General features: G+C 67.7%; 442 protein-coding genes and 2 pseudogenes (2 of these 444 running past the window's edge). 212 read left to right on the plus strand and 232 right to left on the minus strand.

What is annotated here, in order from left to right; genetic code table 11:
- Positions 1-420 carry the 5' portion of a DoxX family protein gene (locus ACFCV3_RS21990; protein WP_376032550.1) on the minus strand. 15 nt of this gene lie to the left of the window's left edge, so the window shows 420 of its 435 coding nt (coding positions 1-420); its start codon is at positions 418-420; its stop codon lies off the left edge, out of view.
- A gap of 174 nt (positions 421-594) precedes the next feature.
- Here ACFCV3_RS21990 and ACFCV3_RS21995 point away from each other — a divergent pair, with 174 nt between their 5' ends.
- Positions 595-1,434: an acyl-CoA thioesterase gene (locus ACFCV3_RS21995; protein WP_376032552.1), complete on the plus strand. Its 840-nt coding sequence runs from the start codon at positions 595-597 to the stop codon at positions 1,432-1,434.
- A gap of 167 nt (positions 1,435-1,601) precedes the next feature.
- On the plus strand, positions 1,602-2,843 hold the full coding sequence (gene thrS, locus ACFCV3_RS22000) for a threonine--tRNA ligase (RefSeq protein ID WP_376032554.1): 1,242 nt from the start codon (positions 1,602-1,604) through the stop codon (positions 2,841-2,843).
- A gap of 50 nt (positions 2,844-2,893) precedes the next feature.
- Here the strand turns inward: thrS (ACFCV3_RS22000) and ACFCV3_RS22005 are convergent, their stop codons facing one another.
- From ACFCV3_RS22005 to ACFCV3_RS22020, 4 genes are read right to left on the minus strand one after another with little or no spacing between them, the layout of a single operon-like run.
- The gene (locus tag ACFCV3_RS22005) at positions 2,894-3,748 is read right to left on the minus strand and encodes a MaoC/PaaZ C-terminal domain-containing protein (protein ID WP_376032556.1); all 855 of its coding nucleotides are present in this window, start codon (positions 3,746-3,748) and stop codon (positions 2,894-2,896) included.
- Between the two features lies 1 nt (position 3,749).
- On the minus strand, positions 3,750-5,096 hold the full coding sequence (locus ACFCV3_RS22010) for a 3-oxoacyl-ACP reductase (protein WP_376032558.1): 1,347 nt from the start codon (positions 5,094-5,096) through the stop codon (positions 3,750-3,752).
- A gap of 9 nt (positions 5,097-5,105) precedes the next feature.
- Entirely contained in the window at positions 5,106-6,383 is a 1,278-nt protein-coding gene (locus ACFCV3_RS22015) for an acetyl-CoA C-acetyltransferase (protein ID WP_376032560.1), read from the minus strand.
- Positions 6,380-7,120 carry a TetR/AcrR family transcriptional regulator gene (locus tag ACFCV3_RS22020; protein ID WP_376032562.1) on the minus strand — a complete coding sequence of 247 codons (741 nt, stop codon included), beginning with the start codon at positions 7,118-7,120 and terminating at the stop codon, positions 6,380-6,382. Before ACFCV3_RS22020 ends, ACFCV3_RS22015 begins: the two co-directional genes overlap by 4 nt.
- Positions 7,121-7,231: 111 nt before the next feature.
- Between ACFCV3_RS22020 and ACFCV3_RS22025 the strand changes: the two genes are divergently transcribed.
- The 4 genes from ACFCV3_RS22025 to ACFCV3_RS22040 all read left to right on the plus strand — a co-directional run bounded on the left by ACFCV3_RS22025 (position 7,232) and on the right by ACFCV3_RS22040 (position 12,305).
- Positions 7,232-8,566, plus strand: a complete 1,335-nt coding sequence (locus ACFCV3_RS22025; RefSeq protein WP_376032564.1) for an acyl-CoA dehydrogenase family protein — start codon at positions 7,232-7,234, stop codon at positions 8,564-8,566.
- Between the two features lie 434 nt (positions 8,567-9,000).
- Positions 9,001-9,978, plus strand: coding sequence for a hypothetical protein (locus ACFCV3_RS22030; RefSeq protein ID WP_376032566.1), 978 nt, complete (start codon positions 9,001-9,003; stop codon positions 9,976-9,978).
- Positions 9,965-10,636: a hypothetical protein gene (locus tag ACFCV3_RS22035; protein ID WP_376032568.1), complete on the plus strand. Its 672-nt coding sequence runs from the start codon at positions 9,965-9,967 to the stop codon at positions 10,634-10,636. The genes ACFCV3_RS22030 and ACFCV3_RS22035 overlap by 14 nt, the downstream gene beginning before the upstream one ends.
- 607 nt (positions 10,637-11,243) lie before the next feature.
- Positions 11,244-12,305 (plus strand): CHAT domain-containing protein, encoded by a 1,062-nt coding sequence (locus tag ACFCV3_RS22040; protein WP_376032570.1) that lies wholly within the window; start codon positions 11,244-11,246, stop codon positions 12,303-12,305.
- A gap of 96 nt (positions 12,306-12,401) precedes the next feature.
- Here ACFCV3_RS22040 and ACFCV3_RS22045 read toward each other — a convergent pair whose 3' ends face one another.
- Both ACFCV3_RS22045 and ACFCV3_RS22050 read right to left on the minus strand, forming a co-directional pair.
- Positions 12,402-12,977, minus strand: coding sequence for an HD family hydrolase (locus tag ACFCV3_RS22045; protein WP_376032572.1), 576 nt, complete (start codon positions 12,975-12,977; stop codon positions 12,402-12,404).
- A 13-nt stretch (positions 12,978-12,990) separates the two neighbouring features.
- Positions 12,991-14,115, minus strand: a complete 1,125-nt coding sequence (locus ACFCV3_RS22050; protein ID WP_376032574.1) for a helix-turn-helix domain-containing protein — start codon at positions 14,113-14,115, stop codon at positions 12,991-12,993.
- Positions 14,116-14,209: 94 nt separating this feature from the next.
- Between ACFCV3_RS22050 and ACFCV3_RS22055 the strand changes: the two genes are divergently transcribed.
- The 8 genes from ACFCV3_RS22055 (at position 14,210) to ACFCV3_RS22090 (ending at position 19,736) form a co-directional block, all read left to right on the plus strand.
- Positions 14,210-14,413, plus strand: coding sequence for a hypothetical protein (locus ACFCV3_RS22055; protein WP_376032576.1), 204 nt, complete (start codon positions 14,210-14,212; stop codon positions 14,411-14,413).
- A 244-nt stretch (positions 14,414-14,657) separates the two neighbouring features.
- Positions 14,658-16,469, plus strand: coding sequence for an albusnodin/ikarugamycin family macrolactam cyclase (locus tag ACFCV3_RS22060; protein ID WP_376032578.1), 1,812 nt, complete (start codon positions 14,658-14,660; stop codon positions 16,467-16,469).
- On the plus strand, positions 16,462-16,767 hold the full coding sequence (locus ACFCV3_RS22065) for a PqqD family protein (RefSeq protein ID WP_376032580.1): 306 nt from the start codon (positions 16,462-16,464) through the stop codon (positions 16,765-16,767). Before ACFCV3_RS22060 ends, ACFCV3_RS22065 begins: the two co-directional genes overlap by 8 nt.
- Complete coding sequence (locus ACFCV3_RS22070) at positions 16,764-17,186, plus strand: lasso peptide biosynthesis B2 protein (protein WP_376032582.1); 423 nt, start codon at positions 16,764-16,766, stop codon at positions 17,184-17,186. The genes ACFCV3_RS22065 and ACFCV3_RS22070 overlap by 4 nt, the downstream gene beginning before the upstream one ends.
- Positions 17,187-17,208: 22 nt before the next feature.
- The gene (locus ACFCV3_RS22075) at positions 17,209-18,255 is read left to right on the plus strand and encodes a protein-L-isoaspartate O-methyltransferase (RefSeq protein WP_376032584.1); all 1,047 of its coding nucleotides are present in this window, start codon (positions 17,209-17,211) and stop codon (positions 18,253-18,255) included.
- 49 nt (positions 18,256-18,304) lie between these two features.
- A complete protein-coding gene (locus ACFCV3_RS22080; protein ID WP_376032585.1) occupies positions 18,305-18,634 on the plus strand; it encodes an HIT domain-containing protein in 330 nt (109 codons plus the stop codon).
- Complete coding sequence (locus ACFCV3_RS22085; RefSeq protein ID WP_376032587.1) at positions 18,631-19,206, plus strand: DUF6879 family protein; 576 nt, start codon at positions 18,631-18,633, stop codon at positions 19,204-19,206. The genes ACFCV3_RS22080 and ACFCV3_RS22085 overlap by 4 nt, the downstream gene beginning before the upstream one ends.
- A complete protein-coding gene (locus tag ACFCV3_RS22090; RefSeq protein WP_376032589.1) occupies positions 19,206-19,736 on the plus strand; it encodes an NUDIX hydrolase in 531 nt (176 codons plus the stop codon). Before ACFCV3_RS22085 ends, ACFCV3_RS22090 begins: the two co-directional genes overlap by 1 nt.
- A gap of 13 nt (positions 19,737-19,749) precedes the next feature.
- Here the strand turns inward: ACFCV3_RS22090 and ACFCV3_RS22095 are convergent, their stop codons facing one another.
- The 3 genes from ACFCV3_RS22095 to ACFCV3_RS22105 all read right to left on the minus strand — a co-directional run bounded on the left by ACFCV3_RS22095 (position 19,750) and on the right by ACFCV3_RS22105 (position 22,223).
- The gene (locus ACFCV3_RS22095) at positions 19,750-20,307 is read right to left on the minus strand and encodes a DUF6624 domain-containing protein (protein ID WP_376032591.1); all 558 of its coding nucleotides are present in this window, start codon (positions 20,305-20,307) and stop codon (positions 19,750-19,752) included.
- A 339-nt stretch (positions 20,308-20,646) separates the two neighbouring features.
- Complete coding sequence (locus ACFCV3_RS22100; protein ID WP_376032593.1) at positions 20,647-21,600, minus strand: hypothetical protein; 954 nt, start codon at positions 21,598-21,600, stop codon at positions 20,647-20,649.
- Complete coding sequence (locus tag ACFCV3_RS22105; protein WP_376032595.1) at positions 21,600-22,223, minus strand: hypothetical protein; 624 nt, start codon at positions 22,221-22,223, stop codon at positions 21,600-21,602. Before ACFCV3_RS22105 ends, ACFCV3_RS22100 begins: the two co-directional genes overlap by 1 nt.
- Positions 22,224-23,009: 786 nt before the next feature.
- On the opposite strand from ACFCV3_RS22105, the gene ACFCV3_RS22110 reads away from it, so the two are divergent.
- Positions 23,010-23,396, plus strand: coding sequence for a hypothetical protein (locus ACFCV3_RS22110; RefSeq protein WP_376032596.1), 387 nt, complete (start codon positions 23,010-23,012; stop codon positions 23,394-23,396).
- Between the two features lie 20 nt (positions 23,397-23,416).
- Complete coding sequence (locus ACFCV3_RS22115) at positions 23,417-26,065, plus strand: hypothetical protein (RefSeq protein ID WP_376032597.1); 2,649 nt, start codon at positions 23,417-23,419, stop codon at positions 26,063-26,065.
- A 58-nt stretch (positions 26,066-26,123) separates the two neighbouring features.
- On the opposite strand, the gene ACFCV3_RS22120 is transcribed toward ACFCV3_RS22115, so the two are convergent.
- Complete coding sequence (locus ACFCV3_RS22120; RefSeq protein WP_376032598.1) at positions 26,124-26,600, minus strand: DUF6326 family protein; 477 nt, start codon at positions 26,598-26,600, stop codon at positions 26,124-26,126.
- A 422-nt stretch (positions 26,601-27,022) separates the two neighbouring features.
- On the opposite strand from ACFCV3_RS22120, the gene ACFCV3_RS22125 reads away from it, so the two are divergent.
- The 3 genes from ACFCV3_RS22125 to ACFCV3_RS22135 all read left to right on the plus strand — a co-directional run bounded on the left by ACFCV3_RS22125 (position 27,023) and on the right by ACFCV3_RS22135 (position 31,011).
- Positions 27,023-28,288, plus strand: coding sequence for a hypothetical protein (locus tag ACFCV3_RS22125; protein ID WP_376032599.1), 1,266 nt, complete (start codon positions 27,023-27,025; stop codon positions 28,286-28,288).
- A gap of 151 nt (positions 28,289-28,439) precedes the next feature.
- Complete coding sequence (locus ACFCV3_RS22130) at positions 28,440-29,789, plus strand: DUF4041 domain-containing protein (RefSeq protein ID WP_376032601.1); 1,350 nt, start codon at positions 28,440-28,442, stop codon at positions 29,787-29,789.
- 211 nt (positions 29,790-30,000) lie between these two features.
- The gene (locus tag ACFCV3_RS22135; protein WP_376032603.1) at positions 30,001-31,011 is read left to right on the plus strand and encodes a hypothetical protein; all 1,011 of its coding nucleotides are present in this window, start codon (positions 30,001-30,003) and stop codon (positions 31,009-31,011) included.
- 66 nt (positions 31,012-31,077) lie between these two features.
- Here ACFCV3_RS22135 and ACFCV3_RS22140 read toward each other — a convergent pair whose 3' ends face one another.
- A complete protein-coding gene (locus ACFCV3_RS22140; protein WP_376032604.1) occupies positions 31,078-32,391 on the minus strand; it encodes a hypothetical protein in 1,314 nt (437 codons plus the stop codon).
- 116 nt (positions 32,392-32,507) lie between these two features.
- Here ACFCV3_RS22140 and ACFCV3_RS22145 point away from each other — a divergent pair, with 116 nt between their 5' ends.
- The gene (locus ACFCV3_RS22145; RefSeq protein ID WP_376032606.1) at positions 32,508-33,038 is read left to right on the plus strand and encodes an NUDIX hydrolase; all 531 of its coding nucleotides are present in this window, start codon (positions 32,508-32,510) and stop codon (positions 33,036-33,038) included.
- An 11-nt stretch (positions 33,039-33,049) separates the two neighbouring features.
- Here the strand turns inward: ACFCV3_RS22145 and ACFCV3_RS22150 are convergent, their stop codons facing one another.
- Positions 33,050-33,718 (minus strand): TetR/AcrR family transcriptional regulator, encoded by a 669-nt coding sequence (locus tag ACFCV3_RS22150; RefSeq protein ID WP_376032608.1) that lies wholly within the window; start codon positions 33,716-33,718, stop codon positions 33,050-33,052.
- 100 nt (positions 33,719-33,818) lie between these two features.
- Here ACFCV3_RS22150 and ACFCV3_RS22155 point away from each other — a divergent pair, with 100 nt between their 5' ends.
- The 9 genes from ACFCV3_RS22155 (at position 33,819) to ACFCV3_RS22195 (ending at position 40,746) form a co-directional block, all read left to right on the plus strand.
- Entirely contained in the window at positions 33,819-34,001 is a 183-nt protein-coding gene (locus ACFCV3_RS22155; RefSeq protein WP_376032609.1) for a hypothetical protein, read from the plus strand.
- 15 nt (positions 34,002-34,016) lie between these two features.
- Positions 34,017-34,673 (plus strand): SDR family NAD(P)-dependent oxidoreductase, encoded by a 657-nt coding sequence (locus ACFCV3_RS22160; protein WP_376032611.1) that lies wholly within the window; start codon positions 34,017-34,019, stop codon positions 34,671-34,673.
- Positions 34,674-34,708: 35 nt separating this feature from the next.
- Positions 34,709-35,080: a DoxX family protein gene (locus ACFCV3_RS22165; RefSeq protein ID WP_376032612.1), complete on the plus strand. Its 372-nt coding sequence runs from the start codon at positions 34,709-34,711 to the stop codon at positions 35,078-35,080.
- Between the two features lie 151 nt (positions 35,081-35,231).
- Positions 35,232-36,014, plus strand: coding sequence for an NAD-dependent epimerase (locus tag ACFCV3_RS22170; RefSeq protein WP_376032614.1), 783 nt, complete (start codon positions 35,232-35,234; stop codon positions 36,012-36,014).
- A 507-nt stretch (positions 36,015-36,521) separates the two neighbouring features.
- Positions 36,522-37,997 carry a cellulase family glycosylhydrolase gene (locus ACFCV3_RS22175; RefSeq protein WP_376032616.1) on the plus strand — a complete coding sequence of 492 codons (1,476 nt, stop codon included), beginning with the start codon at positions 36,522-36,524 and terminating at the stop codon, positions 37,995-37,997.
- Between the two features lie 226 nt (positions 37,998-38,223).
- Complete coding sequence (locus ACFCV3_RS22180) at positions 38,224-38,937, plus strand: MarR family transcriptional regulator (RefSeq protein ID WP_376032618.1); 714 nt, start codon at positions 38,224-38,226, stop codon at positions 38,935-38,937.
- Complete coding sequence (locus ACFCV3_RS22185; protein ID WP_376032620.1) at positions 38,934-39,602, plus strand: arsenate reductase ArsC; 669 nt, start codon at positions 38,934-38,936, stop codon at positions 39,600-39,602. The genes ACFCV3_RS22180 and ACFCV3_RS22185 overlap by 4 nt, the downstream gene beginning before the upstream one ends.
- A complete protein-coding gene (locus tag ACFCV3_RS22190) occupies positions 39,599-40,348 on the plus strand; it encodes an aquaporin (protein ID WP_376032622.1) in 750 nt (249 codons plus the stop codon). The genes ACFCV3_RS22185 and ACFCV3_RS22190 overlap by 4 nt, the downstream gene beginning before the upstream one ends.
- A complete protein-coding gene (locus tag ACFCV3_RS22195; RefSeq protein WP_376032624.1) occupies positions 40,345-40,746 on the plus strand; it encodes an arsenate reductase ArsC in 402 nt (133 codons plus the stop codon). The genes ACFCV3_RS22190 and ACFCV3_RS22195 overlap by 4 nt, the downstream gene beginning before the upstream one ends.
- A gap of 16 nt (positions 40,747-40,762) precedes the next feature.
- On the opposite strand, the gene ACFCV3_RS22200 is transcribed toward ACFCV3_RS22195, so the two are convergent.
- Genes ACFCV3_RS22200 through ACFCV3_RS22215 form a run of 4 tightly spaced genes read right to left on the minus strand, consistent with a single transcriptional unit; the run spans position 40,763 to position 44,282 of the window.
- The gene (locus ACFCV3_RS22200; protein ID WP_376032626.1) at positions 40,763-41,797 is read right to left on the minus strand and encodes an ArsO family NAD(P)H-dependent flavin-containing monooxygenase; all 1,035 of its coding nucleotides are present in this window, start codon (positions 41,795-41,797) and stop codon (positions 40,763-40,765) included.
- 19 nt (positions 41,798-41,816) lie between these two features.
- A complete protein-coding gene (locus ACFCV3_RS22205; RefSeq protein ID WP_376032628.1) occupies positions 41,817-42,164 on the minus strand; it encodes an ArsR/SmtB family transcription factor in 348 nt (115 codons plus the stop codon).
- A 36-nt stretch (positions 42,165-42,200) separates the two neighbouring features.
- Entirely contained in the window at positions 42,201-42,728 is a 528-nt protein-coding gene (locus tag ACFCV3_RS22210) for a hypothetical protein (RefSeq protein ID WP_376032630.1), read from the minus strand.
- Positions 42,729-42,737: 9 nt separating this feature from the next.
- Complete coding sequence (locus ACFCV3_RS22215; RefSeq protein WP_376032634.1) at positions 42,738-44,282, minus strand: glycoside hydrolase family 88 protein; 1,545 nt, start codon at positions 44,280-44,282, stop codon at positions 42,738-42,740.
- A 252-nt stretch (positions 44,283-44,534) separates the two neighbouring features.
- Here ACFCV3_RS22215 and ACFCV3_RS22220 point away from each other — a divergent pair, with 252 nt between their 5' ends.
- On the plus strand, positions 44,535-44,960 hold the full coding sequence (locus ACFCV3_RS22220) for a hypothetical protein (RefSeq protein ID WP_376032636.1): 426 nt from the start codon (positions 44,535-44,537) through the stop codon (positions 44,958-44,960).
- Positions 44,961-44,962: 2 nt separating this feature from the next.
- Here the strand turns inward: ACFCV3_RS22220 and ACFCV3_RS22225 are convergent, their stop codons facing one another.
- On the minus strand, positions 44,963-46,243 hold the full coding sequence (locus ACFCV3_RS22225; RefSeq protein ID WP_376032638.1) for a glycosyltransferase: 1,281 nt from the start codon (positions 46,241-46,243) through the stop codon (positions 44,963-44,965).
- Complete coding sequence (locus ACFCV3_RS22230; RefSeq protein WP_376032639.1) at positions 46,240-48,441, minus strand: glycoside hydrolase domain-containing protein; 2,202 nt, start codon at positions 48,439-48,441, stop codon at positions 46,240-46,242. Before ACFCV3_RS22230 ends, ACFCV3_RS22225 begins: the two co-directional genes overlap by 4 nt.
- Before the next feature lie 148 nt (positions 48,442-48,589).
- Here ACFCV3_RS22230 and ACFCV3_RS22235 point away from each other — a divergent pair, with 148 nt between their 5' ends.
- The gene (locus ACFCV3_RS22235) at positions 48,590-49,066 is read left to right on the plus strand and encodes a GNAT family N-acetyltransferase (RefSeq protein WP_376032641.1); all 477 of its coding nucleotides are present in this window, start codon (positions 48,590-48,592) and stop codon (positions 49,064-49,066) included.
- Positions 49,067-49,123: 57 nt separating this feature from the next.
- Positions 49,124-49,483, plus strand: a complete 360-nt coding sequence (locus tag ACFCV3_RS22240; protein WP_376032643.1) for a VOC family protein — start codon at positions 49,124-49,126, stop codon at positions 49,481-49,483.
- Positions 49,484-49,485: 2 nt separating this feature from the next.
- On the opposite strand, the gene ACFCV3_RS22245 is transcribed toward ACFCV3_RS22240, so the two are convergent.
- The 10 genes from ACFCV3_RS22245 to aztA all read right to left on the minus strand — a co-directional run bounded on the left by ACFCV3_RS22245 (position 49,486) and on the right by aztA (position 57,350).
- Positions 49,486-50,208, minus strand: coding sequence for a hypothetical protein (locus ACFCV3_RS22245; protein ID WP_376032644.1), 723 nt, complete (start codon positions 50,206-50,208; stop codon positions 49,486-49,488).
- Positions 50,208-51,347: a hypothetical protein gene (locus tag ACFCV3_RS22250; protein ID WP_376032646.1), complete on the minus strand. Its 1,140-nt coding sequence runs from the start codon at positions 51,345-51,347 to the stop codon at positions 50,208-50,210. Before ACFCV3_RS22250 ends, ACFCV3_RS22245 begins: the two co-directional genes overlap by 1 nt.
- On the minus strand, positions 51,344-52,603 hold the full coding sequence (locus tag ACFCV3_RS22255) for a hypothetical protein (protein ID WP_376032648.1): 1,260 nt from the start codon (positions 52,601-52,603) through the stop codon (positions 51,344-51,346). Before ACFCV3_RS22255 ends, ACFCV3_RS22250 begins: the two co-directional genes overlap by 4 nt.
- An 18-nt stretch (positions 52,604-52,621) precedes the next feature.
- Complete coding sequence (locus ACFCV3_RS22260) at positions 52,622-53,491, minus strand: hypothetical protein (RefSeq protein WP_376032650.1); 870 nt, start codon at positions 53,489-53,491, stop codon at positions 52,622-52,624.
- Positions 53,492-54,979, minus strand: a complete 1,488-nt coding sequence (locus tag ACFCV3_RS22265) for a hypothetical protein (RefSeq protein ID WP_376032652.1) — start codon at positions 54,977-54,979, stop codon at positions 53,492-53,494. It lies immediately after the preceding gene.
- A gap of 20 nt (positions 54,980-54,999) precedes the next feature.
- Positions 55,000-55,149: a hypothetical protein gene (locus ACFCV3_RS22270; protein ID WP_376032653.1), complete on the minus strand. Its 150-nt coding sequence runs from the start codon at positions 55,147-55,149 to the stop codon at positions 55,000-55,002.
- A 59-nt stretch (positions 55,150-55,208) separates the two neighbouring features.
- Complete coding sequence (locus ACFCV3_RS22275; RefSeq protein ID WP_376032655.1) at positions 55,209-55,616, minus strand: hypothetical protein; 408 nt, start codon at positions 55,614-55,616, stop codon at positions 55,209-55,211.
- Positions 55,613-56,098 (minus strand): phage tail tube protein, encoded by a 486-nt coding sequence (locus ACFCV3_RS22280; protein ID WP_376032657.1) that lies wholly within the window; start codon positions 56,096-56,098, stop codon positions 55,613-55,615. Before ACFCV3_RS22280 ends, ACFCV3_RS22275 begins: the two co-directional genes overlap by 4 nt.
- A gap of 12 nt (positions 56,099-56,110) precedes the next feature.
- Positions 56,111-56,530 (minus strand): minor capsid protein, encoded by a 420-nt coding sequence (locus tag ACFCV3_RS22285; protein ID WP_376032659.1) that lies wholly within the window; start codon positions 56,528-56,530, stop codon positions 56,111-56,113.
- A gap of 115 nt (positions 56,531-56,645) precedes the next feature.
- On the minus strand, positions 56,646-57,350 hold the full coding sequence (gene aztA, locus ACFCV3_RS22290; protein WP_376032660.1) for a zinc ABC transporter ATP-binding protein AztA: 705 nt from the start codon (positions 57,348-57,350) through the stop codon (positions 56,646-56,648).
- 47 nt (positions 57,351-57,397) lie between these two features.
- Between aztA and aztB the strand changes: the two genes are divergently transcribed.
- The 6 genes from aztB to ACFCV3_RS22320 all read left to right on the plus strand — a co-directional run bounded on the left by aztB (position 57,398) and on the right by ACFCV3_RS22320 (position 63,320).
- Complete coding sequence (gene aztB / locus ACFCV3_RS22295) at positions 57,398-58,270, plus strand: zinc ABC transporter permease AztB (RefSeq protein WP_376032662.1); 873 nt, start codon at positions 57,398-57,400, stop codon at positions 58,268-58,270.
- Positions 58,267-59,454, plus strand: a complete 1,188-nt coding sequence (locus tag ACFCV3_RS22300; protein WP_376032664.1) for a hypothetical protein — start codon at positions 58,267-58,269, stop codon at positions 59,452-59,454. The genes aztB and ACFCV3_RS22300 overlap by 4 nt, the downstream gene beginning before the upstream one ends.
- Positions 59,451-60,374, plus strand: coding sequence for a zinc ABC transporter substrate-binding protein AztC (gene aztC / locus ACFCV3_RS22305; protein ID WP_376032666.1), 924 nt, complete (start codon positions 59,451-59,453; stop codon positions 60,372-60,374). The genes ACFCV3_RS22300 and aztC overlap by 4 nt, the downstream gene beginning before the upstream one ends.
- Positions 60,375-60,401: 27 nt before the next feature.
- Entirely contained in the window at positions 60,402-61,577 is a 1,176-nt protein-coding gene (aztD, locus tag ACFCV3_RS22310) for a zinc metallochaperone AztD (protein ID WP_376032668.1), read from the plus strand.
- A 43-nt stretch (positions 61,578-61,620) separates the two neighbouring features.
- Entirely contained in the window at positions 61,621-62,808 is a 1,188-nt protein-coding gene (locus tag ACFCV3_RS22315) for a GTP-binding protein (RefSeq protein ID WP_376032670.1), read from the plus strand.
- Positions 62,809-62,936: 128 nt separating this feature from the next.
- Positions 62,937-63,320, plus strand: coding sequence for an RNHCP domain-containing protein (locus tag ACFCV3_RS22320; protein ID WP_376032672.1), 384 nt, complete (start codon positions 62,937-62,939; stop codon positions 63,318-63,320).
- 493 nt (positions 63,321-63,813) lie between these two features.
- Here the strand turns inward: ACFCV3_RS22320 and ACFCV3_RS22325 are convergent, their stop codons facing one another.
- Entirely contained in the window at positions 63,814-64,545 is a 732-nt protein-coding gene (locus ACFCV3_RS22325; RefSeq protein WP_376032673.1) for a VOC family protein, read from the minus strand.
- Between the two features lie 75 nt (positions 64,546-64,620).
- Between ACFCV3_RS22325 and ACFCV3_RS22330 the strand changes: the two genes are divergently transcribed.
- The 4 genes from ACFCV3_RS22330 to ACFCV3_RS22345 are packed head-to-tail and all read left to right on the plus strand — an operon-like array spanning position 64,621 to position 68,406.
- Entirely contained in the window at positions 64,621-65,070 is a 450-nt protein-coding gene (locus ACFCV3_RS22330; RefSeq protein ID WP_376032675.1) for a helix-turn-helix transcriptional regulator, read from the plus strand.
- Between the two features lie 5 nt (positions 65,071-65,075).
- Positions 65,076-65,486, plus strand: a complete 411-nt coding sequence (locus ACFCV3_RS22335; RefSeq protein WP_376032677.1) for a VOC family protein — start codon at positions 65,076-65,078, stop codon at positions 65,484-65,486.
- 45 nt (positions 65,487-65,531) lie between these two features.
- Positions 65,532-67,892 (plus strand): ATP-binding cassette domain-containing protein, encoded by a 2,361-nt coding sequence (locus ACFCV3_RS22340; protein ID WP_376032679.1) that lies wholly within the window; start codon positions 65,532-65,534, stop codon positions 67,890-67,892.
- Positions 67,879-68,406: a pyridoxamine 5'-phosphate oxidase family protein gene (locus ACFCV3_RS22345; protein WP_376032681.1), complete on the plus strand. Its 528-nt coding sequence runs from the start codon at positions 67,879-67,881 to the stop codon at positions 68,404-68,406. Before ACFCV3_RS22340 ends, ACFCV3_RS22345 begins: the two co-directional genes overlap by 14 nt.
- Here ACFCV3_RS22345 and ACFCV3_RS22350 read toward each other — a convergent pair.
- On the minus strand, positions 68,367-68,909 hold the full coding sequence (locus ACFCV3_RS22350) for a maleylpyruvate isomerase family mycothiol-dependent enzyme (protein WP_376032683.1): 543 nt from the start codon (positions 68,907-68,909) through the stop codon (positions 68,367-68,369). The genes ACFCV3_RS22345 and ACFCV3_RS22350 overlap by 40 nt on opposite strands.
- Entirely contained in the window at positions 68,900-69,706 is an 807-nt protein-coding gene (locus ACFCV3_RS22355; RefSeq protein WP_376032685.1) for an alpha/beta fold hydrolase, read from the minus strand. The genes ACFCV3_RS22350 and ACFCV3_RS22355 overlap by 10 nt, the downstream gene beginning before the upstream one ends.
- Before the next feature lie 68 nt (positions 69,707-69,774).
- Here ACFCV3_RS22355 and ACFCV3_RS22360 point away from each other — a divergent pair, with 68 nt between their 5' ends.
- Positions 69,775-70,059, plus strand: coding sequence for an ArsR/SmtB family transcription factor (locus ACFCV3_RS22360; RefSeq protein WP_376032687.1), 285 nt, complete (start codon positions 69,775-69,777; stop codon positions 70,057-70,059).
- Positions 70,056-70,451, plus strand: a complete 396-nt coding sequence (locus ACFCV3_RS22365) for a VOC family protein (protein WP_376032689.1) — start codon at positions 70,056-70,058, stop codon at positions 70,449-70,451. The genes ACFCV3_RS22360 and ACFCV3_RS22365 overlap by 4 nt, the downstream gene beginning before the upstream one ends.
- Here ACFCV3_RS22365 and ACFCV3_RS22370 read toward each other — a convergent pair.
- Complete coding sequence (locus tag ACFCV3_RS22370; RefSeq protein WP_376032690.1) at positions 70,440-71,120, minus strand: VOC family protein; 681 nt, start codon at positions 71,118-71,120, stop codon at positions 70,440-70,442. The two genes, ACFCV3_RS22365 and ACFCV3_RS22370, sit on opposite strands and share 12 nt — an antisense overlap.
- Before the next feature lie 102 nt (positions 71,121-71,222).
- On the minus strand, positions 71,223-71,624 hold the full coding sequence (locus tag ACFCV3_RS22375; RefSeq protein ID WP_376032692.1) for a cupin domain-containing protein: 402 nt from the start codon (positions 71,622-71,624) through the stop codon (positions 71,223-71,225).
- Between the two features lie 97 nt (positions 71,625-71,721).
- Between ACFCV3_RS22375 and ACFCV3_RS22380 the strand changes: the two genes are divergently transcribed.
- The gene (locus ACFCV3_RS22380) at positions 71,722-72,345 is read left to right on the plus strand and encodes an HAD family hydrolase (protein WP_376032694.1); all 624 of its coding nucleotides are present in this window, start codon (positions 71,722-71,724) and stop codon (positions 72,343-72,345) included.
- Here the strand turns inward: ACFCV3_RS22380 and ACFCV3_RS22385 are convergent.
- The 6 genes from ACFCV3_RS22385 to pqqA form a co-directional block, all read right to left on the minus strand.
- A complete protein-coding gene (locus ACFCV3_RS22385) occupies positions 72,342-73,031 on the minus strand; it encodes a VOC family protein (protein ID WP_376032696.1) in 690 nt (229 codons plus the stop codon). The two genes, ACFCV3_RS22380 and ACFCV3_RS22385, sit on opposite strands and share 4 nt — an antisense overlap.
- Positions 73,032-73,061: 30 nt before the next feature.
- The gene (gene pqqB, locus ACFCV3_RS22390; RefSeq protein WP_376032697.1) at positions 73,062-73,871 is read right to left on the minus strand and encodes a pyrroloquinoline quinone biosynthesis protein PqqB; all 810 of its coding nucleotides are present in this window, start codon (positions 73,869-73,871) and stop codon (positions 73,062-73,064) included.
- Positions 73,868-74,953: a pyrroloquinoline quinone biosynthesis protein PqqE gene (gene pqqE, locus ACFCV3_RS22395; protein ID WP_376032699.1), complete on the minus strand. Its 1,086-nt coding sequence runs from the start codon at positions 74,951-74,953 to the stop codon at positions 73,868-73,870. Before pqqE ends, pqqB begins: the two co-directional genes overlap by 4 nt.
- Entirely contained in the window at positions 74,950-75,264 is a 315-nt protein-coding gene (pqqD, locus tag ACFCV3_RS22400; RefSeq protein WP_376032701.1) for a pyrroloquinoline quinone biosynthesis peptide chaperone PqqD, read from the minus strand. The genes pqqE and pqqD overlap by 4 nt, the downstream gene beginning before the upstream one ends.
- Positions 75,261-75,941 carry a pyrroloquinoline-quinone synthase PqqC gene (pqqC, locus tag ACFCV3_RS22405; RefSeq protein ID WP_376032703.1) on the minus strand — a complete coding sequence of 227 codons (681 nt, stop codon included), beginning with the start codon at positions 75,939-75,941 and terminating at the stop codon, positions 75,261-75,263. Before pqqC ends, pqqD begins: the two co-directional genes overlap by 4 nt.
- 218 nt (positions 75,942-76,159) lie before the next feature.
- A complete protein-coding gene (gene pqqA / locus ACFCV3_RS22410) occupies positions 76,160-76,258 on the minus strand; it encodes a pyrroloquinoline quinone precursor peptide PqqA (RefSeq protein ID WP_376032705.1) in 99 nt (32 codons plus the stop codon).
- Positions 76,259-76,456: 198 nt separating this feature from the next.
- Here pqqA and ACFCV3_RS22415 point away from each other — a divergent pair, with 198 nt between their 5' ends.
- Both ACFCV3_RS22415 and ACFCV3_RS22420 read left to right on the plus strand, forming a co-directional pair.
- Positions 76,457-77,098 carry a hypothetical protein gene (locus ACFCV3_RS22415; protein ID WP_376032707.1) on the plus strand — a complete coding sequence of 214 codons (642 nt, stop codon included), beginning with the start codon at positions 76,457-76,459 and terminating at the stop codon, positions 77,096-77,098.
- Positions 77,099-77,115: 17 nt separating this feature from the next.
- Positions 77,116-77,982, plus strand: coding sequence for a GNAT family N-acetyltransferase (locus ACFCV3_RS22420; protein ID WP_376032708.1), 867 nt, complete (start codon positions 77,116-77,118; stop codon positions 77,980-77,982).
- Here ACFCV3_RS22420 and ACFCV3_RS22425 read toward each other — a convergent pair.
- The gene (locus ACFCV3_RS22425; RefSeq protein ID WP_376032710.1) at positions 77,979-78,638 is read right to left on the minus strand and encodes a hypothetical protein; all 660 of its coding nucleotides are present in this window, start codon (positions 78,636-78,638) and stop codon (positions 77,979-77,981) included. The two genes, ACFCV3_RS22420 and ACFCV3_RS22425, sit on opposite strands and share 4 nt — an antisense overlap.
- Before the next feature lie 14 nt (positions 78,639-78,652).
- Positions 78,653-79,375: a hypothetical protein gene (locus tag ACFCV3_RS22430; protein WP_376032712.1), complete on the minus strand. Its 723-nt coding sequence runs from the start codon at positions 79,373-79,375 to the stop codon at positions 78,653-78,655.
- Between the two features lie 70 nt (positions 79,376-79,445).
- Here ACFCV3_RS22430 and ACFCV3_RS22435 point away from each other — a divergent pair, with 70 nt between their 5' ends.
- A complete protein-coding gene (locus ACFCV3_RS22435; RefSeq protein WP_376032714.1) occupies positions 79,446-80,699 on the plus strand; it encodes a hypothetical protein in 1,254 nt (417 codons plus the stop codon).
- A 138-nt stretch (positions 80,700-80,837) separates the two neighbouring features.
- The gene (locus ACFCV3_RS22440; RefSeq protein ID WP_376032716.1) at positions 80,838-81,575 is read left to right on the plus strand and encodes an inositol monophosphatase family protein; all 738 of its coding nucleotides are present in this window, start codon (positions 80,838-80,840) and stop codon (positions 81,573-81,575) included.
- A gap of 65 nt (positions 81,576-81,640) precedes the next feature.
- Here the strand turns inward: ACFCV3_RS22440 and ACFCV3_RS22445 are convergent, their stop codons facing one another.
- Positions 81,641-82,630: a helix-turn-helix transcriptional regulator gene (locus ACFCV3_RS22445; RefSeq protein WP_376032718.1), complete on the minus strand. Its 990-nt coding sequence runs from the start codon at positions 82,628-82,630 to the stop codon at positions 81,641-81,643.
- 92 nt (positions 82,631-82,722) lie between these two features.
- Between ACFCV3_RS22445 and ACFCV3_RS22450 the strand changes: the two genes are divergently transcribed.
- Positions 82,723-83,118, plus strand: a complete 396-nt coding sequence (locus ACFCV3_RS22450; RefSeq protein ID WP_376033327.1) for a RidA family protein — start codon at positions 82,723-82,725, stop codon at positions 83,116-83,118.
- Between the two features lie 3 nt (positions 83,119-83,121).
- On the opposite strand, the gene ACFCV3_RS22455 is transcribed toward ACFCV3_RS22450, so the two are convergent.
- From ACFCV3_RS22455 to ACFCV3_RS22465, 3 genes are all read right to left on the minus strand, one after another.
- Positions 83,122-83,772: a DUF6624 domain-containing protein gene (locus ACFCV3_RS22455; RefSeq protein WP_376032720.1), complete on the minus strand. Its 651-nt coding sequence runs from the start codon at positions 83,770-83,772 to the stop codon at positions 83,122-83,124.
- A gap of 9 nt (positions 83,773-83,781) precedes the next feature.
- Entirely contained in the window at positions 83,782-85,764 is a 1,983-nt protein-coding gene (locus ACFCV3_RS22460) for an exo-alpha-sialidase (protein ID WP_376032722.1), read from the minus strand.
- Between the two features lie 69 nt (positions 85,765-85,833).
- A complete protein-coding gene (locus ACFCV3_RS22465; RefSeq protein ID WP_376032724.1) occupies positions 85,834-86,529 on the minus strand; it encodes an alpha/beta hydrolase in 696 nt (231 codons plus the stop codon).
- Positions 86,530-86,656: 127 nt separating this feature from the next.
- Here ACFCV3_RS22465 and ACFCV3_RS22470 point away from each other — a divergent pair, with 127 nt between their 5' ends.
- Positions 86,657-87,598 carry a phosphotransferase family protein gene (locus ACFCV3_RS22470; protein ID WP_376032726.1) on the plus strand — a complete coding sequence of 314 codons (942 nt, stop codon included), beginning with the start codon at positions 86,657-86,659 and terminating at the stop codon, positions 87,596-87,598.
- Here the strand turns inward: ACFCV3_RS22470 and ACFCV3_RS22475 are convergent.
- Together ACFCV3_RS22475 and ACFCV3_RS22480 are read right to left on the minus strand one after the other, a co-directional pair.
- A complete protein-coding gene (locus tag ACFCV3_RS22475) occupies positions 87,591-88,034 on the minus strand; it encodes a VOC family protein (protein ID WP_376032727.1) in 444 nt (147 codons plus the stop codon). The two genes, ACFCV3_RS22470 and ACFCV3_RS22475, sit on opposite strands and share 8 nt — an antisense overlap.
- 57 nt (positions 88,035-88,091) lie before the next feature.
- Positions 88,092-88,700, minus strand: a complete 609-nt coding sequence (locus tag ACFCV3_RS22480; RefSeq protein WP_376032729.1) for a TetR/AcrR family transcriptional regulator — start codon at positions 88,698-88,700, stop codon at positions 88,092-88,094.
- Positions 88,701-88,792: 92 nt separating this feature from the next.
- Between ACFCV3_RS22480 and ACFCV3_RS22485 the strand changes: the two genes are divergently transcribed.
- Positions 88,793-89,551, plus strand: a complete 759-nt coding sequence (locus ACFCV3_RS22485; protein ID WP_376032731.1) for an HD domain-containing protein — start codon at positions 88,793-88,795, stop codon at positions 89,549-89,551.
- Entirely contained in the window at positions 89,548-89,910 is a 363-nt protein-coding gene (locus ACFCV3_RS22490) for a DUF4345 family protein (protein WP_376032733.1), read from the plus strand. Before ACFCV3_RS22485 ends, ACFCV3_RS22490 begins: the two co-directional genes overlap by 4 nt.
- Here the strand turns inward: ACFCV3_RS22490 and ACFCV3_RS22495 are convergent.
- The gene (locus ACFCV3_RS22495) at positions 89,893-90,492 is read right to left on the minus strand and encodes a GNAT family N-acetyltransferase (protein ID WP_376032735.1); all 600 of its coding nucleotides are present in this window, start codon (positions 90,490-90,492) and stop codon (positions 89,893-89,895) included. The two genes, ACFCV3_RS22490 and ACFCV3_RS22495, sit on opposite strands and share 18 nt — an antisense overlap.
- A gap of 1 nt (position 90,493) precedes the next feature.
- The gene (locus tag ACFCV3_RS22500) at positions 90,494-91,036 is read right to left on the minus strand and encodes a GNAT family N-acetyltransferase (protein ID WP_376032737.1); all 543 of its coding nucleotides are present in this window, start codon (positions 91,034-91,036) and stop codon (positions 90,494-90,496) included.
- 240 nt (positions 91,037-91,276) lie between these two features.
- Between ACFCV3_RS22500 and ACFCV3_RS22505 the strand changes: the two genes are divergently transcribed.
- Positions 91,277-91,858: a molybdopterin-dependent oxidoreductase gene (locus ACFCV3_RS22505; protein ID WP_376032739.1), complete on the plus strand. Its 582-nt coding sequence runs from the start codon at positions 91,277-91,279 to the stop codon at positions 91,856-91,858.
- Between the two features lie 3 nt (positions 91,859-91,861).
- Here the strand turns inward: ACFCV3_RS22505 and ACFCV3_RS22510 are convergent, their stop codons facing one another.
- Positions 91,862-92,269, minus strand: a complete 408-nt coding sequence (locus tag ACFCV3_RS22510; RefSeq protein WP_376032741.1) for an NUDIX domain-containing protein — start codon at positions 92,267-92,269, stop codon at positions 91,862-91,864.
- 41 nt (positions 92,270-92,310) lie between these two features.
- Positions 92,311-93,429: a phosphotransferase enzyme family protein gene (locus ACFCV3_RS22515; RefSeq protein WP_376032743.1), complete on the minus strand. Its 1,119-nt coding sequence runs from the start codon at positions 93,427-93,429 to the stop codon at positions 92,311-92,313.
- 264 nt (positions 93,430-93,693) lie between these two features.
- Between ACFCV3_RS22515 and ACFCV3_RS22520 the strand changes: the two genes are divergently transcribed.
- Both ACFCV3_RS22520 and ACFCV3_RS22525 read left to right on the plus strand, forming a co-directional pair.
- Positions 93,694-93,858: a hypothetical protein gene (locus ACFCV3_RS22520; RefSeq protein ID WP_376032745.1), complete on the plus strand. Its 165-nt coding sequence runs from the start codon at positions 93,694-93,696 to the stop codon at positions 93,856-93,858.
- 15 nt (positions 93,859-93,873) lie between these two features.
- Positions 93,874-94,038, plus strand: a complete 165-nt coding sequence (locus ACFCV3_RS22525; RefSeq protein WP_376032747.1) for a hypothetical protein — start codon at positions 93,874-93,876, stop codon at positions 94,036-94,038.
- A 23-nt stretch (positions 94,039-94,061) separates the two neighbouring features.
- Here the strand turns inward: ACFCV3_RS22525 and ACFCV3_RS22530 are convergent, their stop codons facing one another.
- The 3 genes from ACFCV3_RS22530 to ACFCV3_RS22540 all read right to left on the minus strand — a co-directional run bounded on the left by ACFCV3_RS22530 (position 94,062) and on the right by ACFCV3_RS22540 (position 96,799).
- Positions 94,062-95,234 carry a phosphotransferase family protein gene (locus tag ACFCV3_RS22530; RefSeq protein ID WP_376032748.1) on the minus strand — a complete coding sequence of 391 codons (1,173 nt, stop codon included), beginning with the start codon at positions 95,232-95,234 and terminating at the stop codon, positions 94,062-94,064.
- A gap of 7 nt (positions 95,235-95,241) precedes the next feature.
- Positions 95,242-95,964: a VOC family protein gene (locus ACFCV3_RS22535; protein ID WP_376032751.1), complete on the minus strand. Its 723-nt coding sequence runs from the start codon at positions 95,962-95,964 to the stop codon at positions 95,242-95,244.
- 70 nt (positions 95,965-96,034) lie between these two features.
- A complete protein-coding gene (locus ACFCV3_RS22540) occupies positions 96,035-96,799 on the minus strand; it encodes a class I SAM-dependent methyltransferase (RefSeq protein ID WP_376032753.1) in 765 nt (254 codons plus the stop codon).
- Between the two features lie 194 nt (positions 96,800-96,993).
- Here ACFCV3_RS22540 and ACFCV3_RS22545 point away from each other — a divergent pair, with 194 nt between their 5' ends.
- A complete protein-coding gene (locus tag ACFCV3_RS22545; RefSeq protein WP_376032755.1) occupies positions 96,994-97,635 on the plus strand; it encodes a bleomycin resistance protein in 642 nt (213 codons plus the stop codon).
- Positions 97,632-98,510 carry an aminoglycoside phosphotransferase family protein gene (locus tag ACFCV3_RS22550; protein ID WP_376032757.1) on the plus strand — a complete coding sequence of 293 codons (879 nt, stop codon included), beginning with the start codon at positions 97,632-97,634 and terminating at the stop codon, positions 98,508-98,510. Before ACFCV3_RS22545 ends, ACFCV3_RS22550 begins: the two co-directional genes overlap by 4 nt.
- Here the strand turns inward: ACFCV3_RS22550 and ACFCV3_RS22555 are convergent.
- The 3 genes from ACFCV3_RS22555 to ACFCV3_RS22565 all read right to left on the minus strand — a co-directional run bounded on the left by ACFCV3_RS22555 (position 98,507) and on the right by ACFCV3_RS22565 (position 100,489).
- Positions 98,507-98,962 carry a hypothetical protein gene (locus ACFCV3_RS22555; protein ID WP_376032759.1) on the minus strand — a complete coding sequence of 152 codons (456 nt, stop codon included), beginning with the start codon at positions 98,960-98,962 and terminating at the stop codon, positions 98,507-98,509. The two genes, ACFCV3_RS22550 and ACFCV3_RS22555, sit on opposite strands and share 4 nt — an antisense overlap.
- A gap of 148 nt (positions 98,963-99,110) precedes the next feature.
- Positions 99,111-99,626, minus strand: coding sequence for a CGNR zinc finger domain-containing protein (locus ACFCV3_RS22560; RefSeq protein ID WP_376032761.1), 516 nt, complete (start codon positions 99,624-99,626; stop codon positions 99,111-99,113).
- Complete coding sequence (locus tag ACFCV3_RS22565) at positions 99,623-100,489, minus strand: alpha/beta fold hydrolase (RefSeq protein WP_376032763.1); 867 nt, start codon at positions 100,487-100,489, stop codon at positions 99,623-99,625. The genes ACFCV3_RS22560 and ACFCV3_RS22565 overlap by 4 nt, the downstream gene beginning before the upstream one ends.
- A gap of 108 nt (positions 100,490-100,597) precedes the next feature.
- On the opposite strand from ACFCV3_RS22565, the gene ACFCV3_RS22570 reads away from it, so the two are divergent.
- From ACFCV3_RS22570 to ACFCV3_RS22585, 4 genes and pseudogenes are all read left to right on the plus strand, one after another.
- Positions 100,598-101,386 carry a phosphotransferase gene (locus ACFCV3_RS22570; protein ID WP_376032765.1) on the plus strand — a complete coding sequence of 263 codons (789 nt, stop codon included), beginning with the start codon at positions 100,598-100,600 and terminating at the stop codon, positions 101,384-101,386.
- Positions 101,387-101,558: 172 nt separating this feature from the next.
- A pseudogene (locus ACFCV3_RS22575) lies at positions 101,559-102,277 on the plus strand (ABC transporter transmembrane domain-containing protein); the annotation flags it as partial.
- Positions 102,260-103,144, plus strand: coding sequence for an ATP-binding cassette domain-containing protein (locus tag ACFCV3_RS22580; RefSeq protein WP_376033329.1), 885 nt, complete (start codon positions 102,260-102,262; stop codon positions 103,142-103,144). The pseudogene ACFCV3_RS22575 and the gene ACFCV3_RS22580, both read left to right, overlap by 18 nt.
- Positions 103,141-104,886 (plus strand): ABC transporter ATP-binding protein, encoded by a 1,746-nt coding sequence (locus ACFCV3_RS22585; protein ID WP_376032767.1) that lies wholly within the window; start codon positions 103,141-103,143, stop codon positions 104,884-104,886. Before ACFCV3_RS22580 ends, ACFCV3_RS22585 begins: the two co-directional genes overlap by 4 nt.
- Here the strand turns inward: ACFCV3_RS22585 and ACFCV3_RS22590 are convergent.
- On the minus strand, positions 104,883-105,491 hold the full coding sequence (locus tag ACFCV3_RS22590) for a M15 family metallopeptidase (protein WP_376032768.1): 609 nt from the start codon (positions 105,489-105,491) through the stop codon (positions 104,883-104,885). The two genes, ACFCV3_RS22585 and ACFCV3_RS22590, sit on opposite strands and share 4 nt — an antisense overlap.
- Before the next feature lie 44 nt (positions 105,492-105,535).
- Positions 105,536-106,711: a DUF418 domain-containing protein gene (locus ACFCV3_RS22595; RefSeq protein WP_376032770.1), complete on the minus strand. Its 1,176-nt coding sequence runs from the start codon at positions 106,709-106,711 to the stop codon at positions 105,536-105,538.
- A gap of 117 nt (positions 106,712-106,828) precedes the next feature.
- On the opposite strand from ACFCV3_RS22595, the gene ACFCV3_RS22600 reads away from it, so the two are divergent.
- Positions 106,829-108,385 carry a TIGR03086 family metal-binding protein gene (locus ACFCV3_RS22600; RefSeq protein ID WP_376032771.1) on the plus strand — a complete coding sequence of 519 codons (1,557 nt, stop codon included), beginning with the start codon at positions 106,829-106,831 and terminating at the stop codon, positions 108,383-108,385.
- 228 nt (positions 108,386-108,613) lie between these two features.
- Positions 108,614-109,819 carry a S1 family peptidase gene (locus ACFCV3_RS22605; protein ID WP_376032772.1) on the plus strand — a complete coding sequence of 402 codons (1,206 nt, stop codon included), beginning with the start codon at positions 108,614-108,616 and terminating at the stop codon, positions 109,817-109,819.
- Positions 109,820-109,874: 55 nt separating this feature from the next.
- Here the strand turns inward: ACFCV3_RS22605 and ACFCV3_RS22610 are convergent, their stop codons facing one another.
- Positions 109,875-110,756: a hypothetical protein gene (locus ACFCV3_RS22610; RefSeq protein ID WP_376032774.1), complete on the minus strand. Its 882-nt coding sequence runs from the start codon at positions 110,754-110,756 to the stop codon at positions 109,875-109,877.
- Positions 110,757-110,877: 121 nt separating this feature from the next.
- Between ACFCV3_RS22610 and ACFCV3_RS22615 the strand changes: the two genes are divergently transcribed.
- The 4 genes from ACFCV3_RS22615 to ACFCV3_RS22630 all read left to right on the plus strand — a co-directional run bounded on the left by ACFCV3_RS22615 (position 110,878) and on the right by ACFCV3_RS22630 (position 114,964).
- Positions 110,878-111,807 carry a C39 family peptidase gene (locus tag ACFCV3_RS22615; protein WP_376032776.1) on the plus strand — a complete coding sequence of 310 codons (930 nt, stop codon included), beginning with the start codon at positions 110,878-110,880 and terminating at the stop codon, positions 111,805-111,807.
- Positions 111,807-113,063, plus strand: a complete 1,257-nt coding sequence (locus tag ACFCV3_RS22620; RefSeq protein ID WP_376032778.1) for a hypothetical protein — start codon at positions 111,807-111,809, stop codon at positions 113,061-113,063. The genes ACFCV3_RS22615 and ACFCV3_RS22620 overlap by 1 nt, the downstream gene beginning before the upstream one ends.
- Before the next feature lie 120 nt (positions 113,064-113,183).
- The gene (locus ACFCV3_RS22625; RefSeq protein ID WP_376032780.1) at positions 113,184-113,849 is read left to right on the plus strand and encodes a response regulator; all 666 of its coding nucleotides are present in this window, start codon (positions 113,184-113,186) and stop codon (positions 113,847-113,849) included.
- On the plus strand, positions 113,846-114,964 hold the full coding sequence (locus ACFCV3_RS22630; RefSeq protein ID WP_376032782.1) for a sensor histidine kinase: 1,119 nt from the start codon (positions 113,846-113,848) through the stop codon (positions 114,962-114,964). Before ACFCV3_RS22625 ends, ACFCV3_RS22630 begins: the two co-directional genes overlap by 4 nt.
- Here the strand turns inward: ACFCV3_RS22630 and ACFCV3_RS22635 are convergent.
- Positions 114,951-116,729, minus strand: coding sequence for an ABC transporter ATP-binding protein (locus ACFCV3_RS22635; RefSeq protein ID WP_376032784.1), 1,779 nt, complete (start codon positions 116,727-116,729; stop codon positions 114,951-114,953). The two genes, ACFCV3_RS22630 and ACFCV3_RS22635, sit on opposite strands and share 14 nt — an antisense overlap.
- Before the next feature lie 183 nt (positions 116,730-116,912).
- Here ACFCV3_RS22635 and ACFCV3_RS22640 point away from each other — a divergent pair, with 183 nt between their 5' ends.
- Positions 116,913-118,100 (plus strand): DUF418 domain-containing protein, encoded by a 1,188-nt coding sequence (locus ACFCV3_RS22640; RefSeq protein ID WP_376032786.1) that lies wholly within the window; start codon positions 116,913-116,915, stop codon positions 118,098-118,100.
- On the opposite strand, the gene ACFCV3_RS22645 is transcribed toward ACFCV3_RS22640, so the two are convergent.
- Positions 118,093-119,232 carry a hypothetical protein gene (locus ACFCV3_RS22645; protein ID WP_376032788.1) on the minus strand — a complete coding sequence of 380 codons (1,140 nt, stop codon included), beginning with the start codon at positions 119,230-119,232 and terminating at the stop codon, positions 118,093-118,095. The genes ACFCV3_RS22640 and ACFCV3_RS22645 overlap by 8 nt on opposite strands.
- Positions 119,233-119,369: 137 nt before the next feature.
- Here ACFCV3_RS22645 and ACFCV3_RS22650 point away from each other — a divergent pair, with 137 nt between their 5' ends.
- Positions 119,370-120,488, plus strand: coding sequence for a tyrosine-type recombinase/integrase (locus tag ACFCV3_RS22650; protein WP_376032789.1), 1,119 nt, complete (start codon positions 119,370-119,372; stop codon positions 120,486-120,488).
- Here ACFCV3_RS22650 and ACFCV3_RS22655 read toward each other — a convergent pair.
- Genes ACFCV3_RS22655 through ACFCV3_RS22665 form a run of 3 tightly spaced genes read right to left on the minus strand, consistent with a single transcriptional unit; the run spans position 120,448 to position 122,167 of the window.
- Positions 120,448-120,933, minus strand: coding sequence for a multidrug transporter (locus ACFCV3_RS22655; RefSeq protein WP_376032791.1), 486 nt, complete (start codon positions 120,931-120,933; stop codon positions 120,448-120,450). The genes ACFCV3_RS22650 and ACFCV3_RS22655 overlap by 41 nt on opposite strands.
- Before the next feature lie 20 nt (positions 120,934-120,953).
- A complete protein-coding gene (locus tag ACFCV3_RS22660; protein WP_376032793.1) occupies positions 120,954-121,397 on the minus strand; it encodes a GNAT family N-acetyltransferase in 444 nt (147 codons plus the stop codon).
- Positions 121,398-121,423: 26 nt separating this feature from the next.
- On the minus strand, positions 121,424-122,167 hold the full coding sequence (locus ACFCV3_RS22665; RefSeq protein ID WP_376032795.1) for a DinB family protein: 744 nt from the start codon (positions 122,165-122,167) through the stop codon (positions 121,424-121,426).
- 130 nt (positions 122,168-122,297) lie between these two features.
- Here ACFCV3_RS22665 and ACFCV3_RS22670 point away from each other — a divergent pair, with 130 nt between their 5' ends.
- Positions 122,298-122,639: a hypothetical protein gene (locus tag ACFCV3_RS22670; RefSeq protein ID WP_376032796.1), complete on the plus strand. Its 342-nt coding sequence runs from the start codon at positions 122,298-122,300 to the stop codon at positions 122,637-122,639.
- A 22-nt stretch (positions 122,640-122,661) separates the two neighbouring features.
- Here ACFCV3_RS22670 and ACFCV3_RS22675 read toward each other — a convergent pair whose 3' ends face one another.
- The 3 genes from ACFCV3_RS22675 to ACFCV3_RS22685 form a co-directional block, all read right to left on the minus strand.
- The gene (locus tag ACFCV3_RS22675) at positions 122,662-123,408 is read right to left on the minus strand and encodes a DUF3626 domain-containing protein (RefSeq protein ID WP_376032798.1); all 747 of its coding nucleotides are present in this window, start codon (positions 123,406-123,408) and stop codon (positions 122,662-122,664) included.
- The gene (locus ACFCV3_RS22680) at positions 123,405-124,397 is read right to left on the minus strand and encodes an SAM-dependent methyltransferase (RefSeq protein WP_376032799.1); all 993 of its coding nucleotides are present in this window, start codon (positions 124,395-124,397) and stop codon (positions 123,405-123,407) included. Before ACFCV3_RS22680 ends, ACFCV3_RS22675 begins: the two co-directional genes overlap by 4 nt.
- 770 nt (positions 124,398-125,167) lie before the next feature.
- A complete protein-coding gene (locus ACFCV3_RS22685) occupies positions 125,168-126,736 on the minus strand; it encodes a DUF222 domain-containing protein (RefSeq protein WP_376032801.1) in 1,569 nt (522 codons plus the stop codon).
- A 150-nt stretch (positions 126,737-126,886) separates the two neighbouring features.
- Here ACFCV3_RS22685 and ACFCV3_RS22690 point away from each other — a divergent pair, with 150 nt between their 5' ends.
- A complete protein-coding gene (locus ACFCV3_RS22690; protein ID WP_376032802.1) occupies positions 126,887-127,516 on the plus strand; it encodes an AAA family ATPase in 630 nt (209 codons plus the stop codon).
- Here the strand turns inward: ACFCV3_RS22690 and ACFCV3_RS22695 are convergent.
- Complete coding sequence (locus tag ACFCV3_RS22695) at positions 127,467-128,678, minus strand: lipid II:glycine glycyltransferase FemX (RefSeq protein WP_376032804.1); 1,212 nt, start codon at positions 128,676-128,678, stop codon at positions 127,467-127,469. The two genes, ACFCV3_RS22690 and ACFCV3_RS22695, sit on opposite strands and share 50 nt — an antisense overlap.
- A gap of 169 nt (positions 128,679-128,847) precedes the next feature.
- Here ACFCV3_RS22695 and ACFCV3_RS22700 point away from each other — a divergent pair, with 169 nt between their 5' ends.
- Both ACFCV3_RS22700 and ACFCV3_RS22705 read left to right on the plus strand, forming a co-directional pair.
- The gene (locus ACFCV3_RS22700) at positions 128,848-129,702 is read left to right on the plus strand and encodes an aldo/keto reductase (RefSeq protein ID WP_376032805.1); all 855 of its coding nucleotides are present in this window, start codon (positions 128,848-128,850) and stop codon (positions 129,700-129,702) included.
- 24 nt (positions 129,703-129,726) lie between these two features.
- Positions 129,727-130,386, plus strand: a complete 660-nt coding sequence (locus ACFCV3_RS22705) for an HAD family hydrolase (protein ID WP_376032807.1) — start codon at positions 129,727-129,729, stop codon at positions 130,384-130,386.
- On the opposite strand, the gene ACFCV3_RS22710 is transcribed toward ACFCV3_RS22705, so the two are convergent.
- The 3 genes from ACFCV3_RS22710 to ACFCV3_RS22720 form a co-directional block, all read right to left on the minus strand.
- A complete protein-coding gene (locus ACFCV3_RS22710) occupies positions 130,376-130,930 on the minus strand; it encodes an isochorismatase family protein (RefSeq protein WP_376032809.1) in 555 nt (184 codons plus the stop codon). The two genes, ACFCV3_RS22705 and ACFCV3_RS22710, sit on opposite strands and share 11 nt — an antisense overlap.
- 95 nt (positions 130,931-131,025) lie before the next feature.
- Entirely contained in the window at positions 131,026-131,316 is a 291-nt protein-coding gene (locus ACFCV3_RS22715; RefSeq protein WP_376032811.1) for a DUF1905 domain-containing protein, read from the minus strand.
- A complete protein-coding gene (locus tag ACFCV3_RS22720; RefSeq protein WP_376032813.1) occupies positions 131,309-132,259 on the minus strand; it encodes a helix-turn-helix transcriptional regulator in 951 nt (316 codons plus the stop codon). The genes ACFCV3_RS22715 and ACFCV3_RS22720 overlap by 8 nt, the downstream gene beginning before the upstream one ends.
- A 112-nt stretch (positions 132,260-132,371) precedes the next feature.
- Here ACFCV3_RS22720 and ACFCV3_RS22725 point away from each other — a divergent pair, with 112 nt between their 5' ends.
- The 3 genes from ACFCV3_RS22725 (at position 132,372) to ACFCV3_RS22735 (ending at position 134,893) form a co-directional block, all read left to right on the plus strand.
- Entirely contained in the window at positions 132,372-133,211 is an 840-nt protein-coding gene (locus tag ACFCV3_RS22725; RefSeq protein ID WP_376032814.1) for a toxin-antitoxin system, toxin component, read from the plus strand.
- Between the two features lie 63 nt (positions 133,212-133,274).
- Entirely contained in the window at positions 133,275-134,111 is an 837-nt protein-coding gene (locus tag ACFCV3_RS22730) for a hypothetical protein (RefSeq protein ID WP_376032816.1), read from the plus strand.
- Positions 134,108-134,893 carry an SDR family oxidoreductase gene (locus ACFCV3_RS22735; RefSeq protein WP_376032818.1) on the plus strand — a complete coding sequence of 262 codons (786 nt, stop codon included), beginning with the start codon at positions 134,108-134,110 and terminating at the stop codon, positions 134,891-134,893. The genes ACFCV3_RS22730 and ACFCV3_RS22735 overlap by 4 nt, the downstream gene beginning before the upstream one ends.
- Here the strand turns inward: ACFCV3_RS22735 and ACFCV3_RS22740 are convergent.
- Both ACFCV3_RS22740 and ACFCV3_RS22745 read right to left on the minus strand, forming a co-directional pair.
- Positions 134,874-135,299 (minus strand): OsmC family protein, encoded by a 426-nt coding sequence (locus tag ACFCV3_RS22740; protein ID WP_344147669.1) that lies wholly within the window; start codon positions 135,297-135,299, stop codon positions 134,874-134,876. The two genes, ACFCV3_RS22735 and ACFCV3_RS22740, sit on opposite strands and share 20 nt — an antisense overlap.
- A gap of 30 nt (positions 135,300-135,329) precedes the next feature.
- The gene (locus ACFCV3_RS22745; RefSeq protein WP_376032820.1) at positions 135,330-135,980 is read right to left on the minus strand and encodes an SDR family oxidoreductase; all 651 of its coding nucleotides are present in this window, start codon (positions 135,978-135,980) and stop codon (positions 135,330-135,332) included.
- Positions 135,981-136,016: 36 nt separating this feature from the next.
- Here ACFCV3_RS22745 and ACFCV3_RS22750 point away from each other — a divergent pair, with 36 nt between their 5' ends.
- Positions 136,017-136,790 (plus strand): alpha/beta fold hydrolase, encoded by a 774-nt coding sequence (locus ACFCV3_RS22750; protein WP_376032822.1) that lies wholly within the window; start codon positions 136,017-136,019, stop codon positions 136,788-136,790.
- A gap of 93 nt (positions 136,791-136,883) precedes the next feature.
- Here the strand turns inward: ACFCV3_RS22750 and ACFCV3_RS22755 are convergent, their stop codons facing one another.
- Positions 136,884-138,752 (minus strand): propionyl-CoA synthetase, encoded by a 1,869-nt coding sequence (locus tag ACFCV3_RS22755; protein ID WP_376032824.1) that lies wholly within the window; start codon positions 138,750-138,752, stop codon positions 136,884-136,886.
- Positions 138,753-138,777: 25 nt separating this feature from the next.
- On the opposite strand from ACFCV3_RS22755, the gene ACFCV3_RS22760 reads away from it, so the two are divergent.
- Entirely contained in the window at positions 138,778-139,710 is a 933-nt protein-coding gene (locus tag ACFCV3_RS22760) for a threonine/serine dehydratase (protein WP_376032825.1), read from the plus strand.
- Here ACFCV3_RS22760 and ACFCV3_RS22765 read toward each other — a convergent pair.
- Both ACFCV3_RS22765 and ACFCV3_RS22770 read right to left on the minus strand, forming a co-directional pair.
- The gene (locus tag ACFCV3_RS22765) at positions 139,691-140,251 is read right to left on the minus strand and encodes a hypothetical protein (RefSeq protein ID WP_376032826.1); all 561 of its coding nucleotides are present in this window, start codon (positions 140,249-140,251) and stop codon (positions 139,691-139,693) included. The two genes, ACFCV3_RS22760 and ACFCV3_RS22765, sit on opposite strands and share 20 nt — an antisense overlap.
- Positions 140,248-140,862: a rhomboid family intramembrane serine protease gene (locus ACFCV3_RS22770; RefSeq protein ID WP_376032828.1), complete on the minus strand. Its 615-nt coding sequence runs from the start codon at positions 140,860-140,862 to the stop codon at positions 140,248-140,250. Before ACFCV3_RS22770 ends, ACFCV3_RS22765 begins: the two co-directional genes overlap by 4 nt.
- A 113-nt stretch (positions 140,863-140,975) precedes the next feature.
- Between ACFCV3_RS22770 and ACFCV3_RS22775 the strand changes: the two genes are divergently transcribed.
- Entirely contained in the window at positions 140,976-142,175 is a 1,200-nt protein-coding gene (locus tag ACFCV3_RS22775) for a Cmx/CmrA family chloramphenicol efflux MFS transporter (RefSeq protein WP_376032830.1), read from the plus strand.
- On the opposite strand, the gene ACFCV3_RS22780 is transcribed toward ACFCV3_RS22775, so the two are convergent.
- Positions 142,117-143,535, minus strand: a complete 1,419-nt coding sequence (locus tag ACFCV3_RS22780) for an APC family permease (protein WP_376032832.1) — start codon at positions 143,533-143,535, stop codon at positions 142,117-142,119. The genes ACFCV3_RS22775 and ACFCV3_RS22780 overlap by 59 nt on opposite strands.
- A gap of 118 nt (positions 143,536-143,653) precedes the next feature.
- Here ACFCV3_RS22780 and ACFCV3_RS22785 point away from each other — a divergent pair, with 118 nt between their 5' ends.
- The gene (locus ACFCV3_RS22785) at positions 143,654-144,568 is read left to right on the plus strand and encodes a DUF389 domain-containing protein (RefSeq protein ID WP_376033331.1); all 915 of its coding nucleotides are present in this window, start codon (positions 143,654-143,656) and stop codon (positions 144,566-144,568) included.
- Here ACFCV3_RS22785 and ACFCV3_RS22790 read toward each other — a convergent pair whose 3' ends face one another.
- The 6 genes from ACFCV3_RS22790 to ACFCV3_RS22815 form a co-directional block, all read right to left on the minus strand.
- The gene (locus ACFCV3_RS22790; RefSeq protein ID WP_376032834.1) at positions 144,569-145,189 is read right to left on the minus strand and encodes an HNH endonuclease family protein; all 621 of its coding nucleotides are present in this window, start codon (positions 145,187-145,189) and stop codon (positions 144,569-144,571) included.
- Positions 145,190-145,297: 108 nt separating this feature from the next.
- Positions 145,298-145,915 (minus strand): hypothetical protein, encoded by a 618-nt coding sequence (locus ACFCV3_RS22795; protein WP_376032836.1) that lies wholly within the window; start codon positions 145,913-145,915, stop codon positions 145,298-145,300.
- Positions 145,916-145,922: 7 nt separating this feature from the next.
- Entirely contained in the window at positions 145,923-148,103 is a 2,181-nt protein-coding gene (locus ACFCV3_RS22800; protein WP_376032838.1) for a hypothetical protein, read from the minus strand.
- Positions 148,100-148,402 (minus strand): hypothetical protein, encoded by a 303-nt coding sequence (locus ACFCV3_RS22805; protein WP_376032840.1) that lies wholly within the window; start codon positions 148,400-148,402, stop codon positions 148,100-148,102. Before ACFCV3_RS22805 ends, ACFCV3_RS22800 begins: the two co-directional genes overlap by 4 nt.
- Before the next feature lie 66 nt (positions 148,403-148,468).
- Positions 148,469-149,230, minus strand: a complete 762-nt coding sequence (locus ACFCV3_RS22810) for a YaaA family protein (RefSeq protein ID WP_376032842.1) — start codon at positions 149,228-149,230, stop codon at positions 148,469-148,471.
- Positions 149,227-150,171, minus strand: coding sequence for an aldo/keto reductase (locus ACFCV3_RS22815; protein ID WP_376032844.1), 945 nt, complete (start codon positions 150,169-150,171; stop codon positions 149,227-149,229). Before ACFCV3_RS22815 ends, ACFCV3_RS22810 begins: the two co-directional genes overlap by 4 nt.
- Before the next feature lie 22 nt (positions 150,172-150,193).
- Between ACFCV3_RS22815 and pepN the strand changes: the two genes are divergently transcribed.
- The 5 genes from pepN (at position 150,194) to ACFCV3_RS22840 (ending at position 160,174) form a co-directional block, all read left to right on the plus strand.
- The gene (gene pepN, locus ACFCV3_RS22820; RefSeq protein ID WP_376032846.1) at positions 150,194-152,650 is read left to right on the plus strand and encodes an aminopeptidase N; all 2,457 of its coding nucleotides are present in this window, start codon (positions 150,194-150,196) and stop codon (positions 152,648-152,650) included.
- Between the two features lie 209 nt (positions 152,651-152,859).
- A complete protein-coding gene (gene sepH / locus ACFCV3_RS22825) occupies positions 152,860-154,299 on the plus strand; it encodes a septation protein SepH (protein WP_376032848.1) in 1,440 nt (479 codons plus the stop codon).
- 238 nt (positions 154,300-154,537) lie between these two features.
- Positions 154,538-154,951, plus strand: coding sequence for a hypothetical protein (locus ACFCV3_RS22830; RefSeq protein ID WP_376032850.1), 414 nt, complete (start codon positions 154,538-154,540; stop codon positions 154,949-154,951).
- A 227-nt stretch (positions 154,952-155,178) separates the two neighbouring features.
- A complete protein-coding gene (locus tag ACFCV3_RS22835; RefSeq protein WP_376032852.1) occupies positions 155,179-159,078 on the plus strand; it encodes a discoidin domain-containing protein in 3,900 nt (1,299 codons plus the stop codon).
- Between the two features lie 7 nt (positions 159,079-159,085).
- Positions 159,086-160,174, plus strand: a complete 1,089-nt coding sequence (locus ACFCV3_RS22840; RefSeq protein WP_376032854.1) for a Gfo/Idh/MocA family protein — start codon at positions 159,086-159,088, stop codon at positions 160,172-160,174.
- On the opposite strand, the gene ACFCV3_RS22845 is transcribed toward ACFCV3_RS22840, so the two are convergent.
- From ACFCV3_RS22845 to ACFCV3_RS22875, 7 genes are read right to left on the minus strand one after another with little or no spacing between them, the layout of a single operon-like run.
- Positions 160,171-160,728 (minus strand): GNAT family N-acetyltransferase, encoded by a 558-nt coding sequence (locus ACFCV3_RS22845; protein WP_376032856.1) that lies wholly within the window; start codon positions 160,726-160,728, stop codon positions 160,171-160,173. The two genes, ACFCV3_RS22840 and ACFCV3_RS22845, sit on opposite strands and share 4 nt — an antisense overlap.
- A complete protein-coding gene (locus tag ACFCV3_RS22850) occupies positions 160,725-161,975 on the minus strand; it encodes an ROK family transcriptional regulator (RefSeq protein ID WP_376032858.1) in 1,251 nt (416 codons plus the stop codon). The genes ACFCV3_RS22845 and ACFCV3_RS22850 overlap by 4 nt, the downstream gene beginning before the upstream one ends.
- 51 nt (positions 161,976-162,026) lie before the next feature.
- Positions 162,027-163,280 carry an enolase C-terminal domain-like protein gene (locus tag ACFCV3_RS22855; protein ID WP_376032860.1) on the minus strand — a complete coding sequence of 418 codons (1,254 nt, stop codon included), beginning with the start codon at positions 163,278-163,280 and terminating at the stop codon, positions 162,027-162,029.
- On the minus strand, positions 163,281-164,153 hold the full coding sequence (locus ACFCV3_RS22860; protein WP_376032862.1) for an NAD-dependent epimerase/dehydratase family protein: 873 nt from the start codon (positions 164,151-164,153) through the stop codon (positions 163,281-163,283). It lies immediately after the preceding gene.
- On the minus strand, positions 164,150-165,031 hold the full coding sequence (locus ACFCV3_RS22865; RefSeq protein ID WP_376032864.1) for a carbohydrate ABC transporter permease: 882 nt from the start codon (positions 165,029-165,031) through the stop codon (positions 164,150-164,152). Before ACFCV3_RS22865 ends, ACFCV3_RS22860 begins: the two co-directional genes overlap by 4 nt.
- Positions 165,028-165,948 (minus strand): carbohydrate ABC transporter permease, encoded by a 921-nt coding sequence (locus tag ACFCV3_RS22870; protein ID WP_376032866.1) that lies wholly within the window; start codon positions 165,946-165,948, stop codon positions 165,028-165,030. Before ACFCV3_RS22870 ends, ACFCV3_RS22865 begins: the two co-directional genes overlap by 4 nt.
- A 4-nt stretch (positions 165,949-165,952) precedes the next feature.
- Entirely contained in the window at positions 165,953-167,329 is a 1,377-nt protein-coding gene (locus ACFCV3_RS22875) for an ABC transporter substrate-binding protein (protein ID WP_376032868.1), read from the minus strand.
- Between the two features lie 131 nt (positions 167,330-167,460).
- Between ACFCV3_RS22875 and ACFCV3_RS22880 the strand changes: the two genes are divergently transcribed.
- From ACFCV3_RS22880 to ACFCV3_RS22890, 3 genes are all read left to right on the plus strand, one after another.
- Positions 167,461-167,826, plus strand: a complete 366-nt coding sequence (locus ACFCV3_RS22880) for a VOC family protein (protein ID WP_376032870.1) — start codon at positions 167,461-167,463, stop codon at positions 167,824-167,826.
- A 37-nt stretch (positions 167,827-167,863) separates the two neighbouring features.
- Positions 167,864-168,331 carry a GNAT family N-acetyltransferase gene (locus ACFCV3_RS22885; RefSeq protein ID WP_376032872.1) on the plus strand — a complete coding sequence of 156 codons (468 nt, stop codon included), beginning with the start codon at positions 167,864-167,866 and terminating at the stop codon, positions 168,329-168,331.
- A 78-nt stretch (positions 168,332-168,409) separates the two neighbouring features.
- A complete protein-coding gene (locus tag ACFCV3_RS22890) occupies positions 168,410-168,790 on the plus strand; it encodes a hypothetical protein (protein WP_376032874.1) in 381 nt (126 codons plus the stop codon).
- Here the strand turns inward: ACFCV3_RS22890 and ACFCV3_RS22895 are convergent.
- From ACFCV3_RS22895 to ACFCV3_RS22905, 3 genes are all read right to left on the minus strand, one after another.
- On the minus strand, positions 168,787-169,845 hold the full coding sequence (locus ACFCV3_RS22895; RefSeq protein ID WP_376032876.1) for a DUF4185 domain-containing protein: 1,059 nt from the start codon (positions 169,843-169,845) through the stop codon (positions 168,787-168,789). The two genes, ACFCV3_RS22890 and ACFCV3_RS22895, sit on opposite strands and share 4 nt — an antisense overlap.
- Positions 169,846-170,191: 346 nt before the next feature.
- Positions 170,192-171,004, minus strand: coding sequence for a sulfurtransferase (locus ACFCV3_RS22900; protein WP_376032878.1), 813 nt, complete (start codon positions 171,002-171,004; stop codon positions 170,192-170,194).
- On the minus strand, positions 171,001-171,654 hold the full coding sequence (locus tag ACFCV3_RS22905; RefSeq protein ID WP_132403659.1) for a thymidine kinase: 654 nt from the start codon (positions 171,652-171,654) through the stop codon (positions 171,001-171,003). Before ACFCV3_RS22905 ends, ACFCV3_RS22900 begins: the two co-directional genes overlap by 4 nt.
- A 108-nt stretch (positions 171,655-171,762) precedes the next feature.
- Between ACFCV3_RS22905 and ACFCV3_RS22910 the strand changes: the two genes are divergently transcribed.
- Complete coding sequence (locus tag ACFCV3_RS22910) at positions 171,763-173,406, plus strand: S8 family serine peptidase (RefSeq protein WP_376032881.1); 1,644 nt, start codon at positions 171,763-171,765, stop codon at positions 173,404-173,406.
- Here the strand turns inward: ACFCV3_RS22910 and ACFCV3_RS22915 are convergent.
- The 8 genes from ACFCV3_RS22915 to ACFCV3_RS22950 form a co-directional block, all read right to left on the minus strand.
- Positions 173,403-174,527 carry an alkaline phosphatase family protein gene (locus ACFCV3_RS22915; RefSeq protein ID WP_376032883.1) on the minus strand — a complete coding sequence of 375 codons (1,125 nt, stop codon included), beginning with the start codon at positions 174,525-174,527 and terminating at the stop codon, positions 173,403-173,405. The genes ACFCV3_RS22910 and ACFCV3_RS22915 overlap by 4 nt on opposite strands.
- A 7-nt stretch (positions 174,528-174,534) precedes the next feature.
- Positions 174,535-175,146, minus strand: coding sequence for a DUF5998 family protein (locus tag ACFCV3_RS22920; protein WP_132403650.1), 612 nt, complete (start codon positions 175,144-175,146; stop codon positions 174,535-174,537).
- 57 nt (positions 175,147-175,203) lie between these two features.
- Complete coding sequence (locus ACFCV3_RS22925) at positions 175,204-176,841, minus strand: FtsX-like permease family protein (RefSeq protein ID WP_376032885.1); 1,638 nt, start codon at positions 176,839-176,841, stop codon at positions 175,204-175,206.
- 5 nt (positions 176,842-176,846) lie between these two features.
- Complete coding sequence (locus tag ACFCV3_RS22930; RefSeq protein ID WP_376032887.1) at positions 176,847-177,554, minus strand: ABC transporter ATP-binding protein; 708 nt, start codon at positions 177,552-177,554, stop codon at positions 176,847-176,849.
- A 110-nt stretch (positions 177,555-177,664) separates the two neighbouring features.
- Complete coding sequence (locus ACFCV3_RS22935) at positions 177,665-178,675, minus strand: S66 peptidase family protein (RefSeq protein ID WP_376032889.1); 1,011 nt, start codon at positions 178,673-178,675, stop codon at positions 177,665-177,667.
- Between the two features lie 44 nt (positions 178,676-178,719).
- Positions 178,720-179,148, minus strand: a complete 429-nt coding sequence (locus tag ACFCV3_RS22940; protein ID WP_376032891.1) for a VOC family protein — start codon at positions 179,146-179,148, stop codon at positions 178,720-178,722.
- A gap of 12 nt (positions 179,149-179,160) precedes the next feature.
- A complete protein-coding gene (locus ACFCV3_RS22945) occupies positions 179,161-179,754 on the minus strand; it encodes a dihydrofolate reductase family protein (RefSeq protein ID WP_376032893.1) in 594 nt (197 codons plus the stop codon).
- A gap of 159 nt (positions 179,755-179,913) precedes the next feature.
- Entirely contained in the window at positions 179,914-180,963 is a 1,050-nt protein-coding gene (locus tag ACFCV3_RS22950) for a P1 family peptidase (protein ID WP_376032895.1), read from the minus strand.
- A 51-nt stretch (positions 180,964-181,014) separates the two neighbouring features.
- On the opposite strand from ACFCV3_RS22950, the gene ACFCV3_RS22955 reads away from it, so the two are divergent.
- Positions 181,015-181,521 (plus strand): DUF2087 domain-containing protein, encoded by a 507-nt coding sequence (locus tag ACFCV3_RS22955; protein WP_376032897.1) that lies wholly within the window; start codon positions 181,015-181,017, stop codon positions 181,519-181,521.
- 149 nt (positions 181,522-181,670) lie between these two features.
- Here ACFCV3_RS22955 and ACFCV3_RS22960 read toward each other — a convergent pair whose 3' ends face one another.
- Complete coding sequence (locus ACFCV3_RS22960) at positions 181,671-184,397, minus strand: GNAT family N-acetyltransferase (RefSeq protein ID WP_376032899.1); 2,727 nt, start codon at positions 184,395-184,397, stop codon at positions 181,671-181,673.
- Positions 184,398-184,438: 41 nt separating this feature from the next.
- Between ACFCV3_RS22960 and ACFCV3_RS22965 the strand changes: the two genes are divergently transcribed.
- The 8 genes from ACFCV3_RS22965 to ACFCV3_RS23000 all read left to right on the plus strand — a co-directional run bounded on the left by ACFCV3_RS22965 (position 184,439) and on the right by ACFCV3_RS23000 (position 192,247).
- Positions 184,439-185,485, plus strand: coding sequence for an SLC13 family permease (locus tag ACFCV3_RS22965; RefSeq protein WP_376032901.1), 1,047 nt, complete (start codon positions 184,439-184,441; stop codon positions 185,483-185,485).
- Between the two features lie 10 nt (positions 185,486-185,495).
- Positions 185,496-187,217, plus strand: coding sequence for an AMP-binding protein (locus tag ACFCV3_RS22970; RefSeq protein WP_376032902.1), 1,722 nt, complete (start codon positions 185,496-185,498; stop codon positions 187,215-187,217).
- Positions 187,214-187,981 carry an ABC transporter permease gene (locus ACFCV3_RS22975; RefSeq protein ID WP_376032904.1) on the plus strand — a complete coding sequence of 256 codons (768 nt, stop codon included), beginning with the start codon at positions 187,214-187,216 and terminating at the stop codon, positions 187,979-187,981. Before ACFCV3_RS22970 ends, ACFCV3_RS22975 begins: the two co-directional genes overlap by 4 nt.
- Complete coding sequence (locus ACFCV3_RS22980) at positions 187,978-188,226, plus strand: DUF2630 family protein (protein ID WP_376032906.1); 249 nt, start codon at positions 187,978-187,980, stop codon at positions 188,224-188,226. The genes ACFCV3_RS22975 and ACFCV3_RS22980 overlap by 4 nt, the downstream gene beginning before the upstream one ends.
- A 120-nt stretch (positions 188,227-188,346) precedes the next feature.
- Positions 188,347-189,261 carry an ATP-binding cassette domain-containing protein gene (locus ACFCV3_RS22985; protein ID WP_376032908.1) on the plus strand — a complete coding sequence of 305 codons (915 nt, stop codon included), beginning with the start codon at positions 188,347-188,349 and terminating at the stop codon, positions 189,259-189,261.
- Positions 189,258-190,046, plus strand: a complete 789-nt coding sequence (locus tag ACFCV3_RS22990; protein ID WP_376032910.1) for an ABC transporter permease — start codon at positions 189,258-189,260, stop codon at positions 190,044-190,046. Before ACFCV3_RS22985 ends, ACFCV3_RS22990 begins: the two co-directional genes overlap by 4 nt.
- 51 nt (positions 190,047-190,097) lie before the next feature.
- On the plus strand, positions 190,098-190,811 hold the full coding sequence (locus ACFCV3_RS22995) for a response regulator transcription factor (protein WP_376032912.1): 714 nt from the start codon (positions 190,098-190,100) through the stop codon (positions 190,809-190,811).
- On the plus strand, positions 190,808-192,247 hold the full coding sequence (locus tag ACFCV3_RS23000) for a sensor histidine kinase (protein ID WP_376032914.1): 1,440 nt from the start codon (positions 190,808-190,810) through the stop codon (positions 192,245-192,247). Before ACFCV3_RS22995 ends, ACFCV3_RS23000 begins: the two co-directional genes overlap by 4 nt.
- A 3-nt stretch (positions 192,248-192,250) precedes the next feature.
- Here the strand turns inward: ACFCV3_RS23000 and ACFCV3_RS23005 are convergent, their stop codons facing one another.
- Genes ACFCV3_RS23005 through ACFCV3_RS23020 form a run of 4 tightly spaced genes read right to left on the minus strand, consistent with a single transcriptional unit; the run spans position 192,251 to position 195,015 of the window.
- Positions 192,251-192,673 (minus strand): TIGR03667 family PPOX class F420-dependent oxidoreductase, encoded by a 423-nt coding sequence (locus ACFCV3_RS23005; RefSeq protein ID WP_376032916.1) that lies wholly within the window; start codon positions 192,671-192,673, stop codon positions 192,251-192,253.
- Positions 192,674-192,689: 16 nt separating this feature from the next.
- Positions 192,690-193,091: a CoA-binding protein gene (locus ACFCV3_RS23010; protein WP_376032918.1), complete on the minus strand. Its 402-nt coding sequence runs from the start codon at positions 193,089-193,091 to the stop codon at positions 192,690-192,692.
- A gap of 14 nt (positions 193,092-193,105) precedes the next feature.
- Positions 193,106-193,759, minus strand: a complete 654-nt coding sequence (locus tag ACFCV3_RS23015; RefSeq protein WP_132411751.1) for a response regulator transcription factor — start codon at positions 193,757-193,759, stop codon at positions 193,106-193,108.
- Positions 193,741-195,015 carry a sensor histidine kinase gene (locus tag ACFCV3_RS23020; protein ID WP_376032920.1) on the minus strand — a complete coding sequence of 425 codons (1,275 nt, stop codon included), beginning with the start codon at positions 195,013-195,015 and terminating at the stop codon, positions 193,741-193,743. The genes ACFCV3_RS23015 and ACFCV3_RS23020 overlap by 19 nt, the downstream gene beginning before the upstream one ends.
- A gap of 109 nt (positions 195,016-195,124) precedes the next feature.
- On the opposite strand from ACFCV3_RS23020, the gene ACFCV3_RS23025 reads away from it, so the two are divergent.
- From ACFCV3_RS23025 to ACFCV3_RS23055, 7 genes are read left to right on the plus strand one after another with little or no spacing between them, the layout of a single operon-like run.
- A complete protein-coding gene (locus ACFCV3_RS23025) occupies positions 195,125-195,892 on the plus strand; it encodes an ABC transporter ATP-binding protein (RefSeq protein WP_376032922.1) in 768 nt (255 codons plus the stop codon).
- The gene (locus tag ACFCV3_RS23030) at positions 195,892-197,844 is read left to right on the plus strand and encodes an FtsX-like permease family protein (RefSeq protein ID WP_376032924.1); all 1,953 of its coding nucleotides are present in this window, start codon (positions 195,892-195,894) and stop codon (positions 197,842-197,844) included. The genes ACFCV3_RS23025 and ACFCV3_RS23030 overlap by 1 nt, the downstream gene beginning before the upstream one ends.
- Before the next feature lie 32 nt (positions 197,845-197,876).
- A complete protein-coding gene (locus ACFCV3_RS23035; RefSeq protein ID WP_376032926.1) occupies positions 197,877-200,327 on the plus strand; it encodes a DNA topoisomerase (ATP-hydrolyzing) subunit A in 2,451 nt (816 codons plus the stop codon).
- Positions 200,328-200,331: 4 nt separating this feature from the next.
- On the plus strand, positions 200,332-201,039 hold the full coding sequence (locus ACFCV3_RS23040; protein ID WP_376032928.1) for an LppX_LprAFG lipoprotein: 708 nt from the start codon (positions 200,332-200,334) through the stop codon (positions 201,037-201,039).
- On the plus strand, positions 201,036-202,724 hold the full coding sequence (locus ACFCV3_RS23045; RefSeq protein WP_376032930.1) for an MFS transporter: 1,689 nt from the start codon (positions 201,036-201,038) through the stop codon (positions 202,722-202,724). The genes ACFCV3_RS23040 and ACFCV3_RS23045 overlap by 4 nt, the downstream gene beginning before the upstream one ends.
- Positions 202,725-202,769: 45 nt before the next feature.
- Complete coding sequence (locus ACFCV3_RS23050; RefSeq protein ID WP_376032932.1) at positions 202,770-203,711, plus strand: sucrase ferredoxin; 942 nt, start codon at positions 202,770-202,772, stop codon at positions 203,709-203,711.
- Positions 203,708-204,205, plus strand: coding sequence for a beta-class carbonic anhydrase (locus ACFCV3_RS23055; RefSeq protein WP_376032934.1), 498 nt, complete (start codon positions 203,708-203,710; stop codon positions 204,203-204,205). Before ACFCV3_RS23050 ends, ACFCV3_RS23055 begins: the two co-directional genes overlap by 4 nt.
- Before the next feature lie 17 nt (positions 204,206-204,222).
- On the opposite strand, the gene ACFCV3_RS23060 is transcribed toward ACFCV3_RS23055, so the two are convergent.
- Positions 204,223-204,990 (minus strand): carbonic anhydrase, encoded by a 768-nt coding sequence (locus tag ACFCV3_RS23060; protein WP_376032936.1) that lies wholly within the window; start codon positions 204,988-204,990, stop codon positions 204,223-204,225.
- Between the two features lie 132 nt (positions 204,991-205,122).
- On the opposite strand from ACFCV3_RS23060, the gene ACFCV3_RS23065 reads away from it, so the two are divergent.
- On the plus strand, positions 205,123-206,415 hold the full coding sequence (locus tag ACFCV3_RS23065; protein ID WP_376032938.1) for a hypothetical protein: 1,293 nt from the start codon (positions 205,123-205,125) through the stop codon (positions 206,413-206,415).
- Between the two features lie 12 nt (positions 206,416-206,427).
- Here the strand turns inward: ACFCV3_RS23065 and ACFCV3_RS23070 are convergent, their stop codons facing one another.
- Positions 206,428-207,051 (minus strand): HAD family hydrolase, encoded by a 624-nt coding sequence (locus tag ACFCV3_RS23070; protein WP_376032940.1) that lies wholly within the window; start codon positions 207,049-207,051, stop codon positions 206,428-206,430.
- Positions 207,051-209,135 (minus strand): type IIA DNA topoisomerase subunit B, encoded by a 2,085-nt coding sequence (locus ACFCV3_RS23075; RefSeq protein WP_376032942.1) that lies wholly within the window; start codon positions 209,133-209,135, stop codon positions 207,051-207,053. The genes ACFCV3_RS23070 and ACFCV3_RS23075 overlap by 1 nt, the downstream gene beginning before the upstream one ends.
- A 383-nt stretch (positions 209,136-209,518) precedes the next feature.
- Between ACFCV3_RS23075 and ACFCV3_RS23080 the strand changes: the two genes are divergently transcribed.
- Positions 209,519-209,764, plus strand: a complete 246-nt coding sequence (locus ACFCV3_RS23080; RefSeq protein WP_238176483.1) for a hypothetical protein — start codon at positions 209,519-209,521, stop codon at positions 209,762-209,764.
- A 90-nt stretch (positions 209,765-209,854) separates the two neighbouring features.
- Here ACFCV3_RS23080 and ACFCV3_RS23085 read toward each other — a convergent pair whose 3' ends face one another.
- Positions 209,855-211,831, minus strand: coding sequence for a glycogen debranching N-terminal domain-containing protein (locus tag ACFCV3_RS23085; protein WP_376032944.1), 1,977 nt, complete (start codon positions 211,829-211,831; stop codon positions 209,855-209,857).
- Positions 211,832-211,873: 42 nt separating this feature from the next.
- Here ACFCV3_RS23085 and ACFCV3_RS23090 point away from each other — a divergent pair, with 42 nt between their 5' ends.
- The 4 genes from ACFCV3_RS23090 (at position 211,874) to ACFCV3_RS23105 (ending at position 215,200) form a co-directional block, all read left to right on the plus strand.
- Positions 211,874-212,356, plus strand: a complete 483-nt coding sequence (locus tag ACFCV3_RS23090) for a DUF456 domain-containing protein (RefSeq protein WP_376032946.1) — start codon at positions 211,874-211,876, stop codon at positions 212,354-212,356.
- Between the two features lie 71 nt (positions 212,357-212,427).
- Positions 212,428-212,970: a hypothetical protein gene (locus tag ACFCV3_RS23095; protein WP_376032948.1), complete on the plus strand. Its 543-nt coding sequence runs from the start codon at positions 212,428-212,430 to the stop codon at positions 212,968-212,970.
- 65 nt (positions 212,971-213,035) lie between these two features.
- A complete protein-coding gene (locus tag ACFCV3_RS23100) occupies positions 213,036-213,737 on the plus strand; it encodes a response regulator transcription factor (RefSeq protein WP_344165682.1) in 702 nt (233 codons plus the stop codon).
- Positions 213,737-215,200, plus strand: coding sequence for a sensor histidine kinase (locus ACFCV3_RS23105; protein ID WP_376032949.1), 1,464 nt, complete (start codon positions 213,737-213,739; stop codon positions 215,198-215,200). The genes ACFCV3_RS23100 and ACFCV3_RS23105 overlap by 1 nt, the downstream gene beginning before the upstream one ends.
- On the opposite strand, the gene ACFCV3_RS23110 is transcribed toward ACFCV3_RS23105, so the two are convergent.
- A complete protein-coding gene (locus tag ACFCV3_RS23110; protein WP_376032951.1) occupies positions 215,163-216,074 on the minus strand; it encodes a LysR family transcriptional regulator in 912 nt (303 codons plus the stop codon). The two genes, ACFCV3_RS23105 and ACFCV3_RS23110, sit on opposite strands and share 38 nt — an antisense overlap.
- Before the next feature lie 83 nt (positions 216,075-216,157).
- Here ACFCV3_RS23110 and ACFCV3_RS23115 point away from each other — a divergent pair, with 83 nt between their 5' ends.
- Together ACFCV3_RS23115 and ACFCV3_RS23120 are read left to right on the plus strand one after the other, a co-directional pair.
- Positions 216,158-217,378, plus strand: coding sequence for an MFS transporter (locus tag ACFCV3_RS23115; RefSeq protein ID WP_376032953.1), 1,221 nt, complete (start codon positions 216,158-216,160; stop codon positions 217,376-217,378).
- A complete protein-coding gene (locus ACFCV3_RS23120; protein ID WP_376032955.1) occupies positions 217,378-218,259 on the plus strand; it encodes an alpha/beta fold hydrolase in 882 nt (293 codons plus the stop codon). The genes ACFCV3_RS23115 and ACFCV3_RS23120 overlap by 1 nt, the downstream gene beginning before the upstream one ends.
- Here ACFCV3_RS23120 and ppk2 read toward each other — a convergent pair.
- Together ppk2 and ACFCV3_RS23130 are read right to left on the minus strand one after the other, a co-directional pair.
- Positions 218,230-219,138 (minus strand): polyphosphate kinase 2, encoded by a 909-nt coding sequence (gene ppk2 / locus ACFCV3_RS23125; protein ID WP_376032956.1) that lies wholly within the window; start codon positions 219,136-219,138, stop codon positions 218,230-218,232. The genes ACFCV3_RS23120 and ppk2 overlap by 30 nt on opposite strands.
- A gap of 42 nt (positions 219,139-219,180) precedes the next feature.
- Positions 219,181-220,494 (minus strand): MFS transporter, encoded by a 1,314-nt coding sequence (locus ACFCV3_RS23130; RefSeq protein ID WP_376032958.1) that lies wholly within the window; start codon positions 220,492-220,494, stop codon positions 219,181-219,183.
- A 94-nt stretch (positions 220,495-220,588) separates the two neighbouring features.
- Between ACFCV3_RS23130 and ACFCV3_RS23135 the strand changes: the two genes are divergently transcribed.
- Complete coding sequence (locus tag ACFCV3_RS23135; RefSeq protein WP_376032959.1) at positions 220,589-221,401, plus strand: phosphotransferase; 813 nt, start codon at positions 220,589-220,591, stop codon at positions 221,399-221,401.
- A gap of 583 nt (positions 221,402-221,984) precedes the next feature.
- On the opposite strand, the gene ACFCV3_RS23140 is transcribed toward ACFCV3_RS23135, so the two are convergent.
- The 6 genes from ACFCV3_RS23140 to ACFCV3_RS23165 all read right to left on the minus strand — a co-directional run bounded on the left by ACFCV3_RS23140 (position 221,985) and on the right by ACFCV3_RS23165 (position 229,042).
- Positions 221,985-222,686, minus strand: coding sequence for a class I SAM-dependent methyltransferase (locus tag ACFCV3_RS23140; RefSeq protein WP_376033333.1), 702 nt, complete (start codon positions 222,684-222,686; stop codon positions 221,985-221,987).
- Positions 222,686-223,894, minus strand: a complete 1,209-nt coding sequence (locus ACFCV3_RS23145; protein ID WP_376032961.1) for a riboflavin synthase — start codon at positions 223,892-223,894, stop codon at positions 222,686-222,688. The genes ACFCV3_RS23140 and ACFCV3_RS23145 overlap by 1 nt, the downstream gene beginning before the upstream one ends.
- A 207-nt stretch (positions 223,895-224,101) precedes the next feature.
- Entirely contained in the window at positions 224,102-224,383 is a 282-nt protein-coding gene (locus ACFCV3_RS23150) for an isocitrate lyase/phosphoenolpyruvate mutase family protein (RefSeq protein WP_376032963.1), read from the minus strand.
- A 32-nt stretch (positions 224,384-224,415) separates the two neighbouring features.
- Positions 224,416-224,523 (minus strand): sigma factor, encoded by a 108-nt coding sequence (locus ACFCV3_RS23155; RefSeq protein WP_376032965.1) that lies wholly within the window; start codon positions 224,521-224,523, stop codon positions 224,416-224,418.
- 956 nt (positions 224,524-225,479) lie between these two features.
- Positions 225,480-227,546 (minus strand): DPP IV N-terminal domain-containing protein, encoded by a 2,067-nt coding sequence (locus tag ACFCV3_RS23160; protein ID WP_376032966.1) that lies wholly within the window; start codon positions 227,544-227,546, stop codon positions 225,480-225,482.
- A gap of 14 nt (positions 227,547-227,560) precedes the next feature.
- Positions 227,561-229,042: an MFS transporter gene (locus tag ACFCV3_RS23165; RefSeq protein WP_376032968.1), complete on the minus strand. Its 1,482-nt coding sequence runs from the start codon at positions 229,040-229,042 to the stop codon at positions 227,561-227,563.
- 118 nt (positions 229,043-229,160) lie between these two features.
- Here ACFCV3_RS23165 and ACFCV3_RS23170 point away from each other — a divergent pair, with 118 nt between their 5' ends.
- Positions 229,161-229,892 carry a TetR/AcrR family transcriptional regulator gene (locus tag ACFCV3_RS23170; protein WP_376032970.1) on the plus strand — a complete coding sequence of 244 codons (732 nt, stop codon included), beginning with the start codon at positions 229,161-229,163 and terminating at the stop codon, positions 229,890-229,892.
- Positions 229,893-229,910: 18 nt separating this feature from the next.
- On the opposite strand, the gene yidC is transcribed toward ACFCV3_RS23170, so the two are convergent.
- From yidC to ACFCV3_RS23200, 6 genes are all read right to left on the minus strand, one after another.
- Positions 229,911-230,588: a membrane protein insertase YidC gene (yidC, locus tag ACFCV3_RS23175; RefSeq protein WP_376032972.1), complete on the minus strand. Its 678-nt coding sequence runs from the start codon at positions 230,586-230,588 to the stop codon at positions 229,911-229,913.
- A gap of 43 nt (positions 230,589-230,631) precedes the next feature.
- Complete coding sequence (locus tag ACFCV3_RS23180; RefSeq protein WP_376032974.1) at positions 230,632-230,886, minus strand: DUF6412 domain-containing protein; 255 nt, start codon at positions 230,884-230,886, stop codon at positions 230,632-230,634.
- Between the two features lie 4 nt (positions 230,887-230,890).
- Positions 230,891-232,216: an RNA polymerase sigma factor gene (locus ACFCV3_RS23185; RefSeq protein WP_376032977.1), complete on the minus strand. Its 1,326-nt coding sequence runs from the start codon at positions 232,214-232,216 to the stop codon at positions 230,891-230,893.
- Between the two features lie 245 nt (positions 232,217-232,461).
- Positions 232,462-233,082, minus strand: coding sequence for an HhH-GPD-type base excision DNA repair protein (locus ACFCV3_RS23190; protein WP_132407569.1), 621 nt, complete (start codon positions 233,080-233,082; stop codon positions 232,462-232,464).
- Positions 233,083-233,084: 2 nt separating this feature from the next.
- Positions 233,085-233,498 (minus strand): universal stress protein, encoded by a 414-nt coding sequence (locus tag ACFCV3_RS23195; RefSeq protein WP_132407571.1) that lies wholly within the window; start codon positions 233,496-233,498, stop codon positions 233,085-233,087.
- A gap of 400 nt (positions 233,499-233,898) precedes the next feature.
- The gene (locus ACFCV3_RS23200) at positions 233,899-235,377 is read right to left on the minus strand and encodes a glutamate--cysteine ligase (protein WP_376032979.1); all 1,479 of its coding nucleotides are present in this window, start codon (positions 235,375-235,377) and stop codon (positions 233,899-233,901) included.
- 144 nt (positions 235,378-235,521) lie between these two features.
- On the opposite strand from ACFCV3_RS23200, the gene ACFCV3_RS23205 reads away from it, so the two are divergent.
- A complete protein-coding gene (locus ACFCV3_RS23205; protein ID WP_376032980.1) occupies positions 235,522-236,886 on the plus strand; it encodes a DNA polymerase IV in 1,365 nt (454 codons plus the stop codon).
- Positions 236,879-237,832, plus strand: a complete 954-nt coding sequence (locus tag ACFCV3_RS23210; RefSeq protein WP_376032982.1) for a tetratricopeptide repeat protein — start codon at positions 236,879-236,881, stop codon at positions 237,830-237,832. Before ACFCV3_RS23205 ends, ACFCV3_RS23210 begins: the two co-directional genes overlap by 8 nt.
- Here the strand turns inward: ACFCV3_RS23210 and ddaH are convergent.
- Positions 237,801-238,562, minus strand: a complete 762-nt coding sequence (gene ddaH / locus ACFCV3_RS23215) for a dimethylargininase (protein WP_376032984.1) — start codon at positions 238,560-238,562, stop codon at positions 237,801-237,803. The genes ACFCV3_RS23210 and ddaH overlap by 32 nt on opposite strands.
- A gap of 51 nt (positions 238,563-238,613) precedes the next feature.
- Between ddaH and ACFCV3_RS23220 the strand changes: the two genes are divergently transcribed.
- Positions 238,614-239,132 (plus strand): hemerythrin domain-containing protein, encoded by a 519-nt coding sequence (locus tag ACFCV3_RS23220; RefSeq protein ID WP_376032986.1) that lies wholly within the window; start codon positions 238,614-238,616, stop codon positions 239,130-239,132.
- A gap of 53 nt (positions 239,133-239,185) precedes the next feature.
- On the plus strand, positions 239,186-239,956 hold the full coding sequence (locus ACFCV3_RS23225) for a hypothetical protein (protein WP_376032988.1): 771 nt from the start codon (positions 239,186-239,188) through the stop codon (positions 239,954-239,956).
- Here ACFCV3_RS23225 and ACFCV3_RS23230 read toward each other — a convergent pair.
- The 6 genes from ACFCV3_RS23230 to ACFCV3_RS23255 form a co-directional block, all read right to left on the minus strand.
- Positions 239,940-240,671 carry an MBL fold metallo-hydrolase gene (locus ACFCV3_RS23230; RefSeq protein ID WP_376032990.1) on the minus strand — a complete coding sequence of 244 codons (732 nt, stop codon included), beginning with the start codon at positions 240,669-240,671 and terminating at the stop codon, positions 239,940-239,942. The two genes, ACFCV3_RS23225 and ACFCV3_RS23230, sit on opposite strands and share 17 nt — an antisense overlap.
- A gap of 45 nt (positions 240,672-240,716) precedes the next feature.
- Complete coding sequence (locus ACFCV3_RS23235; RefSeq protein WP_376032992.1) at positions 240,717-241,226, minus strand: MarR family winged helix-turn-helix transcriptional regulator; 510 nt, start codon at positions 241,224-241,226, stop codon at positions 240,717-240,719.
- 83 nt (positions 241,227-241,309) lie between these two features.
- Positions 241,310-241,699 (minus strand): YccF domain-containing protein, encoded by a 390-nt coding sequence (locus tag ACFCV3_RS23240; RefSeq protein ID WP_344163585.1) that lies wholly within the window; start codon positions 241,697-241,699, stop codon positions 241,310-241,312.
- Between the two features lie 4 nt (positions 241,700-241,703).
- Positions 241,704-242,618, minus strand: a complete 915-nt coding sequence (locus ACFCV3_RS23245; protein WP_376032994.1) for an alpha/beta fold hydrolase — start codon at positions 242,616-242,618, stop codon at positions 241,704-241,706.
- Positions 242,590-243,726 carry a saccharopine dehydrogenase family protein gene (locus tag ACFCV3_RS23250; protein WP_376032995.1) on the minus strand — a complete coding sequence of 379 codons (1,137 nt, stop codon included), beginning with the start codon at positions 243,724-243,726 and terminating at the stop codon, positions 242,590-242,592. The genes ACFCV3_RS23245 and ACFCV3_RS23250 overlap by 29 nt, the downstream gene beginning before the upstream one ends.
- Positions 243,723-244,616, minus strand: a complete 894-nt coding sequence (locus ACFCV3_RS23255; RefSeq protein ID WP_165952530.1) for an SDR family oxidoreductase — start codon at positions 244,614-244,616, stop codon at positions 243,723-243,725. Before ACFCV3_RS23255 ends, ACFCV3_RS23250 begins: the two co-directional genes overlap by 4 nt.
- Before the next feature lie 81 nt (positions 244,617-244,697).
- On the opposite strand from ACFCV3_RS23255, the gene ACFCV3_RS23260 reads away from it, so the two are divergent.
- The 4 genes from ACFCV3_RS23260 to ACFCV3_RS23275 all read left to right on the plus strand — a co-directional run bounded on the left by ACFCV3_RS23260 (position 244,698) and on the right by ACFCV3_RS23275 (position 249,774).
- A complete protein-coding gene (locus ACFCV3_RS23260; RefSeq protein ID WP_376032996.1) occupies positions 244,698-245,312 on the plus strand; it encodes a TetR/AcrR family transcriptional regulator in 615 nt (204 codons plus the stop codon).
- A 313-nt stretch (positions 245,313-245,625) separates the two neighbouring features.
- Positions 245,626-246,429, plus strand: a complete 804-nt coding sequence (locus tag ACFCV3_RS23265) for an exodeoxyribonuclease III (RefSeq protein ID WP_376032998.1) — start codon at positions 245,626-245,628, stop codon at positions 246,427-246,429.
- A 40-nt stretch (positions 246,430-246,469) separates the two neighbouring features.
- Positions 246,470-248,557, plus strand: a complete 2,088-nt coding sequence (locus ACFCV3_RS23270; protein WP_376033000.1) for a S9 family peptidase — start codon at positions 246,470-246,472, stop codon at positions 248,555-248,557.
- Between the two features lie 257 nt (positions 248,558-248,814).
- The gene (locus tag ACFCV3_RS23275) at positions 248,815-249,774 is read left to right on the plus strand and encodes an RNA polymerase sigma factor RpoD/SigA (RefSeq protein ID WP_132414024.1); all 960 of its coding nucleotides are present in this window, start codon (positions 248,815-248,817) and stop codon (positions 249,772-249,774) included.
- 76 nt (positions 249,775-249,850) lie between these two features.
- Here ACFCV3_RS23275 and ACFCV3_RS23280 read toward each other — a convergent pair whose 3' ends face one another.
- On the minus strand, positions 249,851-250,549 hold the full coding sequence (locus tag ACFCV3_RS23280) for an HAD family hydrolase (protein WP_376033002.1): 699 nt from the start codon (positions 250,547-250,549) through the stop codon (positions 249,851-249,853).
- Positions 250,550-250,592: 43 nt separating this feature from the next.
- Positions 250,593-251,870: a lysostaphin resistance A-like protein gene (locus ACFCV3_RS23285; protein ID WP_376033004.1), complete on the minus strand. Its 1,278-nt coding sequence runs from the start codon at positions 251,868-251,870 to the stop codon at positions 250,593-250,595.
- 97 nt (positions 251,871-251,967) lie between these two features.
- On the opposite strand from ACFCV3_RS23285, the gene ACFCV3_RS23290 reads away from it, so the two are divergent.
- The 8 genes from ACFCV3_RS23290 (at position 251,968) to ACFCV3_RS23325 (ending at position 258,757) form a co-directional block, all read left to right on the plus strand.
- Entirely contained in the window at positions 251,968-252,933 is a 966-nt protein-coding gene (locus ACFCV3_RS23290; RefSeq protein ID WP_376033006.1) for a Dyp-type peroxidase, read from the plus strand.
- Positions 252,934-252,965: 32 nt separating this feature from the next.
- Positions 252,966-253,442 (plus strand): hypothetical protein, encoded by a 477-nt coding sequence (locus tag ACFCV3_RS23295; RefSeq protein ID WP_376033008.1) that lies wholly within the window; start codon positions 252,966-252,968, stop codon positions 253,440-253,442.
- Between the two features lie 252 nt (positions 253,443-253,694).
- On the plus strand, positions 253,695-255,263 hold the full coding sequence (locus ACFCV3_RS23300; RefSeq protein WP_376033010.1) for an ATP-dependent DNA ligase: 1,569 nt from the start codon (positions 253,695-253,697) through the stop codon (positions 255,261-255,263).
- The gene (locus ACFCV3_RS23305; protein ID WP_376033012.1) at positions 255,256-255,936 is read left to right on the plus strand and encodes a class I SAM-dependent methyltransferase; all 681 of its coding nucleotides are present in this window, start codon (positions 255,256-255,258) and stop codon (positions 255,934-255,936) included. The genes ACFCV3_RS23300 and ACFCV3_RS23305 overlap by 8 nt, the downstream gene beginning before the upstream one ends.
- Positions 255,937-255,953: 17 nt before the next feature.
- On the plus strand, positions 255,954-256,823 hold the full coding sequence (locus ACFCV3_RS23310) for a phosphotransferase (protein WP_376033014.1): 870 nt from the start codon (positions 255,954-255,956) through the stop codon (positions 256,821-256,823).
- Positions 256,824-256,848: 25 nt separating this feature from the next.
- Positions 256,849-257,517 carry an alpha/beta fold hydrolase gene (locus ACFCV3_RS23315; RefSeq protein WP_376033016.1) on the plus strand — a complete coding sequence of 223 codons (669 nt, stop codon included), beginning with the start codon at positions 256,849-256,851 and terminating at the stop codon, positions 257,515-257,517.
- 2 nt (positions 257,518-257,519) lie between these two features.
- Positions 257,520-257,843: a YciI family protein gene (locus tag ACFCV3_RS23320; RefSeq protein ID WP_376033018.1), complete on the plus strand. Its 324-nt coding sequence runs from the start codon at positions 257,520-257,522 to the stop codon at positions 257,841-257,843.
- A 44-nt stretch (positions 257,844-257,887) separates the two neighbouring features.
- A complete protein-coding gene (locus ACFCV3_RS23325) occupies positions 257,888-258,757 on the plus strand; it encodes a helix-turn-helix domain-containing protein (RefSeq protein ID WP_376033020.1) in 870 nt (289 codons plus the stop codon).
- Between the two features lie 18 nt (positions 258,758-258,775).
- On the opposite strand, the gene ACFCV3_RS23330 is transcribed toward ACFCV3_RS23325, so the two are convergent.
- The 4 genes from ACFCV3_RS23330 to ACFCV3_RS23345 form a co-directional block, all read right to left on the minus strand.
- A complete protein-coding gene (locus ACFCV3_RS23330; protein WP_376033021.1) occupies positions 258,776-259,585 on the minus strand; it encodes an LLM class flavin-dependent oxidoreductase in 810 nt (269 codons plus the stop codon).
- A complete protein-coding gene (locus tag ACFCV3_RS23335) occupies positions 259,585-260,412 on the minus strand; it encodes an alpha/beta fold hydrolase (RefSeq protein ID WP_376033023.1) in 828 nt (275 codons plus the stop codon). Before ACFCV3_RS23335 ends, ACFCV3_RS23330 begins: the two co-directional genes overlap by 1 nt.
- Before the next feature lie 79 nt (positions 260,413-260,491).
- Positions 260,492-262,516: a glycoside hydrolase domain-containing protein gene (locus ACFCV3_RS23340; protein ID WP_376033025.1), complete on the minus strand. Its 2,025-nt coding sequence runs from the start codon at positions 262,514-262,516 to the stop codon at positions 260,492-260,494.
- 158 nt (positions 262,517-262,674) lie between these two features.
- On the minus strand, positions 262,675-265,446 hold the full coding sequence (locus tag ACFCV3_RS23345) for a BTAD domain-containing putative transcriptional regulator (RefSeq protein WP_376033027.1): 2,772 nt from the start codon (positions 265,444-265,446) through the stop codon (positions 262,675-262,677).
- Positions 265,447-265,567: 121 nt separating this feature from the next.
- On the opposite strand from ACFCV3_RS23345, the gene lexA reads away from it, so the two are divergent.
- Positions 265,568-266,221, plus strand: coding sequence for a transcriptional repressor LexA (lexA, locus tag ACFCV3_RS23350; RefSeq protein ID WP_132415210.1), 654 nt, complete (start codon positions 265,568-265,570; stop codon positions 266,219-266,221).
- Here the strand turns inward: lexA and ACFCV3_RS23355 are convergent.
- On the minus strand, positions 266,218-267,381 hold the full coding sequence (locus ACFCV3_RS23355; protein WP_376033029.1) for a heavy-metal-associated domain-containing protein: 1,164 nt from the start codon (positions 267,379-267,381) through the stop codon (positions 266,218-266,220). The genes lexA and ACFCV3_RS23355 overlap by 4 nt on opposite strands.
- Before the next feature lie 94 nt (positions 267,382-267,475).
- Here ACFCV3_RS23355 and ACFCV3_RS23360 point away from each other — a divergent pair, with 94 nt between their 5' ends.
- Positions 267,476-268,447: a cation diffusion facilitator family transporter gene (locus ACFCV3_RS23360; protein ID WP_376033031.1), complete on the plus strand. Its 972-nt coding sequence runs from the start codon at positions 267,476-267,478 to the stop codon at positions 268,445-268,447.
- Here ACFCV3_RS23360 and ACFCV3_RS23365 read toward each other — a convergent pair.
- On the minus strand, positions 268,440-269,099 hold the full coding sequence (locus tag ACFCV3_RS23365; RefSeq protein WP_376033033.1) for a transglycosylase SLT domain-containing protein: 660 nt from the start codon (positions 269,097-269,099) through the stop codon (positions 268,440-268,442). The two genes, ACFCV3_RS23360 and ACFCV3_RS23365, sit on opposite strands and share 8 nt — an antisense overlap.
- 99 nt (positions 269,100-269,198) lie before the next feature.
- On the opposite strand from ACFCV3_RS23365, the gene ACFCV3_RS23370 reads away from it, so the two are divergent.
- The 4 genes from ACFCV3_RS23370 to ACFCV3_RS23385 all read left to right on the plus strand — a co-directional run bounded on the left by ACFCV3_RS23370 (position 269,199) and on the right by ACFCV3_RS23385 (position 274,803).
- The gene (locus ACFCV3_RS23370) at positions 269,199-270,092 is read left to right on the plus strand and encodes a diiron oxygenase (RefSeq protein WP_376033035.1); all 894 of its coding nucleotides are present in this window, start codon (positions 269,199-269,201) and stop codon (positions 270,090-270,092) included.
- 7 nt (positions 270,093-270,099) lie between these two features.
- Complete coding sequence (locus ACFCV3_RS23375; protein ID WP_376033037.1) at positions 270,100-271,611, plus strand: FAD-dependent oxidoreductase; 1,512 nt, start codon at positions 270,100-270,102, stop codon at positions 271,609-271,611.
- A 608-nt stretch (positions 271,612-272,219) separates the two neighbouring features.
- A complete protein-coding gene (locus tag ACFCV3_RS23380) occupies positions 272,220-273,086 on the plus strand; it encodes a hypothetical protein (protein ID WP_376033039.1) in 867 nt (288 codons plus the stop codon).
- A gap of 31 nt (positions 273,087-273,117) precedes the next feature.
- Positions 273,118-274,803: a glycoside hydrolase family 9 protein gene (locus ACFCV3_RS23385; protein ID WP_376033041.1), complete on the plus strand. Its 1,686-nt coding sequence runs from the start codon at positions 273,118-273,120 to the stop codon at positions 274,801-274,803.
- Positions 274,804-274,824: 21 nt separating this feature from the next.
- Here ACFCV3_RS23385 and ACFCV3_RS23390 read toward each other — a convergent pair whose 3' ends face one another.
- Genes ACFCV3_RS23390 through ACFCV3_RS23400 form a run of 3 tightly spaced genes read right to left on the minus strand, consistent with a single transcriptional unit; the run spans position 274,825 to position 278,239 of the window.
- Positions 274,825-276,486 carry an FAD-binding oxidoreductase gene (locus ACFCV3_RS23390; RefSeq protein ID WP_376033043.1) on the minus strand — a complete coding sequence of 554 codons (1,662 nt, stop codon included), beginning with the start codon at positions 276,484-276,486 and terminating at the stop codon, positions 274,825-274,827.
- A gap of 21 nt (positions 276,487-276,507) precedes the next feature.
- Positions 276,508-277,452, minus strand: coding sequence for a TIGR03621 family F420-dependent LLM class oxidoreductase (locus ACFCV3_RS23395; RefSeq protein ID WP_376033045.1), 945 nt, complete (start codon positions 277,450-277,452; stop codon positions 276,508-276,510).
- Positions 277,442-278,239: a lysophospholipid acyltransferase family protein gene (locus ACFCV3_RS23400; protein WP_376033047.1), complete on the minus strand. Its 798-nt coding sequence runs from the start codon at positions 278,237-278,239 to the stop codon at positions 277,442-277,444. Before ACFCV3_RS23400 ends, ACFCV3_RS23395 begins: the two co-directional genes overlap by 11 nt.
- Positions 278,240-278,303: 64 nt before the next feature.
- Between ACFCV3_RS23400 and tsaD the strand changes: the two genes are divergently transcribed.
- From tsaD to ACFCV3_RS23415, 3 genes are all read left to right on the plus strand, one after another.
- Positions 278,304-279,347 (plus strand): tRNA (adenosine(37)-N6)-threonylcarbamoyltransferase complex transferase subunit TsaD, encoded by a 1,044-nt coding sequence (gene tsaD, locus ACFCV3_RS23405; protein WP_376033049.1) that lies wholly within the window; start codon positions 278,304-278,306, stop codon positions 279,345-279,347.
- A complete protein-coding gene (gene rocD / locus ACFCV3_RS23410) occupies positions 279,344-280,561 on the plus strand; it encodes an ornithine--oxo-acid transaminase (RefSeq protein WP_376033051.1) in 1,218 nt (405 codons plus the stop codon). Before tsaD ends, rocD begins: the two co-directional genes overlap by 4 nt.
- Before the next feature lie 336 nt (positions 280,562-280,897).
- Positions 280,898-283,141: a DEAD/DEAH box helicase gene (locus tag ACFCV3_RS23415; protein ID WP_376033052.1), complete on the plus strand. Its 2,244-nt coding sequence runs from the start codon at positions 280,898-280,900 to the stop codon at positions 283,139-283,141.
- On the opposite strand, the gene ACFCV3_RS23420 is transcribed toward ACFCV3_RS23415, so the two are convergent.
- Positions 283,138-283,500 carry an STAS domain-containing protein gene (locus ACFCV3_RS23420; protein WP_376033054.1) on the minus strand — a complete coding sequence of 121 codons (363 nt, stop codon included), beginning with the start codon at positions 283,498-283,500 and terminating at the stop codon, positions 283,138-283,140. The genes ACFCV3_RS23415 and ACFCV3_RS23420 overlap by 4 nt on opposite strands.
- Before the next feature lie 112 nt (positions 283,501-283,612).
- Between ACFCV3_RS23420 and ACFCV3_RS23425 the strand changes: the two genes are divergently transcribed.
- Entirely contained in the window at positions 283,613-283,954 is a 342-nt protein-coding gene (locus ACFCV3_RS23425; protein WP_376033056.1) for a YciI family protein, read from the plus strand.
- Positions 283,955-283,956: 2 nt separating this feature from the next.
- Here ACFCV3_RS23425 and ACFCV3_RS23430 read toward each other — a convergent pair whose 3' ends face one another.
- The 5 genes from ACFCV3_RS23430 to ACFCV3_RS23450 form a co-directional block, all read right to left on the minus strand.
- The gene (locus ACFCV3_RS23430) at positions 283,957-284,838 is read right to left on the minus strand and encodes a hypothetical protein (protein WP_376033058.1); all 882 of its coding nucleotides are present in this window, start codon (positions 284,836-284,838) and stop codon (positions 283,957-283,959) included.
- 99 nt (positions 284,839-284,937) lie between these two features.
- The gene (locus ACFCV3_RS23435) at positions 284,938-285,543 is read right to left on the minus strand and encodes a DUF1684 domain-containing protein (RefSeq protein WP_376033060.1); all 606 of its coding nucleotides are present in this window, start codon (positions 285,541-285,543) and stop codon (positions 284,938-284,940) included.
- On the minus strand, positions 285,543-286,025 hold the full coding sequence (locus ACFCV3_RS23440) for a carboxylesterase family protein (protein WP_376033062.1): 483 nt from the start codon (positions 286,023-286,025) through the stop codon (positions 285,543-285,545). The genes ACFCV3_RS23435 and ACFCV3_RS23440 overlap by 1 nt, the downstream gene beginning before the upstream one ends.
- The gene (locus tag ACFCV3_RS23445) at positions 286,022-287,014 is read right to left on the minus strand and encodes a carboxylesterase family protein (RefSeq protein ID WP_376033064.1); all 993 of its coding nucleotides are present in this window, start codon (positions 287,012-287,014) and stop codon (positions 286,022-286,024) included. The genes ACFCV3_RS23440 and ACFCV3_RS23445 overlap by 4 nt, the downstream gene beginning before the upstream one ends.
- Positions 287,015-287,077: 63 nt before the next feature.
- Positions 287,078-287,251: a CsbD family protein gene (locus ACFCV3_RS23450; RefSeq protein WP_376033066.1), complete on the minus strand. Its 174-nt coding sequence runs from the start codon at positions 287,249-287,251 to the stop codon at positions 287,078-287,080.
- Positions 287,252-287,393: 142 nt separating this feature from the next.
- On the opposite strand from ACFCV3_RS23450, the gene ACFCV3_RS23455 reads away from it, so the two are divergent.
- Both ACFCV3_RS23455 and ACFCV3_RS23460 read left to right on the plus strand, forming a co-directional pair.
- A complete protein-coding gene (locus ACFCV3_RS23455; protein ID WP_376033068.1) occupies positions 287,394-288,725 on the plus strand; it encodes a glycoside hydrolase family 27 protein in 1,332 nt (443 codons plus the stop codon).
- A gap of 98 nt (positions 288,726-288,823) precedes the next feature.
- Entirely contained in the window at positions 288,824-289,078 is a 255-nt protein-coding gene (locus tag ACFCV3_RS23460) for a hypothetical protein (protein WP_376033340.1), read from the plus strand.
- Positions 289,079-289,081: 3 nt separating this feature from the next.
- On the opposite strand, the gene ACFCV3_RS23465 is transcribed toward ACFCV3_RS23460, so the two are convergent.
- The 3 genes and pseudogenes from ACFCV3_RS23465 to ACFCV3_RS23475 all read right to left on the minus strand — a co-directional run bounded on the left by ACFCV3_RS23465 (position 289,082) and on the right by ACFCV3_RS23475 (position 290,666).
- Positions 289,082-289,276 carry a hypothetical protein gene (locus ACFCV3_RS23465; protein ID WP_376033342.1) on the minus strand — a complete coding sequence of 65 codons (195 nt, stop codon included), beginning with the start codon at positions 289,274-289,276 and terminating at the stop codon, positions 289,082-289,084.
- A pseudogene (locus ACFCV3_RS23470) lies at positions 289,260-289,787 on the minus strand (aminoglycoside phosphotransferase family protein); the annotation flags it as partial. The pseudogene ACFCV3_RS23470 and the gene ACFCV3_RS23465, both read right to left, overlap by 17 nt.
- A gap of 144 nt (positions 289,788-289,931) precedes the next feature.
- Entirely contained in the window at positions 289,932-290,666 is a 735-nt protein-coding gene (locus ACFCV3_RS23475) for an ROK family protein (protein WP_376033070.1), read from the minus strand.
- 135 nt (positions 290,667-290,801) lie between these two features.
- Between ACFCV3_RS23475 and ACFCV3_RS23480 the strand changes: the two genes are divergently transcribed.
- Positions 290,802-291,230, plus strand: coding sequence for a hypothetical protein (locus tag ACFCV3_RS23480; protein ID WP_376033072.1), 429 nt, complete (start codon positions 290,802-290,804; stop codon positions 291,228-291,230).
- On the opposite strand, the gene ACFCV3_RS23485 is transcribed toward ACFCV3_RS23480, so the two are convergent.
- The 3 genes from ACFCV3_RS23485 to ACFCV3_RS23495 form a co-directional block, all read right to left on the minus strand.
- Positions 291,214-291,471 carry a WhiB family transcriptional regulator gene (locus tag ACFCV3_RS23485; RefSeq protein WP_376033335.1) on the minus strand — a complete coding sequence of 86 codons (258 nt, stop codon included), beginning with the start codon at positions 291,469-291,471 and terminating at the stop codon, positions 291,214-291,216. The two genes, ACFCV3_RS23480 and ACFCV3_RS23485, sit on opposite strands and share 17 nt — an antisense overlap.
- Before the next feature lie 93 nt (positions 291,472-291,564).
- Positions 291,565-292,800, minus strand: coding sequence for a serine hydrolase domain-containing protein (locus tag ACFCV3_RS23490; protein ID WP_376033074.1), 1,236 nt, complete (start codon positions 292,798-292,800; stop codon positions 291,565-291,567).
- Positions 292,801-292,848: 48 nt separating this feature from the next.
- Positions 292,849-293,649, minus strand: a complete 801-nt coding sequence (locus ACFCV3_RS23495) for an SDR family NAD(P)-dependent oxidoreductase (RefSeq protein ID WP_376033076.1) — start codon at positions 293,647-293,649, stop codon at positions 292,849-292,851.
- Here ACFCV3_RS23495 and ACFCV3_RS23500 point away from each other — a divergent pair.
- From ACFCV3_RS23500 to ACFCV3_RS23515, 4 genes are all read left to right on the plus strand, one after another.
- The gene (locus ACFCV3_RS23500) at positions 293,639-294,328 is read left to right on the plus strand and encodes an alpha/beta fold hydrolase (protein WP_376033078.1); all 690 of its coding nucleotides are present in this window, start codon (positions 293,639-293,641) and stop codon (positions 294,326-294,328) included. The genes ACFCV3_RS23495 and ACFCV3_RS23500 overlap by 11 nt on opposite strands.
- Positions 294,329-294,333: 5 nt before the next feature.
- Positions 294,334-294,837, plus strand: a complete 504-nt coding sequence (locus ACFCV3_RS23505; protein WP_376033080.1) for an NUDIX hydrolase — start codon at positions 294,334-294,336, stop codon at positions 294,835-294,837.
- A gap of 9 nt (positions 294,838-294,846) precedes the next feature.
- The gene (locus ACFCV3_RS23510) at positions 294,847-295,287 is read left to right on the plus strand and encodes a GNAT family N-acetyltransferase (protein WP_376033082.1); all 441 of its coding nucleotides are present in this window, start codon (positions 294,847-294,849) and stop codon (positions 295,285-295,287) included.
- Between the two features lie 105 nt (positions 295,288-295,392).
- Positions 295,393-296,157, plus strand: a complete 765-nt coding sequence (locus ACFCV3_RS23515) for an SDR family NAD(P)-dependent oxidoreductase (RefSeq protein ID WP_376033084.1) — start codon at positions 295,393-295,395, stop codon at positions 296,155-296,157.
- A gap of 24 nt (positions 296,158-296,181) precedes the next feature.
- On the opposite strand, the gene ACFCV3_RS23520 is transcribed toward ACFCV3_RS23515, so the two are convergent.
- On the minus strand, positions 296,182-297,150 hold the full coding sequence (locus tag ACFCV3_RS23520; RefSeq protein WP_376033085.1) for a small ribosomal subunit Rsm22 family protein: 969 nt from the start codon (positions 297,148-297,150) through the stop codon (positions 296,182-296,184).
- A gap of 211 nt (positions 297,151-297,361) precedes the next feature.
- A complete protein-coding gene (locus tag ACFCV3_RS23525) occupies positions 297,362-298,054 on the minus strand; it encodes a VOC family protein (protein WP_376033087.1) in 693 nt (230 codons plus the stop codon).
- A 109-nt stretch (positions 298,055-298,163) separates the two neighbouring features.
- Between ACFCV3_RS23525 and pyrH the strand changes: the two genes are divergently transcribed.
- Positions 298,164-298,871 carry a UMP kinase gene (gene pyrH, locus ACFCV3_RS23530; protein ID WP_376033089.1) on the plus strand — a complete coding sequence of 236 codons (708 nt, stop codon included), beginning with the start codon at positions 298,164-298,166 and terminating at the stop codon, positions 298,869-298,871.
- On the opposite strand, the gene ACFCV3_RS23535 is transcribed toward pyrH, so the two are convergent.
- A complete protein-coding gene (locus ACFCV3_RS23535; protein WP_376033091.1) occupies positions 298,864-299,646 on the minus strand; it encodes a phosphotransferase family protein in 783 nt (260 codons plus the stop codon). The two genes, pyrH and ACFCV3_RS23535, sit on opposite strands and share 8 nt — an antisense overlap.
- A gap of 157 nt (positions 299,647-299,803) precedes the next feature.
- Between ACFCV3_RS23535 and ACFCV3_RS23540 the strand changes: the two genes are divergently transcribed.
- Positions 299,804-301,804 (plus strand): GTP-binding protein, encoded by a 2,001-nt coding sequence (locus ACFCV3_RS23540; RefSeq protein ID WP_376033093.1) that lies wholly within the window; start codon positions 299,804-299,806, stop codon positions 301,802-301,804.
- Between the two features lie 103 nt (positions 301,805-301,907).
- Positions 301,908-303,767: a LamG-like jellyroll fold domain-containing protein gene (locus tag ACFCV3_RS23545; protein ID WP_376033095.1), complete on the plus strand. Its 1,860-nt coding sequence runs from the start codon at positions 301,908-301,910 to the stop codon at positions 303,765-303,767.
- Positions 303,768-303,791: 24 nt separating this feature from the next.
- On the opposite strand, the gene ACFCV3_RS23550 is transcribed toward ACFCV3_RS23545, so the two are convergent.
- Genes ACFCV3_RS23550 through ACFCV3_RS23560 form a run of 3 tightly spaced genes read right to left on the minus strand, consistent with a single transcriptional unit; the run spans position 303,792 to position 306,454 of the window.
- Positions 303,792-304,586 carry a putative protein N(5)-glutamine methyltransferase gene (locus tag ACFCV3_RS23550; RefSeq protein WP_376033097.1) on the minus strand — a complete coding sequence of 265 codons (795 nt, stop codon included), beginning with the start codon at positions 304,584-304,586 and terminating at the stop codon, positions 303,792-303,794.
- A 19-nt stretch (positions 304,587-304,605) separates the two neighbouring features.
- On the minus strand, positions 304,606-305,556 hold the full coding sequence (locus ACFCV3_RS23555) for an SDR family NAD(P)-dependent oxidoreductase (RefSeq protein WP_376033099.1): 951 nt from the start codon (positions 305,554-305,556) through the stop codon (positions 304,606-304,608).
- Between the two features lie 16 nt (positions 305,557-305,572).
- On the minus strand, positions 305,573-306,454 hold the full coding sequence (locus ACFCV3_RS23560) for a LysR substrate-binding domain-containing protein (RefSeq protein ID WP_376033101.1): 882 nt from the start codon (positions 306,452-306,454) through the stop codon (positions 305,573-305,575).
- Between the two features lie 95 nt (positions 306,455-306,549).
- Between ACFCV3_RS23560 and ACFCV3_RS23565 the strand changes: the two genes are divergently transcribed.
- From ACFCV3_RS23565 to ACFCV3_RS23600, 8 genes are read left to right on the plus strand one after another with little or no spacing between them, the layout of a single operon-like run.
- Positions 306,550-307,611, plus strand: a complete 1,062-nt coding sequence (locus ACFCV3_RS23565; RefSeq protein ID WP_376033103.1) for a hydroxyacid dehydrogenase — start codon at positions 306,550-306,552, stop codon at positions 307,609-307,611.
- Between the two features lie 10 nt (positions 307,612-307,621).
- Positions 307,622-308,764, plus strand: coding sequence for a mandelate racemase/muconate lactonizing enzyme family protein (locus ACFCV3_RS23570; protein ID WP_376033105.1), 1,143 nt, complete (start codon positions 307,622-307,624; stop codon positions 308,762-308,764).
- 27 nt (positions 308,765-308,791) lie between these two features.
- Positions 308,792-310,099 (plus strand): ABC transporter substrate-binding protein, encoded by a 1,308-nt coding sequence (locus ACFCV3_RS23575; protein ID WP_376033107.1) that lies wholly within the window; start codon positions 308,792-308,794, stop codon positions 310,097-310,099.
- A 3-nt stretch (positions 310,100-310,102) separates the two neighbouring features.
- Complete coding sequence (locus ACFCV3_RS23580) at positions 310,103-311,050, plus strand: carbohydrate ABC transporter permease (RefSeq protein ID WP_376033109.1); 948 nt, start codon at positions 310,103-310,105, stop codon at positions 311,048-311,050.
- Positions 311,040-311,867 (plus strand): carbohydrate ABC transporter permease, encoded by an 828-nt coding sequence (locus ACFCV3_RS23585; RefSeq protein WP_376033111.1) that lies wholly within the window; start codon positions 311,040-311,042, stop codon positions 311,865-311,867. The genes ACFCV3_RS23580 and ACFCV3_RS23585 overlap by 11 nt, the downstream gene beginning before the upstream one ends.
- A gap of 2 nt (positions 311,868-311,869) precedes the next feature.
- Complete coding sequence (locus tag ACFCV3_RS23590) at positions 311,870-312,697, plus strand: sugar phosphate isomerase/epimerase family protein (protein ID WP_376033113.1); 828 nt, start codon at positions 311,870-311,872, stop codon at positions 312,695-312,697.
- 31 nt (positions 312,698-312,728) lie between these two features.
- Positions 312,729-313,184: a carboxymuconolactone decarboxylase family protein gene (locus tag ACFCV3_RS23595; protein WP_376033115.1), complete on the plus strand. Its 456-nt coding sequence runs from the start codon at positions 312,729-312,731 to the stop codon at positions 313,182-313,184.
- A 31-nt stretch (positions 313,185-313,215) separates the two neighbouring features.
- The gene (locus tag ACFCV3_RS23600) at positions 313,216-313,578 is read left to right on the plus strand and encodes a YciI family protein (RefSeq protein ID WP_376033117.1); all 363 of its coding nucleotides are present in this window, start codon (positions 313,216-313,218) and stop codon (positions 313,576-313,578) included.
- Between the two features lie 148 nt (positions 313,579-313,726).
- Here the strand turns inward: ACFCV3_RS23600 and ACFCV3_RS23605 are convergent, their stop codons facing one another.
- From ACFCV3_RS23605 to ACFCV3_RS23625, 5 genes are all read right to left on the minus strand, one after another.
- Positions 313,727-314,038, minus strand: a complete 312-nt coding sequence (locus ACFCV3_RS23605; RefSeq protein WP_376033119.1) for a hypothetical protein — start codon at positions 314,036-314,038, stop codon at positions 313,727-313,729.
- A gap of 236 nt (positions 314,039-314,274) precedes the next feature.
- Complete coding sequence (locus ACFCV3_RS23610) at positions 314,275-315,168, minus strand: carbohydrate ABC transporter permease (protein ID WP_376033121.1); 894 nt, start codon at positions 315,166-315,168, stop codon at positions 314,275-314,277.
- Positions 315,165-316,040, minus strand: coding sequence for a carbohydrate ABC transporter permease (locus tag ACFCV3_RS23615; RefSeq protein ID WP_376033123.1), 876 nt, complete (start codon positions 316,038-316,040; stop codon positions 315,165-315,167). The genes ACFCV3_RS23610 and ACFCV3_RS23615 overlap by 4 nt, the downstream gene beginning before the upstream one ends.
- Positions 316,041-316,099: 59 nt before the next feature.
- Positions 316,100-317,401 (minus strand): extracellular solute-binding protein, encoded by a 1,302-nt coding sequence (locus tag ACFCV3_RS23620; RefSeq protein ID WP_376033125.1) that lies wholly within the window; start codon positions 317,399-317,401, stop codon positions 316,100-316,102.
- An 89-nt stretch (positions 317,402-317,490) separates the two neighbouring features.
- Positions 317,491-318,540 (minus strand): LacI family DNA-binding transcriptional regulator, encoded by a 1,050-nt coding sequence (locus ACFCV3_RS23625; protein ID WP_376033127.1) that lies wholly within the window; start codon positions 318,538-318,540, stop codon positions 317,491-317,493.
- A gap of 107 nt (positions 318,541-318,647) precedes the next feature.
- Between ACFCV3_RS23625 and ACFCV3_RS23630 the strand changes: the two genes are divergently transcribed.
- Positions 318,648-320,942 (plus strand): ATP-binding cassette domain-containing protein, encoded by a 2,295-nt coding sequence (locus ACFCV3_RS23630; RefSeq protein ID WP_376033129.1) that lies wholly within the window; start codon positions 318,648-318,650, stop codon positions 320,940-320,942.
- Positions 320,943-321,062: 120 nt separating this feature from the next.
- Here the strand turns inward: ACFCV3_RS23630 and ACFCV3_RS23635 are convergent, their stop codons facing one another.
- From ACFCV3_RS23635 to ACFCV3_RS23655, 5 genes are all read right to left on the minus strand, one after another.
- Complete coding sequence (locus tag ACFCV3_RS23635; RefSeq protein WP_376033130.1) at positions 321,063-321,854, minus strand: SGNH/GDSL hydrolase family protein; 792 nt, start codon at positions 321,852-321,854, stop codon at positions 321,063-321,065.
- 117 nt (positions 321,855-321,971) lie between these two features.
- A complete protein-coding gene (locus tag ACFCV3_RS23640; protein WP_132408825.1) occupies positions 321,972-322,745 on the minus strand; it encodes an energy-coupling factor ABC transporter ATP-binding protein in 774 nt (257 codons plus the stop codon).
- Positions 322,742-323,500 carry a cobalt ECF transporter T component CbiQ gene (gene cbiQ, locus ACFCV3_RS23645; protein ID WP_376033133.1) on the minus strand — a complete coding sequence of 253 codons (759 nt, stop codon included), beginning with the start codon at positions 323,498-323,500 and terminating at the stop codon, positions 322,742-322,744. The genes ACFCV3_RS23640 and cbiQ overlap by 4 nt, the downstream gene beginning before the upstream one ends.
- Positions 323,497-324,516, minus strand: a complete 1,020-nt coding sequence (locus tag ACFCV3_RS23650) for an energy-coupling factor ABC transporter permease (RefSeq protein WP_376033135.1) — start codon at positions 324,514-324,516, stop codon at positions 323,497-323,499. Before ACFCV3_RS23650 ends, cbiQ begins: the two co-directional genes overlap by 4 nt.
- Before the next feature lie 42 nt (positions 324,517-324,558).
- Positions 324,559-325,920, minus strand: a complete 1,362-nt coding sequence (locus ACFCV3_RS23655; protein ID WP_376033137.1) for a dihydrolipoyl dehydrogenase family protein — start codon at positions 325,918-325,920, stop codon at positions 324,559-324,561.
- 119 nt (positions 325,921-326,039) lie between these two features.
- Here ACFCV3_RS23655 and ACFCV3_RS23660 point away from each other — a divergent pair, with 119 nt between their 5' ends.
- The 4 genes from ACFCV3_RS23660 to ACFCV3_RS23675 are packed head-to-tail and all read left to right on the plus strand — an operon-like array spanning position 326,040 to position 330,700.
- Complete coding sequence (locus ACFCV3_RS23660) at positions 326,040-327,548, plus strand: PstS family phosphate ABC transporter substrate-binding protein (RefSeq protein ID WP_376033139.1); 1,509 nt, start codon at positions 326,040-326,042, stop codon at positions 327,546-327,548.
- Between the two features lie 30 nt (positions 327,549-327,578).
- Positions 327,579-328,328 (plus strand): metallophosphoesterase, encoded by a 750-nt coding sequence (locus ACFCV3_RS23665; RefSeq protein ID WP_376033141.1) that lies wholly within the window; start codon positions 327,579-327,581, stop codon positions 328,326-328,328.
- Between the two features lie 31 nt (positions 328,329-328,359).
- Positions 328,360-329,229, plus strand: coding sequence for a hypothetical protein (locus ACFCV3_RS23670; RefSeq protein ID WP_376033143.1), 870 nt, complete (start codon positions 328,360-328,362; stop codon positions 329,227-329,229).
- Between the two features lie 34 nt (positions 329,230-329,263).
- Positions 329,264-330,700, plus strand: a complete 1,437-nt coding sequence (locus ACFCV3_RS23675) for an MFS transporter (RefSeq protein WP_376033145.1) — start codon at positions 329,264-329,266, stop codon at positions 330,698-330,700.
- Between the two features lie 156 nt (positions 330,701-330,856).
- Here ACFCV3_RS23675 and lpdA read toward each other — a convergent pair whose 3' ends face one another.
- On the minus strand, positions 330,857-332,254 hold the full coding sequence (lpdA, locus tag ACFCV3_RS23680) for a dihydrolipoyl dehydrogenase (RefSeq protein WP_376033146.1): 1,398 nt from the start codon (positions 332,252-332,254) through the stop codon (positions 330,857-330,859).
- Positions 332,255-332,428: 174 nt separating this feature from the next.
- Between lpdA and ACFCV3_RS23685 the strand changes: the two genes are divergently transcribed.
- Both ACFCV3_RS23685 and ACFCV3_RS23690 read left to right on the plus strand, forming a co-directional pair.
- Positions 332,429-334,552 (plus strand): peptidoglycan DD-metalloendopeptidase family protein, encoded by a 2,124-nt coding sequence (locus ACFCV3_RS23685; RefSeq protein WP_376033148.1) that lies wholly within the window; start codon positions 332,429-332,431, stop codon positions 334,550-334,552.
- A 70-nt stretch (positions 334,553-334,622) separates the two neighbouring features.
- Positions 334,623-335,081 carry a PGPGW domain-containing protein gene (locus ACFCV3_RS23690; RefSeq protein ID WP_376033150.1) on the plus strand — a complete coding sequence of 153 codons (459 nt, stop codon included), beginning with the start codon at positions 334,623-334,625 and terminating at the stop codon, positions 335,079-335,081.
- Here ACFCV3_RS23690 and ACFCV3_RS23695 read toward each other — a convergent pair.
- Positions 335,049-336,227, minus strand: coding sequence for an FAD-dependent monooxygenase (locus ACFCV3_RS23695; RefSeq protein ID WP_376033152.1), 1,179 nt, complete (start codon positions 336,225-336,227; stop codon positions 335,049-335,051). The genes ACFCV3_RS23690 and ACFCV3_RS23695 overlap by 33 nt on opposite strands.
- A gap of 90 nt (positions 336,228-336,317) precedes the next feature.
- Here ACFCV3_RS23695 and ACFCV3_RS23700 point away from each other — a divergent pair, with 90 nt between their 5' ends.
- Positions 336,318-337,004 carry a TetR/AcrR family transcriptional regulator gene (locus ACFCV3_RS23700; RefSeq protein ID WP_376033154.1) on the plus strand — a complete coding sequence of 229 codons (687 nt, stop codon included), beginning with the start codon at positions 336,318-336,320 and terminating at the stop codon, positions 337,002-337,004.
- On the opposite strand, the gene ACFCV3_RS23705 is transcribed toward ACFCV3_RS23700, so the two are convergent.
- Complete coding sequence (locus ACFCV3_RS23705) at positions 336,985-337,881, minus strand: AraC family transcriptional regulator (RefSeq protein WP_376033156.1); 897 nt, start codon at positions 337,879-337,881, stop codon at positions 336,985-336,987. The two genes, ACFCV3_RS23700 and ACFCV3_RS23705, sit on opposite strands and share 20 nt — an antisense overlap.
- Positions 337,882-338,001: 120 nt before the next feature.
- Here ACFCV3_RS23705 and ACFCV3_RS23710 point away from each other — a divergent pair, with 120 nt between their 5' ends.
- From ACFCV3_RS23710 to ACFCV3_RS23730, 5 genes are all read left to right on the plus strand, one after another.
- Positions 338,002-340,794 (plus strand): family 78 glycoside hydrolase catalytic domain, encoded by a 2,793-nt coding sequence (locus tag ACFCV3_RS23710; protein ID WP_376033158.1) that lies wholly within the window; start codon positions 338,002-338,004, stop codon positions 340,792-340,794.
- A gap of 127 nt (positions 340,795-340,921) precedes the next feature.
- Positions 340,922-342,265 (plus strand): ABC transporter substrate-binding protein, encoded by a 1,344-nt coding sequence (locus tag ACFCV3_RS23715; RefSeq protein WP_376033160.1) that lies wholly within the window; start codon positions 340,922-340,924, stop codon positions 342,263-342,265.
- Positions 342,259-343,122, plus strand: coding sequence for a carbohydrate ABC transporter permease (locus ACFCV3_RS23720; RefSeq protein WP_376033162.1), 864 nt, complete (start codon positions 342,259-342,261; stop codon positions 343,120-343,122). Before ACFCV3_RS23715 ends, ACFCV3_RS23720 begins: the two co-directional genes overlap by 7 nt.
- Entirely contained in the window at positions 343,119-343,970 is an 852-nt protein-coding gene (locus tag ACFCV3_RS23725) for a carbohydrate ABC transporter permease (protein WP_376033164.1), read from the plus strand. Before ACFCV3_RS23720 ends, ACFCV3_RS23725 begins: the two co-directional genes overlap by 4 nt.
- 60 nt (positions 343,971-344,030) lie before the next feature.
- Complete coding sequence (locus tag ACFCV3_RS23730) at positions 344,031-345,086, plus strand: GDSL-type esterase/lipase family protein (RefSeq protein ID WP_376033166.1); 1,056 nt, start codon at positions 344,031-344,033, stop codon at positions 345,084-345,086.
- On the opposite strand, the gene ACFCV3_RS23735 is transcribed toward ACFCV3_RS23730, so the two are convergent.
- Complete coding sequence (locus tag ACFCV3_RS23735) at positions 345,076-345,702, minus strand: class I SAM-dependent methyltransferase (RefSeq protein ID WP_376033168.1); 627 nt, start codon at positions 345,700-345,702, stop codon at positions 345,076-345,078. The two genes, ACFCV3_RS23730 and ACFCV3_RS23735, sit on opposite strands and share 11 nt — an antisense overlap.
- Positions 345,699-346,826, minus strand: coding sequence for an aminotransferase class V-fold PLP-dependent enzyme (locus ACFCV3_RS23740; RefSeq protein ID WP_376033170.1), 1,128 nt, complete (start codon positions 346,824-346,826; stop codon positions 345,699-345,701). Before ACFCV3_RS23740 ends, ACFCV3_RS23735 begins: the two co-directional genes overlap by 4 nt.
- Before the next feature lie 26 nt (positions 346,827-346,852).
- Between ACFCV3_RS23740 and ACFCV3_RS23745 the strand changes: the two genes are divergently transcribed.
- From ACFCV3_RS23745 to ACFCV3_RS23755, 3 genes are all read left to right on the plus strand, one after another.
- A complete protein-coding gene (locus tag ACFCV3_RS23745; protein WP_376033172.1) occupies positions 346,853-347,608 on the plus strand; it encodes a glycerophosphodiester phosphodiesterase in 756 nt (251 codons plus the stop codon).
- Between the two features lie 142 nt (positions 347,609-347,750).
- On the plus strand, positions 347,751-348,449 hold the full coding sequence (locus ACFCV3_RS23750; protein ID WP_376033174.1) for a hypothetical protein: 699 nt from the start codon (positions 347,751-347,753) through the stop codon (positions 348,447-348,449).
- A 43-nt stretch (positions 348,450-348,492) separates the two neighbouring features.
- A complete protein-coding gene (locus ACFCV3_RS23755) occupies positions 348,493-349,866 on the plus strand; it encodes an MFS transporter (protein WP_376033176.1) in 1,374 nt (457 codons plus the stop codon).
- Between the two features lie 119 nt (positions 349,867-349,985).
- Here the strand turns inward: ACFCV3_RS23755 and ACFCV3_RS23760 are convergent, their stop codons facing one another.
- The 10 genes from ACFCV3_RS23760 to ACFCV3_RS23805 form a co-directional block, all read right to left on the minus strand.
- Complete coding sequence (locus ACFCV3_RS23760; protein WP_376033178.1) at positions 349,986-351,425, minus strand: polysaccharide lyase 6 family protein; 1,440 nt, start codon at positions 351,423-351,425, stop codon at positions 349,986-349,988.
- Between the two features lie 11 nt (positions 351,426-351,436).
- Positions 351,437-352,297, minus strand: coding sequence for an AraC family transcriptional regulator (locus ACFCV3_RS23765; protein ID WP_376033180.1), 861 nt, complete (start codon positions 352,295-352,297; stop codon positions 351,437-351,439).
- Positions 352,294-353,676 (minus strand): polysaccharide lyase 6 family protein, encoded by a 1,383-nt coding sequence (locus ACFCV3_RS23770; RefSeq protein WP_376033182.1) that lies wholly within the window; start codon positions 353,674-353,676, stop codon positions 352,294-352,296. Before ACFCV3_RS23770 ends, ACFCV3_RS23765 begins: the two co-directional genes overlap by 4 nt.
- Before the next feature lie 63 nt (positions 353,677-353,739).
- A complete protein-coding gene (locus ACFCV3_RS23775) occupies positions 353,740-354,606 on the minus strand; it encodes a carbohydrate ABC transporter permease (protein WP_376033184.1) in 867 nt (288 codons plus the stop codon).
- Positions 354,603-355,571: a carbohydrate ABC transporter permease gene (locus ACFCV3_RS23780; RefSeq protein WP_376033186.1), complete on the minus strand. Its 969-nt coding sequence runs from the start codon at positions 355,569-355,571 to the stop codon at positions 354,603-354,605. The genes ACFCV3_RS23775 and ACFCV3_RS23780 overlap by 4 nt, the downstream gene beginning before the upstream one ends.
- Positions 355,568-356,896, minus strand: coding sequence for an extracellular solute-binding protein (locus tag ACFCV3_RS23785; protein WP_376033189.1), 1,329 nt, complete (start codon positions 356,894-356,896; stop codon positions 355,568-355,570). The genes ACFCV3_RS23780 and ACFCV3_RS23785 overlap by 4 nt, the downstream gene beginning before the upstream one ends.
- Positions 356,897-357,060: 164 nt before the next feature.
- Positions 357,061-357,591 carry a hypothetical protein gene (locus ACFCV3_RS23790; RefSeq protein WP_376033191.1) on the minus strand — a complete coding sequence of 177 codons (531 nt, stop codon included), beginning with the start codon at positions 357,589-357,591 and terminating at the stop codon, positions 357,061-357,063.
- 12 nt (positions 357,592-357,603) lie between these two features.
- A complete protein-coding gene (locus ACFCV3_RS23795; protein WP_376033193.1) occupies positions 357,604-358,833 on the minus strand; it encodes an ABC transporter permease in 1,230 nt (409 codons plus the stop codon).
- Positions 358,833-359,519, minus strand: coding sequence for an ABC transporter ATP-binding protein (locus ACFCV3_RS23800; RefSeq protein ID WP_376033195.1), 687 nt, complete (start codon positions 359,517-359,519; stop codon positions 358,833-358,835). The genes ACFCV3_RS23795 and ACFCV3_RS23800 overlap by 1 nt, the downstream gene beginning before the upstream one ends.
- Entirely contained in the window at positions 359,516-360,835 is a 1,320-nt protein-coding gene (locus ACFCV3_RS23805) for an efflux RND transporter periplasmic adaptor subunit (RefSeq protein WP_376033197.1), read from the minus strand. The genes ACFCV3_RS23800 and ACFCV3_RS23805 overlap by 4 nt, the downstream gene beginning before the upstream one ends.
- 235 nt (positions 360,836-361,070) lie before the next feature.
- Here ACFCV3_RS23805 and ACFCV3_RS23810 point away from each other — a divergent pair, with 235 nt between their 5' ends.
- The 4 genes from ACFCV3_RS23810 (at position 361,071) to ACFCV3_RS23825 (ending at position 363,886) form a co-directional block, all read left to right on the plus strand.
- A complete protein-coding gene (locus ACFCV3_RS23810) occupies positions 361,071-361,442 on the plus strand; it encodes an RNA polymerase-binding protein RbpA (RefSeq protein WP_130385606.1) in 372 nt (123 codons plus the stop codon).
- A 94-nt stretch (positions 361,443-361,536) separates the two neighbouring features.
- Complete coding sequence (locus ACFCV3_RS23815; protein ID WP_376033199.1) at positions 361,537-362,106, plus strand: TetR/AcrR family transcriptional regulator; 570 nt, start codon at positions 361,537-361,539, stop codon at positions 362,104-362,106.
- A complete protein-coding gene (locus ACFCV3_RS23820; RefSeq protein ID WP_376033201.1) occupies positions 362,103-363,275 on the plus strand; it encodes a GDSL-type esterase/lipase family protein in 1,173 nt (390 codons plus the stop codon). Before ACFCV3_RS23815 ends, ACFCV3_RS23820 begins: the two co-directional genes overlap by 4 nt.
- A 44-nt stretch (positions 363,276-363,319) precedes the next feature.
- On the plus strand, positions 363,320-363,886 hold the full coding sequence (locus ACFCV3_RS23825) for a Uma2 family endonuclease (RefSeq protein ID WP_376033203.1): 567 nt from the start codon (positions 363,320-363,322) through the stop codon (positions 363,884-363,886).
- A gap of 3 nt (positions 363,887-363,889) precedes the next feature.
- On the opposite strand, the gene ACFCV3_RS23830 is transcribed toward ACFCV3_RS23825, so the two are convergent.
- From ACFCV3_RS23830 to ACFCV3_RS23860, 7 genes are all read right to left on the minus strand, one after another.
- Complete coding sequence (locus ACFCV3_RS23830) at positions 363,890-364,432, minus strand: FxsA family protein (protein WP_376033205.1); 543 nt, start codon at positions 364,430-364,432, stop codon at positions 363,890-363,892.
- A 49-nt stretch (positions 364,433-364,481) separates the two neighbouring features.
- The gene (gene lnt, locus ACFCV3_RS23835) at positions 364,482-366,044 is read right to left on the minus strand and encodes an apolipoprotein N-acyltransferase (RefSeq protein ID WP_376033206.1); all 1,563 of its coding nucleotides are present in this window, start codon (positions 366,042-366,044) and stop codon (positions 364,482-364,484) included.
- A gap of 438 nt (positions 366,045-366,482) precedes the next feature.
- Positions 366,483-366,872: a hotdog domain-containing protein gene (locus ACFCV3_RS23840; RefSeq protein ID WP_376033207.1), complete on the minus strand. Its 390-nt coding sequence runs from the start codon at positions 366,870-366,872 to the stop codon at positions 366,483-366,485.
- A 2-nt stretch (positions 366,873-366,874) separates the two neighbouring features.
- Positions 366,875-367,627: an OAM dimerization domain-containing protein gene (locus ACFCV3_RS23845; RefSeq protein ID WP_376033209.1), complete on the minus strand. Its 753-nt coding sequence runs from the start codon at positions 367,625-367,627 to the stop codon at positions 366,875-366,877.
- The gene (locus ACFCV3_RS23850) at positions 367,624-369,192 is read right to left on the minus strand and encodes a lysine 5,6-aminomutase subunit alpha (RefSeq protein ID WP_376033211.1); all 1,569 of its coding nucleotides are present in this window, start codon (positions 369,190-369,192) and stop codon (positions 367,624-367,626) included. The genes ACFCV3_RS23845 and ACFCV3_RS23850 overlap by 4 nt, the downstream gene beginning before the upstream one ends.
- Entirely contained in the window at positions 369,189-370,808 is a 1,620-nt protein-coding gene (locus ACFCV3_RS23855) for an amidohydrolase (RefSeq protein WP_376033213.1), read from the minus strand. The genes ACFCV3_RS23850 and ACFCV3_RS23855 overlap by 4 nt, the downstream gene beginning before the upstream one ends.
- A gap of 3 nt (positions 370,809-370,811) precedes the next feature.
- Positions 370,812-371,825, minus strand: coding sequence for an L-erythro-3,5-diaminohexanoate dehydrogenase (locus tag ACFCV3_RS23860; protein WP_376033214.1), 1,014 nt, complete (start codon positions 371,823-371,825; stop codon positions 370,812-370,814).
- Between the two features lie 172 nt (positions 371,826-371,997).
- Between ACFCV3_RS23860 and ACFCV3_RS23865 the strand changes: the two genes are divergently transcribed.
- Positions 371,998-373,464: a KamA family radical SAM protein gene (locus ACFCV3_RS23865; RefSeq protein WP_376033215.1), complete on the plus strand. Its 1,467-nt coding sequence runs from the start codon at positions 371,998-372,000 to the stop codon at positions 373,462-373,464.
- Positions 373,465-373,609: 145 nt separating this feature from the next.
- Positions 373,610-375,199 (plus strand): hypothetical protein, encoded by a 1,590-nt coding sequence (locus tag ACFCV3_RS23870; protein WP_376033217.1) that lies wholly within the window; start codon positions 373,610-373,612, stop codon positions 375,197-375,199.
- Between the two features lie 68 nt (positions 375,200-375,267).
- On the opposite strand, the gene ACFCV3_RS23875 is transcribed toward ACFCV3_RS23870, so the two are convergent.
- Genes ACFCV3_RS23875 through ACFCV3_RS23885 form a run of 3 tightly spaced genes read right to left on the minus strand, consistent with a single transcriptional unit; the run spans position 375,268 to position 378,324 of the window.
- Positions 375,268-376,323, minus strand: coding sequence for a Gfo/Idh/MocA family protein (locus ACFCV3_RS23875; protein WP_376033219.1), 1,056 nt, complete (start codon positions 376,321-376,323; stop codon positions 375,268-375,270).
- Between the two features lies 1 nt (position 376,324).
- Positions 376,325-377,170, minus strand: coding sequence for a sugar phosphate isomerase/epimerase family protein (locus ACFCV3_RS23880; protein ID WP_376033221.1), 846 nt, complete (start codon positions 377,168-377,170; stop codon positions 376,325-376,327).
- Positions 377,167-378,324 (minus strand): ROK family protein, encoded by a 1,158-nt coding sequence (locus ACFCV3_RS23885; RefSeq protein WP_376033223.1) that lies wholly within the window; start codon positions 378,322-378,324, stop codon positions 377,167-377,169. The genes ACFCV3_RS23880 and ACFCV3_RS23885 overlap by 4 nt, the downstream gene beginning before the upstream one ends.
- A gap of 455 nt (positions 378,325-378,779) precedes the next feature.
- Between ACFCV3_RS23885 and ACFCV3_RS23890 the strand changes: the two genes are divergently transcribed.
- Complete coding sequence (locus ACFCV3_RS23890; protein WP_376033225.1) at positions 378,780-381,278, plus strand: YfhO family protein; 2,499 nt, start codon at positions 378,780-378,782, stop codon at positions 381,276-381,278.
- Positions 381,279-381,416: 138 nt separating this feature from the next.
- Here ACFCV3_RS23890 and ACFCV3_RS23895 read toward each other — a convergent pair whose 3' ends face one another.
- A complete protein-coding gene (locus ACFCV3_RS23895) occupies positions 381,417-382,079 on the minus strand; it encodes an HAD family hydrolase (protein WP_376033227.1) in 663 nt (220 codons plus the stop codon).
- A gap of 100 nt (positions 382,080-382,179) precedes the next feature.
- Here ACFCV3_RS23895 and ACFCV3_RS23900 point away from each other — a divergent pair, with 100 nt between their 5' ends.
- Entirely contained in the window at positions 382,180-383,088 is a 909-nt protein-coding gene (locus tag ACFCV3_RS23900) for a phosphotransferase family protein (RefSeq protein ID WP_376033229.1), read from the plus strand.
- A 190-nt stretch (positions 383,089-383,278) separates the two neighbouring features.
- Here the strand turns inward: ACFCV3_RS23900 and ACFCV3_RS23905 are convergent, their stop codons facing one another.
- Complete coding sequence (locus tag ACFCV3_RS23905) at positions 383,279-383,719, minus strand: Lrp/AsnC family transcriptional regulator (RefSeq protein ID WP_376033231.1); 441 nt, start codon at positions 383,717-383,719, stop codon at positions 383,279-383,281.
- A gap of 83 nt (positions 383,720-383,802) precedes the next feature.
- On the opposite strand from ACFCV3_RS23905, the gene ACFCV3_RS23910 reads away from it, so the two are divergent.
- Genes ACFCV3_RS23910 through ACFCV3_RS23920 form a run of 3 tightly spaced genes read left to right on the plus strand, consistent with a single transcriptional unit; the run spans position 383,803 to position 386,799 of the window.
- Positions 383,803-384,723, plus strand: coding sequence for a 5'-3' exonuclease H3TH domain-containing protein (locus ACFCV3_RS23910; protein ID WP_376033336.1), 921 nt, complete (start codon positions 383,803-383,805; stop codon positions 384,721-384,723).
- Positions 384,720-385,919 carry a M20 family metallopeptidase gene (locus ACFCV3_RS23915; protein ID WP_376033233.1) on the plus strand — a complete coding sequence of 400 codons (1,200 nt, stop codon included), beginning with the start codon at positions 384,720-384,722 and terminating at the stop codon, positions 385,917-385,919. Before ACFCV3_RS23910 ends, ACFCV3_RS23915 begins: the two co-directional genes overlap by 4 nt.
- 49 nt (positions 385,920-385,968) lie before the next feature.
- Complete coding sequence (locus tag ACFCV3_RS23920) at positions 385,969-386,799, plus strand: alpha/beta fold hydrolase (RefSeq protein WP_376033235.1); 831 nt, start codon at positions 385,969-385,971, stop codon at positions 386,797-386,799.
- Here ACFCV3_RS23920 and ACFCV3_RS23925 read toward each other — a convergent pair.
- The 5 genes from ACFCV3_RS23925 to ACFCV3_RS23945 form a co-directional block, all read right to left on the minus strand.
- Positions 386,790-387,632 carry a DUF4232 domain-containing protein gene (locus ACFCV3_RS23925; protein WP_376033237.1) on the minus strand — a complete coding sequence of 281 codons (843 nt, stop codon included), beginning with the start codon at positions 387,630-387,632 and terminating at the stop codon, positions 386,790-386,792. The two genes, ACFCV3_RS23920 and ACFCV3_RS23925, sit on opposite strands and share 10 nt — an antisense overlap.
- Before the next feature lie 81 nt (positions 387,633-387,713).
- Positions 387,714-389,744: an ABC transporter ATP-binding protein gene (locus ACFCV3_RS23930; protein WP_376033238.1), complete on the minus strand. Its 2,031-nt coding sequence runs from the start codon at positions 389,742-389,744 to the stop codon at positions 387,714-387,716.
- Positions 389,745-389,817: 73 nt separating this feature from the next.
- The gene (locus ACFCV3_RS23935) at positions 389,818-391,551 is read right to left on the minus strand and encodes an ABC transporter ATP-binding protein (protein WP_376033240.1); all 1,734 of its coding nucleotides are present in this window, start codon (positions 391,549-391,551) and stop codon (positions 389,818-389,820) included.
- Between the two features lie 3 nt (positions 391,552-391,554).
- Positions 391,555-392,154 carry a TetR/AcrR family transcriptional regulator gene (locus ACFCV3_RS23940; RefSeq protein WP_376033242.1) on the minus strand — a complete coding sequence of 200 codons (600 nt, stop codon included), beginning with the start codon at positions 392,152-392,154 and terminating at the stop codon, positions 391,555-391,557.
- Between the two features lie 42 nt (positions 392,155-392,196).
- Positions 392,197-392,955 carry a TetR/AcrR family transcriptional regulator gene (locus ACFCV3_RS23945; RefSeq protein WP_376033243.1) on the minus strand — a complete coding sequence of 253 codons (759 nt, stop codon included), beginning with the start codon at positions 392,953-392,955 and terminating at the stop codon, positions 392,197-392,199.
- A 165-nt stretch (positions 392,956-393,120) separates the two neighbouring features.
- Here ACFCV3_RS23945 and ACFCV3_RS23950 point away from each other — a divergent pair, with 165 nt between their 5' ends.
- Genes ACFCV3_RS23950 through ACFCV3_RS23960 form a run of 3 tightly spaced genes read left to right on the plus strand, consistent with a single transcriptional unit; the run spans position 393,121 to position 399,019 of the window.
- Positions 393,121-395,007 (plus strand): ABC transporter ATP-binding protein, encoded by a 1,887-nt coding sequence (locus ACFCV3_RS23950; RefSeq protein ID WP_376033338.1) that lies wholly within the window; start codon positions 393,121-393,123, stop codon positions 395,005-395,007.
- A 50-nt stretch (positions 395,008-395,057) separates the two neighbouring features.
- A complete protein-coding gene (locus ACFCV3_RS23955; RefSeq protein WP_376033245.1) occupies positions 395,058-397,832 on the plus strand; it encodes a DEAD/DEAH box helicase in 2,775 nt (924 codons plus the stop codon).
- The gene (locus ACFCV3_RS23960; RefSeq protein ID WP_376033247.1) at positions 397,829-399,019 is read left to right on the plus strand and encodes a hypothetical protein; all 1,191 of its coding nucleotides are present in this window, start codon (positions 397,829-397,831) and stop codon (positions 399,017-399,019) included. Before ACFCV3_RS23955 ends, ACFCV3_RS23960 begins: the two co-directional genes overlap by 4 nt.
- A 1,023-nt stretch (positions 399,020-400,042) precedes the next feature.
- Here the strand turns inward: ACFCV3_RS23960 and ACFCV3_RS23965 are convergent.
- Positions 400,043-400,648 (minus strand): ArsR/SmtB family transcription factor, encoded by a 606-nt coding sequence (locus ACFCV3_RS23965; RefSeq protein WP_376033249.1) that lies wholly within the window; start codon positions 400,646-400,648, stop codon positions 400,043-400,045.
- Between the two features lie 68 nt (positions 400,649-400,716).
- Here ACFCV3_RS23965 and ACFCV3_RS23970 point away from each other — a divergent pair, with 68 nt between their 5' ends.
- From ACFCV3_RS23970 to ACFCV3_RS24005, 8 genes are all read left to right on the plus strand, one after another.
- Positions 400,717-401,949 carry an aminopeptidase gene (locus ACFCV3_RS23970; RefSeq protein ID WP_376033251.1) on the plus strand — a complete coding sequence of 411 codons (1,233 nt, stop codon included), beginning with the start codon at positions 400,717-400,719 and terminating at the stop codon, positions 401,947-401,949.
- 186 nt (positions 401,950-402,135) lie between these two features.
- On the plus strand, positions 402,136-402,606 hold the full coding sequence (locus ACFCV3_RS23975; RefSeq protein WP_376033252.1) for a GNAT family N-acetyltransferase: 471 nt from the start codon (positions 402,136-402,138) through the stop codon (positions 402,604-402,606).
- 100 nt (positions 402,607-402,706) lie between these two features.
- Positions 402,707-404,329 (plus strand): ABC transporter substrate-binding protein, encoded by a 1,623-nt coding sequence (locus tag ACFCV3_RS23980; protein WP_376033254.1) that lies wholly within the window; start codon positions 402,707-402,709, stop codon positions 404,327-404,329.
- Positions 404,326-405,279 (plus strand): ABC transporter permease, encoded by a 954-nt coding sequence (locus ACFCV3_RS23985; RefSeq protein ID WP_376033256.1) that lies wholly within the window; start codon positions 404,326-404,328, stop codon positions 405,277-405,279. Before ACFCV3_RS23980 ends, ACFCV3_RS23985 begins: the two co-directional genes overlap by 4 nt.
- Complete coding sequence (locus ACFCV3_RS23990) at positions 405,276-406,142, plus strand: ABC transporter permease (RefSeq protein WP_132411343.1); 867 nt, start codon at positions 405,276-405,278, stop codon at positions 406,140-406,142. Before ACFCV3_RS23985 ends, ACFCV3_RS23990 begins: the two co-directional genes overlap by 4 nt.
- The gene (locus ACFCV3_RS23995; protein WP_376033258.1) at positions 406,139-407,257 is read left to right on the plus strand and encodes an ABC transporter ATP-binding protein; all 1,119 of its coding nucleotides are present in this window, start codon (positions 406,139-406,141) and stop codon (positions 407,255-407,257) included. Before ACFCV3_RS23990 ends, ACFCV3_RS23995 begins: the two co-directional genes overlap by 4 nt.
- Positions 407,257-408,237, plus strand: coding sequence for an ABC transporter ATP-binding protein (locus ACFCV3_RS24000; RefSeq protein WP_376033260.1), 981 nt, complete (start codon positions 407,257-407,259; stop codon positions 408,235-408,237). The genes ACFCV3_RS23995 and ACFCV3_RS24000 overlap by 1 nt, the downstream gene beginning before the upstream one ends.
- Positions 408,237-409,988 (plus strand): gamma-glutamyltransferase family protein, encoded by a 1,752-nt coding sequence (locus tag ACFCV3_RS24005; protein WP_376033262.1) that lies wholly within the window; start codon positions 408,237-408,239, stop codon positions 409,986-409,988. Before ACFCV3_RS24000 ends, ACFCV3_RS24005 begins: the two co-directional genes overlap by 1 nt.
- Before the next feature lie 103 nt (positions 409,989-410,091).
- On the opposite strand, the gene ACFCV3_RS24010 is transcribed toward ACFCV3_RS24005, so the two are convergent.
- On the minus strand, positions 410,092-410,769 hold the full coding sequence (locus tag ACFCV3_RS24010; protein ID WP_376033263.1) for a GntR family transcriptional regulator: 678 nt from the start codon (positions 410,767-410,769) through the stop codon (positions 410,092-410,094).
- Between the two features lie 118 nt (positions 410,770-410,887).
- Here ACFCV3_RS24010 and ACFCV3_RS24015 point away from each other — a divergent pair, with 118 nt between their 5' ends.
- Positions 410,888-411,802, plus strand: a complete 915-nt coding sequence (locus tag ACFCV3_RS24015; RefSeq protein WP_376033265.1) for a GNAT family N-acetyltransferase — start codon at positions 410,888-410,890, stop codon at positions 411,800-411,802.
- Here ACFCV3_RS24015 and ACFCV3_RS24020 read toward each other — a convergent pair.
- Positions 411,747-412,268 carry a TrmH family RNA methyltransferase gene (locus tag ACFCV3_RS24020; protein ID WP_376033266.1) on the minus strand — a complete coding sequence of 174 codons (522 nt, stop codon included), beginning with the start codon at positions 412,266-412,268 and terminating at the stop codon, positions 411,747-411,749. The two genes, ACFCV3_RS24015 and ACFCV3_RS24020, sit on opposite strands and share 56 nt — an antisense overlap.
- Before the next feature lie 110 nt (positions 412,269-412,378).
- Positions 412,379-414,145, minus strand: coding sequence for a M1 family metallopeptidase (locus tag ACFCV3_RS24025; RefSeq protein ID WP_376033268.1), 1,767 nt, complete (start codon positions 414,143-414,145; stop codon positions 412,379-412,381).
- 165 nt (positions 414,146-414,310) lie between these two features.
- Here ACFCV3_RS24025 and ACFCV3_RS24030 point away from each other — a divergent pair, with 165 nt between their 5' ends.
- Positions 414,311-415,867 carry an adenylate/guanylate cyclase domain-containing protein gene (locus ACFCV3_RS24030; protein WP_376033269.1) on the plus strand — a complete coding sequence of 519 codons (1,557 nt, stop codon included), beginning with the start codon at positions 414,311-414,313 and terminating at the stop codon, positions 415,865-415,867.
- On the opposite strand, the gene ACFCV3_RS24035 is transcribed toward ACFCV3_RS24030, so the two are convergent.
- The 3 genes from ACFCV3_RS24035 to ACFCV3_RS24045 are packed head-to-tail and all read right to left on the minus strand — an operon-like array spanning position 415,824 to position 418,114.
- Positions 415,824-416,567: a MerR family transcriptional regulator gene (locus ACFCV3_RS24035; RefSeq protein WP_376033271.1), complete on the minus strand. Its 744-nt coding sequence runs from the start codon at positions 416,565-416,567 to the stop codon at positions 415,824-415,826. The genes ACFCV3_RS24030 and ACFCV3_RS24035 overlap by 44 nt on opposite strands.
- 2 nt (positions 416,568-416,569) lie before the next feature.
- On the minus strand, positions 416,570-417,301 hold the full coding sequence (locus ACFCV3_RS24040) for an SDR family oxidoreductase (protein WP_376033273.1): 732 nt from the start codon (positions 417,299-417,301) through the stop codon (positions 416,570-416,572).
- 9 nt (positions 417,302-417,310) lie between these two features.
- Positions 417,311-418,114 carry a GNAT family N-acetyltransferase gene (locus ACFCV3_RS24045; RefSeq protein WP_376033275.1) on the minus strand — a complete coding sequence of 268 codons (804 nt, stop codon included), beginning with the start codon at positions 418,112-418,114 and terminating at the stop codon, positions 417,311-417,313.
- Between the two features lie 103 nt (positions 418,115-418,217).
- Here ACFCV3_RS24045 and ACFCV3_RS24050 point away from each other — a divergent pair, with 103 nt between their 5' ends.
- Positions 418,218-418,997 carry an ArsR/SmtB family transcription factor gene (locus tag ACFCV3_RS24050; protein ID WP_376033277.1) on the plus strand — a complete coding sequence of 260 codons (780 nt, stop codon included), beginning with the start codon at positions 418,218-418,220 and terminating at the stop codon, positions 418,995-418,997.
- On the opposite strand, the gene ACFCV3_RS24055 is transcribed toward ACFCV3_RS24050, so the two are convergent.
- The 4 genes from ACFCV3_RS24055 to ACFCV3_RS24070 form a co-directional block, all read right to left on the minus strand.
- Complete coding sequence (locus ACFCV3_RS24055; protein WP_376033278.1) at positions 418,998-421,127, minus strand: RecQ family ATP-dependent DNA helicase; 2,130 nt, start codon at positions 421,125-421,127, stop codon at positions 418,998-419,000.
- Positions 421,128-421,423: 296 nt separating this feature from the next.
- The gene (gene soxR, locus ACFCV3_RS24060; protein WP_376033280.1) at positions 421,424-421,915 is read right to left on the minus strand and encodes a redox-sensitive transcriptional activator SoxR; all 492 of its coding nucleotides are present in this window, start codon (positions 421,913-421,915) and stop codon (positions 421,424-421,426) included.
- Between the two features lie 33 nt (positions 421,916-421,948).
- Positions 421,949-422,929: a serine hydrolase domain-containing protein gene (locus ACFCV3_RS24065; protein WP_376033282.1), complete on the minus strand. Its 981-nt coding sequence runs from the start codon at positions 422,927-422,929 to the stop codon at positions 421,949-421,951.
- A gap of 40 nt (positions 422,930-422,969) precedes the next feature.
- Positions 422,970-424,259 carry an MFS transporter gene (locus ACFCV3_RS24070; protein ID WP_376033284.1) on the minus strand — a complete coding sequence of 430 codons (1,290 nt, stop codon included), beginning with the start codon at positions 424,257-424,259 and terminating at the stop codon, positions 422,970-422,972.
- A 70-nt stretch (positions 424,260-424,329) separates the two neighbouring features.
- Between ACFCV3_RS24070 and ACFCV3_RS24075 the strand changes: the two genes are divergently transcribed.
- Positions 424,330-425,289, plus strand: coding sequence for a GlxA family transcriptional regulator (locus tag ACFCV3_RS24075; protein WP_376033286.1), 960 nt, complete (start codon positions 424,330-424,332; stop codon positions 425,287-425,289).
- Between the two features lie 4 nt (positions 425,290-425,293).
- Here the strand turns inward: ACFCV3_RS24075 and ACFCV3_RS24080 are convergent, their stop codons facing one another.
- Together ACFCV3_RS24080 and ACFCV3_RS24085 are read right to left on the minus strand one after the other, a co-directional pair.
- Entirely contained in the window at positions 425,294-426,421 is a 1,128-nt protein-coding gene (locus ACFCV3_RS24080; RefSeq protein WP_376033287.1) for a M24 family metallopeptidase, read from the minus strand.
- Positions 426,422-426,464: 43 nt separating this feature from the next.
- Entirely contained in the window at positions 426,465-428,357 is a 1,893-nt protein-coding gene (locus tag ACFCV3_RS24085; RefSeq protein WP_376033288.1) for a DUF2207 domain-containing protein, read from the minus strand.
- Positions 428,358-428,462: 105 nt separating this feature from the next.
- Between ACFCV3_RS24085 and ACFCV3_RS24090 the strand changes: the two genes are divergently transcribed.
- Positions 428,463-430,538 (plus strand): elongation factor G-like protein EF-G2, encoded by a 2,076-nt coding sequence (locus tag ACFCV3_RS24090; protein ID WP_376033289.1) that lies wholly within the window; start codon positions 428,463-428,465, stop codon positions 430,536-430,538.
- Positions 430,539-430,682: 144 nt separating this feature from the next.
- Here ACFCV3_RS24090 and ACFCV3_RS24095 read toward each other — a convergent pair whose 3' ends face one another.
- Genes ACFCV3_RS24095 through ACFCV3_RS24110 form a run of 4 tightly spaced genes read right to left on the minus strand, consistent with a single transcriptional unit; the run spans position 430,683 to position 433,688 of the window.
- Positions 430,683-431,942 carry a tetratricopeptide repeat protein gene (locus tag ACFCV3_RS24095; RefSeq protein WP_376033291.1) on the minus strand — a complete coding sequence of 420 codons (1,260 nt, stop codon included), beginning with the start codon at positions 431,940-431,942 and terminating at the stop codon, positions 430,683-430,685.
- A complete protein-coding gene (locus tag ACFCV3_RS24100; protein WP_376033292.1) occupies positions 431,939-432,814 on the minus strand; it encodes a tetratricopeptide repeat protein in 876 nt (291 codons plus the stop codon). The genes ACFCV3_RS24095 and ACFCV3_RS24100 overlap by 4 nt, the downstream gene beginning before the upstream one ends.
- The gene (locus ACFCV3_RS24105; protein WP_376033294.1) at positions 432,811-433,257 is read right to left on the minus strand and encodes a hypothetical protein; all 447 of its coding nucleotides are present in this window, start codon (positions 433,255-433,257) and stop codon (positions 432,811-432,813) included. Before ACFCV3_RS24105 ends, ACFCV3_RS24100 begins: the two co-directional genes overlap by 4 nt.
- Positions 433,254-433,688 carry a hypothetical protein gene (locus ACFCV3_RS24110; protein ID WP_376033295.1) on the minus strand — a complete coding sequence of 145 codons (435 nt, stop codon included), beginning with the start codon at positions 433,686-433,688 and terminating at the stop codon, positions 433,254-433,256. The genes ACFCV3_RS24105 and ACFCV3_RS24110 overlap by 4 nt, the downstream gene beginning before the upstream one ends.
- Before the next feature lie 51 nt (positions 433,689-433,739).
- Between ACFCV3_RS24110 and ACFCV3_RS24115 the strand changes: the two genes are divergently transcribed.
- The 4 genes from ACFCV3_RS24115 to ACFCV3_RS24130 are packed head-to-tail and all read left to right on the plus strand — an operon-like array spanning position 433,740 to position 436,262.
- Positions 433,740-434,147 (plus strand): HIT family protein, encoded by a 408-nt coding sequence (locus tag ACFCV3_RS24115; RefSeq protein ID WP_376033297.1) that lies wholly within the window; start codon positions 433,740-433,742, stop codon positions 434,145-434,147.
- Between the two features lie 31 nt (positions 434,148-434,178).
- The gene (locus tag ACFCV3_RS24120) at positions 434,179-435,387 is read left to right on the plus strand and encodes an MFS transporter (protein WP_376033298.1); all 1,209 of its coding nucleotides are present in this window, start codon (positions 434,179-434,181) and stop codon (positions 435,385-435,387) included.
- Between the two features lie 4 nt (positions 435,388-435,391).
- Positions 435,392-436,027 carry an RNA polymerase sigma factor gene (locus tag ACFCV3_RS24125; protein ID WP_376033300.1) on the plus strand — a complete coding sequence of 212 codons (636 nt, stop codon included), beginning with the start codon at positions 435,392-435,394 and terminating at the stop codon, positions 436,025-436,027.
- A complete protein-coding gene (locus tag ACFCV3_RS24130) occupies positions 436,020-436,262 on the plus strand; it encodes an anti-sigma factor family protein (RefSeq protein WP_376033302.1) in 243 nt (80 codons plus the stop codon). The genes ACFCV3_RS24125 and ACFCV3_RS24130 overlap by 8 nt, the downstream gene beginning before the upstream one ends.
- Here the strand turns inward: ACFCV3_RS24130 and ACFCV3_RS24135 are convergent.
- A complete protein-coding gene (locus tag ACFCV3_RS24135) occupies positions 436,238-437,332 on the minus strand; it encodes a glycosyltransferase family 4 protein (RefSeq protein ID WP_376033303.1) in 1,095 nt (364 codons plus the stop codon). The two genes, ACFCV3_RS24130 and ACFCV3_RS24135, sit on opposite strands and share 25 nt — an antisense overlap.
- Before the next feature lie 10 nt (positions 437,333-437,342).
- The gene (locus ACFCV3_RS24140) at positions 437,343-438,143 is read right to left on the minus strand and encodes a helix-turn-helix transcriptional regulator (protein WP_376033305.1); all 801 of its coding nucleotides are present in this window, start codon (positions 438,141-438,143) and stop codon (positions 437,343-437,345) included.
- 116 nt (positions 438,144-438,259) lie between these two features.
- Here ACFCV3_RS24140 and ACFCV3_RS24145 point away from each other — a divergent pair, with 116 nt between their 5' ends.
- Entirely contained in the window at positions 438,260-439,036 is a 777-nt protein-coding gene (locus ACFCV3_RS24145) for an NAD(P)H-dependent oxidoreductase (RefSeq protein ID WP_376033307.1), read from the plus strand.
- Here ACFCV3_RS24145 and ACFCV3_RS24150 read toward each other — a convergent pair.
- Positions 439,033-439,902 (minus strand): phosphatidylinositol mannoside acyltransferase, encoded by an 870-nt coding sequence (locus tag ACFCV3_RS24150; RefSeq protein WP_376033308.1) that lies wholly within the window; start codon positions 439,900-439,902, stop codon positions 439,033-439,035. The two genes, ACFCV3_RS24145 and ACFCV3_RS24150, sit on opposite strands and share 4 nt — an antisense overlap.
- 3 nt (positions 439,903-439,905) lie before the next feature.
- On the minus strand, positions 439,906-440,571 hold the full coding sequence (gene pgsA / locus ACFCV3_RS24155) for a phosphatidylinositol phosphate synthase (RefSeq protein ID WP_376033310.1): 666 nt from the start codon (positions 440,569-440,571) through the stop codon (positions 439,906-439,908).
- Positions 440,572-440,662: 91 nt separating this feature from the next.
- Between pgsA and ACFCV3_RS24160 the strand changes: the two genes are divergently transcribed.
- A complete protein-coding gene (locus ACFCV3_RS24160) occupies positions 440,663-441,610 on the plus strand; it encodes a hypothetical protein (RefSeq protein WP_376033311.1) in 948 nt (315 codons plus the stop codon).
- Here ACFCV3_RS24160 and ACFCV3_RS24165 read toward each other — a convergent pair.
- Together ACFCV3_RS24165 and thrS (ACFCV3_RS24170) are read right to left on the minus strand one after the other, a co-directional pair.
- Positions 441,607-442,182, minus strand: a complete 576-nt coding sequence (locus ACFCV3_RS24165; RefSeq protein WP_376033313.1) for an HIT domain-containing protein — start codon at positions 442,180-442,182, stop codon at positions 441,607-441,609. The two genes, ACFCV3_RS24160 and ACFCV3_RS24165, sit on opposite strands and share 4 nt — an antisense overlap.
- A gap of 13 nt (positions 442,183-442,195) precedes the next feature.
- The gene (gene thrS, locus ACFCV3_RS24170) at positions 442,196-444,217 is read right to left on the minus strand and encodes a threonine--tRNA ligase (protein WP_376033315.1); all 2,022 of its coding nucleotides are present in this window, start codon (positions 444,215-444,217) and stop codon (positions 442,196-442,198) included.
- A gap of 142 nt (positions 444,218-444,359) precedes the next feature.
- Between thrS (ACFCV3_RS24170) and ACFCV3_RS24175 the strand changes: the two genes are divergently transcribed.
- Entirely contained in the window at positions 444,360-445,019 is a 660-nt protein-coding gene (locus ACFCV3_RS24175; protein ID WP_376033317.1) for a DedA family protein, read from the plus strand.
- On the opposite strand, the gene ACFCV3_RS24180 is transcribed toward ACFCV3_RS24175, so the two are convergent.
- The 4 genes from ACFCV3_RS24180 to ACFCV3_RS24195 all read right to left on the minus strand — a co-directional run bounded on the left by ACFCV3_RS24180 (position 445,003) and on the right by ACFCV3_RS24195 (position 450,120).
- Positions 445,003-446,604: a MinD/ParA family protein gene (locus ACFCV3_RS24180; RefSeq protein WP_376033318.1), complete on the minus strand. Its 1,602-nt coding sequence runs from the start codon at positions 446,602-446,604 to the stop codon at positions 445,003-445,005. The two genes, ACFCV3_RS24175 and ACFCV3_RS24180, sit on opposite strands and share 17 nt — an antisense overlap.
- A gap of 158 nt (positions 446,605-446,762) precedes the next feature.
- On the minus strand, positions 446,763-447,416 hold the full coding sequence (locus ACFCV3_RS24185) for a response regulator (protein ID WP_376033320.1): 654 nt from the start codon (positions 447,414-447,416) through the stop codon (positions 446,763-446,765).
- On the minus strand, positions 447,413-448,987 hold the full coding sequence (locus ACFCV3_RS24190; protein WP_376033321.1) for a sensor histidine kinase: 1,575 nt from the start codon (positions 448,985-448,987) through the stop codon (positions 447,413-447,415). Before ACFCV3_RS24190 ends, ACFCV3_RS24185 begins: the two co-directional genes overlap by 4 nt.
- Before the next feature lie 47 nt (positions 448,988-449,034).
- Entirely contained in the window at positions 449,035-450,120 is a 1,086-nt protein-coding gene (locus ACFCV3_RS24195; protein ID WP_376033322.1) for a GntR family transcriptional regulator, read from the minus strand.
- 90 nt (positions 450,121-450,210) lie between these two features.
- Here ACFCV3_RS24195 and ACFCV3_RS24200 point away from each other — a divergent pair, with 90 nt between their 5' ends.
- Both ACFCV3_RS24200 and ACFCV3_RS24205 read left to right on the plus strand, forming a co-directional pair.
- The gene (locus ACFCV3_RS24200; protein WP_376033324.1) at positions 450,211-450,927 is read left to right on the plus strand and encodes an SDR family NAD(P)-dependent oxidoreductase; all 717 of its coding nucleotides are present in this window, start codon (positions 450,211-450,213) and stop codon (positions 450,925-450,927) included.
- Between the two features lie 37 nt (positions 450,928-450,964).
- Positions 450,965-451,863, plus strand: partial view of an ArnT family glycosyltransferase gene (locus ACFCV3_RS24205; protein ID WP_376033326.1) — the 5' portion only. 541 nt of this gene lie beyond the right edge of the window; 899 of the gene's 1,440 nt are visible here — the first part of the coding sequence; it begins with the start codon at positions 450,965-450,967; its stop codon lies off the right edge, out of view.

Here is a 451,863-nt window from a genome sequence, read left to right on the forward strand (position 1 = left end):
CTCGCGAGCTGGTGTGCGGATGATGAGGCGGTCGAGGCTGAAGCGGCCGGGGCCGACGGCGGCGATGGTGAGCGCGGCGAGGCCGAGGGCGGCGACCAGTTCCCAGCCGCCGTCACTGGCGAAGATGCCGTTCGGCAGGTGCACGAACAAGAAGGCGCCGGCCATGTTGATGGCCAGCAGTACGCCGGCGATCGGCGTGAGGACACCCAGGATCAGCGCGGCGCCGCCGATGGTCTCGACCCCAGTGGCGAAGTACGCCGAGAGGGTGGGCGACGGAATGCCCATCCCCTGGAAGCCCTGGGCGGTCGCGTCGAGCCCGTTGGTGCGGAACTTCTGCCAGCCGTGCGCGACGAACACGATGCCGACGCCGACGCGGGCGAGCAGCAGAACGACGTCCTGGGCGATGGGGGGCAGCTTCACAACAGGTCTCCTCAAATCAAGTGCGTACTGGTTCAAGCGTTCAGTGGTTGAACGCTCAATCACAAGTCTACCGAAAGCGAGCGAAAGCTCACCGAAAGAGTCCGCGTGACCGGATCCACAGCTCGCCGGGGCGGGATGATGCTGAGCCGGGGGAGCGACCTGTCAGGATGAGACATGCCTGAGTCGCTGGAGGACCTGGTCGAGCTGCTCGACCTCGAGATGATCGACGTCGACCTGTACCGCGGGCAGCAACCGCAGACCGCGCTGCAGCGGGTGTTCGGCGGGCAGGTTCTCGGCCAGGCCCTGGCTGCGGCCGGACGGACGGTCGACGGCGGGCGGATCACCCACTCGCTGCACGCCTACTTCCTGCGCGGCGGCGACACCGCCGTACCGATCATCTACCGGGTCGAGGGCACGCGGGACGGCGGCAGCTTCTCCAGCCGGCGGGTCGTGGCCTCGCAGCACGGCAAGCCGATCTTCTACATGTCCGCGTCGTTCCAGAAGCCCGAGCCGGGGCTGGATCACCAGGAGCCGATCCCGGCGGACGTCGTACCGCCGGACGAGGCGCCGACGCTCGCGAGCGTGCTGGAGGCGCAGTCGGGTCGCCCGGCAGCCGATTGGGATCGGGAGTGGGCTGCGCTGGACATGCGGCTGGCCGGGGTGACCGGGCGGCAGTTCTGGATCCGTGCCTCAGGCAAGCTTCCGGACGACCCAGCACTGCATGCGTGTGTGCTCGCCTATGCGAGCGATCTGACCTTGCTCGGGGCGAGTCTGCTGCCGCACGGCATCGTGATCGGGGACCGGCGGATCCAGCCGGCGTCACTCGATCATGCGCTGTGGTTCCATCGTGAGTTCCGTGCTGACGAGTGGTTGCTGTACGACCAGACGTCGCCGTCGGCCTCGGGTGCGCGTGGATTCTCGACGGGCCGGCTCTATACCGAGGACGGCCGGCTGGTCGCTTCGGTCGCGCAGGAAGGGCTGATCCGGCCGGTCGGATTGGACTTGAGCAAGTGAACGGTTCTGCTACCGTAGATGGCATGTTGCAGCGCGCAGTAGTGACGACGACGCCGGAGTCTGTCCCGGCGCGCTGACACCTGACTGTCAAACCCCGGGGCGATCGCCCCGGGGTTTTTTCTTGTCTGCCTCGAGGTGCCGCCCCATCTCAACGAGGAGACCCCACCATGTACGACCACCGCAAACTCGGCCGCGAACTCGGCCTGTTCGACTCCGACCCGCTGATCGGCGCAGGTCTGCCGTACTGGCTTCCGGCGGGCGCCGCCGTACGGCACGCCTTGGAGAGCTACATCGCCGAAGTCGAACGACGAGCCGGGTATCAGCAGGTGTATTCGCCCGTTCTCGCCAAGAGAGCGCTCTATGAGATCTCTGGTCACTGGGAGAAGTACAGCGACGACATTTACCCACCGATGGACATGGGCGGCGAGGAACTGGTCCTGCGGCCGAGCATCTGCCCGCATCATGCGCTGATCTACCGTTCTCGCGCACACAGCTACCGAGAACTGCCGCTGCGGCTGTCCGAGCTCGGCGGCCAGTACCGTTCCGAGCTGTCCGGCGTGATCGGCGGCCTGAGCCGGGTCCGCGCGATGCAGCTGAACGACGCGCACATCTTCTGCCGCCCCGACCAGGTCGCCGAGGAAGCCCAGAGAGCGCTCTCGCTGATCAACCAGGCGTACGCCGATCTCGGGATCCGCGCCACCCGCTACGTTCTCGCGCTCCCCGCCGAGGACGCGCCCATCGGCAGCCCCGACAGCAAGTACGTCGGCGATCCCGAGAGCTGGTCCCACGCCGCAGATCTCCTGAGAGATGTTCTTGAGAACGCCGTTCTCGAGTACGTCGAGTCTCCGGGCGACGCGGCGTTCTACGGTCCCAAGATCGATGTTCAGGTGATCGATTCGGCCGGCCGGGAGTACAGCCTGTCCACCATCCAGATCGACTTCAACCAGCCGGAGCGGTTCGGTCTCGAGTACATCGGTGCCGACGGCAACAAGCACCGGCCGGTGATGGTGCACCGGGCGATCGTCGGCAGCATCGAGCGAGCGGTCGCTCAGGTGATCGAGGTGCACGGCGGCGCGTTCCCAGCCTGGCTCGCGCCCGTACAGCTCGTGGTCCTCCCGATCTCCGACGACGAGGAGAAGCTGGCCGCCGAGGTCGCCCGACGGGCCTCGGCACGTGGCCTGCGAGTCGAGATCGCCCACGCCGACGAGGGCAACCTCGGAGCGCGGATCCGCGAGAACCGGCTCGCGCCGTACCAGGCCATCCTCGGCGCCCGCGAGGCCGCCGTCGGCCACCTCGCCATCCGCGAACGCGACGGCAGCCGCCACGACCCCGCACCCATCGGCGAAGTCCTCGACCGGATCGCGCGCGAGGTGATTCCCCAGGCCATCGCAATTGCAGCCGACAACTGAGACTGAGCGTGAACGCGACCCCGCCAGGCCAATTGTGATGGCCTGGCGGTTCAGTCCTCCTGCAACTGCCCGATCAGATGAGTCACCTCGTGCGACTCGTCGTACAGAACGAAGTCAGTCGTCTTGCCACCAACGGCATACCCGAACTGAGCGCGAGACGGCAGCAGCAGCGGTTTGCGGAAGTCGACCCGGACGGTAAACGCCTCCGGCAGCTTCCCCGCCCGCTCCAGCGAAGCAAGCGCCGCAGCCTTGGCCCACATCCCGTGCGCGATCTGCCGCGGGAACCCAAAGGCCTGCGCAGTCAGCTTGAACAGATGGATCGGATTCCGGTCACCAGACGCAGCCGCATACCGCCGGCCGAGATTGCCCCGCAGATCCCACCAAGCCTGAGGCGGCAGCTCCGGATCCGGCAGCAGATCGACATGCCCCTCCGAACCCTTGGACCGACTCAACAAAGTCGTCAGATCCGTCCACACCACATCGCCGTCAACCAACACCTCGCTGACGATGTCGAACACCGTCCCCTTCGGATGCGGCCGCTCCGGCGTGCTGTGCACGCGGATCGCCGGCTCCGCATGGATCGGCAGCGCCCGCTTCTGCGTGATCGTGTTGGACAGGTGCACGATCCCCATCGGCTTGTAGGGGAACGACGGGTCCGACATCAGATCGAGGTGCAGCGGAAAGGCGAGGACATGCGGGTACGTCGCCGGCAGCGCCGGCCCAGCTGGGAACCCGGTGACATCCCGGTAAGCGGCCAGATGATCCTGGTCGATCGCCGAGTGCGGCAGCTCGAGAGTCAGACCGTCCTCATCCGGCTCGTAGTCGGCGCGCCGGAGCGTCGCCTTCACCGTTTTCGCGTAGAGACCGCTGAGGCTCGGGGAGTCGTCGTACCGACGCGTCGGCATGTCAGGCGCCCAGCATGCTCTGACCGCAGACGCGGATCACGTTGCCGGTGACACCGGCCGAGGCCGGGTCGGCGAACCACGCGATCGTCTCGGCCACATCGATCGGCAACCCGCCCTGCTGCAGCGAGTTGATCCGCCGACCGACCTCGCGAATCGTGAACGGAACCTTCGCCGTCATCTCGGTCTCGATGAACCCAGGCGCCACCGCGTTGATCCGGATCTGCTTCTCGGCCAGCTTCGGCGCGAGCGCCTGCACGAGACCGATCACGCCTGCCTTCGAGGTCGCGTAGTTCGTCTGCCCGTTGTTGCCCGCGATCCCAGCGATACTCGCGACACCGATGATCGAGCCGCCGGCCCGGATGATCCCCGCCTCGACAAGGTGTGCGGTGATCCGCTCCGGAGCGCGCAGGTTCACATCCAGTACGGCGTCCCAGGTGTCGGTGCGCATGTTGGCCAGCCGCTTGTCCCGGGTGATGCCTGCGTTGTGCACGACGATGTCGAGACCGGCGTACTGCTCCTGGGCATGAGCGGCGATCCGCTGCGCGGCGTCGACCGCGGTCACGTCGAGGAGGAGCTCGGAACCGCCGAGCCGGGTCATCACCTTGCGCAGCGGATCCGCGTTCTGCGCGACATCAACACCGAGGATGGTCGCGCCGTCGCGGGCGAGCGTGTCCGCGATCGCGGCCCCGATACCACGGGCCGCACCGGTCACCAGGGCGACCTTGCCGGCCAGTGGGCGCTCCGGGTCGTTGCCGACCAGCGGCCCCGTCCCGACCCGCGCAACCTGACCGTCGACGTACGCGGACTTGGGGGAGAGGAAGAACCGCAGGGTCGAATCGAGCTGCTCGTGCGCGTCCGGAGCGACGTACACGAGGTTGACCGTCGCGCCGCGCTTGACCTCCTTGCCGAGCGAGCGGGTGAAGCCCTCGAGCGCACGCTGGGCGATGTGCTGCTCGGTGGACGTCGCGAGCTCCGGCGTTCGGCCGACCACGATCACGCGGCCTGCCGGTGCGAGCTGGCGGATGACGGGGGAGAAGAAGCGCTGCAGGCTCGTCAGGTCGGCCGTCGACAACGCACCGGTCGCGTCGAAGACCAGGGCCTTCGGGCGGATCTGGCTCGACGCCACGCCCTCGGTCGCCGTACTGAAGGAGGCGCCGATATCACGCAGTAGTGCCTGAATCGCCTTACCTGCCTCGGTCTCACCGATCGCGCCGAAGACGACCGAGCCGTCGATGACGCGCGAACCCTCGGTCCAGCGCTGCAGCGGCACCGGGTCGGGCAGCCCGAGGTTCTTCACCAGGGTCTGACCGAGCGGGGTCCGGGTGAAGGTCTGGTAGCGGTCCGTCATGGGTTGCTCCTACTTCTCGAGGATGGCGACGACACCCTGGCCGCCCGCGGCGCAGATCGAGATCAGGCCGCGGCCACCGCCGTTCTCGTCGAGTTGCTTGGCCAGCGCGGCGACGATCCGCCCGCCGGTTGCCGCGAACGGGTGGCCCGCGGCGAGTGAGCTGCCGTTCACGTTCAGCTTGGCGCGGTCGATCTCGCCCAGCGGGGCGTCGAGGCCGAGCCGCTCCTTGCAGAAGATCGGATCCTCCCACGCCTTCAGCGTCGACAGCACCTGGGAGGCGAACGCCTCGTGGATCTCGTAGTAGTCGAAGTCCTGCAACGTGAGCCCGGCCCTTTGGAGCATCCGCGGCACCGCGTAGGCGGGAGCCATCAGCAGGCCCTCGGCGCCCTTGACGTAGTCGACCGCCGCGGTCTGCGAATGCGTCAGATACGCGAGCGGACGCAGGCCGTGCTCCTCGGCCCACTCGTCCGTGCTCAGCAGTACGGCGGACGCTCCGTCGGTCAGCGGCGTCGAGTTGCCGGCCGTCATGGTCGCCGTCTCACCCTTGCCGAACACGGGCTTCAGCCGGGCCAGCTTCTCGATCGTGGTGTCCGGGCGCAGGTTCTGGTCCTTCTCGAGACCGAGGTACGGCGTGATCAGATCCTGCTGGAAACCGCGGTCGTACGCCGCCGCCAGGTTCACGTGGGAGCGGTACGCGAGCTCGTCCTGCGCCTCGCGGGTGATGCCCCACTCCAGCGCGGTCAGCGCGGCATGGTCACCCATCGACTTGCGGGTGCGCGGCTCCGCGTTCCGCGGGATCTCCGGTACGACGTCCTTCGGGCGAACCCGGGCGAGCACCTTCAACCGCTCCGGGTACGTCTTGGCCCGGTTCAGATCGAGCAGGATGTTGCGCAGCTTGTCATTGACCGCGATCGGCGCGTCGGACGCGGTGTCGACACCACCCGCGATCCCGGCGTCGATCTGGCCGAGCGCGATCTTGTTGCCGACCAGGATCGCGGCCTCCAGCCCGGTCCCACAGGCCTGCTGGATGTCGTACGCCGGAGTCGTCGCGGCGAGCTTCGATCCGAGCACGACCTCACGCACCATGTTCCAGTCGCGGGCGTGCTTGAGCACCGCACCGGCGACCACCTCACCGACCTCCTGACCACCGAGCCCGGTCCGGTCGACCAGTCCGTTGATCGCGGCGGTCAGCATGTCGGAGTTCGACGAGTGCCGGTACGTCTTGTCCTGGCGCGCGAACGGAATCCGGTTGCCGGCGACGACGGCCACTCTGCGGGGCTCGGTCATGATTTGTCTCCTGGTCTGCGTGCTCGCTGTGCCTTCTTCGGAACCTCATAGGCGAAGCGCCCCACTGCCGTCGCCAACGTCGCGGTGATCGCGGTCGCCCGCACCGTCGCCACCTCGGCATGATGCACCACCGGATGCCCCGGCTTCCCGCTCGACACGATCAGCCCGACCCTTGCCATGTGCAACGACCCGAGCGTCTGCGTGTACAGGTGATTGGCCAGGTAAGCGGTGTCCGCCTTCGCGAAGGCACCACTGCGCTGACCCGCTTCCAGTACGACGGCGATCCGGTTCAGGGCCGCGGCCATCGCCGTACCGAGGGTGATCATCACCGGCTCGGTGATCTCCCCGAACAGCTCCTCGCCGGTCCTTCTGAGCAGGCTCATCGCGCAGTCGGTGAACGCGGGGAACTCGAGGCAGAAGTCGACGAACACCTCACTGAGCGCCTTCAGCCGGTTGAGCGGTGCCCGCCGTGGGTTGTCGACTTCTTGCAGCCGGGCGTCCAGCTCGCCGAGATAGTCCACCAGCGTGAGAGCGAACAGCTCTTCCTTGCCCGCGAAGTGCCGGTAGATCAGCGCCTTGTTGATCCCGACCCGCTTGGCGATATCGTCGATCTGGGCGTCGATCGAGCCGCGCTCGTCGAACAGCTCCCGGGTGGCCCGGATGATGTCCCGCTCGCGGTCGCGCCGACGCTCCGCCGTGGTCCGGCGGCGTCCGATCGCGAGCAGCGCGGAGCTCATGGACCGATCTTAGCCATACCGGTACCCCCTGGTGCAAACGACGGTTACACTCATCGGTAACATTTCTTTCCCGGATGTTTCGGTACCCCCTGTCGTTGCCGGAGGATGTTGATGACGATGACCGACCCCAAGCCCGCCGTCTCCACCGATGTGATGTCGCTGGCCGGCGAACTCGGCGCCGAGCGGTCGAAGCCGGGCTGGAGCCCCTTCTCGTTCGCCCTGAACGACGAGCAGCGCGAGATCCGCGACTGGACCCACGCCTTCGCCGCCGACGTGATGCGCCCCGCCGCCGCCGAGTGGGACGAACGCGAAACCACCCCCTGGCCGGTGATCCAGGAGGCCGCGAAGATCGGCCTCTACGGCCTCGACATGAACATCAACCTCTTCGTCGACCCGTCCGGCCTGCTGATGCCGCTCGTCCACGAAGAACTCTTCTGGGGCGACGCCGGCATCGGCATGTCCCTCAAGGGCACGGGCCTCGCGTCCTCCGCGATCTTCTCGAACGGCACCCCCGAGCAGTGGAGCCAGTGGATGGCCCGCTGCTACGGCACGCCGGATGACGTTCGCGTCGCCGCCTTCTGCTCCTCCGAGCCCGGCGCCGGTTCCGACGTCTCCGCGATCCGCACGCGAGCGACGTACGACGAGAAAACTTCCGAGTGGGTCATCAACGGCCAGAAGGCCTGGGCCACGAACGGCGGCATCGCCGACATCCACGTCGTCGTAGCCACCGTCGACCCCGCGCTGGGCACCAAGGGCCAGGCCGCGTTCGTCGTACCGAAGTCCGAGGTGCGCGGTCTTGAGCAGGGCACCAAGCTCCGCAAGCACGGTCTCCGCGCCTCCCACACCGCCGACGTCTTCTTCGACAACGTCCGCATCCCCGCCGCCAACGTCCTAGGCGGCAAGGAAAAGCTGGACGAGCGCCTCGCCAAGGCCCGCGCCGCCGCCTCAGCCCCCGGAGAGGCCAAGGTCCGCAACGCCTCCATGGCCACCTTCGAAATGACCCGCCACATCGTCGGCGCCCAAGCAGTAGGCATCGCCCGCGCCGCCTACGAGTTCGCCCTCGACTACGCCAAAGGCCGCGAACAGTTCGGCCGCCCGATCATCGACAACCAAGGCATAGCCTTCAAACTCGCCGACATGGCCATGGAAATCGACGCCGCGCGTCTCCTGGTCTGGCGAGCCGCCAACATGTCCGCAGCCCTGATGCGAGGCGAAACCCCCGACTACCGCCACGGCGAAGGCTCCATGGCCAAGCTGAAGGCCGGCGAAGTAGCCGTCAAGGTCACCGAAGAAGCCATCCAGATCCTCGGCGGCAACGGCTACACCCGCGAATACCCCGTAGAACGCATGCACCGAGACGCCAAGATCTACACCATTTTCGAGGGTACGTCGGAAATCCAGCGCCTAGTAATAGCCCGAGCCATCTCCGGCATGCGAATCAGGTAGTAAGTACAGCCCCGCACGCGGACCGGACGCTCCGCTCGTCGCGACGCTCCTCACCGCGCCCGCTCCGCGTGCACCCACCCACCCCCGGCTACCGCCGGAGCATCCCGCGCCGGCTACCGCCGACCAACCACGCGGCTACCGCCGCCTGCAGCGCGCTACAGCGCGCGACCGACCACCGCGGCTGGCGCGTTCCGCCGTTGATCCGCGGTCACGCCGACTGGGTGATTCGCCGCCGCCAGCGGCACGCCCGCTATTGCGTTGCGTCCTACGCACTAGCCCAGCCCAAGAGTTCCGGTGGACTCTGTGCGGACAATCGGGGCGGCCGTCGCGGCGGAACGAGGCAGATCGCGACGTGACCGCGCGTTGCGCTGAGGCGGCGACTGCGCTTCCTCGGTTAGATTGTGCGCCTTGAGTCTCGGAGTCGAGGAGGGGCGATGACGAAGACCAGCGTGAACAGGTTCTTCCTGGGATTGCTAGGCGCCGGATTGCCACTTGTGGTGGGTCTCCTAGGTTTGGTTGCACTGATCGTAGACCTGTTCGGCCCGTTCGACCTTCCCAATGGCTACGGGGATGAGATCCTGATTGCGGCAGCATCAGTAGTCCTGCTCGCCTACTTTGCGCAGCATCGACTCCAGAAGAGCTACGACAAAAGGCATGAAGAGTTGCTCACTCAGGTGGAAGTCATCCTCGGCAGAATCCAAGATCGACTCGAGCCTGTCCGACAGGTACCGGCCGGAGATATCAAGAACCTATTGAAATCTCACGTTGTAGGCGCGAAAGAATATTTATTTCGAGGCGGCTCGGGTAGGTGGCTCCGAAGTTTCACCATGCCGGAGTTGTCGAATGCTACGGACAGAGACGTTCGTCTAACAATTGAACTCTTGGATCCGCGTGATGAGGGACTCTGTGCGGCCTATGCCAGCTACCGGGCGAAAGCGCTTCCTAGCGGCCACGTGCGGGATAATGAGGACGCTCGCCTGATTCAGCGGGACATCCTTGGATCGATCTATGCAGCTGCTTGGTATTCGGCGAGGCGCAGGATGGAGGCGAAGGTGATCCTGTTGCGCTCCTTCAGCCCTCTACGCTACGACGTCTCAAGTGAAGGGCTGATGTTAACGGTTGCAGAGTTGACGGAGCCCGGGCTGTATGCGGCGCCTGGGACTTGGCTTCACAGCAGTGTCGTTGACGAACTGCACCAGGCGAGCCATGGACATGTCGTAGTGGTGCTGCCCGGATTGGCTGAGTGCAACTTCCCGCAAGCATTGGAATCGGTTACGGCGGATGATGTTCGCATGGTCCTCTCGGCCGCGACAGTCAAGGGTGCTAGTGAGGAGACGTCGCTTCTTGATCGGTTCGCCGCCGAGTCCGTCGTCGACTGGGAAAGGGTCGCCACGGATCATGTCCGCAACTGAATCGACTGCAGAGAGCATCCTCCGGTCGGCCATCGACGTGGTTGAGTCAGGTGGCGCTGTAGATGATCCCGTCTTCGCGACGGCTGTACTGAACGCGGCGGCTGACGTGTCGCGGCGATTGCCCGTGACTCAGCATCCTTTGGGTTTTCTGCACCTCGACCTGTCGAACCTGGTGGATCGGCGAACCGCAAGGCTGCACCTGTGGACAGAAGACTTTCTTGCCATGGCCGATCCGTTGGGACGGTTGCATGATCACACTTGGGAGTTGCGAAGCGCGGTTCTGGTGGGTGAACTCACTGACCACGTACTCGTGCCGGTTCAGGATGCGGCTGGTGACTATCTGGCTCATGTCGTCCACTACGAAGATCTCAGAAATCGCATCGAGTCGTCGCCTGAGCGGTGGAGTCTAGATGAACTCCAGGAGCGGACGGTCCGACAAGGTCAGTCATACAACTTGGCGCCGCGACTGGTGCATCGAACGGAAGTTTTCGTACTGCCAACTGCAACGTTGGTTGTTCCCGTAGAGCGAGGCGGTCCAGGGCCGACGGTATTTGCTCCGCGCCAGTTGCGCTGCATCGAGGCGGCATCGCGTGTTCCGATCGACGCGCGTGTGGCCGAAGTTGCTCTTCGCTCCGCGGCCAAGTCGGTCACAGTCTGACGCCCGCGCGGACTGAACACGGGCGAGTGGGATGTTGACTGTCGGTCGACACGGCGTTGCCGCACGCGATCGATGACCCGTGACGGCGTGTCCCGCTATCAACTGTGGTCATGCCGACTCGTGAATTCGCACCTCGCCAGTGCCGATGCCCACCGCTTCGTCGCGCGCTATGCGCCGCCCCCACCATCGCCTTCCTAGCAGGCTGCCCACGAGCTAGGCACTGCCACGAACTGCAGCGTGCGTCCAACAGATCGCATGACCAAATCGGCCGGAAGCTCCTGACGCTCGCGGTCGTGGGGGACCTTGACGCAGTGGTGCAGATCGCTCAGAGCGCCGCCTGTGGCGAATGAGCGATAGTTACAATCGATGTAACTACCAGTCAATGGCAGTTCGGTCGAATGTGTGTGCGAAGATGTCCCTCGGCACAACGACGACCCCGCTCGGGCGGTCCGAACGAGGTCGGCGGCCGAGCGGGGTCAGGTGCGTCCTTTGGACGGGTACGCGTGCCTGACGATACCGACTCAGGTGGTGGCACGTACACATGGGTGCGCGTTTCGCCTGGGTTTGGTCGCCTGGCAGTGCGGGTGTCTATGGAGGCGCCCCTCTGATGAGTTTGTCGATGAATCAGCGCTCGCTTCAGCAGAAGTTGGGGCAACAGGCCGACCTGAGTAAGAAGGCGGCGAGCCTGCGGACGAAGGAAGCTTCGAAGCGGAAGGCCGCCGCCGAGGCGCAGGTGGCGGCTACGCGCACGACCAGCGAGTCGACCCGAAAGCTTCGGGCACGGCAGGCGGACCAAGCCCTCGACGCTGCTAACAAGGCTGCCCAGGACGCCGCGGGTTTGGAGGTGAAGGGCGCGAAGCTCGTCTCCGAGATCGGCGTCCTGCAGGTGAAGATTGCGCGGCAGCAACTGGAGGATTCGGCCAAGACGGAACGGCAGTACCGGTCGGACGCCCGTCGGGCCGAGTTGGAACGCCGGCGACTCGACAATCGCATCAGCTCGATCGAGGTCACGGGCGGCACTGCATTTCGGCCGCCGACCCCACGCCCGGAGAAGCTGCGGGTTCTGATGCTCAGTGCATCGGCCGACGGCGGCTTGCGAATCGGTCGGGAACAAGATCGGATCCGGAAAGCGGTAGAGCGCGCAGTTCACCGGGACTACATCGAGTTCGACATCCGCGCCGCCGCCACTCCGGGCGACCTCGTCGATGGAATCTCACGCTTCAGACCGCACGTGGTGCACTTCTCCGGTCACAGCAACGAGCAGTTCGTCGAGTTCGAAGCCGATGAGGACACGTTCAACGACGGCATCGTAGTTACTGCGAGCGCGTTCGCTAACGCGTGTGCGGCTACGCAGACTCCGCCGGTGTTGGTGGTTTTTAACTCGTGTGGTTCTGAGCGCATCGCCGACCGCGTCGTCGCCGCTGGGGTAGCGCCGCTGGCGATTGGCATGACCGGCGATGTTGAGGACGGTGACGCATTGAACTTCGCGGCCGCGTTTTATGCCGGTCTCACCAACGGCCACGATGTGGAGAGCGCATTCTTGCAGGGCAAGAGCCAGGTAGGCCTGCTCGGCGGAGCTGACGAGGTCCCGTACCTCGCGGTAGCGGTGGACGTCGCGGCTAGTGCAGTGGTGCTGGTCAACCCGGGGGAGTCCACGAGCGTCGCCTGAAAGAGACCGCCGGGCCGCTCTCTAGAGTGGCCCGGCGCGGGGATCTAACCCGCTGGGGGATCGGATCATGAGCGTCTCGCACGATGCGTGCACCAGTCACCGATTGCGCCAAGCTAGAGGGGAGACGCTGAGTGCGGCTTCGGCGAGGCGTTTGCCGAAGTCGGTTTGGATTTTGGAGCGGGAGGATTCGATCCAGCCGTCTACTCGGGTGTAGCCGGACTCGCGGTACTCGACGGCTTGCATGAGGCACTCGAGGCGGTCGGCATCTTTGGCGCAGCGGGCTTCGAGGGTGTCTTGGGTTTCGTACTCGGTGACTGCTTCGCGGATGCTCTTCGCGGCGTTGTCGGGGAGGCCGGCGATTTGGTCTTCGGTGATGCGCTCGTTGGAGGCTATTTCGACGTAGGGGCGGGCGCTGTGGGGGATGTCGCCGATCCGGGTTTCTTGGGAGTCGTGCCACATGCCGAGGTAGGCGGCGCGGGCGGGGTCGCCGCCCTCTTCTGCTGCGATCAGAGCTGCTAGCTGGGCTACGCGGAGGCTGTGCTCGGAGACCGACTCGGGGTCGCGGACGCCAGCGTGCCACCAGCCGGCGCGGCGGAGGCGTTTGAGAACGCCCATCTCGTAGGCGAAGGCGATGGTGCCTGCGGCGTCTTGGTCGGTGGTGTCGTTGGCCACGGGGGTCCCTTCGTCAGCGGTCGGCGAGCTGTACTGCACATCGCAGGTTAATCAACTCGTCTCTGGTCTGACCGTTGAACCCCGCGTCTAGGGCCTCTTCTACGCGTTTCTGAGTCTGGGAGCGGAGATTGTGGTCTCGTTTGAGGAGGTCGGGCTTGGCGAGGACGAGAGTCCACATGCTGTTGATGTTGATGGGGCTGTGGACTGGGTTGTCTAGTTGCGTCAGCAGGTGGGTTGCGACTCGGCTGCCGGTCCAGGTGTGATCGTCGGCAGCTGAGATGAGGTAGGTGTCATCGGCGTAGAGCTCGGTGATCTCGCCTAGCCAGTACGCCCAGTAGGCCAGGTTGGCGGCGGCGTGCTGTTCGCTGCTCAGAGTGGTCTTGATGAAGTGGCGGAGGGGCTCGCTGTCGCCGCGACGGGCCAATGCCAGAGTGGCGGACCTCGCGGCGATACCGCGAGGGAGGTCCGACGTCGGGGTGGCGACCTTGAATGTCCGCTCGTGCTCTGCAGTCAGCCACTGCGTGGATGTGGGCCGGTGGTCGAACCCCAGGAGGTACATCGCTTGTCGGCGGAGCACGGGGGAGCGTGCAGCATCGCGCGACTCGACGATGGCCAGGAGATGGTCGAAGAAGCGCGTCTGATCTATGTGGGCCAAGGTCGGGCGTTTGGCGACAGGACCGCGGCCGGGGGCTTCGGCTAGCTCGCGTAGCGGTAGGGGCAAGATGCCGGTGAACGGCCAGGTGATCATGTTGACGAGGCAGCGTCGGTGGACTGCTGCGCCGAGGGGGTTCATGTCAGCGCTGACTGGACGGCCGCCGGCTGAAACCGCCATCGACAGGATGCCGTCGGCTTCGACTGCATCCTGGAGGGTGATCACCACTGAGGGAGCTGCGCCGAGGGTGATGAGGCGCGTCTTGAGACGTAGCAGGTCGGCGGTGCGCAGAGCGGTGAGCGGTCGCTTGCCGGTTTCCCAGCCTTGAATGGTGCTGATGTCGACGCCGAGGCGTTCGGCGAGATCGGCTTGGGTGAGCGTGAGAGACCCGCGGATCAGTTTCAGGACAAATCCTGAAACGATGCCGATCTCGGAGCCGGGAGTTACCCAGCCCCGCATGCCGGTCTGACTATCGGACGGCGTCATCGCTGGCGCTCAACCCTCTCCGCTCACGGCCACCGCGGAAACCCGCACTCACAGTCAGTTCAGCATAGTTCAGCTTTCCGTGATCGTTGACGGCATGTCCACACGCCTCGGCGACGTCCTTGAGCCGCAGCCCGAATCGATGCGGCGTATCTGTGTCTGGTTCGGCCAGCACCTGATCATCGATCACCTGGATGACCCGATGAGTGCTGCCGGATTCGAGTTGGCGATGCGTCAGAGGTTCTCGAGCCTACGAGTGACGAACGAACCCGCTGTCGCCGTAGATCTCCCGCCGTCCTAGGCCAGCTGGAGGTGAGCCCCGACCGACCACATTCCGATCGAAGGGAGAGGAGGTGATCCGCATGACGAACGACGTGGAGCAGTACATGACGCCGGAGCTGATCGAGCTGGGCGAGACGTCGGAGGTGACGCTCGGCAAGTACGCCGAGGACAGCCAGGACGAGGGTCGGTATTTCGAGTAAAGGCTCAGGTGTGGTGGCGGCCTGATCTGCGGAGGTCGCCACCGCGCGCCGAGGGAGGGTGGCATGTGGATCGCAGGGAATGTCGTTGATGCTGCGCCGGAGCGCGGCGTGGCGGGGTGGGTGGGGGAGCGGGCCGTCTGGATGGTTGATGCCGCGGCTGAGAGGTGGCGAGTTGTCTCTGATGAGACGGGTTGTCGTTTGTTGGTCGCCGGTGATTGCTACGCAAGTAGCGCGGAGCTGCGGGCCGGTCTGGATGCGGTGCGATGCAACGATTGGCGGGCTCTGACGTTGTGGCCAGGGTCGTACTGGGTCATTGCAGACGACGGGACCACGCACGCTGTCCTCACCGATGTCTGCGGCAGCCGGCCGGTCTACTTCACGCCGTGGCAAGGCACGATGGCGTGGGCAACCAAGGCTCGGCCGTTGGCCGAGCTCGTTGGTGCGCCGCTGGACTTGATGGCCGTCGTTGCCCGCATGACCTGTCCAACTGTTCCGGAGGTCACCGGCACGGAGACGACGTACGAGCGCGTCCAGCGGCTACCTGGCGGTCATGCTCTGACCATCGCCACGGGGCGGCTAGCCACTGTCACGCCGTACGAGAAGGAACGGCCGTCAGCATCGTTCGGCGAGGCGGCCCAGAATCTGCGGTCGGCCTTGGCCATGGCTACAACCAGGCGGGCCTGGGGCGTCGAGCGGGTGTCGGCCGACTTCTCCGGAGGCCTGGACTCAACCAGTTTGGCCTTACTGGCTGCGCGGTCAGGTAAGAAGGTGCTCGCGGCCACACGAGACGACCCGGTGAGCGGCAACGACGACATCACCTATGCCAAGCGAGCCGCGGAACACCGCAATGTCGAGCACTTGGTGGTGACCAACGGCGAGAACGGACTGTTCTTCGACCGCCTGCTGGAAGGCCCACGTACTGACCAGCCGTTCAGTGATGCCACTCGTTGGTCGATGCGGTCCGTTCTGCATCAGCGGGTGCTCGAGGCAGGAACCGACCTTCACCTGACCGGATCGGGCGGCGACGCAGTCCTGACGGCGCCGTCGACCTACTTGGCTGACCTGGTCCGGCCGACCTGGCTCCCGATACTCACACGCCACGCCTCGGCACGGGCCAGACTGCGTCAGTGGTCGACGTCGAAGGTCATCAAGGAAGCCATCCGGCTGTCGCGAGTTGATCAGCGTCAGGGTCTCCTGCAGTTGGCCGACACGATCGCCAACGCACACGCTGACGACGACATGAAGCGAACGTTCTCCCTGAGCTGGTACACGCCACTCGCAGTCGCCGGTTGGCTGTCCCACGACGCGCGCCAGGAACTGGTGGGTCGAGCCCGCCTCGAAGGTGAGAAACAGGAGCCCGGCCGTACGGCGCTGAGTGTGCGACGGTCATGGGATGAGCTGCGGGAGTTCGGCACCTACCAAGCCGAGCTGACGGCCCAACTCCGCGCCACCGGCATTCCCGCGCATGCGCCGATGCTCGACAATGCCGTCGTACGAGCGTGTATGTCCGTGGCCCCACATCAGTTGCAGTCCATCGCCATCCAGAAGCCGCTCCTGGAGGCGGCGCTTCGCGACTGTGTGCCCGAGTTCATCTTGCGCCGTCCTACGAAGGGCTCCTACGACGGCAACGCCTACACCGGGGTCCGGCGCAACATCGCGACGCTGCGAAGCCTGCTAGACAACTCCGTACTGGCGGACTACGGCTTGTTGGATCGCGCGACCGCCAAGCGGCACCTCGCCCGGATCGCAGCTGGCGCGCCCGGACGGTTCGCCAGTCTCGAAGCATTGATCGCAACCGAGGTGTGGTTGCAGACAGAGGCTGCCGGCCGAAACCACGCCACGTGGCGGCGGACACCTGTGAGCAGCCATGCCTGATATCCGGATCCAGTATGGCTACAGGCTGCCGCCCTATGTTGCCGCGACCATCACCAACGAGGGGGCAATGCTTCTTGACACCAGAAGGCGAGGCACATGGTTCACGGTCAATTCCGCAGGCGCCCAACTCCTGGTGGAACTGCTCGACGGGGCAAACCTGGATCGCGCGGTCCAGGTCGTCGCGGACCACTTCAGCGCCCCACAAGCCGACGTGTGGATCGACATGGTCAAGTTGACGGAAGACCTCTGCCGCCGCGGACTGCTCATGCGGCCGGCTCTTCGGAGCGACAAGTGGTGAGCGTCAAGATGTCCCTCGGGTCGGATCAGCGGTCCGTGCCACTGGGCTATCGCCTTGTGGCGCTACCCGCACTCTTTATCGCCACGATCCTGGCGCGTCACCTTCCGCTGAGGATGACGCTGTTCATGGTCCGAACACTCAAGCGTGTGGTGGGCAGGCGATCCCTCCCCGGACGGCGGGTCCTCGCGGTCATCGGCGCACGAGACTGGGCAGCCGCCCGCTTCCCAGGTCGGTCTGCCTGTATGGAGTCCTCGCTGGCCGCCGTCTTGATTGCCGCATCGGCCGGGCACGGAGTGGATTGGTGCATCGGCGCCCGGTTCCAGCCAGCCCAGTCTCACGCCTGGATCGAGATCAACAACCAGCCGGTCGGCGAGCCTGACACGCCAGACCGTCCGTTCCACGTCACCATCCGAATCTGAAAGCTGTACCGAAGGGAAAGCTGTGTCCGACCTGATCTCCACCGCTGTGCAGGCCGTCTCCCGGCACCACTACACGAACCACCCCGAGCTGGGCTCAGTTCCGCAGTCCACCGCACAAGCGGCTATCGAGAGGGACCTTGCCCGGGCCGCAGTCGAGCCTGGTATGCGGGTCATGGAGATCGGCACTGGCACCGGATATACCGGCGCGTTGCTCGCGGAGATGGTCGGCGCTAGTGGGCACGTTGTGTCTATTGACATCGACCCGGGTCTGACCGAGCGAGCGGGCAAACTGCACGCCGAGCGTGGCGTCTCGAACCTGACTCTGGTCAGCGGGGATGGTCACGGCGGTGCGCCCGAACAGGCGCCGTACGACGTCGTGATCGGGTGGGCGACGCCGACCCACATCCCTGCAGCGTGGGTAGCGCAATGCGCGCCTGGCGCCCGCATCGCGACGCCGGTCTACATCGCACCGGTCGCTCGAACAGTCGGACATGTCACGCTCACCATCGACGACCAAGGCGAGCCGGTCGACCCCATGCTCGGCCCTGCGGTGTACGTCGACATGGGGGTCGAGATCAACACCACGCTAGGCATCCCGCTGTTCTTTGTAGACGCCAGTGTCGAGGGCGAGTCGCCGGCGTGGGTATCGGTCGGCTGGCGGGAGATGACGCCAGAGCAAGATCCGGGGGACACACTCGCCATGCTCCAGTACCCGGACTTCTCTCAGAAGGTTGCCTTCAGCAACCTGGAGCAAGAGCAGGCCGCGCGATGGAGAGATTTTCGAGCCTACTGCGTTGGCCAAGAAGGCAGCAGTCGATCCAACCTGACTGCCTTTGGCACGGGAGCGCCGGACTGGATCACCGCCATTGGCTTCAGCAGCGGGAGCAACGCCGCCGTACTGACAGCCGAGGGCGAACTGCTCGGCAACCGCGAAGACTCGCCCGCGGTCATCAAACTGCACGACGTCATCCGGGCGTGGCAGGACGCTGATCGACCCGGACTCGAGGCGAGTCGCGCACAACTCACTCGGTCTGCGGAGGGGTGGATTGTGTCGGCGAGCTTGGCCTGACCCGGCCTTCGGTCGGCACGTGGACTACCGAGGGAGGAACAACGCTCCAATGACGTTTCAATGGCCTGCGGCCGGCTACTGGCTGGAGACGATGAGGGTGGCGCGAGCGCTGATGGTCTACTACCGCCCCCTGAAGATGAACTACGAGACCCTGGGCAATACAAGCCCTCATCTCCACACGCACCTGCTCCCACGGTACGTGGAGGATCCCCGGCCGGGGCATCCATTTCCACTGCTCGCCCAACAAGGCAACCAGCAACAGATCTCCGAGGAACGCTTCCTGACTGAGGTCGACGGACTGCGAGAGATCCTTGCTGAGCGAAGGCGGCCCGAGGTTGAGGTGTTCCTGGATGCTGAAGGCAACGGAGGTCAGCGGTGAGTCGTTGGATCGGACCGGCTGACACGGCGGAGTGGCTGAGTCTGTTCGAGGATTTCAGTCAGTCTGCATTCAGGCTCGAGGGACTGCAGACGTACGACGCGACAGGCGAGGAGGAGGAGGCCGTAGCCCGATTTCTCGCCGATGGTACGTACGACCTCGACTTGTCGTGGTGGACGTCAATGGTCAAGGGGCATACGGACTCCGGACACAAGATGACCAGGGTGCGCGTGATCGTGGAGCCGTTGACGGACTACACCCGGTTCGAGCTCGCCGGCTACCCACAGATGGACGCCGCCGGCGATGAGATTCGGATTATCGAGGCGCCTGAGGGCACCTGGCCCGAAGGAGTACCTCAGCATGACTTCTGGCTCTTCGACGACCGCGACGTCTGGCAGATGCACTACGACGATGCCTATGCGTTCGTCGGCGCTGAGCTTGTGAGTGATCCCGATGACATCGCCGAACACCTGAGGTGGCGCGACGCCGCCATCGCTCAGTCGGTGCCGCTGGCGGATTATCTCGCGAAGGCCGCGCATGACTTGCACCCCGGAGGCGTGGTGAAGGACGCGTGATGGAATGGCAGAACTTGGGCGAGGACGCTGTCTATGAGAATCCTTGGTTTCGGGTCAATCTCGCCGATGTCGAGTTGCCGAACGGGACACACCTCGACCACTTCGTCATTCGTCAGCGGCCGGTTGCGCTGACTGCGGCAGTCAATGCGGAGAACGAGGTACTGCTGCTGTGGCGGCATCGATTCATCACGCAGACGTGGGGCTGGGAGTTGCCGGCTGGTGTCGTCGATGACGGGGAGAGCGTTGTCGAGGCTGCAGCGCGGGAGATGCTGGAGGAGACGGGGTGGCGGGCCGGGTCCCTGCAGCATCTGATGACGGTTGAGCCGGCGAATGGACTGTCGGATGTGCTTCATCACGTCTACTGGGCTGACGGTGCTGAGTACGTGAGTCATCCGGTGGATGATTTCGAATCGGACCGTCGGGAGTGGGTCCCGCTCAGCCAGGTGCCTGACCTTGTTCGTACGGGAGCGATCAGGTCGGCCAACGCCGCGGCCGCTTTGTTGTTGCTTCACCATATGCGACAGGAATGACCCAGGGTGGCGCTCAACTGCTGGAGGGAGGCTGGGCAGGCGCTGGCTCGCTGTCGTGTTTCCAGATGGCACGCAGCCTCGCCTCGTTTTCCTCGAACGGTTCCATTCCCATCGCCAGCCGTCTTGCCGCCAGTCCTTCGGGATCCTCGATTGGCTGCACTTCGAGGCCCTCACCGCGATCGATGAATTGCGTGCCGTACAGCTGAGGTTGGCCGGCGTTGGTGCGCACGCGGTCTTCCAGGTAGGCGAAAAGCCGTGGCGGCGCCTCACCTGCCTCCACTGCTGCCGCCATGAGACGGTGAAAGAGGAGTTGGTCCTCCGGCCGGCTGTCTGCGTGCTGCGCCAGCAGCCACGTGTTCGTGGCCGCTTCCTCACCGACATCGGACATTCGCGGCCAGCCGTGCTCGGTCACGAACTTGAGCAGCCAGCGGGTGTTGTCGGCATCCACCTTGTTGACCACATCCCACAACTCGGTGCGAGGGTCCTCTGACCAGCCGTCCACCGCGCTGCGGGCTTCCTGGTCCAGCGCAGCTCGCCGCTCGAGCTCGGCCTGGAGTTCCTTAGTCTCCATCGGTGCGGCGTCCTGTCGCATTCCAGTCGATGAACGCCTCGTCCCGCACGCTCACCCGCACCGTGCCGCCTGCTCGGGCATAGACCAACGTGGACAGCCCAACGGGAAGGCGCTCGATCACGCTGCCTCACTCCTCGCCCGACCCGCCCAGTCCGGAGATGAACACGATGCTCGGTGCATCACCCGGCACGTACCGATAGGACAGCTCGATGCCGTTGACGACGCAGCTTTCCTGCAGATCGTTCACGCTTATCCCCTTCACCACCTGGCAGCAGACTCGCCGTGTGCAAGCCTGGCACGCGCGGCGCGGTCGCGCCCGCCGACACCGACCGCTCCGGGTTACTTGTCCGGTTGGGAGCCTTGGAGGATTGCTGTGAGGGCGTCCTTGATGGCTTGGCAATCGCCCGGTCCGAACTTGACGCTTCCGGCCGCTGTCTCGGGATTGGACACAGAACCCTTCTCGCAGACGGTGAGCAGTTCCCCCAGTCGCAGCACGATGTCGGCTCGCAACTCCTGGGACGACGGCTTTGCAGGCGCTTCCGCCGGAGTCGGTGCGACGGCCAGGCACCCTGACACGTCGAGGCCGTCGGCGACGGTTGCGCCGGCCTTTCGCGCCTCGGCGCATGCCTTGGCGGTCGCGATCTGATCGCTGCGGTTCTGTGAGGAGGCGTCCGCCGCCAGGGCAAACACGACCAGGCCGACCGCCACAAACGCGTAGCAGCATTTTGCCAGCGTCCCGCTCACCGCTGAGGAAGCTCGCCGTCGAACCACCGCGACCTGGCTGCGGGCCAGAGCGAGCTCGACTTGAGTGCGAATCTCGAGTGCCCGCTCTTCCCGGAACTTGCGCGTGTCGCCAACGGGCATCCGAGCTGCGGACCGGCGCAGGCTGATCTCCTTCTCGTCCAGGGCGCCAAGGCTGGAAAGGCCGAAACGGCGTGCCGCCTCCGTGAAGATCGGGTCGATCAGGCGCTTTTCGTCCTCGGTCAGACCAAGCTTCTCGACCTCGACTACGGCCGCGTCGCCGGCTTTCATCAAGAGCACGGCAAGGGTGATGGCCCCGAACGCTGCAAGGAGCAGTCCGGCGACTGCCAACCCGATACGAAGCCAATGGGGTGTTGCGTCTTCTGGGACCAAATTGCTCAGTGTGGTGAGCCCGACGGCACCAGTCGCAATAGTGGCAAAACCAGCCAGGGTCTTACCGAAGAGATCAACCCGATTACGCAGACTGTCGGCGACCTTCCCGTAGTCCGCTGCAGTCCGTGTGTCCGCCTCCGGAGCGCCTTCCGTGGCCATCAGGGTGTCCTTCGTTCGACTCTTCGCCATCCTTCGATGAGGTCGTCCAGCAGGTCCAAGTCCTCGGCGAAGTCAACGACCACTTGTTCGGCCGGAGTTACCTTGAACAGGTTCTTGCGTGCAGTGGTCAGCGACGTCTGGCCCGACTTGACCCTGTCGGCGGGCCCGACATCTTTGTGCTCTACCTGTTTCTTCACCTTCGCTTCCGCCTTCGGGGCGCCGGCCTCCAAGCGTGCGACCTGTTCTTTGAGGGTCGCGACGGTGGTTGTCAGGTCCTTGTTCTGCTTGGACTCGATGGCAAGTTCTTCGGTAAGTTCCTCCGCCGTCTTGGTCACCTTCGGCCCGGCGCGCCGCGATATCACATACGCGCGATCCGCGAGAATCTGTGTTTCGTTGGCGAGATCGAAGGCAAGGTCCGCGAGTACGCTCTTTGCGGACTTTTGAGGTTCCTTCGCGACCAGGTCCCCGGCGGCGTTGAAAGCGGTGACTGCGCTCTCCAAGTTCTTTCGGACCAAAAGCCAGTCTTCCCGAGGCAACGGCGTTGGCGGCGGACCGCTCGGTTGTTTCGTGGCCCGCTCGTCGAGCCAGTCGATCAGCTCGGCAACCTCACTCTTCAGCGACATTTGTTCCCCCACCCCGTTAGCCCACCCCACTCACAGCATGCTCCTCGATATGTCCTCGGGCAATGACTAATGGGGTCCCGCAAGCGGGACCCCATTCGCGGCGGTCCGACTCGAAGTCGTCTTCCGGATGGCTGACGTGCTCTGCGCCGTCTGCCCAGTAGACGTGGTGTAGTACCTGTCGAGATCACGACCGCCGTACGGGTGATGATGGATCGCGGTGAACGTAGCACCTGTCGAGTGCAAGGCGGAGGGGCTGCGGCACCAACTGGTCCGCGCATTGGTGGCTAACGGGGCAGTAACCTCGGACGGGTGGCGAGCGCCCTTTGCTGAGGTGCCGCGGCGTGTCTTTGTGCCCGTCTTCTGTCGGAAAGTCTGACGCCACAGCTGGCCTGACGTTCCATCGCGCCCAGCAAGGCGACTGTGCAGGGCAACGGTCGAGCTATTGCCCGGTCCTTGAGTCGGGTCTACCTTCGGTTTTATGCCCGTGTCGGGGGGCCGCGCGAACGGCGCGGCGGCGCTCGGGCTAGGGGCTAGGTCATGGCTGGACGGGGATTTGCGGTTGCACTCCTGCTCGCTGCCGGCGTGTTGCTGGCGCCGGGGTGTAGCGACGACGCGGGCCGACGTGGTCCGACGCCGGTACCCGGCACGTCTCCAGCGAGTTTGCCGACGGCAAGTTCGTCGTCGGTGCCCATCAGCCCCTCACGTTCCCCGTCCTCGCCTGGGGTGTCACAGCCGCCGGCGAGTCAGACCACCTCTCGACCCGCTGGTCCGATCCGGATCATCGCGGTGGAGGTCGCATCTGAGGATCGGTCCCCGGGCGGCCAGTATGTGCTGCTCCTCAACGGCACCAGCCAGGCGGTAGACCTCGCCTGCTGGTCCGTTCGATCCGTATCGACGGGTATCTCCGCACGCGTTTCGATCGGCGCCGCGATCCCGCCGGGAGGCGCGGCTCGGCTCTTCCCGGATGGCCGCCTGTTCGGTTCGGCGGACACCGTCGTACTGAGCAATCGCGACGGACACGAGGCCGATCGAACACCACGCGTCACTGACCGCGCCGGCGACGACCAGCTGTGGTTCCGCGACCAGACCGGAGGCTGGCGGTTCGGGCGTGGGTTGGCTCTTCCGTCACAAGTAGTCGACGGGCGGTTGGCGATGCGATCAACGAGTTGCTGACACCACCAAGTGGGGGAACTGTGAAACACCGACTATTGCGGGCGACGGTCGCCGGCAGCCTGATTCCGCTGACCTGGCTGGGCATGAGCGCCGGGCCGGCGGCGGCAAACCACGTGACCACACCGGTCATCCGAGACGTGTCGATGGCCAACCTCGCCGCGAACGAGCGCGAGTTGCACATCGTCGTCGATCCGAACGACGCCAATCATCTGGCCGCCGGCGCGAACGAGCGCGGCGGTGGCAACAGCCAGGAGTGGTACGCCTCCACCGACGGTGGACGCAACTGGACCAGCGGCAACCTGCCGTTCGGCACGCTGACCGTGACCGACGTCGGTGGCGACGGTGACACTCTGCTGATGAGCGACCCCGCGGTTGATTTCGGCGCCGGCGGGCGGATCTATTATTCCGCGCTCGCGCACCGCGACAGCGAGGATCCCTGCACGCTGTTCGTCAGCTCATCCACCGACAACGGCGTCAACTGGACCGATCCGGCCAACGGCATCGTCGCGGCCGGCGGCACGACGATCTGCAACGACAAGGAATTCATCCTGGTCGACCGAGCCGCCAACGACAACGTCTACGTGGCCTGGACGCCGTTCGGTGGCGCGAACAACAACGAGCTTGTGTTCTCCCGCGATCTCAACGGGGCAGGCGACGGCTACGCGTTCTCGGCACCTCTGGTGCTGTCGACCGACGCGGCGCAGAACGGCTGTCTGAACCACGGCGCGGAACTGGCTCAGGAGGCCAACAGCGGTGACCTGTACGTCGCCTGGACGACGTTCTGCAACGGGATCGGCGACGGCGCCGACTCGTCGGTCTGGGTAGCGCGCTCGACAGATGACGGACAGAACTTCGGTGCGCCGGTCCAGGTCGCGACCCTGGACAACGTGAACCCGGCGATCGCGACCGGCTTCCGGACCCGGTCATTCGTCAGCATCGACGTTGACGCGGCCACCGGCCGGGCTTTCGTCGTATGGGCCGATTACACCGACGCGGACGGCGGTGACGCCGACATCCTGATCTCGTCCGCGATCGACAACGCGGGGTGGACCGCGCCATCCGGCGTGGACGTGGAGGCCGACCCGGACGGGCAGTTCATGCCCTGGGTCGACGTGGCACAGGGCCGGGTGCACGTCGCCTACTACAGCAACGACGACGAGACGAACAACCACAACGTCTTCCTGTCGTACGGCGCTGTCGCCGCGACGCCTGCCTTCACAGCCGTGCAGGTGAATTCGCAGCCAACGCCTGAAGCGACCGGCTTCCTCGGCGACTACCTGGCAGTCGATGTCGGTCCCGACAACGTCGTACACCCCTCCTGGGGAGACGGCCGGGCCGGAGTCGGCGGTGCCACCGACGGTTGGAGCGCACGGGTCGACTTCTCGCCACCCACAACCGTCGCGGGTACGGCAAGCCCGAACCCGCTCGCGTGGGGACAGACCACTACCGTGACCGCCACGGTCACCGGCGCGCACAGTGAGAACGAACAGTTCATCCCGGTTCGCTTCACCGTCGCCAGCGGCGGTACGCCGTCGGACACGACCGGAACCGGTACGACGAACGCGGCAGGTCAGGCGACCTTCTCGTACTCCAACGGCACCGCGGGATCGGACACTGTGACCATCTGGGCGGACCTCGACGAGGACACGACCCAGGACGCCGGTGAGACGACGACGGTGACGGTGACATGGCAGAAGCACCCGACCACAGCGGCGTACACCGGACCGACCAGCGGCGAGTACCACGATCCGCTGACAGTCAGCGGCACATTGCGGGACGCCCTCACTTCGGCAGCCGTGCCTGGCCAAACCCTGACGATCGGGTTCGGTACTGACACCTGTACCGGCGTGACGAACGCGAGTGGCGTGGCGACCTGTGGATTCACCCCGCAACAGGTGCCCGGACCGTACACCGCTACGGCAAGCTTCGCGGGTTCGGCGCAGTACGAGGCGACCACCTCGCCTGGTGTTGCGTTCACCTTGAACAAGGAGCAGACCACACTCACGTACACGGGTCCCGCGTTCGTCGGCAACGGTGATCCGGCAACTCTGTCGGCTCGCCTGACCGAGGACGACCCGACGCCGGTCGCCGGGCGGACCGTCCAGCTCACCCTCGGCGCGGGTCCGGGAGCGCAGTCCTGCTCCGGAGTCACGAATGCCGGCGGTACTGCCAGCTGCACGATCGCATCGGTGAACCAACCCGGCGGACCGACGACGGTGACGGCCGCCTTCAGCGGCGACGCGTATTACTTGCCATCGACAACGAGTGCATCGGTGGTGGTCTTCACCTGGACACCGGGCGGCAACTTCGTCATCGGTGACGGCAACGCCACCGTCGGAGGTACGGCGACCTTCTGGAGCGACACGTGGTACCTCGCGAACTCGGTGAGTGGCGGGACGGCCCCGAACAGCTTCAAGGGCTTCTCCAATGACCCGGCCGGACGGACCACCTGTGGCGGGACCTGGCGCACCCTGCCGGGCAACAGCCCGCCGCCGTCGAATGCCCTTCCGCGGTACACCGCGGTACTGGTCACGTCCAAGGTGGTCAAGAACGGGAACATCATCAGCGGCACCAAGCCCGCGATCGCCATCGTGCGAGTGAATCCCGGCTACGCGCCGAGCCCGGGGCACCCCGGCACGGCGACGGTCCTCGGACTCCTGTGCTCATGACCTGACGACAGTTGGGGGTCGCACGGCACTCACGCCGTGCGGCCCTCACCCGAGCAACCTATTGCTGCTGGGCGCGAACGGTTTCACGGTCGGGGCTGGTCACCGACGGTGCGGTGCGGGGCCAGGTCCAGGCGTAGCGCAGGATGAGGGCGAGAAGGATGAGTTCCAGTGCGATGCCGAGGCCGTAGAAGAACAGCCAGGACTCGCCCAGCGCGTTGAATGCCGTGACGGGGACGTAGAGCGAGGCCACGATGAGGTTCGTGATGCGGTTGACCCGGGCGGGCAGCGTCATCGACAGCACGATCATGAGGGTGGGGATGCTCACGAGGGTCAGCGCCGTGGTCGAGAAGGTCTGGGAGAGGTCGAACTCGAAGACCTTGCCGGCGAGGATGTCTTCGATGACGCCGGGCGTGAAGAAGTTGAGAATGTCCACGTAGGCGTACAGGAACATGAAGCTTGTCCACGCTGCGGCGAGCTTGGCTCTCACCGGGATCGGCTGGTCTTCCAGGGTGGTGGTGGTTTGATGTGTTCTCATCCTGGGCTCCGTGTGTGGTGAGGATCGGTACGTCCACGATCGCTGAGCCCAGCGCCGGGCACCTCGGCCAGGAGGCCGGACCTCGCCTGGCCGATGGCACGGCCCCTCCCTCGTACTTTCGGTCGGTACGCCGAGGCGCTCCACCTGTATCAGCCGCGGCCTGCTGTCGTCCCACCCATCGGTCGTTTCGACTGACCGTCAGTGGGCAGGTTTCACGGCCGCCGCCTTGATCGAGGACATCGTTCGGCGGTGCGGGGTTCGCAGAATTGCGTCGGGGTCAATGCGCGTCGGCCACCGTTTGCTTGAAGGATGGTGCTGGTCACTGAATGCAACTATGGTGCAGAGTGCGTTAAGGGGGCTCGCGGAGCGTGAGCTAGGGGCGCGAGCGTGCCATCAGTGGCACGCATGCATATGGGGTGAACATGGGTCGGAGACGTGGTTTCTTCGCGGAGTTGCAGCATCAGTCCGCGGTCGCGCAACGCGAGCGGCAGCGGGCACAGGCGGCGGCAGTTCGTGCACAGGTGGGGGCACAACGAGAAGCTGAGCGGGCGTTTGCGGCAGCTCAGCGAGCGCATATTGCTGCGCTGCGGGCCGATGAGAGGGCTGCCGCGGAGGCGATGCGTGAAGCCCAGAGACTCCATGTTGAGGCGCAGGAGTCACGGGTCGCTGCATTGAACACGAACCTTGAGATGTATCTGTCAGACATCGACAAAATACTTGTGGCTACGTTGCAGGTCGATGACTATGTGGAACTTGAAAAGTTGCGGAAGACCGCTGTGCATCCGCCATTCGAGTCCCAGCATCTGCACCCTGTTCCGCCTCCCGTTCCGATTGAGACGCCGCCACCGCCGGTCTTCTTGGAGCCGGCTCCACCGAAGGGCATGTCGGCTCTGGTCGGACAGAAGAAGCATGCTGTGGCGGTGGCCAATGCGCGGCTGGCCTTCGACCACCAGTACTACCAATGGCAGGCCTACTCGGCCTCGATCCCGATGCGTCAGTTGGAGCAGGTTATGGCGCACAAAAGTGCCGAGGATGACCGATTGCGGAAGCTTGCGGCGGATCGTGCCCGGTACGACGAGGACTGCGGGCGTCGCCAGCGCGACGTCGATGCCGCCAACGCTGAGCTTGATACGTTGATCCACAACTACGAGGCGAGTGTGCCCGAGGCTGTGTCCGAGTACCTCGGAATCGTCTTCGGGAACTCCTTGTATCCAGAAGGTTTCCCGTGGTCCATCGACTATGAGTTCGATGGAGACGCCAAAGAGTTGCGGGTCAGCCTCGAGTTTCCCGCTCCGGACCAGATGCCGACGGTGCGCCAGTATAGGTACGTCAAGGCGACAAACGAGATCACTGAATCCCTGCAGTCACAGAAGGAGCAGCGGGATCGCTACACGTCGATGATCGAGAACATGGTCCTGCGCACTCTGCACGAGGTCTGGGAATCGGATCGCAGCGGCAAAGTCGAGAGTATCTCGCTGGTGGGTGGAGTGCCGCACACTGATCCGGCCACGGGACAGGATGCCTTTACGCCGCTCGTCGCCGTCGCCGTCGATCGGCGGACATTTTCCAATCTTGATCTGGCCCGGGTCACGCCGGCCGAGACTTTGAAGTACCTGAAGGCCGTGCGCTCGAAGAATCCACATGCACTCGTGCGGATAGACACGTCGGCTGGCGTTCGCGGGCACTGATCCTCGGGGAGGCGAGATGCAAGGATTTCGATTCAATGTGCCGCCGGGATGGCCTGTTCCACCTGACGGCTGGGTGCCACCTGATGGTTGGGTCCCGGACCCGTCGTGGCCGATGGCACCACCTGGTTGGTCGTTCTGGGTTCTGGACCTGGTGACTGAGCAGAACTCGCAGGCGCCTGAGCGTCGCCCCGACGAGCCGGTGATCGAGTCAGACGGATCCCTTGCCAATGCGGATGCGTTGCCTCAGGACAGCGAGCTCTTGCCTGCGTTGGCGCCTTCAGTAGGTCCTCCTGCCGAAGCCAGCACGCTGGCAGGCGAGGTTGAGAGACTGAAGGCCATCCGGGCAGAGATCGCGACGGAAACGAAGCGCCTCGCCGAGGTGCGTGCCTCCGCAGACGAGACCCTACGCCAGGCTGCTGTTGTCGTTGCCGATGAGCGGCAGCAGTCCGTGGAGGACGTTCGGGCACAGTTGGTGGAGCTGAACGACGCGTTGCTACTCCAGCAGGTTGGGATTTACGAGTACCACCATCCGTTGGAGAACGCCGAGGCTTACCGGGATCGACTGGCCGATGTGCGCGAGCGGATCAAGACGCAAGTGCGCACGAAAGAGGCCGTCCTCGCCTCGGACATGTTCTCCTACAACAACTCACTGGCGAAGGGTCGGAAGATGACCTCCGACCTGGCCAAGTTGATGCTGCGGGCATATAACGCGGAAGCGGACAACTGCGTCCGGTCACTTCGCGCCGGTGCTGTGGCAACCGCGAAGAAGCGGCTGGAGGCATCGGTCGAGACCATCGCCAGGCTCGGAAACATGATGGAGATGCGGATCTCTCCTGAGTATCACACACTCAGGTTGGAGGAAATCGAGCTCGTTGCCGACTATCTGATGAAGTTGCAGGACGAACGCGAGCGAGCACGAGAGGAGCGCGAGCGGCTGCGGGAGGAACGAAGGGCCGAGCAGGAGCTTGCTGCCGAACGTGAGCGCCTGGACAAGGAGCGGACGCACTACCTCAATGCGCTGAGCGCCTTGAGAGCTCAAGGCAAGTCCGACGAGGCCGCCGATCTTGAAGCGAGACTAGGCAAGATCGACAAGGCCATCGAGCTGAATGACTACCGAGCGGCGAACATCCGAGCAGGATATGTCTATGTCATCAGCAACATTGGGGCTTTCGGCAAGGATGTCGTGAAGATCGGGCTCACGCGGAGACTTGAACCGCTTGATCGGATCCGCGAACTTGGCGACGCGTCGGTGCCGTTCCCGTTCGACGTACATGCCCTCTACTTCTCCGACGACGCTGTGACGCTCGAGAGCGAGCTCCACAGCGCGTTCGGCGACCGCAGGCTGAATCAGGTGAATTTGCGCCGCGAGTTCTTCTTCGCTACTCCCGCCGAGGTTCGGGAGACGCTCGCTACAAAGGTGGGCAACCTTCTCGAGTTTGCGGAGGTGCCAGAAGCGACGCAGTACTTCCAAAGCCACGGAAGGTGGCCGAACCGCCTGTAGCGAACTCGGGGAGCTCTCACAGCTGTTCGACGAGTACGGCTCGCCTGATGGGTAGCACGTTGGCTCACACCTGACTCACCGAGAAGCTGCTCGACGGCGGGATCGTTGCATTGAGGGCTGTGGCGGCTTTCTAGAGGGGAGGGCATGCTTGACCTTGCGGCAACAGCGTGAGTCTGCAGTGTTCGACGCCTCAACGGTGCAAGATGGACCCGTGAACGGTTCTGATGATGCCGCCACGGCCAGCGCAATCCCAGCGTGGCTCGAACAGCCACCGACGGAGTTGCCGCCGCCGATCTCCATGGCTGCGCCCAGCCGGCTGCCGTTCGAGGCCCTGACCCCGAGCAATTTTGAACGCCTCGTGCTCGCGATGGCGCGTCGAACCTTCGCCGTCGACCACGCTCAGCAGTACGGGGTATCGGGACAGAAGCAGCACGGCATTGATCTTTACCTACGACTAGCGGTACCGCCGGTGCCTACCCGGCGATACGTGACCATTCAGTGTCGCAACATCGTAGCTGTGACTCCGGCGGGCGTAGCCGCGGCCGTCGAGGAGTTTCTTAGCGGAAGGTGGGCCGACCTTACAACGACGTTCATCTACGCGACCCGCGCGTCGACTAGACGTACTGATATTGCTGACGCCGTAGAGTCCGCAGCCGAGCGCCTGAACGAGTTCGATGTCCGGTACGAAGTCTGGGACGGCGACCAATTATCTGAGCGACTGCGCACCGTTCCGGACCTGGTAGAGGTCTACTTCGGAAGAGCCACAAAGGATCTCTTTTGCCAGCGCTCGACCGCAGCATTTGGTGTCGGGGCCGCCGTGAACGCAACGCATCCGGACGACCAGGCGTTGCCGGATCTGGCGGTCCACGTCAGCGATGCCATGAGACACGCTCGACGGGCAGAACGCGACCGTGGCTACCGCGACGCTCTCGGGGTAGCTTCTTCGCTGCCATGGGCGGTGTTTGAGCAACTTGCGAAGCAAGACTTCGAACTCACGAAGTGGTTGCAGAGCTGGAAGAACGGGTGGATCGACATTGAGCTCGGACGAGCACCCAGGGGCGCGTCGGTAGCGGAATGGCTCCCACTCCTGGCGGGATGCCTAGGCGACCTGGTGGACCCAATCGGATATGAGCAGTGGTCGTTCACGGTTGGTGCCGAGTACCTTGCCGGGTTTACCGCCGCACTCCGCGATAGTTGGACTGCGGCGCAGAGCGACCTCTGACATCCGTCACCGTGGGCCGCCGCTGTCGACCAGGGAGACTGCCGGCCAGTCGGCTCAGCCGTGCAGTCAGGAGGCGCGAGCCGGAAGGACCATGAGTGTCCCGTCACTGTGCTTCTCGATCTCGATGACGACATCTGTCGTGTGACCGGTGGCGGCGACTCCGCGGCCGAAGGCCCTGAGGCGGTAGGAGGTATCGAGGAGGGCATCGACCTGCCCCCTCGTCAAGACCTTGTCGATCAGGCGGTTCGGAGGCCGCAACTCGAGTGTCGAGAGCCGCAGAAGAACGTTGTCGATGCGTGCCTCCAAGTTGTCAAGCCTCTGGTGGTCGACCCGCAGGCTTCGGACAAAGTTCTCAAACGGGTTTTCGGGGTCGCTCTGACCAGCCTCCACGCCCTGCAGGACGACTACGCGACGCTTCAGCGCGATGGCGAGGGCCGCTAGCTCAATATGAGTACGGAACTCGCCGCCCTCTTCGGCGATGCCTGGAAATGCAGCCTCCAGATCGGGGACCTCGATGCGGTTGTCAACGATGGCACCGAGCGCGTCCTCCCACTTCTGCACCCGACGGACGGCCTTCTCCGTTGCCGTGCTGATCGCGTGAACAGCCGAGTCGAGGCCGAGCGATGCTCCGACCTTTCCGCGATCCAGCAATAGAGCGGTGGCCTTGTCGATGGCGTCGCGGCAGCCATCAAGCTCGCTGCGCTCGTGCTCCAACTTGTCGTCATGCAGCTTCTCCAGCAAATTGGCGATGTGCTCGATCGCCTTCTGGCGCTGCTGGTCGGCATACGCGCTCGCACCGACCGCGATTGCCATCAGAACCAGGGGGGCGGCGACAGTGATCGCACCTCCCGCGGCGACAACTCCGGCGGTGGTGCCGGCTGTCGCGGTACCGGCGCCGGAGGCCGCCTTTCCGACGGGAACGAAGGTTGCCTTCGCGACCGATACGTTGCTCGCTGCGTCAACCAGGCCGTCGTACACCCCGTTCGCGACGGCTTTGGACCGCATCTGCTTCACGAGGCCTTTGCCAAGCTGCGCAGCAACCTTGGCTGGCACCACCATCCGGTACAGGACCTCGCCGGACTCCGCGACCCGCGAGACCGCAGACACATTCTTCGCGTTCGCAGCGACTAGGCGTGAAAGCTCCAGCGCGAGTGGGCTCACAGCATCGAGCGGCAGGCCCGCCGCGTGGGCGCGCCTCTTCGGCAACGGATGGGCCTCAAGGGTCACCATCGGGACCGACGAGAACGCGGCGAGCGCCGTACGAAGTTCGGCCAAGCGTTCCTCGGTGAGCGTGTCTCCGTCAGGCATCGCCGGAATGCCGGCGGCCTCGGATGTGGACAGTGTCCACACGGGGACGGTCGGAGTGTCGCTGTCGCTCATGGATCTCCCTTGGTGAGGATCCAAACGATAGCCGCCGAGGACGACGTCCGTGCCCGCGGCGTCGGTAGAGTTCGGGACTCGGTTTCGGTTCCAGAGGCTCACCTGAAGGACGATTGATGGAGTGGAAGAACTTCGGCGAGAAGGCTGTTTATGAGAACCCTTGGTTCCGGGTCAATCTCGCGGATGTCGAGCTGCCCGATGGGCGCCACCTCGACCACTTCGTCATTCGGCAGCGGCCGGTTGCGCTGACTGCGGCGGTCAATGAGAAGAACGAAGTACTGCTGCTGTGGCGGCATCGGTTCATCACGCAGACGTGGGGCTGGGAGTTGCCGGCCGGTGTTGTTGATGATGGGGAGAGTCTCGTCGAGGCTGCTGCGCGGGAGATGCTGGAGGAGACGGGGTGGCGGGCCGGACCTCTGCAGCTTTTGATGACTGTTGAGCCGGCGAATGGACTGTCGGATGTGCTGCATCACATCTACTGGGCTGATGGTGCCGAGTACGTGAGTCATCCGATGGACGACTTCGAGTCGGACCGGCGCGAGTGGCTTCCGCTCAAGCAGGTGCCTGATCTTGTGAGTGGGGGAGCGATCAGGTCTGCCAACACTGTTGCCGCGTTGTTGCTGCTTCACCACATGCGAGCAGGCTGACGGTTCGCTCGTCACAGGGAGGGTGAGCGGGCGCTGCCCAGGCTCAGCATTGCGCGGTACAGCGCTGTATCTGTGGGGCCGTCGGGCAGTGGGGCCCGGGCGGGTGCTTCGTAGGACTGGATCATGAAGGCGAGGACGCGGCGCCAGCCGTCCGGAGCGTGCTGGCCGGTTGCGTTGATGACGCCGGCGGTGGCCATGAGGAGCAGGACGAGGTCTTTGGAGACGAAGTCCTCGCGGAGGCGGCCCGAGGCTTTGGCGCGGTCGATCAGCTGAACGAACCCTTCGTAGGCCTGCCGGCGGCGGGCCTCCAAGGGTTTGGCGGTCGGGAAGCTCATGGTGAGAACGTCGGCGAAGCCGCGGTCTGCGGCCTGCATCGCGCACACCTTCTCCAGGAAGCCGGTGAAGCCGCGCCACGGATCGGCGTCGGCCAGCGCCGTCTCGATGGTCTCGGCGTACGCGTCCATGCGGTCGGCGAACACGGCAGCGACGAGATCCTCCTTGGCCGGGAAACGCCGGAACAGCGTGGCGATGCCGACACCTGCTTCTCGGGCGACCGAAGCCATCGAGGCGCCGAGGCCGTCGCGGGCGAACACTGCGCGGGCGGCGGCCAGCACACGTTCGCGATTGCGTTCCGCGTCACTGCGCAGCGGAGGGGTCGCGTGCTCATCGCCGGTGGCCATGGCGCCATCCTACCTAACTGGAAAGGCCTATCCATTTAAGGTACTGTCAAGGTGAACCGGAAAGACCATTCCACTTTGGAGGTGAGCGCTGAGGCGTGCAGTGAGCTTGCTGTCGGTCCCGGCCGGCCCCGACCAGGCCACCCTGGTGCGGCTGGCCGCGGACGTTGTCTCCGGTGCGATCCGCGTCCCGATCACCACCAGTTACCAACTCGAGCGCACACCCCAGGCCCTCGCCGACTTCGGCGCCGGCGCCCCGGGCAAGCTCGCCATCGCCGTGAACTGAGGAGAACTCCCGAATATGCCTGTTATTGCCATCGTCGGCGCCGGTCCCGGCCTGGGGCTTTCCATCGCGAGGCTCTTCGGCCGCCACGGGTTCGAGGTCGCCCTCGTCGCCCGCGACGCCGCCAGGCTCGACACACTCGTGGCCGACCTCGAATCCCATGGGGTGAGCGCCGCAGCATTCACCGCCGACGTGACCGACCGGCCGTCGCTCGTGGCCGCCTTCGGGCAGATCGCCAAGGCCCTCGGCCCGGTGGATGTGCTGGAGTACTCGCCCGCGACTCGCGAGGTCGAGATGGCGGGACCGCTCGAGGTCACGCCGGGCAACCTCCAGCAGCAGATCGAGTACTACCTGTACGGCGCGGTCACCGCGGCTGCCCAGGTGTTGCCGGCAATGCGCGAGGCCGGAGCCGGCGCGCTGTTGTTCACCACCGGCGGCGGCTCGATCAACCCGCATCCGGCGATGGGCAACATCAACGCGGCTTCGGCCGCGCTCCGCAACTGGGTGCTCAACCTCCACCAGGTCCTGGATGGCACCGGGGTCCATGCCGCCCACATAGCGATCAGCGCCTGGATCGGTTCCGGCCCTCCCGAGGCCGAACCCGACGCCATCGCCGCCACCTACTGGGACCTGTACGTCGGCCGCGACCGCGCCGAAGTCAACTACGTCGCCTGACGACCGCTGCCCCTGAACGAAGAGAGCACCGAACGATGAATCTGTTCCTCTGGATCCTGCAAGCGATCCTGGCCGCCATGTTCGCGACCGCTGGGGTACTGAAGTCCACGCAGCCCAAGGACAAACTCGAACCCAAACTGCCGTGGACCGCAGACTTCTCGGCCGGCACCGTGCGCCTCATCGGCGGCGTCGAACTGGCGGGTGCGCTCGGCCTGATCCTGCCCGCCGCCACCGGCGTCGCCCCGATCCTCACCCCGCTGGCGGCAACAGGGCTGGCGATCGTCATGGTGCTGGCTGCCGCGACCCACGCCCGCCGCAAAGAGCCACCGGCGATCGCGTTCAACGCCGTACTGCTCGTTGTCGCAGTGGTCGTCGCCTGGGGCCGATTCGGCCCGTATGCCCTTTAACACAAAGGAAATCTCCTGATGTCTTTGCATGTGATCGTCGGCGCCAGCGCCAGCGGAGCGGCTACCGCGAAACTGCTCGCCGATCGAGGCGAGCAGGTCCGGATCCTGACCCGCCGAGGTACAGGTCCCGACCACCCCGCGATCGAACGCATTGCCGGCAGACGCCGCGAATCCGGAACGCCTCGCGGAGCTCACCGAGGGAGCGGCCGCGCTCTACAACACTGCCAACCCGCCCTACGACCGCTGGCTGACCGACTGGCCACCCCTGGCATCGTCACTGCTCACTACCGCCGAACGCACCGGCGCCGTACTCGTCTCTGCGGCGAGCCTGTACGGCTATGGCGCCGTGACCGGGCCGATGACCGAGACCACCGCACTCGCCGGGACCAACCCCAAGCTGAAGCTGCGAGCCCAGATGTGGCGCGATGCGTTAGCGGCTCACAAGGGCGGCCGAATCCGGGCCACCGAGGTCCGCAGCAGCGACATCCTGCAAGGCACCGGAGTCTTCAGCGCGACGATGGCCAAACCGCTACTGGCGGGCAAACGAGCAGTGGTGCCCATGCCGCTCGACCATCCGCACACCTTCACCTCCGTCAACGACGTGGCCGCAGCGCTGGTAACCGTCGCAACCGACGAACGCGCCTGGGGCAAACCCTGGCACACCCCGGCGAACGATCCACTGACCGTCCGCGAACTCGCCACCCGCTTCACCCACGTCACCAACTCCCCGGCACCGAGACTCACGGCGATCCCGTACGCCGTCCTGTGGGCCGCCGGAGTATTCGTGCCACTCGTGCGTGAGCTGCGGATCACCCACTACCAATGGGACCGGCCATTCATCGCCGACTCCACCGCCATCACCGAGACCTTCGGCCTCAAGGCCCAGTCAATCGACGACGCGCTCAGCGAAGCCGCTCAACTCGTGCAGAGCTGACGGCGTGCCCAATCTGCCGGGAGCCCACATGCAGAGCCTCATGACCTGACTAATGCAGAGAAGATTGCCGACGCGTTCGCCGGACGCGGGCCGGGGTCTGTGGCTGGCATGGTGTTGATCGACGCGAGCGATCCTGCGTTCAATGCTGGCCTCGATGAGCCGGAGGGGGTCTATGTCGACGGGCGCGCTGGGGAGGGATGGCGAATCTCCATGGCGGCGACTTTGCAGGACTTCGAGCCGGGCGCGGATCGTCCGGTCGAGACAGTGGTGATCGGCAGTGCGATGTGGCGGTGGCTGGACCTCGACGACCCAGTGCCGTACCCCAGGGGCGTTTCCGGGCTGAGGTCTTCACGTTTTGCCACATCTTCGCTACCGTCAGTGTGGGAGCGCTCCCAAACGATCGTTCTAACTATGGAGCGACCCATCTCCGTCCAATGGCCCTGTCTGCTGTGAACGTTCCCGAAAGACTCGGCGGCGGGCTTACGTCACCTGCATTGAGGAGTGCTGATGTCGAGAAGAGTCGCAAAGCGTCGCACCGCGCTCGCCGCTTTGGCTGCCGTGGGGTCCATCGCGTGCACGGTCCTGACGGCAGCGGGTGACGCGAACGCGGCGGCTCCGTTCGCGTGTCGGGTCGACTACACGACCAATGACTGGGGCAGTGGGTTCGGGGCCGAGGTGACCGTCTCCAACCTCGGTTCATCGGTGGTCAAGGGTTGGACGCTGACCTATACCTATGCCGGCAATCAGACCCTGCAGCACGGCTGGAACGGCAACTGGTCCCAGGCGGGCAACAAGGTCACCGTCACCAATGCCAGTTGGAACGACACCATCCCGGCGGGTGGCAATGTCAAGGCTGGGGCGAACTTCTCGTACAGCGGCAGCAATGCGAAGCCGACGGACTTCGCCGTTAATGGCGCCGTGTGCACCGGCACTGTTCCGCCGGTCGACGGTCCCGCACCGGCACTGCGTGTGTCCGGCAAGAAGATCGTCACCGCGAACAACACGCCGTACCGGCTGCTGGGGGTGAGCCGCTCCAGTGGGGAGTTCGCCTGCGTACAGGGCAAAGGCATGTGGGACGGCGGCCCGGTGGACCAGGCGTCGGTGGACGCGATGAAGACCTGGAACATCCATGCGGTGCGGGTCCCGTTGAACGAGGAGTGCTGGCTGGGCGTCAATGGCTCACCCGGCGGCGCCACCTACCAGCAGGCCGTCAAGGACTACGTGGACCTGCTGGTGGAAAACGGCATCAACGTGATCCTCGACCTGCACTGGACGTGGGGCGCCTACGCGAACGGGCCGGAGTGGCACTGCAAGGACGAGCATGCGGTGTGCCAGAAACCGATGCCGGACGCCCGATACGCCCCGCAGTTCTGGACCGGCGTCGCCACCGCGTTCAAGGGCAACAATGCCGTCGTCTTCGACCTGTTCAATGAGCCGTATCCGGAGATCGCCAGCGATTGGAACAAGACCCTCGGCTGGCAGTGCTGGCGGGATGGGGGCACCTGCACCGGCCTGCCCTACGAAACTGCCGGCATGCAGGACCTGGTCGACGCGGTGCGAGCCACGGGCGCGACCAACATGCTCATGCTGGGCGGTCTGGAGTGGGCCAACGACATGCGGGAGTGGCTGGCCCACAAGCCGGTCGACCCGTTGAACAACATCGCGGCATCCTGGCATGCCTACAGCTTCAACGCCTGCGCCACCGAATCGTGCTGGGACAGCCAGATCGCCCCACTGGCCGAGCAGGTCCCGGTCGTCGTCGGTGAGTTCGGCCAGGACAACTGCGGCTTCGACTACATGCAGCGGTTGGTGGACTGGGCCGATGCACACGACATGGGTTACCTGGCGTGGACCTGGAACCCGTGGGGGTGCAGCACGGGTGCCGTGCTGATCAAGGACTGGAACGGCACACCCGAGCCCGGCGTCGGCGAGGGCTTCAAGGCCCACCTGCTCAGCCAAGACCCCTACGACAGCGTCCGATGATTGCTCCCGAGCGCCAAGGACGGTAGCGCCCGGAGGGAAGGTGGCGTCGCCAGGCCGAGGTGGCGAGCCACGGGGCTCCGGGTGGTGGCGTCGAGCATCTAGGCCAGGGGTCGCTCTCAGGTAGGCATCGACCTTGGGCGGGGGTGATGCATGTCCAGATGGATGTAGTTGTCCGGGGACGCTGGACATGGCCCTGGCCACTGTGTTGACAGCGGATGGAAGCTCAGTGAGTATTGAGTCAATGGGCGTTGAGTGGAAGTCTCTGGAGGAGCGGGCGCGGGTGCATGCGGCGCTTGGGGATGTGGCGCGGCTGGCGATTGTGGATGCGTTGGGGGTGGGGGATGCGGCGCCGGGGGAGTTGGGGGCGTTGCTGGGGATGCCGACGAATCTGGTGGCTCATCACTTGAAGGTGTTGCAGGATGCGGGGCTCGTGGTGCGGGGGAGGTCCGAGGGGGATCATCGGCGGACTTATGTGCGGCTGGTGCCGGAGGCGTTGGTGTCGGTGGGGAGTCGGTTGCTGAACGAGGTGCCGCGGGTGGTGTTCGTGTGTACGCACAACTCGGCCCGCTCACAGCTCGCGGCGGCGATCTGGTCGCGGCGGAGTCGGGTGCCGGCGGCGTCGGCGGGGACGCAGCCGGCGGAGCGGGTGCATCCGCGGGCGGTGAAGGTGGCGCGGCGGCGCGGGCTTGATCCTGCGGCGTGGCGGACGGCGCAGGTGCACGACGTGGTGAAACCGGATGATTTGGTGATCGCGGTCTGCGACATTGCGTACGAAACTCTGCCGGCTGACGCTCGGCCGCGGGTGCATTGGTCGGTGCCGGATCCGGCGCCGGCGGATACGGATGCGGCTTTCGAGGCTGCGTACGACGAGATTGCCGGCCGGATCGATCGGCTGGAGCCACTGGTTTCTCAGAGCGGGGCAGAGGGGACGAGAGCATGACCGAAGTCGGCAGTTATCACCGCGAGGACTTGTCCATCGATCAGCAGCTTGCGTTGCGTACGGCGGCCTCCAGGCTCGGCGAGCAGTTCGCCGGCATCTACGGGCCGGAGACCATCGAGCGGTTCCTGCACTCGAGCTACGACCAGTTCGCCACCGGAAGCACCGTGCCGAACTTCCTGCCGTTGCTGGCCGAGCGGTTCGCGCGGCAGCGGTTGACGGCACTGGCCCGGGTCGAGGGGCACCACAACGACGGTCGTCCTGTGGTGCTGTTCCTGTGTGTGCACAACGCCGGCCGCAGCCAGATGGCGCTCGGGTTCTTCCAGCATCTGGTCGGTGATCGCGCGATCGCATGGTCAGGCGGCTCCGAGCCGGGTGTGGAGGTGAACCAGGCAGCGGTCGCGTCGATGGCCGAGCGTGGCATCGACATCTCCGCCGAGTACCCGAAGCCCTGGACCGATGAGGTGGTCCGGGCGGCAGATGTCGTGATCAGCATGGGGTGCGGCGACGCTTGCCCGATCTTCCCGGGCAAGCGGTACGAGGACTGGATCCTGGACGACCCGGCGGGCCTCGAGGTTGCGGATATCCGCCCGATCCGCGACGAGATCGAGCGCCGGGTCCGCCAGCTGCTCGACGAGCTCCAGGTACCTGCTGCGAGCGGCCGGTGAACACCCCACCACTCTGGCGCCGAGCAGTTGCCGAAGGCATCGGAACCGGCCTGCTGGTGACCGTCGTCGTCGGCTCGGGCATCGCCGCCGCGAAGCTGTCGCCCAACGATGTCGGACTCCAGTTGCTGGAGAACGCGTTCGCGACCGCGCTCGGACTCGCCGTACTGATCCTGATGATCGGACCTGTGTCCGGTGCACACTTCAACCCGGTGGTCTCGGCCGTCGACTGGTGGCTCGGTCGTCGTACCGGCACCGGGCTGACGGCGCGTGACCTCGGCGCCTACGTGCCCGCGCAGGTCATCGGTGCTGTGCTCGGCGCCGTACTTGCAAATCTGATGTACGGCGAGGCCGCGGTGTCCTGGTCGACGACGGACCGCAGCGCCGGTCACCTGTGGCTTGGTGAGGTCGTCGCGACAGCGGGCCTGATCGTCTTGATCTTCGCGTTGGCCGCGTCGGGTAGGGCTGCGGTCGCCCCGGCTGCGGTGGGCGCCTACATCGGAGCGGCGTACTGGTTCACGTCGTCGACATCGTTCGCCAATCCGGCTGTCACGATCGGGCGAGCGTTCAGCGATACCTTCGCCGGAATAGCCCCGGCGTCCTTGCCCGGCTTCGTCGTCGCTCAGATCATTGGCGCCACCGTCGGGGTCGGCCTGCTGGCCGTGCTGTACCCGCGTGCCGGGCGCGCGGCGAATGAAGTTGTCACTCCACACACCGAAATCCCTGCGATTACTGGAGCATCCAAGTGAGCAAGCCGAGTGTTCTGTTCGTCTGCGTCCACAATGCCGGCCGTTCCCAGATGGCCGCCGGCTGGCTGCGGCACCTGGCGGGCGACACGGTCGAGGTCCGGTCCGCCGGATCGGAACCGCGCGACCAGATCAACCCGATCGCGGTCGAGGCGATGCGTGAGGTCGGCATCGACATCACCGGCGCCGTCCCGCAGCGCTTGGAGACCGAGACCGTTCGCGAGAGCGACGTCATCGTCACCATGGGCTGTGGTGATGCCTGCCCGATCTTCCCCGGCAAGCGGTACGAGGACTGGGAGCTCACTGATCCCGCCGGACAGCCGATCGAGGTCGTCCGTCAGGTCCGTGACGAGATCCGCGACCGGATCGAGAAGCTCGTGATCGAGCTGCAGGCCGGCTGAGCCTGGGCGCGGGACGTCAGAGGTGGGTGACCAGTTCGCGTGCCGTACGGCCGGCGCCGATCAGGGTTGCGGAGGCCGGACCGGTCCAGTCGCCGTACCCGATCAGATGCAGGCGCGACTCCTTGACGGCCTGCGTTCCGTCGGTCGGGACGAGTCCGTCGTGCCCACGCAGGCCCAGTGTCCTGAGATGCCCGAGTGCCGGCCGGAAGCCTGTGCACCAGATGATCGCGTCGAAGGAAGACTCGCTGCCATCACGCCATCGAACACCGTGATCGACCAGACGAGCGAACGGCTCACGCGCCTGCAGTACGTCGCGATCGCGGGCCTCGCGGACGCTCTCGACCATCACGATGTCACCAAGCCCGCCGACCCCGCCGGTATCCGGACCACCGGCCTGACGTGCCCTGTGTCGGGCCGTGGCAATCTCGAACAGTGCTCGCCCGTCGACCTCGTCAGGCAGAAACCGCGGGGGTCGAAGTGTCACCCACGTGGTTTCGGCAACGGTTGAAACCTCGGCGAGGATCTGCGCGGCTGAGTTGCCGCCACCAACGATCAGCACCCGGTCACCGGCGAAGTCGGAGGCCTGCCGATAGTCGGCTGTGTGCAGTTGCCGGCCGGAGAATCTTCCCGGGTACGTCGGTATGAACGGCCTCGACCACGTTCCTGTCGCAGATACCACCTGGTCTGCTGTCCACTCGCCACGGTCACTGTGCACGTGAAGCAGTCCGCCGTCGCCTCGCGTCACGGACCGGACCGACACAGATCGTCGTACGGCGAGGTTGTACCGCTGCTCGTAGCGGGTGAGGTAGTCGACGACGTGAGCTGCTGGCGGGTAACCGCTGTCGCCGGTCCATGGCGGCATCATCCAGCCGGGCAAGGACGAGTACTGGGTGGGGGAGAATGTCCGCAGGGTCGGCCACATCCGGGCCCAGGCTCCGCCGGGCTGCTCAGCCGCATCGACGATCACGAAGTCTGCTCCCGGAACGAGCCCGGAACGGCGCAGGTAGAACCCGGTTGCCAGACCGGCCTGCCCGCCGCCGATCACCACCACGCGCACTGGGGTGCCGCGCTCAGACGGTTGCCGGGACGGAGAGCAGAGTCGAGAGCCAGGCCAGGCGCTCGGTCTCTGGCCAGTAGTAGACCCAGGTGCCGCGCCGCTCACAGCTGACCAGTCCGGCCTCGCGGAGAACCTTGAGGTGGTGGGAGATCGTCGGTCCGCTGACGTCGAACTCGGGCGTGAGGTCGCAGACGCACACTTCGTTTCCGGCCGAGGCGATGATCGACATCAGCCGGAGCCGGATCGGGTCGGACAAGGCCTTGAAGACTGCGGCGCCGTCCGCGGCCTGTGCCGGGTCGAGTGCGGCTTCGGAGATCGGCGTACAGCAGCTGTTGAGTACGGCGAGCTCCGGTCCAGGCATGTGTCTATCTTGACTCGTATCGAATCAACAGACAACCTACGGTGGCGCACTGAGGTAGACCAGCGGGATGAATACGGCCATCGCGACCAGGTCCAGGGCGCTTCGCGCGTAGTCCAGGACGAGGTACGAGTTCGGGAACTCGAAGAATGGGGGTACGTTCCCGGTCATGAAGCCCTGGCTGTCGCCCTGGATCAGCGCGACGAGGCTGGACAGAGCCCACAGGGAGGCGAACACGATCAGCATGATCCGCGCCCAGGGGCGGCCGCTGCGCAGCTTGAGTCCGAGCAGGATCCAGAGGCCGCTCAGGAGCAGGTAGAAGACCATGGACAAGATGAACAGGGCGAGCAAGGGCCCGTTCACCTTGTCACGGAGTTCGACCATCGACGCCTGAGCGTCCCCGCCCGTCGTGCTGAACACGTCGTCCACCGCCTTCTTCACGACCACGAAGGCGGCCACGTTGAGCACGGTCGCCAGCGGCGGCACCACGACCGCGATCCAGAACGCGATCTCGACCGCGGCCGGTCGCCTGCCGGTGAAACCGGACGAGCGCGGCGGCGAAGTCATGCGACAGAACTATAGGTGTTCTTCGTTCATGATCAGGAAGGCGCCGAGGCCGTGGAAGTCGTTGGTGGCACGGGCTCGGTCGATGTAGTACTGGTAGTTGCCGACGTTGGTACCGACGCTGATGTCGTTGAGGTGTGTGCGTCCGTCGTTGCCGAGGGAGATCGTGGCCAGAACGCCCTGGTAGCCGCGGTCGGCGGTCGCCTTGTACGACGGGTCGACGTACCCGCCCTGGACGGCTCGGGAGATGGTGAAGGTGTACATCGACGAGCAGGAGGTTTCGGTCCAGTTGTCGGTGCGGTTGCCCTTGTCAACGACCTGGAACCAGCGCCCGGTGTTCAGGTCCTGGTGTTGCGCGTAGGCCGCTACGAGCTTGCGCAGTACGGCGATCAGTTCGGCCCGGCGAGGCTGGTTGGTGGGTACCGCTTCGAGGACGTCGATGACCGCCATTCCGTACCAGCCCTCGGCGCGGCACCAGACCTCTGGCGCGAGCCCCGTGGTCGGATCCGCCCAGGTTTGGGCGCGAGCCTCGTCATACGCGTGGCGTAGGAGTCCGTTGGGCTGCTGGAGGTGTTTCGCGTACGTCAGCAGTTGGTCGACGGTCTCCCTGCCGGTATAGGTCGCGTCCCCGAACTCGCGGCCGTATTCGGCCAGGAAGGGGTCGACCATGAAGACGCCGTCACCCCAGAGTTGGTGCTGGCGGTAGGTGGCGGCGTGCCAGAAGCCGCCGTCGGTGGTGCGTGGGTAGGTGTTGAGCCTGGTGCGGATCTTGCCTGCGGCAACCTTGTAGCGGTTGTCGCCGGTCTCGTGGTGAAGGATGACCAGCAGCCGGCCGGAGAGCATGCTGTCGAGGTCGTTGAAGCTGTTGTTGATGCTGCCGGACGAGTCGACGAACCTGTCCACCCAGGACTTGATGTAGGCGAGGTACTTGGGGTCGTGCGTGCGCTGATAGACCAGGTACTGGCCGTAGAGATAGAGGCCTACAGGGTAGGACCAGCCGCCGATCGTCGTCGGCGTGTAGCGCGCCATGGTCGAGTCAACCATCGCTTTCGACCAGTCGGTCGCAACTGGAGTGACGTCGAGGTAGTCCAGGTTCGCGGTGCCCTCGGCAGTGGTTGCGGTGGCGCGGATCGTGTTCGAACCGGCGTTGAGATTCACGGTGGTCATGCGCGTAGTCCAGAGCGTCCATCCGCCGGTCGACGGGTAGGGGACGTTCTTGGCGACCACAGTGCCGTTGACCGTGATGTCGACGGCACGGATGGCGGTGGTGCCGTTGGCATGACCGAAGGCGAGGGTGGCAGGGCCGGCCTGGGCGCGGCCGACGGTCCACTGCACGTAGCTGCCGATGGCGTTGCGAGTGTTGACGAAACCCGTGCCAGAGAAGCCGGTGTGATTGCTGTCCACCGAACTGCCCGCCGAGTACGTCGCCACCTCCGCCTCGTACCGGCTCGTCGTACCGGCGAGCGCGGTGGCTGAGGGGAGTGCGACCGAAGGGGTGATCAGTGTGGAGAGGGACAGGAGCGCCGCCAGGGCGCGGCGCAGTGTGTGTGCACGCATCTCGAGCTCCAAAACCGGGGGCGGTCAGAGTTGGATTCAATCAACGCCTCGACTGTGACCGGACGCGTCACACTGCGTCAAGATGCTAATACGTATTAGTCAAGCCATCTGAGTATGTGTGCTCCTCGCCGGCCATCGAGAGTAGCGATGATTGTGTTGCCTAGCGCAACAAAGTGACCAGTATCGTCACCCGACCGCAGAGACTAGTCTGACGGCTGTACCAGTGGTCTACAGTCATCGATGAGAGCGGCTATGAGCGACGACCTGCAAGACGTGAACCAGTGCCTGGCGCAGTACGACGTAGTCATGTACAGGGGCGATGACGGCAGGCTGCGCATCTACGGGGACATCAACCGGATCCAGGACATCATCTTCGGTCCCTGCCTTGCCAAGTTTCCGCCCGGTGGCCGGCGGGAGTTGGATACGTTCTTCGCGGAGGAAGTCGACTTCCGCCTGGCGCGGATCATGCGTCGTGAGGGTATCGACGCAGTCATCGATCTGTCGACCGGGCAGATCGGCATCGAGATCAGGGGTGAGCATCCGGCCGACGAACTCTACGAGGCGTGCTTCAAGGAACTCCACGACTGGTATCGGGTACCGCCTGAGGAGCGACCATTCGAGGCTGTGCCCGCCGTGAGGCCGACGTCTGTCGGTCTCGACGACGAGCAGCCAGGCTGAGTTCAGGCGACGGGGACGGCCGAGGGTTGGGCTTGGGGGAAGAGGCGGTCGAAGACTTGGGCTCGGTCGAACTGCAGGGCGTGGGCTCGGGCGCGGTGTTCGGCTGCGGTCCGTTGCTCTGGGGTCCAGTCGCAGATGATGTTGTCGAGGGTGGTGCGGAGGGTGGCCGGGTCTCGGGGTGGGACCAGTTGGGCAGTGTCGCCTACTGCTTCGGGGACGCCGCCGGTGGGGCAGGTGATGATGGGGCCGCCGCCGGCCAGGGCCTTTTCGACCAGGGCGATGCCGAAGGTTTCGACGAACTCCGGTTGTTCGCGGGTGGGGAGGACGAAGGCTGCGCTGCCGGCCATGAGGGCGGGCTTTTCGGCGTCGTCGACGTCGGTGAGGATGTGCACGCGGTCGGCTAGGCCGGCTGCGGTGACGCGGGCGATGACTTCGGCTTCCTGGGGGCCGCGGCCGGCTAGGACCAGTTGGACGCGGTCGGCCGAGCGGGAGCCGGCGTAGGCGTCGATGAGGTCGTCGACGCCTTTGGCCGAGGCGATTCGGGACAGGAAGAGGATGTAGCCGTCGCGCGAGAGGCCGCGCCTGACCAGAGTTTCGGCGATCGCGTCGTCGGTGAGGGAGAGGTAGGGCCAGGAGTCGACGGCCGGGTACGAGATGGCGATGCGGTCGCGGCAGCGCTGGGCGAACGTCGTACCGTGCATGGCGTCCAGGGTTGCCGCCGAGGCGACGATGAGCTCTTTGGTGTACTCGGATACCGCCACGCAATGGTCAGCTGCCAAGTAGACGGACAGGATGTGGGCGGCGGCGCCGAAGCGGCCCGTGTTCACGCAATCGCGGACGACGTTGGTGATGTCGGAGCCGACTGCCTCGGCCACTGTGGTGACCTGGGCGGGGCCGATGCTGCGGGCCACTTGGACGGCTTCCTGTACGGCGATCGCGTGCGGGCTCAGGTAGAGGGACATCGCGACCGTCGGTACGCCGTCGGTGAAGAGCTCGATCAGCCGGCCGATGAGGCCGGAGAGGTAGCGGCCGTCGGGGACGCGGTAGTCGCCGACGGGATCGGGGCGCTCGACGGTGATGCCGGGGCTGTAGGGGAGGACGCCGTCGAGTGGTTTCAGCGGGAGGCCGGCTGCCTCCAGTGCGTCGAGCGGCCAGGTGACGATCCGTACGTCGTCGAAGCCGCGGGTGAGGGCCACCTCGGCGAGGCAGCGGGCCTCACCGGAGTGCCCGCAGATCACGGGGTCTGCGCGGACCACAATGACCAGACGGCGAGTGGGTTTCATGCCTCACCTCCAGAGGTGGATGGTGGCCTGATGCGAGTGCCCCAGCCGGATGGCTGAGGGGCCAGCGAGATGTGCAGGTTGCGGATGTGCCGCAGTTCGCGGCCGGAGATCCAGGGGCGTTCGAGTGTCTTGCCGTTCACCGCGATGGACTGGACGTAGGAGACCGGTCCGCCCGGCTCGACCGGCTCGAATCCGCTGGTGGTGATCGACAGGTCGCCGTTCGGCAGTTGGATCGTGGACTCCGCCACGGCCGGCGCGCTCACCAGGAACAGGTTCTGCCCAGCCACCGGGAACAGGCCGAGTGTCGCCCACACGTACCAAGCGGACAGCCCGCCGGAATCGTCGTTGCCTGGCAACCCGCCCCGGCCGGTGCCGAACTGGTTGGCGACCGCGGCATGCACCACCTCGGCGGTCCGGTCGGGCCGTCCCGCGTAGTGGTAGGACCACGGCGCCTCGTAGTCCGGTTCGTTGTTCAATCCCTCGAACCGGCACAGCGCATACCCGGCGTCCATCTCGGCCACACTCGGTGCCACTCCCGGCTGAGTGACCGGTACGGCGTCGTACCCGAAGAACCGGTCGAGCAGGCCCACGAACGCCTCGTCGCCGCCGGCGAGTGCGATCCGGGCACGCATGTCGTGCAGCAGCCGGAACGAGTAGTTCCACCGACCGCCCTCATAGAACGTCGAGTCGCGCAGCAGACCGGTGCCTGGGTCGTACGCCGCTCGCCAGCCCTGGGCGTGGTTGCGCATCTGCTGGGCCAGCGGCCGGTCGCGTACCTTCTGCGCGATCGCCGCGGTGCAGTGGTAGGCGTAGGCCAGGTCGAGGGTGTGGCTGATCGGGTGCGCAACACCGTGCACCAGATAGTCCTCGCCGTACGTGCGACGCAGGTCCATCTCCAGGTGCACCATGGCCCAGTCCCAGTCGATTCCAGGTAGATCGAGTTGGCACAGGTCGGCTAGGAAGGTATGTGCGAGGGCGCTGCCCTGCCGGGAGAACCGGTCGGCGCCCTTGGCCATGCGGTAGCCGATCGGCAGGTTGCCCTCCTGCTCGCAGATCGACAGCAGCGAGTTGGCCAGCGCGACCGAACGCTCCGGGAACAGCGTGGTCATCAGTGGTAGCTGCGTTCGGTAGATGTCCCACATGGTGCAGATGTCGAACGCGTACGGGCCCTCGGTCGTCCACGGGCTCTCGTCCGGGGCGAAGCACGGCTTGACCAGCGAGTGGTAGAGCGCGGTGCCGAAAACCGTTGCCTGGTCATCGGAGTCGGTCTTGATCTCGACCTTGCCGAGGTGGTCGCGCCAAGTGGCCGCGGTACGGTCGCGCCGGCTCGCGAAAGGGATACCGCCGAGGTCGGCGTACAGGTTGTCGCGGGCTGTCTCACATCCACGCAAAGAGAACCCGAGCCGCACCTCGACCGTCTGCTCGGCGCGCGAGGGACCCATGAACATCAGCCCGAACGGCCGCAGGGTGGTCGGCCGGATGTAGTCGAAGTCGAGGCGGGTGCCACCGGGCATGAGGCGCCGGTCGTACCACAGCAGCTGCCGCCAGCCGGGGGCATCGACCTCCAGGTGTACGGCGAGCGGTACCCCCTCGACGTGGATCTCGCCCTGAGCCACACCGGGGCCGAGCATCGCCAGGTGCGCCTTCAGCGGCACGGTCTGGCTGTGCGGGATGGCCAGGCCGCCGGTCGAGGCGTCGATGACGATCCGGGCGGCGTCGTTCGCTGGGAAGGTGTACCGGTGGACGGCGGACTTGGGGCCGACCGTCACTTCGCAGCGGATCCCCGAGCTCAGCGTCGCCGCGTAGTAGCCGGGCTCGGCCACCTCGTCCAGCAGGTCCCAGGTGGTGCCGAGGTCATCGAGGGGGCCGAGCATCGGCGTGACCCGGAAGTAGTTGTAGTACTTGCGGATCGCGCCCGTGCCGGACTGCTGGAAGTGGGTGAAGCCGGAGGCGACCGGGCGGTCGTAGAGCTGGTTGGGTACGCCCTCGGTGTTGAAGTCGTACAGCCCGTAGCCGGTCGGGTAGGCGCCGGAGTACGGGCAGGCCGAGACCATCCCGAACGGGTGCATGGCGCCCGGGTGGGTGTTGCCGACCTGCGGCTTGGGCCACCACCAGGTCCCGGCCAGGCCCTTGGGTGCGGGCAGGTCGGTGGCGCCGGTCCCGATGAACGGGTCAACGTACTCGTACAGGGGACTCACCGCCTCGCGCGCGGCCGACGTGGGCTCTCAAGGTAAGAAGCGCATGTTTCCGCCACGTAGACCGAAGGAGACGCGCAGGTTACGACCGCAGCGGACGCCCAGGCGGTCCGCCTGCCTCGTCCTGGACTGCGGTGGCTAGTGTGGCGTGATGCCAACCACTCGCGTCGATGTTGCCGACGTCACCGATCTCGACGACCTGGTTCGGCTCGAGACGGGTCTCTTCGCCGAGGACGCCGGTGCGCACGATGCACTGGTCGATGTCGGTTGGCCCGAGCAGCACGCGCGCGACGACTTCATTCGCCTGATGAGTAACGAGGCGGCACTGGTGCTCGTCGCGCGGCACGACGGGAGGGTCTCCGGGCATCTGGTCGGGTACGTCGGGGGTCCGTCGCCGACCCGGTTCGGCCGGCGTACCGCCGAGATTCGCAGCCTGTACGTCGACGAGGACGTTCGCTCCAGCGGCTTGGGCCAGCTGCTGGTCCGTGACTTCACGGCCTGGGCACAAACGCAGGCAGCCGCGGCCGTCGCCGTCACGGCCTACACCGCCAACCGGTCCGCGCGGGCCTTCTACGAGAAACTCGGCTTCGCCGAACAGAGCGTCGTACTCCGCATCGCCCTTGATTGATGACGGTCTGGTGCAACCGGACGGAAAATGTCCGGAATGGCGGGTAGCGTCGCTGGTATGGCTATCGCGATGTATCCCAGTTTTGTGATGGATTGCCCGGACCCGGCCGTGCTGGCGAGGTTCTACGGCGAGCTGCTCGGGTGGACGGTCAAGGCTGACGAGACCTGGGGAGAGATCCGCCCCGAGGACGGCAGCAACGTCATCTGCTTCCAGCCGGTGAAGGACTACCAGGCTCCGGCTTGGCCGGGCCAGGACGTGCCGCAGCAGATGCACCTCGATGTGATGGTGCGAGACCTCGACGCAGCCGAGCCCGAGGTGCTGAAGCTCGGCGCCACGAAGCCAGAACATCAGCCCGGTACGACGTTCCGCGTGTTCCTGGACCCGGCCGGGCACCCGTTCTGTCTGTGCGTCGACTGAGCTCAGGACTGGCGTTGGGTGGCGTCCATGGCGATGGCGTAGACGTTGCCGGTGCCGGAGGTACGCCGGTACTGGACGGCCACCCGGACCGGGCCGACGTAGGTTCCGCCCGGGAGAGCGTAGGGGCCGCGGTAATGGCGACCGAGGCCCGGGCCGTTGGTCCAGACGTCGACCTCGGTCTCGGTGCCGCCGACCGCGGTGATCATGATCCGGCCGCCGCCGGTGGTGCCGGAGTCGCAGCCGTCGACGGTGTAGAGCTCGATGAAGGGCTGGGCCTTGTTGAAGTTGGCCTCCCACACCGTCTCGTAGTTCCCGTTCGTGACGGTCGGCATGTCCTGCCCCCGGACCAGCTCGAAGGAGACCGGGATCCACGGGCGGGCCAGACCGGCTCCGGACTCGGCGTCGTCGGAGACCACGATGTCGTCGTTGCTGTCGGTCAACGCCCAGTACTGGCGTCCGCTCGACACCGCGTAGGTGTAGAGCACGCTGCTGCCCCCGTCGCGGCGGATCCGGATCACCTGCCGGCCGTTGCGATCCGGACCGAAGTACAGGATCTCGGTGCCGTCGGGATCGATCATCCGGATCGCGCCGTCGCCCTGGACGGTGAAGGTGCCGCCGGAGATGGTGGCATTGCCGATCCCGACCCGCTTCCGGAGCTCGTCCACTTCCTTGCGGAGGGCAACGACCTGGTCGATCAGGTTCGACGGCTGGTTGATCTGTCCCATCAGGTCACGTCCTCCAGCAGCGGGTTCATGGTCAGTGTCACGGACTCGCGGCCGTCGTCGCCGACCGCGACGTCCAGGCCGACGATCCGCATCAGGGTGTCGATCCCGTTGACGTGAAAGGCGTCCTTGATGATCACCCGGGCGTCGTCGCCCATCCCGATCTCGGCCACGGTCGGCGGCAGCGCACCGTGCACACTGAGAGTCGGCAGTACGACGGGCAACCGGCTGACCTGCTGATCCGACTCCGCGTGCGACTTCAGCTGGACCGGGTCGGTGACCGAGCTGTAGCCGTACTCGGTCTCGAGCAGCGGCCAGCCGTCGTCGTACCGGCTCTTGTCCTCGGCAACGCCGATCAGCATGCCGGCCTCGATCCCGTCGCCGGTGGCGAACGTCCGGGTCGCCATCCGGGTGCCGTCCGACGGCCACGTGTAGCTGAGCAGGTTGCCGCCGTACTCCCAGACGTGCGCGGAGCCGACCTGGCCGAGCCGCGGCGTACCGAGCCGCAGCCAGCGGGCCGGCCGCCCGTTGCGGTCGACCGGCCCGACGTCGAACATCATGTCCGGTCCGTCGAGCAGCTGCGACAGTTTGCGGAGAGCGTCGCCGGTGTTCGCGTTCTGGTACCCGAAGTAGGTGCGCTCGAGCCGGATGGCGGAGTCGCCGGAACCAGGTGGGAAGGTGATCCCGATGTCGCCGGCCCGATGGGACTGCGCCAGCGTGATCAGGTTGCGGGCGATCGCGTTCTGGTCCATCGACCAGAAGACCTGTCGCTTCGCGACGTAGTGTGGATCGGTGTAGGCCTGTTCGGCGAGCACCGGGAGCACCTTGCGGTGATCGAAGTACGACCAGAAATCGGCACAGCCGAGGGAGATCTGTGCCGAGCTGGACTCGTACCGGCGGGTCCAGATCAGCCCGCCCCAGACCGGCGTGGAGTCGCGCAGGACGTAGATGACGCGGCGGGCGGGGGTCGTCAGCTCGTACGGTTCGAGATTCTGGACGCGTGGATCACCCAGATGCAGGTTGGCCGAGAGCTGACCCACGTCGCCGAGCTTCTTCGAGTACCGCACCCCGGTCAGGGGGACCTCGGCGAGCGTCCGGTTCGTGAGCAGGTCGGAGATCAGGTACGTGTAGACCGGGGTCACGGCCTCAACCAGGTCAGCGTGATGTTGTTGAGGTTCTGGGTATCGATGAACTGGGTCCGGCCTGCGGCCGCGGCCGTCGTCCAGACGCTGGCGCTGATCCGGGTCCCGGCCGGGAAGAGATTGGTGGTCGAGACGTTGGCGTTCCCGGTGGAGTTGCCGGGCTGGTAGACCATCATGTTCGCGTAGCGCGTCTCGAGGTTGCCGGAGTCGGCGATCCCCAGATACAGGTAGTAGGGGTCGGCGCCGCCAGGAGACCGGAAGCGGGCACTCGTGGTGATGTTCCAGATGCCGGCGCGGTTGAGCGTGAAGATGGTGTTACTCGACGACGGTGTGACATCGGGCGACGTGTAGACCGCGGTCGGGAAGCCGACTCTGCTGTGTACCGACGCTGCGAAGGTCTGCTCCTGACCGGCGCGAACTTCGTACCGGGCCTCGTGCCGCGTCGTTCCGGTCGGTACGGCGGCCAGCCACGCACTGCCGGTCCACTTGTAGATCATCTGGTCCGAGGTGCTGAACACCAGCTGACCGAGGACCGGATCGGTGACAGTCGCGGTGATCTCGGCGACCGAGCTGCAGACCGGGATACTCGGCACCCGCCACGCGGCCCCGTCGTGGATCTCCAGCCACCGGCGATCACGCCGGTACGCCGTCAGCCCGTCGTACGGCGTTGTCGCGTTGCGCCCGTCAGCACTGCGCACCGGAACGACGCCGCCGAGCCCGACCACCCAGCTCGGCCGCTGGTCCGTGATCATCTCCGGAGTGATCGTGGTGGCGCCGCCCGGGATCCGGACGATCGCGAGCCGGACGTAGTCGGGGGAGCCCGGGACGGCCGGCTCGCCCGGGGTCGGCGACGGCGAGCCCACGATGTGCCGGACGGTGAAGGCGTTGGTGGTGTCGCCGTAGAACTTGTCGGCCTGCTGGGCAATGATCAGGTCGATCCGGCTGTCCGACGAGTGGGCCGGGTTGTCCGTCAGCAGGTCGAGTGTCTTGACCGAGTCGAGCGTCTGCACGTAGCTGCCGATACCCCGCGATGCCCGCATGAACATCTGGAACGGCTGGACGGTCACGACCTTGTCCGGTGTCGGTGCCGCCGCGGCCACCAGGCCGGGCTCACCACTGCCGGGGCGGATGCCGTCACGGCTGATGACAGGGGTGGCGCCGGGCTGCATCAGGGCGCTGACCGCCAGCCGCGCGTCCTCGGTGGTGATCACACCGTTCGGTGAGTCGGAGACGGCCCACGAATTGCGCTCGGCCATGACGTATCCCTTCAGCAATCAGATGGTGGCGTGTCGCCAGCGGGCCGTGAGCAGCGCGCTCGGATGGTACGAGGCGGCGGCGAAGTCGACCTGGACCGAGGTGCCGGCGGGGATCGGGAACCACTCGCGGGTGAAGAGCCGGTCGCTGCGGCTGACGCCGTTCAGCAGGACGGTCCTGGCGTCGGTGTCGATGACAAGGGTCTGTCCGGTATGCACGGTGAAGGCGGGGTCGAAGACCAGCCGCTGACCGGTGTCGCGGTTGGTGATGATCGGGCCGTCGACCGGGCCACGAACCTCCCACACCGGCCAGCTGGCCGCGCCACCGGAGTTGACCAGCGTGAGCCTGCCCCCAGGCCGGCCGGTCCCGAACTTCAACGGGAAGACGAGCGGGAACTCCAGCCCGTCGGTCGGCGGCGACGGCAACCCGGTGGCGGCGGTCTGGCCGACGAGCGAGTAGATCCGGGGATCCGTCGCCTGCCATTGGACGGCGCCGGTCGTGTAGCCGATCGCATAGAACCGCTCGACGCTGATCGTTCGCCGGGTACAGCGTGCGTTCACCTGCCACGTCTCACCGTCCAGCCGGATCACCAACGGTTCCTCGATCGGCTGCTCGGTCGGTGCGGTGATGGTGCGCAGCTTCGTGATGACCGCGCCGAACTCCTCGAGCGGGACGCCCTTGATCAGGTACGTCAGCGTGATCGTGCGCTTGCCCATCACCTGGCTGCCCTGGAACGCACCGTGCCGGTTGGGCCGGTCCGGGTCGTCGCCGCGCGCGTCGGGCAGATCCAGCCAGCCTTGGAGGTTGGTCATCCGGTACGGGCTGTCGGTCCCGAGCAACGTGCCGCGCCACTCGAGTTGGCCGTCCGCGGTGATCAGCTCGCCGGCCACTCAGCCACCTCCTCGCGACATCCAGTCGAGTTCGTGGGCAATATCGGCCGGCGTCTGCTCCGGGGTGGTGTAGAAGTTCTCGATCCGGATCACCGCCCGCTCCGGCTCCGCCGTACTGCCTCCCGCGGTAGCAAGCTGGTACGGCGTCGCCGTGGCCAGGCTCAGATCGCCGATGCCGGCGGTGACCAGCCCGGCCAGCTGGGACGAGGCCCGGGCGACCGCGGCACTGGTGTCCTCGATGCCCTTGGCCAGGCCCAACGGGACCCAGCGACCGAGTTCGGCGGCGACCTTGGAAGGGGAACTGATGCCGAGGATCGACTTGATCGGGCCCGGGATGATGTCCTTGATCAGGCCGATGATCTTGTCCTTGATCCAGGTCGCCGCGGCCTTCAGCCCGTTCCACAGTCCTTCGAGGATCGACCGGCCGACGTCGAGCAGCAGGTTCCCCAGGTTGCCCAGGGCACCGAGGATGCGTCCGGGCAGCCCACCGAGCCAGGACAGCAGCTCGCCGAGTTTGCCGACCGCCGCGCTGAAGACACCACCGAACCAGCCCGCGACCTTGCCGGGGAGCTGACCGAGCCAGCCGATCGCCGCGAGGACGCCGTCGATCGCGGCCGAGATCCCGGAGACGATGGCGTTCCAGATCATCTTGAGGAAGTCCCAGATGGCCTGGAACGCGGCCTTCGTCCAGGCCACGATGGTGTCCCAGTTCGCGATGATCAGCGCGACCAGTCCGACCACGGCCGCGATGATCAGCGGGATCGGGCCCATCGCGAGCAACCAGGCCGCCGCCATCCGGGCGCCCTGGAGCAGTGCCTGGGTCCCCATCAGAACCCAGGCGCCGACGATCTTCGCGGCGTTCGCGACCGCGGTCCAGCCCATCAGCCCCCACTGCACCAGCATCATGGCGCTCTGTGCGACGAACTGCGCCGCGGCGACGACTGCTTGAGCGGCCATGGTTGCGAACGCGGCGATGGTGGCCGCGGCGGCAATGGCAGCTGCGATCCCCAGCTGGATCAGGGCCGGCAGAAAGAACGCGAGGATGATTCCGCCGACGATCATCAGCGGGGTCTGGTTGGCCGCGATCCACTGCCCGAGCGACTGGAACGCCGGAACGACGGTCCCGGTGATGAAGTTGCTCACGGCATCGAACGCGGGCTGGAGCTTGGTCGTGAGGAAGCCGATCGCGGCCTGCAGGCCGGCCTGGAGACCGGTTGCGAGCAAGCCCATCACGGGTCCGCCGACGAGGGACAGGAGTCCGCCGCCAAGTGCCACGGCGGCGTCGACGCCGATCCCGGCGGCCGCGCCGACGACCGGGCCCTTGTTCTTGCCCAGCGCCTCGGCGACCTTGCGGCCGGCCTCGTCGGCCTTCGCGACGATGTCGTTCTTGGCCTCGTCGAACTTGGTCCGCATCTGCGTCAGCGTGTCCTGGAACAACGTGTCGTTCAGGCCGATGTTGGCCACGAAGTCACCCACGGACAGGGCCACCTCTGCTCACCTCCCTCCCGTTACAGGTTGCTGATGACGGATCGTGCCGTGTCGCTGTTCACCTCGACGGGTTCGTTCGCGGTGACCTGGCGCCAGACGCTCTCGGGTGACAGACCGGACAGCAGAGCGGCGAACTCCCACCACGACAGTCCGTCGTCGAGGTCCGCCATCAGGTCCCGGCCGTACTCGCGCCGCCAGTCCGCGTAGAGCAGCCGCCAGTGCTTGAGAATCAGCCGGATTGTGCCGGTGCCGTCGCCCCCTTCGCGGGGGCCACGCCGTTTCCCGGTGCTGCTTGCCGGTTCTTGTAGACCTGCTGACAGGTACCGAGTACGTCGGGCAGGTCGTCGATCTCCAGGCCGCGGTTCAGGATGTCGACCAGGTTCTCCTCGCCGAGCAGCGCCGACAGCATGTCGAACGCCTCTTCCGCGGTGACCTCGTCACTGGCCGAGCGCCCGTTCTTCTGCGCCGATACCGCGAACAGGATCAGCTTGGCCGGCAGCGAATGCGGCAGTGTGTAGACCTTGCCGAGGATGCGGATCTTCGGTGCGACCCGGGCGGCCTTGCGTTCGCGCCACGCCTCGTCGAAGTCGTAGTCGACCTCTTGGTCGTCCGGCAGCTGGTCTTCGGCAGTCGTCACTTCTTGGCCCCGTCCTTGGCGGCAGCAGGAGTGGTGACCGGCGCGGTGGTCGAGGCGCCGGACCGGGTCACGGTCGCGGCCCAGGCGAACTTGTCGTTGTTGCCACCGCCCTGCTCGCCCAGCGAGAAGGTCGCGTTCCAGACCTTCCAGGTGGTGTCCATCGGATGCCGAAACCGGATCTTGCCGATGCTCGCGAACCCGACCTGGGTGGCGAGCGCCTCGACCCTGGCCTGACCGGGATCCTGGGCTCCGTTGGCCGGATCCTTGAGCAGGAAGCCCTCGAGCTCCAGGATCGCGCCGCGCTGGATGATCTCCTGCTCGTAGTTGCCCGCGGAGTCGAACGTCGTGGTGTCGACGACCTCCTCGTTCTCACTCGCGTTCGGTACGGCGGAGTTGAGCCCGCCGAGCGGGGTCCACGTCGTACCGTTCGCTTCGGCGACCTGGATGATGATGTCGCGGGCGTTGATCTTCACTGCTGGCATGCGCTGTTCCTCTCAGCTGCGGTTCACGGTCGGCCGGTGCAGTTCCATCCGCACGGCCACCGACCACTCGTCACGCGCGTTGGTGTCGCGACCGGCGAAGATCGGGCCTGCCTGGGTACCGACACCGAGCACGAGCCAGGTGCCGCCGGGCAGCCGCCGGTTGGCCAGCCCGTGGATCGCGTCGTAGATCGCCTGGGCCCGGGCTTCGGCGACGGTGGCGTTGTTCGGAGTGCCACGGACGCGGAACAGGACGACCGGTTCGTCGTACCCGAGCCGGCTGTCGGACTCCACACCGGGCTGACGGGTCAATACCACCGCCGCGTCGGTCGTCGCGGGCATTCCGCCGAGGAAGATGTCGCCGCCGGTGGGCGGGTCGTAGTCACCCAGACCGAGCTCTTCGAGCAGTCCTGCGACTTCCTCGAGCAAGGTCACGCCGTTCCTCCCCAGTAGGACGTGGCAACGCCGACATCGTGCACGTCCGCACACGCCGCGTCAAAGGTTCAGGAACAAGCGGAGTGAGAGGTCTAATCGACGCGGTGCAAGAGGTCTAGACGCGTTCGGCGAATTGCCAGACGCGGTTGAGCGCGTTGTCGGTCAGTACGTCGGACGGTGGGCCTTCGCTCAGCAGTTGACCATCGTGCAGCAGCACGCAGTGGCCGGTACGGCGGGCTGCCGCCAGGTCGTGGGTTGCCTGGACCACGGTGACGCCGTTCGCGGTCACCTCGTCGAGCACATCTGTGATCGCTTGGCGCGCCGATGCGTCGAGGCCGGTGGTCGGTTCGTCGAGCAGGAGGAGGTCGGCCTCCTGCGCCAGGCCTTGCGCGACCAGGGCGCGTTGCCGTTGTCCGCCTGACAGCTCGCCCAATTGCCGGCCGGCGAGATCGGCGATGCCCAGCCGCTCCATCCAGGAGTCGACCACCGCCCGGTCGCGCGCGGTCAGACGCCTCCACAGTCCGCGATGTCCCCAGCGACCCATCGACACGGTCTCCCGGACGGTGAGCGGGAACGTGTCGGCGATCGCGCTGCGCTGGACGACGAAGGCCGGTCGTTCCTTGGTGCGATGAACGACCGTCCCGGCCGTCACCGGGATCACGCCGGCCAGCACACCGAGCAGCGTGGACTTCCCTGATCCGTTGGCTCCGACGACGGCCGTCGTACTGAACGCCGGGATCTGGGCAGCGAAGCCGGACAGGACCGGCCGGCCCGGGTACCCGGCCGCCACAGCGCTGAGCGTGACCTGAGAGGCTGCCATGAGACTCCTTTTGAATTGATAATCGTTTTCATTATAGGGTCCTCGGCATGGACTGGTTGACGGCACCCTTCGAGGTGACATTCGTTCAGCGGGCCCTGTGGGGCGGCATTCTGGTGTCGCTGATCTGTGCGCTGGCGGGCACCTGGGTCGTCCTGCGGGGGATGGCCTTTTTGGGCGATGCGATGGCTCACGGCATGCTTCCGGGCGTCGCCCTGGCCGCGCTCCTGGGCGGGAACCTGCTGATCGGCGCTGCCCTCAGCGCGACGGCGATGGCGCTCGGCGTCACCGCGGCCGCCCGTACGGCGCGGCTCTCGCAGGACACCGGGATCGGCCTGCTGTTCGTCGGAATGCTCTCGCTGGGTGTGATCATCGTCTCCAGATCGCAGTCCTTCGCCGTCGACCTGACCGGCTTCCTGTTCGGTGACGTGCTCGCGGTCCGGAACACACACCTGACTCAGCTCGCTGTCGCACTGGTCCTGGCCCTCGTCGTGTCGGTGCTCGGACATCGGGCCTTCGTTGCACTCGCGTTCGATGAACGCAAAGCCCAGACCCTCGGCCTGCATCCACGGCTGGCGCAGATCGCCTTGCTGGGACTGCTGACACTTGCGATCGTCGCGTCGTTCCATGTGGTCGGAACGCTGCTGGTCTTCGGTCTGCTGATCGCGCCGCCGGCGGCCGCCTTGCCGTGGGCCCGGCGAATCCCCTTGATCATGGCCGGAGCCGCCTGCTTCGGTATCAGCGCGACATTCCTCGGCCTGCTGCTGTCCTGGCACCTGGCCACCGCGGCCGGCGCGACCATCGCCGCCGTCGCGGTCCTGCAGTTCCTGCTGTCGACCATCGCCGCGAGCATCCGCAATCGCCTGCGGACACAGCATTCGCCGGTGCTCGGCCATCGATTGGAATACGGACACCCGTCATGAGATTTAGAGCCATTTCCGTCGTACTCGCCGCGGTCCTGCTGGCGACCGGCTGCCAGCGCGGCAGCGACGCCAAGGCAGAAGCACCACATGGGTACGTCGAAGGTGCCGAGGAAACTGCCGAGCAGCAGTCGCGTCTGGTACTCGCGGATGCAGGCACCGGCGCGGTACAGATCCTCGACCTGATCACCGAAAAGGTGAGTCCGGCGGGGAAGGTCGGTAACGTCCGCGAGCTGGCCACCGACGGCAGATTCGCCTTCCTGGGCACCGATACCGGCGCGCACGTCGTCGACAGCGGCGCCTGGATGGTGGACCACGGTGACCACGTGCACTACTACCGCGCGAAGATCCGCACGGCCGGTGACATCCAAGGCAAGCGGCCACGGCACATCCACAGCGATCCGGCGATCACTGCTGTCAGCTTCCAGGATGGCAGTGTCCGCCTGTACGACCGGACGAAGCTGGAGTCGGCCACAGCCGACGAGGGCCGACCGCTCGACAGCGGCACGCAGCCTGTCCCGGTCGTCCCTTATCAGGAACACCTCTTGGTTCCCGGGACCGGCAGCCGACAGGACGTGGTCGAGGTTCGTGACCGCCAAGGTGCGGTGAAGGCGTCGCTCGAACAAACCTGCCCGCAGGTCCGTGGCGAAGCAGTCACCCGGCGCGGCGTGGTCTTCGGGTGTTCCGATGGTGCGCTGCTCGTCACCGCGAAGGAGGGCAAGTTCACCGGTGAGAAGATCCCGTACGGCGGACCGGTCGCCGACCGCGATCGCCCGACCGACTTCCGGCACCGGGTAGGCAGTACGACGCTCACGGCCAAGTCCGGCGACAACGCGGTCTGGGTTCTCGATGTCACCAAGCGGAGCTGGAAGCTGGTGCAGACCGGACCTGTCGTCGCCGCGAACACCGCGGGCGAGGGCGCGCCACTACTCGCGCTCACGGCGAACGGCGTACTGAAGGGTTATGACGTGGTCACCGGGAAGCAGACCGCAGCCACCAAAGCGTTGTCCGGGCCGGGCCGGAAGGTCGGACCGCAGGCGGTGATCGAAGTCGACACCAGCCGTGCGTACGTGAACGACTCCGTGGCCCGCAAGGTCTACGAGATCGACTACAACGACGACCTCCGGCTGGCCCGGACCTTCCCGCTCGACTTCGCGCCGAGCCTGATGGTGGAGACCGGACGATGAGACGCCGTACGATCGCGGTTTTCGCTGCACTGAGCTGTGTGCTTGTGGGCCTGACGGCGTGCACGCCCGGTGGCTCCGGGCGTCCCAGCGTGGTCGTCACCACGAACATCCTGGGCGACATCACCCGCAACATCGTGGGCGATCAGGCCGAGGTCACCGTGCTGATGGAGGCCAACGCCGATCCGCATTCGTTCGGGGTCTCCGCGCAGCAGGCGGCCAGGCTCGAGCAGGCCGATCTCGTTGTGTACAACGGACTTGGGCTCGAGGAGAACGTGCTGCGACATGTCGAGGCGGCGCGGGAGTCCGGTGTCGCGACCTTCGCGGCCGGCGACGCGGCCGACCCGATCGCTTACACCTCGGGAGACACGGCCGGCAAGCCCGATCCGCACTTCTGGACCGATCCGGACCGCGTGGTCAAGGCCGCCGGTCTGATCGCCGACCAGGTCGTGAAGAACGTCAAGGGTGTCGACGAAACCTCGATCCGGGCGAATGCCGATCGCTACCGGACCGAGCTTCAAGAACTCACCACCTGGATGGAGAAGAGCTTCGCCCGGATCCCAGCCGGACAACGCAACCTGGTGACCAACCACCATGTCTTCGGATACCTGTCGCAGCGCTTCGGGTTCCGGGTCATCGGCGCCGTCATCCCCAGCGGTACGACGCTCGCCTCGCCCAGCGCGTCCGATCTCCGATCGCTCGTGACGGCCATCGAGCAGGCCGGTGTCCGCGCGATCTTCGCCGACTCCTCCCAGCCCGACCGTCTGGCCCAGGTCCTCAAACGCGAAAGCAAGGTCGAGGTGAAGGTCGTGCCGCTGTTCTCGGAATCCCTCACCGAGCCCGACCAAGGCGCCGCCACCTATCTGCAGATGATGCGCGCCAACACCACCGCGATCTCCGACGGCCTGACCGTCGCCCCCTGATCACCCCGAACGACAAGGAAAGGCCCTATGAAGAAGAACGCACTCCGGCCCCGCGCGCTGACCGGAATCGCCGCCGTACTGACCGCGGCCATCGCGCTCACCGCCTGCGGCTCGGAGACGAAATCAGCCGGTACGCCGAGCAACGCGGCGAACACCGTCAAGGATCCGATCGTGACGACGTACGACGGTGGTCTCTATGTCCTGGACGGTGAGTCGCTGAAGGTTGCCAAGGACATCCCGCTGGACGGGTTCATCCGGATCAACCCGGCCGGCAACGACCGCCACATGCTGGTCTCCACCGGGACCGGCTTCCGGGTGCTGGACGCGCTGAGCCCCGAGCTGACGTCGATCGAGTACAAGGGATCCAAGCCGGGGCACGTGGTCCGGCATGCCGGCCGCACGGTGCTCTTCGCCGACGGCACCGGCGAGGTCACGATCCTGGACTCGAAGACGGTCGGCGAGGCCAAGGCCGCCACCCGGACCTACAAGTCCGCCGCGCCGCATCACGGTGTCGCGATCGAGCTGGAGAACGGCGAGCTCGTCACGACACTGGGCACCGAGGAGAAGCGGGTCGGCATCCTCGTGCTCGACAAGGACCACAAGGAGATCGCCCGCAACGAGAGCTGCCCCGGCGTCCACGGTGAGACCACCGCGAAGGGCGAGGTCGTGGTGATCGGCTGCCAGGACGGCGTACTGATCTACAAGGGTGGCGCCATCACCAAGGTGAAGAGCCCCACCGCGTACGGACGGATCGGCAACCAGTCCGGATCCGACACTTCCCCGATCGTGCTGGGCGACTACAAGAAGGACGCCGACGCGGAGCTCGAGCGTCCGGAGCAGGTGTCGCTGATCAACACCGAGACCGGCACGCTGAAGCTGGTCGACCTCGGCACCAGCTACACCTTCCGCTCGCTGGGCCGTGGCCCGCAGGACCAGGCGCTTGTCCTGGGCACCGACGGTCAGATCCATGTGATCGACCCCGAGGCTGCCAAGGTCACCAAGACCATTCCGGTCATCAAGAAGTGGACGGAGCCGCTGGAATGGCAGGAGGCCCGTCCGGCCCTCTTCGTCCGTGGCGGGACCGCGTATGTCTCCGACCCGACGACGAAGAACCTGTACGCGATCGACATCGCGGCCGGGAAGGTCGTGACGACGGTTCCGTTGCCGAAGGCCCCCAACGAGCTCAGCGGCATTCGCCACTGACCGTGCAGTACCTCGTCAACCGACCCTAGTGGAAGCGATCCCGATGGTGCCCGAACCGAGTTTGCCGCCTGCGCCCGTACGTCGTCCTCGCGGCGAACCGGTTCCGGTCACCGTGCTGTCCGGTTTCCTGGGGGCGGGTAAGACCACCTTGCTGAACCACGTGCTCGCCAACCGGGAGAACCGGCGGGTCGCGGTGATCGTCAACGACATGAGCGAGGTGAACATCGACGCCGCCCTGATCGCCGGTCAGGGACGGCTCGACCGGACCGAGGAGCGGCTGGTCGAGCTGACCAACGGCTGCATCTGCTGCACGCTCCGCGAGGACCTGCTCGCGAGTGTGGCGGAGCTCGCCGCGGACGGCCGCTTCGACTCGATCCTGATCGAGTCCACCGGCATCTCGGAACCGATGCCGGTGGCCGCGACCTTCGAGTGGGAGTTCGAGGACGGCAGCAGTCTGTCCGACCGGGCCCGACTCGACACGATGGTGACCGTCGTCGACGCCAGCGGGTTCCTGCGCGAACTGGCGATTGGTGACCGGTTGATGGAGCGCGGCCTGGCGACGGCACCGGAGGACGAGCGCAGCATCTCGGACCTGCTGGTCGATCAGGTCGAGTTCGCCGACGTCCTCGTGATCAGCAAGGCAGATCTGGTGTCGGCCGACGAACTCGGCCGGCTCGAAGGGGTGCTCCGCAAGTTCAACCCCTCGGCCCGGCTGATCTACGGCCGGTACGGCGAGATCCCGATCGGCGAGGTGCTCGACACGCACCGGTACGACCCCGTGATGGCTGCTCAGTCGCCGGGCTGGATCGCCGAGCTGGAAGGTGGACACACTCCGGAGACCGAGGAGTACGGGATCCGGTCCGTCACCTATCGCTCCCCGCGGCCCTTCCACCCGGCCCGCCTGATGAACGCACTCGCGGACTGGGAAGGAGTCCTGCGCAGCAAGGGATTCTGCTGGATCGCCAGCCGGCCCGACGTACTGGCGGTCTGGTCGCAGGCCGGTCCCAATCTCACCATCGAGCCGGGGGAGAAGCTGCCAGCTCCGGACGAAGCACCCGGTCAGGAGCTCGTATTCATCGGGATCGACCTCGATCCGGAAGAACCCTTCCGGCGACTCGACCCCGCCCTGCTCACCGACGCGGAGCTCGCCCTCGGCCCGGCCGGCTGGATCGGCCTCGAAGACCCACTCCCGGACTGGGATCTCGACGACCACGCTGCCCACCGGCATTAATCGATTGACGAGCTCGAGGGGCCCTGGTCTGCTGGGGGCAGGTGCGCCGGACCAGCCGGTGCGGACCGGAAGGAGGAAGCCATGTCTGTTCTGTCCAGTAGCTTCGCTCTGAAAGGTTCTTCGGTTTGGTGTTCGCACGTTCGTTCAGCTGTGAGCATTGCGGCGTAGAAGTCTCGCTCGACGCTCCCGGTACCACCCATCGCAACCACTGCCCCAGCTGCCTGTGGTCGCGCCACCTCGACCGCAACGTTCCAGGTGACCGCAAAGCCGACTGCACCGGCGGCATGGAACCGATCGCAGTCACAGTCCGCGGCGAAGGCCGCTGGGTCCTCATCCACCGCTGCACCAACTGCGGCCGCCTCCGCCTGAACAAAACAGCAGGCGACGACAACGTCCTCCTCCTGATGCGCCTGGCAGCCCTACCTCTCAGCATGCCCTTCATCCCCTTCGCACCCGAACCCACCCCAGCCACCCCACCCCGCAAACCAAGAGCACGCAAAGCAACTGCCTAGCACCTCGCGCTGACTACCCGCCCCCTGCCGCGCGAGTGGGTGCAGTCTGCGAATTGATCGAGTGTGCGGACCGTGCTGCCGGAAATCGTTGTCCAGCAACACACTCCGCACACTCGACCCCCCAGCCGCACGGTGGCGCCACTCGCGGCTCGGCAGCGTCGGCCGCGGTCCAGCTGCCCACACCGGTTCGGGGAGCCCCCGGTCCCGCAGCATTCAGGGAGGATCCACCCCCGGAATACGACTGGGATCCACCCCAAACCGGTTTGGGGTGGGCCGACCTTCCCTAGACCACGTCTGGGGGGCATCCGCCCACCGTGCTTCCAGAAGGGCTGGGGAGTCCCGCCACCTGATTCGGTGGGGTCGCGCTCCCCGTCGCTGCCGTGCGAGGCGGTAGCGCAACAGGGTGACAATGCTGCGATGAGCATACCGCCTGAGCCGTGGATCTCGTAGTACAGCTGCAGCCCGTTGACCGCGACGTACCCGGTTTGCTTACTCATGGCACCCCCACCAGGAGACAGAAAGGATGGCCGGCCGGATCGGCCAGCACGTACAAGGGCTCGGACTCTACCTGCGTGCGGGTCAACAGCACTTGCGCTCCGAGCTGCTCGGCATGCAACCGGTGCAGCTCCAGTGCCTCGGGCGTCGGTACGGCGAAGTCGAGGTGCATCTGCATCGGGATCTCGGTCGACGGCCAGGTGGACCGGGGGAGGACGTCTGTGCGCTGGACGGCGAGTTGGCGCCGGCCGTCCGCGTCGACGAGCACGAGCCAGTCGGCGTCGTCCGGCGTACCGTCCGTGGGCGGTTCGTCGCCCGGCCGGTACTGCAGACCCAGGAGCTGCCGGTAGAACTCCGCGAGTGCTCGCGCGTCCTCGGCGTCCAGAGCCGTGTGCATGCGCTGCGGGCGGGACACCTCGTCGATGTCGAAGCGGACGATCACGAGCTCGTCGTCCGGTTCGAGCGCCGGGTAGTAGTCGCGCAACCCGCCCAGTACGGCGTCCGCGCCGGGGAAGCCGTCTTCGCGGGCCTCGCCGTCACTCACCGTCGCGACCGTCTTCGCGACGACAGACCTGATCAGCCCGGGCAGGCGCACTTCGGGCTTCGACTCGAACACCAGCACCGCCGGACCGACCTCGACCGGGTCCTGGAAGCGCATCGTGATCCGCTTGTCACCGTTCAGAACAGCCCGGAGATGTGACGCCCGGAATCGCAGTTCCTGGATAGCCATACCGCCCACCCTGCCAGACCGGCCCGCTGGCGAGGTGGTTCCCTCGCAGCCGTCGGCCGTGACAGGATCTCGGCTATGGCGGGGAAAAGTGCTGAGGAGCAGCGGCTGGAGGACCTGGTTCGGCTGCGGCGGGTGCGGGACCGGATCGACCGGGAGTACGCGCAGCCGCTGGACGTCGACGCGCTCGCGCGGGGAGCGGGCATGTCCTCGGGGCACCTGAGCCGCGAGTTCAAGCGTGCGTACGGCGAGTCGCCGTACAGCTACTTGATGACGCGGCGGGTGGAGCGGGCGATGGCGTTGCTGCGGCACGGGGAGATGAGCGTGACCGACGTGTGTTTCGCGGTCGGGGGTTCGTCGCTGGGGACGTTCAGTACGCGGTTCAGCGAGCTGGTCGGGATGTCGCCGAGCGCGTACAAGCGGGAGGTCAGCGCGGCCGCGGCGGGGCTGCCGTCGTGTGTTGCCAAACGCGTGACCAGACCGATCAGGAATCAAGAAGCAGACCAAGCTGCACCGCACCTACTGTGATCGTCATGGACATCAAAATTCAGCACAGCTTCCTTCCGCACGTCGACCCCGAGGCCTCGGTGGCCTTCTTCCGGGACCTGCTCGGGTTCGAGGTCCGCACCGATGTCGGCGGCGGCACGATGCGGTGGATCACCGTCGCGCCGCCCGGGCAGCCGGACACTTCCGTCGTCCTGCACCCGCCGTTCGCGGACCCCGGGATCACCGACGACGAGCGCAAGACCATCACCGAGATGATGGCCAAGGGCACCTTCGCCACCCTGGTCCTGTCCAGCAAGGACCTCGACGCGACCTTCGAGCAGATGGTTGCCGGAGGCGCCGAAGTCGTCCAGGAGCCGACCGACCAGCCGTACGGTGTGCGCGACTGCGCGTTCCGTGACCCGGCGGGCAACCACATCCGCATCAATCAGCAGGCCTGAGACCACGCCCCCCGCCTGAGACGGCACTGACCTGGAGAACCGCGAATGACCGAGCATGTTGCCGACAGCCACGATCTGATCCGGGTCGTCGGTGCCCGCGAGAACAACCTGAAGGACATCAGTGTCGAGATCCCGAAGCGCCGGCTGACGGCGTTCACCGGGGTCTCGGGCTCAGGGAAGAGCTCGCTGGTCTTCAGCACGATCGCCGCGGAGTCGCAGCGCCTCATCAACGAGACGTACAGCGCGTTCCTGCAGGGGTTCATGGCCAACCAGTCCCGTCCGGACGTCGACGTACTGGACGGGCTGACCACCGCGATCATCGTCGACCAGGAGCGGATGGGGTCGAACCCCCGCTCGACGGTCGGTACGGCGACCGACGCGAACGCGATGTTGCGGATTCTGTTCAGCCGGCTCGCGAAACCGCATGCGGGCCCGCCGACGGCGTACTCGTTCAACGTGCCGCGGCGGGTCGCGACCGGCGCGATGGTGTCCGAGAAGGGCGCCGGGCAGAAGCAGGTCGTCCGCGAGGCCGTGTACGCCGGCGGTATGTGCGCGCGCTGTGAGGGGATGGGGTCGGTCACCGACTTCGACCTGACCGCTCTGTACGACGACAGCAAGTCGCTGAACGAGGGTGCGCTGACCATCCCGGGGTACAGCATGGAGGGCTGGTACGGGCGGATCTTCCGGGGTGCCGGCTACTTCAACCCGGACAAGCCGATCAAGAAGTACACGAAGAAGGAACTGCACGACCTGCTCCACCGGGAGCCGACCAAGATCAAGGTCGAGGGGATCAACCTCACCTACAGCGGGATCATCCCGCAGATCCAGAAGTCGTTCCTGAGCAAGGACGTCGAGGCCATGCAGCCGCACATCCGGGCGTTCGTGGAGCGGGCGGTGACGTTCACGACCTGCCCGGACTGCGGTGGCACGCGGCTCAGCCAGGACGCGCTGGCCTCGAAGATCAACGGCAAGAACATCGCCGATCTGTGCTCGATGCAGATCAGCGACCTGGCCGACTGGATCCGCAAGCTGAAGGCGCCGTCGTACGCGCCGCTGCTGAACGCGCTGGGCGACACGCTCGACTCGTTCGTGTCGATCGGTCTCGGTTACCTGTCGCTGGATCGTCCGGCCGGCACGCTGTCCGGTGGTGAGGCCCAGCGGACCAAGATGATCCGGCACCTCGGGTCGTCGCTGACCGATGTCACCTACGTCTTCGACGAGCCGTCGATCGGCCTGCACCCGCACGACATCCAGCGGATGAACGAACTGCTCCTGCAGTTGCGCGACAAGGGCAACACCGTCCTGGTCGTCGAGCACAAGCCGGAGATGATCGCGATCGCCGACCACGTGATCGACCTCGGCCCGTTGGCCGGGAGCGAGGGCGGCGAGGTCGTGTTCGAGGGCACGGTCGACAAGCTGCGGGCCAGCGACACGCTGACCGGGCGACACCTCGACGACCGCGCTGCGGTGAAGACCGAGGTGCGGACGGCGAACGGCGTACTGGAGGTTCGCGGCGCGGACACGAACAACTTGCGGAACGTCGATGTCGACGTACCGCTCGGGGTGCTCGCGGTGGTGACCGGGGTCGCCGGGTCGGGGAAGAGCTCGCTGATCCATGGGTCGATCGCCGGTCGCGACGGTGTCGTCACCGTCGACCAGAGCGCGATCAAGGGATCGCGGCGGAGTAACCCGGCGACGTACACGGGGATGCTCGAGCCGATCCGGAAGGCGTTCGCGAAGGAGAACGGCGTCAAGCCGGCGCTGTTCAGCGCGAACTCCGAGGGTGCCTGCCCGGCGTGTAACGGGGCCGGCGTGATCTACACCGAGCTCGGGGTGATGGCGACGGTGGAGTCGACGTGCGAGGAGTGCGAGGGCAAGCGGTTCCAGGCCTCGGTGCTCGAGTACCAGCTCGGCGGGCGGAACATCTCCGAGGTGCTGGAGATGGCGGTGAGCGAGGCGGTCGAGTTCTTCGCGGACGGTCCGGCGAAGGTGCCGGCGGCGCACAAGGTTCTGGACCGGCTGGCTGATGTCGGGCTCGGCTATCTGAAGGTCGGGCAGCCGCTGACCACGCTGTCCGGTGGCGAGCGGCAGCGGCTGAAGCTGGCGACCCAGATGGCCGACAAGGGCGACGTCTACATCCTCGACGAGCCGACGACCGGCCTGCACCTGGCCGACGTCGACAACCTGCTCGGCCTGCTCGACCGCCTGGTCGACTCCGGCAAGTCGGTGATCGTGATCGAGCACCACCAGGCCGTGATGGCGCACGCCGACTGGATCATCGACCTCGGGCCCGGCGCTGGACACGATGGCGGCAAGGTCGTGTTCGAGGGAACGCCGGCCGCGCTGGTGAAGTCGGCGAAGACGCTGACCGGTCAGCATCTGAAGGAGTACGTTGCCGCTCACTAACCCTTGGCTGGAAGGGCCGACTCCATCCCAGGTGCTCGAGCGGGAGCAGTTGGAGGAGCGCATCCTCAACTTGCTGTCGACGCAGAACATTGCGGTGATCGCGACGGTGAACCGCGACGGGTCACCGTCGGCCACGCCGGTGCGCTACTACAGCCTCGGGTTCGAGATCTTCTACAGCTCGTGGGACGCCTCGGTGAAGTCGCGGAACCTGCGCCGCGATCCACGGGTGTCGGCCGGCATCGTCGTACCGTACGTCGGTCTCGCGTCGAGCCGCGGCGCGCAGCTGTTCGGGACTGCGCGGACGCTGGCGCCGGGTGACGCGGCGGAGTACTGGGAGGCGTTTCGGTGGCAGTCCGACTATGCCGAACGGGGGCGGCCGGTGAGTGAGCCGCCGACGGATCCGCTCACGGTGATCACGCCTTCGCGGATCCTCTACACCGATCACTGGCTCCGGCGTACCGGGCACGCGCCCCGTCAGACCTGGCGGCCGAACGCATCCAGCAACCTGAGCTGAGCCGAGGTATCGGACGCGACGTTCCCGCTCGAGCCGTCGCCATACGATCCGAAGGCGAGCATGTCGGGTAGGTGCGGCTCGACGAGTGCCCAGAGTCCTTCGGTCACCGCGGCGTCCAGGGTCTCGTCCAGGCCTGCTGCGCGGAGCAGATCCCAGGCGTGAACGACGACATCGACCAGCCGGTACCTGAGGAACTCCTCGGCCGAGATGTCTCCGCCGGGGTGGTGCACGACCTGGTCGTCGGCCGCTCTGCGAAACGCCTCGATCTGCTGCGCTGCCGACTCTGGTAGGTCGAACTCCTGAGCGAGGGCCGCCTCGCAGGCCTCTGCTGCGCTGACCCCTGCGAGTGCGGCGGCCGCGAACCGGTTGCCCACGACAACATGCTCAACCAGCTCGCGGACATCGACCTCACAGGGCGTCGGCAGCTCCCAAGCGCCCTCCGGCAACTCGCGCACCACCCGCTCGAACTCACCCGAGGCGGTCACCAGCAATTTCACGTCCATGTGGACACCGTAACGACAGGCGCGCGAGACGGTGTACGTATACGACTACCTCCTGTCCTTCCTGCGAAGGCCTCCAGTGCGGCGAGGAACTCCTCGAAGTGGGAGTACCAGATGCTGTGGTCGGCGCCGGGGATCGCACGGACCTGGAAGCCGAGAGCCCGGAGTTCGGCGGCCCGGGCGGCGGGGACGTAGCGGCTGGGGTCGGCGTGGATGACAAGGGACGGGACCTCTGGCATGTGCAGCGTCCGGTTGTCCGCGAGTTCCAGGGCGACCGCGGTAGGAACGTCGAACTGGTCGGCCGCGACCGCCTCGACCTCTCGATCCGTCTCGGACCACGCCGGTTTCGTCCGGCGCAATGCCGCGACCGTCCGGCCGGCTCGCGCCGCGGTGAACTTGGCCGTCAACTCGTCGGCAGTTCGGATACGACCTTGGCTCGCCGTTTGCTCCGCGGCTGCTCGGATCGGATCGGCGGTCCAGGTCAGCGGGATGTCGACGTAGACCGCTTGGGACGGCCGGAGCTGGGAGGCCGCCAGCACGGCGCCGCCGAGTGAGTGGCCGAGGGCGAGGTCCGGGTTCGGGGGCACTACCTCCATGACGGCGGCGGCCCAGGCGGCGAGGTCGCCGTGGGCGGCGGGGGAGTTGCCGTGGCCCGGGAGGTCGACGGCGATGGCTCGGTAGCCGCGGTCGGCCAGGGCTGGACCGAGGCGCCAGAACTGCTGGGCCGAGCCCATCATCCCGTGCAGCAGTACGGCGACGTGATCGCCTTCGCCCCAGGTCGTCGTACGGAGGGTGTCCACCTGTGTCCTGACGCCTGGTTGCGCCGAAGAGTTGATAGGCAAGCAGCTACTTGCCTATAGTGAATGCTGTGACCACGGTGTTCCGGGCGTTGGACGACGAGACGCGGCGGGTGATCCTCGACGAACTGGCGGCGCGGGACGGCCAGACGTTGTTCGAGATCTGCTCGACGCTCTCGACGCGGCACGGGCTGTCGTCGACGCGGCAGGCGATCTCCCAGCATCTCGGGGTGCTGGAGGCGGCCGGGCTGGTCGTGACGGAGAAGCGTGGGCGCTCGAAGTTCCACTATTTCAATCCCGCGCCACTCGCGGAGATCGCGCGGCGGTGGCCGGTCGGAGAGAGGTCCCAAGAATGAGAATCAACCTGGTGAGTGTGTTCGTGGACGATCAGCGGGCGGCGCTCGCGTTCTACACCGACATCCTCGGTTTCACGAAGAAGCACGACATCCCCTTGGGCGACGCGGCGTGGTTGACGGTCGTGTCACCTGAGGCACCGGACGGGGCTGAGCTGCTGCTGGAGCCGGTCGGTCACCCCGCGGTGAAGCCGTACCGCGACGCGCTGGTCGAGGACGGGATCCCGCTGGTGCAGTTCGCGGTGGACGACGTCGAGGCCGAACATGCCCGGCTGACTGCGCTTGGCGTCGTCTTCACCCAGCCGCCGACCGATGTCGGCACCGTGATGATGGCCGTCCTCGACGACACCTGCGGGAACCTCGTGCAGATCGTCTCGCCGAAGTCAGCCGGCTAGTACGACGAACTCGTTGCCGTCGGGATCGGTCAGCGTGTCGCCCTCGCCCAGCGACGCGCCGAGGGCGATCAGCCGGTCCACCTCGGCCTGGCGGTCGCCGTCCGCCCGCAGTACGAGCTGAAGGCGGTTCACACCCACCTTCGGGCTGTCCGGCCAACCACCCCAGGCGATCTTGGTCCCGCCGTACGGCGCCTGGATCGCGGTCTCGTCGTCCTGATCCCAGACGAGCGGCCAGTCGAGCGCCTTGCTCCAGAAGTAGCCGACAACCGGGGACCCGTCCGACGACAGCGCGCCGATCACGGCGGTATCGGCGAGGAAGTTGTTGGTCGGCTCGATCACACAGAACTCGTTGTCTTCGGGATCAGCCAGTACGACGTGCTGCTCGTCAGGCAATTGCCCGATGTCGAGGTGCCGGCCACCGAGCTCGAGGGCGCGGTCGACCTTGGCCTGCTGGTCGTCGAGCGACGTACTCGTCACGTCGAAGTGCATCTGATTCGGCCCGAGCTTCGGCAGATCGCTCGGCACGAACCGCAGCCGGAACGCCCTCTCGTCAGCCGGAGCCAGGACAGCGTCGCCGACAACCTCGAACCCGAGAACGCCGGCCCAGAAACGCGCCAGCCCAGCGGGATCCTTCGCTGCGTAGGTCAGCTCCTGCAGACGAACACCCATCGGTCCCACATCCCCACAGTCGGCCGGCACTTCATCAGCACCCTAGACCGCGCCCCGCCCCGGAGCACGCGAATTACGCTCCAGGGCGGGGCGTTCGGCAACCTACTGAGACACGCGCAGATGCTTGCGCTCAGCCAGTTCCTCGGCGCTGACCGGTGTCAGGACCGGAGTCCCCGGCAGCGCGAACATCGTCACCACGATCTGCGACTGCCGATCCGCAAGGTTGTTGGACCCCTCGATGTGGATCGCGTCCCCGCCCGGTTCGAACAACGCGTCACCGGCCTTCAGTACCCGCGGCGCCTGCCCCTCCAGCTCGAAGAGGATCTCGCCCTCGGTCACGTACCCGAACAACGGCCCGGGATGCCGATGCGGCGGTGCCCCGGGATCACCCGGCCCCAACGTCACCCGCACGCTCCTCGCCTCCGCCCCCGCGGGAATCCAGTGCGTGACATCCGCCCGCGTCTCGATGATCTCAACCCCAGGCGGTAACTGCCGTGCGCTCATCCAGTCCTCCCAATCTTCGTAGTCACCAGCCAGGACAGCCCAGCGCCACGGGATGTGACAGTTCCTCAGCTGTGTGACGTGCGGCATCATCAGCACGGTGAGGGAGACAGCGAACGTTCGGCATGTGTTGCTTGATGCGGATGGCGTGCTGCAGGAGCTGCCTGGTGGGTGGTACGTGGCGATGGAGCCGTATCTGGGGGAGCGGGCTCGGGAGTTTCTGCATCGGACCTGGAAGGACGAGTTGCCGATGCTGGCGGGGCGGGGTGACTATCTGCCGTTGCTGGCGGCGACTTTGCGGGAGTTCGGGGTCGGCGTTCCGGTGGGTGAGGTGTACGACGCGGTGTGGAAGAACATCGTGGTCGTCGAGGAGTCGCTCGAGGTGGTACGGCGACTGCGGCGGAACGGGTACGGCGTCCACCTGGGGACGAACCAGGAGCAGTACCGCGGCGGGTACATGCGGACGAACCTCGGGTACGACGAACTGTTCGACGTGAGCTGCTATTCGCACGAGCTGGGTGTGGCTAAGCCTGATCCAGGGTTCTTCGTGGCGGCCGGTCAGCGGATCGGTGCTGACCTAGGGACTGTGCTGTTCATCGACGACACTGCGCTCAATGTTGATGGCGCGCGGGAGGCCGGGATGCTGGCTGAGCAGTGGGACCTGACGCAGGGGCATGAGGTGCTGGTCGAGCTCTTGGCCAAGCATGGAGTTTCTGCGCGTTAGTCGCGGCCCTGCCAGGTGGTCACGCAGACTTCGTTGCCTTCCAGGTCGGCGAGCACCCAGAAGGCGGGGGCACGCGTCGCGGACACAAGTCGGCCCCCAGCAGCCAGTGCAGCGTCGATGCGGCGTGATGCCTCGTCATGCGGAACGCAGATGTCGAAGTGAATGCGATTGCGCTGTGGGCGTGCCTGATCCATTTGCTGGAACCAGACGGCCGGGCTCTGCCCGACCGGGTCGACGAGCGGATCCGTGGGCCCGTCAGCGCCTGCCTCAGCGGCATAACCCAGCACTGCCTTCCAGAACGGCCGGATTGCGGCAATGTCCAGCGCATCGATCGCGATCTCGAGTATCTGGACGGAGTGCGGAGCCGCCGTACCGACTTCGGGTTCCGTCAGTAGTCCGGACCTGTCGGCCGTGGCGGTGATCCGGAGCGCGAGCTCGACGTCCCGGGTGGTCACTGCTGCGTGCTCCAACGACTGCAGAGTGAGGACGACCCGATCCGGACGCGCATCGATTCGAAGGTGCGCGTCGGCGTCGGCGCCGCACACCGCGACAGCATCCGCGGCCAGGGCAGTTGCCTGGGCCAACGATTCGACCGGGACCGACGTTCGAAGTGAGCCCAGCAAGAAACGCCATCCAGTGTCCTGGACTGCTTCCGAGGCTTCCGGCCGACTCAGAATCTGTTCCATGGCAGCATCCTTGCAGGCTCCACGGACGGTTTAGATCTCCCAGCGGGTTCCGTCGTTCGGGATCAGGTGTCCGTGCTTCTCCACTGCCGCGCGCTCGGGTGAGGTCGGGTCGATCACCGGGTTGGTGTTGTTCAGGTGCGTGAAGGCGAGCGGCAGGTCGAGCTGCTCGATGGTCGTGGCGATCGGTAGATGACCCATCACGGTTTGGCCCGGCATCTCGTCGGCGCTGTGGAAGGTTCCGTCGAGCAGGACGTACGTCGCTCCGGCGGCGAACTGCTCGAAGCCGTCGGGGAGGTGGGCCACGCACGGGGCGTAGACGAAGGAACCGCCGTGGTGCTCGAAGCGGTACGCGACGACCCACGGGCCGGGCGCGGGATCATCGGCGTACCGGGGTCGCTTGTCGCTGACGGCCAGCGTCTTGATGGTGATTCCGTCGAGCTCGTCCGGGACGGGGGACCAGGTCCAGGCGTGGTAGCGATCGGTGATGTCGCGGAAGCGGGAGAGCGCGTTCAGCACCGCTGGTGGACCGTGGATCTCGAGCGTCTCCGCCTCGCGGAGGAGGAGCAGGCCGAGGGTGTGGTCGAGCTCCGCGTCGGTCAGGAGAACGCCGCGGATCGGGGTGTCCCGGAGGCCGGGGCCCGCGTGTAGCTCGGGAGTCGCGAGGATCTGAGAACGCAGATCTGGAGACGCGTTCACGAGAAACCAGTTCTCGCCGTCGGCACTGATCGCGAGACCGTCCTGAGTCCGTGGCTCCAGATCGGGATTGCGGCAGGTCGGGCAGGCACAGTTCCACTGCGGGAAGCCGCCGCCGGCCGCGGTACCGAGCACGATCACCTTCATCGGCCCGGGCTCCGCATCACGAACCCGGTACGCCGGGGCTCGGCCAGGATCAGGTCGACGACACCGCGATCCGGCGACTTGTGGCAGACCGGGTCGGTGGCCGCGGCGTCACCGGTGAGCAGGAAGGCCTGACAGCGGCAGCCGCCGAAGTCGAGTTCACGCCGGTCGCAGGTGCGGCAGGTGTCGCTCATCCAGTCGTCGCCGCGGTAGGCGTTGAACGAGCTGGACTCGTACCAGATCTCGGCCAGAGAGCGCTCTCTGACGTTCTCGAGCTGCAGCGTTCTGATCGCGCCGGCCGCGGGACACGGGAGCACGGTCCCGTCCGGAGCGACAGTGATCTGGCGAGCGCCCCAGCCGTAGGTACAGGGCTTCGGGTACTTCTCCGGGTAGTCGGCGATCACGTAGACGATCTGCATCTTTCCCTTGAGCCGAAGCAACGCGTCCTGGACGATCGGCTCGGCCGCGGCGAGCTGCTCCGCGGTCGGCATCAGCTGAGAGCGGTTCTGCAGGGCCCAGCCGTAGTACTGCGTGTTCGCGAGCTCGAGCCGGTCCGCGCCGAGCTCTTCGGCGAACGCGATGATCGCGGCCAGCTGATCGTGGTTCTCCCGATGCAGCACGACGTTCACGCTCAGCGGCAGGCCGGTACGGCGGACCAGGTCGGCCGCGATGATCTTGGAGTGATGTGCTCGGGTGCCGGCGATCCGGTCGGCGGTTGCCGCATCGGCTCCCTGGACGGAGAGCTGCACGTGGTTGAGTCCGGCATCGACCAGGCTCTGCAGCCGAGCTTCGGTGAGACCGAGGCCGCTCGTGACGAGGTTGACGTAGGCGCCGAGGCCGGCGGTGTGCTCGATCAGTTCGGCGAGATCCCGCCGCCCGAGCGGTTCACCGCCCGAGAAATGGATCTGGAGAACGCCGATCTCGTGCGCCTGGGTGAGGATGTCTCGCCAGGCGGCGGTGTCGAGTTCGCTCTCGCGGCCGAGGAGTTCGAGCGGGTTGGAACAGTAGGGGCAGTGCAGCGGGCAGCGGTGGGTGAGCTCGGCTGTCAGGCTCAGCGGCGGGGCCGCGTTCTTGGGGTTCGTCACGTCCACTCCACCACCTGTTTGCCGGCGAGCCGATCCAGCAGGTCACGGATCTGCTCGGGCTGCACGGCGGCGTACCGGACGTTCAGGAGCTGCGTGATCTCGGTCAGAGAGCGCTCTCCGTCGCACAGCGCGAGAACGGCGCTCGCGGTCGCGTTCGGGATCAGGACGCCCTCGGGATGCAGGATCACCGGAGTGTTCCGGACCGCATCGTGGCTCAGCCGCACCCCGCGACGAATCCGCGGCCGCAGCTCGCCAGCCGACGCAGCAGCGCCCGTACTCGCGGGAGCTGTACCGTTGGGGTCCGCGGTCATTGTTTGCTCGCTGCGTGGTCGATTGCGTCGAGCAACGACCAGAGCACGTCGCACTTGAAGGAGAGGGCTGCGATCGCGGCGTCCTGCTCGGCTCTGGTGCGGCAGTGTTCGACGACCAGGTCGAGGGTGGCTTGGCCTTCGCCGGCGACGGCGTCGATCCGGTTGGTGAAGTAGGCGAGGTCGTCGGGGCGGATCCAGTCGTACTGCGCGAGCATGTCGGCGACGCGTGCCTTCATCAGGTGGCCGGAGAACATCTCGGTCAGCCCGGAGGCGACTGCCTCGATCCACGGTTTGGTGCGCGCGAACCCGACGTACGCGTCGACGGCGAAGCGGGCACCGGGGGCGACGTGGCGTTCGTCGAGGACCTCTTCGCGGCTCAGGCCGACTGCTTCGCAGAGGCGGAGCCAGCGTTCCATTCCACCGGTACCGGGCTCGGTGCCGTCGTGGTAGATGATCCGGGGCAGCCATTGGCGGCGGACCTGGGGGAGTGGGCAGTTGCTGATGATCGCGGCGTCCTTGCGCGGGATCGCGCTCTGGTAGTACCAGCGGTTCGCGGCCCAGACCTGCAGCTCCGGCTGCGAGAGCTCACCGGCGTGCATGCGGTGGTGGAACGGATGTGTCCCCCAGTAGCGGTGGGAAAGACCGCGGAGTGCACCGGTGAATTCGTCCACGCTCATCGGCTGCATTGAACCTCCCGAGTCATCGAAGCGATTCATGGAACAGTTTCCAGACGTCGCCCACAGGATGGAACTCAGGGGAATTGCGTACTCAGCAGAACTTGCACCTGCCCGGCCCGCGACCGTTGCCGCAGGCCCGGGCAGGGCAAGGCCGCTAGTCACCGGACGGGGGCGGAAGTCCGATGATTACCTTGCTGTACAGGGGATACGGGTGGTGATCAGTTCACTCGGCCGGCGTATCCGGTGACCTCGGTGGGTGTTTCGAACTCGTCGAAATCCGGGGCGATCCAGTCTTCCCGGGCAGTGTTTTCCACCATGGTTTTCTCCTTGCGATCGTGGCGGGGGGCGCCGTCATCGATTCCCGGTCCCATTGGGCCGGGAATACGCACAGTAGAGTCCCGGAGAAGGTTTTCCCAGAGGCGTCCCGCGATGCGAGCATTTCCGGTCTCGCCCACTGGGTGCGCGTAACGATAAACAGATGGTCGACGCGCCACCCCTCGGCTAACCTCCGGCAGGTGACTCCGGAGGAAGCCCGCGACCTGCTGACCGCCTACGCCCGCGGCCGCGACGAGTGGCTGACGAGCACCGTCCAGACGCTCGAGGCCCAGTCAGTCTGGCTGGTCGGTTCCCTCGCCGCCGGAGCCGGTGACGACTGGAGCGACCTCGACCTGATCGTGGTCGAAGGAGCACCCGCTCTCGACGGACGCCTCCTGACCATCGACATACCCAGCAACGGCCCAGCCGGCGGCGGCTACCTCGGCGCGATGTACGACGTCGCCGGCCTGCCACTGTGGGTCGACTGGTACCTGTGGCCCGCGCACGCCGCCGTACCACGAGAAGCACGCCCTCTCGCGGGAACCGGCGTCCAGGGATCGCGAGACCTGTCCGACACCCTCGACCACCTCGGCCGAGGCGAACCAGGACTACCACCGGACCCGGCAGCATTCGCACTCGCCATGCTTCCGCTGGCCGCCAAACACCTTGCCCGAGGCAACCTCGCAGCCGCCGCCGGCATGACCAAGATGCTCGGCGGCGCGGTCGACGGCAACATCGGCGACGCCCTGTACGACGTACTGTCACAAGTCGGCGGGAGTCACCCAGCCGCAGCCCTCGTGCACCGCCAGCTTGCGGTCGCCAGCGCGTACATCGGTCAGTGAAGACAAAGGAGATTGTGGTGCGGCGACGTGAGGTTGCGGAGACGGACGAAGTTCGCGTGATGCAGGAGCTCGTGCAGCGGACTTGGAGTCCGCGGTCGCGGCTGCACATTGGTGATGTGGCTTGGGAGCGGGCGGTGAACGGCGGCCGGCGTGGTGATACGTGGTGTACGGCGTTCTGGGAGGACGACGGGCAGGTGGTTGCGTGGGGCTGGGCGGAACCGGGTCATCTGTCGCTGGTGGTCGATCCGGAGTGGGCGGACCTCGCGGCCGACGTACTGGGGTGGTTTCAGGAACACGAGCCCGACGGTGCCGTCAGTGTGCTTGAGGCCGAGACGCATCTGGTGGCTGCGCTTGAGAAGGCCGGCTACCGTGCCGACGACGATGCCCCCTTCTTCACTCATCACCGCATCGCACTGAGCGACCTCGGTACGCCGGTGGTCCCGGACGGATTCACGCTGCGGCACGTGCAGCCCGACGAGGTACTGAAGCGGGCGGCGGTTCACCGGGCGGCGTGGTCCGATTGGGGGCCGTCGAAGGTGACCGACGAGGACCTGGCCGCTGTGATGTCCACCTGGCCGTACGAGCCCGAGCTCGACTGGATCGTCGAGGCCCCGAACGGTGAGTTCGTGGCGACCGCGTTGATCTGGCACGACAAGGTCCACGGCGTCGGCCTGGTCGAACCGGTCGGCTGCGCACCGGCGTACCGGCGTCGAGGCCTGGCTCAAGCGGTCAACCTCGCCGCCCTGCACGCCCTGCGCGACGCGGGCGCCACCCACGCGATGGTCTGCCCCCGCGGCGACGACGCCTACCCCAAGGCCCGTGCCCTCTACCAGTCGATCGGCTTCCGCCCGGGCGCCAGATCCAAGCTCTACGTACGCCGCTAGTCCGGGTAGCCGAGTTGGCGGGTCCACGGACCGCCGACGGCCTGGCGTACGGCGGATTGGCCGGGCTGGAGGTTCAGTACGTCGAGCAGGGTCTGGTCCTCGTCGATGGCGTGGCTGAGGTGGCCGAGTTTGCCGTCGGGACCGGCGTCCGACGTACCGATGAGTTGCCAGATGCCGTCGTCTTCGTCGTGGCCGACGAGGAGGATCGGCTCGCGCAGGTCGAAGACCTCGGCGGTCTGGATGCAGTTCGTCCGGAGGAGCCAGTGGCGTAACCACCAGGCGCGCCGGTCGGTGGCGAAGACGTAGTCGGCGACCCACCACATGAAGGGGAGGTCCTCGTGGGCCCGGGCTTGCTGAGCGGTCAGGTGCGGGCCGCCCTGGGGGACTTGCTCGAACGGTTCGTCGATCAGGCTGAAGGCGTACTCGTTGCCGTTGTCGAAGACGACCGCGTGGATGGTGGCGCCGCCGGGGTTGCCTGCGCCGATGCCGATCGAGATTCGGCCGACGTGCTGGTCGGTCCCGGTGGTCCAGCCGATGGCGTACGACGCGAGCTCGCCCTGCGGGCCGATGAACTCGCCGAACGCCCGGCGGTCGACGCCGCGCGCATCCGCGGTCGGTACCTCGGCAAACCGGCCCTCGATGACCTGAACATCCATGCGCGAACGCTAGCTCATCGATCGAGCGTCGAGCGGCCGAAATCCTTCAGCACGAAGGGTGGAATTCGGTCCACGATGCCGCTCAGGAGGGGAACCGTGCCGAGGGTGTGCGGGACGGTCCATGGCTTGGGCGTGTAGGCGACGAGGAGATTGCCGAGCAGGCGAAGGTCCTGCGGCGGGTGCGCCAGGAGCCACTCGATCATGCGGGGATGCAGCATGGCCGAGGTGTAGCGGGGGTCGAGGCTGGCTGCGAAGTACCGCTGGTTGAACGCGTCGCTCTCGGTGTCGCTCATCTGCAGGACTGGTTCGAGCGGCGGGAGCGAGGGCGGGGTGACTTGGTCGTGGCTGATGCGCAGCTCGGGGAGATCGACCGGGAGCTCGATGGCGACCAGGTTGTTCACAACGGTGGTCCCTGAATCCATGGTGACGAACTCGGCCATCTGGATCCGGCGGCCCTCGTACGAGCCGGCCAGCAGGCGACGCAGTGTGCCGTCGTCCTCGAAGCAGCGGGCTCCCGCGGCAGCGAGCCGCCCGTCGGTGTCTTCGGCAGGCAGCCAGCCGTAGCGTTCGGCGCCGGCTTGAAGGCGGGCGAGCCTGGCCGCGTCGCGATCCAGCCAGGGTGTGGCCAAGCGCGCGATCAACCAGCCGACAGCGAAAAGGATGCCGGCGACCAAGGCGACGCCCAGCTGCAGACCGACGAGCGCATCGAGCCAGGTCGGTACGTCGAGAGCGTGCACCTCGGCAACTTAGCCGACCGTATGGTCAAACCGGCCTACCCCCATTGTGTGTGGTGAATATCGTCGTGTGATGGAGATGCTTGCCTGCGGTCATGTCGCGAAGGAAGGTCCGTTCCGGACGTGCCTTCACCTGTGCGTCGAGGAGCCGGAGGACATCTCCCGGCTCTACACCGGTGTCGGTGGCGAGTACCACCTGCTCTGCGAGTCGTGCGGCAAACTCGACGATCCGTGGCCGCAGCTCGCTGTCGTCTGCCTGGGCTGCGCCGAGCGGGCCGACGACGAGAAGGTCACCCACGTCAGCGGGCAGCCCGAGGTCCGGCATCACGATCGCCCGCTCACCGGTACCTTCCACGAAGAGCCGACGTACCTGCGTCCGGTCAACGACCGCTGCCTCGCGCCATCGGGTGACGGCTGGCTGGTGTACACCGGCAAGTACCTCGTGCAGCTGGGCGGAGCGTCGTACCGGCTGAAGATGCGCAAGGACCGGGAAGACGACAACTCGTTCGGTACGCCGGGCCCCACCGTGCACGCGTCCTCGGACGGATGGTTCGCGGCGGTGGTCTGGGATCACGGCCGGTACGGCGAGGCCGTGAATCTCGCCGAAGGCCGGACGACCATGCAGCTCGATCGCGGTGACTACCGCAACTACACCACGCCGTTCCCGTTCGCGTTCCTTGCCGACGGCACCTTCGTGACAGCGACGAGCTGGAACCGCCTGGACCGCGTCAGCTCGGCCACCGGTGCGCTGCTGACGCCACGCAACACCGAGTGGCGCCAGGGCGACGAGCGGCCGGAGAACTACCTCGACTATTTCCACGGCCGCCTGACGGTGAGCCCGACCGGAGCCTGGATGGTGGACGACGGCTGGGTCTGGGCGCCGGTCGGTATCCCCATGCTCATCGACCTGGCTGCCTGGCAGAACGGCACCACCTACGCCGCCGAACAGGGGCGCAGCCTCACGTACCGCGACTATGTGTGGAACCAGCCGGTCGCCTGGGTGAGCGACACGGTGGTCGCCATCCAGCGGATCGGTGAGGACATCGACGCGATGGTCGACGGCGTTCAGCTGTACGACGCTCCGAGTCGCGAGTGCGTCGGCACGGTCTTCGGCCCGAAAGGGCAGATGTGGGCAGTCGACGGCCGGCTCGCCGTGGCGGCGGAAGGCGGCCTCGAGTTCTGGGATGTGGCCGAGGGCGCGCGCGTCGGCGTACTGCCCGGCTACCGGCCGACTGCCTACAACGCGCGCACCCGGACTTTTGCTGCGCTCGAGGATTGGGTGTTGCGGACGTATCGACTCACAGGAACTGAGGGTGTCGCGTTGTAGGGGTATGACGCGACGATCTCTGCTGGGACGGACTGCTGCTCATGCTTCGGATTATCTGGAGGGTCTCGGCGGTGAACTGGCAGACCAGCAGCGCGGACGTCGCGCGGGCGGTCGCGGCGGTTGCTAGCTTGTGCAGCGATGGATGATCTGGAGCTTGCCCTCGGTACGTCGGATCTGGCCGCGCAGCTCGCGCTTGCCCACTACGCGGCCGGCGTCGCGGTCTCGGTGAAGGCCGACGGTTCGCCGGTCACCGAGGCGGACCGGGCCGTCGAGCGGTTGCTGCGGGAGAAACTGTCGGAGGCGCGGCCGGGCGATGCGTTCTTCGGCGAGGAGCTCGGGGAGCTTGGTGAGTCCGATCGCGTCTGGATCCTCGACCCGATCGACGGCACGAACTTCTTCAGCCGCGGCGATCCGAACTGGCGGGTCCAGCTCGCGCTGGAGATCAAGGGGATCACCGAGCTCGCCGTTGTCACCGCGCCTGCGCTCGGGATCCGCTGGTGGGCAACTCGCGGCGGCGGCGCGTTCGAGTCACCTTGGCCGCGTGCTGAGCCCAGGCGGCTTGAGGTCAGTACGTCGGACGCCATAGTCGTGGGCCATGACCCTCGGCTCCCCATGGCTCGGCCGCCTGCGAGCCCGCTCCCGCTGGTCGAGCTCGTCCGCGGCGAGATCGGCGCGTTCCTGGTCGAGCGCTACTACAAGTGGGACCACGCGCCCTGGATTCTCATCGTCGAAGAAGCCGGCGGCCGTTTCACCAACCCGGTCGGCACGAACACCGGCGACCAAGGCGGCGGTCTCTACTCCAACGCCAACCTGCACCCCCAACTCCTGACCTTGCTCGGCTATCCGACGGCTGAAGGCGTACAGAAGAACGGGTAGAGGGTGCGGTTCGAGCGGCAGCGGAGGTCTCGGTCACGCCTGGGGATGCGGCGCTTGCACGCGTACTAACAGTCCTTCTGTACGGGGTGCGCGGCGTAGCGGGTGGCGAGGGTGGTGGCTCGGGTGTGCAGGGCGGCGCGGAGCCAGGGTGGGGAGAGGGCTTCGGCGTTGGTGGAGAGTTGCCAGAGCGCCCATTCGGCGTGCCGGCGGTCCTGGAAGGTGACTTCGAGTCGGAGCCAGCCGTCTTCGTCGGTGGACTCGGTAAGGATGGCCAGGGCGGTGCGGGCCAGGTCCTCGCGGCGGATGGGGTTCACGCGGGCGAGTACCGTGACCTGGTCGCCGCCGGTGCGGAACCGGGTGCTGCGTTCTTGCCAGGCTCGGTCCAAATCGACGCGGTCGGGTCGCTCGGCCGGTTCGGCGAGTTCTTCGGCGGCAAGGACGCGGTCGAGACGGTACGTGCGGTCTTCGCCTGATCGCGTGGCGAGGAGATAGCCCTGTTCGCGGACCGTCACGACGCCGATCGGATCCACCGTGCGCCACTTCGCGGGCTGGTCGGTTGCCGCGTAGTGGATGCGCAGCTTGTGCCCGGCCAGTACGGCGCGCAGGACCGCGGCGGTCGTGGTGTCGGGCGACTCTTCGGTGACGAGGCGGCGGGAGAGCAGGTCGGTTTCGGGGTCGATGAGTAGGCGTTGGGATGCACCGGCCGCGGTGTTGCGGTAGCTCTCGGGGAGGGCGTCGACCACCTTGAGCATGGCTGAGGCGAGGGCCGAGCCGAGGCCGAAGACCTGCGCCCCGCGCCGCGATCCGGCGACGACCAGGGCGAGCGCCTCGTCGTGGTTGAGTCCGGTGAGCTCGGTCTGGAAGCCGGGGAGCAGGGCGAATCCGCCGTGCCGCCCGCGTTCGGCGTACACGGGAACACCTGCGGCGGACAACGCCTCGATGTCGCGCAGCACGGTGCGCGTGGAGACCTCCAGCTCACGGGCCAGCGTGACGGCGGACAGCCGGCCGTGCTGGCGCAGGAGCAGAACCAGCGAGACCAACCGGTCGGCGCGCATACGAAAACCCTACCGGAATACACGACACAGGATGTCGTGATTCGCTGGGAGGCTGTCTCTACACCATCAATCGAGAGGAACTGAACGTGGCAGTGGAGCGAACGGCGGTCAACCCGTGGACCTGGTCGCAGCAGCTGGGATACCACCAGGGCGAGGTCGTCACCGGCAACACCCGGACCTTGTACTGCGCCGGCCAGACCGCAATGAACGCCGACGGCAAACCCGAGCACGACGGGGATATGGCGGGACAGCTGGAACTGAGCCTCACCAACCTGGAGGCGGTCCTCGCCGAGGCCGGGATGTCGCTCGCCAACGTGATCCGGCTGAACGTGTACACGACTGACGTCGACCTGCTGTTCCAGCACTACGGCGTACTGGCGTCGCGCCTCGGCGCCGCTCAGGTCGCACCGCCCACCACGATGCTCGGAGTGAGCCGGCTGGCGATCCCGGCCCTGATGGTCGAGCTCGAGGCGACCGCGGTGGCGTAGCGATCAGGCCGGCCACGGTTCCGGGCGGGTGCCGTCCGTGGCATCCGGGGGATTGCCGGCACGACGTCGGTCGAGATCCACGCTGACCGGGAGCAGACCGATCTGCTCCCGGTTGTCGTCGATCGTGCCGGCATCCAGCCCGGGCCGCAGTACCAGCTCGCCGTCTTCCAGAGCGAAGGCTGTCTGCAGTACGGCGAACTCCGGCGGCTGGTTCGTCCGCAACCGCTGGTTGTCGACCACGTGAGCCAGATGCCGCGGATGGGCCTCACCCATCCGAACTGCCTGCTGCAGCAACGGAACGCAACTCGCCTGGAAGGACAGGTTGGCCGGCGTACCGATAGTCGGTACCCCTGAACCGGCGTGCTGAAGGAGCAGCCAGAACGCATCCACCCCGTCCTCGCCGACCACCGATCTTCCGGGCCAGCCCCGCTCGGCCAGCACGCCCCGCAGCCACTCCACGTTGTCATGCACGACCGCGAGCACCCGCCGTACTGGCTCGGGTGCATCCTCCTGTGGCGTCCATTCCAGCAGGGAGTACGGCCAGGGCACTTCGCTGGCCACGTTCTTGCTGTAGCTGTCCGCGGCCGCCAGGAACGCGTCGACTGCCGCGCTGTCGGCCCGCATCCTGGCAAGTACTTCGGAACGCAAGTCCATGCCGCAAACCTAGGCCATGCGGCGGAAGCGGACCGCGTCCGCGATCACGAACCCATCGGCCGCGTCGGTGAGCTGGACGTACCCGGCGATGCCGGCCTTGAAGGTAAAGGTGCCAAGCGACTTCCATTCGCCGGTGCGCGCATCGTCCGGAATGGCCCGAACACGTTGGTTGACGGTGACCGTCGTCGTGCCGGTGGCGTGGTGGATCGCGTACTTGGCATTGCTGGCGCGGTTCGGATCGGCGGTGTAGGAGACCAGCACCTCGTACCGGCCCTCGCCCGGGATCGCGGGCCGGAATCGCGCGTAGTTGGTGCCGGTGCCTTTGGGATGGGTGAGGTAGTTGAAGCCGTAGTAGCCCGGAATGCCGCGGGCGCTGTTCCAGGTGCCGACCACCTCGAAGCCGAGTCCGTCGTTGTCCACGGTGACTTCTTCGCGGATATCGGGCTTCGCCGGCGCGGTCACGAGAGTCAGCTGCTCGAGGAAGATGCTGTTGCCACCACCTCGGCCCACCCCGGCGAGGGTGACGCGGAGCGTGTGCCGCCCAGCCGTGAGCTGACGGGTGTCCACCAGTACGACGTCATGCCCGTCGCCCCGGAACGAGGTCAGGTCGATGGCCGAGTTGCGCGGCGTTTGACCGTCGACAGCGAAGGTGACCAGCGCTCCGTCGGGGGTGCGGTAGTAGCGGACCCAGAGCTCGTACTGGCCGTCGCGGTTGACTATGAACGGGTACTCGATCGAACCAGTCTGCGGCGGGCCGAGCGGGAAGGTCTGAACGCTGATCCCAGGCCCGGTCGCCAACGAGTCGCGGCCTTGGGTCAGCCACTCCAGGTTGAAGGTGGCCACAGCCACGCTGCGCGGGAACCCGTCCAGATCGCCGTCCCGTCCGTACAGCAGGACGATCGTGCCATCGGACAGGCGGCCCAGATCCGAGTAGTAGCTGCGGCCGGGATTGACCACGCGGCTGTAGCGGAACGAGTCGCCCTCGTCGTAGCTGACCGACACCGTCATGTTCCGGCGCATCGGAGCGTCCGGCCGGCTGAAGAGGGTCCGGCCCTCGGTGTAGCGGATGAAGCCTGTGTCGACGCCGTTGAACAGTCCGGCACCGAAGTCGAGCGCAGGTCGCGACCAACTCAGTCCGTTGTCAGTGCTGACCGCCACACCCCGGGGCCAGTCGTTACCGGAACCAGGCCGGCTGTTGAGGATCACGCTGCCATCAGCACGCTGAACCAGCCGGGCCTCGCCGAACCCAGGCAGCCCGGGTCCCATCGGCACTTCGCCACCCGAGCGCCAGGTCCGGCCGTGATCGTCGCTGTAGATCGTCGAGACACCGTAGTGGCGGTCGGCAGCCGGTATGCCGGTAATGATCGTGCGGTGGCCGACCGTCAGCAGGAGCCGGCCGGAGGCGAGCTGGATGCCGTGCCCCGGGCCCGGTCCATGCATGGCCCAGTTGTGCGGGAAATGAGCGAACAGCGATGTCAGGTCGCGTCGATCGACCCAGGTCACACCGCCGTCGGTACTGGAGATGACATGGAGGGTGCTTGAGTCCGAGGAGCAACTCGTGTTCTCGGGAAGTCGCACGCAGAGGTTGTGAAACAGGAAGACCTCACCTGTGCCCTCGTCGACGACAAAGGCCGGGTTGGACCAGCTCTGTCCGTTGACCGACGGCACGACCGCATGCGACGGCGTCCAGGTCCGGCCCTTGTCGGTACTGCGCCGGATGAGCAGATCGTGCGGGCCGGCGTCGCACACCTCGTGCCGGCCTTCGGTACACGCGATGATCGTGTCGTCCGGCAGTACCACGAGGCCGTGCACGTGGTAGTTGGCCAGCGGGTCAACGGTGTTGTCCCACAGGATCGTCTCGAAGAAGGACGGCGCCGCGACCTCGGCTTGCGTGGCGGCTCGGGCAGGTCCTGCGGCCACGGGCAGCGCAGTGGTGATGGCGCTGGCGGCGAGTCCGGCGGTGAATGCGCGACGGCTGACGGGCGGGGTCATGCGTCTGCTCCTCAGGGCGGGGGATTCGCCTGCGACGCTACCGACCGAATCTGTCCTGGAGCGGGTTCCTCAGCGGCCAGATCTGGACTCTGGCAGGAACCTGAACCCGTTGAGCATCGCTGCAAGTTCGGCGGGCCGGCTGAGGGCCGGGGCATGGCCGCTGGTGATCTCGTCGGGAGTGATGCCAAGGCGCTCCCGCACGAACTGCCGCTGAAACTCGGCGGGGAACAGGCGGTCCTCGGTGCAGAGGATGTAGCGCGTCGGCACCGCCGGGTGGGCGTCGAGGGGCCACGGCTCGTAGTACGCGGTGTTGGAGGGTGGGCTCGGTTCCTTGTCCGGCACCTGGTCGGCGAGATGCTTCGGTACGTCGTGGAAGTAGTCCCCGGAACCGGTCAGTCCGCCGTCCCTGGCCGCCTGGATCCGGACCGCCTCCGAGAATCCGGTGTTGGTCCACCAGTCGTCCGGAGATTCACCAGGTTGAGGGACCATCGCGGTGACATAGACGAGCCCGGCGGTGGGGATCCGCTCGGCGACCAGGGGCGCGGTGAATCCGCCGAACGAATGGGCAACCACGATCAGCTCTTCCGGCGTACCGACCAGGTCGATGACGGCGTCGGCGTAGCTGGACAAGGTTTCGCTCTCGTCACCGTTCCACAAGGTCGGCGCGAAGGTCGTGTGTCCGAGAGCCTGGAGCTCGGCCTCGACCAGGTGCCAGAACCATCCGCCACCGACACCGGCCCCGTGAATCAACGCGAAGGTACTCATTCCTCGACGCTAACCGGGGAGAGCTATCACGTATAACGATCCTTCCCGATCAACACGATCGCCCCAGCCAATCGCCCTCCCCGGAAACTCCGGTGCATCCATGAACTGCGAGCCGTAGATTCGTCGGGTGACCGCAGACGTGCCGCCCGGCCTTTCGCAGCTCGGCGCCCAGATCGGACCGATGGTCCGCATCCACGGCGGGTTCGCCAACAAGCTGTACCGGCTCGACACCGACCAGGGGTCGTTCGCGGTGAAGGAGCTCAACCTCGTCGACAACCGCTGGACCTACCCCGTTGACGACGTCTTCAGGTTCGAGCAGGCGGCCTTCGCAGCCGGCATTCCGATGCCGGAGCCGATCTCGGTCAGCGACGACACGCTCGTCCATCGGTGGGTCGAGGGCGAGAAGGTGCCCGAGGAGCCGGTGCCGGCGTCGTACGCGTTCGAGATCGGCGAGATCCTCGCGCGCATCCACGCGCTCGACGTCGAGTGGACCCACGAGCCGATCGACGAGCCAACGCCGTACGACTGGCCTGAGCTCGCCGCACGCGCAGCGGCGACCGGACAGCCGTGGGCCGGCGAACTCGCCTCGTACGTCGACACGTTCCTCGCGATCGCCCACTTCGTCGAGACGTGCGAGCGGCCGGGCCCCGTCGTACTGACCCACCGGGACATCCAGCCGTGGAACTTGCTCGCTCGAGACGGCCGGCCGGTCGTGCTCGACTGGGAACTCTCAGGCATGCTCGACCTGTCCAGCGAGCTTGGCTCGACCGCACTGAGTCTCGCGAAGGGACCTGGCTTCGACGACATCCAGCCGGCCATCTTCCGTGCTGTCCTCGACGGGTACGTCGCTGGGGGCGGAACGTTGCCCCCGCCGGGTCCAAGCTGGTTCGTGTTCATGGTTGGTGGCTGGCTGGGGTTCACGCGGTGGAACATCCTCCGGTGCCTCGCTGGTGGCGCGGGCAGCACCGGCCCTGACCTCGCGCTGTCGCACGAGTCAGTCCGCAACGGCCTGCGCGGCCTCCCCGACCTGTTCCGCCGGCTGCCGGACCTCGAGGGGCTCGTCAGTTGATGTCGAACTCGTTCCCTTCCGGATCCGTCATCGCGACGGCGTAGTGATCCAGGCCCTCTTCCGAGATCGCGCGCAACCGCGTCGCGCCGAGGGCCACGAGCCGGGCTGACTCAGCCTCGATGCGCTCACGCCGTACATCGAGGGGGAACCCACGGCCGCCGCTGGCATCCACATCGATGTGGATGCGGTTCTTGATCGACTTCTGCTCCGAAACGATCTGGAACCAGATCCGCGGGCCCTCGCCGTTCGGATCCACGATGCTGTCGACGCCCCCGCCCAGCTCGTCCTCGGGCACACCGATCGACCGATAGAAGTCGTCCCACGACTCGAAGCCGGCAGGCGGCGGCGCGGTTACGTAATGCAACGCCGCTGCCCAGAACTGCGTCAGCACTTCGGGGGACCTGCAGTCGATCACCAGTTGATACGACACCGCCATCCGAAACCTCCAAGAGTTTCCGATCAGCCTGCCAGGCCCCACCGACAAACCGTGGTGTCAGTCGATCAGGAGGCCGTGGGCGACGAGATCGGTTGCGACTCGGAGCAGTTGAGCCAGCTCGTCGGTGGTTCGGGAGAGGCCGTCGGAACGCCAGCCCAGACTGATGATGCCGTTCCATGCCGCCCAGAGGACCGTCGCGGTGGCCTCGGCGTCGACCTCGCGGAGCACGCCGGTGTCGATACCGAGCTTGATCGCCTCGACCATGCGCGCGTTCTGCTCGTTCACCGAGGCCGCCAGCCGATCGGCCAGCTCGCGGCCGGCCGGATAGCTGCCCGGATCCGCCGGGAAGGCCAGCATGCGGAAGAACTCGGGATTGGCGACATAGAAGGCGAGGTACTCCGCAGCGGCCGCGTAGAGCTGATCGACCGGGGAGCGGCCGGGGACGTAGGCGAGGTCCATGAAGTACCGGTCGGTGTCGAGGGCTCGCTCGACCAGAGCAGCGTGCAGACCGGCCTTGGAACCGAAGTGGTTGTAGACCGAGCCGACCGCGACACCGGCGTCGGTGGCGATCTCCTCCAGCGTCACCTCGGCGAACGACCGCTTGCAGAACAGCTGCTCAGCTGCGCGCAACAACGACTCGACCGTGCGTTCTGCCCTGGGGTCCATTCCCGCGCCCTTTCTGAGAACGATTGCAAGAAGTCCGTCTGGCCGTTACCTTAGCGGGACTTCTTGCAATCGTTGCAAGAGAGGAGGCCGGGATGGCTGCGGTCGGATCGCCCGCTTGGGTTGCCCGAAGCAACGGATCCCTGAGCCCCCTCGACCAGGTGCGCTTCGCCGTGACCGCCGCAGCGCGCGAGGTCGCCGTACTGGCTGCACGTCTACGCGCCCCATCGGCCCGCGTCCTGGACGTCGACCGCCTGCCGCCGGACACTCCGCTGGCGACCAAAATGGCGCGGAGCGCGGCAGCGGTGCTCCCCGGTCCGCTGCTCCAGCACAGCATCCGCACCTGGCTGTGGGGATCGATGCTGGCCGAGCTCGACGGCATCAAGTACGACGAGGAGCTGCTCTATGTGGCGGCGATGCTGCACGACATCGGCCTGAGCGACGCTCATCGCGGGGGAGGCGATGTGGCCTGCTTCGCCGTACACGGCGCAACCGAAGCGCGGTCACTCGCGCTCGCTGCCGGTGCGGATCAGGTGTTCGCCCGCGAGGTCTTCGAGGCAATCGCAGCTCACTTCAACATGTCGGTGCCTTTGTCCTGGGGCGCCGAATCACACCTGCTGAACGCCGGCGCGTACTTCGACGTGGTGGGCCGACGCCTCGGCGAAATCGCGCCGGCGACGGTGATCGACGTACTACGCCGAGCACCGCGAACCGGCTTCGACGACTGCATCATCGCCGCAATGCGCGAGGAGCGGCGGCTACATCCCCGGTCCCGCGCGGCCCTGCTGCATCGCCTTGGGATGGAGCGCTCGATCCGCAGGGCCGGCTTCCCATTGATGGACGGCCGCGGATGAGCGTTGCCGTCGTCCTCGTCGCGATCTTCTTCGCCGGCATGGGCGTTGCCGCGCTGGTGAAGCCCGCGTTGATCTGGGCACCCTTCGGCGTGGCACCCACGACACCCGCGGCCCGCAATGAGGTGCGCGCGGTCTACGGCGGCTTCGGACTGGCCATCGCAGCCCTGCTCGTCGCCGCCGAATCGGCAACCACCGGCTTCCGCGACGGTGTCCTGGTCTCGGTGGCCGTCGCCCTCGGCGGCATGGCCGCTGGAAGACTCCTCGGCGCCCTCGCCGACCCGAAACCGCTCCTCCGCTGGCCCGGCTTCTTCTTCCTGGTCGAAGCCGCCCTCGCCGTACTCCTACTCACCGCCCGATAGGGCTTGGTCGAAGTGCAGGCGCATGACAGACCTGGCACCGGAGTCGCGGATGGGGACGAAGCCGCAGGACTCGTAGGAGGCGCGGCGGCCCATCCAGCTGTCGTTCTCCTCGGCTCGGCGGTTGTTGAGGGTGTGGGGTGCGTGATTCATCTTCGGGAAGGCGTCGAGTGCGGTGGCGCCGGATGCTCGGGCGTGGGCGATCGCTGCGTCCAGCAGGGCGCTGGCGACACCGGTGCCACGGAGGTCGCGGTCGACGTAGAAGCAGGTGACGGCGAAGACACCCTCGTCCTCAGGTTCAGGTCCATACTTTCGGGACTGCTCGAGCCTGACGTGGTCCTCGCGCGGTGCCACGGCGACCCAGCCGACCGGGCGACCATCGACGTACGCGATGAGCCCGGGGGAGTGGGGACCGTCAACCGCCGCCTTGAGCCCTGCCTTGCGGGCGGTGCGGGCCTCGTGCTGTTCACGCCATGCCATGCACCAGCAATGACCAGGAATCGGTACGCCGCCTCGCGGTCCCTTGCGTTCGAACAGCTGCACGAGATCGCACCAGCGCTCCGGGCTGACCACCTGGATGTCCACCTCAGTGTTGCCATTCCCGCCGGAGCAGGCCGTAGACCCACGAGTCGGAGACTTCGCCGTTCACGATGCAGTCCTCTCGCAACGTCCCTTCGCGGATGAAGCCGAGCTTCTCCAGGACCCGACCGGACGCCGCGTTGCGCGTGTCGGCCTCGGCCTGGACGCGGTTCAGATCCATCGCGTCGAACGCCCACCCCAGCAGCGCACGCGCGGCCTCGGTCCCGTACCCGTGCCCCCATGCAGCCTCGTTGTAGCAGTATCCCAGGGCTGCGCTGCGGAACTCCGGATTCCATCCGGTGACGCTGCACCAGCCGATGAAGGTGCCGTCGGACTCCACAGCGAGCCGCGCCCCGGTACCTTCCTCAGCCATCTGCCGGCACGCCGCGATGAACCGCTCAGCACGCGCCGGTTCGCTCCACGCCGGTGAGTCCCAATAACGCAGTACGACGGCATCGCTGTGCAGCGCGAACAGTCCGCCCGCGTCCGTGTCCTCGAACGGCCGCAGCCGCAGACGATCAGTGGTCAACGTCGGAGTCGGCAATGACATGTCCGCCATCGAAACACCAGACCGCCACCCTGGCAACGGCGTTTCTGCACCACCGTGTGACACAGCCCTCTCCCTGCAGGAAGGAACTCACTCTCACGGGGGATCTCGTGGTCGGCGGGGGAGCGAGACACTCGGATGGTGAAGGGTAACGGTCTTCCACCAGGACAGCGTCGGGTCGAGGGATTCCCCCGGTTCGGCACCCACCTCTCGCGGCCCGCCCCGGCCGTTCCACCCGCTCCGGTGATCGCCATCCGCGGAGCGGTAACCGCTGAGATCGACATTCCTCTGGAGCGGCTCTCGGACTTGCCGCGCAAGGAACTCACGGCCGACTTCCACTGCGTGGCGGGCTGGTCAGCCACCGGGCTGCACTGGGAGGGCGTCCCGTTCGAGACGTTCTACCGCGCACTCATCGAACCCGTACTGTTGCCGGGGGCATCAATCACCCACCTCACCTGCCGCGGCCTCGACGGCTGGCGAGCAGCGGTGACCATCGAGGACATCCTGGGCGACGACGTACTGATCGCGCAAAATCTCAACGGCAAGCCTCTCGACAGCGATCACGGCGCACCGGTCCGCCTGGTCAGCCCTCGCCAGTACGGCTACATCAACATCAAACACCTCTGCCGCATCGACGTCCTGACGACCGCACCGGCAGCCACCGACGGCCCGCTGCTCAGGAGTCATCCCAGAGGCCGAGTCTGGGAAGAGGAGCGCCACGGCCTACTCCCCGGGCGAGTAGTGCGCCCGATCTACCGGAGCCTGATCGGGCCGATCAGATTCCTCAGCTCTCGCGGCACCCGAGACGCCCTGAGGCGTTCATAGCGGCTAGCCGGTTGCTGCCTGGACGGCGCTCAGGATGCTCGACAGGCTCTCCGGGTGGGCCATCTTCAAGTCCGCGAGATCACCAGGCCGGAACCAGCACAGATCGTCGTGCTCCTCGGGTGCGGCGTTGACAGGTTCGCCGTCCCAGCGTGTGACGAGGAATGCGTGTACGTCGAGGGTCGGGTCGCTGACCGTCATCGGGATGGGTAACGGGTCGTGGACGTGGACACCGAGTTCTTCGACGCACTCCCGACCGACGGCCTGATGAGGCAACTCACCCAACTCGACATGTCCGCCGGCCGAGAAGCTCCAGCAGTCGGGATACCACCGACGCGACGGGTGCCGATGCACCAGGAGCACAAGACCGTCACGCACAAGCAGAGCAACCGCGATCGGAATCCTGGCAACCATGGCGGCACTCTAGGCGCGGGCGCCTCGCCGAACTGTGGGGGTCAGGCTTGCAGGGACTCGATTGCTCGGGTGGCTATTCGTTGGGCGTGGTCGGGGTTTGTGGCCCAGCCGATCCAGCCTTCGTTCATGGGCGGGGTTGAACCGTTGCGGGCTGACTGCCGGTAGTCGAGGCACCCCAGCCATAGTGGGCGCATGGCCAGTACGCCGGGGAGTCGGTCGAGCTCTTCGTTGGTGAGCTGGATGTGTTCGCGGTATGCGCGGGCGACTGCGTCGATGCCGTCATCGTTGCCCTCGCCTGCGGTTGTCAGCAGCCAGGCGAGGGCGGATAGGCGGGGGCCGCGGCCGGATCCTGCCCAGCCGACGATGGAGAGGTTGCCCGGCGTGCCGACGGCTGCCCAGGCGTGGTAGTTGCTGTGGGTGAACGCCTCGGGCAGGCCTTCCGCGTCGTCGGTGTGCTCGACCTTGTCGCGGAGCAACTCGAACAGCTCGCGACCCTCGGGAGCGACGGCGTCCTCGACGCTCACCAGAAAGCTCATCGCCGCCGCCAGATCCTGCTTCGGTCGTCCCGCGAAGAAGGCGCCGTCGTGCTCCTCCGCCCCTCCGTCCCGCGCGACCGCACCGCCGGCCGCGGGCAGGCTATGCAGCCGGCCGAGCAGGCTTGCCAGCTCGTGGAGCACCGCTGGCGACTGGGCCGGGCGACCGCCCTCGACGTACTGGGTCACGATCACGCCGCTTCCCTCGAACACCGACACGGGACTCTCGTGCGCGGGCCGTTCGGCAGGGAAGTCGTGCAAGGCCAGGAACTGCAGGATCTCCGCATCGCCCTCGACGCGGCCGACCGTGTCCGCTGCCGACGAGAAGACCCGAGCGATCCAGGGCGGGCCGTCCGCTCGCTTGACGACCAGCGTCCAGGGGTAGTGACCGATCCAGGAGCCGATCGGCCGCGTCTCCGGGTCGTCGTCGATGGGTGCGATCGACGTGATGCTGATGCCGTAGCGCGTCTCGAGGTGCGCTCTCAGCTCCGCGAAGTCGACGGGGCGAGTGCGCGCAAAGGGCGACGTACGGCCCTTCTCCAACGCGGCGCGGGCCTCGGTGTACCGCAATCCGGTCGCTTCTGCCCGCTGGCGCACTGCGCGCTTGAAACTGCCCTCTTTGGTCATGACAAGCCTCCTCGATATGCCCGATTCCCCCAGCGAAGCGGCACTCGAAACAGGCCTGGACGACAACAGCCTTGAGGGCAGAATCCCCTTCGCCTTCTCGAGATCCCGGCTGGGGCAGGTCCTCAGGAGGCTCGGCGTCGGCAACGCCGTGCCCCGATCCTTGCCGAGCCCAGGCACCCCTGTCAACGGCAACACAGGCACACGAGTTCGATCTACCGGGGGAGTACTGTGCTGATTCGAAAGGGTCAACGAAGGGGCTCGGGCATGGCTGTGCAGGCGATCGACCTTCAGGTGGACGACGTATCGGCGGCGACGCAGATGCTGTCCGCGGCCTACGGGTGGCGCGTCCTTTCGGACGACCCGAACTTCGGCGAGCTGGACACCGGAGGCCTCCGCGTGATGCTTTCCCGCGACGCCATGGTCCCGTAGGGCAAGCTGGACGGCGTGATCCTTCACCAGTACGTCGACGACGTCGAGACGGCCGTGAGTCGCGCAGTCGATGCAGGCGCAGAACTGCTCGCCGGCCCACTACGGACCGACTGGGGCACCGAAGCCGCCTACCTCCGTGGCCCCGGCCAGCTCATCGTCGACCTATGCCGCGACGCCTGATCAGCCAGCGCAGACCCGGCTCGCTAGTCGTGGTCCGCGAAGGCGGGAAACAGGCTTGGTGGGGGATTGGTGGCGTCGGTCCAGCGTTCGGTCATGGCGTCGGCCAGTTCGCGGAACCAGCGCGCCAAGTCCGGCAGGCTGCCGGCGCGATCGGTCAGTCGGCTGAATACCCCGATCTGCTGGACGAGCTGGGCACGACGGCGCCAGCTGTCCTGGGGATTCTGGTCGGTTCGGGCGATGACCGGTAGGCGAGTCACCCTACTGGCGAGTGCTGCTGCCGCACCGACTGCGAGCATCTCGTCGTAACCCTGCAACGCGTCTGCACCGAGCGTCTTGCGGTAGGCGTGGTCGGCGGCTTGGGTGATCGGTTCTGGTAGTACGGACCAGTTCGCGCTGTGGTGTGGGAAGGGGTAGTGCAGGAACGAGGCGTCGAAACCCATGTGCCCGAAACCAGAGCCTTCGAAGTCGATCAGCCGGATGCCTCGGTCAGTGACCAGGGCGTTCGTCGGGTTGAGGTCGTTGTGCACGAGGGCGGCGTACTGGCCTGGTGCCTCCAGCTGTGAGCGGACGAAGTCGATGTCATCCCGTGCGATGCTGGCGTCTGGGAATCCCAGCTCTGCGCAGGCCTGTTCGACGACATGCCATCGGCGGACGCCTCCTGTTCCTGCTCCTGCGCCGGACGTGACATCCGCGGAGCCGAACGCTGCCAGCGCCGCCTCGTGCTCGCTGCGACTGCCCAGCGTGTTGGCGTGGAGTCGTCCTATGGTTTGCGCGAAGCCCACCATTGCGGCGGTTGCCAGCTCGGGGTCGGTGCCGAGCAGCACTGTCTCCAGAGTTGGCCACGGGCCGAGGTCTGACTGGACGACGATGCCGGCCTGGTCGTCGGTCAGGATCACGCGTGCGGCCACGTTGCTGACGAGCGCGGTGCGCAGCCCGGCGGCCTCTCGCCGCAGGTAGGCCGGTCCGCCGTGCCCTTCGCCGTCGACTCGCCTGGTTTTGACGATGACTGTCCGTCGTGGGCCTTCAGCTGGATCGGTGCCCAGACCGGTCAATTCACGGTCGAACACCAGCCGAGTGACAGGTGCCCAGTCGTGACCGACCTGCTGCGCATCGACGACGACCGGTCGCCGCCCACAGATGGAGGTCAGCCCGTCCAGTACGGCGTTCTGTCGCTCGATCGTCAACGGGTACTGCATGCCGGGGTCAGGCTGGGGTGAGGAGGCAGAACTCGTTGCCTTCTGGGTCGGCGAGGACTTTCCACGGGACGTCGAGGGCGATGGGGGAGGCGCCGAGAGTTTGGAGTCTGGACGCCTCTGCTTCCAGGTCGGCGCCTGGGTAGGGGCGGACGTCCAGGTGGACTCGGTTCCAGACGGTTTTCACGTCCGGTGTGCGGAGGAACTGCAGATACGGGCCGACGTCCTTGGCGGAGCGCAGTACGGCGTTGTGATCGGTGACCTTGTGCAGGGTCCAGTCCGTGGCCTCGCTCCAGAAACGGGCCATGGCTCGTGGGTCCGCGCAGTCGACCACGACCGTGGCGATCGGTCCGGTTTCCTGGTACAGCGAGTCCAGTACGCAGAACTCGTTGCCCTCTGGGTCAGCCATGACCACCCATGGGACGTCGCCCTGGCCGATGTCGGCCAGGGTTGCGCCGAGATCCTTCAGACGGGCGACCAGCTCGGCCTGATGAGCCGCCGAGTTGGTGGCGAGGTCGAGGTGGACGCGGTTCTTCACCGTCTTGGGTTCCGGAGAGACGATGAGGTCGACAACGACGGCGACGGGATCCGGGTAGACGAAACCCTGAGGTTCGAGGTTGGTCACGCCGGGGCCTTCGCTGGAGACGTCCCAGCCGAGCGCTTCCGCCCAGAAAGCGCCGAGCGCTGCGTCGTCCTGAGCCTTCATGTTGATCTGTACAAGCCGCGTTGCCATACCGGAGATGTTAGTGCTCAGCGCCTGTTTCACCCCTTCCGGTAAGCGCCGATAAGCGACATTATGTCAACTAGCGGGTCTGCACCTTGCTCGCGACCACCATGTAGTTCTCAGCCTCAAGGTCGAACGTGCTCACTTCCGTCCGGAGTCCGACCTTGTGCAGTTCGGCTTCGAGTTCCTCGTATCGGTAGGGCCAGCAGGACAGCAGTTCTGAGCGGACAAGAACCGATCCAGTCGCATCGACTTGCGCGATCGCAATCTCGATGTGGTGCTCGTCCTCCCACTGCGGCGCAATCTCCCAGCGGTAGACCACAACGGCATCGCGGCCGTTCCGGCGGACGAGTCGGTCACCGATGTCGAGCCGGGAACCTCTGGCCCGCACGAGTTCCCAGGTGCGGGATGTGAGGACCAAGCGCCCGCCAGGGCGCAGAAGCCGTGACATCGACTCCAGGGCGACTCCCCTGCCTGTCGCGCCCGCGGCATGGTGAAGCGAGTTGCCGACGCAGAACACCATGTCGAATGTGTTGTCCTCGAAATGGTCGGGCAACTCTGCCCAGTTCGCCTGCAAGGTCCGGACGGATGCCCCGAACTCCTCGGACAGCTCTGCAGTCCGGCGAACCATCGCTTCGCTGGCGTCAGTTGCGACAACCTGCAGGCCACGACCGGCGAGGCCGACTGCCAGCTGTCCGGTTCCGCACGAGCAGTCGAGGACGTGAGCGTTCGACGGCAGCAGGCTGAGGACGTCATCGAACGACGCAGCGAACTGGGCCGGAGGCAACTTTGCCTCCGAGATGAGCCATTCGTACACGTCGGCAAGCACGTCGTAGTCCGTCACAACCATTCCCCTCCGTCACGCGGCAGACTCACGGTGGGACGTCAGTCCATCAGCGCAGCGAGCCGGGCACCAATGGTTTTATCCTCCTTGACAGTGAGTGACGCCGGACGGCACGATACGGGTGTTGCTGACTGAGGGCGCGCCGGCACTCGCCGAAGGGGCTATGCCCACCTCGCAACTATTCGAATGCGCCCATGACCAACGTTGAGAACTTGCGGAAGCAGGCCAGGCAACTGGTGCGATGGCACCAGCAGCAGAACTATGCCGTGGCGGCACGGATCCGTGCCGCGTTGCCGCGGTACCACGGCCTGAGCGATGAGCAGATCCTTGCGCAGCGCTTTGTGCTTGCCGACGCTCAGCTTCTGCTCGCTCGCGAAGCCGGTTTCGAAACATGGGCCAGGTTCAAGTCAGGAGTAGCCCAGATGACCCAGGCAACCGCAGGACCCGTCCCCAACGCCACGAAGCCCGTCCTCACCGAGGCCGAACCACAACTGTTCGTCTCCGACATCAAAGCAGCGTGCGCGTTCTTCCAGGACAAGCTGGGTTTCACTGTGGGATTCACCCACGGCGATCCCCCGTTCTACGGTCAGGTACGCCGCGACCACGTCAGCCTCAATCTCCGTCACGTCGACGCCCCCGTCTTCAAGGGCACCGTGCGAGAAGATGACCAGCTGCTGGCGGCGACGATCACTGTCGAGAACGTCAAAGCGCTCTACAGCGAGTACGTCGCCGCTGGTGTCGAGTTCCAGCAGACACTGAAGCGTCAACCCTGGGGTGCCCACCAGTTCGTCGTTCGGGATCAGGACGGCAACCTGATCCTTTTCGGCGGACAGTGAGCAACCAAACGCCGGTCGGTACGCCGCTTGTCCGCGAGTTGCTGACTGCTCAGTTCCCGCGGTGGGCGGCGTTGCCGCTGGAGCCCGTCGACTCCAGCGGCTTGGTGAACGCGGTCTACCGCCTCGGTTCCGACCTGTCCGTACGGTTGCCGCGCCGCCCTTCGACCGCCGACATAGTCCACCGGGAGCAGGCAAAGCTCGAGGCACTCGCGCCGTTCCTGCCTGTCGCCGTCCCATCTGTCGAGGCGATCGGCTCACCCACCGACGCGTACCCAGGAACGTGGTCCGTCCAGCGCTGGCTCACCGGTACGCACCCCTCCCCCGACGCGCTCGCCGATCCACGCGGGCTGACGATGGACCTCGCGGCGTTCGTTGACGCGTTCCGGCGGATCGACCTGCCGGACCGGGCGCCGGTGTATCTGGGCGAGCGCCGTACGCGTGCTCCGATGGTCTCGCTGGACGCCTCGACACGGAAGGCGATCGCCGAGCTGGACGGCCTGATCGACACTCGCGCGGCAATGGCGTCGTGGGAGGAGTCGCTCGCGGCGCCGTACGACGGGCGCGAGGTGTGGGTGCACTCGGACCTGACGCCGGGCAACTTGCTCGTGTCGGCGGAGGGCCGGCTGACCGCGGTGCTCGACTTCGAGACGTGCGGTGTCGGCGATCCGGCGTGCGACCTGTTCCCCGTATGGCACCTGCTGCCCGCGAACGTCCACGACGATTTCCGTACGGCGCTCGACGTGGACGACGCGATGTGGCTCCGCGGGCGCGGGCGCGTGCTGTCCCAGGCGGTGATTGTGCTGGCGTTGCACAAGGACACGAACCCGGCGCTCGCGAACTACGCGCTGCACGCCGTCGGCAGGGTGCTCGGTTAGTGGTTGCGCTCGGGCACGGCCTCGACTTCCAGGGGCTCCTCGGTCCCGAGGTAGATCGTGAAGCCCGCCTCATCGTCACCCTCGTAAGCGACGTCGACCGCCCCGACCACCAGTTCCGGACGAGGCAGGATTCCGTACTCGAAGACGGGGTCATAGCCGATGACGGCGCGCACTCGTGCGACGAACGGCGGTATCCCGATCATGCAGCTGCCCCCGACCTCGAGCGTCTCCGGCTCTGGTTCGACCCGCCACGGAGTGTTCCGCCACGCGTAGGCGGTCGGATCCACCGGAAACTCAACTGTCCCCGGCCACGGATGTGGTGAGCCCGGATCACTCCGGTTCCAGGGCCAGTCGACGACGATCCGGCCGGGACGCGTCCCCACCACCCGGGCGTCCGCCGGCTCAGCCGAGATCCGGATCATCATCCCGGGCGCAAACGAACCTTCTCGCACCTGCTCACCATCCCTCGTGCCAGAAATAGGAGAACGGGGTCTCCTCCACGTGACTCGCTCCTCCCACCAACGACTCACCGGGCCGGAGCGTCCCCGGAGGAAGCTTGCCTGTCCCGTTGATCGCCACGCAAGGCGACCGGGGGCTCGGTCAGTGGTTGGTGCGGTAGCGCTCGGCCTTGGCCTGGTTGCCGCAGGTCTGCATGCTGCACCAGCGCCGCCGGCGGCCGCGGGACGTGTCGAGGAAGAACCAGCCGCAGCGATCGCAGGTGCGGACCGGTCGACTCGGTGGTTTCAGTGCGAGCCTCAGACCGTGCAGAGCCAGCGCGGGCAGCGCGCCCGCGCTGGTCAGGGCTGATGGGATGCCGTCGGCGTCGACCTTGACAGCATCACTCCGGCAGGTCAGCAACAGGTTGCCCAGAGCATCTATCGGCAGATCGTCACCCTTGGACTGCGCGTCGAAGATCTGCCAGAACAGGCTGCGTAACTCCCTCGCCTCGGCCAAGGTGCCACCGGCGGGAAGGCCCGCGTGGGCGAACCAGCCCGCCAACGACTCGGTGCTGTCGAGCAGGTCACTCCCCCGTTCCGGCGTACGGCGGAAGACCGTGTTGGCGAAGTCGAGCGCGACGTCACCGGCGATGAAGTGCTCGTCGATCCAGGTTGTCATAGGTTGCCGACGAACGTGATGATGTGCTCGGCGACCTCAGCGGAGTGCGTCTCCAGCAGGTGGTGACCGCCGTCGTAGATGTGGATGTCCACCGTGTCCAGGTCCTGCTGGTAGGCCAGTACCTCGGCGATGTCGAAGTACGGATCGTGCCGGCCCCAGACCACCAGGCACGGCGGCTGCCATTGCTTGTGGTAGGCAACGATCTCGTCGAAGCGGGCGACGTGGTGCTGGTAGTCGACGAACAGCTGCCATTGGGCGTCGATCATGCCCGGCCGCGACAACCGATCCCAGTCCAGGTGCCACGACTCCGTCGGATGCCGGTCCTGGAGCTCGGCCGGTAGCCCGCCGATGTACTGATCGCGCGTGCCCTCGAAGTTCATCCAGTCGGCGAGCGCCGCTTTGTTCTCCGCGGTGGGTTCCGCCCAGTACCGCTTCACCGCCTCCCACTCGACCGTCAGCCCGGCCTCGTGCGTGTTGCCGTTCTGTACGACGAGACCGCGCACCCGGCCCGGATCGCGCATCGCCATCAGGTAACCGGTCGGCGTACCGTAGTCGGTCACGTACAGCACGTACTTCTCGACACCCAGCTCGGCGAGCAACGCCTCCAGCACCTGCGACTGCCGCTCGAAGGTGTACTCGAAGTCCGCCGGCGCCTCGGTGAATCCGGACCCCGGCAGATCGGGCGCGATCACATACGCGTGCTCACCGATCAGCGGCAGCACGCCACGGAACGAGTACGACGAACTCGGAAACCCGTGCACGAGAACCACAGCCGTGGATCCGGGCACGCCCGCCTCGCGGTAGTGCACCCGCACCCCACCCACCTCGCGGTAGAGATGCCTCGTCTTCGCAGCCGTCTTCACGATCTCTCCTTCCGGTGGAACGTAGTAACCCAATACCCAGCCTTTACCAGTTACATGCGTCCGGCAATTGAGTTGCGTCCGCACCGGCCAGCGGGCAAGGGTGCGCACATGAGTGACGCATTCGAGGCGGTGGCGCGGGCCATGGCGGCCAATACCGAAGCGCGGCCGGTGGTCATCGCCGATGGTCTGGTGACGCGTCCAGCCGGTACGGCGGCCGCGACCGTGCAGCACTTCCTGCGGTTCCTGCGTTCCCAAGGCCTCGATTGCGTTGCCGAGCCGGTCTCCCTGGACGGCAACGTCGAGACTCTGCGCTATCTCCCGGGAGCCAGCGGCGGCGATGCGTGGTATCGCCAGCACACCGACGAAGGGCTGGCCTCGGCCGCGCGCCTGCTGCGCAAGCTCCACGACGCCAGTCAGGGCTGGACCCCGCCGTACGACGCCGTCTGGGAAGCGAACGCGGTCGCGGCCGACGACCTCGTCTACTGCCACGGTGATCCCGGCCCGTGGAATTTCGTCTGGGACGACAACACCGCGATCGGCCTGATCGACTGGGACTATCTCCATCCTGGTCCGCGTGTCGATGACATCGCGTACGCGTTGCGCTGGTTCGTGCCGCTCCGCTGCGACGAGTTCGCTCTCAAATGGCACCACTTTCCCGAGGTGCCCGACCGGCGTCACCGCATCGAGGTCTTCCTTGACGCGTACGGCGATCTGCCGATTTTCGATGTTGTTGACGCAGTGATCGCGCGGCTGGAAGCGACGCGCGATCTGATGAAGCGGTTGGCGGAGAGTGGGCAGGAGCCGCAACGGACGTGGGTCCTCGATGGTGCGCTTGAGCGAGAGCAGGAGGAGATCGAGTGGGTCCGCGAGCACCGCGGTCTGCTCTCCCCCAGTTGATGCTGAAAGGATCTGCGGTATGGCGGGCCTGCGCGAGTGGTTGGACAAGACGACCGATACGTGGGCGCCGCCGACGGCGAAGGATCTGGCCGGGCCGTTCCGGTTCCTGTTCTGGCTGACCCGATCGCAGGCGCGACGGGTTGCTCTGGGTGTGTTCCTCGGCACGGTCTGGATGGTCGGCCTCGCCGTACCGCCGTGGGTGCTGTCGCGAGCGGTCGACGAAGGACTCGTCGGGAGAGATCCAGGCGCACTCGTCAAATGGGCTCTGGTTCTGCTCGCGACCAGCGTGCTGATCGCGTTCCTGGCGATCGCGCGGCATCGCACGATGACGAAGATCCGGATGGATGCCTCGTTCCGTTCGGTGCGGGCCACGGTCTGGCACACCTCGCGGCTCGGCGCGTCGCTGGCGCGCCGGGTGAGCGCGGGCGAGATCGTGACCGTCGGCATTGCCGATGTGCACATTGTCGCGATGGCGCTGACCGTCACCGGCCCTGGCGTCGGTGCGATCATCACGTACGCCGTTGTCGCGGTCATCCTCTTCGCGACTTCACCCTTGCTGGCCGCGGTGGTACTGGCCGGCGTCCCGCTGCTGGTGGTTGCCGTCGGCCCGTTCTTGCACCGGATCGAACGCACGGGCGGCGAGTACCGGGTGCACCAAGGACGGTTGACGACCCGGCTGATCGACGTACTGCCGGCCTGAAGGTTCTCAACGGTTTGGGTGGGAAGCAGTTCATGGCCGACCGGTACGACGAGCAGTCGCAGCGACTGGTGCGACGTGGGTACAAGGTCGCCGTACCAGCCAGTTGGGTTGGAGCGTTGTCGACGGGACTGCCCGCGTTGTTCCTGGCCGCGGTCGTGTGGTTGTCGGCACGGATGGCTGCGACCGGGGTGATCACGCTCGGCGAGGTCGTCGCCGTCTACGGGTACGTCGCCGTCCTGGTGGTCCCCGTGTCGAACTTCATCGAGGGCGGTGGCGACATCGCGCGGGCCCGGGTCTCCGGGCAGCGGATCATCGACCTGCTCAACCTGCCGGTTGCTCGCGACGACGAGCGCGATGGTGGTCCACTCCCCCACGGCTCTGGTCCACTGAGCGATCCGGATTCGGGAGTCGTTGTTCGCCCCGGTCTGCTGACGGCGCTGGTCGCTGTGCGGACCTCGGAGGCGATCTCGGTGATCGAGCGGCTCGGCCGGGTAGGTGCTGAGACGGAGGTGACGTGGGCAGGTGTGCGGATCGATGCGGTCGCTCGCGCCGAGCTACGGAGTCGATTGGTTGTCGCCGACAACGACGCCGAGGTGTTCGCCGGCACCGTCCGGGAGATCGTCGCGGGCCGCCTCGAGCCCGACGACAGCCGGATCCATGCGGCGCTCCGGGTCGCGGTTGCCGAGGACGTCGTCGAGGCACTGCCCGATGGTCTGGATGCGGTGCTCGCGGCCGGTGGGTCCGATCTGTCCGGTGGGCAGCGGCAGCGGGTCCGGCTCGCGCGTGCTGTCTACGCCTCCCCCGACATTCTGCTCGCTGTCGACCCGACGTCCGCGGTCGACGCCAACACCGAGGCGGCGATGATCGATCGCCTCCGCGAGGCCAGGCAGGGTACGACGACCGTGATCACGACGATGTCGCCGCTCGTGCTCGACCGAGCCGACGAGGTCATCGTTCTGGTCGACGGCAAGGTGGCGGCAGTCGGGAAACACTCGGAGCTTCTGCATACCGATTCCACCTACCGCGAGCTCGTGTCGCGTGCTCAGGACGGCCGATGAACAGGCAGTTGCCGGTGGCAAGCCGGTCCGAGGTCCGTACGGCGGCGCTCCGCGACCTGGGCGCGGATCGTTGGGCCGTGGTCGGGGTGGTCGTGGTCAACGGGCTCGCGGCGGCGGCCGGGTTGATCGGTCCGTGGCTGCTCGGCCGCATCATCGACACGATTCAGGCCGGTACCGGGGATGTGCTCAGCGCGGTTGACCGGCTGGCGTTCGGCGCGCTGCTGTTCACCGTCGTACAGACTGTGCTGGCGTGGTGGGCGCTGAAGATCGGGTACCGGTTCGGGGAACGGACGGCGGCTCGGGTTCGGGAGCGGTTTCTGCAGCGGACGTTGGCGCTGCCGCCGCGGGTGGCGGATCATCTGCCCGCCGGTGATCTGATCGCGCGTGGGAGTACCGACGCGTCGCTGGTCGCCACGACGTTGCGGTCGGCGGTGCCCGAGGTGCTGGTGGCGACCGTTCATGCGCTGTTTCTGGTGGTTGCGGTGCTCGTCCTGGACGTGCGGCTCGGGCTGTGCGGGCTCGTCTGTCTGCTCGGGGTCGGTGGGGCTGTGCGCTGGTACATGCGTCGCGCGCGGCCGGTGTACTTGGCCGTCGCGGCAACTGGGGCGGAGGTGGCCGATGTCGTCGCGAGCACGGCCAAGGGGGCTCGGACGATCGAGCTGCTCGGTTTGGAGGAGCGTCGGCACGAGGTCTCCGAGGCTGCGATTGCGGAGTCCCGGTCCGCGCGGTTGGGAGCGCTGTGGTTGCGATCGGTGCTGTTCCCGTGGTCTGAGATTGCTCTCGGCGTACCGGTGGTGGGAGTGCTGCTGGTCGGGGGCGCGCTGTATGCGAACGACCTGGTCAGCCTCGGGGTCGTGGTGACGGCGACTGTTTATCTGCGTCAGCTCGTCGGACCGCTCGACACCTTGATGCTCTGGATCGAGCAGTTGCAGGGTGCCGGTGCGTCGTACGCTCGCGTCGAGGGGCTCGCGGACATCCCGGCCGCGGAGCCCGCGTCGACTCAGCGCGGTGGCGATCACGGTGATCGGATCCGCGTGACGGATGCTCACTTCAGCTACACGGGGGCGCGCGACGTACTGCGGGGCATCGATCTGCTGGTACAGCCTGGGGAACGCCTGGCGATTGTTGGTACGTCAGGAGCTGGGAAGTCGACGCTCGCGCGACTGCTGGCCGGGCTCGATCGGCCACACACCGGCTCGGTCACGATCGGCGGCAGGCCGGTTGCGGATCTGCCACCGGACGAGCTGCGCGAGCACGTCGTACTGATTACTCAAGATCATCATGTCTTCCATGACTCGCTGCGCGACAACCTGCTGATCGCCAAGCCGGACGCGACCGATCAGGAGTTGTACGACGCGCTGGCCGCGGTCGGTGCGGAGTGGCTGGAGGATCTGCCCGACGGTCTGGACACGGTGATCGGAGTCGACGCCGATCTTGCCGATGCGAGTGCTCAGCAACTGTCGCTTGCCCGGGTCGTGCTGGCCGATCCCCACACGCTGATCCTGGACGAGGCGACCTCACTGCTGGATCCCAGGACCGCGCGGCAGACCGAGCAGTCCTTGGCCGCCGTACTGCGTGGCCGGACGGTGATCGCGATCGCTCACCGTCTGCAGACCGCGCATGACGCCGACCGGATCGCGGTCATGGAAGCCGGCGAGCTCGTCGAGCTGGGTACGCACGACGAGCTGGTTGAAGCGGGCGGCGTCTACGGCAAGTTGTGGCGGACCTGGAACGCTGACTAGAGCGGTGCGTACAGCGCGTTGGGCGAGTTGGTGACTGCGGCCCAGTAGCGGTCGCCGTAGGACCAGTGCCACCACTCGGGTTCGTAGTTGACGAGACCGGCCTCAGTCAGCGCCGAGCCGAGAACGGAGCGCCACTCGCGTGCTTCGGCGGTGATGTTGTCGGCAGCTGTGAAGCACGCGCCCGCGCTGGCCTCGGGGGTCGCGTTGATCGGGCTGCCCATGTCGAGTTCGATGCCGTCCTTGGTCAGGGTCAGGTCGACGGCGGCGCCACAGGGGTGGGGAGCAACAGCCGGTGGTGAGACGTGTTTGCTGGCCTCGGTGAACACCACGTCAGGTGTCCAGTCAGGATGAGCCTGTGCCAGCTCGGCGCGATGGTCGTCGAAGTAGTGCTGCTGCAACGCGACCGGTCGATGCCCCTCGACAACCAGGAGCTGGACGCCTGTCGGCAGTGCAGCCTGAGCCCGCACCAGCCGCTCCGCGACTCCCACCCGCAACCGTGCCCAGGCCCCGGCGGGGTCCTCCTGGCGGCGATCCAGCGCCAACTCCGGTAGTTCCCGCACGTCCACCAGAGCCTCACCGCAGTCGACCACCGGAATGTCGAACACCCCTGATCCGATAACAGCAACATGCCACCGACCCTAGCCTCGGGTCAGGACGAGGGCCGGCGCCAGGTCGGTGGGGTGGCGTTGGTGACTGCTCGGAGGATGCCTTCGACCGGTCCGTAGGCGCAGCGCGACATCCACCAGTGGCTGATCGTGAGCTGGGCCAGGAAGATGGTGATCGCGAAGGTGAAGGTCTCCAGTGGAGACACCTCCCCGACCAGGCCGAGACCGACGCCGGTGAAGATCAGCAGGGTCGCCAGTGATTGGCCCAGATAGTTGGACAGGGCCATTCGCCCGGCCGGGGCCAGGAGGCTGCCCACCTGACGGCCGGCGTCCGAATGCATCAGCCGGATCAGGGTTGCGGCGTACGCGGCTGACAGCAGCGGGGCGGTCATGACGCCGATCAGGACGCTGAGGGTGTTGCCGTTGCCGCCTGCGGCGTAGCCGATGCTGCCGAGTAGGCCGACGGGAAATCCGACGAGCTGGATCTTGCGCAGGACGGGTTCCCGGCCGGTCAGGCCGGCGAGCAAGCGGCGCCGGCCGGCGACCATCCCAAGCAGCATCACGGCCAGGGTGGTCGGTCCTTGAACCGTGAGCTGGGCGAGGCCGAACGTCGGCAGGGCTCGGAGGTGTTCACCGATCACGTCCCCGAACGAGCCGCCAAGGTTCGTCGTGGTCTGCTGTGCGGCAGCCACTGCCGCGGCCGGGTCGAGCAGTGCCGAGGTGTCGATGAACAGCACTGCTGCTCCGAGCGTGACGAACAGGTAGCCGTAGATTCCGGCGGCGGTGACCAGAGCGGTCTTGTCCCGCACGCCGCGCATCGCCAGCAGGACCAGACCGATCAGCGCGTACACGGTGAGGATGTCGCCGGTGATCAGGAAGATCGCGTGCAGCGCGCCGATCACGAACAGTCCGCCGAGCCGCCGGAGCATCCGCGGCCTGAACTGTGCGCCGGCCCGCTGCGCGGCCTCGATCTGGAGCTGGAAGCTGTAGCCGAACAGGAACGAGAACAGCAGATAGAACTTCAGGTCCACCAAGGCGTGGCCGAGCCAGCGGACGGCGTGGTCAAGACCTGAGCCGTACGACGGGTCGTCGGCGAGGTGGATCGGGAATCCGGAGGCGGCGTACGTGATGTTCGCGATCAGGATGCCGAGGAGGGCGAACCCGCGCAGAGCATCGATGTCGTGGATCCGGGTCCGCACCATGCCGGTCTGCTGGCTCATGCTCCAAGTCAACGGGCAGTCAACCGAGAAGACAGCCATGCTGACACCTCAGTGGTGGTGGAGTTTCCACTACCTCGGCTTGACTCTCCTACGAAGGGAGAGTCGAGAGTGGAGCGTATGAGTACGTGGAGTATCGGCGCTGTGGCCCGGCAGACCGGGCTGCCGGTGAAGGTGATCAGGCACTGGTCGGATGTCGGCGTTGTGGTTCCGGTGGGCCGGACGGCTGGCGGGTACCGCCGGTACGACACCGCTGGGGTGGCCCGGCTGCGGCTGGCCCGGACTCTGCGGGATCTGGGGATGGGACTGGGTGAAATCCGGGCCGCCCTCGATCGCGAGGACGGGCTCAGTGAGGTTGCCGCCGCCCACGTCGAGGCTCTGGAGGCGCAGATCCGGCGACTGCGGACCCATCAGGCCGTCCTGCGCACTGTCACCCGTCGGACAACTCACGAAGGACTTGCTCTGATGACCCGCACCGCGCAACTGTCCCCGGACGAGCGTCGCAAACTGGTCCACGATTTTCTGACCGAGACCCTCGGGGATCTGGAGGTACCGCACTTCCGTGAGGGTCTTCTCGCGGCGGGTGCCGAGCTTCCGGACGATCCCACTGATGAGCAGGTCGAGGCGTGGTTGGCGCTGGGCGAGCTGATTGCCGACGGGGAGGTGGGTCCTGCCATGCAACGCATCGCGCAGTACGCCGCTCGTCCTGGTCAAGGCGCGCAGGACGATGCCGCGGTGGCGGAGATGCGCGAACTCACTGACAGCTGGGTCGGACACGTGCGCGACGCGATCCGCGCCGGCGCCGCGGCGGACTCACCCGCTGCTGACAAGGTCGTCGCGGAGATCGTGGGCGACTGGCTGCCGAGCCGCGCGAACGTCGACCCCGCTGTGATGACGGATGGCGCTGAAGCGCGCAAACTCTTGCACGAGCAGCTCACCGCAGCGTCCGAGCCCGCCGTCGAGCGGTTCTGGCAGTTGCTCTGCATTCTCGGTGACCGTCCCGCACCGGCCGGGATTGCGGCGGAGGGACAGTGGCTCACCACCGCTCTGCGGGCCAATCCGTCACCCGGTGCACGCGATGCCCGGCTCGAAGCGCTCTACACGGACGACACAGATCCTTGGCCGGGTGGTGTTCTGGAGGCGTTTGCACGGGTCCAGGACAGTGTCGGCGTACTCGTTCGCGCGGCCACGCCGGATCAGTTCGGCCTGCCGACGCCCTGCGAGGACTGGACCGTCCGAGATCTGCTCGACCATCTCGTGTGGGAGAACCTCATCTGGGGCGGCCTGGCTCAAGGCACTCCCCCAGCAGGCGGCCACACCGACGACCACCTCGGCGACGACCACATCACCGCCTTCGAGACTGCCGCCGCCAACGCTCGCGAGGCCTTCCAGCAGCCGGGCCTACTCGAGCGTTCCTTCGGCCCCGCCCCCGGCCGTCGCGTGGTCGAGCAGTTGCTCGTCGAACTCCTCATCCACGGCTGGGACCTAGCAACCGCCCTCGGCCACAACCGCGACCTCCTGCCCGACCTCGCCCGCGCCGCCCTCCCCGTCGTACAAGAAATCTACGGCGACCTCCCCCGAACCACCGGCGGATCCCTCGCCGCAGTGCAACCCACCCCCGAAAACCCCACCGACCTCGACCGCGTCGCCGCCTTCCTAGGCCGCCGGGCGCGCTGAGGCCGCTTCCCCGGGCGGAGGCTCCCCTGTGTGGGGACCCTTGGGATGGATTGTTCAACGGGTGTTCACCCTCGGTCGACGGGTGGTGGACGGAGGGTGAACCGAAGGCTTTCCCTTGTGCGACCCTGCGGGTCTGGGTGCGGTCTTGTTAGGTCATGGCGTTACCGACAACGATTCCCAAAATCGCGGCCTTGAGGCAGGCCGCCCCAGAGGAATCGGATGTGACCTATGCGCTTCCCGCCCCGCCCCCGTAAATCCCTCGCTGGTGCTGTTCTCGCGCTCGGACTCGGTGCCGCCGCCATCGCGCCGATCCAGACCGCGACCAGCGCGCCGGTCCCCGCCCCGGCCGACGGTGTGTACGACGTCCTCGGCAAGAGCTGGGGTGTCAGCCCGGCCGAGGCCAAGGTTCGGCTCGATGGTGAGCACACCAAGGCTGCTGCGTTCGAGACGGTGAAGAAGGCCGGTCTCGACGGAGCGTTCTTCAACGCCGACCGTCAGCTCGTCGTGAACGTGCACTCGGCCAAGGCCGCGCAGGTGGCCCGTGAGCGCGGCCTGGTTCCGCGGTCGGTCGCCCGTGGTGAGAAGGCCCTGGCCAAGCTGCAGACGCAGGTCCAGGCGCTGGCCGACAAGTCGGGCTCGCTGCAGGTGCAGTCGATCGGCGCCGATCTGCCGACCGACCGCCTGCAGGTCGTCCTCCAGCCGGGGAAGCAGTCGGCCAAGACTGTTGCCCTGGTCAAGCAGTTGAAGGCGATCCCGGGTGTCGACGTGAGCACGAACAACACCACGCTGTCGATGACGGCCGATGTGATCGGCGGTCAGATCATGGACCTGGTGCCGGGCACGAACTGCTCGCTCGGCTTCTCCGGTACCCGCAACGGCAGCGACAACGTGATGCTCAGCGCCGGCCACTGTGTCGAGGGCAACCCGATGGTGCAGAACCGCTCGGGTGTCCGCCTCGGTAAGGGTGTCGCCAGCCGGTTCCGTACCGGTTCGCCGAGCGTCGACATGGGTCTGATGGACATCGACAGCAACAACGTCGGCCGTGGCTACATCGACAACCGCAACGGCCAGACCACCCGGGTCACCGGGTCGTCGAAGGCTCCGGTCGGCTCGACCATCTGCAAGGCCGGTAACACCACCGGCTGGACCTGCGGCACGATCTCGCAGTACAACCTGACCGTCAACTACGGCGGCGCAGGCGGCACTGTCACCCGCACCAGCGGCCTGGCCCGTTCGACCGTCTGCACCGAGGGCGGCGACTCGGGTGGTGCCTACATCTCCGGCACCACCGCCCAGGGCATGACGTCGGGCGGCCCGAACGACGGCCACGACTGTGGCTGGAACCAGGGCAGCAACGCCACCGGCTCGTACTCCTTCTACCAGCCGGTCGTCGACGCGGCCCAGTACTACGGCGTCACCCTCACCCTCGGCTGATCCCCCGCAGCCACTCGCAACCCTCTCGCCGGCAACGGCGGGAGGGTTGCCTGCGTCAGGCGATGGTGCCTATCCAGTCTCCGGGCAGCGGGTCGGGAGTGAAGGAGACGAAGATCAGGTCATCCGCGTCGGGACGCTGTGGGTCGAACAGGACCACGGCGGCGTCCGTGGTGGGGACGGCGGAACGGTCCTGAGCCTGGCGCGTGACCCAGCGCTCCGTCCCTTGCAGGTCGGTGAACTTGACGACGACCTCGGCGCCGACGACCGAGCGCTGGCCCTGATCGTTCTGCGAGGTGCGGACGGCGACGTTGGTGATCTGGCCGGGAACCTGACGGCCCGCGGTCAGCAGCCGGTTGCGATCGGCGATCTGGGCACGCAGACGGCGGTTGTGCTTGACCGCATAGAGAGACATCAGTACGGCGATCACGACCGCGAGGGCCGGGAGCCAGATGTCGGCGCGGTACATGACCCAGCCGAAGGTGCTCCAGGACTTGTCCTGATGGAAGACCGGGTCGGCCTTGGTCCCGACGGCGAGCGGATCGCTCCAGCTCCGCGCGGACAGTGCGACTCCGGCCGCGATCGCCCAGAGCGTGGCCGGTGTCTGCAGGACGGGCTGCTTCTCGCCGCCGCGATAGAGGTCGACCAGGTGTCTGGTGGTGGCGGCGAACACGATCAGACCGAACGTGCCGACGATGAACAGCACCGGCATCGTGGCGACCCCCAGGAAGCCGTCGGCCATCGGATCCTGGTCGGCGAAGATGCTGTTGGTGACGCCGCTGCGCAACATCTCGACGACGCCGCCAATTGCCAGGCCGAAGCAGACGGCGGCGCCCAGCTGAGCGATCCCGGCCACGACAGCACCGGCGAGAACCCTCGGCAGGCCGGCGCGACGGAGCCGCTTCGCGCGGCGCTCCGCGATTGGATCCACTGTGCTCATGTTCGCCCCCTAGCTCCCCAACACGAATGAGCAGATTACATCCGGATTCGTCCGGGATCGGCGCGCGCCGGCGGATCCGGGTCAACACTCGACTCGGAATCCGCCCGAACGAAGGAGCATGATGACCTCTCGACGAACACAACTGCTGTCCCTGGCCGCGGCCGTGACAGTTCTGGCTGCCGGAGTACCGGCCAGCGCCCAGGCCGTTGCCCAGGCTGACCCCGTTCCGGTTCCGTACGGCCAGAACGGCAACTGGACCGGCGCCGACATCGTGACCGAGCGGGCGCCGAACAGCGCCCAGGCGATCGCGAAGAGCAAGCTGGCCGCGGAGTACGCCGCCGTGGTCCGCGGTAAGCGCGACCGCACCAAACTCGCGCAGATCGCGGCCGACTATGCCGCCAAGTACGGCGGGATGGCCGCCGTCACCGGCCAGCAGGGCACTGCGAAATCGGCCGCCGGATTCGCCGAGTCCGCCGTACCGGCGACGCAGAAGGTCCTGCAGCTGGCTCAGTACGAGCAGGAGAAGAACTACTGGTGCGGCCCGGCCGCGGCGTACATGATCATGAAGTACCTGGGCATCACGACCAGCCGGTATGCCGGGTATCAGTGGGGACTGTCGCAGAACTCGTTCGCGAGCGTTCCGTACCTGAAGACCGAGCAGAACGGCGCTACCAGGTTCGCCCTGAACGTGATGGCGCCGGCGCTCAACCGCTGGCGGGAGAACAAGGCTGCCGGCTTCTACGTGCAGTACTCGCCGAGCGCCCTGCCCGCGTCGACGTTCGGTGACGCCATGGTCTACAGCGTGAACATCGGTATGCCGAACGCTCCGGCGACCGTCGAGATGGCCGGCGCCGCGCATTACAACGGTCATCCGCAGAACCAGACGATCGGCCACTGGATCACCGGCTTCGGTTACGCGTACAGCGGTGACCTGGGGTACTTCGCGGATCCGGCGACCTTCTGGTCCTCGGTGTCACCGAAGTTCACCTACACGACGGCCAACTTCTGGAACATCTTCATCGCCCGGCACGGCAACGGCTTGGTGTACTGATGCGAGTCAGCTCCTTGCTGGCGCTCAGCGTGGCCTCCGTGGCCGCGCTGGGCGCGTGCGGCGCGAACCCCGAGCCGGCAGCCCCGCCGGCGGATGCGACCGGCGTACTGATGGCTCGTCAAGACGCCCGGCCTGCGCCCTCGACGATGTGGAAGACGCGTGACGTCTTCAACGCCTTCTGGTCCGACGTTGCCGGTCCCGGCCGGCTCGCGAGCAACCTGGCCCTGACCAGCGCGGGGGCGCTGGTGGTGACCGAGTCGCCGGCACCGAAGGTCGGTGCCGAGGGCAAGGTCACTCTCTACCCCGCGGATCTGTCGGTACGGATTCCCGGACAGCGCCCGGCTGTCATCAGCAAGGCGCCGAAGGCAGCGACTGACACCCGGCAGATCATCGCCGCGTCGGCCGGCCGGAGCGGGCTCACCTGGCTGGAGACCACCAGTACCAGTCTGGCGATGCAGGACTGGCGGATTCACTATCAGCCCGCCGATGGTCAGCCTCGGCTGGTCGGCGACTCCGACGCCCTGTACAAGACGCGCGAGCTTCCCCCGCCGCCGGGCGGGATCCATCCGCAGGCGAGCGCCGACGGCCGCATCTACTGGGCCGCCGCCGCGCCGGACCGTACCAGCGTGAACGGGTTCACGGCGTTGATCCTCGCGGCCGACACGACCGGTCGTACGGCGCCTCGGCCCGTGGTGCGCAACGCCAAGCTGCCCCGCGTGGTCGGCTCGACCCTGTACTACGTCGTGAGCCCGGACGTCGCACCCGGCAAGCTCACCGGCCGATTCGAGATCCACGCCCTGACCGCCGGTGTGGACAAGGTGATCGCGAGCGGTGTTCTGGAGAAAGACCAGCAGCTCGAGCGCCTGGTGGCCGGCCCGACCCACCTCGCCTGGTACATCGGTACGGCGAACAGCCAGGCCGAGCCGTCAGCCGATCCCGACGAAGGGTGCGCGGACCGCAGTCACGACGGCTGCTCGATCTTCGTCCAGAAACTCGGATCCGCGGAGCCTCCGACCCGGATCGCAGCGTCCAGCACAGGTGTGGAGATGTCCCTGGACGGCTCACTGCTCGGCTGGGGCAGTGGCAGCTCCAACGGCGATCCCGGCGAGTATCTGCTGGACCTGAATAACAGCAAGCTCTGGCGCCTCGGTGACTCCCGCGGCTGCAGCTCGGTGTCCATCGCCGGCTCCTACATCTCCTGGGGCAAGAGTGATGCGGCCGGCCGCTGCGGCGTCACCGTTGCCCAGCGCATCTGACTGCCCGCCGTACGGATGGTTCTACCCCGCCGTACGGCGGTAACTGGCGCTGCGCGCGGCTATTCGGCGACGCGGGGATCTAGGGTCGAGGGGAGATGGCTTGGACGGGACGGAGCGCGGATGATCCGGGTAGTGGTGGTGGACGACGAGGCGCTGGTCCGGTCGGGGTTCGGGCTCATTCTCGGTGCTTCGGACGACATCGAGGTCGTGGCGACGGCGAGTGGTGGTGACGCCGTGGAGACAGTTCGCCGGGAGCGGCCGGACGTGGTCCTGCTGGACATCCGGATGCCGGACGTCGACGGGCTGACCGTCCTGCGTGAACTGCGGGCGACGCCGGAGCCTCCGGTGGTGGCGATGCTGACGACCTTCGACGCCGACGAGTACATCTTGACCGCGTTGAACTCCGGCGCGGCCGGCTTTCTGCTGAAGGACACCGAGCCGGAACAACTGGCTCACCTGGTGCGAACGCTGGCCGCGGGCGGGGTGGTGCTGTCGCCGAAGGCGTCGCGGACATTGCTGCGCGGACACCCCGGTACGGAGGCAGCGGTCGATGAGGATGCGGGTCGCGTCCGGCTGCTCACTGCGCGGGAGCGCGACGTACTGGTTCTGGTGGCGGAAGGGTTGTCGAACGCTGACATCGGGATGCGCATCCATCTGGGCGCGGGCACGGTGAAGGACCATGTCAGCGCGATTCTGACCAAGCTGCGAGTGGCGAGCCGGGTTCAGGCTGCGCTGCTGGCCCAGCGGGCCGGGCTCCTCGACAAGCGGCCGGGCAACCAGCAATGAGCCGGGCAGCGGCGTGGTGGCGGCGGGTGCCCGCCCCGGTCGTCGACCTCCTGCTGGTGGCCATCGCGGCCGGCGACATCTGGGTGAACCTCTGGGACGACACCCGGCTTGCTGTTGTGCTGGCGGTGCCGGGCTGTGTCGCGCTGGTGTTCCGGCGCCGGTTTCCGCTAGCCGTCTTCCTGCTCACGGTGCCGATCTCGCTTACGCAGGACGTCGCCGTCGCGCCGCTCATCGCGTTGTTCACCTTGGCCGAGCGGTCCCAGAATCGCCGCCTCCTCGCGGGGTGCGTCACCGTCGCAGCTGCCGCGAGCAGCGTCCCCTGGATCTTGGAGAGCGTCACGGCGGCCGAAAGGACCATGACGCTGGTCGACTTCGCGTACAACCTGGCGACCGCCGCCACTCCGGTCCTCCTCGGCCAGCTCGTCCAGGCGCGCCGGGATCTGGCCCGGCGGCTCGACGAGATCGAAGAGGTCAGGGAACACGAGCACGCCTTGCATGCTCAGGCCGTACTCGCCCGCGAACGCGCCCAGCTGGCGCGCGAGATGCATGACGTGGTCTCCCACCAGGTCAGCCTGATCGCCGTACAGGCCGGTGCCCTGCAGGTCGCCTCCAAGGACGCGGACGCCAAAGAAGCCGCTCGGACGATCCGCACGCTGAGCGTCAACACCCTCGACGAACTGCGCACGATGGTCACCCTGCTGCGGGCCTCCGGCGGCCGCGACACCGAGTTGGCGCCGCAACCCACCCTGGCCGACCTGCACAGGCTGGTGACATCGAGCGGCACGGGCGCGGAGCTGACCGGTCAGCTTCCGTCGACCGTGAGTCCTCCAGCTCAGCGTGCCATCTACCGCACGGTCCAAGAGGCCTTGACGAACGTCCGCAAGCACGCCCCCGGTGCCACGGCCAGTGTCGAGCTGTGGCAGAACGGCACCGACATCGGGGTGACCGTCACCAACACGCCCTCTACCCGCCCTTCGCTGCCCCTGCCCGGCTCACAGCAGGGCCTGCTCGGTCTACGGGAACGGGCCGACCTCCTGAATGGATCTCTGAAGGCCGGCCCGACCGCGGCAGGCGGGTACGAAGTGCGGTTGCAGATCCCCCTCACCGCGGACTGAGGCCGGTCAGGAACTGGGTAGCGGCCAGCTGCGCGTACAGGTCGTCCCGGACCAGGAGGTCGTCATGGTTGCCCACGGCCCGTACTCGGCCGGCTTCCATGACGATGATCCGGTCGGCATCTTTCACCGTGGACAGCCGGTGGGCCACCACCAGGACGGTGGTCTCGCGGGACACCTCGGCGACGGTGTCTCGTAGTGCTAGCTCGTTGACGGCGTCGAGTTGTGAGGTGGCCTCGTCGAGGAGCAGCAGCCGGGGCTTGCGTACCAGTGCGCGGGCGATGGCGATGCGTTGCCGCTCGCCGCCGGACAACGTCGAGCCGCGGTGGCCGACGGGTGTGTCCAGGCCGTGCGGCAGACGCTCGACGAGGGTGTCGAGTTTCGTCCGGACCAGTACGTCGCGGATCGCGTCGTCCGTCGCACCGGGGGCAGCGAAGACCAGGTTGTCCCGCAGGGTGCCGGCCAGCACCGGAGCATCCTGCTCCACATATCCGATCGCCGACCGCAGCCTTGGCAGAGACCAGTCCCGTACGTCGATTCCGTCGATCAGGAGCCGGCCGCCAGTGACCTCGTAGAACCGCTCGATCAGCGCGAACACGGTCGACTTCCCCGCGCCGGACGGGCCCACGAAGGCCGTCATACCAGCGCCCGGTACGTCGAAACTCACCTGCTGATGGATCAACGACTGGTCCGCGCGGTAGCGGAAGGACACCTGCTCGAAGCGGACCGACGCCGGTCCCTCGGCGGCTGCGTCTCTCCCAGGAAGGGCCGCTGGTTCTGTCGCCAGCCCGTCCACCTGGGCAATCCGCGAAATCGCGGCCGCTCCTTCCTGGTAGTTCGACACGGCATCGACCAGCTTGTACACCGGCTCCATCAAGTAGAAGAGGTACAGCAGGAACGCGATCAGCGTGGACACGGGGATCGCCCCGGAGGCCACCCGTGCGCCGCCGATCCCGAGCACCGCCAGGAACGCGAGCTGTACGGCGAACCCGTCCGCCGAACCCACGACGGCCTCCCACTTCGCGCTCTGCACGCCATGCTGCCAGGCACGTTGCGAGGCCGCGTCGAGCCGGCCGATCTCACGATCTTCGGCGCCGGAGCTTTTCACGGTACGGAAAGCACCGAAGGTCCGTTCCAAGGCAACGGACAACTCGCCGACCGCCTCCTGCGACCGTTCGGTCGAACGGGCGATCTTCGGCATGACCAGCGCGACCGCTCCCCCGAGCACCGCGACCACGCCGAGCGTCACGCTCAGGAGAACGGCGTCCAGGAGCGCCATCAGCACGATCGCGGCCACGAACGCCACTGCCCCACTCGCCGCGGAAACGACCGCCTGCGTACTGACCGCTCGCAGCAACGTGGTGTCCGAGGTGACCCGGGACATCAGATCACCCGGCGGGATCCGTTCCCAGTCCGTGAGCCGCAACCGCAGCATCCGCCCGATCATCGTGCGTCGCGCGGTCAGTACCACGGACTCCGCCGTACGCTCCAGCACGAAAGCACCGATCGCCTCGACCACGGTGCTCAGGATCACGACAGCGGTGAGGACCAGCAGGATCCCGGCGATGGTTCCGCCGGAGCCGAGCCGATCAACCAGTGCTTTCGTAGCAAGTGGTTGCAACAGTCCGCCCGCGGCGCCGAGCAGTGCGCACAGCAGACCGAGGGCGACGGCCCACCGGTGCGGCCGGACCTGCGCGTACAGGGCCTTGAACGTCTCGCGGGCGGACAGGGCAGCATCATCCGGCGCTAGGTCGGACGCGGTGTTCACAAGATTCCTCTCTCACAGGTCCCACCAGCCTGAGGTGCCGCCGCCCCGGCGCCCACCCGGCAGTCGGCGGGTCGATCCCCGCCGACTGGCCGTACTGCCGGTTGCCGACCCGGCCGACGGGCGGGGGTGCCGGCGACTCCTGCCGGATGGTCCGCCACCCCAGCCCACGCAACGGTTGGACGTATGACATCTCTGCCCGAGACCGCCCAGCCCGCAGCTCCGCCCGGTACGTCGACAACCCGGTTGGTCGGCATCGACCTGGCGCGAGCACTGGCCGTGTTCGGCATGTACGCCGTACATGTCGGTCCCCCGTTGTCCGCCACGCAGGGCTTCGGCCACTGGGTGCGGTATCTGGTGGACGGCCGATCCTCAGTTCTGTTCGCCACTCTCGCCGGATTCTCGCTGATGCTGATCGCGGGCCGCCGGCAGCCGAAGACCGGCGTGGCCGGTCGGCAGGCGAAAGCGCGGATCGTGATCCGCGCGGTCATTCTGGTAGCGCTGGGCTCCGCGATGGCGATGGTCTACGGGGACGTGGTGATCCTCGCTTTCTACGGCGTCTACTTCCTGCTGGCGCTGCCGCTTGTCCGGTTTAGGGCCAAGACGCTCGCGGTCATCGGGGCCACCCTCGCGGTCGTCACACCGCAGTTGGCGTTCGCCTTGAAATCACTGCTCACCGAACCGGTCCAGCAGAGCATCAACACCTACGACCCGCTGGAACGACTGAGCGGGGTGGGTGTGCTGGATCTGCTGGTCACCGGCTTCTATCCGACGATCACGTGGATCCCGTTCGTGATCGCCGGAATGGCACTCGGCCGTCTCGATCTCGCGGTCCGGACTGTGCAGCGACGCCTGGCCGCACTCGGCCCCGCTCTGATCGTGCTCGGCTACGGCACCTCCAGGCTCCTGGCCGGGAAGGACGCGTTGCGGAGCGCCGCGGAAACGAGCTCGATGGACCCCGGGTCGATGAGCAGCGGGTCGCCGGAGCCCCACGGCACGGTCTCGCAGCTCCTGCTCGCCGGGCCGCACAGCGGAACAACGTTCGACATCATCGGCAGTGTGGGCTTTGCCATCACCGTGATCGTGTGTGCAACGGTAGCGATGGAACGCCTGCCGCGCCTGCGGCGGCTCGCGAAGCCACTCATCGCGGTCGGCACCATGTCACTGACCGCCTATGTGGGCCACTTCGTAGCGCAGTCCGCGCTGTCCATGTCCCCGACTGGCGAGAGCCCTGCCCCGTCCTGGCTGCCGTTGCTCCTGTTCATCCTCGGGGCAACCGTGTTCGCGACGATCTGGTCCCACTTCTTCCGCCGCGGGCCGCTCGAGTACCTGCTCAACCTCGCGACCAAACCCGCGCGGCACCTCATCAGGTGAGCTGCTGGATAGGTGGTTCCTCGGTGGTGGGCACTGCTGCCTGGGCTGCCGCGAGTCGGTCGCGGAGTGCATCGGCCGTCTGCTCGGCGGCTCGCTGGGCGGTGGCGGCAGCAGCCACACGGTCAGCAGCCGCCTGCCGGATGTCGGCCAGCTGGGCCTGGTGGTCCGTGCGCAGCTCGTCGCGGTCGGCACGGTGCTCGGAACGGAGGCTCTCGAGCTCCGCGCGGTGCTGATCGCGCAGCTCACGGAGCTCGGTACGGAGCTGATCCGCGGTCTGCTGAGCGGTCTGGCGCTCGGACTCGGCGGTGGCTTGAGCGATCCGGGCGACCTCGACCTCGGTGCGGGCCTGCTGGATCTGGAGCTCCGCAGCCGACTGGATCTCGGCGATCCGGCGCTCGGTGTCGAGACGTAGCTCTTCTGCTTGTGCCGTGGCGGCTTCCTGAGCGGCCTGCATCTTCTGCTGAACCTGCTCCACCTCGGCGGCGGCGCTCTCACGGGCGCTGACAGCATCCTGGCGAGCCTTCTCAGCGGCGGTCAGGGCAGCGAGCGCCTCGGCGCGGGCCGATTCGAGCTCCTCGAAGGCGTCCTGGGCGGCCGCGTCGGCCTCCTCCCGGGCATCTTCGGCATCGGCAGCCTGCTGCTCGGCCTGGCGCCGGCGGTGTTCCTCTTCACCACGCTGACGCTCGACCTCGGCCACCTGCGCGCGCGACGAGGCTTGCAGTTGCTCAACCTCAGCGGCCACGGCTTCGGCGTCGCCGTACGCACGGACTGCGGCAGTGATCCCGGTCAGGAACTCCTGCAACTGCTCGAGCCGGCGCGGCAGCTCGAGCATCTGGTTCTCCAGCGTTGTCCTGGCGGTGGTCACCGGTCCCGCGGGCAGTGGCGGCACCGATCCCGTCCCCCCGGCGGCGCGCACAGGGCGTCTCTCAGCGGCCTTCTTGGCCGACCAGGCCGTCGCCTTGTTGTGGATGACCAGCTTCCCGTCGATCCCAGGGCCCTCCAGGCCGCAGTACTTCGGCGGCCGGCCCGATGCTCCGGCGTCCTGCACCTTCGGATTCGGGCAGTTCACGCCAGGGAACTCGCAGAGTCCGTCGCGGGCCGGCGAGATCGGTTCAGTTTCGGTCACGGTCATGGTCGTCACTCTACCCTACTTTCGTCATTAAGTTCTTGGTTACGTTAGTTTAGTTACGTCAAATCTGACGTAACTCTGAGAACTAAACAGAACCTGGAAAGAGCGCATAATCCCCGTTATGCGCTAGTCTTTCTGCTGTGGACGATGAGCGCTCGGACGGTCTGGAACGGCGTTACCGAGCAACGGTTGTCGAGCAGCCGAGACCAGACGCCTCGACGGAAGCCGCCGTACGACGCTCCCTGGGAGCCCGCCGGCCAGTAGGAGCACCCCGCGCTGCCGAGCCGGTCGACCGCCTGGACCTGCTGACCGAAGCACTGACCCCGGAGCTGGCTGCCCTGGCAGTCCTCTGGCTGGGCGGGACCCGCCGCGCGAGCCCGCAGACGCGGATCGCGTACGCCGACGACCTGCTGCTGTGGGCGGAGTGGGCACGCCGTGAGCTCGGCCGGGACCGCTTCGCGCTCGATCTGCATCGTGCCGAAGTGACCATGTGGTTGTCACAGCAACAAGATGCGGGCGCCACCGAGTCCTCGATCGCCCGCCGGCTCTCCACCCTGTCCAGCCTCTACCGGTACGCCGCCAGCTGGGGCCTGCAGGTGGTCTCCCCCATCTCCGACGACGACCACCGGCCGAAGTTCCACCGCGGCCGCCGCGCGACCTCGGCCCGGGTCCTCCAGTCCGACGACATCTCAGCACTCCTCGCCGCTGCCACCGACGTCCGGGATGCTCTGGTCGTCGGACTGCTCTTCACCGGCGCGCTCCGAGTCTCCGAGCTGTGCGCCGCCGACGACAGCCACCGGCAGGACGAAGGCCGCCGTACCTGGCTGGTCATCACCCGCAAAGGCGGCGCCACTGTCCGCGTCCCGCTCGAGACCACAGTCGCCGAGCTCCTCGACCTGTACGTCGCCATCCGGCCACCGTGGACCGGCCCCGGCCCAGCACCGCTGGTTGCCGATGCCGCCGGCAACCGCCTCGACCGCCACGACGTCACCCGCCTGCTCCGCCGCCTGGCCAAAGCCGCCGGCATCCCGCGCCCGGAGAAGGTCACCCCGCACTCGCTGCGCGCAACCGCCATCACCGACCAGAAGCGCCGCGGCCTGAACGCCGAGGACATCCAGGAACTCTCCGGCCACGCCGACGTCCGCACCGTGATGATCTACATCGACGACGACGGCCGCAGCGAACGCGTCTCCGCCATCACCGACGACCTCGGCCGCGTCATGCGCGCGGTCCCCCGCCACCTCCGCCGTACCGGCTGATCCGCTGCAGGTCGCGCCAGAGGTGCGCTCGGGCGAGCCGGCCGGTTCGCGCCAGGCGGGTTAGGTCGGCGCGGTTGTCGTACATGAGTTGCCAGTGGAAGTAGTTGACGTACTCGGCGACCGCGAGAACCAGGAGCACGAGCCCGGCGGCGTACCCGGACACGCGACCGGTGAGGCCTGCGCCGACCAGGATCGCCGTGATGACGATCACGGCAACGGACAGAACCCGCAGTCGCCGGAAGCCGACGAGGTGGCGCAGGTGTGGTCGGCCGGCGCGGACTTGGCGGAACTTCGCGAGCCAGTACGACGCTCCGACCACCAGCAGGAACGCGGTCGCGCCGTACCCGGCGGCGTTGGCGGCCGTGAGCGGCGCATCCAGAACGACGAACACCGCCCAGCCGATCAGCCCAACGTTGACGATCTCCAGGATCGCCAGCGTGCGCATCCTCGAGGTGACCCGCCGCATCAGCCGTGGAGCGCGAGGTTGTAGATGATGAAGCCGCGGTTCTCGGCGACTTGGTCGTAGAGGCGGCGGGCCGTGGTGTTGGACTCGTGGGTCGCCCAGTAGAGGCGGGCGCAGCCGCGTTCGGTCGCTATGTCGGCTACGGCTGCGATGAGACCGCGAGCGACGCCCTGGCCCCGGGCTTCGGGGGCGGTGAACAGGTCCTGCAGGTAGCAGGCGTCGGCTGACGTCGTGCTGGCATGGGTCAGGAAATGAGCGATGCCGACGACACGGTCGTCCAGGCGGGCGCCGAGAGCATGCAGCTCGTCGTTGCGCTGGAACCTGGCCCAAGCCTGATCGTAGAAGCCGTCCGGCATCGTCGGCCGGCCGTAGAACTCGTTGTACCCGGCGAACAGTTGCTCCCAGGCCTCACGATCGGACGGCCTCAGCGGGCCCAGTGTCAGCACAGCCAGCACCCTGTCACATCAGACGGCTAGCTGAGGGTGGCTAGGTCTCGGGTGGCGTAGCGGAGGTGCTCCCATTCCTCTTCGAGGATGGTGTGCAGGCAGGAGAGAACGGTCTCGGGATATTCCGGAGCCCGGGGGTGCTGGCGGGCGGCGGCGAGCTCGGCCGGGGTGAGGGCGGCCAGGAAGTCGCGGACCTGGGTGACACGATCGGCGCGGACGGCCAGCACCTCGTCGTACGGCGGCTTGGTCGTGGCGAAGACCGACATGTCTTCGCCGTCGGTCTCGTACTCGGCGTGCGGCTGGCCGATCGGGTGGTACGGCTGCTCGATGCGAAGGATGGCTCGGCCGAACCAGGTGTCGGTAGCCATGACGAGGTGCCGGAGAGTCTGGGCAAAAGACCATTCGCCGTCGACCGAGATGTCTTCGGTTCCGGGAGGCATGGCTGCGACCTGGTCGGTGATGGTTGACCAGGCGCGTTCTACCGCGGCCCACGCCGTACGGAGGGCCTCGGGGGTGTCGGCGAGGCGGAGTTCGCGGCCGGGGAAACGGCGGTTCAGCTCGGCGTCGACGAAGGGGGCGACGTTCACGCCGTTGACGAGGAGGGTGTCATCGCCCGCGAGCAGCCACGGGGCGTCGATGTCGGCTCCGGAGACGTCCGCGGCACGCAGGATCACAGCGGACAGGTCGCAGCGCACGAACCGCGCGCCGCTCAGGTTCACGTCGGTGAACGTCGCTGTCTGCAGATCGTCGGATCGGGTGAACGCTGTCATGGCGTCAGTCTTACCCAGAACTCCAGGTTGCAGGAACCTGCAGCCTGTTTGCCGGGGGTTGGAGGCGGACCTAGCTTGGGCGGTCCGTTGGCCAAGGGGAGCCAACACTCCAGCTTCAGGAGGAATGCAGATGTCGAAGATCATTGGACGCGTTGCGGTGGCGGTGGCGATCACGGGAGCGTCGCTGGTAGTGGCGGCCGGTCCGTCGCAAGCGGTCGACTGCACGCAGTACGGGACCAACAAGGACGGTGGGTTCCTCTACACCAACGGTTCGGTTCCCTACCACCGCGGTCCGGCGGGCTCCTGCTCCTCGATCCCGCACTCGGGCAAGGCCGCGATCTGGTGCTCGACGTACAGCGAGGCGGGCAACCTCTGGTACTACGCCCGCGACCTCTCGTCGAACGGCATGGGCTGGGTGTGGGCCGGCAACGTCACGCGGACGGAGGGCTCGAACCACAAGCAGTGCTGGTAGGGCAATCGGGGCAGCGCGTTCACTACGCGCTGCCCTCGCGGCCGAAGTGGGCCAGGCAGTGCCAGAGGTGCTTGAGGTCTTGGGCGGAGTGGGTCGCGGCTCGGGCTGATCGGCCGATGAGATCCGGAGTGATCAACGTTCCCAGGGACTCGGCCAGGGCGACGATGTGCGGACCCCGGTACGCCGGGTCTATCGCGGCAGCGCGGACCCGGAACCCTGGGTGGTACTCGACCGGACAGCCGAGCTGCTCGGCCGCCGTTGCAATCAAGGTGCCGGAAAAGCAGGGATCGAGTACGACGGCCTCGACGTCGATCGTGAAACGCACCGGCCCGTGAACGTGTGCCTCCACAGCGTCGTCGAGATCGCCCAGCTCTGAAGCGTCAGCCAAAGCACAGAGAGCAGAGAGCGCTCTCTGGTCACCGAAGTCAGTCGGTTCATACACCGAGTCGGGGAAACAGAACGTCGCGCGATCCAGGACCTCGGGACGCAACCGCACATACGACGATCCGAAGCGCACCGCTCCCCCGTACGGATCGGCCCGCCGGTTCCAGGCCCCGTACACGGGACGCTCGGTCGCGGGAGCGTCGTCGTACCGGCCGGCGAAGAGACGGGACTCCCAGCGCCACCGATCACCACCGGAATGCGCGGTCAGCCCGCCGTTGGAGCTACCGGTGCTGAACTGCGAACGGTAGATGCCGTTGGCAACCATCGACTCGATCACCGTGCCGCCCCGGTACGGCCAGTCCGGATGGAACTGCAGAGTGATCACCGGCGGTGGGCAAGCATCCGAACGAGCCCGAGGAGCTCGCCCTGGTCGGCTTCGAGCATGTTGGCGTCAGGGGCGTAGCCGCGGTCGACGAGGTCGCAGGCCCGGAGCCATTGCAACCAGTCGTCCCAGCCGCCGGGGACCATGTCCGCCCTGTCGATGTCGACGAGCCCGGTGCGCTGCCAGTGGTTGCGCCACCAGTCAGGGCTCTGCCAGGTGAAGAAGTCCGGCGTCCAGCGCTCGGCCAGGTACGGCGGAAGTGTCGGACCCGGGTCGTGGTCGAGGCCGGTCGTCACAAAGCCGACCGAGCCGTGCGGCTTCAGGAACTCGAGGAGATAGGCCAGATACCGGGCCTCGGTCCCGAAGTAGTGGTACGCGCCAATGCTCACCACCGCATCGAAGAACCCCCGAGCGAACGGCAACTCACGCGCCTCAGCCCGGATCGCGTGCACGCGGTCCGCAACATCCCAGGTGCGGATCCGCTCCCAGTTGTCGGTCGGATCGGTCCACAGATCGGCCGCCCACACCTCGACGCCGTACTCACGCGCGAGAAAGATCGACGAGACCGCAGCCCCACACCCCAGATCAAGAATGCGCATTCCCGGCTCGAGTGTCATCACTTCCATCAGCGACTCCACACACCACAGCGGATGCGGGCCCATCGGAACGTCAACGATCCAGGCCGGGTCGTACCCAGAGCTCCGCGGATAGTGCTCTCTCGTGAGAGCCTTCCGGAGATCGCTCTCTCGGGAAACCGCGATCTCCAGATCACGCTCTCTCGGGAACGCGTTCTCAGGATCTTGCTCAGGAGTGACTGGCATCTCCCAGAAGATGGCAGGCCGCCCGACACCCCCGCAACGCAATTTCCCCTGCCACGTGAGGCCCATGAACGACGGCAGTCGCGGGAAGTAGGTGAGAGTCCCGAGCCCCGCGAGCACGAGCATCACCACCACGCCGACCAGCGAGACGTGCGCGTACACCGGTCGGGCCACCGGAGGCTGGGCGGGCGTGCCGCGATCAACTAGTCGGGTGCGGACAACTAGTGGGGTGCGAACAGCTGGTCGGGTATCCACGGTCCCCAGCAGGTGAACGCGGCTGAGGAGGTCGGCCGCTGGGGCAGCCACTGGACCTTCGGGCGGGCCACGCGGATGGCTGAGCTGGATGGCGAGGCTGGCGACTGCGCACACGTTGCCTGGGGCTGACGGGCTTTGGTTGAGGCAGGTCGGCTGCAGCCGTCGCACCAGGCTCGTTGCCGAGCTAGGGAGACCTACCCTCGTCCCTGTGTGTGTTGTGAAGGGACATGTCTGACATCGTCGTCTCCGAGGTGTGCAGGTCCCCCACCCCACGCCACAACCGCGCACAGCACCCCGGCAGCCGATCCGCCACCAACACCTCGACGGATCACCCGGTCGGCCTCAATCCACCGCGAGGATCAGCTGACGAGCCTCCTCACCACCGGCAGCAACCACAGCCCGTCGCCCCAGGCAACGACCACGTCGGTCACCGACCTCGCCAACCCGCCCAGCCACAGACCCGCCCAGCCACACCCGTCTGTAAGTCGGCCGCAGCGGCGAGCAACCACTGCCGCAGGTCTCCGGCCGCATCCGAGCGTCGAGTCCCGACCTACCATCCCGATATCGAGCAGAAGAGCCCAAAGAGGGCAGAGGGGTGGTGGTTGCCTGCAGAGCACATGGGTAGGTCCGCGGGCCGGCCTATTTGGCGGGCTGCCGCGGTGGAGTTGGTGGACAGTGGGTGGTGAGGATTACGGTCCGGCGGCGGGGGCGGCGTTGGCGGCGTTGGTAGCCCAAGGGTCGGTGTAGTTGGGGGCCCAGGAGGTTAGGCGGGTTCGGAGGGCTTCGCGGGTGGCGGCTAGTGCGGGGTTGGGAAGGGTGCTGGCGGCGGGGAGCCGATCCGGCTGCTCGTGAGTCGGATTGCTGCTGGCACTGGTGGTGCTCGTGCTCGCACCGGCGGCGTAGGAACCGGTGCCGCTAGCACCGGAACTGATGGTGCCGTCGGTGGGGGCAGGCGTGACCCAGCCGATCAGGGCGGCGAGCGCGGCACGGTCGGGTACGCGTGGCGGGTCGGCCCAGGACGGGCGCGTGACCTGGACGCCGGTTGTGGTGATCGTGATGGCCCATTGGCCGTTGTGGACGGCGCGGTGGTGGGCAGCGCAGAGGAGGGCGAGGTTGTGGAGGCTGGTCGGACCGCCCTCGGTCCAATGGATCACGTGGTGGGCGTGGCACATCCACGGCGGCGCCTGACACACCACACAACCCTTGTCCCGCTTGTTCAACGCCCGGCGGATATACCGGTTCACGAACCGCTGCTCAGTACCGACATCCAAAGGCTGTGAATCACCGCCCAAGACGATGGGCAGGACGGCGGCGTCGCAGGCCAGGAGCCGGACGGCACCGGCGGACAAGTTGTCACCGAACACCAGCTCACCCACCGCACCCGACCGGCCAACCCCGCCCTCCGGACCCTCCGAACCCGCAGCCGGGTCTGTGAGGTCTGTCAGGTTGCCGCCGAAGGCGGCCGGGGCACCGGCCAGGGACGCTTTGAGGTCGTTGAAGTCGATCGTGACCGTCAAGTGCGGGACGCCGGGAAAGTCCGGGTTGCCGGCGGCAGCGTCCATGATGACCTTCAACGCGTCGGCCTGGCGCTGCTCCAGAGATCGCGGGTCTCGTTCACCGTCGATGGTCTTGTGAGGTTTGGACAGTTGGTGGATCTGGGTCTGGAACTGTTCGCCGCTGGCACCGGCCAAGAACCCGGAGAACTTGACGCCGCCCTCGGTCTGCCGTAGCCGCAGTGATTCTTTCGCGGCGGCTTGGTCTTCGGCGGGTTCGGGGCCGTCGGTGTCGAGTCTGGTGAGGACTGTTTGGGCGAAGGCGGTGAGTTGGCGGGGGTTGGAGATCCGGGCGGCGTTGATCAGTTGTTCTTCGGCGACCGCGAGAGTCTCGACCGGAACATTCGAGGGCGCCTTCTCCAAGGTGGTCACGATGATCTTGGCCAGCTCGAGAGACACGACCGCCGGGCGAGATGGATCAGTCGGGTCGGGCAGCGCGGCTGCCACGAGCGGGTACTTGCGTAAGCGGTCGGCGAACGCGAGGTCTTTGCGGACTTCGGTGCGGTCGAGGCGGTAGCGCTCCGAGACCAGCTCGACCGTGTCACGCGCACCCAGCTCGGTCGCGGTGCCCATCTCCTCCAGCCGGCCCAGCACCTGCAACTCGTAAGTCTTCAACAGGGCTTTGGCGGCCTGCAGGGTGTCCAGAGCGGTCAGCAGTTCGCTGCTGCTCTGGGTGTACACCGGGGGCATCGCCAAGATCTCCATACCTCAAAGCCTAGACATGACCACCGACAGTTTCCGAGCTCAGAAGTCCTTATTTACAAGGGATGTGTGGGCTGTTTGTGGGCTGGTTGCCCGCTCAACTTGCCCACACACGCCACCACCCCTGGCGCGGCTTGGGATGATGGCTGGGTGATGGTTGACGGCAGGTTGATTGTTCTGATCGGTACGTCGAGTGCTGGGAAGTCGAGCACGGCGAAGCAGTTGCAGCTGGTGCTGCCTGAGCCCTATCTGCTGGTCGGGCTGGATCACTTCTACGACATGTTTCCGTCGGACTGGGGCGGTCATCGGCGTGGGCCTGGGCCTGGGTTCTGGCAGGAGACGCTGACCGATCCGGATGGGAAGCCGCGGATCGTGACTCACTACGGGGAGGCGGGTCGGCGGATGTTCGCGGGTATGCGGGCCGCCGTACTGGCGCTGCTGGATGCCGGGAACCACGTCATCCTCGACGACATGCCGGTGGACGAATCGATCGTGCCCGCGTGGCGGCAGGCACTCAAAGGCAGGGCGGTCTACTGGGTGGCGGTCGAGGCGTCGCTCGGGGTGATCGAGGCGCGTGAGCTGGAGCGGAACCACGGGAGGCATCTCGGGAATGCGCGTGGGCATCATGGAATAGGGCTGGACGGGCACTTCGACCTGCGCCTGGACTCGGCCGCGCTTACGCCGGAGGAGCGTGCGGCGGCTGTCGTCGAGGCTGCTGAGGCGGGTGGGTTTTTCAGCCGCGGGCGCGGTAGCGGGTCATTGCTCGGAGGAGGAGCTGGTTGATGGGGCCGGGGAGGGCGCGTTCCCATTCGCCGACTGTTTGGACCAGCTCGCCGCCGGTGCCGAGCTTCCAGCGGAGCAGGCCGAAGGCGCGGTCTTCGGGGTCGAGTGAGTCGGAGACACCGCGCATGTCGTAGCGGTCGGCGCCCAACTGCAGCGCCTCGGTCATCATCTTCCATTGCAGGATGTGGCTCGGGCGGACCTCGCGATGGTGGTTGGCGGAGGCGCCGGACTGGTACCAGACGCGCCGGCCGACGACGTTCATCGTGTGCGCGGCCAGCACTTCGCCGTGCCAGGTGGAGAGGTACAGGCGCATTCGCCCGGGTCGCTCGGCGTTCATCACGCGGTACTGGCGCTGGTAGTAGGCCAGGGTGCGCCCGAGACGGAAACCGTTGCGGCGCTCAGTGGCCTCCAGCAAGTCGAAGAACACCGGGAGATCGCTCTCGGTGCCCTGACGGATCTCGATCCCGGACTTCTCGGCCTTCTGGATGTTGCGCTTCCACTCCTTGCTCAGGCTGCTCCACAGCTCCGCAGGTGTCCGGCCGCCGATCGGGACCTGGAACAGGTACCGCGGCTGAGCATCCCCGCCTGTCCCCTCCTCGCCACCGCGGCTCCAGCCGAGGTCGCGCATTCGCTCGGCGACCGAGGAGCCGACGGGCTCGACGACATCTGGAAGTACGTCGTCGACGCGGCGCCCTCGTCGTACCGAGTTCTTGAGGGTCGAAGCGTGCCAGCGCTTCAGTACGGCGGGCGGGCCCATCCTGACTGCGAATGCCTGGCGCCGGTCCAGGTGCTCGAGCAGCGGATCCAGCCATCGTTCGAGGCGGGGATCGGCCCAGTCGATGTCCGGGCCCTCCGGGAGGTAGGCGTACCAGCGGGAGACGCCTGGGAGCCGGCGGTACAGCACCAGGGTGGTGCCGACGACCGAACCGTCGCTGTCGCGCCAGGCCAGTAGCTCGGAGCTCCACTCCGCTTTCACGGCCGCCCAGGATGCCACTTGCAGAAAGCTCCGGCCGCCGTGGAGATCGGCCAGCGCGTGGTATTCCGGCGGAGCGATTACTCCGATTTCGAGTACTTCCGAACGTGTCCGGACGTCGGTCCTCACAAGTGCCTCCCCAGCGATCGCCTCTACTACTAGAGACGGAGTGCAGCGCCGAAAAGTCACACGTGGTCTGGAGATCCGCCGGACGGGGCCGGCGCCGGGGCAACAAAAAATCCACCCGGAAAGGGTGGACCGGAATCAAATTGTGTTTTATTCTGAGCGAATGCCCAAATGGAATGGAAATGCATTCCTATCAATAAACATATCAGCTGAAATTGCGAGGTGCAAGTCCGTGGAGTTTTGGCAGGGTGTGCGGCGGGTCGGGTTCGGCACGAAGCGGCTGGCGGGGTCCGGTTCCGGGAGCGAGGTGCGGGCGCGGGCGGTCTCGCTGGTACGGCGTGCGGTGGAGCTGGGGGTGAACCATCTGGACACGGCGGCGTTCTATCCGACGATTTCGCCCTCCGACAATGTTCGGGAGATGGAGTGTTTGCGATGGGCCAACGAGGCCGTCCGGGAGGCGTTGACCTCGTACGACGGTGACGTGGTGATCGCGACCAAGGTCGGGGCGCTGGACGGTCCGCTGGCGCGACCGGACGAATTGCCTGGGCTGGTGGAGCGGGAGCTGCGCGATCTCGGCCGCGACACGCTCGATGTGGTCTACCTGCGCCAGCAAGGGCTGGAGTCGGTGGCCGAGCACTTCGGCGTACTGGCCGAGTTGCGGGACAAGGGACTCATCCGTGGACTCGGGCTGTCGAACATCAAGGTGCACCATCTCGCCCAGGCGCAGGAGATCGCTCCGGTCGTCGCCGTCCAGAACCGGTACGGCGTGGGCTTCGGCCGGGTCAATGACGAGCTCGTCCGGCTCTGTGGTGAGCAGGGTGTCGCCTACGTCCCGTATTTCGCATTGGCCGGGGCGTCTCGTGAGACCGGTGGCGTCAACACCCCCGACGTCGTCCAGGAGATCGCTGCGGCGCACGACGCGACACCGGCCCAGATTCGTCTCGCGTGGACGCTGAGCCGGGGCGAGCACATGCTCGCGATCCCCGGCACCAGCAGTGTGCAGCACCTGGCGGAGAACCTGACCGCCGAATTCATCCACCTCTCCCCCGCCGACATCGCCGCGCTCGACGCCGTACCGTCTAGCTGAACCGATCTGATCCGGAGGCGCCGCGTGCTCAAGGCAGTGTTGTTCGATCTCGACGGCACCCTGGTCGAACAAGAGCGCGCGGCGGCCCTGGCGGTCGTCGACTGGGCTGCGCAGTACGGGATCAAAGGGCCGGATGTCGCTGAGCGCTGGGCGGTGGTCTCCGACCGGCACTATCGCCGTTATCAGCGCCGGGAGCTGACGTTCGACGAGCAGCGGCGTGCTCGGGTGCGTGAGTTCCTCGGTCTGTACGGCGACGACACCGAGATCGACGCGATCTTCGACGGGTATCTGTGGCGGTACGAGGCCGGCTGGCAGCTGTACGACGATGCCATCCCCGCAGTACGACGGGCTCGCGCCGCCGGCCTGCACGTGGTGGTCTTCACCAACGGGAATTCGGCCCACCAGCAGCAGAAGCTCGATCGCTTCGGGCTGACCGCGGAGATCGACCGATTCATCTCGTCCGAGGATCTGCCCGCCGGCAAGCCCGACCCGCGGGCGTTCCGGCAGGCGTTGACGCTGATCGGGGTCGAGCCCGATCAGGCACTGATGGTCGGCGACTCACTCACGAACGACATCCAGGGAGCGCTCGCTGTCGGCATGGGGGCCGTCCTGCTGGCCAGGTCCGGTCAGCACGCCGACATCGGCGTACGGCGGATCGCCAGCCTCGACGAACTCAGCTGGTGAAGGACAACTCGGCGGCTGACTGGACGCCCGCCGCGCGGCCCGGTGCTCGGTGGTACTGCCAGTAGAGGTTGGTGTGGGCGATCACCTTGTCCGGGGTCGGGGCGCCGTACTCGGACAGGTCCTCGGTGGTGTGGGCGTCGGAGACGAGGGTGACGTCGTAGCCACGCGTGATCGCGCCGTGCAGGGTCGAGCGGATGCACTCATCGGTCTGGGCTCCGGTGACGAACACCCGGCCGATACCGCCGGCCGCAAGGACGGACTCCAGCTCGGTCTCTTCGAAGGAGTCCGGGAAGGTCTTCGGGACGAGTGCCTCGGCGGCGTCACGTTTGAGCTCAGGAACGAACTGCCACGCCTCGCTGTCCTTCACCAGGTTCTCGCTCGAGTGCTGGATCCAGATCACGGGCACACCCTGCGTGCGGGCGGCGTCGATGGCGGCGCCGATGTTCGCCACGACCTGATCGCGCTCATGCGCGCCCGAGACGACACCGTTCTGTACGTCGATCACCAGCAGCGCCGTATTCGGCCGGTCGGTCAGCGTAGTCATGTCATCTCTCCTCGGATGTGAGCAACTAGTACGGCCATGGTGGGGACGCCAGTGCCAATGCCCGCGACCGTAGTCGCCGCCTCCGACAGTTTTTGTCAGGTGCGGATGCGGAGGCGGACGGTGGGGGTGTCGCCGTCGTCGAGGGACTCGGCGCGGCGGACGGCGGCCTTGATGGGGACGAGGTAGTTGCCGTCCTTCGGGAACAGCGAGGTGTCCCAGGTGCTGGCGCCGATCTCGGCGGTGACCGGGATCATTCCCCAGCCGTAGCTGACGAAGCCGGACTCGGCCTCGAGGTAGGCGCACTCTTCGTCGGGGACCGTGATGAAGTACCACGGGGCCGGCCCGCGCCAGAACCAGATCTCTCCGGTGAACTCCAGCTCACGCACTGTTACTTGCCTCCAGCAATCGTCTCCCGAGGTCCCGGGATGCTTCCTGCATTTCGGGCGAACCGAGGATCCGGAACGGCGCGTCCAGCTCCGCGAGCTTGCCGATGTACCACAGCGGCTCGCTGGTGCTCGCCACTAACCGCGTCTGCTCGTCGGAGATCGCCTCCAGCCGGCCCATGCTCGGGGCGATCCGGTGCCGGACCTGGTCGATCGGCGCGTCGATCACGATGTCGATCGGGTACTGCCAGCCCATCGCGAGATGCTCTTCGACGACCGCCAGCGGGTCCAGGTCGTCAGGCGTGCAGAACTCGCCACCGGTCTCCTCGACACCTTGGACCTTGTCCACCCGCAGAACGCGCTGCGCTTCCTTCGCGTGTGACCAGCACAGCAGATACCAACGACCACGCCGTACGACGACCGCCCACGGGTCGACGTCCATCGGGGTGACCCGGTCGGGGCGGAGGCTGTAGTCGATCACGATGCGACGCCGCTCGGTGCTGGCCGCGACGAGTGCTGCGGTGATCGCCGGCTCCGGGGTGCGGATCCCTGGATCGGCGGCGCGGGCGCTCACCTTGCGGACCGCATCGGTCGTGCGGGCGATCGATTCGGGGAGGACGCGGATGATCTTGCCCAGTGCGCTCTCCACCGGATCATCGGCGCCACGCGGTCCCTCGAGCACGGCCATCACCAGGCCGAGCGCCTCGGTGGTGCTGAACATCAGCGGCGGTAGCCGCAGGCCGCGGCCGACGCGATAACCGCCGTACGGGCCGCGGACGGACTCGATCGGGATCTCGGCCTCGCGCAGGATCGCGACGTACCGGCGGGCGGCGCGTTCGGAGACGCCGAGCTTGTCGCCCAGCTGCTCGGCGGTGATACCGGGGCGGTTCTGGATCAGTTCGAGCACCGTCAGCGTCCGCGCGGTGGGGCTCACGTCGTGCGCCATCGTGTCCCTTCGGTCGGCCGGTGCAAAAGCCTAACCGAGAAGGTAGTTGGACTCCGGAGGTGAGTAAGGTTCGGGAGTTCGTCTTTCAGGCTTCTAGTCCCAGGAAGTTTTCGTGACCACATCCCCTCCCCAGCCACCCCAGAACCCGTACCCCGGTCAGCCCGGTAACTACGGTCCCCCGCCCGAGCAGTTCCCCCAGTACACCCAGCCGCAGCAGCCCCAGTACGGACAGCCACAGTCGCCGTACGGACAGCAGCAGCCGGGACCGTACCAGCAGCAGTACGCGCAGCCGGGTGGCCAGTTCCCGCAGCCGGAGCCGTTCCCCCAGCAGGCGCAGTACCAGCCGGGCACCTGCCGGTTCTGCGGTGGCTTCCCGGCGGTCGACGCGACCGTGCGCGGCCACCAGGGCATGCTGATCGTGATGCGCTGGCTGAAGCTGACCGGCCCGTTCTGCAAGACCTGCGGTACGGCGACCGTGCGCGACATGACCGCGAAGACCATGGTCCAGGGCTGGTGGGGTATCGGCTCCGCGATCGTGACACCGTTCGTGATGCTGTCCAACCTCGGCCCGGCGCAGAAGTTCAAGCAGCTGCCCGAGCCGCAGCCCGGTCAGCGCCAGCCGATGGACCCGGGCAAGCCGCTGTTCAAGCGGCCGCAGGCCTTGATGCTGTTCGTCCCGATCGCGATCATCGCGGCGATCGTGATCGGCAATCTCACCACCACGTCGACGAGCGAGGCGACCGTCGGGTCCTGCGTCGTCAACAAGGGCAGCGACTCCGACCCGGACGTGAAGGTCGTCGACTGCAGCAGCTCGGAGGCGCAGTACCGCGTCGTCGGCAAACTCGACAACACCACTGACGACAGCCGTTGTGAGCAGTTCCCCGGCTTCGAGGCGTCGTACACGAAGCGGGAGCGCTACACCCGCTACACCCTCTGTCTCGGCGCGAAGTGACCTGATGGGGCCCGGCCGGAAAAGGCCGGGCTCCCAAGGCGCCTGCTGTGTCAGGGTGACCGCGTGAGAGCTCTCGGAATCGACGTCCCGCCGGCACTGCTCGACAAGTGGGTCGGCTGGCTCGCTCCCGACCGGCAGCCGTTCTTCCTCACCCCGCAACAGGCACAGGCCTGGGGGTTCGAGGACGACGACCGCAAGCCCAGCCCCGAGGACCGCGACACCTTCCGGACGTACGCCGTCGACTCGACCGCGACCGTGATCGCGTGGCTGACCGAGCGACAGTTCGCCGCGCTCGATCGCCCGATCCGCGCTCAGCTCGTCCGTGCACAGGTGTGGCACGATCGGGGCTCGGTCCCGACGGTCCGCAAGTGGCAGGGGCTGCTCGGCCGCGAGTTGAGAGCACAAGCCGACGGACACCGCTTCGTCTGGTGGAAACCCCTGCTCGCCGAGCATGCGGACAAGATCCTGCCGGTGATCGTCAGCGAAGACTTCGGACCGAGCCGGCATGCCGAGGTGACCAGCTGGCCCGCCGCACTCCCCCGTGCTCGCGAGCTGGCCGGTACCTTCGCCAACGGCAGCGGACCGAACTGCTTCGGTACCGTCATGGCCGCCGCCGGCGTCAAGGGTGCGGACACGGTCTGGATGATGTGTGAACCCTTCGAGGAATGGCTTGCCGAACACACTGCACCGGGCGGGCGCGACGACGTACCCGGCACGGTCTTCGTCTGGCGCAACGAGGCGCGCGTGCAGCATGCCGCGATCACCATCGGCGACGGCTGGATGCTGCACAAGCCCGCGCAGACGTGGTGGAGCCCACGGAAGGTCCGCACGGTCGCCGAGGTACGCCGCGCGACGCGGACCGTCGGCTGGCGGTTGTCCCGCCATAGGCTGATCGGATGAGGCTACTGGTGACCGGTGCGGCCGGCCTGCTCGGACGTGAAGTGGTGCGCCTGGCCGAACACGACGTGGTCCCCACCTATCACTCGACACCGGTCGAAGGCGGCGTGCGCCTCGACGTACGCGATCAAGCCGACGTCGACGCGGTCATCCAGCGCGTCCGGCCGGACGCGATCATCCACGCAGCCTTCAAACAGGACGACTGGGTCACCACCGCGAACGGCCCCGTCAACCTCGCACTCGCTGCACGCGACATCAGGCTCATCTTCGTCTCGACTGACGCGGTCTTCGGCGGTGGACCCGACCCGTACGACGAGGACGCCGCGCCCTGCCCGACGACGCCGTACGGCGCTGCGAAGGCCGCTGCCGAGACCGCGATCCGCGCGATTCACCCGAACGCCGTGATTGCCCGTACGTCGTTGATCGTCGGATCCGAGGGAATCTCGGACTCGGAGCAACTGACGCACGCGCTGGTTGGCGGCGCATCCGGAGCGTTGTTCACCGAGAACATCCGCTGCCCAGTGCACGTCACCGACCTCGCGACCGCATTGCTCGAACTCACACCGTCCGACCGAACCGGCGTCGTACATCTGGGCGGGCCCGAGGCGGTCAGCCGGCTGGAGCTCGGGCGACTGATCGCTGCCCGGGATGGTCTCGATCCGGAGGCCTTGCCGGCGGTGCCGGGTGCGATCTCGCACATCCGGCTCGACAGCACGCGGACGCAGCAGGTACTCACGACCAGGCTGCGTCCGGTGAGCGAATTCCTCAGACCGCCTCGGTCGTGACCGGCGTACCGAGCTCGACGGTGCGGCTGACCGTGCAGAGCCGGTCGTGTGACATCTTCACCGCGCGCGGCAGTGCCTCGCGGGCCTTGTCACCGTCCTCGCCCTCGGGGAACCGGATCGTGAACTCGACCGCCAGGTTCTCCATCCGGTTGCCCTGCTCGGCGTCGCGGATCTTGTCACCGCGGACCACCGCGCTGAACTCGGTCGGCTCCGCGCGCCGGCTGACCACGACGTCGACGTCGATCGCCGAACACGTCCCGATCGCGGCCAGCAGCAGCTCGACCGGCGTGAAGTCGGTGTCCTCGCCGCCGGAACCGACGGTGATGCTGCCACCGCGGTCGTTGGTCACCCGGTAGCTGCTGTTCGCCAGGCGCTCGAAGCCGACCTGACGCAGAGAGTCGCCCATAGCCATCACAATCTGTTGCCCGTGGCAACGTCAGAGGTTCGCGAGTGCCTCGGCGACCGGAGTCTCCCCGGTCACGAGCTCGAGGATCCGGCCGATCGAGGCCGGTGCCGTACACAGACCGGCCAGTGTCAGCGCGACGTCGTCCCGGCTGATGCTGCCGTTGCCGGTCTGGTCGGCGATCAGGATCCGCCCGGTCCCGGGGTCGTTCGTCAGGTGCCCCGGCCGGAGGATGGTCCAGTCCAGATCGCGGCCGCGCAGGTCGTCCTCGGCCGCCTTCTTCGCGCGCAGGTAGACCGTGAACGTCTCGTCGCCGGTCAGCGTGCCGGCCCGGTCCGCACCCATCGAGCTGACCTGGATGTGCCGCCGTACCCCGGCCTGCTCGGACGCATCCGCGAACAACGCGGCCGCGCCTCGGTCCACGGTGTCCTTGCGAGCGTTCCCGCTGCCCGGCCCGGAACCAGCCGAGAAGATCGCCACATCGGCCTGCGCCAGTACGTCGGCGACTGCGTCGGTCCCAGCCTGCTCCAGATCCAGAACGGCGGCCTGCCCGCCGGCCGCGGCGATGTCGGCCTCGTGATCGGGGTTGCGGACCAGCCCGACCACTTCGTGCCCGTCATCGCTCAGCAGCTTGGTCAGCCGGAGAGCGATCTGCCCGTGTCCACCCGCAATCACGACTCGCATGTTCAGAGCCTAGCTCGCGTCGGGCAGACTGGGCGGGTGCCGTATGCAACAGCACTTGATGGTGTCCGGATCGGTTATCAGGTCAGTGGCGCAGGGCAACCACTGGTCCTGCTGGCCGGTCAGTCCAACAATCACACCTGGTGGGACCCGGTCCGCGCCGACTACGAGGCGGCGTACCGGACGATCACACTGGACTGGCGCGGTACCGGGATCAGCGACAAACCGGACGAGGTCTACAGCACCCCGGGCTTCGCCGAGGACGTGATCGCGGTGCTCGACCAGCTCGGTCTGCCGAGTGCGCACGTCTACGGGACCTCGATGGGTGGGCGGGTCGCACAGTGGGTCGCGATCAACCACGCGGATCGGCTCGACCGGCTGATTCTCGGCTGTACGTCGCCTGGTCCGGCGCACGGGTTCGAGCGCAGTCAGGAGATCCGCCGGGCGCTGGCCGACCCGGTCCGTGGTGGACGGGTGCTGGTCGATCTCATGTACACCCCGCAGTGGCGGGCCACGAACCCCGGTCCGTACCCGGTGCTCGGTGATCGGGACATGCCGCCGTACGCGAAGGCCAGGCACCTGGTCGCGAGCAACAAGCACGAGGCCTGGGAAGAGCTGCCCAGGATCACCGCACCGACCCTGATCCTGCACGGGTCCGAGGACATCTTCAGCCCGGTCGCCAACGCCCAGGTCCTCGCCGACCGCATCCCGAACTCCCGCACCGAGATCATCCGCGGCGCCCGGCACGCCTACTTCCACGAGTACCGGGCGGTGGCCAGCCCGCTCGCGTTGGCGTTCCTGCAGTCGGAGTAGCGGACCGCCAGGCCATCACAAATGGCCGCCGCACGGATGCTCCCGTGGGCGCCGGCCCCCGATCGTCAATTGTGATGGCCCTGGCGTCCGCCCCTACCCCCGGAGGATGGGGCGGAGGGCTTCGAGGACGGTGGCATCCTCGATGGTGGAGGGGACGGGTTCGTCGCGGCCGTCGGCGATTCCGCGCATGGTTTTGCGGAGGATCTTGCCCGAGCGGGTCTTGGGGAGTCCGTCGACGACCGAGACATCGCGGAAGGCTGCAACCGGGCCGATCTCGCGGCGGACGGCGGCGACGAGCTCGGCCTGCAATACGTCGGGGTCGATGTCGGCGCCGGCTTTGAGGACGACCAGGCCGCGTGGGAGCTGGCCCTTGAGGGCGTCGTGGACTCCGATGACTGCGCACTCGGCGACCGCTGGGTGGGCGGCGAGGACGGCTTCCATGGCTCCGGTGGAGAGGCGGTGGCCGGCGACGTTGATGACGTCGTCGGTGCGGCCCATCACGAAGACGTAGCCGTCCTCGTCGAGGTAGCCGGAGTCGCCGGTGAGGTAGTAGCCGTCGTACCGGGTCAGATAATTGTCGACATAACGCTGATCGTCACCCCAGAGGGTCGGTAGGGCGCCGGGTGGCAGCGGCAGCTTGATCGCGATCGAGCCCTCCTCCCCTGCCGGCTGTGTCGCGCCGGCCCCGTCCAGGATCTGCACATCCCAGCCGGGGACCGGGACGGTGGCTGAGCCGGGTTTGGTGGGTAGCGGTTCGAGGCCGCGGGGGTTCGCGGCGATCGGCCACCCTGTTTCGGTCTGCCACCAGTGGTCGACGACCGGTACACCGAGATGCTCGTGCGCCCAGCGGTAGGTTTCCGGGTCGAGGCGCTCCCCGGCCAGGAACAAGGTGCGCAGGCGGCTCAGGTCGTAGCCGGCAGCCAGCTTGGCTTCCGGGTCGACCTTCTTGATCGCGCGAATCGCGGTCGGCGCGGTGAAGAGAGCGCTGGCTCCGTGCTCGGCGATCACCCGCCAGAACGCGCCGGCATCCGGCGTACCGACGGGCTTGCCTTCGTAGAGGACAGTCGTTGCGCCGACCAGGAGTGGTGCGTAGACGATGTACGAGTGGCCGACCACCCAGCCGACATCGGAAGCCGTCCACCACACGTCACCCGGACCGATGTCGTAGATCGCTCGCATCGACCAGGCCAGTGCGACCGCGTGGCCGCCGTTGTCGCGAACGACGCCCTTCGGCTTACCCGTCGTACCGGACGTGTAGAGGATGTAGAGCGGGTCGGTCGCCGCGACCGGGACCGGATCGGCGGGCGCGGCGTCCAGCGTGGCCCAGTCGAGATCGCGCTCACCGAGATCTGCTTGTACGGCGGACCGCTGCAGCACGATCGTGTGCTCAGGCTGATGCGTGCTCAGGGTCAGCGCCTCGTCGATGATCGGTTTGTACTCGACCACGCGCGTCGGCTCGATACCGCAGGAGGCGGACACGATCACCCGCGGCGTCGCGTCGTCGATCCGGGCCGCGAGCTCCTTCGGGGCGAAGCCGCCGAACACGACCGAGTGGATCGCGCCGAGCCGCGCACAGGCGAGCATCGCGACGACCGCCTCCGGGACCATCGGCATGTAGACGATCACCCGGTCGCCCTTGCCGACCCCCAGCCCCGCGAGCGCTCCGGCGAACCGGGCGACCTCGTCGCGCAGCTCGGCGTACGTGAACGACCTTGAACTGCCGGTTACCGGTGAGTCGTGGATCAGCGCAACCCGGTCGCCGTGCCCGGCCTCGACATACCGGTCCAGACAGTTGTACGACGTGTTGAGGGCCGCGTCGGGGAACCATCTGTACAGCGGTGCGGCCGAGTCATCCAGCGCACGGGTCGGTGGGGTCGTCCAGGTGATGGCCTGCGCCGCCTCCAACCAGAACGCTTCCGGATCGTCCAGGCTCCGCCGGTAACTCTCGTCATACGCGCCCATGCCAGCATCGTGGCAGGGTTGACGCATGACGGTAAATGTCCAGGACGTGCAGGCAGCGGCAGAACGGATCACCGGACGGGTACGGCGTACTCCGGTGATCGAGGTGGCGCCCGGGCTCGTGTTCAAGCTCGAACTGCTGCAGCACACCGGCTCGTTCAAGCCGCGGGGTGCGTTCAACCGGCTGCTGCTCGCGAAGGAGAACGGCCAGCTCACCGGGCAGGGTGTCGTCGCGGCCTCGGGCGGGAACGCGGGGCTGGCGTCGGCGTACGCGGCGCGCGAGCTCGGCGTACCGGCGCGGATCTTCGTCCCCGTCAACGCGCCCGCGCCCAAGGTCGCCAAGCTGCGTACCCTCGGCGCGGAGGTGGTGGAGGTCGGGAACGAGTACGCCGAGGCTTACGCGGCGGCCGTGATTGCCCGCGACGAGACAGACGCGCTGCTCGTGCATGCCTTCGACCAGCCGGAGATCGTCGCCGGTCAGGGCACGATCGGGCTCGAGTTGCTGGAGCAGGTTGAGGCGTTTGACACCGTCCTGGTCGCGGTCGGCGGTGGTGGTCTCGTCGCCGGGATCGCAACTGCGATCGGTGACCGGGCCAAGGTAATCGGCGTCGAACCGGTCTTGTCGTCTGCGCTGCATCGCGCGCTGGAGGCCGGGCAGCCGGTCGATGGACCGGTGGGTGGAGTCGCCGCTGACTCGCTCGGGTCGCGCCGGCTCGGGGACATCGCCTTCGCGGTCGCGCAGAAGGAAGGCATCGGCTCCCTGCTGGTCGAGGAGGAAGCGATCATCGCGGCCCGCCGCAAACTCTGGCACGACTACCACCTGGCCGTCGAACACGGCGCCGCCACAGCCTACGCCGCCCTCGACTCAGCCGCCTACCAGCCGGCCGACGGCGAACGCGTCATCGTCCTCATCTGCGGAGCCAACACCGACCCCGCAACCCTCAGCGTGCCCACAGTGTGAGGTCGCTGCTCGTAGCAACGGCCAAGGTCTGTCCTGAAGGCGAGAAGCCGGCCGCACGCAGCTCGGAGTAGTTCGAGTCGAACACGCACCACCATCCGTCTCCGTGCGGTTGCCGGTATGGCGCCATGCTGTCGGTGCTCAACAGAATCCGCTCGTGCGGCCACTCCGGATACACGACATTGACTGTCCAGCCCACGGCCGACGTATGCAGCCCTCCGCCGTACAACCCGGCCATCGGCACCCGAACGCCGGCGAGTGGCCCAATGCCTTCACACGACAGCTCCGCACCCATCGGCGACTCGTCGGCTTCGGAATCGCGAGCAAGCTTCTGACCTGTCACACAGTCGAACACCCCGAGGCCGCTGGAGGACGCCACGAGCACAAGGTCGTGGCCGCTGCCGGGAGCCTGGGCGAAGCCGATGCTTTGCAGACCACCGATTGATACCGTCCGGGAGTGGACGAGACGCCACGGTGCCGGAGGCGGAGTCTCGGGGCAAGCGAGGAAGCGGTCCCGGAGCTGCTGCTGATACGGCGAGATCATCGCGCTGATTGTGCCTTGGGTTTGTCGTCGGCGAGGAGCCAGGCGGCGAGGATGCCGGCGATGGCGCCGAAGAGGTGGCCTTGCCAGGAGATGCCGTCCTGGGGCAGGAGGCCGCCGAGCAGGGCACTGCCCCAGACGACGATGACCACGATGCCGACGAGGACCTGGGTGAGGCGGCGGTTGAAGATGCCGCGGGCGACGAGGTAGGCGGCGTAGCCGAAGACGACGCCGCTGGCGCCGATGGTGATCGTGTTCGGCGGGGAGATCAGCCAGGTGCCGAAGCCGCCGATCACCGCGACCACCGCTGTGACTGCGGCCAGCCGGGCGGCGCCGCTGAGGGCGATCAGGGCGCCGAGGGTGACGAGGGGCAGCGTGTTCGAGATCAGGTGGCCGAAGCCGAGGTGCAGGAACGGCGAGGTGACGATGCCGACGAGACCCTCGGGGTCGCGGGCGATGATCCCGTACTGATCCAGGCGGCCGCTCAATGCCGTGTCGATGATCTCGCTGAGCCACATCAGCCCGATCAGCGCGGCCAGCAGCTTCAGCCCACTCCCGATGCGGGATGTGTCCACCGCCCGTCCGGTGCGCTTCGCGGGTGTCTGAAAACTCATGCCACCACGATGCCGTACTGCACCAAGTCTCAGGACGCGGCGGGCGCGGCGACAGCGCAGTGTGATCTCTGGGATACTCAAGGTGGCTGTCGAGTGGGGCTTGGGGGAACGCGATGCCGGTCGCTGTCTACGTGCTCGGGTTGAGCATCTTCGCGCAGGGAACGTCCGAGCTGATGCTGGCCGGGCTGCTGCCCGAGCTGTCCCAGGACCTCGGGGTTTCCATTCCGGCCGCGGGCCTGCTGATCTCGGCGTTCGCGCTCGGCATGCTGCTCGGAGCCCCGATCCTGGCCGTGCTGACGCTCAAATGGTCACGCCGTACGGCGCTGTTGCTGTTCCTCGGCATCTTCGCGCTGACCCACGTCGCGGGCGCCCTGACTCCGAACTACGCCGTTCTGCTCGCCACGCGCATCATCGGCGCCTTCGTGTACGCCGGGTTCTGGTCGGTCGCTGCCGTCACGGTCGTGGCGCTCGTTCCGGCCAATCGCCGGGCGCGCGCGATGAGCATCGTCACCGGCGGTCTGACCATCGCGACCATCGTCGGTTTGCCGATCGGTACCGTGCTCGGTCAGCACCTCGGCTGGCGGGCAGCGTTCTGGACCGTCGCCGGCTTGTGCCTGCTCGCGATGCTCGGTGTCGTCCGGACCATTCCCCCAGGGCGGCCGGATCCGGCGGCAGCGCCCCGGCTGCGGGAGGAGCTCAGAGCCCTCCGGAGCCCACGGTTGTGGCTTGCGTTCGCGACCACGGCACTCGTCACCGCGTCGATCCTCGTCGTGTTCAGCTACCTCGCGCCGCTGCTCATCCAGACGACCGGGCTGCCCCCAGGCGCCGTACCGGGCGTGCTCGCGCTTTACGGGCTCGGTTCGTTCATCGGGATCGCGCTCGGCGGCCGGACCGCGGACGCGATGCCGTTCCACACGCTCTTCACCGGGATCAGCGGGCTGGTCGTCCTGTCGGCCGTCCTCGCGCTGACCGCCGGCAGCCCGATCGTGGCGGTCGCGACGATCTTCCTGCTCGGCGGCTTCGGCTTCGCCGTCAACCCGGCGCTCAACGCCCGCGTCTTCAGCCTGGCCGGTAACGCACCCACGCTGGCGACCGCGACGAACTTCTCGTCGTTCAACATCGGTATCACGCTCGGGCCGTGGCTCGGTGGGATCGCGATCAACGCAGGCGCCGGGTATCGCTCCCTCGGCTGGATCGCGGTCGTCACCGGGCTCACGGCCCTCGCGACGGTCGTGGTGGCCGCCTATCTGCCGGTCAGTTCACCGGACCACTCGGGTCGAGGTGTGACGGATCGAAGTCAGCCTTCCGCTTGAACACGTACTTGTTCAGCACCCAGGTGAGCGCCCACAGCACGATGCCGACCAGCATCAGGTAGCCCGCGATCTTGTAGTCCTTCGTCGCCCGCCCGGACAACGGGCTGGCCAGGTAGACGCACAGGACGGCGCCGATCACCGGAAGCACGGTCGGTGCGTGAAAGTGCTTGTGCTCGACCTTGTCCCGGCGCAGGACCAGTACGGCGACGTTCACGATCGCGAACACGCACAGCAGCAGGAATGCCGTCGTACCGCCGAGCGCCGTCAGGTCGGCGTATCCGATCAGGACGAACGCAAGTGCGGTGGTGAAGAAGATCGCGACGTACGGCGTCCGGCGCTTGTGCAGCACGCGGCCGAGCGGACCCGGCAGGACCTTCTCGTGCGACATGCCGTACAGCAGGCGGCTGGCCATCAGCATGTTGATCAGCGCCGAGTTGGCCACCGCGAACATGGTGATCCAGGCGAAGATCTCGAGCGGGAAGCCCGGTGCACCGGCCTCGATCACCTTGAGCAGCGGCGCGTCGCCCTTGGTCAGCTCACCCGGTGGGACCAGCGCGATCGCGGAGATCGCGACCAGCACGTAGATGACACCGGTGATGCTCAGGCCGATCAGCATCACCTTCGGGAAGATCTTGACCGGGTCCTTGGTCTCCTCGGCCATGTTCACCGAGTCCTCGAAGCCGACCATCGCGAAGAACGCGAGCGCGGTCGCCGCGGTGACGGCGCCGAACGGCGATTCCCCGGCCGGCACGTTGAACTCGGTCAGCCGCGAGGTGTCGCCCTCACCGCCGATCAGGGCCCAGGCGCCGACGCCGATCACGATCAGCAGACCGCTCAGTTCGATCACGGTCAGGACGACGTTCGCCTTCACGCTCTCGCCGACGCCCCGCAGATTCACGATCGCGATGAGCGCCATGAACGCGAGCGAGGTGATCATCAGCACCGAGCCGCGGTCCTTGTCGATCCCGACCGCGGTGAAGAAGTTGGCCGCGAACGCCTTCGATGCGCTGGAGGCCGAGGTCAGACCGGAACACATCACCGCGAAGGTGAGCAGGAAGGTCAGGATGTGGATCCCGAACGCTTTGTGCGTGTAGACCGCGGCCCCACCGGCCTTCGGGTACTTCGTGACCAGCTCGAGGTAGGCCGTCGCGGTCAGCAGTGCCACGACGAACGCGCACAGGAACGGCAGCCAGACCGCACCTCCGACCTGACCGGCCACCTTCCCGGTCAGCGCGTACACGCCGGTGCCGAGGATGTCGCCGATCACGAACAGCAGCAACAGCCCGGGTCCCATGACCCGTTTCAGTTCGGGCCGGTCACCCGTCGCAGGCGCTGCGACCGCGCCTGAGGTGTCGCTCATTGTGCCTCCCTGGATTCGGTGCGTCAGTGGACCATATCCAAGGGTGCAATCGCCACGGCTCAGGCTGCGGGGTGTGGCCGGAACGTGACCGGCTCCGCCTGGGAGCATGTGACCCGTGATGCACCTTCGTCTCATCGTCCCACCGGATCGCAGCACCCGCGTCCGGGACACGCTCGTCGACGATCCACGGGTGACGAGCGTGGTCTGCCTGCCCGGCGCCGCTCAGCGGCCGGCCGGTGACGTCATCGAGTGCGACGTCACCCGCGAGGCGACCTCGGACATTCTCGACTTCCTGAGGGATCAGGGACTGTACGACGAGGGCTCGGTCGCGGTCGCCGTGGTGGAGTCCGCGCCGTCGCGCAACGCCCGCGCGACCGAGAAGGCGGCGCCGGGAGCACCTGATGACGCGGTGATCTGGGACGCGGTCGTCGACAAGGCCTACAACGAGGCCAGCGGCTCGTGGAGCTACTACACCTTCCTCACGCTGGCCACGATGATCGCTGCGGTGGCCGTCGTGACCGACTCGTCGATCCTGGTGGTCGGGGCGATGGTCGTCGGCCCCGAGTTCGGAGTCGTGGCGGCACTCGCGGTCGGCCTGGCCCTGCGCAACCACGGTCTGACGTGGAAGGCCGCCGTACTGCTGGTCCGCGGTTTTGCCATCGCGATCGTGGTCACTGCGCTGGCGGCGTTGCTCGCGCGCGCTGTCGGGTGGGTCGATACGGATTCGATCACCGCGGCCCGGCCGCTGACCGGATTCATCTGGCGACCGGACAAATGGTCGGCCGTGGTCGCCGTACTGGCCGGCTGTGCCGGAGTGCTGTCACAGACGGCCGGCCGGTCGAATGCACTGGTCGGCGTGTTCATCTCGGTGACGACCGTGCCGGCAGCCGGCGACCTGGCGCTGTCCGTCGCGTTGTGGGCACCCCACCACATCGGTGGCGCGGCCGCGCAACTCGGCATCAACCTCGCCGGTATGACGGTCGCCGGGGTGCTCACCTTGCTCGTCCAGCGCACGATCTGGCGTGCCGAGTAGTCAGCAGGTAGCGAGCATGCCCTGGAGCGCGGTCTTCTCGGCAGACTGCAACGACAGGCCGTAGGTGTGCTTCACCCAGATCCATTCGCGCGCGTAGACACAGTGCACCGAGGCGTTGGTCGGCTTCCAGGCGGATGGATCCTTATCACCCTTGGAGCGGTTGCTCGAGGCGGTGACCGCGATCAGTTGCGCGATGCTCAGGTCATTGGCGAACTGCTCGCGCTTCGCAGTAGTCCACCCGCTCGCCCCGGACTTCCATGCCTCCGACAACGGGACGATGTGGTCGATGTCGATCGTCGAATCATCGGTGACCCACACGGCGTCGTACACGCTGTACCAGCGGCCGCCGGTCGGTTCGCACTGGCTGTCCACGGTGACGCCGGTGCCGTCACGTTTGAGGACCTGGTCGCGGGTATCACAGGTACCCGACACCGTGTGCCAGTGCGGGAACTTGTCCCGCGAGTACCCAGTACTCGACCCCTCGGCCTTGACCGTCAGGCCATTCAGCTGGGTGGTCGCCGTACTGGCACTCGGCGGGGTCGGCGGAGACGCCAGGGCTGGGCTCGAGGTGAGCACCCAGACCGCGACGGCAGAGATCACTAGGGCGGTGAAACGTCGCATCAGTCAGGCCTTCCGAAGGGCGGATCCCCCCTGACGTGCTGCCCTCAAGCCTTCCCCGCCCCACTCAACCCGGAAACCACCTGCCGATGAAACCCGAGTGAACCCCAGTCACTTCGAAGGCGACACCGTAGGCCGAGGCTTGGTCCCCACCTTCGGCAGCCTCAACGTAGCCACCACCTGCCGAGTCAGCGCAACGGCATCATCCACCGCATTCCGCCCCGCAACCGCATTCTGAATCGTCACACCGTAGTGCCAGTCCCCAACAATCAGATCACAAACCCCAGCACCGAGGTGAAGCGTCTGCTCGGAGGCCCCGAACCCCATCCCCTCGGCAGCCGGAAAAACAAAATCAGCACGTCCCGACGCGAGAACTTCCGCCACCTGCGCGTCATCCTCACCGATCAGGCCCAGCGGCTGAACAGACACAGAGATGGCGTTCTTCCCCTTCGCCTCCCCAGTGGTCACCTCACAGGTAGCGGCGGCCAGCGTCGAACCGTCCGGGTTCTTCCGGTGGGCGTCCCGCTTGTCCCCCTCTGCGTTGAAGTCAGCTGACCCTAGGGCAATCGAAAGACTCTCCTTGGACACGAACCTGCAGACGAGTTCGCCGGCGGCGGAGTTCGTAGGCAGCGGCCTCCGATCATCGACCTTCGAAGAGTCGGAGCAGCCGGCCGCCACCGACGAAGCTGCCAGAGCCGCGGCGAGGACTCTCCACGTAGCACGATGCATGAGCTATTCACTTTCGCAGGGTTGGGAACGCGTCGCGATAAGGGCCGACCACTACCAACCCGGTCCAATCCGTCGGAGCCTGGCCGGAGTCAATCCAGTCCTTGTACGCATCACTCTCGATGTCGAACTGCAGTGGTTCGACGGGCTTACCGTCCGGACCGGCCTTGAACGCCGCCGGCGACGGCGGCACATACTTCTTAGGCGCACCTGGAGAGTTCGCCGCGGCGTATACACCGGGCGCGAAGTAGCCGGCGGCCAACAGGCTGGCCATCGTCAGATCCTCGAGGCGTGTTTGGACGACATCCGCCAGTGGCCGATCCTCTCCCGACGGCCGATCCGGCACCTTGGCGACTTCTTTGAGGGCGGCGGACTTGAGAACATCCAGAAGGAGACCTGTCCAGGGGCCTTTCGGTGCGGGCACGACCGGCATTTTCAGAGCAAGCCCAAGCGCGTCCGAGACCGCCTGCGCTTTGCGCTTCTCGAAGTCTGCCTGCTCCTTTCCGCCCTCGTACGCTGCGTTCATCAGCAAGCTCATCGTCTTGGCAAGCCGAGTCCCTGCGCCGTTGGCGTCCGGTGCCTTTTGGTCGGCTGTCAGCAGCCTGACGGCGTTCTGTGGATCTTTTTTCAGGCCCTCAGCAAATGCGTGCGCGTACAGCAATTGTCCGGCGGCCATGACACCGGCGGACACGATCTTCACGTTGCTCTCGTCCTCGCCGACGACGTGCAGCAGCTTGCTGACGAGCTCTCGGTCCATCCTCGCTCCCAGCGGACCGTCCGGTGGGAACACTGTGGCGGGCGGAAGGCCCGCGTATCCGTCCTGCGTCCAGCCCGACGGGAAGGACGTGACTCTTGGACGGCCACCCAGAACGTAGATGAGGTCAGGGCCGTAGCTGGCGAGCATGTGGGCGAGGCTGTCTCGCATGGCGGTGCCGGGTTTCCAGCCTTGGTGTTCGTCCAGGCCCATGAACCAGCCGCCGTCTTTGCCCTTGCCGACGTTTTGCCCGATCAGGGCGAAGGATTGGCTGGCGATGGTGGCGGAGGTTCGGCCGTTGTCGGTGCGGTCTCGCCAGGTGGTGGTGGCGGTTTGGAGGGCGTTGCCTAGGGCGTCGCCGTTGTCGTAGTGCCAGGTGCGGTCCTGGAGCAGGTACTTGAGGCGGTTGTTGACTGTGAGCTTTTCGCCGTTGATCTCGACTGTTGTGGTGGCGGCGTGGGGGTTGGTTACGTCGAAGAAGTTCTGGGCGGCCTGGGGGTTGTGGGAGAGGGCTTCGAGGATGTTTGCGAGGGCGTCCGGCATGGCTTTGCCGTCGGGTTGGTAGGCGCCGGCGAAGGAGTGGTAGGGCTCCCAGTAGGTCCGTGGTTCCCAGACCGGGTCGTCTTTGTGGGCGTACTCGTAGTCGTAGACCTTGGTGCTGACGGTGTCCAGGAATCTTGTGGAGAAGCGGCCGTAGCGCAGGAGCATCGAGAGGGACTGGCCTTGGCCGTGGGCGATGTCGGACGGGGTTGAGCTTCGGGTCTTGCCTTCGGTGATTGCGTCGGCGTACTTCTCGGCGAAGCCAGGTGGCAGTCCGACGCCGTCGAGGTCGCGGGTGGCGGTGCCGAGGGTGGTGCCGAGGGCCGTGACCAGCGAGGTGTAGTGGACCTTCCACTGCTCGAGCTCCGGGGACTTCGGGCCTGACTCGGCGATGATTCGTTCGCGGTCGCGGGAGGCCAGGCGGAGTGCCCACGAGACCTGTTTCAGGTCTGCGTTGCCGGCGAAGCCGAGGGCGAAGTACGGGTCGTTCTGGTTCTTCGCGAGTACGGCGATCAGTTCGGGGCTGAGCTTGCCCGGGGCGCCGTTGAGCTGCTTGGCGGCGTCGGCGCCCAGGGCGCGGGCCTGGTCGGGTGGGAGCGTGGACAGCAGGGACTCGTCGATCTTGACGATGCCTCGCTGGCCTGCGGCTCGCTGGCCGAAGGTGATGGCCTGGTTCTCGATCTGCTGGGCCAGGGCCAGCCGGCGGCGGAGGCCTGGGAGTTGGTCGTTGACCCAGCCGGCAACCTGGTTGATGGTCGCTGTCTCCGAAGCCCCGCCGAGGACGCCGGTGCTGGTGCGCTTGATCTGGCCGGCCGAACTCATCAATGCACCGGCCGCGTCGGTCATCCGCCGGATCAGATCGTTCAGGATCACCAGGTCGATGCTCGCGATCGTCACTCGACGCGTCCCTGGTTGCGCCACCGGATCTGCCAGGCGGTCGGCGCGACCTGCTCCGGCTCGCCTCGGTAGATGGTCTCGAGCTCGGTGAGGCATGCCGTCGCTGCTGCCTTCACGGCCTTGTCGCGGCCTTGGAGGTCGGCTGCGAACGCGCCTGAGGCTCCCCCGGTCCATGCTCCGGCTGCGAAGGCCTTCTTGGCCGCTTCCAGTGCGATCGCCGCGGCGTGTACCTGCGGGCGCAAGGTCGTCAGCGCCCTGCCTACCGCATGTTTGTACGGGTTCGGAACGTCCCCAGTCATCGTCTCCCCCAGAGTTCGCCTGCCGGGAGAGATCGTAGCCCGCAGCCGGGCCGCTACTGACGGTGGTCAGTCGCGCTCGACCACGGTCAGGGTCCAGCCGGAGGCGGCCGGGTCGAGCTCGGCGTTCCAGCGGTCGCTGACGAGTTTGTGCAGTGCCTTCGGGGTGCCGGGGTCCTTGCCGGACTCGAGGACGTGCCGCGCGACCAGGCCGCGGGTGTGTTTGGCCATGTGGGAGACGACTGTGCGTACGCCGTTGCGTTCGCGGACGACGTTGACCGAGACCCACTTGGCAGCCCGGTCACCGGTTGGGCGCCAGGCGGCGACGTACGTCGACGAGCGGCAGTCCACGATCACACCGTCGGCCTCGGCGAGCGCTGCGGCCAGGGGCTCACGCCAGACGCCGGCGAGCGGTCCGTGGCCGGGGAGCGTCGTACCCATGGAGAGCCGGTACGGCGGTACGCGGTCGGCTGGGCGCAGTGCGCCCCAGGCGGCGGACACGACGAGGAGGCGGTTCGCCGCGCGGCGCTTGGTGCCGGCGGACAGCGTGGAGTAGCCGAGAGCGTCGTACAGAACACCTGAGTAGAGCTCAGAGACCGGTACGGCGGGCTCGGTGCGCCAGCGGGTGTTGCGATCGACCTCGGCCTGGAGGGATGCGCCGACGCCCAGCACGCCGTACGCGTCCTCAGAGGCGGACACTTTGGCCAGGGTCTCGAGGACCTGCTCGCGAACCGGGTTGAGTTCGGGGAACGACAGCGTGCCGAAGTCGACGGCGCGGCCGCGGGTCCGGCCGGTCTTGCCCTCGGACGGGGGCAGCAGGATCAGGGTCACGTCAGGTCGTCCAGTACGGCGAGGTCGTCGAGCGTGGGGTCCCAGGTGCCGGCCGCGACGTTCTGTGCGATCTGCTCCGGGGTCGAGGCGCCGGCGATCACCGAGGCGACCGCGGGCTGCGCGGCCAAGCCGCCGATCGCGACGTCGATCATGGTCAGGTCCCGCTCGGCCGCGAAGGTCTCGAGCGCCTCGATCCGGTCGAAGTCGGCCTGGGCCAGCCGCTCCGGCTGCGTGGCCAGGCGGGTGCCCTCGGGAGCGGCCTCGCCGCGCTTGTACTTGCCGGTGAGCAGACCGGAGGCAAGCGGGAAGAACGGCAGTATGCCGATCCCGAGGTGCTCGCAGGCGGGCACGAGCTCGTCCTCGATGTCGCGTTCGAGCAGCGAGTACTGGTTCTGGGCGCTGATGAAGTGGGCGTGGCCACCGGTCCGGGCCGCCCAGTCGGCGTCCACCACCTGCCAGCCGGCGAACTGCGAGCTGCCGATATAGCGAACCTTGCCTTCGGCAACGAGCTCACTGAGCGCGGCGAGGGTCTCCTCGATCGGCGTGACCGGGTCCGGGAAGTGCAGCTGGTACAGATCGATCCAGTCGGTCCCCAGCCGCCGCAGGCTCGACTCGACCGCGCGCCGGATGTACCGGCGTGAGCCGCGCACACCCCAGTCGGGGCCGTTCTCGCCGTGCATGTCGCCGCCGAACTTGGTCGCCAGCACCACCTGGTCACGGCGCGAGCCGAGTGCTTTGCCGAGCAGCTCCTCGCTCGAGCCGTACTCACCGCGGTAGATGTCAGCGGTGTCGAACAGCGTGATCCCGGAGTCGATCGCGGCGTTCACCACCGCGTCGGTTCGGCTCGCGTCCAGCCTGCGCCCGAAGTTGTTGCAGCCCAGCCCCACCACACTCACGGTGAGGCCCGAGTCACCCAGTTGCCGGTACTCCATCGTGCTCATGGTCAGAGCATAGAGTGGCGCCATGCCGAGTCTCTCCGTCGACGGCGCCCGTACCCGGGCTGCCGCACTTTCCGTCCAGTCGTACGACGTCGATCTCGACCTCACCCAGGGCGAGCGAACGTTCGGATCCACCACCATCGTCCGGTTCGCAGCGACCGAACCCACCAGCTGGGTCGATGTGAAACCCGACGAACTGCTGTCGGTGACACTGAACGGGGAGCCGGTCGACGTGGCCGGGCTGAACGACGGACGGCTCGAGCTGACCGGTCTGCAGGCCGAGAACGAGCTCGTCGTGGTGGCCTCGATGGCCTACACCCACGACGGTGAGGGCATCCACCGCGCGGTCGATGCGGCCGACGGTCTCGTCTACACCTACGGAATGTCGTTCCTGGACGCGGCTCCGCGGGTTTTCGCGTGTTTCGACCAGCCCGACCTCAAGGCGCCGTACCGGGTGAAGGTGACCGCGCCGACCGAGTGGCTGGTGCTGGGCAACGGTGCAGCGACGCAGGTCTCCCCCGGTCGCTGGGAGCTGGCCGAGACGATGCCGCTGTCGACGTACTTCGTCACGATCGTGGCCGGGCCGTACCACCAGATCACCGACGAGCACGACGGGATCCCGCTCAGCGTGGTCGCGCGGCAGTCGCTGAAGGAGGCGCTGGACCGCGAGGCCGCGGACATCTTCCGGGTCACCAAGCAGGCCTTCGACGAGTACCACCGGATGTTCGGGTACCGGTACCCGTTCGGTGAGTACCACCAGGCGTTCGTCCCGGAGTTCAACGCCGGCGCGATGGAGAACCCGGGCTGCGTGACGTTCCGCGACCCGATGGTGTTCCGCTCGGCCGCGACCGACCAGGAGCGCAGCAACCGGGCGCGGACGATCGTGCACGAGATGGCTCACCAGTGGTTCGGCGACACCGTCACGATGAAGTGGTGGAACGACCTGTGGCTGAACGAGTCGTTCGCCGAGTACATGGCGCACCGGGTCTCGACCGCGGCCACCGACTACCAGGACAACTGGATCGACTTCGCCTACATCCGCAAGTGGTGGGGCCTGCAGGCCGATCAGCGGACGTCGACGCACCCGGTCGCCGCCGACCCGGTCAAGGACGCGCTGGCCTCGCTCGACGACTTCGACGGCATCTCGTACGCCAAGGGCGCGGCCGTGCTCAAGCAGCTGGCCAACTACCTCGGTGACGACATCTTCCTGGCCGGCGTCATCGCCCACATCCGCGCCGCCGAGTTCGGCAACGCGACCTTCGGTGACCTGCTCGCCAAGTGGACCGAGGCCGGCGCGGCCGACATCGACACCTGGGCCCAGAACTGGCTGCGCACCCCCGGTCTGGACACGATCACGGCGGTCCGGACTCCCGACGGCATCAAACTTCGCCGTACGGCGCCCGCCCAGTTCCCGGCGCAGCGGCCGCACAAGCTGACGGTCGGCGGGTACGACGCCGACGGGAACGCCACCATCGTCGATGTCGTGGTCGACGCGGACGAGGTCGACGTACCGCTCGATGCCTCGACTCTCGTGGTCATCCCGGACACCGGTGACGACACCTGGGCCAAGATCCGGCTCGACGCCGACAGCCTGACGAACCTGACGGCGGTGCTGCCGAAGATCACCGACGGCGTCACCCGCGCTGTCGTCCTGAACAGCGTGCGCGACTCGACCGCCGACGGCGAGCTCGACCCGAACCTCGCCTTCGACATCCTGCTCGAGATGCTGGCCGGCGAGGCCAGCGACATCGGCATCGGCACGATGAGCGACTGGGCCCGCACCCACATCCTCGGCGGCTACCTGCCCTACGAGGAGAACCGCGCCCGGCTCGAGAAGGTCCTGGCCGACCGGCTGCCCGATCTGCCGGCCGGCTCCAGCCTCCAGCTCGCGGTCGTCCGGGCGTACGCGCGGCAGAGCGCGGACGTCGAGCGCCTCCAGGGCTGGCTGAGCGGCGTCGCGGTGCCGGACGGCGTCACGATGGACGCGGACCTGCGCTGGCTCGTCCTGCTGCAGCTGGCCCGGCTCGGCGCGATCGGCGATGCCGAGATCGACGCGGAGCTCACACGCGACGCATCCTCCGAAGGCCGCGAGCACGCGACTCGCTGCCGCGCGGCGCTGCCGACGGCCGCGGCCAAGGAGAAGGCGTGGTCGCTGATCATGACCAACGGCGACCTGTCGAACTACGAACTCGACGCGGCCTGCGAAGGGTTCTGGCATCCGGCGCAGCGCGAGCTCACAGCGCCGTACGTCGACCGCTACTTCGCCGAGATCCCCGGTACCGAGAAGCTGCGGTCCGGCTGGGTCGTGGCCTCCTCGGCGAGCCGTGGCTTCCCGCGGTTCGAGATCGAGGAGCGGGTCGTGGCCCGGGCCACGGATCTGGTGGCGGACGAGTCCGTGGCGGCGGGGATCCGGCGTTCGGTCGGTGACCGCGCGGACGACGTGAAGCGTGCGCTGGCCGTGCGTGCGGCGTACGGCGTCTGATTCGTAATGTTGACCAGGGTCCCGTGTCGTCGCAGTCACCGACGGTTGTGACTACTGTGACTGATGTGACTCAGAGGGCCCTGGTGAGCAGCGTGAAGGTGATTTCGTGACGTAATCTCCACAATGACCGACCGGTACGGCGTGCCGGTCTTTGGTCAGGCCCCCGTCCCGGGAGAGACTGTCGAGAACCGCACAGGAGAACAAAGGCAATGCGCGAGGCGAGGCTCGTCGGTCTGAGCCAGGACGGCACACAGCTGATCCTGGCAATGCCCGAGACGGGTGAGGAGTTCGCCGTCCCGGTCGACGACCGGTTGCGTGCGGCCCTGCGCGGCGACCGTGCCCGACTCGGCCAGCTGGAGATTCAAATGGAGAGCGCGCTGCGCCCACGAGACATCCAGGCTCGGATCCGTGCCGGGGAGAGTCCCGAGGCGGTTGCTGCGGTCGCCCAGATGCCGATGGAGCGCGTGATGGCGTTCGCCGGGCCGGTCCTGGCCGAGCGCGACCACATCGCGAACCTCGCCCAGCGTGCCTCAGTACGGCGGCGCGGTGGTGCCGACGCGCCGACCCGCAATCTCGGTGCGTGGGTGACCGAGCGGTTGCGGACCCGGCACGTCGATCCGGCCACCGCCGACTGGGACGCCTGGCGGCGCGACGACGGCCGCTGGCAGGTCCGGGTCTCGTACTTCGTCGAGGCCGAAGACCTCTCGGATCCCGATTCCGAGCAGAAGGAAGAGAAGATCGCACTCTTCGCCTACGACGCTCCGGGGCGCTACGCGGTCCCGGACGACGACGAGGCGCGCTGGCTGGTTGGTGAGCAGGCGCAGGTGCTGCCTCCGCCGGTGCAGCCGGTCCACCAACCGGGTGAGCGGCGGCTGGCCGCTGTCGCGGACATCGACCTTTCGGTGGCTCCGGATCATGGGGCCGACTCGTACGAGGCCGGCTTCGAGGACACGATCAGCCTTCCGCGCCGCAATCCCGCTGGAAACCAGCCGGTTTCTCGGGATACCGAGCGGGGGCCGCGACGGGTGCACTCGGTGCCGAATCCGGATGAGGAGCCGACGCTGATCGACGTACCGATCGAGCAGCCGCCGGCGTTGCATCCGACGGTTCGCGCGGTCGAGCGTCCGGCCCAGCCACCGGCCGAGTCCGCAGCGTTCGCTCCCCCGGAGGAGCGCGCGGCACCGCCGGCGAACCCGTTCACGGAGCGGCGCGATGCGCCGCCGGCCGCGTTCCCGGAATCGCGCAGCGCTCCCGCCGGTCCCCCGCCGGGCACTGTCGACCGCAGCCAGCCCTCGCATAACGAGCAGCCCCCGGCACAACCTCCGTACGATCGTCCTGCCGCGGCGACTCCCCAGGCGCCTCCGCGTCCGGCCGAACGTCGCCCTGCCGAGCGGCCTGCGGAATCACGTCCGGCTGAGCTCCGTCCGCAGCCGACCGCCCCTGCGCGCCCGGCCGAGGAGCCCCGACCGGCTCCGGCACCCCAAGCGCCTGCGCCGAGTCAGCCGGCGGCTCAGGAGCAACTGCCCGAGGAGCCGGCCGCCGAGGCTGCCCCCGCGGAGGAGACCAAGAAGAAGCCCGCCCGGCGCGGTTCGAAGCGCGCCAGCGTGCCGAGCTGGGACGAGATCATGTTCGGCAAGAAGGCCGACTGACCCCCGAACACCGCCGAACCCGCATCCTTCTGGGTGCGGGTTCGTTGCATCTACGGACAGTTGTCCCAGATCGCGGACGGTGTTGTCGTCGGGCGCAGGCTCTGCCATGATCGTCGGCATGCAGAACCTGCTGTGTTGTTGCTGTTGTTGTCGCTGACGCGCGCCGTCTCCGGCGCACGAGGCCCTGCCCTTTCCCAGGCCCGCCCGCCGACACCAGCACCCACAGGATCCTGCACCCATGAATCTCCCGGCCTTTGCCGATCTCCTCGCGTCCCGCGGCCTTCGCCTGCTGCCCGGCTCCCACGCCGTGCCGGTCGAGCTGCTCGTCCAGCTGCCTGACGCCACGATCGCCCGCTTCACCGCCCGCGGCACCACACTGCAGCTGCAGCACTACCCCGCCGAAGCACTGACCGCGATCACCATCGCCGCCGAGTGCGGCTGCGGCGACCACCACCCCCAGACCGGCCCGGCCCGCGTCACCCTCAGCCGCTACGCCGTCCCGACCGACGAACGCACCATCGACGGCGAACTCCTCTTCGGCTGGCAGCATCACGAGGCCGGCCTCCTCCGCCTCACCGACGCAGCCACCCACTTCTTCACCCTCCTCGAAGACCTCCAGGCCCCCGCCCGCGAACTGGTCGGCGTCGCCTGAGCGTTCGTCCTGTGCACTAGCGACAGGAGGTGTGGGCCGGATGTGGTGTTCCGGCGGTTGGGTCAGGCGTGCCGGGTGGGGTGCGTAGAGGTGTACGTCCTGTCGTTCGTGCGGTGGTTCTGCGGTGCTGCTGGGTGGGGGTCTGAACTCTTGAATTAGTAACACGCTTGGTTTAACTTATCGGCGCCTGCCCCTGTGTGCTTCCGGACCGCCACCTGGAGACCAGCATGACCAGACGTCTGCTTGCCCGGTTCCTGCCCGCCCTCCTGCTCGCCGGTGCCATCGCCGTGCCGCAGCAGGCTCAAGCGGCGACGATGTATCCGAGCGGTGTGGGTGCCGATCTCGGTCCAACGCCAACGACGCTCGGGGTGAAACCGGCGGCCGGGGATGACCCGGCCGGGTTGCGGACCGGGACCGAGCAGGGGCGCGGCTACTGGCAGACCGATCAGGCAGCTGGGACCGGCTACCTGGAGTTCGACGTCGACCGCGACTACGTGGACGAGATCGGCACCGACGATGTCCTGGTGACGGTGACCTATCTCGACCGTGGGACCGGCAGCCTCGAGCTCCAGTACGACGCCGCCGCCGACCCGCAGGCCGATGCGACCGACCTCCAGCTGACCGGCAGTGGCCAGTGGAAGACCGGGATCTTCGAGCTGACCGGGATCGGTTTCACCAACCGCCTCGGCGACGCGGACATCCGTCTGTTCGGCAATGCGGACATCACCGTCGCCGGCCTGCGGATCAGTACGGCGGGTGCGTCGGTTCAGCTCGGTGCTTCGCCGATCCAGTCCGGCATCAGCCCGCGGGCCGGGGACAACGGCTCGTTCCTGGTGACCGGCGTACAGGATGGTCGGTCGTACTGGCAGACCGATCGGACTGCTCCGGCGCCAGGCATGAGCTTCTTCTACATGAATGTGGCTGACACCTACCTCTACAACAACCGCAATCTGGTGCTCGTCAGCATCGACTACTTCGACGCGGGCAACGGGCAGTTCGGTCTGCACTACGACTCTCCGGGCACGACCATCCCGGAGATGTTCAAGAACTCCGAGGTCGTGACCTACGGCGACACCAAGACCTGGAAGACGTACACGTTCGCGCTGCCGGATGCCGTCCTCACGAACCGGTCGAACGGTGGCGACTTCCGCATCCACAACGGTGACGGCGCGGTCGATCTCAAGGTCGCGGCGGTCCGGGTGGCCAAGGTCGCGACCACGCTGAACGTCACCGAGGGTCTGCTCGATCTCATCGGTTCTGCGACCCGGGTTGAGAAGGCTGCCCGCGAGGGTTCGCGCGACGGGCAGTACCCGGCGGGGAGCCGCGCGACGCTGCGGCAGGCGATCGAGGACGCGCGGACGGTCGCGACCACGCCGGGGGCGACCGACGTACAGGTGAAGCAGGCGATCCAGACGCTGCAGACCAAGCTCGACGCGTTCACCGCGTCTGCTGTGGACACCAACTTCGCCAACACCGGTACGGCGTCTGCCAGCGGCGGGACCGGGGTCGAGAACGTCAACGACGGTGACCACGAGAGCGCGTGGACGAGCGGTGCAGGAGACTCGTGGTTGCAGCTCGATCTCGGTACGGCGCGACCGGTCAACGATGTGCGGGTCGAATGGGCACAGGCCTACTCCCCCGACTACACCGTGCAGGTCTCGAACGACGCTCAGAACTTCACCACCGTCGGACGAACCGGCTCCCCCGGCGGGAACCAGTTCAGCCGGACCCGGTTCGCGACGACCAGCGCACGCTATGTCCGGGTCGCAATGACCGGGGCCGAGGCCTACATCGTCCGCGAACTGCAGCTTCGCGTCTCGCCGGTCGTCACCCCGCAACCGCGGCTCGTGAACACGGTGAACCCGACGGAGGACGGCGTGGTCGCTGACTTCGATGCGACCGCGTACGGCGCTGATCGGAGCGGGCGGAAGGATTCGACCAAGGCGATCCAGGCCGCGGTCTACGCGTGTCAGGACGCGGGCGGTGGCACGGTCTGGCTGCCGGCCGGCAAGTACAAGGTGACCGACACGATCGAGGTGCACGCGTTCTGCACGCTGCGCGGTGATCGCCGCGACCCGGACAAGGGGCGCGCGGGCAACGGGCCCGGGGGCAACGTACGCGCGGGCGACGAGCGGGGCCTGGCCGCCGGCGACTACGGCACGGTCGTCATCGCGGATCTCGCGTCTGGGGATGACGGGCCGAGTCTGTTCCGGATCGGCGGGAGCGCCGGTGTCCTCGGCGTCACGACCTACTACCCGAACCAGAACGCCGCCAACCCGGTCCCGTACAACTACACCTTCGAGGTCCCGGGTGGTGCCTGGATCGGCAACGAGAACTACATGATGTCGACCATCGCCGATATCACCATGCTGAACTCGTACCGCGGGATCGGGATCAGCACGATGCCGAACGACCGCGGCAACGCCCCGAGCTCCGGCCAGGTGCACGAGTCGACGACGATCCGGAACATCCGGGGAACCGCTCTCTTCGAGGGTGCGCGCGCCTACAACGGTGCCGACGTCGGCACCTGGGAGAACGTTGCCTTCAGCAACTCTTACTGGGCGGCCGCGCCCGCCGCCTTCCGGCCGCCGGCCCGCGCCGCTCTGGATGCGTGGACCCGGGCCAACGGAACCGGTCTCGCGCTCGGCGATCTCGAGTGGGATCAGTTTCACCAGATCGCGCTCTCCGACTACAAGATCGGGATCCACGTGGTCACGGGGCAGCGGGCCCAGTTCACCGGGAGCTTCCTGCAGCTGGAGATCCGCCGTTCTCAGATCGGCGTTCTCGTGGACGAGATGGACAGCCGCTGGGGCTGGCAGATCGCGGGCGGCCGGATCGAGGGCAGCGAGCACGCGATCGTGAACAACTCTCACGGGTACGTGAAGCTCACCGGAGTCGCGCTCTCCGGCGCTCTCTCCGGAACCGTTCACCAGATGCAGGGCAAGGCCCCGAGCGTTCCCCAGAGAGCGCTCTCTGCGGCGACACAGCGCTTGTATCTCGTGAACGCGCCGCACGGGATCGGGTATCTCCCGGCCGCCGACGCCACCAGCGCCGTACAGAAGGTGCTCGACAAGGCCGGCCGGTCCGGCGGCGGCATCGTCTACCTGCCTGCGGGCTGGTACCGGATCAGCACCCACCTCCGCGTTCCCGCGAACGTCGAGCTGCGCGGCGCATCCGCCGTACCGAACCGCGATCAAGGCGGCGCCAGCTACGGAACCGTCCTGCACGCCTTCGAGGGCCGCAACAACGCCGACGGCACCCCGCTCATCACGTTGGGCAAGAGCGCCGGAGTCCGCGGGCTGCGTGTCTTCTACCCGGAGAACAATCCGGGCAGCGCCGATGGGGTGGTCCCCTACCCGTACGCCGTCCGCGGTCACGCCGGTGGCAACTACGTGATCAACTCCGGGTTCCCGAACACCTGGAACGGCATCGACCTGCGCGGGGATCACACTCTCGTCCGGAAGGTCGCCGGGGCGTTCTTCGACCACGCCATCCACCTCGGCGCCGGCCACGACGCCCGGATCGAGGGCGTGCTCTCGAACGGGAACGCGGTCACCCGCACCGGCTACCAGCAGCCGTACTGGATGAACGAGGGCCGGATCTTCGAGCTCGTCATCGACAAGTACATGCGCAAGACCGCCAAGATCGTCACGGTCGACGGCACCACCGGCGTGACGCTCCTGAACGTGTTCGCCTACGGCTTCCACGACGGCCTGGTGGTGCGTAGCGGTGAAGTAAACGCAACGAACCTCGGCACCGACAACCTCGGGGACGGCGGGTTCACGGTCAAGGTGGTCGAAGGTGACGTCGCGGTGACCAACATCGCCCGCTACAACGGCGCCACCCTCGAAGGCCCGGCGCTTTTGCGCAACGTGATGGCAATCAACATGGTGCAGCGGAGTGTGAGCGTCACCGCGAACGGGAACGGTGACGTCCGGATCGCCGGAAACGAGTCCGAGCCCGGCAAGTACGAGCCGGGCGCGCAGGTGACCGTGACGGCGACGCCGGAATCGGATAGCGTTTTCCAGAACTGGACCGTGGCCGGAACGGTCGTCTCGACCGATCCGGAGTACCGCTTCACCGTGACTACGGACCAGATTCTGACCGCGAACTTCACTGCCCAGTAGGAGCGAGATGGCTGACACAGACCAGCAGGTCGCGATCGTGGGATGCGGCATCATCGGCCGCGCCCACGCGGACACCATCGCGGCACGACCGGACGCGACCGTGACGGCGCTCGTCGACAACGACGCCGACGCCCGGCACGCGCTGGCGGCGCGGCTGAAGGAGGCCGGGCACCCGGAGCCGCAGGTGTACGACGACCTCGCCGGAGCGCTCGCGGGGTCCGACGTGACGCTGGTCGCGATCTGTACGCCGAGTGGTACGCACGCCGCCCTGGCCGAGCAGGCGCTGGATGCGAAGAAGCACGTGGTGATCGAGAAGCCGCTCGACGTCGAGCTGACCCGGGCCCGCCGGCTCGGGGCGGCCGCCGACCGGGCGGCCAACCACGGCGTCGTCGCCTCCGTGATCAGTCAGCACCGCTTCGACGCCGGCAGCGCGCAGGTGAAGCAGGCGATCGACGCCGGCCGGTTCGGTCAGCTGACGTCAGCCGTCGCGACGGTCGCCTGGTGGCGGAGCGACGAGTACTACGCGTCCGCCGGCTGGCGTGGCACCTGGGCACAAGACGGTGGCGGCGCCCTGATGAACCAGGGCGTGCATACCGTCGACCTGCTGCTGTGGTTCATGGGCCGCCCGGTCAGCATCTACGCCCAGGCGATCCGCGCCACCCATCAGGCCATCGAGGTCGAGGACACCGTCGTCGCCACGATCACCTTCGAGAACGGCGCCGTCGGCACGCTGCACGCAACCACCGCGGCCTTCCCCGGCGGCCGGACCCGAGTCGCCGTCCACGGCACCGAGGGTGGTGCAGAGATCGAGGACGATCTGCTCGCCCGCTTCAACGCCGACGGTCTTAAGGACGACCAGTCCATCGACGCCGGTCCGCCCGGTGGCCACAAGGCGCAGTACGACGACATCCTGGCCGCGATCGCGAACGGCGGCCAGCCCGGTATCACCGTCCAGCACGCGATCGACGCGCTGGCCACGGTCAAGGCCGTCTACATCGCCTCGACCCTCCAGCGGCCAGTGAAGTTCCTCGACGTACTCGAAGGCCGCTACGACGACGTGGACGTCTCCCGCGGCATCGGCCTGCCGCCGGCCTAGGTGCCGGGGGCGCGGTCGTTCAGGATTCGCTGGAAGAGGTTGGAGTCCTGCCAGCGGCCGCCGATGTACAGGTAGTTCGGGGCGAAGCCGATCTGGGTGAAGCCAGTGCGTTCGAGTACGGCGTGCGACGCGGCGTTGTGCACGAACACACTGGCCTGGAGCCGGTGCAGCTTCAGTTCGGTGTCGGCGATCTCGGCGGCCGCGTTCACAGCCAGCGTCATCAGCCCACGGCCGACCGCGTCAACGCTCAGCCAGTAGCCGAGGTGCGCGTTGCGGAACGGGCCCGGCACGATGTCGCTCAAGGTCACGGCACCGACGATCCGATCGCCCGAAGCGAGCAGCCAGGGCACGGATCGGCCGGCGTCCAGCCCCGCGAGCGCCAACGACAACCGCTCTCGCTGACCAGGTTCGGTGAACCAGTTCGCCGGCCGTGCGGGCTCCCAGCGCTTCAGATGCTCCCAGCTGCGGGTGTACGCATCGGCCAAGGCAGCCGCGTCCGAGAGGGCGGCGAGACGGAGTTCGACGTCGGGAGTGAGTTGGCGGGACTTGATCACTTCGGAAGCCTACGAGCCTGACTCGAGCCGCTCACTCGCGGGGTGAACGCGTCGTGGAAGATCGTCGACGCCGCTCCGACCGCGGCCGCGTCGGCCTGCAGCATCGACTCCTCGACGACCACCGGACGGATCTCCCGGGCCACCGGATGCAGGTTCACTGCGCGGCCGATCTCGGTCAGCAGGATCCGCGAGATCTCCGGCGCGTACGCCGGCCCGCCGACCACGATGAGATCGATGTCGAGCAGGTCGACCAGCCCGACCGCGCCTTGACCGATCACCTGGCCGACCCGGGTGGCTGCCCGCAACGCTGCTTCGTCGCCGGCGGCCGCGGCTCGGCAGACCGCCTTGTAGCGCTTGGCCTCATCGGTCGCATCAGGATCGGTTTCGACATATCCGTACGACGCGGCGATCACCGGCAGCGAGGCGGTCGGGTTGCACTCCGGAACCATCTCCGGTCCGGTCGAGACGTCCCACTCCCCCATCCGCAGCGCGGCCACCTGACCGAACTCCCCGGCATTCGCCGTCCCACCGCGGTAGATCGAGCCATTGAGAATCAGACCGCTCCCGACACCGGTCCCGAGATACAGATACGCGAAGTCGCGGGCCCGGGCCGATCGTCCGATCCAGCGCTCGCCGATCGCGGCCGCCGTACCGTCCTTCTCGACCAGGACCGGGTGGTTCAGCTTCTCCTGCAACAGGTGCCGGATCTTCAACCCACGCCACGCCGGCTGCAACGGCAGCGCGAGCAAAGACCCGTCGGCATCGATCGGACCCGGTACGGCGACGCCCACGCCGAGCATGGACTTCGGGTCGACCTGGCTGATGCTGAGCGCCGCGGTCACGGTCGCCGCGGTCAGATCGATCAGCTTGTCGGTCGGCAGGTCATCGGCCAGGTCAGCCGTCTCACGGCGCACGATCGTGCCGTCGAGATCGACCACTGCGACAGTCAGCAGCTCAGGATCCAGATGGATACCGACCGCATGCGCAGCGTTCGACCGCAACCGCACCGGCGTCCGCGGTTTGCCGAGCCGCTCGGCTCGCTCCTGCGCCTCTTCGACCAGCAGACCCTGCTGCAGCAGGATCCGCAGGATGCGCGAGATCGACTGCTGGGTCAGGCCGGTCCGGCGGGAGATCTCGGTCCGGCTGATGATCCCGGCCAGCCGGATCGTCTCGATGATCACAGCCTCGTTGAAGGACCCCAGGTCCAACTGGTTCGCCCCTGAGAATCCGTCGTCCGCCGCCACCATCGTCCACCTCCCCGTCCTGTCAGCCGTGATCGTACTGCGAGAACACCGTGCTCACGGTGCTTCGAGCGCACCGTCGATGCGTCGTACTCCCGCCGCCCACTCGTCGTGTCCGGACAACTCCGCCGGATAACGGGCCGCGGCCTCGAGATCGAGATCGATTCCCCAGCCCGGTGTGTCGTTCGGCGTCAGCCAGCCGTCCTCGATCCGGAGCGTTCCCGGGAACACCTCGTGCACGGCGTCGTCGTACAGATGACCTTCTTGGATGCCGAAGGCAACAGAACTCACGTCGAGCGCGACATTCGCCGCGGCACCGATCGGTGAGGTGTCGCCGGGTCCGTGCCAAGCGGTTCGTACGCCGCACAGCTCGGCGAGGTCGGCGAGTTTGCGTGCCGGTGTGAGCCCGCCGATGTCGGAGACGTGCGAGCGGATGAAGTCGACGCCACCATCCCGGACGAGCCGGACGGCATCGCCCATCGAGGTCGTCAGCTCACCCACAGCCAGCGGCACCGGCGAGGCTGCCCGCACCTCAGGCAGCCGGTCCCAATGCTCCGGCGGCAGCACGTCCTCGAGGAAGAACAGCCCGTACTCCTCCAGCGACCGCGCCAGCAGCACAGCTTCCTTCGGCGTCAGTCGCGAATGGACGTCGTGCAGCAGCTCGATGTTGTCCGGCAGCACATGCCGCGCCTCCGCGAACAGCTCCGGCGTCGCCCGCAGGTAGTCGCGTGCAGACCAGCCGTTGCGGTACGGCGCGTCCGGGTAGAGCGTCGGTACGGCGGGAGCGCCGTACCCGCCACCGCCAGGTGTCGAGATCTGCAGGCGGATGTGCCGCAACCCCTGCGATACCAGCTTCTGCGCGTGGTCGAGCGCCTCCTCGATCGTCCGCCCGCTGGCATGCAGATACGTGTCGGCGGCCGCACGGACCTTGCCACCGAGCAGTTCGTACACCGGCATCCCGGCCCGCTTGCCGGCGATGTCCCACAGGGCCTGGTCGATCCCGGAGATCGCGTTGTTGGTCACCGGTCCGCCACGCCAGTAGCCGCTGAATCCGGCCAGCCGGGTCAGGTCGCCGATGTCCCCGGGGTAGCGCCCGATCAGCAGCCGGGCCAGGTGCTCGTCGACGAACGTCTGCACCGCCTTCCAGCGCTGTGTGAACGTCGCGCAGCCGAGGCCGTACAACCCGGGCTCGGTGGTGTCGATCTTCACCACCACCAGCGGGATGCCTTGCGGCGCGGTGACGATCGCCTTCACCTCCCGGATCCGCACGTCGTCGCGGACCGGCCACGGCTGGTCGAAGTTCGAGGGCATTCAGAGCTCCAGAGTCGGAAGGTCGAGTTCGTGCTGTGCCTGGAAGCCCAGCACCGTACGTACCGCGGTCAGGTCGATCGGTACCTCGCGGCCGATGAACCGCCGCAACCGGGGAACCTCCGGCGCCAACGCGTCCAGCAGGGATTCGGTCGGGTACGGCGCGTTCGTCGTACCGGCCGCGACGAAGAAGGTGTGCGCGCCTTCCAGCGGCCTGGTGAGTCCGAGCTCGATCGCGTACGCCGCGTCCCGGTTGTCGAGGTAGCTCCACGCCTCACGCAACCCGCCGGCCGGGTCGTCGCGCATCCCGTCGGCCTGCGCCTGCAGGATCTCGGCCGAGTTCGTGTGCGGGAACCGCAGCGCGACCACGTCGATCCCCCACCGCCGCCAGGCCATCCGGGCGGTGTTCTCGTCGTTCTGCTTCGACAGCGAGTACGGATCGGCGATGTCGGCCGGGATCCGTTCGTCCAGCGGGTAGTAGGCCGGGTGCACGTCGTGCTCGTTGAAGATCAGCCCGGTCGCGTTGATGCTGCTCGCCATCACCGCCCGCTTGATCCCGAGGGCGCCGGCCTGCGCCAGCACGTTGAACGTCGACACGACATTGATCGAGTACACGTCGTACGGCGTACCGGCGGACGGATGAGCCAACGCTGCGAGGTGCACCACGAACTCGGCACCGTCGAGCGCATCAGCCACATCGGCCTCCGACCGCGTGTCACCGACGAGCACCCGGTCCGCCTTCAGATCGGGATGCTCGGCAGCCGACAAAGTCGTCACCAGCGCGCCGAGCTCGTTGAGCCGTTGCACGGTGACCAGGCCGATCCGGCCGCTGGCCCCGGTGACCAGCACCCGTCGGCCGTTGAGAGCAGATGTCATTCCTTGATGCCTCCGGACATGCCAACACCTCTCAGGAACTGTTTCTGGAAGACCAAGAACAGCACGACAGGGATCAGCACCGCCAGGAACAACGCGCTCATCTGCAGAGAGATCTCAGTGGTCTTGGCCACCCGCGGCAGGGCGACCGAGATCGGCTGCAGCTTCGGATCCGGCAGTACGAGCAGCGGCCAGAGGTAGTCCTTCCAGGAACCGATCACGGTCAGCAGCGCGACCACGCCGACGATCGGCTTGGACAGCGGAAGGATCAGCGCGGTGAACATCCGCAGGTTGCTCGCGCCGTCGATCCGGGCGGCCTCGATCAGCTCCCGCGGGATCGAGTCGAAGTACCGCTTCATCACCAGCACGTTGAACGCACCGGCCGCCGACGGCAGCCAGACCGCCCAGAACGTGTTCTGCAGACTGATCCCGAGCACCGGCATCTTCAGGATCGTCATGTAGAGCGGGACGAGTGAGATGACACCGGGCAGGAAGAGCGTCGCGAGCACGGCGCCGGTGACGATCGGTCCCCATTTCGGCCGGAGCACGCTCAGAACGAAGGCTCCCGTCGTACAGACGAACAGGGTCGAGATCATCGAGCCGATCGCGATGAACGCCGTGTTGCCGAGGTACGCGCCGATCTGGACGCGGTTCCACGCGTCGGGGATGTTCTTCAGCTGGATGCCCGACGGCCACAGCTGCATCGGGCCGCTCAGGATGTCCTGGCTGGTGGAGACGCCGGACTTGAGCAGCCAGAGCAGCGGTCCGACACCGGCGATCAGTACGGCGATGAAGATCAGCACCTGGATCGCGGGCAGGCCGTAGCGGACCGTCGTACGGCGCCGGTCCTGGGTCGAGATGATTCCGCGCTCATGGGTCATGTCGTGCTCCAGCGGCGGGTGACAAAGTGGTAGACGACCGACAGCAGACAGAGCACCCCGGCGAGCAGGACGCTGAGCGCGGTCGCGGCGCCGAAGTCGCCGTTGACGAACGCGTAGCGGTAGATCAGCAGCAGGATCGTGGTGGTGGCGTTGTTCGGGCCGCCGCCGGTGAACAGGAACGGTTCGGTGAAGACCTGGAACGTCCCGATCAGCTGCAGCAGCATCATGATGAAGATGATTCCGCGGATCTGCGGCAGCGTGACGTGCCAGATCCGGCTCCAGATCCCGGCCCCGTCGAGCTCGGCCGCCTCGTACAACTCCGTCCGTACGCCGGTCAGCGCGGCCAGGTAGATGATCGAGGTGGCGCCCGCGCCGGCCCAGGTCGCCTCGAGCACGATCGCCGGCATCGCCAGGCTCTGCGAGTTCAGCCAGGCGAACGGGCCGATCCCGAACCAGCCGAGGATCGAGTTGAACACGCCGGACGCGCTCGGGTCGTAGAAGAACGTCCAGAGCAGGATCGCGGCCACCGGCGGTACGACGGCCGGCAGGTAGGACAGCACGTTGTAGAGCCAGCCGGTGGTCCGCAGTTCGCTGACGAACACGGCCAGGAACAACGGCACCGGGAATCCGAACACGAGGGCCAGGGCGGCGAAGTACAGGGTGTTGAGCGCGGCCTGTGGGAGTTGCGGGTCGGTCAGCACGTAGCTGAAGTTCGCCATCCCGACCCACTCCGGGGCGGTGACCAGGTTGTTCTTCTGGAAGCTGAGGACCAGGCCGCGCAGGATCGGGCCCCAGGAGAAGTACAGGAAGGTCAGCACCAGCGGTACGGCGAAGATCACGGCGCTGAGCCCGCCGGAGCGGTACCAGGTCAGGAGCGACCTGGTACCGCTGCGGGTCTGGTTAGTCTTCTGGAACATGGGGTTACCGCGCGAGGCGTGCGTCGATCTTCGAGGCGGTCTCGCTCAGCAGCTTGTCGATATCCGCGTCCTTCTTCGTGAGCACCTGCTGGACGACCGGGTCGAGCAGCGAGTAGACCTCCTGGCCCTTGTTCCCCGGCTCGGGCAGCAGCTTCAGCGACGTGGTCGAGTCGATGTAGCCCTGGAACTGCTTCACCGGCACGTTCACGTACGGCTCGCGCCACTTGTTGTACTGGTCGTACGTCGCCTGGCTCAGCGGGCTGATGCCGGGCCGGCCGACGAAGCCCTTGTCGGCGATCGTGGTCTTGGCGTCGGCGACCGCGACGGCCTCGGACGTGTACTTGTCGAACTGCTCGAACTTGATCCACTTCAGCGCGGCGACGATCTCGTTCTTGGTCGCCTTCGGGCTGATCATCTTCAGCGAACCACCGGTCAGCGTCCCGTGCGGACCGCCGTCCTGCGGCAGCGCGGCGTGCCCGTAGTCGGCGGGCTTCATGCCGAAGTTCTTGACGCTCATGTCGTAGGCGTCCGGCGCCTGCATGACCATACCGATCTTGCCGGCCGCGAAGTCCTGGCGGACCTCCTCCTGGTTGTAGAGGAAGCGGCTGCCCATCGAGTTGTCGGTCCAGCGCATGTCCTTGAGGAGCTGCAGCCCCTTCTTGGTCGGCGCGTCGTTGAACGTGCTCTTCTTGCCGTCCTGGCTCTGGACCGTGCCACCCATGCTGTAGGTCATCGTGGTCAGCATCCAGCCACCGGTGTTGTTGGTGGTCAGCTGCGCGTAACCGGCCTTACCGGTCCTGTCCGCGATCTGCTTGGCGTACTGGCGGACCTCGTCCCAGGTCGTCGGCGGCTTGTCGGGGTCGAGCCCGGCCTGGGTGAACAGGGCCCGGTTGTAGGCCAGCCCGACCGAGAAGACATCGATCGGTACGCCGTAGATCCGCCCCTGGTCGTCCTGGACGATCTTCAGCACGTTCGGGTTCAGGTCCTTGGTCAGGTCGACCAGCTTCAGCTCGTCGGTGATGTCCGGCAGCTGCTTGTTCGGGATCATGTTGGCCGGCTCTGTGAAGCTGATGCTCATCACCGTCGGCAGCGTCCCGCCTGCTACCTGGGCCTGGAACGTCTGCGCCTGCCAGGCGGTCTCGGTGGACTTCACGGTGATGTTCGGGTGCTTGGCCGTGAAGTCCTTGATCTTCTGCTCGAACGCCTTGATGTCGTTCGGCTTGTCCGGGGTGGGGCGGTCCCCGATCGTGATCGTGACCGGCGCGTTCTCGTCGATCGCCCCGGCGCTGTCCGTGGCCGTCGAGCCGTCGGCGCACGCCACCAGGCCGAGCGCCAGTCCCGACACGCCCAGTACGGCGCTCAGCCTGCTCACTGTCTTCATTCGGAACTCCTCAAGTTTCCGGAATTTCGAGTAAGTTAAACCAAGCGTGTTACTAATTCAATGCCTAGCTGGTGTCGATCTCGCGAACCCGCCTCCGACGTCTCCGTGCAAGCACCCGACCGAGGAGAAACATGCCGAACCACGTAGTGCACTTCGAGATCATCGGAACCGACCCGGCCGCCCTCCGCAGCTACTACTCCGACCTGTTCGGCTGGACATACGACGTCGGGGACGCCTCCTCCCCCGCCGTCTCCGAACCAGGCCAGTACGGCTTCGCCACCAACGCCGGCCTGAACGGCGGTGTCGCCGGTGGCGCGTCCCTCAGCCCGAAGGTGGTGTTCTACGTCGGCGTCGACGACGTGGCCGCCGCCCTGGCCCGCGCCGAGGAGCTCGGTGGACAACGAGCCTTCGGCCCGGACGGCACCCCCGGCGTCTTCATGGTTGCCCAGTTCACCGACCCCGAAGGCAACCTGATCGGTCTGGCCGGCCCGAAATAGGTCGCCTGATGGTCCGGCGGTCGTCGAGGATGGCCGCATGCTGCTCCGACCGGCGACCGCCGACGACCTCGACTTTCTGGCCGCGATGATGCTGGAAGCCTGCAACTGGACCGGCGAGAACTGGTTCACCCTCGAGACAGCGCGCGCCGACGACAAGGTGTGGCGCTACCTCGACGGCTGGCCGCAGACCGGTGACTTCGGCGTCGTCGCCGAGCTCGACGGCGTACCGGCCGGGGCGACATGGGCACGGCTCGTCCCAGGCGGCTACGGGTACGTCGCGGACGACGTGCCCGAACTGACACTCGGGGTCGCTCCCGCTTATCGCCGGCGCGGAATCGCCCGAGCGCTGCTCACCACGTTGACCGACACCGCGCGAGCGGCGTCGTACCGGCGCTTGTCGCTGAGCGTCGACCCGAACAACCCAGCAGCCACCCTCTACCGCTCTGTCGGCTTCCAGTTCGTCGAGATCAACGGAACCTCGGAAACCCTGGTCCTGAACCTCTGACAGCCCGGCTGGGCAGGGCCGGACAAGATCCCGCCCACGCGCGACACCCTGTCCTCCGATGGCGTCAGCGTCGGGGATTTGCACTGGGAACGCGACGGAGCGACGGCCGTTGTCTGGCGCAAGCTCGGGACAACGCAGATGTTCTACAGCCAGCACTCGGTTCCAGGGGAATGGTCGACGCCGCGAGAGGTCGGTGGCGGTGGGGGAACGAGCACCGCTCCCGAGATCGACGAGGGAATCGTGGTCTGGCGGGGCATCCGTGATGACAACCACCTCTGGTACACCCGCCGCACCGGGCCGGGCACCTGGCAGCCCCAGGCGGTTGTCTGTGGTGCTGGCGGTACCAGCACCAAGCCGGCGCTCGGGACCGGCAGGGTGGTGTGGAAGGGCATCTCCGGCGATCCACACCTGTGGGAGAGCCGGTTCTCCGCGGAGCCGGGTGGGGTTTGCCGGTCTTAGCCGAAGCCTCGGACCCGGAACTGCATGGAGCGGTAGGGCCAGCCGGCGTCGGTGTTCCATTGGCTGACCGAGAGGTGGAGGTCGCTCAAGGTCGAGCCGGGGATGATGTAGCCGCCGTACAGCTGGGCGACGTGGTTGTCGTTCTCCTGGCCCCAGGCGCCGCCGTAAATGAGGGTCTGGCGGTAGGCCGTGTAGAGGTTCGAGGTCGGGGTGTCCATGATCATGCCGTCGATGCGGTAGTCGCCGGCGTTGAACCAGGTCAGGATCCACTTGCCGCCGAGCGGGCGCAGGCAGAGCTCGCCGAAGCTGCCGTTCAGGATCGGGGTGGCCGGGTTGCCCCAGCCCCAGGCGTTGTTGCGGAAGCCCCAGGGCTCGTACGCCGCCGGGTTCGCGATCTGGTTGCTGCGGACCCGCTTCAGGATGATCGGCTTGTTGCGCTGGAAGCCGGTCGAATACACGTAGACGTAGCCGTCGTTACCCTCACCCCAGGTGATGCACTGGAACAGACCGCCGTCGATGTTCGGATCGAACTTCGCGCCGGTGTGGTACCAGTTCGCCCCCGAGTTGTCGCTGCGCCAGATCTCGGTCCACACCACGTTGCCGAGACCCTTGTTCACCATGACGTGCAGGTACATCGACCCGCCGATCGTGATCACGTCCGACGGCAGCACGGTCGAGAACGTCGGGTTGTCATGCGGGTAGTCCCACAACTGCTGAGCCGCCGCACCACCCACCGCGCCCGACCACTCCACTCCCGCGGCCAGGTTCGTCGTGTTCGACCACAAGGCCACCGGCGACCGCCACCACCCACCCCCGACCCGCGGTTCCTCGAACGTGTCCCCGAACACGAACACCATCCGCCCGTCCGGCGCCCGCGCCGGAATCCCCAGGTCAGTAGCCGCCATCCGGAACCGATCGGTCAACCCGGGCCCGGTCAGATCCTTCACCTTGTTGGTGGTCACCGCCTGCACCCCGGCCAACGCCGTACCGGGCAACGCAACCGCGGCACCAACCCCTGCCGTCGCACTCAAAAACGTTCTCCGAGAAAGCTCCATCGACTGACTCCCAGCTTGAAGGGGCGGACGGGAAATCGATTTCTGCCCGCCAGAATCCAAGAGCCACCGACCGAAGTCAACCCCTGCGACGTACAGAACAACGGGTAGTAGTCGGCCTCGCCGGTCTGCTCCAGGCTCAGCCCTGCGGCAACCCGGCCGGGCGGCGGCACTATTACCCGTTCATCTGTACGCCTGTGGATAACCGACGACGCCCTCGGCCGAAAGCCGCGAGGATTCAGGTATGACGTCGGCCCGGAGGCCGGGTCCGCGTCGATCTGGGGAATCGTGGCCTCAGGATCGCCTTGGAGGCCGAGGGGTACTACCCGTTCTTGTGTACGCCGTTCGTTCAGCGGCCGGTGGCGATGGGGCGGGTGGGGTCGGTGATCCAGTCGGACCAGGAGCCGATGTAGACGGGGGCCTGGATGCCGGTTGCTTGCAGGGCTAGGGCGGTGTGGGTGGCGGTTACTCCGGAGCCGCAGTAGGTGGCCAGGTCGGTGTCGGCTGTGGCTCCGTGGTTGGCGAAGTAGGTTGCCAGGTCCGCGGTGGGCTTGAAGTGGCCGTCGGGGGTCAGGAGGTCGGCCATGGGGGTGTTGACGGCGCCGGGGATGTGGCCGGCGACCTTGTCCATCGGCTCGACCTCGCCGGCGAAGCGTTCGGGGGCGCGGGCGTCGAGCAGCACGCCCGAGGACGCGACCTTGGCGGCGCCTTCGGCGTCGACGAGGGGCAGGTGGCCGGGGGTTGCGGTGAAGTCGCTGTCGGCGTCGGCCGGAACGTCGGTGGTGACCTCTCCCCCGGCGGCGCGCCAGGCTGCCAGTCCGCCGTCGAGGACGCGGACGTCGGTGAGGCCGAAGTAGCGGAGGATCCACCAGGCCCGCGCGGCCGCCAGCGAGTTCGCTGCGTCGTACACGACCACCGGGGTGTCCGCCGAGGCTCCGGTACGGCGGACCAGCGTGGTGACTGTGGTTGCGTCGGGCAACGGGTGGCGGCCGGGGCCGGGTGGGCCGGCGAGCTCGGTGTCGAGGTCGACGAAGTGGGCGCCGGGGAGGTGGCCGGCGTCGTACGCCTCGCGGCCGGGCGGGCCGGCCAGGTTCCAGGTGGCGTCGATGAGCACGGGCTTCAGGGTGCGCAGTTCGTCGACGGTGATCAGGGGGCTGGTCACGAGTGGGCTCCTCCGAACGGTAGGACTTCGGGTGACAGGGTGGCGCGGGCTCGGGCCTGGGTGAGCCGGCGGCGGTGGTGGCGGCGGCAGAGCACCTCGTAGGCCATCTGGGCCGCGTTGCTCTCGATGTCCCCCACTGCCAGCTGCTCGCCCTCGGTCACCATCTCTCCACCGATCGTACGGGCGTTGTGGGTGGCCCTCTCGCCGCACCAGCAGAGCGCCTCGACCTGGAGCAGTTCCATCCGGTCGGCGAGCTCGACCAGCCGCGCGGATCCGGGGAACAGCGTTGCCCGGAAGTCGGTCAGGATCCCGAAGCAGAAGACGTCGATCTGCAGCTCGTCGACCAGCCGGGCGAGCTGCTCGATCTGCAGCGCAGAGTAGAACTGCGCCTCGTCGCAGACCACGTAGTCGACCCGGCCACCCTGGGTGAGCTCGTTGACCACGTGGTCCCAGAAGTCGAACTCGGGCCGTACCTCGATCGCTTCGGCGACCAGGCCGAGCCGGGACGACAGCACCGACTCACCGGCCCGGTCGTGGCTGGTGAAGATCCGCCCCCGGCGCCCGCGCGCCTTGTGGTTGTGATCCATCTGCAGCGCCAGCGTGGACTTACCGCAGTCCATGGTCCCGGTGAAGTAGAGCAGCTCAGCCACGGGCGATCATCCTGCCAAGTCAACAGGGCGGAGCGCACGTCGGGGGGTGTGTCGGCCCAGATGGTGACCCCGGCTTGGTTCTGCACCTCGGGACGGATTGAATGGGGTGTGCGCAAAGCCCTGCTGCTGTTCGTCGCGGTCTGTCTCACGACCGCCTCCGTCGCGTCGCCGGCCGTCGCTGGTCCGGTGCGGTCCACTGCCGGGCTGCGTGCGTACTTCGTGATCACCGAGCCGGCGAAGACCGTCCGGGCCGCCGCCGCGATCACGCAGAACGGTGGCACGGTCTATGCGGCGTACGACGCGATCGGGGTGATCGTCGCGCACTCGAGCACCGTCGATTTCGCGTCGAAGTTGCGCACCACCGAGGGTGTTCAGAAGGTCGGTGCCACTCGCACCGGCGACCTGCCCGCGGATGTGGCGAACCCGCCGGTCCCCCCGGCGAAGACCGAGACGGCCACCACCACCCCCGAGATCGACCGCGGTGACATGACCCAGATCGGCGCGGACCGGGCCTGGACCAAGACCCTCGGTGCGAAGACGATCACCGTCGGGGTCCTGGACACGGGCGTCGACGACCAGCACCCCGATCTGAAGGCGAACTTCGACGCCACCAAGTCGGCGTCGTGTGCCTACGGCAAGGCGGACACCCGGCCCGGTGCCTGGCGGCCGATCGCCGATCACGGCACCCACGTGGCCGGGACGATCGCCGCCGCCAAGAACGGGACCGGCATGATCGGGGTGGCACCCGGTGTGAAGGTCTCGTCGATCCGGGTCGCCGAGAGCGGCAGCGACCTGTTCTTCCCGGAGAACACGGTCTGCTCGTTCATGTTCGCCGCCGACAAGGGTGTCTCGGTCACGAACAACAGCTACTACGTCGACCCGTGGATGTTCCTGTGCCCGTCGAACCAGGACCAGGACGCGATCTCGGAGGCGGTCAAGCGCTCGGTCGCGTACGCCGACTCCAAGGGCGTGGTGAACGTCGCCGCCGCCGGCAACGAGACCTACGACCTGTCCAGCAAGGGCACCGACGACTCCAGCCCCAACGACACCACCCCGGCTCCGCGCCAGGTCACCAACGACTGCCTGAGTCTGCCGACCGAGCTGCCGAACGTCGTCGTGGTTTCCTCCGTCGACGCCAGCAGCGCCAAGTCGCGCTTCTCGAACTTCGGCGAGGGCAAGATCAACCTCGCCGCCCCGGGCGAGAACGTGTACTCGACCGTCCCCGGTGGCGGCTACGCGGCAATGAGCGGTACGTCGATGGCCTCCCCGCATGTGGCCGGAGTCGCCGCGTTGCTGCGCAGTGCGAACCCGAAGCTCACCCCGCAGCAGGTGCGCGCCAAGCTCGCGCAGCAGGCCAACGATCTCGCCTGCCCGTCCGGTGTCTCGGCCGGTTGCAAGGGCACCGCGACCAACAACTCGTACTTCGGTGAAGGTCTGGTCGACGCGGCCGAGGCCGTCGGCGCTGCCGCCGCTCAGCCGAAGGGTGCGATCTCGGTGACGAAGCCGGCCGAGCAGCTCGGCTTCGGCGGTGCACCGGCCCTGCCGCTGCTCATCAAGGGCATGGGCGGAAGCGGCGAGATCAGCTACACCGCGACCGGTCTGCCGCCCGGCCTGGAGATCGACCCGCAGCGCGGCTGGATCACCGGCGTACTGACTCCGGGCGCCGGCCGCTACAAGGTAACGGTCATTGCCCGCGACGGCGAGGCGAAGACCGCGAGCGAGAGCTTCTTCTGGAACGTCTGGAGCTTCTAGTGACCGGGGTCGACGAGAAGCGGAATCTCCATCTCGTCGGCCGTCAGCGAGCCGTGCAGCCCGATCAGCCCAGCCTCTTGCGGGAACCGGCGGCTCGCCACCAGTGACAGCGGCCCGAGCGCGGCCACCACGACATCACCCAGCCGCGGCGCTACCCGGTCCTCGACAGCTCCGAACCATCCCCGCCCAATCGCCTCGTCCCGGCTGAGCACCAGCGCCCGGTCACCGAGCCGCTCCCGGTACGTCGCCAGTACATCGTCCTGCGCGCCATCCACGCAGTACAGATGCCGGAAGCGCGACTCGCCACCGATCAACCGCAACCCGTCGGTGAGCGCAGGCTCGGTATCGAGGTCAACCCGGTTCTCCGGGGCCACATCGATCATCCCGTGATCGGCAATCACCACCAGTACGGCGTCGCGTGGCAACGCAGCGCGGACCTGGAACGCGAACGCATCCGCGGCCACCAGCTCCTTCCGCCACTGCCACGAGTCGCAGCCCTGCCCGTGACCGGTGTAATCCAGCTGCGAGTCATAGACATAGGTCAACGACGACGTGCCCTCACGACTCGCGAACCGGGTCGCGTCCAGCCGGTCCTCGACCGTGTCCGCACCCCGATGGATACTCCCCCGGAACGCCGCCCGGGTCAGCCCGGACTTCTCGAACCGGGCCTTGCTCACGTTCCGCGTCACCACACCGGCCGCGGCCACCCGGTCGAAGACCGTGGTGTGCGGCTGCCACTTCCACGGATCGACCGGCGCATCCCACTGAAGTGCATTCAGCAGCGCACCCGTCTCCGGGACGATCGACGTGTAGCCGATCATGCCGTGCGCACCCGGCGGCAGCCCGGTCCCGAGGCTGGTCAGGCTGACCGCGGTCGTCGACGGCACGCCGGCGGTCAGACTGCGTCCGGCCGACAACAGCGACGACAGGTACGGCGCGGACTCCGCATAGCGTTGCAGGTTGTTCCACCCGAGCCCGTCGAACAGAAGGACGGCGTACCGGGCTGCCGGTGGCAGTCGCAGGGTGTTCGTGAAGTCGGGCACCGACAAGGCGCCGGCCACCGACGGCAGTACGTCGGCGAGCGCACCCCCGCCGTACTGCGGGCTCACCGAAGCGATCATGGGACGACTACTTCGTGGTCGCGAACGACAGCGCCCGCGCGAAGTCCAGCACCTGCTGGATGCCGGCCGGACCGTCGGCGGCAGCGCTGATCCGCAGCGAGATGTCGTCGGCAGCGACCGAGCCGGTGTAGCCGTGGTCGGCTTCGCAGTTCGGGTCGGCGCAGACGGCGGGCTCGAGGTCGATCCGGTTCACCATGCCCCAGCCGATCGTCAGCACGACCTCGCCGCCACCGGCCACGGCCGGGTCGGACTTGCCGGACGCGTAGCCCGCGGGGTTGGGAACCACCCGGTTCACCACCACTGCGTTCACCCGGGACAGCGGGATGGCCTCGGTCGAGGTCGACGCGTACGGCGCCCGGATCAGGTCGTCGGCCGCGTGCTCGTCGGTGTGCCCGACGATCAGCCGGGTCGGGGTCAGCGCCAGGATGGTGATGTGCCGCCGGACCTCGTCGCGGTCGAACGTCGGCTCGTGCTGCAGCACGAAGGCCCGGATCGGCTCGCTCGCGATCGCGATCGCGAGCGAGTCCGTCACGACGTCGGGGTAGTAACCGCAGTGGTCGATCGCTGCGCGCAGCTCCGGTGAGGCGTCCACGAGCTCCGGTGTATTCAGGTCACGCATACCCTCATCCTTGCACGACCGGCGCCGGGTGCGATTTCACCTTGTGGATAACCGCGATCAGTTCGCACTTGCCTTCCGCAGCACCGGCGCGCCTGCCATCCCGGCCGCGGCGACCAGGACGAGCCCGACCACGACCTGCCCGATCAGCAGCAGGATGCCGGAATTTCCCTCGGTGAAGATCTGTCCGCCACTCAAAGCCAGTCCACACAGGGCACCGAACCCGACCACCGGCAGGCCGACTCCGACCACCGGGACCAGAGCGGCGAGTCGCGCCGATCGTTCGATCACCGAGAGCGGTACCCCGGACCGCCGCAGCGCCTTGGCCGGTCCGGCCTGGTCGAGCGCCGTACCGACTGCTCCGGCAGCTGTGGAGGCGGCTGCGGTCAGGAAGACCAGGCCCATCAGCAACGCGACACCGATCCGCATGTCGTTCCAGCTCGGGTCGTCGTCGCCGCCCGGCATGAAGACCGAGATGAACCCGGTGACGAATCCGCTCAGCACCAGGGCCGCGACCGGCCGGAAGGCGGCCTTCGGATCGTCCGCGAGCCGGCGCCCGGCCAGCAGCGCGATCGGCCCGTTGGCGAGGTTGGCCATCATCTTGCCGATGATCTGAACCGCGAACGGCCCGAGGATCCGTACGGCGAGTGCCGCGAACCCGATCGCGATCAGCAGCGGCACGATCGCGGCCCCCATGCCTAGGCTGGCCAGCGCGATCGGTCCCACGAGCAGTGGCAACAACCTGAGCGCAGTGGTCGACTTGCGCGTTTGACCCCGTACGACGCCCAGCGGGGTGATGCTGACCCGGCCGAGCCCGATCAGCGCGCTGATCACCGACAGCACCGGTACGGCGGCCAGCACGATCAGCACGGCCCACCAGGGCGGTGCGATGTCGGAAACGTACCAGCGGCCGCCACCGAGCGGGATCTGCGCGATCAGTGGGGTCAGAACGACGTACCCGACCAGTCCGACCAGGGCACCCGCTAGACCCAGTACTGCCTGTTCGACAGCGCTCAGCCAGAGCACCTGGCTCCGGGTGGAGCCTGCGAGTCGCAGAGCCGCCAGTCTGTGCTCGCGACGCTTCGCTGCCACGCCGGCTGCCTGACCGACCAGGCTGAGGATCGGGAACAGCACCAGGATGATGCCGAACGCCACTGCGATCAGCAGGGCGGACATGCGGCTGTCCATCGTGGTGGTCTGCCAGCTGTCGACGTAGTTCGGGTACTTGCTGTCGATCTTGTCGACGCCGTGGATCAGGACGAGCTCCTCCGGTGAGGACAGTCCCTTGTCACTGATCACGCCGGTCGGCTTGTCCAGCCCGAACTCCCCCTTGAGGCTCGCCCAGTGCTTGGCCACCTCCGGTGACACGAACACCTCCCCCGGCTTGGGCGTGTGGTCGAGTCCTGGCGGAGGCGGCTGGTTGCTCGGCTTCAGGATGGCCAGATCGACCTGTGTCAGCGGCTGCCCGTCGAGCCTCTTGCCGTCCACCTCGTGCGTGGCTCCGATCGCGGTGGCCGCGTCGGCCTGACCGGCACCCCGCCAGCCGATCCGGTCCGAGCGATGCGAGATCCCGAGCGAGCCCGCGATCAGGAAGGTCACCAGCAGCGCGACGATCGCGGTTGCCCCCAGCGCGGCCAGGTTGGCGGCTCGACCGCCTGGGCCGGGACGCCGTACGAAGCGCAGTCCCAAATCGGTCATGGGATTCATCGGGTGGCCCCCAGCGACTCGTGCACGCGGCCGTCGACGATCGTCATGATGCGGTGGCAGCGGGCGGCGACGGAGTTGTCGTGGGTGACCACGACGACCGCAGCACCGCGATGCGTGGCCGCACCGATCAGCAGGTCGATGACCTGTGAGCCCGTGGTCGCGTCGAGGGCACCGGTCGGCTCGTCGGCGAACACCACCTGTGGCTCGCCGACGAGCGCGCGGGCGATCGCGACGCGCTGCGCCTGGCCGCCTGACAGCTCACCGGGCCGACGACCGGCTTCGTTGGCCAGGCCGACCTGGGCCAGCATGTTCCGCGCCCGGCCGATCGCGTCGCGGCGGCTGAGGCCGTCGACCATCAGCGGCAGCGCGACGTTCTCGTCGGCCGGCAGCTCGGCCAGCAACTGGTTGTCCTGGAACACGAACCCGAGCCGGCGGCGCCGCAGTACCGTCCGGGCGGCGTCGTTCAGCTGGTCGACACGCTCACCGCCCAGCCACACCTCCCCCTGGTCCGGAGTGAGGATGCCGGCCAGCACATGCAGCAGCGTGGTCTTGCCGTTGCCGCTGGGGCCCATCACGGCCAGCGCCTCGCCGGACCGGACACCGACATCGACGCCGGCCAGGCCGACGACATCTCCGTAGTACTTGACCAGGCCGTGTCCACTGAGGACGACCTGCGGGGCGAGTTGGGGACTCTGGAAGCTCATGATGACGAGCTTTCCGCGAATCCTTGGTGGATTCGTCGGTCCCAGGACCGGTCTTCGCATCGCCTTCCGGTGGCCGTTCGGCGACCCGGCGTAGTACTTGAGTCGTACGTTTAGGTCAGTGTCTGGGTCAGTTCGCTGTGGGTCGAGGTGTGTACGACGCGGCCGTGGGCGCCGTTGACGATCGGCAGGTACGGCGGGACGTGGCCGCACTCGACGTCGGCGATGATCGGGACGTTCAGGGACCCGAGAGCGTCGAGAACCGCCTCGTGCTGGGTGAGCGAGCCCGCGTCCGGTGCTCTGGTCCGGCCGACCAGGACGGCGTTCGCTGAGTCGAAGAAGCCGGCCAGCCGCATCCCGTGCAGGTTGCGGCAGATGGTGAAGGCCTGGTCCTCGGCCGCTTCGACGTACACGATCAGGTCTCCGAGCTTCGAGACGTCGAGGTACGGCGTACCAGCGAGGTTGTGGAGGGTCTCGATACAGCCGCCGATCAGGCGACCTTCGACCTCTACGTCGCCATCGGCGTCGAGGCGGGTCCACCGGCCGGGTGTGTCGAGAGTGAACTCGCTTACGTCCGGCTGAGTGCGGTACTCGTCCCAACCGGTGGCTCGGTACCGGTTGGGCGGCGTCTGGGTGAACTGGTGCCCTGGCGGCGCTGCGACGATGTCGAGCCACGACACGAGACCTTCAGGGGCCCGGTACGGCGTATCCATCAGATTGTTGCCGTGGATCGTCGCCAGGCCCGTGCGGAGCGTCAGCGGCGTGATGATCGTGGACAGGTCGGAGAACCCGACGACCCACGTCGGCTCGGCCGCCTGGATCCGGTCCCAGTCGAGCAGCGGGAGCAGGTCGATCGCGGTCTCACCGCCCCACGGCGGAATGACCGCGCGGACGGTGGGGTCGGTCAACATCGACATCAGCTCGGCGGCGCGGTCCTTGGCCGGTGCACTCACGTGGCCGGTGCCGTCCATGCAGTCACCGACGACGACCTGGTAGCCGCGAGCCTCCACCGTGCGGATGCCTGCCTCGAGGCGTGCACGCAGATCCTTCGCGACACCACTCGACGGAGAGGTGACGCCTATGCGGTCACCGGGACGTAACGGGCGTGGATAGCGAACCGGCATGCGCCGGATTCTGTCACGCCCGCCCCGACCGCCGCGTGCGAGTTTCACTGCGTCGTACTGGTGCCTGATCGCCATGGCATGTGCTGCAAGGTCCAGGTGTTGCCGTCCGGATCGGCGAACCAGGCGTAGAAGACGCCGCCTAAGTCCTCTACCGGTGCGACCTCGACGCCGCGTGCGACGAGTTCCGAGCGGGCGGCCTCGATGTCGGCCACGACGAGATGCAGTCCGCGCAGGGAGCCGGGCGGCATGTCGGCCTGCGGCAGCCCTGAGCTGAGGGTGATCGAGCAGTAGGAACCCGGCGGGGTGAGCTGGACGACCCGCACTCCGTCGCCAGGGCTGACGTCGACGTCGGCGGTGAAGCCGAGTTGTTCGGTGTAGAAGGCTTTGGCGCGATCGATGTCGGTGACCGGTACGAGGACCAGTTCGAGGAGCAGGGATCCGGGCTGGACTGCGGGGGTGGGGTTGTCAGTCATGTCGAGGGCCTTTCAGGGGCGCTGGTAGATGAGGTGGGTGACGCCGATGCCTTCGATCACGCGCGGCGTACCGAAGCTGTGGTGTCCGTCGTCGAGGCCGTCGAGCATCCGGACGCCGCCGCCGAGTGTCACCGGTACGAGGTCGACTCGGAGCTCGTCGACGAGCCCGGCGCGGATTGCTTGTCCGACTGTTGAGCCGGGGCCGATACCTACGTTCTTGCCGCCGGCTACGGCTTTGGCCTGTTCGATGGCCACCGCGACGCCTTCGGTGACGAAGGAGAACGGAGTGTCGGAGTCGGCACAGTCCTTGGGCGGCTGATGTGTCACCACGAACACCGGGGTACCGAGCGGATGCGAGCCGTTCCACCCGTTGGTCACGTCGAACAACCGCCGGCCAACGACGATGGCTCCGGTCTCGTCGATCAGCTCGCGTAGGTACGCCGCGGTTGCGGAATTGGTCCGGTAGGTCAGCCGCTCGGGCTGCCGCGACGGCGTCTCCACCTCACCTGCGGTGCACCACGCGAAGAGCCGATCGAACCCCGTGCCGCCCGGCCCGGCGATGTAGCCGTCCAGCGAAACCGACGCTTGTGCGAAAACTTTCGTCATATCGCTCCGTCTCCAGAAGGTGTTTGTCACCTCTAGGTCGAAGCCGACCGACCGACCTCGACATGCCCGCTGCAGCTTCTTCCGATCGGTGTCCGGCACGCCGCGTGAGACCGCTGTCGCGGTCGTCGGCCGACTGCTCCACGCGGGCGCGGCCGGTGTCTACGCGTTGCGGAAGGCTGAGGGGTAGGCGTCGCGGTAGCTGGGGATCGCGCCGGCGGGAGTGTCGACCGTCTCGGCGTTCAGCATGGCGTGCACGATTGCGCGGGTCAGGGTGCGGGCCGCTGCCGCGTAGACCGCTTCCAGTTGGGCGATGGCGGTTGGGTCGGTGACGCTCAGGCGGGGGCCGTCGTCGGTGCGCGTCGACAGGGCGAAGATGCTGTCGCCGTCGACGAGGGTGTGGATCGGGTCGATGCCCCGGGCCAGTCCGTCGTGCGCGATCATCGCCATCCGTTTCGTGGCCGCCTTGTCCAGGGGTACGTCGGTCGCGACGACGGCGATCACGGTGTTCATGGCCGGGCCTGGGATCAGGTTGCGACCAGGTGCGACCGGTGGCGGTGGCTCGGTCGGGGTCTTGAGGTGGGTGAACTCGTCACCGAGCCCGTAGCGGGCGCCGTGCAGTACGCCGTCGGCATCGACTGTCGAGCCGGCTGCGTTCACGATCACCAGTGCACCGACGGTGGTCCCGTCATCCAGCCGGACGCTCGCGGAACCGACGCCGCCCTTCAGCGATCGCGCTCGCGCACCGGCGCCGGCACCATGATTGCCTAGGGCAACCGGTCCGTCGGAGGCCTGGGAGATGGCGTCGGTCCCCCACGATGCCTCCGGACGAGCCTGGAAACCACCGCCGCGACCGAGATCGAAGATCACCGCGGACGACACGATCGGGACGACGTCCTTCTCTCCCGGCCCGACCCGGACCCCCTCACCACGCTCCTCCAGCCAGCGCATCACTCCCCCGGCCGCGTCGAGGCCGTAGGCACTTCCGCCGGTCAGCACGACCGCGTTCACACCTGGGTTCGAGTTCACGGGGTCGAGCAGGTCGGTCTCGCGGGTGCCGGGGGCACCGCCGCGCACATCCACACCGGCGACGGCAGTGGCCGGTACGTAGACGACCGTCGTACCGGTCAGGTAGGGCGCGTCGACGCGCTCGACCTGACCGACCAGGACCCCGGGTACGTCGGTGATCGCGTTGTGCGGACCCGGCTGCATCGTCGCTCCTCAGGCAGAAATTCTGTTGCGACCGACATTAGCTTGGTAGGTATGAACACCGATCAGCTCTGTGGTCTGCTCGCCGAACCGTCCCGGTTGCGCACCTACTCCGCCGTCGTCCTCGGTGCCACCACCCCCGACCAGGTAGCCGGATCGACTGGCCTCCCCGGCGCCACGGTCGGCAAGGCCCTGCAGAAGCTGATCAAGGCCGGCCTGATCACGGCATCTCCCGCGCTGCAGGCAGACGAGACCGCGTTCAAGGAAGCTGTCCGGGAGCAGCGCCCTTCGTGGACGCCCCTCGATGCTGATCCGGACCGTGACGCAGTACTGAGAGCGTTCATCCGCGACGGCCGGCTGACCCACTTCCCGACGTACCCGGAGAAGCTGCGGGTAGTCCTGGAACATGTGGCCAAGTCGTTCGAGCCGGGACGCGCTTATCCCGAGCGCGAGGTGAACGAGCTACTCAACAACTGGCATCCCGACCACGCCGCCCTCCGTCGCGAACTCGTCGACGCCCGCCTCCTCACCCGCACCAACAGCATCTACCAGCGGACGTGATGACCCCACCCGTGCATGTGGTTCAAATAGGCGGAGCGCATTAAGAACAGGAGGTATACGTCCACTCGGCACCCCGGTCACGCTCACGCCGGACCGCGGCATCTGCTGGCAACTGCTGGAAGTCGGCGCTGACGCGTTCGCGGGTGGGGTTAAGTCAACCGGCGTACTGGGGTGTCTTGGCGGGGCTTTTCGTTGGGGGCGATGCGGATGGCGGCGTCCAGGACGGTGGCGCCTTGGATGGCTACCAGGACTGAGCGGAGGTCTAGTTTGACGACCTCCTCCAGGTCCAAGGTGAGGCGCGAGACTCGGTGCAGGAGGTTTTCGATGGCGGCTATGTCGGCGGGGTCGGTGCCTCGGTAGCCGTACAGCAATGGCGCGGCGCGGACTTCGCGGACCATTTCGGCGGCGTCACGGGTGGTGAGCGGCGGCATGCGGTAGGAGCGGTCGCCGAGTAGGTCGGTGGCGACGCCGGACAGGCCGAAGGTGACGACCGGGCCGAAGGAGACGTCCTCCTCCGCCGAGATCACCACCGGCACGCCGGGTGGTGCCATCTTCTGTACGACGAACTGGGCGCGAGCCGGGTCCGACGCGACGCCGAAGGTTGTCGTCATCTCGGCCCAGGCCGCGCGCATGTCGTCTTCGTCGTGGATGTGCCGCCAGATGTCGGCCAGGTCGGGCCGCATTCGCCACTGCTCCGCGGTTGCCTTCAGGATCACCTCGAAGCCGAGGTCGGAGGCTCGGGCGACCGCCTCGTCCGCGCTCAGCACGGGGAAGGCGGGCAGCACGGAGATGCCGTAGAAGCTCAGCAGCAGCTGGCGGTCCGAGTCGTCCAGGTCGGCGCCCTTCGGGTGCCGCTGCAGGTATTCGGTGACGAAGGCCTCGGCGCCTGCGGTGTCGACGTCCGGCAGTTCCGGTACGCCGCTGTCCGACCGCCGGCGCCACTCGGCGTACTGGGTCGCCTTGGCCAGCGCGCCCACGGCGTACTGCGGGTTGAGGAACGACGGGATCGACCCACGCGCCGCACCACCGTCGTCGTCCGGGACCTGCAGCTCCTTCGGCACACTCCGCGACGCGAGGAACGTCGAGACGACCGGCTTGTCCGAGCCGGCCGCGGCGGCAGCGAGTACGGCGGCCACCTCGGCGCCGCTGGATTGCACCGGCGGGGTGTAGATGACCACGACCGAGTGCACCCGGTCGTCGGCGAACACCTCGGCCAGTGCGGCACCGAAGTCGGCGGCGGACGCGTCGGGGCTGAGGTTGCGCGGCTCGCCCGCGACCTGGAGACCGACGCCCGCCATCGTGTCCAAGGCCAGCAGGGTCAGCGCGTCGGAGTTGCTGACGATCGCGACCCGCCGGCCCTTCGGTAGCGGCTGGTGGGCGAGCAGCTGCGCGACATCGAACAGCTCGCCGGTCGTGTCGACCCCGATCAGACCGCTCTGCCGGAACATCGAGTCGATCGTTGCAGCCGGCAACTTGCTCCGCCGGACCAGCTGACCGACCGGCACACCCTGGGTGGCGCGGCCGGACTTCAGCGCGATCACCGGCTTCCGCCCGGCGAGCCGCCGCGCGACCCGGCTGAACTTCCGCGGGTTACCCAGCGACTCCAGGTACAGCAGCACGACCTCGGTCGCCTCGTCGGAGTACCAGAACTGCATCAGGTCGTTGCCCGAGACATCGGCCCGGTTCCCCGCCGAGACGAACGACGACAGCCCCACCCCTCGAGTGGCCATATCGGCCAGGATCGGTACGCCGAGTGCACCCGACTGGCAGAAGAACGCGACCCGCCCGCGGCTCGGCATCACCGGAGACAGCGTCGCGTTCAGCGAAACCCCGGCCGCGGTGTTGATCAGCCCAAGCGCGTTCGGCCCGATCACACGCATCCCGTACGAGCGGGCCAGCCCCACCAGCTGCCGTTGCCGCCGCCGCCCCTCGTCACCGATCTCCGCGAACCCACTCGACACCACAACCAGACCCCGCACGCCCTTGGCGGCACAGTCCAGTACGACGTCCGACACCATCTCGGCCTTCACCGCGACGATCACGAGATCGACCGTGTCCGGCACATCGCGAATCGTCGGGTACGCCGGAACGCCCTCGATCTCGGCCGCCGAGGTGTCGGCGTTGACGGCGTACATGCGCCCGGGGAACCCGCTGTCGCGCAGGTTCCGCAGCAGCGCGTTCCCGATCGTGCCCTCGCGCCGGCTCGCCCCGATCACCGCGACACTCGACGGTGTCAGCAGCCGGGCGATCGACAGCGCCTCCGAACGCTGCTCACGCGCCTGCATCACGCCGAACGACGTATCGGTCGGGGCGATGTCGAACTCGACCATGATCACGCCGTCCTCGAACTCACGCGCGACCTTGTAGCCGGCCTCGGTGAAGACGGTGATCATCTTGCGGTTGTCCGGCAGCACCTCGGCGACGAAGTGGGCGATCCCGTTCTCCCGGGCTGCCTGGGCCAGGTGCTCGAGCAGCAGTTGCCCGAGGCCCCGGCCCTGGTGCGCGTCCTCGATCAGGAACGCGACTTCCGCCGTACGGCGGCCGGTGCGCTCGTAGCGACCGACGCCGATCATTTCGTTGCCCACAGTCACGATCAGCGCGAGCCGGTCGTGGTAGTCCACCTGGGTGAAGCGCGCCACATCGCGGTCCGAAAGTTGCGGGTACGGCGCGAAGAACCGGTAGTACTTCGACTGCTCCGAGACCCGTGCGTAGAACTGGACCAGCAGGTCGGCGTCGCTCGGGGTGATCGGGCGCAGGCGGGCTGTGGCGCCGTCGCGCAGCACCACATCGGCCTCGAAGTCCGCCGGGTAATCGGCCGGGGCCTGCACGGCATACTGTGCAAGCTGTCCAGCAGACGTGTCATCCGGCGAGGTCACTCCGCCAGCGTACTCAACTCGATCAGAAGGAGACGGGGATTTTGGTCGCGCGGATCGCGCCGGTGCTGGTGTTTCTGATCGCAGTGACCGTGATCGCCGAGCTGGCCGACAAGGCCAAGGTCTTCGACGTGGCAGCGCGGGAGGCCGCTCACCTGGCCCGCGGCCGGGTCTGGCGGCTCTGGCTGCTCGTGGTCGTGCTCGCCACCGGGCTGACGATCGTGCTCTCGCTCGACACCTGCGCGGTGCTGCTCACCCCGGTCGTCCTCGCGATGGCTCGCCAGCTCGACATCCCGCCGAAGCTGTTCGCGTTCACCACGGTCTGGCTGGCCGGTACGGCGTCCCTCCTGCTGCCGGTGTCGAATCTCACCAACCTGCTCGCGCTGCACCACTTCCGCCAGCTGGACACGCCGTACCTGAGCGTCAGTTGGCGGCCGGCGGTCGCCGCGATCGTGATCACGGTCGTCGTGCTGGCGGTGCTGTTCCATCGCGACCTCGCCCGGACGTACGACGTACCGGCGACTCCCGCGGTCGAGGACAAGGTGCTGTTCTGGAGCTCGACCGCGGTCTGCGTACTGCTCGGACCGGCCTTCGTCTCCGGCATCGAGGTGGCGTGGCCGGCGAGTGTCGGAGCGCTCGTGCTGGTCGTTCTGTTCGCGGTCCGCCGCCGCAGCGAGCTCCGCTGGTCGCTCATCCCGGCCAAGCTGGTCGTCGGGGTTGTCGTCCTCTTCGCGATCGTCGCGTTCCTCACCGATCACGGTTTGGAAGGTGTCCTCAAGCAGGTCGCCGGAACCACCTCCGACCTGCGCCTCAGCGCCACCGCGGCCCTCGGCGCCAACCTCTTCGACAACCTCCCGGCCTACCTCGCGATGGAACCGGTCGCCGCCTCCGACCCGCATCGGATGACCGCCCTTCTGATCGGCGTCAACACCGGCTGCCTCCTCACCCTCTGGGGCTCCCTGGCCACCCTCCTGTGGCGGGCCCGCTGCCGCGCAGCCGGTGTCCACATCTCCTGGTGGTCCTTCCTCTGGCGCGGCCTCATCCTCACCCCCCTCGTGATCACGGGCTCAGTCCTCGCCCTGAATGGGTAATGTGCCGGGCATGAGCGAAGCCGACAGCACCGAGCAGAGCACAGCGGATGTGACGCGGGAGTTCCGGGCGGCGCGGGACTTCCTGGTGGCGCATCGGGAGGACTACGAGACGGCGTACCGGGACTTCAAGTGGCCGGTGTTCGAGCGGTTCAACTGGGCGCGGGACTGGTTCGACGCGCTGGCGGTCGAGCAGGGCGAGGTGGCCGCGCTGACGATCGTCGAGGAGGACGGCGAGGTCAACTCGCGCACATACGCCGAGCTGGGCGAGCGCTCACGCAAGATCGCCGGCTGGCTCACCGAGGCCGGGCTGAAGCCGGGCGACCGGGTGCTGATCGTGCTCGGCAACGTCGTACCGCTGTGGGAGACCATGCTCGGCTGTATCCGCGCCGGTGCGGTGATGATCCCGGCCACGACCCTGCTCACCGATGCCGATCTGGCTGACCGGATTGCCCGCGGCAACGTTCGCGCGGTCGTGACCGCGAGCGGCGAGACCGGCCGGTACGCCGGGATCGCGGACGACTGTCTCCGGGTCGCGGTCGGTGAGCCGGTGGACGGGTGGCTGCATTACGACGACTTCGTGCAGTACGACGGTCCCGTGCCGGACGTGGACACCGCGGCGGACGACTCACTGCTGCTGTACTTCACCTCCGGTACGACGAGTCAGCCGAAGCTGGTCGAGCACACGCAGGTCAGCTACCCGGTCGGCCACCTGTCGACCATGTACTGGATCGGCCTCCAGCCCGGCGACGTCCACCTGAACGTCTCCTCGCCCGGCTGGGCCAAGCACTCGTGGAGCAATGTCTTCGCTCCCTGGAACGCCGGTGCGACCGTCTTCCTCTACAACTACACCCGCTTCGACGCGGAGAAGATGCTGCGCGTCCTGCAGACGTACGGCGTGACCACGTTCTGCGCACCACCGACGGTCTGGCGAATGCTGATCCAGGCGGATCTGTCCGCGGTCGAGGTCGCGATCCGTGAGTGCATCTCGGCCGGTGAGCCGCTCAACCCCGAGGTGATCGACCAGGTCCGCAACGCGTGGGATATCACGATCCGCGACGGCTACGGGCAGACCGAGACGACCGCGCAGATCGGCAACACTCCCGGTCAGCCGGTCAAACTCGGCTCGATGGGCCGGCCGCTGCCCGGGTACGCGATCGCGCTGATCGACCCGAGTACCGACGAGATCGGCGACGACGGCGAGATCTGTATCGAGCTCGCTCCGCCGCCGGTCCCGCTGATGCGCGGCTACCGCGATGCCGAGGAGCTGACCGCCGAGGCGACCCGCGGCGGTTTCTACCACACCGGCGACGTCGCGAGCCGGGACGAGGACGGCTACATCACGTACGTCGGCCGCTCGGACGACGTGTTCAAAGCGAGCGACTACCGGATCTCGCCCTTCGAGCTGGAGTCGGTGCTGATCGAGCACCCCGCCGTCGCCGAGGCCGCCGTGGTCCCGTCACCGGATCCCGTCCGGCTGGCAGTCCCCAAGGCGTACGTCGTCCTCGCCGCCGGCCACGAGCCGTCCCGCGAACTGGCCGCGGAGATCCTCCAGTTCTGCCGCGACCACCTGGCGCCGTACAAGCGGATCCGCCGGATCGAGTTCGCCGACCTGCCGAAGACGATCTCCGGGAAGATCCGCCGCGTCGAGCTCCGCACCGACGAGGCCGCGAAGGTCGACAGCGGCACCCACGGCGAGCACGCGTACGACGAAGCCGACTTCCGCGCGGAATGAACCTCGACACCGGGCTCGGGCCCGCTGCGCTGATCGTTCTGCCGCTGCTGATCGCGATCGGCGTGGCGGGTTCGCGGTACGCCGGGCTGCGGCACGACAAGGGGATCGTCACCGCGGCCCTGCGCGCCGTACTGCAGCTGGCCGCAGTCGGACTGGTCGTCGGGTTCGCACTGCAGCACACCCTCGGGGCGATCGCGTTCGTGCTGCTGATGTTCGGTGTCGCGACGTTCACGAGTATGCGGCGGTTGCACCAGACCGTGGTGATCCGCCATCAGTGGCTGTACTGCGGTGCTGCGATCGGGGCGGGCGCGTTGAGCGTCCTGCTCATCCTGCTGCTGCCGGGTGTCGTCCCGCGGAACCCGGCCACCATCCTGCCGATGGGCGGCATCATCGTCGGCGGTGCCATGACCGCCACCACGCTCGCGGGGCGCCGGGTGCTGAGCGAGTACGGGACCCGGTTCGGCGAGTTCGAGGCCGGCCTGTCGATCGGGCTGCTCCCCCGCGAAGCGTTCAAACTCGTCGTCGGCCCGGTCGCCGGTGACGCGCTGCTCCCCGCACTCGACCAGACCCGAACCGTCGGCCTGGTCTCCCTGCCCGGTGCCTTCGTCGGCATGGTCCTCGGCGGCGCCTCCCCCGCGGCCGCGGCCGCCCTCCAACTCGTCGTACTGATCGGCCTGATTGCCGCCGAAACGATCGCCATCCTCACCATCACCGAACTGCTCTCCCGCTCAGCACTTCCCGACGGGCGTACCGTTTCCTCATGACCGATGACAACAACATCTTCACCAGGATCGACGCCCTCGTGGCCGAGGAGCACGAGCTCCGGAGCAAGCACGCGGCCGGCGAGATCGGCGACAGCGAGGAGCGCGACCGGCTGAAGGCCCTCGAGGTCGAGCTGGACCAGTGCTGGGACCTGCTCCGCCAGCGCCGCGCCAAGCGCGAGTTCGGCGAGGACCCCGACACCGCCGAGGCCCGCCCCGCCTCCACTGTCGAGGGCTACTTGAACTGACAGTTTCCTGTGCGGCGGGCCACCCAGGCCCGCCGCGGACCGTGTGACAGCGGCCGGTTTCACAGAGTTCTCCCAGAAGCTCTGAGAATCCGGTCAGCTCGGTCGGTCAGCATCGCGGTCATGACCACGATCGAGATCCACGGACTGACCAAACGCTACGGACCCGACACTGTCGTGGACGACCTGTCGTTCACCGTCGAACCCGGCCACGTGACCGGCTTCCTCGGCCCGAACGGCGCCGGCAAGTCGACGACGATGAAGATGATCCTCGGGCTGGCCGCCCCCACCCGCGGGACCGTCACTATCGACGGCCGCCGGTACCGCGACATCCCCGTACCGCTCACGGTCGTCGGCTCGCTGCTCGACGCCGGCGCGGTGCACGGCGGCCGGACGGCGTACAACCATCTGCTCGCGCTTGCCGCCGGCAACCGCCTGCCGCGGCGCCGGGTCGACGAGGTGCTCGCCCGGACCGGCCTTGAGGCGGTCGCCGGCAAGCGGGCCGGCGGCTTCTCGCTCGGCATGCGGCAGCGGCTCGGCATCGCGGCCACGCTGCTCGGTGATCCGCAGGTGTTCATCTTCGACGAGCCGGTGAACGGCCTCGACCCCGAAGGCATCCGCTGGATCCGTGACTTCATGCGGTCGCTGGCCGCCGAGGGCCGGGCGGTGCTGGTGTCCAGCCATCTCATGAGCGAGATGGCGCAGACCGCCGACCACCTGGTCGTCATCGGCCGCGGCCGGCTGATCGCCGACACCGGCATCAGCGAACTGATGCGCGCCGGTGGCGAAGGCACGGTCCTCGTCCGTACCAGCGAACCGGATTCCCTTGTACGGCGGCTCACCGAGGCCGGCGCCGTCGTACGGGACGGTCTCGAGTCGTCGCTCGTCGTGTCCGGACTGAGCAGCGGGGAGATCGGCAAACTCGCCGCGTACCACGGTGTCCCGCTCAGCGAGCTCACCCCGCAACGCGCCTCGCTGGAAGACGTGTTCATGGAACTGACCAGGGACAGCATCGAGTACCAGGGAGCCCTCGCATGAGCACGCTGACCGCACCGTTCGCCGGCAACCTGCACACCGAATGGATCAAGCTCCGCAGCCTGCGCTCCACCTGGTACACGGTGGCCGGCCTGTTCGTGGTCGGGCTGGGAATGACCGTGCTGTCGATGAGCGCGGCCGGCAACGAGTGGGCGAGCGCGACGGCCGCCGAACGAGCGGCCTGGGATCCGACCGCCCGCAGCCTGATGACCTTCATCGTCGCGCAGCTGATCATCAGCGTGCTCGGCATCCTGATCGTCACCTCCGAGTTCGCCACCGGCCTGATCCAGACCTCGCTGACCGGCACCCCGCGACGGCACCGGCTGCTCGCGGCGAAACTGGTGGTGACCGTTGCCGTTGCCGCGGTGGCCGGGCTGGGACTGATGCTCGCTGCCTTCGGTATCGGGCAGGCGATGCTCGCCGCGCAGGACGTGCCGTCCGCGGCGCTCGGCGATCCAGGGGTGCTGTCCGCCCTGGCCGCCGGCGGGATCTACCTGTCGGCGATCGCCTTGCTCGCGGCCGCTCTCGGCGCGATCATCCGGGCCACCGCGGGAGCGCTCGCCACGATGGTGGGCATCGTCTTCCTCGTCCCAGCACTCGCCGGCCTCGTCCCTTCCGGGCTCCAAGGGATCTTCCATTACTGGCCGACGCTGGGCGCGACCGCGGCCCTCACCACGGTCCCGGATCCCGCCCATCCGCACCCGTGGCTCAACCTCGGTGGGATGTGCCTCGGCATCGCCGCAGTGGTCGCGGTCGCCTTCGTGGTCTTCCGCCGTCGAGACATCTGACAAGTCGTGACTACCGGCGAACCCGTACGGCGCATCCCTATCCTGGCGGACATGGAGCGAGCGGATCAGGTGACGACACGGCTGCTGGTGGTCGACGACGAGGCGACCGTCCGTGAACTGCTGTCCGCGACGCTGCGGTTCGCCGGTTTTCAGGTGACCTCCGCGGCGACCGCTACCGAGGCGGTGGCCGCGGCGACGGCGGAGTCGCCCGATCTCATCCTGCTGGACGTGATGCTGCCGGACATGGACGGTTTCGAGGTGGTCCGCCGTCTGCGGGCGAACAACTCGCAGGGCCGCCACGGGCCGGTGCCCGTGCTCTTCCTCACCGCGCGCGACCAGCAGGCGGACAAGGTCACCGGCCTGTCGCTCGGAGCCGACGACTACGTCACGAAACCGTTCGACCTGGAGGAGCTCGTGGCCCGGATCCGCGCGATCCTGCGCCGGACGACGGGCTACCACGCCGAGGTACTGACGGTCGGCGACCTGGCCCTCGACGTCGAAGGTCATCAGGTGACGCGGGCCGGATCGCCGGTCCGCGTCACCGCGACCGAGTTCCGGCTCTTGCAGTACCTGATGGAGAACGCCGGCCGGGTGGTCTCCAAGTCCCAGATCCTCGACCGCGTCTGGCGCTACGACTTCGGCGGCGACACCAGCATCGTCGACACCTATGTCTCCTACCTGCGGCGCAAGGTCGACGTCGACGAACCCAAGCTTCTGCACACCGTGCACGGCGTGGGCTACGTGATGCGCGAGTCGCGGCTGTGAGGCGGTTGTCCCTGCGGGCCAGGTTGCTCCTGCTCACCGCGGTCCTGTTGCTGGCCGGACTCAGCCTGATCAGCGCGTTCCTGTCCAGCAATCTCGAGCGCTACCAGCTCGATCGGCTCGACGGCCAGTTGCGGTCGTTCACCGAGATCATCGCGCGGCTGCCGGGTGCACCTCCCTCGGCCACGAACCCGGCGCCCCGCTCGGACCTGCTCGACCCGGCCCTCGAGCTGGTCGGCACGCCGTACCTGGCCTACCTCGACGCCGACGGACAGGTGGTCGGCGGGCTGCACGCTGCACGGGTCGACCGTACGACGTTGCCCGCGGCCGGCGAGTTGCGCGAGATCCCGACCACCGGCGTGGCCGTCGAGCTGCCGGCCGCCGACGGGTCGGGCCGCTGGCGGGCAGTCGCCCGGCCGACCACCGGGTGGGAGGGAACTGTCATCGCGGCGGCTCCGCTCGCCGAGGCCGACGCGACCATCGCCCGGCTCCGGTGGAGCAGTGTCATCAGCGGTGCGGCGCTGCTTGTCCTGCTGACCGTGGCCGGCTGGTTCGCCCTCGGCCGGGGGCTGCGTCCGCTGCGGCGGATCGAGCACACCGCCGCCGCGATCGCCAGCGGCGACCTGACCCAGCGGGTGCCGCAGCTCGCGCCGGCCGGTACCGAGATCGGGCAGCTGTCGGCCGCGCTCAACGGCATGCTCGGCCAGCTCGAACGAGCTTTCGCCGATCGGGCCGCCTCCGAAGCGCGGATGCGGAACTTTGTCTCCGACGTCAGCCACGAGCTGCGCACCCCGTTGTTCAGCATCAAGGGCACGACCGAGCTCTATCAAATGGGCGGACTGCGGGAGCCGGCCGAGATCGACGAGGCGATGCGCCGCGTCAACCAGGAGGCGGCCAGGCTCACCGCCCTCACCGAGGACCTGCTGCTGCTCGCCCAGCTCGACGAGGCACCGCAAGGCCAGCTCGAGCGCGCGCCGATGGATCTGCGGACGTTGGCCAACGACGCGCGGCACGATCTCCGTGCCCTCGACCCGTCCCGGCCGGTGGAGCTCACCGGGCCCGGAGGCGACGGACCGCCTGGTCCCGCTCCCGTGGATGCCGACGAGTCCAGGCTCCGGCAGGTTGTCACCAACCTGATCGGCAACGTGGCCGCGCATACTCCGAGCGGGACTCCGGTAAACATCGGCGTCGGCACCGTCGACGGTCGCGCGGTGCTCGAAGTCGCGGACCAGGGCCCCGGCCTGACCGCCGAACAAGCGGGCCGGGTCTTCGATCGCTTCTACCGGGCCGATCGCTCCCGGGCCCGCTCAGGCGGTGTCAACGCCGGACTCGGACTGGCCATCGCCCGCTCGATCGCCCGGGCCCACGACGGCGACGTCGTACTGGAGACCGCGCTCGGCGAGGGCGCCTGCTTCCGGCTCATCCTGCCGGTGGCGTGACGGTCAGAAACCGCGGAGTTTTTCCGGGGTGATGCGGATGATCACCGAGTACTCCGAGTGGAACTGTTCGGTGGTCATCCCGAGACCGACGATGTCGTCGCCGTACTTGGCGTTGTAGACCGCGAGGGCTTCGCCGGACAGCGGCTCGGTGTCGATGTGCGCCGTACCGGAGATGACGCCGACGTCGCCGCCGCCATGGGTCGCGTTGAAGTTGACCGAGACCTGGGGGTGGGCGGTGATGTTGTGCAGTTTGGCCTTGTGGCGCTGGCTGCTGATCAGCAGTTCGCCCTCGTGCCAGAGGAACCAGACCGGGTTCGGCGCCGGTGTCCCCGATTTGCCGACCGTGGTCAGCCAGACGACGCGTTCGTCGTCGAGTTGCCGGGTGATCCGCTTGCCGAAGTCGGTGGACGTGTCGATCGAGAACATACGCACCCCTACGTCGTCACGAAGGACCGAGGCGCCCCCACTCGATCGCCGGGCAACGGTTCATCACCATCGTCAGTCCCGCAGCGGTCGTGCGTGTGTAGGCGTCCTGGTCCACTACACCGAGCTGGAACCACACCGCGCGCGCATTGATTCCCACTGCCTGGTCGGCAATTTCACCGGCGAGCTCGGACCGGACGAACACGTCCACGCAGTCCACCGGGAACGGGATGTCGGCCAGGCTCGCGTACCCCTGCTCCCCGTGCACGGTCTCGGCCGACGGATGCACCGGCACGATCCGCTTCCCACGTCCCTGCAGGAACCGCGCCACGCCGTACGCCGCTCGGTCGGTGTTGTTCGACAGCCCAACCACAGCCCAGGTAGAGCAGTCCGCCAGGATCTTCCGGATGTCCGCGTCCATAGCTCCAGGGTCCCTCAGCCACGCAAATAGGTGAGTACGGCGGAGACCCGGCGATCCAGGCCGTCGTCCAGCTGGAGCTTGGCGAAGATGTTGCCGACGTGCTTCCGTACGGCGGCCTCGCTCACCACGAGCTGTTCCGCGATCGCGCCGTTCACGCGCCCCTCGGCCATCAGCGCCAGTACTTCGAGCTCGCGTGGCGTCAACGCGGACAGCGGCCCGTCGTTCCGGCGCCGGGCCAGCAGCTGCCGGACCACCTCGGGATCCACCACCGTGCCGCCCGACGCGACCCGGTCGAGGGACTCCAGGAACTCGGCGACGTGACCGACCCGGTCCTTGAGCAGGTACCCGATCCCGCCGGTCGTTGATTCGAGCAACGACGAGAGGTACGCATCGGCGACGTACTGCGAGAGCACCAGGATCCCGATCGAGGGGAACTCGGCGCGGATCGCGGCGGCCGCGCGCAGGCCCTCGTCGCTGTGTCCCGGCGGCATCCGGACGTCGGTGATGACGAGATCCGGCGGCTCCTTGCGGACCACGGCGAGCAGGGTGTCGCCGTCACCGACGCTGTCGCGGACCTCGTGCCCGGCGCGATCCAGAATGCTGGCCAGCCCCTCGCGCAGCAGCAGCGAGTCTTCGGCCAGCACGATGCTCAGTCGCCGAGTTGGCACGGGCACTCCATTCGCAGTCGAGTAGGCCCACCAGGTGGGCTGTCGACCACGAGTGTGCCGCCCAAAGCGTCCAACCTGGTCACCAGCCCGGTCAACCCGGTGCCGGCCCCGACTGTCGCGCCACCGATCCCGTCGTCGGTGATCGTGATGATGAGCAGTTGCCCCTCCTGCCGGCCGGCCACCTGGCAGGCGGTCGCCTGAGCGTGTTTGGCGACGTTCGACAGGGCCTCGCTGACCACGAAGTACGCCGCGGCCTCGATCGGCGGCGGCAGTCGCGACTCCAGCGTCACCGACACCGTGACCGGCATGGGGCTACGGTCGGCGACCTCCCGGATCGCGGCTTCGAGCCCGAGGTCGATCAGGACGCGCGGATGGATGCCGCGCACCGCCTCGCGTAGATCGGCCAGCGCGGCCTCGGCCTCGGAGTGCGCCTTCATCACCAGCCGCCGCCCCTCCCCCTCGGGCAGGTCCAGCTCGGCGAGGCCGAGCGTCATCGTCAGACCGACCAGCCGCTGCTGTACGCCGTCGTGCAGGTGCCGCTCGATCCGTGCCCGCTCGGTCTCGAACGCATCGACGAGGTCCAGCCGGGAGCGGCGCAGCTCGGCCACGTTCCGCTTCAGCTCGTCCTCTCGCGGCCCCAGCATTGCCTTGGCCAGCGACGCCTCCGCAGCAGCCAGTACGCCGAGTAGGTAGGAGCTGATCGCGTAGAACACCGGCCCGAAGGTGACCGTGAAGAGCAGCCCCTCCCACGCGGTGGTGAGCGTCCACGGCCCCATCCCCATCTCGTCGCCGTCGGCAATGATCGGCGCGAGGAGCGTCGTACCGAGAATGGTTGCGCTCATGCCCGCGAAGGCTGTGCTGAACGGCCACACCAGCACGCCCAGTACGAAGCCGTAGCCCAGCGACCGCATCGACGCCTGCTCGCGCCGGCGGAACTTGAGCTTGTCCCGCAGTGACAGCGCGGCCGGCACCGCAGCATGGGGGCTCTTGATGCCGTCGACCAGCATCAGCCCGGCCCGCCAGCGCTCCGCCCAGCCGATCACCACCCCGAACATCGGGAACAACGGCAGCAGCAAAATACCGATCACGATCGGGCTCAGGACGGCACTGGTCACCGCCGTACCGAGCAGCACGCAGATCGTGACCACGCCGACCGGTATCGAGCTGAACAGATACGCGTAGGCGCGCCACGGCCACGACGACACCAGGAAGCGCGGGGACGCCAGCGCCTGCCAGCCCGTCAAAGGTCTCTCCACTCCGCCAACCCTAGGTCCGGGCCAGCCCGCAGGGCGGTAGCGTGCGCGCTACTCCAGGTCTCTTGCCCAAGCCCGCGTGCGCAGGGCAGATCAGCGGTTGGCTAGCTATATGACCGCAACCGCGCCCTCGTACCCCAGCGTCGTACCGGACGCAGCTCCTGCCCTGGTACTCGACGGGATCACCAAGACCTACCGCTCCAAAGCCGGTGGGGTCGATGCCCTGCGTGGCGTCACCTACCACTTCCCGCGCGGTTCGTTCACTGCCGTCATGGGCCCGTCCGGCTCCGGCAAGTCGACGCTGCTGCAGTGCGCGGCCGGACTCGACCAGCCGACGACAGGCGTCGTCGTACTGGGAGGTGTGAACCTGCACGGGCTCAGCGAGGTCGCACTGACGAAACTGCGCCGCGAGGAGATGGGCTTCGTCTTCCAGGCGTACAACCTGCTGCCGTCGCTGACCGTGTACGACAACGTGGCGCTACCGCTCCGGCTGACCGGCAAGCGCCCGCATCGCGCCGACATCCACGGCGTACTGGAGCAGGTCGGGCTGAGTGACAAGGTCAAGCGCCGACCGGCCGAGCTGTCCGGCGGGCAGCAGCAGCGCGTCGCGATCGCACGTGCGCTGATCACCAAGCCGTCGGTGTTCTTCGCGGATGAGCCGACCGGTGCGCTCGACAGCAACAGCAGCCGTCAGGTGCTGAGCCTGTTGCGCGAGGCAACTGATCGGGCCGGGCAGACCGTAGTCATGGTCACCCACGATCCGGTGGCGGCGGCGTACGCCGAGCGTGTCGTCTTCCTCTCCGACGGCCTGATCGCCGGTCACCTCGACCGCGGGACGCCGGCTCAGATCGCCGCTGCCATGAGTGACCTGGAGCGGTGATGTTCTTCCTGAGCAGGCAGACAGTCGGACGGCACAGACACCTGTACGCCGGTTCGTTCGTGGCGCTCGCGGTCGGCGTGTTCCTGCTCGGACTTGCCGCCACCGCGACCGCCGCCACCGTCGCGTATCGGGGACCGAGCTCCGGGAGCATCGCTGTCACCACCCTCGGTGGCGACGGGATGGAGCCGCAGCGGGTCAGTGTGTCCACCTCCGACCAGGACGTCTCCGGACTGCAGACCGTGCTGAGCATGGTCGGGGCGATCAGCGGCTTCATCACGATCTTCGTCATCGCCAGCACTTTCGCCTTCGCGGTCGCGTCCCGGCGGCGCGAGCTCGGCCTGCTCCGGCTGATCGGCGCCACGCCCGGTCAGATCCGCCGGATGATCCTCGGTGAGGCACTGGTCGTCGCCCTCGGGGCGTCGATCACCGGCGCCGTGCTGGCGCAGCTCGCGACTCCGTTCCTGCTCGCGAAGGCGTCGTACACGGAGCTGGCACCGGTGAAGCTGGAGCCGGCCTCGCCCTGGGTGCCGCTGTCGATCGCGGTCGGGATCGGGCTGCTGGTCGCGCTGCTCGGTGCCCGCGCCGCGGCTCGGCGGGCCGGGAAGGTCGGCGCCATCGACGCGCTGCGCGAGGCCAGCCTCGAACCGCCGCGGATCGGACCGGTTCGCGTCGTGTTCGGGCTGCTGTTCATGGCCGGCTCGATCCTCCTGCTCACCCTGATCAGGCCGTCCAGTGGTGAAGCCGCGGTCCCGCTGGCGATGTTCACACCGATGCTGCTGGTGATCTCGCTGACCCTGCTCGCTCCGCTGGTCGTGCCGTTCCTCGGACGGCTCTGGGCGGCACCGCTCGTCGCCTGGACCAGCGTGTCCGGACGGCTCGCCCGGAGCAACGTGGTCGCTGCGCCCCGGCGCAGCGCGTCCCTGGCGGCGCCGATCCTGACCATCTCCGCGATCGCCGGCTCGATGGTGCTTAGCCTGAGCTTCGCTGCCGACAGCGCCGCGGCCACGCTGCGCGACGGCATGCTCGCCCCGATCGTGGTCACTGGGGGTGACCAGGCCAAGGTGGCCGCGACCCCTGGCGTCGCGGCGGTCGATGCCGGTCTTCCGGTGCAGTTCGTGCGGATCTCGGCCGACTACGCCCAGCTCGAGGACGCCGAGGGTATCGAACCGGCCGTCGCGGTACGTACCCGCCGGATGACTCCGGTCGCCGGCGACCTGGCCGCGCTCACCGGCAATACTGTTGCCGTCAGCAAGGAAATGTCCGGGTTCGAGCACTACCGGCTCGGTGATGAGGTGCCGGTGACCTTCCTGGACCGGACGACCGCCAAACTCAAGATCGTCGCGATCGTGCCGGACGCGTTCGGGATCAACCCGTCGTTCCTGCTGCCGATGGAGCTCGCGCGCGCCCACGCCCCGAAGGCTGAGCCGGAGCGCATGTACGTCCTGCCGGCCGCCGGGACCGATCCCGCGGAGCTCGTGCAGAGGATCGACGGCGCCGTACTGGCTGCTGCCTGGGAGGCCGAGCAGGCAGCCGGGGTTCGCCAGGGCAACCAGCTCGGTCTCATCCTGCTGCTCGGACCGGCCGCCCTCTACAGCGCGATCGCCATCGCCAACACGCTGCTGATGGGCAGCCTGCAGCGGCGGCAGGAGTTCGTCACCTCCCGGCTGCTCGGTGCCACCCCGAACCAGATCCGGCGGATGGTCCTGTGGGAGTCGTCACTGGTCGGAATGGTCGCTCTCAGTCTCGGTACGGCGATCACCGTGACGGTCGGCGTACTGATCCGGCACGCGATGACGGCCGGTGTTCCCGACGTACCGGTGACCGTCCCGTGGGGCATCCTGCTGGGGATCGCCGGACTCTGTCTGACCCTCGCGGTAGGGTCCGCCTTGGCTCCGACCGCATACATCCTGCGGGTCGTGGGCCGGGAAACTGTCGTTCACCAGCGACAATAGGGTTCCGTTCGACCGAGGAGCAGTTCACCCGTATGGCACGCCGTTCCAGTACCACCGCCGAGCCCGAGGACTTCGAGGAGCGCATCCTCGACGTCGATGTCTCCGACGAGATGCGCACCAGCTTCCTGGAGTACGCCTACTCGGTGATCTACTCCCGGGCGCTCCCGGACGCACGGGACGGGCTGAAACCGGTCCAGCGGCGGATCCTGTTCTCGATGGCCGAGAACAACATCCGTCCCGACCGCGGCCATGTGAAGTCGGCCCGCGTCGTCGGTGAAGTGATGGGTAAGTACCACCCGCACGGCGACGGCGCGATCTACGACGCCCTGGTCCGGACCGCGCAGCCGTGGTCGATGCGGCTGCCGCTGATCGACGGCCACGGGAACTTCGGCTCCCTCGACGACGGCCCCGCCGCGATGCGGTACACGGAGTGCCGGATGGCGCCGTCCGCGGTCGCGATGACGAACGGCCTGGACGAGAACGTCGTCGAGTTCCGGCCGAACTACGACGGCCGCGAGGAAGAGCCGTCGGTGCTGCCGGCCGCCTTCCCGAACCTGCTGGTCAACGGCGCCGCCGGGATCGCGGTCGGAATGGCCACCAACATGGCCCCGCACAATCTGGTCGAGGTCATCCAGGCGCTGCGGCACCTGATCAAGAAGCCTGACGCCGACCTCGACGACCTGATGCGGTTCATCCCCGGCCCGGACCTGCCGACCGGCGGCAAGATCGTCGGCCTGGAGGGCATCAAGGACGCCTACGCCACCGGCCGCGGCAGCTTCAAGATGCGCGCCACCGCCCGGATCGAGAACGTCACCCCGCGCCGCAAGGGCATCGTGGTCACCGAGCTGCCCTACACGGTCGGCCCGGAGAAGGTGATCGAGAAGATCAAGACGCTGGTCCAGGCCAAGAAGCTGCAGGGCATCGCCGACGTCAAGGACCTGACCGACCGCACGCACGGCACCCAGCTGGTGATCGAGGTCAAGAACGGCTTCGTCCCCGAGGCACTGCTGGAGCAGCTCTACAAGCTCACCCCGCTCGAGGACTCGTTCTCGATCAACGCGGTCTGCCTGGTCGACGGCCAGCCCCGCACCCTCGGGCTGAAGACCCTGCTGGAGGTCTACCTCGAGCACCGGTACGACGTCGTCCGCCGGCGCAGCGAGTTCCGCCGGAAGAAGGCCCAGGACCGGCTGCACATCGTCGACGGCCTGCTGATCGCGATCCTCGACATCGACGAGGTCATCCAGATCATCCGGACCAGCGACGACGCGGCCGCGGCCCGGACCCGGCTGATCGACATCTACGACCTGTCCGAGATCCAGGCCAACTACATCCTGGACATGCCGCTGCGCCGGCTGACGAAGTTCTCCAAGCTCGAGCTGGACACCGAGAAGGCCGAGCTGGAGCGCGAGATCGAGCGGCTCACCGCGATCCTCGAGGACGAGGCGCTGCTGAAGAAGACGGTCGGCGACGAGCTGGCCGAGGTCGCCAAGACCTACGGCACACCCCGCCGTACCGTGCTGCTGGAGTCGTCCGGCGCGACCAAGACCGCCGCCGTACCGCTCGAGGTCACCGACGACCCGTGCTGGATCCTGATGAGCTCGACCGGGCTGCTGGCCCGCACCAACGGCGTCGAGCCGTTCGGTACGGCGGAGGGCCGGGCCAAGCACGACGCGATCGTGTCCGCGATCAAGAGCACCGCCCGCGGTCAGTACGGCCTCATCACCACCGCCGGCCGGCTGATCCGGCTCGATTCGCTCGACCTGCCCGCCGTACCGACGACGGCCGCCGCACCGAACCTGCAGGGCGGCGCACCGATCGCCGAGTTCGTCTCGCTGGAACCGGGTGAGAAGGCGCTCGCGCTGACCACGATGGATCCCGACTCGATCGGGGTCGCCCTCGGTACGGCGACCGGTGTCGTGAAGCGCGTCGTTCCGGATCACCTGAGCAACCGCGACGCGTGGGAGATCATCCGGCTCAACGACGGCGACGAGGTCGTCGGCGCGGTCGAGCTCACGACCGGTGAGGAGGAGCTGTGCTTCGTCACCTCGGAGGCACAGCTGCTGCACTTCCCGGCCTCCGCGGTCCGTCCGCAGGGCCGCACCGCGGGCGGCATGGCCGGTGTCCGGCTCGGCGCCGGCGCGAAGGTGGTCTTCTTCGGCGCCGTCGACCCGGGCCGCGAGGCACAGGTCGTGACGATCGCCGGCTCGAACTCGGCGCTGCCGGGGACCGAGGTCGGCGCGGTCAAGGTGACACCGTTCAGCGAGTATCCGGGCAAGGGCCGCGGGACCGGCGGTGTGCGCTGCCAGCGGCTGCTGAAGGGTGAGGACGGGCTGCTGCTCGCCTTCGTCGGGGTGGCTCCGGTCAAGGCGAGCGCGAACAGTGGCGCACCGGTGGACCTGCCGCCGATCGACCCGCGCCGCGACGGTTCCGGCGTGCCGGTGGCCCAGCCGATCGCTGCTCTGGCCCCGGACCTGGCAGGCTGACCCCATGAAGAGACTCGTCGCGCTGGGCGCGGTGCTCGTGCTGGCCCTGGTCGGCTGCACTGACAAGAAGGATTCCGGCGGTGGCGCCGGGAAGTCCGACGATGCCGTCGCACAGCTCGCGGCCGCGAAGAAGGCGCTCGACGAAGCCTCCAGCGTCCACATCGTGCTGACCGGGCGGGACCTGCCGGACACCGCGCAGACGCTGGCCAGCGGCGACGGCGTGGCGACCCACGCCCCGGCGTTCAAGGGCAAGCTCACGATCCGCACCGGCGGCTCCCCGATCGACTCCGAGGTCGTCGCGGTCGACAAGAAGGTGTACGCCAAGCTGCCCTTCACCGGGAAGTTCGTCGAGCTCACGGCCGACCAGCTGACCGGGTTCGGCGCGCCCGACCCGGCGATCCTGCTGGACCCGAACAAGGGCCTGACGTCGGTGCTGCCGGCGGTGAAGGACCCGAAGGTGAAGGGTGACACCCGCGAAGGCGCCAAGGTGCTGACCGAGATCACCGGTTCGGTGCCGGGCAAGTCGCTGCAGGGCATCTTCCCGAACGCGCCGGCCGACCTGGACTTCCCGAGCACCTTCAAGCTCGACAAGGAGTCCAAGCAACTCGTCGCGGCGACGATCTCCGGCCCGTTCTACGACGGCGCCACCAGCAGCTACGACATCACCTTCGACAGGTACGGCGAACAAGTCTCGATCACCAAGCCGGAGTGAGCTCTGCAGTGAGCTCCCCCGGGGCCGCCCGGCCGAGAGCCAAGCTCACGCTCGCGTCGATCGCGGTCGCCTTCGCGGCCGCCGACACGTACGTCGTCGTCCTCGCGCTGCCCGACCTGATGTCCGGGGTCGGGCTGTCCGCGGACCAGCTCCAGCGGGCGGCGCCGATCATCTCCGGGTTCCTGCTCGGCTACATCGCCGTACTGCCGCTGATCGGCCGGATCGCGGATGTCGCCGGGCGGACACCGGTCCTGGTCGGGGCGCTCATGCTGTTCGCCGTCGGCTCGCTGATCACGGCAGCGGCGTACGACCTGCCCCTGGTGGTAACCGGTCGGTTTCTTCAGGGCGTGGGAGGCGGCGGGCTTGTCCCGGCCACACTCGCGCTGGTCGCGGACCTGTGGCCCGCTGAGCGACGTGGACTGCCGCTGGGCGTGGTCGGGGCGGTGCAGGAGCTCGGTTCGGTCCTGGGGCCGCTGCTGGGCGCCGCCGTACTGGCTGTCGCCGACTGGCGCTACATCTTCTGGCTGAACCTCGTGGTCGCTGTCGTCCTCGCCGTTCTACTGCGCGGGGCGCGACGACCGCCATGGTCAGCGGCCGTCGGCCTCCTGGCAGCAGTTGCACTCGGCCTCACGCTGCTCGCACCACAACGCCTCGCGTCCGACGTCACCCTCGGGCTGCCCTTCGTGCCGTTCGCCGGTACGTCGCGACTCGCGACTCCGATCGGGGTTGCGACTCTCGTCCTCGGCCTCGTGTGGGCCGGGCTGGTGCTGTGGCGCTCACGGTCGCACCTCACCGGGTTGCTCGCGCAGATCGACCTGATCGGCGCCCTCCTCCTCGCGTTGGCGCTGGCCGGTGTCGTCCTGGCGTTCGCGACGGCCGATCCGGAGCGCGAGCTGATGTCGCCTGCCGGGCCCTGGCTCCTCGTCGGGGCTGCGGTGTTCGGTGTCGCGTTCTGGGTCTGGCAACGCCGCGCCCCGCACGCGATCGTCCCAGCTGGGTTGCTGGCGACCAGGCCTGCCTGGGGCTCACTCGTGGTCAGTTTCCTGGTCGGGTGTGCGCTGATCGCCGCACTGGTCGACGTACCGGTGTTTGCGCGGACGACGCAGGGCGGTGGGCAGCTCGCGGCGGCGCTGGTACTGCTGCGCTTCCTGATCGCGTTGCCGGTGGGCGCGGTGGTCGGCGGCTGGCTGACCCGGCGCTACGGGCTCGGGCTGATCACCGGGGCCGGGCTGGCGTTGGCCGGGGCGATGTTCGTCGTGATGGCGTTCTGGAGCCGCAACGCCCTCGATCACTTCGCGGCGACCGTCGTACTGCTGCTGTGCGGGTTCGGCTTCGGGCTGGCGCTGTCGCCGGTCAACACGGCGATCCTGGGCGCTACTCCCCGGGCGAACCACGGGCTGGTCAGCGCGCTCGTCGTCGTCGCGCGGATGGTCGGCATGCTGGTCGGCGTGTCGGCACTGACCGCGATCGGGCTCCGCCGGTACTTCGCGATCGTCGACGACGTACCGTCACCGAACGAGCTCTGCCCGGCAACACCTGCGTCCTGCCGGCCCTTCGTGGACGCGCTTCGCGACGCAGCGATTTCACAAACGCACGCAATCTTCGCCGGGGCTGCCGTCTGCGCCTTCCTGGCCGCGATCCTCGCCGTCGCATTGCTGGGCCGACGTGGCGTTGTGCACACTTGATGGTCATTGCGCGGTACTGAGGGCTGCCTAACCTACAGTGGTGCTGTGAGAGTTCCACCCGACGCGACCGGTCGGCCAGGCCTGTGCTCGACCTTCTGCCGTCAGCTCCTCGAGCCGCTGGAAGGTTCCGCCATTGTGGCGAGTGGCTGGGTCGTCCTGGAGCAGCCGGGTCCGTGGGGTGCCGATGCCGTCGTCAACAGTCACCTGAATCCCGAGTTCGGCGGCCGGTTCGATGCCGAATGCAAGAAAGCCGACGTCCGCTTCGGCCTGATCCGCACACCGGGGCGGCATTCTTTCCCGGCCAATCACGCCCAGCAGGTGTACGTCGCCTCGACCGTGCCCGGCAACACCTGGCTGCTCACCGCCCATCTCGACGACCCGCTGGCCCTCGAAGCACTCGACCTCGCGGCGATCGCTCGTGGTGATCGCGAGGCCGTCGACGCCTCGCTGCCCGGCCTGGTGCCGGTCGACGAGGCGATCATGCTGGTCTGCACCAACGGCAAGCGGGACGAGTGCTGCGCGATCCTCGGCCGCCCGCTGGTCAACGGCCTGGCCACAGCCGCACCCGGCCGGGTCTGGGAGGCCAGCCACCTCGGCGGCCACCGCTTCTCCCCCACCGCCGTGCTACTGCCCGCCGGCACCATGCACGGCCACCTCAACACCGGGACCGCACTCGATGTGCTCGCGGCCTCGGACCGCGGTGAGACCTTCCTGACCGGTCTGCGTGGCCGCACCACGTGGACGAAACGCGGTCAGGCCGCGGAAATCGCCGTACGCCACCAAACTGGTGAGCTCTCGCTGGACGCCCTCACTGTCGCGGGCGAAGATCTGGAATCCGTGACAGTGTGGCATCGCGACGGGCGGTCCTGGGTAGTCCCGGTGACCAGTGCACCTGCTGATCCACCTCGTCCGGAGTCCTGTGGAAAGGAGCCGTTCGCGATGTCGATCCTGAAGGCCGGAACCCCTGTGCCAGGAGCAGTCCGATGACCCCTGGTTTCGAAGACCTGCTCGCCGCCAACGCGGAGTACGCCGCCGATTTCCACTACGGCGGCTTCGACGGAATCGCCCACGCCGGAGTCGGCGTGGTCACCTGTATGGACTCCCGCATCCCGCCGCTGGAGCTGCTCGGCCTCAAACCGGGTGACGCCAAGGTCCTGCGCAGCGCCGGCGGCCGGGTCACCGAGATCACGCTCACCGGACTCGTCCTGGGCGTCAACCTGCTCGGTATCCGCCGGATCATGGTCATCCCGCACACCCGCTGCGCGATGGCCGCCATGTCCGAGGACGAACTCCGCGCGAAGGTCGAGAAGGCCGCCGGGAAACCGGCCGGTTACCTCCCCATCAACGTGATCCCCGACCAGCTCGAAGCCCTCCGCCACGACGTCGCCGCCGTCCGCGAACACCCCCTGATCGGCGAAGAGATCCTCGTCGGCGGCTTCATGTACGACGTGGACACCGGCCTCCTCACCCAACACGTCTGACTTGTCGCTCGGTGGGGTCAGGTGAGGACTACCCGTCCGGTGTCCAACTCGTAGTAGGCGCCTACCAGCTTGACCTTGCCAGTTTTTTCGAGGGGTCCGAGGACCGGGGACTGGCGGAGTTCGGCCAGGACCAGGTCGATGTTGGCGTGGATGGCGTTGGTGAGGCGGTCGCCGGGCTTGCCTGCTACTTGGCGGACGGCTGGGGTCAGGGCTTCGACCAAGTAGCCGATCTGGCCGGCCTCGGCGGTCCGCTGGTGGGAGTCGAGGGCTTTGATGGTGGCGTCGAGTGCACCGCAGCGTTGGTGGCCTAGGACCACCAGCAGTGGCGTGTGCAGCTCGGCGACGCCGAACTCCAGGCTGCCGGTGACTGACTGGTCGAGGGCTTCACCGGCACTACGTACGACCACGAGGTCACCGAGTCCCTGATCGAAGACAAGCTCGATCGGCACCCGGGAATCCACGCAGCCGAGCACCGTGGCGAACGGGTGCTGCCCCTTGCTCACCGCTACCCGGCGCGCCACGCCCTCGTCCAGGCGCTCCTCGCGATCGGCCACGAAGCGGGCGTTGCCGGCCACCAAGCGAGCCAGTGCCTGTTCACCGGTAAGGACCGGGGCGGCGCTGGGCGGGGTCGATCCGCTGGGCGGAGCAGAGTCGGCCGGAGCGACCGGCGTACTGGAGGGCGAAACCTCCGCGCAGGCAGTCAGTACGGCGCTCCCCGCGCCGACGGCCAGTCCGGTGGTCACTGCGGTGGTCAGAAAACGGCGGCGGCTGCTGGTGGTGCTCACGGCATGCTCCTCAGGAAAGGGGCGGCGGGGCGGGCGCCGCTCTCCGAAGGTAGCGCATTGCATACTGTCTGCAATACCCGGTGTTTGTGCAGATCTCTCGGCTTCGAGGCCGGGATCTGATAGATACCCCTTATGAGACTCCGCCCCAGCTCATTTCCCAGGTCCCTGCTTGTCGGCGCCCTGGCCCTGACGAGCGTCCTGTCCGGCGCTCCGGTCGTGCACGCGGCCCCGGTCGTCACCGGCTGCCTCGACACCGGCGTCACCGGCACGGTCGAGGAGCAGCGCCTCGGTCGCGGTATCGCCGGTGGACCTTCGGTACCGGCCGAGATCCTGCGCCGGACCGGGTTCGACAAGCAGGTGGAGCTGTTCGGCCGGCTGCTCTGCCGGATGCCGAGCCGGGAGGCCGCCAAGCTGCTGATCCGCGCGCAGGGTGAGGCACTGTGGCGGACTGCCGTGCACCGCGCTCAGCACCCGGTCTCCGGCGCCGACGCGCTGCCTGCCACCGACGACCGCGGTCTGTACTGGGCGCGCATCTCGATGGCACTGACGGTTCGCCAGTGGCAGCCGCGCTTCACCGTCGGTACGGCGGAACGCGCGGAGCTGATCCGATCCCTCGAGTACGCCTCCCGGGGAATCACGAGCACCCGCTTCTCCCCCGACGTACGGAAGATCCTGGTGACCGGGTTCGATCCGTTCACGCTGGATGCCGACATCCGGATCGGTAATCCGTCCGGAGCGAATGCGCTGACGCTGGACGGACAGCGCTGGACGGTCAACGGGAAGACGTACGAGATCCAGGCCGTGGTCTTCCCGGTCCGCTACACCGATTTCGACCAGAACATGGTTGAGGACGCCCTCGCGCCGCACTACGGCGGTGGGCCGCAGCACGCGGATCTCGTGATGACGGCGAGTCAGGGACGCGTCGGCATCTTCGACTTGGAGGTCTTCAACGGCCGCCGGCGGTCGACCAGTTCGATCGGTGACAACAACAACCTCTGGGGTGGCGGAACCACCGCCGCTCCGGTCGTCTCGCCCAGCATGCCGGCCGGCCCGGAGTGGATCACCGCGAGTCTGCCGATGGCACGGATGGCGCAGGCCGATGTGACGCCGTTCCGCACCCGCGTGAACACCTCGGTGCTGGAGATCCCGGCGGGCCAGACCGCACCCGTGCGGCAGCCGTTGGGGCCGACGGAGGGATCGATCGCGTCCGAAGGTGCTGGTGGCGGTTACCTGTCCAACGAGGTGGCCTACCGCAACACACTGCAGCGCGATCTGAAGGACCCGTCGATGCCGGCCGGACATCTGCATGTCCCGGTGCTGTCCTTCGATGCGGCCAACAAGACGACCATCACGGATCCGACGTACGAGGCCAACCGAGAGGCGATCATCCGCGGCGCACACGCCGTACTCCGTCAGGCGCTGTGATCACTTTTCTGATCAGGTGGCGATAATTCTGAACGCCTCCAGCACCGACTGCACAGAATAATCGGCTGCCGGCCCGCCCATACGATCCCCGACCAGGATGGTGCGCAGGCCGGCATTCCGTCCGCCGGCGATGTCATAGGCCGGGTGGTCTCCCACCATCCACCCGTCCAGGGGAGCTCCTGAGCGCTCGGCCGCGATCGCGAAGATCCGTGCGTCCGGCTTCCGCACCCCCACAGCCTCGGACACACAGCAGTAGTCGACCGCGGCCGCGATCCCCGTGTGCTCCAGCTTCAACGTCTGCTGCACCACGGTGCCGTTCGTGACCACGGCGACCCGCCAGCCCGCTGCCCGAAGTTCTGTCAGCGCCTCCAGGACAGCCTGGTCGACGCGCGTGAACAACGGATGCTCCCGGTCGTAGCTCTCCACGCTCGGAGCGACGCCGAACTGCTGGCGCAGACCGGCGAACAGCTCGGCCCGGGGCCTGAACCCACCGTTGTCCTGCGCAACGAGCCAGGCGACAGCGGCCTCCCCCAGACCTGCATCACCGCACCACCAGCGCGCCCAGTCGAGAAAGGCCGCGTCGCGGTCGATGAGGGTGTTGTCCAGGTCGAAGCAGGCCAGGCGGGGCCGGGGCATCAGACGTCGATGCGGCTCTCGTCCAGCTCGTAGGCACCCTGGACGATGAACTCCTTGCGGGGCGCAACATCGTTGCCCATCAGGAGGTCGAAGACCTTGGCGGCGTCCTCGCCGTCGTCGACGGTCATCCGGCGCAGCGTCCGGTGCCGCGGATCGACGGTGGTTTCGGCCAGCTGGTCGGCGTCCATCTCACCGAGACCCTTGTAGCGCTGCGGGGGTTCCTTCCACTTGACGCCCTTCTTCATCAGCTCGGCCGTCTTCCGCTGGTACTCCGCGTCGCTGTAGGTGTAGATGTACTTGTCCTGACCCTTCTTCGGGTTGGTCAGCTCGAAGCGGTGCAGCGGCGGCACGGCGGTGTAGACGCGACCGGCGTCGACCAGCGGACGCATGTAGCGGAAGAACAGGGTGGCCAGCAGGCAGCGGATGTGCGCGCCGTCGGAGTCGGCGTCGGCCATGAAGATGATCTTGCCGTAGCGGACCTGCTCCAGATCGAAGCTCCGCCCCGACCCGGCGCCGACCACCTGGATGATCGAGGCGCACTCGGCGTTCTTCAGCATGTCGGCGACGGACGCCTTCTGCACGTTCAGGATCTTGCCCCGGATCGGCAGCAGCGCCTGGAACTCCGAGTTGCGAGCGACCTTGGCCGTACCGAGGGCCGAATCACCCTCGACGATGAAGAGCTCGGACCGGTCGACATCGTTGCTGCGGCAGTCGGCGAGCTTGGCCGGCAGGGCCGACGACTCCAGCGCGGTCTTGCGCCGCTGCAGCTCCCGGTGCTGGCGGGCCGCGACCCGTGTCCGGGACGCGGCGACGACCTTCTCCAGCACCGCCCGGGCCTGCGCCTTGTGCTCGCGCTTGGTCGAGGTCAGGAAGGCTTCCAGCTCGGTCTGCACGACCTTCGAGACGATCCGCGACGCGGCCGGGGTGCCGAGCACCTCCTTGGTCTGGCCGTCGAACTGCGGCTCGGCCAGCCGCACGGTGACGATCGAGGTCATGCCCTCCAGGACATCGTCCTTGATCAGCTCCTCGCCGCTCTTCAGCAGGCGGGTGCCCTCCATCGCGTTGGTGAAGCTCTTGGCCAGTGCCCGCTCGAAGCCGGCCACGTGCGTGCCGCCCTTGGTGGTGGCCACGATGTTCACGAACGAGCGGAGCTCGGTCTCGTACCCGTCGCCCCAGCGGACGGCGATGTCCACGTCGAGATCGCGCTCGACATCGGTCGGCGTCATGTGGCCGGCGTCGTCCAGCATCGGCACGGTCTCGGTGAAGTGCCCCGTCCCGGTCAGCCGGATCACCTCGGTGACCTTCTGGTCGGTGGCCAGGAACTCGCAGAACTCGCTGATCCCGCCGTCGTGCTTGAAGTGTTCCTCGGTCACCTCGTCGGCACGCTCGTCGCGGATCACCAGCTCCAGGCCGGGGACCAGGAACGACGTCTGCCGCGCCCGGGTGACCAGCTCGTCGTAGTTGAAGCTCGCGTCGCGGGTGAAGATCTGCCGATCCGCCCAGTACCGGATCCGGGTGCCGGTCATGCCCTTCTTCGCCCGGCCGGCCTTGCGCAGCCCCTTGGCCGCGGTGAAACCGGCCGCCGCACCCTCGCCGTCGAACTCGCCGGCGACACCGCGCCGGAACGACGTGGTCCAGACCACGCCGCCGCGGTCGACCTCGACGTCCAGCCGCGCGGACAGCGCGTTCACCACCGAGGCACCGACACCGTGCAGACCACCGGAGGCGTTGTACGAGCCGCCGCCGAACTTGCCACCGGCGTGCAGTTTGGTGAACACCACCTCGACACCGCTGAGCTTGGTCTTCGGCTCGATGTCGACCGGGATACCGCGGGCACGGTCGCGCACCTCGACGGATCCGTCCTTGTGCAGGATCACGTCGATGCGGTCACCGTGGCCGGCCAGGGCCTCGTCGACGGCGTTGTCGATGATCTCCCACAGGCAGTGCATCAGGCCGCGGCTGTCGGTGGACCCGATGTACATACCGGGGCGCTTCCGGACCGCCTCGAGTCCTTCGAGGACGAGCAGGTTGCGGGCGTTGTACGTCGGGTCGAGCTCGGTACTGCGAGGCGTCGGGGCGGCCACAGGGCTCCTTCACTGGTTCACCAACTCACTACGAGGCACAGCCTATGCGGCCGCACCCCCAAAACCCGTTAGCAGCCCCGACACTCGGGGAACCTGACTGAGCAACAGGAAACCTGCTACGGCAGATATCGATCCGGACTCGATCGGGCGTGGCCCACGACACACCGAAAATCAGCACGGGGTGACGAGACCATGGCGCACAGTGAGATAAGACACGCCGACGCGGCGTGTCCCGCCCAATTCGCCCGAAACAGAAACGATTCCGCGTCAGCATGCGTCATAAGGGAGCAGGTGGTTCGTCTCACATTCGGACACGTTGCCCCCACCGGGAAGCGATCCGCGTGTCAGGATGTTGCTATCTGGTGAGAACGGAACTAGATGAGATGAGGCCTCAAGTGACTACAGCACTCGCCCCGAGTTCGGCCCTGTCGGCCGCGGATCGTTGTGACCGCTGCGGTGCGCAGGCCTACGTCCGTGTCACCTTGACCAGCGGTGGGGAGCTTCTGTTCTGCGCCCACCACGGCCGGGAGCACTCGGACAAGCTGCGCAACATCGCCGTCACCATTCACGACGAGACGGGCCGGCTCGAAGCCGCTCCCGCCGCCGTCGCCACGGAGGACGAACGGTAAGCCAGGTCTCATAAACGCGCCGACGCCGGCGCCAAAGTCCTACAGAGCCGATGGCGGTTCTCCCGAGGGAGACCGCCATCCTTGCGTCCGTCAGACAGAGTGCTGGAGGTCCTTCGGGGCCTCCAGCACTGCTGTTTCCCCGTTCCGCCACTCGACGGTGAGCGGCCCACCGGCCACCGTGAGTCCCGACAGTCTCAGCTCGGACCACGGCAGCGACGGCGCCGGATTGATCGTCAGGACGCCGCCTGGGACGTCTGGCTCGATACCCAGAGCAGCGACGAGGACGGCGACCACGGAGGCCGCTGCCCAGGCCTGGGGACGGCATGAGCTCGGGTACGGCGTGGGCCGGGTCTCCGCGGTTCGCCCGCGACCGCCGTACAGCTCGGGGAGCCGGTATTCGAAGCTCTCGGCTGCCCGCACGAGACCAGCCAGGTACGACGAGGCGACGTCGGTGTGGCCGGCGGTGTAGAGACCCTCGATGGTCATGGCGGTGTCGTGCGGCCAGACGCTGCCGGTGTGGTAGCCGATCGGGTTGAAGCGGGACATCGCGGTCGACAGGGTGCGCAGGCCGAATCCGCTGTCGAGGTCGTCCTCACCGAGTACGTCGGCCACGCGCTGTTCCTCGTCTGCGTCCAGCAGGCCGGTACCGAGCAGGTGGCCCATGTTCGAGGCACGACCGGCCACCGCGTTCTTGGCGCCGTCGAGCGCGATCGCCGGGTAGCCGTCGACCCAGAACGCATCGCGGAAGCGTTCCTGCAGGGCTGTTGCCCAGGTGCGCCACTCATCGCCCGACTCACCGAATGCGTCGAGCAGTTCGGCACCGCGGACAGCAGCGGCGTACGCATAGCCCTGGACCTCGCACAGCGCGATCGGGGCGGTGGCAATCTCGCCGTTCGGCCATTGCACCGAGTCGTTCGAGTCCTTCCAGCCCTGGTTCGCCAGTCCGTGGCCGGACTCGTCGACGTACTCGAGGAATCCGTCGCCGTCCGGATCGGCGTAGTCCCGCATCCATTCGAGTGCGCCCTGCAGGTTGGGCAGTAGGTCGTGGACCTGATCGGCCGGCATCCCCCAGCGCCACGCTTTGTGCAAGGTGGTGATCCAGAGCTGGGTCGCGTCGTGCGTGCCGTAGTACACCGGCGGCAGGACGAACTCGGCACCGTGCTCGGCCGCCTCGGCCCGAAGCTCGTGCGGGATCTTCCCGGGCTGCTCGGCGGTGGCGATGTCCACCTTGGTCCCCTGCCACTTGGCCAGCGCGCGCAACGTGCCCGCGGCCAGCTCAGGGTCGACCGGGATCAGCATTCCCGCGGAGATCAACGAGTCCCGGCCGAAGAGAGTGAGGTACCACGGCGGGCCCGCTCCGAGGTAGCGATCGTTGCCCACCGCAAGCTGTAGCGCGCGGACATCGTCGAGGGAGCGGTCGAACCATCGCTCAACCCGGTGATCACTACAGTGAACACTCGCGGTGTACAGAATAGTGTTCACCGGTGGGTCGATCGTGAAACCGCTGAGCGAGCGTGGGCTGGAAGCGTTCACTTTGATGATCATCGTGAACTCCTCCCCCGGCTCCAGCTGCGGCGACGCAGTCGATCCGGGGTCCAGCTCCGCGGTGACCCGCGTGCCCTCATTCTCCCAGTACAGACGGCCCGAATCGTCGTACTGAGCCTCGACAGTGGGCAGTGTCACGGCCGTCCGGTTGCGGACCTGGACGATCCCCGCGAGATCGGTGCCCAGGGCAACTTCCAGCCGGCAGGTCACCGTGTCCCGGGAGTTGTTCACCAGCGTGATCCGCTCGGTCATCCCGTCCCGCGTGACCTCCCGCCGGCGGTAGACCAGGACTGTCTCCGCGCGGTCGGCCTTCGCGACGTACACGTGGGTCGAGGCGCTCTGCTCGTCCACCTGCAGCGGGATCGGCTCCACACCGTCGACCGTGACGACGAGCTTCGACAGCAGCCGTCTGTCACGGGCGTACACGCCCTCCACTCCGCTACCCGTGAGCTGACCGGAGCGCGGCGACAGGACCACCCAGGGAGCAGCCAGTGCAGTGACCATTTCGTGCAGCTGGGACACGACACCACCCTAAACGCGCCCGACATGCGGCAGAGTGTCCGTGTGAACACTGCTATGACGGTCCTCGTCGGTGTAGCGATCTTCGTCGGCATCCTCGGCATCGTGATTCCGGTGCTGCCCGGAGCCATTCTGAGCCTGGCGGCGATCCTGGTCTGGGCGCTGGTGGAACGCAGTGCCACCGGATGGGTCGTGCTGGCCGTCGCGGTGGTCCTGATCGGTGCCAGCCAGGTGGTCAAGTACATCGTGCCCGAACGGCGGCTCCGGGAATCCGGCGTACCACGGCGCTCGATGCTGATCGGCGTACTGCTCGGCATCGTCGGCTTCTTCCTGATCCCGGTCGTCGGCATGTTCGTCGGCTTCCCGCTCGGCGTCTACGTCTCCGAGCGGCAGCGCCTCAAGACCCACACCGCGGCCTGGGACTCGACCAAGCACGCGCTGAAGGCAACCGGCCTGTCCATCCTGATCGAGTTCATCGGTACGTCGCTCGCCGCAGCCGTCTGGTTGATCGCCGTACTGTTCCTCTGACAGCCCGATTGCCAGGGTTTTCTCAGGTGCACCGGAGGCTCGTCTCAGACCTGTGAGGGATCCTGGGTCGCATGGCACTGTTCAGGAATCTCTCAGAGAAACGCTGGCGCATCGCAGGCACCGTCGCCGCGGTCGCCGTCACCACCACGGCAGGCGGAGTCGCCTGGGCCGCGACCAGCGCCGACCCGACCCCGCCGCCCACCGCAGCTCCGTCCACCCCGGCCCAGCCGGACGAGCCGGGCAAGGGCCCGGGACGCGGTTTCGGCGGCCCCGGCAAGTTCCTCGGCCAGGGCGGCGCCCTGCACGGGGAGTTCGTCGTCAAGAAGGACGGCGGCGGCTACCAGACCGTGGCCACCCAGCGCGGCGAGGTCACCGCGGTCAGCCCGGAGTCCATCACGGTCAAGAGCGAGGACGGCTACAGCCGCACCTACACGCTGACCGAGGAGACCCTGGTGAACGCCGCCCGGGACGGAATCGGTGACGTGAAGGCCGGGAACACGGTCCACATCTCCGCCATCGTCGCCGACGGCAAGGCCACCGCGACCAGCCTCAGCGACGGCACCGCCCGGAAGGCCGCCGGGGAGAAATGGGGCTTCCACCGGGGTCCCCGCTAAGGACTCACAGCTGATTGCCAGGAACCTGCCAGGGTGACCATGGGTAACAGCGGCAGACTGTGGGCATGAGCCCGCATCTGCTGGTGGTCGACGACGAGCCCAACATCGTCGAACTGCTGTCCGCGAGTCTGCGCTTCGCGGGATACGACGTGTCCACGGCCAGCCACGGCACCGAGGCTCTCCGCAAAGCGCGAGAGGTCCAGCCCGACCTGGTCGTGCTCGACGTGATGATGCCCGGCCTGGACGGGTTCGAGGTGGTCCGGCGGTTGCGCGGTGAGGACCGGCATGTGCCAGTGCTGTTCCTCACCGCCCGCGACGCCGTCGAGGACAAGGTCCTCGGCCTGCAGACCGGCGGCGACGACTACGTGACCAAGCCGTTCAGCCTCGACGAACTGGTCGCCCGCGTCCGCGCCCTGCTCCGCCGCTCCGGCCACCGCGAGCAGACCGCGACCGAGTCCGCCGTACTGCGGTATGCCGACCTGGAGCTCAACGAGGACAGCTACGAAGTCTTCAAGGCCGGCGAGGCCGTGCAGCTGTCACTGACCGAGTTCAAGCTGCTGCGCTGCCTGCTGGAGAACGCCGAGCGGGTGATGTCGAAAGGCCAGATCCTCTCCGCGGTCTGGAACTACGACTTCGCCGGAGACGCAGGCGTGGTCGAGTCCTACATGTCGTACCTGCGCCGTAAGGTCGACACCGGCGATCAGAAGCTGCTCCACACCGTCCGCGGGGTCGGCTACGTCCTCCGCACCCCCCGAGGCCCCAGCTGATGAACCTCAACCACCGGCGCTTCACCGAGCGCTACCCCCTGCGCGTCACCATCGTCGTCGTCCTGCTGACCCTGGTAGCCCTCGCCCTGGTCGCCTCCGGCGTCCTGGCCACCACCATCATGCGCGGCTACCTCGTCGACAAGGTGGACACCCAGCTCTCCCAGGTCGCGACTCCCTTCCAGCGCAACGAGCGGCAGCTGCCACCCCGTGGCCGTCCAGGTAAGGACCGCCCCCTTCCCAGTCTCTTTGTCGTCCAGAAGTACAACTCCGATGGCTCCCCCATCGACCCCGAGGGGCCCTTCGGCACCGAGCAGCTCGGCGGCGGGGCGTCCCAGCCGAAGCTCCCCACCCTCAACCTCAATCAGATCCGCGCGCTGAACGGTGAGCCGTTCAATGTGTCGTCGCTGTCCGGAGACGACACGTGGCGAGTGCTGGCGCTGCCCACGAACGACGGCGCTGGATCCGTGATGGTCGCCCAGAGCTTGCACGATGTGACAAGAACCGTGCAGCGGCTGGTGGGGGTGCAGGCTGCGGCGGGGGTGATTCTGCTGGTGCTGCTGGCCGGGGTCGGGACCTACGTCGTACGGCGGAGTCTGCGGGGGCTCGAGGATGTCGAGCACACCGCGATCGCGATCGCCGGTGGTGATCTCAGCCGGCGGATCCCGGACCGCGATCCGCGCACCGAGGTGGGCCGGCTGTCCTACGCGCTGAACCAGATGCTCGGGCAGATCGAGAATGCCTTCTCCCAACGAACCGCGTCGGAGCTCGCTGCGCGGCAGTCCGAGGATCGGATGCGGCGGTTCGTCGCGGACGCTTCCCACGAGCTGCGCACTCCGCTGACGTCGATCCGCGGGTTCGCCGAGCTCAGCCGGCAGCGGGGTGTGGTCGAGCCGGACGTGATGCAACGGATCGAGGACGAGGCCAAGCGGATGGGTCTGCTCGTCGACGACCTGCTCCTGCTCGCTCGCCTCGACCAGCAGCGGCCACTCCGGATGGAGGCGGTCGACCTGCTCCCCGTCGCCGCCGACGCCCTGCACAACGCTCAGGCCGTCCAGCCCGAACGGAACATCTCGCTGAAGATCCTGCCCGGCTCCGAAGCCCCGGTCGTCCCCGGCGACGAGGCACGCCTCCGCCAGGTCCTCGGCAATCTGATCAGCAACGCCCTCCACCACACCCCGGTCGACGCGCCGATCCTCGTCTCGGTCGGGACGCGCGGGCGCGACGCCGTACTGGAGGTCAGTGACTCAGGTCCTGGTCTGTCCGACGAGCAGAAGGCGCGCGTGTTCGAGCGGTTCTACCGGGCAGACTCCGCACGCACCCGTACGACGGGCGGTTCCGGGCTCGGGTTGTCGATCGTGGCTGCTCTCGTCGCTGCGCACGGTGGCCGCGTGCTCGTAAGCGACACTCACCCGCACGGAGCAACGTTCACCGTGCTGCTCCCGCTGCCGCGCCAGCCGCGGTGATCTCGGCCGCGATCTCCGTGGCGATCTCGATCGCCCGGGCAGCCAGCGGGGACTGCGACTCTGTGTCCGGCCAGTGCAGGTAGATCCCACGGGTCGGCGCGGGGTGCAGCGGGTGGATCGACAACCGCTCGTCGGACGGGACCTCAGATCCGTACACGGCGAGCCAGGGCAGCACCGCCCAGCCGAGCCCGGCCCGCACCATCGACAGGATCGTCGCGTTACCCGGTGAGCGGAACGCGATCTCCGGACGCGCATCGGCCTCGATCGCCGGCGCCATCCACAACTGGTCACACGACTCATGGCAGCCCACCATCGGCCGGCCATCCAGGACCTTCAGTGATGCCGGGCCCTCCGGCAGGTCGCCGGCCCGGGCCACCAGGAAGTAGACGTCGTCGATCAACCTGGTCTGTACGACGTCGCCGTCGAGCGGCCGGTCGAAGAAGACCAGGTCGAGGTTGCCGACCTGTGGATCGTCGGCCGGCATGTCCGCCAGCCTGATGTCGCAGCCCGGCTGCTCGTCACGCAATCGCCGGATCAGCGCAGGCAGGATCACGTGGGACACGCTTTGGAAGGTGCCGATATCGATCCGGCCGCCACCCGCCTTGAACCGGCCGACCGCATCGGACAGCGCCGCCGCCTTGGCCAGCAACTCGCGCCCCTCCTCCAGGACCACGACGCCGAGTGGCGTGAGCCGCACCGGCCGCGGGCCTCCCGGCCGATCGAACACCGCTCCCCCGACCGACCTCTCCAACGCAGCGATCTGCTGGCTGATCGTCGACTGGGTGTAGCCGAGGCGGACAGCCGCCCGGCCGAACGTGCCCTCCTCGACGATGGCGACCATCGTCCCCAGATGCCGTAGCTCTACCTCGACCATGGCGACGAGTATAGCCGTGGGCGATCATCATGATCGCAAACAATCGCTTTTCACGATGTACAGCTTTCTCTACCGTCAAAGACATGACGACGTTGAGCGCAGCACCCACCACGACCATCGACCGGACGCGATCGCGGCTGTCGAGCCTGGTATGGGCGCTCACAGCTACCCACTTCGTCACCCGGGCCGGCGGTGTCGCGCGGTCGTTCCTGGTGCTCTACCTGACCCAGGAGCGCGGCCTCTCCGCGACGACAGCCGGAGCGGTCGTCGCAGCGATCGGCGTCGGGGACATCGGATCGCAGTTGCTGGGCGGCTGGCTGAGCGACCGCATCGGCCGGCGCCGGACCATGCTGATCGGATTCCTCGGCACAGCCGTCGCGCTGATCGCCCTGGGCGCCGCCACCACGCTGCCCGCGATCGCCGCAGCCGCTCTCGGCATCGGCCTGATGGGCGAACTGTTCCGCCCGGTTGGATCCGCCGCCCTGGCCGACCTCCCGCCGAACGAGCGGATCCGCGCGTTCGGCATGCTCTTCTGGGCCGCCAACGTCGGCTACACGATCTCCACAGTCGCCGCCGGCGTCCTGGTCCGGCAGGGGTACGGCGTTCTGTTCTGGATCAACGCCGCGGCCGCCGTCCTCGCGGCGCTGATCGTCTGGCGCTGCATCCCAGAGACTCGTCCGGTCACCGCGGAAACGACCCGGCGTGCTCTGCTGCCGGTTCTCCTCCGCGACCGGGTGATGCTCGCGATGGTCGCGATCCACATCGTCTACTTCACGGTGTTCATGCAGGTGTTCTCGACACTGCCGCTCGTGATGACCAGCGACGGTCTCGGCCCCGGAACCTTCTCGATGGTGCTCGCCCTCAACGGAATCGCCATCGTCGTGATCCAGCCGATCGCCGTCCGGTTGCTCGACGGCCGCGACACCGCCTCGGTGCTGGCCGTCTCGATGCTGCTGGCCGGCGTCGGCGGCGGACTCTCCGCCGTCGTCCACGGCAGTGCCGCCTACGCGGCCGCGATCATCGTGTGGACGCTCGGCCAGATCGGCGTCTCGGTCCTGTTCGGCGCCACCTTCGCCGGTATCGCACCGGCCGATCTCCGCGGCCGGTACATGGGAATCGCCTCCACCACGTGGAGCCTGGGCGCGGTTCTCGGACCGCTCCTCGGCACCGCCGTCCTCGACCACGCCGGCCGAAGCACCCTCTGGGTGACAAGCTCGGCGCTCGGAATCGCACTCTTCATCGCCCAACGCCTGATCGCCCCCTCGCTACGCAACCGCACCAACCACCTTGCTGGAGGAAACTGATGTCGACCACCGAGCGATTCGTGAACGTCAACGACGTGGAACTGTGTGTGCAGTCGTTCGGCGACCCCGCCGACCCGGCCATCTTGCTGCTGCACGGAGCTGGACACTCCCTGCTTGCCTGGGATGAGGAGTTCATCAGCCGACTGGTTGCCGGCGGCCGGTACGTGATCCGCTTCGACAGTCGCGACGCGGGTCGTTCGACCAGCTACCCCGTGGGAGCGCCGACGTACGGGCTGCCCGATCTGGCTGCGGACGCGGCCGCACTGCTTGAGGCGCTCGGTGTTCCGGCCGCACACGTCGTGGGGATGTCGCAGGGATCCGGCGTGGCTCAACTGCTGGCGCTGGACCACGCTGACCGAGTGGCGTCACTAACGCTCGCGTCGGGGACGCCCGGCGGCCCGGGCCACTGGTACGACGATCTGCCGGGCATGTCGGAGGAGATCCAGAAACTGTTCGCGGATGAGCCGGCCCAGCCCGACTGGACCGACCGGGCGGCGGTCATCGAGTACCTGGTCGAGGCCGAGCGTCCGTTCTCCCCCAGGTTCGACGAGGACGGAATGCGCGCGTGGTCCGCGCAGGTCGCCGACCGAACCGTCAACATCGCCGCGCAGCTGATCAACCCGTTCCTGATCAGCGCGGGCGACCCGTGGCGCGAGCGGCTCGCCGAGCTCCGGGTGCCGACGCTGGTATTCCACGGGAGCGAGGACCCGATGTTCCCCGTCGGGCACGGCCAAGCCCTCGCTGCGGAGATCCCGGGCGCCACCTTCGTGCCGCTGGAGCACACCGGCCACGAGGTCTTCCCGCGCCACGTCTGGGACAGCGTCGTACCGGCGATCCTGCGTCACACCGGGTCAGAGGACCGGGAAGGTCCGGTTCGCTGACTCGCCGTGCTCGAGGACCTGGGCGGCGGAACCGAGGATCTTGGGGTCCGGGCCGCCGACCAGCTCGTGGTCCTTGTTGGTGTACTCGTAGAGACTCAGGACGTGCCGCATGGCCTCCAAGCGGGCCCGCTTCTTGTCGTTGCTCTTCACAACGGTCCAGGGCGCGTGGGGCGTGTCCGTGTAGTGGAACATCGCCTCCTTCGCCTCGGTGTAGGCGTCCCACTTGTCCAGCGAGGCAAGGTCGGTCGGCGACAGCTTCCACTGCCGGACCGGATCGATCTGCCGGATCGTGAAGCGGGTCTGCTGCTCGGCCTGCGACACCGAGAACCACAGCTTCACCAGCAACGTGTCGGACCGGACGAGCATCCGCTCGAACTCGGGCGCCTGCCGCATGAACTCCTCGTACTCAGCGTCCGAGCAGTACCCCATCACCCGCTCGACACAGGCGCGGTTGTACCAGGACCGGTCGAACAGCACCATCTCACCGGCCGCGGGCAGGTGCTCGACGTACCGCTGGAAATACCACTGCGTCTGCTCGCGCTCGGTCGGCTTCTCCAGCGCCACGATCCGGGCACCGCGCGGGTTCAGGTGCTCCATGAAGCGCTTGATCGTGCCGCCCTTACCGGCAGCGTCACGACCCTCGAACACGATCACCAGCTTCTGTTTCGACCGCTTCACCCAGTACTGCAGCTTGAGCAGCTCGATCTGGAGCAGTCGCTTGTCCCGGTCGTAGACGTCTCGCGCCAGCCGCTCGCTATACGGGTATCCCTCGCGCCAGGTGTCCACCGGCGTACCGTCGGCGCGGAGCAGGACAGGATCATCGTCTTCCTCGTCGACAACACGGAAGCCGAGCTCTTGGACCAGATCAGGGGTGTTCATAGGCACACCTTCAGCCGACCGGATGACATCCAAGTGAACAGGTCAGCGGTCGAGCACCGGGAGTGGTTCTGCTCGGCCGACGACCAACGCGTAGGTGAGCGCACCGATCACCGCGACCACACCGGCGACCAGGAACGACGGGAGATAGTTGCCGTCGTACAGGTCGAGCAGGAGGCCGAAGACGAACGGGCTGATGATGCCGGCGATGTTCGAGGCGAAGTTCTGGATGCCGCCGATCGACGCGACATGCTGTGAACTCGGCGCCACGTCACCCGGAAGGGACCAGATTCCCGTCGCCGCGATCGCCAGGCTCGCGTACGAGATCGCCAGGAACAGCAGTGCGACGTACACCGACTTGGCCGGTGCCGCGAACACGATCGCCGCACCACCGAGCAGGCCGCCGACCATCACGGTCTTCCGCACCCGGGTCACATCCGCGCCGGCGCGGATCCGCCGGTCGGCGACGATGCCCGCGATCCAGCCGCCGGCGATCGCGGTGATACCGGGGAGGGTGCCGAGGGTGCCGAGCTGCGCGAGGTCGAGCTGCCGCGCGTCCTTCAGGTACGACGGGAACCAGGTGAGGAAGAAGTAGATGACGAAGTTCAGGCAGAAGAAGCCGAGCATCATGCCGCGGATCGTCCGGTACCGGAACAGATCCCGCCAGCGGATCTGCGTCGCGGCCTCGTCATCGGTCTCGTCCAGGCGCGCACCGTTCGCCACGATGTACTCGCGCTCGAGGTCGTTGGCGCCGGAGTGTTCCCGTGGATCGCGGTAGTACCAGTACCAGACCGCGGCCCACATGATGCCGATCACGCCGAGCACGACGAACGAGAAATGCCAGCTCACCAAGGCGATCAGCGCCGTCACGACCGGCAGCGACAACACCGTCCCGACCCGCGATCCCGAGTCGATCACCGCGGTCGCGAACGCCCGCTCATGCCGCGGGAACCACCGCGAGGCCGCCTTGGTCGCACTCGGGTACGCCGGTGCCTCGCCCGCGCCGAGCGCGAACCGGAACGCGAACAGCGACCAGAACCCGCGCGCCAGCGGCGTCAGCGCGGTGACCACGCTCCACCACAACGCAGCGAACGTGAACGCCTTCCGCGACCCGTAGCGGTCCGCCATCCAGCCGGCGGCGAGCATCGCGCCGTCGTACGCCCAGAAGAACGCGCCGAGGATCAGCCCCTTCTCCGCGTTCGACAGATCGAGCTGCAGATCCTCCTGGATGAACGGGAGCGCGACACTCAGATTGGCCCGGTCGAGATAGTTGAGTGACAACCCGATGAAGGCGAGACCTAGGATCAAGTAGCGCCTGCGCGTCGCGCCCGGTGGCGCCTTCACAGAGGTGGCGGTCACTGCGTGCTCCGTTCTCGTCGCGGATCGTCGCACGTTATCGTGCACGCCGATTTTGTGCGGACAAACGTTTCATCCAGTGGAATGAGGGCATTTCGTGTTCGACGACGACGCTGAAGAGATCCCGCTGATCGGTGGCGACGTCACCGTGGGCCTGGTCCGGGTCGGCAGCACGGTACGGCGGCCGCCCGGTGAACGCGCCGACATGGTCCGCGCGCTCCTTCGCCACCTGGAGTCGGCCGGCTTCCCCGGCGCCCCGCGCTACCTCGGTCTCGACTCCGCCGGTCGCGAAGTCCTCACCTACATCCAGGGCGAGGTCGCCGGCCGCCCCCGCCCGGCCTGGATCGCCGACGAGGACCGGATGATCTCGGTCGCCCAGCTCGTCCGCGCCTACCACGACGCCGCCGAACCCTTCGGCATCCCCGACAACATCCCGGCCCCCATTGAGCCGGCCGGCCTCCCGGACCTCAACGACCCGCCCGAGCTGATCGGCCACCAGGACATCACGCCGGAGAACATCGTCTTCCGCGACGGCCGCGCCCACGCCCTGATCGACTTCGACATGGCCCGCCCGGTCAGCCGGGTCCGCGAAGTCGTCAACCTGATGCTCTGGTGGGCCCCCTTCGGCGCCGACGAAGACCTCGACCCGCACCTCCGCGGCCTCGACCGCCTGCACCGCGCCCGCCTGCTAGCCGACGCCTACGGCCTCTCCGAAGCGAACCGCCACCGCCTGATGCCCCTGGCCGTAGGCCTCAACGAACGAGCCTGGCACACCATGAAGCACCGAGCCGAAACCCAAGGCGGCGGCTGGGCCCGCATGTGGGACGAAGGCGTCGGCACCGTCATCAACCACCGCCAGCACTGGCTCGACGAAAACGCCGACGCCATCACCCAAGCCCTACTCGCCTGACCCACTCCTGCCAGCACGAACAACAGGACATATCCACCCCCGCACCCCCGCGCCCCGCCTGAGCAGCCCTCACCTGCCCCGATCCAGCGCACACCTCCTGTCCTTCGTGCACCCACCCCCTTCCCTGCTGCTGCGGTTCTGATTTCCCTCCAAAATGGCGCGCGCCTTCAGTGGTTAGACAAGACCTCTTGTACAAGCTTGATTGCAGACAGGGCCAGTACGCCATCGCCAGACGAGCGACGCATTCGAACGGGCCGCACCTCACCCGAAAGCCCCAGCAGGCCAGCTCCGGGCCAGGGAACCCTGGTCTGACCTGGTGGCCGCAGTCGAGCGCGCCCCTCCCCCTCCAACCCATCCGCCGCCCGTCCGGGGCCACTCCCTCGCCGCCCCTTCCACCGCCCATCCCGGGCGCACTCCCCCGCCGCCCCTTCCACCGCCCATCCCGGGCGCACTCCCCCGCCGAGCCTTCCACCGCCCGTCCCGGGTGCACTCCCCCGACGACCCATCCGCCGCCCATCCGGGCGCACTCCCCCCGCGACTTCGGCCGGCAGTGAGAGCGGGCCGAAGCCGAGCGGCGCGAGACTTACGGGCGGAGGGTCGCGGCCACCAGCAGGAGCGGTGGGCGTTCGCGGTGGATCGCCAGGTGCGGGCTTCTCCGGACCAGCGCCTCCGACGGTTGCGGTTCGGCCAGCATGTCCAGCTGGAATCCGTGCTCCCGCAGCGCGGCCAGCGTCGACGACACCGTCCGGTGGTACTTCACCACGTTCTCGACGAACCACTTTCGTTGCCGTGGGCCCTCATTCGCGTAGCTGTCCAGCCGGTCGGCACTCTCTTGCACCGGCGCCGTGATCACCGGGTGCTCGACCGAGAACACGAATCTTCCACCTGGCGACAGCCACCGACTGATCCGGCCCACCAGTCCGTCGAAGTCCTCCACGTAATGCAGCGCCAAACTGCTCACCACCAAATCGAACGACCGCAGCGCGAGCTCCAGCGTGGCGATATCCGAACGGTGGTAGCGAACCCGCGGATGCTGCCCCGCGTTGGCCAGCATCGACGCCGAGGCGTCCACGGCCAGCACCTCGGCCGCCCCAGCCTCGGCCAACCACTGCGCGAGTCCGCCCTCGCCGCAGCCCAGGTCGAGCACCCGCAACCCAGCCGCCGGCGGGAGCAGTGCCTTCAGCGCCGGGATCTCCAGCTCGTCGTTCAGCCCGCGCCTCTCCCGCCGAAGCTGCTGATAGCCCGCCAGGAACACCGGATCGTCGTACAGCTCGGCGCCCTTCATCACAACCACCGGGCCAAGTCGTCGACACCGACCATCGGCAGCTCCCAGCGCAATGCGAACTGCTCCAGGTCCACGGCATCGGCCATCACACCGTCCGCCCGCATCACCTCACAGCACACCCCGACCGGAGCCAGTCCAGCAGCCTTGCACAACGCGACCGTCGCCTCGGTATGTCCCTTCCGCTCAGCCAGCAGCCCTGGCCGGGCAGCCAGCGGGAACACATGCCCAGGCCGCAAGAAATCACCCGGTACGGCGTCCGCCGCGGCCAGCCGCCGAATCGTCGCTGCACGCTCGGACGCGCTCACCCCGGTCCCGGCCGATGCCGCGAGGTCCACCGGCACGTGCATCGCCGTACCCTGCCGATCTCCTTCTCCCGGCATCCGCGGAATCTCCAGGCGCTCCAGCACCTCCGCAGCGCACGGGATCGTCGTGTGCCCGCAGACCTGGGTGAGCAGGAAGATCATCGACTGCGGCCGGAACCGCTCCCCCGCGAAAACGACATCACCTTCGCCTTCCAGCCGCGGATCCCACACCACGACCCCGCCACCGGCCGCGATCTGCGCGACCGCCTTCTGTACCCCGGCCGGTCCGCTGAGATGACCGGCCCAGGGCAGCTGCGATACAGCCCTGACCAGCTCGGGCCCCTGCCCGTCGCGGGCCATCCGGGTGAGCAGGTCGCTCTCCAGGTTGACCCTGTCCCCGGCGACCAGAGCCCCGAGGTTCGTCCGCTGCAGAGTGTGCGGGACCAGGACCACCGAGAATCGGTCCTTGAGCACCTCCGCCACCGTCAGGCTGACCCCGTTCAGCGCGACCGAGGACTTCGCGACCAGCCGGGCCAGCAGCCGCTCGGCCGGCTTGATCCAGATCCGCCGCCCGGCCGGCTCGTCGTCGACCCGGAGCACTTTGCCGACGCCGTCGACGTGCCCCTGAACCAGGTGCCCGTCGATCCGGTCGCCGGCCGCGAGCGGCCATTCGACATGGACCGAGCTGCCGGCCGCGATCCGGTCCAGGGTGGTACGGCGGCGGGTTTCGCCGGTGATCGCCGCGACGAGTTCGCCGGGCTTCGCCGCCTGCATTGTGAGCCGCACACCGTCGAGGCACACGGCCCCACCGACGTCCAGCCGGATCCCCGGGTCGAGCGTGACCCGCAGGAAGTCTTCGCCGACCTCGGAGACGGTGGCGGTGTGCTCAATGCTGCCTGTGAACATAGGTTGCTACCTCTGGTGACGAGATCAACCAGGGACCCGGCCGGATCCGAGCACGAGCGGAGTATCACCGCGTGGCTCCGGCATCGCCGGATTGCTCCGCCGGAACCGGCGGAGCCGATGGGCCCGGGATCGCTCCCTGCCATCACACCTTGGAATCGCACCAGCCGTCAGTAAAGCACAGCCCCGGTTCCTCAGCCCCGTGCTGCATCACCACTCGAAGGGGTTTGTTCCGGCGGCCAGCGCCGGCAACATGACCGAGGCGAAGCGGCCGTACAGCTGACGCTGCAGCATCGGGCCGAAGCTGACCCGGGCGACTCCCAGCGCGGCGAAATCCGCCACCGGCCGCTCTCCTCCCCCGAACGCGACATTGACCGGGCCATCGATTCGCTCGGTCAATGACCGGATGACGTCGGGGTCACCGGTGCCGATCGGGTAGACACAGTCCGCGCCGGCCGCCAGGAAGTCGGCCTGTTCGCCCGCTTCGATCATCGATCCGGTGCGCGGATCGGAGTCCTCCAGCTTCAGGCCGACCGCGCAGCGATGCCTTTGCGGGCCCGGAGGTAGACCTCCTGGACGACGTCCTCGGCGTCGTGATGCGAGCCGAGCATCCGGTAGCGGTGCGCGAGCAACCCTTGCGCAATGCGTCGAACTCTTGGTCGAAGCCGGCCTCGCCCACAAACCCCTCCTCGTGCCGGCATCCCTCAGACTCCACCAACCGCCCAAAGGACTCGGTACGTCTCAACCAGTGAGCTTCGACAGGATCAATACGGCCGCCTTCACCTGGCACGGCGGGTCCGTGACACCCGGCCCCGGCGCGACCGTAGCGTGGGTTGCCCGAGGCCAGTTCAGACCCCCTCGGTGTGTCCCGGTCCCCCGCTGCCACAACGTCCGACGAACCCGCAGCCCCTGTCTCCGCATCATCGGACGTTAGTCACCAGTCCCAGCTAACGTCCGAACGATCGGAGGGCTGGTCTCCGGATGTTCGGACGTTAGGGGATACCCGCAGCGACGGGTCGCCGAATCCCCCTCCCCAGACCGGTTTGGGGAGGACGTGGAGCCTCGCCATCCACCCCAGCCACCGCGGCTTCACCTTGTCATGGTCTGTACGCCGTTCTTGCCATCTAACGCGCCAAAGACCCGAGATCGTGGAGCGGGAGTCGCCTTGAGCACCCCTTAACTATCTGACACCCCGCCGAAACGGTTGAACCGTGCCCAAGGTCCCAAGGCCAGCGCACCTTGAGCACCCCTCAACCATCTGCCGACTGCGCACATGGTTGACCCGTGCACAACGTCGTACCAGCTCGTACGGAGAGCCCTTAACCAACAGGCCTTGGGTTGCACAGCTCGAGGGAGATCCCCGGAGATGGTGGGGGTCGCGCACCTGCGCCGAGGCGCTGGTTCCTCGGTGCGGGAGGTGAGGCGACAGTTGCCGGGGACGTGAACAGGAGGTGGTGGCCGAGGACAAGGCATTACCTGTTCAAGCCCGCTACCAAGTGTGCCCGCCCCCGCGAACTGGCCGGATTCTGGCCACCGAGCATTCCGTCACTAGTGCGGAGACCGGCCGGGAAGGAGCCCGGCCGGCCACTCAACCAGTGAGCTTCGACAGGAAGGACAGGTCGAGGACGGCCGGCTTCAGCTGGTACGACGGGGGCGTGACACCGGCCAGGTGTTGCAGGAGGTAGTTCCAGCGGCGGCGGACCACGTAGTGCTCGTAGCCGATCATGATGTGTTCGGCACGCGGAACGATGAGCAGGTCGAAGTCCTTGCCGGCGGCAATCAACCGCTCGGCCAGCCGCAGCGTGTGATGCGGGTGCACGTTGTCGTCGAGGCCGCCGTGGGTCAGCAGGAGCTTGCCTTCGAACTGCTCGGCGAAGTCGAGCAGCGAGCTGTCCGTGGTGGCGTACGCCTCGCCGAAGGCCTGCATGTAGTAGCGGTTGTCGAGGTTGCCCGACTCCGCCACGCCGACCTTGAAGAACTCGGGGAACTCCCCCATCGCCCGCACGGTCGCGTAGGCACCGCCCGACGTACCGAAGATGCCGACCCGATCCAGGTCCATCCAGGGCCGGGTCTCGGCCAGCTGCCGGATCGCGGTGACGTGGTCGTCGATTCCGGCGTTGTAGTTCCCGTACGACGCGTCGTGGAACGCCTTGTCGCGACCCGGCACGCCACGCCCGTCAACGACAACGACGACGAACCCGAGCGCCGCCATCGGATCCGCGTCCGCGCCGTACAGACCGGGATCGAAGGTCGGGCCGACACGGTTCACCTGCGGTCCCGGATACGGGTGATCGACGACCGGGTAGCTGACCTCCGGGTCGAAGTCGTGCGGCTTGTAGAGCAGCCCGAACAACGAAGTCACCCCGTCGGCCGCGAGCACCTGGAACTCCTCCGGTGGCCGCCAGCCGGTCGCCATCAACGCTGTACTGTCAGCCGCCTCCAACTCGACCAGCAGTTGCCCACTCCACGATCGGACCGAGTGCACCGGCGCCAGGCCGACCGTCGACGCGCTGTCCACGAAGTAGCCACCGTTCGGCGGAACCGCGACCTCGTGATCCAGGTCGTCGTTGGTGATCCGCGCGAACCCGCTGCCGTCCAAGCCGATCCGGCACACCGTACGACGCATTGGCCTCCCGTCCACCAGTCCCGCGGCTGTGAAGTAGACGACTCGTTCAGCCAGGTCCACGTGCAGAATCTGCCGGACACTCCACTCCCCCGACGTCACCTGACCAAGCAGCTCGCCACTGTGGACGTCGTACCGGTAGAGGTGCGGCCAGCCGTCGCGCTGTGAGTACCAGAGCACCTCGTCCCCGCACACCCGGGTGATCGCGGGCAGGTCCATGAACTGGTTCGGCTCGATCCGGGTCGGTCCGGACTCGGTCAGTACCACCGCGACCTCGCCGGTCGCCGGGTCCAGACGCTTCAGGTGCAGTGTCCGCTGATCCCGCGGCTGGTCGAGGAAGTAGATGGTCTCGCCGGACCACCACGCCCACTTCCGCGAGATCGGTGAGAGCAACGGCAGCACGAACGGCTCCCCCTGTGCCCGTACCGCGGCACCTGTCTCGACATCCAGTACGACGAACTGCGCCAGCGGCACGTGTTCGTCGCCCGGGTAGGCGTAGCGCTGGGTCAGCAGCTCCGGCGCACCACCGTCGTCCGGCAGCACATCGATCAGATGCGTCTCCCGAACCAGCCGGCTGTCCAGCTGATGTGTCAGGATCCGGCGCGAGTCCGCCGACCACGCCACCGCCGGCGGGAGATGCGGCAGCCCCAGCTTGCCCAGCAGGATCTTGATCGCGAACGGGCTCGTCCCGTAGTCGTTGTCCTCCGCACCATCCGTCGTCAACGCCCGCTCCGAACCGTCGGAAACCGTGCGCAGCCACAGATCCGGACCGTTGCGGAACACCTCATACTTCCCATCCGGCGACACCACAGCCAGGAAGTCCCCGGTGCCGGGCGGTGCCGGAATCGACTCGATCTCGGACCGGGTGCCGGCGGCTGGGTCGACCAGGTAGGTGCGGTCGGTACCCGAGCGGGTGACCTGGTAGCTGAAGCGCGCACCGTCGTCGCTCCAGTTCGGTGTGATGCGGCCGGCGTCGACCAGCTTCGGGCGGTTGTGGCGCAGCAGAGCTTCAGCAGCTTGTACGTCGATCATCGGGCGGATCCCTTTCAGTGAGTCAGAACCGGAGCGTCGACCGCCGCCGGCTTCTTGTCGCGGAGGAGCAGGAAGGCAAGGAGGGCAGAGCCGGCGACCGCGATCGCACTGGCGACGAAGGTGCCGGACATGGCCTCGGCGAACGTGATCTTGGCGAGCTGGGCCAGCTGACCGTCACCCGTACTCGCGGCGACTCCGAGCGCTTCGCCGATCGAGCCGCGGGCCGCCTCGGGGGTCGAGTCGGGCATGGACGAGGTGAACTGCCCGGCGAGGGCGCTTCCGAGGATGGCGATCCCGAGTGCAGCACCCGCCTGCTGGACGGTGTCGTTCAGCGCCGAACCAACGCCGGCGTGCTCGGTAGGCACCGCACCCATCAGCGCGGCAGTCGCAGCGGGCTGTGCCAGACCGGCGCCGATGCCGAAGACACCGAGTGCCAGCGTGATCATCCCGAAGCCGTCGTCGGCGCGCAGGGTCGCCATCACCCCGAAGCCGGCGGCGAGGACCAGCAGACCGATCACCGTCAGCGGGCGGTTGCCGATCTTCTGGCCGAGCGTGGCGCCGATGCCGTTGACCAGGATCACCGCGACCGCCATCGGGACCAGGGCCAGACCGGCGCGGGTCGGCGAGTAGCCGAGGACGAACTGCAGGTACTGCGTCAGCGCGAGGATCAGACCGCCGTTCGCGATCTGCAGGAGCACGAGCGACAGGCTGCCGCCGCTGAAGTTGCGGTCCCGGAAGAGGTGCAGCGGAACCATCGGCACCGGCGTACGGAGTTCCCAGACGACGAAGGCGACCAGGCCGGCCACCGCGAGGATCGCCATCGGCCACGACACGCCTCGCTCAGGCAGCTCGATGATCACCCACACCAGCGACACGAGACCGATCATCGACAGCACCGCACCGACCGGGTCCGGCTTGCGCCACGGGCCCTTCGACTCCGGCATCCAGATCACCGCGGCCGTGATCGCGATCGCAACCACCGGCACGTTGATCAGGAAGACCGAACCCCACCAGAACTTCGCGATCAGTGCACCACCGAGGACCGGGCCGCCGATCAGGCCGACCATCAGCACCGAGCTCCAGATCGACATCGCCTTACGGCGTTCCTCGTCGTCGAAGACGGTGATCAGCACCGACAGGGTGCTCGGCATCACGACGGCTCCCCCGATACCCATCAGGACCCGGCCGGCGATCAGCAGCTCCGGACTTCCGGCGTACGTCGCGACCAGCGAGGCGGCGCCGAAGATCGCCAGGCCGATGATCATCACCTTCTTCCGGCCGTAGCGGTCGGACAGGCTGCCGGCGGTCAGCAGCAGGCCGGCGAAGACCAGGATGTAGCTGGCGACGATCCATTGGATCTCCTGGGCGGTCGCCCCCAGGTCCTCGGTCAGGACCGGGATGGCCACGTTCAGCACACCGTTGTCCAGCACCAGCACCAGGGTGCTCAGGCAGAGCACGATCAGAATCAGCCACCGACGCGGATGACGAGCAGTCATCGCGCACCTCCTCAGAATGTTTGTTGAACGGTGTGCAAGTTGCTTGAACAGTGTGCAATAGAACTTGAACGCTGGTCAAGTCCTGCACAACGTTCAACTCATCCGGTAGGCTGCCGGTATGGCGAGCGAGGAATACCCATCGGTCTGGACCCGGCCCAAACGCAACCGGCGGCGCGAGCAGCCGGTGCTGAGCCAGGAGCAGATCGTCGCCGCGGCGATCAAACTGCTCGACGCCAACGGCATCGAGGCGCTCACCATGCGCAAACTCGGCGCCGAGCTGGGCGCGGTCGCGACCGCGGTCTACTGGCACGTCGCGAACAAGGACGAGCTGATCGAGCTGGTCGTCGACCACGTGTACGGCGAGATCGACGTACCGGAGATCTCCTCGCCGGACGAGTGGCGGGCCGCCGTGACCGCCTTCGCGCAGAACTTCCGGAACATGATCCTGCGGCATCCGTGGCTGGGCTCGACACTGGCCGATGTCGGCGTCACCTTGCTCGGCCCGAACATGCTCGCCTCCTCCGACCGCACGCTCGGCCTCTACCAGGCCGCCGGCTTCGGACTCCGGGAGGCGAACCACGCCTCGACCACCGTGCTCAGCCACGTCGTCGGCCTCGCCGCGACCGAAGCCGCGACGATCAGCAAGATGAAGCGCAGCGGCCTGTCCGAGCAGGAGTGGATGGCCAAGGTCTGGCCCGCCGCCGAACAGGCCGCCGAGCCCTACCCGCGCCTCAAGGCCTTGTACGCCGAGTACACGAGCAGCTCTGCCGCCGACAACGGCGACGAGGTCTTCGAGTACGGCCTGGCCTGCGTCCTCGACGGCCTCGAGGCTCGCCTCAGCCGAAGGTAGCCCTAGGCAACCAAATCGTCAGCGTTGCAGGACCGTGCGTTCGACGACGGTCCAGGTGGTGGTGGTCAGCACGTACAGGCCGGCCGCGAGCGGGACGAAGGCCACCGTGAGCACGGTGCCGTACGGCAACCAGCGAGCGAGCCGGCGGGCCAGCGGCGTTGCGGACTCGTCCAGCTGCCGGAGCGCGAGGCGTGCCGAGAACCACGCCACCACCGCAAGCAGTACGGCGAGCACCAGGAACCCCGGCGTCGCGGCGAACACCGGCCAGTGCAGACCGAGCGGTGCGCCGAGCAACGTGCCGCTGATCAGCTGGTTGGTCTCACCGCCGACCAGCGCCCGGGAGAACAGCGTGTACATCAGCCAGAAGAACGGCAGCTGCGCGAACAGCGGGAGCATGCCGGCGAACAGCGTCGTACCGTGCTCGGTCTGCAGTTTGGCCAGCTCGCGCTGCAGACGCTCCGGATTGTCGCGGTGGCGCTCGGTGAGCTTCTTCAGGTGCGGCATCAGCGCCGCACGAGCGCGCAGCCCGCGATGCGCACGCACGCTGAGCGGCAGCAGACAGAGCCGGACCAGCAGGGTGCAGGCCACGATCGCGATGACGGCTGCCCAGGAGCCGGTCAATGGCTGCAGGACGGAGACGAGGGAGGACAGCAGGTGATAGGCACCGGAAACCGGTGCCTCCAGGAAGGAAGGCACAACGAACTCCAAGAGTGAGAAGGATCAGGTAGCGAGAAACTCGCTACCGTCCCGGGGCTCTTGGTCTCGGTCGGCCGGCGGCGTCCGGATCCCGGAGCCGGAGGAATGCGGTGCGCTCGGCGCGGTCGCGGACCGAGGCGGCGCGGGCGAGCAGCGGGGCCGGCGTGGGCGCCGACGAGCGGGCGACCACCAGCACGGCCAACAGCAAGGCCGCCGCCGTGAAGACGGCGGCGGCCAGAGATGCCGTATCGAGGACAGGGATCACCAGCGCAAGCGCACTGGCGATCAGCTGTCCCATGCGATCAGTCCAGGTAATCGCGCAGAACCTGCGAGCGCGACGGGTGCCGCAGCTTCGACATCGTCTTGGACTCGATCTGGCGGATCCGCTCGCGGGTGACGCCGTAGACCTTGCCGATCTCGTCCAGCGTCTTCGGCTGGCCGTCGGTCAGACCGAACCGCATCGAGACCACGCCGGCCTCGCGCTCGGACAGCGTGTCCAGGACCGCGTGCAACTGCTCCTGGAGCAGCGTGAACGAGACCGCCTCGGCCGGCACGATCGCCTCGGAGTCCTCGATCAGGTCGCCGAACTCGGAGTCGCCGTCCTCACCGAGCGGAGTGTGCAGGGAGATCGGCTCGCGGCCGTACTTCTGCACCTCGATGACCTTCTCCGGGGTCATGTCGAGCTCCTTGGCGAGCTCCTCCGGAGTGGGCTCGCGGCCCAGGTCCTGCAGCATCTGGCGCTGGACGCGGGCCAGCTTGTTGATGACCTCGACCATGTGCACCGGGATCCGGATGGTGCGGGCCTGGTCGGCCATCGCGCGGGTGATCGCCTGCCGGATCCACCAGGTGGCGTACGTCGAGAACTTGTAGCCCTTGGTGTAGTCGAACTTCTCGACCGCACGGATCAGACCGAGGTTGCCCTCCTGGATCAGGTCCAGGAACAGCATGCCGCGGCCGGTGTAGCGCTTGGCCAGCGACACCACCAGACGCAGGTTGGCCTCGAGCAGGTGGTTCTTGGCGCGCCGGCCGTCCTCGGAGATCCACTCGTACTCGTCGCGGACCTTCTCCTTCAGCTTGTTCGCCTCGTCGCCGATCTGCTCCTCGGCGAACAGGCCGGCCTCGATCCGCTTCGCGAGCTCGACCTCCTGCTCGGCGTTCAGCAGCGGGACCTTGCCGATCTGCTTCAGGTAGTCCTTGACCGGGTCCGCGGTGGCCCCGGCGACCATCACCTGCTGCTCGGGCTCGTCGGTCTCGTCGGCCTCGGACACGATGAAGCCCTGGTCCTCGGTGATCTCCTTCTCCAGGACCTTCACCGTGTCGGGCTTGAAGTCGGCGTCGTCGACCTCGTCGAGCGCGCGCGGCTTACCCGTCTTGGGGTCGATCGCCAGTCCGGCCTCGGATACTGCCTTCTTGGCGGGCGCCTTCTTGGCGGCGGCCTTCTTCGCGGCGGGGATACCGTCCTCCTTGGTGCCGGCGGCCTTGACCGCAGCCTTCTTTGCGGCCGCCGCCTTCTTGGCAGCGGGGTCGGTCACTCGGGCGCTGGTCCTCGGAGCCGCGCTGCGGGCGGTCGCGGCGACCACTGCCCGGGCTGACTCGGCGGGAACATTCTCGGACGAGCTGGACGACACGAAATACCTCTCGTCTGACGCAGGGTTTTGTACGACGTTCTGGTGCTGGTACAGCATGCTTTTGGATACGGCTGTGTGCGGCGGCTCGCTGGTCAGGCGGCGACAACACTCCATTGTAATCCGCAGACCAAGCCAAGGCGTTCCGCGACCCCCCGAAGGACGGCCTCAGGCCTCCACCGAAGCGCTGCCGCACGCCGGTGGAGGCCTGTGTCCCGCACTGTCAGTGGCAGCGCGCCAACCGTGCTCTACCCGTTCCTGGTCTGCCGCAACGGCCGGGCGACCACCCGCTGCCGGCCGACCTGCTGCTCCTGCTTGAACTGCCGCACCTTCACCAGAGACGCGACATCGATCACGTCCGCGACCGACTTGAACGCACCGTCCTCGCCGTACGGCTCGGAGGCCTCGCGCCAGCCCCGCGGCCGGACCTTCAGCTGCTTGCCGAGCAGCGCGACGAAGATCTTCGCCTTCTGCGCGCCGAACCCCGGCAGGGCCGACAGCCTGGCCAGCAGGTCGTCCCCGGACTTCACGTCGGACCACAGGCCCGACGCGTTCCCGCCGTACTCCTCGTCGAGATGTTTGGCCAGGGTCTGGATCCGGGCCGCCATCGCGGTCGGGAACCGGTGCACCGCCGGCGGACCGGCGACGATCTCGACGAACGCGTCGGGATCGTAGTGCGCGACCGTGGTCGGGTCGAACGGGCCGGCCATCCGCTTGGCGATCGCGACCGGGCCCGCGAACGCGCGCTCCATCGGGATCTGCTGGTCGAGCAGCATGCCCACCAGCAGTGCGAACGGGTCCCTGCTCAGCATCTCGTCGGCGTCGGGCTGCTGTGCGAGGCACAGCTTCTTGCTGCGTGTCGAAGTCACCCCTATTCCTCCCCTTCCTCGGCCTTTACTGCCAGCACCGGGCACGGAGCATCGAGCAGCACCCGCTGGGCGTTGCTGCCGAGGATGAGCTTGCCGACCGGTGAACGGCGCCTCAGGCCGATCACGATGAACTCCGCGTGCACCTGCTCGGCGACGGCCACCAGGTCCTCCGCCGGATCGAGTCCACGCACCAGCTGCCGCACCTCGTACGGCACACCGGTCGAGTCGAGCTGCTCCCGAACCTCCGTCAAAGCGGCATCACTCGCCGCGGCCTCGTCGCTGTCGAAGGTGCGACCACCACGGTGCGAGTTCACCACCACCAGCTTGGCGTCGCGCAGCGTCGCCTCTTCGGCCGCTCGCCTGAGGGCGGCACGGCCCTCGGCCTTCGGCACATATCCCACGACGATGGTCGTCATCGCCCTGCCTCACCTCCGGGTGTCAATGTCGACCCGTTCCGAACGATACTGCTCCCGGCCTGAGTCGGCATCCGCTGCCATAACACCACCTGGTGTCGCACTTGCCAGCTGGCGTGTCGCGGTCGGCCGATCGTCGAGCGGGTAGTACTCCGGTACCGGTGCAGCCGTCGCGACGACCGCTACGCCGGTGCCCGAGTACTACCCGCGGCGGGACGCTCTAACCTTCCGGTTGCCACACCTTTGCAGGGCTGTCACCCAACGCGCCACCCCTGTAGGCCGGGTCGTTATCGAACTCGTCCACCCAGTTGCCCTGGGCAAGATCGCCGGTTCCGCCCGGCTGACCGTGGTTCCGCGCTCCCCCGAGCGTGTTGTCCACCGTTGTCTGGACTGATGAACCAGTTCAGTCGATGGGCCATTCGTGAACCGGCGTGTTGTCGTGCATGTGGTCGCGATAGCGGCGCAACATCCCCCGCAACGCGTCCTTCCGGCCGTGCGATCCCTTTGTATACAGTCGATGAAACTCGTCGACCTGCCACGACGCGCCGTTCCGGTTGGTCAGGCAGCGCTGCTCGATGATGCCCAGCAAGCGATCCCGTACGGCGGTGTCGACGCCCCACGCATCGAGTCCCTTCGTGGCGAGTGGGAGCAGGCGCCGCAACACCAGCTCGGTGGCCCGCGCCGTACCGACTCCCGGCCAGAAGACCTCGGCGTCGATCCCGCTCTTCGCTGCCTCGTGAAAGTTTTCCTCAGCGGCGCTGAACGACATCTGCGACCAGATCGGCCGTTCGTCGTCAGCGAGTGCTCGGACCAGGCCGAAATAGAAGGCCCCGTTGGCGATTGTGTCCACCACGGTCGGACCGGCCGGCAACACGCGATTCTCTACGCGCAAATGCGGCTTCTCCCGAACAACGTCGTACACCGGGCGGTTCCAGCGATAGATCGTCCCGTTGTGCAGGCGAAGCTCCGAAAGCGCCGGCGTGTCACCACGATCGAGAACGGCGATCGGATCCTCGTCGGACGTCACCGGCAGCAGCGCCGGGTAGTAGCGCGAGTTCTCCTCGAAGAGGTCGAAGATCGAGGTGATCCATCGCTCACCGAACCACACCCGCGGCCGCACACCTTGGGTCTTCAACTCGTGGGTGCGGGTGTCGGCGGCCTGCTCGAACAACGCGATGCGCGTCTCGCGCATCAACTCCTTGCCGAACAGGAACGGCGAGTTCGCACCGATCGCCAGCTGCACACCGGAGATCGCCTGCGCGGCGTTCCAGTAGCGGGGGAAGGCCTCCGGGGTCACCTGCAGATGGAACTGCGTCGACGTACACGCGGCCTCCGGCACGATGCTGTCCGCGGTCACCTGCAACCGCTCGACACCGTCGATGGAGATCTGCACGTCCTCACCGCGGGCGGCGAAGATCTGATCGTTGAGCAACGCGTACCGCGGGTTCGTGCTGAGCGCCTCGCGATGGATGTGCTCGGTCAGCAGCGTCGGCAGGATGCCGACCACCACCATCGACGACCCGGTCCGGGACGCCTTCTCCTCGGCCGCGTTCAGGCTGTCGCGGATGTTGGACTCCATCGTGTCCAGCCCGATCCCGTCGATCTGCCCGGGCGGCACGTTGATCTCGATGTTGAACTGACCGAGCTCGGTCTGGAACGCGTCGTCCTCGATCGCGCTCAGCACCTCGGAGTTCTTGAACGCCGGGTCGCACTGCTCGTCGACCAGGTTCAGCTCGATCTCGATCCCGGTCATCGGCCGGTCGGGCGCGAACCGGTCCTCGCGCAGCATCCGCGCGAAGGCGTCCAGGTTGCGGTGCACCTGGTCGCGGAACGCGGTCCGGTCCGCCCGGGTGAACTCGACCCGGTCGACTTCCTCACCCATTGCGCCTCCCCGGCTTGGCCTCTCGCCTCAGTGTGCCTGAAGGTGCCCGTTCCCGGCGTTCCTACTCGCGTGGTGGACTCCGGATTGCCGCCAGCAACCAACGGCCGCGCGGGAATTGTCGGTGCGACCGGGCAGGATGGTCAGGTGCGAAGGGAACCGTCGGTGCTGCATGTCGATCTGGACGCGTTCTTCGCGGCCGTCGAGCAGCGGGACAAACCCTCGCTGCGCGGCAAACCGGTCGTGGTCGGCGGGATCGGGCTCCGCGGCGTCGTCTCGACCGCGTCGTACGAGGCCCGCAAGTACGGCGTTCGCTCCGCGATGTCGACCGCAGAAGCGCGTTCGCGGTGCCCGCACGCGGCGTACCTGTGGCCACGCTTCGAGATGTACCGGGCGACCAGCCAGGCGGTAATGGCCGAAATGCGGGCCTTGTCGCCGCTCGTCGAGCCGCTCTCGCTCGACGAGGCGTTCATCGACCTGGCCGCGGCAGGCCTGACCGGGCTCACCGACGACGACGTGCAGGCGATCTCCGAGGACCTGAAGGACGCGATCCGGGCGGCGAGCGGCGGGCTCACAGCGTCGGTCGGGGCCGGCACGTCGAAGCTGATCGCGAAGATCGCCAGCGACCTGGACAAGCCCGACGGCGTGGTCGTCGTACCGGCCGGCACCGAGGCGGCCTTCCTGGCGCCGATGCAGGTCACCGTGATCCCCGGCGTCGGTCCGGCGACCGCGCAACGGCTCAGTATGGCGGGCGTCCGGACCGTCGCCGACCTGCAGCAGCTCGACGAGGACGAGCTCGTCCGCCAGGTCGGTTCGGCGCACGGCACGAGCCTGCATCGGCTGGCCGTCGCGGCCGACGACCGGCCCGTGGTCAGCGACCGGGAGACGAAGTCGGTCAGCGTCGAGGACACCTTCGAGATCGACATCATCGACCGCGCGCTGCTGACCGCGATCGCCGACCGGATGGCCCACCGGGTCTCCGAGCGCCTGCAGAAGGCCCAGCTCTCCGGGCGGACCGTGACGCTGAAGTCGCGGATGCACGACTTCACCACGCACACCCGCTCGTCCACCCTCGCCGGCCCGACCGACGACCCGCGGGTGATCGCCCGGGTCGCCCGGCGGTTACTCGACGACACCGACCTGGCCGGTGGTATCCGGCTGCTCGGGGTAGGCGTCTCGTCGCTGGCCGACTGGATCCAGGACGACCTCTTCACCGAGAGCGAGGCCGCGGAGGCGGCGGCCGAGGTGGTCGAGCCGATCGAGATGCCCGACCGGTCCCGCGAGCAGCCCGGCTATCACCCCGGCCAGGACGTCCAGCACCCCGACCACGGTCCCGGGTGGGTGTGGGGCTCCGGACGCGGGCGTGTCACGGTCCGGTTCGAGACCGCGGAGACACCGCCGGGACCGGTGCGGACCTTCGCGATCGAGGATCCGCTGCTGACAAAAAGGGCATTCGCCGCGGCGGAGCAAGACGCCGGGGCCGAAACTCGACACAATGGGCCGAATGAATGAGGAACGGCGGGGGGTCTACCCGTTCTGCGGCAGCTGTACGGCGTCGTCGGTCGCGTGGCGGGTCACCGATCCCGCGGGTGCGACCGGGATCGGCCGCCGGTTCTACGGCCACAGCGACATCTGCGAGGACTGCGGTTCGTCGGTCCGGACGCTCTACACGACGTTCCTGTGGATCCCGCTGGCGAAGGCCGGGCGGTTCCGGATCATCCCGACCGGTGGCCGGACGTACGTCGCCCGCAAGGTGATCGACACCCCGGTCGTCGCCGTACCAGGTGAACCGGCGTCGGCGATCGGCGCGCATCCCGAGCTGGAGCGCGATCCGTCGTACCGGCAGGCCGAGTCGTACTGGGAGGCCAAGGAGCCGGGTCAGGCGCTGCCGTTCTACCAATCGGCGCTGACGCAGCGCGAGAACGTGCTGGCGGCCGACGATCCGGCCACGCTGCGCGTGCGGCTGCGGGTGGCTCAGGGCTTGCTCGCGACCGGGAACTACGGGCGGGCGATCGCGTGGTTCGAGTTGGTGACGCCGCAGCTGACCCGGGTGTTCGGTGCCCAGCACGAGCTGACGCGCGCTGCGATCGAGGGCGCGACCGGCGCTCGGCTGATGACCGGCGGTCCGCGCTCAGAGGCGAGTCTGCTCAGCGACATCGTCGCGGTCGACACCAGCAACCTGGATGCGCGGGACCCGCAACTGATCCGCGATCGCGCTGCACTCGGGCGTGCGCTGCTTGCCGGTGGCCAGATCGCTCAGTCGATCGAGGCGTTGAGCGCGTCGGTCGTCGACGCCACGGCTGCCTTCGGTGCGGACCATCCGGACACCGTGGTCTACAAGGCAGCTCTGCGCGAGGCGTGTGACGTGGGTGCCGCGCGTGGGCGGAAGCGCGATCTGCCGGCCGTCGAGGCGGCGCGGCGGCTGCTCACCGACGAAGGCGCACCGACAGACAGGTGACACACCCTTCGAGCTTCTCGAACTCACTGATGTCGACGACGACCGGCGTGTAGCCGAGCTCCGCGAACAAGGCAGCGGACTTCGGCGCCGAAGCCGCCATCAGCAGCCGGTCCTCCCCCAGCAGTACGACGTGTGCCCCGGCCTCCTCGGGGACTGCGCGGAAGGCGTCGAACGCGGCCGGGTCGTCGACAAGCGGCTCGTATCCGATCACCGTGCCATCGGGCAGCGCGGTCACGGCCGACTTCAGGTGCAGGACCTTCTGCACCGGCACCGCTCGGACGTCGGCGCCGAGCGGGGTCAGCGCGGCCGTGAGTTGCCGGATGCCCTCGGCGTTCGTGCGCCCGCCGAGGCCGACGTACACGGTGTTGCCGACCTTGAGGATGTCGCCACCGTCGAAGGTGCCGGGGTCGGTCACGTGGGTGATGCGGTAGCCCTGCTCACGCACGGCCTGCTCGGCTGCAGCGGCCTCGGGACGCCGTGACTCGGCTCCGGCCCGGGCGATCACCGCGAGGTCGCCGTACACGACCATCGTGTCCTCGACGAACACACCATCGGGGCACGCATCGGCCGGTGGCACCTCCACGGGAGTCCAGCCGTGCTGCTCGAGTACGTCGACGTACTGCTGCCACTGCCGTACGGCGAGCTCGGGGTCGACCGGCTTCCGTTCGATGTGGGTGATCAGCCCCTCGGCCAGGCGGGGACTCGGGCGGCGGACGAGCGCAGTAGGCATGTCCGCAGCGTAACCGGGGTACCGGGCGCCCAACGTGTGAAGGAGGAACTGATGCCGAAGATCCTGCCGGCTTCGGGTGGTGACGTCGTTGAGATCATCCTCGCCGACCACCGCTGGTTCGAAGAGGCGCTGCGCGAGCTGCGTGACGAGCAGAGCGACCGGGCCGCCGTACTGGCTGACCTGGCGACCGTGCTGATCGCCCATGCGGAAGCCGAGGAGTCGAAGGTCTATCCGGTGCTGCGGCGCAAGGACGCCATCGATGCCGAAGAGGTCGAGCACTCCGAACACGAGCACGACGAGGGCAACGAGGCGCTGCTGGATCTGATGCAGGTCGACGACACCGCGAGCGACGACTTCAGCAAGAAGCTGCACGAGCTCTCCGAGGCGCTGACCCATCACCTCGACGAGGAAGAGCGCGACGTCCTCAATCCGGCGCGGACCGAGATCTCCGAGGAGACCCGGCACCGGCTCGGCAGCACCTTCGCCCACGAACGCGCCCGGCTGATCGAGGCCGGCTGCGGTGATATCGCGAACGTCCGCAAGATCGTCCAGAAGGCCCATTCCAGCTGACCTTCCGGGCAATCAGGACCTGCGGACACCTTGGATGACGCACACTCCTGCCCATGAGCATCGGGCAGGAGTGGCAGACCTCGGTCGACGACGGGACCGGCTGGGTGTTGCGCGGTTCAGCCGGCACTTCCTTGACGATCAGCCTCGACGAGAGCGGACCGCTGCCCGTCCTCACCTCCAGTGCGTCCGGACCGGTGCCTGCCGACGCGGCCTTCGGGTTCGCGTTCGAGGCCTCGGTCGGGTTGCTGCGGCCGCGTTTCATCAGCCGGCGGAGCGGAGACGTCGTACTGGCGAACCTCGCCGGAGCGCTCTCGCTCGCGGGCCGGACCATCGGCAACTGGAGCGGTATCGAGTGGCCGACCGTGCTTGGCGAGGAGCTGGCCGACACGCACTTCGCGGGGCCGTATGCCGAACGGGTTCCGTTCCTGCAGTTGCACCTCACCCTCGACGAGGGCTCGATGAGCCTCTGCACCTGTGCGGCTGGGCCGGTCTGGGGACTCGAGTTCGAACCCGACGTAGAGATCGAGCTGAACCACTTCGACGAGGGATTCAGCCGCCCGCACACCCGTCTGCCGCTGCCGACCGGGCGCGTGGGGCCGGTGCAGGTCGTGGTGGACGACAGCCGGCGCGGTTTGCTTCGGCGTGACTCGATCTTCGCCGAGGCGCTGCTCTGCATCGGCAACACCTCAGTGCTGCTGATCGCCGCCGAGCCCGACGAGGAGGGCGTCTGGCGCCGGTACGACAAGTCGGTCACCGTGGTGCGCAACCCGCGCGCCGCCGACGCGCTCGCCTGGGAACCGCCGCGGCCTAGAGCAACAGCTTGAGTCCTTCGGTGGCGGCGATCACTTCGCCGTCGAAGACTGCCTGTGCTTCGGCGACGGAGGTCGCGCGATCCGAGCCGGGCCAGAAGTGCGTGAGCAGCAAGCGGTTCGCGCCCTTCGCTGCACCTGCTGCCTCGGCTGCGGTCATCACGTAGCGCGGCGTCGTCTGGGGTGACGGGCCTTGCAGGGTTGCGTCGGCGATGAACAGGTCGGTGCTTGCAGCGAGCTGCGCGTGTTTGTCGGACGGTCCGCTATCACCGGTGTAGGCGAGGGATACGCCCGGGGCCGTGAGTCTCAGGCCGAAGTTCGGCACGTAGTGCGGCAGCTGGATGGTCTCGACTGTGAACGGCCCGAGCCTCGTGGTGAACGCGAGGTCGTGGATCTCGAAGACTGTCGCTGGATCGGGGTTCGGTTCCAGTGCTCGGAGTACGTCGACCACACCAGGCGGGCTGTGCAGCGGGATCGGCGGCGCATCTGGGGCTTCGTAGTATCGGACGCGCGCGAGTGCGCTCACGTCGACGCAGTGGTCCGGGTGCTGATGGGTGACCACGACTGCGTCGACCTCGGCGTGCGGCCGGTGCTGCAGGAGTTGCGGCAGAGCGGCGTACCCGAGATCGAGTACGACGCGGAAACCGTCGTACTCGATCAGGAAGCCGGCGCACGCGCGACCCGCCTCGGGCCATCCGCCGCAGGAGCCGAGGACGGTGAGCGACCTCACCGGACGACGAGAGCTGTTGGCATGCCGCCAGGGTAGTTGCAGGGTTCAGTGGTGCCTGGCTGCGCCGCCGACGTTGTGAATCATGCGCTGCAGGACCTTGAGCGCCAGCACGTAGTCGGCGTCGTCGATGCCCTCGTGGATCTCCGCGCGGGTCTGCTGCTGGCGGGCTGCGGCGCGGCGGTGAAGGTCGTCGCCGGCGGCCGTGCGACGCAGCACGCGCCCGCCGTCCGAGGTTTCTTGGGTGAGCAGCTCACGCCGCAGCAGCGCGTCGATGTCGTGCTCGATGTCCTGGTCGCCGAACTCCAGATACCCGCGCAGCACACCCACGACGTCCGCACGCCCGCGAGCCGAACCATCGCCGGGGACCTGGTTGAGGATCCACCACTGGGGCTGGGTGAGGCCGTACTCGGCGAGCGTCGTGCGGATGTGGTGCACCACGATCTGCCCGGCCGCGGAACTCCAGTAGCCGATGGGTTGATCGGCCAGGTCGGCGTCGCTGTGCGACGGGACGAAGGCGGGCTTCGTGGCGCCGTTCACGGGCGCGGTGTCGGTCATGCGCCACAACCTAGGACCTCAACTTTAGTTGAGGTCAACAGCCGCGGGCCGGACGGTCGGCGGGCTCAGCGGGCTCAGCGACCTCAGCGGGCGAAGGGCTGGTCGGTCGGGACGATGTCCTTGCCGAGCGGCAGCAGGGAGATCGGGATCAGCTTGAAGTTCGCGATGCCGAGCGGGATGCCGATGATCGAGACGCAGAGTGCGATACCGGTGACCAGGTGGCCGAGGGCCAGCCACCAGCCGGCCACGATCACCCAGATCAGGTTCCCGAGGAGAGCACCGGCTCCGGCGCTGCGCTTGTCGACGATCGTCCGGCCGAACGGCCACAACGTGTAGCCCGCGATCCGGAACGACGCGATCCCGAACGGGATCGTCACGATCAGCACGCAGCAGATGATGCCGGCGATCGCGTAACCGACCGACAGCCAGAAGCCGGCGAGGACCAGCCAGATCAGGTTGAGCAGCGTTCTCATAGCTTCAGCGTGCCAGCTCCCGGGTGTGCTCGAGCACCAGCCGCGCGACAAGTCCGGGATCATTCCGGGGCATCCAGTGGCCGCCCCTGACCACCTTGACCGTGAGGTTGGGGGCCCAGCGCGCGATGTCGGTCTGCAGCGGCGTGCTCACGAACACGTCGTTCTCCGGAGACACGGCCAGCACGGGTACGTCGGTGGTCCGTTCTCCTGGCCTGATCATCCGCGGGAACACGTTCTCGCGATACAGGTTCAGCCCGTTCACGTAGTCCCCCAGAGAGCGCTCTCCGGTGGCTGACGGAAGGCCGTCGGCCGACCGCTCGAGCCGGGCGAAGACCCGGTGCGCCCAGCCTCGCTTCCAGCCGTTCTCCGGCAACCAGGGCAGGTGGAAGTAGTAGATGTACCAGGAGTGCAGCAACTGCCGGATCACGTCGCGGACCGGGCGGTGCCGGCGGATGAAGAACCCGGCGTGATCCAGCGACGGCCCCGAGATCGAGACGAACGATTCGATCCGTCCGCGCATGCGTTCACTCGTGACGAAATGCCACGCCTGGATGGAACCCCAGTCGTGCGCGAGCAGATGCACCGGCTGCTCCGGAGACACCGCCTCGAGTACGGCGCGGAAGTCGTCCTCCAACCGATCCAGGTGGTACGCCGATCGCTCCCGCGGCTGACCCGATTCGCCGGCCCCGCGCACGTCGTACGTGACAACCCGGAATGCGCCTGCCAGCTCGCGGGCCACCGGCTCCCACAACCGCGCGTTGTCCGGGTACCCGTGCACACACACCAGCACGGGCAGGTCGTCGCGCTGCCAGCCGTTGCAATCATCACGAGGGAAAGCTTCGGCGGCGTCGGGCGCGTAGTCGTAGTACGCGATTCGGGTGCCGTCGTTGCTAGTAGTCGCTTGTGCTGAGGGTCGCAAAGGTCATCCCTGCTTTCACCAGACGTGAACGCAACGCCGGACCCATCGCCGCAGCAGTAGTGGTCTGGCCGGCCGTCTCCGGAAGATCGTCCAGAGCAAGACAGAGAGCGCTCTCTCCGAGCATCTTGGCGGTCTCGTCGTACCCGGGGTCTCCCCCGGCCACCTCGGTGATCACCTGCTTGCCACCACCGCGGCCGACGAAACGCACCTTGAACCACGACTTCGCCCGCAGCTCGGGACTCGGTCCGTCCCCCGGCGACAACCGCTTGAGCAACGCCTTCCGCGCCGGCGGGATCTGCGCGGCGGTCGCGAGCAACGCGGCCGCACCGATGCCTCCGGCAACCATCGGCAGCCGCTTGAACGCCGCATAGTGCGCGTACCGGAAGTCAGGTCCGTAGCTGTCGAGCAGCCGGCCCGAGTAGCCGACGATCTGCGGATCCACGGTCGGCAGCGGCACCACCCAGAAACCCTGCTGCCGATGGATCCGTCCGGCGACCGCCCGCGCCCGCCGCCCTTCCGGCCGGGACTCGGCACGCTTGCGGGCGTTGTGCGCGTCCAGGTTCTGCTTCGGTCGTGAGAACGCCGTGATCGCGGTATGGAACGTGCCACCCGAAGGCCGGCCACCGGCCCGCAACAGACCGTCGACCGTGATCGGCACCCGCTCCGGCAACTGCTCGACCGTGAACTGCACACCCAGGTCGTACGGGATCGAGTCGAACCCACACGCATGGATGATCCGGGCTCCGGTCTGAAGAGCGCGTTGGTGGTACTTCACGTACATCCGGTCCACGAACTCCGGCTCACCGGTCAGATCCAGGTAGTCCGTCCCAGCCTCCGCACAAGCGGCCACCAGCAGTTCGCCGTACTGGATGTAGGGACCGACCGTGGTCACCACGAGCCTGGTCGACTCCGCGAGCGCCTTGAGCGACGCCGGGTCCGTCACATCAGCGATCAGCACGTCCTTGCCGAACGGCTCCAGCTTCGCGCGGTTCCGCCCGGCCACCGCCCACTTCAGCTCCGCAGGCGCGTTCTTCTGCAGGTACTCCGCGGTGAGTGCTCCGGTGAAGCCACTCGCACCGAGCAGGACGACGTCGTACTGACGGCTCATCGCCCGGTGGCCTTCGCGGTGTCGGCCTTGCCGCCGGCACCCGAGGCACGCGTCGACACGGAAGCGCCACGAGCCTCGATGTCGGCCAGCGCCGCCCGGTCCGCCTTCGGCACGCTGAAGCGCGACCCCACCTCGATCACGTGCGGGATCAGCCAGCGGAACACCTTCAGTACGCCGATCCACTCGGGCACGTGCACAGTCCGCTTCCGGCGCTTGATGCCGTCGGTGAACTTCTGTACGGCGAACTCCAGCGGATACACCTTGCTCGCCAGCGGGATCCCGGTCCGCACCTTGCCGAACACCGGGTGGTCATCCACTCCACGCACCATGTCGGTGTCCACGAAGGTCATGTGCGCAACGCCGACTCGCACGCCCAGGTGCTTGAGCTCGGGCCGCAGCGTGTCTCCCATCGCCTCCACACCGGCCTTCGCCACGTTGTACGACGCCAGGCCCGGGATGTGCACGACCGCAGCCAGCGACGAGACCAGCAGCAGGTATCCCTTGCTCTCCAGCAGGTAGGGCAGTGTGAGGTGCACTGTGCGCCACACGCCGTACAGGTCGACGTCCAGCACGCGCTCCCACACGGCGGGATCCATGCTGCGGGTGAAGCCCGGCGCTGCGATACCGGCGTTCGCCATCACGACGTCGATCCGGCCGTACCGCGCGTGGACGGATTCGATCGCCGTACGGAGCGACTCGGTGTCGGTGACGTCAGCCTCCCACCACCCCGCGTCCGGGCCACAGTCCTCGGCCACCTGCTTCAGCTCGTCCGGCTCCAGGCCGATCAGCGCGAGCTTGGCACCGTCCTTCGCGAGGCTCCGGGCCACTGCGGCACCGATCCCGCGGGACGCTCCGGTGATGAGGACAACCTGTCCGGGCAGCGGTCGCATCTGTGTTCCTCCGGCTCTAGCTGTTGAGTGGATACTCAACAGTAAGTGCTTATTGACCCAAGACTCAATAGACTGGCCGCTATGACCCAGACCTCGTCCGCTCGGCTGCGCCCCGACGAACGGCGCGCACAGATCCTGGAAGCCGCCCGCCGGGTGCTGCTGGCCGACCCGCACCGCGAGCTCACCGTCGAGCTGGTCGCCGCCGAGGCGAAGGTCTCCCCTGCCCTGCTGTTCCACTACTTCGGCTCGAAGAAGAAGTTCCAGTACGCCGTGATCGAGGAAGCCGCGGCCGAGATCCTGCTCCGCACCGCCCCCGACCAGTCGCTGCCCCCGGCCGAGCAACTCCGCTCCGGGATCCGCGCCTTCGTCCGCGCAGTCCTCGAAGCGCCACAGCTCTACCGCGCCACCCTGCTGATGTCGGCCGCCGGAGACCCCGACGTCCGCAAGCTGCACTCCGACCTCCGCGGTGTCTTCAGCACCTGGGTGATCGGCGCCGTCCGCGAGACCGGCGTCGACGTCACCCCGGTCGTCGAGCTCGCCTGCCTCGGCTGGCAGGGGTACGTCGAACAGACCCTGCTGCTGTGGATCGAGGACGCCACCATCTCGGCCGCCGACCTGGAACACCTGATCGAGCGCTCCCTCGACGCCATCCTCTCCACCACCCACCCCGACCCCGACCGCCCATCGGGGGCGTGAACAAGAACTGGTGAGCGTGGACAAGGTATGACCTGTTCACACCCACCACTTACTGTCCCCGGCCACCAGTTGTGGCCGGGGCGGTGGTTCGGCGTGGGACCTGGGGCGGCGGCTGGAAGGCGGGGGTGTGGACAGGACACGGTGGGTGTGAACAAGGCATTACCTGTTCAAACCCCCTGCGGGGTGGGTAGACCCACGGGATGTGGCGGGGATCGGGGTGGCCCCACGGGATGTGGCGGGATCGGGTGTCCCACGGGAGCGGGTTTGCGTGCCGGAAGCGGGCTCAGGGGCCCATTCGGGCTAGGGTTTCCGGGTGCTGACGGTCGCTACGGTGAATGTGAACGGGATCAGAGCCGCCTACCGCCGCGGGATGGCGCCCTGGCTGGAGCAGACCGATCCGGATCTGCTGCTGATGCAGGAGGTCCGGGCGACCGACGAGGTCCTGCGTGATCACCTCGGTGGCGACTGGAACATCGCGCATGCCGAGCCCGCGCTCGACGGTCACAAGGGTCGCGCCGGAGTTGCGGTCGCGAGCCGGCGGCCGATCAAGGACCAGCGGATCGACATCGGTACGGCGCGGTTCGCCGATACCGGGCGCTGGGTCGAAGCGGACGTCGTACTGGACGACGGGTCGACGCTGACCGCCGTGAGCACGTATGTCTTCACCGGCGAGTTCGAAACGCCGCCGCGGCAGGAGGAGAAGTACGCGTTCCTGGACGCGATCACGGCCCGGCTCACCGAGCTGCGCGCCGACGGCCGGCACGTCCTGATGTGCGGCGACCTGAACATCGCCCACCGTGAGGAAGACCTCAAGGCCTGGAAGGCGAACCGCAAGAAGAGCGGCTTCCTGCCCGAGGAGCGGGCCTGGATGGATCGTTTGTTCGAGGCCGGCTGGGTCGACCTCGGCCGCCGCTTCGGTGGTGACGGTCCCGGCCCTTATTCCTGGTGGTCCTGGCGCGGAAAGGCCTTCGACAACGACGCCGGCTGGCGCATCGACTACCAGATCGCCTCCCCCGGCCTGGCCGGCCTCGCCACCGGCTGCGAGATCCACCGCGCACCGACGTACGCCGAGCGCTGGAGCGACCACGCGCCGGTCGTCGCGACGTACGACGTTTAGCCGCCTGCGCGCCGACGCGGAGGCGGGTAGTCTCGCCCGCATGTCCGAGTTGAACGCGATCGCACCGCAGCCCCCTGTCGCCGCCCGCAAGCCGATTGAACGCAGTCATCACGGCGACACGTTCGTCGACGACTACGAGTGGTTGCGGGACAAGACCAACGACGAGGTACTCGACTACCTCCGGGCCGAGAACGAGTACACCGAGGCCCGGACGGCGCACCTCGTTTCGTTGCGGGAGGCAATCTTCACCGAGATCTCGGACCGCACCCTGCAGACCGACCTGAGCGTGCCGGCCCGGCGCGGCGAGTACTGGTACTACGCCCGCACGGTCGAAGGCAGCCAGTACGGCATCCACTGCCGGGTCAAGGTGAACGGCGACGAGCCGCCGGCCCTGGATGCGGAGATCGCCGGCGAAGAGGTGCTGCTCGACGGGAACCTTGTCGCGGGCGACTCGGAGTTCTTCTCGCTCGGTACCGTCGACGTCTCCCCCAACGGGCAGCTGCTCGCGTACTCCGTCGATCTCAAGGGTGACGAGCGGTTCACGCTGCGGATCAAGGACCTGAGCACCGGCGAACTGCTGGCCGACGAGCTGCCGGAGGTGCACTACGGCTCGGCGTGGTCGGCCGACGGTTCGACGATCTTCTACACGAAGGTCGACGACGCGTGGCGTCCGCACCAGATCTGGCGGCACACGCTCGGCGCGACCGACGACGTACTGGTGCTCGAAGAGCCGGACGAGCGGTTCTGGGTCGGCGTCGACCTGACCCGCAACGAGCAGGCGATCATGATCGCGCTCGGCAGCAAGCTGACCAGCGAGGTCTACCTGCTCGACGCCAACGACCCGACCGGCGAGCTCAAGATCGTCGCACCGCGGCGCGAGGGCGTCGAGTACGACGTCGAGCACGCCGGCGACCAACTGCTGATCACCCACAACGCCGACGCCGCGAACTTCTCGCTGGCCACGGCGACACTGGATGCACCCGGTGAGTGGACGACCATCATCGAGGGCGACGACACCAGCCGGTTGCTCGGCGCCGACGCGTTCGCCGATCACGTCATCCTGTACCGCCGCCGGGACGCGCTGACCGAGCTCGCGATCATGCGCCGTACCGAGGACGGCTTCGGCGCCCCCGAAGCGCTCGAGTTCGACGAGCCGATCTACACGGTCTCCCCCGGCCGCAACGACGAATGGAACGACACCCGGTACCGGTTCGGCTACACCTCACTGGTGACACCAGGTACGACGTACGACGTCGACATCGCGACCGGTGAGCGGCGACTGCTCAAGCAGCAGCCTGTGCTCGGTGGCGTCGATCTGAGCGCCTACACGCAGTACCGCGAGTGGGCCACCGCACCCGACGGCACCAAGGTGCCGGTCTCGCTGGTCGCACGCAAAGACGTCGCCAAGGACGGCAACGCGCCCGTCGTGCTGTACGGGTACGGCTCCTACGAGAGCTCGATGGACCCGTGGTTCTCGATCCCGCGGCTGTCGCTGCTCGACCGCGGTGTGGTGTTCGCGATCGCGCATGTGCGCGGCGGTGGCGAGCTGGGCCGGCACTGGTACGACAACGGCAAGACGCTCACCAAGCGGAACACGTTCACCGACTTCATCGCGGCGGCCGAGCACCTCGTGCAGGACGGCTGGACGCGTCCGGAGCGGATCGTCGCGCAGGGTGGCAGCGCCGGTGGCCTGCTCATGGGCGCGGTCGCGAACCTGGCCCCCCAGGCGTTCGGCGGCATTGTCGCCGAGGTTCCGTTCGTGGATGCGCTGACCACCATTCTCGACCCGTCGCTGCCGCTGACGGTGATCGAGTGGGAGGAATGGGGTAACCCGCTCGAGGACCCCGCGGTCTACGAGTACATGAAGTCCTACTCGCCGTACGAGAACGTCACCGCGCAGCAGTACCCGCGCATCCTCGCGATCACCAGCCTGAACGACACCCGGGTGTTCTACGTCGAGCCGGCGAAATGGGTGGCGAAACTCCGGTCCACCGCCGCCGGGGAGGTCGACGTACTGCTGAAGACCGAGATGGAAGCCGGCCACGGCGGCCGCAGCGGCCGGTACGACGCCTGGCGCGAGGTCGCCTTCAGCCTCGCCTGGGAGCTGGACACCCTCGGTCTGGCCTAGTTCCGCGGGAACAACTGCCTGATCCGGTGTGTTGTGCAACACATTCAGCACGCCGGATCCGCCGTTTTCTGGACGAATTCTCAGTCTTTTCGGCGGCGAGTCTGCCGAAGGTGCTGCGATGACGGCCTGCGGGTACCGGATGACGGGGTGAGCGGCGCTGGGAACTCTCAGGGAAAGTTCAGGGAGTTTACACACTGCCGTGGAATCTTGAACCTCACTCGAGCGTTGCTCTCCATGTAACGACGAAGGGAGTTTCGGTGGCTCGCACGACTCGTGTCCGCAGCACGGACGACGGTATCGACGGCAAGGACAGTGTTGGTCTGTATCTCGAGGAGATCGCCCGCACTCCGTTGCTGACGGCTGAAGAAGAGGTCGAGCTCGCTGAGACGGTCGAGGCAGGACTCCTCGCGGAGCAACTGCTGGCCGAGGGGCGGGTTGGACGAAAGAAGGGCGGAGCGCCCAAATATGCCACGGAGGAGGAGCTGGAGTGGCTGGCGGAGGAAGGCCAGCGCGCCCAGCAGCGGTTCGTGACCGCGAACCTCCGCCTGGTCGTGTCGATCGCGCGCCGCTACGGGCGGTCCCAGATGCCGCTGCTGGACCTGGTCCAGGAAGGCAACACGGGACTGATCCGCGCGGTGGAGAAGTTCGACTACCGCAAGGGATTCAAGTTCTCGACGTACGCGACCTGGTGGGTGCGGCAGGCCATCACCCGCGGTATCGCGCAGCAGGCCCGAGTGGTCCGGCTGCCGGTGCACGTGGTGGAGCAGCTGAACCAGATCGGGTCGGCCCGGCGGACGCTGGAGCGCAAGCTCGGGCGTGAGCCGGAGGTCGAAGAGATCGCGGCGGAGCTGGACCTGGACGAGGAGCGGGTGAGCGAACTCATCCGGATCGGCCGGGACCACATCAGCCTGGACAACCCGATCGACGACGAGGGTGAGACCTCGCTGGGTGACCTGATCGCGGCCGAGACCGCGCCGGGCCCCGACCAGCTGGTCGCGGACGCGTCCGACCGGTCAGGCTTGTTCAGCCTGGTCGATCAGCTCGATCCGCGGTCGGCCGACGTGATCCGGCGCCGGTACGGGCTGCACGACGGCCGGCAGGCCAAACTCGCCGACATCGGCGCCGTGCACGGCATCTCCGCCGAGCGCGTCCGCCAGATCGAGCGCGAGGCGCTGGGTCGGCTGCGGCTGATGGCCGACCCGACACTGGCCGCGTAGCTGATCGCCTACTGATACCCCGAAACCCCTCCGAAGGACCCCCGAGCCGCCCTCCCGGCCCGGGGGTCCTTCTCGTTCAGTTCCAGCTGTCGATCAGTGGGAGCAGCTCGGCCAGCTTGTGCACAGTGGCGTCCGGCGTCCCCTCGGTGTGACCGATCTGGTTGGCCGGAATCGCGCTGTGCGGGATGTGCGCGGCGCGCATGCCGACGTTCTGAGCACCCCAGACGTCGTCGAAGAGCCTGTCGCCGACAAACAGGCAGGTCGCGGGATCAGCCGCCCCGACCGCCTTCATCGCCGCGTTGAAGGCCTCCGGGTGCGGCTTCGTGTACGGGATCTCACTCGTGTAGACCGCGCCGTCCAGCAGCTCGAGGACGCCGTCCCGGGCGAAGATCTCCTCGTGCCGCCGGCGCGACCAGATCGTGTTCGACAGCACGCCGATCTTCAGCCCGCGCTCCCGCAGACCGTGCAGCGTCTCCAGCGCGTCCGGCTCGAGGATGGTGTGCGGATGCCAACCACGCTCGTACGCCGCGTGCGCAGCCTCGGTCATCTCGATCTCGGCCAGCAGGCACACCTCCTCGAGGGTGCTGCTCAGATGCTGATCGCGGGACCGCATCCAGATCGTGTGCTCCGCGTCCACCAGACGCTTCGCCACCTCATCGGCACGCTCCTCGTCGATCAGCACCGCCACCGACCGCCACAACGCGGGCAGGTCGACGTCGTGCCAGGTCGCCAGCGTGCCACCCCAGTCGAACAGAACAGCCTCGATCTTCTTCACGCCGGCAACCCTGTCAGACGACGCCGACAGTTCGCTTCTGGTTTTAGCTGACCCGGGCAATCTGCTGGCGTTTCGCCAGCCAGACCACGGAAAACACCACGATCGCGAGCGCCGGGATGTCGGACAGCAGGATCGTCCACGGCGCGCCGCCCTGCTCGGACCAGTCGTCGAGACCGCCGGTGGCGGCCGGCAACAGGAACGCGAACAGGTTGTTCAGCACGTGCAGCGCGATCGCGGCCTCCAGTCCCCCGGTCCGCACCGTGAGCCACGCAGCCGCTCCCGCGAACAGCAGGATGTCGGCCATCGCCCAACCGGTGTAGCCGTGCACCGAAGCGAACGCGATCGCACTGATCACGATCCCCGGCCAGGGCGACCGGAACAGCACCCGGGCCCAGCGCGCGCGGCCTTCCACGCTGTCGGGCCCATAGGCACCGACGGCCTGGATCAGCCAGCCGCGGAAGATGAACTCCTCGGCGGCCGCCTGGAACGGGACCAGGAGCACGATGATGATCAGCGGTACGACGAACTTCGCGAAGCCGACCCAGGCCCCGTCGTCGACCGTGGACTGGTCCGGCGGCACGATCTGGTCGACGAGAAGCCCGAACGCGGTACCGGCGACCACATAGAGGAGTGCGGGCAGACAGCACCACGCGAGCCAGCGCCAGCGGATCTTGTTCAGGACAGAGGCGACGCTCCAGGCCGGTCTGCGCTGGATCAGCCAGGCGGCGAGGAGGACGAGTGGCGTCAGGACGCCCAGCAGCACCAGGTTCAGTGCCAGGTCCTCGTTCGTGTTACCGAAGATCTCCGCGCCGGTGGTGCCCTCCAACGCGGGCATCTCGCCACCGAACAGCAGATGGAAGACCAGCCACAGCACGAAGACGATGATCGATACGGCGAACACCCCGCCGCCCAGTGCGAGACTGCCGACCACGGGTCGCCACGCGGCGTGCTTCGGGGTCCGCGCCAGCCGGTGGAACGGCGTACCGGCCGGGGCAGGGATCACCCGCGGTTCTTTGACCATCGGGTAGTGCTGCTGCCAGGGCTGTGGCTGCCCCATCGGGTAGCCCGGAGGCGGCTGCTGCTGGTAGCCGGGAGGAACCGGGTACCCCTGCGGGGGCTGCGGATAGCCCTGCGGCGGTGGCGGGTAGCCCTGCGCCGGCGGGTAGTTCTGCGGGGGCGGTGGGTAGCCCTGCGCCGGCGGATAGTTCTGCGGCGGCGGTGGGTAGCCCGGGTAGGGCTGCTGAGCCGGGGGCGGCGGGTACTGCCCCGGCGGTGCCTGGGGCGAATCCTCGGGGCGCGGCTCGCCTGAGTGCGGGTGCATGCAAGGACTCTAGAAGATCGACCCAAGACAGGTAGACCGGATCCGGGCTGTAAGGATGGTCCGGACTTGCCAAGGCGAACGGTAGGAGAGCGCTGTGGTGACTGACCCAACTGCCGGACCAGCGGCGACGACGCGGGCGCTGCCGCAGTCGGTGCTGACGCCGCTGACCGGTTCGGCCATCTTCCTGGTGGTGCGGATCGAGTACGGCGGCGAGGCGGCTGCCCGTGATCTGCTGGAGCGGGTCAGCGGGCTGACCAGGTCCGTCGGCTTCCGGGTCCCGGCCGGCGCGCTGTCGTGTGTGACGAGTATCGGCTCGGATGCGTGGGACCGCCTCTTCAGCGGACCGCGACCGGCCGAGCTGCATCCGTTCGTCGAGCTGCAGGGCGCGACGCACCGAGCGGTCTCCACTCCGGGCGATCTGCTGTTCCACATCCGTGCCGGACACCTCGACCAGTGCTTCGAGCTCGCCCGCCAGATCATGAACGTGCTCGGTGACGCCGCGACCGTCGTCGACGAGGTGCACGGCTTCAAGTACTTCGAGATGCGTGACCTGCTCGGGTTCGTCGACGGCACCGAGAATCCGGCCGGCCGCGAGGCGGAGGACGCCGTACTGATCGGTGCCGAGGATCCGGAGTTCGCCGGTGGCAGTTATGTGATCGTGCAGAAGTACCTGCACGACCTGAAGGCCTGGAACACGCTGACCACCGAGCAGCAGGAGCTCGCGATCGGGCGGACCAAACTCGACGACATCGAGCTGGACGACGACACCAAGCCGAGCAACGCGCACATCGTGCTCAACGTGATCGAGGATGCCGACGGCAACGAACTGCAGATCCTGCGGGACAACATGCCGTTCGGGCAGATCGGCACCGAGGAGTTCGGCACCTACTTCATCGGCTACGCCAAGTCGCCGGCAGTGACCGAGCTGATGCTGCGGCGGATGTTCATCGGCGAGCCCGAGGGCAACCACGACCGGATCCTCGACTTCTCCACCGCCGTCACCGGCACCCTCTTCTTCACGCCGTCCGGCAACTTCCTGGACGATCTCCCGCCGATGCCCTGAAAACTGGGATCGAGGAGGTACTCGCAGTGCCCATGAACGAGCTGACAGCTCTCCTGGCACCACCGGACGGCTCGTCCTCGAACGTCGACTGGTTGACGGTCGAGGACGAGTGGAAGGTCAGGTTCCCGGAGGACTACGTGGCTTTCGTCGAGGCGTACGGTCTCGCGACGATCGACGAGTTCTTGACGATCGAGGTGCCGTTCGGGCCCGAACGCGCCGCAATGGCCGAGGCGTCCCAGTCCGCGACTGACGACTTCCGGGAGGGTCACCCTGGGGAGTCGCTCCGGATGGTGCTCTGGGGTTCGACGATCGGTGGGGTCCGGTTCTGCTGGGGCGTGGACGGGGACCGGCTCGACGGGAACTCGGTACACGTCTGGAACTTCGACGAGTGGACCAGGCACGAGCGGGACTTCTCGGGCTTCGTGGCGGCGCTCCTGCGAGGCGAGATCGACGAATACAAGATCGACGCCTTGCTCCCGCCGGTGCAGGTGAAGCCGGAACCGGCGTAGGACAACGGGAAGCAGGCCCGGCCGCCCGGGCAGCGTGGTGACGGGATCCGCCCCACCGGCACGCTCTTCTTCACCCCGTCCGACGACTTCCTGGACGATCCCCCGCCGCTCCCCTGACCCCGCTCACCAGAACGGATATCCGCTCGTGTTGCCCCTTCTCACCCCCGTGTGAGACCGGAGAAGGGGCAAGACGGACGGATATCCGTCCGTGTTGTCGCGGTGCGGTGGTCGGGGCGGGAAAGTGTCGGTGGGATGGGTGAGACTGAGGGCATGTTGCTCACCGAGGTGGTTCAGACCTCGGCCGCGCTGGCCGGTACCAGATCGCGGCTGAAGAAGGCCGAGTTCATCGCCGCGCTGCTCGCGCAGGCGACCGATCCGGTCGACACCGAGATCGTGGTGACCTACCTGTCCGGCGAGCTGCGCCAGCGCCGGACGGGTGTTGGCTGGCGGACGTTGATGGACGCTCCGCCCCCAGCCACAGAGCCCTCGCTGACCGTCGAGGCGGTCGACCGGGCGTTCGGTGAGCTCGCAGTGATGTCCGGCGCCGGGTCACAGGCCCGGCGTCGCGAGGCGGTCGATGCGTTGTTCGGTCAGGCGACCGAGGCCGAGCAGACCTTCCTGCGGCTGCTGGTGGGCGGCGAGCTGCGGCAGGGTGCGCTGGACGGCGTGATGGCCGACGCAGTGGCGCGAGCGACGGGGATCCCGTTGGACAAGATCCGCGCTGCCACGATGCTGCGCGGATCGGCGGCTCCGGTGGCGGTCGCCGTGCTGACCGAGGGCGAGGCAGGGCTCGCACAGTTCGGCTTGCAGGTGGGGCGCGGTGTGCAGCCGATGCTGGCTCAGTCCGCGACCAGCGTCGCGGAGGCCTTCGCCAAGACTGGGACGCCGGCAGCGCTCGAGTGGAAGCTGGACGGAATCCGGATCCAGGTGCACCGCAACGGTGATGAGGTCGTCGTCTACACGCGGACGCTCGACGACATCACTGCGCGGGTTCCCGAGGTCGTGACCGCTGTGCTCGAGCTGGACGCCCAGCAGGTCGTTCTCGATGGCGAGCTGATCGCCCTGCGACCGGACGGGCGGCCGGAGGCGTTCCAGGTGACCGGCTCCCGGACAGCCACCCGGGCGGCGACCGGTCCGGAGTCGGTGCCACTCACGCCGTACTTCTTCGACATCCTGCATCAGGACGGGCAGGATCTGCTGGGCCTCGAGAGCACCGAGCGGCACGAGTGGCTGAGCAAACTGATCCCACCCGAGCGCCGCATCCCCCGACTGGTGACGGACGATCCGGAGGAAGGTCAAGCCTTCTTCCAGGACGCGGTACGGCGGGGGCACGAGGGCGTGATGGTGAAGTCGCTGACCGTCCCCTACGAGGCCGGTCGGCGCGGCTCGGGCTGGGTGAAGGTCAAGCAGACCCACACCCTCGACCTCCTGGTGCTGGCCGCTGAGTGGGGCCACGGCCGCCGTACCGGCTGGCTGTCGAACCTGCACCTCGGCGCCCGGGACGAGACGACCGGCGAGTTCGTCATGCTCGGCAAGACGTTCAAGGGCCTGACCGACGAGCTGCTGCGGTGGCAGACCGAGCGCTTCCAGGAGCTGGCCGAGCGGCAGGATTCGTACACGGTCTATGTGCGGCCGGAGGTCGTCGTCGAGATCGCCTTCGACGGTGTGCAGACCTCGCCGCGCTATCCCGCGGGTATGGCGCTGCGGTTCGCCCGCGTGTTGCGGTATCGCGAGGACAAAACGCCGGACCAGGTCGATACGGTACAGACAGTGCGCGCGATCCACGAGGGCACGAACGGAGTGGGTGAGACCGATGAGTGAAGAAGACCCGGACCTGGCGTCGCGGCGGATCGCCCACGAGTCACTGACCCGTGACGACCCGACCGGCTGGTTCGAGAACCTGTACTCCGCTGCCGCCGACGGTGCGGCCGTCGTGCCCTGGGATCGCGGCACCGCCAACCCGCTGCTCACCGAGTGGTTCGAAGCCTCCGAACCCAACGGCACCAGCAAGACCGCAGTAGTCATCGGCGCCGGCACCGGCTGGGACGCCGAGCTGGTCGCCGACCGCGGCTACCAGACCACCGCGTTCGACATCTCCCCCACTGCCGTCGAGACCGCACAACGCAACCACCCCGACTCGCAAGCGCAGTATGTCGTCGCCGATCTGTTCAACCAGCCGGCCGAGTGGCAGCACGCCTTCGACCTGGTCGTCGAGATCTACACCGTCCAAGCCTTGCCGATCGCGCTGCAAGCCACCGCGATCCAGAAGGTCGGTGAGCTCGTAGCCCCTGGCGGCACCCTCGTCGTCATCGCCTCAGCCCGAGCCGAAGGTCAACCTGATGCTGAGGTCGAGGGCCCGCCCTGGCCCTTGACCAAGGCAACCATCAGATCCTTCGCCTCCGCCCCCGACCTCCGCCTGATCGAGCTCGACGAGTCCCCGAGCCCCAGCAATCCGACCGCCACCCGCTGGCGGGCGGAGTTCCTCCGCGACTGATCGGTTAGCGTCGGAGCATGACCTCTGCCTGGAGCCGAGTCGCCCGTCTCGATGTTGGGCGGGTGGTCGAGGAGGTCGCGGAACGGAGCGGCGTACGGCTCGAGGTCGACGGGTTGTGCTCCGGTGGCGAGGTCGGCGCGGCTTATGTCCGCTGGGACGACGGGCGCCGGTCGGTTCTGAAGTGGCGACCAGGCACTGGTCTGGAGGAGTTTCAGGCGGGTCCGCTGGCTGTGTCCGAAGCAGCTCGGCTGGCTGGGTTGCCGGTGCCGCGGACGGAGCTGGCGGTGCAGCTGGGGTCGGCTGTGGCCACCGTGCAGGAGTTGTTGCCTGGAGCACCTATTGCGGCGCTGGACGAGAACCTTCTGGACCAGGCTCTCGCGGTCAACGAGCAGCTGCGGTTCCTGCTCACCGGCGACCCGACGGTTCCAGGTCTCAACCTCTACCTGACCTTCGACGGGCCTGGCTTCTGCCTCCACAGCCCCTTGAGAGCACACGACCGCCGTACGGCGCGGCTCGACGACTGGATCACCGCGGTCGGCGCCGACCACCCTGGCCCGTTGCGCGGTGACGACGCCGTACACGTCGACTTCCATCCCGGCAATCTGCTCGCGGTCGACGGCAAGCTCACCGGCATCATCGACTGGGACGGCGCCGGCCGCGGCGATCACCGCCTCGATCTCGTCACCCTCCGCTTCGGCCTGCACGGTGGCCGGCCGGACCCGGCTGTCGTCGCGCGGCTCGACGCGATCCTCGACGAGATCCCGCCGGACATCCTCCGCCCACTGTGGGCGCACATGAGCCTGCGAATGACCGACTGGGCCATCCGCCATTTCACCCCGGCCGACGTCGACCACTGGAGGGCCCTCGCCGAATCCCGGAGCGACTGACCAACGCCCTGCCTAGGATGACCCGGTGAAGTTCGTACTCGTGCCGGGCGGCTGGCAGGGCGGTTGGGTCTTCGACGAGGTAGCGGCACAACTGCGCCGCGACGGTCACCAGGTCGAGGCGGTGACACTTGGCGGGCTGGACGCTCCGACCGAGGCCGATCGTCCGCCGAACCTCGACGACCACATCGACCAGGTCGCCGAACTGATCGAACGCAGCGACGACGGACCTCTCGCCCTCTGCGGCCACAGCTACGCCGGACTGGTGATCGCCGGGGTCGCGGACCGTCTCGGCGACCGCCTGGATCACCTCGTCTTCATCGACGCCTATGTCCCCGGCGACGGCGATTCGTGCTGGTCGCTGACCAGCGACGCCTTCCGGCAGCTGTTCATCGACGGCGTCGGCGCCGATGGTCGATGGGTGACAGTCCCGGCCGGCCTCGACCCTCGCGCACGACCGCACCCGATGGCCAGCTTCGTCCAGTCGATCCGGCTCACCAACGCCAAGAGCGCACCGAGTCGCACCTACATCAGCGGCGGCGCCTGGCCGGGCAGCCCGTTCATCGAACTCACCGAACGCCTCCGCGGCGACCCGGCCTGGCAGGTGCACGAGATCCCCGTCGGCCACAACATCGCCCGCCGCGACCCCGACAGCCTGGCGGCCGTCCTCGCCACCCTCAAACCCCACAGGAGTTGAGCATGCAGTTTCTGGTTTCCGTCATCGACGACAAGGACAACCCCGGCAGCACGGACCGAATGCCTGCCATCAGCGAGTTCAACGAGCGGCTGATCACCGACGGCTACTGGGTCTTCGCAGGCGGGCTCGCCGACACCAACTCCGCCACCGTCATCGACAACCGCGGCGAGCAGGCCCTGTTCAGCGACGGCCCCTTTGTGGAATCGAAGGAGTACCTGGCCGGTGTCTGGGTCTGGGAGGCACCCGACCTGGAGACCGCACTCAGGCTCGCCACCGAGGCCTCGAAGGTCTGCGACCGCAAGATCGAGGTCCGTCCCTTCCAGTGAGCCACCGCTAGAACATATGTTCGATAGTACTGTAGAGTGGCCTCATGGCGGGGCAAGGTGTAGTGGGGCCGACGGCCTTGCGGATGATGCTTGGGAGTCATCTGCGGCGGCTGCGTGAGCGGGCGGGAGTGAGCCGGACCGATGCCGGGTGGGCGATCCGGGCGTCGGAGTCCAAGATCAGCCGACTGGAGCTCGGCCGCGTCGGCTTCAAGGAGCGCGATGTCGAGGATCTGCTGAGTCTGTACGGCGTGAGCGAGGCGCGCGAGCGTGACCGTCTGCTCGAGCTGGCTCGTGAAGCCAACAACCGCGGTTGGTGGCATCGGTACGGCGACGTCACGCCGGACTGGTTCGACGCCTACCTCGGGCTGGAGGCGGCTGCGGAGCTGATCCGGACCTACGAGATCCAGTTCGTCCCTGGCCTGCTGCAAACGGCGGAGTATGCGCGTGCGGTCGCGCGGCTGACCGGGGTTTCTCGTGGTGACGAAGAGATCGAGCGGGTTGTCGCGTTGCGGACCCGGCGGCAGCGGGTGCTGGATCGCGAGCCGCCGCTCAAGCTCTGGGCCGTGGTCGAGGAGGCGGTGTTGCGCCGGCCGATCGGCGGCGCCGACGTCCTCCGCCAGCAGCTGAATGCACTGCGCGACGCCGCGCATCGCCCCAACGTCACCTTGCAGATCATCCCGATCGGCAGCCCCGGCCATGCCGCTACCGGTGGTGCCTTCAGTTTGCTGCGGTTCCCGCAGCACGACCTGCCCGACGTCGTCTACCTGGAGCATCTGACCAGCGCGCTCTATCTGGACAAGCGCGACGATGTCGAGACCTACACCCACGCCCTCGATCTGCTCGCATCCACCAGTCCCCCGCCCCAACAGACCGACGCCCACCTCGCGGCCTTGGTCGACAGCCTCAACCACTGAGCAGCTACCACTGTGCAGCTACCACTGGGGCCCGGCCGCGATCATCGCCCGCACGTCGGCCAGCCGCATCGTCGTCGGGTCGAGGTCGGTCAACCCCCAGGTCGCACCGGCCTGCTCGAACGCGTGCGGATCCATCTCCGGCTCGAGCGCCACCACCACGTCGAATCCCTCCGGCAATGCATCCTGCCCAAAGGTCTCCCGCAGCCGACCGGTCGCCGCCGCCAACTCGTCCGCCGACGACAGGTTGACGGGGAAGAATCCGTCGTACTGCGCCGCCCGCCGGATCGGCTTGAGGTTGCCAGGGAATCCGGCGACCCAGATCGGCACCTGCCCCTGCGCCGGTCGCGGCAGGAGGCGTACGTCGTCCACCCGATAGTGCTGCCCGTCATGCACCACCGGCTCACCACTCCAGCCGGCCCTCAGGATTCCCAGCGACTCGTCCAACTGCTCGGCCCGGACCCGATCGTCCACGGTCTCCCCCGTCCGCGAGTACTCCCCCGCGAACCGATCACTCCCCAGCCCGACACCCAACGTCAACCGCCCACGGCTCAGCACATCCAGCGTCGCCGTCTCTTTCACCAACTTCACCGGGCGCCGCCGGGCGACCGGTGTCACCATCGGCCCGATCCGCAGGCGCTCGGTCGCACAGGCCACCGCGGCGAGCGTGATCCACGGGTCCGCAACCGCCTGGATCGGTTCCCGCCACCACAGCTGGTCCCACACGAACAGGCCGTCCCAGCCGGCTTCCTCGGCCAAGGCGCCCAGTCGCGCGACCGCCAACGGATCCGCCAGCTCGTCGAACAACGGCAACCACACCGCGGCGCGCATCAGCTCGGCTCCGTGTGCTTGGCGAGCGCTACCAGGAACTCATCCCACAGCGGCTCGGGAATTCCATGCCCAGCGCCCTTGATGAGCACGAGCTTCCCGTCCGGTACGGCGTCGCGCATCGCCTCGGCATGAGCCGTGGGGAAGTACGGATCGTGGTCACCGTGCACGACCAGCACCGGCATCGTCAGCTGTCCGAAGCTCCCGCCCCGCGGCTCGTCGAAGTTCATCGAGTAGTGGTTCGTCATCACCGCCTCATAGTTCGACGCCCGCGCCATATCGGCCCGAACCAAGGCCCGCGCCGCCTCCTCGTCGAACACACCTGCCGACTCGGCCTCGATCGACCGGACGACGTACTCCTCGACGGCGGCCGGGTCGCCCCAGTCCGGCGTACTGATGTGTGGCAATCCACCCGATGGCGCCGGCAGGTCGTCACCACCGGGTGACGTCGAAACGAACGTCATCGAAGCGACGCGCGGTGCGTGGTCGACTCCGATGATCAGCCCGATACCACCCGACATCGACTGCGCGACCACGTGCGCCCGCTCGACCCCCAGAGCGTCAAGAAGGCCGACCGCGTCCGCGGCCAGGTCACTCATCGCGTACGGCGGCTCGCCGACCGAATAGGTGGTCGAGCGGCCGGTGTCGCGCTGGTCGTAGCGGATCACGTACCGGCCATAGCCGGCGAGCTTCATGCAGAACGCGGCATCCCACCACAGCATCGACGCCGTCCCACCGTGGATCAGCAACACCGCCGGATCCGCCGGGTCGCCGAATGTCTCCGCGCACAACTCCACACCGTCGACCTGGAACAGCTTCTCTGTCGTCATGCGAACCACGCTAGACCGCAATCCAGATCACGAACAGCGATTGTTTCCGATCGAGTCAATCGCTGCTCGCGATAGGCCGTCAGCTGACGGTCAGGATCTTGGACGGGGTCTGGGTGCCCTGGTGGTCGGCGTCCGCGAGCCAGACGACGCGATAGGTGTAGGTGCCCTTCGCGGTCGGCTTGATGACGAACGAGTACTTTCCGTTGGCAGAAAGAATGCCCGTCCCGGCCGCGGCCCAGCTCGTCCCGGACTTGCGCTGCAGGTAGGCCTTGGTGCCCTGGTGCGGCGGCGTGAGGTAACCGTAGAAGTTGCTCGAGGCACCCAACTTGATCGCAGCAGGTGTCAGGTACGACGAGATACCGGGCCGAACCTCGACCAGCGCCACCGCGCTCCGCGTCCCGAGCAGACCAACGGCACCGTTGTAGCCCCACTGGTAATGCGTGGAGACGCCCGGCTTCTGCACCGAGGTCGCAACACCGTTCGCGTCCGAGGTCACCGTGGCAATCGCGGTGTAGGCCGTCGCGTTCTTCGCCTTCGCGTAGAGCACGATCGGGGCGCCACTCAGCGCTCCACCATCGAGCCGGGTGACGGTCGTCGAGACGGTGACCGAACCGCCGTACGTGATCCAGGCACCGCTCGCCGTCACGGTGGCCTTCGTCCCCACCAGCAGTACGTCGGCGCCCGGGCTGACCTTGCCCGTGCTGTCCTTCACCCAGGCGCGGAATGCGTAGCTGGCCGAGTTCGCCAGCCGGCTGACGGTGTACAGACTCGCGGTCCCGCTGTAGACCGACGTACCCGAGGTGACCAGTGGCGGCGGTGTGGAGCCGACGGCCGTGCGGATCATGATCTGACCGAGCGTGATCCCGGCCGGCTTCGTCCAGCGCAGGGTCGCCGCGGACGGCGCACCGGTGACCGAGAAGTTCGTCACCGGGGGCGGCGGCGCCGTCAGGTCGACGTAGTTCCGGTCGATCTGCATCGACACGCCACCATGCGTCTCGGTGACGTCACCGGCGTACTGGTGGACGCGCTCGTGGTTGGTCCACGTGGTCGCTGGGACGAACCGGCTGGTCCCCACCGGGGTCGAGCCCCAGTGCGCGAACCACAGGTTGTCCGGCCGCGTGTACGCCGTACTCGTGAAGGCGCTCGCGAAGTCGGCACCGACCGAGCTGGCCGAGCCGTAGACGCCACCCTGGTAGCCACGGGCGTGGAGCTCCTGCGTCCAGCCGCTCACATACGACAGTACGGCGGCCTTACAGGCGGCCGTCGAGGTGTAGTGCTCGATGTCGCTGTAGATCGCACTGCGCGGCGCGAACCCGAGCGCCTGCGCCGCCGTAACCGCGTTGGCCGCGGCGGTCTTCCCCTGGCCGAGCGCCGTCGCCGGGTCGGCCGACATCTTCTTCTCGGCGCTGAAGCCCGAGCACGGGGCCTGCAGGCCGACGTCGATCAGCAGGAACTGCCAGCCCTTGCCCGCGTTCGTGGTCACCCACTCCGGCGTCAGGTTCGGCTGGTCGCAGCGCCGGACGCCACCGCTGATGTAGATCCCGATTCCCTTGAAGTCCGGCTGCCAGGCGTCCATCGTGGCCTGCGTCGGCGCAGCACAGGCGTCGAACGCCTCGCCCTTCAGGGTGCCGGTGGCAACAACCGACGGCGCGACGGCGGCCGGCTGGGCCACCTGGGCGACGCGCGACTTCGACACGACGCGCCCGGTCCCGAGGACGTCGGACGCGGCGCGCTCCGCACCTGGTTCGTAGTACGCCGTCGCCAGTACGCCGGCGTCCTGGACGACGCGGCGCAGCAAGCCCGGCGTGGACGGGGTCGCGGTGACGAGCGGTTCGAGGACGAGCCCGTGACTGCGGCCCGCGGCATCCGCGGGGCAGTTCGCCTGAGCTGTACTGCGGCCGAGATACACCGCCGGCCGGTCGAACCGGACGCAAGCGGTCGGGTCGGTGGCCAGGTCCACCACCGCCCAGTCGGACGGAACGGTCACCTGATAGCCGCGGTACGAGACGGTGCGGGTCTCCTCCGCAGCGGCTGGGCCGGCGGCGGCAACGCACCCGACCAATCCAAGGGCGAGCGCGACCACCCCAGGTCTGAACAACCTCACAACAGCTCCTCACTGATGACGGACGGCGGAGCCCCCAGGCCCAATCCGTTCTTCCCCCAAGTCAAGCTGCCTCTGCACGCAACTGTCGAAGAGCATCCGGCACTCGACTCGATGCCTGGATGCTATCGGCCGTCGGCAGGCGCCACGCCGCCGTTGCACTAAGTGGCAAGCTCCCGCGCAATCACTTCGAGCGGTACGGCGCGCGCTTCGGCAACGACTGCGGTTGCCGCGATCCCCAACTGCCGGCGCGCTTCTGCCTCGGCGCCTTCGCGGGCGTCGAGCTCATCCGGGACGATCTGCGGCGCACCGATCCGGATCCGCTCCAGCCCGGCCACCGTCAGCAGCCGTAGCGCCTGCACCGGATTGCCTTCCGCCAGCTCCACCCCGGCGATCAGGTCGACCGCATCGATCACCCCTTCGGTGAGGTTGATCTCGCGATAGATCCGCAACGCCTCGAGCGACAGTTCGCGTACGTCGGCATAGTCGCCGAGCTGATGCCGGACCAACGCCAGGATGCAGAGCGACGCCCCCAGCCCGCGGAGGTCCTGCTGCGCTCGCCAGACCGCACAGACCTCCAGAAACACCTCCTCAGCCTGATGAGTCCGGCCGAGTCCGCGCAGCGCGGCACCGAGCAGATTCTGCGCCGCCGCGCGCAACCGCTCATTGCCCAGCTCCCGGAAGATCTCGCCCGCCTCGGTCGCCTGCTTGAGGCACTCCTCGTAGTCACGGCCGGCCAGGCTGGTGATCCCGAGTCCGATCAGGGAGGCGCCGTACCCACGGTCGTCGCCGAGTTCCCGGAACATCTGCAGCGCCTGCTCCCCGAGCACCCGGGCTTCGCCGTACTGGCCGCTGTTGCGGGTCAACGACGCGGAGACCCGGATGGAGGTGGCTCGTTCGACGGTCGGCTCCGGATCGGCGGCGGCGAGTGCGCGCCGCAGCCACTCGCGGCCGCTCTCGATCGCGCCGTGACTCCACCAGTACCACCAGGTCGGCGTGACGAGCTGCAGCACCAACGGCGGATCGTTCTCCAGAGCGAATTCGATCGCCGCCCGGAGATTCGCTTCCTCCAACCGGAGTTCGCGATCCAGTTCGGCATGGTCAGCGCCGCCGTACCGCTCGGTCCGCCCGGCCAGGTCGGCGCACCAGCGCGCGTGTTCCCGCCGTACGGCGTCCTCGTCGCGGCCGAGCCGATCCAGCGCGTAGTCACGGATCGATTCCAGCAACCGGTAGCGCCGGCCGCCCTCGCCGATCGTGACCGTCAGCAGCGAGCGCTCGTGCAGGTCGGCCAGGATCACCGGGATCTCGGCGACGTCGATTCCGTTGCTACCAGCAACCTGTTCGGCCGCCTCCAGGGTGCAGCCACCGGCGAAGACCGCGAGCCGGTTCAGCACCGTCCGGGCCGGCGGATCGAGCAGCGCGTGACTCCAGTCGATCGCGGCCCGCAGGCTCGAATGGCGAGCACCCGAATCCCGGTTACCGGCCACCAGGAGCCGGGTCCGCTGGTGGATCCGGGCGGCCAGCTGGTCGAGGGTGAGGGTGCGGATCAGACCGGCGGCCAGCTCGATGCCCAACGGAAGGTGGTCGACCGCGGCACAGATCGCAGCGACTCGCTCATCCCCCGGCATCAGATCTTCGGAACGGCACCGGACGCGGAACAGCTCGGCCGCAGCCTCCGGAGCAAGCTCTCCGAGCTGATGAGTCTGCTCGGAACGCAGACGCAATGGTCGCTGCGAGGTGACCAGGATCGAAAGCCGCTCTGCCTGCCACTGCAGCGATCTGACCACCTCGGCCACGCCGTCGACGACATGCTCGGCGTTGTCCAGGACGAGCAGCGCGCCGGCCAGGCGCTCGGCGCATTCGGGCAGCGGATCACCGATGCCAGGGTCGACACCGATGGCTGCCGCGAGAGCCGGCGCAACCGCGGCGTCGCTGCTCAACGCGGCCAGGTCGCACCAGGCGATCGGCCGATTCGCACGCCGTACGGCGATCGCCACCTCACGGGCGAGCACGGTCTTGCCGGCGCCCGGACCGCCGACGATCGTCATCAGCCCCGGGCGGTCGAGCTCGTCGATCAGGGTGTGGACATCGTCGGTGCGGCCGACGAAGTGAGCGCGTGGCGTCAGCCAGATCAGGTCCGGCAGACGGCTCGGGACCGGCGCTTCGGGGGCCTGCAGCAACGGGTCCTGCCGGAGGATCCGCAACTCCAGATCGGTGGTGGCTGCCGACGGATCCACGCCCAGCTCGTCGGCCAGCCGGGCCCGCAAGCGCTGGATGCGTTCGAGCGCATCGGCCTGCCGACCCGCGCGGTACAGGGCGATGACTGCGAGGCCGGTCAAGCGTTCATCGAACGGGTGGGCGATCACCAGGCGTTCCACATCCGCGGTGACATCGATCCCGAGATCCAGCTCGAGCTCGACCCGCTGCACGAGCAGTTCGCGCTGCAGGGCATCGAGCTTGGTCGCCTCGACCGCGACGAACGGCACGTCCCGCAGATCGGCGAAGGCCGGTCCCCGCCATTCGGCCAGCGACTCGGCGATCACGGCCAGCGCGCGCTTCGTTTCACCGGTACGACGTAATGCAGCCGCGCGGGGTACCGCCTCCTCAACGGCTTCCACGTCCGGCATCCCCGCATCCAACGCGTAGCCGCCGGACTCCCGCCGTACGAGGGAACTGTGCGCACCCAGCGCACGGCGGAGCCGGTGGGACAGGACGCGCAGGCGCTCGGCGACGCGCTCCGGTTCGAGCTCCTCGTCGCCCCAGAGGTCGCGGGCGATCGCCTCATCGGGCACCGTCCGCCCGTGCGCCAGCGCGAGCCGGACCGCGAGAGTGCGCTCCATCCGGCGAGCGACCTCGAGCGACGCCTCCCCGACCCTGAACCCCACCGGTCCCAGTACGTGCAGCTCCAGCCGGTGATCCCCCGATCCCGTCATGCGTCACATGATGTCAGCGCGACCAGGCTGTGCCGCAAGAAGCTTTCGGGCACTCAACTCCAGCCGGCCAACAGGTGGGTCGGTCGATGATCGGCGGGACGATCCGGCCTAGGATTCCGCGGTGACTGATCTCGATCTGTTCGGCGACCTCGACGCGAATGCTCTCCCGGAGCGTCAGCAACGGATCCTGGTGGTGATCCGGGACTGGGTGCAGCGGCACGGGTACTCCCCGAGCAGCCGGCAGATCGGTGACGCGGTCGGCCTGCGCTCGTCGTCCTCGGTCTCCAAACACCTGACCAGCCTCGAGGACAAGGGCTTCCTGCGCCGCAGCCCCTCGGTCTCCCGCCCGATCGACGTCCGGATGTTCCTGCCCGAGTCGGCCGCCCGCGAGGACGACGGCACGAACGTCTCGGTCCCAGTCGTGGGCGACATCGCCGCCGGTACGCCGATCTCCGCGATCGAGCACCTGGACGACGTCATGCAACTCCCCCGGGAGCTCACCGGCCGCGGCAACGTCTTCGGCCTGCGCGTCCGCGGTGAGTCAATGATCGACGCGGCCATCTGCGACGGCGACATCGTCGTGATCCGCCAGCAGCACGAGGCGCACTCGGGGCAGATCGTCGCGGCGATGATCGACGAGGAGGCGACCGTCAAGGTCTACAAGCGCCGCAACGGTCACGTCTTCCTCGAGCCGCGCAACCCCGCCTTCGAGGTCATCGACGGCGACAACGCGGCCATCCTCGGCGTCGTCGTCTCGGTGCTGCGCACCGTCTAATCGGCCAGCGGTACGACGGTGTAGCCGCGGGCCCGGATCGCGTCGAACCCGCGCTCGCGGATCTCGGCGGACGGGAACACAGCGACGACCTTCTTGGTGATCAGGTCGAACTCCGGCGGCGCGACCCCGAGTTCGCCGAGCACCTTGGTGATGGTCCGCGTGCAGTGGCTGCAGGTCATGTCCGGTACCTCGAACACTTCAGCTGGGGTGTCGGTGGCCGGCTGGGCGTGTTCGACGACGGCCGGAACGACCTCGATGTGGTCAAGCAGCTCCACGAACCTCTCCACGAAGGTGTCGGCGACGATCGCGAGCACGCTCGTCCGGCCGTCGTCGTACAGCTGGGGACTGCGGGCGAGGCAGCGCGGGCGCTGGCCGGGCGCGAGCCGGCTGTATTGCGTGGTGCTCGGGAGCGGTTCGAGGCTGTCGTCCTGCGCGTGGGCCAGCTGGGCGTCCTTCATCGCGCGGAGTGCGACCACGGTGTCGACGGAGTAGCGCACTCGGCCGGCGAACGTGACGAGCGAGGCCGGGATCATCCCGCGGCGGTAGGTCGAGGCCTGCAATCCCCAGTGCCAGGTGGTCGCGACCGCGTCGAAGATACCGCTCTCTCCGAGTCCACGGGCCAGCTCCGCGGCGTCGCCGTACGGGGTCTGCGTCACGAGAAACGCGTGCTGAGCGAGCGTTCTCGCGGCCGCGTCCACGCCGGTCCGGAAGATCCCGACCGGGGTCCGGTCGGTGGTGGTTGCCGCTAGCAACCTGATCGCGTTCTCCGGGAGTTCCGCCGTACGGCGCTCCAGCTCCGCGTCGTTCTCGAGACGCGCCCACAGCTCGAGCGTCGCCTCTCTCGCGACCACCGGGACAACCGCGCCGAGCGGTCCGGTGTGAGCGACGTTCACGATCCCGCGACTGTCGCGCCAGGTGATCCGATGCGTCGCCGAGGTGACCAGGTACGGCGGGCACGGGGACATCGACTTGGTCACGTACTCGAGTTGCGACCCACTCAGCTGACCACCGAGAACGCGGGCCACCGCCTCTTCGCGGTACTCGATCCGTTGCTCCTCGACCGGGTTCGCGGCGTTCTGCAGCAACCCCGGTACGGCGAGCTCGAACAAGATCCGTGCCACCTCGGAGCGATCGTCCGAGAGACGTGGTTCAGCAGTCATCGGCGCCTCCCGGGACTCCAACGGCACTCCCGAGTCTAGGAACTGCCGCCGCGTCGGGCGGTGCCGCGCGGCGTGTCCGGTCTACTGTCGACCCGTGAGCAGCACGCAGGCAGACAGCCCCGAGTCGACCGGCAGCGAGAGCCTTCTCACCGTGATCGTCGCCCTGACCGCGAACATCCTGATCGCGATCGCCAAGAGCGTCGTCGCCGTCATCACCGCCTCCGCCTCGATGGTCGCCGAAGCCGCCCACTCCTGGGCCGACGCCGGCAACGAGGTGTTCCTGCTGATCGGCGAACGCCGGGCCGCCAAACCCGCCGATGCCACCCATCCACTCGGCTACGGGCGGGTCGGCTACATCTGGTCGATGTTCGCCGCCTTCGGCCTGTTCGCCGTCGGCGCCGCGGTCTCGGTCTGGCACGGCATCCAGTCGCTCCGCAGCGGCGAACCCGAAGAAGCGTCGTACACCTGGGCGTACGCCGTACTCGGCATCTCGTTCGTCCTCGAGAGCATCTCGTTCCTGCAGGCACTCCGCCAGACCCGCTCGGCCGCCTCGCTGCGCCATATCCGCCCTCTGCACTACGTCAAGGCCACCTCGAACCCGATCCTGCGCGCAGTCTTCGTCGAAGACCTGGTGGCCCTGATCGGCATCCTGGTGGCGGCCGCCGGTATCGCCCTGCACCAACTCACCGGCAACGCCGCCTGGGACGCCATCGGCTCCATCGTCGTCGGCCTCCTGCTCGGCTTCGTCGCCCTCTTCCTGATCAGCCGCAACATGGACTTCCTCACCGGCGAAACCGTCAGCCCCGCCGCCCACGACCGAGCCCTCGACGCCCTGCTCGAACACGACGAGATCGAAGCCGTCAGCTTCCTGCACATGGAGTGGGTAGGCGCCGACCGAATCTTCCTCGTCGCCGCCGTCGACCTCACCGGCAACGCCCCCGAGTCCGACGTGGCCACCCGCCTCAACACCATCGAAGACGCCCTCAACGCCCGCCCCGAAATCCAGCGCGCCCTCCTCACCCTCACCCGCCCGGGCGACACCACCCGGCTCCTCCCCACTACGTGAGGGCTTTGCCGGACTTCTCCCAGTTCTCGTGCAGATTGTTGAGGTAGGACTGGGCTTGGGCGCCGGGGCGGGCGCCGCGGGCGAAGGCTCGCATGTTGCCGGCGCCGGCGTTGTAGCCGAGGGCAAGTAGTTCGTCCTTGGTGAGTTTGGACGCGCGGTTGGCCGGGATGCGGTTCGCGAGATCGTGGAGGTGCCAGGCGGCGGCTTCGATGGCCAGGTCGGGGTGGTCGGGGAGCTCCTCCCACTGGCGTTTGGCGAAGCGGTTGCGTTTCGTCTCGTTGAAAGCTGCGCGGTGCATGTTCGCGATCCCGAACGAGGCGTCCGGCTTGATCCGCTGCCAGGAACGCTCGAGCTCCGGGTTGTGGGGTTTGTAATCCTCGTTGTAGAGGATCGCCATCAGGAGCTGCGGGTTCACGGCGGCCTTCTTGGCCGACTTCCGGACCTGTACGGCGAAATGGGCCGGATCGTAGTTGTCGTACCAGTTCCCCACCGACCGCTCAGCCGGTGGCGGCTGGGCGGACTTCGTCGGCTTGGGCGTGGACTTGGTCGACACCACCGTCTCCGGAGCCGACTGCGGCTCGTCCTTGTCGCGCGCACTCCAGACCCCGACCACGAGCACCCCGGCGACGACAACCCACCAACGCTTACCCACTCACCCACGGTAGCCGTTCCCGCCGCGCGGACCCCGCTGGACATCTGACATTAGCGATGTAACATCAGAGATGGCATATCCCGGCGAACGGAGACGACCATGACTGCGACCGACTCCGGAACTGACCAACGCGTCACCGCGCAACTGCTGCGCTCGGCGGACGCGGTGTCGTACGACCCACTCGTCGAGGTCGACTGGGACACGCCGCTCGACACCGGGCTGCACGGTCTGACTCCCGAGTGGAGCACCCTGTACGGAACGGCGTACTGGCACGAGATGGGCGAGGATCGCCAGAGAGCGCTCACTCGGCAGGAGGCCGCGTCGGTCGCGAGTACCGGGATCTGGTTCGAGATGATCCTGCAGCAGATGATGCTGCGCGACTTCTACGCCAAGGACCCGACCGATCCGGACTTCCAGTGGGCCCTGACCGAGATCGCCGACGAATGCCGGCACTCGATCATGTTCGCCCGCGGAGCCGCCAAACTCGGGGCCCCGGCATACCGGCCGCGCCGCCACGTCATCGAACTCGGTCGCGCCTTCAAGACCCTCGCCTCGGCCGAGACCGCGTACGCCGCGATCCTGGTCGCCGAAGAGGTCACCGATGTCATGCAGCGGGACTGGATGCGCGACGACCGCATCGTTGCTTTCGTCCGAACTATCAGCAACATCCACGTGGTCGAGGAATCTCGGCACATGAAGTTCGCCCGCGAGGAAGTCCGCGAGCAGCTCAAGAACGCGGGCAAGATCCGACGCCTCAAGAGCAGCGTGATCGTGGCCGCCGCGGCGTACTTCATCATCACGAGCATGGTGAACAGCGCCGCGTACGCCGCCGCCGGCCTCGACGTAGAGCGCTCTCTGCGGGAAGCCCGGGCCAACGAGCACTACAAGTCGATGCTGCGCTCGAGCTGCGCCGGACTGATGGAATTCCTCTCCTCTGTCGGCCTGCTGACCCGGCCGGCCGTCGCCATCTACCGCCGCGCGCACCTGATCTGAGCTCTCGATGCCCTACGCGATCACGCAGTCGTGCTGCAGCGACGCGAGCTGCGTATCGGTCTGCCCGGTCAACTGCATCCACCCGACGCCGCAAGAACGCGCGTTCGGGAGCACCGAGATGCTCTACGTGGACCCGAGAACGTGTATCTCCTGCGGCGCGTGTTCTGACGCTTGCCCGGCCGACGCGATCCACCCGATCGAGACTCTCACCGGACCGCTGCAGCAGTACGCCGCGATCAACGCCGCGTACTTCGGCGAGATCCCGCCACCGGGCGACCCGGCACCGAACTTCCACCTGTGGGATCAGCCCGAGCCACCCCGTCCCTTGCCCTCAACCCCAATACCGTTGCGCGTGGCAATCGTCGGCACCGGACCGGCCGGCATGTACGCCGCCGAAGACCTCCTGCTGCACACCAACGCCGAGGTCACTCTGGTCGACCGCCTCCCCTCCCCCGGCGGCCTCCTCCGGTACGGCGTCGCTCCAGATCATCCGGCCACCCGCAAGGTCGCCGACCGCTTCGCCCGCTTCCACGATCACCCGCGGACCCGCACGGTGCTCGGGATCGAGATCGGGCGGGATCTCACGCACGAGGATCTGCTGGCTCATCACAACGCAGTCATCTACGCCGTCGGCAGCGCCACCGACCGCCGCCTCGGCATCCCCGGTGAAGACCTCCCCGGCAGCATCCCCGCCCGCCGCCTGGTCGGCTGGTACAACGACCACCCCGAGATCGACACCGTCCACCTCCCTGCCGGCCGAGTCGTCATCGCCGGAACCGGGAACGTCGCCCTGGACATCGCCCGCATCCTCACCACTGATCCGGCGGCCCTGAGAAACACCGAGATCGCCCAGAGAGCGCTCTCTGTTCTCGAGAAACACCAAGATCGCGAGATCGTGCTGCTCGCGCGCCGCGGTCCGGCCGAGGCGTCGTACAGCCTGTCGGAGTTGCTGGAACTCCAGCACCTGGCCGGTGTCGACCTAGTCGTCGACGACCACGACCCACGCATCCGAGCCGCCCTCGCCGAACCCACCAACGCCAAGGCCGCAGCGCTCCGCGACGCCGCCCTCGAGACCATCGACTGGGCATCCACCCCCAAACCCGGCCGCCGCATCGTCCTCCGCTTCTACACCACACCGTCCGAGCTCACCGGCCACGACCGAGTCCGCTCAGTCCGCACCACAGACGGCCTCGACCTCAACACCGAACTCTTCATCCGCTCAGTCGGCTACCGCGGCACCCCGATCCCCGGCCTCCCCTTCGACGAAGAGTCCGGCGTAATCCCCAACCACTCCGGCCGCGTCACCGACCGCCCCGGCACCTACGTAGTCGGCTGGATCAAACGCGGCCCCACCGGCGGCATCGGCACCAACCGCACCTGCGCCAAACAAACCATCAACACCCTCCTAACCGACGCCACCACCGGCCTCCTCCCACCCCCACCCCGCTCGCGCTCCTCCTTCCCGCGCGCATCCTTCCCCCGCGCCCCCGTCCCCCGCCGCTCCATCCCCCGCCCCTAAGCACCCGCCCGAAGCCCAGTCAGTCCCCCGTTCCCGCCACCCCTTCCCCCACCCCCGGCCCCTCTAGCCACCCACCCGAAGCCCAGTCAGCCCCCGTTGCCCCACGCCCCTTTCCCCGCCACCCCGCGCGCCCCGCCCCGCCCTCAACGAACGGCCACCGCCGCTCTTCGCCCATCTTTGGGAACCCACCAACCGTGCGGAGCTCACGAACGTGGTTGACGGGTGCCCAAAGTGGAATCTTGTGCCCAAAGAGAGAAGGCGACCCACCTTCGGGCAGGAGAGCGAACACAGTGGGTTCACTCGCGGGGCCAGGGGAGGTCGGGTGGGGTTCCGGCGGCGATTGGTTGCGGATGAGGGCCGGGCGGACGTGGGGCACTGTCCAACTCGATTTGGGAGTGGTTGGTGGGTGGGAGTGAGCGTGGTGGGTGGGAGTGAGCGTGGTGGGTGGGGGTTGGACAGTGAGGGCGGTCCGGGATTGGCGGCGAGGGGTGGGTTGTGAGGTGTCACAAAGGGCGGGGGGAAAGTTTGCGGTGCTGGGCCAAAGCGCTGGGGGTGGGATCGTCGAGACAATCGTTGTGTCCGCCCCGACGCATCGGAAGGTGCACAGCATGCCGAGAGTTGCTCTTGTTCTGAAAGCGCTTCTGGTCGCGACGCTGATCGGCCTCGTCGCCCTCCAGCCGGCGACGGCCACGCAGACCGCCACAACGGGCACGGCAGGAACGACAGCCGCGCGGTATTTCGAGCAGCCTGGGCCTTACCAGGTAACCAGGACGACCGGCGGGCCTGACTACACGCTCTACTACCCCGCCGATCTCACGACCAGCGCGGTCAAGCATCCCGTCGTCCTGTGGGGTAATGGCACCGGTGCCACCGTCGACCAGTACGACGTGTTCCTGCGGCACCTCGCGTCCTGGGGCTTCGTGGTGGCCGCGGCGAACACCGGCCAGTCCGGGTCCGGTCAGGAGATGCTTGCTGGTGGCAAGTTCCTGATCGCCGAGAACGCGCGCTCCGGCAGCGCGTTCCACCAGCGCATCGACACCGCGAACATCGGCGCGGCAGGCCACTCCCAGGGAGGTGGCGGAACGATTGCCGCCGGCGCCGACCCGATGGTGAAGGTGACCATCCCGGTCCAGCCCGGCCCGCAAGGATCGGTACCTGATCTCCGCGGTCCGAGCCTGTTCATCGCCGGTCAGCTCGACTACATCGTCCCCTCGTTCTACGTGCGCGGCCGGTACTCCTGGGCCACGAACCACCCGGCCGTGTTCGCGGAGCTCAAAGGCTCCGACCACTTCTTCCCGGGCGAGACCCGCACGCGCCTGGTCGGCGTCGGTACGGCGTGGTTCCGCTACTGGCTCACCGGGGACCAGCGCGCCAAGCCGGTCTTCTTCGGTACCCGTCAGTCGGCCGAGATCTTCACCGACGTCGACGCCTGGTCCGCCGCCGACCGCAATGCGAAGGCTGATGCTGTTGGATAGGGCCAGCAGCGATCCGTGAGGGAGTGATGTGGTGCAGGCGTGGGATGAGGACATGCCGCGGGTGCTGGTCTCGCACCTCGGGTTCGGCAGCGGAGCCAGCAAGGCCGTGGTCGCGGTGGTGCCGACCACGGTTACCAGCGCCACGCTCCTCGGACCCGGTACGGCGGTCGAGCTCGAACCCGAGGCGGTCGACCGGGTACCCGGCTGGAGCGGCGGCCCGTACGCGCGCATCCCCCTCCCCCAAGACGTTGCCGAGGGCAAGTACGTCGTACGGGTCCGCTTCGACGGCGGTGAGTTGCATTCCATCCAGTTCATGGTCACGCCCGAGCGGATCCAGCGGCAGACGATGTCCGACGTACTCGCGTACTTCAAGGCGATGCGGTCCAGCGGTGAGATCGACCGGAAGGATCGGGCCGCGAAGTTCTGGGGTGACGAGTCGGGTGCGACGGTCGATGCGCGCGGTGGTTGGCTGGATGCGAGTGGCGACACCAGCAAGTTCCTGTCGCATCTGACGTACACGTCGACGATGAGTCCACAGCAGATCCCCTTGTGTGCCTGGGCGATGCTGGCCGCGCGGGACGAGCTCATCGATCACCATCCCGGGCTGTTGCGGATGCTCGGCGCACGGCTGAGAGACGAGGCGTTGTGGGGTGCGGACTTCCTGTTGCGTTTCCGGTCGCCGAAAGGCTACTTCTACACCGGTATCTTCGACGCGCTCACCAAAGAGCTCGATGAGCGGGTGATCACGGCACCGCTGCAGAACAGCGTGCGCACCGATCGGTACCAGGCGGGCTACCGGCAAGGCGGCGGACTGGCGATCGCCGCGCTGGCGCGAGCGTCGACCGTGGACGACGACGGCGAGTTCACGCGCGCGCAGTACCTGGAAGCGGCGCAGGCGGGGTTCGCGCACCTCGAGAAGCACAACCTTGAGTACCTCTTCGATGGTACCGAGTCAGTCCTGGACGATTACACAGCTCTGCTGGCTGCTACCGAACTGGTTGCGGCTGGTGTTGATGCCGAGGAGGCTGCGCGGCGTCGAGCGGCCTCGCTCATCGCCCGGTACGTCGTACCAGCCGAAGGGCCAGGGTGGTTCCGGGCAGACGAGCAGGGCCGGCCGTATTTCCACGCAGCCGAACCGGGGCTGCCGATTCTCGCATTGCTGCGCTTCGCGGACGTGTTCGAAGATTCAGCGGCACGAGAGAGCGCTCTCCGGGCGATGCTCGACATCGTCCGGCGGACCGACTCGGTGCCGAACCCGTTCGGCTACCCGCGCACCCTCGTCCAGCCACTCGCCGAGGAGCCGCGCGAGTCCTTCTTCTTCCCGCACGCGAACGAGACCGGCTACTGGTGGCAAGGCGAGAACGCCGCCATCGCGTCCCTGTCCACCGCGGCCAGCGCCTGCGCGCGAATCGCCGAAACCCCGGCGGACCGCGAGCGGTTGACCACGTTCGCCGACGATCAGCTGGCGTGGGTGACCGGCCGGAATCCCTTTGACACCTGCATGTTGCAGGGCCGGGGCCGGAACAACCCCGACTACGCGTCGGACTTCCCGAACTTCCCCGGCGGCATCGTCAACGGGATCACGGCCGGCTGGAGCGACGAGCAGGACATCGCGTTCCTGCCGCCCGACGCGCCGGACGGCGAGGAATGGCGCTGGGCCGAGCAGTGGATCCCGCACACCGCCTGGTTCCTCTTGGCCACCGCGTCCGCGCGCTAGCCAAGAGGTCAGGAGGTCAGGTCAGTTGACGATCTTGCCCGGGTTGAGGTTGCGGCCCGGGTCGACGACGCTGAAGATGCCGCTCACCATCTGTACGCCGGCCTCGGAGATGTCGTCGCCCATCCAGCGCGAGTGCTCGGTACCCACCGCGTGGTGGTGCGACAACGTGCCGGCCGAGTCGATGAACGACTGCTGCACGGCCGACTTCACCACGTCGTACTGCGCGATCGGGTCGCCTTCACCTGCCTTGAAAGCAAAGGTGAAGTAGAGGCAGGCGCCGCTGTGGTACGAGTGCGACAGGTGGCACATCACGAAGCCCTTGACCCCGAGCTGCGCGAACGCTTTGTTGGCCCGCTCGACCGTCGTGTCGTAGAGCGGCATCAGCTTCGACCAGGCCGCCGAGGTCTCCGACACGTCCGCGAGCGCGCCGCGGTCGAGCAGGAAGTCCCGGATGTACGGCGTATCGAACTTCTTCTGGTCGTACAGCGCGCCCGGGCCCTCACCGACGCCGATGCCGCCGTGATCGGAGACGATCTTCTTGACCAGCTTGCGCTGCCGCGCGACGTGCTCCTCGCTGCCTTCGTACCCGATGAACGACAGGCACATCTGGTCCAGGTCCCAGCCCCGCTTCTTGAGTACGGCGATCAGCGCCGAGCTCATGAACTTCGAGAAACCCTTGCTGGTCTTGCGGGTCGCGAACGAGAACGAGGTTTCACGGGCGTCCGAGATCCGGGTGATCGACGGCGTCGCGTCACTCGCGGCGATCGCGCGCATCGCGGCCACGCCCCGCTTCCAGTCCGGGAAGAAGTAGCCGAGCACGACCCGCTTGGCCGGCTTGCGGTGCACCTGAACGGTGGCTTCGGTGATGACGCCGAGGCGGCCTTCGCTGCCCAGGATCATCTCCCGCACACTCGGACCGGTCGAGGTGACCGGGACGGCCCGGGTCGCGAGCGTCCGGCCCGGCTGGACGACGCGCAACGCCTTGGTGATGTCCGCGATGTCGCCGTACTTGTCGGACTGCATGCCGGACGAGCGGGTCGCGATCCAGCCGCCGAGCGAGCTGTGGGTGAAGCTGTCCGGGAAGTGCCCGAGCGTCCAGCCGCGTTCGCCGAGCTGCTTCTCGAGATCGGGGCCGAGGGCACCGGCCTGGATCTGTGCCAGCCCGGACTCCTCGTCGATCGACAGCACCTTGTTCAACCGGCCAAGGTCGAGTGACACCACCTGGCGGGTTTCATCGGCCGGCGCCTCCAGGCTGCCGGCGATGTTGCTGCCGCCACCGAACGGGATCAGTACGGCGTCCGCCGCCACAACCGCGTCCAGTACGGCGACGATCTGCTCCTCGTCGGCCGGGTACACGACGACATCCGGGATCCGGCGCAGGTCACTCGCGCGGATCCGGACGAGATCACGCAGGCTCTTGCCGAAGGCGTGGACGACCCGGTCGAGATCGGTGTCGACGACGTGCTCCGCGCCGACAGCGCCAGAGAGCGCTTTCTGGAGATCCTCGCTCAGCTGCGACGCCGGTACGTCGAGTTCCTCGAACGCGAGCGGCGCCACCGCCGGTGCGTTCAGGTCGACGTCGATGACCTTCTGGACGAAGGGCGCCAGCGACGGCTTGTCGTCGTGGGAGAACGCGACGCCGTCGACGCCCCAGCCCCACCACTTCATGTGTTGCACAGTCACGGTCAAGTCCTCTCAGAACAGTCAGGAGCCGGCGAGTTTGGCGACCACGGGGGCCATCGAGTCCAGGGCGTCGACCGCGATCCCGATCGACGAGATGCCGAACAGTTCCCGCCGTACCTGCAGGTCCTCGACGATCTCGTCGACCGACCCGAACAGGGCGTGCGGCGTACCGAGCGCCTGCTCAGGCGTGAGCCCAAAGCCGGCCGCAAGGTTGTTGGCCATCTCGGTCCGGTCGGTCCCGGGCAGCGCCAGGTGAATACGGGACTGCAGGATCAGGTCGTCGAACCGCTCCCCCGCGGCCTCGCGGATCCAGGCGATCTTCTGGTGGGTCGCATCGACCGTCGCGTTCGGGCCGACCGAGGCATCGATCAAGCCCTTCTGCATGTTCATGTTGATCGCGACCACGTCCGCCTCGCGCCCGGCCAGCGACAGCACCCGCTTGCCGCCGCCACCGATCACGATCGGCGGGTACGGCCGCTGCACTGGCTTCGGCGTCCCTTCGAGACCGCGTACCTGATAGTGCTTGCCCTCGAAGTGGCACGGCTTCTCCGCGAACAACCCCTTCAGTACGGCGAGCGCCTCCTCGAGCCGGTCGATCCGCACCCCCGGCGGGTCCAGCTGGATCCCGGCCCGCTCGTAGTCGGTGTGCAGCCAGCCGGCGCCGAGCCCGAGATCGAACCGCCCTCCGGAGAGCGCGTCCAGGGTCGCGGCCTCCTTGGCGAGCACGACCGGGTGCCGGTAGTCGTTGCAGAACAGCATCGACCCGATCCGCAGCGTGCTGGTCGCGTTCGCGGCAGCCATCAGGGCGGCGATCGGGGCGATCTGCTCGTCCAGGTGGTCGGACACGGTGAGGCTGTAGTAGCCGAGGTCCTCGACCTTGCGGGCCAGCGCGGACCAGGAGGCCGCGGTCACCTCGTTCGGCGAGGAGCACTGCACCGTGAAACGGAACGGCTTGTCAGCCGGCATCGCGAACTCCTTGGTCGTGAAGAGCGGTCACTGCAGCCTGCATCCGGGCGGCGAACTCAGGCACGGACTCCCCCGGTCCGGGAGTCAGCGGGTCGCCGATCGCGAACCGGACCGGGAGCCGTCGGGGCCGCGGCCAGTTGCGGCCCCGCGGCATCGCATCGTATGCGCCGGTGATGCCGATCGGGAGACAGGGCACCGCTTTGCTCACACACAGCGCGGCCGCGCCGAGCTGGAACTCGCCCATCAGACCGTCCCGGGAACGCGTCCCCTCCGGGAACACCAGCAGGCTGAAACCGTCGTCAAGCAAGCGGCCCGACGTACCCCGCATCGGCTTGTTCTTGCCGCGGTCGATCGGGAAGGCATTGAAGACCAGCCCGGTCAGAATCGCCCGCTTCTTACTGTCGAAGAAGTAGTCAGCCGCCGCGCCCACGGCCAGCCGCCGGGTGAGCGCGAGTGGGAGGAATGTCACCATCAGCGGCGCATCCAGATGACTCGAGTGGTTCGCCACCACGACCATCGGGCCGGTGACGGCCGGGCGGCCGACCACCTGCACCCGGACCAGATACCGGACCAGCGGTTTCAGCACGCCGCGCTGAATCACGATCCGCAACAACCCCGCCAACCGCGATTCCAGCCACGCCGGCTGCCGCCGGGACGCGGTGACGGGGCCGGACGCCGGGACGGGGCCGGACGCGGTGACAGGATCGGCCGAGGAAGCGCGGCCCGACGCGGGGACGGGACCAGCGGCAGGGGCGGGGGTGGGCTCCGGGGCCGGCTCAGCGCTCATCGGCGTCGACCTTACCTGCGACCCGGTCGCAGTTGGAAGGGACTCCATCGCCTAGTCTCCAGCTATGAGCGTCACCCTCGGACTCGAGACCTCCTGCGACGAGACCGGCGTCGGAATCGTCGCCGACGGCGTCCTCCTCGGCCAGGCCCTCGCCTCGAGCATGGACGAACACGTCCGGTACGGCGGCGTCGTACCGGAGGTCGCTGCCCGCGCGCACCTGGAGTCGGTCACCGCCGTCCTGCGGCAGGCCCTCAGTAACGCGGACGTCAGCCTCGAGCAGATCGACGCGATCGCGGTCACCTCCGGCCCCGGCCTGGCCAGCTCGCTGCACGTCGGCGTCTCCGCGGCCAAGGCCTTGGCGCTCGCCCTCGGCAAACCCTTGTACGCCGTCCATCACGTGGCCGGCCATGTTGCCGCGGACACGCTCGAGCACGGCCCGCTCCCGGACCGCTCGATCGCGTTGATCGTGTCCGGCGGCCATTCGTCGCTGCTGATGCTCGGCGATCTCGCGACCGATCCGATCGTGCATCTCGGTGACACCCTCGACGACGCGGCCGGTGAGGCCTTCGACAAGGTGGCCAGGCTGCTGGAACTGCCCTACCCGGGCGGCCCGTCGATCCAGCGAGCCGCAGCAGAAGGAGACCCCACGGCGGTGGACCTGCCGCGGCCGTTGCTGGGAAAGGTGAGCGAGCGCCATCGGTACGCGTTCTCCTTCTCGGGCCTCAAGTCCGCGGTCGCCCGGCACGTCCAGCTCGCCAGGCGCACGGGAGCGCCGATGCGGGCGGAGGACGTGGCAGCGTCGTTCCAGGAGGCGGTGGTCGACGTTCTGGTCGGCAAAGCGGTCGCGGCCTGCCGCGACCATGGCATCGACACCCTACTGATCGTCGGCGGCGTCGCTGCGAACGCCCGCCTCCGCGAGGTCGCCGAGACGCGGTGCCGAGCGGCGGGTATCACGCTCCGTGTTCCTGCCCCCAGACTCTGTACCGACAACGGCGCCATGATCGCCGCCGTCGGCGACCTGATCGTGCGCTCCGGCGCCAAGCCGTCGGGCCTCGAATTCGGCGCCGACTCCTCCGCACCCCTCGACCGCAGCCTGCTGGTCCGATGAAAGGCCGAACAGTGACCAACCCGATGGACCTCGAGAACCGGTATGGCGCGCACAACTACCACCCGCTGCCGGTGACGATCGCCACCGCCGAGGGTGTCTGGGTCGAAGACATCGAGGGCAACCGGTACCTCGACTGCCTGGCCGGCTACTCCGCGCTCAACTTCGGCCACCGGCACCCGGCGCTGATCGCCGCCGCGACCGAGCAGCTGGGCCGCGTCACGCTCACCTCGCGCGCCTTCCACCACGACCAGCTCGGCCCGTTCTGCGCCGACCTCGCCACGTTGGCCGGCAAAGAGGCCGTACTGCCGATGAACTCCGGTGCCGAGGCCGTGGAGACCGCGCTCAAACTCGCGCGCCGCTGGGGTTATCTGGTCAAGGGTGTCCCGGACGGCAAGGCCACCATCATCGTTGCGGACGGCAACTTCCACGGCCGGACGATCAGCATCATCAGCTTCTCCGGCGACCAGGAGGCGCACGACAACTACGGCCCCTACACGCCGGGCTTCTGCTCGGTCCCGTACGGCGATGCGGCCGCGCTCGAGGCGGCGATCGACGAGCACACGGTCGCCGTACTGATCGAGCCGGTCCAGGGTGAGTCCGGAGTGATCGTTCCGCCGGCCGGCTACCTGCCCGCGGTCCGCGAGCTCTGCACCAGGCACAACGTGCTGATGGTCGCCGACGAGATCCAGTCCGGCCTCGGGCGGGCCGGCGCGACCTTCGCCAGCGGCCGCGCGGGCGTCGTACCGGACGTCTACATCCTCGGGAAGGCGCTCGGTGGCGGCATCATGCCGCTGTCCGCGGTCGTCACCGACCGTGCCGTGATGGATGTCATCACGCCGGGAACCCACGGCAGCACCTTCGGCGGTAACCCGCTGGCCGCGGCGATCGGGCGGGCGGTCGTGAAGCTGCTCGAACCCGGCGACCTGCAGGCCCACGCCCTGGCGATGGAGCAGGAGCTCCGGGACCGCCTCGAGCCGCTCCGCGCCCACGGGCTGGTCGGCCTCCGGGTGCACGGCCTGTGGGCCGGACTCGACCTCGACCCGAAGCTCGGCAGCGGCCGGGATCTCTGCGAGAAGCTCGCGGCGAACGGCGTACTGGCGAAGGACACCCATGGTTCGACGATCCGGCTCTCGCCGCCGCTGACGGTCACCCCGGACGAGCTCGACTGGCTCACCGACCGGCTCACCCGGTCACTCAAATCACTGGCCGCCTGAAAATCGCTGGGCCGAGATGAGGGTCCGGTGGGTGACCTGACCAGGGACCGAGCGTAGTATTCTGGCAACACCGAACATCGGCATCGCCTTCTGGGCCGATCGTTACCGTCAGCGGCCGGAGTGGCCGGCTGTGCGGTGACCGGCCCGCCTGGCAATCCAGCGCCGTCAGTTCCGCCGGAATCCACGATCTCGATCGCTGGCCGGAGCGCCGGTTCCGCGCTCCTGGGGGTGGCCCGCACCGGGCCGCTGTGCGACGTGTCGCCGTCGGCGTAGTGACTGACGCGCAGTGCCGCGTTCGCCGTGGACAGTGGTCCGTGGCACGACAGAGGAGGACCCTTGGCCCGACGAGGTCAGCGCCAGTCCGGGGCCGCCAGCGGCTCCGGCCGCCGGCAATCCGGCGACACCCGGCGCGACGCCGGCGATACCCGCCGGCAGTCCGGTGATGCCCGGAAGCAGAGTTCGGGCGGCCGTAGTGCCTCATCTGGCGGGTCCGGCGGTGGCGCGGCAGGTAGCCGCCGGCGCCGCCCGGCCAAGGACGCCGAAGGTCTGATCCCGGTCCTGGCGAAGGCCGTCCGGGAGGTCGAGGGCGCTGTCGAGCGGGCCGCGATCAAGCCGTCGACCCGGACGAAATTCCAGGTCGTCGCGCTGCTCGTCCGCGAGGAGCGCGCCCGGGTGAACGCCGACGCCTCGGCCACCGACGCGCACCGGGCCGAGCAGCTGCGCCGCCTCGACGGGGTGGCCACCATCCTCGCCAAGACGGCTGCCCTTGAGCCCGCGCTGCTGCAGTTGCTCGCCGAGGACACCGTCATCTCCGAGGCCGCCGCCACCCTGCGCCGCGAGATGCTCACCGCTGCCGGCATGGAAGCCCCCGAGGAGCCAGCGGCCCCGGAGCCCGAGCCCGCGCCGGACACCGCCGTACGCCGGGTCGTCCCGAAGACCGTGGTCGCCCGGCAGCTCGCCAACCCGTTCCTCGCCCCTGACTTCAGTGCGCCGCCGGTCTCCCGGCCGGTTCGCCCACGTCGCCTCGCCGGGTGGGAGCTGATCACTCCCCTGCTCCGCTCCTTCGAGTACGCCGCTGCCTCCGCGAGCATGCCGTTGCCCGAGCCGACCGATCTGCGGATCGCCGCTGGCCAGGAGCTGATGCCGCATCAGTCCCGCCTGATCGCCTCCGCGGCCGCCGGTCACCGCAGCTTCCTGCTCGCCGACGAGCCCGGCCTCGGCAAGACCGCCCAGGCCCTGCTCGCAGCCAAGGCGGCCAACGCGTATCCGCTGCTCGTCGTCGTGCCGAATGTCGTCAAGACCAACTGGGCCCGCGAGGCCGACATCTGGACGCCGCAGAAGAAGGCGACCGTCATCCACGGTGACGGCGACTCGATCGACGGCTTCGCGGATATCGTCGTGGTCAACTACGAGGTGCTCGACCGGCACGTCGGCTGGCTCGGTGACCTCGGTTTCCGCGGCATGGTGGTCGACGAGGCGCACTTCATCAAGAACAAGAAGTCCCAGCGCTCCCGGAACGTTCTCGAGCTGTCGGAGCGGATCCGGACCCGGACTACCCGGCCGCTGCTGATGGCCCTGACCGGTACGCCGCTGATCAACTCGATCGAGGACTTCACCGCGATCTGGCAGTTCCTCGGCTGGATCGACGAGAAGGGCCCGCGCGCGGACCTGATGGAGTCGCTCGAGGAGACCGAGCTCGTCCCCGCCGACCCCGGCTTCTACGCCGCCGCCCGGTCGGCCGTGATCAACATGGGGATCGTCCGGCGCCGCAAGGTCGACGTGGCCGCCGACATCCCGGCCCGCCGGATCGCCGACCTCCCGGTCGAGCTCGACGGCGCCGTCGGCCGCTCGATCCGCGAGGCCGAGCGCGAGCTCGCCGAGCGCCTGGTCAAGCGGTACAACACCGCGCTCGAGACGCGCACCTCCGGCGTCACCGTCGAAGGCATCGACCACGAGCTGGTCCGCCGCGTCGCCGGCTGGGAACGCCAGGAGATGGACAACAAGAAGACCGGCGAGAACGTCTTCTCCCTGGTCCGCCGGATCGGCCTGGCCAAGGCCGGCCTGGCCGCCGACTACGCCGCCCAGCTCGCCCAGAGCGTCGGCAAGGTCGTCTTCTTCGCCCGCCACATCGAGGCCATGGACACCGCCGAGGAGCTGTTCGCCGAGCGCGGGATCAAGTTCGCCTCGATCCGGGGTGACCAGACCTCCACCAAGCGGCAGAAGAACATCGACGCCTTCACCAACGACCCCGAGGTCTCGGTCGCCGTCTGCTCACTGCTGGCGGCCGGCGTCGGGCTCAACCTGCAGGTCGCGTCGAACGTCGTACTGGCCGAGCTCTCCTGGACGAACGCCGAGCAGACGCAGGCGATCGACCGGGTGCACCGGATCGGTCAGGAGATGCCGGTCACCGCGTGGCGGATCATCGCCGCGCAGACCATCGACACCCGCATCGCCGACCTGATCGACTCCAAGGCCGGCCTCGCGGCCAAGGCCCTGGACGGCTCCGACGAAGAGGTCGGCTCGTCGGCCGACGTCCAGCTCGAAGCCCTCGTCACCCTGCTGACGGACGCGCTCTCCTAAGGAGCCGGCCGGTACGACGGGAGTGCCTGCACCAGCTCGGGATAGAGCCTGAGCTGGTGTGGTTCGAGCAGCTCGTGTAACCACGGTTGCCCACCAGCTACGCGCAACCATCCGTCATGTTCACGGGCCAGCGCCTCGGCCGTCACCAGTACGTCGACACCGGCGGGATCCAGTTCGCGGACCCGCCGTACGTCGACGACCACGGTCGAACGCTTGGTCGTGATCACTCGTCGTAGTTCAGCGGCGAACGCGGCCGCCGTCGCCTCGTTGACCGTCCCGGCCACCTTCACCACCACACACCCACCGACCGCGGACCACGTACACACAAAAGGGCCGCTGACATCCACGGGGCGAGTCATCGCCCGCTCCACCCGCCCGATCACAGATCAGTCCTCATCAGATCTCCTCACGCATTACCTGCAACCGTAGTACCCACTCCTATTCCCGCCCGCCGGGCAGTAGCGTCGGGGGATGGAATTCGATCGGTACACGGTGACGATGCTGAGGTTGCGCGCGGATGCGCCGGTGATGAGCGAGGCCGGGGACCTGCAGGACCGCCATCTCGCGCACGGCGCCGACCTGCAGGACCAAGGCATCATCCTGGCCCGCGGCCCCTTCACCGATCAGGACGATCCGCAGTACCGCGGCTTCTCGATCTGGTCGGTGGATGCCAGTACGGCGCGGGAGCACGCCGAGCGCGATCCCGCCGTACTGGCCGGACGGCTCGCGGTCACGGTGATGACCTGGATGATGCCCGCCGGCAATCTCCAGTTCAGCAAGGTACGCGTGCCGCGATCCAGGGCTGAGGTGTGAGCTCAGCAGTTGTAGGAGCCACTCTGACTCGACTTCTGCCAGTAGTTCGAGGAACTGCTCCACTGGATGCCGATCGACCAGGGGCCGATGCTGAATCCGTTGACCGACGTGCTGTTCCACGTGTGCCCGTATTTCGAGTAGGCCTGGACACAGGCCGAGACGTTCGACTTGAACGAGTACGTGATGTTGCCGGCGTAGGCGTCGGAGTAGCCGGTCAGGTAGGTTCCGGCCAGATCCTGGAATGCGTACCCGGCGCCGTACGAGCTGTTCGTCTCCAGCCAGCCATAGTCGTACTGACACTTGTTGTTCGAATTGCAGGTGTAGAACGTCACACCTGTGTTGGTGACGGACTTGTTGAGCGTGAGGGCGAAGCCGTCCGGACCACCGACCTTGACCCGGCAGGTAGATCCCGCGGCCGGCGGGCTGGTCCATTTGTACTTCGCACTGGCATAGAGCCGGTAGTCACTCGACGACCCCGCCAGCCAGATCGTGGGCGGCGTCAGACTGATGGCGTTGGCACTCGTCTGGGCGTTCGTGACGCTGCAGCCTTGCACTGCGGACGGACTCCTCAGCTGCGGCGCTGCTGCAGAAGGCTTGGCCGGCACCGGCCTGCTGACCTGTGTGAGGCCCATCCGTGCCAGGGTTGCCCCGTCGAGCTCGCCGAGTAGATCGAGCCGGGCGAGCTCGTTCCGGAACGCATCATCCTCGGCCTGTGACCGGTGCGCAGCATCGAGCGGCACCACCTTGCCTGAGGCAAGCGCAAGGGTCTTCTCGCCGATCGCCTGGCCCGCGGTGGCAACACCACCGGAGCTGAGCGTCAGTGCGGACAAAGCGCCGGTGACCACCAGCAATTTCATGACCGACCGAAACTTGAGCCGTTGCATGCTTTTCCCCTTTCATCCGGACAGCGAACGCTGATCACGTTTCCAGGGCGGGTTCCTGCCTCACCAGGTACAAACTCGTACACTGCACTTTCCTGCAGTTCAGCTTTCGGGCCGAGAAGTGAGTTCGCCGACGGGGAGGTCGACCGGGACGGTGTTGGTTTTCGGGGCGAGGGGGCAGGTCCAGCGGGGGCTGTAGGCGCAGGACGGGTTGTAGGTGAAGTTGAGGTCGAGGGTGAGGGTTCCGGCGGTCAGGTCACCGCCGAGGTCGGCGCCCTTCACGGTGTCGATGAGGTAGCGGCCGCCGCCGTACGTGCGCTTGCCGGCGAGAGCGTCCTTGACGGGGACGAACAGGCCGCCGCCGTACGACTCGAGCCACCAGACGTCGAGATCGCCGACGCCAGGCAGGCGCGCGACGCCGACGCGGCTGAACGGGATGACGCCATCCGTTGCCGAGGGCACCTCCCAGCGGACCGGGTCGACGTCGGTGTCGATGGTGACCTCGAAGCGGAGGTCGGAGCGATACGCGCCGATCTCAGGGCCTTGGTACGTCGAGCGTTCCTCGACCGGCGAGGCCGGGTGGGTCTTCAGCAGCTCGTCGCGGCCCGTCCGCCAGATCTTGTGTGCCTGGGCCGGATCGCTTTGCGCTCGAACCTCTTCGTACAAGGCGAACACGTGCCGCCGCCAGTCGGCCGTCTCCAGCGACATCAGACACCCCAGACCGCGAGCTCGGCGGCTCGGGGAGCCGCTTTGAGGACAGAGGTGGGGTGGTCGAAGGTCATGACCGGGCGCGTGGCGGTGTCGTACGACGGCCAGCCGGGGTCGCCGGTCGTGGCGAACGTGACCCAGACGGCGTGCATCTGGTCGGCGAGCTCCTGCGGCGCAACGCCGCCGTACAGCGGGGAGGTCGCGGTGCCCAGCGTGTCGAACATGAACGCCAGCTCCAGCGAGTGGCAGGCACCGAGCCCTTCGAGTGGCGACTTCCAGGCGAATTCATACAGGTACGGCGTCCCGTGCGGCCGCTGCGCAGTTGCCAGCTTGATCGTGGGAATCGTGAAGATGGAATCGGTGATCACGCTGGCCAGCACCTCGCCCGGCGACTGCTCGGGGCGGTTCGCGACGTAGGTCGCGGTGATCTCCGGCGGGATGCCCATCGCGGCGAGCGCGTGCGGCAGGACCTCGGCGGTCACGGAAGCGGCGACGCCGGACGGGACGACGAAGAAGCTGAACTCGTCACTCGTGGAGCCGGCCAGCAGGCCGTCCCTTCGGCGGCACCGGCGGCGATCGCCTGGATCGGCACCTCGAAGATCAGTTCGTTGTCGATCACCGGCATGACCGGCATGATCCCGCCGCCCACAGCGATCGTGGACACACCCCAGCGCGCCGGGTCAGGCTTGGCGCGCATCTCCATCGAGACCGCCCGCTGCGCGGCCAGCAACTCGTCCAGGCCCACCGATGCGAACCCTGCGGCCGACCACTCGACGCCGAGCCGCTTGGCGATCTCGGCGGAGACCGTGCCGGCGTCCTCGGCCAGCGCAGCCACGCCCGCCGATCCGCTCTGCACGATTGCGCGCCGGAAGAGCCCCTTCGCGGCCGGGATCGACATCAGCGTTGCGACGCTCATCGCGCCGGCCGATTCACCGGCGATCGTCACCCGGTCGGGGTCACCGCCGAACGCTGCGATGTTCTCCTGCACCCAGCGCAGCGCCGCCACCTGGTCGAGCAGTCCGCGGTTGCTCGGCGACCGCGGGATCACGCCGAACCCCTGGATCCCCAGGCGGTAGTTCACGCCGACGAGGACCACGCCGTCACGGGCGAACGCCGTACCGTCGTACTCAGGCACTGCGTTGGATCCGTTACGGAACGCTCCGCCGTGGAACCACACCAGCACGGGTAGTCCGCTACCCCCAGGCGTCCACACGTTCACGTTGAGGACGTCCGGTCCGGGGATCACCGGGTTCGACAACAGGCCGTCGTACGGCGGTTCGTAACCGGGCTGCGGGACAGTCGCACCCAACTCGGTCGCATCCCGCACGCCGTCCCACGTGACCGGCTCGGGGGCCTGATAGGCCTTCTCCCCCACCGGCGCGGCCGCGTACGGAATCCCGAGGAACGCGGTCACCTCGCCATCCGTCCGGCCCTTGACCTGTCCGCCCGAAGTCACCACGATCGCGTCCACGCATCATGCTTACCACGCGTGGCGCCGGCCCTCACCCCAGGTGAGGACCGGCGCGGCGTTACCTCAGTCCTTGAAGGCGTCCTTGGCCTTCTCGCCGGCCTGCTTGAGGTCGGCCGTCGTCTTCTCCGCCTGGCCTTCGGCCTGCAGGTCGCGGTTGTCGGTCGCGTCCCCGGCTTCCTTCTTCACCTTGCCCTTGGCAGCTTCGGCAGCGTTCTTGATCTTGTCTCCGACGCTCATCGACCTCTCCTTCGCGTTCGCTAGGGCGGTCCGGTGCCCACGGGACCTCTGTTCATGCAGCGTTACATTCTTGACGTGGTGAAGTAACACTCGTACGGTACCGGGGATGCTCCCGCAGTCCCCGTGACGAAAGGCGTCCCCCGTGTCTCGTTTCCTCCGCCGCGCAGTCGCGCTGGCGACCGCCGTACCGGTCCTGCTCGCTGCGGCGATCACGCCGGCCCAGGCGAAGAGCGACTTCAGCGTCAAGCCGTTCATGGGCTGGAGCAGCTGGAGTGTCCAGTCCTCCAGCAACCCCGCCTACGGCACCAAGTGGCTGACCGAGGCGAACGTGAAGTCCGCCGCCGACTCGATGGCGAAGAACCTCCGGGGCTCCGGTTACACGAACATCAACCTGGACGCCGGCTGGAACGCCAACTGGAACTGGGAGTTCCGTACCGACGCCAACGGCATCCCCGAGGCCGACCCGGAGCGCTTCCCGAACGGCATCGCGAGTCTCGCCCGCTACGTGCACAGCAAGGGCCTGAAGCTCGGCCTGTACGGCGGTGCCGGGCTGCAGACCGCGATCTACGACAAGAACGCGCCGATCCTCGGGACGAACTGCACGACCCAGGACATCACCGTCTACCCGCTGGTGAAGACCAACATGTGGGGCGGGGACTGGAAGATCGACTTCACCAAGCCCTGCGCCCAGGCGTACTTCAACTCGATCGCGAAGCGGTTCGCCTCCTGGGGTGTCGACTTTCTCAAGGTCGACGGGGTGCTGAAGGAGAACATCCCGGACATCGAGGCCTGGTCCAAGGCGATCGACCAGAGCGGCCGCAAGATGTGGCTGACCGCGAGCGCCTGGCCGATTCCGCGGGACGCCGGTGAGGGCCTGCAGCCGTGGGCGAACAGTGTCCGCGTGGACACCGACGTCGAGTGCTACTGCAACACGGTTTCGACCTGGACGAGTTCGGTCGACAACCGCTGGGAAGACCTGCCGAACTGGCTGGACGTCGTACGCCCGAACTACTGGCCCGACCTGGACTCGATGCCGATCAACAACAACTCCGGCGTCGGGATCCAGGACGGTATCAACGAGACCGAACGCCAGTCCGTGATGACGTTCTGGTCGATGGCCTCGTCACCCCTGTACGTCGGCGGCGACCTGGCGAACATCGACCAGAAGGCGATCGCGATCCTCACCAACCGCGAGGTGATCGCGGTCGACCAGGCCGGTGTCATCCCGACCCGGGTCACCGGCGGCACGCTGCAGATCTGGAAGAAGCGCCTGCCGGGCGGCAAGCTGGCCGTCGCCGTCTACAACCTCGGCTCCGAAACCGCCGACATCCCCGTCAGCTGGCAGCAGCTCGGCGTCCACGGGAACCGCCAGCTGCGTGACCTCGTCGCACAGCAGAACCTCGGCAAGTTCAACAAGTCCTGGACCGCCAAGGCTGTCCCGCCGCACGGCTCCCGGCTGATCACGTTGTCCTGATCCGACTTCCATCCGACACACGACGGTGATTGTGCGCAAGTAGGACACAGGAGCAAGCTAGGGACCGTTCCGCCCCTGGATTCCGAAGGGGAAACGGCATGACTACCGCACATATCGACGTCACGGACCACGAGCACCTGCCCGACGACGGTTGTGAGACGGTCGAGCACGAGGACCACGTCGACCACGTCCACGGGGACGAGCGTCACCCCGAGGCGATGGTCCACGCCGGCCACGAAGACACCCACAGCGCCGACGACGGCTGCGAAACCGTCCAGCACGGCGATCACGACGACCATCTGCACGACGGCCACCGCCACTTCCAGCACGGCGACCACGTGCACGAACACTGACCGTCAGTTCAGCAGCGCCGCAGCCAGCCCCACCGCGTCGTCCCGTCCGTACGGGTCGGCGTCGTGGGCGTTGGCGATCAGCAGGAGGTGCACGGCTCGGTAGATGCGCAGTACGTCGGGGGTCGTACCCGAAGCGGCCGGCGGTCGCTTGGTCGAAGGCTGCCTCGATCTCGCGGATCCGCGGTGACCAGAGCGCATACATCGTCCCGGCACTGGCCGCGTCGTACGCCGGATCGCCGGCCATCGTCAGCAGCCCGAAATCGATGATCGCCGTCGGCCGGCAATCCCCGTCGACCAGAATGTTGCCCGCGGTCACGTCGCCGTGGATCATCCCCGACGTGTTGTCCGGCAGCTCCCGGACTCGCTGGAGCAGGCGCTCAACCTTCCCATCCAGGTCGTCGATAGCCGGCCCCAGCTTGCTTTGGAACCTCGCGACCCGGCGCTCTGTCAGCTCCGCCAACGCCTCCGGCCAACTCTGGCCGGGTGCCCGAAACGGCTCGGCTTCGTCGAGAACCGCCAGCGTGGGCGTCGTTCTGACCGCAGCCAGCTCCTCCAGTACGGCGAGCACACAGTCCCGCGCGGGCGCCCCGAACTCCGGCGCCATGGTGTGCAGCGGCACACCCGGCAACTCAGCCTCAACGGTGACCCGGTACGGCGTCCTGTCGTGGATCTCGAGAATCTCGGGCGTGCGGATCGACGGCGCGTCCACCGACGCGTAGAACTCCGCGAGCCGCCTGAGTTCCGCCGTACCCGCGTGGAACCAGACCTTCGCGATCTTTCCCCGCCCAGCCTGAACACCGCACCCTGCATACCGATCGCAATCTGCTCGGCCCCGGCATAGCCCGGCAGGTGGTCACTTAGCATCATGTAGCAGCAAGTCAAGTACCCCGACATGGGCAGCAGACTTCGCATCCGGCGGCGCAAGCGACCTCTCTACCTGCATGTCGGGAACGACCCTTGGATGCGACCGCACCAGTCCACCGCCGAGCACCACCGTCGCCCCGGCCGGAAGCTCGGTCAGCTCGATGGCTCGCGTCAGTGCGTCGCGCACCCGCGTCTCGTCCTCAGCGCCCAACGGCGTCGGCAGCGCATGCCCGCCGATCGCAGCATCGAGACATCCGCGCCGCCCACAACCCCCGCACACGGCATCGCCGAACCCCACTTGGTGCCCGAACTCCACCGCGACCAACTCCCCCGCCGACACCCGAACCGCGCCCACGCCTGTCCCGATCACGACGTACAACAGCTCGGCCGGCTCACCATCACGCAGCAGCCACTCCCCCAACGCGCCCGCCTCGGCGTCGTTCAGTGACACCTCCGGCCGCTGCGGGAACCCGAGCACCTCCCACGCCTCCACATCCATCCACCCCAGATGATGCGCGCCCCGAACCCGACCATCCACCACCCACCCAGGCGCCGCCAACCCATACCGGTACGCCGTCTCGGGCCGCACCACACCGTCCGCGAACCCCACCGTGCCGTCGACCAACGTCGCCGTCTGCACCGACGAGCCACCAACCTCAACCGCCACCACCGGCTCCGACTGCTGCCCCCACCGAGCACGCAAGAACCCCGGCAACTCACTCATCCCGTCAGGCTAGTTGCGCACAGCACCCAGCGCCCGGCATTTTGGCGGGCCACCACCACTGACAGCCGATGGACAGGCTCGCGACAGCTCCTCTTTCGTTCACTGGTTCTTCCAGACCTGCTGATCGGAGCCTTGATGATCAAGAAGTTCCTCGTCGCCGCCGCGATGTCCATAGCGCTCTCTGCTGCCATGCTCACACCTGCGCAGGCGGCGCCTGCTGAACCGCGAGACGTGCTCGCCATCCCGTCGGTGACTCCGTCGCCGGAGCACTGGCTGCATCCCAGGGACCAGGCTGAAGCCACCGACTGGGTCAACAACTGCGCTGACGGACGCTACTGCACCTGGATCCGCAGTAACACCGGGCGCTACTCCTTCTTCCAGTTCTACCGCTGCCAGGAGTACGCCCTGTCGAACTGGGGCGGCACCTCCAACTACTTCAACAACCAGCGAGGCGCGACTGTCGAACTCCGCGGCGAGCGCCACAACCTGATCCGGACCCACAGCCCCGGCTCCAAGTTCATCACCAACTGGGATCCGGTCTGGTTCATCAACCTCTGCGCCTGACCCGGCTGCGTTTCAGTTCGCGGCGTTCGAGTTCGGTCAGGCCGCCCCAGATACCGGCGTCCTGACCGGACTCGAGCGCGGACTCCAGGCACTCGGCCCGGACTGGGCATCGGCTGCAGACGCGCTTGGCTGCTTCAACCTGCCGGAGCGAGGGTCCCGTCGTACCGATCGGGAAGAACAGTTCCGGGTCCTCGTCCTGGCAGGCGGCTGCCAGGATCCAGCTCTCCGCTCGTACCCGCATCTCCGTCTCGCTGCTGCCCATCGCAGTCTCCTCCATGAGCTCCTGAAGGTAAGACCACGCCCGGCGCCCGGATGTGACTACTTGCGACCAGCGTCACATCCCCAGGCAGTCCTTGACCGCGGCCGACAGGCTCGACGCGCGCGGCTCGCCGACGCGGAAGGACCAGCGGTTCATCACATAGCCGAAGCCGACGCCGGCGTCCGGGTCCGCGAAGCCGATCGAGCCGCCCGAGCCCGGGTGACCGAACGCGTTCGGCCCGAGCATCGGCTGCGGCGGGCAGGACCGCCAGAAGCCGAGCGACATGTAGAACGAGCGGTCGGCCGGAAGGTCCAGGCCTGGCGGGAGCCCGTGCATCCGCGTCTTGTCGGTCTGGACCTCGATCATCCGCTCGACGGTCGCCGGGTCCAGGAGCCGGATGCCGTCCACCTCGCTCACTGTGGCGGCGTACATCCGCGCGATCGATCGGGCGTCGGCGACCATGTTCGCGGCCGGTACCTCGGCGGCCCGCCACTCGCGCTTGGTGAAGTAGTCCGACGTCGGGTCGAAGGCACCGCCGAGTACGCCGGCCTTCGCTTGCACCGAGCCCTCACCCCAGACCGAGGTCATCCACGCGTTCACCGTGTCCGCGTCCAGCCCGGTCGTCTCGAGAATGCCCTGCGTCATCTCCTCCAGAGTGAACGGCGCGGCGAACTCGATCCGCGCCACCTTCTCCTCCTGCTCGGCCGGCAACCCGATCCACGCCTGCAGACCCAGCGGGCCGGCCACCTCATCCGCGAAGAAGGTCCCGAGCGATTTGCCCGAGATCCGCCGTACCAGCTCGCCGACCAGATAGCCGAACGTCACCGCGTGGTAGACGTGCTCCGTGCCCGGCGTCCACAGCGGCTTCTGCGCTTCCAGTGCGCGGATGACCGGGTCCCAGGCGTACGCCTCCTCGAGCGTCAGCGGCCCGTCGATCAGCGGCAGTCCGGCCTGGTGCGACAGCAGCCAGCGGACCGGGATCTGATCCTTGCCCTCGGCACCGAACTCCGGCCAGTACTTCGCCACCGGCGCATCGAGATCCAGCTCCCCGCGCTGGGCGAGCAGATGTGCACAGATGGCCGTCGCGCCCTTCGTCGTCGACGCGACCTGGGCGATCGTGTCCTGCTTCCACGGCCGCCCGGCCTCGGTGTCGGCCAGGCCACCCCAGAGATCCACGACCGGCCGGCCTCCGACGTACACGGCTACCGACGCGCCCGACTCACCAGGGTTGCCGTCGAAGTTCGCGCGGAACGCATCCGCGACCTTGCCGAAGCCGTCCTCAACATGTCCGTTCACGAGTGTGTTGTTCATGCCGAGGACGATTCCGGACCGCGCTGACACGGCGCTGACACCGCTCAGTCAGTGCAACGTGTACCCGCCGTCGATCACCACGACCGACCCGGTCATGAAACTCGACGCCTCCGACGCCAGGTACACCACCGTCGGCGCGATCTCCTCCGGTACGGCGTACCGCTGCATCGGCGCGTCATCGATCCAGCGCGCCTTGAACCGCGGCTCGTCCACCGGCGCCATCTCGGTCTTCGTGTACCCGGGCGCCACCGCGTTCACCCGGATGTTCAACGGCGCCCACTCCGCCGCCAGCGACTTCGTCAACTGATGCACCGCCGCCTTCGAAGCGTTGTACGCCGGCTGCCACTGCGGCCGATTCACAATCTGCGCCGAGATCGACCCCACGTTGACGATCGTCCCACCACCCACTGTGCGGAAATGAGCGGCCGCCGACTGACTCAGCTTCCACAACCCACTCACATTGGTCGCGAAAACCTCGTCCCACTCCGCATCCGGCACCTCCAACGCGGCCCGATGAAAACAAGCCCCCGCGTTGTTCACCAGAATGTCGAACCGCCCGGTCGCCTCCACCGCCGCAGCAACCGCGGCCTCCCCCGACGCCCGATCATTCACCTCAAGCCCAACCCCCACCACCGTCCGCCCAGTCGCCGCAGCCAACTCCGCAGCCGCCACCTTCGAGGCCCCCTCATCCCGCGCCCCGATCACCACATCAGCCCCAGCCTCCGCCAGCCCCCTCGCGAACGCCTTCCCCAGCCCCCGATACCCACCCGTCACCAACGCCGTACGCCCACGCAACGAGAACTTCTCCAGAACCCCGCTGCTGTTGCTGCACGGCGGGTTGTTCAACATCGACCTGCAGTTCGGTCCGTTGCTGCCGGGGCTGGCCGAGGGCCGGCAGGTGATCGCGCTGGACTTCCAGGCTCACGGGCGCACGAACGACATCGACCGGCCGCTCGGTACGGCGGCCCTCGCGTCCGACGTGGTCGGCCTGCTGCAGGAGCTCGGCGTACCGCAGGTGGATCTGTTCGGCTTCAGCGTCGGCGGAGCGGTTGCGCTGGAACTCGCGGTCAAGCATCCCGAGCTGGTTCGCAAGGCGGTGATCTCGTCGGTCTCGTTCCGTCCCGACGGCATGCGGCCGGAGAACGCGGCAGTCGGTGAGATGAAGGTCGAGATGATCGCGGGGACGCCGATGGAGTCGGACTACCTGGCCAAGTCGCCGCACCCGGATCACGAGCATCTGCAGGAGCTGCTGAACAAGCTCGGCGGGTTCGTGGCCGGCGACGGCTGGTCGGACGAGGAGATCAGCGGGATCGCGGCGCCGACACTGTTCACGGTCGGCGACTGCGACGCGGTGAAGCTCGAGCACGCCGTCCGCTTCCTGCAGTTGCGCGGTGGCGACATCAACGGCGACTTCGTCGGCGTTCCGTCGTCGCAGCTGGCCGTCTTCCCCGGCACCACGCACTTCAACGGGCTGGGGCGGACTGCGCTCGTCCTCGACACCGTCACCACCTTCCTCGACGCAGACTGACCATCTTGCCGACCCGCCCGCTCGACCTGCCGCTGCGCCTCACGGCGTTCACCTGCACTGTTGACCCGGGCGGGCGGCTCCTGATGGTTCGGCACGAGCGGTTGGGCGTCGTCCGCTGGGAACTGCCCGGCGGTCACGTCGAACCAGGTGAGTCGGCAGCTGAGGCAGCGGTCCGCGAGACGGTCGAGGAGACCGGCGTACTGGTCACGCCTGGGCGGGTCGTTGCCGACTGCCTGCACCGCTGGCGGGGTCGCGGTGTGGAGATCGTGTACTTCGAGGCTCAGCCGCAGTCTGTTGCGGAATTGGGTACGACGGATGCGCGGATCAGCGATGTGGCGTGGGTCGATCCGGCCCGGCTCGATGTCGAGGAAACGTCGGCGCTGGGCCGGCCGGTGATCCAGCACCTTGCTGCGGGCAACAATTCGCTTCTGCATCTGAGCGCGTCGCACCACCGCACGACAGCGGGCTGGGAACCGATCATCCTCTCGAGCCGGCTCTGCGCTGAGTAGGCTCAGGGCATGTTTCGTGAGGCTGGGGCGGCGGACTTTGCAAGTGTGATGGAGCTGTACCGGCAGCTGCATCCGGCGGACGCGGTGGTCCCGGAGGAACGCGCCCGGACTGTGTACGACGAGATCCTGCAGACCCCCGGGATGCGGCTGTTCCTGCTCGAGGAGGACGGTGTTGCCATCGCCTCGACCTACCTGAACGTCATCCCGAACCTGACTCGCGGGGCTGCGCGGTACGGCGTCGTGGAGAACGTGATCGTGGATGCGGCGCGCCGTGGGACCGGGATCGGCAAGGCGGTGATGGCCGGCACGCTGCAGGCCGCCTGGGATGCCGGCTGCTACAAGGTGATGCTGCTGACCGGCTCCAAGCGGGAGTCGACCCATGCCTACTACCGGGCCTGCGGGTTCGTCGCGGGTGCGAAGACGGGATTCGTTGCGCATCCGCCGGCCTGACAGGATCGTGCAAAGGCCGGCGAGCATTGGTCTACGGAAACACCTGTCTCACAACGTTCACTGGAGTGGTAACCAACCACGACGTTGTAGGAGATAGGCGCGATCATGCAAATTGCAGTCATCACCGGTGGAAGCTCCGGAATCGGTCAGGCCACCGCCTTCGAGGTCGCCAAGCGCGGGATCGGCGTCATCCTCACGTACCACGGCAGCGCCGAGCGTGGGCTGGAGACGGCCGAGCGGATCGAGAAGGACGGCGGTACGGCGGTCGCCCTGCCGCTGGACGTGAGTCACCAGAGAGCGCTCTCTGGTTTCCGGGACGCGATCTCGGCCGCGCTGCAGGAGCGGTGGGGCCGCGACACGTTCGACTTCCTGGTCAACAACGCGGGGGTTGGACAGCTGCCGGTGCCGTTCGAGGAGACCACGGAGCAGCTCTTCGACCAGATGATCGGCGTTCACCTGAAAGGCCCGTACTTCCTGACCCAGACGCTGCTGCCCCTGATCGCCGACGGCGGGTCCGTGGTGTTCACCACCAGCTCGGCGGGGCTGCTGACCTCGCGTCCGTCGAACGGGTACTCGGTGTACGGCAGCGTCAAGGGCGCCCAGGTCGTGCTGACCCGCTACCTCGCGAAGGAGCTGAGCGCCCGCGGGATCCGGGTGAACGCCGTCGCTCCCGGCGTCACCCGTACCCGGCTCGGCGGCGACGCCTTCGCTCAGCACCCTGAGCTGATCCCGCCGGTCGCCGAGAACACCGCTCTCGGCCGGATCGGCGAAGCCGAGGACGTCGCCGCCGTGATCGCCTTCCTCCTCTCCAGCGAGGGCCGCTGGGTCACCGCCCAGACGCTGGAGGCATCGGGCGGCTACGACCTCTGAGATCGCGAGAGAGCGCTCCCCCGCCTACATCTCCGGCCAGGGAGCGCCCTGCACCGCAGCTCGCGCCGCCCCGTACGACGGACTCGACTTCGGAACGCGGATCGGCGTTCGCCGGGCGGTCGCCGTACAGAGTGTGAGCAGGACTTGGTTCTTCGGCCTGACCGGCGGAGTGAGGACGCGGGCAGCCGCTCGGCGCGCCGGTCGCCGGGTGGCGACCAGGTAGCTGAACTTCTCGTCCTCGTAGTTGCGGGTGCCGTCCTTCAGCCGGCGATGCAGTTCGGTCCGCGGCAGCCGTACGGCGAAGTGGCACCAGTCAGGGTCGGCGAGCGGGCACTCCAGCTGATGCGGGCAGGGAGCCGCGATCGCGAAGCCCAGGCCGATCAGCTGGGCACGCGCCTCGAGGATGTATCGGTAGCCACAGGGAGTACCGGGTTCCACGAGAACGACCGTGTCTCCAGACGCGGCTGCTCTCGCGATCACGCTGCGGCGGGTTTCTGGTGAGAGCTCGTTCAGGAGATACGCGAGCGTCACGAGATCCACCACTGGTGAGGCCGCTTGCCAGTCACGGAGATCCGCCGCCGACCACACCGGCGGCGTACTCCAGGACGGGCCAGCAGCGACGAGGCGTCGTCCGAGCGCGACCGCGGCCGCTTGACGTTCGACGATCCGGGTCTGGATGCCCGGCCAGATCGACGCAGCAGCCCAGGCGGCAGCGCCGGTCCCACCACCCAGGTCGAGGTGTGTGCCGGCAGCGCCCACATGAAGGTCGGCGGCCCGCAGCGCAGCCTGGATCGCCCGGTACGTCGCGGGCATCCGGACCACGGCATAGGCCAGGCAGTCGAGGTTGTCCCGCAGAGCGGGAGACGCGTCGGCGACGGCCGCCTCCCGGTAGCGGGCGGACAGTTCAGTTGCGCGCTTGCGGAGTACGTCGTACCTCACGCCGCTGAGCGCGCGCAGGAGGACAGCATGCAGTTGGGTGTCCACGGAGGACATGAGAAAGCTCCGGTTCGGCAGGTACGGGGTGCGCAGAGCGCACGGGACCCGCGGCCAACGCCGCGACGTACCAACCGGTCCGACAGATCAGAAGGAGGAGTTGGCACGCAACCGGATAGCCATGCAAGCCATTACGCACCTCCTCGGCGCCGCATTCAGAAGCGGCTCTCACTCACACCGTAGCGAGCTCCAGCACTCCCCGACTACTCATTTAGCGGCCTTCGATCGTGCAGACACAGGCGCGGTTGCCTTGCGCGTCAGAAAGCACGGTGAACGACGGGTCCTCGTCGAAGGTGACCGTTCCACCCGCGGCCACGGCGGCCTCGATCCGGGCCGGCGCCAGCGCAACCGGCATCCAGAGGTCGTAGTGAAAACGCTGGCGCGGCGTCTCGTGCGGCGAGGTCTTCTGGAACCACAGGTTCGGCGTCCGCCCGGTGGGGTCGGCGACCCAGCTGGTGCCCGCCGGGTCGGGATGCTCGTAGTTGGCGGCATCGCCGGTGAGCAGCGTGGCCCAGAACGGGCCGATCTCGTCCGCGTCGTGCGTGTCGAGGCCGAGCTCCACCTGGAAGATGCCGTTCGGATCAGGCTTCAGGCCGCGCGCCGCAGCCAGCGCACTGATGTCCCGGGCGAGGTCGATGTCGAGCTGCGTGACGGAGGGCCAGACCTCCTCGGTCCCGTCCGTCCCGCGATACACCGAATCCGGCGTCAGGAGCTTCAGGTCCACGAACGTCGACGTCAGTCGCACCTCGGGATCGTGGCCGGCCGAGATCTCCCCCACCGCCTGCACGAATCCCACACCGTCCGCGAACGACCCGACCAGGAACCGCGCATGCAGCGCCTGCTCGAGCTTGCTCCAGTCAGCCAGCCCGGCATCCTGGATCGCCTGCACGCTCAACACATCCATCTCCGGCTCCCAACAGTCTGCTGGTCAGCAGACCAGCTGTGCAGCAGATTAGAAGGCGGCGCCGACAATTGTGGTACATCTGCATCACCCGCCTTCGATGAGGAGCAGCATGTACCGACGGCTCGTGCTCAAGTTGTCCGGCCAGGCGATCGCCGGGGGTGACGAGTTCGGGTTCGACAGCGACCGGCTCACGCACCTGGCGACCGAGGTGATCGCGCTGCGCGCCACCGGAGTCCAGGTCGCGGTGATCGTCGGTGGTGGCAACGTGTTCCGCGGAAACCGGGCCGAGGACTGGGGTATCGATCGTGTCGAGGCCGACAACATCGGCATGCTCGGGACCGTCATCAACGCGGTGCTGCTCCGCGGCCGGCTGTCCGCGCTCGGTGCGCACGGCGTCCAGCTGATGACCGCGGTCCCGATCAACAACATCGCCGAGCCGTACATCCGGATGCGTGCGCTGCGGCACCTGGAGAAGGGCTCGATCGTGGTCCTTGCCGGAGGCAACGGTCAGCCGTTCACGACGACCGACTACCCGGCCGTGCAGCGCGCCGTCGAGCTCGAGGCCGACGCGCTCCTGGTCGCCAAGAACGGCGCCGACGGCGTGTACGACGCCGATCCGAACAAGAATGCCGACGCGACCCGGTTCGACCACCTCAGCTACGAGGAAGTGATCGAGCGTGGGCTCGGGGTGATGGACCAGTCGGCGTTCATCCTGGCCCGCGACCACCGCCTGCCGCTGCATGTCTTCGACATCGACCGGCCCGCGGCCGCGGCGTCGATCAGCAGCGGCAAACACATCGGCACGCTGATCAGCTGAGCTCCGCGGCGATGCGCCGTACATGGGGATCGAACCAATCCCCGTCAGCGGCATGCTCGGCGTACAGGGCCGTGAGAGACCACAAGATCCGGTACCGAGAGAGCGTTCTCTGGAGAACGCGCTCTCTGGGGTCCAGGCCGTAGGCGGTGAGAACGGTTTCTGGCGCGGCAGTGATCGTGAGACGCGCGAGATCGTAGAGCGGGTCTCCGTAGCACGCGTCTCCCCAGTCGAGGATCGCGGTGAGCTTGCCGTCGACCGCGTAGAGGTGCCGGGCGTGCAGATCCCCGTGCAGGAGCGACGCCGGTACGTCGGCCACTCCGGCGATGAACGCGGGCATCGTCGCCCGAAGGCGGTCGGTGAGATCGTCGGGAACGATGCCCACCAGCTTGCCGAGATCGGTGATCAGCGGGGTCAGCGTGCCGGCCCAGTCGGCGTCAGCGTCGTGGATCTCGTGCAGGCGGCGCAGCGCATGGACGGCCTGGACGAGCACGTCCGGATCGTCCGACGGTGTGCCCGCGACCTCGGCCATGATCAGGTACGGCGGCCGGCCGAGGCTGGACGCGAGGATCTCCGGAACAGGTACGCCGACCGCATGAGCCTGCTCGATCGCTCGTGCCTCGGCGGCGATCGCGGCACCGCTCTTGAGATACGCCGTCGCTCCAGAGGCGGCGTGGATCCGGAACGTCTGGTTGCCGACGAATCCCTGGACGGGTTCCACGGACTCGATCGGTCCGAGAACGGCGGCGGCGAACGTGCCGGCTTCAGTTGGGTGCACAGGACTCCTTTAGCCAGGGGCTAAAACGTTTGGACGATCTTCGCGGTCGTTGGTGTACTCGGGATGTTCGGAACCCTACTCAAGGAGTGCATTGTGCGAGCTCGCTTCATGTCTGTCGCGGAAGGAACCGGCAACTGCTCTGAAGACATGAGGCATCGTGAAAGTACTGAATCTCGGCATCCTGGCGCACGTCGACGCCGGTAAGACCAGCCTGACCGAGCGGCTCCTCCACGCCGCCGGAGTCATCGACGAGGTCGGTAGCGTCGACGACGGCAGTACCCAGACCGACTCGCTCGCGCTGGAGCGTCAGCGCGGGATCACGATCAAGTCGGCGGTCGTGTCGTTCACGATCGGCGACGTCGATCCGGTGACGGTCAATCTCATCGACACCCCCGGTCACCCGGATTTCATCGCCGAGGTCGAGCGGGCGTTGAGTGTGCTCGACGGCGCCGTGCTGGTGGTATCTGCCGTCGAGGGCGTGCAGGCGCAGACCCGGGTGCTGATGCGCACCCTGCAGCGACTGCGCATCCCCACCCTGATCTTCGTCAACAAGATCGACCGCTCCGGCGCTCAGTACGACGGGGTGCTCAAGGCGATCACCGACAAGCTCTCGCCGGCCGTCGTACCGATGGGATCGGTCACCCGTCTCGGCACCCGCACTGCGGAGTTCGAGGCCGCTGATCCGTACGGCGCCTTGCTCGAGGTGCTGACCGAGAACGACGACGAGCTCCTGAGAACGTTTGTCGAGAACGAGAACGCGCTCTCTCCGGATGCACTGCGGCGCGCGCTCGTCCAGCAGACCGGACAGGCGCTCGTGCATCCGGTGTTCTTCGGATCCGCGATCACAGGAACGGGCGCTCAGGCGCTGACCGACGGGATCCGTGAACTGCTCCCGCCCGCGAGAACGGGTGGGAGCGCGCTCCACGGCAAGATCTTCAAGGTCGAGCGCGGTTCAGCCGGAGAGAAGATCGCGTATGTCCGGATGTTCTCGGGCGTTCTTCGGATCCGGGACCGAGTCCGGTACGGCGGCAGCCAGGCGAAGGTCACCGGGCTGCGCGTCTTCGCCGATGGCACGGCTGTCGTTGCGGCTGCGGTTCAGGCCGGCCAGATTGCCAAGATCTGGGGACTGCCCGACGTACAGATCGGAGATCGCGTGTTCACTGGAGAGCACGTTTCTGGAGAGCGCGTTTCTGGAGAAACCGCGGCCGGCGCGTTCTTCGCACCGCCGACGCTCGAGACCGTGGTGACGCCGCAGCGACCCGGGGATCAGGGGAAGCTCCGGGAAGCGCTCTCTCAGCTGGCCGAGCAGGATCCGCTGATCAACGTGCGGCAGGACGATGTGCGTCAGGAGACCTCGGTCTCCCTGTACGGCGAGGTCCAGAAGGAGGTCATCCAGACCACGCTCGCGACCGAGTTCGGGATCGAGGTCGGGTTTCGCGAGACCACGACGATCTGCGTGGAGCGCGTGAACGGTACCGGAGCGGCGTTCGAGATCAAGAAGAAGGACGGCAACCCGTTCCTCGCGACGATCGGACTGCGGATCGAGCCGGCGCCGGTGGAGGCCGGCGTGACCTTCGAACTGGAGGTCGAACTCGGGTCGATGCCGTACGCGTTCATCAAGGCCATCGAGGAGACCGTGCGTGAAACGCTCTCCCAAGGTCTGCACGGCTGGCAGATCCCGGACGCACGAGTGTTCCTGACGCACTCCGGATACTCGGCCCGGCAGAGTCACGCACACGCCGTCTTCGACAAGAGCATGTCGAGCACCGCCGGGGACTTCCGCAACCTCACTCCCCTGGTCCTGATGACCGCACTCCAACAAGCCGGTACGTCGGTCCACGAGCCGATGCACCGCTTCCAGTTGGAGATCCCGACCGACACCACCAGCGCAGTACTGTCTGCCCTTGCCCGTCTCCGAGCGATCCCCCAGGTACCCGCACTCGCCGCCGGCACCTCAACCCTAGAAGGAGCAATTCCCGCGGCCGCCGTCTACCAACTCGAGCAGCAACTCCCCGGTCTCACCCGAGGCGAAGGCGTCCTCGAATCCACCTTCTCCCACTACCACCCAGTCGTCGGCACCCCACCCAACCGCCCCCGCACCGACCACAACCCCCTCAACCGCCGCGACTACCTCCTCCACACCCAACGCCGCATCTGATCACCGACCCGACTTCACGGGGGTACGGGTGCGGTACGGGCAGCGGGGCGTTCCTGGTCATCCCTAGTGTGCGGATTCGGCTGCGCGACTAGGGGAGGCAACGATGTACCGACGGGTTCTCATGGCGGTGATCCTGATTGCGAGCGCTGGTTTGGCGCCCGTCGCAACCAGACAAGCAGAGGCGGCGATTTCGGGCAGTACGGTTTTCGAGGGTGGAGTCGGCTACGCCTGTTACCGCATTCCCGCCATCGTGCGTACCAAGAAGGGGACGCTGCTCGCGTTCGCCGAGGGGCGCCAAGGGAACTGTCTCGACAACGGCGACCACAACCTCGTTCTGCGCCGGTCGACCGACAACGGCCGCACCTGGATCCCGGCCGTGACGCAGGCGCCTCTGCTGGTGGCCAGCGGCATCCCCGGCGGCGACAAGCATGCGCCGACCACGTGGGGCAATCCGGTCCCGATCGTGGACCAGGAGTCCGAGCGCATCGTCCTGCTGTCCAGGTACAGCCCGGAGATCAGTGACGGGGATCCGGAGACGCCAGGACCGCCGCGCCTTGCGTACCTGCAGATCAGTGAGGACGACGGACTCAATTGGTCGACGCCACGGAACCTGTCGTCGGAAGTAGGCCAGGGGATGCCCGGCCCGGGCCACGGTATCCAGCTCGCCGACGGCCCAGCGGCGACTCGTGGCCGGTTGGTCGCTCCGATGTGGTTCGGTGGGTTCCACCGCACCGCGCTCGTGTACAGCGATGACGGTGGTACGACGTGGCACCGGGGTGCCGAGTCGCCGGCCGGAGCCGATCGGATGGCCGGCGAGGCCAGTGTCGTCGAACGGGCGAACGGTCAGATCTACGTGCTGGCCAGGGACAACAAGCCGGACTACACCGACCCCGACGCCCCTCATCCGTACGACGGCCGGGACAAGGTGTACGCCGTCAGTTCGGACGGCGGCCTGACCTTCGACGCGGAGTTCAAGAAGCTCCCCAACCTCGAGTCGCCGACTGTCCAGAGCGCCGTACTGCGGCTGCGTTCGACAGCGCACGGCGACAAGTACAACCGGATCCTGCTGTCCTCGCCGTCGGTCAACGCCCGGGAGAGGATGATGATCCGCTCCTCCTTCGACGAAGGCGTCAATTACCAGAACACCTCCGCGGGCACCCTGATCTACTCCGGTCCGTCCGCCTACTCGGACCTGGTCGAGGCGAACAGCGGCCAGATCGGGCTGCTGTACGAGCGAGGTGTCACCGAGCAGAACGAATCGATCAGGTACGCCTCGTTCACCGAATCGGACCTCGGTCTGCCGGACAGTTACACCGGCGGCGTCGCCACTCCTGACCTGTCCGGCCACGCCAACACGTCCCGCATCCGCGGCGGAGCCACGGCGGTCGCGGGCCGCTTCGGCCAGGCCGTGCGGCTCGACGGGACCGACGACTACGTCCAGGTACCGTTCGCCGAGTCCATGGCCGTCAATGCCGGAGACTTCACGCTGGCGGCCTGGGTCAAGTACAGCGCGACCACTGGAAATCACCCGATCTTCTGGGCGTACAACGTGGGCGAGAACTTCTCCCAGGTCTGGCTCCGGGCGGAACCGGAAGGCAACCGCATTCGCGGGTTCATCAGTCATCAGAACACCACCGCCGTCGTCCAGACGAACAACGCCTACAACGACGGGCAATGGCATCACGTCGTCCTGAAACGGGAGGACGGCAAGCTGTCCTTGGCCGTCGATGGTGTGACGAACCCGAACGTGGCAGCCGCTCCGGCAGGCAGCGTGAGCCCGGGCCGTCCGTTCCTCGTCCACATCGGCCGGCGGCTCGACGGTGGCCAGCACTTCGCCGGCGCGCTCGACGAGGTACGGCTCTACACCCGGGCGCTGTCGAAGCCCGAGCTCGATTCCATCCGGACAAGTAACGCGGCAAACGTCCCGGACGCCGTGCTGCGGCTGCCCCTCGAGCCACAGTGATCCGAGGTCGGCGCCGGTAAACCGTTAGAGGCCGAGATAGGTGCCGTGGACAACGTTCGCACCGAGCTCCTCGTCGAGCGTGACTTCCGCGGCCAGGCCGTGCTCGACAAAGACGCCGAGCGCCAACGGCGCCTGGTGGTCACTCACCTCGACGAAGAGATGCCCACCAGGCGCCAGCCACTCGCCGGCATCCGCAACCACCCGGCGCAGCATCCGGAGTCCGTCCGGCCCGCCGTCGAGGGTGACGTGCGGTTCGTACAGCCGGGCCTCCGCCGGGAGCAGCCGGATCTCCTCGGTCGGCACGTAGGGCACGTTCGCCAGGAGTACGTCGATATGCCCGCGGAGCTGCGCGGGCAGCGCGTCGTACAGATCGCCTTGGTGGACAGTCCCCCGCGCTGGCACGAGGTTGCGTGTTGCGCACCGCACCGAAGCCGACTCGAGGTCGGCTGCATGCAGGGTCACCTGCTGTTCGGCGGCAACGGCCGCGCCCAGTGCGCCGGAGCCACAGCACAAGTCGACGACCACGGCGCCAGGCGCGGTCACCCGCAGCGCCTCCTCGACCAGGAACTCGGTACGGCGGCGTGGGATGAACACGCCGGGATCGACCGCGATCCGCAGCCCACGGAACGACGCCCACCCGACGACGTACTCCAGCGGCTCGCCGGAGACCCGGCGTTCGGTCATCGCGTCGAGGTCGGCCGCGTCGCGCGCAGTCTCGGCGATCAGCGCAGCCTCGTCCTCGGCGAAGACGCATCCGGCCGCGCGCAGGCGGCTGATGATCTCGCCGAGGTCGGCGGACGGAACCGAAGCGACAGTCACAGCACCCCTTCGACCGACCTTACCGGAATGCGTTCTCTCCGGTCAGCTCCGCCGAGATCGTCCACAACCGCGCGGCCGACTCCGGATCGACGGCGTACGGACGGACGCCCGGGCTGTCGTCGGTCGACAGCTCGGCGATCTCGCAGTCCTCGCAGAACAGGCCGCCCAGACCTTCGAGCTTCGGCGAGGTCGCTGCCCAGACCTGCGTCGCGGCGCCCTGCTCGGGCGACTTGAACCCCGGGTTCAGCGGGTTGCCGTCGGCATCGATCCAGCCGAACCCGACCATCTCCTCGCGCTCCAGGTGCCGCTGCAGCGGAGTCAGGATGCCGCCCGGGTGCAGTGCGAAGGCCCGCACCCCGGAATCCTTGCCGAGGGCATCGAGCTGTACCGCGAAGAGCGCGTTCGCCGTCTTCGCCTGCCCGTAGGCAGCCCACTTGTCGTACCCCTGCTCGAACTGCAGGTCGTCCCAACGGATGTCCGACCGCCGGTGCCCGCTCGACGACACCGAGATCACCCGCGCCCCGCCGCCGGCGGCAAGTGCCGGCCACAGCCGGTTCACCAGCGCGAAGTGCCCGAGGTGGTTGGTCGCGAACTGCGCCTCCCAGCCAGGCCCGACCCGGGTCTCCGGGGCCGCCATGATCGCCGCGTTGTCGATCATCAGGTCGATACTGCGACCGGTCGCGAGGAACCGGTCCGCGAAAGCTCGAACGCTCTCGAGATCACCCAGATCCAGCTGGTCGAGCTCGACGCCGGCGATCTCAGAGAGCGCTTCCTTGGCTGCGTCCGGGCGACGGGCCGGGACCACCACGTGCGCGCCGGCCTTCGCCAGCGCTCGGGTCGTCTCGAGGCCGAGGCCGGAATATCCACCGGTGACGACCGCGAGCTTGCCGGTCAGGTCGATGCCGGCCAGTACGTCGTCCGCGGTGCTGTCGTGGCCGAATCCCGAGCCGATTGCGTGCTGTCCAGTCATGTTTGGAGCGTACGAGTTAGAGCGCACTCGAAGTCAAGCTTGCCGTCAGCCGCTGCAAGGCCGGGTTGGGATTGTCCGGACTCCAGCAGGCATGCAACGTCACCGAATGCGCGTCGGACGCGTCCAGCTCACGGTAGCTGACACCCTCCACGCGCATCGCCATGATCGACCGCGGGATCAACGCACACCCCAGCCCGGCCCGCACCAGCGCCAGCATCGTCGGAACCTGCGACGCCAGCTGACTCACGGCGTACCGATCCATCCCGATCATCGCCGCGCAGATGTCATGCAGATACTGCGAACCCTCGGGGCTGTACCCGATGTACTCCTCGGTGACATCGGCCAGCGACACTGCCGAGTCGCCGACCGCCAGCGGATGATCCGCCGGTACGGCGAGCACGAGATCTTCGGAGTGCACGAGCACCGACGCGAACTGAGCCGGGATCGGGGGACGCACCAGCCCGATGTCGATCTCCAGCTTCGCGAGCGCCTCGAACTGATCCGGGCTGACCAGTTCGGTGAGCTCCGCGGTTACGGCCGGCGCGTGCTTCGCGACGGTGGTCAGGAAGTCCGCCAGTACGGCGTACGCGCCGATCGCCGTGAACGCGATCCGGAGCGTTCCGGTGTGCCCGTCCGCCGCCCGCCGAGCAGCCTCCGGAGCGACCTCGAGCAACGCGAGAACGCGACGGGCGTGATCGAGAAACGCGTCTCCAGCGGCAGTGAGTCTCACGCCCCGGCCGGTCCGGTCGAACAGCCGGACGCCCAGAGAGCGCTCTATCCCCTGGATCTGCCGGGTGAGCGGCGGCTGGGTCAGGTTGAGGCGCTGGGCGGCACGGCCGTAGTGCAGTTCCTCGGCCACGGCGACGAAGCCGCGCAACTGCTGGAGCGAGAGATCCATACCGGCACGGTATCGGTTCATGCGAAATCGGGCTTGGACCTGCATAACGGAAAGCGCCTACCGTCGAGCCAACGACCAACCGAGGAGCTGACCCTGTGCCTGACTCTGCGCCTGAATCCGCGACTGACTCCGGCCTGAGACTTGCCGCGCTGATCTCACCAGCACGGGCCGCGGACGTGGTGGACGCCGCGACCCGGCGCCTGCTCGACGAGCGGTTCGAGGTGGTCTGGGCCACCGAGCAGCACCTGGCCGGCGCGGATGACCCGGCCAAGCCGGCTGCACTCGACCCCGCAGCGGTACCTGATCTGGTGGCCGGTGCCGATGTCGTCCTGACGAGCTGGGGTACGCCGACGCTTGGCAAGGAACTGTGGTCGGGCGGAACCGGGCCGAAGGTGGTCGCGCACGCAGCCGGAACCGTGAAGAACCTGATCGATCCCGAGATCCTCGATCAGGGGATCGCCGTGTTCTCGGCGGGCCCGCGGATCGCATGGTCGGTCGGCGAGTACTGCCTCGCGGCGATGCTCACGCAGGGCCGGCGACTCCCCCGGTTCGACGGCGCGATCCGGTCCGGCGGCTGGAAGCAGACCGGGTTCCGCGGTCATGAGCTGGCGGGTGCGAAGGTCGGGATCATCGGGGCGAGCAGTACCGCTCGAGCGCTGATCACGTTGCTCAAGCCCTTCGGCTGCGATCTCGTCGTCTACGACCCGTACCTGAGCGCAGAACGCGCGGCCGAGCTCGGCGTGCGCACGGCTGAGATCGGTGACGCCGTAGAGAGCGCGTTCTTGAGCATCCATGTTCCGAACGTTCCCGAGACCAAGGGCATGATCACTCGCGAGCTGATCAGCCGGATCCCGGACGGCGCGGTCGTGGTCAACTCCTCCCGCGGACCCGCGATCGACCAGACCGCTCTCCTTGACCACGTTCTCGACGGCCGTCTGTACGCCGCTCTGGACGTCTATGATCCCGAGCCCCCGATCTTCGGAGAGCGCGTTCTCCAGAACGCGAATCTCCTGCTCACCCCGCACATCGCCGGCGACACCGCCGAGGGTCACCTGGCGCTCGCCGGCTACGTGCTCGGCGACGCGCTCCGGTGGCTCGACCACGGCACCCGCGGACCGAGCTTCGTCGACCCGGCCGTCTGGTCGATCGCGGCCTGAGAGGACTGCCATGTCGAAGATCAGACAGGTCGAGGTCTTTGCGGTTGCCGTGCCGTTCGCGCGGAAGTTCGTTCTCGGGAGCGGGGCGGTCGGAGCGCCGGACAGCAGGCCGGATCAGGCCGCCGCGGTGGTCTTCGTGAAGCTGACGACCGAGGACGGTGTGGTCGGTTGGGGTGAGCAGCGAGCGCTCCCCAGCTGGAGCTACGAGACCGCCGAGACGATGGCCGTCATCATCCGCCGGCATCTGACGCCGATCCTGCTCGATCTCACCCCGTTCGACATCGAACTCTTCCATCGACGCGCCGCCAAGCGACTCAGCCCAGCAGTCTCGAACGGTTTCCCGTTCGCCCGTGCCGCCGTCGACGTCGCGATGCACGACGCCGCCGGCAAGCTCGCCGGGGTTCCGGTGCACGCACTGCTCGGCGGCAAGGTGCACGACGAGATCCCGCTGTGCTCCGCGATCGGGGTTGGCGACCAGGACACGGTTCGCGATCACGCCATCCAGTCGTCGGACTACGCGGCGTACAAGGTGAAGATCGGTGGCGATCTGGATGCCGATGCCGCGGCGATCCGGACGGTCGCCGAGGTCGCCGGTGGCAAGCCGCTGTGGCTCGACGCCAACCAGTCGTACCGGCCGAGCGCCCTCAAACAACTGCTCGACCGGACTCGCGATGTCCGCACGATCCACTGTGTCGAGCAACCGGTTCCGAGCACGGACACGCTCGCGATGGCCCGGCTGCGCGGCCTGATCGACCTCCCGGTCGCGATCGACGAGGGCAGCTTCTCCGCGCAGGATCTCGCCCGGGCGATCCGCCTGGACGCGGCCGATCTGGTCGTGGTCAAGGTCTGTAAGTCCGGTGGTCTGCGGAACGCGCTCAAGACCGCCCAGATAGCGCTCTCTGGCGGACTCGAGGTTCTCGCGAGCGGGCTCACCGACTGCGGGATCGCGTTCGCCGCCGCGCTGCACATGTTCAGCCAGCTGGAGCTCGCGCTGCCCGCCGAGCTCAACGGTCCGGAGCTGCTCTCGGACCTGTATGTCGAGGGACTCACGATCACCAAGGCCGTCGCAACGGTCCCCACCGCCCCAGGCCTGGGCGTTCAGGTCGACGAGGAACGCATCCGCGCCGAAGCGATCGAACTTGCCTTCAAGTAGCACGAACGCAACACCCCGAGGAGAGCTATGCCAGCCAAGCTGTCCCGCCGCAGCTTTCTCGAACTCACCGGACTGGCCGGCCTGGGGGCGGCCGTCACCGGCTGCTCAACCGGCCCGCCCGAAGGGGCCGCGACCTGGGCCATGTGGTCGAGCAGCGCCGCGGAGAAGAAGGTCTGGGAGGACTTCAGCCAGTACGTCGAGCAACAGCTCGGCGTGAAGTCGGTCCCGACCCTCACGCCGTCCAGCGGGTACCCGACCAAGCTCGACCTGCAACTCGTCAGCGGGACCGCGAGTCTGGTCACCGCGATCAACGGCACCCTGATCCCGACGTACGCCGCCCGTGGTGCGCACCGGCCGCTGGACGATCTGATCGCGGCCGATCCGGACTTCGATCTCGACGACTTCTATCCGACCAGCCGCCGGCTCTCCAGTTTCAACGGGAAGACCTACGCGATCGGTTTCGACGTCGCCCCGACCGTCATGTACTACAACAAGACGCTGCTGCAGAAACAAGGCATCCCGCTGCCGTCCCGGACCGAGCCGATGCCGTGGGCAACCTTCAGGGAGCTGACCAAGCAACTCACCGGCAAGGACCAGTACGGCTTCACTTGTGCACCGGCGATCGACGACCTCGTGTCCTGGATCTACTGTGCCGGCGGCAACGTGATGAACGAGGCCGCGGACCGCAGCACGCTGGGTGCACCGGAGGCGCTGGAGGCGATCCAGTTCGTCATCGATCTGTTCGTACAGGACAAGGTCACGCCACCGATCAAGAACCTGGTCACCGAGAGTTCGCTGTCCAACTTCATCCAGGGCAACGTGGCCTTCATGCAGAACGGCCCGTGGCAGGTCGTCAACGTACGGAAGGCGAAGTTCGACTGGGACGTGATCCCGTTTCCGGCCGGCGCCGCCGGGAGTACGCCTCGGGTGTCAGGGTCCAGCTTCGCGATTCCATCGGGGGTGCGCGAGGGAGCCGAGCTCGACCTCGCGTGGAAGCTGCTCAAGACTCTCACCAGCACCGGCGCGCTCGACATCTACGCGAAGGCCGGCCGCAACAATCCGGCCCGGCTCAGTGCCGGCAGCGCGTTCAAGGCACCACCGGACAACCTCGGGATCGTCCAGGAGATCCTGGCCGGCAAGCTGGCCGGCGGGCACGCGTTCGACGTCACCACCAACTGGAACCAGGTCAAGCAACTGCTCGGCCAGGACCTGCCGCGGACCTTCCTCGGCCAGGTCTCGGTCGGCGACGCGATCGCCGGCCTCACTCCGCGCCTGGACATCCTGATGCGTCAGCACCAGGACACCGTCCGCCAAGCCACCGCCAGGAAGGGGTGAACGATGGCCGTCGACACCGCACCACCCGCGGCCGCAGCACCGACGACAAGCACCACCAGCTCGAGGCCGACCCCGCGCTGGCGCAATCGTGAGTCGCTGACCGCCTGGCTGTTCATCCTGCCCAGCCTGATCGGCTTCCTGATCTTCACCGCCGGGCCGGTGGTCGCAGCCGGCGTGATCTCCCTCCTCGACTGGAATTTGTTCAGCGCTCCGACCTGGGCAGGGCTGCGCAACTTCGCCCGGCTCGGTCCCGATCCGACCTTCTGGTCCGCGCTCGGCAACACGGCGTACTTCACGCTTGTCAGCGTCCCGCTGACCATCCTGGTCAGCCTCGCGCTCGCGCTCCTGCTCAACCAGGGCTTGAAGCGCGTCGCGGTCTTCCGCTCGCTGCTGCTGTTGCCGTACGCAACGATCACGGTAGCGGTCGCGTTCGTCTGGATCTGGCTCTACATCCCGCACGACGGCCTGGTGAACGCCGTGCTCGGATGGTTCGGCATCAACGGGCCGCAATGGCTGATCTCGGACAGCTGGGCGATGCCGGCGCTGATCGTGATGAGCGTCTGGAAGAGCTTCGGCTTCGGCATGGTCGTCTTCCTCGCCGGGTTGCAGGCGATCCCGCAGCAGCTCTACGAAGCGGCCCGGGTGGACGGGACGTCAACCTGGCAGAGCTTCCGCAACATCACCTTGCCGATGCTGTCACCGGCGTTGTTCTTCGTGATCGTGACGTCGATCATCGGTTCGTTCCAGGTGTTCGACCAGGCGCTGATCATGACGAACGGCGGTCCTGGCACCCGCACGACCACACTCGTCATGTACATCTACCGGACCGGCTTCGAGAACTACGACCAGGGGTACGCCGCCGCTCAGTCGCTGGTGCTGTTCGCCTTCATCGTGGTGATCACCGCGGCCCAGTTCACCATGCAGCGAAAGCTGGTGCACTATGACAACTAGCTTGATCCGCAGGAAGCTCATCGTCTTCACCTGCTTCGTCGTCACCGCGATCACGCTGGTCCCGGTCGTGATGATGGTGCTCGTCGCCTTCCAGTCCGATGCCGAGTCGATGGCCGCGAAACCGTCGTTCTGGCCGAGTAGCTGGCACCCGGAGAATCTGACCCGCGCGTTCGACCTCGTCCCGCTCGGCAAGTACCTGCTGAACACGATCTACTTCGCCGCCGGCACGACCTTGCTGGAGACCGTCACGGCCGCCCTCGCGGCGTACGCGTTCGCCCGGCTGAACTTCCCCGGCCGCAGCTGGCTGTTCGGGATCTACCTTGCCACGCTGATGATCCCGTCCCAGGTGACGCTGATCCCGCAGTTCGTGCTGGTCGCGAAGCTGCACGGCATCGACACCTGGCCGGGGATGATCCTGCCGCACGCGTTCACGGCGATCGGGGTGTTTCTGCTGCGGCAGTTCTTCCTCGGCATCCCCCGCGACTACGAGGAGGCTGCGCGGCTGGACGGCGCGAACCGGTGGCAGGCATTCGTCCGGGTGATCGTGCCGTTGGCGATCCCGGCGATTGCGACGCTGGCGGTTTTCAAGTTCATCGGTCAGTGGAACAACCTGCTCTGGCCCTTGATCATCTCCAACAGCGACGCGACCCGTACGGCGTCGGTTGGGCTGCAGGTGTTCCAGGACACCAACGGCACCCAGTGGAACCTGCTCCTGATGGCCGCCACCGTCACGACCGTGCCGCTGATCGTGCTGTTCTTCCTGACCCAGCGCTGGTTCATCCGAGGTATCACCATGAGTGGGCTGGGAGGCCGCTGACAATGACCTATCTCTGGTCCGTTTTCACCAAACCCTGGGCGGGGCTGCCCGGAGACGAGCTCGGGCGGCTGATCGCCGGTCTCGGGTTCGCCGGCGCGGAGGTCCCGGTCCGGGACACGGCGTACGTGACGACGGCGACCGCGGAAGCCGAGCTGCCGAAGTTCACCAAGCAACTGCGTGCCGAGGGCATCGAGCCGATCAGCGTGGCCTCGGACCTCACCGAGTCGGTCTTCGCAGCCTGCGCGGCGGCCGGGGTGCCGCTGATCCGGATCATGGCGCCGCTCGGTGACGACGGCTACGCGGCCTCGGTACGGCGGAATCGCGAGCAGCTCGAGGCTTCCGTCGTACTGGCCGAGCGGTACGACGTCCAGGTCGGAGTGCAGCCGCATCACGGGAGGTTCGTTTCGTCGACGCTCGGGGTGCTGCAGCTGCTGGACGGGCTTCCGGAGCGCTTCCGGCTGGTCTGGGATGCAGCTCATGACGCGCTGGCCGGTGATGATCCGGCGGTCACGATCGAGCTCGGGGCCGCGCGTCTCGGGATCGTGAATCTCAAGAACGCGATGTATCTCGAGAACGCCGATCTCGAGAACGCCGATCTCAAGAACGCGGATCCCAAGAACGGGCGCCGCTGGAGGACGCATTTCGGGCAGGCCGACGAAGGGCTGGCCGACTGGAGCGCCGTTCACGCGGCGCTGGTGCGGGCGGAATATTCCGGACCGGTCTGCCTGACCGCTCAGTATTCGGACTTGACCGTATCTGTCGAGGACCGGGTCCGAAAAGATCTGCAGACCGCTGTCACATCCTGGCGCCGGGATCCGTCGAGGGAGTGAAGACACCCCAACGGAACCAGGAGTACGACCCATGACCGCACGCATGACCAGCCCGACCGCTCTGCTTCCGGACGCCATGAAAGGCATTCAGAACATCTTCAAGGCTATTCACCAAGGCGGAGCGCCGGGCCCGGTACTGGAACTCGTCCACCTGCGGGCGAGCCAGATCAACGGCTGCTCCGCCTGCGTGTTCGGCGGAATCAAGTCGGCGCTCAAGAACGGCGAGACCGACGAGCGGCTGCACCAGGTCGCTGCCTGGCGCGAGTCCGACCTGTTCACCGACGCCGAGCGTTCCGCACTCGCGCTCACCGAGGAAGCGACCCGGATCGCGGATCGCGGCGAGGCAGTGTCGGACGCGACCTGGGCGGCCGCCGCCCAGCACTTCGACGAGACGCAGCTGGCCGCGATCATCTTGATGATCAGCCTCACCAACCTGTTCAACCGGCTGAACGCCGTCACCAAGGCACCAGCCGGCGCCACCTGGTGACCGCGGCCTGGTGACTCAGTAGCTTGGCGGCATGAAATACATGCTGCTGATCTACGGGAACAACCAGGCCTGGGAGGCGATGCGCGCCGAGGGGATGGACGAGGTGTACGACGCCCATCGCGCTCTGGTGGCCGAGATGCGGGCGGCCGGTGAGTTCATCGCCGCCGACGGACTCACGACCGCCGGAGCGCGCGTCGTGCGGCTGCAGGACGGCGTACCGGCGGTGACCGACGGCCCGTTCACCGAGGCCAAGGAGCTGCTGGCCGGCTACTACCTGATCGAGTGTTCGCTCGAGCGCGCGACCGAGCTTGCCGCGCGCCTTCCGGAGGCGCGTTTCTCCCCCGTGGAGATCCGCGCGCTGATGACGGCGATACCTGACCGATCAGCCGATTGATCCGCCATCAATCGGCACTGACGGGTCAGAACGTGTTGCAGGGCAGACCTTTGAGCCCTCGGCAGGGACTTGCCGGCCTCAGCTCGGCGTTGGGACCTGAGACCGGCGAGTCACTGATTCAGCCCAGTGGTCTGGACCGTGGATGTGTTCAGTCCGGTACGGCCGACACGAGTTCGACCCCACCTGATTGCGATTGATCGCCCATCCCGCGGCCGCCCCGGACGAACACAGTGGCGCCTCGCTCCGGCGCCGTGGCGCCCTTGCCGAGACGCAGCGTGGCGGTCACACCGTTGCTCAGTCTGAGCACTGCCACGCGTCGCGGATGCGCCGACGGGATCGACGAGTTCACCTCGTGGATGCCGGTGCAGACCGCTGGTTGGATCGAAGCCCGTCCGAGACCTCCGTTGCCGTGACTCCTCACATCACGGCACTGCTCGGCGAGCCTTGTCATCGCTGACACGCGTCCCCCTTCTTGTCGTTACAACCCCCGAGTGACAGATGGCGCGCCTGCACGTTTCCATGCAGCCGCACACTCCCCCGTCCTGTCCGCACCCGGAAACGACGCGGAAGTGATCCGTGAAGCCTTGCTGAGAGTGACGAGGTTTTCAAGGGATGAGTTCAGGAATCCCGGGTTCCGGAACTGTTGTCCAGTTTTCGTACAAACGTTGTCCTGTCACGCAAACCTTGGACAACTCCTTACTGGCCACCGAATCCGGTGGTGGCGATGCCCTTGATGATCTGGCGCTGGAAGAACAGGAACACCACCACGAGCGGGAGTGCGGCCAGAATTGCCGAGGCCATGTTCTGTGCATACTGCAGGCCATAGGCGCTTTTCACTGTCTGCAGCCCGACCGGCAACGTCATCAGGTCCGCGTCGGTGGTCACGATGAACGGCCAGAGGAAGTTGTTCCAGGCACCGATGAACACGAAGATCGCGACCGCGGCCAGGATCGGACGTGACAAGGGCAACACGATCGACCAGAACACCCGCAACCGGTTCGCGCCGTCGACCCGGGCCGCGTCCTCCAGCTCCACCGGGATCTGGTCGAAGAAACGCTTGAGGATCAGCACCATCGCGGGCGCGAACGCCTGCGGCAGGATGATGCCCCAGTAGGTGTCGACGAGGTTGAAGGTCAGCATCTGCCGGAACAGCGGCACGATCAGCAACTGCGGCGGAATGATGATCGCCGCAATGATCGCGGCGTACAGCCATCTCCTGCCACGGAAGGAGATCCGCGAGAACGCGTAGCCGGCCAGCGCCGAGGTGGCGACCGTGATCAGCGTGATTGCAACGGAGGTCAGCAGACTGTTCCACGCCCAGGCCGGGATGTCGCCGGCCGACAGCACCTTGCGGTAGGCATCGAAGCCCAACCCGTCCGGCGGATTCAGACTGATCGACGAGGCACCGGCGTCCGCCTCACTCTTCAGTGACGTCAGCACAGCCCAAGCGAACGGCACCAGCCAGGTGGCGGCCAGGAACGCCAGCACCAGCAGGGCAGCCATCCGTGCGATGCTCCACGGGTTCTCGCCCGGCTTATGTCCTTGCTTGATCCTGCTGTTGATTCCACGCGACAACGTGTAGGAACTCATGCGGCGCTCCTGCGATTGATCAGTTTGTACTGCGCCAGCGACACCAGCACGATGATCGCGAAGAACAGGTACGAGATGGCTGACGAGTAACCGAAGCGGTAGCCGGTGAAGCCGGACTCGTAGATGTACTGCACGACCGAGCGGGTCGATCCGGCCGGACCACCGTTGGTCAGCATGTAGATCTGGTCGAAGACCTTGAGCGACGCGAGGATCTGCAGCGTCAGGATCAGGGCTGTCGTCGGCGCGAGTTGCGGGATCACGATCGAGAACAGCTGCCGCCATTTGCCGGCGCCGTCGATCGCGGCCGCCTCGAACTGCTGCTCGGGAATATTCTGCAGCGCGGCCAGGTAGAGCAGGAAGTTGAAGCCGATGGTCCACCACAACGTGGTGACCACGACCGAGATCATCGCAACTTTCGGATCCTGCAACCACGCCACCGGCGCGATCCCGAACTCGGCCAGCACACCGTTGATCAGGCCCAGCTTCGGGTTGTACATCCAGGACCAGAACATCACCACCACGGTCGAGGCGAGCAGGTACGGCAGGAAGAACGACAACCGCCACAGCCAGCGCCCAGGCAGCCCCAGGTTCACCAGCAACGCGAACGCCAGCGACAACACGACCAACGGGACCGTGCTCAGCACCGTGAACCACAAGGTGTTGCCGAGCGACCGCCACATGTCGGGGTCGGCCAGTGCCTCGGCGTAGTTCGCGAACCCAAGCAGGTTGCCACCTGATCCGGTCAGCGTCTCGCCGGTGAAGCTGAGGTAGAGCCCGTAGATCGCGGGCACCACGAGAAACAGCGCGAACAGTACGGCGAACGGTGCCGCGAACGCCCAGCCGGTGAGGCTCTCGCCCCGTCGGTTCGACATCGTCCCCTCCCCTCTCAGAACAGGCTCAGTCACAGCAGGCTCAGTCACTGCAGCCCCGCTCACAGCGGCTGCGGGCGGTCGAGCAGCACGTTCAGCCGCTTCACGAATCCCGAGAAACCGCTCTCTGGAGAACCGTTCCCGAGATACACGTTCTGGACGTTCTCCGCGAAGTACCGGTGGAAGTCACTCCCGGCACCCCCGAACCACGCATCCGGGTCGTAGTTCACGTAGCCCGGGATGTCCGCGTAGTTCGACTGCGGCTTGAGCGCCTGGTACTCCGAGCTCGTCACCACCGGCTGGTACGCCGGGATGTGGCCGGCGCCGGCCCATTTCACCGACCGCTTGAGGATCTCGGCGACCAGTTGGTAGGTGTGCCGCCGTCGTTCCGGATCGGCCTTCGACTGCCGCGGCAGCACGAACGTGTGCGAGTCCGCGTACGCCGCATCGGTCCCGAACAACGTTGGAATGGGGCGCGCGTCGAACTGCAGTTTCGATTCCTTGAGCGTCGGCAGCTCCCAGACACCGCCGAAGAGCATCCCGCTCTCACCGTGCAGGAACTCACTGGTCGCCGTACCGCCGTCACCGGCTTTGGTGGCGATCGTGTCGTCCAGGAGGGACTGCACGAACGTCAGCGCTTTCGCCGCAGCCGCCTCGTCCACCTGGGCCTTCTGCCCCGGGACGAGCTTCATCTCGGCGTTCTGCTGCCGGTAGAACGTGTAGAACAGCCGCCACATCTGCGATCCGTCGCCGAGGTACCCGTAGGACAGACCGTGCTTGCCGGTCACCTTCTGCAGCTTCCGTGCGGCCTCGGTGAACTCCTCCGGGGACTTCATCGTCTGCAGTGCGTCGGTGACACCGGCCTTCTCGGCGTGCTCGGTGTTGTAGTAGAGGACGAACGGGTGGGTGTCGAGCGCGATCGAGTACAGCTTCCCGTCGTACAGGCCCTTCTGCCAGACCAGCGGCGGGAAGTCGCTTTCGCGCAGCCCCACCTCCGCCAGCAGGTCGAGGTCCCACGGCTCGAGCAGCCCGCCGGGCGCGTAGCCGGCGATCCGCGACGCGTGCATGATCGCGAGATCCGGGGCCCGGCCACCGGCCGAGGCCATCGCGAGTTTCGTGTAGTACGGCGGGCCCCAGGCCAGCACGGTCTGGGTCGCACTGAAGCCGAGGTTCTCGCCGTTGACGGCGTCCACCAGGCCGGCCATCACGATCCCGTCTCCGCCGGTCATCAGGTGCCAGTAGCTGAGATCGGCGGCCGACCGGGACGCTCCGGGTGAGCATCCCAGCAGCAGACCGCCACCGGCGATCGCTGCCGTCGTTCCGAGCAACCGGCGCCGGGAGAAATGCTGGTCCAACGCACTCATTCAGGTCTCCTTCGCAGGGGCTCCTGGATGATTACATCGTTGGAATCCGTTGACAAGTGTTTGTGTTTGTTTTTGCCGATACGTGTTGATCAGCGCGTGGTGCTGACCCGCTCGATCACCCGGTGCGGAACGATCACCCGGCGTGGCGCCGCGTTCTTGTCGGCCATCCGCTCCTCGAGCAGCTCGAGCGCCGCGCTGACGAACGCGCGCCGGTCGAAGTCGACCGTGGTCAGCGGCGGGATCATGAACTGGCTCTCGAGGATGTTGTCGAACCCGGCGACCAGCGTCTGATCCGGTACGGCGACGCCGGCGTTCCACAGCGCGGAGAGCGCACCCGAGGCGAGGGTGTCGGTGAAGCAGAAGAAGGCGTCGGGCAGTTCGCGCTCGGCCAGGTACTTCCCCACCACCGTGGCCGCGCCCTCGGGCCGCCAGCGGTCCAGCCCGATCTCGAGAGCGGGGTCGTTCGGGATGCCGGCCTCTTCGAGCGCCTGGCGATAGCCCGCGGTCCGCAGCCGGGAGGCCGCCGTACCGGGTGCTTCCGCGACGCTGCCCAGGACGCCGGCGCCACTCGAACCACGCGGGATCTCCGGCGTACCGACCGCGACGATCCGGCGGCAGCCGCGAGCGATCAGGTGCCGGGTCATGTCGCGGGCCGCGGCGACGTTGTCGATCGCCACCTGGCTGACCAGGTCCTGGTCGACGTCACCGATCAGGACGAGTGGCGGCAGTGGTCCGGCGGACAGGACGGCGCTGTCGTCGAGGTTGACCGGGTTGAGGATCAGGCCGTCGACCAGGTACGCGCGGGCCTTCGACAGCAGCTCGAACTCACGCCGGGGCTCGGACGCGGTCTGCTCGATCTGCACACCCCAGCCGCGCTCGTGGGCGAGCTCGACGACCAGGTGCACGATCTCGGCCGAGTACGGCCGGAGCAGGTCCGGGAGGGCGAGGGCGATCATGCCGGTCCGGCCGTTGCGCAGGCCGCGGGCGCTCATGTTCGGCACGTAGTCGAGCTCGCTCAGCGCCTGCTCGACCCGGGCCCGGGTCTCCGGCCGGACGAAGACCACACCGTTGATGACATTGGAGACCGTCTTCGGGGACACCCCGGCCAGTTTCGCGACGTCTTTCACGGTGGCTCGCATGCCGGACATTCTCACATCCTTCACGTCGTGTCGAAACTTTCCCGCCCGGCCGAGCGATGACTTCGCGCAGAAAGTCTTCATGGACGGTTCAATGGGAGGATTGAAGGATGCCTGCTACCGATTCGACCGCTCCGACCGGTCACCCGGCCGCTGACAGCCACGACCTGATCGAGGTCCGCGGGGCCCGCGAGAACAACCTCGCCGGCGTCTCGCTCGACATCCCCAAACGCCGTCTGACCGTGTTCACCGGAGTCTCCGGGTCCGGGAAGTCGTCGCTCGTCTTCGACACCATCGCCGCCGAGTCCCAGCGACTCATCAACGAGACCTACACCGCGTTCGTCCAGAATTTCATGCCCAGCCTGGCCCGGCCGGACGTGGACGCCCTGCGGAACCTGTCCGCAGCCATTGTCGTCGACCAGGAACGGATCGGCGCCAACTCCCGGTCCACGGTCGGCACGGCCACCGATGCGCACACCATGCTGCGGGTGCTGTTCAGTCGCGCCGGTACGCCGTACGTCGGACCGCCCTCGGCCTTCAGCTTCAACCGGGCCGAGGGGATGTGCCCGGCCTGTGAGGGTCTCGGCCGGACCACCGAGCTGGTCATCGACGAACTCGTCGACACCAGCCTCAGTTTGAAGGAAGGCGCGATCAAGGCGCCTGGGTACGGTCCCGAGACCTGGTGGTACCAGCTGTTCTCCCAGTCCGGTCTGTTCGATCCGGACCTGCCGCTGCGCGACTATCCGGCCGAGACCTGGCAGCAGTTCCTCTGGCAGGAGCCGATGAAGGTCAAGATCGGCAAGAGCAACCTCACCTTCGAGGGGCTCGCGGCCAAGATCAAGCGCCAGTACGTCGGTAAGGACCTGGACGCGTTGCAGGCTCCGGCTCGTGCGTTCGGCGAGCGCGCGGTGCGGCAGGAGACCTGCTCGTCCTGCGGTGGCGCGCGGCTCAACGAGGCGGCCCGTTCGGTCACGATCAACGGCCGCACGATCGGCGACTGCTCGTCGATGCAGATCAGCGATCTGGCCAAGTTCGTGGCCGGGGTCGAGCACCCCGGCGTCGGCCCGATGCTCGACGGGCTGCGGCAGACCCTCGACTCGATGGTCACCATCGGGCTGGGCTACCTCAGCCTCGATCGCGAATCGGGCACGCTGTCGGGTGGTGAGGCGCAACGGGTGAAGCTGGTCCGGCACCTCGGTTCCAGCCTGAGCGATGTCACGTACGTCTTCGACGAGCCGACGGTCGGCCTGCACCCGCACGACATCCAGCGGATGAACGACCTGCTGATCCAGCTGCGCGACAAGGGCAACACCGTGCTGGTCGTCGAGCACAAGCCGGAGACGATCCGGATCGCCGACCACGTCGTCGACCTCGGTCCGGGGGCCGGTCTGTCCGGCGGGCGGCTTTGTTACGCCGGTGACCTGGACGGGTTGAAGCGGTCCGGCACGTTGACCGGTCGCTATCTGGATCACCGGGTCGCCGTACGGGACGACGTACGGCGTCCGACCGGGAAGCTCGTGATCGAGCACGCGAACCTGCACAACCTGCGTGACGTCAGCGTCGACATCCCGTTGGGCGTGCTGACCGTGGTCACCGGGGTGGCCGGGTCCGGCAAGAGCTCGCTGATCCACGGCTCGCTGGCCGGTAGGCCGGGGGTGATCGTGGCCGGGCAGGAGCCGATCCGCGGTTCGAAGCGCAGCAACCCGGCGACGTACACGGGACTGCTGGACCCGATCCGGGCCGAGTTCGCGAAGGCGAACGGCGTGAAGCCGGGGCTGTTCAGCGCGAACTCGGTCGGTGCCTGCCCGTCGTGCAAGGGCATCGGGCTGGTCTACACCGATCTCGCGATGATGGCCGAGGTCGCGTCGGTCTGCGAAGTGTGTAACGGCGCCCGGTTCACGGCCGAGGTGCTCGCGTACACGCTGCGGGAGAAGAACATCAGCGAGGTCCTGCGGATGACTGTGACCGAGGCCCGCGAGTTCTTCGTCAAGGGTCCGGCCCGGATGATCCTGGATCGGTTGTCAGCGGTCGGTCTGGGCTACATCGGGCTCGGGCAGCCGCTGACCACGCTGTCGGGTGGTGAACGGCAGCGGCTGAAGCTGGCGATCAACATGGGCAGGAGCGGTTCGATCTACATCCTCGACGAGCCGACGACCGGGCTGCACCTGGCCGATGTCGATGCTCTGCTGACGATGCTCGACAAGCTGGTCGACGACGGCAACACCGTGATCGTCATCGAGCACCACCAGGCCGTGATGGCCCACGCGGACTGGCTGATCGACATCGGCCCCGGCGCCGGGCACGACGGCGGCCAGGTCGTCTTCACCGGTACGCCGGCCGACCTGGTCGAGTCCAGCCCGACCCTGACCGCCGAACACCTCCGCGACTACGTCGCCACCGAGTAGCCCGCCCGCCACTCGGGCAACACGAAGGGATATCCGTCCGTGTTGCCCGTTATGGGGCCTTTGCAAGGGCAGAGAAGGGGCAACACCGGCGGATATCAGTTGGTGTTGCCCCGAGCCGGATCAGGGCTTCTTCAGGGCGGGGGCTACCAGGTTGGCGTAGGCGGCTTGGCCGGCGACGTTCGGGTGGTAGGACTCGCTGACGGGGTTGGAGAGGCCGTTGATCCATTCGGGGTTACCGCAGACGGCGTGGCCGACGAAGGCGGAGGTCGGGTTGACGAAGGAGAATCCGGCTGCGTTTGCGGCGGCCTCGATCTTGTCGTTGAGCATGTTGGCGGTCGTGTTCAGCCGGGTCATCTCGGCGGGGCTGAAGAACGTGCCGGCGTTGCAGTCGGTGCCGTTGAACAGTCGCGGGTAGCCGACGACGATCACCTTGGCCGAGGCCGCGCGGCTCCGGATCGAGCTGTACAGACCGCTCAGCCGGCCGGGGATCGTGTTGTTGATGGTGGCCTGGGCGTTGTTGATCGCGGTGTCGCAGTTGCCGAGCCAGGCGGGCTTGGCGCATTCGGTGATCACCGAGGAGAAGCCGGCGTCGTTCCCGCCGACCTGGACCGTGATCCGGTTGGCGGCGCTGGTGACCGCGCTCAGCTGGTTGTTCGTGACGTCGGCGACGCGGGCGCCGGAGCAGGCGACGAAGGTCAGGTTCGCGCCGAGCCGGGCGGCGTCGAGGTACGGATAGGCCTTGGTCGAGCGCTGGCACGAGCCGCTGCTGGAGATGTAGGTACGGGTGCCGACTCCGGAGGCGTAGGAGTCACCGAGGGCGACGTAGTTCACCGCGGCGTGGGCGACACCAGGGCTGAGGAGGACCGCGGCGCCGAGGGCCGCGGCGGACAGCAGACTGACGATGGACTTCATGGGCGGACCGCCTTGGGTGCGAGGGGTGGCGACTGAAGTACTCAAAGTCACGATGGCCGACTCGCGGGTAACAGACAAGGTCTTGGTAAGAAACTGGCCGCGTATTTCTAGAGTCGGTCAGCGGCCTTCGGGGCCGGGGACCGAGAGCGGGTCGAACCCGTACGGCAGTTCCAGCCGGTGCGCGCTCATCAGCTCCGCGTCGCCCAGCAGATCCCGGGTCCGGCCGTCCGCGACGATCCGGCCGCCGTCCATCAGCAGGCTCCGCTCGCACAGCTGCAGCGCATACGGGAGATCGTGGGTGATCATCAGCAGGGTCACGTCGAGACCGGTCAGGATGTCGGCGAGCTCACGCCGGCTGGCCGGGTCGAGGTTGCTCGACGGCTCGTCCAGTACGAGCACTTCGGGCCGCATCGCGAGCACGGTCGCGACGGCTACCCGGCGGCGCTGGCCGTAGGACAGGTGGTGCGGCGCGAGGTCGGCGTGGTCCTGCATGCCGACCTGGACCAGCGCTTCGCGCACCCGGTCATCCAGCTCGGCGCCGCGCAGGCCGAGGTTCGCCGGTCCGAAGGCGACGTCGTCGCGCACGGTCGGCATGAACAGCTGGTCGTCCGGGTCCTGGAAGACCAGGCCGACCTTCCGCCGGATGACGCGGAGGTGATCGCGGTGCAGACCGGTTCCGCCGATCTCGATCCGCCCACTGCCGGAACCGCCCGCGACCGAGCCGAGGATCCCGTTCAGGTGCAGGACGAGCGTGGTCTTGCCGGCGCCGTTCGGGCCGAGCAGAGCCACGCGCTCACCACGCTCGACGGTGAAGTCGACGCCGTACAGGGCCTGCCGCCCGTCGGGGTAGGCGAAGACGAGACGCTCGACATGAATCGCGGGACCGCTCACAAGCCGACAACCCTAGCGGTCACCGCGACGGCGACAGCAGCCAGGGAGATCGTCAGCCCCTGCATCCACTGGGCCCGGGTCGCCCCGACCTCGCCGAGCAGTGGCATCCGGCCGGTGTAGCCGCGCGACTGCATCGCGAGGTGCACCCGCTCACCACGCTCGAAGCTGCGGACGAACAGTGCCCCCACTCCCCCGGCGATCGCCTTTAGATGCCCGGCTCGGCCGCCGGCGTACCCACGGGATTCGCGGGCGATCCGCATTCGGTGCAGATCGTCGGAGACGACGCTCAGGTAGCGGACCATGAACGACAGGATGGCTACGAGGGTCGACGGCAATCGCAGGCGTTCGAGACCGGCGAGCAGTTCGCGCGGGCCGGTCGTGGCCGACAGCAGGATCGCCGCGATCACGCCGAGGGTGCCCTTCGCGAGGACGTTCCACGCGCCGAGTACGCCGGACTGCGACAGCTGCAGGCCGAGTACGTCGACCGTCGGTCCCGTCGCCACGAACGGGAGCAGCAACGCGAACACGATGAACGGCGTCTCCACCGCGAGCCGCCGGGAGACCACGGGCACCGGGAGCTTCGCCACGACGAGCGCTGCGACGAGGAAAGCGGCGTACAGGCCGAAGGCCCAGAAGTTGGCCGCCGGGGTGGAGACGACGGCCAGGACGAAGACGAACAGTGCGACGATCTTGACCTGCGCCGGGATCCGGTGGACTTTGCTGTCGACCGCGACGAGCAGGCCGTCTCCGCTCACGACGCCTTGTTCGTGCGCAACGAGGCGAGCTTGGCGATGGCCAGGCCGACGGCGATCGTGACCAGTACGCCGATGATGCCGGCGAGCGCACCGGAGACCTGGGCGTTGCCGATCCCGCTCACGCCGTAGTCGGCCAGTGGGCTGCCCGCGACCGCGGAGTCCTTGGCCGCGCTCTCGAAGCCGAGCTTGGCGCCGACGAACTCGAGGCCGTCGGGATGGGCGCTGGCCAGCAGACTGACGCCACCGGCAACGACGAGTGTGATGGCGACTCCGATCCCGAGCGAGCGTCCGGCGGGCTTCGCCGCGATGGGCTTGTCCGGGGAGACCGTGGAAGTGTTGCCGTCGGCATCGACCAGGATCAGGTCCGGCTGGAGGTGGCGAGCGGCGTACACGAGGTCGGGCCGGGTCGCGACGACCGCGCCGAGGACGGCGGCCGTGATGACCGCCTCGCCGATACCGACGAGGATGTGCCAGCCGACCATCGCGGTGGCGAGCTTGCCGAGCGGGATGTCGACCGCGCCGCCGATCGCGTACAGCCCGGTGAACGCCAGCGCCGCGACCGGCACGGAGACGAGCGCACCGACGGTCGCGGCCGGTACGACGCTGCCCGTCCGGCGCGGGAGCACCTGGAGCAGGGCCCGGGTGATGAAGTACCCGACGAGGACCGTGATCAGGCCCATCAGCGTGATGTTCGTACCGAGCGCGGTCAGGCCACCGTCGGCGAACAGCAGTCCCTGCACGAGCAGCACCGTCGACATCACCAGTACGGCGGTCCACGGGCCGACGAGCGCGGCGGCCAGCGCACCACCGAGCAGGTGACCGCTGGTGCCGGCACCGACCGGGAAGTTCACCATCTGCACCGCGAAGACGAAGGCGGCGGTCAGCCCGGCCAGCGCGGGACCGGTCTCCCGGATCTCGCGGTTGGCACGCTGCAGACTGAAGCCGACGGCACCGGCCGCGATCAGGCCGGTGGCGATGGACGTCGGGGCGTCGAAGAACCCATCAGGAACATGCACGCGGACATTCTTCGTCCTTTTGCGATCGAATCGCAACAGGGGTCAGGACAGATCCTTGAGGGCATCACCGATCGCGCGGTGGAAGGTCGGGTATGCGTAGATGACCTGTTGCAGAGAGTGCACAGGTACGGCGGCGTGCACAGCGATCGCGAGCGCGCTGAGCACCTCGCCACCCGTCGGTCCGGCGCTGGTGGCACCGACCAGTACGCCGCGGTCCGTGTCGACGACGAGTTTGATGAAGCCCTCGTTACCGGCCTTGTGGATCCAGCCGCGCGACGACGACGGGATCTGCGTCAGCCCGGTCGCGACGTTCAGGCCGTGCTCGCGGGCCTGCTTCTCGGTCAGCCCGACCGCGCCGATCTCCGGATCGGTGAAGGTGACCCGCGGCATCGCGTGGTAGCGCGCCAACGGAGCGTCCTGGGTGCCGAGGATGTCGTGGACGGCGATGTTCGCCTGGTACATCGCGGTGTGGGTGAACGCGCCGACCCCGGTCACGTCGCCGACCGCCCAGACACCGTCGGCGGCCCGGACGTGCTCGTCCACCTCGATCTTGCGGGCGTCCGCGTCGATCCCGGCCTGGTCGAGACCGAGGCCCTTGATGTCGACGCGACGACCGGTTGCCACCAGCAACTTCTCGCCGGTGACCGTGCGGCCGTCGTCCAAGGTGATCGTGAACTCGTTGCCGTCGTGCGAAACCTTCGACGCGTGCACGCCGGTGTTGATGGTCACACCGTCGCGCTCGAGTGCTTCGCGAGCGAGGTCACCGGACTCGGGCTCCTCCATCGACAGGATCCGCTCGGCGCCTTCGACCACGGTCACCGCGACGCCGAAGCGGGCGAAGACCTGGGTGAGCTCGACACCGATCGCGCCACCGCCGAGCACGACCAGCGAGGCCGGCAGCGTCTCGGCCCGGATCGCGTCCTGGTTCGTCCAGAACGGCGTACCGGCGAGGCCGTCGATCGGCGGCACCAGCGGAACCGTGCCGGTCGCGACGATGATGCCCTTCGAAGCCTCGAACTCCCGGTCGCCTGCCGTCACCGAGCCCGGCCCGGTGATCGTGGCGCGTTCGCGGACGAACGTGACGCCCTTCTTCACCAGGCGGTCGACCGCGACCTGGTCGTTCCAGTTGTCGGTCGCCTCGTCACGGATCCGCTGCGCCACGGGCGCCCAGTCCGGCTGGACGGACGCCGTACCGGCCATGCCGTCGACGCGTCGGGTCTCGGCGATCAGGTTGGCGGCGCGGATCATCATCTTGCTCGGGATGCACCCGTAGTACGGGCACTCGCCGCCGACGAGCCGGGCCTCGATGCCCACCACGTTCAGCCCCGCCTCGGCCAGCCGCCCGGCGGCCTCCTCGCCACCGACACCCAGCCCGATCACGACCACGTCAACCTGTTCAGCCATGCCGCCAATCTCTCAGACGCCCGGGCGCCGACCAAGCCCTACCCCGGCGCGTCATCATGCGGTAAGCGTGCGTTCACCGCGGGCCAGTAGCGTCCTGCCTTCGCTGAAGTGGGGGCACGTTGTTCGACTTCTCTGGTTTCGCGTCCGTCAATCTCGAAACCGTCATCGCTGCCATTGCCTTGATCGGTACGGCGGCCGCGTGGCTGATCGACCGGTACGTCCTGCGCCGCAAACGGCTGGTGTACCGCGTCCAGGTCGACGCCCGGATCGGGGTGTACCCGAGGGCCGACCAGACCCAGCGGATGGTCGACGTCGAGGTCCGGCACCAGGGCTCGGTGGTGACGGACCCGAGCATCGTCCTGCTCCGGCTGGACAACGCCGGCGGGATGGACATCGACCCGCAGGACATGCACGAGAAGGTGGCCTTCGCGTTCCCGGACCGCAAGATCGTCGGGCTGAAGGTGACCGAGGCGCAGCCGAGTTCGCTCGGCGAGATGCTCGAGCGGCGGCTGGCGCCGGCGAACTTCGTCGACACCAGCAAGCTCGTGCTGCCGCGGATCGCGATCAATCGAGGCGACCACTTCAAGTTCCTGCTGGTGCTGTCCGGGACCGGACAGGGGGTCAGCCACTCGGGCTATCTCGCCGGCGGCTCGACCGGCGGCGGGGTTTACCACGAACCACGGCCGCGCGGGCCGGGCCGCCGTACGCTGCTGTTCGGAGCACTGTCGCTCATGCTGGTCGGGGCGCTGGTCGCGTTCTTCCTCGTCGACGTGCTGCAGCCGCCGGACGACTGCTCATCGGGTCAGCTCCGCGTGATCGGCTCGACGGCGGTGGAGCCGACGATGCGCGAGCTGCGGACGGCGTATGCCGCCGAATGCACGAACGCCGACATCACCATCGCGGCGAACGGGAGCCGCAGCGGCGTCCGCAGTCTGGCCGAGCTCGGCTCACAAGATGCGGAGCAGGCGAGCCGGCAGATCGCGATGTCGGACGGGCCGGCCGAGAGCGCACCCGAACTGCGCGGGGAGCCGGTCGCGGTGGTCGTGTTCGCCGTGGTCGTGAACCGGTCGGCCGGTGTCACCGAGGTGAGTACGACGCAGTTGCGCGACATCTACAGCGGCAAGATCACCAACTGGAAGCAGCTCGGTGGCCGCGACCTGCCGATCCGGATGGTCAGCCGGGTCGGGCCGGACTCCGGATCGCGCCGGGTGTTCCGGGAGAAGGTGCTAGCCGGTGACCAGGAGCTCGGTATCTCGTCCGACAACTGCGCCCGCGACGACGACGCGGTCGCGAAGTACCACCGGTGCGAGGTCGGTACGACGGAGGAGCTGCTGACCCGGGTCAACGAGATCGACGGCGGTGTCGGGTACGCCGAGCTCGGGAGTGCCCGGAGGTACCCGCAGATCTCGATCGCGACGATCGACAAGGTCGCGCCGGACACCTTGAAGGTGGCGGACCGGTCGTACCGGTTCTGGGAGGTCGAGCACGCCTACACCTACAAGACCCCGGAGCCGAAGTCGCTCACCGCGGCGTTCCTCGACTACATCAGCTCGACACAGGCCCGTCCGGTCCTGGAGCGCGGCGGCCTGGTCCCGTGCAGCGATCTGCCGACCGGGTTCTGCGGTTAGGCGACCTGCCGCTGCGGTTAGGGTCGGGCGATGACCGTCATCGCACACCTCAGTGACCCTCATCTGGACGGGACCGACGCTGCCCGCGATCGGCTGCGGCGGATCACGTCGTACCTGCGGGATCTTCGGACGCCGGCCGACGTTGTGCTCGTGAGCGGCGACCTGGCCGATCACGGGCTGCCCACCGAGTACGCCGAACTGGTCGCGGAGCTCCCCACGGATCTGCCGGTGCTGGTGCTTCCGGGGAACCACGACGTCAGTGAGCCGCTCCGAGCTGGGGTGGCGTCGGTCGACTCCCCCGGCACCGATCACCCGGTGCACCAGGTGCGCGACGTCGCCGGTGCGCGTTTCGTCCTGGTCGACAGCACCGTGCCCGGCGAGGACCACGGTCTGCTGTCTGCCGAGTCGCTGGCCTGGCTGGACGGCGTACTGCAGGAGTCGTTCGACGGGCCGGTGTTCGTTGCGATGCATCATCCGCCGCTGGTCACGCAGTACGACGTGATCGACCAGTACATGCTGCGCGAGCAGGACGCGTTGGCCGCGGTGCTCACCGGCAAGCCGATCACGGCGATCCTGACCGGCCACATCCACAACGCGATGGTCACCTCGTTCGCCGGGCATCCGGTCCTCGGCGCACCCGGCATCCGGTCGACGGTCGCACTCGCCTTCGAGCCGCCGGCCCCGGGTGGCGGCTACATCGACACCGCGACGCTGCCGGGACTTGCCTTGCACGTCGTGCTGCCCGGGCTCCCCCTGCAGACGTATTACCGCTTCCCGTGACAACGAATTCCGAAAATGCCAGGATGATCGTATGACGAATTATCTGGGCTCCGGCGCCTATTGTTATGCGAATTCCCTGGCAATGATTGTTCGCGACGTACCGATGACTGCGATCGAGGTGCTGACCGGCTCGCCGTTCGGCGCCCAGATCGAGGACACCGGCCTGCCCTGGTTCGACCCGCCCGGCTGGCAGCCCGATCTCGGCCTCGACCGGGCCATCTCTTTACTCGGCTGGACCTGCAACCGGACGTCGGGCGGGTCAGCTGAGGAGGCCTTGGTGAGGCTCCGCGAGAGCTGTCCGGCCCTTGTCGGTCCGGTCGACATCGGGCTGCTCACGCACCAGCCGTGGTCACCGGGCAAGGCCGTCGGCGGTGACCACTGGGTGGTCGTCGTCGAGGTCACGGACGACTCGGTCGTCTTCCATGATCCCGACGGATTTCCCTATGCCACGCTACCGATTCCGCAGTTCCTCGAAGCCTGGCGTGCCGACGAGATCACCTCGGTGGAGGGCTCCTACATCCTTCGCACCGACTTTGAGCGCCGGCAGCAGGTGAGCGTCGAGGACGCCCTTCGCGCGTCCCTTCCGCATGCCCGCGACTGGCTGTCTCGCGACTCACAGCAAGCCGTCGAGAAGATGGCCGCCCAGCTCGCCGCCGAGGACGACGGCATCCGCGGCCACCTGGCCGGCCTCGCGGGACCCGCCGGCGTCCGCCGTCTCAACGACGCTTCGATCTGGCTGGCCGCCATCGACCGGACCGAAGCCGCAATTGTCGCGGCTGATCTCTCCCGTACTCTCGGCAGCCTGCAATTCGCACTCACTTCACGCCAATTCCCCCGAGCCGCCGAAATTCTCACCGAGCTCGCCCCTGGCTATCCGAAATTCCAGGCCGCACTGACTTGACCTCAACTTAGGTTGAGGTCAGATGCTCGTCGGCATGACATCAACCGACGTTGAGGTTCCTCGTGCTGGGCGGCGGGAGTGGGTCGGGCTGGGCGTACTCGCGCTTCCGGCCCTGCTCGCGTCGCTCGAGCTGACCGTGACCCATCTCGCCCTGCCCACGATCGCGGCCGACCTGCATCCCAGCGGCTCCGAACTGCTCTGGACCGTCGATGTCTACGCCTTCCTCCTCGCGGGCTCGCTGATCACGATGGGCACCCTCGGCGACCGGATCGGGCGGCGCCGGTTGCTGCTCGGGGGCGCTGCCCTGTACGGCGTCGCCTCCGTGCTGGCCGCCTTCGCCACCGGACCCGGCGTACTGATCGCGGCTCGGGCTCTGATGGGTATCGCCGGTTCCACGCTGATGCCTTCGGTCATCGCGTTGGTGGCGGCGATGTTCAAGAGTCCGGCTCAGCGCAGCGTTGCGATCGGGATCGTGGTCGCCAGTGTCTCGGGCGGTACGGCGATCGGGCCGCTCGTCGGCGGCTGGCTTCTCGACAGTTTCCACTGGGGAGCGGTCTTCCTGATCGGTGTGCCGATCATGGTCGCGCTGCTCATCGCAGGTCCACGCCTGCTGCCGGAGTACCGCGCACCTGGCGGCAAGCGACTCGACCTGCTGAGCGCGGTGCTGTCGATGGGCGCGATCCTGCCGATCGTCTACGGCCTCAAGCAGTTGGCCGCGGACGGGTTCGCCTGGCAGTGGCTGAGCGCTGTTGCCGGTGGAGTGGTCGTGGGTGTCGTGTTCTTGGTCCGGCAGCGTCGGCTGCCCGATCCGATGATCGACCTGCACCTGTTCAGCAGCCGCGTCTTCAGCACGGCGTCGATCGCACTGGCTCTGGCCATCTTCGTCCTCTGGGCGGTCAACTACGCGATCGCCCAGTTCCTGCAGCTTGTGCACGGTCTGGACCCGCTCACCGCAGGCCTCTGGACGGCACCTTCGGCCGTCGGCACGATCGCGGGATCGCTCCTGGCACCCCGGCTGGCGCGCAGGATCGCTCCAGGCACTGTCATCGCCGGCGGACTCACACTCGCCGCGGCAGGCTTCGCCGTACTGGTCGCAACCGGCCCACTCGCCCTGCTCGTCACCGGCTCGATCATCATCTCGGCCGGCCTCGCACCGACTATGGCACTCGCCACCGACCTCATCATCGGCGCGGCCCCCACCGAGCGTGCCGGCACCGCCGCAGCTATCGCCTCGACCGCTCCCCAGCTCGGCGGCGCACTAGGCATCGCCCTGCTCGGCAGCCTCATCACCGTCGTCTACCGCCACCAGACCGGTGCCGCCGACCTGACCCGCGAAGCACTAGCCGCGCCAGCAGCCCGCGACGCCTTCACTAACGCCTTCCACCTCTCAGCCGCCGTCAGCGCCGCCCTCCTCCTACTGACCGCCGCCCTGACCACCCGCCATCTCCGCGACACGAACAACAGGAGGTAGCCCGTCCAACGCGCCGCCCGGCGGGTCCGCCGAGCGCGGAACCGGCTCGCCGCCGCGCAGACCTCCTGTCGTTCGTGCCGCCGGACTGCCCCCGGCGGCGGTGGGCATGCGAACGGGCGCCGGCGGGGAGTCCGCGGGCGCCCGTTGGCGGTGGGATCAGAAGTTGATCATGTGGCCTTCGAGGCCGTGGAAGGCTTCTTGGAGGGCCTCGGACAGGGTGGGGTGGGCGTGCACGTTGCGGGCCAGTTCCTTGGTGGTGAGGTCCCACTTCTGGGCGAGGGTGAGCTCGGGGAGGAGCTCGGTGACCTCGGGGCCGATCAGGTGGGCGCCCAGGAGTTCGCCGTACTTGGCGTCGCTGATGACCTTGACGAAACCGTTCGGGTCGTTCAGGCCGTGGGCCTTGCCGTTGGCGGTGAAGGGGAACTTGGCGACCTTCACCTCGTGGCCGAGCTTCTTGGCCTCTTCCTCGGTGTAGCCGAAGCTGGCGATCTGCGGCTGGCAGAAGGTGGCCCGCGGGATCATGGCGTAGTCGAGCTCCATGGTCTCGTGGCCGGCGATCGTCTCGGCGGCGATCACGCCCATCGCCTCGGCGGCGTGCGCGAGCATCAGCTTCGCGGTGACGTCACCGATGGCGAAGATGTTCGGCACGTTGGTCTTGCACAGACCGTCGACACCGATCGCACCGCGCTCGGTGAGCTGGACGCCGGTCTTGTCCAGGCCGTAGCCGTCGACGCGCGGCTGGAAGCCGATCGCCTGCATGACCTTGTCGGCCTCGATCACCTTCGAGGCGCCGTCCTTGCCGGTGACGGTGACCTTGACCTTGTCGCCGGAGTCGTCGATCGAGTCGACCCGGGTGGAGGTGAGGACGTCGACGCCGAGCTTCTTGTAGGCGCGGGCGAGCTCCTTGGAGACGTCCGGGTCCTCCAGCGGGACCATCCGGTCGAGGAACTCGACGATGGTGACCTTGACGCCGTAGTTGGCCAGGACGTACGCGAACTCGACACCGATCGCGCCGGCACCGGCGATCACGATCGAGCCCGGGAGCTCCTCGGTGAGGATCTGCTCCTCGTAGGTGACCACGCGGTCGGACAGCTGGGTGCCCGGGAGCAGCTTGGTGGTGGCGCCGGTGGCGATGATGCAGCTGCCGAAGGTGACGGTCTCCGAGGAGCCGTCGTTCAGCGTCACGTCGATCGTGTTCGCGTCGGTGAACGAGCCCCACCCGTCGAACTCGGTGATGCTGTTCTTCTTCATCAGGAAGTGGACGCCCTTGACCCGGCCGTCGGCGACCTTGCGGCTGCGCTGGACGGCGGTCGGGAAGTCGAAGCTGACCTCACCGCTGATCCCGAACGCCTTCTTCTCGGTCCGGAAGATGTGCGCGAGCTCCGCGTTCCGCAGCAGCGCCTTGGACGGGATACAGCCCACGTTCAGGCAGACACCGCCCCAGTACTTCTTCTCGATGATGGCGGTCTTGAGCCCGAGCTGAGCCGCGCGGATCGCCGCGACATACCCACCCGGACCTGCGCCGAGGACAACAACGTCAAAGTGCGAGGCCATGCTCCGAACTTTAGTCGGTCGCCCCAGCCGCGTGACGATCGGGCAGGACCTGAGCCCGTTTGGTCACACTCAGTGAAGTGGGCTTTCGTCAGGACCGTTCCGGGCCTACGCTGGGCACGCGCGGGGGCTCGTCCAGCCTGCGCACGTGAGGCGAGACGACAAATGGGGAGCCTGATGGTTCTGGGGAACCGTCGGGGGCTGCGGTTCGCGGCGCTCGGCACACTGCTGGCAGTCATGGCGCTGCCCGCGTATGCCGGCACGCCCACACCACCCCCACCGGCCTCCGTCACGGACGTCAAACGCTCGCTCGAACAGCTCCAGGCCGAGGCCGCCGTACTGCAGGCCGATTTCGCCAAGGCGACCATCGCCTACACCAACGCGCTCAAGGCCGCCGAGGCTGCCGAGGCCGCGGCGAAGAAGGCCGAGACCACGGCCAACACGTCGACCGGCAGGGCCGACGAGGAGCGGCGCCGGCTCGGTGTGATCACCGCGCAGGCCTACCAGCTCGGCGTACCGACTCAGCTCGGTGCAGAGTCGATCCTGTGGTCGCTGGCCCCGGTCGCGGAGAACCTGCAGGAGATCGCCGACCGGCAGACCGCGATCCAGCAGCTCGGTACCACGCAAACCTCGCAGTACAACAAGGCCATGAACGCCGGCGCCGAGGCCGAGAAGGCCAAGGCCGAGGCGGCCGGTAAGCGCGGGGCTGCCAAGGCGGCCGCCGAGCGGGCACAGCAGCTCGGCAACGAGGTGAAGCAGAAGGCGGCCGACGCGGCGTCGCGCGCGATCGATCAGCTCCCCGAGCTCGACGGCGCCTCCGAGCTGTCGAGGCAGCTCCAGCTGGCCCGCAACCAGCAGGCGCTCCTGCGCTGGCAGGCCTACCTGACCGAGCTCACCGCGGCCAAGGTCAAGCTGCCGCCCGCCGCCACGATCAAGAACCCTGCCGCCCTCCCGGCCGGCCTGAGCCCGCTCATCGCCGGCGGTCAGCCGGTCCCCGGCGCGGCCTCGGTGACGGTCCCCGGCAAGACCCTCCGGGTGCTCTCGTCCGAGACGATCCGCGCCGTCAACCAGGCGTTCAACCTGGTCGGCCGCGCCTACGCGATCGACGCCAGCGGCCCCGACCAGTACGGCTGCCTCGGCGCGACCCGCGCCGCGTGGGCGCCGTTCGCCAAACTGCCGAACACGATCAGCAAGGTCTACCCCGGCTACCAGCAGGTCCCGCCGGACCAGATCCAGCCCGGCGACATCATGCTCATGGGCAGCCGGTCGCTCGGCCTGGTCCACATCGGCATCGCCCTCGACAACGAGGAGATGATCGCGTCCGACGAGTCCAAGGGCTCGGTCGTCGTGACGCCGGTCCCGCAGAACCTCTGGGCCGCCCTGCGCCCGACCCTCGGCGCCCCCACCAAAGCGCAGGTCGCACCGACCGCAGGCACCAACGCGGTCAACTTCCGCTGCGGCAACACCGGTACGTCGGTCAACGTCGGCTCCGGCGCGTGGACGTGGCCGTTAGCCGACGGGACCTACGAGATCGGTACGCCGTACGGTCAGTCGGGCGCGTTGTGGTCGAGCGGCTACCACACCGGCCAGGACTTCCCGGCATCACTCGGTACGCCGGTTCGTGCGGTCACCGCCGGCACGATCCGGGTCGAGCACCCGAGCTGGGCCGGCAACCTGGTCCGGATCGACCACGGCAACGGGTTCGAAACCCTGTACGCCCACCTCAGCCAGGTGAACGTGACCGACGGTCAGCAGGTCGTCGCCGGTCAGCGCATCGGCGCGGTCGGCAGCGAGGGCAACTCCACCGGCGCGCACCTGCACTTCGAGGTCCGGATCGGCGGCGACCCGGTCAACCCGATGCCGTTCCTGGCCACCGGCTCCGCGACCACGGGCTGGGGCGGTTTCAGCAACGGCATGATCCCGGCCAGCAAACTGTGTGCGATCGGCAACGGTCACATGCTGCGCTGCGACGCCGCCGCGGCCTACCTGCAGCTCGCAGGCGCCTACCGGAAGGCCTTCGGCAAGTCGCTCTGCATCACCGACTCCTACCGCTCGTACCAGGCCCAGGTGAGCCTGTACGCGCGCAAGCCGTCGCTGGCCGCCCTCCCCGGTACGTCGAACCACGGCTGGGGTGTCGCGGTCGACCTGTGTGGCGGCATCGACAAGTTCGGGACGACGCAGTACCGCTGGATGAAGGCTCAGGCCTCCGCCTTCGGCTGGGTGCACCCGTCGTGGGCCGACCAGGGCGGCAGCCGCGAGGAGCCGTGGCACTGGGAGTTCGGCCGCGCCGCGCGTGCGTGACTCTTTTTAGGGCCTGATTCGTCAGCTTTATTTCCGGGATTTCGGCCTGGTCAGCACGTAGGCTGGGCCCGTGGCCGAGCAGGAAAGTCCCGACCGCACTGATCACAACATCACCTTGGACGCTGATGACGACCGGTGGGAGTGGCGGCGCCGGATCCGGGCGAATCCGAAGAAGCATCTGATCTATCGCGTCGTGGTGGGCGTGGTCGGCGGTGTGCTGATCATCGCGGCACCGCTGACCGGCTGGTTGCCTGGACCGGGTGGTATCCCCCTGTTCATCGCGGGTCTGGCGATCCTGGCGAGCGAGTTCGAGTGGGCCCAGCGGCTGCTCTACAAGGTCAAGGAGTGGGTCAAGGAGCTGACCGCCTGGACCGGCAAGCAGCCGGCCTGGCTGAAGACGCTCGGCACCGTCGCGCTGTTCTGCTGCGTGCTGGTCGCCATCTGGCTCTACATGGCCGTGCTCGGTGTGCCCGGCTGGCTGCCGGACTCGTGGGAGTCATTCCTGCACAAGCTGCCCCTGCTCCCCTGAGTAGGCTGGCAGCTCGATCAGGGTGCTCATTTTCTGGGCCAGCTTGATGAGCTGGCCCGATAGGAACCGGTTACTCAGCATCCGGTTGCGGGCCGCGATGGCGAACTTGGTCGGCGGTGCGAGGAAGCGGCCTGACTGGCTGCCGTCCTGCGTCTTCGACGTCGCCTTGCGCAGCCGGGCCTCGTAGCGCTCGAACGCACCCTCGTAGGCTTCGGCCAGCTCCCCCGCCAGGACGTACGCCCCGACGACCGCCGTACCGGTGCCGAGCGCTCCGAAGGTTGCGCCGTACCCGGCGTCGCCGAGCAGGACGATCCGGCCCGTCGACCAGCGGTCGACATGCACGCGGCTGATCGAGTCGAAGTACAAGTCCGTTGCCGACGGCAACGCTGCGAGCAGTTCGGGGACGCGCCAGCCGAGCCCCGCGAAGTGCTCCTGGATGATCGCCTTCTGCTGGTCGCGGTCGCGCCGGTCGTAGGTCAGCACCGGTGACTTGAAGACGAAAAGTGTCCCCGCCAGCGACGGGTCACGCCGGTCGACACCGACACCGGCCAGCCGCCCCGGAACGTTGTACATCAACGAGTCCTCGACCGGGCCGAGCGTGTTCGGGACCTCCCAGCCGGCCACGTAGTACCCCAGGTGACGCTCGGTCACCCGCTCCGCCGGCCAGGCCAGCCTGCGCACCACCGAATGCATGCCGTCGGCACCGATCACCAGGTCGTACGTCTCCTCCAGTCCGCTCTCGAACGTCACGTCCACCCCGCCCGCCGTCTCGTGCAGGCTCGCGATCGAGTCACCGAACCGGTACGCCGCCACTCCGCGACCGTGGTCGTACAGCACCTGGGACAAGTCCGAGCGCAGGACCTCCAGCTCCCCGCCCGCGAACTCGGCCGGCAACCGCATCAGCTGCCGACCCGACTCGTCCACGAACCGCATCGCCGTACCACCGGTCTGCCGCTCCCGCAGGTCGGCCAGCACGCCCATCCGCTCCAGGACGGTCAGGAACACCTCGCCCCGGAAGTCCACGGCGTACCCGCCCTTGCGTAGTCCGGGCGCGATCTCGACCACCGTGACGTCATGTCCTGCCCGCCCCAGCCAGAGCGCGACCGACGGGCCCGCCACGCTCGCGCCTGACACCAGAATCTTCATCTCGCCAGCTCCTCCTCGTTAATTGTGTCCGCTAGACACAGTAATGTGTATGGTAGACACAGAGCAACCGATCAGGGAAGGGCGAGCCGGATGACCGAGTTGCTGTGGGGTACGGCGCAGCCGCCGAGCCGCGGGCCGAAGCCGGCCGTCACGCTGGCTGGGATCGCCGAGGCCGCGATCCGGATCGCTGATGCCGAGGGGCTCGACGCGGTCTCGATGCAGCGGGTCGCCGACGACCTGCCGGTCACCAAGATGGCGCTGTACCGCTATGTCCCCGGTAAGGCCGAGCTGGTCGCGGTGATGAGCGATCTCGCGATGGGCGCCCCACCGGACCGCCCCGAGCTCCCGTGGCGCGAGGCGCTGCACGCCTGGTCGATGGACCTCTACGAGGGATTCACGCGGCACCCGTGGTTGCTGCTGTCGACAGTCGGCCGCCGCCTGGTCGGTCCGAACGAGCTGACCTGGATGGATCGCGGAGTCCGCGCTCTGACCGACTCCGGCCTGAATGGCAGTGAGCAGCTCGACGCAGTCATGGTGCTGGCCGGCCATGTGCGCGCGCTCGCCTTGCAGACCACCTCATTGCCCGGCGGTCGCCAGCGGGTCACCGAGGAGGCCTTCCTTGGAGCTTTCGCCGAGATCCTCACGACCCATGGCGATCGGTTCCCGAGCCTGGCCGCGGCCATGCGGTCGGCCGATCAGGACAACCAGGGGCTCGAGTTCGGTCTCGAGCGGATCCTGGACGGCCTGGAGATGCTGATCACGAGCCGGAAGGGCTGAGCTTCGGCGTATTGAAACGTTGCCGGTACGTGCTGGCGCTCAGCCCGAAGTGGGACTTGAAACGGCGGGCGAAGTAGTTCTGATCCGGCCAGCCGACCGACTCCCCGATCCGGCTCACCGGCAGGTCGGTGTGCAGCAGCTGGACGGCCGCCAGCTCCACGCGATGCCGGGACAGATAGGCCATCGGCGGCAGGCCCGTCGCCGACTTGAACAGCCGCACCAGGTAGCCGGGCGCCAGGTGTAGCGCCTGGGCCAGGTCGGTCAGCGTCCACGGCCGCGCCGGGTCGGCCTCCAGCAACCGCATCGCATCCAGTACGGCGGGATGCGTCTGGGCCCGGAGATCGTCGCCCTCGGCAACCGTCCGGGCCAGGCAGCTGAGGTACAGCGAGAGCCAGCCGATGAGATCGCCGCGATGCAGACCGAGCGGCTGGCCCCGCAGCGACCGGAGTCCGTCCAGATGACGGCGTGCCTCGGTGAGGGTGTCACCGTCCAGATGTGTGCTCAGTACACCGCGCCGCTGCTCGGAGAACGGTCCGGTCCAGAGGAGATAGCCGAGCAGCGGATCTTCTCGGGTCCAGGCGAGCTCACGCCGTACGAGGTCGGCCGAGAAGCAGCAGTTGTAGACCTCGAGGTCCTCGCACTGCTCGTACTCGTGCCACACCCCGGGCCGGAGCAGGATTGCGTCGCCGGGCTCCAGACGCTGGCGGCCGGCCTGGCTGTGGTGCACACCTTCGCCGCTGATCACCAGCGCGACCTCAAAGAAGCTGTGCGTGTGCAGGGGGTGTGATTCGACGTGCATATGCGGTCCCGCGTGCACGATCGTCCCCTCGACGAAGTGCAGCAGGGTTCCTCGGGTCCGTACCGGCTCGTCGGCCATGCCTCACGATAGGGGCCGAGGTTCATTTCGTGCTAGGACTCGTGCACTCCGGACTATGTCTCGGCGGCGCACCACAGCAAGCTGGCCCTGAATCGTTTCATTCGCAACGGTTGGAGCCTCATGCCGAACCTCGCCGCACCGAGCAGCATCCGCTTCGAACACCGGACCGACACTCCGCTGGGTCTGGGCACTGCCACCCCACGGTTGTCCTGGCAGATCGCGACCGCGCCCGCCGACTACGCGCAGACGGCGTACGAGATCGAGATCACCGGTACGACGACTCAGTCGTACGTGGTCGAGTCTGCAGAGCAGGTGCTGGTGCCATGGCCTGGAGATCCGCTTGCATCTCGAGAACGGATCTCGGTGCGCGTCCGGGTCCGCGGAGGTGATGACTGGAGCGGCTGGAGTGAACCGGCTCGCGCTGAGGTCGGTCTCCTGAGTCCGGATGACTGGAGCGCACGTTTCATCAGCCCGCGCGACAATGCGCTCGGCTCGCCGGCTCCCCTGCTCAGTGCAGCTCTTGATCTGCCGGGTGACATCACCAAGGCCCGGCTCTACGCCACCGCGCACGGCATCTACCTCGCCGAGCTGAACGGGAGTCGCGTCGGCGACGACGAGCTCGCGCCCGGCTGGACGGCGTACCAGCATCGCCTGCGCTATCAGACGTACGACGTGACGGATCTGGTGCAGGCGGGCGAGAACCAGCTCGAGTTCCTGGTCGGGAATGGCTGGTACCGCGGGCGGCTCGGGTTCCGGGATCAGGCTCAGGTGTACGGCTCCCGGATCGCCGTTCTCGCGCAGCTCGAGATCACCACCGCTGACGGCCGCGTTCACACCTTCGGTACCGGAGAGAACTGGACCGCCCGAGAGAGCGCGATCTTGGCCGATGATCTGTACGACGGGCAGCGCACCGATCTGCGCCGGTCACCGGGACCGGACTCCCCCGTGGACGTTCTGGACGCCGATCTCGGGCTACTCGTCGCACCGGACGGCCCGCCGGTCCGGATCACCGAGAATATTCCGGCGAGAGCGCTCTCTGAGTCGCCGAGCGGCAAGACGCTGATCGACTTCGGCCAGAACCTCGTCGGCCGTGTCCAGCTCACCGTCCGTGGCGGTGCGGCCGGCGACGAGATCGTCGTCCGGCATGCCGAGGTTCTTGAGAACGGCGAGCTCGGAGTGCGTCCGCTGCGCACGGCCAAGGCCACCGACACGTATGTGCTGGCCGGCCCGGACGAGGTCGTACTCGACTCCCCGCTCACCTTCCACGGATTCCGGTACGCCGAAGTGACCGGCGTACCCGATCTTCGTCTCGAGGACCTGACCGCGGTCGTCGTCGGCAGCGACCTGCGCCGGACGGGATGGTTCGAGTCGTCGAACGAGCTGCTGAACAAGTTCCACGAGAACGTCGTGTGGGGTATGCGGGGCAACTTCGTCGATGTCCCGACCGACTGCCCGCAGCGCGACGAGCGGTTGGGCTGGACCGGGGACATTCAGGTCTTCTCCCCCACTGCGAGCTTCTTGTTCGATAGTGCGGGGTTCCTCAGCAACTGGCTGGCCGACCTGGCGGCCGAGCAGCTGAAGGACGGGTCCGTGCCGTTCGTGATCCCCGATGTTCTCCGCAATCCGGAACCGGCGACCGCTGCATGGGGTGACGCGGCAACGATCGTGCCGTGGGTGATCTACAACCGGACCGGTGACGCCGGGCTGCTGGCTCGGCAGTTGCCGAGTATGCGTGCGTGGGTGGACAAGCTGACGGCGCTGGCCGGCGGCAACCTGCTGTGGTCGGGCGGTTTCCAGTTCGGTGACTGGCTCGACCCGACCGCGCCGCCTGACAACCCGTTCCGTGCGAAGGCTGACCCCGACGTTCTCGCGACCGCCCATCTGGCTCGGTCGGCCGACGTCGTTGCCAAGGCGGCCGAGGTGGTTGGTGACGCCGAGATCGCGGCGCAGTACGCCGATCTTGCGGGGCGGGTGCGGCAGGCGTTCGCGGCCGAGTACACAACTGAGGGCGGACGCGTCCTGAGCGACGCGGCCACCAACTACGCACTCGCCCTGCAATGGGCGCTCCTCCCGACTGAGCACCAGCGGCAGCGGGCCGGTGAGCGTCTCGCGGACCTGGTTCGTACGGCGAGTTTCCGGATCAGTACCGGTTTCGTCGGTACGCCGCTGATCGCTGACGCTTTGGCCGATACCGGACATCCCGACCTCGCGTACCGCCTTCTGCTGCAGACACACTGCCCGTCTTGGCTGTACGCAGTGACGATGGGCGCGACCACGGTCTGGGAGCGGTACGACAGCATGCTGCCCGACGGCAGCATCAACCCCGGCGAGATGACGTCGTTCAACCACTACGCCCTCGGCGCGGTTGCCGACTGGATGCATCGCCGGGTCGCCGGTCTCGCACCGGCGGCGCCGGGATACCGCTCTCTCGAGATCAGGCCTCTGATCACGGCGCAGCTCGAGAACGCGTCGGCCAAGCACCTCACTCCGTACGGCGAGGCCGCTGTCGCGTGGAGCCGGAGCAACGGCGAGATCACGCTCTCCGTGACCGTTCCGGTCGGCGCTCGCGCCCAGGTCGACGTACCGGGGGCGAGCGAATCGGTCGAGGTCGGGCACGGCACCCACGCGTGGACCGCTCCAGATCCGTTTCTCGAGAACGCTGATCTCGCGGCCGATCCGACCGTGCGCCAGTTGATCGACCACGAAGCGACGTGGAACGCCGTGGTCGCCGGATCACGAGAGAGCGGTTTCTCCCGAGAGAGCGGTTCACAAGAGAGCGGTTTCTCGGGACACGACGCCGCTCTGGCTGCGCGGCTGGAGCGCTATCTCGATCAGCCTGCCACCGGGCTCGCCGAGGCGGCGGGTGATCCCGCCGCCGTGAGAGCCGCTCTCGAGGCCCTGCTCAACCACTGACCCATCCCACCTGCCCCATTCCCCCGGACACATCGCACCTGACCCATCTCACCGGACACATCGCACCTGACCCATCGCACCTGACCCATCGCTCCTGACACACCGCACGATCCCCTAGGAGGTCATGATGACGTTCCGCCCAGGCATGCGAGGAGCCACCGTCGCCGTACTGGCGGCCGGTTCTCTCGCCCTGACCGCGTGTAGCGCGGGCAGTCTCGGTTCCAGCGACGACTCGGGTGGGGGCCCAGGATCGAACACAGTCACGATCACTTATCTGATCGGCAATCAGGACCAGGACATCAAGACAGCCAATCAGCTCGTCAAGGACTTCACCGCGAAGAACCCCGGGATCACGATCAAGACCGAGACCCGGCCGGCCGGTAACGAAGGCGACAACCTGATCAAGACGCGGCTCGCGACCGGCGACATGCCGGACGTGTTCAACTACAACACCGGCTCGCTGTTCCAGGCGATCGCGCCGCAGAAGAACCTGGTCCCGCTCAGCGATCAGCCGTACATCAAGGACCTCGACGAGAACTTCACCAAGACTGTCACCGCCGACGGCCAGGTGTACGGCGTACCAGGCGGCGGCTTCATGGGCGGCGGGGTGCTCTACAGCATCCCCGTCTACACCAAGCTCGGGCTGAAGATCCCCACCACCTGGGCCGAGTTCATGGCGAACAACGCCAAGATCAAGGCGGCCGGTGGGGTCGCGCCGGTGATCCAGACGTACGGCGAGACCTGGACGTCGCAGCTGTTCGTGCTCGGCGACTTCCACAACGTGGCCGCGGCCGAGCCCGACTTCGCCGACCGCTACACCAAGAACCAGGCCAAGTACGCGACCTCGCCGGCCGCGCTGAAGGGTTTCGAGCACACCCAGGCCGTCCACGACGCCGGGTACGAGAACAAGGACTTCGCCTCGGCCAAGCTCCCCGACGGCCTGCGGATGCTTGCCCAGGGCAAGGGTGCGCACTACCCGAACCTGTCCGGTGTGGTCGCGAACATGGTCTCGACCTACCCGGACGCGGCCAAGAACGTCGGTCTGTTCGCGTTGCCTGGTGACGACGCGAGCAAGAACGGCCTGACCGTCTGGACGCCCGGCGCCAACTACATCCCGAAGACGACGACCGGCGACAAGCTCGAGGCGGCGAAGAAGTTCCTCGCCTTCTTCGCCAGTCCCGAAGGGTGCGCCTCGCTGTCCAAGGCCGCGGCCCCGACCGGCCCGTACGCGGTCAAGGGGTGCACGCTGCCGGCCGACGTACCGCAGGCGATCAAGGACATGCAGCCGTACCTCGACAAGCCCGGCGGATCCAGCCTCGCGCTGGAGTTCCTCTCGCCGGTCAAGGGCCCGTCGCTGGAGCAGATCACGGTCGAGGTGGGCTCCGGGATCCGGAAGGCCAAGGACGGTGCCGCGCGGTACGACGAGGACGTGAAGAAGCAGGCGCAGCAGTTGGGGCTGGCGGGATGGTGAGGGTGTACCGCCCCTACTCGAACTGGTTCTACCTGCCGACCGCGCTGATCTACGGGGTGCTGTTCCTGGTCCCGACCTTCGCCTCGCTCTACTTCAGCCTGACCCGGTGGAGTCTGTTCGAGTCGAAGTTCATCGGGCTGGACAACTTCAAGCTGTTCTTCCAGGAGCCCGCCCTGGTCAAAGGCTTCACCAACACCCTCATCTACGCGGTCGTCACCTCCGGGTCGAAGGTCGTGCTCGGACTGCTGCTGGCAGTGCTGCTCACCTCGCAGATCGTTGCCCGCGGCTACCTTCGGTCGGTGGTGTTCTTCCCGGTACTGGTCTCGACGATCGGCATCGGGCTGACCTTCACGGTCCTGATGAATCCCGAACGCGGCCTGATCAACGGTGCCCTGAGCGTGATCGGTATCGACGGACCGGGCTGGCTGACCGATCCGAAGTGGGCGTTGCTCTCGGTGGCTGCGGTCGATGTCTGGAAGGGCGTCGGCCTGGCCACCCTGATCTACATCGCGGGAATCGTCTCCATCCCGCGCGAGTACGTCGAGGCTGCGCGCGTCGACGGGGCTGGTTCGTGGGAGACGTTCCGGCGGATCGTGCTTCCCCTGTCCCGGCCGGCGACGGTGACCGTGATCATCTTGTCGCTCATCGGCGGGTTGCGCTCGTTCGACCTGATCTGGGCCATGACCCGCGGCGGTCCGGGCTTCACCTCGGACGTGATCGCGTCGGTGATCTACAAGCAGTACCAGGCCGGCTTCTACGGGCTGTCGACGGCCGGGAACGTTGTTCTGTTCGTCGTGGTCACGGCGGTCGTGCTGCCGCTGTCGTGGTTCCTGAACCGGCGGGAGGTGGAGCTGTGAGTACGGCGGAACTCGTCAACCACCGGCCTGGCCGCAAGCTCGCGCTCAGCGCGGTCGCGATCGTGGCCTCGGTGGTCGTCTTCCTGATCCCGTTCGCGTTCATCGTGCTGACCGCCGTCAAGGACCGGCAGCAGTCCGCGCTGCTCGACTTCTCCTGGCCGCACCAGTTCCGGTTCGTGCAGAACTTCATCGAGGTGGTCGAGGCCCGCGACTACATGCTGGTGATCGCGTTCATCAACTCGACCATCCTGACCGTCGCGAGTGTGACCGGGATGGTGGTGCTGGCGGCGATGGCCGGGTTCGTCCTGCAGCGCCGGAAGAGCCGGTGGAACGGGTTCATCAACTTCCTGGTGCTGGCCGGCCTCATCATCCCGCCGGCCGTCGTACCGACGATCTGGGTACTGCAGCAGTTCGGGTTGTTCCGGACCATGCCGGGGCTGATCCTGATCGAGATCGCGTACGGGTTGTCGTTCTGCATCCTGCTGTTCCGGGCGTTCGTCGGGACCATCCCGCGCGAGCTCGACGAGGCCGCGATCATCGACGGCGCCGGACCGTTGCGGCTGTTCTTCGGGGTGATCTTCCCGCTGCTGCGGTCCGTTGTGGTGACGGTTGTGGTCGTGCAGTCGGTGGCGGTGTTCAACGACTTCGTGAACCCGCTGTACTTCCTGCCCGGCGACAAGAACGCGACCGTTCAGCTGACGCTGTACAACTTCTCCAGCCAGTACTCCACGCAGTACAACCTGCTGTTCATGAACATCCTGCTGATCACGATTCCGCCGCTGATCATGTTCCTCTTCTTCAACCGCCAGATCGTCGCCGGGATGACGTCCGGGGCGGTCAAGGGCTGAATCCATTCGACGTCGATCGAAGGCGTACCGAGACCAAGGCCCGGCTGGGACAGTGCTCGCATGCGACGCTTCCTGGCCGGGCTGCTGATCCTGCCCGCACTCCTTCCGTTGACCGCTGCCGCTCCGCAGACCGCCGCTGCGGCTGACCCCGTCAAGATCATGCCGATGGGATCGTCGACGACCGCGGGCAGCATCCCGGGCGGCTACCGGACCGACCTCTACTGGATGCTCACGAGCTCGGGGCAGCCGGTCGACTTCGTCGGTTCGATCACCGACAGCACGCCCGCGAACCTGCCGGATCGCAACCACGAGGGGCACGGCGGCTGGGTCATCGACCAGCTCACCCAGGTCGCGACCGAGCGGATGCAGACCTACCAGCCGGACACCGTGCTGCTGCACGCCGGCGCCAACGACGTCCTGCAGAACCTCAATCTTGCGACCGCACCGGCGCGGCTGGAGAACCTGATCCGGACCTTGTACGCCGTACGCCCGGATCTGGCCGTCTACGTGTCGACCGTCGGGCCGATGGCTGACGCGGCGGCGAACGCGCGGGCTGCTTCCTTCAACAACCAGCTTCCGTTCGTGGTCGCCAAGCTCGCGGCGGAGGGTAAGAAAGTCCGCTTCGTCGACAGCCGCACAGCGCTCGCCGCGACCGACGTGATGAGCGACGGGATCCATCTCACCCACAGCGGCAACAGCAAGCTCGCAGCGCAGTGGTACGCCGCTCTGCAGGGCTCGCCGATCGTCCGGTTCGAGGCGGAGACGGCCGTGTTCGCCGGGAAGGCGCACAGCGCAGCCACGCCGCTCGCCTCGAACAACGGGAAGGCCGGGTGGATCGACGACGCCACGAGTTCGGCGACCGTCACGGTCAACGCGCCGTACGCCGGGAACTTCCGGGTGCTCGTTCGGGGTGGGAACGGGTCCGGCGCACTCTCCTCACACACACTCACCGTGAACGGCGGAACTGCGCGCGTGATCGAGTATCCGGCGTACGGGTGGGAGGCGTGGACTCAGCAGGCGCTCGACGTGAGTTTGAAGGCGGGTGCGAACACCTTCAAGTTCAGCTTCCGGACAGGCTTCGCCGAGCTCGACTCGATCGACCTGGTCACGGCGTGAGCGGTTTGCGGACGAGGGCATAGGCCTGCGGCTGTTTCTCACCCCACTCAGGCGCGTGGGTGAGAACGGCGACCTCCTCGAAACCAGCATCAGCAAGCAGCGTTGCCACCTCCGCGGGTTCCTGCAGATAGACGTCGAGATTGATGTCGTGCCCATAGCCAGTGTCGAGGTGATACGTCCCTGTCCCTGCTTTGTAGCCGTAGATCAGGTGGCCGCCGGGCTGGAGGACGCGAAAGGTCTCGGCGAAAGCGGTTGGGAGTTCGTCGCGGGTTGTGTGGACCAGGGAGTACCAGAGGAGCGCTCCGGCGAGCTCGCCGTCCTTCAGATCCAGGTTGAAGATCGAGCCGACGTCGAATCGGAGGTCCGGGTAGGCGGCGCGGGCGACCTCGATCATGCCTGGGGTGAGGTCGATGCCGAAGACGTCCAGGCCGGCTGCGGCCAGGTACGCCGTGATGCGGCCGGTGCCGCAGCCGAGGTCGCCGATCGGTCCGGGTGGGACCACTTCGGTGAAGTAGTTGAGCATCATGCGCTCGGCGACACCTTTGCCGACCAGGTCCGTCAGCATGGTGTGGTAGTCGGCCGCGGCGGTGTTGTAGGAGCCCTCGATATCGTTCACGCGAGGACTCTAGGAAGGCCCTCCGACAGTTTCTGGTAACACTCCGGAGTGTTGTAGGCGTGGGCCGAGAGGCGGAGGTACGAGCGGCCCTCGAAGCCCGTGAGGGTGATCTCGATCTGCAGTTCGCGCGACACGTGCTCCTTGAAGGGTTCGGCGTCCGCGACGACCATCGGCAGCTCGACCAGGCGCAGGGTCGGGGCCGGGTTCGCCACCTCACCGACCGACGTACCGAGTGCTTTCGCGACCAGGCGCGCGCCCTCCTCGAGCATCGCGGTGATCTGCGGCCGCCGGACCGACCACTCGAGCTCGGCCAGGACACGGAGTGACTCCGGCGCGGCGATCCAGGTCGCGTAGTCCTGCGTGCCCTGCATGTCGAACCGCTCCGGCAGGCGTTCGTCGTACTCGGACCACGAAGTGATCAGCGGGTACGACGCCTGCCGCCACCGCTCGGCCACCACCAGCCCGGCCGTCGCGCGCGGGGCCGCCGGCCACTTGTGGAAGTTGCCGGTCCAGAAGTCGGCACCATCGCCGGTCGGCGCGTCGATCAGCGCGGGCGCGTGAGCGCCGTCCACGATGACCGGTACGTCGCGATCGTGCGCGAGCTCGACCAGTCGTGCGATCGGCAGGATGGTGCCGGTCGCGGCGCTGATGTGGTCGAGGAGCAGCACCGAAGCGCCCACCAGAGCTGGTTCGATCAGCGCGACCACCGTGTCGTCGTCCGCCTGCATCGGCAGCTCGACCACCAGCAGCTCCGCACCCCGAGCCCGGGCGACACGCTCGGCGGCGAACCGGGAGGCGCCGTACACGTGGTTGGTCGTGACGATGCGGCTGCCGTTCGGGATCGGCACGGTGGCGAAGGCGGCGGTGATGCCCGCGCTCGCGTTCGGTACGAGGGCGAAGCCCTCCGGATCGGCTTCCAGGAACGCGGCGAGCTCGAGGCGGGCGGCGGCCAGCCGGGCGGGGACGGAGCGGAACCACACCATCGGGTTCGCCTCGGCCTCGGCGCGCAGTGCGCTCAGGACCTCCTGGGTACGGCGCGGAACTGCGCCCCACGAGCCGTGGTTGAGGTGCACCACGTCCGGATCGAGGGTCCACAGGTCTGGGCGGGGGCTGAGTACCGTCACCAGCCAAACGGTACATAATTCCTGACGTGTACCCCTACCTCGACCACGACGGTCCGATCGCGATGGCGCACCGTGGCGGCGCGCTGCACCCGGACCTGATCGGCTACGAGAACTCACTGCACGCCTTCGAGCATGCCGTCGGCCTCGGCTACCGGTACCTGGAAACCGACCTGCATGCGACCAGTGACGGGGTCGTGATCGCGTTCCACGACGATGTGCTCGACCGGGTCACCGACCGGACCGGGGTGATCGCCGAGCTGCCGTGGTCGGAGGTCAGCCAGGCCAAGATCAACGGTCACGAACCGATCCCGCGCCTCGACGACCTGCTCGAACACTTCCCCGGCATCCGGTTCAACCTGGACATCAAGGCGGAGAACGGCCTCGTCCCGGCGGCCGACGTACTGCGGGCCGCGAACGCGATCGACCGCGTCTGCGTCTCGTCGTTCTCGCAGTCCCGCGTCCGCCGGATCCGCAAGCTGCTCGGTCCGCGTCTGTGCACCGGGTACGGCGACCTCGAGATCGCGCTGTTGCGCTTCCTGCCGATCGCGCTTCCGTCGAAGGGGGCGTGTCTGCAGATCCCGGAGAAGTACAAGTCGCTCCGGGTTCTCACCCCGGGGCTGATCGACCGCGCCCAGTCGGCCGGCAAGCAGATCCACGTCTGGACCGTCGACGACCCCGACACCATGCGCCGCCTCCTGGACGCCGGCATCGACGGCATCATCACCGACCGCACCGACCTCCTCCGCGACGTGCTGATCGAACGGGGTCAGTGGCAACCGTAACGACAGGAGGTGTGCCCCGATTCGGGCCCACCGGGGTCGGCCGCAGGCGTGCGGCGGCGTATACGTAGATCTCTACCTCCTGTCGTTCGTGCGCGCGAAAAGCACAGGCGGGAGGCGGGCCGGGTGGGTAGGGTCCGGCGGTATGACACCGGACGAGGTCGACGCGCTGCTCTGGACCGAGCCGGATCGCCAGGTGGCCGAGACGGATCATCGGGTGGCTGAGCGGGTGTTCCTTGCCGCGGGCTGGACGCCTTGCGGGGTTGGCGATTGGGCGTTGGCCTTGCAGTCGCCGGATGGCGAATTCGCCGTGCGGATCAGTCCGTTCGATCCGGCCGGGCCGTATGTCGCGGCGATCTACCGGGAGGCCGTGCACACGCGGCAGGTGCCGCGGTTGTTCGTCCATCGGCGGTTGGCCGGTGGTGGGGATCTGTCGGTGATGGAGTGGCTGAGCGCCGTGCCTGAGCCCGAGGCGGTTGCGTTCCACCGGGCAATCGCTGAATCCGCGCCGGAGGTTGCGGAGCTTGCGCAGGTGATCCGCCGGGTACACGAGCGGGCGCGGGTGGAGTTGCCGTGGTGCGGACCGATCGACGTGAACCCGGACAACGTGATGCGAGCTGCCGACGGCCGGCTCGTGATCGCCGACCTGTTCTCGGCGGCCGGGCCCGAGCTGTACCGGACGGCTGTCGAGGATCCGGCGCTCGTGGCCGCGCGGATTCCGGAGTCGGAACGACGGTTCATGGCGGAGATTCCCCTGACGTCCTCGGGACCATGGGAACCCGGAGCACAGGAGAAGCTGCGGGCCGGGCTGGCGGCTGCGGACGCGGCACGGTCACGTTCCTGACAAGACGCGCTTCTTGGTCCCGGGAAGCTGCCACACTCTGCGCATGGGACTTCTCTCCGCCCCCGCCGGAGTCGACAAGCGGGAGTACTGGGGCTTCAGCCTCTACGACTGGGCCAACTCCGGTTACGTCACCACGGTCGGCACGGTGCTCTTCGCGCCGTACCTGACGTCGGTCGCCGAAACCGCGGCCTGCGGGTACGTCGGTTCGGTGGACAAGCCGTGTCACACCAATCTCGACGTACTCGGGCTCGGTATCTCCCCCGGCTCGCTCGCCTTCTACGTGGTCACGGTCGCGACCCTGATCTCGGCGTTGTTCCTGCCGGTGGTCGGCGCGATCGCGGACCGGCTCGAGCGCAAGAAGCTGCTGATGTGCGGCTTCGCGTGGGCGGGTGCGCTGGCGGCGTGCTGCATGGTCTTCGTCGGTGGCGGCCGCTGGGAGCTCGGCGCGCTGCTGCTGTTCATCGGCAACCTGTGCCTGGGGTCGTCGATGGTTGTGTACGACTCGATCCTGATCGACATCGCACCGCCCGACGATCGTGACGATGTCTCGTCGCGGGCCTGGGCGTTCGGGTACCTCGGCGGCTTCATCCTGCTCGCCATCAACCTCGGCGTGGTCACCGCCCACGAGGCGCTCGGCCTGAGTCAGGGCACAGCGGTCCGGCTCAGTCTGCTGAGCGCCGGTCTGTGGTGGGGCGCGTTCACGTTCTTCCCGTTCCTCAAACTGCGCAACCGGCCGCCGACGAACGTCGTACCGGTTCGAAGCGGCAGCCTGATGAAGCAGAGCTTCGGACAGCTCGCCGCGACGATCACCCACATGCGCGCCTACCCGATGACGCTGCTGTTCCTGGTCGCCTACCTGTTCTTCAACGACGGGATCCAGACGGTCATCTCGGTCTCCTCGACGTACGGCGAGAAGCAGCTGGGGTTCGAGACGCAGATCCTGATCATGACCATCCTGCTGGTCCAGTTCGTCGCCTTCTTCGGGGCACTCGCCTTCGGCCGCTTCGCCCGGCGCTTCGGCACCCAGCGCACGATCATGGGCGGCCTCGTGCTCTGGATGGTCATCGTCGTCGCCGGCTTCATGCTCCCCGCCCGCCAGGTCGTACCGTTCCTCGCGATGGGCGTCGCCATCGGCATCGTCCTCGGCGGCACCCAGGCCCTGTCCCGCTCAGCCTTCAGCCAGCTGATCCCGAAGGGCCGCGAAGCCGAGTACTTCTCGCTCTACCAAGCCGGCGAACGCGGCACCTCCTGGCTGGGCACCCTCGTCTTCGGCCTCGTCCACCAGATCACCGGCTCCTATCGCCCAGCCATCGTCGCCCTCGGCCTCTTCTTCCTGATCGGCCTCATCCTCCTCAGCCGGGTAGACATGCGCCGAGGCATCACCGAAGCCGGCAACCCCCAACCCACGGTCGTCTAACCGGCCGCCGGTCCCCCACGCAATTTCAACGGATATCAGTCGGTGTTGCCCCTTCTCTCCCCGTATACGAGCTGAGAAGGGGTAACTCGGACGGATATCCGTTCCATTCGGGGTCAGGGTCAGGTGGCGTTCGGGCCGACGTCCGCGGCCGTCAGGGGGCGGCGGGTTGGGGTGGCGGTTGAGTATTCGTCGGCGCCTACGTCGTACGGCGCGGTGCGGGGGTGACCGTCCAGGTCGGTGGTGACTCGGGTGGAGTGGTTGGCGGTGGTGGCGTTGATGGCTGCGCTGCCGGTGCCCAGGCGGTAGACGCCGTCGGAGTTCGAGGTGAGTTTCGGGTCGGCTCGGGTGAAGCCGGAGGACGGAATGGTGCCGTTGGAGGCGGAGCCCCAGAGGATGTTGCCGGAGAAGGTGACGCCGGACTGGTAGGGCAGGTCGGTCAGGTTGCCGCTGGTGCCGACGATGAGGTTGTCGCGGATCTGGCAGGCCAGCGGCGGAATGGTGCGGTTGCTTTCGCCGGCAATGCCCTTGGTGTTGTTGCGCAGGGTGTTGAGGACGATGACGACCCGGTCGGGGGCGTCGTTGCCTTTGCGGGCGGTCTCGGACTCGCCGGGGACGTGGTCGCGCGAGCTGCCGCTACCGAGGACGATGCCGGCACTGCTGGAGCCGTTGACGCCGTCGACGTAGTTGTTCACGATCAGGTGGTCGTTTCCGTAGATCCGGATGCCGTTCGTGCCGGACAGGATGTAGTTGCTCTCGACGCGGCTGCCGTTGCCGTGCCGCAGCACGATGCCGCCGAGGCTGTTGCGGATCGTGTTGTAGCGGATCGTGTTGCCGGACGACTTGACCGAGATCGCCTCGGGGTCGCCGTTCGCGCGCTCGAACAGGTTGTACTCGACCGTCGCGTCGGAGTCCGCGAGCGCGCGGCCGCTGGTGCCGAGCCGGAGCGCCTCACCGCCGTTCGAACCGTAGGTGTGGTCGCGGAAGTGGTTGCGCAGGATGTAGGTGCGCTTGGCAATCGTTTCGTTGTCCGGGTCGTTGTTGCTCGGACCGTCGATCACCAGGTAACAGCCGGCGGTCGTCTTGTCCCGGAAGATGTTGCGGTCGATCTTCACGTCGTCGCCCCGGACGACGACCGAGTGGGTGGCGGCCGAGCCGAGCGCGAACTCGTTCCGGGTGAGCCGGATCCGGTTGCTCCCGGCCGTGAGGTCGAGCGACGTGGTCTGCTTGAAGACGAAGCCGCTGATGGTGATGTTGGACGAGTTGGAGAAGACGAAGCTCTTCGAACCGGTCAGCGTCACCCCGCCCTTGGTTTCGGCCTGGATGGTGATCGGCGAAGTGGTGGTGCCGTTGCGGCCGGAGATCGTGATGCCGCTGGAGCCGACGGCGTACGAGCCGTTGGCCAGTGTGATGGTGGTCCCGGCGGTGGCCGAGTTGATGGCCGACTGAAGGGCGGCCAGCGAGGTCACCGTGGCGGCTTCGCGGGCGTCCGCGGCCCTGACCACGACGGCCGTGGCGCCGATCGCGCCAACGGTGCCGGCCAGGAAAGTACGACGTTTCATGATGAGTCTCCTCAACTGCGGGGGCGGTACAGCTTTCGGTACGCACTCGGGGTGACCGAGCTGACTTGACGGAAGACCTTGGAGAAGTACGACTGGTCCATCCCGACGGCGGCGGCGATCTCCTCCATCGGGCGGTTCGTGGTGGTGAGTTCGCGCTGGGCCCATTCGATCCGGGTGCGCTTGATGTACTGCTTCGGCGACAGCCCGAACTCGGTCCGGAACCGCCGGACGAACGTCGCCAGATCCTGCCCGAAGTGGGCAGCCAGCACTTCGACCGTCAGTGGGTTGCCGAGGTTCTGCTGGATGTACTGCACGACGCTGGTCTCGCTCGACTGCTGATGTGACAGCCGCACGGAACCGGCCGGCGCACTGTCCAGGTAGTGCGCGAACAGCGCGGTCAGGGCCGACCGCACCCGTAGCGGCGTCGCGAGACCGGGCGGGTCCCGGTCCGCTGCGCCGACCTGCTCGAACAGGAGCGCGGCCTCGTCCGGCGACTTGCTCTGCACGATGTTCGGCAGCGTCAGCACCTCGCCGATGTCGCGGTCGCCGATCAAGGCCGAGAAGTGCAGCCAGTGCTTGCGGAAGACGTTGTCGCTGATCGTCTCGTACGACACCGGAACGTCGGCCGGCAGGTAGCACATCTCCCCCGGCTTCGGGAACAGTTCCTTGTCCCCCACCACGAGCCGGCCCTCGCCCTCGAGGATCAGGTAGAGCCGCGAGAACGGATCCGGCAGCAACGCCCGGGACCACTCACGATGCACCTTGGTGATCCGAGCCGCGACGACGAGGTCGAGCCGGAGCCGATCCAGGTGCGTCCGGATCAGCTCCTCCTCCCGCTGCGACGTCGCCACCACGTCAGGCGCCGTACTCATGCGGAGTGCGGTCCGACATCGCCGGCGGTCAGCGGCCGGCGGCAGTGCGGCCGGCGGGAGTACTCGTCGGCGCCGACATCGGCTCGCCCGGTACGGCGGTCGCCGTCGAGGTCGGTGTCGATCTCGGGGTAGCTGCGGGTGGCGGCGTTGATCGCCGGGCTCCCCTTGGCCAGTCGCCGGATGCCGTCCGGACCGGCCACGAGGCGCGGATCGGCCCGGCGGAACCCTCCGGCAGGCGCATTCCCGTCCGTGGCCGCGCCCCAGTGCAGGTTGCCCGACCAGGTGACGCCCTCCTGGAACGGCATGTTCATCAGTTGCCCACGATCGCCCATCAGGAGATTGTCGGTGATCGTGCAACCGAGCGGCGGGAGGGTCCGGTGACTCTCGCCGCTCACCGCGTTGTCACAGTCGAGAACCGTGTTCAGCGCGATCTGGACGCCGTCGGGCGCGTCGTTCCCGGTCCGCGACGTCGGCGGCTCCCCCGGGTAGTGGTCGCGGACGTTCCCGCTCCCGAGCACCACGCCGGTGCCGGCGATGTTCTCCAGATAGTTGTTCACGATCTGGTGGTCGTTGCCGTAGATCCGGATCCCGTTCTTGCCGGCCAGCAGGTAGTTGCCTTCGACCCGGTTCCCGTTCCCGTGCCGCAGCACGATGCCGCCGAAGCTGTTGCGGATCGTGTTGTGCCGGATCAGGTTGCCCGACGACTTCACCGAGATCGCCTCGGGATCGCCGTTCGCCCGCTCGAACAGGTTCGACTCGATCACCGCGCCCGCCGTCGAGAGCGCGCGCGGACTAACCCCCAGCCGAATCGGCTCACCGCCATTGTCACCAGGAAAGCTGTGGTCGCTGAAATGATTGCGGTAGACATGCACACCCTGCGCCATCTGGTCGGTCCCGGCGCCTTCGATGCCGAGGTAGATCCCGAGCGTCGTCTTCCCGTGGAAGGCGTTGTGATCGAGCGTCGTGTGGTCGGCCCGGACCATCACCCAGTGCACACCGGCGATATCGGCCAGCTGGAAGTCGTTGCGGGTGAGCCGGATCCGGCGGCAGTCGGCCGGTAGCTCGAAGCTTTTACTCTGCCGGAAAGCAAACCCCTCGATGGTGATGTCCGACGATCCCGTGAGCACGAAGCTCTGCTCACCGGTCAGTACGGCGCCACCGGTCGACTCCGACCGGATCACGATCGGCCGGTGCGGGCGGCCGCGCAGGCCGGTGATCGCGATCGGCTGCCCGGCCGGCACCTGGTAGATGCCGTCGGCAACGGTGATCACGGTGCCCGGTCCCGCCGTACCGAGGGCCCGTCGTAGCTCGTCGAGCGAGCGGACGTGCCGGCGGTCCAGGGTCATCGCCGCGGCAGGGCGGACAGCAGCGGTGCTCAAAGCAACTCCAGCGGTGGCAGTGGCAGTGGCGGTAGCCAGAAAAGTACGGCGGTTCATGGAGCCTCACCCTTTCAACGCGCCGGCGGTCAGGCCGCGGGCGAAGGAACGCTGGAAGAACAGGAAGACCGTCACCGACGGCAACAGCGCCAGCAGCGAGGCCGCCATCACCACACCCGGGGTGACCACCGGGTCGATCCGCAGCGTCCGCAGTGCCAGCGGCAGTGTGTACGAGTCGGAGTTCGTTGCCACCAGCAACGGCAGCAGGTACTGGTCCCAGATCATCGTGAAACCGAAGACCCCGATCACGCCGAGGGCCGGCTTGCAGAGCGGAAGGATGATCTGCCCGAAGATCCGGAACTCGCCGGCCCCGTCGATCCGGGCCGCCTCCTCCAGCTCGCGCGGCACATCCTTCATGAACTCGGTCATCACCAGGATCGAGAACGCCCAGGCCCCGAGCGGCACGATCATCCCGGCCAGCGTGCCCATCAGGTTGAGGTGCAGCAGCGGTACGTCGGCCAGCACCAAGGTCAGCGGCAGCGCCAGGATCTCCTCGGGCAGCATCATCGTGGCCAGGATCGCGACCATCACCAGCGTCATCCCGGGAAAGATCTTCCGGGCCAGTGCGTACCCGGCCAGGACCGAGACCGCGACCTGGAGCAGCAGCCCGAAGCCGACCACGAAGAACGAGTTCAGGAGGTACTTGAGAACGCCGTGATCGAACGCGATCCTGAAGTTCTCGAGCGTCGGGCTCTTCGGGATCACGCTCAGCTGAGTCGGATCAGAGACATGATTGAACGAGCTGACCAGCAGCGCGAGCAGCGGCCCGGCGAACACGACGAACAGGCCGGCGTAGATCACGGTCCGCGCCACCCGCGCGGCAGGGCTCTTGCTTTCAGTGAGACCTAAAGCAGTCTCAGTAGCGGCGCTCACGCGACTCGCCTCCTTCGGAGCAGCTGGACGCAGACGGTCAGGACGAGGGTCGCGAGGAACAGCAGGACGGCGCCTGCGGACGCGATCCCGAGCCGGTTCTGCTCGAAACCGAGTTTGTAGATCAGCGTCATCAGGACCTCGGTCGAGCCGTTCGGCCCGCCGTTCGTCAGCAGGAAGACCTCGGTGAACGCACGGAACCCACGCACGGCCGCCAGGACGAACAGGATCGCGAACACCGGCCGCAGCCCGGGCAGCGTGACGTGCAGGATGCGCTGCTTGGTCGAGGCGCCGTCGACGACCGCCGCCTCGTACAGACCGCGGTCGATCCCGGCCAGCCCGGCGAGGAAGATCATCATGTCGTACGGCGCACCTCGCCAGATCCCCGTCACGACGATCGACACGAGTGACGTATCCGGGTCGTTGATGAACCCGGACGGACCGAGCCCGATCAGACCGAGCACCTGGTTCAGCAGGCCGTCGGCGGTCGGGTGGTACATGATCCGCCAGAGCTCGGCGACCACGGCGATCGGTACGACGACCGGCAGGAACGCCGCCGACCGGATGAAGGTGAGCTTGCGGGTCTGGCCCTCCACCAGCAGTGCCAGCACGAACCCGAGCAGCATCGAACCGGCGGTCTGCCCGACGGCCAGCACGATCGTGTTCCAGGTCGCCGACCGGAAGCCCTCCGACGACAGGATCTCGCTGTAGTTCGCCGACCCCACCCACAGGTTGCCGAGGTAGGGCCGCACCTCCTGCACCGACATCGAGATGGCCTGGACCATCGGGATGAACTTGAAGTACAGGAACAGGATCAGCGCCGGCGTCAGGAACAGCCACGGGATCCACCAGGAGCCCGAGCTGCGCCGGTTGCGGCCGAGGCGGCGCGACGGAGTGCGCCGCGCCACCTCACCTGCCGCGCGCGGCACCCGCCCCGCCGGTCGGGCCTCCGCCTCACGGACACTCACGATGCGCCGATGCCCTGCTGCTTCAGGGACTCGGCGAGCTTGCCGTCGAGCTTGGTCAGCTCGGCGGCGACATCCAGGCTGCAGTCGGCGATCAGCGCGTTGACCGTGTCGGCGCTCGCCTGCCGGACCGGGGTCCAGTTCGGGATGCTCGGCGCGTACCGGCTGTGCTCGCGGTAGACATCGGCGTACACCTTCCAGCGCGGGTCCTTGCGCACCGAGGTGAGGTCGACGGTCTTGTTCACCGGCAGCTGCACGTTGAAGGCCTTCTCGCCTTCCATCCCGAGCTTCTGCGCCTCCGGCGAGATGATGTACGACGCCCAGGCGTTCTGCCCGGCCTCGTTGGCCGACCCGGCCATCAGGTAGGCGCTGCCGCCCTCCGCGAGCACGGTCGCGTCCTTCGCGCCCTTCGGCAGCGGGACCACCTCGTACTTGTCCTTGCCGAGGCTCCCGTCGAAGCGCGGCATCAGGTACGGACCGACGACGTACATGCCGGCCCGGCCGGCTTCGAAGGTCTCGTTCGTGGGCGGCGTGTCCATCGTCGCGGCGCCGGGCTGGACCACCTTCTCCGTGCAGGCGAGGTCGCGGAACCACTTCGTCGCGGCGACCGACTCCGGCGTGGACATGGATGGCTTGTACTTGCCGTCGGCTTGCTTGGTGATGAAGTCGCCGCCGGCGCCCCAGAGGAAGTTCGAGAAGTACCAGGACGCGTAGCCGCGCTTGGTCGACCCCGGTACGGCGAGGCCGTAGGTGTCGTTCTTGCCGTTGCCGTCGGGGTCCTTCGTGGTGAAAGCCTTGGCCAGCGCGACGAACTGCTCGCGGTCCGTCGGGGCCGGCAGGCCGACCTTCGCGCGCCAGTCCTTGCGGATCAGCAGGGCGGAGGCCTGCGCGGAGTACGGAACGCCGTACATCTTGCCGTCGCCGGACTTGGCCGCGGCGAGGGCGGACTCGAGGAGCTGGTCGCTGTGCTTGACGGCGGCCGGGTCGACCTCGCGGACGATTCCCTGGGTGACCATCGTGCCGAGCTGCGACGAGTCGTTCATGACGATGTCCGGCAGGTCCTTCTGCGCGGCGCGCTGGGACAGCTTGGTCTCGAAGTCGTCGAAGATCGCGGTGACCTCGATCTTCTGGCCGGTCGCCTGCTCGAACGCGGCGGCCAGCTTCTTCATCCCCTTCTCGCCGTCGCCACCGGGCGTGGTCCGCGTCCACAGCTCCAGCGTGGCCTTCGGATCCTGCTCGGCCTTCGCCGCTCCGGTGCTCCCGCAACCCCCGACGGCCAGGGCTGCCCCAAGCCCGACCGCAACCCACTTCAACGACGACTTCGTCATCCCGCCCACCTCAGATTTGTACTTTTTGGACCTCATTTCGTCGGAAGATAGCGCTTTCCACGCAAGCCGGTCAATGATTCATCCGATGTCTGTTGCCGGGCCGTGACATGGGTGAGCGCCCGGCCGGGGTGCTGGCCGGGCGCCCAGAATGTGCGCAGCCTGGGTCAGCGCGAAGGGGTCGCACCTGGGGTGCGACCGCCGCCACCTGGAAAAGTGCCACCCTGACGGACACTGCTGGCGGTCACCGAGCCGTCGGTGTTCTGCCCGGTGACGATCACCTGCTCACCAGCTTTCAGGTCACCGGCCGTGCCCTTGGCCGTGATCTCGAAAGATGTCTCACCGGTGAGCTTCACGGTGACATCGCCGTTCTGAGTCTTCACGACCAGCTGAGAGTCGGTCGCCGAGACCACCGTGCCGACGGTCGCCGCTCCCCCGGGCCCCTGACCACCCTGGCCACGGAAGCCGCCGTACCCGCCCGCCGGTCCGCGGCCTGCCTGCGTCTGCTGCGGCGTGCTGTCCGCCGCGAAAGCCGCGTGCAGACCCGCACCACCGGCCAGGCCGATCGCGAGAACCACCACGCCAGCCAGTACGGCGGTCGCGGTCGGCAGGCTGACCGTCTTCTTCGGCTTCAGTGCCGCATCGACCTCTTCGTCGGACCCGATCTGGGCGAACTCATCGGGCGTTTGGTTGGACATCGGTAGTGCCTCTCACTCGTGCCGTAGGGCGTCGATGGGACGAAGGCCGGCGGCTCGGTGCGCCGGCATGCTGCCGAAGAACAGGCCGACCGCGGCGGACACCCCGAGGGCGAGCGCGATCGACGACGGGACCAGGACCGGTGTGACCCCGGCCAGCTGGAACTGGGTCATGATCAGCGCGGCCGCGACTCCGACGGCACCGCCGATCAGGCTGAGGAGGGTCGCCTCGATCAGGAACTGGCCGAGGATCGTGCGCCGCCGGGCACCGAGGGCCTTCCGGATCCCGATCTCCCGGGTCCGCTCGGTGACCGTGACGAGCATGATGTTCGTGACCCCGATCCCGCCGACCACCAAACTGATCGCGGCCACCGTGGCCAGCAGCGCCGTGAAGGTGGCTGCGGTGTCCTGGCTGGTCTGCAGGATCTGCGCCGAGTTGGTGATCCGGAACGGCGAGGTCGTGGTGGCCGGCACCTGATGCCGCGCGGTCAGCAACTGGGTGACTTCGGCCTGGGCCAGGTCGACCCGATCCTTGCCGGCCGCCTGGATGACGATCTGGCTCAGAGCGCCGTACCCGGCCTGCGTGGCGCGTAGCGTGCTGATCGGGACGATCGCGGTCGCGTTCGGGTCGTTGAACCCGGTGCTGTCCTTGCTGGCCAGGACGCCTCGTACGACGAAATCGACCCCGCCGAGCTTGACCGTCTGACCGACCGCGGCCTGGGCGCGGCCGAAGAGTTCGGTCGCGGTGGTCTGCCCGAGCACGATCACCCGCTCCGCCGAGTCGACGTCCTGCTGGGTGAACGACTGCCCGGTTCCGACCGGGGTATTGGTGGCCGGCAGGTACGCCGGCGTCGTACCGATCACCTGGTTGATCGTGTAGCTGGTGTCGCCGTTGGTCGCCGTACCGGAGCTCGTCATCACCGGGGCGACCGAGGCCACGTCCGGGGCAAGCCGGCGATCGGCCAGTGCGGCGACGTCGTCGAGGGTGAGCGCGTACTGCTGCGCCGACGGCCCGGCCTGGCCGCGGGCGAACCCGCCGCCGCCACCGGTGGTCGAGACCGTCAGCAGGTTCGTGCCCATCGCTTCGAGCCGGCTCTGCACGGCTTTCGCGGAACCGTTGCCCACCGCAACCAGCACGATGACCGCGCCGACTCCGATCGAGACTCCGAGCACGGTGAGCAGCGACCGCAGCTTGTTGGCGCTGAGACCGCGTAAGGCGGCCCCGAACAGATCGCGGGGTGACATCAGCGCGTCACCTCGTCGACCACGATCCGGCCGTCGGCCACCTGGATCAGCCGGCGGGCCCGCGCGGCCACGTCGTTCTCGTGGGTGATCACCACGACCGTCCGGCCCTCGGCGTTCAGCTCGTCGAACATGCCGAGGACCTCGTCGGTCGAATGCGCGTCGAGGTTGCCGGTCGGCTCGTCGGCCAGCAGGATCCGCGGGCCGGTGGCCAGCGCGCGGGCGATCGCGACCCGTTGCTGCTGGCCACCGGACAGCTCGTTGGGCCGGTGACCCGCTCGATCTGAGAGACCGACGAGCTCGAGAGCACGGTTTGCTCGAGAACGCCGTTCTTGGCGGCGCAGGTGAGCGTAGGTCAGCGGGAGTTCGACGTTGGCCAGTGCGGTGGTGCGTGGGATCAGGTTGAAGGACTGGAAGATGAACCCGATCTTGCGGCCGCGGACGAGAGCCTGCTGGTCCTCGGATAGTCCGGCGACGTTGCTGCCGTCGAGGAAGTACTCGCCGCGGGTCGGCACGTCGAGGCAGCCGAGGATGTTCATCAACGTCGATTTGCCGGAGCCGGACGAGCCCATCACGGCGACGTACTCGCCGGCGTCGACCCGCAGCGAGACACCCCGAAGTGCGTGTACGGCGGTCTCCCCCGCACCGTACGTCTTGGTGACACCGCGGATGTCGATCAGGGCGTTCACCGATTGCCACCGGCGTTGCGCTGAATCCCGCCGGCCGGCAGCTGACCGCCGCCGCCGGGGAACTGGCCGGGACCTTGCCCGGTGCGGCCTTGGCCGGTCTGGCCGGTGCCGCCGATCGCGCCCTGCAGGAGTTCGACCTGGTCGCCCTCGTTCAGCCCGGTCTTGATCTGGGTGAAGCTGCCGCCCTTGATGCCGATCTCGACCTCGCGGCTGGTGCCGTCGGCCATCGTCACGGTGTTCGTCGTACCGGTGGTGACGACCGCCGTACTCGGGACATACAGCACGTTGGTCGCCTTGGCGGTCTGGACGGTGACGTTCGCGGTCTGGCCCATCCGGGCGTTCGCGGGAAGCTTGGCCAGCGAGAAGGTGGCCGAGTACGAGACCACGCCATTGGTGGTGGTCGGGGTCGGCGAGACCGAGGCCAGGGTCGCGGTGAGGTTGGTGCCGGGTTCGGCGTTGAGGGTGACGGTGGCGGACTGGCCGGCCTTGATCTTGATCGCGTCGGCCTCCGGGAAGGCGGCCGAGACCTGGAGTGCCTTCAGGTCCGAGATGTCCGCGAAGCCCGTGCCGGCGGCGGACGTCGTACTGGTCGAGGTTGACCCTTGACCTGAGGTCGAGCCGGTGGCTCCTGAGGTTGAGGCGCTGCTCGACCCCGCGGCCGAGCCGACCGAGCCGTTGATCGCGGTGATGGTTCCGGCGATCGGTGCCTTCAGTGTGGTCGCGGCGACCGCGGACTTGGCGGCGACGACGTCCTGGTCGGCCTGCTCCTTGTCCGCCTTGGCCCGGGCCAGCGACGCCTCGGCGTTGCTGACGGCAACGTCCGGGTTCTGGGTCTGAGTCTGACCCTGTGCCTGAGCTTGACCTGTCGGCGTGGGTGAGGCCGAGGCCTCCTCGGCCTCCTCCCTGGCGTCGACAGCGTCATCCAGCGACTCGTCGGCCGCCGTCACGGAGTTCGCCGCGGCGATCTGGTTCTGCTCGGCGATCCGCAACTGCCGCTCGGCCGCGGCCGGGTCGACCTTGGCGATCGCGGCTCCCTTGGCGACGACCTGGCCGACCTTGACCAGGATCTGGGTGACCGTGCCGGAGGTCTCGAACTGTGGCGAGGCCGTCTGGGAGCTCGCCAGCGTCCCGCTGGAGCTGACGCTCGCGACCACGTCGCCGCGGGTCACCGCGACGCTCGGCCGGGCCGCGGCCGCGGACGGTTCGCTCCCGCGGAAGAACAGGAAGTACGCCGTGACGGCGATCGCGGCGACGACGGCCACCAGGGACACGTTCAGCAGACTGAGGCCACGGAGTTTGTGGCGGGGTAGCACCATGGGACCTGAAGCTAGAGACGGTTACTGAGGAAGTGGTCCCTGATTCCTGGCAACTGACTGTGAACTTCGCGCGTCTGTAGTACGGCTGCTCACGACACACCGTGATCTGTATACGCCTGATGACAGGCGGTCATGACGGTGCTGTCAGGTGCGTACATATCGCTCGGGCATGCCAAAATGGGAATGATCCGGGCCGACCGACCGTTGGCACGGATGACGATCTCGGAGGTTTGACATGTCTAATCGCGTACTGCGTGGTTCGGGGCTGGGTGGGGTCAGCTTCGAGGATGACCGTGGTGTCGAGTTCGCGCCGCGCCAGATGATCACGTACGACTGCCCCCGCGGTCACGTGGTCGAGGTGACGATGGCGCACGACGCCGAGGTGCCCGCAATCTGGGAATGCCCGCACTGCGGCAGCGAGGCCGCTCGCTCGACCGGTGAGAAGCCGGAGCCGAAGCAGGAGAAGCCGGCCCGGACGCACTGGGACATGCTGCGCGAGCGCCGGAGCATCTCGGAGCTGGAGGAGCTGCTCGCCGAGCGCGTGGATCTGCTCCGCAAGGGTGAGATCGGCCCGGCGCACCTGCACCGGACCAAGCGCACCGCCTGACGTAAGCCCGAAGAAGCCCGGATCGCAACGGCGCGATCCGGGCTTCTTCATCCCCTCGTTTGCCTAAAGGCTTTAGGTTTGCACATAATGAGTTATGGCAAGAGTGGGACTGACCCCTGAGCGGCTGGCCCGTGCGGGGGCCGAGCTGGCCGACGAGATCGGCTTCGACCAGGTCAGCGCGTCGGCGCTGGCCCGGCGGTTCGGCGTACAGGTCGCGAGCCTGTATGCGCACGTGCGCGGCGCTCACGACCTCAGGTCGCGGATCGCTCAGGTTGCCCTCGACGAGATGGCCGACCGGGCGTCCGAGGCGCTGGCCGGGCGGGCCGGGCGCGATGCGCTGGTGGCACTGGGCACGGTCTACCGCGACTACGCCCGTGAACACCCCGGCCGGTACGCCGCCGCGCAGTACCGGGTCGATCCCGGCTCAGCCGCGGTGGACGCCGGGCGACGGCATACCGAGCTGACCCGAGCGGTACTGCGCGGCTACAACCTGGACGAGCCTGCCCAGACGGACGCGATCCGGCTGATCGGCAGCGTCTTCAACGGCTACATCGGCCTCGAGGTCGGCGGCTCGTTCGCCCACTCCGCCCCTGCCAGCGACGAGAGCTGGCCGCGCATCCTCGACGCCCTCGACTCACTCCTCCGGAACTGGACCAAGTCATGATCACCACCCCCATCACCATCGACCTCGTCCGCGGCGCGCTCGAACTGGAGCCCACCGAGCGTGGCCTGGTGCCGCACCGGCTTCCCGCCTGGGCCCGTCGCCAGTACGACGACGACCAGCTCGCCGGTGCGGAAGCGCAGCCGTCGGGCATGCGGCTGGCCTTCCGCACCCGCGCGACTGTCGTCGAGCTCGACGTGATCGCCACCAAGCGGGACTATCTGGGTGCTCCGCCGCGACCGGACGGCGTCTACGACCTGGTGGTGGACGGCGTGCTCGCGGGCCAGGCGACCACCACGGCGGGCGACGTGATGACCATCGACCTGATGGCCGGGACCGCCGACGTACGGCGTGGCGCGTCGACGACCGTCCGCTTCGCCGATCTGGGTGATGCCGAGAAGGCGGTCGAGATCTGGCTGCCGCACGACGAGAACACCGAGCTGGTCGCACTGCGCACCGACGCTCCGATCGCCCCCGTCGCGACTGACGGCCGCCGTACCTGGGTCCATCACGGCAGCTCGATCAGCCACGGCTCGAACGCACTCAGCCCGACCGGGACCTGGCCGGCGCTGGCCGCGGCGCAGGGTGGCGTCGAGCTGATCAATCTCGGGTTCAGTGGCAGCGCGGTCGTCCAGCCGTTCGTCGCTCGCACGATCCGGGACTTGCCCACCGACCTGATCAGCGTGAAGCTCGGCATCAACGTCGTGAACAGCGATTCGCTCCGGCTGCGCACCTTCGTCCCGGCCGTGCACGGTTTCCTGGACACCATCCGCGACGGTCACCCGACCACGCCCCTGCTCGTGATCTCGCCGATCCTCTGTCCGATCCACGAGGACACGCCCGGCCCCACCGGCTGGGATCTGGCTGCCCTGGCCGAAGGCCGCCTGGCCTTCGTCGCCGACGGCGACCCGGCCGACGTACCAGCCGGCAAACTCACGCTCACCACCATCCGCACCGCTTTGGCCCATCTCGTCGCCCAGCGCGCCGCCGAGGACCCCAACCTGCACTACCTCGACGGCCGCGCCCTCTACGGCGAAGCCGATACTCCGGCCCATCCGCTCCCTGACGACCTCCACCCTGACGCCGATTCCCACCGCCTGATGGCTGAGCGCTTCAGCACCCACGCCTTCACCGGCAAGGGCCCCTTCGCGGGACCGTCCCAGGTACGCTAAGGAAGGTAGTGCTGTTGCCGTCGCGGATCCGAGGGAGGTGCGCCGTGGCCCTGGACATGGTCGCTCCGGCGTGGATGCACACGCAGATCACAGCCGAGCAGTACGACTCGTGGACCGCCGAGCAGTGCGCCGGCATCGAGATCGTGGACGGGATTGTCGCTGTGGCGCCGAGTGCCTCCAAACGTCACAACCGGATCGCTCGGCTGCTGGCGAACGCGCTGGACCAGGCCGCCGGCCCGGAGTGGAACGCGGACACCGACTTCGATGTCCGGCTGCAGGACGCGCCGCTGACGAACCGGCGGCCGGACGTGGTCGTCTATCGCGCGGACACCATCGACATCTCCCCCACCCGCCCCGAGCACGTGCTGCTCGTCGTCGAGGTCGTGTCACCCGGCTCGGAGACCACAGACCGGATCGTCAAGGTCGACCAGTACGCGAAGGCCGGGATCGGCTTCTACTGGCGGGTCGAGCAGGCGGCCACCGGGCTACCGATCGTCTACACCTACGTGCTCGATCCGGCCAGCCAGAACTACCGCGACACCGAGGTCTTCGCCGGCGAGATCAAGACCGCCGTACCGTTCCACGTCTCAGTGGATCTCGGAGTGCTCTGACCGCTACTTGGGTGGTTCAGGGTCGATGACTTCGCCCTGTACGACGTTGTCGGCCGACGAACGCGGTCCCGTGGGACCGGTGGGTGGGCCGAAGCCGGTGAAGCCAGGGCCGTTGGAGCCTGGCGTTCCTGGGCCGAAGCCCTGAACTCCGCCCAGGCCGCCCAGGCCGGTGGTGCCTAGTTGGGTTACCCGGCGGCCGAGGAACGCGGTGAGGGCTCGGCGGGACAGCGGGCGGGTGAAGGGGAGGACGAAGAAGAAGCCGACGATGTCGGTCACGAAGCCCGGGGTGAGCAGCAGCGTGCCGCCGATCAGGACGAGGGCACCGTCGGCCAGCTCGCGGCCGGGCATCTTGCCGGTCTCGAACGACGACTGCAGGGCGGCCCAGGCGCGGCGGCCTTCACGTTTGATGAGCCAGGCGCCGAAGGCGCTCTCGGCGACGAGGAGGGCGACGGTGGGCCAGCCACCGATCACCTGGCCGACCTGGATGATCACGTAGATCTCCACGATCGGCACCACGAGCAGCGCGAGCGCCACCAACCAGCCCATGTCGTACCCCTCTCCTGCTTCAGGCCAGGATACGGAGTCCGGCCAAGCTCTAGACGGGAACCTTCTGCCGCACGGGCTTCGCGGCCGGCGGCTCCTGCGGGCGGGCCGGGCGGCGGGTCGCGAGGGCGAGCACAATGCCGAGCAGGCCGAGGCCGGTCAGGATCCACTGCGGCCAGGCACCGAGGCGGATGGCCAGGGTCTTGCCGTCGCGGACCGGGACCTTCGCCACGTAGACGTCCGCGACGAACTGGCCGGACTTGTGCTCGACCTTGCCGTTCGGCTGGATGACGCCGGAGATGCCGCTGGTGGAGGCGATCAGGACGGTCCGGCCGGTCTCGATCGCGCGCATCCGCGTGATCGCGAACTGCTGCTCGGGCTGACCGGTGCCGCCGTACGTCGCGTTGTTCGTCTGCACGACCAGGATCTGGGCGCCGCCGTTGAGGACGTCGGCGATGACGTTGTCGTAGGCGAGCTCGAAGCAGATCACGTCGCCGTAGGTGACGCCGCGGATCGGCACGATGCCGGGGACCTTGCCGGGTGCGGTCTGCCGGCCGACCATCTCCAGGCGCTTGATGTAGGGCAGCAGCTGCTCGCGGAACGGGATGTACTCACCGAAGGGCACCGGGTGCCGCTTCGCGTAGACCTGGCCGGGGCCGGTCTGCGGGTCCCAGACGACGCCGGTGGTCTGCCGCTCGTTCGGGCCGGGGCCCTCGAGGACCGCGCCGACCAGGATCGGGACGTTGACGGCCTTCACGGCCTGCTCGATGTCCGCGCGCGTCTCGTCGTCCTTGAACGGGTCGATGTCGGTCGAGTTCTCCGGCCAGATGACGACGTCCGGCTTCGCCTCGGTGCCGACCTGGACGCGCTTGTCCAGGTCGAGGGTCGCGGTGAGGTGGTTCTTGGTCACGGTCCGGGCCCGGCCGAGGAACTCCAGCCCCTTGCCGGGGACGTTGCCCTGCACCATCGCAGCGGTCACGGTCTTGCCGTTGCCGTCGGTGGACAGGTTGATCAGCGCGCTGCCACCGAAGATCGCCACTCCGGCGATCACGGCCAGCACCCGGACCCGGAACCGCGTGGCCTGCCGGAGCGCGACGTACACGAGGACACCGAGGACGGCGATGACGAAGCTCAGGCCGGGGATTCCGACGTACGCCGCAAGTCTGCCCAACGGGGAATCGGAGAAGGCCCAGGCGAGCCGGCCCCAGGGGAAGCCGCCGAACGGCACCGAGGCGGTCGCGAACTCGGTCGCGATCCACAGGCACGGGATCCACAGCGCCCACAGCTTGTGCCGGAACACCCGCACGGCGAAGGCCCCGAAGACCGCGTAGAACAGGCCCTCCAGGATCGCGAGCGCGATCGCGGCGTCGCCGCCGATCACACTCAGCCAGGGCACCAGTGTCGCGTAGTACGCGATCCCGAAGCCGGCTCCGATCAGGAAGCCTGCCTTCGATGAGAGAGCTGGACCGTTCAGAGCGGCGAAGAACAGGGGCAGTGCGATGACGGTCAACCACGGATAGGTGTGGGGTTCGAAGGCGTACCCGAGCGCTATGCCCGCCGCCACAGCCACCACGACACGCGGCAGCAGCCGCCCCAGAGCCTTCAACCGGTCCACGCCGTCTCCCTAGTCCTCACCACCGGCACCACCGGCCGTGACAACTGTATCGGGAGCGAAGAAGGCCGCGAACATGGAAAGGGGCTCGGCGCCCTTCGGACCAACCGGCGGATCACTGGATGCGAACCGCACGGCTGTTGTCTACTGGGCGCCGAGCCTCTTCACCTCTGCCCCGCGGGGGGCTAACCACCGGCGATCTCAGCCCCCGTCGACTCAAGCCTGGCACTGGCCTGGTCAGCGTCGCGGGATCATCCGGTGGCCGAACTCTGTGTGACCGTTGGTCAAACACGTTCTGACGACTCCCAAAACGATGCTCGCTGCCGACGACGGTGTCAACCTCTCCATCGGCCTCTTTGGGCCGTTGTAACACTTTCGTCTGGCCTACCAGAAGTTACACCTGTGTCACTCCACGTGACTGTTACCTAGGGCAACTATTCGTCACCCAACCGGTACGACGACGGTGCCCTTCGCGCGTGTGATCACAAGGGGTTCGGCAAGCACCTCGGCGGCCGATTCGGACCGGTCCGGCCGGCCCCGGCAGACGACGTACGCGCTGAACTCGAGCTCACGGCTGCGGGTGCCGACGCGGGTGATCGTGGCCTGCACCTCGACCACGTCTCCGGCCCGCAGCGGCTGCAGGAACTGGACATCGGAGTACGACGCGAACAGGCCTTCGTCACCGTCGGCCTGGATGCACACCTCGGTCGCCACGTCACCGAACAGCGCGAGCACATAGGCCCCGTCGACGAGGTTCCCCGCATAGTGCGCGTGGCTGTACGGCACGTACCGGCGATGCGTGACAGACAGGCCAATGGTTGCCTTTGACACCTTTATGCACTCCGCTTCACAGGTTGACGTTTGGTGACGAGGGCATCGACCAGATAGCTGGCGACCTCGCCGGGTGTGGTGCCGCGCCCGAACACGCGGTCGACGCCGAGCTCACCGGCCATCTGCTCGGTGAAACGGGGGCCACCGGCAACCAACACCGGCCGCGCGTTCTCGGCGTACGCCTCCCGGAAGGCCGCGGACATCTCCTTGGTGTTCAGCACATGTGCCTCGCGCTGGGTGACCACCTGGGAGACCAGGATCGCGTCGGCCTTCTCGGCCTTGGCCCGCCGGACCAGTTCCGGTACGGCGACCTGGGCGCCGAGGTTGACCACCTTCAGCTCGCGGTAGTACTCCAAGCCCTTCTCCCCCGCGAACCCCTTGATGTTCATGATCGCGTCGATGCCGACCGTGTGCGCGTCGGTACCGATACAGGCGCCGACGATGGTGAGCCGCCGGCGCAGGTGTTTGCGGACCGCGAGGTTCACCTCCTTGGGCGAGAGCAGCGGGTAGTCGCGCTCGATCACCTCGACCTTGTCGGTGTCGACCAGGTGGTTCACCGGGCCGTAGACGACGAAGAAGGTGAAGTCCGGTCCCATCGGTTTGGCGTGGACGACGAGCGCGGGGTCCATGCCCATCTTGTTGGCGAGCTGGATCGCGGCGCCCTCGGCGCGCTTGTCGTGCGGGATCGGCAGCGTGAACGACATCTGCACCATCCCGTCCCCGGTGGTGTCGCCGTACGGCCGGATGATGCTCATTGGCCCTCCTCCAACAACTCGATCGCCGGGTTGTAGTACTCGCTCGAGCGGCGCGCGACGCCGTCGAGGCCGCGGCCGGCGTCCTGTGGGCGTTTCATCAGCCCGAAGGTGCCGTCGCCGATCGCGTTCAGCAGACCGTCGTCGACGATGCGCTCCAGCAGGTCGATCGACTCCCCCAGTACCTGCCGCGCGCGGTTGGCGATGAAGCCGTCCGGCGCGGGGTGGAAGTCCTCATGAAGGTTGCCGGCAGCACCTAAAACGTAACGGACGTTCTGCAGGGCCAGGTCGCGGTCGGAGATCCACGGCGTCACGACCGCCTCGGTCATCATGCCGACCAGCAGGATGCCCTGCCCGGTCATCGCGCCGACCAGGTTGAAGAAGCCGTCCAGCAGGTAGCCGCGGAACACGTCGCCGGTCATGTGCCGGGTCGGCGGCATCCATTTCAGCGGCGCGTCCGGGAACAGCTGCCGCGCCAGCATCGCGTGCGCGAGCTCCATCCGGAACGAGTCCGGGATCTCCGGCGTGATCTCGAACGCGTGCCCGAGACCGAGCTGCCAGTCCTCGAGCCCGGCCTCCTTGGCGAAGAACTCGTTCAGCAGCTGCGAGACCGTCACCGTGTGCGCGGCCTCGACCGCGTCGGCCGTGGTCAGGTAGTTGTCCTCGCCGGTGTTGATGATGATCCCGGCGCGGGCGTGGATCTGCCGGCTGAACCGCTGGTCGACGAAGGTGCGGATCGGGTTGATGTCGCGGAACAGGATCCCGTACATCGAGTCGTTCAGCATCATGTCGAGCCGCTGCAGACCGGCCAGCGTCGCGATCTCCGGCATACAGAGGCCGGAGGCGTAGTTCGTGAGCCGGATGTAGCGGCCGAGTTCGCGCGACGACTCGTCGAGCGCGGCCCGCATCAGCCGGAAGTTCTCCTGCGTCGCGTAGGTCCCGGCGAACCCTTCCCGGGTCGCGCCCTCGGGCACGTAGTCCAGCAGCGACTGCCCGGTCGAGCGGATCACCGCGATGATGTCCGCGCCGGCCCGGGCCGCGGCCTGGGCCTGCGGGATGTCCTCGTAGATGTCGCCGGTGGCAACGATCAGGTAGATCCATGGCCGCTGTTCGGGATCGCCGTGCTTCTTGATCAGCCGGTCGCGCTCACGCCGTCTGCCGTCGACCAGTTTTAGACCGCCCGCCGCGGCCTTACGAGCCGCCGTACGGGCTCGTGCCGCGTCGCGGCCTTCGGGGAGCCGGAAGGTGACCGATCCCGAGGCTGCCTTCTGGGCGAGCACGTTCAGGTCCTCGGCTTCGCCGCGCAGCAGCGCGTCCCAGACCGGCAGCGCGAACCCGTGCTCGAGCCCGACATCCGCGCGGACGGTGTCCGCCAGCCGGTTCACCCACGGAATGCCTTCCGAGTCCGCGCCGGCCAGCCCAGCCAGCCGCAGTACGGCGCGCTCGACCGAGACCGTCGTGTGCTGCTTGGCCAGGTTGACGATCGGCCGCCCGGCCTTGCGGGCCAGGCTGCGCGCCTTCCGGACGGTGGCCGGATCGAGGTCGAGCTTCTTCACCGCACGAGTCACTGCGACCATCCTTCGGAGTCGTACACGATGCGACCGCCGACAGCGGTCCGCAAACAGGTGGGCACCGGCGAGCCCTCGGACAGATCAGGCAACACCGGTACGCCGGCCCGCGGGTCGGTCGACCAGGCCGCGACCCGCTGATCCGGGGTCTGGACGACGAGGTCGGCCTCGCTCTGCCAGATCGCGTACGTCGCCGGCATGTTCGGTGCGAGCACGCCCGCATCGTCGATCCCGGCCGCCCGCCAACCACCACGGGTATGCGCCTGGAACGCCGCGCGGACCGTGATCCGCTCGTCGGGATTGTGGTGGAACGCCGCCGCCCGCACGGCCTCCCACGGGCCGAGCTCGGTCACCGGCGCGTCCGAACCGAACGCCAGTACGACGCCCGCCCGGGCCAGCGACGCGAACGGGTTCATCGCCTGCCAGCGGTCACCGACACGTTCGGCGTACATGTCGTTCGGGCCGCCCCACAGTCCGTCGAACATCGGCTGCACGCTGGCAGCGACGCCGTACCGGGCGAAGGTGGCGATCGCCTCCGGGCTCGGCATCTCCACGTGCTCCAACCGGTGCCGGACAGCGACAAGCGCCTGGGCACCGACCTTCTCGGCGGCCAGCTCGAAGCCGCGTGCGATGTTGTCGAGCGCCTGGTCGCCGATGCAGTGGAACCCCGCCTGCACGTCTCGCTCGGTGCAGGCGATGACGTGCTCGGCGATCTGCTCAGGCGTCAGGTAGGCGTGCCCGCGGTGATCGGTCTGGTCCGCGTAGGCCTCGCGCAGGGCCGCGGTCCGGGAACCGAGCGCGCCGTCGGCGTTCAGGTCACCGGCCAGGCCGATCACGCCGTACTCGTCGAGGACCTCGAAGACACCGGGCTCACCCCAGTAGAGAGTGGAGTGCAGCCCGAGCTCCTCCGCGGCCTGGCGGACGACCGACAGCTCCCAGCGCGGCCCGATATGCGGCGCCGCCATCTCGTGGAACGCCCCGATCCCACGGGAAGCCATTGCGCGTACGGCGGTCCGGGCGTTCTCCAGCGCACGAGTCTGCGCGGCACTGCCCGCAGCAGCCAGGTCGTCCGACAGCGCGTCCCGCACCGCGTGGTTCGCAGCCCGCTCGACGCGACCGGTCTCGGCGTACCCCTCCCGTGAGGTCAGTCCCGGCACCGCCGCGATCAGCGCCGACGACACCACGCCCGAGTGACCGTCGACGCGCGACAGGTACACCGGCCGGCCACCGGCGGCCCGGTCGAGCTCGGCAGCGGTCGGTGGGCGATGCTCGGGCCAGCGGGTCTCGTCCCAGTTCGACCCCTCGATCACCGCGTCGGCCGGAAGATCGGCGGCATGAGCCGCGAGCCGGTCGAGTGCCTCGGTGAGGGTGCGGGTGCCGGTCAGGTCGAGGCCGTTGAGCAGGAGACCCGTGCCGATGGTGTGGACGTGGGCGTCAACGAAGGCCGGGGTGACCAGCTTGCCGTCGAGGTCGATCACCTCGTCCGCACCGTCGGCGTACGAGGTGGCACTCGTGTCGTCGCCGAGCCACGTCACCACCCCGTCGTCGAAGGCGATCGCGGTGGCATGCGGGTCGGCGGGTGAGTAGACGGAACCGTTGGTCAGAAGTGTGCGCACGGCCTAATCCTCCGCCAGCCTGCTCTCGAACAGACCGCGGACACCCGGCTGGTTCCGCAACAGCTGCAGGGCGTACTCCGCGTGACCGGGCACGTACCCGTTGCCGACGAGCATCGTGACGTCCGCGGCGAGCCCTTCCGCGCCGAGCGCGGCGGCCGAGAACGAGGTCGCCATCGAGAAGAAGATCACCGTGCCACCGGCGGCGGTCGACAGTACGGCGCCGTGCTCGCAACCGGGGACGTCGACGCAGACGACGGTGATGTCGGCCGGCCCCCCAGCGGTTGCCACCGCCTCGGCGAGCGCGACCGGATCCCGGGCATCGGCGAGGGCGACAATGTCCGCCAACCCGGCCGAGTTGAGGGTGTCGGCTTCGTGCTGGACCGGGACGATGCCGATGGTTCGGGCCGCGCCGGCGTCGCGGGCGGCGGCCAGGGACAGCGAGCCGGATTTACCTGCGCCGCCAATTACTGACACGACAGGCTTAATGCCTTTGTCGACATACGAACGGACCACGCGAGCGGTCAGCGCGGGCGCGCCACACACGTCCATCACCGCGAGCGACAGCTCCGGCCGCAGGTCGTCCGGCAACTTCGCGACGATCGAGCGAGCGAAAAGAATCGCGTGCCCGGCAGCCGGGACCTGCTCCCCCTGCCCGTCCCAGCTCTTCAGTCCATCGGTGATCTGCAGCGGGGTCAGCGTCAGCGAGACCAGCGTCGCGACCCGATCACCCACCGCGAGCCCGAGCGGTGAATCCGGGCCGACCTCGTCGACGACGCCGACCAGCATTCCGCCGGAGCCGGTCACCGGGTTCTGCATCTTGCCGCGCGTCTCGACGATCTCCAGCACCTCGCGACGGATGGCGTCGCCGTCGCCGCCATGGGCGCCGGCCAACTGCCGGTACGACGCTGCGTCCAGATTCAGCCGCTCGATCGCGATCCGGACCTCGTCCGGCCAGATCTCGGCGCGGGCGTCCAACCGCTCCGCAGCCTGCGGCAACACGCCCGACGGCGTGATCACGCGGTGTAGTCCTACCGGGCTCGACGGCACCTGTCCTCCTCTGAACGGTCGGGCAAAATACTACTGAACGATCAGTGTGACGAGAATTCTTGCGGCGTACTGTTGGATCTAGGGGAAGTTCTATCGCTATCCTCACATCTGACCACATCGCGCGGAAACCCCCGGAGGACTCGTGACCGACCTGATCAGCCCGGCTGACCTGATCGACCCCGACAGTGCTGCGGGTCAGCCTTACGCCTATCGGCGGACCGAGCTCGTGGAGCCGGACTGGACCCGGATCCCCGGCTGGAAGGACGTCACGGCCGAGGAGTGGCGGTCGGTGCAGTGGCAGCGTTCGCACTGCGTGAAGAACGTCAAGCAACTGCGTGACGTGATGGGCGACCTGGTCGACGAGCGGTTCCACGAAGACCTCACCCGGGACCAGGCCGAGCGCGCGACGATGTCGATGCTGCTGCCTCCGCAGATGCTGAACACGATCGTCCCGCACGGTGCCGCCGACTACACCGAGGCGTTCTACGCGGACCCGGTCCGCCGCTACATGCTGCCGGTCTTCACCGACCGCCGCAGCGACTGGCCGTCGCACCCGCACGCGACACGCGACTCACTGCACGAGCACGAGATGTGGGCCACGGAGGGGTTGACCCACCGCTATCCGACCAAGGTGCTGGCCGAGCTGCTGCCGACCTGTCCGCAGTACTGCGGCCACTGCACCCGGATGGACCTCGTCGGCAACTCGACGCCGGTCATCGACAAGCTGAAGTTCGTCACCAAGCCGGGGCAGCGGGTCGAGGACATGCTCGACTACCTGCGCCGTACGCCGGGTGTGCGTGACGTCGTGGTCTCCGGCGGCGATGTGGCGAACATGCCGTGGCCGCGGCTCGAGTCGTTCCTGACCAGCCTGCTCGACATCGAGAACATCCGCGACATCCGGCTGGCCACCAAGGCGCTGATGGGGATGCCGCAGCACTGGCTGTCCGACGACGTCCGGGCCGGCGTCGAGCGGGTCGCCCAGCTGGGCCGCCAGCGCGGCGTCATGATCGCGATGCACACCCACGTGAACGCAGCCCAGTCCGTGACTCCCCTGGTGGCCGAGGCGACCAAGGCGATGTTCGAGGCCGGTCTGCGTGACGTCCGCAACCAGGGCGTCCTGATGCGCGGCGTGAACGACTCGATCCCCGAGCTGCTGGACCTCTGCTTCGCACTGCTCGACGGGGCGACCATCACGCCGTACTACTTCTACATGTGCGACATGATCCCGTTCTCCGAGCACTGGCGGGTCTCGGTCAAGGAAGCCCAGCACCTGCAGCACGGCATCCTCGGCTACCTCCCCGGTTTCGCCACCCCGCGCATCGTCTGCGACGTCCCGTACGTCGGCAAGCGCTGGGTGCACCAGCTGTCGGAGTACGACGAGGTCCGCGGCATCTCGTACTGGAAGAAGAACTACCGCACCGGCATCGAGCAGCAGGACCCGGAGGCGCTGAACCGCACCTACGAGTACTACGACCCGATCGACAGCCTCCCCGCCGAGGGCCAGGCCTGGTGGACCCAGCACGCCGGCAACTCCCTGGCCGAGGCCGAGTCCCGCGCCGCCGCGTCCCGCGAAGCCGCCGAGGCGCAGAAACTCCTGCCCCTGATCTGATCCCCCGCTGCAGCTTCGTGCAATCCGACCGGTTCTGGGCGTGAGCGGCCGTTGAAGGCCGCTACCATCTGGGGCCGGTTGGTTGCTATCTCGGGAGTTGTTCGTGCGGGTTGTTCGGGTGTCTGTTGGGGTTCTGCTGGGTCTCGTGGGGCTTTTGGTGGCGGCGGTTGGTGGGGTGGCTGCCTTCTGGATCATCGGGCCGGACAACACGGTCCGGTCCGGCGAACAGCATGTGGTGGGCAAAGGTCTGGCGATCGCCAGTACGCCGCAGTTGCTAGACCGGCATGGACCGATCCTGCACGTCGAGGCGCGTTCGGCCGGCGGGAAGCCGGTCTTCGTCGGGGTCGGACGGGACTTCGATGTCGCGAGCTACCTCAAGGGCGTTGCACACACGTCGCTCGTGCAGTTGACGTACCCGATCGCTTTGACCACGCAGGAGCAGAAGGGTTCGGCCGATCCGCTGACCGTTCCGGCGAACCTGGACTGGTGGGTGACCAAGGCCGCCGGCACCGGTAGCCAGGCGATCCGCTGGCCGATCGAGGACGGTCCGTACGACGTGGTCATCATGTCGGCGGACGGGAAGACCGCGCCCGATGTCCAGGTGCGGGTCGGTGTCGAGATCCCGAACGCGTTCCTGATCACCCTCGGCGTCTTCGTCGGCGGCCTGCTGATCCTTGCCCTCGGCATCCTTTTGATCGTGATCCGGCGCCGCCCGGCCACCCCGGTTGCCGCTCCGTTCGCCGCCCCGCCCACGGCTCAGCAGCCCACCGCGCCGGCCCCGTTCGGTACGACGTACCGGGTGCTCGCGGGCACCGTCGTACTGGGCCTGGTCACCGGCTGCTCGGTGGTACCCGAGCGTGACACGGTCACCAAGCTGACCCGGCCGGCCGTCTCGACCGAGGCGGGTCAGGCGGTGATCAAGCGCTACAACGAGGTCAGCACCAGCGCCGGCCGCAGCCGCAACGAGGTACAGATCGGCCAGGTCGAGGGCGGGGACCTGGTCAAGCAGACCCGGGCCGCGTACGCGATCGGCCGCAACCTGAAGCGCCCGATCCCGAAGCCGCCGACCTACACCAAGCCCACCTTCGCCGTACCGGAGTACAGCAGCTACCCCATGCAGTTCGTGACCACCGAGGGCTCGGCAGTCGGCCTCTGGCAGCGCGAGAGCGCCGGCAGCCCCTGGCTCCGAACCATGGCAGCCAACCTCGAGAAGTCCGCCAAGCTGCCCGACCTGACCGGGCTCCGGCCGGCGACCAAGACCGACGGCAAGGACCTGGTGCTGCCGCCGCAGACCGCCGCCACGGCGCTCAGCCAGTACCTGTCCGCGGAGGGCAAGTCGCCGCAGGGCGCATCGTTCACTGTGCTTCCCCAGTTCGGCAAGCGGTTCAAGGATCTGGCGGGCAATCGTGCGCTTTGGACCAAGCACAAGCTCGCCGTGCGGGTCGGTCGGACCTACAGCGTCGCCACGCCGCCCGCGACCTTCATCACCCGGGGCGGTGAGGCAGTCGTGCTCGCCACGTTGAGAGACCAGTACGAGGTCGTGGTCGCGAACAACGCGTACTTCTTCTGGGACTCCGGCGACGGCACCGCATTCAGCCGGCCCTCGACCCGCTACACAAGCGGGCTGACCTCGACCACCCTGCATGACGTGGTGCTCGTCGTTCCGCGCAAGGGCAAGGGGAAGATCCGCATCGCGGCGTACGAGACGCAGATGGTGGACGCGGGCGGCTACTGAGCGATCGGTCGCTCCGCGAACGTCCGAAAGACCGGTCTCCGATCTTTCGGACGTCAGCTACGCGGGGGTCAGTGGGTGATCTTCACCTCTGATCCGGTGGCGGCGGACTCGTAGATGGCGGTCAGCATGCGGGCCATCTCGAGGCCGTGTTCAGCGGGGGCGTCGGCGGGGATCTCGCGGCGGCAGATGCGCAGGAAGTTCTCGATCTGGTTGGCGAAACCGACGGTGAAGTCGAAGCCGAGCGAGTCGATCTGCGGCTCGATGTGCAGCAGGGTGTCGTGGCGTTCGGTGACCATGTGCAGGGCCGGCTCGATCTCCACGCCGCCCTTCTCGCCGAACAGCTGGACCGCGGTCTCGTTGCGGGTGTGCAGCGAGTAGGAGACGTCGACGTTCAGTACGGCGCCGCCGTCGAACCGGATCTGGGCGGTGGCGTAGTCCTCGACGTTGTTGACCCGGGTGGCCGAGGCCGCGCGGTAGCGGGACAGGTTCTGGATGTTGTCCCGGGCACCGATCGGGTCGAAGGTCGCGCCAGACACGGCGACCGCGGCCGGCTGGCCCATCAGGTACCAGCAGAGGTCGACGACGTGCACACCCAGGTCGATCAGCGGTCCGCCGCCGGCCACGTCCTTGTCCCCGAACCAGCCGCCGGGGTTACCGGCGGTGCGCAGGATCGTCGTCCGGGCGGCGTAGATCTTGCCGAACTCGTCCTCGTCCAGGAACCGCTTCGCGACCAGGGCGTTCGGCGCGTACCGCCGTACGTAGCCGATCTGGAGCGCCTGGCCGGTCTCGGTGGTGGCCTTGACGAGTGCCTCGGCCTCGGCGACCGACACGCTCATCGGCTTCTCGACGAGCACGTCCTTGCCGGCGCGCAGGGCCGCTTCGGCGATCTGGGCGTGCAGGTTGTTCGGGACGCAGATGCTGACGGCATCGATCTCGGCGTCGGACAGGATCTCGTCGACGTTGCCGGTCGCCCGCCGTACGCCGAACTGTTCGGCGCGCTGCTTGACCCGCTCGATGTCGATGTCGCACAGCGCGACCACCTCGGCGCCGGGGTTCTTCTGGTAGGCCTTGATGTGTTCCTGGGCGATCGTGCCCACGCCGATCACGGCAATTCTGGTGGTCATGTCAGGAGGCTCCTTGGGCCAGTGCGAGGACGTTCTTGAGGCCGAGCTCGACCGCGCCGGGAGCGGCTTCGAGGCCCTCGAACTCGAGTGTGACGGGCAGGTCGGGTTTGGTGGCGACGAGCGCGAGCAGGGCCCGCAGGTCGAGGTCGCCATGCCCTGGGATGGTGCCGAGCAGGTAGTCGCCGGCCAGTGTCTTCAGCCAGCCGTCGCTGGGGATCGAGCGGCGGATGTGGAAGTCCTTGACGTGCGCGGCGGCCGCGACATCGAGGAGCCCGGACACGGTCCGGCCCGGCACCTCGCCGACGCACAGGCCGTTGCCGAGGTCGAGGGTGACGCGGAAGTTCGGGCGGTCGACGGCGTGGACCAGGCGGGCGACCCGCTCGTGACCGTTCATGGACATGCCGTGGTTCTCGACCGTCGTGGTGATGCCGAGCCCGGCGGCGTGGTCCGCGATCACCTGTGCGCCTTCGACCAGCTGCGGGAACACTTTTTCGAACTCGGCTTGATTTGCCTCGCGCCAGCCCCACGGCAGGACGTCGTGACGGAACAGCTTGGCGCCGAGCCGATGCCCGACGTCCACGTGCCGCCGGACGCGATCGATCTCCTCGGTGCTGCCTTCGCGGAAGTCGGCGCCGATCAGGTAGTTCAGGATCGGGACGCCGCGGTCGCCTGCGGCCTTCACCACGGTCTCGACCAGCTTGTCGTCGGTCAGCAGGTCGTCGCCGAGTGCGGCGATCTCCAGGTGCTCGGCCGGTGAGTCCGCCACCCAGTCCACGACCCCGACCAGGTCCATCTCGCCGCGGGCCATGAGCTTGCTGAAGCTGTACGAACTGACTCCCAGTTTCACTGGTAGTTCCTCTCTTCGTCATGCGTGAGCTTGTGCCAGGGACTCGGGTAGTTCCGGACGCCGTAGACGGCGGGGCCGAACCGGTCGAACGCGTGACCGGCCGCCCCCAGAACCGCTGCCTCACGCCCCAAGGCAGCGGCCACGAACGGGGATCGCTCCGGAACGACGAGTTCCTTCGCGACAGCTGCTTCGAGCGGGCGCAGCAACGCCGTACTCTCGGCCGCGCCACCACAGCGCACGACGACGACATCGGGGTCGACGACCAGGAGAACGGTCGCGATCCGGGGCGCGATCTGCCCGCAGAAATCCTTGATCTCGGCCTTGGCCTCCGCGTCACCGGCGGCGGCTGCCCGCAGCACGGCCTCTCCGGTCGGATGCGACGTCCAGACGAGTTGGCCGCGTTGAGCATTGCGGGTCCAGCGCATGCCGCGCTGGGCGCCGAGCTCGCCGGCCAGGCGATGACTGCCTTGCCGGATCTCCTCGTCGAGGACGATCGACAGCGAGAGCCGGTTGCCGACCTGCAGATAGAGAACGTCGGAGTGCCCGCGACCGGCGCCGCCGCGCTGCTCGGCCAGGGCCGCGAGTTTGATGTCGTTGTCGACGGTGACCAGGCAGCCGAGCTCCGCTGCAACGGTCTCCGCGATCGGCTCACCGACCACCTCGGGCAGCACCAGGCTCGCACGCAGCCGGCCGCTCTCCTCGACGACGCCGGGCAGTGCGACCCCGACTGCCCGCAGCCGCTCAAGATCGGTCCCGCTTTCCTTGGCCGCGGCCTCGATTGCGTTCCGCACCACGTCGACCGTGCTGCCGTCGCGGGCAAGCTCGGCGTACCCGAGTCGCTCCCCCGCCAAATCGCAGAGCACCGCCCGCACGCCTCTCGGCCCGATGTCCACGCCGGCGACCAGACCGGCTTCGCGCACGAACCGGAACGATCTCGCGGGCCGCCCGGGCCCGGCCGACGCGGCATTGCTCGGCTCGACGAGGCCGGCCTCGACCAGATCGTCCAGTACGGCGTGCACCGTCGGACGGGACAACCCCGTCTCGGCGGCGATCACACCGACTGTTTGCGCGACCCCAGCCTCGGCCAGCCATCGCAGGCAGGCGACCTGGTTCGCGGACCGCTCCGCGTGAGCAGCTCCAGGAGCAGTCTCCATCGACCCCAACCAATTATCCAACCGGCTTTAATAACCACGCTAGTCGACCACCGCTGGTCCTGACAAGCAACTTCCAAAGCTCACGGAGAGCGATCCCCCACGCACCCCACGACACCTTCACCCGAACCACCACACTCACCCCGCACCCCGCCACACCCCCACCCACCCCCGCACCCCGCCAAACCCACACCCACACCCGCCAAACCCACACCCACACCCGCCACACCCATACCCGAACCACCCCCCCCGCCCCCGCCCCCGCACCCGAGCCGCCACACTCACTTCCGCACCGCAAGCAACCTCGTGGCCCCCCGATTGCATTTATCTCTTAGGAACGCAATCACTTGCGGTGCATTGCGTGCGTTGATCTCGCAGGAACGCAACGGATGGCGGGCCGCGGCCTTGATCTCGCAGGAATGCAATCAACGGCAGCCGAACGAGGGGGACCTTTCAGGATGCAGGCCCGGCGCTACTGGCCAGCCATGGTTGCGGGTGCGGCCGCTTCCGCCACCTTCGTCCTCAGCGGGATCATCCGCGGCACGTACCCGTTCGGCGACCGGACCCGCAGCACCAACGATCTCGGTCAGCAGTTCATCCCGATGGCCGCGCACCTGCGCGACGTCGTCACCGGCCAGGCCGCGGGCGATCTGGTGTTCAACTGGCAGAGCGGTTTCGGAGTCCCGTTCCTCGGCGACTTCATGGCGTACGTCGGCTCCACGCTGTCCTGGATCGCATTCGTAATGCCGCGGGACCGGATCGACCTCGCCCTGTTCCTGATCGCCACGGCCGCGATCGGAATCGGGGCCGGCACCATGACGGCGTACCTGCGGATGATCCGGCCGAGCGGTCCGGTCTGGATCGCCGTCACAGCCGGGACGTCGTACGGCGCCTGTTCGTGGGCGATCGACGATGCGGCGTACATGACCACCTGGCTGAGCGGGATGGTCGCGTTCCCGGTGCTCTGTCTGCTGTGTGAGTGGATCCTGCAGAAGCGGTCGATCATCGCGATGGTGGTGACGCCGATCGTTGTCGCGCTGCTGTGGACGTCGCATTTCTACACGGTGTACATGGCAACGATAGGGGCCGCGATCGTCACGCTGGCACGGATCCTGGCGGCTGATTCGAGCGAGCCTTGGCGGCAGCGGCTGACCGGTGGAGTCCGGTGCGTTCTGGCCGTTGCTCTCGGCATCGGTCTGACGGCACCGCTGCTGGTTCCGACGTTCGCTCTGGTGCGGGCCGCGACTCCGAGTCCACCGCAGGAGTTCCAGCGGACCGGGACGCGGGAGTTCCTGTCGCGGCTGTTGGCCGGCACCGAGGGGGTCGGCACGAGTCCGAGTTTCGCCGTGGGGACGCTGATGCTGTTGCTCGCGTTGAGCTTCCCGCTCAACCGCGCGATCGCGTTACGGCAGCGGCTGGTCTGGACGCTGACGGTTGGCCTGACCGTGGTCAGCATGCAGGTGACGTTCACGCATCGGGCCTGGCACGGGTTCGATACGCCGCAGGGCAGTTCGTACCGGCAGGCGTTCGTGATCGCGGGGATGCTCGTGATCCTCGGCTGGATGTCGGTGAGCGCGTTCCCGAGATCGCGCTCCCTCCTGAACGCGCTCTCTCCGGCGGTCCTCTCTCCAGCGCTACTCGTTCTCGGGCTGTACGTGTGGACGCGCGACGTCCGGCACATCACGCCGACCACGCGCATCGTCGTACCGGTCCTGATCGTTGTCTCGGTGCTTGCTTGGTTCTGCACCCGTGATCGGGCACTTGGATGGCTGCGCCGGGGTGTGGTTGCGGTCCTGGTCGGCGCGGTACTGGTTGAGGTGACGGCGTCCTCGGTGGCCATCGACGAGGCTCGATACGGGAGGCTCTCGAACACGGTGTATTGGGGAGCCGACCATGAGCAGGTGCGGTCGTTGGTGCAGTCGATGGATGGCTGGCCTGAGTATCGGACGGCACCGGGGCAGCTGATCACGTTCAACGATCCGATGCTGCTGGGTGGGCAGGGACCGCAGTACTACTCGAGCACCATCCCAGAGGCGACGTCCCGAGCGCTGATCGCGCTGGGATTCGGCTACACGTCGTACGGGCGCGCTCTTTACGATCCCGAGAACCCCGTCGTGGACGCCGTGTTCGCGATCCGTGGTCGCGTGATCCGCGACGGCGGACCGAAGCTCGTGACGCGCGATGCTGCAGCGCCACTGGTCACGATCCGTCCTGCGGCTCCGTGGAAGTCGTCGGATCCGGGACCGTACGGCGTTCAGGAGACCGCTCTCGGGGCCGACGTCTACACCGTGCCGAAGCTTTCCGCCGTGATGATTGCAACGGGTGCCACCGGGAGGGTCGTCGCCTCTTGTCGGCCCGGGGCTGAGGTTTACCTGACCGCGCCCGAGTACGTCGAGCTGTTCATCGACGGCTCATGGAAGCCGACGCTGCGGGACAGGCGTCCTGGTATTTACAGTGGCGCTCCCCTGACTCGGGTCGGCACAGCCGATGCCAGCGGCAACGTTCGCGTCGATATCAAGGCGCACCAGCAGACCACGATCCCGAGCGGAGCCCTGGCCTGTCTGGATCGCAGTCGCCTGGCCGCCGCTGTCCGCGACCTCACTGAATCCGCACCGCCCGTCGTGCAGGTCGGCGGTCACAGCATCCGCATCCAGCGGCTTCCGGGTCGCGCCGCGACGGTGACCGTGGCCGCGATCAACATCGAGGGCTGGCGCTGCGCCGTGGACGGCAGACCAACTACCCCGATCGCCCACGCCGGTCTCTTGAGCATCGCTGTGGGACCACGCGCATCCGAGGTCGCCTGTACCTACCGACCACCCGGGACCCGCCTCGGCCTGGCAGCCGGCGCAGCTTCCCTGGCCGCCCTCCTACTCCTGACAGCCTTCCTGGTCCACCGCCGATCACGGACCGGTCGGGACGGGCAGGCCGGGCAGGCCGGGCCAGATTTGCGGCCCTGAGCGTGCATTCGGCGGGGCGTGAACAGGAACTGGTGGGCTGGGACAAGGCACAACTTGTTCAAGCACCCCGATCAGTGTCCGAACCCCCACCAACTGGCTGACCACACTCGCCAGACACTCGTCCTCAAGCTGAGGGGATCACGCGAGCAGGGCTGGTAGTTCGGCGAAGGTGTTGACGGTTTCGCCGGACCAGGCGGGGTGGCTGTTGGAGTGTTCGAGGGTGCGGATGGTGTGCATGCCAAGGGCGGCTGCGGCGGGGAGTTCGTTGTCGCGGCCGTCGCCGATGTAGACGCATTCGGAGGGGGTGACGCCGAGGGCGGAGCAGGCGGCGAGGTAGATGGCGGGCTCGGGTTTGGCGGCACCGAGCTCGGAGGAGAACGCTGTGGTGTCGAAGTACGGCGCGAGCGGGCTGTCGCGCCACTGCAGTTGGGTCTCGGTGGTGATGTTGCTGACCAGGCCGATCCGCCAGCCGTCGGCGCGGAGTTTGGCCAGGGTGCCGAGGGTGCCGGCGGGCGGTCCTTGCATGAGGCGGCGGGTGAGGGCGCGGCGGAGGTTGGTTGCCTCGAGCACCTGGTCGTCGGTGGGGTTGCCGCCGGCTCGTTCGGCGATGAGACGGACGGTGGTCTCCAGGTCGCCGTACATGCCGGTGAAACGCTCGTACGCGGCCGCGTCGAACTCCCGGATGAAGCGCGCTGCGTCGACGCCGAGGAGGCGGGCCATCGCCTCGTTCAGCACTCCGCGCTCGGCGTCGCCGCCCGGGATCAACGTGCTGAACAGGTCACTCAGAAGCACTCGACGCATCCCATGACCCTACGTCAACGGCGTCGCTCGGGTGCTGGAAAAGGTGCGGCGTGGACGCTCGCGGGCCGAGTAGCCTCGCGTACGGCAAGGAGGTGCGGCAGTGCGGTGGTTGGAGGACGGTTTGCCGGCGGCGGTCGCGGCGGCGTTGCGGGAGGTCGCGCCTGAGCTGGGCGATCAGCCGATCGCGATGCGGCCGGCGCGGGTTGAGGAAGATCCCGAGTGGTGGCTGGCCAGCGCGGTGGCTGGTGAGCGGTTCGTGGTGAAGTTCGCGTGGTCGGAGCCGGCAGCGCTCCGGTTGGCGCACGAGATCGCCGTACTCGAGGCACTGGAGATTCCGTTCCTGCCCGAGGTCGTTGCGAGTAGCACCGATCCGCTGCTGCTGGTGACGGCACTCGAGCCGGGGCAGGCGTTGTTCGACGTCGTGGACTCGCTGGACCGGGATGAGGTGGGGCGGCAGCTCGCGGAGTTCCTGGGTGCGTTGCATGATCCCGGGGCTGCCAGGCGGGTCGAAGGTGAGCTCGGTCGGCTTCCGCCGGCGTCGTTGCAGCCGGCATCAACAGACGTGCTGCGGGACCGCTTTGCCCGGTGGATTCGGGCGGAGCAGCGTTCCGCCGTACGGCGGTGGTGTGACTGGGCGGACGACGTACTGGCGACCCCGCGCCCGGGCGTGCTCGTGCACGGCGATCTGCACGGTGGGAACCAGGTGTGGGCCGAGGGTCGGTTGAGCGTGGTGGTGGACTTCGAGACCGCTGGTCTGGCCGAGCCCGAGTACGACCTCCGGCTCTTCCCCGGCACCGGCCCCGGTGTCGAGCTGCTCACCGCAACGCTGCGCCACTACACCGCTCACCCGCTCGACCCCGAACGCATCATGGCATGGCACCTCCGCACAGTCCTCGGCGACGCCCTCTGGCGCTCCGAAGCCGGAGTCCCGCTCCCCGACCACCGAACGCCCGACGAGTGGGTCGACGACCTCACCAACCGCTTCGCCGCGCTCGGCATCGCCCCGTAGGCGGACCGCCATCACCCACTAACCCCGCGCGACCACCCTGGTTCACGCTCAGCACCCGACGCCCGGCCACGCTGGAGCAGAGTTAGTGGGTGATGCACGTCCGTCCCGCGACCTCCACCCGTCAAGAAGACTCCCCGTCCGTCCAAGGAAACCGCACACCCACCTGTCCTGCCACAGGGCCGCGGTCGGGCTACAGCGCTGGGGGGCGGTGTTCGTAGGGGGTGCTGAGGACGATGGTTGTGGTGGTGGAGACGTTGGCTCGGGCCCGGATGACGGCCAGGAGGTTCTCCAGGGCGGCGGGTGAGGCTACCCGGACGATCAGGACGTAGCTGGAGTCGCCGGCGACGGAGTAGCAGGACTCGATCTCGCGGACGTCGCGGAGGCGTTCGGGCGAGTCGTCGGGCTGGGAGGGGTCGATCGGGCGGATCGCGATCAGGGCGCTGAGCGGGAGGTCGAGTGCGGTGTGGTCGATCAGGGCGGCGTACCCCTGGATGACACCGCGCTGCTCGAGGCGCTTCACCCGCTGATGCACCGCGGAAGTGGACAGGCCGGTGGCCTTGCCCAGGTCGGTGAAACTCATCCTGCCGTCGGATGCGAGCAGCCCGACGATCTTGCGGTCCAGGTCCTCCATCCTGGAGACCCTACTGCCGCGAGACCCCGGCATGAAAGCATCGCCTCATGGCTGAGATGGATCTTGGGACAGGACAGCGGCTGATGCTGCTCGACACCGCGTCGTTGTACTTCCGTGCGTTCTTCGGCGTGCCGGACACGATGAAGGCCGCCGACGGTACGCCGACGAACGCGATCCGCGGGCTGCTGGACTTCATCGCCCGCCTGGTCGAGAACCACCGGCCGACCCATCTGGTCGCCTGCTGGGACGACAACTGGCGTCCGTCCTGGCGGGTCGCGCTGATTCCGTCGTACAAGGCGCAGCGGGTGGAGTACGTGTCGCCGAAGGGTGACCAGGTCGAGGACGTGCCGGACCGTCTCGAGGTGCAGGTGCCGTACATCCGCGCCTGCCTGGACGCGCTGGGGATCGCGATCGTCGGCGCGGCCGACCACGAGGCAGACGACGTGATCGGCACGCTGTCGCACCAGGCGCAGATGCCGGTCGATGTCGTGACCGGCGACCGGGACCTGTTCCAGCTGATCGACGACAGCCGCAGTGTGCGGGTCATCTACACCGCGGCCAAGGGCGTCGGCCGGGCCGAGGTGTACGACGAGAAGGCGCTGCTCGCGAAGTACGAGATCCCCGCGAACCGGTACGCCGACTTCGCCACCCTGCGCGGTGACGCGTCCGACGGCCTGCCCGGCGTCAAGGGGGTCGGCGACAAGACGGCCGCCTCGCTCATCACGGCGTACGGCGATCTGGACAGCATCCGCGCGGCCGCCGCCGACCCCAGTACGCCGATGTCCGCGGCGGTGAAGCGGAAGATCCTGGACGCGGCCGACTACCTCGATGTCGCCCCGAAGGTGGTCGCGGTCGCCAAGGACGCGCCGGTCACCGTGGCCAACTTCGCGATCCCGCAGCAGGTGCAGGATCCTGAGCGGTGGCTGGACCTGGTCGAGCTGCTCGAGCTCGGCAGCAGCGCCCAGCGGGTGATGACCGCCCTGAACCTCGGACCCAAGGCATGACGGCCACGATCGATCTCGCCCGAAAGTTCGGTGACGAGATCATCCTGCTGCGGCGGGCCCTGCACCAGGTTCCCGAGTTCGATCTCGAGCTGCCCAAGTCCCAGCAGCTCGTTCTCGACGCGCTCGAAGGTCTGCCGCTCGAGATCACCCTCGGCAAGGAGCTCTCCTCGGTGACCGCCGTACTGCGGGGAGGCCGCGGTCCGGGGCCGGTCGTCCTGCTCCGCGGTGACATGGACGCGTTGCCGGTGACCGAGCGCGTCGACGTACCGTACGTGTCGCAGCACCCGGGCATGATGCATGCCTGCGGCCACGATCTGCACGTGGCCGGCCTCGTCGGCGCCGCGAAGGTCTTGTCGGCGATGCAGGCCGACCTGCCCGGTGACGTGGTCTTCATGTTCCAGCCGGGCGAGGAGACCACCGGCGGCGCGCCGATCATGATTCGTGAGGGCGTCCTCGATGCCGCGGGACGCCGGGCCGATGCCGCCTACGGCCTGCACGTCGGTTCCGCCGTGCAGCCGCTGGGGATGTGGAGCAGCCGGCCCGGCTCGTTCATGGCCGCGGCCGATCAGCTTCACGTGCGCGTCATCGGCGCCGGGACGCACGGGTCGACGCCGTTCCGCGGCAAGGACCCGATTCCGGTGGCCTGCGAGATGGTGACCGCTCTGCAGACGATGATCACGCGGCAGTTCGACGTGTTCGACCCGGTCGTGCTCACGGTCGGGCGGATCGCGGGTGGCACCAAGGAGAACATCATCCCGGACGACGCGTTCTTCGACGCGACTGTGCGGACGTTCTCGGAGGAGACCCGGGCCAAGGTCCAGCAGACCTCGGTCAAGCTGGTCGAGGCGATGGCGGCCGCGCACGGGCTGGTCGCGGAGGTCGAGTACCTGATCGGCTACCCCGTCACCGTCAACAACCCCGACGAGTTCGTCTTCGCCCGGGACACCATCATCGAGCTCTTCGGCGCCGACCGGTTCCGCGAACGCGCCAATCCACGCTGCGGCGCGGAGGACATGTCGTACGTCCTGAACGAGGTCCCCGGCGTCTACCTCAACCTCAGCGCCTGCCGCGCGGCCGACCCCGAGAAGGCCGCCGACAACCACTCCCCGTTGGCCGACTTCGACGACTCCGTCCTCCCCGACGCGGCCGCCCTGCTGGCCGAGCTCGCCGTACGGCGTCTGGCCCGCGGCATCTAGGGAATCTTCCCGATGTGCGCATGCCCCGCGGTCGTCCACACTGCGGGGCATGCGCGGACACTTCGTCGACGTACCTGAGGGGTACCTCTACTTCGAGCAGCACGGCGACGGACCCGACGTCGTCCTCCTGAACGGCGGCCTGGCCGACACCCGGATGTGGGATTCGACGGTTGCGTGGCTGGCCAAGTTCGCCCGGGTCACCACCTGGGACTACCGAGACAACGGCCTGTCGTCGGCGTCCTTCGGCCCGTACGACGAGATCGCGGACCTGCTCGCCGTACTGGACGCGGCCGGCGTCGCGCGCGCCGTCCTGGTCGGCTCGTCCGACGGTGGCCGCCGCGCGCTCGGTTTCGCGCATCGGCATCCGGATCGGGTGGCGAGCGTGTGTGTCGTCGCGGGGTCGTTCGGCGAGTTCCCCGATCCGACACCGGAGGAGGAGGCTGCCCGCGTCGTCATGCGAACCCACTTCGCCGAGATCGCCGACCTGCTCGCAACTGAAGGCATCCCCGCCGCAGCCGGCCACGACATCGACGGCTGGTGCCCCCAAGTCAGCGAAGCCGACCGCCGGCTACTGACCGGGCTGGCCGTGGCCAACTCGCGCATCCTGGCCATGCCCGAAGCCCATGGCCAGGAACTCGATCCACCCGTCAAAACCCGCTTCGCCGAGCTCGAACCCCCGATCCACGTCATCGTCGGCAAACACGATTTCCAGGGCACCCAGCTCTGGGCCCGCCGCATCGCCGACCAGGCCCGCACCACGACTTTGTCGGTGCTCCCCCATGCGGATCACATGCCGATGTTCTCCGCCCCCGCAGCGTTCCGCGAATGGCTGACTCACCATGCGCAGGCTGCGTCGTACCAGGCCGTGAGCTACGGCTGATCCTTCTTCCAGGGGCCGACGCCGAGCTTGCCGGTGGTCCCCAGGTCGAGTTCGGGGGTCAGCATGACCGGATTGACGCCGGGCTTGGCCCAGACTCTGACGTAGGGGCTGTTCACGTCGGCGCCGCCGGCCTCGACGGTGTTTCGCCAGACCAAGTGGGCAGAGGCGCGTTCACCTGGTTCCAGAACGAGAAGCTTGGCGACACCGTCGGCGCCTGTCTGCCCGCTGGTGATTGCGCTGCTGCCCTGGAGGATCTTCACGGTGCGGATCGGCTTGTGGTTCTCGTCGAGGAGCTCAAGCTTCGGGTAGCCGTTGAGGCGGCTGGCTCGCGGGCCGCAGTTCTCCAGGTGGACACCCAGGACACGAAGTCCCATGGCGGCCTCGGCATCGTCATCGCCGTACAGGCGTAGCCCCGAGCTCGGGCACTCGGCGCTCGGAGCCTCGGCGGCGGGCACGTTCCGCACCTTGATGATCTTCACCCGCGCGATCTCTGTGCGCTGCTCGCCCACACGGACCGTGTCCCTGACGGTCCGGCCAGGCTCGACCACTGGTGCTGTGCGCCGCGGGTTCACCAACGCCTCGCCGGAGCTCGCCAGAAAAGCGAAGGTCACGGTGTACACGGCAGCCCGGCTTCCGGTGTTGGTCACCTCGAACTCAGCGCAGTGTTTGGCGAGCAGGCTCACGCCGGTGATCCGGACTCCGGACTCAGCGGGCTCGCCACCGGGCTGGGTGTCGCAGGACGTATCCGTGGGGTGCGCGGCCGGAGCCGGCTGCGACCCGCACGCCGCGAGCAACAGAACACCGACCAGAAGGACAGGAAGTCTGCTGCGCATCCGACGAGTCAATCAGAACATCGAGCCACCGCAGGCGCTTCGCCGTTCATGACTCCGGTTAGTCATGAACGGCGAAGCACTTCAGCTGCGGAGGACCGGGGCTCCGGCTGGGCCGGCGGGCACTGGTTCGGCGTCGATGTCGGCTACCGCGCCGCTGAACTGGGCGTTGTAGAGGCGGGCGTAGGCGCCGTCGATGGCCAGGAGCTCGCGGTGGTTGCCTTGTTCGACGATGGCGCCGTTCTCCATCACCAGGATCAGGTTGGCATCCCGGATGGTGGAGAGGCGGTGGGCGATGACGAAGCTGGTGCGGTCGGACCTGAGCGCGGCCATGGCGCGTTGGACCAGGACTTCCGTGCGGGTGTCGACCGAACTCGTGGCCTCGTCCAGGATCAGCAGCTGAGGATCGGCCAGGAACGCCCGGGCGATGGTGAGGAGCTGCTTCTCACCGGCGCTGACGTTGCTGCCTTCCTCGTCGATGACCGTGTCGTAGCCGTCGGGCAGGCTGTGCACGAAGCGATCGACGTACGTCGCCTTGGCCGCGGCCAGCATGTCTTCCTCGGTAGCGTTCAGGTTGCCGTAGAGGATGTTGTCGCGGATCGTGCCGCCGAACAGCCAGGTGTCCTGCAGGACCATGCCGATCCGCGAGCGCAGGTCGTGCCGGGTCAGCTCGGTGATGTCCACACCGTCGAGCGTGATCCGGCCGCCGTTCAGCTCGTAGAAGCGCATGATCAGGTTGACCAGGGTGGTCTTGCCGGCGCCGGTCGGGCCGACGATCGCGACCGTCATCCCGGGCTCGGCGACCAGGCTCAGGTCGGTGATCAACGGCTTGTCCGGGTTGTACGAGAACGAGACGTGCTCGAACTCGACCCGCCCCCGCGCCTGCGTGACAGTCTCCGGGGTCGCGTCCTCCGGCACCTGCTCCTCGGCATCGAGGACCTCGAAGACCCGCTCGGCCGAGGCCACACCGGACTGCAGCAGGTTCGCCATCGAGGCGACCTGGGTGAGCGGCTGGGTGAACTGGCGTGAGTACTGGATGAACGCCTGGACGTCACCCAGCGACAGCTGCCCAGAGGCGACCCGCAGGCCACCGACGACCGCAATCACCACGTAGTTCAGGTTCCCGACGAACATCATCAGCGGCATGATCAGCCCGGAGATGAACTGGGCCCCGAACGCGGCCTGGTACAGCTCGTCGTTCTTCTTCGCGAACGACGCCTCGATCTCCTTCTGCCGGCCGAAGACCTTCACCAGCTCGTGCCCGGTGAACGCCTCCTCGATCTGGCCGTTCAGCGCGCCGGTGTGCCGCCACTGGGCGACGAACTTCGCCTGCGACCGCTTCGCGATCACCGCGGTGACGATCATCGAGATCGGGATCGACACCAGCGCGATCAGCGCCAGCAACGGCGAGACCACGAACATCATGGTCAGTACGCCGATCACCGTCAGCAGCGAGGTGAGCAACTGGCTCAGCGTCTGCTGCAGGCTGGTCGAGATGTTGTCGATGTCGTTGGTGACCCGGCTCAGCAGCTCACCCCGCGGCGCACCGTCGAAGTACCGGAGCGGCAGCCGGTTCAGCTTGTCCTCGACCTCGGAGCGCAGGTCGTACACGGTCCGCTGGACGACGCCGTTCAGGATGTAGCCCTGCATCCAGGACAGGAAGAAGGCACCGACGTACAGGGCGAACACCAGCATCAGGACGTTCCGCAGGGCATCGAAGTCGATCCCCATCCCGGGGATCAGGTCGACGCCTTGCAGGAGGTCGGCGAGCCGGCCGTTGCCGGAGGCGCGGGTCTGCTCGATGACCTGCTGCTTGGTCAGTTCACCCGGGAACTTCTTGCCGATGTAGCCGGCGAAGATGATGTCGGTCGCACGACCGAGGATCTTCGGCCCCAGCACCGACAGGCCGACACTGAAGATCGCCAGTACGACGACGCCCGACACCTTCACGCGGTGCGGCCGCAGCCGCTTCAGCAACCGCTTGGCCGACGGACCGAAGTTCATCGACTTGTCCCCCGGGATACCACCCGGAGGCCCGAACGCCCGGCCCGTGTTCGGCCGGTCGGTCGCCTTCACTGTCTGCTCGCCCTCAGGAGCAGCCACTTCCTCACTCATCGTCGTCCTCGCTTCGCTGCGGGCGCCAATGAGCGGAGCTCGCTGTATTGAATGGTGAACTCGCTTCGCTCCTTCACGCGGCCTCCTCCGCAGAACGCTGGGACTCGACGATCTCGACGTACGTCGGGCAGTTCTCGAGCAGCTCGTCATGCCGGCCCTTGCCGACGATCGCGCCGTCCTCGATCACGATGATCTGGTCGGCGTCGATGATCGTGGAGACGCGTTGCGCCACGATCACCACACACGCCTCGCGCGTCACCGGGCGTAGCGCCGACCGCAGCCGGGCATCGGTGGACAGGTCGAGTGCCGAGAACGAGTCGTCGAACAGATAGATCTCGGGTTTGCGGACCAGCGCCCGCGCGATCGCCAGCCGCTGCCGCTGACCGCCGGACACGTTCGTGCCACCCTGGGAGATCGGAGACTCCAGTCCCTCCGGCATCGCCTCGACGAAATCCTTGCCCTGGGCAATCTCCAGCGCGGTCCACAGCTCCTCGTCGGTCGCCTCCGGATTGCCGTAGCGCAGGTTGCTCGCGACGGTCCCGGAGAACAGGTACGGACGCTGGGGAACCAGACCGATGCGCTCCCACAGCGCCTCCGGCTCGATCTCCCGTACGTCGATCCCGTCGACCAGCACCCGGCCTTCGGTGGCATCCATCAACCGCGGTACCAGCGAGAGCAGCGTCGTCTTACCGGCGCCGGTGCTCCCGATGATCGCGGTCGTCTGCCCCGGCGACGCCACGAAACTGATGTCGCGCAGGACCGGCTCGGCAGCGCCCGGGAACTTGAACGAAGCGTGCTCGAGACTCAGCTGGCCGCGTCCGGTGAAGGACTTGATCGGCGTGGCCGGCGGCCGCACCGACGAGTCGGTTTTCAGTACCTCGCTGATCCGGTCCGCGCAGACCGCGGCCCGCGGGACCATGATCATCACGAAGGTCGCCATCATCACCGAGAACAAGATCTGGATCAGATAGCTCAGGAAGGCCGTCAGCTCGCCGACCTCCATCGCACCGCTCTCGACGCGGGAGGCGCCGAACCACAGCACCGCGATGCTCGACACGTTCAGGATCAGCATCACCACCGGGAAGACCAGGGCCATCAGCCGGCCGGCCCGCGTCGCGGAGTCGGTCAGATCCGCATTGGCAGTGGCGAAGCGCTTGGTCTCGTGCGGTTCGCGGACGAACGCCCGGACCACCCGGATACCGGTGATCTGCTCACGCAGCACCCGGTTCACACCGTCGACGTACTTCTGCATCCGCTGGAACTGCGGCACCATCCGGCCCGCGATCAGTCCGATCGACGCGGCCAGCAGCGGCACCGCGACAGCGACCAGCCAGGCCAGACCGGCCTCCTCGCGGATGGCCATGAACAGTCCACCGACCATCGTGATCGGTGCGGCGACCAGCATCGTGCAGGTGGTGACGACGAGCATCTGCACCTGGGTGACGTCGTTCGTGCTGCGCGAGATCAGTGTCGGCGCGCCGAACTGGTTCACCTCACGGGCGGAGAACTCGCCGACCCGGTGGAAGACCGCGGCCCGCACGTCGCGCCCGAACAGGGCGGCCGTCTTGGCGCCGTAGTACACCGCGACGACCGTGCAGAGAATCTGGACCAGGCTGACGCCGAGCATCCAGCCGCCGGTGCTCATGATGTAACCGGTGTCGCCCTTGGCCACGCCGTTGTCGATGATGTCGGCGTTGAGACTGGGAAGGTAGAGGGAGGCGATCGTCCCGACCAGTTGCAGGACGACCACCAGGGTCAGGTATCCCGCGTACGGACGCAGGTGCGTACGCAAGAGTCGAACTAGCATCGATCATCCCCTGAGTGGTGTGCGGACACCGTCGAGTGCGAAGTCGACGATCTCCTCGGCGGTCAGCACCTGGCCACCGGAAATCATTGGGTGGGTCGCCGAGAAGGTGATCATGTGCAACCGGCGCACTACCTCCTCCGGCGAGAAACGCAGCTGGTCCGCATCCGGGCGCAGCAGGTCGGCGAAGGCCGCGTTCACCAGATCGGACTGCCGCTTGCGCCGCGCCTCGTCCATCGGCGTCTGCAGCTTCGGGTCCGGCGGCCGGGCGATCCGCATCGCGAACATCAGCCGGAACACCCCACGCAGCCGCCGCTGGCCGACCTCGACCGCGGCGATCATCCGCTCCCGCAGCGGCAGCGCCGGGTCGACGGCCAGCAGCTCCTCCAGCAGGCCGCTGCTGTCGAACGCCTTGGCCATCGCCGCGTCGATCAGCGACTCCTTGCTGCCGAAGGCCCGGAAGATCGTCCCCTCGGCGATCCCCGCCGCCTCGGCGATCTGCTTGGTGCTCACATCCGACCCGAACTGTTCGAGCAACGGCAGCGCGGCCGCGATGATCGCGGCGCGCCGTTCGTCCGGCGGGAGTGGTGTGGCTCGTGGTGTCACCCGACCGACACTAACTGAGTGAGTACTCACTCACAACTGTATTTACCGGCGATCCTTCACGAGTGCAGCAACCCCGTCCAGCAGCCGCCCGAGTCCGTACTCGAAGGCGTGATCGGAGTCGTACGGCGCATCGAATTCCTCCCCCACCGTCGTACCGACCCGCGTCGACAGCGGGAAGCTCTCGATATCGGCGATCCGGTCCAGATGGGGCACGTGAGCCAGCCACCACTGCTTGTCGGTCATCCCCGAGTGCTGAATGACCTGCCGAGCCTCCACGGCCGCCCGGACCGCGCCGTGGACGTAGCCGTTGACCAGGGCGACCGTCGCATCCATCTCGACATCGGTCAGCCCGATCCCCTCGACCGCGGCCAGCTCGTACTCGTACTTCGCCATCACCTGCGGACCCAGCGGCGGACGACTGACGGCCACGTGCAGCATCCACGGGTGCTTCAGGTAGAGCTCGCGGTTCTCCCGAGCCACCTCGTCGAGCTTGGCTCGCCAGTCCCCCGGTACGACGCGCTTCGGCAACTCGCCGTACACGGTGTCGAGCATGACGTCGAGGAGCTCACCCTTGCCGGGGACGTAGCGGTACAGCGTCATCGCGCCGGCACCGAGCTCATCGGCGACCCGGCGCATCGACATCGCGCCGATCCCCTCCGCGTCGGCGACCCGGAGGGCAGCCTCGACGATGCCCTCGACGGTCAGCGCCGGCTTGGGGCCGCGGGTGGGCTGCGGCCGTTTGCGCCAGAGCAGTTCGAGGCTCTTGGCCGGGTCTCCGCTGCCGCTGTACTCCTGGGTCATGTGCGCGATTCTGCCGGAACGGATATTCTCCGTACACTGTACCCAGTTCGATCGTCGCTTGACCTCAAGTTTCATTGAGGTCTTACGGTCGGAAACTGTCGGTGAGATAAGGAATCATCGACTCACCGATCGACCGACGCCGTGGAGCCCGCTGTGAGTATGGAAATGACTGCGTGGAACTCGCTGTACCACGCAATGCACGCCTCAGACGACAGACGCCCGTTCTCGAAGGCCACCCTGCTGCGGATCCTCGCGTTCGCGCGCCCGCACAAACGGCAACTGATCTCGTTCCTCGTGCTGAGCGTCGGCGCCGCGGTGCTGGCCGTGGCCACCCCGGTGCTGGCGGGCCGCGTCGTCAACGCCATCGTCGGCAACAAGCCCTTCGAGACCGTACTGCGCCTTGCCGTGCTGATCGCGGTGATCGCCGTCGCGGAGGCCGGCATCAGCATGCTCACCCGGTGGCTGTCATCGCGGATCGGCGAAGGGCTGATCCTCGACCTGCGGACCGCGGTCTTCGACCACATCCAGAAGATGCCGATCGCGTTCTTCACCCGCACCCGGACGGGTGCTCTCGTTTCCCGGCTGAACAACGACGTCATCGGCGCGCAGCGCGCCTTCAGCGACACGCTCTCCGGAGTGGTGAGCAACCTGGTGATGCTGGCGCTGACCCTGGTCGTGATGCTGCGCGTCTCCTGGCAGATCACGCTCCTCGCCCTGATCATCCTGCCGATCTTCGTGATCCCGGCCCGGCGGGTCGGGAGCCGGCTGGCCGCACTCGAGCGCGAGGCGGCCAACTACAACGCGACCATGAGCACCCAGATGACCGAGCGGTTCTCGGCCCCTGGCGCCACGCTTGTGAAGCTGTTCGGGCGACCGGCGCGGGAGTCGGCCGAGTTCGCGTCGCGAGCTCGCCGGGTGCGCGACATCGGCGTCCGGACCGCGATGGTGCAGTGGATCTTCGTCACCTCGCTGACGCTGGTGTCGGCGCTGGCGCTGGCCGTCGTCTACGGGCTAGGCGGCTTCTACGCATTGCGTAACCAGCTCGACGCCGGCGCTGTGGTTTCGATGGCGCTCCTGCTCACCCGCCTCTACGCGCCGCTCACCGCGCTGGCGAGCGCGCGCCTCGAGGTGATGACCGCACTGGTCAGCTTCGAGCGAGTCTTCGAGGTGCTCGACCTCAAACCGCTCATCCAGGACAAGCCTGGCGCCGGCAAGGTCCCGGAGGGCCCGGTCTCGGTCGAGTTCAAGAACGTGCACTTCGCCTACCCGTCCGCCGACAAGGTCTCGCTCGCCTCCCTGGAGGAGGTCGCAAAGCTCGACACGCGCGGCGGGGTCGAGGTCCTGCACGACATGACGTTCCGGGCCGAGGCTGGCCAGATGGTCGCGCTGGTCGGTTCCTCCGGAGCCGGCAAATCGACGATCGCCCAGCTCATCCCCCGCCTGTACGACGTGGACTCGGGCTCGGTGCAGCTCGCGGGCGTCGACGTACGGGATGTGTCGGCCGAGTCGTTGCGGGAGACGCTCGGCATGGTCACCCAGGACGGCCACCTGTTCCACGACTCCATCCGGGAGAACCTGCTGCTCGCACGACCCGAGGCGACCGAGGACGAGCTGTGGGATTCGCTGCGGCGGGCCCGGCTCGAGGATCTGATCCGGTCGGTGCCTGACGGCCTCGACACTGTGGTGGGCGAGCGCGGCTACCGACTGTCCGGTGGTGAGCGGCAGCGGCTGACGATCGCGCGACTCCTGCTGGCTCAGCCGCGGGTCGTCATCCTCGACGAGGCCACCGCCGCGCTGGACTCCACCAACGAGGCGGCCGTGCAGGCCGCGCTGACCGAGGCGCTCGCCGGCCGGACGGCGGTCGTCATCGCGCACCGCCTGTCGACCATCCGCGCCGCCGACCAGATCCTCGTGATCGAGGACGGCCGCATCGTCGAGCAGGGCACACACACGAGCCTGCTCGCGGCCGGTGGTCGGTACGAAGAGCTTTACCGCACACAGTTCGAGCAGCCCGGCGCCGGGCCGACCGACGCGGAGGTGCTCACGGTCTGACGTAGCTGCGGTGACGGGGTCGAGGTCGGTCAGGACTGTTGGGAGTGCGGTTGTCTGGTCTGTCGGGGTGTGCGGTCGGGTTCGAGCCTGCGGATCCACCGCGGGACGGGCGGGTGGTGTTCTGGGACCCCGAGGGTGGTGAGCTGCCACTCGGGGTCGGCGAACAAGTCCAGCTCGACGTGCGAGTCGGGCCGGGCGGGGCGGCTAGCACGGGCACGGTCGCCGGGTCGGATGTCCGCTCGGTGCGCGGGATCAGCGTGCGGGTGGCGGACGCCGTACCGATGCTCGGACGGATGCGGCGGGAGCCGGGTGCCCATCCCTCCGCGGCGTTCTGGGGTTCGGCCGCCGTGGCTGCGTTGCAGTTGGTTGCCCGAGGCAAGCTGTTGCCGGGGGTCTCCCCCGACGGGTACGACGCGTGGCGGATGGGACCGCTGGAGCCGGCTGACGTGACCCGCCTGGTCGCGCTCGCCGAGGCGATGCCACTGACCGAGCTCCCCGGCGACCTCGCGGCCGAAGGGCTGGTGCGGGCGTTCTGGGATGCAGTGGCGGATGGGATGCCACGCTCCCCCGCCGCCGCGAAGGCGCAGGGCGGCGGTCTGTTCGCGGCGAAGGCGCCGCAGCGCGCCGAAGGTCTGCGGCGCTGGGCCGATGAAGTGTCGGTCGGGCTCGACAGCGGTGTGCGGGTCTCGCTGCGGATCGAGATGTCAGAGTCGCAGGCCTTCCACGCCGTCGTGCAGCTGCACAGCTTGAAGGATCCGACGCTGGTGCGTGATGCGGACGACGTCTGGGCGACCGAGGTGCCCGGGTTCGGGCCGCGGGCACGGATCGACGCGACCCTGGCGATCCGGCGGGCCGGGCGAGTCTGGTTGCCGCTGACACGGCTGCTGGACACCGCCGTACCGGATCAACTCGAGCTGGCCGACGAAGAGGTCGCGGATCTGCTGGCCGGCTCCGGGCAGCGGTTGGCTGCCGCCGGGATCGACCTGCACTGGCCGCGCAGTCTCGGGCGCGACCTCAAGGCACGGGCCGCGATCACCGCTCCGGAGCGCCGGCCGAGTGACCTGCCGAGCTTCTTCGGTGGCGACGCGACGCTGGACTTCCGGTGGCAGGTTGCCCTGGGCGACGATCCGCTGACCGAAGACGAGCTCGACAAGCTCGCCGAGGCGACCCGGCCCGTGGTCCGGCTGCGTGACCAGTGGATGCTCATCGACCCCGAGCTGGCCCGCAAGGCTCGGGAGCGGATTCTCAAACCGGTCACTCCGATCGATGCGCTCAGCGCCGCACTCACCGGCACCACCGAGGTGGACGGCCGGCAGATCAAGGTCGAACCCACCGCCTGGCTGTCCGAGCTGCGGACCCGGATCGCGGATCCCGAGCGCGCCGACGAGCTCATCGACGTACCGGCCGGGTTGCAGGCAACGCTGCGCGATTACCAGCTGCGCGGTCTGCGCTGGCTCGCGCGGATGACGTCCCTCGGCCTCGGCGGCTGCCTCGCCGACGACATGGGCCTCGGCAAGACGATCACGCTGATCTCACTGCACCTGCATCGCCAGGAGTCCGCTGGGACCGCCGGTCCGACCCTCGTCGTCTGCCCGGCATCGCTCCTTGGGAACTGGGAGCGCGAGGTCAATCGGTTCGCTCCCGGGACTGCGGTGCGGCGTTTCCACGGGTCGGCGCGATCACTCGAAGGAGCCGAGGACGGGTTCGTGCTGACGACGTACGGGACTTTGCGGCGCGACGCTGCCCGACTGGGGGCGCATCGCTGGGGTCTGGTGGTCGCTGACGAAGCGCAGCATGTGAAGAACCCGTCGTCCGGGACGGCGAAGGCGCTGCGGACTGTCCCGTCGCAGGCGCGTGTCGCTCTCACCGGAACACCGGTCGAGAACAATCTGTCCGAGCTCTGGGCGATCCTCGACTGGACGACGCCCGGGCTGCTCGGGCGGCTGAGCACCTTCCGGACGCAATGGGCGACGCCGATCGAGGCGGACAAGGACGAGGAGGTCGCGGATCGGCTGGCCAAGCTCGTCCGGCCGTTCCTGCTCCGGCGGAAGAAGTCCGACCCGGGGATCGCGCCCGAGCTGCCACCGAAGACCGAGACGGATCAGACCGTTTCCCTGACGCGGGAGCAGGCCGTCCTCTACGAGGCAACCGTGCGCGAACTGATGGCGGCGATCGCGGCCAGCGACCAGATGGCACGCCGCGGCGCGATCGTGAAGCTGCTGACCGGCCTCAAGCAGATCTGCAACCACCCGGCTCAGTATCTGAAGGAGGGCGAGGACGCGCGACTGACCGGACGTTCCGGCAAGCTCGAACTGCTCGACGAACTACTCGAGACAATCGTCGCGGAGGACGGAGCCGTCCTCGTCTTCACCCAGTACGTCGCGATGGCGCGCCTGCTCGAGCGCCACCTCGCCGGGCGCGGCATCGCCACCCAGCTGCTGCACGGCGGGACACCGGTGCGGAAGCGTGAGGAGATGGTCGAGCGGTTCCAGGCCGGCGACGTACCGGTGTTCCTGCTGTCCTTGAAGGCGGCCGGGACAGGGCTCAACCTGACGCGGGCCGATCATGTCGTGCACTACGACCGCTGGTGGAATCCGGCCGTCGAGGATCAGGCGACCGACCGGGCGTACCGGATCGGCCAGACCAAGCCGGTGCAGGTGCACCGCCTCATTGCCGAAGGCACCATCGAGGACCGGATCGCGGCCATGCTCGCCGCCAAACGAGAGCTGGCCGACGCGGTCCTGGCCGGCGGCGAGGCGGCGCTCACCGAGCTCTCGGACACCGAGCTCGCCGATCTCGTCGAGCTGCGGGGAGGTCTGCGATGAGCACGGCACAGGGTTATCCGGCCTTCCCGGCGCAGCGGCGGAGTACGCGCGGGCGTTCGTGGTGGGCGCGGGCATGGGTCCAGGCTTTGGAGGACACGTCGCTGGACACGATGCAGCTCCGAAAGGGCCGCCGGTACGCGAACTCCGGGCACGTCGGGACGATCACGATCAGCCCGGGGCGGATCGGGGCGACCGTCTACTCCCCCGACGACACCTACGAGGTCGTCGTCCGGGTGGATGAGCTGAGCTCTGGCGAGTGGGAGCAGTTCCTGGAGCAGATCGCGGCGAGGGCCGGTCACATCGCGGCGCTGCTCGACGGCGAGATGCCGCACGACTTGGTCGAGGCGGCGGAGGCCGTCGGGATCGCGTTGCTGCCCGGTATCGGCGACCTCGACCCGAGCTGCACCTGCGACGAGTGGGAACTGCCGTGCCAGCACGCTGCCGGGTTGGCGTACCAGGTTGCTTGGTTGCTCGACTCCGATCCGTTCGTCCTGCTGCATCTTCGGGGGCGGTCACGCGAGCTGCTCCTTGATCAGCTGGTCGCTCGCTCGGCCGGTCCGGAGGCTCAGGCTGAAGTTGAGGGTGAGGTCGGAGCCGGGTCGAGGGTTAGCCCTGTTGAGGGTGGCGCACTGCCCGAGCTTCCGTCAGTGCCACGGAAGGTGCTGGTCGAGGACCTGGCCGTCAGCGGGATCGAACCGCCGCCGGGGCTGACGGCCGGCGTACTGCCACTGCTCGTACTGGACGCCTCCCGTCGGGCGCGCGCATTGCTCATCGCACTGCTGAACGGAACGCCGGAGCCACAACCCCTCGACGAGTGGCAGGACGCCGTACGCCTCGCAGCCGACTTCCCCGAGCTGCTCCCACCCCTTGCCGCTGCGACCGGGCGACCAGCCGACCTCGGCACGGGCGTCCAGGCCTGGCGGTACGGCGGTGTCGCCGGCCTCGACGTACTCGAACACCCCTGGGAACCGACCCCCGCGGAGCTGGCCAGAGCCCGGACCGATCTCGTGCTGGAAGAGATCGAGAACATCGCCGTCACCGGCAACCGCCTGACAATCCAGCCCGACACCCAACTGCGCCTGGACCGGCAAGGCAACTGGCACGCCTACCGCCTCATCGAAAACACCTGGACCCCAGCCGCCCCCGCCTCCCCCGACCCCCTCATAGCCCTAACCACCGACTGGTGACCCGGCCCCCTGGGCTGCCTTTGCTTTCCCTCCCAGACAACGCGCCGCCCCAGCGATTAGACAAGACTTCTTGTACAAGCCCTATTGCAACTCAATCCCATGAGCCCCACCGCCAGCCTCCGGTGCCTCCCGCACCCGGGCCAGGCGCGACCCCTCCCCGCCCCCGTCACCAGCCATATCCCCCGCACCGCGCCAAGCGCGCCCCTTCCCCGCCCCGTCCCCACCCATATCCGCCTGCGCACCCGCGCTAGGCGCGACACCCCTTCTCGCCACTGCATATCCCGCCGCGCCCCCTCCCCTCGCCGCGACTGAACCCACTCTGCAGCCACTCGCGACCGCCCCCCACCGCGCAGCCGGCCCCACTAGAATCACCGCGCCACCAACAGCCGCTCCCCCAACACCCCACTCCGCACCTTCACTCCCCAACCGCCCAGTGAGCCCCGTTCCCAAACGCACGGTGGATTCACTCGCGGGAGCAGAGCGGGTTCACTCGCCCTGCACGCTGGCCCACTCGCGACACCGACCCAACCCATGCCGCGACTGGCCTCAGCCCTGCGCGCAACCCTCGAATCTGCCGACCATGCTGTAGACGCGCTGCCCGGCGACGCTCCGCCCACTCGCCCAGCAGCCGCCCGATGGGTTCACTCGCGGGGAGCACGGTGGATTCACTCGCGCCCGCACGGGATGCATCTCCGCTGCCTGCTTCAACGTCATTTGGCTGCCTAGGCACCCTGATTGGGGGTTCCGCACCGTGATAATGAGTACAGAACCCATGATCTGAGTGGCCAGCCAGGCAAATCGCAGCGAGCGCCTGGACAGGGTGCCGCGAGTGGGTTCAGTGTGCGCGGAGTCATCGAGTGTGCGGACCGTGCCGTCGGCAAACGTTCGCCAGCAGCACGCTGCTTCCCCTCGATCGCAGTCGCACGGTGGGTTCACTCGCGGAGGGGGGATTCGCGGGGAGAGGTCGTGCGGGGGGGGCGGGGTGGGCGTTTGGTGGGGCCTTCGGGCGGCCGGCGGGGTGGGTTAGTCGGGGGTGGTGATGGCGTACCAGGTGAGGAGGAGGTGGATGGGGATGCCGTCGGGGGAATCGTCTTCCAGGGTGTCGAACTCGGTTTGGAGGGCTACCAGGCGGCGGCGGAATTCGGCGGCGCGGGCTGGGCTCACTCTGGTGACCATTCCGCGGGTGACCATTAGGCCGAGTGGTTCCTCTGCGGCGGAGCCAAGGGGGACTCGGCCTGCGCTGAGGTTTGTGATGAGTTCGGTGCGGAACTCGGTGAAGACTGCGGTGAGCGTGTCGGCGAACGGGCCTTCGTCGGTGACGAGGTCGCGGCTGATGGTGAAGTCGAGTTGGGCGGTTCGGTAGCGCTGTTCCTGGATGCCGGAGACCAGCCGGGTCTCGGCGACCTCGATCAAGTTGACCGCCTCGAGTTGTTTGAGGTGGCGGTAGAGCTTGGTCTGGGGTTCGTCGAGTGCTGTCGCGATCTCCTTGGCCGACAGGACCGGCGGGGCGGACCGCTGGCCGCTCATCAGCAGGCGCAGGATCGCGACTCGGGTCGGATCCGAGAGTGCGCGCATCGTCTCGACGTCGGTGATCACCCGCACCGGCCGCGGGTCGTCGGGACTCTGCATCGTCAGGCTCCTCCGTCGACGTGTCTTGTGTGATGTTCACACATCTGTCAATGTTCACGATACCGTGAATGGCTGATCAAGGGGCTGGGATGAAGGACGAACTGCTGGAGCGATTCGCCGATCTGGTCGTGCAGGTCGGGGTGAACGTGCAACCTGGGCAAGGGGTGGTCGTCAACGCCGATCTTGCCCAGGCCGAGGTGGCCCGGGTGGTGGTCGAGCGCGCCTACGTGGCCGGGGCTAGCTGGGTTGAAGTGCTCTGGTCAGACGGCATTACCCGCCGCTCCGACCTCGTGTACGGCGACCTCGCGACGCTGACGGCCGACCGGCCCTGGGCCTTGGAACGCACCCGGGACTGGGTCGACGAGGGAATCGCTTCGATCGCATTGGTCGGTACGCCGGACCCGAACCTGTACGCCGGCATCGACCCCGCGCGGGTTGCCGCCGTACGGGTGCGGGAGCGGATCGCCAGGCAGCAGGCGGTGATGAGTGGGCAGTGGCGGTGGACGGTTGTGGCCGCGCCGAATGCCGGCTGGGCGACGCAGGTGTACGGAGAGCCGGATGTCGATCGGCTGTGGGACGTGGTTGCCCGGGCGATGCGGCTCGACGAAGCCGATCCGGTCGCGGCGTGGCGGGAGCGAGCAAGCGCCCTCGCGGCGAGGTGTGCTGCGCTGGACGCGTTGCAGATCAGCGAGCTCCGGTACGTCGGGGAGGGCACCGACCTGACTGTCGGATTGATCGACGGTTGTCGGTGGACCGGTGGGTCGGTGGTCGATCCGGCCGGTATCGCCTACATGCCGAACATCCCGACCGAGGAGGTCTTCACCAGCCCGGACCGGCGCCGCGCGGACGGTGTGGTTCGACTGACCCGGCCGGTGCTGATAGCCGGGCAGCTGGTGGAGGGCCTGCAGCTCACCTTCGCGGCCGGGCGGATCACGGATGTGAAAGCCAGGAGCGGAGGGGAACTGGTCCGGGCCGAGCTGGACACCGATGAAGGGGCTCGCAGTCTGGGTGAGGTTGCGCTGGTCGACGAGGAGTCCCGGGTCGCGCAGGCGGATGTCGTCTTCCACAACACCTTGTTCGATGAGAACGCCGGCAGCCACATCGCCTGGGGGCAGAGCTTCCCGTTCGCTCTCGACGGCGGTACCGAGCTCACCGCCGACGAGCGTTACGCGCGCGGGCTGAACAACTCGTCCGTCCACACCGACGTCGTACTGGGCGGCGAGGGGCTGAGCGTCACCGCCACGACGCCTGGTGGTCCGGTCGACCTGCTGAAGGCCGACACCTGGCAGCTGGATTGCTGACGGTAAATCGCTGGCAACGGGCGTGAGCCAGCGGTTAGGGTCGGGCCGACTTCGGAGATCGAGGAGGTGGGTTGATGACCGCGCGAGCCGGCGCTGTCGCGTGCCGCGACAGCCAGACGGTCACTCAACTCATCCCTTCTCTCTGAGAGGCACCTTCCGTTGTCCATTTCTTGGAACACCCGTGTCATGACGCCTGCCGACTGGCAGGTACTGCGCGACATCACGTTCGAGGCGTTCGGTCGGCAGTACGAGGTCGACTACCTTGATGCGCTGCGCGCCGAACCAAACGCCTGGATTCCCGGCCTCGGGTGCGTGGCGACCGTCGACGAACGGCCGATCGCCTACGCGCTGTTGTCCCGCGCCAGCGTGGGATCGACGGCCGTGCTGTCACTCGGGCCGGTTGCGGTGCTGCCGGCGTACCAGCGGCAAGGGGCGGGCGACGCGGCGGTGCGGGCGACGCTCGCGCTCGGCGTGGAGCGTGCGGAACCGGCGGTGGTGGTGCTGGGGCATGACCAGTACTACCCGCGGTTCGGGTTCCGGCAGGCGACCGGGTTCGGGATCCATCACCCGCAGTACGACGGGCCGAATCTGATGGCGCTCGCGCTCGGTGATCGCGGCGTACCGGCGGGGCCCTTGACGTATCCCGTCGACGGCTGACCAGAACTGGAAAAGGTTCGAAAGAAACTCGCCCAATCCCTTGCGCAGGCAGCTTGTATACATGAAACAGTCGGGGAACCGCCTACGCAGGGAGCATGTGGTGACTCCTCGACTTGTTTTCGCGACCGCCGTTCTGCTCGTCGCGGCCGGCTGCTCTCCGGTGCAGCCGGCCGGCGACGGGCCGACGGCTTCGGACAGCCAGAGCGATGTCTTCGGCGAGCCCGCGGATCCGGCGCAGGTGAAGGCCGGCGGGACGCTGACGGTCGCGCTGTCCGCGGATCCCGACAAGCTCGATCCGACGCTGTCGCGCAGCTTGTACTCGCGGTACGTCTTCCACACGATGTGCGAGAAGCTGTACGACCTCGGTCCGGATGCGAAGGTCGTCCCGCAGCTCGCGACCGCGCTGCCGACGATCGCGCCGGACGGGCTCAGCCTGACCATCCCGTTGCGTCAGGGTGTGAAGTTCGCCGACGGCGGCACCTTCGACTCGGCGGCCGTGAAGACGACGATCGAGCGTCATCTGACGTTGGCGGGTTCGGCCCGCAAGAGCGAGCTCGGCCCGATCAGCGCGGTCGAGACGCCCGATCCGAACACCGTGGTGATCAAGCTGTCCAAGCCGTTCGCCCCGCTGACCGCTGCGCTCGCCGACCGGGCCGGCATGGTCCTCAGTCCGGCTGCGGTCAGCAAGCTCGGTGCGAACTTCTCCACCGCGCCGGCCTGTGTCGGGCCGTTCAAGTTCGCCAACCGGGTCGCGCAGAACTCGATCAAGGTCGTCAAGGATCCCCTGTACTACGACGCTGCCAGGGTGCACCTGGATGCGATCGAGTACCGGATCATCACCGACTCGAGTATCCGCGCGGCCAACCTCAAGGCCGGTGACGCACAGGTCGCGGACTCGCTGTCCAGCCAGGACGCGCCCTCGTTGCAGAAGGACAGCACGGTCAGCGTCCTGCAGTCGCAGTCGCTCGGCTACCAGGGCGTGACGATCAACATCGCCAACGCGAACGGCGTCGGCAACCCGCTGAAGCAGCTCGACACCCCGATCGCGAAGGATCCGCGAGTTAGGCAGGCTCTCGATCTGTCGATCGATCGCGCGGCGCTGGTGAAGTCGATCTTCAACGGGCTCAACACGGTCGCGTGCTCGCCGATCTCACCCAAGAGCGAGTTCACCTCCGAGGCGGCTCAGGCGTGCCCGGCCTATGACCCGGCCAAGGCGAAGGAACTGCTCGCCGCGGCCGGCGTCAGTACGCCGTACAAGGTCTCGATGATCACTTCGAACAACCCCGACAGTCTGCGGCTCGCGCAGGCTCTGCAGGCGATGGTGAAGGACGGTGGCTTCGAGCTGGTGATCAAGCCGGTCGAGTACGCCTCGCTGCTCGATCAGCAGGATCGCGGTGACTTCGAGATCCTCCAGCTCGGGTGGTCCGGCCGGGTCGATCCGGACGCGAACATCTTCAACTTCGTCGGTACGACGGGCAGCCAGAACGTCGCCGGCTACAGCAGCCCCGAGGTCGACAAGCTGCTCACCGACGCGCGCCAGTCCACCGACAAGGCACAGCGGATCAAGCTGTACGGCGAGGTCGTCGCCAAGCTGCAGCAGGACGAACCGCTGATCTACCTGTACCGGCAACGCAACCTGACCGGCGTCTCGAAGAAGCTGCTCGGTGTGCAGACCTACCCGGACGGGGTGATCCGGACCGCCTTCGCTGGGTTCGCCAAGTGAGCCGCTACCTTCTCCACCGGCTGTGGCAGTCGGCGGTGACGTTGATCTTGGCAACGATCGTGGTGTTCGCCGGGGTCCGCGCGCTGCCGGGTGATCCGGCGCTCGCGTTGGCCGGTGAGGATCGGGATCCGGAGTCGTTGCGGGCGATCCGCGAGCAGTACGGGCTGGACGATTCGTGGCTCGTGCAGTTCTGGCAGTTCGTGAGCCATGCGGCCCGAGGTGATCTCGGTCAGTCGATCCGGACCGGTGAGCCGGTCAACGGGATGATCGCGGGCGCGTTACCGGTGACGATCGAGTTGTCGGTACTGGCGATTCTCGTGGCCGGCCTGATCGGCGTCGGCGCGGGTGTGATTGCCGCCGTACGGCGTGGTCGCCCGGCCGAGTGGGCTGCGAACGCGCTCGCTCTGCTCGGTCTGTCGGTGCCGAACTTCTGGCTCGGGCTGATGGCGATCCTCTATCTGTCCGTTGCCCTCGGCCTCTTTCCGGCGTCCGGGTTCGTCCCGTTCTTCACCAACCCGGTGGCCAACCTGCATCATCTCGTTCTGCCTGCGCTGATCCTTGGGACCGGTCTGGCCGCGGTGATCATGCGGCAGACCCGGTCCTCGATGCTGGATGCGTTGTCCGCTGACTACATCCGGACCGCGGAGGCGAAGGGCCTGTCTCCGCGCGCGGTGATCGGCCGGCATGCACTGCGGAACAGCCTGATCGTGGTCGTCACGATCGTCGGTCTGCAGCTCGGCGCGCTGATCTCCGGGGCGGTGGTGACCGAGCGGATCTTCGCGCTGCCGGGATTCGGGAAGTTGACGGTCGATGCCGTGTTCCAGCGCGACTACCCGGTGATCCAGGCGGTCGTGCTGGTGACGGCGACGGCGTACATCGTGATCAATCTGCTCGTCGACCTCCTGTACTCCGTCATCGATCCGCGCATCCGGGTGCGGGGTGAATCATGACGACGGTCGCCGTACCGATCCGTACCAATCGGCGGAAGATCGCCCGCCGGATCCTGCGCAATCCGCTCGCGATTACCGGGCTCGTGGTACTCGTGCTCGCGATCGTCCTGGCCGTCTTCGCCAACGTGCTCGCACCGCATGAACCGACGCAGACCCAGCTGGACCAAGCCTTCGCACCACCCGGTACGGCGGGGCATCTGCTCGGGACCGATGATCTGGGCCGGGATGTGCTTTCGCGGATCATGTTCGGACTGCGGGCGTCGCTGCATGTCGGGCTGCTGGCGGTCGCGACCTCGCTGGTGATCGGCGTACCGCTCGGGCTGATGGCGGGGTACTTCCGTGCGATCGACGCGCTGATCTCGCGGCTGACCGATCTGGTGCTGGCGTTCCCGTTCCTGATCCTCGCGGTCGGGCTGGCCGCGATTCGCGGTGCGAGTCTGGGGAACGCCGCGATCGCGATCGGGATCGCGCAGATTCCCGGGGTGATCCGGATCGTCCGGTCGGAGACGTTGCGGCTGAAGTCGCTGGACTTCGTGGCGGCGGCGATCGTCGAGGGCGCGAGTGATGCGTGGGTGCTCGGGCGGCACATCCTGCCGAACGCGGCGTCGGTGATCATCGTCCAGGCGACGGTCGCGATTCCGGCCGCGATCCTTGGTGAGGCGGTGCTGTCGTTCCTCGGGCTGGGGATCCAGCCGCCCGCGCCGAGCCTCGGCACGATGCTGTCCGATGCGCAGCAGTTCGCCGCGCGGGCGCCGTGGGCGGCGGTGATGCCGGGGCTGGCGATCATGCTGCTGACGCTGGCGTTCAACATCGTCGGCGACAGCCTGCGCGACGCCCTCGACCCGAAAGCGAGCCGCCGATGAACGCGACCGCGCGACCCGAAGGCGACCCGCCGACCAACGCGACCGCTCGATCCGAAGGCGACGCGACGACCAAGGCGACCGGTCGGCGTGGAAGTGGGCCGACGAGCGCGGCTGATCGGCTCGGAGCTGAGCCGATGCCGGCTGGCCCTGGGCGGCGTGTGCTTGAGGTGCGGGACCTGTCCGTTTCCTTCCGCACGGAAGACGGCTCGCTGTCGGCGGTCGACCGGGTGTCTCTCGAGGTCGGCGCGTCCGAGGTGCTCGCGATCGTGGGTGAGTCCGGGTGCGGGAAGAGTGTGACCGCGATGAGTCTGGCCGGGCTACTCCCCCGGTCGGCGCGGGTCGACGGGTCGGTCCGGCTCGACGGGGTTGAGCTGATCGGCGCGGACAAACGCACGCTGCGCTCGATCCGGGGTCGCGAGATCGCGTACATCTTCCAGGAGCCGATGACCTCGCTGAACCCGGTCTTCACGGTCGGCTCGCAGATCGGCGAGGTGCTCCGCACGCACCTGGGAGCAAGTCGGCAGGCAGCCCGCGCGAGGTCGATCGAGCTGCTGAAGCTGGTCGGGATCCCGTCGGCCGAGCGCCGCGTGGACGACTATCCGCATCAGCTGTCCGGCGGGATGCGTCAGCGCGTGATGATTGCAATGGCGGTCGCCTGCGATCCGAAGGTGCTGATCGCCGACGAGCCGACCACCGCGCTCGACGTGACCATCCAGGCGGGCATCCTCGACGTACTGCGGGGTCTGCGCGAGCGCCTCGGGACGAGCATCGTGCTGATCACGCACGACCTCGGGGTGGTGGCCGATCTCGCGGATCGGGTCGCGGTCATGTACGCCGGTCGCGTCGTCGAGGCGGCCGAGGTCCACGAACTGTTCGCTCACCCGCAGCATCCGTACACGACCGGTCTCCTAGGCGCCTCCCCCGCCGCCGGCCGGCACGCGGACACGCACCGGCTGGATGAGATCCCGGGGCTGGTGCCGACGTTGTCCGTGCAGCCCGACGCCTGCACGTTCGCTGACCGCTGCGGTCAAGCGGTCGACGCCTGTACGACGTCTCAGCCGCAACTGACGCGCAGTGAGCACGGACTGGCATGCTGGAACCCGGTGGGAGTCTGATGAACGCACTCGCTCTGGAGGTCGAAGACCTCGTCATGCACTTCGGTCCGGTCCGTGCGGTCGACGGGGTGACTCTGCGGATCCGTGAAGGCTCTGTCGTAGCACTGGTCGGTGAGAGCGGCTCTGGGAAGTCCACTGTCGGCCGCTGCATCGTCAGACTGCTCGAGCCGACCGGTGGCACAGTCAGGCTCGCCGGTGCCGACATCACGCACCTCAGTCGGCGCCAACTGCGCGAGCACCGGCGGGACGTCTCCATCGTGTTCCAGGACCCAGCGGGGTCACTGGACCCGCGGTTGTCGGTCGGAGACATCGTTGGTGAGCCACTGCGGCTGATGCGACAGAAAGACATCGCAGGGCAGGTCTCTGAGTCGCTGCGGCGAGTAGGCCTGCGTCCTGAGGTCGCCCAGCGCGCACCGCACGAGTTGTCGGGTGGACAGCGCCAGCGGGTCAGCATCGCTCGCGCGCTCATCTCGAAGCCACGGCTGTTGGTGGCGGACGAGCCCACGAGCGCACTTGATGTGTCGGTGCAGGCCGCCGTACTGAATCTGCTGGCCGATCTGCAGCGGGATCTCGGGTTTGCCTGTTTGTTCATCACGCATGACCTGTCGGCGGTCGAGTACCTCGCCGATGAGGTCGCCGTGATGTATCTGGGGCAGCTGGTCGAGCAGGGGCCGCGGGCACGCATTTTCGGTACGCCGGCGCATCCGTACACCCAGGCGCTGTTGTCGGCCGCGCCCGTGCCGGATCCGGTGGCGCAGCGGCAGCGGAAGCCCGTGTTGCTGGGCGACGACCTGCCGTCGGCGATTGATCCGCCGGATGGCTGCCGGTTCCACACCCGGTGTCCGGTGGCGATCGATCGGTGCCGGACGATTGTGCCGGAGGCTCGCGTGATCGGATCTGGCGGGCACCAGGTTGCCTGTCACCTGGTTGCTGCGGACGGAAGCGGACCCGACGTACGAACTGCAGAAGGAGTGGCTTGATGACCTTCACCACCCGGCCGACGTTGCGCGGCACGTTCGGCATGGTCTCGTCGACGCACTGGCTGGCGTCGCAGTCGGCGATGCGGATGCTGGAGCTCGGCGGGAACGCGTTCGATGCGGCGGCGACCGCGGGGTTCGTGCTGCATGTGGTGGAGCCGCATCTGAACGGGCCTGGTGGCGAAGTACCGGCGATCGTCGCGACGGCGGAGGACCCGACGCCGCGAGTGTTGTGCGGTCAGGGCGTTGCGCCGGCCGGGGCGACCATCGAGCACTACCGGTCGCTGGGGCTCGATCTGGTTCCGGGGTCGGGGCCGCTGGCCGCCACTGTGCCAGGCGCGGTCGATGCGTGGTTGCTCCTGCTGCGGGATCACGGGACGCTGCCGCTGCGCGTCGTACTGGAACCGGCGATCGACTACGCACGCAACGGGCATCCGCTGGTACCGCGGGTGACCGAGACTGTGGCGACGGTGCAAGAGCTGTTCAAGGAACACTGGCCGACGTCGGCGGCACTGTGGTTGCAGGACGGCCCTCCGACCGGGTTGTTCCGGAACGAGGCGTACGCCGCCACGCTGGAACGGCTCGTGGTCGAGGGTGAGACGGCTGGGGCGGATCGGGTCGCGCAGGTCGAGCAGGCGCGGAAGGCCTGGCGGGAAGGGTTCGTGGCCGAGGCCATCGACGGGTTCTCGCGGTTGCCGCATCGGGACTCCAGCGGCGAGGATCACGCTGGGCTGATCACCGGAGCTGACCTGGCGGCCTTCGAGGCGAGCTGGGAAGACGCGACCACGCTTGACTGGAACGGGCACACGGTGGCGAAGACCGGCGCCTGGGGTCAAGGACCGGCGTTGCTGCAGTCGCTCGCCGTACTGGCTGAGCTCGGTGACGTCGACCTGGCCAGCGCCGAGGGGGTACACACGACAGTCGAGGTGATGAAGCTGTCGTATGCGGACCGCGAGGCCTGGTACGGCGATGGCGACGTACCGCTGAAGTCGTTGCTCTCCCCCGCGTACGCCGCCGAGCGGGCGCGACTGGTTGGTTCCGAGGCGACGCTCGAGCTGCGGCCGGGGTCGCCGGACGGGCGTGCGCCGCGGATGCCATCGCTTGCTCGGGGCAACCATCTGACCGATGCGAGTGTCGGGGAACCGACGGTTGCGCGCGATGGGGTTACGCGCGGCGACACGTGTCACGTGGATGTGGTGGATCGGTGGGGCAACATCATCTCGGCGACGCCGAGTGGTGGGTGGTTGCAGTCGTCGCCGACGATTCCGGAGCTTGGGTTCTGTCTGGGTAGCCGGGCGCAGATGTTCTGGCTGGAGGAAGGGCTGCCGGCGTCACTTGCTCCGGGCAAGCGTCCGCGGACGACGCTCACGCCGACCCTCGTCCTGCGGGACGGGCGGCCCGTTGTGGCGTGTGGTTCGCCTGGTGGGGATCAGCAGGATCAGTGGCAGCTGTTGTTCCTGTTGCGGCATCTGGGTGGCGGGATGGATCTGCAAGAGGCGATCGATGCTCCGGCCTGGCACACGACCGGGTTCCCGTCCTCGTTCTATCCGCGGGAGAACGAGCCTGGTGGGCTGGTGCTGGAGAGCCGGCTGGGCGCCGCGATCCGGGACGACCTGGTACGACGCGGGCACGTGGTGACCGAGTCCGATCCGTGGAGCCTCGGCCGCCTGTGCGCCGTACGGCGAGACTCCGACGGACTCCTGTCCGCCGCCGCCAACCCCCGCGGCATGCAGGGCTACGCCGTCGGCCGCTGACCGACCGACCCCATTTGGCTGCCTAGCCACTCAAATGAGGGGTTCTGCACCGTGGTTATGGGTGTAGAACCCCCAAGCTGACTGCCTAGCCAGCGAAATTGCGCTAGGGGGTGGGGCGGTGGCCGAAAGCTGCCTTGGCGGCGGCTTCTACGTGGAGGCGGGCTGCGGCGGTGGCTGCGGGGGCGTCGCCGGCGGCGATGGCGTCGACCAGGCGGACGTGTTCTTCGGAGGAGTGCGGGGCGCGTTGGGCGGCGCCGACGCGGAAGACCCAGTGGACGTGGTGGTACATCGCGGCCGAGATCGAGTGCAGCCAGCGGTTGCCGCTGACCTCGATCACGGCGCGGTGGAAGTCGCTGTTCAGCTCGGCGACCCGGCCGAAGTCCTTCGCCTCGGTGGCGATCCGGGCGGCGTCACACAGCTGCCGCAGCCGCGCGATGTCCTCCTGGCTGGCACGCTCGGCGGCCAGGCCCGCGGCGAGCGTCTCGAGCTGCTCACGGACCGAGAACAGATCGCGGACCGCGGTCTCGTCGAGCGTGGCAACGACGGCACCGCGCCGGGGCAGGATCTGCACGAAGCCCTCGGCCTCGACCACCCGCAGCGCCTCGCGAACCGGGTTGCGAGAGACCCCGAAGTCTTCGGCCAGCCGCGTCTCGGTCAGGCGCTCGCCCTGCGCGTAGTCGCCGTCGACGATCCGCCGCCGCAGCTCCGCCAGTACCTGCTCGCGCAGTGCGATGTGGTCGGCCCCGATCGTCCGGATCGCGTCCGCAGCCAGCTCTTGCACCCCGTGCTCCTCTCCCCACTGCGCTTCCCGCGGGTCAGATTCGGCGGTCAGCTTCGCAGCACCGTAGCGGATTCACCGTGTCAGAGCACGTGGCCCGCTCGGGGGTTATGGTGCCGGTTTGAGCATCAAGCTGACTCCTCTGACCGATCCGGACTTCCGGCCGTTCAGCCGCCGGCTCGCCTGGCTGGCCGCGGACGCCGCCGGCCACCCGGTCGGCTCGGCGTTCCTCCGGCTGCACAGCCGCGAGTCGCTGGCGCATCTGGCCGATCTCGAGATCACCGTCCACCCGGCCGAACGCCGCCGCGGTGCCGGCAGCCAACTCCTGTACGCCGCTCTCGCCGCTGCCCGCGATCAGAACGCCCGGGTGGTCGTGGCGGAGGTGGGGGCGGACACGCCGTCGTACGAGTTCCTGGTGCACCACGGGTTCACGGTTGGGATGACGCTGATCTTCGCCCGGCTCGATCTGGCGGCCGACGTACCGGCAGTCTCGCCGCCTGCCGGATACCGCGTGGTGACGTGGCAGGGCGTCGTACCGGATGAGCTGGTGCAGAGCTTTACCGACGCCCGTCGCGGGATGGATGATGCGCCGACCGGTGCGATCGACTACGGGACTGATCGGTGGGATGTCGACAGGACCCGGCAGGCTGCTGAGTTGATTGCGCAGCGTGGTGAGTACCTGATGACGGTGGCTGTGGTCGAGGAAGCCAGCGGCGAGGTGGTCGCGTTCACCGAGCTCGTCGTACCGGGTGATGGGAAGGGCGACGCCCAGAACTACGGCACCGCCGTCCTCCCCGCCCACCGCGGCCACGGCCTCGCCCGCTGCCTCAAGACCGAGCAGATCCGCTGGGTGCGCAGCGCCTTCCCCGACCTGGGCGGTCTGGTGACCGACACCGTCGACACCAACGTCGCCATGCGCCACCTCAACGCCGCCCTCGGCTACGTCCCCACCCACACCGTCCACCGCTGCGTGCTGGACCTCACGACAGCCCAGCCAGCCGATACAGCACCAGCGAGCCCGCCACCGCAACATTGAGACTCGACCCGGTCCCGATCATCGGTATCTCCACCACAACATCCAGCTGATCCACCGCCTCCGGTGGGATCCCGGTCCGCTCATGCCCCAGTACGGCGATCGTCCGGTTCCGCGCCGCCTTCAGATCCCCCAGCCGCACCGCCTCGTCAGCCAGCTCGACCCCGACCACCGTGGTCTCCGGCCGGCTCTTCTGATCGATCAGCCAGCGCACCGGGTCATGCCCGGTCCAGTGCACACACGACCGCGTCCGCAACGTGTTGCCCCGGGCAAGCGCCTCCGGCACCCACGGCAACCGCGGCACCGCCAAACACGCCCCCACCGCATCACACGTCCGCAGCAACGTGCCCAGATTCACCTCGTGCATCGGCCACAACACCGCAACCACCAAGTGATCCCAGCACCCATGAGCCCGCCGCCGCCGCTGCCCCCGCAACTCCTTCGGGCTCCGCACCCGAATCCGGCTCATCCCTGAACGGGAGCAACCCTCCCGCAACCACAATTCATCATCCGCAAGACGCTTAGCGGCGCGCCCAAGCCATCGACGTACAACAGGACCACATCAGATTACCGGACAGCTCACTGGCCAAGGATTTTTTGGACTGCGGCGGTGGTGATGGGGTGGTAGCCGGGGCGGGCTTTGGCGAAGACTTCGGAGGCGAAGGCTCGGTCGCTGCCGGCCAGGGCCCGGTAGACGGGGAGGACGAGTTTCATGCGGCCGACCTCGGTGAGGAAGGCGGCTAGTTCGGCGTAGGCGGGTTCGTAGCTGCTGGCGGCGACGATCTGGTACCAGCGGCGGGCGATCTCGCCGTTGGCGGTGCCGGTGAGGCCGAAGGCTCGGTCCAGTTGCTGGAGCTGGTTGGGGCTGAGCATGTCGGGGGCGGCGTCGAGGAAGCGGAGCCACTCCTGGGTGGTCCAGTTCGCGGCGCCGGCCGGGAGCTCGCCGGAGGTGAACCACTGGGTGCGAGCCTCGTCGACGACCTGGAAGCGGGCGGAGACGGCGCGCTCGGCGAAGGCGGGGATACCGGGCTCATGGAGCCAGGCAGACAGTTCCTTGTCGGTGACGACGCCGGGGTGCGGGTCGAGCAGGTGCTCCTGCAGGTGGCCGACGAAGTCATCGGAGTTGATGCTGCGGAAGGCGAACCGGTCGAAGTACCCGCGGATGAACGGATCGAACACATCCCGCGAGAACCGCTCCTCCAGCCACGCCAGGAACCAGGTGCCCTTGAGCGGCCCGAGCGCGGTGGTGCCGTGGTACTCCGAGCGGTGATTGAGACCGGGCAGCTCGACCGCGAGCTCGGCCGGGGTGAGCGGGTCGAGTTTCACCACGGTGGCGTGCTGCTTGATCGCGGTCTCCATCACCGCGAACTCGGTCCCGTAGACCGCCTCGACGATCCGGTTCTCGACGTACGCCGTGAAGCCCTCGTTCAGCCAGATGTCGTCCCAGCTGTCCTGGGTGACCAGGTTGCCCGACCAGCTGTGCGCGAGTTCGTGCGCGACGACGCTGACCAGCGACTTGTCGCCGATCACGACGGTCGGGGTCGCGAACGTCATCCGCGGGTTCTCCATCCCGCCGTACGGGAAAGACGGCGGCAGCACCAGGATGTCGTAGCGGCCCCAGCGGTACGGGCCGAAGAGTGCCTCGGTGACTCGCATCATCTCTTCGGTGTCGGCGAACTCCTGCGCCGCGCGCCCGGCCATCGCCGGCTCGGCCCAGACGCCGGAGCGCTCACCGAGAGGTTCGAAGACGAGGTCACCGGCAGCGATCGCCAGCAGGTACGACGGGATCGGCTCAGGCATCACCACGTCGTACGAGCCGGTACGGCGGGAGGTGGTCCCGTTGTCGGCGCTCATCAGCACCATCAGCTCGGGCGGAGCGGTCACGTGCGCGGAGTAACTGAACCGTACGCCGGGGGTGTCCTGCACCGGCACCCAGCTGCGCGCGTGGATCGCCTGGGACTGGCTGAACATGAACGGCATCACGCCACCGGCCGTCATCGACGGCTCCAGCCACTGCAGCCCGGTCGCGGTCGGTGCCGTCCGGTAGCTCACCCGGACCCGCTCCTGCCGCGCGGTCCGGATCGTCAGCGCGGACCCCAGCTCCTTGTCCGGCACCCCGAGTCCGTACTCGAGCGGCTCCCAGCCGTCGGCCGTCTCGCCCTCGACCGCGAGCACGGTCAGGTCACGCGTGTCGAGGATCAGCCGGTCACTGGAACCGGACCAATCCAGCGTGTGCGTGGCGGTGCCGGTGAGCACCTTCGCGGTGAAATCCAGCTCGAGATCGAGCTCGAGATGGGTGGTCCGAACCAGCAGTGGTTCGGCGTAAGAGTGGCGATCGTGCGTCACGGAGAGCTCCCGAGTGAGTGCGTCCGGGGAACATTACCCACGGCGGAGGTGTCTCAGGCGGCCGATCTGAGCCACCAGCACCACCGTGCCAAATACCCGGTGTCATCCCGCCTCAACGGCGGGCCTTGTTGCATCAACCTGCAACTCTCAGCGCAGACTGTGATCATGACATCGCACGGTGGTGCCGAGCTCGTCCTGAAGCGGCGGCCGTTCGGTTCCTGGCTGCTCGGACCGGCCGACCAGAGCACCCGGATGCTGAAGATCCGGCTCCGGGTGCTGATGACAACGTTTTCGATCGGCACCAATCTGATCGGCGCGGCCGTGGTCTACGCGCTGGCCGTGTTCGTGCTGCCTGGACCCGCGCTGACCGCTGAACTACTGCGGTTCGAGGCGATCTTCGTCCCGTCGTATCTGCTGCTCGCCATCGTGGTGGGGTGCGTGTGGAGCACGCGCGTGACAGTACGCCGTACAGCCTGGGTGGACGAGGATCGTCCGGCCACGCGGAAGGAGCAGATCACCACGCTCCGGCTCCCGCTGCGCCTCACCCTGATCGAGGTCGTGCTGTGGATGATCGCCGTCGCCGGTTTCACCGCAGCAACGATCGTCCTTCAGCCGGAGAACGCGCTGCGGGTCGCGGTGACGATCTTCGACGGCATGATCGTGACCTGTGCGGTCTCGTATCTGCTGACCGAGTTCGCGCTCCGCCCGGTCGCAGCGCGGGCATTGGCCGATTCCGCGCCGCCGCGCCGGCTGCTTGCCTTCGGCCTCAAAGCGCGCACTTTGGTCTTCTGGGCGGCCGGTTCGGCCACACCGGTCGCCGGCCTGATGCTGGCCGCGATCCTGGCGCTCATCGACGGCCAGGTCTCCGCGACCCGGCTCTCGGTGATGATCCTTGCCCTCGGCATCATCGTCCTGTGCATCGGCGGGCTGCTGATCCTGCTGTCGGCCAAGTCCGTCGTCGCCCCGGTCCGGTCGGTGCGGGACGCACTCACCCTGATCGGTGACGGTGAGCTGAACATCCGGATCCCGGTCTTCGACGGTACTGAACTCGGCTCGCTGCAGGCCGGGTTCAACCGGATGGCGGCCGGTCTGCGCGAGCGGGAGCGGATCCGGGACGTCTTCGGCCGGTACGTCGGTCCGGAGGTGGTCCGCGAGGCCTTGACCAGCGACCAGTTGGGTGGTGAGGAGCGGTTCGTGGCCGTCCTTTTCGTCGACCTGGTCGGCTCCACGAAACTTGCGGCGGACCGGCCACCGACCGAGGTGGTCCAGTTGCTGAACCGCTTCTTCGCGATCGTCGTCGACGAGGTGGTGCGTGAGGGCGGGTTCGTGAACAAGTTCGCCGGTGATGCCTCACTGGCGATCTTCGGGGCCCCGGCCGAGCTGATCGATCCGGCCGGAGCAGCACTGCGCGCCGGGCGGGCACTCAGCCGGCGACTGTCCGAAGAGTTGCCGGAGGCAACGGCCGGCATCGGGGTGACGGCCGGGATCGTGGTGGCCGGCACGGTCGGCGACGTACGGCGGCTCGAGTACACGGTGATCGGCGATCCGGTGAACGAGGCGGCCCGGTTGAGCGAGCTGGCCAAGAACATCCCCGAGCGGCTGATCGCGTCGATGGCGACGGTCGACGAGGCGGGTCCGACCGAGGGCGCGCATTGGCGACCCGGTGACCGGGTGACGGTCAGAGGGCGGTCGGAACCGACCCAGCTGGCCGTTCCGCAGTAGCGCGCTTCTCCTCGACCAGCTGGTGGAGCAGGCCGGCGCCGTACAGCATCGCTTTGGTGATCCGGTCGTGCGCGGCCCGTCGTTCGGCGATCGCGTCGCGCAGGGCCTCGGTGCTGCCGGTCTGACGGAGCCCGTCGAGGACGGGCCGGATCTGGTCGAACGAGTAGCGGCCTTGGCGGAGCATGTGAATGATGCGGGCGTCGCGGATCTGCTCTGGCGCGTAGCGGCGGTACTTCGTGATCCGCTCCCGCGTTGGCAGCAGCAGCCCGGCCGCCTCCCAGACGCGCAGCGCAGAGGTCCGGACGCCGAGGCGGTGAGCGAGTTCGCCGACCAGCAGCGCCGGCCCGGTCGGTACCGGCTCGTCCCGGAACTCCGCCGCGGCCGCACCCAGCGCCTCGCTGGCCGCGTCGGTCGCAAGGCGCTGTTCGTAGAGCCCGGCATGCGCCTGGTCGACCAGCCGGTACGCCGATTCCTCGTCGCCCGCGTGGACCGCCTGCATGATCTGCCGCGCAGTCTCGGCCCCGAAACCGGGCGCGAGGGCGCGATAGGTGAGCAGTGCGGACACGTGTTCCTCGCCGTACTGGCGATAACCGCTGTCCGTGCGTGGAGCCGGCGGCAGGATCCCGTCTGCTTCGTAGTTGCGGATGAGCTGGGTCGACACCCCCGCCCGCCGCGCCAGATCGACAGGCCGCAGTCCCATCGTCAGCGGCCGCCCGAGACGTCCAGGGTGGTGCCGGTCATGTACGACGACCGGTCCGAGGCGAGGAAGGCGATGAGCTCGGCCACCTCCTCGGGCCTACCGGGTCGGCCGAGGGGCGGCGTCGTACCGAGACGGTCCAGCCGGCCAGGCTCATGGATGTCGGTTTCGATCAGTCCGGGCCGGACCCCGAGAACGCGGATGCCTTCCTTGGCCACCTCGTTCGCGAGCCCGATGGTGAGGGCGTCGACGGCTGCCTTGCTGGCCGCGTAATCGACGTACTCCCCCGCCGATCCGAGCACGGCCGCGCGTGACGACACGTTGACGATCACACCGCCATCGCCGCCGTACTTGGTGGACATCCGCCGTACCGCGGCACCGGCGACCAGGAACGCGCTGATCGCGTTGATCCGGAACACGTTCTCGAGCCGCGCCGCGTCGTACTCGTCGACGCGACCGGACGGCGAGATCACGCCGGCGTTGTTGATGACGGCACCGATCGGTCCGAGTCCGTCCGTGACGGCGTCGAAGAGGCGCTCGATCTCTTCGGGCCCGGCGACATCAGCCTGTACGGCGATCGCGCGGCGACCTCGGTCTTCGACCGCCTTGACCACCTTGGCCGCCTCGTCGTCCCTCGACCGGTAGCCGATTCCGACATCCCAGCCGTCCGCAGCCAGTGCGAGCGCTGCCGCCGCACCGATTCCCCGGCTCCCACCTGTCACCAACACGACCGTCATGGGACCACCTTAGGAGGAAGGCGGGATCGTGATCCCCAACTGGGTCTCCGAGTCGCTGAAGCCGAGTGCACGATAGATCCGGATCGCCAGGTAGTCCGGGTCGGCGACCATCACCAGCGTCTTCGCGCCGCCCTCGGTCAGCCCGTACGTCGAGGCGTGGTGCACGAGTGTGCTCGCGATGCCCTGGTTGCGGTCGTCCGGATGCGTCTGCACGGTCTGGAACCTGGCCAGGCCCGCGCCGTCGAACATCAGCCCGAGGGAAGCCTGCAGGCGATCGCCGTCGAACGCGCCGAACCACAGCCCGTGCCCCGCCTCGACCCGGCCCCGATCAGCCAGCTGCCGGCGATGGGTGTACTCGACGTACGCGTCGTCGACCGTCATGGTCGCGTTCGCGAGAGTCAGTGCCTCGAGCTGCGTCCAGTCGTCATCGGACGACAGCAACCGGTACGTCGAGGTCGTGTTCGGCCGGGCCGGGGCGACGACTGTGGACGCTGCCATCACCGTGCTGGGGTCCACGGTGGCACCGAGCGCGACCAGCTCCTCCTTGGTGCCGTCCACCCCGACCACGCCGTCGGTGCTGTCTATGCCGATCGCAACGTGATCGGCCTCCGGGAACTCCTTGCGGAACTCGCCGAGACGCCGCTCGACGTCACCTGGGCCGAACGGCGTGCGGTAGAGCAGATAGTTCCCCCACCAGAAGGTCGGGTTGGCCGGTGTGCGGACGACGACGTACTCGCCATTGTCGTGCAGCTCGCTGCCGCCGAGGCCGAGCAGGAACAGGTCGGTGCGGTAGCCGAGGCTCTTGATCTCCACCCCACCATCGTCGGGGATGCGTCAACGGGATTCCTTGACAGGCAGCCGCGTGGCTGCCTATGTTGAACAGGCAGCCAGATGGCTGCCTATGGAACGGAGCGGGATGGACGACGAGGTGTTCCGGGCGCTGGCCGACCCCAGCCGGCGGCAGCTGCTGGATGCGCTCAACACGCAGAACGGGCAGACGCTGCGCGAGCTGTGCGCGGGGCTGTCGATGGCGCGGCAGTCGGTCAGCAAACACCTCGCGGTGCTGGAGGCCGCGAACCTCGTCAGCACGGTTCGGCGCGGGCGGGAGAAACACCACTACCTGAACGCCGAGCCGATCAACGCCATCGCCGACCGCTGGATCAATCGGTACGACCGTCGGCGGGTGCAACTGTTCGCCGACCTCAAGACGGCTCTGGAGGCCGAAACCATGAACTTCGTGTACACGACCTACATCAAGACCACGCCGGAGCGGCTATGGCGCGCACTCACCGAGCCCGAGTTCACCACGCAGTACTGGGGGCTGCATTTCGAGACGGACTGGAAGCCGGGTTCGGAGATGGTGTGGCAGATGGGCAAGGCGACGATGGCTGGACCGGGGCAGGTCGTGCTGGAGCACAAGCCGTACACGCGGCTCGCCTACGCGTGGCATCACATGACGCCCGACTTCCAGGCCGAGGCGGGTATCAAGGACGACCTCTTCCAGCGGATCAGCAGCGAACCGCTGTCGAAGGTCGCGTTCGACCTCGAGCCGGTCGACGGTCAGGTCAAGCTGACCGTCACCCACACCGGCTTCGAGCCCGGCAGCGCCATCCGCGAGATGATCACCGAAGGCTGGCCCGCAGTCCTCGCCGACCTCAAGTCCTTCGTCGAAACCAGCCCGGCCCTCGTCAGCTGATCACGGGCGTTTGTGGAGGAGCAGCGGCAGTACGGCGCCTGCGCCGGCTTCGCGTAGTTTGGCGGTGGCGACGGTGACTGGCCATTGGGATGAGCTGGCGTCGACCAGGAGCAGGACGGTGCGACCGGCGACGGTTTGCGCGGTGGTGGCGTCGACCTGGAGTCCGTCGCGCCAGACTCGGGCTTCGTCGGCTGAGGAGAGGTCGTCGGTGTAGCCGGAGCGATCGACGGTCAGGTCTGCTCGGTCGAGGCGGCCGACCGCTGCGATCCGGTCAGCGACTGCGGCTGTGACTGCGGTGTGCCCGGCGGCGGCGAGTGGTACGACGACCTCCGGGCGGCTGGACCACGTGCTGCGCCAGCGGGACAGGGCTGCGACGGCGCCTGCCTGCAGGGCTTCGATGGCGTCGGCGGGTGGCTCACCGCCTGCGAACGCCGCGGCGAGGACCTCGCGCCACTCCGGCGCATCGGCGTAGATGAGCGAACGGCCAGGGTCGGCCATCAGGTTCGCGGGGATCTTGCCGCGCGGGCCGAACGAACCACCCGGCCACATCTTGCGCGGTTCGAGGACGTGCACCTCGCCGCGGAGCAGACCGGTGACAGTCGCGACCGTGTCGGCGTCGGGCGCAGCGGACAGCGGGGCAGGCAGAGCACCCAGGCAGACCGAACAACGACCGCACGGCTCGGCGGACGCATCGTCCAGCGACTCCTGCAGTAGTTGCATCAGGCAACGTTGGCCGCGAGTGTAGGCCCGCATGATATCGGCCTCGCGACGCCGTACCGCAACAATGCCGTCGTAGTGCGCCGCGTCGAACGTCCAGTCCTTGCCGGTCCGGATCCAGCCGTGTTCGAGCCGCTCGGTGACACCGTCGACCGCGAGCTGCTTGAGCATCAGCTCGACCCGCGTACGGCGCAGGCCGGTCTCGGCCTCCAGCGCCGGGACGCTCGCCGGCTGATCCGGGCCGTAGGCCTGCATGGCGTGCAGCAACCGGTTGACGTTCTCCGGGACGGGGATGGTTGCGGTCGCGAAGTAGTCCCAGATACCGGAGTCAGCATCGGAAGGCAGCAGGGCGACGATCGCGTGGTCGATGCCACGGCCGGCGCGACCGACCTGCTGGTAGTACGACACCGGCGACGGCGGCGAGCCGACATGCACGACGAACCCGAGGTCAGGTTTGTCATATCCCATTCCGAGCGCGGAAGTCGCGATCAGTGCCTTCAGCCGGTTCTCGCGGAGTGCATCCTCGAGGCTCTCCCGCTCCCCCGCCTCCAAACCACCCGTGTACGCCGCCACTGGTACGTCGCGACCGTGGATCTCCTGGATCGTCGCGGCCAGCCGCTGCGCATCAGCGACCGTCAACGCGTACACGATGCCCGAGCCCGGAAGCTTCGGCAGATGATCGACCACCCACGCGAACCGCTGCAACGGCGACAACCGGTCAACCACAGCAAGCTGCAGACTCGACCGAGCCAGCGGCCCCCGCAGTACAAGCGTTGACTCACCCAACTGGTGGGCGACGTCGTCGGTGACCCGCTCATTCGCCGTGGCTGTGGTGGCGAGGACCGGCGTCTTCGGATTCAGGTGCTGCAGCACGTCGGACACCCGGCGGTAGTCCGGCCGGAAGTCGTGCCCCCAGTCGGAGACGGCGTGCGCCTCATCGATCACCAGCAGACCGACCTCACCCGCCAGACTGTCCAGCACGCGCCGCCCGAAGCCCGGGTTGGCCAACCGCTCAGGCGAAACCAGCAGTACGTCGATCGCTCCGGAGCGCAGGTCCTGCTCGATGCCCGACCATTCGTCCACGTTGTTCGAGTTCAGCGTTGCCGCCCGCAACCCCGCCCGGCCGGCCGCACCCACCTGATCCCGCATCAACGACAACAACGGCGACACCACCAACGTCGGCCCCGCACCTTCAGCCCGGCGAATCGCCGTGGCCGCCCAGTACACCGCCGACTTCCCCCACCCCGTCGCCTGCACCACCAGGACCCGGGCCGCCGGCTCGCACAACGCCGCAACCGCAGTCTCCTGGTCGCCCCGCAACCGCGCGCTCTCCCCCGCGATCGCCTGGATCACCCCACCGGCAATCCCCGCCCGAGCCTCGGTCAGAGTCAATCCCGCACCACCATCAACCATGCCAAGACCCTAGACGCCCCCACCCCCATTCCCCATTCCACCAACCCCCACCTGTGGATAACTCCCCCACGGCTCCATCGACCGGCCGCCCCCGGCACGAGCCGGAACCCTTCGCCAACACCCAGGACAACAAGAACGGATATCCGCCCGTGTTGCCCCTCCTCAGGTCGTAGACGGCGTGAGAAGGGGCAACACCAACTGATATCCGTTCATATGCGCGGGAGATCGGCGGGTGTGGAGGGGCGGTTGGGGTCCCCGGGTGGGTGTGGGCTCGGCCGGGGGGGCGGGGCTGCAGGTCAGGCGCAGTGGCCGGGGTGGCAGGGCTCGCCTGATGGGGTGACCAGGCGTTGCGGGCCGGGGCCTTTGGTGGCGAGGGTGTCGTAGGGGTTGGCGAGGGCGCAGCGGTCGAGGGAGAGGCAGCCGCAGCCTACGCAGTCCTTGAAGTCGTCGCGGAGTTGTTCGAGGTGCAGGATGCGGCGGTCGAGTTCGGCTTGCCAGCATTCGGAGATGCGTTCCCAGTCCTTGCGGGTGGGGGTGCGGTTCTCGGGGAGGAGGGCGAGGATCGCGGCGACCTCGGACAGTGGGATGCCGACGCGCTGGGCGATCCGGATCAGGGCGACGCGGCGGAGGGTGTCGCGTTTGTAGCGGCGTTGGTTGCCGGCTGTGCGGCGGCTGATGATGAGGTTCTGGCGTTCGTAGAAGTGCAGCGCGGAGATCGCGACTCCACTGCGTTGTGCCAACTGCCCGACCGTCAGCTCACCTGGCTCGACGTCCACGACTCCACCCATAGCTCCGCCCTCCGACCTCAACCTATGTCGAGGCTAGCTGACGAAGGCGCGCGCGATCGGCCAGGCTCCCGGTGATGTGTTGGACAGCACGGTCCAGGTGGTGCCGGTGTGCGGGTCGTGGGTGGACTTGAACGATTCGCCGGCGTCGTACCCGACCAGCGTCACGTCGTCGGTCGTCGCATCCAGCCAGAAGCCGAGACCGTACCGCCGGGATTCCTCGGGTACGTCGCAGCGCGGCCGCACCACCTCTTCGACGGAATCCACGATGTCGCCGGCGAACAGTGCCCGCCAGAACGTCGAGATGTCGGCGGCCGTGGTGTGGATGCCGCCATCGCCGGTCGACAGCACCGGTAGGTGGAACACGTTCGTGCGATCCACCCCGTCCAGTGGCAGGTAGCCCACGGCCGCATCGGCGGGCAGCTCATCAGAGCGCAGGAAGTCCGTCCGGGTCATGCCGGCCGGACGCAGCACCCGTTCGCGGACCAGGTCGTGGTACCCGACCCCGCTGGCCCGCTCGGCCAGCAGCGCGAGGACCACGAAGCCACCGTTGCAGTAGCTGAACCGCTCACCGGCCCGGAACTTGGTCGGATGCCCGTCCAGCAGGGGCAGGAACGCCTCGGTGGTCGCCAGCTCGTGCGCCGCGCCGATGAAGTAGTCGGTGATCTCGGAGTCGACCTCTTCGTCCAGGTAGTCACCGATGCCGGACGTGTGCGTGAGCAGGTGCTCGATCGTCACGTCGTCCGCGATCAGCGGCAGGTCCTTGCCGAGCAGCGACCGGGCCGTGGTGCTCAACTCCAGCGCACCCTCACGCACCAGCGAGATCACCGCCAGAGCCGTGAACCCCTTGCTACCACTGGCGATCCCGAACCTGGTGTCCAGCGTGTTCGGCACCAGATAGGCCCGGTTCGCCAGTCCATACGCCTGAGCGAACTCGACCTGCCCGCCCCGATCGATCTGGACGACACCGGAGAATCCAGTCTCCTGAGCAATCTTGTCAATCTCCCCCGGCGTCATGTCCGCAGGTTAACCCCGGCCGCAGCCAGGCAACGACCGATTAAGGGAGGGCTGCGTCCGAGGCCACGATTCGCCGCCCGATACTCGCGGACATCAGGGCAGCCGCCGCACAGAGACCGCCCGCGATGTACCAGGCGAGGTTGTAGCTGCCCTGCAGATCCCGGATCGCACCGGCGCCGGTCGCCGCCAGCGCCGCACCGATCTGGTGCGAGGCGAACACCCACCCGAACACGATCGGCCCGTCCACACCGAACCACTCCCGGCACAGCGCGACGGTCGGCGGCACGGTCGCGACCCAGTCCAGGCCGTAGAAGATGATGAAGACCCAGACGCTCGGTTGTGCGGTCGGTCCGAGCAGGGACGGCAGTACCAGCAGGGACAGGCCGCGCAGCGAGTAGTACGCGATCAGCAGGTACCGCGGATCCCAGCGATCGGTGAGCCAGCCGGACAGGATCGTGCCGGCGACATCGAAGATGCCGACCAGAGCGAGCAGCGAGGCCGCCGTGGTGATCGGCATCCCGTGGTCGTGCGCTGCGGTGACGAAGTGCGTACCGATCAGGCCGTTCGTCGAGGCTCCACAGATCGCGAACCCACCGGCCAGCATCCAGAACGCCGGCCGCCGCGCCGCCGTACGGAGTGCACTCAGCGCGCGCAGCGCACTGCTGCCGGTCGCTTCCACACGCTGCCCGGCAAGACTGCCCTCGGGGGCACCGTACGCGCGCAGACCGACATCGCTCGGGTAGTCACGCAGGAAGATCAGCACCAGCGGTACGACGGCCAGCGCCGTACCGGCCGCGACCAGAGCGGGGGTCCGCCAGCCGTAGTTCGTTGCGAGGTTCGCGATCAGCGGCAGGAAGACCAGCTGACCGGTCGCGCCGGCCGCGGTCAGCAGGCCGGTGACCAGGCCGCGGCGCTCGACGAACCAGCGCCCGGTGATGGTCGCCACGAAGGTCATCGACATCGAGCCGGTTCCGACACCGACAAGTAGTCCCCAGCAGAGCAGAAGCTGCCAGGACGAGTCCATGAAGATCGTCAGGCCGCTGCCCAGCGCGATCAGCACCAGCGCTCCGCTGACGACCTTGCGCAGACCGAGGCGGTCCATCAGCGCGGCCGCGAACGGCGAGATCAGGCCGTACAGCAGCAGGTTGATCGAGACCGCCGACGAGATCGTCGCGTGCGACCAGCCGAACTCCTCGTGCAGCGGATCGAGCAGCACGCTGGGCACGGACCGGAACCCGGCCGCACCGATCAGTGTCACGAACCCCACCGCAGCGACTGCCCAGGCCAGGTGCACCCGGGCAGGCTTCTTCGTCTCCACAGTCTGCGTCACCCAACTACCTTGCCGCCCCGGCGCCCGCCGTACTAGTGGCCTGAATGCCATCATGTGTCAAGATGTGGCCATGACGCATATCGTCGCCGTCCTGGCGCTGGAACCGGTGGTCGGGTTCGACATGACCATCCCGTCCACGGTCCTCGGTGCGGCGACCCGCGCCGACGGCACTGAGCTGTACGACGTCCGCGTCTGCGGGATCGATCGCGAGCCGGTCCGGGTGAGCGCCGGATTCAGCATGATCCCGGACCACGGTCCCGAGGCGCTGGCCGCGGCGGACACGGTCATCATTCCGGGCACGTACATTCCGCAGCCCCGCAACGAGGGCACGCTGCCGGATGCACTCGCGGCGGCGCTCGCGACCATCCGGCCGGGCACGCGGATCGCGTCGATCTGTACCGGCGCCTTCGTGCTGGGCGCGGCCGGCTATCTGGACGGCCGGCCCGCGACCACGCACTGGAAGCGGGCCGAGATGTTCCGCGAGCGCTATCCCCAGGTGGAGCTGCGGGAGGAGCAACTGTTCGTCGACGACGGCGACATCCTCACCTCGGCCGGTCTCGCCGCCGGGGTCGATCTCTGCTTACATCTGATCCGCCGCGACTTCGGCAGCGATGTCGCGAACCGCGCGGCCCGCGCCTGCGTGGTCCCGCCGTGGCGTGACGGCGGGCAATCGCAGTTCATCGAACGCGCCGTACCGGATGAGGGCCATGACGGTACGTCGCCCACCCGCGCCTGGACGCTGCATCACCTCGACCGGGAGCTGAGCCTGCAGGCGATGGCCGCGCACGCCCGGATGAGCGTGCGGACCTTCAGCCGCCGGTTCAAGGCCGAGACCGGGCAGTCGCCGGGCACGTGGCTGATGCAGCAGCGCATCCGGCACGCCTGCCACCTGCTGGAGACCACCGACCTGCCCGTCGACCGGATCGCGACCGCAGCCGGTCTCGGTACGGCGGCCTCCCTGCGGCACCACCTGCGCTCCGAGCTCGGTGTCTCCCCTCTCGCCTACCGCAAGACCTTCCGCGCGAGCTGAATCCCTAGAGCACGATCAGCTCGTGCGGCTGCCGGTTCATCGGCTCGACACCGTCCGCGGTGACCACGACGATGTCCTCGATCCGCGCACCCCAACGGCCTGGTTGGTAGATCCCAGGCTCGATGCTGAACGCCATCCCCGGCTCGAGGAGCAGGTCGTTGCCCGCGACGATGTACGGCTCCTCGTGCACGTCGAGCCCGATCCCGTGCCCGGTCCGATGGATGAAGTACTCACCGAACCCGGCTGCCGCGATCACCTCCCGCGCGGCTGCATCGATCGACTCGGCCGTCACGCCCGGCCGCACCGCATCCACCGCGGCCTGCTGCGCCTCTTGCAGTACGGCGTACGTCGCGGCAACGTCCGCGTCGCGTGGAGTCCCGACGGCATAGGTCCGGGTCGAGTCCGAGAAGTACCCCTCCGGAATCGGCCCACCGATATCCACCACCACGACGTCACCGGACTCGATCACCCGATCCGACACCGAATGATGCGGGCTGGCGCCGTTCGGACCGCTGCCGACGATGACGAAGTCGGCCATCATGTGTCCTTCCTCGACGATCGCGGCCGCGATGTCCGCACCGACCTCGGCCTCGGTCCGCCCCGGCCGCAACCACTCACCGACGCGCGCGTGTACCCGGTCGATCGCTGCCCCAGCTGTCCGCAGCGCGTCGATCTCGGCCGCGTCCTTGCGCATCCGCAGCTCCCGCACGATCGGCCCGGCCAGCACCTGCTCGGCCTTCGGCAATGCCGACCGCAACGCAAGCACGTGCAGCGCCGGGGTGAAGTCGCTGACCGCAACCCGATCCACGCCACTCAACCGCTCGGCTGCCAAGGCATACGCATCATCACCGTCCACCCAGGTGACGACCTCGATCCCCAGCTCTTCCAGCGGCACGCCGGCAAACCCGGGCACCTCCATCTTCGGCACCACCAACGCCGGTACGCCGTCGGCCGGGATCACGAGCGTGGTCAGCCGCTCGAACGATCCGCCGCCCTGACCTATCAGGTACCGCAGGTCGGAGCCTGGGGCAATCAACAGTCCGGTGCCGGCGGCCGCCGTACGGGCTCGCTCGACGCGGGAGCGCAGGACAGCGGCATCAGGGGCAAGGCCTAGCGGCGCACGACTCGACATGAGCCGACTATAGGCATGACCCTCCGACAGAATGCGAGCCCAATTACCAGGACCCACCGCCTCCACCACCGCCACCGCCGCCTGACGAACCACCGCTGAACCCGGACGAGCTACCGCCACCGCCGCCGCTGCTGGACGGGGTGGGCGGCGGCATGAACGTCTGCGCGACGGTCGAGCTCACGTTGCCCGCGGTCCAGCCGGACGTGTAGTACGACGGGCCGACGTACCAGTAGGGATCTGGGGTCAGCCGGCCGGCGTCGACGAGCTGGCGGCAGACCTTCTGCCAGCGGTCGGCCAGGTCGAACGCGATCGCCCACGGGAGGTACTTGCTGAAGATGTCCTCGCCCTCCTCGAAGCGCAACTGATCCGCCTCGGCGGTCGCCAGGTACTTCCGGAAGCCGATCACCTGGTCGCTGACTGCACGGCCGGCCGGAGTGCGCTGACCGCGGCGCCGGATCCGCACCCAGGTGGTTATCGCGATGATCACGGCCAGGACCGGTACGGCGATCGCCACCGCCCGGCCGAATCCACCAGTCGAGGCGCCGGTCGCCGTACCGGCGATTCCGGCGCCGAAGACCCAGAACGCGATCAGTGTGATGCAGCCGCAGCCCGTGCCGGACTTGAAGACCGAGCCGCCGCGGCTGCCGAGCTTGGAGGGCAGCCGGGTGTACCACTGCCGCTGCGCCACCTGGTCGCGTAGGGCGTCCAGCATCGCGAGGGCAGTCGCCGCCATCGAGGTGTCCCCGACCGGTCGCCGTTCCAGCGTGATCGAGGCACCTGGGACCAGTCCGGGGAACATGCCCTGCAGCAACGCCTGCTCGTGCGGCGCGGTAGCGACACGGCCGTCCAGCAGGACGGCGCGGCGCTCCTCACCGTCGTTCTCGATCCGGACGCCACCGCGGACCGCCATGTCGATCAGGGTCGCGGCGACCTCGGTGACGTTGGCCTTGGCGTCGATCAGCAGACCGGCCTCGGCGACCGGGATCCGTGGTGGCGCGAAGGCGACCGGGATCTGGTCGTCGTCGAGAGTGTTCTTCTCCGGTACGGCGGCGATCCCCTCCGGCGGGAACGTCCCCGGCGGCATCCCGGCGAACCGCTGGTCCTTGTTCCCGGTCGCCGCGTAGATCACGGCGACGATCAGCGCGAGCAGGCTGACGAGGCCGGAGCCGATCAGCGCCGGGATGTTCAGGCCGTTGCGCTGCAGCCAGTCCGGCGGGTCGACGACAATCGGGGTGTCGTTCTGGACCACGCCGGCCTTGATCCCGGCGACGATCGTCAACTGCGAGCCCTGCGGGAGGCCGGTCGCCCGGAAGACGCCCTTCCCGCCGACGACAGACTTCTGCGGGCATTTCGCGGTCGATCCAGCGCGGCCGGTGAAGCACTCCACCTGCTGCACGCCCTGCGGGACCGTCACGTTGACCGTGACCTGCTTGATCGGCGCTTCCCAGGCCGAACCGGTCGCATCCCAGTACAGCTCACTGTGGTCGTCGAAGTGCCGCAGCGCCCCGCGCACGTCGTACGTGATCACGTACGTCGCGTCCTGGCCGGAGATCGTCTTGTCCTCCTCGCCGATCTTGATCCGGAGGATCTGGTCGCGGTGACCGTTCTTCTTGGTCGTGTCGGTGCCGAACGCGTCCGGCGCCTTGGTCGGGCTGTCGACCTTGATGTTCGAGACCTCGTACTTCTGGTCCTTCGCCCGGTCGTCGAGCCACGGCTCCCGGATCACCAGGTCGCGGTAGATCCCGTGCCGCCCGTAGCTCCCGAAGTGGTAGTCGATCGTCTCCTTCACGTGCAGTACGCCGTCGCTCCCGACCGTGTAGTCGATCGTGAAGGCGCGTACCTCGTCCCCGGCTGCCGCCGAGGCGGGCAGCGCGAAGCCGGCCAGAGCCAGCGTGGTGACGAGCAGGCTGATGACGACCCCGAGTGCCCTACGCATGCCCGCGACACTATCGAGAGCCGGGGTCGGGCCGTGGGATGCCGCCCGATGGGCTTGTGCAAAGGGAGCGATAGGGGAATTCTGGATGGCCCAGGAGGAAACGTCATGGCAGATAAGACGCAGACCGCCCTTGGTGCTGGCGCCGCGCCCAGCGTGGACAGCCCGGCCGCCCTTCGTAACGTGGTGCTCGTCGGACCGTCCGGTTCCGGCAAGACCACGCTCGTCGAGGCCCTGCTGGTGGCCTCCGGCGTCCTGACCAGACCCGGCACCGTCCTGGACGGAACGACGGTCTGCGATTTCGACGACGCCGAGGCCCGGCAGCAGCGGTCGGTCGGGCTCGCCCTCGCCTCACTGCCGTACAACGGCATCAAGGTGAACCTGATCGACACCCCCGGGTACGCCGATTTCGTCGGCGAGCTGCGGGCCGGGCTGCGGGCGGCCGACTGCGCGCTGTTCGTGATCGCGGCCAACGAAGGGGTCGACGAGCCGACCAGAGCGGTCTGGCAGGAGTGCGACCAGGTCGGGATGCCACGGGCCGTCGTGATCACCAAACTCGACCACGCCCGGGCGAACTTCGCCAACGCGCTGGCCGCGGCCCAGGGCACCTTCGGCGACAAGGTGCTGCCGCTCTACCTGCCGACCGACGACGGTCTGGTCGGGCTGCTGTCGACCCCAGACCCGTCGTACGAGGATCTTCGCGGCACGCTGATCGAGGGGATCATCGAGGAGTCCGAGGACGAGTCGCTGATGGAGCGCTACCTCGGTGGCGAGGAGATCGACAAGAAGGTGCTGATCGAGGACCTCGAGCGCGCGGTCGCGCGTGGCACCTTCTTCCCGGTCATCCCGGTCTGCAGCGGCTCCGGGGCCGGCTTGCACGAGTTGCTCGAGGTCGCGACCAGCGGGTTCCCGTCGCCGCCCGAGCATCCGCTGCCCGAGGTGTTCAACCCGCACGGCGTCCCACGCAAGGGGCTGGTCTGCGATCCGAGCGGTCCGCTGCTCGCCGAGGTGGTGAAGACGACCTCGGACCCGTACGTCGGCAGGGTGAGCCTGGTGCGGGTGTTCTCCGGCACCATCAGGCCCGACACGACAGTTCACGTGTCGGGCCATTTCACGTCCTTCTTCGGTGACGGCAGTACGCATCAGGACCACGACGAGGACGAGCGGATCGGCACACTGTCGTTCCCGCAGGGCAAACAGCAGCGCCCAGCCGGCACGGTGATCGCGGGCGACCTGTGCGCGATCGGGCGGCTGACGCGGGCCGAGACCGGCGACACGTTGTCGGACAAGGCCGATCCGCTGCTGCTCAAGCCGTGGACGATGCCCGAGCCGCTGCTGCCGATCGCGATCCAGGCGCACGCGAAGACCGACGAGGACAAACTCGGTGCCGGTCTGCAGCGACTGGCTGCCGAGGATCCGACGCTGCGGATCGAGCAGAACCCCGAGACCCACCAGATCGTGCTGTGGTGCATGGGCGAGGCGCACGCAGACGTCGTACTGGATGCGCTGTCGAACCGGTACGGCGTGACTGTGGACACCGTGGAGTTGCGGGTGCCGCTGCGGGAGACGTTCGGGGGCAAGGCCAAGGGGCACGGGCGGCATGTGAAGCAGTCCGGTGGCCACGGTCAGTACGCCGTCTGCGATATCGAGGTGGAGCCGCTTCCCGGTGGTGCCGAGTTCGAGTTCGTCGACAAGGTGGTCGGTGGCGCCGTACCGCGGCAGTTCATCCCGAGCGTCGAAAAGGGCGTGCGGGCGCAGATGGAGAAGGGCTGCGCGGCCGGGTTCCCGATGGTCAATATCCGGGTCACGTTGCTCGACGGGAAGGCGCACAGCGTGGACTCGTCGGACATGGCGTTCCAGATGGCCGGTGGGCTCGCGTTGCGCGAAGCCGCGGCGGCCACCAAGGTGAGCTTGCTCGAACCGGTCGACCTGGTCTCGGTGCTGGTTCCGGACGAGCTGGTGGGTCCGGTGATGAGCGACCTGTCGGGGCGGCGTGGGCGGTTGCTGGGGACGGACAAGGTCGGTGACGACCGCACGCTGGTGAAGGCCGAGGTGCCGCAGGTCGAGATCGCCCGCTACACCATCGACCTGCGCTCGCTCTCCCACGGCGCGGCCACGTTCAGCCGCCAGTTCGCCCGGTACGAACCGATGCCGGACTCGGTTGCCGCCAAAGTAAAGAACTAACCCCAAGGCCCGCCGCCTTCAGGTGGGACGCGGACCTGCACGCCATCACAATTGCGCGTACCGGCCCGCCGCCACGCTCAGCAACCACCGCCCGGAAGGGAATTCGGAACGCCTGGGGCCGGGCTTGACTGGTTGGCCTTGGGGTTAGCTCTTGGTGTCGCGGTTGAGGCGGCGGCGGACGTCGCGGGACTTCAGGTACGACGCGACGTCGTCGTACCGTTCGCTCTGGTTCGCGAACTCGATGTAGGAGCGGACGCGGTGCAGCCAGTCCAGCGTGGACGGCTTCACCGTGTTGAGGACATCGGCGAGGTGGCGCATGGCCAGCGGTGGTTCGCCACCTCCGGCCAGCGCCTCGTCGATGACTCGGTCGACGCCGCGTTCGATCAGGGCGCGCAGGTCGGCGCCGCTGAACATCGGGGTCTGACCGGCGATCGTCTTCAGGTCGAGGCCGTCGGCCGGGACGTCCTTCACCAGCACGGACAGGATGTCGGCGCGGGCCGGCTCATCCGGCGGTGGCACGAAGATGACCCGGTCGAAGCGGCCGGGGCGCAGCATCGCCTCGTCCACATCCCACGGTGCGTTGGTTGCCGCGAGCACCAAAAGGCCGTCGTTCTCGGAGCCGATTGCGTCGAGTTCCTGGAGCAGTACGTCGACCAGCCGGCGAGCCTCGGAGCCACCGTGCTTGTGCCGCGCGAAGGCCAGTGCGTCGAGCTCGTCGAGGAAGAGCACGCACGGTGCGTTGGCGCGGGCGCGCTCGAAGGCGGCGTGCAGGTTGCGCTCGGAGACACCGAGGTAGGGGTCCATCACGTCTTCGATGCGGACGTTGATGAACGGCAGCCCGCACTCCCCCGCGGTCGCGCGCGCCAGCAGCGTCTTGCCGCAACCGGGCGGGCCGTAGAGCAGCACGCCACCGCCGGACTTGCGGCCGTACTTCTCGTACAGCTCGGGGCGGCTGAGCGGCAGGATGACCATGCGGTGAATGACCCGCTTGATCTCCTCCATCCCGCCGACCTGGTCGAAGGTGGTGGACTCCTTCAAGGTGTCGGCCGCGAACGGCGTCTCCTCTGTCTCCGGACCGACCTTGATCTTCACGCCGCTGCGCTCGGAGATCATCTCGTCGACGAGTTGCTGCAGCCAGCCGGTGCCCTCGACGACACCCTTCTGGCGGGCCGTCTCCAGCAGACTGCGCAGCAGTGCGAGCCGGCCGTTGGCCGCGGCCAGCTCCCCCACCGGCACGAGCTGGTCCTCAGGCAAACCGTCCTTGTCCAGCAGTACGACGTACTGGTCGAGTGCCTCTTCGGTGTGCTCGGCACCCGCCAGCGACTCGGCGAGAACAAGCCTCAGGAGTACGTCGTCCGGGTTCGCGTCGACGGCTTTGCGGAGGGCGTCTATGCGCTCGTTCATGAGCCCCATCCTCGGTTGAGCCAGCGGCGGAGCAGGGGTGGCGCGACCCAGGAGTAGATGCAGAAGGCCAGCCAGCCCATCGCGAGGACGAACGACAGTGGCCTGAGGCCGGCCAGGCGGAGGCCGTAGATGATCGCGACCGCGCCGATCCACACGACCAGCGGGTTGAAGCGCTGGAACGGGCGCAGCGGCGCCATCAGCGGGTGGTTCATCAGCTTGGCTTCGCGAGCGGCCTGGCTGAGGTCCCGGTCGCCCGGCTGGGAAGCGGCGGCCGAGGCGAGCGAGTTGTACCCCGAACGCGAGTCACCGGTCAGCATCGACGCCGTACCGTGCAGAGCACGCGCGTGCGGGTCCTCCGGATCGTGCGACAGTGCTTCGGTGCTGTGCTTGCGCATGGCACGGTCGTTGCCAAGCGCAAACGCAACCTCGGCCCGAGCGGCCGACACGACCGCGCTCTCGGGCGCATGCGACGCGGCCCGCTCGACCAGCGCGCTCGCCTTCTCGGCCTGACCGGCTGTCAGACAAACGCGGGCATAGCCGATCAGCAGATCCGGATCGTTCGGGTCCAGGCTCAGACCTTGCAGGTACGCCGCCTCGGCCTCCGGCAGCCGCCCCTCGGACCGCAACGCCGACCCGAGCACCTGCAGCAGCGGCAGGAACGGCCCGTGCAATGCCAGCCCGTCCTTCAGTACGTCGATCGCTTCCGCGTTCCGATCGAGCTGGTGCAGCGCGGCGCCACGGAACAGGTAGGCGCGGAAGTCCACCGCTGCGTCGCCCCACAGTCCCTGGAGCTCGTCCAGGGTCCGCTCGGGATGACCGATCTGCAGCCAATGACCAGCCATCTGCAGGCGGGCCTCGGTCGGCTCGTTCACAGCATCACCACCAGAGCAAGAAGGAGGGCCTCGACGATTGCACACACGACGACCAGGATCGGCCCCAGCACCCACATCGAGTGATAGTCGGTGCCGCGTAACTGGAACGCCCGATCCATCGGCCGCTGCCACCGCATCTGCACCAGGATGCACAGCACCGCGATCACCCGAACCACGATCCGCAGACTCTGCGTCCGCTCACCGTCGTCGTTCAGCAGGGCATAGAGAGCGATCACAGCCGCCAGCCCGACAACGCCGGCCGCGACGATCAGCCAGCGCTTACCGCGATCGAGCCCGAGCCGGCGCGCATTCAGTGAAGCGATGATCGTCGCAGCGATCACGCCACCGAAGAACGCCACATAAGCCTGCGAGTTCAGCCGCCACGGGCGCACGGTCGGATCCACCCGATCCGCGATCGTGGGCCGGAGCAGTTCATCGCTCATGAACTCGCCACCACCGCAATGCACAACTCTGTGAACACACCGATCGCCACCATCGCCAAGTTACCGCTCCCGAACCCCTCGCGGTACGAGCGACCGCTCAGCTGGAACACCCGATCGCTCTGCCGCTGGATCCGGAACTGCACCGCGTAGCAGAGCGCCGCAACGATCCGCATCGGCAGCAGCGCCTTCCACCAGTCCCCGCCGTACGGCATCAGCAGGCCCACTGCAAAGAACTCCACCACCACGCCGGCCAGCCCGACCACCACGATCAGCCCGCGCTTGGCGTCGGCGACCGCCAGCCGCCCGCTGTTCACGAACGCCAGCCAGGTGATCGGCAGCACGCCACCCAGCACGGCGATGTAGATCACCCGGGTCAGCGACCACGGTGCGACCGCTGCCCCCTCGCTCGGGCGCAGTACCTCGTCCGGCATGGGGCTCCTCGGGGTGACAGCTTCGGCGAGCGCAGTGTATAGCCTGTCCGGATGAGCGAGAACTGCCTCTTCTGCGGGATCGTGGCCGGAAGCATCCCCTCGACCCAGGTCGCCGAGAACGACCGGGCGATCGCCTTCATGGACATCAACCCCGCGACACCCGGCCACCTTCTGGTCGTCCCCCGCGTCCACTCGACCGATCTGCGCGAGACAGCCGCCGAGGACCTCACGGCCGTCACCCTCCTCGCGCAGTCGCTGATCGGCCGTGTCATCGAGCGGCTCGACGGGGCGACCGGTGCCAACCTGCTGAGCTGCATCGGTCCCGACGCCTGGCAGGCCGTGTTCCACACTCACCTGCACGTCATCCCCCGCTACCCCAACGACCCGATGGTTCTGCCCTGGCAGCCGCACGCCGGCGACATGGACGAGATCAAGGCTGTCGGCGCGAAGCTGGTGTAACGCCTGCACCCCCTCATGACACTGAGGGGGTATGACGCTCACTGCGGTACGTGCCGGGGCAGGTCTTCAACGGCGGTTGGTGCCGTTGTGGGTGGCGGCGTTTGTGCAGGCCGTCGGGTTCTGGGTGCCGGTGGAGAAGTTGTTCATGGCCGAGATCGGCTTCGACGCAGCCACGGTCGGAGTGATGGCAGCCGCGTACGCCGCTCTGGTGCCGATCGCCGAGGTGGTGTCCGGGGTGCTGGCGGACCGGTGGTCGCGGCGTGGGGTGTTGATGGTGGCGGGAGTCGCGCTGCTGGTCAGCGTGCTCGTCGGTGCGCTGAGTCACCACGTCATCACCTACATCGCGGCCGCTCTGATCCTCGGCGTCTACTTCGCGATGTACTCCGGGACGGTCGAGGCTCTCGTGTACGACGTGGTGCTCGAGGAGACCGGCGACAGCGCGCAGTACGAGCGGCAGATCGGGCGGGTCCGGCTGATCGAGAGCATCGCGCTCGTGAGCAGTGCGCTTGTGGGCGGCTGGATCGCATCGGCGCTGACCACGCGGGCGACGTACCTGCTGACCTTGCCGTTCGCGGCGCTGTACCTGATCGTGCTCACCCGCTTCCGTGAGCCGACCCTGCATCGGACCGAGGAGCGCACCACGCTGCGCACCCATCTCGCCGTCACCTACCACGCGATCACCGACCGCGGGCGGCTCGTTCCGATCGCCGCCGCGACGCTGATGGCGGCGATGATCCTGCAGGCGATGTTCGAATTCGGGCCGCTGTGGCTGGTCGCTCTGAAGACCTCCGCGGTGTACTACGGCCCGTTCTGGGCGCTCCTGGTCGGCACAATCGGGCTCGGTGGACTGCTGGCGCACCGGCTCCGGCTGGATCGACTGACCTCGACCGTGCTCGTGGTCGCGACGATGCTCGCTGCCTGTCTCACGATGACGACGAGCCACCATCTCGCCGTACTGACCGCCGCGATGGTCGCGCTCACCTTCCTGCTGGTGGTGATCGGCATCCACCTGAGCCACCTGCTGCACGACGCCGTACCGTCGTCGATCCGCACCGGGGTCGCGTCCGGGATCAGTGCACTGTCATGGGTCGTCTTCATGCCGTTCGCGCTCGCGTTCGGCGTGCTCACCAAGCGGCTCGGCGTCTACACCTCGGGCTGGATGATCACCGGCGCCGTCGCGCTGGCCGGGCTCGCGCTGATCTGGGTGCAACGGAATGCGCACCGCACCGCACTACGATGACGCGATGGCTGCGCTGCCGGCGGACGACGTACTGGCCGAGCAGTTGCGCGCCGGTGACGAGGACGCGTTCGCGCTCGTGCTGGATCGCTGGTCGGGCGGGATGCTGAGGGTGGCACGGTCGTTCGTTTCGACCGACGAGTCGGCGGCCGAGGTGGTTCAGGAGACCTGGCTGGCGGTCATCGAGGGCATCGACCGTTTCGAGGGCCGCTCGGCGTTGCGGACCTGGGTCTACCGGATCCTGACCAACACCGCCCGCCGGCGCGGCACCCGGGAGCACAAGGTCGTCCCGATGAGCAGCGTCGACGACACCGGACCGACCGTCGATCCGAGCCGCTTCCGCCCACCCGGCGATCCGGATTCCGGCCACTGGTGGGACTTCCCGCCGTCGTGGCCCTCGCCTGAACAAGGCGTGCTGACCGCCGAGGTACGCGCCTGCCTGAACGACGCGCTGGCCGAACTCCCCGAGCGGCAACGACTGGTCGTCGTACTGCGCGATATCGAGGGCTGCCCGTACGACGAGGTGTGCGAACTGCTCGGAATCACCGCAGCGAACCAGCGGGTGCTGCTGCATCGGGCCCGCGCGTTCCTGCGCGGGAAGCTCGAAGGGCTCTACTCCAGAGAGGATGACGGTCGTGAATAAACTCGAGTGCCGGACGTTCGTCGAGCAGGTCACGGCCTATCTCGAAGGCACGCTGTCACCGGACGCCGAGCAGGCCTTCATCGCTCACATCTCCCGGTGCGACGGCTGCGAGGGCTACCTCGACCAGATCCGCCAGACCCAGCAGGCGCTGAGCAACCTCCCGGCCGACGGCCTGCCGGACGACACCCGCAGCGCCCTGCTGGCCGCCTTTCAGCGGCGAGCGACCAACTCGTAGACGGCTAGGAGTTCCGGCAGCAGCACCGACCAGTCATAGGCCTGTACGGCGGTCAGTCCGGCGGAGCGGAGTCGTTCGCGGTCCTCGGGTGAGCGCAGTAGGTGCAGGATGCGGTTGGTCAGGAGCTGGACGTTGCCGGGTTCGACGAGGTCGCCGAGGCGGCCGTGCTCGAGGACCTGGCGGAAGGCGGGGAGGTCGCTGGCCAGGACTGGTGCGCCGGCGGCCATCGCTTCGAGGAGGACGATGCCGAAGCTCTCGCCGCCCAGGTGGGGAGCGACGTACACGTCCGAGCCGGCCAGCATGTCGGCGCGGGCCTCGTCGTCGACCATGCCGAGGAAGAGCACGTTGTCGCGGCACCAGAACGGCAGTGACCGCCAGGCCTCGTCGGCCTGGCCGGCGCCGGCCACCAGCACCTTCAGGCCGGGGCGTGCGGTGACGAGCGCGGGAACGGCCTTCAGCAGCACACCGAGACCCTTGCGTGGCTCGTCGAGCCGGCCGAGGAAGCTGATCGTGCCGTCGCCCTGCCACTCGTTGCGCGGGCTGCCCTTGAAGCGAGACGTGTAGAGGCCGTTCGGGATCACGACCGCTTCGCCGCCGACGTGCTGGACCATCATCGAGCGCGCGTTCTCCGAGACCGCGATCCGGGCGTCGATCTTCTCCAGCGCCGGGCGCAGCAGGCTCGATGCGGCGCTCATCGCCCGCGACCGGACCTGCCAGGTGTGGAAGGTCGAGACGAACGGACCGTCAGCCGACCACAGCGCGATGATCGAGGCACTCGGTGTGGTCGGCTCGTGCACGTGGACGACGTCGAAGTCACCTTCGGCCAGCCAGCTCTTCACCCGTGCCGCGGTCCGCGGTCCGAAGGTGACCCGGGCCACCGACCCGTTGTACGGGACACCGACGGCTCGTCCGGACGAAACGACGTACGGCGGGACCTCGTTGTCGTCGACCGGGGCGAGCACGGAGACCTCGTGGCCGAAGTCCAGCAGCGCCTCGGCCAGGTCGCGGACGTGGTTCTGCACACCGCCGGGCATGCCCAGCGAGTACGGACACACCACGCCGATCCTCACGGACCAATTGTCACCCGAGGCCGGTAAGCAGCCGCAGCCCGTCCGCGGCCGCGCTGCCCGGCGCCGCGGACAGCGTGACCAGTTCCATACCCGAGCCATCGGGCAGAGCGAAGTTCTCCTGGTGCAGCTCCAGCAGCCCGACCAGAGGGTGCCGGTACGCCTTGCGTCCGTGGGTGCGGGCACGCACCTCCGCGCGGGCCCACAGGCGTCGGAAGCGGTCGCTGTGCATCGCCAGCTCACCGATCAGCTCAGCCAGCCGGCGGTCGTCCGGATACTGACCGGCCGACAACCGCAGATGCCCGACCACGTCCACGGTGCAGTCGTCCCAGTCGGCGTACAGACCGCGGTCGTCTTCCTCGAGAAAGATGTGCCGGGCAATGTTCAGGCCCGGCATCGCCCGGGTGAAGAGCAGCTCGGCCAGGTGGTTCCCCGCGAGCGCCTCCAGGCGGTGGTCCATGATCAGCGCGGGCGCAGCGGTGATCAGGTCGAGGACCCGCTGCAGCTCCGGCCGGAGCTTGCTCGCCGGTGCCTTCGCGCGGCGGCGGCGCTGCCGCGCGAGCCGGTCGAGATGCCCGCGTTCGGTCTCGTCCAGGCCGAGCACGCCGGCCAGCGCGTCCAGGACCTGCTCAGAGGGCTGCGTAGCGCGCCCCTGCTCCAGGCGGACGTAGTAGTCGACGCTCACGCCGGACAGGTGGGCGACCTCTTCGCGGCGCAGCCCTTCGACCCGGCGACGGCTGTCGGTGGGGATGCCGACGCTGGCCGGAACGACCCGGGAGCGCCGGGTCCGCAGGAACCCCGCGAGATCGTCCATGGCCCCAGTATCGCCTCGACGCGGCGTCCGAGGGTGGTCCTGCCAACACCAGGAAGTCCGGTCCGACGGAAGTCGCGCCCCTGAACACCGGCCGCCGCGCTGCCCAGAATCGAGCCATGAAGACACTGATCATCTACGCCCACCCCGAGCCGAAGTCGCTCACCGGTTCGCTGAAGGACCTCGCCGTCTCCACCCTGCAGAGCGCAGGACACGAGGTACAGGTGAGTGACCTGTACGCGATGAACTGGAAGGCCGCGGTGGATGCCGCGGACTTTGGGCCCGACGCCGCCAGCCCGCTGCGGATCCCGCGCGCCTCCGGCCGGGCCTTCGACGCCGGCACCCTGACCCCGGATGTCCGCGCAGAGCAGCAGAAGCTGCTGTGGGCGGACACGATCATCTTCCAGTTCCCGCTGTGGTGGTACACGATGCCCGCGATCCTCAAGGGCTGGGTGGACCGCGTGTTCAGCTACAACTTCGGGTACGGCGTCGGCGCGCACAACGACATCCAGTACGGCGAACGCTTCGGGGAAGGCACCCTGGCCGGCCGCAGGGCGATGCTGTCGGTCACCGCCGGCGGCCCGGAATCGCACTATTCCGAGCGTGGGATCAACGGACCGATCGACGATCTGTTGTTCCCGATCCAGCACGGAATTCTGTACTACCCCGGTCTCGAGGTGCTGCCGCCATTCGTGCTCTACGGCACGGACCGGATGACCGACGCGGAGTACCCCGATGTCGCAAAGGCATGGACGGACCGTCTGCTCACCTTGGAATCGACCGAACCGATCGCGTTCCGGCGGCAGAACTTCGGCGACTACGAGATCCCGTCACTGCAGCTGAAGGACGGTCTGGAGCCCGCCGGCCGCACCGGCTTCGGGCTGCACATGCGCTAGTCGTCGAGGAAGATCCGCTGCAACATGTGCCAGTCCTCGGGGTGCGCGGCGATCCCGCGGGCGTAGGCGTCGGCGCAGCGCTGAGTCATCGCCGCGGCCCCGCCCTCGGGGCCGACCGGGTCGTGGAAGGTGATCACCAGATCCGGACCGTCGAAGTGCAGCGTGGCCGGGATCAGCGGTGCGCCGGTCTTCAAGCTCAAGGCCGCCGGTCCGACGGGCATCCGGGATGGGCGTCCGAAGAACGTGACCGGTACGCCGCGTTCGGACAGGTCGCGGTCGGCGACCAGGCAGACGAACTGCCCGGCCCGCAACTGCTCTGCGAGAACCGCAGTGACATCCTCGTCACTACCGGTGAGCGGGAGCACCTCCATGCCGAGCTTCTTGCGGTAGGCAATGAACCGGTCGAAGAGCGATTCAGGCTTCAGGCGTTCCGCGACCGTCCACACCGGCATCCCCGTGCGCCCGGCCCAGGCGCCCGCGTGGTCGTAGTTCGCCAGGTGCGGCAGCCCGCAGATGACGCCCTTCCCTGCGGCATGCGCGTCGCGGAGGAGCTTCTCGTTCACCGTGCGGACCCGGCCGACGATCTGCTCATCGGTCCAGTCCGGCAACCGGAACGCCTCCTGCCAGTAGCGCAGGTAGGAACGCATCCCGGCCTGGGTCATCGCATCCAGCTCAGCCGGGGTCGCGTCCGGCCGGACGACGGCGAGGTTGCTCCGCAGCCGCTGCACCCCGCGACCGTTGCTGCGATAGGTGCGGTCCGCCGCCCGCCGGAACAACCACGTCACGGTTCGTTCCGGCAGACGCCGTACGACGGTCCAGGCGAGCGCGAAGGCTAGGTCGACAGCCCGCTGGCGGAGAGCCTCCACGGATCAGCTCTTCGGGTCTTCCGAGGGCGGCGGCGGGGTGTCGAGGCCTGCGTTGGCCGGGTCGGCCAGCACCTGCTTGCGTACCGACAACGACCGCTGGACCACGGTGATCGTGCTCGCGGCCGCGATGTACCAGATCACGATCTCGAGCAGGATCGGCAAGTTGAGGACATCCGAGAAGAACGCCGTCACCAGCACGAACACCAACCGGTCGGCACGCTCGGCCAGACCACCGCTCGCCTTGTACCCGAGGCTCTCCGCCTTGGCCCGCGCGTACGACGTGACCGCGCCCATCACCAGCGCCCACAGCGTGACGGAGGCCATCAGCGTCGAGTCGCCCGCACGCGAGTTGGCGTAGAAGAGCACCAGAGCGCCGAAGATCGCGCCGTCGGCGATCCGGTCCAGCGTGGAGTCCAGGTAGGAGCCCCACTTCGACGACGTCCCCGAGGTCCGGGCCATGTGGCCGTCGATCAGGTCGGAGAAGACGAAACAGGTGATCACCACCGCGCCGAGCCAGAGCTGGCCGCGGGGGAAGAAGATCAGCGCTCCGGCAGACACCCCAACGGTGCCCACCAGCGTGACCATGTCGGCGCTCACGCCGAGTTTGAGCAGGAGGTTGGCGATCGGCGTGATCACCAAGGTCCAGAAATGCCGGAATCTGTTAAGCATGGCGTGCGTGATCGTAGTCGAGCCACGTCACCATCGGGTGACAGCCACCCTTCAGCACGTGATCCTGGACTCAGTACCCGGGAGGTGAGACATGCGGATCGCCCCGTTCGTCGTACTCGTCGCGCTGATCATGTCCGGCTGCTCGGTCGCCCGGAACGCCGACCGCGCCAGGCCGTCCGTCCCGCCCGCACCACAGGCCGGCGTACCGACCGTGATCGCTCCCCCACAGGCCCAAGGACTCGACGGCCGGTCCGGTGCGCCCGGCCCACAGGTCTGTACGGCGATCGCCGGTGAACTGACCGAGCGTCTGACCGTGCCCGTCACCGCTCACGACAGTGCGTGGAACGACGGCGGCCTGCCCGCCCTCGACCTGTGCACCCTGCTGGTCGAGGGTCGCCCAGTCACGGTCGGAGTGAGCGCACTCCCCCGCCAGCCCGACGCGCTCGGCCGCCTGCTCAACGGCGCCGGGCACATCTCCCCGCTGTCCGAGCTCGGCCCGGAGGCGCAGATCACGGAGTCCCGGATCGTCTTCATCACCGCCGATCGCGCGGTCCGCATCACCCCGGCCGGCGGTATCGATCAGGGCCGCGCGGACGGCCTCGACCGCGCCAAGGCCGTCACGATCGCGCTGGCCGCGAAGGACGCCGTACCGAAAGTCCTTCGCGCTGCACGGCAGACCGATCCAACGTGTCAGCTGTCGAATTCGCCGGCCGAAAAGTTCATCGGGGCGGCGGCGCAATTGCGGCGCGACTATCGGGTGCATGGCGCGCTGACCTGTATCTGGGGCACGTACGACGCCACCGTGTCGATCGTGGAGGCGTTCGACCAGCCGAGCATCCCCGAGTCACAGCGCATGCCACCACCACGGAACGCACCGATCGGCCGCCCCGGCTACTACCTGCCCGACGAAGGTGAACTCGTCTTCCGCCTCGGCCGCCGCGTCGTCCGGGTCACGGCGCTCACCACCCCGCCACGCGAGGTCAGCCTCGACGCGTTGACCACGATCGTCGACCCGATGATGCCGCTGTTCCTGCGTTAATCCGTGGGCCAGGACTTCGCCAGCAGCGCCCGGGTGTCCCCGAGCAACTGCGGCAACACCTTCGTGTGACCGATCACCGGCATGAAGTTCCCGTCGCCCGACCAGCGCGGTACGACATGCTGGTGCAGATGCCCCGCGATCCCAGCACCCGCGATCTCGCCCTGATTCATCCCGATGTTGAACCCATGCGCATCCGACACCGCACGAACCGCCAGCATCGCCTGCTGCGTCAGCGCCGCAATGTCCGACACCTCAGCAGCCGTCAGCTCGGTGTAGTCCGCGACATGCCGGTACGGCACCAGCATGAGATGCCCCGGGTTGTACGGATACAGATTCAGTACGGCGTACGCCGCCTCGGCCCGATGCACGATCAACGCGTCGGTATCCGGCAACCCCGGCAACCGGCAGAACGGGCACCCCGAACCGGCGTCCTTGCTCGTGGGCTTGTTCTCACCCTCGATATAGGCCATCCGGTGCGGCGTCCACAACCGCAGGAACGGATCGCCCACCCCAACCCCGTCCTGCCGCACCAGCTCCTCCGGCTGGTACGGCGACTCCGGGGTGTCCGTCATACCTGAACGCCCGTCATACCTGAACGCGCCGGGCGACGGCCTCGACGATCTCGGCGATCGCGTCCGCGACCGGTACGCCGTTCTTCTGCGTGCCGTCGCGGTAGCGGAACGACACTGAACCGGCGGCCATGTCGTCGTCGCCCGCGATCAGCATGAACGGGACCTTCGACTTCTGGGCGTTGCGGATCTTCTTCTGCATCCGGTCGTCGGAGGCGTCGACCTCGATCCGGATCCCCTGCGACTTCAGCTGCTGGGCGACGTCGTACAGGTAGTCGACGTGGCCGTCGGTGATCGGGATGCCGATCACCTGGACCGGGGCCAGCCACGGCGGGAAGACGCCGGCGTAGTGCTCGACCAGGACCGCGACGAACCGCTCGATCGAGCCGAACAGCGCGCGGTGGATCATCACCGGCCGCTGCCGCGAGCCATCCGGCGCGGTGTACTCCAGCTCGAAGCGCTCCGGCAGGTTGAAGTCCAGCTGGATCGTCGACATCTGCCAGGTCCGGCCGATCGCGTCCCGGGCCTGCACCGAGATCTTCGGGCCGTAGAACGCGGCGCCGCCCGGGTCCGGGACCAGCTCCAGGCCGGAGCCCTCGGCGACCTCGCGCAGCGTGTTGGTCGCCTCTTCCCAGACCTCGTCGCTGCCGACGAACTTCTCCGGGTTCTTCGTGGAGAGCTCCAGGTAGAAGTCGTCCAGGCCGTAGTCGGCGAGCAGACCGAGCACGAAGGTGAGCAGGGCCTTCAGCTCGTCGCGCATCTGCTCACGGGTGCAGTAGATGTGCGCGTCGTCCTGGGTGAAGCCGCGAGCCCGGGTCATGCCGTGGATGACGCCGGACTTCTCCAGGCGGTACACCGTGCCGAACTCGAACAGCCGCAGCGGCAGCTCGCGGTACGAGCGGCCGCGGGCGCTGAAGATCAGGTTGTGCATCGGGCAGTTCATCGGCTTCAGGTAGTAGTCCTGACCCTGCTTGCGGATCTGACCGTCCGCGCCACGCTCCTCGTCCAGGTGCATGGGTGGGTACATGCCGTCGGCGTACCAGTCCAGGTGGCCCGAGGTCTCGAACAGCTGGCCCTTGGTGATGTGCGGCGAGTAGACGAACTCGTAGCCGTCCTCGACGTGCCGCTGGCGGGAGTAGTCCTCCATCACCTTGCGCAGCACGCCACCCTTGGGGTGGAACACCGCGAGACCGGAGCCGATCTCGTCGGGGAAGCTGAACAGGTCCAGCTCGTTGCCCAGCTTGCGGTGGTCGCGCTTGGCGGCCTCCTCCAACCGGGTCAGGTACGCCTTGAGCTCGTCCCTGCTCTCCCAGGCGGTGCCGTAGATGCGCTGCAGCTGCGGGTTCTTCTCACTACCCCGCCAGTACGCCGCTGCCGTCCGCATCAGCTTGAAGTTGCCCAGGTACCCGGTGGCCGGCACGTGCGGCCCACGGCACAGGTCCTTCCAGGCGACCGAGTCATCGCGGCGAATGTTGTCGTAGATGGTCAGCTCGCCGCTACCCACCTCAACACTCGCGCCTTCGGCGGCGTCGGCTGCGGAGCCCTTGATGCCGATCAGCTCGAGCTTGTACGGCTCGGCCTTGAGTTCCTCGCGCGCGTCGTCGTCACCGACCACCCGGCGGCTGAACCGCTGCCGCTCCTTGATGATCTGCTGCATCTTCTTCTCGAGCTTGCCCAGATCGTCCGGCGTGAACGGCGTCGGTACGTCGAAGTCGTAGTAGAAGCCGTTCTCCACCGGCGGGCCGATCCCGAGCTTGGCCTCCGGGAACAGCTCCTGCACCGCCTGCGCCAGCACGTGCGCGGTCGAGTGCCGGATGATCGCGCGGCCGTCGTCCGACCCGGCCTTGACCGGCTCGATCTCGTCGCCGTCGCTCACGACCGTGGACAGGTCGCGCAGCTCACCGTTGACGCGAGCGGCGATGGCGGAGCGGTCCTGGCCGAAGATCCCGGCGAACAGCTCCCCGATCGTCGTCGTCTCGGTCACACTCCGCTCAGCCTCGCCCTCGACGCCGACCAGGTGGACCTTGACTTCCGACACGTTGCACTCCTCCGACTACGACCGGCCCATCGCCGGTCCCGCACAGATGGTATCGGCGTACGGACACCCCTGACGAAAGTAGGGGGTAAGTCAGGTCTGTCGTCCGATGTGGCTCAGGGTCGCCAATTCCTAGGTTTGCTGTATGGCCGACGCATTGCTCCACTTCGCTGAAGAACTCATGTCCTCCTGGTGGATCTACGTGGCGGTCTGGGGGTTCGCGGCCCTCGACGGATTCTTCCCGGCAGTCCCCAGTGAAACCCTGGTCATCACCGCAGGCGTCTTCGCCGCCTCGATCGGCCACCCGAACCTGTACGTCGTGATCGTGGTCGCCGCGCTGGGCGCGTTCGTCGGCGACCACCTGTCCTACTTGTTAGGCCGGGGCGCGGGCGGGCGCATGCTCGACCGGGTCAAGCCCGGCACCAAACGCCATACCGCGGTGATGTGGGCCCGCCGCGCGCTCGCCGACCGCGGCGGCCTGGTCCTGATCGTCGCCCGCTACATCCCCGGCGGCCGCACCGCCGTCACCCTCACCATGGGCAGCGTCCGCTACCCCCTGCGCCGCTTCACGCCGTACGCCGCCGTGGCCGCCATCAGCTGGGGTCTCTACTGCAGCCTCGTCGGCTACATCGGCGGCAAGGCCTTCGAGGACAACCCCCTCAAGGGCGTCGCCCTCGGCATCGGCCTCGCCCTCGGCGTCACCGTGATCGTCGAGGTCGTCCGCCACTACCGCGCCAAGCGCCGCCCTCAACCTGAGGTCGAGCCTCAGGTCGAGGACGAGCTCATGGTCACCTCGGAACGTTGAGCGCGATCGTGATCTGCTCGGACACCTTGGCAGCGAGCTCGAGGCCGGCCCGACGGGTGGCCGGCTGCAGGGCCGAGTGGTCGAGCGGGCCTTCGGCCGCGATGTGCTGGTCGGTCGGGATGTCGACGACCGCGGCCGCCCGGGACTCGAAGTACGGGCGAAGCTGCTTCTCCACCTCGCGGTTGATGTCACCGGGACCGTTCGAGACCGCGATGATCGCGCGCCGGATCAGCCGCTGCGCCTCGGGCCCCTGGTTGTCCAGCTCCTCCAGCATCTGTACGGCGGCCGCACACGACAGGCTCTTCCACTTGATCGGGATGACGAGGGCGTCGGCCGCCTTCATCGCCTCGCGCCAGTTGCTGGAGCCTTCGTTGTTGCCGGTGTCGATCACCAGCACCTTGTAGAACCGGCTCAGCAGGCGGTGGATCTGATCGAAGTCCTTCGCCTCGATCTGCGCATACGTCGTGGTCGCGGACGTCAGTACGTCGTACTGCCCGGCGACCTGGTGCCGCAGGTACGCCGCGACGTCACCGAGCCGTGCATCCGGCTGGGTCAGCATGGCCATCGCCTGCAGCATGTCGGTCACCGTGGACCGCGCGTTGGTGTCGTGGGTGCGCAGGTGCATGTTGCCGCGCAGCTCGTTGTTGTCCCAGGCCACGACCCCGCCACCACGCGCCTGACCGAGCGCACCGGCCAGCAGCAACGTGGTCGGCGTCTTGCCCGAGCCACCCTTCGGGTTCGCCACGACGATCGTGACCGGACGCCGGAACGCGGTCGCCGCAGTCGCGCGAGCGATCCGCTCCGTGCGCTCGGTGGTACCCGGACGCAACCGCAGCACGCTCCGCACACCACGCTCGGCCGGAGCCTCCCGCGGCAGCGGCAGCGCCTGCATCAGCTCGTCGGTCCGGTAGGAGACATCCCGCTGCTGCGGAACGTTCTGCCCCGGGATCCCCTGCGGGAAGAAGTGCTGCGCGGCCGGCGACAGCGGCTGCGCGCCTTGCTGCGGTGCGGGGGCTGCGTGCCCACCGTGCTGCTGCGGGGCTTGGTGTCCTTGGTTGCCGCCCTGACCGAAGGCCGGTCCCGAGACGTTGAACGACTGACCACCGAAGACCGGAGTCTCCGGCAGACCTGCCGGACCTGAATCGTGCGCCGGGGCGGTCGGCTCCTCGGGGCTCTCGATCGGAGCGGGCGTCACGTCTTCGGTCTCCACGACCTCATCCTCGAAGTCGGGCTTCTCAGCGGCGGGCTGCGTCCAGGAGGCCGTCGGCTCCGCGGCCGGCTGGGTCCAGGACGGCGCCGACTGACTCGGCGGCTGCGGCTGGGCAGAGGGCTGGGGCTGGCTCGAGGGCGGCGTCTGCTGCTGCTCCCAAGGCTTCGCCTGAGCCGCGGGACGGGACCACGAGTCGCCCGGGAACTCCTCGGACAGTGCATCCGGAGTCTGCTCCACCGCGTCTGCCGGGTCGGCGGCAGGCTCGGCGTTCGGGTCCGGCTGGGTCCAGGAGGGCGTCGGTTGCCACATTCTCCGGACCTCGGCCGCCGCCGCTTCCCGGTCTTTGTGCTGTCCGGAGTTGTGCGAGTCGGTCACGACCTGGGTCCCCGATTTCTGTGAGAAGGGGCGGTGGACGCCCCACAGCTGGTGTGTCGATCCGGAGGTGAGGTCCCCGGGTGTCCCACTATCCCATGACCCGGTGTCCACGCCATGTCACGACCCGGAGCGTCGCAGGTTCCTGCCACCTGCAGCGCTCAGGTGGTCACCAAACCCGCTTCGTAGGCGACGATCGCCGCCTGGACCCGGTTCTTCACCGCGAGCCGCAGCAGGATCGCACTCACGTATGCCTTCACGGTTCCCTCGACCAGGAAGAGCCGCTGCGCGATCTCGGCATTCGACATCCCCGCGCCGACCAGACCGAGCACCTCACGCTCTCGCGGACTCAGCACGTCCACCTGTTCCTTGGCCGCGACCGCGCGCGCCATCGAACCACCACTCAGCTCGGCGATCACTCGCTGTGCGACCCGCGGCGACAGATAGGCCGCGCCTTCCGCGACAGCCTTCAACCCGGCAATCAGCTCCCGCGGATCACCGGACTTCAGCAGAAACCCACTCGCCCCGTCACCCAGCGCTCGCGCGATATACGCGTCCTCGGAGAACGTCGTCAGCATCACGACCGCCGTCTCGGGGACTTGGCGGCGGATCTCCGCAGCCGCCTCCAGCCCGTCCATCCGCGGCATCCGGATATCCAGTACGGCGACATCCGGCCGATGCCGCCGTACCAGCTCCACCGCCTCCAGCCCATCGGATGCCTCGGCAACGACCTCGATCGCGTCGTCGGTGCTGAGAATCGCGCGCACCCCGGCACGAACCATCAGCTCGTCATCGGCCAGCAGAACCTTGATCATCGTGGACTCTCCGGAGTTGGCTGGACCGATCCGCTCTGCAGGATCGCCTTGTCCACCAGCACGCCACCGGCAAAGCACAGCCGGTACACGTAGTTGGTCGAGAACGGCTCAGCCGGCCGGTAGTACTGGCAGGCCCAACCGTTCGGCAGCGTGATTCGCTCCGACGGTGGATCGATCATCTCCATCGCCGGAAGTGCTCGCCGTACGTCGTTCTCGGCCTGCCCGAGCGTGAGTTCGTCGTACGCGGCGGGTCGCAGGATCGAGCTGTACCCAGTCACCAAGTAGTAGCCCAGAGCAACCACCCCGATCACCGATCCGAGGACCAGCGGTGCCACGACAGCCGTGACCAGTCCGCGCCGCGCGGTCCGCCGTACCTGGTCTCGCTCCGTCGCTGCACCGGCATCGCCTGCCGGCTCGGGCTCGGGACGACCGCCTGCGCGCGGCATGACCGCTCGCACCTCGAACCCGCCGGCTGCCTGTGGTCCTGCTTGCAGACTGCCGCCGACCAACCGCACACGCTCGCGGAGGCCGTCCAGCCCTCGACCACTCGACGCCGTCTGCTTCGGCACCGGGCGTGCCGCTCCCGTGTCGACCACGGTCACGGTGACCTCGTCGGCGTACTGGACAGTGACGGAGACCGCCCCGCCGGGCGCGTGCTTGCTCGCGTTCGTGAGCGACTCCTGCACCACCCGATGCACGGCCCGGTCGACCATCGGCGCAAGCTCGGCCGAGCCTTCCTCGGTGAGCACGACCTCGAGACCCGAGGCGGCCGCCCGCTCCACCAGCGCCGCCACCGTCTCGTCGCGCGGAACGGTTGTCGCTTCGGAGTCACGCAGTACGCCGATGATCTCGCCCAGGCGCTCGGTCGCCGACGCGGCCGCTTCCCGGAGAGAGGCCGCGGCCTCGCGTTGCTCACCGCTAAGATTCACGTCGATCTCGAGAGCCGCCGCTCTCAAGGCGATCAGGCTCAGCTCGTGGCCCACCGAGTCGTGCATGTCCTGAGCGATGCGAGAGCGCTCTCTGAGGCGTTCTTGAGCTACAGCCATCCGATGCTCACGCTCGATCCGCTCGGCCCGTTCCCAGCCCGCGGACGTCAGCAGCAACTGCTGAGCGCGGTACCGGCCGATCAGCCACGGGAGCACGACCAGCAGCAACGCGAGCAGCAGCATCACCAGCCACGTCAGCACGGCCTCGGTCTTCGCCACCTCCGGACGCACGATCATCGAGAGCACCAACAGGCCGAGCAGCGTCCAGCTACAGAGCATCACGAAGTGCTTGAGCTGCGTTTCCCGGCGTCCCGCCAGATAGCTCAGCACGATGATCGCGAACACCAGCGCGATCGGAACGCCGCCGGTCGTCCCGAGTGAGAACGCCAGGATCACGCTCTCTGCCCAAGCAATCAGGGCGAGTGAAAGCAACGGTCGGCTGCGCCGCAACAGCACCGCCGCACCGAGAAGGCCAATGCACGCGAGCTGCATCCACCACGGATCCTGCCGGGCACCACTCTCCGCGAGAACGGGAAAGCTCAGCACCGCCCACAGGCCGACATCGCCCCAGCGCCGCCAGTTCATGGCGCCGACGCTACACAGCCGCCGGGCCCCCGCAGTACTGCCGAAAGTCAATGATCGTCCGCGGCGTCAACGATCTCGAACGGTACGTACGTCAGGTTCGGCACCGTCTCACCTCGCAACCGTGCGACCAGCAGGTCCACCGCCGTACGGCCCATCTCGTCTTGGTTCTGCCGGACATGCAGGTACGGCGGTCCGCCGATCGAGTCCCCCGGCGAGTCGAAACAAGCGACGACCCGCTCGCGGCCGAGCGCGCGATCCGTCATCCGGGCCAGGTTGTACTCACACGCGACGTACGCCGTCACCTCCGGGAACCGGTCGCGGAACTGACGAATCGCGTCGATATCCCCCTCCACACTCTCCATCGATCCGGGCAGCGTGCTGCGCAGATCCGTCAGCTCGTAGGCCTGACCGCGCTCCTGGAAGGCCGAGCGGAAACCCTCGAGCCGATCCTCGATCGACGAGGTGTTGACCGGCGGCGGCGACACGAACGCGATGTGCTGATGCCCTTGGTCGAGCAGTCGGGTGGTCAGCGCCCGGGCCGCCGCGACGTTGTCGGTATGAACCGCGGACACCGGAATCCCGGACAGATGCCGGTCGACCAGCACGATCGGATACCCGTCCAGCACCTGCCGCAACAGACTCGCGTTGTAGAAGTCGCCGTGCACCGGGAACACGATCAGCCCGTCCACCTCACCGGTCGCAACCAGCGAGTCGACGGCCTTCTCCTCATCCGCCTGCCGCCCGTGCGTCCGCCGTACGATCAAGTGCGTCTCGTGCTCCGCACAGCGTTCCTCGATCGCACACATCAGCTCGAGACCGTAGGAGTCCGACACATCCGGTACGACGAGCGCGATCGTCCGCGCCTCCCGTCGCGGAGCCGCCACCCGACCGCGCAGCGGCATCGTGACCCCGGACAGATCCGGCAACTCCTGCACCACGAACGTGCCCTTGCCTCGGACCCGCTCGACCAGGCCGGCCTCCCGCAGCACCTCGAGCGCCCGCTTCGACGTGATCCGGCTGACGTCGAACTCGACCGCCAGCTCCATCTCCGAAGCCACCCGGTCACCCGGCCCCAGCACCCCACGCCGGATCTGGTCGAGCAACCGCGCACAGATCTCCTCGTACAGCAGCACCCGCCCGTCCTCCTCAGCCTGCTCGCCGGTCTGGTTGGCATATCAAATCATCCCCGGGGACTGTCGGTCCGCTGTGGCAGCCTGCGAATCATGGACATCCACGGCAAACTCGCAGTCGTCACCGGAGCAGCCGTCGGCATCGGCCGAGCCATCGCCCAACGCCTGGCCGCCGAGGGCGCCGAGGTGGTGGTCGCCGACATCGACGCAGCCGGCGGCCAGGAAACCTGTACGTCGATCGGCCCGGCGGCCCGCTTCGCCGAGGTCGATCTGCGGTCCGATGCGGCGGTCGCGGAGCTGATGTCATGCCAACCGCAGATCCTCGTCAACAACGCCGGCGGCGGAGCGGTCCTCGCACCCTGCTTCCCCAAGGCGTCCGTCGAGCGATGGTCGGCCTCCCTCGACCTGAACCTCCGGGCACCCATGCTCGCCACCCAACTCGCGCTCGACGGCATGCAGCAGGCGGGCGGCGGCGCGATCGTCAACGTCGGATCGACCGCCGGACTGGGATTCGAGGGACATTCTTCTCCCGAGTACAGCGTCGCGAAGGCGGGGCTGATCCGCTTCACGGCAACGCTCGCTCCGCTGGCCACGACACATCGCGTCCGCGTCAATTGCGTCGTACCGGATTGGGTTGCCACCGAGCGCGGTGTCCGCGAACGCGCGATGCTGCCCGCCGCTGAGCGTGGTGCGGAGCAGGTTCCACTCTCGGCGGTGACGGATGCGGTCATTCAGTTCGTTCGCGACGACAGTGCGGCGGGGCGCGTCGTACTGTTGGATCGGGGTGAGCCACCGCGCTGGCTCAATTGAGCTGTTCTTGACCTCGTTGTGCTGTCAGCATTCGAGCATGATTCCGGCTTTTGCTGCGCGTCCCGTGTTTGTCGTCGCCGGGGCGCTGGCCGCCGTACTGACTGCGCTGTCGGGTCGGTACGGATATCACCGCGACGAGCTGTACTTCCTGGTAGCGGGCGAGAAGCTCGCCTGGGGGTACGTCGACCAACCACCGCTGACACCGCTGATCGCTCGCATCTCCACTGAGCTCTTCGGCAATACGCCCATGGGTCTCCGGGTCATCTCGACTCTCGCCAGCGCTGCGACAGTGATCGTGGTCGCACTGCTGGCCCGCGAATTCGGCAGCAATCGCCCGGGCCAGGTGGTAGCCGCGGTCTGCGCGGCTGTCTCGGGTTTCCTGCCTGGCGTGGGGCACATGGTCTCCACCGCGACGTACGACCTGCTCGCCTGGATGCTCATCGCGTTGTTCGCGGTCAAGCTCCTGCGCACCGACGACCGCCGCTGGTGGCTGGCACTCGGGCTGACGGCCGGGATCGCGCTCGAGAACAAGTACCTCGTCGTACTGCCGATCGCGGCACTGCTCGTCGCGCTGCTGATTGTCGGACCGCGCCGGGTACTGCGTTCGTGGTGGCTGCTCGGGGGGATCGCCCTCGCGGGGCTGGTCGCGCTGCCGAACGTGATCTGGCAGTTCCAGCACGACTGGCCGCAGCTGACGGTCGCCGGCGGGATCAGCTCGGACGACGGCACCGAGAACCGCATCATGTTCATCCCGCTGCAGATCCTGCAGCTCTCCCCACTGCTTCTCCCGGTGTGGGTAGCCGGCTTCCGCCGACTCTGGAAAATGCAGTGGCCACGCGCGGTCGCTCTCGCCTACCCGGTCCTGTGCGCCGGCGTACTGATCGTGGGCGGCAAGTCCTACTACGCCCTCCCCCTCCTGTACGTCCTGGTCGCAGC

Origin of the sequence: Kribbella sp. NPDC056345 (assembly GCF_042262745.1) — a bacterium.
Classification (GTDB): Bacteria; Actinomycetota; Actinomycetes; order Propionibacteriales; family Kribbellaceae; genus Kribbella.

Bases quoted from the DNA above. Each gene is read 5' to 3' on its own strand.
- ACFCV3_RS21995 (WP_376032552.1), top strand. From the start codon at position 595: ATGCCTGAGTCGCTGGAGGACCTGGTCGAGCTGCTCGACCTCGAGATG.
- thrS (WP_376032554.1), top strand. From the start codon at position 1,602: ATGTACGACCACCGCAAACTCGGCCGCGAACTCGGCCTGTTCGACTCC.
- ACFCV3_RS22005 (WP_376032556.1), bottom strand. From the start codon at position 3,748: ATGCCGACGCGTCGGTACGACGACTCCCCGAGCCTCAGCGGTCTCTAC.
- ACFCV3_RS22010 (WP_376032558.1), bottom strand. From the start codon at position 5,096: ATGACGGACCGCTACCAGACCTTCACCCGGACCCCGCTCGGTCAGACC.
- ACFCV3_RS22015 (WP_376032560.1), bottom strand. From the start codon at position 6,383: ATGACCGAGCCCCGCAGAGTGGCCGTCGTCGCCGGCAACCGGATTCCG.
- ACFCV3_RS22020 (WP_376032562.1), bottom strand. From the start codon at position 7,120: ATGAGCTCCGCGCTGCTCGCGATCGGACGCCGCCGGACCACGGCGGAG.
- ACFCV3_RS22025 (WP_376032564.1), top strand. From the start codon at position 7,232: ATGACGATGACCGACCCCAAGCCCGCCGTCTCCACCGATGTGATGTCG.
- ACFCV3_RS22030 (WP_376032566.1), top strand. From the start codon at position 9,001: ATGACGAAGACCAGCGTGAACAGGTTCTTCCTGGGATTGCTAGGCGCC.
- ACFCV3_RS22035 (WP_376032568.1), top strand. From the start codon at position 9,965: ATGTCCGCAACTGAATCGACTGCAGAGAGCATCCTCCGGTCGGCCATC.
- ACFCV3_RS22040 (WP_376032570.1), top strand. From the start codon at position 11,244: ATGAGTTTGTCGATGAATCAGCGCTCGCTTCAGCAGAAGTTGGGGCAA.
- ACFCV3_RS22050 (WP_376032574.1), bottom strand. From the start codon at position 14,115: ATGACGCCGTCCGATAGTCAGACCGGCATGCGGGGCTGGGTAACTCCC.
- ACFCV3_RS22055 (WP_376032576.1), top strand. From the start codon at position 14,210: ATGTCCACACGCCTCGGCGACGTCCTTGAGCCGCAGCCCGAATCGATG.
- ACFCV3_RS22060 (WP_376032578.1), top strand. From the start codon at position 14,658: ATGTGGATCGCAGGGAATGTCGTTGATGCTGCGCCGGAGCGCGGCGTG.
- ACFCV3_RS22065 (WP_376032580.1), top strand. From the start codon at position 16,462: ATGCCTGATATCCGGATCCAGTATGGCTACAGGCTGCCGCCCTATGTT.
- ACFCV3_RS22080 (WP_376032585.1), top strand. From the start codon at position 18,305: ATGACGTTTCAATGGCCTGCGGCCGGCTACTGGCTGGAGACGATGAGG.
- ACFCV3_RS22090 (WP_376032589.1), top strand. From the start codon at position 19,206: ATGGAATGGCAGAACTTGGGCGAGGACGCTGTCTATGAGAATCCTTGG.
- ACFCV3_RS22095 (WP_376032591.1), bottom strand. From the start codon at position 20,307: ATGGAGACTAAGGAACTCCAGGCCGAGCTCGAGCGGCGAGCTGCGCTG.
- ACFCV3_RS22100 (WP_376032593.1), bottom strand. From the start codon at position 21,600: ATGGCCACGGAAGGCGCTCCGGAGGCGGACACACGGACTGCAGCGGAC.
- ACFCV3_RS22105 (WP_376032595.1), bottom strand. From the start codon at position 22,223: ATGTCGCTGAAGAGTGAGGTTGCCGAGCTGATCGACTGGCTCGACGAG.
- ACFCV3_RS22120 (WP_376032598.1), bottom strand. From the start codon at position 26,600: ATGAGAACACATCAAACCACCACCACCCTGGAAGACCAGCCGATCCCG.
- ACFCV3_RS22125 (WP_376032599.1), top strand. From the start codon at position 27,023: ATGGGTCGGAGACGTGGTTTCTTCGCGGAGTTGCAGCATCAGTCCGCG.
- ACFCV3_RS22140 (WP_376032604.1), bottom strand. From the start codon at position 32,391: ATGAGCGACAGCGACACTCCGACCGTCCCCGTGTGGACACTGTCCACA.
- ACFCV3_RS22145 (WP_376032606.1), top strand. From the start codon at position 32,508: ATGGAGTGGAAGAACTTCGGCGAGAAGGCTGTTTATGAGAACCCTTGG.
- ACFCV3_RS22150 (WP_376032608.1), bottom strand. From the start codon at position 33,718: ATGGCCACCGGCGATGAGCACGCGACCCCTCCGCTGCGCAGTGACGCG.
- ACFCV3_RS22160 (WP_376032611.1), top strand. From the start codon at position 34,017: ATGCCTGTTATTGCCATCGTCGGCGCCGGTCCCGGCCTGGGGCTTTCC.
- ACFCV3_RS22165 (WP_376032612.1), top strand. From the start codon at position 34,709: ATGAATCTGTTCCTCTGGATCCTGCAAGCGATCCTGGCCGCCATGTTC.
- ACFCV3_RS22175 (WP_376032616.1), top strand. From the start codon at position 36,522: ATGTCGAGAAGAGTCGCAAAGCGTCGCACCGCGCTCGCCGCTTTGGCT.
- ACFCV3_RS22185 (WP_376032620.1), top strand. From the start codon at position 38,934: ATGACCGAAGTCGGCAGTTATCACCGCGAGGACTTGTCCATCGATCAG.
- ACFCV3_RS22205 (WP_376032628.1), bottom strand. From the start codon at position 42,164: ATGCCTGGACCGGAGCTCGCCGTACTCAACAGCTGCTGTACGCCGATC.
- ACFCV3_RS22210 (WP_376032630.1), bottom strand. From the start codon at position 42,728: ATGACTTCGCCGCCGCGCTCGTCCGGTTTCACCGGCAGGCGACCGGCC.
- ACFCV3_RS22215 (WP_376032634.1), bottom strand. From the start codon at position 44,282: ATGCGTGCACACACACTGCGCCGCGCCCTGGCGGCGCTCCTGTCCCTC.
- ACFCV3_RS22220 (WP_376032636.1), top strand. From the start codon at position 44,535: ATGAGCGACGACCTGCAAGACGTGAACCAGTGCCTGGCGCAGTACGAC.
- ACFCV3_RS22225 (WP_376032638.1), bottom strand. From the start codon at position 46,243: ATGAAACCCACTCGCCGTCTGGTCATTGTGGTCCGCGCAGACCCCGTG.
- ACFCV3_RS22235 (WP_376032641.1), top strand. From the start codon at position 48,590: ATGCCAACCACTCGCGTCGATGTTGCCGACGTCACCGATCTCGACGAC.
- ACFCV3_RS22240 (WP_376032643.1), top strand. From the start codon at position 49,124: ATGGCTATCGCGATGTATCCCAGTTTTGTGATGGATTGCCCGGACCCG.
- ACFCV3_RS22245 (WP_376032644.1), bottom strand. From the start codon at position 50,208: ATGGGACAGATCAACCAGCCGTCGAACCTGATCGACCAGGTCGTTGCC.
- ACFCV3_RS22255 (WP_376032648.1), bottom strand. From the start codon at position 52,603: ATGGCCGAGCGCAATTCGTGGGCCGTCTCCGACTCACCGAACGGTGTG.
- ACFCV3_RS22270 (WP_376032653.1), bottom strand. From the start codon at position 55,149: ATGGCGGACCTCGACGACGGACTGTCGTGGTGGGAGTTCGCCGCTCTG.
- ACFCV3_RS22280 (WP_376032657.1), bottom strand. From the start codon at position 56,098: ATGCCAGCAGTGAAGATCAACGCCCGCGACATCATCATCCAGGTCGCC.
- aztA (WP_376032660.1), bottom strand. From the start codon at position 57,350: ATGGCAGCCTCTCAGGTCACGCTCAGCGCTGTGGCGGCCGGGTACCCG.
- aztB (WP_376032662.1), top strand. From the start codon at position 57,398: ATGGACTGGTTGACGGCACCCTTCGAGGTGACATTCGTTCAGCGGGCC.
- ACFCV3_RS22300 (WP_376032664.1), top strand. From the start codon at position 58,267: ATGAGATTTAGAGCCATTTCCGTCGTACTCGCCGCGGTCCTGCTGGCG.
- aztC (WP_376032666.1), top strand. From the start codon at position 59,451: ATGAGACGCCGTACGATCGCGGTTTTCGCTGCACTGAGCTGTGTGCTT.
- aztD (WP_376032668.1), top strand. From the start codon at position 60,402: ATGAAGAAGAACGCACTCCGGCCCCGCGCGCTGACCGGAATCGCCGCC.
- ACFCV3_RS22315 (WP_376032670.1), top strand. From the start codon at position 61,621: ATGGTGCCCGAACCGAGTTTGCCGCCTGCGCCCGTACGTCGTCCTCGC.
- ACFCV3_RS22325 (WP_376032673.1), bottom strand. From the start codon at position 64,545: ATGGCTATCCAGGAACTGCGATTCCGGGCGTCACATCTCCGGGCTGTT.
- ACFCV3_RS22330 (WP_376032675.1), top strand. From the start codon at position 64,621: ATGGCGGGGAAAAGTGCTGAGGAGCAGCGGCTGGAGGACCTGGTTCGG.
- ACFCV3_RS22335 (WP_376032677.1), top strand. From the start codon at position 65,076: ATGGACATCAAAATTCAGCACAGCTTCCTTCCGCACGTCGACCCCGAG.
- ACFCV3_RS22340 (WP_376032679.1), top strand. From the start codon at position 65,532: ATGACCGAGCATGTTGCCGACAGCCACGATCTGATCCGGGTCGTCGGT.
- ACFCV3_RS22350 (WP_376032683.1), bottom strand. From the start codon at position 68,909: ATGGACGTGAAATTGCTGGTGACCGCCTCGGGTGAGTTCGAGCGGGTG.
- ACFCV3_RS22365 (WP_376032689.1), top strand. From the start codon at position 70,056: ATGAGAATCAACCTGGTGAGTGTGTTCGTGGACGATCAGCGGGCGGCG.
- ACFCV3_RS22370 (WP_376032690.1), bottom strand. From the start codon at position 71,120: ATGGGTGTTCGTCTGCAGGAGCTGACCTACGCAGCGAAGGATCCCGCT.
- ACFCV3_RS22375 (WP_376032692.1), bottom strand. From the start codon at position 71,624: ATGAGCGCACGGCAGTTACCGCCTGGGGTTGAGATCATCGAGACGCGG.
- ACFCV3_RS22385 (WP_376032696.1), bottom strand. From the start codon at position 73,031: ATGGAACAGATTCTGAGTCGGCCGGAAGCCTCGGAAGCAGTCCAGGAC.
- pqqB (WP_376032697.1), bottom strand. From the start codon at position 73,871: ATGAAGGTGATCGTGCTCGGTACCGCGGCCGGCGGCGGCTTCCCGCAG.
- pqqD (WP_376032701.1), bottom strand. From the start codon at position 75,264: ATGACCGCGGACCCCAACGGTACAGCTCCCGCGAGTACGGGCGCTGCT.
- pqqC (WP_376032703.1), bottom strand. From the start codon at position 75,941: ATGAGCGTGGACGAATTCACCGGTGCACTCCGCGGTCTTTCCCACCGC.
- pqqA (WP_376032705.1), bottom strand. From the start codon at position 76,258: ATGGTGGAAAACACTGCCCGGGAAGACTGGATCGCCCCGGATTTCGAC.
- ACFCV3_RS22425 (WP_376032710.1), bottom strand. From the start codon at position 78,638: ATGGATGTTCAGGTCATCGAGGGCCGGTTTGCCGAGGTACCGACCGCG.
- ACFCV3_RS22435 (WP_376032714.1), top strand. From the start codon at position 79,446: ATGGAGATGCTTGCCTGCGGTCATGTCGCGAAGGAAGGTCCGTTCCGG.
- ACFCV3_RS22440 (WP_376032716.1), top strand. From the start codon at position 80,838: ATGGATGATCTGGAGCTTGCCCTCGGTACGTCGGATCTGGCCGCGCAG.
- ACFCV3_RS22445 (WP_376032718.1), bottom strand. From the start codon at position 82,630: ATGCGCGCCGACCGGTTGGTCTCGCTGGTTCTGCTCCTGCGCCAGCAC.
- ACFCV3_RS22455 (WP_376032720.1), bottom strand. From the start codon at position 83,772: ATGGACTTGCGTTCCGAAGTACTTGCCAGGATGCGGGCCGACAGCGCG.
- ACFCV3_RS22460 (WP_376032722.1), bottom strand. From the start codon at position 85,764: ATGACCCCGCCCGTCAGCCGTCGCGCATTCACCGCCGGACTCGCCGCC.
- ACFCV3_RS22465 (WP_376032724.1), bottom strand. From the start codon at position 86,529: ATGAGTACCTTCGCGTTGATTCACGGGGCCGGTGTCGGTGGCGGATGG.
- ACFCV3_RS22475 (WP_376032727.1), bottom strand. From the start codon at position 88,034: ATGGCGGTGTCGTATCAACTGGTGATCGACTGCAGGTCCCCCGAAGTG.
- ACFCV3_RS22480 (WP_376032729.1), bottom strand. From the start codon at position 88,700: ATGGACCCCAGGGCAGAACGCACGGTCGAGTCGTTGTTGCGCGCAGCT.
- ACFCV3_RS22485 (WP_376032731.1), top strand. From the start codon at position 88,793: ATGGCTGCGGTCGGATCGCCCGCTTGGGTTGCCCGAAGCAACGGATCC.
- ACFCV3_RS22490 (WP_376032733.1), top strand. From the start codon at position 89,548: ATGAGCGTTGCCGTCGTCCTCGTCGCGATCTTCTTCGCCGGCATGGGC.
- ACFCV3_RS22500 (WP_376032737.1), bottom strand. From the start codon at position 91,036: ATGTCATTGCCGACTCCGACGTTGACCACTGATCGTCTGCGGCTGCGG.
- ACFCV3_RS22510 (WP_376032741.1), bottom strand. From the start codon at position 92,269: ATGGTTGCCAGGATTCCGATCGCGGTTGCTCTGCTTGTGCGTGACGGT.
- ACFCV3_RS22515 (WP_376032743.1), bottom strand. From the start codon at position 93,429: ATGACCAAAGAGGGCAGTTTCAAGCGCGCAGTGCGCCAGCGGGCAGAA.
- ACFCV3_RS22520 (WP_376032745.1), top strand. From the start codon at position 93,694: ATGGCTGTGCAGGCGATCGACCTTCAGGTGGACGACGTATCGGCGGCG.
- ACFCV3_RS22530 (WP_376032748.1), bottom strand. From the start codon at position 95,234: ATGCAGTACCCGTTGACGATCGAGCGACAGAACGCCGTACTGGACGGG.
- ACFCV3_RS22535 (WP_376032751.1), bottom strand. From the start codon at position 95,964: ATGGCAACGCGGCTTGTACAGATCAACATGAAGGCTCAGGACGACGCA.
- ACFCV3_RS22545 (WP_376032755.1), top strand. From the start codon at position 96,994: ATGACCAACGTTGAGAACTTGCGGAAGCAGGCCAGGCAACTGGTGCGA.
- ACFCV3_RS22560 (WP_376032761.1), bottom strand. From the start codon at position 99,626: ATGACAACCTGGATCGACGAGCACTTCATCGCCGGTGACGTCGCGCTC.
- ACFCV3_RS22570 (WP_376032765.1), top strand. From the start codon at position 100,598: ATGAGTGACGCATTCGAGGCGGTGGCGCGGGCCATGGCGGCCAATACC.
- ACFCV3_RS22580 (WP_376033329.1), top strand. From the start codon at position 102,260: ATGGCTGCGACCGGGGTGATCACGCTCGGCGAGGTCGTCGCCGTCTAC.
- ACFCV3_RS22585 (WP_376032767.1), top strand. From the start codon at position 103,141: ATGAACAGGCAGTTGCCGGTGGCAAGCCGGTCCGAGGTCCGTACGGCG.
- ACFCV3_RS22595 (WP_376032770.1), bottom strand. From the start codon at position 106,711: ATGAGCCAGCAGACCGGCATGGTGCGGACCCGGATCCACGACATCGAT.
- ACFCV3_RS22600 (WP_376032771.1), top strand. From the start codon at position 106,829: ATGAGTACGTGGAGTATCGGCGCTGTGGCCCGGCAGACCGGGCTGCCG.
- ACFCV3_RS22605 (WP_376032772.1), top strand. From the start codon at position 108,614: ATGCGCTTCCCGCCCCGCCCCCGTAAATCCCTCGCTGGTGCTGTTCTC.
- ACFCV3_RS22610 (WP_376032774.1), bottom strand. From the start codon at position 110,756: ATGAGCACAGTGGATCCAATCGCGGAGCGCCGCGCGAAGCGGCTCCGT.
- ACFCV3_RS22615 (WP_376032776.1), top strand. From the start codon at position 110,878: ATGACCTCTCGACGAACACAACTGCTGTCCCTGGCCGCGGCCGTGACA.
- ACFCV3_RS22620 (WP_376032778.1), top strand. From the start codon at position 111,807: ATGCGAGTCAGCTCCTTGCTGGCGCTCAGCGTGGCCTCCGTGGCCGCG.
- ACFCV3_RS22625 (WP_376032780.1), top strand. From the start codon at position 113,184: ATGATCCGGGTAGTGGTGGTGGACGACGAGGCGCTGGTCCGGTCGGGG.
- ACFCV3_RS22630 (WP_376032782.1), top strand. From the start codon at position 113,846: ATGAGCCGGGCAGCGGCGTGGTGGCGGCGGGTGCCCGCCCCGGTCGTC.
- ACFCV3_RS22640 (WP_376032786.1), top strand. From the start codon at position 116,913: ATGACATCTCTGCCCGAGACCGCCCAGCCCGCAGCTCCGCCCGGTACG.
- ACFCV3_RS22645 (WP_376032788.1), bottom strand. From the start codon at position 119,232: ATGACCGTGACCGAAACTGAACCGATCTCGCCGGCCCGCGACGGACTC.
- ACFCV3_RS22655 (WP_376032791.1), bottom strand. From the start codon at position 120,933: ATGCGCACGCTGGCGATCCTGGAGATCGTCAACGTTGGGCTGATCGGC.
- ACFCV3_RS22665 (WP_376032795.1), bottom strand. From the start codon at position 122,167: ATGACAGCGTTCACCCGATCCGACGATCTGCAGACAGCGACGTTCACC.
- ACFCV3_RS22670 (WP_376032796.1), top strand. From the start codon at position 122,298: ATGTCGAAGATCATTGGACGCGTTGCGGTGGCGGTGGCGATCACGGGA.
- ACFCV3_RS22685 (WP_376032801.1), bottom strand. From the start codon at position 126,736: ATGGAGATCTTGGCGATGCCCCCGGTGTACACCCAGAGCAGCAGCGAA.
- ACFCV3_RS22690 (WP_376032802.1), top strand. From the start codon at position 126,887: ATGGTTGACGGCAGGTTGATTGTTCTGATCGGTACGTCGAGTGCTGGG.
- ACFCV3_RS22710 (WP_376032809.1), bottom strand. From the start codon at position 130,930: ATGACTACGCTGACCGACCGGCCGAATACGGCGCTGCTGGTGATCGAC.
- ACFCV3_RS22720 (WP_376032813.1), bottom strand. From the start codon at position 132,259: ATGGCGCACGACGTGAGCCCCACCGCGCGGACGCTGACGGTGCTCGAA.
- ACFCV3_RS22735 (WP_376032818.1), top strand. From the start codon at position 134,108: ATGAGGCTACTGGTGACCGGTGCGGCCGGCCTGCTCGGACGTGAAGTG.
- ACFCV3_RS22740 (WP_344147669.1), bottom strand. From the start codon at position 135,299: ATGGGCGACTCTCTGCGTCAGGTCGGCTTCGAGCGCCTGGCGAACAGC.
- ACFCV3_RS22745 (WP_376032820.1), bottom strand. From the start codon at position 135,980: ATGCGAGTCGTGATTGCGGGTGGACACGGGCAGATCGCTCTCCGGCTG.
- ACFCV3_RS22755 (WP_376032824.1), bottom strand. From the start codon at position 138,752: ATGGGCGCGTATGACGAGAGTTACCGGCGGAGCCTGGACGATCCGGAA.
- ACFCV3_RS22760 (WP_376032825.1), top strand. From the start codon at position 138,778: ATGACGGTAAATGTCCAGGACGTGCAGGCAGCGGCAGAACGGATCACC.
- ACFCV3_RS22765 (WP_376032826.1), bottom strand. From the start codon at position 140,251: ATGATCTCGCCGTATCAGCAGCAGCTCCGGGACCGCTTCCTCGCTTGC.
- ACFCV3_RS22770 (WP_376032828.1), bottom strand. From the start codon at position 140,862: ATGAGTTTTCAGACACCCGCGAAGCGCACCGGACGGGCGGTGGACACA.
- ACFCV3_RS22775 (WP_376032830.1), top strand. From the start codon at position 140,976: ATGCCGGTCGCTGTCTACGTGCTCGGGTTGAGCATCTTCGCGCAGGGA.
- ACFCV3_RS22780 (WP_376032832.1), bottom strand. From the start codon at position 143,535: ATGAGCGACACCTCAGGCGCGGTCGCAGCGCCTGCGACGGGTGACCGG.
- ACFCV3_RS22785 (WP_376033331.1), top strand. From the start codon at position 143,654: ATGCACCTTCGTCTCATCGTCCCACCGGATCGCAGCACCCGCGTCCGG.
- ACFCV3_RS22790 (WP_376032834.1), bottom strand. From the start codon at position 145,189: ATGCGACGTTTCACCGCCCTAGTGATCTCTGCCGTCGCGGTCTGGGTG.
- ACFCV3_RS22795 (WP_376032836.1), bottom strand. From the start codon at position 145,915: ATGCATCGTGCTACGTGGAGAGTCCTCGCCGCGGCTCTGGCAGCTTCG.
- ACFCV3_RS22805 (WP_376032840.1), bottom strand. From the start codon at position 148,402: ATGACTGGGGACGTTCCGAACCCGTACAAACATGCGGTAGGCAGGGCG.
- ACFCV3_RS22815 (WP_376032844.1), bottom strand. From the start codon at position 150,171: ATGAGCACGATGGAGTACCGGCAACTGGGTGACTCGGGCCTCACCGTG.
- pepN (WP_376032846.1), top strand. From the start codon at position 150,194: ATGCCGAGTCTCTCCGTCGACGGCGCCCGTACCCGGGCTGCCGCACTT.
- sepH (WP_376032848.1), top strand. From the start codon at position 152,860: ATGCGCGAGGCGAGGCTCGTCGGTCTGAGCCAGGACGGCACACAGCTG.
- ACFCV3_RS22830 (WP_376032850.1), top strand. From the start codon at position 154,538: ATGAATCTCCCGGCCTTTGCCGATCTCCTCGCGTCCCGCGGCCTTCGC.
- ACFCV3_RS22835 (WP_376032852.1), top strand. From the start codon at position 155,179: ATGACCAGACGTCTGCTTGCCCGGTTCCTGCCCGCCCTCCTGCTCGCC.
- ACFCV3_RS22840 (WP_376032854.1), top strand. From the start codon at position 159,086: ATGGCTGACACAGACCAGCAGGTCGCGATCGTGGGATGCGGCATCATC.
- ACFCV3_RS22850 (WP_376032858.1), bottom strand. From the start codon at position 161,975: ATGGTGGCGGCGGACGACGGATTCTCAGGGGCGAACCAGTTGGACCTG.
- ACFCV3_RS22855 (WP_376032860.1), bottom strand. From the start codon at position 163,280: ATGCCCTCGAACTTCGACCAGCCGTGGCCGGTCCGCGACGACGTGCGG.
- ACFCV3_RS22860 (WP_376032862.1), bottom strand. From the start codon at position 164,153: ATGACATCTGCTCTCAACGGCCGACGGGTGCTGGTCACCGGGGCCAGC.
- ACFCV3_RS22865 (WP_376032864.1), bottom strand. From the start codon at position 165,031: ATGACCCATGAGCGCGGAATCATCTCGACCCAGGACCGGCGCCGTACG.
- ACFCV3_RS22870 (WP_376032866.1), bottom strand. From the start codon at position 165,948: ATGTTCCAGAAGACTAACCAGACCCGCAGCGGTACCAGGTCGCTCCTG.
- ACFCV3_RS22875 (WP_376032868.1), bottom strand. From the start codon at position 167,329: ATGAAGACAGTGAGCAGGCTGAGCGCCGTACTGGGCGTGTCGGGACTG.
- ACFCV3_RS22880 (WP_376032870.1), top strand. From the start codon at position 167,461: ATGCCGAACCACGTAGTGCACTTCGAGATCATCGGAACCGACCCGGCC.
- ACFCV3_RS22885 (WP_376032872.1), top strand. From the start codon at position 167,864: ATGCTGCTCCGACCGGCGACCGCCGACGACCTCGACTTTCTGGCCGCG.
- ACFCV3_RS22895 (WP_376032876.1), bottom strand. From the start codon at position 169,845: ATGGAGCTTTCTCGGAGAACGTTTTTGAGTGCGACGGCAGGGGTTGGT.
- ACFCV3_RS22915 (WP_376032883.1), bottom strand. From the start codon at position 174,527: ATGATCGCTTCGGTGAGCCCGCAGTACGGCGGGGGTGCGCTCGCCGAC.
- ACFCV3_RS22920 (WP_132403650.1), bottom strand. From the start codon at position 175,146: ATGCGTGACCTGAATACACCGGAGCTCGTGGACGCCTCACCGGAGCTG.
- ACFCV3_RS22925 (WP_376032885.1), bottom strand. From the start codon at position 176,841: ATGACCGATTTGGGACTGCGCTTCGTACGGCGTCCCGGCCCAGGCGGT.
- ACFCV3_RS22930 (WP_376032887.1), bottom strand. From the start codon at position 177,554: ATGAGCTTCCAGAGTCCCCAACTCGCCCCGCAGGTCGTCCTCAGTGGA.
- ACFCV3_RS22935 (WP_376032889.1), bottom strand. From the start codon at position 178,675: ATGCCGGTTCGCTATCCACGCCCGTTACGTCCCGGTGACCGCATAGGC.
- ACFCV3_RS22940 (WP_376032891.1), bottom strand. From the start codon at position 179,148: ATGACTGACAACCCCACCCCCGCAGTCCAGCCCGGATCCCTGCTCCTC.
- ACFCV3_RS22945 (WP_376032893.1), bottom strand. From the start codon at position 179,754: ATGACGAAAGTTTTCGCACAAGCGTCGGTTTCGCTGGACGGCTACATC.
- ACFCV3_RS22950 (WP_376032895.1), bottom strand. From the start codon at position 180,963: ATGCAGCCGGGTCCGCACAACGCGATCACCGACGTACCCGGGGTCCTG.
- ACFCV3_RS22955 (WP_376032897.1), top strand. From the start codon at position 181,015: ATGAACACCGATCAGCTCTGTGGTCTGCTCGCCGAACCGTCCCGGTTG.
- ACFCV3_RS22970 (WP_376032902.1), top strand. From the start codon at position 185,496: ATGAGCGAAGCCGACAGCACCGAGCAGAGCACAGCGGATGTGACGCGG.
- ACFCV3_RS22975 (WP_376032904.1), top strand. From the start codon at position 187,214: ATGAACCTCGACACCGGGCTCGGGCCCGCTGCGCTGATCGTTCTGCCG.
- ACFCV3_RS22980 (WP_376032906.1), top strand. From the start codon at position 187,978: ATGACCGATGACAACAACATCTTCACCAGGATCGACGCCCTCGTGGCC.
- ACFCV3_RS22985 (WP_376032908.1), top strand. From the start codon at position 188,347: ATGACCACGATCGAGATCCACGGACTGACCAAACGCTACGGACCCGAC.
- ACFCV3_RS22990 (WP_376032910.1), top strand. From the start codon at position 189,258: ATGAGCACGCTGACCGCACCGTTCGCCGGCAACCTGCACACCGAATGG.
- ACFCV3_RS22995 (WP_376032912.1), top strand. From the start codon at position 190,098: ATGGAGCGAGCGGATCAGGTGACGACACGGCTGCTGGTGGTCGACGAC.
- ACFCV3_RS23005 (WP_376032916.1), bottom strand. From the start codon at position 192,673: ATGTTCTCGATCGACACGTCCACCGACTTCGGCAAGCGGATCACCCGG.
- ACFCV3_RS23010 (WP_376032918.1), bottom strand. From the start codon at position 193,091: ATGGACGCGGACATCCGGAAGATCCTGGCGGACTGCTCTACCTGGGCT.
- ACFCV3_RS23025 (WP_376032922.1), top strand. From the start codon at position 195,125: ATGACCGCAACCGCGCCCTCGTACCCCAGCGTCGTACCGGACGCAGCT.
- ACFCV3_RS23030 (WP_376032924.1), top strand. From the start codon at position 195,892: ATGTTCTTCCTGAGCAGGCAGACAGTCGGACGGCACAGACACCTGTAC.
- ACFCV3_RS23035 (WP_376032926.1), top strand. From the start codon at position 197,877: ATGGCACGCCGTTCCAGTACCACCGCCGAGCCCGAGGACTTCGAGGAG.
- ACFCV3_RS23040 (WP_376032928.1), top strand. From the start codon at position 200,332: ATGAAGAGACTCGTCGCGCTGGGCGCGGTGCTCGTGCTGGCCCTGGTC.
- ACFCV3_RS23055 (WP_376032934.1), top strand. From the start codon at position 203,708: ATGACCCCTGGTTTCGAAGACCTGCTCGCCGCCAACGCGGAGTACGCC.
- ACFCV3_RS23065 (WP_376032938.1), top strand. From the start codon at position 205,123: ATGAGACTCCGCCCCAGCTCATTTCCCAGGTCCCTGCTTGTCGGCGCC.
- ACFCV3_RS23070 (WP_376032940.1), bottom strand. From the start codon at position 207,051: ATGCCCCGGCCCCGCCTGGCCTGCTTCGACCTGGACAACACCCTCATC.
- ACFCV3_RS23080 (WP_238176483.1), top strand. From the start codon at position 209,519: ATGAGGCCTCAAGTGACTACAGCACTCGCCCCGAGTTCGGCCCTGTCG.
- ACFCV3_RS23095 (WP_376032948.1), top strand. From the start codon at position 212,428: ATGGCACTGTTCAGGAATCTCTCAGAGAAACGCTGGCGCATCGCAGGC.
- ACFCV3_RS23100 (WP_344165682.1), top strand. From the start codon at position 213,036: ATGAGCCCGCATCTGCTGGTGGTCGACGACGAGCCCAACATCGTCGAA.
- ACFCV3_RS23105 (WP_376032949.1), top strand. From the start codon at position 213,737: ATGAACCTCAACCACCGGCGCTTCACCGAGCGCTACCCCCTGCGCGTC.
- ACFCV3_RS23110 (WP_376032951.1), bottom strand. From the start codon at position 216,074: ATGGTCGAGGTAGAGCTACGGCATCTGGGGACGATGGTCGCCATCGTC.
- ACFCV3_RS23115 (WP_376032953.1), top strand. From the start codon at position 216,158: ATGACGACGTTGAGCGCAGCACCCACCACGACCATCGACCGGACGCGA.
- ACFCV3_RS23120 (WP_376032955.1), top strand. From the start codon at position 217,378: ATGTCGACCACCGAGCGATTCGTGAACGTCAACGACGTGGAACTGTGT.
- ppk2 (WP_376032956.1), bottom strand. From the start codon at position 219,138: ATGAACACCCCTGATCTGGTCCAAGAGCTCGGCTTCCGTGTTGTCGAC.
- ACFCV3_RS23140 (WP_376033333.1), bottom strand. From the start codon at position 222,686: ATGAAGGGCGCCGAGCTGTACGACGATCCGGTGTTCCTGGCGGGCTAT.
- ACFCV3_RS23145 (WP_376032961.1), bottom strand. From the start codon at position 223,894: ATGTTCACAGGCAGCATTGAGCACACCGCCACCGTCTCCGAGGTCGGC.
- ACFCV3_RS23150 (WP_376032963.1), bottom strand. From the start codon at position 224,383: ATGATCGAAGCGGGCGAACAGGCCGACTTCCTGGCGGCCGGCGCGGAC.
- ACFCV3_RS23160 (WP_376032966.1), bottom strand. From the start codon at position 227,546: ATGATCGACGTACAAGCTGCTGAAGCTCTGCTGCGCCACAACCGCCCG.
- ACFCV3_RS23165 (WP_376032968.1), bottom strand. From the start codon at position 229,042: ATGACTGCTCGTCATCCGCGTCGGTGGCTGATTCTGATCGTGCTCTGC.
- ACFCV3_RS23170 (WP_376032970.1), top strand. From the start codon at position 229,161: ATGGCGAGCGAGGAATACCCATCGGTCTGGACCCGGCCCAAACGCAAC.
- ACFCV3_RS23180 (WP_376032974.1), bottom strand. From the start codon at position 230,886: ATGGGACAGCTGATCGCCAGTGCGCTTGCGCTGGTGATCCCTGTCCTC.
- ACFCV3_RS23195 (WP_132407571.1), bottom strand. From the start codon at position 233,498: ATGACGACCATCGTCGTGGGATATGTGCCGAAGGCCGAGGGCCGTGCC.
- ACFCV3_RS23200 (WP_376032979.1), bottom strand. From the start codon at position 235,377: ATGGGTGAGGAAGTCGACCGGGTCGAGTTCACCCGGGCGGACCGGACC.
- ACFCV3_RS23210 (WP_376032982.1), top strand. From the start codon at position 236,879: ATGAATGAGGAACGGCGGGGGGTCTACCCGTTCTGCGGCAGCTGTACG.
- ddaH (WP_376032984.1), bottom strand. From the start codon at position 238,562: ATGCCTACTGCGCTCGTCCGCCGCCCGAGTCCCCGCCTGGCCGAGGGG.
- ACFCV3_RS23220 (WP_376032986.1), top strand. From the start codon at position 238,614: ATGCCGAAGATCCTGCCGGCTTCGGGTGGTGACGTCGTTGAGATCATC.
- ACFCV3_RS23225 (WP_376032988.1), top strand. From the start codon at position 239,186: ATGAGCATCGGGCAGGAGTGGCAGACCTCGGTCGACGACGGGACCGGC.
- ACFCV3_RS23235 (WP_376032992.1), bottom strand. From the start codon at position 241,226: ATGACCGACACCGCGCCCGTGAACGGCGCCACGAAGCCCGCCTTCGTC.
- ACFCV3_RS23240 (WP_344163585.1), bottom strand. From the start codon at position 241,699: ATGAGAACGCTGCTCAACCTGATCTGGCTGGTCCTCGCCGGCTTCTGG.
- ACFCV3_RS23250 (WP_376032995.1), bottom strand. From the start codon at position 243,726: ATGAGCCGTCAGTACGACGTCGTCCTGCTCGGTGCGAGTGGCTTCACC.
- ACFCV3_RS23255 (WP_165952530.1), bottom strand. From the start codon at position 244,616: ATGCGACCGCTGCCCGGACAGGTTGTCCTCATCACCGGAGCGTCCCGC.
- ACFCV3_RS23260 (WP_376032996.1), top strand. From the start codon at position 244,698: ATGACCCAGACCTCGTCCGCTCGGCTGCGCCCCGACGAACGGCGCGCA.
- ACFCV3_RS23270 (WP_376033000.1), top strand. From the start codon at position 246,470: ATGTCCGAGTTGAACGCGATCGCACCGCAGCCCCCTGTCGCCGCCCGC.
- ACFCV3_RS23285 (WP_376033004.1), bottom strand. From the start codon at position 251,870: ATGCACCCGCACTCAGGCGAGCCGCGCCCCGAGGATTCGCCCCAGGCA.
- ACFCV3_RS23295 (WP_376033008.1), top strand. From the start codon at position 252,966: ATGAACGAGCTGACAGCTCTCCTGGCACCACCGGACGGCTCGTCCTCG.
- ACFCV3_RS23300 (WP_376033010.1), top strand. From the start codon at position 253,695: ATGGGTGAGACTGAGGGCATGTTGCTCACCGAGGTGGTTCAGACCTCG.
- ACFCV3_RS23305 (WP_376033012.1), top strand. From the start codon at position 255,256: ATGAGTGAAGAAGACCCGGACCTGGCGTCGCGGCGGATCGCCCACGAG.
- ACFCV3_RS23310 (WP_376033014.1), top strand. From the start codon at position 255,954: ATGACCTCTGCCTGGAGCCGAGTCGCCCGTCTCGATGTTGGGCGGGTG.
- ACFCV3_RS23320 (WP_376033018.1), top strand. From the start codon at position 257,520: ATGCAGTTTCTGGTTTCCGTCATCGACGACAAGGACAACCCCGGCAGC.
- ACFCV3_RS23325 (WP_376033020.1), top strand. From the start codon at position 257,888: ATGGCGGGGCAAGGTGTAGTGGGGCCGACGGCCTTGCGGATGATGCTT.
- ACFCV3_RS23330 (WP_376033021.1), bottom strand. From the start codon at position 259,585: ATGCGCGCCGCGGTGTGGTTGCCGTTGTTCGACGAGCTGGCGGATCCG.
- ACFCV3_RS23335 (WP_376033023.1), bottom strand. From the start codon at position 260,412: ATGACGACAGAGAAGCTGTTCCAGGTCGACGGTGTGGAGTTGTGCGCG.
- ACFCV3_RS23345 (WP_376033027.1), bottom strand. From the start codon at position 265,446: ATGACGGGATCGGGGGATCACCGGCTGGAGCTGCACGTACTGGGACCG.
- ACFCV3_RS23355 (WP_376033029.1), bottom strand. From the start codon at position 267,381: ATGACTGCTGAACCACGTCTCTCGGACGATCGCTCCGAGGTGGCACGG.
- ACFCV3_RS23370 (WP_376033035.1), top strand. From the start codon at position 269,199: ATGACTGCGACCGACTCCGGAACTGACCAACGCGTCACCGCGCAACTG.
- ACFCV3_RS23375 (WP_376033037.1), top strand. From the start codon at position 270,100: ATGCCCTACGCGATCACGCAGTCGTGCTGCAGCGACGCGAGCTGCGTA.
- ACFCV3_RS23380 (WP_376033039.1), top strand. From the start codon at position 272,220: ATGCCGAGAGTTGCTCTTGTTCTGAAAGCGCTTCTGGTCGCGACGCTG.
- ACFCV3_RS23395 (WP_376033045.1), bottom strand. From the start codon at position 277,452: ATGCCGGCTGACAAGCCGTTCCGTTTCACGGTGCAGTGCTCCTCGCCG.
- ACFCV3_RS23400 (WP_376033047.1), bottom strand. From the start codon at position 278,239: ATGAGCGCTGAGCCGGCCCCGGAGCCCACCCCCGCCCCTGCCGCTGGT.
- tsaD (WP_376033049.1), top strand. From the start codon at position 278,304: ATGAGCGTCACCCTCGGACTCGAGACCTCCTGCGACGAGACCGGCGTC.
- rocD (WP_376033051.1), top strand. From the start codon at position 279,344: ATGAAAGGCCGAACAGTGACCAACCCGATGGACCTCGAGAACCGGTAT.
- ACFCV3_RS23420 (WP_376033054.1), bottom strand. From the start codon at position 283,500: ATGACTCGCCCCGTGGATGTCAGCGGCCCTTTTGTGTGTACGTGGTCC.
- ACFCV3_RS23425 (WP_376033056.1), top strand. From the start codon at position 283,613: ATGGAATTCGATCGGTACACGGTGACGATGCTGAGGTTGCGCGCGGAT.
- ACFCV3_RS23430 (WP_376033058.1), bottom strand. From the start codon at position 284,838: ATGCAACGGCTCAAGTTTCGGTCGGTCATGAAATTGCTGGTGGTCACC.
- ACFCV3_RS23435 (WP_376033060.1), bottom strand. From the start codon at position 285,543: ATGTCGCTGGAGACGGCCGACTGGCGGCGGCACGTGTTCGCCTTGTAC.
- ACFCV3_RS23450 (WP_376033066.1), bottom strand. From the start codon at position 287,251: ATGAGCGTCGGAGACAAGATCAAGAACGCTGCCGAAGCTGCCAAGGGC.
- ACFCV3_RS23460 (WP_376033340.1), top strand. From the start codon at position 288,824: ATGACTACCGCACATATCGACGTCACGGACCACGAGCACCTGCCCGAC.
- ACFCV3_RS23465 (WP_376033342.1), bottom strand. From the start codon at position 289,276: ATGCGCTCTGGTCACCGCGGATCCGCGAGATCGAGGCAGCCTTCGACC.
- ACFCV3_RS23475 (WP_376033070.1), bottom strand. From the start codon at position 290,666: ATGAGTGAGTTGCCGGGGTTCTTGCGTGCTCGGTGGGGGCAGCAGTCG.
- ACFCV3_RS23480 (WP_376033072.1), top strand. From the start codon at position 290,802: ATGATCAAGAAGTTCCTCGTCGCCGCCGCGATGTCCATAGCGCTCTCT.
- ACFCV3_RS23485 (WP_376033335.1), bottom strand. From the start codon at position 291,471: ATGCGGGTACGAGCGGAGAGCTGGATCCTGGCAGCCGCCTGCCAGGAC.
- ACFCV3_RS23490 (WP_376033074.1), bottom strand. From the start codon at position 292,800: ATGAACAACACACTCGTGAACGGACATGTTGAGGACGGCTTCGGCAAG.
- ACFCV3_RS23495 (WP_376033076.1), bottom strand. From the start codon at position 293,649: ATGTTGAACAACCCGCCGTGCAGCAACAGCAGCGGGGTTCTGGAGAAG.
- ACFCV3_RS23510 (WP_376033082.1), top strand. From the start codon at position 294,847: ATGTTTCGTGAGGCTGGGGCGGCGGACTTTGCAAGTGTGATGGAGCTG.
- ACFCV3_RS23515 (WP_376033084.1), top strand. From the start codon at position 295,393: ATGCAAATTGCAGTCATCACCGGTGGAAGCTCCGGAATCGGTCAGGCC.
- ACFCV3_RS23520 (WP_376033085.1), bottom strand. From the start codon at position 297,150: ATGTCCTCCGTGGACACCCAACTGCATGCTGTCCTCCTGCGCGCGCTC.
- ACFCV3_RS23525 (WP_376033087.1), bottom strand. From the start codon at position 298,054: ATGGATGTGTTGAGCGTGCAGGCGATCCAGGATGCCGGGCTGGCTGAC.
- pyrH (WP_376033089.1), top strand. From the start codon at position 298,164: ATGTACCGACGGCTCGTGCTCAAGTTGTCCGGCCAGGCGATCGCCGGG.
- ACFCV3_RS23545 (WP_376033095.1), top strand. From the start codon at position 301,908: ATGTACCGACGGGTTCTCATGGCGGTGATCCTGATTGCGAGCGCTGGT.
- ACFCV3_RS23555 (WP_376033099.1), bottom strand. From the start codon at position 305,556: ATGACTGGACAGCACGCAATCGGCTCGGGATTCGGCCACGACAGCACC.
- ACFCV3_RS23560 (WP_376033101.1), bottom strand. From the start codon at position 306,454: ATGGATCTCTCGCTCCAGCAGTTGCGCGGCTTCGTCGCCGTGGCCGAG.
- ACFCV3_RS23570 (WP_376033105.1), top strand. From the start codon at position 307,622: ATGTCGAAGATCAGACAGGTCGAGGTCTTTGCGGTTGCCGTGCCGTTC.
- ACFCV3_RS23575 (WP_376033107.1), top strand. From the start codon at position 308,792: ATGCCAGCCAAGCTGTCCCGCCGCAGCTTTCTCGAACTCACCGGACTG.
- ACFCV3_RS23580 (WP_376033109.1), top strand. From the start codon at position 310,103: ATGGCCGTCGACACCGCACCACCCGCGGCCGCAGCACCGACGACAAGC.
- ACFCV3_RS23585 (WP_376033111.1), top strand. From the start codon at position 311,040: ATGACAACTAGCTTGATCCGCAGGAAGCTCATCGTCTTCACCTGCTTC.
- ACFCV3_RS23590 (WP_376033113.1), top strand. From the start codon at position 311,870: ATGACCTATCTCTGGTCCGTTTTCACCAAACCCTGGGCGGGGCTGCCC.
- ACFCV3_RS23595 (WP_376033115.1), top strand. From the start codon at position 312,729: ATGACCGCACGCATGACCAGCCCGACCGCTCTGCTTCCGGACGCCATG.
- ACFCV3_RS23600 (WP_376033117.1), top strand. From the start codon at position 313,216: ATGAAATACATGCTGCTGATCTACGGGAACAACCAGGCCTGGGAGGCG.
- ACFCV3_RS23610 (WP_376033121.1), bottom strand. From the start codon at position 315,168: ATGAGTTCCTACACGTTGTCGCGTGGAATCAACAGCAGGATCAAGCAA.
- ACFCV3_RS23615 (WP_376033123.1), bottom strand. From the start codon at position 316,040: ATGTCGAACCGACGGGGCGAGAGCCTCACCGGCTGGGCGTTCGCGGCA.
- ACFCV3_RS23620 (WP_376033125.1), bottom strand. From the start codon at position 317,401: ATGAGTGCGTTGGACCAGCATTTCTCCCGGCGCCGGTTGCTCGGAACG.
- ACFCV3_RS23625 (WP_376033127.1), bottom strand. From the start codon at position 318,540: ATGCGAGCCACCGTGAAAGACGTCGCGAAACTGGCCGGGGTGTCCCCG.
- ACFCV3_RS23630 (WP_376033129.1), top strand. From the start codon at position 318,648: ATGCCTGCTACCGATTCGACCGCTCCGACCGGTCACCCGGCCGCTGAC.
- ACFCV3_RS23635 (WP_376033130.1), bottom strand. From the start codon at position 321,854: ATGAAGTCCATCGTCAGTCTGCTGTCCGCCGCGGCCCTCGGCGCCGCG.
- ACFCV3_RS23655 (WP_376033137.1), bottom strand. From the start codon at position 325,920: ATGGCTGAACAGGTTGACGTGGTCGTGATCGGGCTGGGTGTCGGTGGC.
- ACFCV3_RS23665 (WP_376033141.1), top strand. From the start codon at position 327,579: ATGACCGTCATCGCACACCTCAGTGACCCTCATCTGGACGGGACCGAC.
- ACFCV3_RS23670 (WP_376033143.1), top strand. From the start codon at position 328,360: ATGACGAATTATCTGGGCTCCGGCGCCTATTGTTATGCGAATTCCCTG.
- ACFCV3_RS23675 (WP_376033145.1), top strand. From the start codon at position 329,264: ATGACATCAACCGACGTTGAGGTTCCTCGTGCTGGGCGGCGGGAGTGG.
- lpdA (WP_376033146.1), bottom strand. From the start codon at position 332,254: ATGGCCTCGCACTTTGACGTTGTTGTCCTCGGCGCAGGTCCGGGTGGG.
- ACFCV3_RS23685 (WP_376033148.1), top strand. From the start codon at position 332,429: ATGGTTCTGGGGAACCGTCGGGGGCTGCGGTTCGCGGCGCTCGGCACA.
- ACFCV3_RS23695 (WP_376033152.1), bottom strand. From the start codon at position 336,227: ATGAAGATTCTGGTGTCAGGCGCGAGCGTGGCGGGCCCGTCGGTCGCG.
- ACFCV3_RS23700 (WP_376033154.1), top strand. From the start codon at position 336,318: ATGACCGAGTTGCTGTGGGGTACGGCGCAGCCGCCGAGCCGCGGGCCG.
- ACFCV3_RS23705 (WP_376033156.1), bottom strand. From the start codon at position 337,881: ATGGCCGACGAGCCGGTACGGACCCGAGGAACCCTGCTGCACTTCGTC.
- ACFCV3_RS23710 (WP_376033158.1), top strand. From the start codon at position 338,002: ATGCCGAACCTCGCCGCACCGAGCAGCATCCGCTTCGAACACCGGACC.
- ACFCV3_RS23715 (WP_376033160.1), top strand. From the start codon at position 340,922: ATGACGTTCCGCCCAGGCATGCGAGGAGCCACCGTCGCCGTACTGGCG.
- ACFCV3_RS23720 (WP_376033162.1), top strand. From the start codon at position 342,259: ATGGTGAGGGTGTACCGCCCCTACTCGAACTGGTTCTACCTGCCGACC.
- ACFCV3_RS23730 (WP_376033166.1), top strand. From the start codon at position 344,031: ATGCGACGCTTCCTGGCCGGGCTGCTGATCCTGCCCGCACTCCTTCCG.
- ACFCV3_RS23750 (WP_376033174.1), top strand. From the start codon at position 347,751: ATGACACCGGACGAGGTCGACGCGCTGCTCTGGACCGAGCCGGATCGC.
- ACFCV3_RS23755 (WP_376033176.1), top strand. From the start codon at position 348,493: ATGGGACTTCTCTCCGCCCCCGCCGGAGTCGACAAGCGGGAGTACTGG.
- ACFCV3_RS23760 (WP_376033178.1), bottom strand. From the start codon at position 351,425: ATGAAACGTCGTACTTTCCTGGCCGGCACCGTTGGCGCGATCGGCGCC.
- ACFCV3_RS23765 (WP_376033180.1), bottom strand. From the start codon at position 352,297: ATGAGTACGGCGCCTGACGTGGTGGCGACGTCGCAGCGGGAGGAGGAG.
- ACFCV3_RS23785 (WP_376033189.1), bottom strand. From the start codon at position 356,896: ATGACGAAGTCGTCGTTGAAGTGGGTTGCGGTCGGGCTTGGGGCAGCC.
- ACFCV3_RS23790 (WP_376033191.1), bottom strand. From the start codon at position 357,591: ATGTCCAACCAAACGCCCGATGAGTTCGCCCAGATCGGGTCCGACGAA.
- ACFCV3_RS23795 (WP_376033193.1), bottom strand. From the start codon at position 358,833: ATGTCACCCCGCGATCTGTTCGGGGCCGCCTTACGCGGTCTCAGCGCC.
- ACFCV3_RS23805 (WP_376033197.1), bottom strand. From the start codon at position 360,835: ATGGTGCTACCCCGCCACAAACTCCGTGGCCTCAGTCTGCTGAACGTG.
- ACFCV3_RS23810 (WP_130385606.1), top strand. From the start codon at position 361,071: ATGTCTAATCGCGTACTGCGTGGTTCGGGGCTGGGTGGGGTCAGCTTC.
- ACFCV3_RS23815 (WP_376033199.1), top strand. From the start codon at position 361,537: ATGGCAAGAGTGGGACTGACCCCTGAGCGGCTGGCCCGTGCGGGGGCC.
- ACFCV3_RS23820 (WP_376033201.1), top strand. From the start codon at position 362,103: ATGATCACCACCCCCATCACCATCGACCTCGTCCGCGGCGCGCTCGAA.
- ACFCV3_RS23830 (WP_376033205.1), bottom strand. From the start codon at position 364,432: ATGGGCTGGTTGGTGGCGCTCGCGCTGCTCGTGGTGCCGATCGTGGAG.
- ACFCV3_RS23845 (WP_376033209.1), bottom strand. From the start codon at position 367,627: ATGAGCATCATCCGGCCGTACGGCGACACCACCGGGGACGGGATGGTG.
- ACFCV3_RS23875 (WP_376033219.1), bottom strand. From the start codon at position 376,323: ATGACCACCAGAATTGCCGTGATCGGCGTGGGCACGATCGCCCAGGAA.
- ACFCV3_RS23885 (WP_376033223.1), bottom strand. From the start codon at position 378,324: ATGGAGACTGCTCCTGGAGCTGCTCACGCGGAGCGGTCCGCGAACCAG.
- ACFCV3_RS23890 (WP_376033225.1), top strand. From the start codon at position 378,780: ATGCAGGCCCGGCGCTACTGGCCAGCCATGGTTGCGGGTGCGGCCGCT.
- ACFCV3_RS23895 (WP_376033227.1), bottom strand. From the start codon at position 382,079: ATGCGTCGAGTGCTTCTGAGTGACCTGTTCAGCACGTTGATCCCGGGC.
- ACFCV3_RS23905 (WP_376033231.1), bottom strand. From the start codon at position 383,719: ATGGAGGACCTGGACCGCAAGATCGTCGGGCTGCTCGCATCCGACGGC.
- ACFCV3_RS23910 (WP_376033336.1), top strand. From the start codon at position 383,803: ATGCTGCTCGACACCGCGTCGTTGTACTTCCGTGCGTTCTTCGGCGTG.
- ACFCV3_RS23915 (WP_376033233.1), top strand. From the start codon at position 384,720: ATGACGGCCACGATCGATCTCGCCCGAAAGTTCGGTGACGAGATCATC.
- ACFCV3_RS23920 (WP_376033235.1), top strand. From the start codon at position 385,969: ATGCGCGGACACTTCGTCGACGTACCTGAGGGGTACCTCTACTTCGAG.
- ACFCV3_RS23925 (WP_376033237.1), bottom strand. From the start codon at position 387,632: ATGCGCAGCAGACTTCCTGTCCTTCTGGTCGGTGTTCTGTTGCTCGCG.
- ACFCV3_RS23930 (WP_376033238.1), bottom strand. From the start codon at position 389,744: ATGAGTGAGGAAGTGGCTGCTCCTGAGGGCGAGCAGACAGTGAAGGCG.
- ACFCV3_RS23935 (WP_376033240.1), bottom strand. From the start codon at position 391,551: ATGCTAGTTCGACTCTTGCGTACGCACCTGCGTCCGTACGCGGGATAC.
- ACFCV3_RS23945 (WP_376033243.1), bottom strand. From the start codon at position 392,955: ATGACCCAGGAGTACAGCGGCAGCGGAGACCCGGCCAAGAGCCTCGAA.
- ACFCV3_RS23950 (WP_376033338.1), top strand. From the start codon at position 393,121: ATGACTGCGTGGAACTCGCTGTACCACGCAATGCACGCCTCAGACGAC.
- ACFCV3_RS23960 (WP_376033247.1), top strand. From the start codon at position 397,829: ATGAGCACGGCACAGGGTTATCCGGCCTTCCCGGCGCAGCGGCGGAGT.
- ACFCV3_RS23965 (WP_376033249.1), bottom strand. From the start codon at position 400,648: ATGCAGAGTCCCGACGACCCGCGGCCGGTGCGGGTGATCACCGACGTC.
- ACFCV3_RS23970 (WP_376033251.1), top strand. From the start codon at position 400,717: ATGGCTGATCAAGGGGCTGGGATGAAGGACGAACTGCTGGAGCGATTC.
- ACFCV3_RS23975 (WP_376033252.1), top strand. From the start codon at position 402,136: ATGACGCCTGCCGACTGGCAGGTACTGCGCGACATCACGTTCGAGGCG.
- ACFCV3_RS23990 (WP_132411343.1), top strand. From the start codon at position 405,276: ATGACGACGGTCGCCGTACCGATCCGTACCAATCGGCGGAAGATCGCC.
- ACFCV3_RS23995 (WP_376033258.1), top strand. From the start codon at position 406,139: ATGAACGCGACCGCGCGACCCGAAGGCGACCCGCCGACCAACGCGACC.
- ACFCV3_RS24000 (WP_376033260.1), top strand. From the start codon at position 407,257: ATGAACGCACTCGCTCTGGAGGTCGAAGACCTCGTCATGCACTTCGGT.
- ACFCV3_RS24005 (WP_376033262.1), top strand. From the start codon at position 408,237: ATGACCTTCACCACCCGGCCGACGTTGCGCGGCACGTTCGGCATGGTC.
- ACFCV3_RS24020 (WP_376033266.1), bottom strand. From the start codon at position 412,268: ATGAGCCGGATTCGGGTGCGGAGCCCGAAGGAGTTGCGGGGGCAGCGG.
- ACFCV3_RS24030 (WP_376033269.1), top strand. From the start codon at position 414,311: ATGACATCGCACGGTGGTGCCGAGCTCGTCCTGAAGCGGCGGCCGTTC.
- ACFCV3_RS24035 (WP_376033271.1), bottom strand. From the start codon at position 416,567: ATGGGACTGCGGCCTGTCGATCTGGCGCGGCGGGCGGGGGTGTCGACC.
- ACFCV3_RS24040 (WP_376033273.1), bottom strand. From the start codon at position 417,301: ATGACGGTCGTGTTGGTGACAGGTGGGAGCCGGGGAATCGGTGCGGCG.
- ACFCV3_RS24050 (WP_376033277.1), top strand. From the start codon at position 418,218: ATGGACGACGAGGTGTTCCGGGCGCTGGCCGACCCCAGCCGGCGGCAG.
- ACFCV3_RS24055 (WP_376033278.1), bottom strand. From the start codon at position 421,127: ATGGTTGATGGTGGTGCGGGATTGACTCTGACCGAGGCTCGGGCGGGG.
- soxR (WP_376033280.1), bottom strand. From the start codon at position 421,915: ATGGGTGGAGTCGTGGACGTCGAGCCAGGTGAGCTGACGGTCGGGCAG.
- ACFCV3_RS24065 (WP_376033282.1), bottom strand. From the start codon at position 422,929: ATGACGCCGGGGGAGATTGACAAGATTGCTCAGGAGACTGGATTCTCC.
- ACFCV3_RS24075 (WP_376033286.1), top strand. From the start codon at position 424,330: ATGACGCATATCGTCGCCGTCCTGGCGCTGGAACCGGTGGTCGGGTTC.
- ACFCV3_RS24080 (WP_376033287.1), bottom strand. From the start codon at position 426,421: ATGTCGAGTCGTGCGCCGCTAGGCCTTGCCCCTGATGCCGCTGTCCTG.
- ACFCV3_RS24085 (WP_376033288.1), bottom strand. From the start codon at position 428,357: ATGCGTAGGGCACTCGGGGTCGTCATCAGCCTGCTCGTCACCACGCTG.
- ACFCV3_RS24090 (WP_376033289.1), top strand. From the start codon at position 428,463: ATGGCAGATAAGACGCAGACCGCCCTTGGTGCTGGCGCCGCGCCCAGC.
- ACFCV3_RS24095 (WP_376033291.1), bottom strand. From the start codon at position 431,942: ATGAACGAGCGCATAGACGCCCTCCGCAAAGCCGTCGACGCGAACCCG.
- ACFCV3_RS24105 (WP_376033294.1), bottom strand. From the start codon at position 433,257: ATGAGCGATGAACTGCTCCGGCCCACGATCGCGGATCGGGTGGATCCG.
- ACFCV3_RS24110 (WP_376033295.1), bottom strand. From the start codon at position 433,688: ATGCCGGACGAGGTACTGCGCCCGAGCGAGGGGGCAGCGGTCGCACCG.
- ACFCV3_RS24115 (WP_376033297.1), top strand. From the start codon at position 433,740: ATGAGCGAGAACTGCCTCTTCTGCGGGATCGTGGCCGGAAGCATCCCC.
- ACFCV3_RS24120 (WP_376033298.1), top strand. From the start codon at position 434,179: ATGACGCTCACTGCGGTACGTGCCGGGGCAGGTCTTCAACGGCGGTTG.
- ACFCV3_RS24125 (WP_376033300.1), top strand. From the start codon at position 435,392: ATGGCTGCGCTGCCGGCGGACGACGTACTGGCCGAGCAGTTGCGCGCC.
- ACFCV3_RS24140 (WP_376033305.1), bottom strand. From the start codon at position 438,143: ATGGACGATCTCGCGGGGTTCCTGCGGACCCGGCGCTCCCGGGTCGTT.
- ACFCV3_RS24145 (WP_376033307.1), top strand. From the start codon at position 438,260: ATGAAGACACTGATCATCTACGCCCACCCCGAGCCGAAGTCGCTCACC.
- pgsA (WP_376033310.1), bottom strand. From the start codon at position 440,571: ATGCTTAACAGATTCCGGCATTTCTGGACCTTGGTGATCACGCCGATC.
- ACFCV3_RS24160 (WP_376033311.1), top strand. From the start codon at position 440,663: ATGCGGATCGCCCCGTTCGTCGTACTCGTCGCGCTGATCATGTCCGGC.
- ACFCV3_RS24165 (WP_376033313.1), bottom strand. From the start codon at position 442,182: ATGACGGACACCCCGGAGTCGCCGTACCAGCCGGAGGAGCTGGTGCGG.
- ACFCV3_RS24175 (WP_376033317.1), top strand. From the start codon at position 444,360: ATGGCCGACGCATTGCTCCACTTCGCTGAAGAACTCATGTCCTCCTGG.
- ACFCV3_RS24185 (WP_376033320.1), bottom strand. From the start codon at position 447,416: ATGATCAAGGTTCTGCTGGCCGATGACGAGCTGATGGTTCGTGCCGGG.
- ACFCV3_RS24190 (WP_376033321.1), bottom strand. From the start codon at position 448,987: ATGAACTGGCGGCGCTGGGGCGATGTCGGCCTGTGGGCGGTGCTGAGC.
- ACFCV3_RS24200 (WP_376033324.1), top strand. From the start codon at position 450,211: ATGGACATCCACGGCAAACTCGCAGTCGTCACCGGAGCAGCCGTCGGC.